The organism is Paenibacillus sp. Negev47, assembly GCF_058313655.1.
Map to the genome: position 1 here is coordinate 4,266,468 of NZ_CM177754.1, position 461,373 is coordinate 4,727,840.

Below are 461,373 nucleotides of genomic sequence, written 5' to 3' on the forward strand. Positions count from 1 at the left end.
GCAGGATTATCTTTCATCAGATTATTATAGCCTTCAACGTTCCGCGTACCTGATTTGGAGAACAGTTCATATCTCTTCTCCATCTCGACCACGATCTTTTTGAGAGCAAGTGACGCTCGTTTAGGATCTGTTACTACCGGTGCCATGAGATGGGGAATTCCGTTATATACGTTTAACTCAACCATCTTGGGATCGACCATCAGAAACTTCACTTCATCCGGCTTCGCTTTGTACAATATGCTGGTAATTATTCCGTTAATACATACCGACTTACCGGAACCTGTAGCACCCGCAACCAGCAAATGGGGCATACGAGCCAAGTTACCAATGATCGTCTGTCCGGAGATGTCACGGCCGAATGCAATGGTCACTTTGGATTCTGCATCCTGGAACGTTGCCGTCTCCATCACTTCACGCATTGTTACAACTGACACCTCGCCATTAGGTACTTCGATACCTATAGCGGACTTTCCGGGAATCGGTGCTTCCATCCGGATATCCTTTGCCGCCAGGGCCAACGCGATATCATCAGTCAGACTGACAATCCTGCTAACCTTGACACCAATATCGGGTTGAATTTCGTACCTTGTAACGGCAGGACCCCGAACCACTTCAAGCACTTTGGCGCGAACACCAAAGCTCTCCAGTGTGGCTTCCAGCTTGCGTGCTGTCTGCATATAATCCTTCTGGTCACCCGCCTTGCCGCCATTGTTCGGCTTGGCAAGGAGACGGAATGACGGCAACTTGTAAGGTTTCGGAGGTGGAGGCGGTGGTTTGATTGGTTGTGCGTCCTGCCCCTCAAGAACTGGACTATCCGTTCCCGGCGTTGCATCGCTTGGCACTTCTTCTCCACTCTGAATGTTATCCACAGCATTCGGCACATTCGTTCCCGCATCGGATGCAGACCACTCAGTCTCTACCAGTTCATCCGTTATTTTAATAGCATGCTCGCCATCTTGAGCTGAGTTGGAATCAGTGAGATCATCCGGGAAAGGATATGCATCGTCCAGATCATCTTCGATGCTTGCATCTTCCGTTCTGACATGCTCGAAGAAGTCTCGAATGATCGGTGCAGAGTTAGGTTTAGCTTGTACAGGAACAGATGATGAGACAACGTTGTTCGCTACGTCTCCGGCTTCTTCCTGCCATGCTTCCGAATCGTGATTCTGAACGGCCCGGTATACAATCTGTTCCGCTTCCGCTGAATCCACCTGATTCAATTCACGTTCTGACTTCGCACGTTCGCGATCAGCTCCCCATTTTCCAAACAGTTGGAAGAATATTGGCGCTTTTCGTTTTGGCAGATGCTGTTCCTCTAATTCATCCTCATATTCGTCTTCATCATCATCAACAGGGACAGGTACCACTTTACGAGCGTTCCCTTTCTTCCTGCCATCAGGAGCTGAAGCAGAACGTGCAGAGGGCCTCGACTCCAGCTTCTTGTACATCGTACTCCCCGCATCCCAGATCTTGGTTCGAAATATTCGAATCAGATCCACATAAGAAAGACTCGTAATCAGCATAAAGCTGATCACAAACATTACGATCATGATGAGCCTTGCCCCAAGGCTGCCGAATAGCCACAAGAACAGAGCAAATTGCCCAGCTCCAATATAACCACCGCTGATATCCTTGTTAAGCATGGAGTCCCTCTCACCTGGTGCAGCAGGGGTTAGCAACTCGGTTTGCATATCATTATGTACCTGTGTAATGACAGCACCAGGCTCAAGCGCACCAACCGGAATGAGTTTCTGGTGCATCGCAGAGACGGTACTCATCAAGGTTAAAGCAAAGACCAGCAATACCAGTCCTGTCTTGCGCGTGGTCCAACCACTAGGCCATTTCCGATGAATCATCACCATGAGACCATAATATATACCAACAAGTGGAATCGCAAAATAAAACTTACCAAGCATCAGTCCGAACATCTTGGAAAGCGAACGTCCAACGGTGGCTTCACCCGATAATGCAATAACAGCAAGGGTTATAAGCACAATCCCGTATATCTCATATTTTAAAACGCCACTAAAACCAGCGCCCTTTTTTTTCCTCTTTTTTCTTCTGGCCAAAATCAGGTCACCCCCAGAAGAATATTATACCATACAAATATAATCCGTACATATGTTCTTTTCTGCTCAATTTGTCTGAATTCGTCGTGTTATGCTGACCCCGAGTTACCAGAAAGCGGGATGGTTGAACCCGGCATATTGGCAGGATTGAGATAGGCTTCAAGTGGACAATCCAGCAATCGTACAATAACGGCTTCATTATCATTCACTGGCCTTACCTGCATTAATAATCCATTCATCTTGATCTCTCTCGTATCTTCACTCTCTCTCCACATGCCTGACCATAGTTGTTCAGGGGGCATCACAGTGTATAGTGTCATTGGGTATAACCTCCCGCTTGCAGGGTCTGTCTGTTGTCTCCTATGAGCTGATTTAACCGCGCAATGGCCTGACCAATACCACCAACTGCATCCATTAGTCCATATTTCACTGCATCTGCGCTTCCCACAGCTGTACCAATATCCCGGTTCAACTCACCGGTCTTAAACATCAGTTCCTTGAACATCTCTTCAGATATATTTGAATGTGAAGTGACGAATCGAACAACCCGTTCCTGCATTTTCTCCATGTACTCAAATGTCTGAGGTACACCAATGACAAGGCCGTTCATGCGAATGGGATGGATCGTCATCGTCGCACTTCCAGCAATGAGAGAATACGTCGAAGCTACAGCGATCGGAACTCCAATGCTATGCCCGCCTCCAATGACCACAGTAACCGTAGGTTTGCTCAGAGAAGCAATCATCTCTGCAATAGCCAGACCCGCCTCTACATCTCCACCTACCGTGTTCAGAATGATCAGAATACCTTCAATACGCTGATTCTGTTCTGCAGCGACAAGCTGTGGAATAATATGCTCGTACTTTGTTGTTTTATTTTGTGGTGGCAAAATTAAATGACCTTCCACTTGTCCGATAATGGTCATACAGAAGATATTCGATTCTCCTGCTGGCGACTGTGTCTGCCCAAATTGCTGAATAGTCTCCGTCACGGGAGAGATGTCCTTCTCCCCCCTGATCGGCATTTCCGGTGCTTCAACCTCCGGCTGATTGGATTTTGACGCCTGCTTGTCATTCATACGTTCATTCATTTCGTTAATCCCCTTCTCCAGAAACATTTAATGTATTTCCTTAGTATGGGGAATTTTCCAACCCACTTATACCCGCTACATTAAATTGCTTCACATTGTGGCGATCTCCTTGAAAAACGCAAAAAAGCCCCTTCTCTACGAGGAACCGTCCAATATTACTCGTAGAGAAGGGGCGACTGTGTGCCTGAATATATGTTTTTTTGTTTAGCCTATTTTAAACTTCCATAATGATTGGCAAAATCATCGGTCTGCGACGAGTTTGCTCATACAGGAAGCGTCCCAGTGCATCTTTGACATTCGTTTTGAGTGAAGCCCACTCGTTAACGTTCTCACTCATCAACTTCTGCAATGTGCTGCTTACGATCCGGTTAGCCTCATCCAGTAGGCCTTCCGATTCGCGTACATACACAAATCCGCGGGAGATGATGTCAGGACCGGAAACAATTTTTCCATCCTGTTTGCTCAGTGTTACTACGACAACAAGGATACCATCTTGTGACAACAATTTGCGATCACGAAGTACAATGTTACCCACGTCACCTACACCCAAGCCGTCGATCAACACGTTTCCTGCAGTAACTTTACCTGCTCTACGTGCTGCTCCACCTTGAATTTCAATCACTTCACCAATATCCGTGATGAAAATGTTTTCCGGCTCAACACCTACAGATTCAGCAAGAACTGCGTGACGGCGCTGCATACGGAATTCACCGTGAATTGGCAAGAAGAATTTCGGTTTCATCAGGTTGAGCATCAGTTTCAGCTCTTCCTGGCTACCGTGACCAGATACGTGAACGCCACTGTTAGCACCGCTGTAATGCACGTTAGCACCCAGACGGAACAGTTCATCAATCGTACGGCCTACATATTTTTCATTACCTGGAACCGGTGTTGCAGCGATAATTACGGTGTCGCCTGGCAGGATGTCCACTTTACGGTGCGTGGAACGAGCCATACGTGTCAATGCTGACATTGGCTCGCCTTGGCTTCCTGTGCAAAGAATCACGACACGATCAGCAGCCATCTTGCCTACTTCTTCGGGTTCAATGATCATGCCATCCGGAATCTCAAGATAACCCAGCTCAGAAGCAATACCGACCACATTAACCATGCTGCGTCCGATAACTGCAACTTTACGTCCAGTTACTTCTGCTGCGTTGATTACCTGTTGGATACGGTGTACGTTGGAAGCAAATGTAGCTACAACAACGCGTTGGCTTGCTTTACGGAAGATATCTTCCAGAACGATACCCACATTTTTCTCCGATGGTGTGAATCCAGGTTTCTCAGCGTTCGTACTATCGGACAAAAGCGCAAGCACGCCATTGGTTCCGATCTGCGCCATACGCTGAAGATCTGCATATTGACCATTGACTGGAGTGTGGTCAAATTTGAAGTCACCTGTATGAACTACTGCACCTTCTGGTGTTTCGACACATACACCAACGGAATCCGGAATACTATGGTTAGTAGCGAAGAACGATGCTTTCAGTACAGATCCAAGTTGGATCTCGGAATCAGCATCAATCAGAATACGTTTTGTTTCACCCAGCAAGTTCGCTTCTTTCAACTTGTTTTCTACAAGTCCAAGCGTAAGTCTTGTTCCGTATACAGGAACATTCAGATGTTTGAGAACATATGGCAGACCACCAATGTGATCCTCATGTCCATGAGTAAGAATAATTCCTCTTACTTTATCACGGTTCTCAGTCAGGTAAGAAATGTCAGGAATGACAATATCAATACCAAGCATATCTTCTTCAGGGAATTTAAGACCAGCATCTACGACTACAATGTCGTTAGCGTATTGGATGACGTACATATTTTTACCAATCTCGCCTACGCCGCCCAATGCAAAAATCATCAGTTTATCGTTATTATTTTTCTTAGACAAATGAATCTAAACCTCCTATGGTAGTTGGACGTCGTACCTTATTATTTATTGTAAGTTAAGAAAAGTAGTCCATGCATTACATGCCCATCTATCGGGATGAATGCAAAAGAACACCTTTATTCACGATATCTGGAAGAAGTTCTTTGAAGTTATTCCCTTATACCAACAAGTTGGATTGAAATGCCCTCTTAGCCGTTCCTTCCTTTTTCACCGCAAAGCCACACCACGAAACGATGTCGCTTTCAATTTCAAAAAAATACCGCACCCAGTCACTTGACATCATTATACATGATTAAAAACAAAAAAAACAAGTCACTCTCTCGTTAACCTGTAGGTTTCCCCTTAGCAATGAAAAAGAAACCTCACATTACGCATCAAAAAAAGAACCGCAACCTCGAATAAGAGGAGCGGTTCTTTTGCTGATTTGATGGATATCCCATAATTAATAAAATAGTTCCAAATACAACTACTGATTACAAATTAAGCAGACCTTTGATATACACCTGCTCCTCTTCCGTTGGAGGAATAAGAGGCAAACGTACAGACCCAACGTTTAAACCACGCAATGTCAGCGCATATTTCACCGCTACTGGGTTCGGTAAGGGTTGTGGACACTCAAACAGACCTTTGAATACCGGGAACAGCTGCTGATGAATCTGAGCAGCTTGAAGAGGCTCCCCTCCGTAGAAGGCATCAATCATTTTCTTCATCTCTGCACCTACGACATGACTCGCCACACTGACGATCCCATGAGCACCAACCGAAATCGCTGGCAAGCCTGAAGCGTCATCACCGGAATAGACTCTGAAATGCTCCGGAGCACTTGCTGCGATCAACGTCACCTGCTCCATAGACGCACATTCCTTCGTAGCGACGATGTTAGGAATCTGCGCAAGACGAAGCGTTGTTGCAGTGGACAGGCTGGTTACTGTACGCCCAGGCACGTTGTAAAGCATAATGGGCAGCTTGGTAGAGCCCGCAATCGCTTCAAAATGTTTGAACAAACCTTCCTGGCTCGGTTTGTTGTAATACGGAACAACCAGCAATATGCCGTCCACCCCGGCACGTTCAGCTTCCTGTGTCAAATGGATGGAGTGTGCCGTGTTGTTGCTTCCCGTACCGGCTATAATTTTGCACCGACCGGCCGCATGTTTCACTGCAAATTCGAATAATTGAACTTTCTCAGTATCACTAAGTGTTGGAGACTCCCCTGTTGTTCCAGAAACCACGAGTGTCTCCGACTTTTGATCTACAATCAGATAGTCGATGAGACGTGCCGTTTCCTCCCAATGAATCTCTCCTTGTTCATTGAACGGAGTGACCATTGCTGTAATCAATCTTCCAAAGTCCAATTCGATTCCTCCTTCAAAACAGGTTTGGCTCTTCTAACTTCAGTTAATTACAAATGAAGTTCGAATGAGGCGTGAAGTGCCCTCAGGGCCTGAACCATATCTTCTTTTTTTACGAGTACCCAGATCGTTGTATTCGAATCTGCTGATTGCAGGATCTGGATGTCTGCCAGTGTTAAGGACTCCACGATACGAGCCATAATTCCAGGTACACCATTAATGCCTCCGCCAATGACGGAAACTTTGGCACAACCGGACAGGCTTTGTGGCTTGAGGCCTTCCTCCTGCAATACATGTATGGCTTTCTCGGAATCACTGTCAAAAACCGTATAGACAACACCAGAGGGGGTAACATTAATAAAATCAACGCTGATCGAATTCTCAGCCATGGTTTTGAATACTTTCAATTGCAATCGATCTGCACCACCAGGCACATCCACCGTAATTTGCGTTACATTGCTTACATAGGCAATCCCTGTTACATAACGGTCAACAATGCCTGTCTGCACATCCTGAAATCCTTCCGGATGCGTAACCAGCGTTCCTTCCGTATCTGCAAAAGTAGATCTTACTCGCACTGGAATCTGTGATTGCATGGCAATTTCGACCGCACGTGGATGGATTACCTTGGCGCCGTGGTGGGCCATGTTACAGATCTCTGCATAACTCACAACAGTCAGTGGACGCGCATCCTCAACAATCCGTGGATCTGCGGTGAGTATACCGTTCACATCCGTGTAGATATCTACCATTTCGGCACGTAATGCTGCACCGAGAGCAGTTGCCGACGTATCACTTCCCCCACGACCCAATGTCGTGAAGTCTCCATTCTCCGTCTGGCCTTGGAATCCGGTTACAATAACGACCCGTCCAAGCTGAAGCTGCTCCAACACACGAACAGGACGGACATCCAATATCCGGGCATTCCCGAAATTGTCGTCCGTCACAAAACCTGCTTGTGCACCGGTCAGCACTGTAGTTGGAATGCCTTCATGTTCGAGCAAACTGCTCAAAGTTGTAGCAGATATGATTTCACCACAGCACAGCAGTAAATCCTTTTCGCGTGCGGATAGTGCGTTTCCGTTCTGTGCAGCCCAGTCCAGCAACGTATCAGTCGCATATGGCTCGCCGCGGCGCCCCATCGCAGACACCACGATGACCAGACTCAATCCTGCCTCAAGTTCACGTTTAACGTGACGGAGCACATGCTCTCTCGCCTGAACAGTGGAGAGAGACGTGCCTCCGAATTTCTGTACCATGATACGCATCTTTATTCCTCCATTTGTGTACGCAAGAAGATTGGACACGGGTCAAATCAACAAATGGATCACCCTAGGGAGCGTTCTGATGCGATAATTTCAGCAATTTATACGGCATTCCATGCCGCTCCTCGTTTTTTTGTAATTGTCTGGGACAATCGCAAATCAAAGGTCGCGGTTGTTATCGAGATCAAGACGCATACATTCACACTAGACCTCTCCCGCTTGCTTAACCTTGATACCGGCAAGCAGGAATGCCCTTATAGACAGGAACGTGGACACAAGTAGCTATTCAAGCCAGCTTATCGTCCCCCATGATTTTCTTTGTCTCTTAAACCCTTTATTCATTTCTCCAAGCGCATAAACGTTGTCACCCAGTCATTATTCCATCAAGCCTGTGAAGAACGCTGCACAATCATCGGCTGTAGCTGTTTGCCCTCAAGCGCACTCCAGCAAGCCTCTGGAATCAATTCCATTTTGGCGACTAACGAGTTTGGTTTTTTCACTGGATCGTCTTGCCCAAATGGCACAAAATACAAATATTTGGCCACGAGCAGTTTGGCGATATTCGCAGCATTCAAGCCCAGACCGTCATTCGTGGAAATAGCGAGCACAAGCGGACGCTGATTGCGCATCTGTGCTTTGGCTGCCATTAGCACTGGACTGTCGGTCATTGCATTAGCCAGCTTGCTTGTTGTATTGCCTGTGCATGGAGCAATGACCAGCACATCAAGCAGCTTGGAAGGCCCTAATGGCTCCGCTTCAACAATTGTAGAAATGATATCATTACCTGTTATATCTTTCAACTGTTTATGCCAATTTTGCGCCGTACCGAAGCGTGTATCCGTCGTCAGAACCGAATTCGAAATAATCGGAATGACATTGGCACCTTCAGCCACGAAGCGGCTAATTACCGGCATAACCTCTTCAAACGTACAATGAGAACCCGTAATTGCATAACCTACCGTTTTTCCCTGCCAGTTCATGATTTAACCTCCCGTGCGTTCTGTTCTTCCAAAAGCAAACGGATCAACGCGTCGGCAATAATGCCGCCAGCCGTTTTGGGAGCAACAATGCCGGGGAGGCCAGGTGCAAGTAGCGCTTTGATACCGCGTTTGTCGGCAAACCTGAAATCACAGCCGCCAGGAGCGGATGCGAGGTCAATAATGACAGCCTTTTGCGGCATTCTGGACAGGATTTGTGCTGTGATTATCATAGTCGGTATCGTATTAAAAAGCAAGTCAACTTCCCCGGTTTGAGCGGCCAAATCCGTTGTCATGAAAGGCTTCCAGCCCATTATAGTAGCGCGGGCAGCATCCTCTTCCCGCCTGATTCCTACCCGTACATTTGCTCCAAGTCCCTGCAGTGTTTTGGCCATTGTGAACCCTGTTCGACCGATACCAAGCACGATGCATTCCGAACCGTGGATTGTGAAGTCCGTCTCCCGAATAGCTATGGCGATGGCTCCCTCAGCCGTTGGAATAGAGTTGTAAAGTGCAATATCATCACGATCAAGTACTTCGACAAGTCGCAACCCGTTATCTAGACAAAGTTCACGCAAGAATGGTTTTGCCATACCCGTGAACACAATGCAATGCTCCGGCAATGCTGCGATATGTTCCTTTTTCAAATAGATCGGTGTTTCACTGAACGAAGTACTTACCTTTCCCTGATCATCGCAACCGACGACAGGTAGCACCAGTACATCTGCCGAAGCAAACACTTCGTCCTCCAGTTCCTGGTGTTCGATACCTGGAATGGAACGCTCCAGTTTGTCGAAACCCACCACACTTACCGTTGCATCCAGCTCAGCGCACTTTTGAATGACTTCAAGCTGCCGCGCATCTCCGCCCAGGACTACAATCCGGACTCCGGTCAGCATCGGGACGTCACTCCTTTCACCACATGTATGCCTTATCGTATGCAGAGGCCCACAGGGGGGTGAAAACAATAATGCATTCGACTACCCGCATCTTGAACACAAAAAGAGCCGTCCCTGTCAGGGACGACTCCAAAGAATGGGAACACTCACGCTGTTTATTTCCCGGTATGACCAAATCCGCCTTCGCCACGTACCGTTTCCGAAAGTTCATCTACTTCCGTCAATTCAACTGCAGGCACGGTCTGGAAGACGATCTGTGCGATGCGCTCTCCCCGTACAATCGTGAACGGTTCCTGACCCAGATTAATCAACAGCACTTTAACTTCTCCGCGATAATCCGCATCAATGGTACCTGGTGTGTTGAGGCAGGTAATTCCATGTTTGAAAGCCAGTCCGCTCCGAGGACGGATCTGTGCTTCTAATCCAGCAGGCATTGCCATCGCAAGCCCCGTTGGAATCAGTGTACGCTGACCCGGCTGCAAAACAACCTCTTCCTGAAGTGCAGCCACTACATCAAAACCGGATGCCAGTTCCGACATTTTTTGTGGCAATTTAATATCTTCATTGCCCGGCAGTTTCTGTATTTGAACGTAATGCAACAAAATCATCCCTTCTCAATCCAGCGATCGTCTTATCTGAAGCACCAACCATAGCAAGCGCAAACGGCTCGGCGAACATCAGATCGAGTACCGCGTTAATATCGTCCATTGTTACTTGCTCAATTTTGGTGATCATCTCATCCAGCGTATGGTGTCTGCCCAGCATCATCTCGTTTTTGCCCAGACGATTCATACGACTGCCTGTGCTTTCCAAGCTAAGAATCAGACTGCCCTTCAGTTGCTCTTTCCCTTTACGAAGTTCATCTTCGGACAAGCCGTTTACAGCCAGGTCACGCAGAACCTCTTTGGTCAGGTCAAGCACCTCTTTTGTCTGTTTCGGTGCTGTACCCGCGTATATTGTGAAAAGTCCACTGTCCGCATGAGAGCTATGATAGGAATACACGGAGTACGCAAGACCCCGTTTCTCACGAATTTCCTGGAACAATCTGGAGCTCATGCCTCCACCAATAGCGTTATTCAGAACAACCATAGCGAATTGCAGCGGATCCCCGATTTTACAACCCGGGAACGAGATACAGATATGGTTCTGTTCCGTTTTCTTTTTGTGAAAGAGCTGTCCGCTCTGGAATGCCGGCATTGTGACTGCTTCAGTTACTCCGTTTACATCAAAAGCACCAAAATGTTTCTCCATCAGATCGATTACACTATCATCAATATTACCCGCGATACTAATGACCGTGTTCTCTATTGTGTAATGCTCCTTCATATATGCACGCAGATGGCTGGAATCCATCGCTTTAAGACGTTCTTCCGTACCCAGAATAGGGTAAGCAAGCGGGTGCTCACCATATGCGGCCAAGGCCATCAGATCATGAACCATATCATCTGGCGTATCTTCATACATTGAGATTTCTTCCAGAATGACGTTTTTCTCCTTGATCAACTCACCATCATCCATTTTGGAGCGGAAAAACATATCAGACAACACATCAACCGCAATCGGCAAATGTTCATCCAACACTTTAGCGTAATAACATGTGTATTCTTTGGAAGTGAACGCATTCACATTACCACCGATCGCATCGAATTGCTCCGCAATCGCCTTGGCATCATACCGATCCGTCCCTTTGAACAACATGTGTTCAATAAAATGTGATACTCCGTTACTTGCAGGTTGCTCATTGCGCGAACCTGTCTTGACCCATATTCCGAAAGACACAGAACGACAGGTCGGTATCTGTTCCATCACAATTCTGAGGCCATTGCCCAGCTGAATTTTTTTCATGGTTGGCCCTCCTACATCTCTATAATTGCCTTGATCTCAATCGAAATTGAAATCGACATTTGGTTCCAACTTTTTGATATTAACAAAAAAAACACGTTCACTCAACCGCGGACGCATTTACGCGTTCCGAAGACAACGTCTCACTTACCGTTCCAAGCACGAGACCTTTAGCCCGTATGGACTGAATCATCCCCTTCAAAGCCCCGGAAGAAGAAGCTGTTGGGTGCATTAGAATTAACGTGCCGGCCTCGGTATTTTTTGCAATTTTGGCAACAACGGACTCTGGGCTTGGCTTACGCCAATCCACAGTATCTACAGTCCATAACACGGTTTGCAGTCCCATGGATGAAGCAATATCTACAGTCTTTTGATTAAAGTCACCGGAAGGCGGAGCAAACCAGCGATTTTCCACACCGAGTGATTTATGGAGCAAATCCTGGGTTTTGCTTATTTCTAGCCTGGCCCGTTCTGCGCTCAATCGACTCATGTTAGGGTGAGAATATGCATGATTGGATAACTCATGCCCACGCTTCTGAATCTCCTTGGCCAGCTCAACGTTTTTGCTTAACCAGCTTCCATCCAGAAAAAAAGTCGCCTTCACTTTCTCGGCATCGAGCGTATCCAGCATCGGTATAATATATTCGTTCCCCCAGGCCACATTAATCATAAAAGAAACCATCGGTTTGCTCGCATTCCCCCGATAGATCGGATGTGCACCCAAATCCTTAAGCTGAATTTCCGGTTGAATCTGACGATAGATATACGCTATCTTGGTATTCAACGTTCCACTCAATGCCTTACGGTATGTCGCTTCCACATCAATTTCCATGCCATTATAGCCAGGAATGGCTTTCCATACCCGATCCACTCTGGCATTCACCGAAGCAATTCTCGTTTCAGCCGCTTTATCCCGAATTGCCGACAACAGGGCATCTTCTCCGGTCGCTTCTTTGAACATATCAAACGCATTCTGCGTACCTGGCCCATCACGGATCTCCGTAATGTATGTACGTACACTGCCAACTTGTCCGATCAATATGACCGCAGTCACACCCGCCAGAACAGCCGCCAGTTTTTTGGATTGGTTTCCCACAGCTCCATCCTCCCGCCGTCTTTGTCCCCATCATATGAGGACAAGGGCAAGAATATGAATACAAAGCCATGGTTTTAACTTTGTTTAACATATTTAAGCGTTAAAAAAAGAGCCAGAAATTCACATTCTGTCTCTTCATTCAATCTATCCATTTATAACCTGCCGCTTCGGTATCCTAGGATTGAGCCGGAGCTTCAGCAGTCAAAACTGCTTTACGGGACAAGTTGATTCGGCCTTGTGGGTCAATTTCCGTTACTTTCACCGTAATGGAATCTCCAATGGCTACAACATCTTCAACTTTGGCAACACGTTCAGTTGACAGTTGTGAGATGTGTACCAGACCTTCTTTGTTCGGAAGTACTTCAACGAATGCACCGAATTTCTCAACGCGTTTTACTTTGCCGACATAAATCTCGCCGACCAATACTTCGCGCACAATACCTTCGATAATCGCTTTGGCTTTATCATTCATCTCCTGGTTGGAAGAAGCGATAAAGACACGTCCATCCTGTTCAATATCAATTTTAACACCGGTTTCTTCGATGATTTTATTGATAATTTTACCACCTGCACCGATAACATCACGGATTTTGTCCGGATTGATATGCATAGTCGTAATTTTAGGCGCATATTGTGATAACTGCTCACGTGGAGTATTCATCACTTCAGTCATTTTGCTCAAGATATGCAAACGACCTTCTTTGGCTTGAGCCAATGCTTCAGACAAAATTTGACGATCAATCCCATCAATTTTGATGTCCATTTGGATTGCAGTTACACCTTCAGGTGTTCCGGCTACTTTAAAGTCCATGTCACCCAGGTGATCTTCCATACCTTGAATATCACTCAGAATGGATACATGATCTCCATCTTTGATCAGACCCATAGCTACACCCGCAACTGGAGCTTTGATTGGTACACCTGCATCCATCATAGCTAGTGTGCTGGCACAGATACTTGCCTGGGAAGTTGAACCGTTGGATTCCAGAACTTCAGATACCAGACGAATCGTGTATGGGAAGTCTGTTTCGGAAGGGATTACTTTGGAAAGCGCACGCTCACCCAGAGCACCATGTCCGATTTCGCGACGGCCTGGAGCACGCAATGGACGAGCTTCACCTACGCTGAATGGTGGGAAGTTATAGTGATGCATGAAACGTTTCGTTTCTTCAAGGCTGATTCCGTCCAAAATCTGAACATCACCCAGTGCACCAAGTGTACAGATGCTAAGTGCTTGTGTTTGACCACGTGTGAACAAGCCTGAACCATGCGTACGTGGCAGCAGGGAAGTATCACATTCGATTGGACGAATCTCAGCAAGTCCACGTCCATCCGGACGAACTTTATCATGCGTGATCAGACGACGCACTTCTTCTTTAACGATATCGTGCAGGACTTCCTTCACGTCTTTGAGCAATTCAGGACTTTCAATATATTTCTCTTCAAAGTGAGCAACGGTTTCGTCATTCACTAGATCGATTGCATCTTGACGAGCATGTTTCTCGGCAATTTTAACCGCTTCAACCAGACGAGCGCTTGCGAAATCACGCACACTGCTGTTGACTTCAGCATTAACGGCATGCAGCTTAACAGCCATTTTTTCTTTACCGGCAACTTGCACGAGTTTTTCGATTACCGCAACAATGTTTTTGATCTCGTCATGTCCGAACATGATTGCTTCGAGCATCACTTCTTCCGGTAATTCGTTAGCTTCAGCCTCAACCATCATGATGGCATCCTTGGTTCCTGCAACTACCAGCTCAAGTTCACTGACTTCAAGCTGTGCAATCGTTGGATTAATGATGAACTCACCATTAATACGTCCAACTTTCACGCCACCAATAGGTCCGCTGAATGGAACATCCGAGATGCTCAGTGCAGCTGATGTACCGATCATTGCAGCGATTTGCGGTTCACAGTCTTGATCCACACTCATAACGATATTCAGAACTTGTACATCGTTCCGGAAGCCTTCCGGGAACAATGGACGAATTGGACGGTCTGTCAGACGGCTTGAAAGAATTGCTTTCTCACTCGGTCTTCCTTCACGTTTAATAAATCCACCCGGAATTTTACCTACGGCATACAATCTTTCTTCATAGTTCACCGTTAATGGGAAAAAGTCCAAATCTTTCGGCTCACTTGATGCTGTCACGGTACACAATACAACGGTATCCCCGTATGTCACCTTAACGGCAGCATTAGCCTGCTTGGCCAAACGCCCGGTTTCAAACGTAAGCTTTCTTCCGCCAAGCTGCATTTCAACACGCTGTTCCATGAAATTCCTCCTTTTATTCGTCCTAACTCAATGGATTCTGCATATTCACAGTATTTCCTGCTTGTCCTGCATTCATTAGCTATGTATAACCTTGCAACATGCTAATCTGCACAACAAAAGCTCCTCACGGAGCCCCATCTACAAATATATGGCAACATGTTCATCTACAAAACAACCCGGCTGTAAGTTCCGCTTGTCCTTTTAGACAAAAGAATGACGGATAACAGCCAGGTTGGTTTTGAAAACATGTACGATAATTAACGACGCAATCCGAGTTTTTCGATCAGTGCGCTGTAACGTTTAACATCTTTGTTTTTCACGTAAGCCAAAAGCTTACGACGTTGACCTACCATTTTCAAAAGTCCACGACGTGAGTGGTGGTCTTTCTTATGCGTACGCAAGTGGTCTGTCAAACTTCTGATGTTTTCCGTAAGGATAGCAACTTGCACCTCTGGAGATCCTGTATCGGACTCGTGAGTTTTGTGCTCGTCGATCAGTTGTTGTTTACGTTCTTGAGTCAATGCCATCCTGTTCACCTCCTTCAATATAATCGCCATTAGCCTCGTCACCGCCGGTGAGAGCAAGTAACCAAGCCAAGGTTATTGTTGTCCTATACGACAACGTAGTACAGTATATCATAATTGCCCAGTCAAAGTAAATGTAAACATGCATTAATTCCTAAACCTTAAGATAACAGGCGACCAGCAGTTAATGCATCTTCCCGAATCTGACTAATCAATGCATCAATGGAGTCAAACTTTCGTTCTGCGCGGATATAGTGAACAAGATCAACCTTTAATTCCTGGTCATATAATTGTCCATCAAAATCCAGCAAGTGTACTTCAAATGTAGGTTTCATCCCACTTTCGTGAAACGTAGGTTTCACACCGAGATTCATCACACCAGGCAGTTCTTGTTCACCATGCTGCACCCGAACAGCGTAAACACCCTTCGACGGTGTAACGTAATGATCCGTGAGTTCAAGGTTCGCTGTTGGAAATCCAATGGTTCGTCCACGCTTCTCCCCGTGAATGACAGTTCCTCTGATGCTATAAGGTCGACCAAGCCATTGACTGGCCTCATCCATCTCCCCGCGTTTCAACAGGCCACGAATGAGAGAACTGCTCACTTTTTCACCATTTAACAGGAAGGCAGAGACGGTCTCCACCGTCATTTTCCCTTCTCCCAATGTTCGAAGAAGCTGTTCATCTCCTGCTCCCTTGTGACCAAAACGGAAGTCAAAACCGACCACCGCTGTTCGTGTCTGAAGAGGGATCAACAGATCATGTACGAATTGCTGCGGTGTCAGCTGTGAGAATTCTTCATTGAATTCCACCACATAGAGCACATCAACACCCATTCCTGCCAAGATGTCTTCTTTATCTCTCAAGGGAGTTAAACTACCCTCGTAATCCCCTTTGCGCATAACTTCCTTCGGATGTGGATGAAAGGTCATGACCGCTGCCTGCATGCCCGTTTCGCGCGCAATGCGGACAGCTGATAAAATGACACTTGCATGTCCGAGATGCAGTCCGTCGAATTGACCGATCGCGAGCACTTGGGGAAGTGTGCTCAGCTCAGTCGAATGTAACGTCTGCGGATAGGTTAGCATTACGGTTTTCACAATCATTCACCTGCATTTCACTTGATAGGCCAAGCTTGATCATCACCATGACTCCAAGCCCGAGACCTCTTTATTCCGGCAAAAAGACTTTAACTGCCTTCACCGTTGGTTTTAGTTCATCCCGTTCAAAAATCCCCAGAAACGTACCATCCTGAGCGTACAACCGTAATAAACCAGGTTGCTCTACAGGCGGTTCCAGAAGACGTGCAGCCAGTTTCTGACCTTGGAGTGCTCCTTTGGTCTGTTCTTCTCCAACCTTGTGGGCTGGAATAGAAGCAATTGCCTCGTCAACAGGAATCAGCGCATCTGCCAAAGTTCCATCGGCCATAAGTTGTTCCACTTCTTCAATCCGAAGACAACGATCTGCAGAGATACCCGCTGATATCGTACGCTCCAGTCGAACCATGGTCGATGGATATCCGAGTTGTCGGCCGATGTCTACACACAACGTCCGAATATACGTACCTTTTGAACATAAGGCCCGGAAGGATATATCGATGGTATCGCCCTGAGTATCAATCCCTGTAAGCTCAAGCTCATAGATTGTGACCTCACGGCTCTTACGCTCTACCGTTTTCCCTTCACGAGCAAGTTCATAGAGACGTTTGCCGTCTACCTTTACCGCAGAATACATGGGTGGCACCTGAGAGATCGTGCCCAGGAACTGCTCAAGTACCTGTTGAACCTGTTCCTCTGTTACTGTTACAGTCGTTTCAGAACGTTCAATAACTTCCCCAGTCATGTCCTCTGTGTCTGTAGACAGACCCAATCTGAGCGTTGCCAGGTATTCCTTCGGGAGCTCCTGCATATACTCCACCACGCGTGTTGCCCTTCCGAGACAGAGCGGCAGAACACCAGTAACCTGTGGGTCCAGTGTGCCTGTATGACCAATGCGTTTCATTTTGAGAATACGACGCATTTTGGCCACGACATCATGAGACGTAAATCCCGCCGGTTTATACACCGGAAGTACACCTTCAAATGGTTTTACCATTGTGAATTCACCTGCTTCAGCACTTTTGCCACAATATCTTCAAGATTGCCTTCCAGGCGACATCCGGCTGCGAGAACATGCCCGCCTCCACCAAAGGTCTGTGCTAACGCAGCAACATCAATTTTGCCAGCCGAACGAAGAGAAACCTTTACGGCATTCTCATTGATGACTTTGAAAAAGATACCAACTTCCACGCCTTGAATATTGCGCGGATAGTTCACTACTCCTTCGAGATCTTCATTAGCTGCTCCGCAAGCCACCATATCATCTGGTGTAATAACGACCCAGGCAATCTTGCCATCATCTGTCATCTGCAGGCTTGATAGTGCTTGATTCAAAATCCGAACTTGTGGAAGAGTCACCTGCTCCAGCAAGGTCTGGGCGAGATAAGGTCCATCCACGCCATGTTCTAGCAATCTGGAAGCTGTTGTCATTACATTTGGACTGGTATTGGCATAGCGGAACCCACCTGTATCCGTAAGCAATCCGGTATAAACTGCCGTGGCGACATCTTTATCCCATGCCACTTGGAACAGATTAAGAAAATCGAACAAAATTTCAGCCGTTGCAGCAGCATCGGACTTAATGATGTTGACTGTACCATACGCGTCATTCGTAGGGTGATGATCAATATTCAAAATAACAGCGTCTTCTTCGAAATAATGACGCGTCAAACCTACTCTGGCAAAGTCTGCACAATCCACACAGATAACAGCTTTATATTTTCGCTGCGGTGGTTGTTCGGTCATGTTCACAATGTTGCCGGCTTCCCACAAAAAATGCATGCGCTGCGGGATTTCACCTTCATTAATCATCGTGAATGTCTTGCCCAGACATGACAGCAGCCAGCCCACCGTTACCGTCGAGCTGACTGCGTCACCGTCCGGCTGTACATGCGACACGACCAGGTAATCATCATGCTCCAGCAGAAATTGCTTTCCGGCCTGGAGCGCCTGTTCATAAGTGTGCATTGCCGTCTCCTCTATTCTGTTACTGGGATTCGTTCTTGTCGGAACCAATATCACCAAGCAGCTTCTCAATTCGGCTACCATAAGCGATCGATTCGTCGATCTTGAATATCAACTCGGGAACATGACGGAATCGAATACGTTTGCCCAGCTCGGAACGCAAAAATCCATTTGCTTTTGCCAGTGCTTTGAGCGAGTTATCTTTTTGTTCCTGTTCACCGAAGACACTCAGATAAACTTTGGCTTGCGACAAGTCCCCTGTCACTTCGACTCCCGTTACGGTAATAAAGCCGATACGTGGATCTTTCAGTTCAGACTGGATGAGCAGACTCAATTCTTTCTTGATCTGCTCGCCCACTCTACCTGTACGAATCTTAGCCATTGTTGTTCACCTCATGCTTCCTTGCTTATCGTTGTACTGTCTCCATAATGAAGGCTTCAATAACGTCGCCCTCTTTGAGATCATTATATTTATCCAGCGTGATACCACACTCGTAACCTTGGGCTACTTCTTTGGCATCATCTTTGTAACGTTTCAGGGAATCAAGCTTGCCTTCGTAAAGGACGATGCCATCACGAATCAGGCGTGCTTCTGCGGAACGCGTAATTTTACCCGAGGTAACCATACATCCAGCAATGGTACCCACTTTACTGATCGAGAACGTGCTCCGAACTTCAGCATGACCGATAACTTTTTCTTTGTAGATCGGATCAAGCATACCTTTCATCGCTTGTTCAATTTCTTCGATAACACTGTAGATTACGCGATGCAGACGAATATCTACTTGCTCTTGATCTGCTGTTGCTTTCGCCTGGTTTTCAGGACGTACGTTGAAACCAATCACGATGGCATTGGATGCTGCAGCCAAAATGATGTCGGACTCAGTGATTGCACCAGCGCCGCTATGAATGATCTTCACGCGTACACCTTCAACTTCGATCTTCGCAAGGGAACCTTTCAATGCTTCAACCGAACCTTGTACGTCACCTTTGATAATTACGTTCAGATCTTTGATCTCGCCATCTTTGATGTGCTGGAACAGATCATCCAATGTTACACGAGTATGCGTACCCAGATCGGATTCACGTTGCGTGATCGCACGTTTGTCAGCGATGGAACGCGCTTTGCGCTCATCTTCGAACACCATGAACGGATCTCCCGCACCTGGAACTTCAGTCAGACCTGTGATTTCTACAGGTGTCGAAGGTCCAGCTTCTTTCAAACGGCGACCTTTGTCATTAACCATCGCCCGAACACGACCGAAGCAGTTACCTGCTACGAAAGCATCTCCGACTTTCAAAGTACCGTGCTGTACGAGGATACGGGCAACTGGGCCACGTCCTTTATCCAGCTCAGCTTCAATCACAGTACCACGGGCACGTTTGTCCGGGTTCGCTTTGTATTCGTTCACTTCTGCAACGAGCAGAATCATTTCAAGCAGACCTTCCAGACCCATTCTTTGTTTCGCTGACACGTTAACAAAGATGGTATCTCCGCCCCACTCTTCCGGAACGAGTTCATAGTTGGTCAATTCTTGTTTCACTTTATCCGGATCGGCACCCGGTTTGTCAATTTTATTGACAGCAACGATAATTGGAAGTCCAGCAGCTTTGGCATGGTTAATGGCCTCAATGGTTTGTGGCATAACACCGTCATCTGCTGCTACGACAATAATCGTCATATCTGTAACCTGTGCACCACGTGCACGCATCGCTGTAAACGCTTCGTGACCCGGAGTATCCAAGAACGTGATCTTTTTGCTGTTGATTTCGACTTGGTATGCACCGATATGTTGCGTGATACCGCCTGCTTCGCCGCCTGTTACATTTGTGGAACGAATAGCATCCAGCAAAGTAGTTTTACCATGGTCAACGTGACCCATGATCGTAACTACTGGTGGACGAGCCTGCAAGTCAGCAGCATCATCATTCTCTTCCAGCGTCTCGAAACGGTCATCTTCAAGCACAATCTTCACTTCAACCTCAACACCGAATTCACCTGAAAGCAGAAGGATCGTTTCGATATCAAGCTCTTGGTTGATTGTTGCCATAACACCCATAGCGATGAGCTTTTTGATAACTTCGGAAGCATCCTTATGGAGCAACTTCGCCGTTTCGCCTACAGTCATATCACCACGAACGATGATTTTTTTAGGTGTGTTATCAATTTTCTCACGTTGTTGGTACTGTTGTTGATTTCTGTTGCGGTTGTTCTTACCACCACGGTTCCCACGGAAGTTACCGCCACGATTGTCATCATAACGACGTCCACCGCCACCGCTGTTCGAACGGTTGCCACTGTTATTGTTGTTGCCAGTTGTGCCACCTGGGCCGCTTCTACGTTGGCCTTGTCCTTGGCTCTGACCTTGGCCACCGCTGCGGTTGCCGCCAGTACCTGTACTACCACCGCTGTTAGGTCCTGAAGGTCTTACTTGACCGCCACCACTGCTAGCCGGACGTTGACCCGATCCTTGCGGACGGGACGCTGTACTGCTTTGTCCACCTTGAGCCGGTCTTGGACGGTTAGTTGATTGTCCTCCTTGGCTTGAGCCTTGGGAAGAGTTCGTTCTGTTGCGGCTGTCTTGGCCGCTGGGTCTTTGGGTGCCATTGTTATTGTTGGAATTTGGTCTATTGTTCATACCTACCTGCTTTTCCTGTTGTATTTTTGTTTGTACGGGACTACCGGATGGGTTACTGCTATTCGGCGTGTTCACTCCGCCGGCCGGCTTGTTGCTGTCCACTGTTTTGTCACTGCGTACTGCCGAAGTAGCAACTGGTTTTGCTTCGTTGCCTTGTTTGGAAGCAGCAGTGGATTTTATATCTTTAAAAAATTGTTCCACCTTACCGACTGATCCATTCTCCATGACACTCATATGATTGTTTACGGGAATTTCCAGCTTTTTAAGAATGGTTATAATTTCTTTACTACTCATATTTAGGGACTTCGCATATTCATAAACTCGCAATTTATCCTTGTTTTCCTGTTTACTCAATATACTCCACCTCCGACATTATACCGACTTGCTTGGAGATCATTTTTGCAAACCCTCGATCCGTTACTGCAAGAACAACACGCGTGTCTTTACCGATACTTGAACCTAAACTATCCCGGTCAAATCCGATTAACAGAGGAACCTTATAAGTTCCACATTTATCGCGAAATTTCTTTTGTGTATTGGCTGAGGCGTCACCCGCAACAATAACCATCTTAGCTTCGGAAGAACGGATCGCTTTAAGTACAATTTCTTCACCTGTTACAAGTTTACCTGCACGCATAGAGAGTCCCAGATAAGACAGCGTTTTAATATTAGTCATGTTCACGCTCCTGTGCTGCTATGAATTCATCCTCAACCGCGATGAAGTCAGCTGCTAATTGCTCGTAAATTTCAGGTGAGACTTTGCCTTTTAACGCCCGATCCAAAGCCCGGTTTTTGAGTGCGAGCTTAAAACAGGACTCTTTGCCGCATAAATAGGCACCACGTCCGGATTTTTTGCCAGTCAAATCGATCAGCACTTCATCCTCTGGCGTTTTAACGATGCGGATCAGCTGCTTTTTGGGCATCATTTCCTGGCATGCCACACATTTGCGCAGCGGCACTTTTTTTGGTTTCATACGTCAGCGCCCCCCGTACTTTACTTTAGTCGACGGAGACGGAATCCTGATGCATTTCAGAAGAAGAATCTTTTTCTCTGCCGAATTCCTGTTCCGCCTGGCTCTCGCTCTTAATGTCGATTTTCCAGCCGGTTAATTTGGCTGCCAATCTGGCATTTTGGCCTTTGATACCAATTGCGAGCGACAGTTGATAGTCCGGAACGATAACCCGAGCCATCTTTTCTTCCTCAAATACATGAACTTCCAATACTTTGGAAGGACTCAGTGCATTAGCAACATATTCGTCTACCTGATCGGAGAAACGAACGATGTCGATTTTTTCACCGCGCAGCTCACCCACAATGGTCTGCACGCGGATTCCCTTAGGACCTACACAAGATCCAACTGGATCAACTTCCTCGTTGCGGGAATGAACCGCAATCTTGGAGCGGAACCCTGCTTCGCGAGCGACGGAGCGAATCTCAACTACACCGTCGAAGATCTCAGGCACTTCCAGTTCAAAGAGACGTTTCAAGAGGCCCGGATGAGTACGGGACAATATGATTTGCGGCCCTTTCGTCGTATTCTCGACCTTGGTGATATACGCCTTAATACGGTCACCATGAACAAACTTCTCGTTCGGCATCAATTCGGTCAGCGGTAAAGCCGCTTCGATTTTGCCCAGATCGATGTAGATATTGCGCAAATCCTGACGCTGCACCACTCCCGTAACGATATCCTCTTCCTTGTCTACGAAAGCGTTGTAGATCAGGCCGCGTTCGGCTTCACGAATCCGCTGGGTCACCACCTGTTTGGCAGTTTGTGCGGCGATACGTCCGAAATCGCGCGGCGTAACTTCAATCTCCGCAATATCTTCCAGCTGGAAGTGTGGGTTGATTTCTCGTGCAGCAGGCAATGAAATTTCGGTACGTGAATCCAGGACTTCTTCCACGATCAATTTACGGGCATACACCCGGATAACTCCCGTATTACGGTTCATATCAACACGCACATTCTGGGCCGTGTTGAAATTCCGCTTGTAGCTGGAAATTAGTGCAGCCTCGATCGCTTCAAACAGCACATCCTTGCTGATCCCTTTTTCCCGTTCCAATTCATTCATTGCTTCAATAAAATCCATACTCATGAATGTTGATCCCCCTTTCAAACATGGCATCTCATACGTAAAACGGCGAAAGGCTCTGAACTCCTGAGCACCTTGCCGTTATCGTGAGATGTGTCTTTTTCATTAATAAAGTGAACAAGGCACTTAAAACAAAATAGCTAGGCGCGCACTGGCAACCTTATCATAAGAAATGGCATGCTGTTTCTTGCCTGCCTCAATCACGAGTTCCCCGTCATCAAAAGAAAGCAGCTTGCCTTCAAATTCCTTCAATCCGTTCACCGGCTCGTAGGTTGTAACAAAAACATTTTTGCCTACGGCTTTGGTAACGTCCTCAGGTTTTTTCAGTGGACGCTCCGCACCGGGAGAAGACACTTCAAGGAAATAGATGGTTGGAATCGGATCGTTCTCATCCAGCTTGGCGCTCAGCTTTTCGCTGATCAAGACGCAATCGTCGATGTCGATGCCACCCTCTTTGTCGACATACACCCGCAAAAACCAGTTGCTGCCTTCTTTGACGTATTCGATGTCAACCAGCTCGAAGCCTTGTTCGTTCAAGTAGGGTTGGATCATTTCTTCCACGGTAGATTTAATGTTCGTTGTGCTCAAAACCAATAACCTCCAACTTAGGTTACACCAGCAAAAAAGCACTGGCAGATTATTAAATACCCAAGATTCTTGTATACCAAAGACTAAAGAGTGGGTTTCCCCACTCTTTAGAAATTCGTACTATCTCGTTCACTTCAAAAATTATAACATAGTCTGGTAATAGTGACAAGTAAGCGATGATTCAGACAGTTTACTTACTAATGAAGGAAAAATTACGCATCCCCCACCAATCACTTGTCCATGATTCACATCTAATACTAGAACAGGGAAAGCTGGTTGCTCTCTGGTAAACCGCGGAAACACCCCATATTCGACAGGAGTTCAACAATCGTCTTACTCGCTTTCGACTTCTGCTGAAAATCTTCCACCGACAGGAATTCACCATGTTCTCTTGCCGCAGCAATATTACGTGCAGCATTGTCTCCGATTCCTGCCAACGCAGAAAACGGAGGGATTAGTGTTTTCCCATCAACGATAAACTTCGTAGCTTCCGAACGATATAAGTCAATCGGTTTAAGTGAGAATCCACGCGCTGCCATTTCCAAACCCATTTCAAGGACAGGTAACATGTTTTTCTCTTTCGGTGGTGCCTGGAAACCTAATTGCTCGATCTCTACAATTTTGCGATAGATCGCCTCATATCCCTGACACATGAGTTCGATATCAATCTCATCCGCCCGAACGGTAAAGTAAGTTGCGTAATATTCAATGGGATGATACAGCTTGAAGAACGCAGTACGTACTGCCGATATAACATAAGCGGCCGCGTGGGCCTTCGGGAACATGTACTGGATTTTGAGACATGAATCGATGTACCATTGAGGCACTTTACAATTCTTCATCTCATCGATCCATTCCTGAGGCAGACCACGCCCTTTACGAACACTCTCCGTAATTTTAAAGGCCAGACTCGCGTCCATACCTGCCTTATAAATCAGGAACAACATGATGTCATCCCGACAACCAATTACCGTCTTGATGTTACATGTTCCATTCTTTATCAGATCCTGAGCATTCCCAAGCCATACACCTGTACCATGGGACAATCCCGAAATCTGAAGTAAATCGGCAAAAGATGTCGGCTGTGACTCAATAAGCATCTGACGAACGAATTTCGTCCCCATCTCCGGTACGCCAAATGTCGCAACAGGGGAGCGAATCTGTTCAGGTGTAACACCCAAAGCCTCGGTTGAGTTAAACATGCTCATGACTTTTGGATCATTCATCGGAATGCTCGTTGGATCAACACCTGTCAAATCCTGCAACATCCGCATCATAGTCGGATCATCATGCCCCAGAATATCAAGTTTCAGCAAGTTTTCCTCAAAAGCATGATAATCAAAGTGTGTTGTTTTCCACTCCGCATTAACGTCATCTGCCGGGAACTGAACGGGTGTAACATCTTCGACCTCAATATAATCGGGTACCACGACAATACCGCCAGGGTGCTGTCCAGTGCTCCGTTTTACCCCAGTACACCCAGAAGCCAAACGATTCAATTCGGCTCCGCGCCATTTTTTGTGATGTTCTTCCTCATACTTCTTGGCAAAACCAAATGCTGTTTTCTCAGCCACTGTACCAATGGTCCCCGCACGAAAAACACTTTTTTCACTAAACAGTACTTTCGTATAGTTATGAGCATGAGGCTGGTAATCACCAGAGAAGTTCAAGTCAATATCGGGAACTTTATCTCCTTTAAATCCAAGGAAGGTCTCAAACGGTATATCCTGGCCTTCTCCTTTAAGCGTGCCACCACAATCCGGGCATTCTTTCTCAGGAAGGTCAAATCCACTCCGAACACTACCGTCTAGGAACCACTCACTGTGCTTGCATTCTGAATTCACACAAATATAGTGAGCGGGCAATGGATTAACTTCGGATATACCTAGGAATGTAGCCACGACAGAGGAGCCGACCGATCCCCGCGAACCTACAAGATAACCATCCTGATTCGATTTTTTAACCAACCGTTCCGAGATCAGATAGTTGGCAGAGAAACCATATTTAATAATTGGAATCAGTTCTTTCTCTAATCGTGCCACGATAACTTCAGGCAATTCCTCACCATAGATGGACTTGGCAGTGTCATAGCAGGTATTACGAATTTCATCGTCGGCACCTTCCAGAATCGGAGTAAACAGTTTGTCCGGAAACAGCTTAATTTCTTCAAATCGGTCAGACAATTCCACCGTATTCGTAACCACGACTTCGTAAGCTTTATCTTGGCCCAGGAACTGGAACTCTTCCAGCATTTCCTCCGTCGTTCTGAAATGTGCATCCGGTTTCCGTTGATCTTTCAGTGGACTAAATCCTGTAATGCCGTGAATGGTGATATCCCGATATAGTTTGTCACGAGGTTCTAAATAGTGCACATTGCCTGTCGCTATAACCGGCTTACCCAATTTCGACCCGATATCAATGACTTTACGGATCGCTGTTTTGATTTCTTCGGGTGTAGCCACCAACCCTTTATCCACCAAATGCATATACATTGTAAGTGGTTGGATCTCCAATATGTCATAGAACTCGGCGATCTCTTCCGCTTCTTCGAGCGATTTGTTAAGCACCGCTTCAAAGAACTCACCTTTTTCACAACCCGATATAATAACGAGTCCTTCACGCAAATTAATCAGTTTCGACTTGGGAATGCAAGGTACCCGCTTGAAATGTTCCGTATGAGAGAGAGATACCAGTTTATAGAGATTTTTCTTGCCGACTTCATTCAGTGCATAGATTCCGCAATGGAAAGGTCTTGTATTCGACAAGTCGACACCTACATAATCGTTCAGGCGATCAAGCCTCGTTATTCCTTTCATCTGGGCAGCATCATTTAGTAATCCGATCAGTATACCTGCAAGAGCAACCGTATCATCAATGGCCCGGTGATGACTTTCAAGTCCAACTTTATATTTATCCGCCATCGTATTCAGACGGTGGTTCTTATTTTTTGGAAATAATAATCGTGCCAGTTCCAACGTGTCAAGGACAGGGTTAGGAAGCTCTGGCATTCCAATCTGCTTCAGAGAAGCTTGAATAAAGCCCATATCAAAACGTGCATTATGCGCAACAAGTACACCATCTCCGGCAAACTGTACAAACTCTCGGATAACTGGCTCCAGTTCAGGCGCGTCTTTTACCATGTCATCATTAATATTAGTCAATTGCTGAATATTGTAGGGAATGCGTTCATGCGGATTCACAAAAGTCGCATACCGGTCGATTTCTTTACCATCTTGCATCTTAACAGCAGCGATCTCAATAATTTTGTTCTGTGTAACTGAAAGACCTGTAGTCTCGATATCAAATACGATGTATGTCGCTGTTTGGAGATCCAATGGCTGTGGAGCCATTACGACTGCAACGGAGTCATTCACTACATTGGCCTCAAGGCCGTAGATCATTTTAATCCCATTTTTCTTGGCAGCCTTGGAAGCCTCAGGATATACCTGTACACCACCATGATCACTGACAGCAATCGCCTTGTGTCCCCACTCAGCTGCCATTTTTACGTATTTGTCGATCGAAGTTACAGCATCCATCGTGCTCATCGTAGAGTGCAAATGGAACTCTACTCGTTTCTCTGGTGCATTATCCTTGCGAGACGGCGGTGCTTTGACTTCTATCAGATCTGAAGGGATCATGGCGAGTTCAGGAATCTGCATAAACCGGTCATACTCTACACGGCCACGCACTTTCACCCATTTACCGTTAGCCAGCAAACTGAGAATTTTAACATCCTCTTTTGTTTTGGCAAACATCTTCATTTGCATGGAGTCCGTGAAGTCGGTCAGGTAGAAGGTAAACAACGTATTGCCGTTTCGCAGTTCTTTGCGATCCAGACCAAACACAGAACCTTGAAGGGTGACCTTTTTCTCTTCATCCTGGATTTCCTGCATGGGCACTGCTGGCTCCTTAATATCATAACCCATCTGCAAACGCAGATCGCCCTGCTCCTCATCCACCGGGATTTCTGTGTCCACTTCACTCATCATCTTCTCGATGACCTCAAGTTCCTCTACACGTTTTTGGGCCTGGAACTGTTCCATCGCCTCTTTATTGCTTGCCACTTCGCCCACTTGCATCTTGATACGAAGAGGTAGATGAAAGTACTTGTCATAGAATTTCGTAATTGCCTGATCAATCTGTTTCTTACGAGCCAATTCCATCGACGTTGCATCACTCATTGTCAGTTGCAGGAGATCCTCTTCACATTCAAAGGTTGTCCGGTTCATCCAACCATTTACAGATGGAATCTCACGTGTAACCCACTCCAGAAACAGATTCCAATATTCACTGACGATATCACCATTTTGTACCTTGTCCGTATATTTGAAGCCAAATGAGATTTTGGCGATATGATTCATCTTCTCCTGAATATGCAGACAAAATGTGCGATAAATTGGAGCGGGTACCAACGTATCCTTCGCAATCAGGATATTCCACTCCCGATTACTGCGATTGGTCTCTACTTGTTCAATCCATCCATCCAAAAAATAGGGCTCTAACAGACCAGCTGGAAGCTCTGCCTGTTTCATCAACAACTCAAACCGTTTTCTCTTCTCTTCGAATCCGCTCATCGTGTTCCTCCTTGTACCCCCTTAAAGCATGAAAAGCCCCTGCATTCAAAAATGTCACCGATCCGAACTCGCACCGACTCATTTTATCCGACAGAAGCTCTCCATTCATTACTCTTACAGTCCGTACGTGCCGTTATATAAATTGAACAAAAAGATATTTACATTTACCACTCCGATAACAGAACAACCTTCCGATCGCTGTTATCCCCAGATTTTTTGATTCCCTTTTACAAAGGGGAAAATCCGGGGGATAAAGGCGCAGCGTATGCTTCCGATGTAGCTTTCTTTCAGAAAGCTTTTAGCTCCGCTTCTTCAGGTTATTTCTGTTCTCTACGTTCTCATGTAAATGTTTAGTTCAATGTATATAGTCAGGTTATCCTGACTTAATACGCTCTTGCAAAAACTACCGTGTGTTTTGCCTGTTCACCACAAGCCAGGCACGTATGCTTTTCTTCCGCAGGCTGGAACGGGATGTTCCGGCTTGTTGCACCTGTGACTTCTCTTACTTTATCTTCGCAAGCTTCTGAACCGCACCATCCAGCCAGTGTAAACCCGCGTTTATTTTCCATTAGTTCTTTCATTTCATCAAGTGTATCCACAGAGTAGAAGTTATCCGACATAAATGTCCGAGCACGTTCCAACATATCTACCTGGATCTGTGTCAACATAGACTGAATTTCTTCTACCAGGTTCGCTTGTTCTACCACTTTCTTCTCACCTGTGATGCGTGAAACGAGTACACAAACGCCATTTTCCATATCACGTGGACCGATCTCCAGACGAATCGGAACACCGCGCATTTCGTATTCATTGAATTTCCAACCTGGGCGAACATCACTGCGGTCATCCATTTTTACACGGACGCCAGCTTTTTTCAACTCAGTGAATAACTCATCTGCACGTCCCACAACAGCATCACGCGTTTTCGGAGGTCCAATTGGAATCATGACCACTTGCGTCGGTGCTACTTTAGGCGGAAGCACGAGACCACGGTCATCTCCGTGAACCATAATTAACGCACCGATCAAACGTGTGCTTACCCCCCATGAAGTGGTGTAAGCCAGTTCCAGCACATTGTTTCGGCTAAGATACTGAATTTCAAATGCTTTTGCGAAGTTCGTTCCCATGTAGTGTGATGTACCTGCTTGTACAGCACGTCCATCTTTCATCATGGCTTCGATCGAGTACGTATCCACTGCACCCGCAAACTTCTCGGATTTGGTTTTCTGACCTACAATCACAGGGATAGCCAAATACTCTTCAACTACTTCACGATAAATTTCAAGCATTTTCATCGTTTCTTCGCGCGCTTCTTCTTCAGTCTCATGTGCAGTGTGACCTTCTTGCCACAGGAACTCACTTGTGCGAAGGAAAGGCAACGTTCTTTTTTCCCAACGGACCACGTTAGCCCACTGATTGATCAGTACCGGTAGATCCCGATAAGACTGAATCCACTTGGAATACATGTGACCAATAATCGTTTCAGATGTAGGACGGATCGCCAGACGTTCTTCCAGCTTCTCTCCGCCAGCTTCCGTAACCCATGGTAGTTCAGGGTTAAAGCCTTCCACATGCTCTTTTTCCTTTTGGAAGAAACTCTCAGGGATGAACATCGGGAAATACGCATTGCGATGACCCGTTTCCCGGAAACGACGATCTAACTCATCTTTGATATGCTCCCAGATTTCAAATCCGTCTGGTTTGAACACAATACAACCACGTACGGGTGCATAATCCATGAGATCCGCTTTTTTGATAACATCAATATACCAGCGCGAGAAATCCTCACCCTGTGGTGTAATTTCAGTCACGAATTGTTTATCATTTTCCTTTGACATAAGACTCCAGCGTCCTCCCATAACGACTAGCTCTGAATGCTCAGAGCGTAGTCCAACCGTAATTATCCGTTAATTAAACGTAATATATCATTGTATGTTACTGCCAGCATCAAGACAAACAACATCGCAAATCCGATGAAATGTACCATGCCTTCGCGGTTTGGATCAACAGGTCTGCCTCTCAGCGCTTCAATCCCCAAAAATACAAGACGGCTACCGTCAAGTGCAGGTATTGGCAACAGGTTGAAAATTCCAAGATACAGACTCAAAATAGCTGCCCATCTCGTTAACTGCTCAATTCCTTGTTTTGCAATCTGTCCTGTCACTTCAAATGTACGAACCGGACCACCAATATCGTCCATGTTAAATTGATTGATTAAATGTTTGAAACCTTCAAATATCACTTTGGTTGTATCAACCATTGCTATGCCGGATACTGTAAATGTTTCTACAAATCCAACAGATCGGGTAGGTAACGTAGGAACAATTCCCACTTTCCCGCCCTCTTGTCCTTCTACGGTACGTGGAGTAATCGTAATATTAAACGTTTCACTGCCTCGTCGCAGCGTCCACTCCATCGGCTTGTCTTTGGAATCAGCAATCATTGTCACCATTTTTTGTGAATCCGTACCAATAGCAGTACCGTTGATGGTTTCAATAATATCGCCCTTTTGCAGGTTCGCCTGATCGGCTGCCCCACCTTCAAGCACTTCACCAATTTCAAGATTTTTCGGGTTTTCCACCGGAACTCCTGCCATCTGCGCATATACAGCAAACAGCACAAAGGCCAAGATAAAGTTCATCAGGGGTCCCGCAAAAATAGCCAATGCACGCTGCCCAACGGTTTTGCTGCCGAATTGGCGATCTTTCGGTGCAATCTGTGTTTGTTTGCCACGACTCACCAACATGGCTTGGGGGTGTATGCGATACTCCTGAATCTCACCATCTACATCCAGTTGAAGCTTCAGGGCCCTCTCCATATCAATGGAGATGACTTCACCACGTATTACATTTTTACGGTTATCCAACTGATCCAGATAAATCATTTTCACCTGGTCGTCTGCAGATCTTACCGCAATGGTCTGACCTTCCTGGATCTCTACCAGTTCCGGGTCTTCCCCTGCCATCCGTGCATATCCGCCAAAAGGCAACAAACGCAATGTAAACTGGGTCTCGTTTCTTTTATATGAGAACAATTTGGGACCAAAACCGATCGCAAATTCCCGTACAAGAATACCGGCGCGTTTGGCAAAGTAATAATGCCCCCATTCATGAACCGTCACGATGACAAAGAACATGAGCACCGTTAGAAATACCACTTGTATGGTTTCCAATCCCTATCCATCCTCCTTCACGGCACATACCGCAGTCTGTCCCTCTAGATTATCATTATTCTCTGATGTCGCACAAGAGAATCACTTCTTCCATTTTGTTATGAAAAAAGAGATTACAGACTGGATGCGAGCTTACGGCTCTCCAGATCACATCGGGCGATCTCCTGCAGATCAGGCTCGTCCACATTGTGGTGCGCTTCCAGCACAGAAGCAATAATATCTTCTATTTTAAGGAACGAAATCTCTTTACGCAAGAAACGGGCTACAGCAACCTCGTTGGCTGCATTAAATGCCGTTGTTGCGGTTCCTCCCATTTTACCACACTCATACGCCATTCTTAAACATGGGAAGCGTTCCATATCCATCTCGCGGAAATGTAATTTCCCAGCCTGAGCAAGAGACAGACGCTGTGCTGGTGAAGGCAAACGGTCAGGGTAAGTCAATGCATATTGAATGGGAACTCGCATATCCGGATTTCCCAGTTGAGCAATGATGCTGGTGTCATTAAATTCCACATAGGAATGAATTACACTCTCCGGGTGAAGCAATACATCAATCTGATCATAACGAAGACCAAATAACCAATGTGCTTCAATAACCTCAAGTCCTTTGTTCACCATCGTTGCGGAGTCTATCGTTATTTTGGAGCCCATTGACCAATTGGGATGTTTAAGCGCATCCTCTATCGTCACGTTTTTCAACTGTTCACGGGTAAGATCACGAAATGAACCGCCTGAAGCGGTGAGCGTGATCCCTGTCAAACGTTCTCTGTTTTCACCATTTAAGCATTGGTATATAGCAGAGTGTTCACTATCGATGGGCAGTAAAGAAACGCCTTTCGCAGCAGCTCTTGTAGTAACAATATGCCCGGCCGTAACCAGTGTCTCCTTGTTGGCAAGTCCGATATGTTTACCAGCGTCAATAGCTGCAAGCGTTGACTCAAGTCCAACACTCCCTACCACCGCCGTTACAACCGTATCCGCTTCTGTTCCTGCGGCAACTTCTACCAGTCCTTCTGTGCCGTAAAACAGTTGCGTACCTGCAGGCAGATATGGAGCTACCTTCTCCGCCAGTTCTTTAGAGCCCACCGATACTTTCTTCGGTCGGTAACGTTTGGTTTGCTCGATCAGCAGGTCTGTATTGCCTCCCGCAGCCAATCCCTCCACTTGAAAAAGTTCTGGATGCATGTCTACTACATCAAGTGTCTGAGTTCCAACGGAACCAGTCGACCCGAGAATCGCAATTTTTTTCATGCTGCACCTCATCTTTAATTATCCAATGCTACAGTGAACAATGCTGTTATCTCAGACTCATGTTCTTCTTTAGTAGGGCAATAGCATTAGTATATGTACGAATGGAAAAACAACAATCCAGCTGTCGCACCGATCAAGAATGCCTCCATGCCCCGGGAGAAGACTGCCTGAATCCTTGATATTATATACACGTTTGTAAGCAGACTGGATCAAGTCCCCCATCTGACCTACAACTGCGCAAGCAATTCCGATCACGATCGCTCTCTGCCAAGAAAGCAAACCATCTGACACTAACGCAAAAACAACAGAAGTGATAATTGCTATTACAATGCCACCCATTGCACCCTCTACAGTCTTGTTTGGACTGATGGAAGGCCACAGTTTGTTTTTACCAATCCATTTCCCTACAAAATAAGCCCCTGCATCACTCGCCCATATGGAGCCAAGCAAGAGGAACGTCCAGAACAATCCATGATGTAGGTGTCTGGATTCTGCAATGTAATAGAAACCGATCCCTATATACAGCACGCCAAGAAATAGCATGGCTACTGTATTCACGGGAACCTTATTCTTAGTGACAACCGAAGCTGTCATTAGTACAAGCATTACAATCCAGATGACCTGAAATAAGGATAGCGGTCTTGCTTCCCAAAGCATTTCCCAAGGAAACACAATGGCAAAAACACCGGCATATCCAATCAGGGCCACACCTGAAAAAGGCATCACCCCGGTCATTTTTACAAATTCATAATAACCGATGAGAGCCATAAGCAATACCAAACCATGGTACCAGGGTCCGCCCAGCATGCAAAAACCTAAAAACAACACACCTGCTATGATTCCTGTCGTTAATCGCTGTTTCAACGGCTTCATCCTCCATCTATTTCAAACCGCCGTAACGCCTTGTTCTGCGCTGATATTCGGCTACTGCTTCAAGCAAATGCTTTTTGCCAAATTCGGGCCAGTATATATCCGTAAACCATAATTCACTATATGCAAGTTGCCAGAGCATGAAGTTACTCAATCTCAACTCCCCGCTCGTCCGGATCAGCAGATCCGGATCAGGCATGTCAACCGTCAGCATATGTCTATCAATGAGTTCAGGTGTTATGTCCTCTGCCGATAGTTCCCCCGATTTCACCTGCAGAGCGATCTGTTTAACACAATCCGTCATCTCGCGACGACTTCCATAGTTCATTGCAAAGTTCAAAACGAGACCAGTATTATGTTCCGTAAGACGAATGGCTTCCCGCAAGGCATTGATGGTATGAGAAGGTAAATGTTCCTCTTGGCCCATCATGCGAATGCGCACATTTTTTTCTATAAGTTCATCCAGCTCAATGGCCAGAAATTCTTGCGGAAGTCGCATCAGAAAATCCACTTCTTCTTTTGGACGCGTCCAGTTTTCTGTCGAAAAAGCGTACATCGTCAGATATTTGATGCCCAGTTCATCCGCCGCGATGGTCGCACGTTTGACCGCCTTCATGCCATTTTGGTGCCCGGCTATACGCGGGAGTCCCAAACGTTTGGCCCATCGTCCATTGCCGTCCATGATAATGGCGACGTGCTGCGGGATATTGTCCTCGGATATAGTCAGCGTTTCCTGCTTGTCAGCCCCATTCCACCACGACCGAACCCGTTTGATCATTCCTGTTCCTCCAAAATCCCTGAAGTTTCTTTATCTGAAGCTTGGAAAAAGAGACAAAACCCCACCGTATTGGAGGGGCTGCGCTTGTCTTACACTTCCATAATTTCTTTTTCTTTGGCAGCAAGTACCTTATCGACTTCAGCAATAAACTTGTCGGTCGATTTTTGGATATCGTCCTGATGTCTCCGGGATTCATCCTCGGAAATGTCTGACTTCTCCATTTTCTTGATGTCATCATTCGCGTCACGGCGAATGTTACGAATCGCTACTTTACCTTCTTCACCGAACTTCTTCGTCAGCTTCACAAGTTCCGCTCTGCGCTCTTCCGTTAATGCCGGAATAGACAGACGGATCATGCTACCATCATTCGCTGGAGTAAGACCCAGATCCGATTTCATGATGGCACGCTCGATATCACCCATGGAAGATTTGTCCCACGGCTGAATCATCAGTGTACGGGAATCCGGAGTACTGATATTAGCGAGTTGATTCAATGGCGTCATTGCTCCATAATACTCTACCTGAATTCGGTCCAGAAGAGCTGGAGTTGCACGGCCTGCACGTAAAGTAGCCAGGTCACGACGCAATGCTTGAATTGCTTTTTCCATACGCTCTTCGGCATGTTGTTTAACCGCTTGTGGCATTAATCTACACTCCCTTTAACGATTGTTCCGATACGTTCGCCCAGAACAACACGTTTGATGTTACCTTGTTCCGTAATGGCAAATACGATCAACGGGATGTTGTTGTCCTTACAAAGCGAGGATGCCGTCGAATCCATTACACCAAGGTCTTTGTTAAGAATATCCATGTAAGTCAACTGATCAAATTTCACAGCTGTACTGTCCTTAAACGGATCTGCTGAGTATACACCATCGACTTTATTCTTGGCCATCAAGATAACTTCTGCTTCAATCTCCGCTGCGCGTAGTGCTGCTGTTGTATCAGTGGAAAAGAACGGGTTACCTGTACCTGCTGCAAAAATAACGACCCGGCCTTTCTCCAGATGACGAATAGCTCTACGACGAATATAAGGCTCTGCAATTTGCTGCATTGCAATAGATGTCTGTACACGTGTAGGTACTTCAATCTGTTCCAAAGCATCCTGCAGTGCCAGCGAGTTCATTACCGTCGCCAGCATACCCATATAATCAGCAGTTGCACGATCGATGCCGTTCTCGCTACCAGCTATTCCACGCCAGATGTTTCCGCCGCCACATACAATAGCAACCTGTACACCAAGTGCAACAACCTCTTTTACCTGTTGGGCAATCGACGAGATCGTGTCTGCATCAATACCGTAGCCGTTTTGACCGGAAAGTGACTCTCCGCTGACCTTTAAGACAACACGTTTAAATACTGGCTGTTCCAATTATTCACCCTCCACTTTGAATTGAACACGCTCGGTGTTCAACCAACAAAACTTCTCGCGCATGGCCTCCTGCTTAAAAAGAAAGGAACACAGTTGTGTTCCGCTCTTTTAGGAAAAACGTTCAACCGGTAAGGCAATGTTTTCCTGAGATATAAGGGAGTTTACGCTTCGAAGTTTTATCATTCTTATATCTTCGAAAAATCAATCTTGCTTGCCGGTTTAGAAAAAACGTCTTATTTGTTTACTTGGGACATTACTTCTTCTACGAAGTTGTCTACTTTTTTCTCAAGACCTTCACCCAGTTCGTAACGAACGAAACGACGGATGGAGATGTTTTCACCGATTTGGCTGATTTTTTCATTCAGCAATTGGGAAATCGTTTTGTCTGGATCTTTAACGAAAGTTTGTTCCATCAGGCAATATTCTTCGTAGTATTTACCGATACGGCCTTCAACCATTTTTTCAATGATTTTCTCTGGTTTGCCTTCGTTAAGAGCTTGAGCTTTCAAAATTTCTTTTTCTTTTTCCAGCTCTTCTGTAGGAACTTCTTCGCGTGTAACGAATTTAGGATTAGCTGCAGCGATTTGCATAGCTACATCTTTAACGAAATCCTTAAATTGATCCGTTTTACCAACGAAGTCTGTTTCACAGTTAACTTCAACCAGAACGCCAATACGTCCACCAGCGTGGATGTAAGATTCTACAACGCCTTCAGTTGCTGCACGGCCTGCTTTGCTTGCTGCTGCAGAAAGACCTTTCTCACGCAACAATTCAGCTGCTTTCGTTACATCGCCGTTTGCTTCTTCCAGTGCTTTTTTGCAATCGAGCATACCAGCGCCCGTTCTTTCGCGAAGTTCTTTTACTGCACTCGCATTAACTGCCATTATAAATTCCCTCCAAAATTAAGTATTGTACGTACACTCTAAAAAAAGGGCAGTGAGAGGTTATCCACCTGCCAACCACCCTTTTCATTTAGTTTATTGCATATGTTCGAATCTATTAAGCAGAAGTTTCTTCGCCTTGGTTAGCTTCGATTACAGCATCAGCCATTTTACCTGTCAGCAATTTAACAGCGCGGATCGCGTCGTCATTACCCGGGATAACATAATCGATCTCGTCCGGATCGCAGTTAGTATCAACGATACCTACAATTGGGATACCCAATTTGCGAGCTTCCGCAACTGCGATACGCTCTTTGCGTGGATCGATGATGAACAGGGCGCTTGGCAGGCCTTTCATATTTTTAATACCGCCCAAGAATTTCTCAAGACGATCTTTTTCTTTGCGAAGCAAGATTACTTCTTTTTTAGGCAATACAGCGAATGTACCGTCTTCTTCCCAAGCTTCCAATTGTTTCAAACGATCAATACGTTTTTGAATGGTTTGGAAGTTAGTCAGGGTACCGCCGAGCCAGCGTTGGTTAATGTAGAATTGACCAGCACGTTCAGCTTCTTCTTTAACGGAATCTTGAGCTTGTTTCTTAGTACCCACGAAAAGAATTTTACCATTCTCTCCTGCGATTCCTTTAACGAAGTTGTAAGCCTCTTCGACTTTTTTCACCGTCTTTTGCAAGTCGATGATGTAAATTCCGTTTCTTTCAGTGAAGATATAACGATCCATTTTTGGGTTCCAACGACGAGTTTGGTGACCGAAGTGTACCCCAGCTTCGAGAAGCTGCTTCATGGAGATTACTGCCATCTTCACACACCTCCTAATATGGTTTTTATTGTGTCCTCCGCCGGCATCATTTTTCGCCAAGACTCTCCATAAGGAAAGCACCCTCAACAAAATTAGCACATGCGTGTGTTTTAACACCGTTATCTAATATAGCATAATTGACCGCCTGATGCAACAGTCTTTGAAACTAAAATCTCCTTTATACTTTTGTTACTAACGAAGCCATTCAACCGTGTTCTTGTACTTATCACTATTTATTAATAAAGCTTTCAAAAAACACGACTAAATACACAAAAACCGTCCTGTCCGAGCACGCTCAGCTTGACGGTTCTTTCGTAATTTTTGCGATAATGGATTTGAAGCTTTCACCTTTTTCAAGTGCATAGGTACCTACTTGAATTTTAGTGTTGATTCGCTCAGCCTTGCCAGCCTTGATAAACGCTTGAGCATCATCAACGATTCCAGCTGTTTTCAGGTTTGCTGCAACAATCGCCAGACTATTGCCTGAACGTACTTTGAATGAAACTGTCGCGCCTTTTGGATTACTCGGCGTTGAAGGTTCAATGGTCTTCGGCTCCGTTATTTCTTTCTGCTCTTCACCTTCACTTGTAGCAGGCTCTTGTGGCTTTTCAGGTTCGGCAGGTGTTGCTGTAGTGGTTGCTGTCGCAGGCGGTGTTGCTGTATCTCCCTGCAGTTCGCTGCTCTCCTGTTTTTTCTTCTCCACCCACTCTGCTTCTGAGTAAAGTTCCTCCTCAGAATCTATCAACTTCATGTCCAAACTTCTCGCGGCCGTTTCAAGTTGTTCTTTGGTCATATTGGCGGTCTTCTCGGGGTCAAGGTTACTATCCGATAATGCATTCTGTCCCACTGTTGCCAGTTGAAGCAAAACTGCACCAACGATCATGCCGCTCCCCAATCCAATCCATAAGGATCGCTTGTCCATGACTCAGCTCTCCTCCCGTTCGGCAAGTTGCAGTATTAATTGTACTTCCCCGCGTTGAATGCCTGTTTGCTTGGAGATGGCATCCATTGACTTACCCTCAGCATGTAAATTAAAAAGTTCTGCATATCGATCTTTAATCGATTCACGTTGAGGAATGGATTCTGTCTTGCTACTCTGAAGGTCTGCTTCTTGGGCCTGCTGGGCCGCTTCTGCTTGCACACTTTTCACGAGCGCTTGTGCTTGCAAACCTTCGGAAGTTGGTACAGGCATATTACCTGGATGTTGAACTGGTGATGCAACGGGTTCGTTCATTTTGCTCTGTTCCAACTGATCCAACCGCTGCTGTAATTCCTGTAGTTGCAATTGCATACGTTGATCGGCTGCTGTCGCTTCTCCTTTCATTTCAGCTACACGCTGAATGAGAGCGTCATTATCATTTTCAATCTCGGTCATGTAATGTTCAAGCGTAGATTCCATCTCTTGCACCAGTTGATGCCCCGGCTCCTGCGCCTTGTTTTTCCGGGGCATGATATATGCGTAGGCAATGGCGCAGGCCCCTAATATGACAATAATGATCCATGGTGACAAATTCGGTTCTCTCCTTCTGATTCAACCATCGGTGCGCAAAACTGCATTCCATCAAATCATGTATTACAGAGACAGATCAATGTGTTTTCCTTTATAAGGGTGCTCGGCAGGTTTGATGTTTTCCTGAACTTGAGCCGTTTCCTGTCCATCTGAGCCACTCTGCTGATGTCCATCATTCGTATGACCATCACGCACCGAAGTTTGTGAAGTTTCATCCATTGCTTCACTACGTTGCCTTGCTTCATTTGCTTCTTTCGACGTTTGCTCTGCCAATAGATTCTGATCCGTAATCGGTCTTTGCTGGGCTTCACTTTGATAGCGCCCCGCCTCGCTCGTTCGTGGTACCGCAATCTGCAACTCCACTGCTTTGAAACTCATACGCTCACCTCACGGTTTCGAATGGATTTCTTCATGTGCCTGAATGCTGTACTTAAACGTATGGAACCATCGTAATATCGCCATCGTGATAATAAAATGAAATTCGACTGACTGGATCTTTAATAAATTTCGTGTATCTGCCGATAACTATTTTAGAGCCTCCATAAACTATCTTCAGAATATCAACACGAGCCTTGCTTGTATCTTCAAGTGCCTTTTCAATTTCAAAGATGCGCATTTTCGTTTCTTCACTTACACGAAGAGCAGATTTCTGTGTAGCACTCAGCTTGATTCGCATCGACATCTTATCCGGAGTTAATTGTCCTGCGGCAGCTAGCTGATCCAGCAATGTCAAAGCTTTCTTCGTTTTGTCCAAGGACTCCATCTGCTCTCTGACTTCCTTGCGCAAATCATTAAGTTCGTTACGAAGCCTCGGTAGCACACCAACTTCAATGGCAGTGACAGTTGACATACTGTTGCCTACAACACGCGCTGAGACGTTCTGACCAGCCTGGATTGAGCCTCCAACGATAAGACCTTTGGTTCCTGCACAGATGACACGATGGCCAGCACGAATATTGGAATGCATAATGCTTTGGGAAACCAGAACATCTTCACCGGCATCCACATTGCCTTCTTGAATAAACGTACATTTAACATTATGGCCTGCTTGTACCAGTCCTTTGTTGTAACCAATAATGCCACCGGTAATTTCGATTGAGCCACCTGCTTCCAGTTCCGCTCCTTCGACACCTCCGACGACACGAATGTCACCTGCTGCTTTTACTTTAAATCCGGTAAGCACATTGCCGCGTATAACAACAGTTCCTACAAAATCAATGTTGCCTTTGTTGTAGTCAACGTCTCCATTAACTTCATAGACCGGAAATACATTTAGTTTGTTACCATCTGTTTTGGTAACCAGCCCATCCAGCGCTGCATACATGGCAGATCCATCCGGGTTAATCACTACGTTTTTCCCAACTTTAAACCGGGCTTCTTTACCAGGACGATAAGGAATTTCCTCACCTGTTACTGCCCTGCCTGGTATGCCATCGACAGGAGCAATTCGCTCTGCAATGATCTGTCCACTACGAACATTGTTTAACCGGGTCACTTCTTTGTAATCGACAGTTCCATCTTCCGATTCAAGAGGTCGTCGTTCATTCGTATCGTCCATCCCTACCAGGATCTTGATGAATCCATCTGTTCCCTGAATGGGAGCGACACCTTCTGCAATCTTGTATTTATCTTTCAAATAGATTTCAGGGTTACTCACCAAAAGTAACAATGCCTCTCGCAATACACCTTGTTTGATGCCCTTGTTCGCCACAAATTGTTCAAGTTCATCAATCGTGCAGGCAAAGCCCTCTTCCTCTTTGGAAAATTCAAGGTAGGCTGTGCATTTGTCGTCCGATAAAACAATGTTTAAACATTGTTCCAAAGCAGTCCGCTGTGTCACCGCAATTCTTCCTCCTTTTAGACTTTCCACTCCCCAAACTCCAATGTATTCCTTTTCTCTATTAATCCTTACGCATCAACAAATCTTTCTGTTTGTCCAACGTGCCGCGTAGTCGTAATATTGCCTTGGAATGTAACTGGGATATACGAGACGGAGAAAGAGACATGACCTCCGCAATTTCACTAAGAGATAGATCTTCGTAATACAAGAGTGAAACGACTGTTCGCTCTTTTACCGTCAACTTGTCAAGCCCTTGCACCAATGCTTCCTTCAAATAAAACTCATTCACTTTATAATCCGGATTTTTGGCTTTTTCATCTACCATCAAAGACAGACGTGTCTCAGACTCTTCTTCACGAATCGGGTCTTCCAGCGAGCATAGTGACATAACTGCCACTTCCTGAAGCATATGTTGAAAATCTTTGGTCGACACATCCAGATACTGACTCATTTCCTCATCACTAACGGATCTGAGATAGCTTTGTTCCAGCTGCTGGTAGGCGTCCTCAATCCGCTTGGCCTTCTCCCTAACAGAACGCGGAACCCAATCACCTTGACGCAGACCGTCAAGTATGGCTCCGCGAACCCTCCATGATGCATAGGTTTCAAATTGCAAACCACGTTCATAGTCGAACTTCTCCAATGCATCAATCAACCCCATAACTCCATTACTCTCCAAGTCATCTTTGGGAACATTTTTGGGCAAACCGACAGCCAGGCGACCTGACACATAATTTACAATATGAAGATACTTTTCAATCAAATTTTTCTTGGCTTCAAGATCTCCATGTTCTTTCCACTTTTCCCACAGATCAGAATGGTTCAAATGTGAAGCTTTACGCTCGTTCAATTGCTTTCACCCTCCTTATTTGTCTGTCAGGTGACGAACGGCCTGCGCCAATTCCTCCGGATCCTTGGTCCGGACAAGTTTAGGCGGATCCAAAGGGGCGAATCCCGTTGGAGCTTTCGTCTCAGATGGCGGAATGTTATCCCCAGAGGAGGCGTTCTGTCCACTCTTGAGCAAGTCATTCAGCTCTTGTCCATCATCTTCGAGTTTGATGTCCACCTGTGAACCTCTTTGATCTTGAGCACTTGGTGAATCATAACCATACCCATTTCCCTCGGCCTGAGGGTTCAATAGCAATCCCAATCCCCAGCGTAAGCCATATGCAAGGACAAACCAGGCTACGAATCCAATCAATCCGCGAATTAAACTGGTCATCAACACATTGCTGCTGAATGCTACAAAAAAAGTAAGAATAAATCCAACGATGCCTGCTCCAAGATTAATGCGGTAGTTTCCTATCATAGTCTTATAGTTCCTTTACACCCATTTGGACACTGCGAATAGTCAAAAGTCCAGTTTCACAATCCATTTCAATCGTTCGTCCATAATTGCCACCCGTATCTTCTGCCAGAAGTGGGATCTTGAGTTTCTGTAGCCACTCTCGACAAGAATCTGCGTTTCTTGGGCCAATCCGCATCGTATCCCCGGCACCAGCAAAGGCAAACATCTGAGAGCCTCCGGCCATTTTAGAAACGATACGTGAGTGAGAAGCGCCTAGTTTTATCATTCTTTCCAAAAGCTCAGGCAACGCCGTATCCGCATATTTGGCTGTGTTCAATTTCCCTTCACGGGCAATCTCTGAAGTAGGAAGCATGACATGCGCCATTCCAGCCAGCTTCAAATGTGGGTCATACATTGTTAAACCCACACAAGAGCCCAAGCCAGTTGTACGGATTACACCAGGAAGATGAGCGATGTTTAAATCCGCCATACCGACTTTAACGACGCTTTTGTCCTCAATCATGGCTCAGTGGCACCCCTAGCGATTCAAATATCTTTGCGAATGATGGTGGATCCGGAATCAGGAAAAACTGACCTTCAACCTGATCTTCACCTTCAAAGAAAGAGGTGTCAATCAACAATGCATCATCACCCATCTCGCCAAATTGCAGCAAGCCGTAGCTCAGAATGGCACCTGCCATGTCAATGGCAAGTCCAGGAACGGTTGGGTACATGGACAACTTCGTGAAATCTGCCAGAGAAGAAAGATATGATCCAGCCAAGATATTTCCAATTTCGGAAAGCGCTGATTGCTCCATATCCGAGAAAGCGAGTCCTTCTTTCAGATCAAACCCGGCAAGTCTATTCAACAACATTTTAGCAGCCTCGGGTGTCATCATAAAGAAAAGATTTCCCGGTGCTTCCCCTTCTACACGAAGAAATACGGTAACAACGATGCGTTCATCTCCGCCCACTTTTTCAGCGACTTCTTCAAAAGGGAGCATTTGTACTGTAGGTACACCCATGTCAATCGGTCTGTTGAGGAGTTGAGACAACGCCGTTGCGGCGTTGCCTGCTCCAATGTTACCGACCTCTTTGAGCACATCCATCTGGAATACCTCAAATCGGTTGAACATCTCCACGGTACTAGCCCTCAACACTTTCCAGCTGTACAATCTCGCTTTTATTTAATACTTCGTTCAAGTTGAGCATGATCAGCAAGCGTGAATCCTCCAATTTGGCTACACCACGCAGGTATCTAGCTTTGACGCCGCCAACCACTTCTGGTGGGCTATCGATGGCACTGCTTTTGATATCAATAACATCATTGGCAGAATCTACGATAAAGCCAACTTGCATGTCATCTACACCAACGATAACAATACGAGTCTGATCCGTGTACTCCGATTCCGGAAGGGAGAAACGACCGCGTAGATCAATGACCGGAATTACAACACCACGTAGATTAATTACTCCTTTTACAAAGGAAAGTGTTTTGGGAACACGGGTAATTGGCATCATGCGCTCGATCGTCTGAACCTTGTCTACCTCAATACCATACTCTTCGGAACCCAATTTAAAGACGATGACTTTCAACTCTTCTTCCACGTAAAAAACCTCCCTATTAAATGTAAGACTTAGCTATATGCTTATTTAATAAATGCATTAGGATCAAGAATCAGGGCTACTTGTCCATCTCCGAGAATGGTTGCTCCAGAGATTCCTTCAATAGCAGGGAGATAGGTTCCCATTGATTTGAGAACAATCTCACTCTGTCCAATAAATTCTTCAACAGCTACGGCTGCAAGACGGTCACCTTTGCGAATCACAACAATTTCGGTTTCCTGCTCATCAGCATCATTGAAATCCGGTACGGAGAAAACTTCGCTCAAGGACAAGTATGGAATAAGTGATTCACGGAACGTGATCATTTTATTGCCATGGATATTACGAACCTGTCCACGCTGTACAATTGCTGTCTCTACAATGGAGGACAATGGAACAGCGTATTTCTCTGAACCGAGTCTTACAAGCATTGCAGCAATAATGGAAAGAGTCAACGGAAGCTGAACAGAGAAATTCGTGCCCTTCCCTGGAGTCGAATGAATCGTTACATTACCGCCAAGCGATGTGATTTTAGATTTTACTACATCCAGACCTACGCCCCGACCAGAGATATCCGAGATAATATCGGCAGTACTAAAACCAGGTGCGAACAACAGCTGATTCACTTCATCATCGCTCATCTTGGCACCTTGTTCTTCGGTTACAACCCCACGTTTGATTGCGGTTTGCAAAAGCTTGTCGCGATAGATGCCTTTACCATCATCTTCAATCTCGATAAATACGTGATTTCCACTATGGAAAGCGCGCAGGTTTACTGTACCCATCTCTGGTTTACCTGCAGCAACACGTTCTGCAATGGATTCCACACCATGGTCAACCGCGTTACGCAGCAAATGCACGAGTGGATCACCAATCTCATCGATTACCGTACGATCGAGTTCCGTTTCAGCACCTGTAATCACAAGATCAATTTTTTTATCAAGTGTCTTAGCCAGATCACGGATCATGCGCGGGAATCGATTAAATACGGTATCTACCGGAACCATCCGCAATTTCAATACAATGTTTTGCAAATCTGTGCTAACTCTGCTTAAATGCGCTACCGTATCAGACAAATCATTATTGCCTGTCTCGCTGGCCAGTTGCTCCAGACGTGAACGGTCAATCAACAATTCACTGAACAGGTTCATCAGTACATCGAGGCGCTCAATATCTACACGAATGGTACGTGAAGGTGCAGCAGCTTGCTTCGGCGCAGCTGCTTTGGCTGGTGCCGACTTGGCTTCTTCTTTGGATGAAACATTTTTATCCGGCGAAGTAACCTCAGCTACAGCGGTTGGAGCGGGTGGTGCTTCAAATGTAGCCGCGACCTGATTGGCCATCTGCTGAAGAGTCTCCTGATCCAGCTGAATAAGCTTCGCACTTTCAATTTCGGAGATACTCATGATGCCTTCTTCCAGTTCGTGCGCCTCTTTAGTTGTTATATAATACAACGAGAAACTGCGCTCAAACTTCTCCTGCTCAATATCCTGAACGGATGGGTAAGCCTTAACGACTTCACCTGAACGCTCGAGCATATCAAAGACCATATACGCCCGAACACCTTTTAACTGACTATGCTCACTAACAAGCACATCGATATAGAATACACGGTGACCTTCGGCAATCGACTGATCAAGCACTGAATATTGGAATTCATCCAGCTCCACAGCCGAAGATATTGAAGCATTAGCTTGCTTGTTTTTATCAGTTGCAGGAGCATCTCCGTTTGTAATCTCACCATTTTCAATTGCCTGAAGTGAGGCTACGATAGAGGACACATCCGCTTTACCTTGTCCACCCGCGGTAATATCCTGAACCATAGTTTCCAAGGCATCCAGACTCTTGAACAGAGTATCAAAAATGTAATCTTGCATCTTCAACTTCTCATTCCGCACAAGGTCCAGCACATTTTCCATTTTGTGTGTCAGTGATGCCAAATCTTCGAAGCCCATTGTTGCCGCCATACCCTTCAGGGTATGAGCTGAACGGAATATAACCTGAACTATTCCAAGATCTTCCGGATTGCCTTCAAGTTGAAGCATGTTTTCGTTAAGGGATTGCAGATGATCATTAGACTCATCAATAAACATGGATAGATATTGGTTCATGTCCATTGTGAGGCACCTCCTCCGTGAGTTACACTCCGTTATTTCACTGCTTGAACAAGTTTAGATGCAATCTCCTGCAGTGGCAGAAGATGACGAACGCATTGCAGCTCTACAGCAGAACGCGGCATACCATATACAACACATGTTTCTTCATTCTCGGCAAAGGTTGATGTAACTCCAGCTTCGTATAATTTCTTCATCATACGAGCTCCATCACTTCCCATTCCTGTCAGCAAAACAAGATGCCTTTGTAAAGATGTAAACGGCAGTAGCGACTCAAACATCGTATCCACCGAAGGTCTATGCCCATTCACTGGTTGATCCTCAGTCAGCTTAAGGATAAACTTCCCGTCTGCTGTTTTGTTAACTTTCACATGGAATCCGCCGGGTGCTATATAGGCAGTCCCTTTCTTCAGGACCATGCCCTCTTCAGCTTCAACCACATGCAGTGGACTGAACGTATTCAATCGTTGAGCCAACGAACGGGTAAAATTGGGCGGCATATGCTGCACAATTATGACTGGTGCTGGCAAATCAGCGGGCAGCTGCTCAAGTAATGTCTTGAGAGCCCTAGGTCCACCCGTAGAACAACCTATCGCTACAAGCTTGTTGAATGATCCTTCCGGGCTCCCAGCACCTTTTGGAACAGCATTAGACTCGGCTAAATCCTTGGTTTTTGCAGAGGCAGAAGTTGCTGCTATTTGATCGGCTGCCATTCGAGCTGCATTAGGTAGTCGAATTTCCTTTGGAGTCTGTAGTGGATTAGCTGACCTCACTGCTTTTTCTACATTCGTCCCCGAATTACGCTCTGCCTTCGGCAAAGGCTCCATTTTATTCTCTACTCGGCCTGGTTTCGAAGGTGATAATGGCGCAATTGGCTTCTTTGATTTGGCCTGAAATTCTTCAGTCTGCTCTCGTACAGCACGTTGAGCTGTCTGGATAGGCTCGATCGTTTTTTTCACAGGCTCCATTCGATCCCTGACTGGCATTTCTTTCTGCACTGGCTGAGTTGGGGGAGCAACTGTTCCTCGCGACATGTCTCTATTTTTCATGGATAAATCACGATCAGCTTTTCGTTTGATCTCATTCATCGCAGCACGCATGCGTTCAACCAAAGCTTTACCGACTTGGGCAATATCCTGATCATGTACGATGGATGGTTTACGAATGAAGTCAAATGCCCCGGCTTCAAGCGCCATAATGGTTTCTTTCATGCCTTGTTCGTTGATACCAGAGAGCATAATCACAGGAACGAAGGATTCCTTCATAATTGATTTTAGTGCGTCCAACCCATTCATTTCGGGCATCTCAACGTCCATTGTGATAATATCGGGTTTCAATTCTAGCGATTTTTGAATCGCTTCTCTACCGTTTGAAGCCGTTGCTGTGACCTTGAATTCCGGATCCGATTGAATTAAATCCGTAACAATTTTACGCATAAAAGCGGAATCATCAACAACCAATACTTGATACACCGCCATGTTGTATCACCCCTATTTCCTTTATTCAGAAATCATGTTGTCCGCTTAAGCCACTTTTTCATAAATCCCCTGATTCCTGTCAAGGTTCCGGATTCCGAAGTTGCAGGTACAGCCAAATAACGGAGAGCAAGTTTCTCTATATCTTTGGAGGCTCTGCTATTTGGATAAGCCAGGCTATAGGGCATTTGTCTTTTAACTGCCTTAACTACCTGAGCGTCTTCTGATATATACCCAAGTAGCGGAATATCCGTCTGCAAAAACCGCCTTGCCACTCCTGCTATTTTATCTGCCACCCGTTCCGCTTCCCGTTCGTCTTCAACCCGGTTAACGATCATCCTAAAGGGTGTAGCATTTTCCTGGCCGTGCATAACTTTGACTAAAGCATAAGCATCGGTTATTGAAGTCGGTTCAGGTGTGGTTATAATCAGGCATTCATCGGCAGCACCGATAAATCTCATGTTCTCTCTGGAAAGCCCTGCCCCGGTGTCAAAGATCACATAATCCATTTCCTGAGCGATATCTTCCACTTGACTGGCGAAGAACTCCAGATCACGATCAGACAACGAGAACAACTCTTTCATGCCCGACCCTCCAGCAATGTAAGGCAAGCCGCTAGCACCCAGTTGTATGATCTCCCTTATGGACTTTTGTCGGTATAACAGGTGGTACAGATTATAGGATGAGGACGTACCCATAAGAACATCGATGTTAGCCATTCCAATATCGGCATCAAACACAAGCACTTTTTGCCCCAAAGCCTGTAATGCCAATGCAAAGTTCAGTGTAAAATTGGATTTCCCAACACCTCCCTTACCACTCGCCACAGTGATGATTTTGGAGGACCGAATATCTCGGTCAATGCCTTCCATTTCCAGTGGCGCGGAGACCATACTTCGAAGTGAGGCTGCCTGATCCTTCATTGTATCCATTCTCCCAGCAACTGTTTAGACAATGAACCTGCTTCCGGTTTTAACAAATCGTCTGGAACATTTTGTCCATTTGCCACATATGCAAGCTTGAGCGGAAAACGATGCAACAGGTTAAATAGCGGACCACAGCTTCCGGTCTCATCCATTTTGGTGAAAATCACCTTGTCCAGGCCATATTTACTGAAATGTTCTGTGATCTGAACCATATCAGCACTTTTGGAAGTCATACTCATGACCAGAAAAGTTTCACTATTCTCCACAGGAGCAAGCAAACTTTGCAGTTCCGAGACAAGTAGTTCATTTCTGTAATTTCTACCTGCAGTATCCATAAAGATTAAGTCACAATTCTCTAATCGAGAAATTGCACGCTGTGTATCACCGGGCGATTGTACCACTTCAAGTGGTACATTCAGAATGGATGCATACGTTCTAAGCTGTTCTACTGCCGAGATCCGATACGTATCTGATGTAATAAATCCAACTTTACGCTGTTTTTTGAACATCTGTTCAGCAGCCAATTTCGCAATTGTCGTGGTTTTTCCTACACCGGTTGGTCCAGCTACGTAGACGATTCGAGTGGTAGGAAGAATGCCTTCTTCGATACGTTGTTCCAAAAAGTGCATGACCTCAAGCTTTACCGCTTGTTCTGCTTCCTGTTCATTCAATCCATCCTCAGACAATTTTGCTTGGATCGAATCGAACCAGGCTTCCCACACTTCAGGCCAAACATCTTGTTCTGTCAAACGTTCTCTGATTGCGTGCAATGCTTCAGGCACAGGGTCCGTAGAAATACCTTGCTTCGAAAGCTTGGTCACCATCTGTTTAAGATCCTGCAATTCAGTCATTAACTTATCCTGCTGCAGATCTGAGCCCGTTTGCTTCGTGGCAGTTGTTGAACCCGAAAAATCCGCCCCTTGCGGTCGCGGTTTATGATCAGTGCTCGAAGAACCTGAGCCGCCGTCTATGTTTGAACCGATATTGCTCGATTCAAACATAGACGACGCAGCCGCAGATTTTTCCTGAGCATTCTGATCAGCTGTATTCGTTGTAGCCGACTCATCAGAAGCCGCAACAAACGAACGAGCTGTTTGCCGATAGGCCTCAGGTACAAATGCACGAGGTACAGGTGTAAATTGATTTTGCACTGGCTTCGTCGTTTGCTTGTTTTCTTCTTTATCCACTGCAGCTACAACTTCGATCCGTTTTTTGCGGAACATTCCCATCACACCGCCCACCTTAATCTCTTTGGTGGACAGAATGACGGCATCACTTCCCAGGTCTTTGCGAATTTGAAGCATAGCTTCGGGCATGGTCTCAACAACGTATTGTTTTACTCTCATAAGTTCACCACCCCGATACTTTGAATTTCAACATTCGGCTCCAACTCGCTGTAGGAAAGTACAGGAATATCCTGCATTGTACGTTCAATAACCTGACGCAGATACATCCGAATGGTTGGAGAAGTTAATACAACAGGTTGCTGACCCGATTGAATCAAACGGTTCACTTGTTCACTTAGCTTCTGATACACACTCTGTGTTGATACAGGGTCTAGCGCAAGATAGCTGCCTTGATCCGTTTGTTGCACACTTTCAGCAATTTTTTTCTCAAGACCAGGTCCAACCGTGATCACGCGAAGTGTCTCACCTTTTTGTGAGAACTGCTGAGTAATCTGACGTGAGAGGGATTGTCTGACATATTCAGTAAGCACGTCAGGGTCCTTTGTATACGTTCCATAGTCAGCCAGTGTCTCAAAGATGGTTACCATGTCGCGGATGGATACTTTCTCACGCAATAATTTCGCGAGCACTTTCTGCACATCACCAATGGAGAGAAGAGAAGGAATAAGTTCATCCACCAGCGCAGAATAGTTTTCTCTGAGATTATCCACAAGCGCTTTGGTCTCTTGTCTTCCAAGTAACTCATGCGCATGCTTCTTAATCAGCTCTGTCAGATGTGTAGCCACAACGGAAGGCGGATCTACGACTGTGTACCCTGCAAGTTCCGCTCTGTCCTTAGTTACTTCATCAATCCACAGTGCCGGAAGACCAAACGCTGGCTCTGTTGTTTCAATCCCCGTCACAGACTCCTCTTCATAACCAGGACTCATGGCAAGGTAATGATTCAACAACAGTTCTCCGCCGCCTACCACATTGCCCTTGATTTTAATAACATACTCATTGGGTCTGAGCTGGATGTTATCCCGAATCCGAATCACCGGAACGACCAAGCCCAGTTCAAGAGCACACTGTCTACGAATCATAATGATCCGATCCAATAAGTCCCCACCCTGCTGGTTATCAGCAAGCGGGATCAAACCATAACCAAATTCAAACTCAATAGGGTCAACCTGAAGCAGGTTAATTACACTTTCAGGACTTCTGACCTCTTCAATCTGCTGTTCTTCTTCCAACTGTTCTTCCGCTTCCTGTTTCAAGTTCAGATTATTCTGCATTCGCCAAGCGGCAAATGCCAAGACGCCTGCCAACGGAAGCGTAGTAGTAACATGAATTGGTGTAAAGAAACCCAGCATGGCAATAACGAAAGCTACAATGTAAATGAGGATCGGGTATGTAAACAATTGCCCCGTAATATCATCTGCCAAGTTTCCTTCTGATGACGCTCTGGTGACGATAAGTCCTGCTGCTGTGGAAATAAGGAGAGCAGGAATTTGGCTTACCAATCCATCTCCAATGGTTAATACAGAGTAAGTTGACATTGCATCTGTAAAAGCCATCCCATGCACAGTCATACCGATAATAAATCCACCAATGAGATTGATTAAGAGAATGATGATACTCGCAATTGCATCGCCTTTGACAAATTTACTTGCTCCGTCCATTGCTCCATAGAAATCGGCCTCGCGTTCTATTTTGGAACGACGCTCACGAGCTTGTTGCTCGTTGATCAGACCCGCATTCAGATCGGCATCAATACTCATTTGTTTACCTGGCATCGCATCGAGGGTGAATCGGGCAGCAACTTCAGCTACACGCTCCGAACCCTTGGTAATAACGATAAACTGAACAACAACGAGGATCAAAAACACGATAAATCCAATCGCAATTTGCCCTCCGGCAATCCAGCTACCAAAGGTAGCAACGACGGCTCCGGCATCGCCTTCACCAAGGATTAGCTTGGTTGTTGAAATGTTCAATGCCAGTCGGAACAGTGTGGTGATCAGCAGCAAAGCAGGAAAAATAGAAAACTGCAATGCTTCTTTGCTGTTCATGGCAACAAGGAGTATCATCAGTGCAATTGATATATTGACGACCAGCAACAAGTCCAACAGCCAGGGCGGGATCGGGAGAATCATCATTAACACAATGCCAATGATACCCGCAAGGACAGCTATATCTTTAATTTTCAATGAATGTACGGCCTCCGATCCCCTTTTATTTCGTTCTACCCTTTAGTTTATATACATAAGCCAGCACTTCAGCTACCGCTTGAAACAAATCGGCCGGTATGGCGTCACCAATCTCGGCTCTCTGGAACAATGCCCGTGCCAGCGGCTTGTTTTCCATCGTAATAACCCCGTGCTCTTTGGCAATTTCCTTAATACGCAAGGCGACATAGTCCTGACCTTTGGCAATAATCTGAGGAGCCTCCATCTCGGAACCTTCATACTTTAGCGCAACGGCAAAGTGGGTCGGGTTCGTGATGATTACATCCGCATTCGGTACTTCCTGCATCATACGCTGCATAGCCATACGACGCTGACGTTCCCGAATTTTACCTTTGATCAGCGGATCACCTTCCATTTTCTTGTACTCGTCCTTGATGTCTTGCTTGGACATGCGGATTTTTTTCTCATGATCGTACTTCTGGTACATGTAATCAAATATAGCAAGTATCATCAGTGCAACAGCAATCTTGACCCCCAGACTCAAAGTAATTGAAGCAGCAAAATGTAAGATAGCATCCAATGAAAAATGAGAAAGTGAAGCAATATCGGATTGATAACTTACAATTGTGCTGTATACAAGGTAGCCAATGATTGACATTTTGAGAACGGATTTCGCAAATTCAACCAATGAACGAAGAGAAAAAATATTTTTAAACCCTTTAATCGGATCCAACTTCTCGAGTTTCGGCTTCAAGCCTTCACCCACAAGTAGAAAACCAACCTGCATATAGTTGACAATTAATGCAACTAAGACTGCTCCTAACAAAATAGGAGCGAGCAACAACATCACTTCAATGCCATAGCGCATCAATAGTGTCATTACATTTTCACCGTTGATGTCCATGCTCAGGCGATTGATGAAAATATCTGTAAAAAGTCTAACTGTACGTACCTTGTAGAAATCACTGAAAACCATCATGATCAAGAATGAGAACAGGAGAATTGAAGCACCCGATAACTCCATGCTTTTGACAACCTGTCCCTTTTTACGTGTATCCTGTCTCTTTTTCGGGGTAGCTTTCTCCGTCTTCTCCCCTGCAAACAACTGGAGGTCGAGTTGAAGTTTCATCCGAATCTTATCCTCCGTTTCACTCACCCCGGCCTTTGTCCAATGGTTCCAAGTAATTTTTCCATCGATCTAAATATCGCTTCGAACAATTGACTAAATACAAAGGAGAAACTGGGAACCAGCAAAAGCAAAATAGCAAGACCAACGAGTAACTTAAGCGGTAATCCGACAGCAAATACATTAAATTGAGGAGCTGTTTTGGCCAAAAAACCCAAACCCACATCCGTCAAAAACAACGCAACTACAATCGGAGCCGACATCTGGAAAGCTAACATAAAGGATTGCCCTAATGTCAGAACCAAAAATTCAGCAATACTTCCGTCTGCCAACCGCAGGAAAAATACATTCGATAACGGGACCCACCGGTAACTGTAGACTATCGCGTCCAGCAAATAATGGTGTCCGTTCATCGTTAGAAACAGCAGCATAGCAAATGCATACTTTAAGTTACCCGTAAGTGGCGCTGAAGCTCCTGTCATCGGATCAAATACATTGGCCATACCAAAACCAATCTGAAGATCGATAAAAGTCCCTGCAGTCTGTACAGCCGTCATCAATAGATAAGCCACAAAACCTAAGATCAAACCAATTAGAATCTCTCTGATGATCAGCAAAACATAACTCAGGTCTGTCGGTACGGTCTGGTCTATTCCATAAATCAGATAGACAGATAATGTTACAAATGCAGAGATACCAATCTTAACTGAAGTCGGCACATTTCGAGCTGAGAAAACCGGTGCGGTTACAAAAAATGATGTAATTCGACAAAACATAAGCAGAGCGACAGGGAAACTTTGCAACAATGTCTCCATCTGCTAAAGCCTACCCTATGTATCTGTATAGATTATCGAGGATGTTGTACGTAAAATCGACTAATATATTCAAGATCCAAGGTCCAAACAAAAGTACTGCCAGAAGTACGGCAACAATCTTGGGCACAAAAGCTAATGTTTGTTCCTGAATTTGAGTTGTCGCTTGAAAAATACTGATTGCAAGTCCTACAACCAGAGCTAGTATAAGCATAGGTGCACTGGCCAGCAATGAAGTGTATACCGCTTTCCCGGCCAGACCGATAATAAATTCCGAAGTCATGACCGTCCTCCTTTAACATTTCGGCTCAAGTGTTAAAACTCAGCAACAGTGACTTGACTACCAGATACCACCCGTCCACAAGGACAAAAAGTAGTATTTTGAAAGGTAATGAGATCATGACCGGCGGAAGCATCATCATCCCCATTGCCATGAGTGTACTCGCGACAACAATATCTATTACCAGAAACGGAATGAAAATCATAAACCCCATCTGGAATGCTGTCTTCAACTCACTGATTACATATGCCGGTACCATAACTGTAATTGGAATATCCTGATAGGTTTCGGGCTGTTCAGTCTGATTGTACTTCATAAACAGCAACAGATCTTTTTCTCTTGTGTGAGAAAACATAAATTTCTTTATGGGATCCGCTGCTTTTTCAAGTGCTTCGGTTTGGTTAATGTCTCCCTGAAGATAAGGCTGGAGTGCTACCTGATTAATGGAAGACAACGTTGGTGACATGATGAAAAGTGTCATAAAAAGTGCCAAACCGACAAGCACCTGATTGGGTGGCATTTGCTGTGTACCCAAAGAGGTACGTACAAAACCTAGAACAATCACAATCCGAGTAAAACTGGTCATCAGCACCAGCATTGCTGGTGCAATACTAAGCACCGTGATCAACAGGATAATGGACAGTGAACTCGTGCTTGGTGTTCCCCCATCACCGTTTCCGATTTGAATATCGATATTCGGAATGGGCTCGGCAAAAGCAACCGTGACCGATGCCAGACTGATAAGTCCCATCAAACAACAAGCTAACCAAATCTTTTTCTTCATGAATCCCTCGACCGATCTGTAGTATTGTCTTTATCCAGGAGCTTCTCCATCTTCTCTTTGCGGTTAGGCATCTGCCGAAGTTTGGATTCAAACATTTCGTGAAAAGAAGTTGTGTCCTCCAGTTCCATTTCCCGCGGCGGTTCATCTTTACGGAAGCGTTTTGCGAGCTTGGTAATGAGAGGCGAGAGATTCCCTTGTTGAGCAGCAGCATCTCGTTCGAATGATTCAATGATTCTTTGCGCCTCTTCCAGATCGGAAACTTTATCCACCAACTGGATGTCTTCACCTACACCAAGCAGATATACACTTCCACCAATTTCGATAATTTGCAGCGACTTGTTTTGTCCCAGTCCGACCCCGCCCAGAGTACGAATCGTGCCGTGACGGGACCACTGCTGATTCCGTTTGTTTAAAAACCGGATCAGATAGACAATAAGGGCCAGGATGACGGCCAGGACAACAATCACCCATATAAGCTGTAAATAATAATTGGCTCCTACGCCAGTTCCTCCTGGAATATCACCCTGAGCCATCATCATGTCTCTTAAACGCCCAGTGTCTTGCTAATTGCTTCGATAACCCGGTCAGATTGGAAAGGTTTAACGATAAAGTCTTTGGCACCCGCTTGAATGGCGTCGATTACCATCGCTTGTTGACCCATCGCAGAGCACATAATCACTTTTGCGTTAGCATCAATCTTCTTGATCTCTTTCAAAGCTGCAATGCCATCCATCTCAGGCATAGTAATATCCATTGTGATCAGATCCGGACGAAGCTCTTTAAATTTCTCAATTGCTTGTGAGCCATCCTGTGCCTCACCAACAACCTCATATCCATTTTTGGACAAAATGTCCCGGATCATCATTCTCATAAATGCAGCGTCGTCTACGACTAAAATTCGGTTTGCCATCTTGATTCAAGTCCTCCCTAAATTGTGCTTATTGTAATTTCTGAATTCGGTCCCATTGGCTAACGATATCTATGACACGAACACCAAAGTTTTCGTCAATAACGACAACTTCTCCCTTGGCAATCAGTTTGTTATTCACCAAAATATCGACAGGTTCACCGGCCAACTTATCCAGTTCGACAATTGATCCCTGTGACAGTTCCAATATATCTTTAATTTGCTTCTGGGTCCTTCCTAATTCTACGGTGACTTTAAGGGGAATGTCCATCAATAAATTCAAATTGTTTTCGTCTACCTGACCATACGCTCCATTTTGCAAATTAGCGAATTGAACGGGCTGTACGTTAACATTCCTATTTGGCATTCCACCGTAATGTTGAGGTGTACCATAAGGTTGCTGCGGCGGCATGCCTTGCGGCATACCCATTGGAGCCTGTCCATATCCGTTGTGTTCCTGAGCAGGCTGTTGTGGAGCCTGTGGAACCTGTTGCTGAACGGGTGGTTGCTCCGCAACCGGTGGTGGCGTTGCTGGTATTACAGCTGGTGCGGGTTCAGGTGTTGATGCCACTGGTACGCTGGCAGTTGACTCCTGAGCACCTCCAATCAGCATATCAACCATGTTTTTGGCAAAATGCACGGGAAGCAACTGCATCAGATTGGAATCAATCAGGTCTCCGATTAACAAACGGAATGAAACTTGAATCAGGGTCTCATCTTCTGGAAGATTACTTACACCCTCGCCACTCTCCAAATTAAGAATATCGATTCCCGGAGGGGAGATATTCACAAAACGATTGAAGATCGTGGACATGGAAGTAGCGGAGGAACCCATCATCTGGTTCATCGCTTCCTGTACGGCACTAATATGGATTTCATTCAGTTCTTCATCAACCGGATTTCCTTCCCCACCCAACATCAGATCAGCGATGACTTGAGCATCTCTCTTCTTGATGACCAACGAGTTAATGCCTTCGAATCCATCCACGTAATTCACATGAACGGCAACATGCGGCTTGGGAAACGCTTCTTCAAACTGCGTTCGACTAATGATGGAAACCTTAGGTGTTGTAATATCTACTTTTAGGCCCAATAGCGTGGATAAAGCTGTTGCCGCGCTACCAAATGTAATGTTACCGATCTCCCCCAAGGCATCCTGTTCCAGCTCAGTCAAATAATCATCAACTGTTTTCTCTGCTGGCTCTGAACTGTTCATCGATTCCGATTGCCTGAGCAAAGCATCGATTTCTTCCTGGGATAAATAATCCTTACTCGTCAAATTCTTCAACTCCTTCGGTGACAATCTCGTCTATTTGCACAGCCACACGGTCCTTGATTGTTCCCGGACTGCCCATGTACTTCAGTTTGTCACCCACTTTAATGGAAAGCCCCTCATCAACTGGTTTGTTCAATGTAATGACATCACCAACAGACAGACCCAAAAATTCGGCAATTGAAATTCTGGATTCTCCCAATTCCGCTACGACGGGTAATTTGGCTTTGTTCACACGCTCTCGTAGAGCTTCATATTCTTCTGGAGCTCTCGTTTTCTTCTCCGAAACAAACCACTGATGAGTTGACAACCGTGACATAATAGGTTCAAGAACGACATGCGGTATACATAGATTGATCATGCCTGTCGTGTCACCAATTTTGGTACTGAGCGAGATCAGAGCAATGGTCTCATTGGGAGATACAATCTGCATAAATTGCGGATTCGTCTCCAGCGCTTCCATCCTCGGGGAAATATCCAGCACGGTCTTCCATGCTTCCTGCAAACTTTCAAATGCACGGCTGAATATCCGCTCCATGATGGTCGTCTCAATCTCCGTCATCGATGCGATCTTGGTCGGAGCACTTCCTGTTCCACCAAGCAGGCGATCCAACATCGCATATCCCACATTGGGATGGACTTCCATCACCATTCGCCCCTGTAGTGGCTCCGCTTCAAAAATGTTCAATATCGTCATCTTAGGAATAGAACGGATAAACTCATCATAAGGCAACTGTTCGACCTGAACGACATTGATTTGAACGAACGTCCGCAGTTGGGCTGAAAAATAAGTGGTGAGAAAGCGTGCAAAGTTTTCGTGAATACGAGTCAAGCTTCGAATATGGTCTTTGGAAAAACGCACTGCCCGCTTAAAATCGTACGATCTAATTTTCTTTTGAGTTTCTTCCTTCTTCAATTCTTCGGCGTCCATTTCACCAGAAGAAAGGGCTGCTAATAGGGCATCAATCTCATTTTGTGATAATACATCCACCATGTTCTCACCCCCTTACAGGTCTACAGCGTGTTCTGTTCATTACATTGGCGCCATAACAAAAGCTGAAAAACTAGTGCTGCTCAACTTGCCTTCAGGTAAAGCTTCATTAATAAGTCCGGTCAATCTCTCATTAAATTGTACTCGGCCTTTCGCTGTAGCCAGTTCCTCAGACTTGGTATCCGCAAACGTCTGAATGATAATAGGCTTCACCGTAATTTCTTTGATTTTCTCAAAATCTTCCTTGGCTTTTACGTCAGACAACTTGAATGAGAAACTGACGACTACAACATGATCTGTATCAGCCAAATTGGTTTTAATTTCTCCAAGCTCTGAGGAAACTTCTACAATCTCATCCGCAGTCATCTTCTTGGATTCAGAAGCTGCAGCAGTATGTGTGTCATTCTTCGCATTCTGTCCTTGCATAAATACAAACACAACCACCACAATGAGTGTTATTGCAAGCAACATTGTTGCAAGCCAGGGCATCATCTTTTTCATCAGGATTCCTCCGTTTGCTGCACTTTGATAGTGGCTGCCTGAACCCCGATTTCACGGTTGTAATCTTTAATTTTGGAAATAACTTCATCGGCTTTCTCAAGCACAATCAGTCTCTTTCCAGTTACCAGAGTAATATACGTGTCCGGTGTCTCTTCGACAATTTCAACCATCAGCGCATTTAACCACATGGGAGAACCATTTAACCGCGTAACCGAAATCATGCTAAGCCCCCTCGATCAGTGTGGGAGGAGCAAGCTCCCCCACGTTTTTAATTCACTAATCAGCTATTAACGTTTCAGGTTAACAACTTCCTGAAGCACTTCATCCGACGTTGTAATGATCCGGGAGTTTGCCTGGAATCCACGTTGAGCTACGATCATCTCTGTAAATTCACTAGTCAGATCCACGTTTGACATCTCGAGCTGTCCAGCAATGACGGCACCTGTTCCAAACTCAGTACTATTAGCAGTTACAATATCGAATGCGCCCTCTGCGTTAGCATTGGCTGTTATGCGATACAAGTTACCGCCGATTTTTTCGAGACCCTCAGGGTTTGTTACCTTACCTATACCCAATTGAGCACCAGCTTCAGTTGTTCCGTCATCCATCGTCTGATTGATGAAGCCATCCTGTCCGATTGTAAATGATACGACAGCTTCATCAAGTGTGATAGGTTCCCCACCACCATCAACAACGAACAAACCATCCGAAGTAACCAGGTTACGGTTAGCATCAACATGAAAATCTCCTGCACGAGTCAAAAAGGGGACTTCCTGCTCACCACCAAGTGTTACGAGGAAAAATCCATCACCATTAAGACGCAGATCGGTCGGATTATTAGTCGTCATTGGACTACCCGCTAAATGCAAGGTATCGATCGAACCTACAGAAACACCCAGTCCGATCTGCTTCGCATTCACACCACCGTTTTCATCTCCAGGGGCAGTAACACCTGCAGTTGTTTGGCTCATAATATCTTTGAACATAACCCGACTGCCTTTGAAGCCAACCGTGTTTACGTTCGCAATATTGTTACCAATTACATCGAGTTTGGTTTGAAAACCCCGCATCCCGGAAACGCCTGAGTACATTGATTTCAACATTTTTAAAAATCCTCCCAGTCTTCATTTGGTTACCGCATCAGTCGGTCAACGGCATTCCGGCTCCCGAGAAGGGCCAACCGGTCAAGAAATGATTACGGCACTATCAATCTGAGTGAACACATTATCCTTCATGCTTTCACTATCCATAGCTGTAACCACTGTACGATTTTTGACATTGACGATAAAAGCCATATCCTGCATCAAAATCAGAGATTCTTTGGCTCCTTTGGCAGCAGCTTTGTCCAAAGCAGAACCAATCTGCTCCATTTGCTCGGTTTTGAGTTCAATACCACGCTGTTCCAGTCGTTTGGCAGCATGATTGCTCAATTTTAGAAGATTATCTTCCAGCACCTTTGCAAAAGGTTTTTCCGGTGCAGCTGAGGCTTCTCCCGTTTTGGGTCTTTGAAGCATATTTGGCGTAATCGAGCCTGCATATAATTGTCCAACCGTTATGCGATCACTCATACCGTTTTCCCGCTAGCTTCCGTATCACCCGTTTCAGCGGATGATTCAGCTTCCTGGCTCTCGTTCGATTCAGGGGTTACATCCTGAACGTTCGTTACAGGAGTTTGATTCTCTTCTGCCTGTTTTGGATAATTTACCTGAATAATCTCATCCAGCTTAATCTCGTCATTGCCCACTTTCGCGTATTGAACGCTATCTCTTACAATGATGGAATCCACAATACCCTGACGAAGAGTTCCGTTGTCCTCTTTATTAGAAGAAAGCCAGCTTACCTCCATGCCAATCATGCCAGATACAGCACCAAGTGACTGATTCAACGTTTTAAGTTGTGTAGAAATATTGACCAGTTGTTCCACTGAGCTGAACTGTGCCATCTGGGCGATAAATTCTTTATCCTCCATCGGCTGCATCGGATCTTGGTTCTGCAGTTGGGTAATCAGGATTTTTAGAAACTGATCTTTGCCTAATTCTTTTGTTGCAGCACTTGTTGTAGCTTTATTAGCAGCGGAATAGTTCGGCCAAGTATTATTCGTTGAAACAATTTCAGTAGCCATTTGCTCACCTCATTTCTGTTTAAGCCTCTGCACTAAATGTATCTCTCTGTAATTCGTTTCCTTCTATTTGCTCGCTACGCCAATTACGCAATTCTTCCTGAATGCCTGCGGTAGCTATAGCATCATCCGATTGTTCCTCACGTTCACGTGAACGACGCTGTTGCTGAGAGTTACTTCCCGATTGACGGCCTCCATCTTGATACATCTGTGATCCGATTGAACTGTTCTGCGTAACCTCAAGTCGTTCCACTTGAATCCCCTGAGCTTGAAGTGAAGAACGCAGCTGCATCATTTGTTGTTCAAGCATGTCTTTGGCCATCGTATGCTCTGTCATAAACCGTGCAACCAATTGCCCGTTCTGCAAGGTGATTTGTACATCCAATTTACCTAAATGCTCCGGACGAAGTGAGATGGTTGCCTCGGAAAAACCTTTTTGTTGTACAATATCCAGCTTGCTAACAACAAACTGTGTCATTTCTTTGGCAAATTGTGATGTTTGCATTACAGGTTCAGCCGGTTTTCCTGCTGTCGTACCTGATGTACGCAAAGACAGTTCCCCCGCCGTAATGATGGTTGAGTGATCCAGTTCTCCACCTGCGTTTGAAGCAGATGTGGTATCTGTATCGCCTTTTACCTGAATTCCAGCATTTGTAGCTGCTGCAACAAGAACTTGAGGTGCGACCAAATCCTGTTTGGACGATTGAAGTGAAGTAGTTGGAGCGACTTGTACAGCCTGATCCTTAACAACAGTCAATGTATCCAGTATGGATTTCAGTTCAGTCCATCCCTTGTTACTCGTGGTATCCATTCCAGCCTCTTGAAGTTGCGTCTGTAGAGATTGCAGCAAATGCTTGAATTCGGGAGCGTTCTTCGCAACAGTACTTTCTGGTTCATTCATCGCAGCTACTAACTGTGTAAGCATATCTTGCAAAACAAAGCGTACTGCTGCCGGATGCTGCGACAGTTCAATCGCAGGTACTACACTTGCGCTTCCCGCTCCATCCGAAGACTCGTCAGAACCTTCTGCCTTAGTGCCTGAAGTATCATTTAATTGTGCATACATCTGTTGAATCAGAGTCTGCAAACTTGCGAGTAAAGCTGGATCATTTTCCAACGCCTCGTCAAGTGAATCCAGGTCCGAAAACAATGAATTCAGAATGTCCGTGATGGAGGTCGCTTCTCCGTCTTCACTTGGAGCAAAGGAAAACACCAGCGGATTAGCAGTTAAACTTCCCGTAGCGCTTGAACTATCCCCTTCTGTGTTACCTCCAGATAATGATTGTGCAAGAGTTTGCAAAAATTCACCACTAGCTCCTGTAGCTGAACCTTTCGATTGCGCTCCAGTTGTCTGTCCTGTCCCTGTGGCCTTTGCAGTTGCTGTGGATGTCATTTGATATACGATCGACATTTATTTTCACCTCCTCTCAGATATCACATGAAACAGGTCTACTTGTTGCCCATTAACCTGTTCAGTATTTTTGCAGTTTCAACCGAATCCTCTGAAGACATATTTTCAAGCAATTGAGAGCGTGTTGCATCATCTACCGAGTTCAGGATGGTCAACGTTTTGTCTGGACTCAACTTATATGTTTCCAATAGTAGCTTGGCACCACTTGAAGCAGACATCGAAGCAAACGTTTGGCTAAGCTGGTTTTTATCCAGATTTTTGCTCGTGGTTGTTGCTGCAATTGATGTTGCTTCGGTTTCTTTCTTCAATCTGGATTGCAGTGCATCCAGTGCGAGATCTCCGGACGGTTTGGCATCCTTCATCATCATGGTGACATCGGCTGCTGTTTTCGGGTCCATCTTTTCAAGCACTTTCGTCCGAGCAGATGATTGCATGGCATTCAACAACAGGACCATTTCCTCATTCGTCATATTTTGCAAAATTGGTGCAGCTTTGCTCGGACTCATGTCAGCATACATTTTAGCTAAATCTTTTATTTGCTTTTGATAATCGGATTCCGTTTCCGGCGTTTCCGCTGTAGCCGTCTCAGCAGCTTTCTCTGCATCATCCAACTTCTTCTGAAGGTCTGTTGCTTTCTTCGCCTCAGTTGTTGTCGCTTCCTGCGCTGCCTTAAGTTCTGTTTCTTTTGCCGTAACTTGGGACTTCAGCTTTTCGATTGTCGCTTCAGCACTTTCAACCTGCTGCTCACTCTTCTCCAGCTTATCTTTCTCAGGGTCCAGCACAGGATCAGGTACCCATTCCTTAACTACCGGAATCTTGTTAGCAAATTCAAACAAATTATTACGAATATCTACATTGAAAAGCGTAAGCAATACGCCCAGCAATACTACAGTGAATACAATCGGGATGGAAATCATGAGAAATTTTTCCCATCCGCCTCCCGATTCTTTTTCCATATCGCTATCGTCTTTAACAGCCATCGTTCATTCCTCCTTCACGAGACAACTTCGCGTCCGGCTCACATCAATTCGCGCGTCCGGCTTTGGCAGCGAAGCGTACAGTAGCCATCTCGTCCAGATCGTTCTGTTCCCGGAGGAGCATCTCCTGCTGAAATTTGATCTTGGCCTTGTCTCTCGCTCCAAGCCATACTTTTTCATCAACCATCTTACCGTTCAGAAACGTCTGATTCCGTTGCACATTGACCTGAGCATGTTTAACATCATTGTTTTTACGTGAAATGCACTCGTCAAGATGATGTACATATCGCTGCATCTCCTGCAGACTATTTACAGACGCTGTATTTTCCGTAGCAGATTGGATAATCCCGACCAGATTATTTCTATCGTTCAGAAGTTGTATCAGATGCTCTTCCTCCGTCTGAAGCTTTCCGATCGCTGTGGATAACATCCACTCTGCCTGTGTTTTTTCATTACTCTTCAGGTCAACAACCTTCTGGAAATGATACCGAAATTTCATCGCTTAACCATTCATCTCCTTGCAAATTCAAGAATCAAACGTTCCTGCACTTCACTTAAGGTGACTTTCTCGTCGACTTTCTGCTTTGTAAAGTTCCATATACTATCAATCTGGTCTATTGATTCATCAATCGCTGCATTTGAGCCTCGCTGATAAGCTCCAATATTGATCAAATCCTCCGACTCTTTGTACACAGCCATCAAACGCTTCATATTATTAACGGCTTCCAGCTGCTCTTCGGGAGCAATATCCTTCATGACACGACTTATACTGGCTAGTACATCGATTGCCGGAAAATGACCTTTATTCGCAATGGATCGGTTTAACACAATGTGGCCATCCAATATACCCCTCACCGCATCCGCGATTGGTTCGTTCATGTCATCCCCATCAACCAGAACGGTGTAAAAGGCTGTAATCGAACCCGTAGGCCCTGTGCCTGCCCGTTCAAGCAGTTTGGGCAAACTCGCAAATACCGATGGAGTATATCCTCTCATTGCCGGAGGTTCACCTACAGCCAGACCAACTTCCCTTTGAGCCATCGCATATCGAGTAACCGAATCCATCATGAGCATCACGTTCATTCCACGATCTCGGAAGTACTCTGCAATAGTGGTTGCGATAACAGCTCCTTTGATACGAATCAGGGCAGGCTGATCTGACGTTGCAACAATAACTACGGAACGTTCCAATCCTTCTGGCCCCAGATCCCGTTCGATAAAGTCGCGAACCTCACGTCCCCGTTCACCCACAAGCGCGATGACATTGACATCTGCTGCTGTATTGCGAGCAATCATGCCCATCAATGTACTCTTACCAACACCAGAACCGGCAAAAATACCTACACGCTGTCCCTTACCTACGGTCAACAATCCGTCGATAGCTCTTACACCAACACCCATGGTTTCAAGTACACGCGGACGATCCATTGGATTAACTGGTGTATTGGAGGTAGAGTACATCGGCATTCTGGATGGGAGAAGGGAACCGTCCAGCGGCTGCCCAAGTCCGTCCAGCACTTTACCGAGCAATTCGGAGCCTACCTGAACTCCGAGTGGTTTACCAGTACCTACTACATCGCAACCCGGACCGATGGATTGAAGTTCACCCAGTGGCATAAGCAGCACTTTGTTATCTCGAAACCCAACGACTTCGGCCTGTAGAGGCTTGGCCGATTTACCAGGGTAGATGTAACATACGTCACCGATACTTGCATCTGGCCCTTCTGACTCAACCATAAGACCAATGACCTGAGTAACTTTGCCGTTAATGCGAACGGGATCAAATTGCCGCAAATGTTCCATATATCGCTGTGAACTAAGAACCTTCATGTTGATTTCTTCGCTCCTCATCCTCAAGTGCTATGCGGACCAGTTCTTTTTTGATTTCAGCAAGCTGTGTATCAATTCTCGCATCTACACTTCCGAACGAAGAACGGATAACACATCCTTTGTCTTTGACCGTGGAATCAGGCAAAATCTGCAATTCTGCTTGAGAGTCAATGGACAGGGATAATTCTTCGCGAGCTGCCTGTACAAATGCAAATTGATCAGGAGCCACACAAAGTGTGATCAAACCCTGCTCCCGTTTACGTGACAAACTTTGACGAATCAGTTCCAAGGTATGATCGGGTTCAATGGTAAGTTGCTTATCAATGACTTTCTCGGCAATCCCACAAGCGAGATCCACAAGGAACGGCTCCGCTTCCTGAATGATCTGATCTTTTGCTACATAAGCCTCCTGAAGAACTTCCTGGGCTTCATTCATCATCTTTTCGATCTGCACCTGGAGATCCAGTTCAGCTTGTACTTTGCCTTCTTCAAAACCCTGTTGGAAACCTTGTGAACGAAGTGCTTCGGTCAGATGTTCATCCTGTTGTCGTTGTTCCTGCCACCAGCTATCGATCTGTTCACGGGCTTCTTGAAGCATGCGCTCTGCTTCTTCCGAAGCTTCACGTACTTGCTTTTCTGCAAACTCCTTGGCATCTTCCAGCATCTCTGCGGTGAGACGTTGTGTTTCTTCGTCCACGCGTGCTTGAAGCGTTTCAGCTTCAGAACCTTCAGCACTCACACCATTTAATTCCGCTTCAGACTCCTCGACACCACCATAATGATGATGGTTCTCAAGTCTTTTACGGTCATCAACCGGTACATACTGGAAAGATTTAATCAAATTAGACAATGATATCATCTCCTCCACCGCGTGCGATAATGATCTCCCCGGCTTCTTCCAATCTGCGTATCGTTCCTACGATACGTGTCTGAGCTTCCTCAACATCACGCAATCGCACAGGTCCCATGAATTCCATCTCTTCTTTGAATGTCTCGGACATCCGTTTCGACATATTCCGGAACACAGCATCCCGAACTTCTTCGCTTGCCACTTTGAGTGCCAGCTGCAAATCTGCGTTGTCGATATCCCGAATAATGCGCTGAATCGAACGATCATCCACATTGACGATATCTTCGAATACAAACATGCGTTTTTTGATTTCCTCTGCAAGCTCCGGATCCTGAATCTCGAGCGAGTCCAAAATGGTACGCTCTGTACCGCGATCGACTCCGTTCAGAATCTGAACGATTGATTCAATACCACCCGCATTCGTATAATCCTGCGTTACGGTAGAAGATAGTTTCTGTTCCAGAACCCGCTCCACTTGAGAGATGACTTCCGGTGAAGTACTATCCATAACAGCCACCCTGCGAGCGACATCTGCCTGTTTCTCTTGTGGCAAGGATGATAGAATCGCTGCTGCCTGTTCGAATTGCAGGTAAGACAGAACCAGGGCAATCGTTTGTGGGCTTTCATTCTGAATAAAGTTCAAAATTTGATTTGGATCTGCTTTGCGCGCAAAGTCAAATGGTCTAACTTGCAGCGTAGCTGTCAAACGATTAATGACTTCAAGTGCTTTTGATGAACCCAGAGCTTTCTCCAGGATTTCTCTGGCGTAATTGATACCGCCCTGAGAGATATACTCCTGCGCCAGACAGATCTGGTGAAACTCGGCCATGATCATGTCCTTTTCAGAAGAATCAACCTTGCGAACGTTGGCAATCTCCAACGTAAGTTGTTCGATCTCCTCGTCACGCAGATGTTTGAAAATCTGAGCCGATACTTCCGGACCTAATGTAATCAACAATATTGCTGCTTTTTGTCTGCCAGTCAAACCTTGACTGCTTGCCTTTGCCAATGCGCTCACCTCTATTCGTCAGCCAGCCATGTACGCAGCAGATTGACGAATTCGTCTGGCTTTTTCTTGGCCAAACTCTCCAATTGTTTGCGCACCTGACTTTCGTTCGTTACACTGTCCAGCGTAATGGACGGGAACTCTGTTGCTATTGGAAGAGGAATCTCTTCTTCTTCTTCTACTTCGTTTTGTTTGCGGCGACGGCGTACTAACAAAATAACAACCGCTGCGATCAATGCTGCTATGAGTGCTCCTCCGCCCCACATCATCGTTGAGGAAAGCTGGAAACCCGTATTGTCTGCAGAGGCAGTCTGGAACCCTTGTGACATGACTGAAACTTTCTTTGTCAGATCGGCGTCACTTATTACAGTGCCTGAGTCTGCCAGTGAAGCACGAACAATGTTAACCAAAATGTTCTCAATTGCGTCCTGAACCGGTCCCTGTAATTCTGTTTCTCCATTCGGTGGTTCAACTGCCACGTTAATGGTTAAATCTTTTACAGTATACGGACTAGAAATAATATCCTTGGCGATTCGATTAACATCGTAGTTCACCGTACTTGATGATTCTTCCGAAGTGGAGTTCCCTGCTGCATCAGCTGATGGATAACCCGGAACTTCCTCTTGCCCTGTGCCTGCAACACCACCTGTTGGGTTGCTTGCGCCGGTGTAACTCTTCTGAATCTCCTGCACACTAATTTCGATGCCTTTCATGTTCTCTACATCAACGGGTGTGACTAGATTTTCTTTGCGTGTTTCTTTGTCAAAATTAAGCTTGGAGGCTACCAAAACATTGACTTTGTCTTCGCCTACAATCTGAGAAAGAAATTGCTTCACGTTATTGCGGACATCGTTTTCGAACTTTTTCTGTAATGCCATGTTCTCTTGAACTTCAGAAGACAACCCGCCGCTACCACCTCGGGCAGTCGGTATCAGTTCTGCTTCATCCGTGTTTGTTATTGTGATGTTCTCAACAGGCAGATTAGGAATTGCGGTCTTAACCAAATTAAAGTATCCATCTACGGCTGCCTGATTTGGGTGATAACCCGGTTTAAACTGGAGTGCTACCGATGCAGATGCTTTATCCTGTTCTTCTAAGCCAGCAAAAATATTATCCTTCGGCATATTGACCAGCACTTTAGCGTCCTGTATCCCTTGCATCCGCTGAAGCAACTGTTCAACTTCTCCGTTTAAAGCATTGTTGTACTTTACATCAAACTCTTTATCCGTCATCCCGATCGGGGATGATGATTCCTCGAATGACTTATATCCCAGTGAACCATTCTGAATAATCCCTTGTGATCCAACATTCACTTTTGCAATGGCAACACTCGTGCTTGGTACGGATATCGTCTTGCCATCTGAACTTAATTTGTATGGAATACTAGATGAATCGAGATAACTGATAACGCCTGCTGAATCACTTGCATTCAAGTCTGTGAACGCAACTTCATATTCGGTCTTGGACAATTGCATCGTGAGAACAACTGCAGCCAAAATCAGAAACAGGAAGGTGGATAAAAATAATACTTTTTGCTTTTTGCTGAAACTATTCCAATACTGGGACCCCTTGTCCCTGTACTGGGCGATTCTCTCATTCACTCTGTCACCCCATCCGAAACTTTGCTTAGTCTGTCCTTACGCAACCCTAGCCGTTCCATAGGTCTACGATCAGGAGCAGCATCGCAGCTGCTTGTTGTAATGATCAGCGCTATTGCCTGAGCGCAAGTAGATTATTTTATAACTGCGTTCGCATAATTTCCTGGTACGCTTCGACCACTTTGTTTCGGACTTGAGTTGTGAGTTGTAGGCTTAACAAGGCCTGTTCGGAAGCGATCATCACCTGATCCACGTTCGCTTTGCCGACCAAAAATTGATTCGACATTTCATGCGATTGAGTCTCCTGTGCTGCGACGGACCCTAATGCGTTCTGTAAGTATGTACCGAAGCTCTGAATGGTTTCGGCTGGTGTAGAAGACTTGCTTTCGGTTGCACTCTTCATCTGTAGCGGTTGTACGCCCTGTGTGCTAAACATGTTGTTCTGAATCATTAATGTCACTCCCCTTCATATCTCGTTTACATATTTCTTGTTTTTAATTTCAGAGCAGATTATCTTCCAATCTCCAAAGCTTTGGAGATCATTGCTTTGGTTGAATTCAATGCTGTTACATTTGCCTCATAGGAACGCGAAGCAGAGATCATGTCGACCATTTCTTTCGCAATGTCCACGTTAGGCATAAATACATATCCTTCTGCGTTGGCATCCGGATGCGAAGGATCGTAGACAGGCTTCAATGGTGACTGATCCTCGCGAATCTCAGTTACTCTGACACCATCTCCCGTACTGCCACCTCGCATTTGATTTTGGAGCATTGTACCAAATGACGTTTTGTTCGGTTCAAGCACAACCATTTTGCGTTTGTAAGGAACAGCTTCACCATTGGATACGCTCGCGCGCGTCGTCTCTGCGTTGGCAATGTTGGAAGATATAACGTCCATCCGCAACCGTTGGGCCGTCAAAGCTGATGCACTGATACTAAAACTATTACTAATGTTCAATGTAGTTATCTCCCTTCCACACCAATACGCATGATTTTAATTTGTTCGTTCACTTGTTGAATATAAGCGTTGTAACGCAACTGATTCTCCGCCAGAAGACTCATTTCTCTGTCTATATCGACATTGTTTTCGTTGTTATTCATGGACGTTGACTGGTCCATATTAACTACTGGCGTTGGTACAGAAGAGGAAGGACCTATGACAAAATGCCTTGCATCAGTTACTTTACCTCTAAGAACAGGCATTTCTCCATTCATTTGCCCCTGTAACATCTCTTCAAAAGAAACGTCTGAGCGCTTGAAATACGGGGTATCGGCGTTCGCGATGTTGTCAGCAATCGTTCGCTGTCTGATGTTGGACGCATCGAGTGCACCTTGCAATCTTTTAAAGCTAATATCGTTTAAAAGATTCACAATCTCCCTCCTCTCTTTAGAAGTTATGGAAAAAGATTGAATCTTCTTCCTTGAAAATCCTTATGTTTTTTCGACAAAAACATTCGTTTTTACACGGTTTTCTAGGACTTAAGTAGAATTAACTCTGATGTTGTCGTATAACATAAGTTTCTTCGAGTTTGGGATATATTACAATAAGAAAAAAGCCCTATCTTTTCTGAAAGACAGGGCTTTTTGTGTATTTTCTGCAAATTATGAATTTTTTCGTAAATGTTCAGGCCCAAAACAAAAGTATGTTAATACTCTCCCTGATTGTTCTTAAACATTCTTAAAATAAAAAAAACCTTTCTCGTCTCGACAGGACTGTATAATGCCCGTAATTATGTATATTTCCAAGATATTCATCGTTGATAATGTTAGAATTTTTTGCCGTTAGATTAAGGGTTTAGTGACTATATGATAGGTATACATACGAAGCTGTGTATTAATCGATTGACAAGTTATCTTTCACGAATTAAGATTTCTCACCATTTCTACACAACACTTTCTTAACAATTAAGTAGGGTTTACGTATTTTAATCCCCAGAAAACATTTGGTGACTTCACACTTTTCTACAAATTCTGTTTTTGCGCATTTACGCAACATTTACCAATCTGTCAACTAAACCGATGCCCAGACTTGGAATAAGAAACATTCTTTTAATGGGAATGACTGGATAAAAAAATTAGAAATAACTACCACTCCGATAGGTTTTAACACACTTTACATGCGGCACAAGTCCTAGGTTTTGTCGATCCAGATAACAACCACACGTCTTTTATCGGTTATCTCATCTAAATCCTTTAGATAGTAACAAAAATAAACGATATGTCACCGGTCGGAGAGAGAACCTTTTGCGATTCGTCTAAGGAATGACTATCCTTCGTCGATCTCGTAAGTGTTCTCTACTGTCCAGTGCATATCGTTCATTCATACGACCTTTTAGCGATTACATTGCCAGCCCTATGTTACAGGATATACTGACTCAAATCACGATCAAGTGCAATATCATTCAATTTCTCACGGACATACTCCGGAGTAATTACCATACGTTCCAATGTAAGCTCAGGTGCCTCAAAGGATAAATCCTCCAGAAGCTTTTCAAGAATGGTATGCAATCGACGTGCGCCTATATTTTCTGTATTCTGATTGACGGATTCAGCCAATTTGGCTATTTCACGAATGGCGTCATCCGAGAACTCGATTTCAATATTTTCGGTACGCAGCAGATCAACATACTGCTTGGTCAGTGCATTTTGAGGCTCAGTCAGAATGGATACAAACTCTTCCAGCGTAAGACTACTTAGTTCCACACGAATTGGGAAGCGCCCTTGAAGCTCAGGAATCAGATCAGAGGGTTTGGCGACGTGGAATGCGCCAGCTGCCATAAACAGAATATAATCCGTTTTGACAGGACCATACTTCGTCATTACTGTAGAGCCCTCTACGATAGGCAGAATGTCACGTTGCACACCCTCACGGGATACATCAGGGCCACTACCACGCCCTTGACTGGCAACCTTGTCAATTTCATCTATGAAAATGATACCTGTCTGCTCTGCTCGACGAATGGACTCTTGTGTAACATCATCCATATCGATCAATTTTCCTGCTTCTTCCTGGATCAACACTTTGCGCGCTTCTTTGATGGCGAGCTTACGCTTTTTCGTACGACGAGGTAAGAGGCTGCCAAACATCTCCTGCATGTTCATGCCCATCTGATCATTGCCTTGTCCAGCAAACATGTCCATCATGTTAGGCGCAGTGTCCTCCACATCAATTTCAATAATGTCATCCTCCAACTTGCCGGACAACAGATCGAACTTGATCTTACGGCGGCGTTCGGCAACCCCAGTATCCGGTTCTGGCTCATCCTGTTCCTGAACGTTGTTGCCATTATTACCAAAGATCATCTCAAAGGGATTCCGCTGATTCTTGGACTTGGACTGTGAGGGAGCCAGAATATGTACAATTCGTTCATTGGCAGCTTCTTCAGCTTTGTCCTTCACTTTTTCAGTCCGCTCCAGTTTTACCATCCGCAGTGATGTTTCAATCAGATCACGTACCATCGATTCAACGTCACGGCCAACATAGCCTACTTCAGTGAATTTGGTTGCTTCCACTTTTACAAATGGCGCTCCTACCAGTTTAGCAAGGCGACGGGCAATTTCCGTTTTCCCCACACCGGTAGGTCCAATCATCAGGATATTTTTAGGTACAATGTCGTCCTGCGTATGCTCAGGCAAAAGACTACGCCGATAACGATTGCGAAGGGCTACCGCTACCGATTTTTTGGCTTTCTTTTGACCTACAATATACTTGTCAAGCTCTGCAACAATCTGTCTCGGTGTTAACGCTTGAGTATTCATATTGCTTCCCTCCTACCAGTATGCTGAAGTTATTTTACCGTACAAGGACAAAGAATCCCCTAGACGTTCTGGAGCAGATTACATAATCATGCTCCACTACGGGAGATTTCTTTGGCCTATAACTCTTCTACAATAATATTGTTGTTGGTATACACACAAAGCTCCGAGGCAATCTGAAGCGATTCGCGCGCAATGTCCTTCGCTTCAAGGTTCACCGCATGACGCTTCAATGCACGTGCAGCAGATAAGGCAAAGTTCCCACCTGATCCGATAGCGATAACGTCATCATCAGGCTCAATAATTTCGCCGCCGCCTGAGATGAGCAGCATGCCTGTTTTGTCCATCACAATCAATAGCGCCTCAAGCTTGCGCAAGATCCGATCCTGACGCCAATCCTTGGCAAGCTCTACAGCAGCACGCTGCAGGTTACCATGGTGCTCCTCCAGCTTGCCTTCGAATTTCTCAAACAAGGTAATGGCATCCGCCACAGAACCGGCAAATCCGGCAACAACCTGTCCGCGGTACAATCGTCTTACCTTCTTGGCTGTATTTTTCATCACGACGCTCTGGCCCATGGTCACCTGACCATCTCCAGCAATTGCCGCCTTACCATTATGACGTACAGCACAGATCGTTGTAGCATGAAATGACATATCCATGATATCAGCCTCCTCCCACGAATAATTTATACGCGTTCCGGAACAGTTAGACCTTCTGCCGCAGCAAAACTAGTGATACCATCCAGGGCACGCTGTGCAAGAGCTTCATTTTTTTCCTTTTTGTTACGGATTTTCGTTTCCAGCTTCGGCAACAAACCAAAGTTTGCGTTCATTGGCTGGAAGTGTTTGAAGTCAGCTGTTGTAATATACTGAGCCATACTGCCAAGTGTTGTTTCAACCGGCAATATCACCATTTCCTGCCCAAGAGCTGCTTTGGCTGCGTTCATACCGGCAATAAGCCCCGATGCAGCAGATTCTACATATCCTTCTACACCCGTCATCTGGCCTGCAAAAAACAGGTTTGGACGCTCTTTAAACTGATACGTCGGACGAAGCAGTTTAGGAGAATTAATAAATGTATTGCGATGCATTACGCCATAACGGACAAATTCTGCATTTTCAAGTCCAGGAATAAGGGAAAAGACACGTTTTTGTTCTCCCCATTTCAGATGCGTCTGGAAGCCAACCAGGTTATACAGGGTTCCGGCTGCGTTGTCCTGTCTAAGCTGTACAACAGCATGTGGCAACTCTCCTGTATGCGGGTTAACCAGACCTACTGGTTTCATAGGACCAAACAGAGCCGTCTGTTTCCCACGTTTCATCATCACTTCGATGGGCATACAGCCTTCAAAGTAGATTTCTTTCTCAAACTCTTTTAATTGAGCAACCTCAGCAGTAATGAGCGCTTCATAAAAGACATCAAACTCTTCTTCTGTCATCGGACAGTTCAGATATGCTGCTTCGCCCTTGTCATAACGGGAGGCCAGATACACCTTGTTCATATCAATTGAATCTTTTTCAATGATCGGTGCTGCTGCATCATAGAAGTAGAAATATTCTTCACCCATTAGTGCCTTGATTTGCTCAGACAATGCCGGTGAAGTCAGCGGACCCGTTGCCACAACAACGATGCCATCTTCCGGCAAGGAAGTCAGTTCTTCATTCACCACTTCGATGAGCGGATGCTGATGCAACGTAGACGTAATCTCACCTGAGAAGCCATCCCGGTCCACAGCAAGTGCTCCACCTGCTGGAACTGCATGCTTGTCTGCTGCAGACAGTACGAGAGAATTGAGCATTCTCATTTCTTCTTTTAACACACCTACTGCATTCGTCAACCCGTTCGCACGCAACGAGTTGCTACATACCAGTTCAGCAAATTTATCTGTATGATGAGCTGGTGTTTTCACCACAGGTCTCATCTCGTATAATTTCACGCGTACGCCGCGACTTGCGATCTGCCAGGCAGCCTCTGTCCCTGCCAGCCCGGCACCAATAACCGTTACTTGTTGTTCATTTGTCAAAATCTTTTACCTCCATAAAACAATTTCATAACTCACTAAAATTGATTCACATATATACTATTCCGCTGATTCGTCATCCGGTTCATCCACCGGCTCCTGATGATCACATGATGTACACTGCAATCGTGCTCCCTTTTTGTTCCGCTTCTCAATCATTAATGATCCGCAACTAGGACATGGTTTGGCTGAAGGTCTGTCCCATGAGACAAAATCACATTCAGGATATTTGTCACAACCGTAGAAAATACGTCCTTTTTTGCTGCGACGCTCAACAACATGACCTTCCTTACACTTCGGACAAGTTACGCCGATATCCTTGATAATCGGTTTGGTATTCCGGCAATCAGGGAAGCCGGAGCAAGCAAGAAACTTGCCAAAACGTCCGAGTTTATAAACAAGCGGTTTGCCGCACTTCTCACAGATCTCATCCGATACTTCGTCTTCAATCTCGATTTCTTTCATTTCTTCTTCTGCAAACTCAAGCCGTTTCTCAAAAGATTCGTAGAATTCTGTGAGTACTTTGACCCAATCCTCCGAACCTTCCTCCACATGGTCAAGATCACCTTCCATGTTCGCGGTAAACTCTACATTCAGGATTTCCGGGAAAAACTCTTCCATCTGTTCGATGACCAGTTCACCCAGCTCGGTCGGCATGAATTTCTTTTCCTCAATTGCAACATATCCGCGCTTCTGAATAGTCTCCAGTGTTGGCGCATATGTACTCGGACGCCCTATACCCAGTTCCTCAAGTGTCTTAACCAGCCTAGCCTCCGTATATCGTGGTGGCGGTTGGGTGAAATGTTGTTTCGGCTCAATCTCCTGCTTATCAAGCACATCTCCACTTTTCAGCGGAGGCAGCAGACGATCTTCTTCGGTTGTACCATCGTCGTTTCCTTCAACATACACCTTCATGAAACCTTGGAATCGAACCTTCGAACCTGCTGCACGGAAAATCGTGTCCCCCGCAGCAATATCTACAGAGAGCGTATCCAGGATAGCCGAAGACATCTGGCTCGCTACAAAACGTTCCCATACCAGTTTATACAACCGGAACTGATCGCGACTCATGAATGATTTGATTGAATCAGGATCCCGTAGAATTGAAGTCGGACGAATCGCTTCATGCGCATCCTGAGCATTAGCTGCTTTTTTGGAATAGTTACGTGGTGTCTCCGGTGCAAATGGCTCACCATACTTACCAACGATATATTCTTTGGCTTCCTCTTGTGCAGATGCCGCAATTCGTGTGGAGTCTGTACGCATATACGTGATGAGACCTACTGTGCCTTCTTTTCCAAGGTCTACACCTTCGTACAGTTGTTGTGCGACCGACATCGTCTTGGAAGCTCTGAAATTCAATTTACGCGCTGCTTCCTGTTGCAGAGAACTTGTCGTAAACGGTGCGGAAGGGTTCCGACTGCGTTCCTTCTCTTTGACTTCCTTGATCGTAAAGTCCGCATCTTCGATCTGTTTCAGGATCGCTTGTACTTCGGCTTCACTGCCCAGTTCTGTTTTGGCACCGTTCAGTTTATGAAACTTGGCTTCAAACGGATTGCCGTCTGCTGTCAGTTTCGCGGTAATGCTCCAATATTCTTCCGGTTCAAAATCATCAATTTCATTTTCACGATCTATAATGATTTTGACAGCCACGGATTGAACCCGGCCTGCCGACAAGCCTTTTTTCACTTTTTTCCATAATAATGGACTAATCTTATATCCAACGAGTCGATCCAGAATACGTCTTGCCTGCTGCGCGTTGACCAAATCCATATTGATTTTCCGCGGCGTTTTGAACGCATCTTTGACCGCCTGTTTTGTAATTTCATTAAATACAACCCGGCAATCTGCCGTATCGTCCAATTCAAGGGCATGGGCCAAATGCCATGCGATAGCCTCACCTTCGCGATCCGGGTCAGCTGCGAGATACACTTTTTTCACTTTCTTTCGTGCATCCTTCAGTTCTTTCAAAATTGAACCTTTGCCGCGGATCGTAATATATTTCGGATTAAAATCATTCTCCACCTCAACGCCGATCTGACTCTTTGGCAAATCGCGAACATGTCCCATCGAAGCTTTCACGATGAACTTGCTGCCTAAATATTTGCCTATCGTCTTCGCCTTTGAGGGCGACTCCACGATTACGAGTGCATCCGCCATAGGTTCATCCTCCTCTCAGTCATGAAACTCTCATGAAACTGTTTCTGTAAGCTTATGCATAGTTAATAACTTCTGCTAATTATATATTTCCACACACTGCGTAGGTTGAAGCATCGTCATACCCTCGCGTATTTAGTGCCTGGTAATTGGCTAATCTGCTTTTTTATGATTAAAGATAACAGAACTGAATGCAAATGTCCAAAATCCCAACCAAGCAGTTCAACCAGTTGATCCAATGATTGTTCTCCCTGTTCCAACAGATAAATCACGCGTTGTTCATCTGGAGAGAGCTTCACCTCAGCGAATATCCCTCGCCCGGAAGGTTCAGGTGTTTCTGTCGAACGTCCTCTATTGTAAGGAAGTTGTTCTGCATTTGGCAAGTCCAAACGATACTCTTCCAAAATGTCTGCTCCACAAGTCACCAATTTGGCACCTTGACGGATAAGGTTGTGTGCTCCCCGACTCTTCGGCGATGTAATAGGTCCAGGGACGGCAAATACATCCCTGCCTGCTTCAAGAGCAGCATCTGCTGTAATGAGTGAACCACTGCGAATGTCAGCCTCTACGACCAGTGTTCCCAACGTTAGGCCGGCAATAATTCGATTCCGTTCCGGAAATAGTCCTTGACGGGCACGCGTACCGGGTGGATATTCCGATAAAAGCAAACCCGTCTCAGCGATTCTCTCGGCAAGGCTAGTATTTTCGGGTGGGTATATATTATCGATCCCTGTTCCGAATACGGCAATGGTTTTTCCTTTGGCACGTAATACTGCCTCATGACATACACTATCAATACCTCGGGCAAGCCCACTTACGATCGTCAGTCCTGCACTGCATAATTGCTCTGCCAGCTTCTCTCCAACTTTGCGCCCATACACGGTCGGCATACGAGTTCCTACCATTGCAATAGACGAGTTGTGTAGCAAACTAACATCCCCGCGAGCATACATTACCCAAGGAGGTTGAACGGTTTCCTTCATTAATATGGGATAATTCTGATCCAGATAAGTAATAACCTCTATCCCCTGATTGTAAACGTGTTCTCTTTTACTCTCTATCCAGTCGATAGTAAAATGACTAGTCAAACGTGCAGCCTGATCTTTGCGCAAGCCTGCTGCGACCCAGTCGCCTTCCCCATAATTCAAGAGATCGGGCAATTCATGTTGTCCCAAAATCAGTTTCGAGATTGTTTTCTTGCCAATGCCCTCCATCTCATGCAAACCAAACAAGATCCATCTTTCTTCCATACCATATGCCTCCCAGAGCGGGAAGATATCTTCCCTCATATTGTGTGTTAAGTGACCACGGAATGCAAGCGTTTACGCAGATGAGGGACAATTCCTCTCCCTTTTCACGTTAAATAAACGCAAAAAAGCAACCCTTCGCCCTGTTTAAGGACAAAAGGTTGCTTACCTTTTCCGTAACCATAATAGTCGGTCTACCAGAAATAGATCATTTCCGAGCCGTTTCTTCTATTATAACGAAAAAGAATTAATGTGTCGTGCACAAATTCAAAATACCACGTTCCTCAAGTACACTCACCAAAGTCGAACCCATCTCAGCAGGCGTTGGTGCAACTTTGATTCCACATGATTCCAGCTTCGCAATTTTCTCTTTGGCTGTACCTTTACCGCCAGAGATAATAGCGCCAGCATGGCCCATCCGTTTGCCTGGAGGCGCTGTAACGCCACCGATAAAGCCAACAACCGGTTTGGTCATGTTCTCACGTACCCAATCTGCAGCATCCTCTTCAGCAGTACCACCGATCTCACCAATCATAATGACCGCATGAGTCTGTGGGTCTTCATTGAACCGCTTCAGGATATCAATGAATTCGGAACCTTTTACAGGGTCTCCCCCGATTCCAACCGCAGAAGATTGTCCAATGCCACGAGTTGTCAGTTGATGAACGGCTTCATACGTTAGTGTACCACTACGCGAAACAACGCCCACATGCCCTGCCATATGGATATAACCAGGCATGATACCAATTTTACATTCGCCTGGTGTAATGACACCTGGACAGTTCGGTCCGATCAGGACGGTATCTTTACCTTCCATGAAGCGGTCAACCTTGATCATGTCTAGAACCGGAATACCTTCTGTAATACAGATTACGAGGTCCAGCTCTGCGTCAACAGCTTCCATAATGGAATCTGCTGCAAATGCCGGAGGAACGTAAATGACGCTCGCTGTTGCGCCTGTAGCTTCCTTCGCTTCCTGCACAGTGTTGAACACCGGCAGGCTGGCTACTGTACCGTCTTCCAGCGTGATATCCACATTGGTTCCGCCCTTACCCGGTGTAACTCCGCCTACCATCTGGGTTCCGTAGTCCAATGCGCCCTTCGTGTGGAACATTCCCGTTGAACCCGTAATGCCTTGCGTAATGACTTTTGTATTTTTATCAATCAAAATACTCACGTTGCTTCACATCCTTACGGTTATTTTTCAGTTCCCGGACAGCTCCGGTACTAAGGAATGAACTTATTTTACGAGGGCAACAATTTTCTGTGCACCATCGGCCATGGAATCGGCAGGAACAATATTCAGGCCAGATTCACCCAGAATACGTTTACCAAGCTCCACGTTAGTTCCTTCAAGACGAACAACCAGCGGTTTGGTCAGACCAAGCTGCTTCGCTGCTTCAACAACACCGTTGGCGATAACATCACAGCGCATAATGCCACCGAAAATGTTAACAAAGATCCCGGCTACTTTAGCATCAGACAAAATGATCTTAAATGCTTCAGTCACCTTCTCCGTTGTTGCACCGCCCCCTACGTCAAGGAAGTTTGCGGGGTCTCCACCGTAGTATTTGATAATATCCATCGTCGCCATCGCAAGTCCCGCACCATTGACCATACAGCCGATGTTGCCATCAAGTGCTATGTAGCTGAGGTCGTATTTGGAAGCTTCGATTTCTTTTTCATCCTCTTCATCCAGGTCACGCAGTTCCAAAATGTCTTTGTGACGGAACAGGGCGTTGGAGTCAAAGTTCAACTTCGCGTCCAGTGCGATAACGTTTCCATCTCCGGTAACAACGAGAGGATTGATCTCGGCAATGGAGCAATCTTTTTCGACAAAAGCTGTGTACAACGCGAGCATGAACTTAACAGCTTTATTCACCAGTTCGTTAGGAATCTGAATGCTGTAAGCCAGTTTACGCGCCTGGAACACTTGCAACCCAATAGCAGGGTCAATGATTTCTTTGAAAATTTTCTCAGGTGTAGCTTCAGCTACTTCTTCAATCTCAGTACCGCCTTCTTCGGAAGCCATCATAACTACACGGCCTGTGGCACGGTCCACAACAACACCCACATAATACTCTTTGCGGATATCGCATCCTTCTTCAATCAGAAGACGTTTCACTTCTTTACCTTCTGGTCCAGTCTGGTGTGTCACCAATACTTTACCGAGAATTTCGGAAGCATAGGCACGAACTTCTTCCGTGCTCTTCGCCACTTTTACACCGCCGGCTTTACCCCGGCCACCTGCGTGAATTTGCGCTTTAACTACAGTCACCGGACTGCCCAGTGCCTCTGCGGCCGCAACCGCTTCATCGACTGTATAAGCAACCTTTCCATTTGGAACGGTAACTCCATACTGTTTCAGTACTTCTTTTCCTTGATATTCATGGATATTCATTCTCGAATCCTCCTATCAACATGACTGCAACAAGGCGGGTTGGTAGACTAACAAAAGACAAATGTTGACTATTTTCACTTAAACCCAATTCATTGTAACACGTTTTTAAAACGCTTTCCTTAAAAAATTAATGGTTAATAGACAGTATTTTGATATGAGTATGATCCCATATTGTGAATGTTTGGGTATATATGGAAAAAACCTCAGCTAAAAGCCAAGGTTTCTACGATGCAAAGTTACATTATTATTTTTTGGCAGCGTTAGTATTAGTTTCGTGGACTTTTTCCAGTAATCCTTTGAACTGACCCAGCAAAGCTTCAAACTCGGTGCTATTCAAACACGCGTCTCCCTGGATGGATGCAGGTATGGACAATGCCTTATTTCGCAGCTCACGACCGGAGTCGGTTAGTGTAATTAATACTTTTCGTTCATCCTGAGCCGAGCGTTCGCGATTAATATGTCCTGCTGACTGCAAACGTTTGAGAAGTGGTGTCAATGTTCCCGAATCAAGGTATAGCGCCTCCCCGATCTCCTTAACCGTGCATTCTTCACGTTCCCACAATACCATCAGAACCAGATACTGTGAATACGTTACGCCGAGCACCTCCAGATAAGGCTGGTACATCTTCGTAATCTCACGTGAACAAGCATATATGGCAAAGCATAATTGGTTATCCAGATTCAAACTGTCAGTCTGCATATGTCTTTCTCACCTGCCTATTGTGCATTCTATTCCTTATAACACAGGAACTATAAATCTATATTATCACAAAATAGAAAAAAAACAGAATAATTGAGCACAAATGATTTTACCTTTCAATTTAATTATGTTAAATTAGATTGCATACAATACAATATAGGCAGATGGACATTACCATATGCTCAGGATGCAATAGCAATAATCAAAAGATCCATTGAAGAATAGATTTACGGCTTCACATGTCAAAATCTCTTAACCATAAAGCAAGTTTATACGATGCCATTCTCACAAAAGTTACTTAACTGATTTCTTTTTAAAATAAAAATTCAGGGATCATACATAATTACTACATCGATAATGACAGGTTGACTGCATGATTCCTTTTATATAAAATGCTTATTAGAAGCTGAGGAAGCACCTTAATTCGTAGACTGGCCCGTATTATGCGGAGTCAAGAATCGAGTGAGGTGTTTCTTTGTTATGTACGGGAAATTGCACAGTGCGTGTTTGTATGGAATTGATGGCGTTCTAATCGAGGTGGAAACGGATCTATCCAATGGTCTGCCACAAACGTCTATCATCGGGTTACCGGATTCAGCCATTCGTGAGGCCGTAGAACGTGTTCGTGCTGCTATTAAAAACTGTGGATATCAGTATCCTTTACAGCGGATTACAATCAACCTGGCCCCCGCTGATCTGCGCAAGGAAGGATCTTCCTTTGATCTCGCCATTGCTATTGGATTACTTATGACAAGCGGCCAGCTTGTACTTCCTCCCCACGAACGGACATTAGTGGTTGGCGAACTGGCGTTGGACGGTTCGATCAGGTCAGTGCCAGGCATTTTATCCATGGTGGATTTGGCCAAACGACAAGGCTTTACGTCCGTTCTCCTTCCTTTGGATAACGTGGAGGAAGCGTCTCTGATTCGAGGTATTCAGGTATTTGGTGTTCGTCATTTACAGGATATCGCGCCGGAAAATTCAGATCAATCTACGAGTCCGGTTGGAATACCAAATAAAGCCAATGCAGGACCAATTGTGTTAAAAAACTATGCTCACCTCACTGCTTCTATAACAGATAGGTCACAGAGGATGCAAGATAAAAGGCCGGGACAGACTTCGTTATTTACAGATGACTACAGTGATGTTCTCGGGCAGCACCATGTAAAACGCGCGCTTATGATTGCTGCAGCTGGCATGCATAATATATTGCTCGTTGGGCCACCGGGCACGGGTAAAACGATGTTAATCAAACGATTGCCTACCATCCTTCCCCCTTTGTCAGAAGATGAAGCGCTGGAAGTAACCAAAGTATTAAGTGCTGCAGGCAAATTGAAAGAAGCGCCACAAGGCCTGATTGCAGACAGACCTTTTCGCTCCCCGCATCACACGATATCTACCTCTGGTCTGATTGGAGGCGGCGGTATCCCGAAACCGGGTGAAGTGAGTCTTGCTCACCGAGGCATACTCTTTCTGGATGAATTACCTGAGTTCCAGCGCCAAGTGCTGGAGGTATTAAGACAGCCATTAGAGGATCGTACAGTGACGATTAGCCGGGCGCGGGCCGCATTCACCTTCCCCGCCCAGTTCATGCTGGCATGTTCCATGAATCCCTGTCCCTGCGGGTATCTGTCTGCTCATTCAGAGGAGCAGCGCTGCATATGTAGCCCCGCTCGTGTTGCAGCGTATCGAGCCAAAATTTCAGGACCATTACTGGACCGTATCGATCTTCAGGTTGAGGTTCCTCCGCCAGGCGAGTGGCGCAAGTCCGCAGCTTCACCTTCCTCTGCGGAAATGCAGAGAAAAGTCATTCATGCTCATCAAATTCAGGCTGCACGTTATGCTCAAAGTTCGGTTCGTTGGAATAGCCAGCTTTCGGGCAAGCTTTTGCGACGTTCAATCCAACTCCCTCAAGAGGCAGAGCAACTGTTAGAGCAAACACTGCAAACGTTGAACCTGAGCATGCGTGCACATGATCGCATTATCAAGATGGCACAGACGATTGCCGATCTGGATCATGATGGTGAAATCGTGACAGCTCATGTAGCTGAAGCTATACAGTATCGTCAACTGGATCTTAATTTATTTTGAAGCTGGAGGAAGAACAGTCCAGCTTGCCGAAAGGCAGTGAAATACGCACAAACCTGTAGACATCAGATTAAAAGTCGAGAAGGATGTAAGGATATTTCATGAGATTCTACAGACAGATGCGCCAACATGGCAAAAAAACGTACAAGCCCCTCTCTTCTGTGAAGAAAGGTACTTGTACGTAGATTTTCCTGAAACATATGGAGCTCGTGTGTAGCTGCGTTTTACCATTTTATATTATTCGAAAAGAGTCAGTTTGTCCTTGGCTGGTGTACGTTCTTTGGCTGAAGGAATAACATCGGGGTATCCCATATAAATCATGCCTACAATCTTCTCACCCGCCTCTATTCCAAGAGGTTTGCGGAACTTGGGAGCGTACAAAAATGGCTTGGTCACCCAGAACGTCCCTATGTCTTCACTCCACGCTGCAAGCATGAAGTTCTGAACCAACGCACTTACCGCAGCGAAGTCTTCGTCCCATATATTCTGTCTTGGATCTTCCTCCAGAACGACAAGCATAACGGATGGAACCTGCAAAATATTGGCTGAGAATTTGTTGTCTTCTCCCATTTCTGCATCAATAGCCTCGGCCAATTTCTCCCGTCCATTCCCGGTAAACAACAAAAATCTCCATGGTTCGCGCAATTTATGGTTAGGAGCCCAGACTGCCGTATCCAGCAACTCTATAATCTGCTGTGTAGGAACAGCTTCTTTTTTGAATTTTTTCACCGTGCGACGATTTTGAATCGCATTTCTGACTTCATTCGTTGTTTTCGTAGCTTTACTCATCGGCCGTACCTCCCTAGTTATAAAATCATTTGCAACCGCATTAGTGATTCGTGGCCTAGTACAATGTATTGGTAATAAATCAAAAGACACAACGATTACATTCTTGATTATACACTCTTCTGTTCAGAAGATTCAAAGACAGGATAATTGCTGATAACACTTCAGTCGTATGTATATAGGAAAAACGACTCCGATACCTGATTCACCAAGGGCGATCACCCAGTCGGAGCCGTCTAATTAAATTAGAATCTTATAAAATACAGAATATCACATCAATGATGAATCAATATGAACCTGCTCCTTCAAATGTACCTTTAACAAAGTCCATTTTATTGTACTTCTCCTGGTTACCTGCAACATCTGTACTAAAGTATTCAACTAACTTGACATCAGGGGCATAAAACTTGATGGGTCCTTCATAGTTATTCCATTTTCCCCCATTTATTCGATATTCTGTTACCTTTATGCCTGACCCGTTTACTTCGTCCGAAGCCTGAAGTCTGAATGTAAACCCTTTAATGTATGTCTTTCCATTTAAGGTGTCTGTAATCGGAACTAATCTGTACTTGGTTACTGGTGGGGTTCTGTCGGTATCACTAATAAGTACGATATCATATGAATTTCGATCTCCATGAACCAAATCGACACTCAAGTTATACTTGATATATCCCGTAGCTTCAGCGCTGAGAGTTCTGTTCGTTGTAGATACACGCTTAATAAAATAATTGCCCTGAGCATCTGTTATTGCCGAACCTCCGACATTAACTTTAGCTCCAATTACTGGATTGCCTGCCTCATCTACAACCTTTCCCCGTACGTGTGCTGCTTCTGTCAAAACAACATCCCATTTTATGGTTTCTCCCGCCCAAAGTTCTAACCGATCTTGTTCATAAATCATATAATCTGCAGAATCTACCTTGATTGCAATGTTTGGATATTCAAAATCAATGCCTGTTACCATATATATGCCTCTTTGATTTGTTTTTACGGGCTTGCCGTACAAAGCGGTTACTGAAACTAACGCGTCAGCCACAGGCTTTCCTTCCTTATCTGTGACTGTGCCCACAATTGTTGATGGTTCATAAATATAAAAATTAACGGTTCTTACTTTGTCCGCTTCTAAAGACTCACTACCTCTATGATTGTATAACAGATAACCTTCTGCCTCTACAGTAAAATCCATTGTGAAATAATCTTTTGAGTTGGGGAGTACCACGTCAATACGATAATTTCCATTTTCATCACTAACTACACTCCCAGACTGTTGTTCAGCACCATCACCATAATGATGTAATTCATACGATATCTTTGCATTTTTCACATTCATTCCTTCACTAATAACTTTTCCTACAAAACCAGAGGGCCGACTCTGGTCACGACTCGATAACTTAAAAGTATCGTTTTCTTTGGCTGCACTGACAGTTCCAGTGTGCATTACACTAAACAAAACAGAAACTAAAAAAAACACTATAAAACGAGCTATCCATGGGGAACGAATAGACATAACTAAAACCTCTCCTCATCCAAATTAGTTAGTAAGATTGTTTAATTCTTTAATTCGTTCTTTTTCTAGCTCACAAGTAATTCAAGCTTCCAAAATTCTCCATCCCAAACATATTGCCAAATACCCTGCCCACCATTCATGGTCTGGCTAACATCCAGTACTTCCATCCGAGGACACTCCCAGACTCTTACTGTGTTGTTCGAAGTATTCTGAAGCTCTTCCATACATCCCACCAACCTCTCTTTAATTTTTCTACGTTCTTATTTTATTATAAATGATACAATTTGTATCTAAAATTCTGAAATAGACTGATTTTATTTTGTTGCTATATGATTAGTTTTGTGCTTTCTTTAGTTGAATCAAAAAAAAAGCCGCCGTTCCTGTGTAGAGAGGAACGGCGGCTTTAGATCCGACTGCTTACAAAACAAAATTGGATGCATGAAAAAACACAATTAAACTTGTACTTTGAGAAGAGCTATAGAGTCACACCGAAAAGATACGTTTCGTAACTTTCAATACATTAAAAATTTTAGCGTACACCTTAAAATGCATTAACAATATGATTTACCGAGACAATCTCTCCCGCTTGATCAAGCATCACGACAATTACATCAAAACGGATCTGAAATTCCTTTATGAAATAAAAAAATAAATTCCAGTTTACCTTCTTGATTATACACCCATCTGATCACGAGTTTCAAAGGGGCGGCAGAGGTCATTACCGTTAAGGTCATTACGAATAGAAAAGACGACTCTGAATCTTGATTCACCACGAGGGATCATCAAGTCAGAGCCGTCTTTTTCACATGTTATACATTCACATATCATATCAACGAGTAATCAATCGTAACTCTCCCCTTCAAACGTGCCATTCCCTTCAAATGTGCCATTAACAAAGTCCATTTTATTGTACTTCTCCTGATTACCTGCAACATCTGTACTATAGTACTCTACCACCTTGACATCAGGGGCATAAAACTTGACGGGCCCTTCATACATCTTCCATGCTCCCCCATTAATTCGATATTGTGTTGTCTTCACACCTGAACCTTTGACTTCATCTGTTGCCTGTAGTCTGAATGTAAATCCTTTGATGTATAGCTTCCCATTAACTGTATCTGTTAAAGGAACTAATCTGTATTTGGTTACAGGCGGCGTAATGTCCGCATCCGTCTTGAGTACGATATTAAACGTATTCCGATCTCCTTGTACGAGAGTAACGCTCAGGCTCGATTTTAAATACCCTGCTGCTTCCCCCGTTATCGTTCTGGCCCCTGTTGGTACGCGCTTTATAAAATAATCGCCTTGAGCATCTGTCGTTGCCGAACCGCCAGCATAAACTTTAGCACCAGTTATCGGATTGCCCGCTTCATCTATTACTTTTCCACGCACGTGTGCCGCCTCTGCCAAAACAACATCCTTTCTCATGGTTCCCCCCTCCCGGACACCCAAGCGATCCTGTTCATATAGCATATAATCATCGGCATCTACCCATATTGCAATGTTCGGATTATAGGCGTAATCAATTCCTGTAACCGCATATCGACCTTGCTGATCAGTTTTCACTATACGATCAAAGACACTTGTTACTTTTATACGAGCATCTGGAACAGGTCTGCCTGCCTGATCTTTGACTGTTCCTACAATCGTGGAAGGTTCATAAATATGAAAATCAAGCTGTTTTTGCTCTCCACCCCTTAAACTATAGTAAGTGTGATGTCGATACGGCACATACCCCTCTGCTTCAACTGAAAAGGTAAATACAGTATAGTTCTCAACGGATTCAATAATACGATAATTCCCACTCTCATCTGTCTCCACGCTGTGTTCCTTATTCCCATAATCAAGCCAATACTTGACTGTGGCGTCCTTGACAGGCAATCCCTGACGATCAATCACTTTACCTGACACACTAACCGCATTGTCAGATTCAGCAGCATAAGAAACTCCGGAATACATGATTCCATACAAAATGAAACATAAAGATAGTGCACATAGTCGAATCATCCATTTGATACTTGTATGCATCTTCTCACTACACCTCACCATTTTTTTTTAATGGATCAAATACCCCTCTTTAACTGACCATAAGTTCAAGCTTCCAGAATTCCCCGTCCCAGACATATTGCCAAATTCCCTGCCCGCCGTTCATGGTCTGGCTGATATCCAGTACTTCCATCCGAGGACACTCCCATACTCTTTTCACTGCGTTGTTCGAAGTAGTATTCTGAAGCTCTTCCATACATCCCACCAACCTCTCTTTTTATTTCAACATTTTTATTTTAATACAAATGATACATTTTGTATCTAATATTTTTTTTGAAATATTATGACATAGATATTAACTTATCCTTTTTGTGTTCGAACTCTATTTTCCCTAAACAAAAAAACCGCATATCCTTTGAACAAAGGAAGTGCGGCTTCAATTACACCTATTTACAAACAAAAAGGATTCTCTGAAACATATAAGATACATTTTGTATCTTTAATTACTCGAAGTTGACAGCCATGATGTAGATCTCAAAAAGCATTGACAATGTGATCCACTGAGACAACATCACCTGTTTGATTAAGCATCACGGCGATTACATCAAAACGGATCTGAAGGTCTGCCTCTCCCGTCATTTGCAAATATACGGATGCGGTTGAACGTACCTGCTGCATTTTACGCATATCGACCGATTCCTGAGGTGTACCGTACTGAGCGGCTCCACTTCTGCTTCTTACTTCTACAAAGACAATCAGGCCCTCGCAGGAAGCAATGATATCAATCTCACCACTACGGCAACGCCAGTTCTGTCTAATGATCCGATAATCATTCTCTCGTAGCCAACGACAGGCGGCCTCTTCACCTGATCGGCCTTTCTGCTGTCGTGTGAGCTTCATTCCAGGTTCCTGGCCCGATTTACGTTCTACCATGACTCATCTTCCCCACGTCCCGAAGCCAGTCGATCTGCACGGTAGACATACGTCAGAACCTCTGCTACCAGTTGATACAGTTCTGCCGGAATCTGTTCATCCAGATCCAACTTGGAGAGCACTTCCACAAGAGCTGCATCCTCCTGAACAGCCACTCCGTTTTCCTTGGCTTTATCCAGAATGGCTTCTGCCACTTTGCCGCGGCCTTTGGCTACAACAACGGGTGCTTCACTCTCTCCAGGGACATATTTTAGGGCAACCGCCTTTTTGGAGAGCAGATCCGGTTGTGACGACTCGTCTTTCATACTTTCAAGTCCACCCCTTTGTATCGTTCAGGACTATAGTCCGAGGCTGACATTTTGCGTTCCGCGCCCGGTTCCTGGCCCACTGGCCACGGCTCCGCCTTGAAGGTGAGCAATTGATACCCAAGCTTGTCTAGAGCCTGATGGATGACCTCTCGGCCACTTTCCAGAAGCGGCCCCATCCCTTCGCGATCATTCAAGACACGCAGACTGACAATGTTGTTAACCACATGTACATCAACCAGCGTAGGTCCGAGACTTTTCATGTCGAGATCAAACCACAGACGGCAATTGGACGCATCCAGCTCCCCGCGTTGACCCCGGCGTGACTGGATCTGAACGGAAGCTGTTTCTTCCCCGTCCGGTCCGGTGATTGGAATAAACCAGTGCATCTGTGCAAACGTAGCACTGCGATCGGTCGTTAACAATAACTGCTGACCTGTCAGATATTGCACCGCTTGTCCGGCGGCATCCTTGAGTGCCGCCGGTGCACCATCGCTGCTGGCAAGCTGCAGCAGCAAGCCCTTCAGCGTGTCCGCATTCGCCGGACTCGCCACATCTCCCACGCGCGGCTGCGCAGCCGCGCCGTGAACGGCCTGCTGCTCGTGCTCCGCACCGAGCAGCTTCAGCACGCGCCCCACCCACGGGTCTCCCTCGTGGGTGACAGGCGCGGGCACTGCCGCAGCTCCCGCAGGTGCTGCGGCACGACCACCAGCCGGCGGCGCATCAGCGCCGGCTGGCAACGGCTGCGGCACGCCTCCGGCAGCCGCGGCCGCACCAGGCTGTGCCGGTGCGGCAGTGGACGCGCTGCGCAGGGCGTCCAGCAGCGCCAGCAGCTTGGGCGCCAGCTGCGCTGCCGTAGGCGCTGCAGGCGCCGCCTGGCCTGCTGCGGACGGAGTCCCCGCAGCAGCAGGCGTTTCAGCGCGGCCGTCAGTCCGCCCGGCCGCGCCTGCCTCAGGCTGGCCTGCATTTACACGGCCAGCCTGAGATTCTGCAGCCGCCCCTGGTGTACCCGGGCGGCTCCCGGCTTGCCCCGCGTCAGTTCCGCGCGCGCTCTCTCCAGGTATTCCCGTTCCAGACGGAATACCCGTGCCACCTTTGCCAGCCGTTTCAACGTTGCTGGCAAGTGCCTTTGGTCCGGCTTCAGCATTTACTGTGCCTCCGCCGGTCTGCAGGTTTCCTTTGACCGCAGTACTCGCATCCTCTGCCCCACCATCAGCCATGGAGATAGCTCCTGCCAATGCTGTCTGTCCTTGCTGTCCCGACAAAGTAGGTGATCCTGCTCCAGGTACCTGACGACCATTGCCTGATGCAATCAATCCTTCTTCCACCTGTGCTCCATTCAGCACGACAGGTACACCAGCCACAATACCCGGTTTCATCGCAGCAGATTGTTCTCCATTCATTACTGGTTTACCTGTTGTTTGTGCCAGCATCGTTTCCAGCTGATCAGCCAACCCGCTTAACAACTGATGCAGAGGGGGGCCAAACACCGTCTGATGTAATCCTTTTACCGTTTCCGCCGTAACCGGAAGACCACGCTGAAAAGCAATTCCTGTCGCCTGCACCCATTCTTCCACAGGTATCTGTGCGGGTTTGGCTGTCATCATATTTTGAACCATAACCACGTTATCCTTCGTTAGCGGCAATCCGCTACGCTGCATGGCAAGTAACAGTTCCCGGTTCCCTTTCGTATCTGGCAGCCCTACATCCTTAAGCAGGTTGTTCAGCGAAGCTTGTGGCAGCTCAGCAAGTGTACCCGCCATAGGTTTCATTACCGTTATGCCATTTTCACCTGGAGGCTGCACTTGAAGCAATGTGGTCTCACCCGGACGGAGTGGAGTTTCCAACTTGGCGCGCACCTGCACACCTTGAATCTGCAGAACCGCATCCCCACCATCATCGGATACACTTACCACGGAACCGCGAACTACCTGACCTTCCTTTAATTCAAGCGGCTTGGCATTGCCGGGCTTACTATCTCCCATTAACCCCTTTATCATGGAACCAATATTCAAATCTCTCCCCCTCCTTCCTTCAACCCCGTGTTAAAACAATGAATGCTGCTCCCCAAGCAGATTGCCCAGAAAACTGCGCCGATGCATCGGGGTTGCTCCCAACGCCATAATCTGCTCCCGATGAACTTTTGTTGCATATCCCTTATGTATCGACAGACCATATTCCGGATATAACGTATCCCATTCCTCCTTACAGAGTCGATCTCGCGTTACCTTCGCAATAATAGAAGCTGCTGCAATCGACTGACTATTGGCATCACCTTTAATAATGGACAGTTGTGGCACATTCACATCGACTTTCTCGGCATCTACCAACATATAATCAGGAACTTCTCCCAATGCTTCAACAGCACGTTTCATCGCGAGTCTCGCAGCCTGCTTGATGTTAAGCCGATCAATCGTCTCTGCATCCGCGTACCCTACACCCACCGCCAGCGCCTTTTCCATAATGACATCATATAATGCATCACGTTTTTTCTCCGTTAATTTCTTGGAGTCATTCACGCCTTCCAGAATAAGATCCTTCGGTAAAATAACCGCCGCTGCAACTACATCCCCAAACAAACAACCTCGTCCTACCTCATCAATGCCAGCAATGCGTTCAAATCCACTGTCCCAATACTCCCGCTCGTAGAGCAACAAGTCTCGAGGTTCACTGGCTTCTTTCTTTTTCTTCGTTCCCATCGGGGTATCCAGCAGATTCAACCCGATCTCTTCATTATATTCAACCATAACACTCATCTCCTCTACCCACACTTCTTCAGCATGTGTACCACTTACAACTTTTTTATAATATAGACGTAGATCCGCAGTCTTTGTTCTGTACAACTGGTGTCTCTCAGCAAATATTTTCCTTGAGGCATACAATAATAAAGATAGTGATGTCTTCATTTATCGGTATTTGATGGTTTAAATTGAATATATCAGACTTCGCCTAATCTAAATTGCACCACCATTCATCATAGCATGATTTTGACGCACCTGATATATAGGTCAGCCAATTCCATTAAGCGTACTGTTCTTCAAACCTCTTCCATTTTTACCGTTTTGAACGCAAAAACGACCGCTCCCGATAATCCGGTAACGGCCGCTTCTTTCGGCACTTGTTTATATGAAATGAACAGATGAAGTTAGAGACCTTCATCGTGTAGAGTCCATTTTTTAATAGGGGGCTTCCATAGAGAAACGTCCCATTTTACCTGCTCGCAGCTCTCGCAGAAATGCCCGCGATGCCTTTTCCAGATCAATGCGTCCACCACTTACAACACAACCGCGTATACGGCCGACTTGCTCCATAATCGCAATAACACTGTCTGAATCATCTGCATCTTTGGAGAACTCCTGAAGTCCGTATCTCTCTTCCAGGGCGTCCCAGTAGTAACGCATCAAGTAACTGATTCCAAAAAAGGCAATATCCTCTGCATTCAGGATTTCCTCTTTGATCGCACCTGTTACGGCAAGACGGTAACCTACATTCTGATCTTCGAACTTAGGCCAAAGAATACCCGGAGTATCCAATAGCTCCATTTCTTTTCCTACCTTGATCCACTGTTGCCCTTTCGTCACACCAGGACGATCTCCTGTTAACGCAATACTCCGTCCTGCCAGTCGGTTAATCAGCGTGGATTTACCTACATTGGGAATCCCCACAATCAACCCGCGAACCGCACGAGGATTAATCCCTTTAGCAATTTGACGGTCAATTTTTTCTTTAAGAAGAAGCTTGGCCTGTACGGGAATATCTTTAACATTGGTTCCCGTCGAAGCATCTACAGGAAAAGCAGTAATTCCTTCTTTTTTGAAATATTCAATCCATTCTTGCGTCACTTTGGCATCTGCCAAATCCGATTTGTTCAACAAAATCATCCGGGGTTTATCCAGCAATATTTCGTCAATCATCGGATTACGGCTGGAGACAGGCAGACGGGCATCCAACAGTTCGATGACCACGTCGATGAGCTTTAACTTATCCTGAATCTGGCGTCTGGCTCGAGTCATATGACCTGGAAACCATTGTATCGTCAACTTGTCTTCACCTCATTATTTACTTCAATTTTAATGGTTAATCCACTTAATTTCACCGATTGGCCAGAAAATCACATCTGCACGACCAATAATATCTTTTAACGAAACATAACCAATCATACGGCTGTCGGTACTATTTGGACGATTGTCTCCCATTACAAACACATGACCTGCCGGCACTTTGCCATCAGGGAACTGCTCATTCGGGAAATCCTTCACGTTATATGTTCCACCATTCGCTTCCGCTGCATCAATGGCTCCTTGAATATACGTTTCTTCGACTTTCTTGCCGTTAACCATCACGGTATCATCCTGCACCTCAACCGTATCACCTTCTACAGCAATAACACGTTTGATGAAATCCCGACCTTCGGATGGTACGTGGAAGACGATAACTTCACCGCGCTTCGGTTCTCTGATATCATATAGGATTTCGTTGACGATCACACGTTCACCCGTTTCAAAGTTCGGCTGCATGGATGGTCCGTCCACAACAAATGGTTTGAAGAGCAACCACCGAATCAGAATGACGAGAACTAATGCGATGACGATGGCTTTAAGCCATTCAACAATCTCATTTTTAGCTTTTTTGGATCGACTGTCTTTCTCTTCGGCAGGATTGCACCGGTCCTGTTGAACTTCTTGTTCCATTCAAGATCTTCCTCTCTTCACAGTACATGTTTATAGCAGTACACACATCCAGCATCTGCATCGTTCCACATAATCATTGGATAGATACAAAATATTCACATCAGTTATGTAATCTTACACCAAGCATTACAGTACATTTAATCCACAATTCAAATGCCTTCAAGAGGTTGTTCAAAAAGTCGGTACTGAAACCGGTCTTTTGAACACGCACTTCAATAACTGATTTCACAAGCCTCCCGGACTATTCGCCGCATGTGTTGCCATACCATTTTACTCGGAAGTGTACCTCCGGTTCAACTTTTCCCGGACAAAAACGAAAAGGGCTTGTCTCCAAGCCCTTCCCGGTATCCGTTATATTAACGAATTTCTTTAATTCTCGCTGCTTTACCGCGTAGTTCACGAAGATAATAAAGCTTCGCACGACGCACTTTACCACGGCGAGCCACTTCGATTCTATCGATTTTTGGGGAATGAAGCGGGAAAGCTCTTTCCACACCTACACCGTAAGAAATTTTACGAACTGTAAAAGTCTCACTGATTCCACCACCACGGCGTTTAATCACAACACCTTCGAACAATTGGATACGCTCACGAGTTCCCTCGATTACCTTAACGTGCACTTTCAAAGTGTCACCAGGACGAAAACTCGGAATATCCTTACGAAGTTGTTCTTGTGTAATCGCTTGAACGATATTCATCTATGACTCCCTCCTTCCGTACAGGCGTTCATACTTCTTCCAGAGATCACCTTGTCTCCTTCATTATCCATAGAGGACCGCCGTATTCCACATAACAGATTTATTGTATCACGCAGCATATCAAAACACAAGAGAAATTAAACAAAGTGCCTATTGTTCAATCAGCAATACTAAAACTCATTACGATCTGAACTAACTTAACGCTCTCTTCTACAAGTCAACCTGATACAGGAAAAAATACTGTAACCTCCCGTTAAGAAATATCGTCTATGATATAACGTATTGACCACTTTAAAAGGAGAACCATAAGACTTATGACATATTGGAAAAAGATCACGCTTGTCGTACTCACCATGCTCACATGCTCAATTACACTATATGCATATGCTGTAACTCATCCAACGAATGCCATGTCACACAAAGCCTGTACATCCTGGGATATAGTCAAACGCAAAGCATTCCAGCTGTCACATCCTGACTTCTCTAGCCAAGCTGCGCTGGATCGTTCTACATTCAAGGTTGAACAAGGTACAGCTACAGAAGTTCCCGTACTGATGTATCATTACATAGAGCCCAAGCTTAACAATCACGAGACAGGTAATAAATCCATCATTAATCTGGAGGATTTCGAGCAAAATATGAAATACCTGCATGATGCAGGTTACACGACGATTACACTGGATCAGCTTGAGCAATATGTTAACGGGAAGAAATCCCTACCACAGAAATCAATTGTAATTACCTTTGATGACGGATACCAGAACAATTATACATTAGCTTACCCCGTGCTTCAGAAATATAATTTTCATGCCTCCCTGTTTGTTATAGGCAGTAAAATTCAGGATAAACCTTCGGCATTTGATCCCGCTATCAACAGTTTCATCTCCAAACCAGAGATGCAGGCGGCAACCGACGTCTTTGAATTTAACAGCCATACCTATAACCTGCATCACAAGGGATTTATGCGCTGTGGGAACAGCGTACCTGTCGGTCTGGACACCAGTCTTCTGGATAATGATATCCAGCAAATGAAGGAAACCGGAATAGACACACCTTATTTGGCCTATCCTTTTGGTTATACCAGTACACAGATGATCTACAAGTTACAGCAACATGGATATCGCATGGCTTTTACCGTAAAGTCCGGATTTGTGCATCCAGGAGATCATCCCATGAAGCTACCTCGTTTGACGGTTACAACAGGTACTGACCTGGCAGCCTTGCTTCAGTCCGAATCCAGTCCGCAGAACGGGCCGCCTGCATCGGAGAATAACCAGTGAATACTGGACTTTAAACTTCCCCGCCCGGATAGAGAGTCGAGCTATACAGCCTTTTGAGCTGTGGCTTGGCTCTTTTTGCATCGGTAAGTGATAATTTCATCGGAAAACTGGAATAAATTACCGCATCCTGTGCGTCATAGATGATGATCTGTTCTAGCCCCGTTTGGATCAGGTCTGCATGCACCGCATATCCCTCTTTCGGGAATTCAGTAACCGTTTTCATATCTCCATCTACCAAAGAAGGCAATACATCTCCACCTCGGCGATAGGCCAAAATATAGTCGAGCCCACTCTCATCCCAGTTACTTACAGGCTCTATAATCGTTAACCATCCACGAGTCATACGATTTTCTTTCCATATTTCTTGCCCTGCGTTATCCAGCATGAACATTCCATCCTTACCATTCTCGTCACCCCGAATAATTCGGTCCAACCCTGCGATCTGCAAACCTTCCATCCCAGTACAAAAATAGCCCAGCGCAATATGCTGTGATTCAATCGAATCTTCATAACGCCATTTCTCATTACCGTAGCGGTCCATCATGACCGTGACACTGCCACCGATAACAACCTCGACTTCCCCATCACCATCAACGTCGCCAAACCATATACAGTCGGCATGGTCATCAAGATTCTGACAAGACCATAACAGCCTCCCATCATGATCCAGCATGTCATATCCAGCCATCACTTCATCCTTCCCATCTCCATCGATATCGTATACCCATGGAAAATGCCCCGGATTCCCTTCATGCTTCCATAATAAATTGAAATCATGGTCCAATGCCCATAACGTCTTATAGCGGTCTTTCAGTATAATGTCCATTTTTTGCTGATTACCAGTCAGGTTGGCGAGTATAATGCAGTCATGTGCTTCATCACCTGGCAGATCACGTGTTTCTTTAATCTCACCGGTCCCGCCATCCAATACGAGAAATTGTTTGTCCATGACACACAATACTTCATTATGGCCGTCACCATCCCAATCTGCGATCTGAGCGGGATAGTCTGAGCCCGGACCTCCTGCGTTCGGATCAGGAGTTCCCACCTGCCATAGTAATGTCCCTTCCAGATCAAACGCAGTCAAGCAGCATACCTGATGCGGGACATACCGATCGTCTATGCCCCCATCTGCTTGCACCAACAACATCTCAAGTCTGCCGTCCCCATTCAGATCCCCCAAAAGCATTTTGCACCGTTCTCCGGCTTCGGTAATATCGACTCTGGCGATTTCATAAGGCTGATTGCTCATCATCTTCCTCCTCAGCGTATCGTTAACATTTCATTACAGCTGAGTTCAACATAAAGAAAACCCCTGCTTTTTACAACCCTATGCTGAACTCATGCAAAAATGTTCAAAGCTGCAAAAAAGTGTCTACATCAATAATAAACAATTTAGACGTATGATTTACAGCCATTCTAGAAACTCAAGACGATTGCCAAACGGGTCATTTATATAGAAACGCCTTACACCTTCATCTATCCTTGCTTCGTCCTCAACAATATGAATATGGTAATGATTCAGATGATCACGCAAATGATCCAAATGTTGTACATGAAATGCCGGATGAGCTTTTGTAGCGGGAATAAAATCTTTTTGTACACCAATATGAACTTGGTGTCTGCCACATTCAAACCATACACCACCCCGTTTTCTTAGGGCTTCTGGTTTAGGAATCTCCGTCCAGCCCAACACGTTATTGAAAAAATGACGCGCCTCCGCCTCGCAACCTTCAGGCGCTGCGAGCTGAATATGATCAAGACCAATAATATTGTAAGTCATTCATACACCGCTCTTAGTTTCATTCAGTGAAACTTAGTTTTAAAATATATCTCCATTTTATAGAATAACCCAATGAATATCCAGCTTTCTTTACAAAACACATAAAAAAAGCCAACCTTTGGTATCCAGGTTGGCTTTTTCGAACTCTCTAAAAAGATATATTTACGTGTTCAACGATACATATTCTTACTCTGTACTATTTTCACGGTTTGAGCGTATCTTTTTTAACCAAATCCGCTCTTTGTCCGTCAAGTCCGCCGCTTCCAACATCTCCGGTCTACGTTCTAACGTACGAAGCAACGACTGCTCTCTGCGCCAAGCCTCAATGTTCAGATGATGTCCTGACAACAACATATCCGGTACTTTCATGCCCCTAAATTCGGGTGGACGTGTGTAGTGTGGGTATTCCAGAAGTCCAGTGCTGAAGGAATCCGTCACGGCACTTGTCTCATTGCCAAGCACTCCGGGGATAAGACGTACGATGCTGTCGATCGCAACCATAGCAGGCAACTCCCCACCAGTGAGTACGTAATCACCAATAGATAGTTCATCCGTCACGAGAAATTCGCGAATTCGCTCATCGTAACCTTCATAATGCCCACATATAAAAATCAGATGATCTTCCTGTACAAGTTCTTCTGCTTTTTTCTGTGTAAACGTCTCACCTTGCGGACACATTAGAATGACACGTGGAGGTTTCATGGTTCCCGCGGCTTCTCCGCGTTGCTCCAGCACATCTTCAACAGCAGCAAAGATCGGATCTGGTTTCAGCACCATGCCTCCGCCTCCGCCGTATGGAGCATCATCGACCGTATTGTGTTTATTGGTCGCATAATTACGGAAGTTGGTTGCACCGAGGGATACCAGACCCTTCGTTTGGGCTTTTCCCAGAATGCTTGCTCCGAACACACCGTCAAACATCTCCGGGAATAGTGTTAATACATCTACTTTCATGTTACAGCAGCCCTTCCATCAGGTGAATCTTCACTTGCTGCTGTTCGATGTCCACATCAAGCACTACATCATCAATAACCGGAATTAATACTTCTTTGCCCGCTGGCGTTTTAACAACCCACACATCATTGGCACCAGGAGTCAAAATTTCAGAGATGGTTCCGAGCGTTTCACCCTCTTCGGTGATGACCGAACACCCAACGATTTGATGGAAGTAGTATTCACCTTCCTCCAGCTCAGCCAAGTTCTCTTTTAACACTTTGGCCATACCGCCTTTAAACTTCTCTACCTCATTAATATTGTCATACTCTTTGAGACGAAGAATATACATATTCTTATGCAAACGTGCCGATTCCACGTTAACCATGACGGGATGATTATCAGGTGTAAAGAAAAACAGCTCTGCATTTTTCGCGAAACGCACTTCCGGGAAATCAGTTAAAGGCATGATTCTTACCTCGCCGCGAATTCCATGCGTATTGACGATTTTACCTACATTCATAAACTCTGCCATACGTTCCTCCTACGAAATTAAATCAAACTAAACAGATACTTCGACTCTCGTACGGTCGTTCCGGCGACGGTTCGTTCTTTCGATCGCTGTTACCCCCTCATTTTTCGAACTTACTTTAAAAGGTGAAAATGAGGTGATAAAGGCGAACGCGAACGCTTCTCCAGAATCGATCCCGTCCCCTGCACTGCTCCGAAGTCACTCATACCCAAAAATATTTTAATTCAATATCTAATCCAACCTATTAAGTTCAGCATGCACGAAAAGGGGCTAGGACATGCATCCTAACCCCCTTTCGTATATCTTTAAGATATGATATCAACGGTAACCCGTTTATCCATCTTAACTGCTGCTGATGTGACGACCGTGCGAAGAGATTTTGCGATTCGCCCTTGTTTACCAATTACCTTCCCGACATCGTCAGGATGAACGGTTAACTCATAAACGACAAGCCGGTCTTTCTCAACCGTCCGAACCGTCACATCTTCCGGATGATCGACTAAAGCCTTAGCAATTATGCTTACTAATTCTTCCATAGATGACCCTCCGAATCAGCACTTTATTTAGATAATTTAGACTCATGGAACTTCTTCATCACGCCCGCTTTGCTAAGCAAGTTGCGGACAGTGTCAGATGCTTGTGCACCGTTTTGAAGCCATGCCAATGCTTTATCTTCATCGATCTTAACAACAGCCGGTTGTTCAACCGGGTTGTAGTAACCGATCTCCTCGATAAAACGACCGTCACGTGGGGAACGGGAATCCGATACCACTACGCGGTAGAAAGGAGCTTTGTGAGCACCCATACGTTTCAGACGAATACGAACTGCCATTTGAAAATTCACCTCCTTCAATGAAATCTGTATATGATCCAGCTTCGCTTAAATCAACGGAAAGGAAACTTCATTCCTTTACCCATACCTTTAAGCTGCTTCATCGCTTTATTTTTACCGCCTTTAGGTCCCATCATATCTGAGAACTGTTTCATCATGCGGCGCATCTCATCAAACTGCTTGATCAGACGATTTACTTCGGCCAGAGATGTTCCGCTACCCGTAGCAATACGCTTCCGGCGACTATGGTTGATCATATCAGGGTTACGTTTCTCTTCTGTCGTCATAGAGTAGACGATCGCTTCGATCCGGCCCATCTGTTTATCATCAACCTTCAGGTCCTTAGCTTGTTTCATCTTGCCCATGCCGGGGATCATATCCATGATCTGGTCGATTGGTCCCAGCTTTTTAACCTGATCCATCTGCTCCAGGAAATCTTCAAACGTGAATTCTGCATTACGCATCTTCCGTTCCATTTCCTTGGCTTTATCGGTATCAATGTTTAATTGTGCTTTCTCAATCAGAGATAACATATCACCCATACCGAGAATCCGTGAAGCCATACGTTCCGGATGGAATGGCTCCAAAGCGTCAAGTTTCTCTCCAAGAGAAGCAAACTTGATTGGACAACCCGTAACTGCTTTGACAGAAAGCGCCGCACCACCACGTGTATCGCCATCCAGCTTAGTCAGGACAACCCCGGTCAGGTTAAGTTGCTGGTTAAAGTGTTCTGCTACGTTAACCGCATCCTGACCTGTCATGCTGTCTACGACAAGCAGTACTTCATCCGGATTCACTACGCTGTGAATCTGGCGAAGCTCTTCCATCAGCTCTTCATCGACATGCAGACGTCCAGCCGTATCGATAATGACATAGTCATTACCGTTATCTTTGGCATGTTGAAGACCTTGACGTGCGATCTCCACAGGGCTTGTCTGATCTCCCAGTGTGAATACCGGCGCTTTGATCTGCTCGCCAAGTACTTGCAACTGTTTGATCGCTGCCGGACGATAAATATCGCCTGCAACAAGCAATGGTCTGCTGTTTTGCTTTTGCAGCATTTTAGCCAGTTTACCGGATGTGGTTGTTTTACCAGCACCCTGCAGACCAACCATCATGAGCACCGTTGGCGGTTTGTTCGCTTTAGCCAGTTTCGCCTGGCTTCCACCCATCAAATCCGTGAGTTCCTTGTTAACGATGTCGATGATGACCATTCCTGGCGTGAAGCTCTCCATCACTTCTTTGCCGACAGCCTTCTCTTTCACCTTGGCGATGAATTCCTTGACCACTTTGAAGTTTACATCCGCTTCGAGCAATGCCAGACGTACCTCGCGCATAGCCTCGGCTACATCTTCATCAGACACCTTGCCTTTGCCGCGCAGCTTGCTGAACACATTCTGTAATCGGGTCGTTAATCCTTCAAATGCCATGATCCCACCTCCTTAAGCTTTAATACTGTTTTCAAGACCGATACGTTCCACTCAGCCAACTTTTCATTCACTAAGCTGGGCAACGATATCGTGTATTTGTTTGTTGTTATCAATGGAGACGCCTGCGCGTTCCAATGCATTTTGCAATTCTTCAAGATTGCGATTACGCCGTTCATGCTTTTCCAGCAAGCCCAGCTTGCTTTCGTAATTTTCCAGCACTTGTTCGGCACGCTTGATATGCTCGTATACCGCCTGGCGGCTGATTTCAAACTCGGCTGCAATTTCACCAAGTGAAAAATCGTCATGAAAGTAATACTTTAGAAAAGTCTGCTGTTTCTCAGTAAGTAACAATTCATAAAAAGCAAACAGCAAGTTAATCCGGTTTGTCTTCTCAAGCCGGTTTTCTTGACTCACATCGGGGCACTCCCTTCGTCAAGGAAAAACACTTTACACTCTTGCAACGTTCCTAATAATACCTAAAACAAATCAGGTTGTCAAGCAAAAATACTTGTCACAATAAAAACAGGTCTGATGACGTCCCATTTCGATACTAAACAGGCGATTTCTGCCCTTTTTCATAGCAATAAAACCCGATCTCTACCTCTACGCTCCACCTCTATGTAGAAGAAAAACGAATGCGTCTCAGGAGTGGAGATGCATTCGTTTAAAATGATCTAACGAAGTGGTGTAAGGTACAGCAGTACCATAAAGAAATGAAGAATACTTCCTGCTAGCACAAAGAGATGCCAAATCGCGTGGTGGTACGGAAATCCACGCCACATATAAAAAAGCGTACCCAGTGTATACATTAGTCCGCCAGCAACCAGCAACACGATTCCACCTGTAGGAATGGCAGCCATAAGCGGTTGCCAGGCAATAACGATGAGCCAGCCCATCGCAATATAGAAAATGGTGGACATGAATAGAAACTTTTTCGTGAAAAACGCCTTAAAGATTACGCCGAATAATGCGATTCCCCAAATCACGCCGAACAGGCTCCAACCAAGTGTGCCGCGAACAGCAATAAACAAAAGCGGAGTATATGATCCCGCTATAAATAAATAAATGGAAGAATGGTCGAAAATCTCAAATAAATCTTTCACTTTTCCATCTTTCCATGCATGCACGAGTGTGGAGCTCGTATAGAGCAGGAGCATGGTGATCCCGTAGATCGTGAAACTGACCACATGTAACGCCGTGCCTTTCATACTTGAAAATACAATCAATATCACCAGTGCAGCTACACTGAGTGCAGCGCCGATTCCATGTGTCACCGCATTGGCGACTTCTTCACGGCGGGAATAGGTATAGGTATTGGCCATTTCAACCGTCCTTTCTAGCCCTTTAGCATTGCCTGCTTTATTCCTCCATTATACACGTATTGCCAGTGACATTACACGTGACACTTATCACGTCTATCACTGGCAATACATGTAACGCTATTAATTCATCCTATTTATTAATGGTTCTAGGAATTAGCTTCCTCTTCTTCAGCACCTTCAGCTGGCTGTTCCTGGATCAATCCGGCGAACAGGGCGTGCACGAATTGCTCCGAGTCAAACGGCTGCAGATCATCAATCTTCTCACCCAGTCCTACGAGCTTCACTGGCAAGTCCAGCTCCTGACGAATCGCAACAACGATTCCCCCTTTGGCTGTACCATCCAGTTTCGTCAGTACCAGACCAGTCACACCGCTTTTCTCACCGAAAAGTTTGGCCTGATTTAAAGCGTTTTGGCCTGTTGTTGCATCCAGTACCATCAGTACTTCATGCGGAGCATCCGGAATTTCACGCTGAATGACACGATAGATCTTGTTAAGCTCGTCCATCAGGTTGGATTTATTTTGCAGACGACCTGCTGTATCACAGAGCAGAACATCCGCGCCCCGTTGCTTCGCTGCCTGCACCGCATCATACATAACGGCCGCTGGATCAGAACCGGATTGCTGCTTGATCACGTCGACACCAGCACGTTGTCCCCACACTTCCAGCTGTTCGATGGCTCCGGCACGGAACGTATCTCCAGCTGCCATAATGACTTTTTTACCTTGTTGTTTAAAGCGATGCGCCAGCTTGCCAATCGTTGTTGTTTTACCCACACCGTTAACGCCAACAAACAAAATAACGGTAATGCCATCCGGATTCATTTTCAGTTCGTTATTCTGTTCACCGCGAAGAAGATCCGTCAGTTTCTCAGACAATACAGGCTGCAGTTCAGCCGCGTCCTCAATTTTACGTTTTTTCACCTCAACACGCAGATCTTCGATCAGCTTCATAACGGTATTGACGCCAACGTCTGCTCCAATCAGAATCTCTTCCAATTCTTCATAGAACTCTTCATCGATTTTTTTGCGGCGGATAACGAGATCCGACACTTTTTCCACAAGCCCTTTACGTGTCTTTTCCAATCCATCCTTGAACTGTTTGGTGACCGACTCCGTTTTGCTTGCAATGCTGTCTCTAAGCTTCTTAAAAAAACTCATAAAGCCCCTCCATCGTGTACATAATCTGAGCGTTTTGCTAAGATGCTCAATCTAAATCAAATTTACATGATTACAATGAGTTCACTGTCTTGCGGATTGGATTCAGATCAGGCAATTACAGCTTCCTCATCTTCCAGTTTAACCGAAACGAGCTTGGATACTCCGCCCTCTTCCATGGTAACACCGTACAGCACATCTGCTTCTTCCATCGTACCTTTACGATGGGTAACGACGATGAACTGGGTTTGTTCGGAAAACTCACGTAAATACTGGGCAAAACGTACCACGTTGGCTTCGTCCAAAGCTGCCTCAACTTCATCCAGTACGCAGAATGGTACAGGTTTGACATGCAGAATAGCAAATAATAAAGCCATCGCGGTCAAAGCCCGCTCCCCGCCGGATAACAACTGTAGGTTTTGCAGTTTTTTGCCTGGTGGCTGAGCCACAATATCTATTCCCGTGTCGAGCAAGCGCTCCGGGTCCATCAGAACAAGGTCGGCACGCCCCCCGCCAAACAGCTTGGTAAACACGGTACCGAACTCACGGCGGATCGCATCAAACGTGATCTTGAATCGCTTCGCCATCTCGTCTTCCATTTCCCGAATAACCTGATACAACGTTGTTTTAGCCTCCACCAGGTCATTCTTCTGTTCACTCAGGAACTCATAACGCTCATTGACCCGCTGGAACTCCTCAATCGCTCCCAAGTTAACATCACCCAGAGCAGATATGCTGCGCTTCAGCTTCTGTACCTCTGCCTGTGTATGTTCCACATCTTCGGGCACAGGATAACGCTCTTTGGCCAGTTCATAGCCCAGTTCGTATTCATCCGTCAGCTTCCGCAGTATATTTTCCAGCTCAACGTCCAGCCGGTTCACGGAAATTTCTGTTTGTCGCATCTGCTCTTCCACAGCTTTCAATTGTGTGCGCTGTTCCTTCGTTTCGCTCTCGGCCAGTTCAAGCTTCTTCGATAACTCAGTTCGGGCAGCACGTTTGAAGTCCAGCTCCTGGGAAGCCTCCGCTTTTTTCAGCTTGTACTGGTTCAGATCTTCAATCTGTTTGACACTCTCAGTCTGTGTTTTCTTAAGATCTGCTTCCATCGAAGCCAGCAACGTGCGATTCTGACGAAGATCTTTTACCAGCGACTCCACTTCCCGCTCCAGACGTCGCAATTGTTCCCCATTGGAGAATCGCTCCTGATCGAGCTTGCCTTCCCGTACTTTCAATTCGGTGAGTTGGCTCTGCAATTCTTCCTTCGCGGATTCATTGGCTTTACGAGCAAACTCAGCTGCATGAATGGCACGATGAGTCGCTTTTTCTTCCTCTTCAAGCTGCTCCAACTTCTTCACAGCAACGATGCGAGCCGTATCCAGCTCTTTAATCTCTTCGGTAAATCCGCTCTTCTCCTGCCCGGCAACAGCAACCTGTTCCAGCACGTGGCGAAGCTCATGCTCTACCTGCTTCATCTCCATCGAAGCCTGTTGTTCCGCATTTCGGGTATCGTCACCAGACTGACGAAGCTCGTCCAGTTTGTCCTGACACTGCTCCAGTTGAACTTTTACATCATCCACACTGCGATGCAGTTTGACGATCTGATTTTCCGTATCCAAAATATCCTGGTCGAGCTGATCCAGCTGCCGTTTCCGACTGAGCAGACTCACATTTTTCTTATGCTGGCTACCACCCGTCATGGAACCACCCGCATTGACCACGTCGCCTTCAAGTGTCACGACCCGGAACCGATACTGACAACGAGCCGCAATTTTATTGGCGACCTCTAACGTTTCGGCAATAATAACGTTCCCGAGCAAACTGCCGATGATCGAAGCGTACTTGGATTCGAATTGTACAAGATCAGCACCGATCCCTACAAAGCCCTCCATGCCTTCGATCATGGAACGTTCAGCTGCCCCAATGGCACGTGGACGAATGACATCCAGAGGCAGGAACGTAGCACGCCCCAATTGACGTTGCTTCAGAAAAGCGATCGCCTGTCTGGAAACTGATTCATTTTCCATGACCACATGCTGCAAGGATGCACCCATCGCTGTCTCTACGGCAAGTTCGATCTTCTCTGGAACTTTGACGAGTTCAGCTACAGCCCCATGAACACCGTTTAATGTGCCTTTGCGTGAAGCCTTGAGAACCTCTTTGACACCCAGCATGAATCCGTCAAAATCATCCTGCATCTCTTTCATCGTATCGCGGCGGGAGACCTGAGCTTCACGCTTCTGTTCCCATTTACGGACTGTGCCCCGACTTTCTTCCAACAGCTTCTGCAGCGACTGGAGTCGTTCGCTTTCCGTAATATAACCACCACGTAGATCACTGATTTCTTTGCCCAAACGAACAACTTTTTTCTCAATGTCCGCTTTGCGACTTTCCAGTGTCTCTTTCTGATCTTCCCATTTGCCCGATTCCTCAGCCGCGCGATTCATCCTGCGCTCCAACGTTTCTTTTTGTTGGTCCACGTAACGAATTTCATTTCGTGTCTGAGCCATCTGATTCATTAGTTCCAGCAAGTTGCCTTTGAGGCTTTCCTCTTGCTGTTGACTAATGCCTCCTGTGACACCGATGAGTTTGGCTTCTTCCTGAGACAGCTGATTTCTCACATCACTCAGTTCATGCTCAAGTTTGCCAAACTTCTCACGCAGTGCAAGCAACTCGGTTTCCCGTTCGCGATGTCTCTCTTCACTGGCGGCAAGCGTTACTTTGAGCTGCTCCTGATTCGTTTGCAGATGATGCGAGCGCTCCTTGAGCAATTCCCCAAGCCCTTCGCTTTTTTCTGTCGCTTCACTGAATTGCAATAAAGCGGCTTGCAGTTGCTCTGTCTCAGTTTCCAGGATACGCAGTGCATTCCGATCATTTTCCAGCTTGGCATCATGCGTAGATACAATCGCTGCGAGTCCAACCTCTTCCTGCTTCAGCGATTGCAGTCGCTCATTCGCCTTGCTCCAGGACGCATGAATCTGTTCGATCTGGTACACATACATCGAGATCTCCTGCGATTTGAGCTGTGAACGAAGTTCCTTATAGTGGATCGCTTTCTCCGATTGTTCCTTTAAGGGACCAATCTGATCTTCCAGCTCGGTCACGAGATCATGAATCCGCAGCAAATTCTGTTCTGTCTCATCCAGTTTGCGCGTAGCATCCCGCTTGCGGGATTTATATTTAACAATACCTGAAGCCTCTTCAAAGATGCCCCTGCGATCCTCTGAACGGGTACTCAGAATCTCTTCGATCCGACCCTGTCCAATAATCGAGTAGGCTTCTTTACCAATGCCGGTATCCATAAACAACTCCGTTATATCCTTCAAACGACAAGATTGTTTGTTGATAAAATATTCACTATCTCCGCTGCGATGTACACGACGAGTCACCGTCACTTCACCAAAATCCAATGCAAGTGCATGATCTTCGTTATCAAGCGTTAACGAAACTTCACCGAAATTGACGGCCTTCCGTGCGTCACTGCCTGCAAAGATAATATCTTCCATCTTGCCACCACGCAGCGACTTGGCACTTTGTTCCCCCAAAACCCAGCGAATTCCGTCCGATATATTACTCTTTCCACTTCCGTTCGGACCTACAACAGCCGTAATGCCACGAACGAATTCCATCTCCGTTTTGTCGGCGAATGACTTGAATCCACCCAATTCAATCCGTTTTAAAAACATAGGGTTTCTCGTCACCTCCTATTGCAAATTTCAAGTATTGCATTCAAGCGCCTAAATAAAATGAACTAAAAAAAGGTTCAACTTATTTAGTTAACGATCAGGTCACCTTCTCCTGAAACCTCTTTACAAAAAAAAGAGCAAAAAGCAGTCCGGCCGATTACTTCCGCCGGGGCGGACCCGCGGGCTGCTCTTTGCTCTTCGTTTGTCTATGCGCTGTCGGTTAAGCTCAGGCTTCCGGAAGTTTCAGTCGATCAAGTGCTGCAGATGCAGCCTGTTGTTCCGCTTCCTTTTTGGAACGCCCTGTACCTCTGCCAAGCCGTTCTTGACCCATATGGACCTCTGAGACAAACTCACGTTCATGGGCAGGTCCCCGTTCCTCAACGATACGGTATTCCAAAGCTCCCATATTGTGATGCTGAGTGAGTTCCTGCAGTTCCGTTTTATAATCGCTCATTTGCAGCTTGCTGCCCAGAACAATTAACGGAAAGACATGCTGGTCGAGAAATGTCCGGACAGGCGCAAGCCCTTGATCCAGATACAATGCACCAATGAAAGATTCAAACACATCCGCCAGCAGTGCCGGCCGTGTCCGTCCTCCAGTCAGTTCCTCACCTTTACCAAGAAGTACATACTGCCCAAAACCCAACGCTTCAGCAAATTTGACGAGGGAAGGCTCACAGACAATGGATGCCCGCAGCTTAGTTAATTCACCTTCCGGACGGTTAGGATACAAATGATACAAGTATTCCGATACAGTCAGTTCCAGCACGGCGTCGCCCAGAAACTCCAGACGCTCGTTGTCCTGATGCTGACTGAACCGGTGTTCGTTTACATAAGAAGCATGGGTAAACGCTTGTTTTAAAAGCTGCCTGTTGTCAAATTTGATTTGAAGTTTGTGTTGTAACTGCTTCAGATCTTCACTCAAACGAACTAGCCCCTTATGCTTCAAATTTTTTGAGAATAATGGTGGCATTGTGACCGCCGAATCCAAATGAATTGGACATGGCAATATTGACTTTGGTTTGGCGTGGAACATTTGGTACATAATCCAGATCACATTCCGGATCCTGATTTTCCAGGTTGATCGTTGGAGCCAGTGTCTGATGTGTCAGTGACAATCCGCAGATAACCGCTTCTACACCACCAGCAGCGCCAAGCATGTGGCCCGTCATGGATTTAGTGGAACTCACTGCGAGCTTGTACGCATGGTCACCAAACGCCTTTTTGATCGCGAGCGTTTCAGATCTGTCGCCTACAGGCGTCGAAGTTCCGTGTGCATTGATGTAATCCACTTCTTCAGGCTCAATGCCCGCATTGCGAAGTGCCATCTTCATGCAACGTGCTGCTCCGTCCGGATCTGGTTCTGTCATATGATGCGCATCGCCAGTCAGACCGTAACCGATCACTTCGCCATAGATACGTGCACCACGTTTTTGGGCATGCTCCAGGGATTCCAGAATCAGAACGCCAGCGCCTTCGCCCATTACAAAACCATCACGTTCCGTATCGAAAGGACGACTTGACTTCGCAGGATCATCATTACGTGTAGACATTGCGCGCATAGCACAGAACCCTGCAAGACCTGTTGGTCTGATTGTTGCTTCCGCACCACCACAGATCATGGCATCTGCATCACCATTGGCAATCAGCTTGAAGGAATCTCCGATGGAGTGTGTACCAGTTGCACAAGCGGTAACAACGTTAATGTTAGGCCCTTTGGCACCAAGAGAAATGGACATTTGGCCTGAAGCCATGTTGGAGATCATCATGGGAATGAAGAATGGGCTTACGCGTTTTGGACCTTTTTGCAGCAATGCATTATGCTGGTCTTCCCAAGTACCCAATCCACCAATACCTGATCCAATGGATACACCGAAGCGCTCTGCATCAATGTTTTCGTTGATTTTGAGACCACTGTCTTCAACAGCTTTGAAACCAGCTGCCACAGCGAACTGAACAAAACGGTCCATTTTACGAGCGTCTTTGCGATCCATGTATTCTTCCGGGTTGAAATCCTTGATTTCGGCTGCAATCTGTGTCGTATATTCACTCACATCGAACGCTTCAATCTGAGAGATTCCGGACTTTCCTGCCATTAAACTGCCCCAGAACGTTTCCAAATCTTTTCCGAGCGATGTCATTACACCCATTCCGGTAATTACTACTCTTTGTTTCAAACCGAATCACCTCTATATCGACTGCATTACGCAAGTATTTTGTGGGAATATCCGCAAACAGGCATCTATGCAACCAAGATCGGAAGACCTGGTTGAGTAGGGCTGCTTGCGGAATGAGAAAAACCAATGAATGATGAGAAGTCCCGCCTGTTCGAAAACATGTGCGGGACTAAAATGACTTTAGGTATGAGATTGTATGTAGTTTACAACTTCACCTACGGTCGTGATTTTTTCTGCATCTTCATCAGAGATTTCCAAATCAAATTCATCTTCCAATTCCATGACCAATTCCACTACATCCAAAGAATCAGCACCCAAATCTTCTTTGAAAGATGCTTCAAGTGTAACTTCAGCTTCGTCTGCGCCCAAGCGGTCGACGACGATGCGTTTTACACGCTCCAATACATCGGACATCCGGTTCACCTCCTTCTTTGGTATTATACGAGAATCGCAGGCAAAATGCCATAGAAGACATATGCGGCTCCCGGCCGGGGAACCCGGCCTTTTTCCGGCATTTCGGATCGTCCAGCGCCTGTTCCCCGACTATTGTTCAAGTCCGGGAAGAATTACATGTACATGCCACCATCGACATGCAGCGTCTGCCCTGTCATATAAGATGAAGCCTGTGAAGCCAGGAAAGTGACTACACCAGCAATTTCATCCGGCTGACCCAAACGGGACAACGGAATACCACTCAGCATACCGTCCACCAGCTCCTGAGACAACTCTTTTGTCATATCCGTCTCGATGAAACCTGGTGCAACACAGTTGACTGTGATTCCGCGAGAAGCCAGTTCACGAGCGGATGCCTTTGTTAGACCAATGACTCCTGCCTTGGCAGCAACATAGTTCGCTTGTCCAGCATTGCCAAGCACACCTACAACCGAGGAGATATTGATAATTCTTCCCGACCGTTGTTTCATCATTGGACGTGTAACCGCCTTAAGGCAGTTAAACACACCTTTGAGATTGGTTTCAATAACTTGATCGAATTCTTCTTCTTTCATACGCATGATCAGATTATCACGGGTAATACCGGCATTGTTCACCAGAATGTCAACGTTGCCCCATGCTTCTAGTGTAGCTTTGACCATTTGTTCAGCTTCATCCATCAGGCCCACATTGGCTTGAAGTGTAATTGCCTTGACTCCTTTGGCACGAATCGCTTCCGCCACTTCCTCAGCTGCCGCTTGACTCCCCGCATAATTCACGGCTACGTTCGCTCCAGCCTCAGCCAGTGCCAGTGCAATACTGCGCCCAATACCCCGGGAAGCCCCGGTAACGAGTGCATTTTTACCTTCTAATGGTTTAGACATAATCATTCCTCCTTTCCCCAAATCTAATCCCTGCTAATCACTTCAACGCACTTGCCGTTGCTTCGAGCGTATCAAGACTGTTCACATTGTACAGTTTTACGGTTTTATCTGTTTTTTTAATCAAACCGGTCAATACACTGCCAGATCCAATCTCGATGAACGTATCCACGCCTTGCTCAATAAGCCATGTCACACTGTCTTCCCATAATACAGGAGAATAGACCTGAGCCGTTAACAAATCCTGAACTTGTCCATTCTCTGCAGGTCTTGCAGTCACATTAGCGACTACAGGGACCGCTGCCGGTGAGAACGTAACGGTTTTCAGTTTCTCTCCCAGCTTCTCAGCTGCACCTTTCATCATTGAAGAGTGGAACGGTCCACTTACTTCAAGTAGAATGGCGCGTTTACCGCCCGCTTCTTTCACTCGTTCCGAAACTGCAGCTACGCCTTCCTTCACACCAGAAATGACGATTTGTCCCGGACAATTAATGTTCGCAAGTTCAACCGCATGACCACTTTCAGATACGTCACGGCAAAGCACCCCCAGCGCTTCCCGATCCGCACCCAATACAGCAGCCATCGCTCCTTGTCCATCCGGTACAGCCTGTTCCATATACTGACCACGTGTCCGTACAATGCTCACTGCATCAGCAAACGAAAGAACGCCCGCCGCCACCAGTGCACTGTATTCTCCCAGACTGTGTCCAGCCGTATAGTCAGGCTGAATTCCTTTTTCCTTGAAAGCTTCAAGCAAAGCAATACTTGCTGTCAACAGAGCCGGTTGTGTATTTGATGTCTGTTTCAACTCGGTCTCCGGTCCTTCAAATATTAAGTTGCTCAGCGAAAAACCCAGCGCTTCATCTGCTGTGCGAAAAATCTCGGTTGCTGCAGGCACGGACTCATACGCGTCCTTGGCCATGCCTACAGCCTGTGATCCCTGTCCGGGAAATACAAATGCTATCTTACCCATCCCATTCATCTCCCAGCTGTCAATTTTACCAAACGAGTACGGATGCACCCCATGTCAGACCACCACCGAACCCAACCATCAGGACGGTATCTCCGGCTTTCATGCGACCTTCCTCTGCTGCTTCTACCAGAGCAAGCGGAATGGAAGCCGCCGATGTGTTTGCATACTTATCCACGTTAACAACAACTTTCTCTTCAGGAAGTTCAAGTCGCTGCATCGCAGATTGAATAATCCGAATATTCGCTTGGTGAGGAACAAACAGATCCACATCCGTGCGCTCCATACCAGCCTTGCGCAATACCTCAATGGTAGCCGTCCCCATGACACGCACCGCAAATTTGAATACTTCACGACCGTTCATGTAGATGTAATGCTTTTTATTTTCAACGGTCTCTGCGGTAGCAGGCAAACGGGAACCGCCGCCTTCCATCTGAAGAAGACCACCGCCAGCACCTTCGGCGCCGAGATCGAATGCTTTGAATCCGCGGCCTTCTGGAACTTCACCAACGACCACTGCGCCTGCTCCATCACCAAAGAGGACACATGTGTTACGGTCTGTATAATCCGTAATACGAGACAAGCAGTCCGCACCAATAACAAGTGCATTGTTGTACATGCCGCTTTGGATGAAACTTGTAGCACTCGCCAAACCGTATACAAATCCGGAACAAGCAGCTGACAAATCGAATGCCGCCGCACCTTTTGCACCCAGTTTGTCCTGCAAGATGCAGGCTGTCGATGGGAACGAAGAATCCGGGGTAATGGTTGCAACGATAATCAGATCAAGATCACTGCCAGTCATGCCTGCAGATTCAAGGGCTTTAATAGCCGCTTCGTATGCCAGATCGGAAGTTGCCTGATCGGGTGCAGCGATATGACGCTCTTTGATTCCTGTACGACTGACGATCCACTCGTCATTGGTATCGACCATTTTCTCCAGGTCACTATTCGTCAAAATTTTCTCAGGCACATATTTCCCTGTACCAATAATCCCTACTGGGCGCAAATTATTCATGTCGTCACTCACTTCCCGCTAATTTCCTTAGATATGCTCTCTACCAGCTGATTCTGCACTGCAATCCGAGCTTGCCGCACAGCATTTTTGATGGCATTGCCATCAGCAGATCCATGACTTTTCACAACCAGTCTGCTCAAACCGAGGAGCGGTGCTCCGCCATGCTCCGTATAGTCCAGCTTCCGTTTCAATCCACGCAGCTCAGGCATCAGTACAGCCGCAGCCAGTTTACTTTTGAGGGAAGAGGAGAATTGTTCCTTAAGCAAGGCGAAAATGGCACCTGCTGTGCCTTCTAGCGATTTCAGCAGTATATTCCCTGCAAAACCGTCACATACAAGCACATCACAAGCACCCGTCAGCACATCACGTGCCTCTACATTACCGACAAACCGAATGGGGAGTTGCTCCAGTAAAGGATACGCATGTTTGGTTAACTCATTTCCCTTACCTGGCTCTGTTCCTACATTGAGCAAGCCCACTCTTGGGGATTCTATGCCCTGTACTTTCTGTCGATACAAACTGCCCATCAGGCCATATTGTGCAAGATGCTCCGGTTTGGCATCCATATTCGCTCCGAGATCAAGCGCAAGTACACCCACATCATCAATCGTTGGAATCATGGGCGCAAGCGCCGGACGTTCAATACCTTCCATGCGACCTACAACAAGCAAACCCGCTGTCATCAATGCTCCAGTATTGCCTGCAGAGATCATCGCATCCGCTTCGCCCTCTTTCAGCATGCGGCCTGCTACCACCATGGAGGCATCCTTCTTGCGACGCACCGCTCGTACCGGCTCATCATCCGAACCAATAACTTCGGAAGCATGCCGGACCGTCAGATTGGCAGGTCTCACACCTGACTGACTCAAAAGAGGTTCCAGCTTGGCTTCATCGCCGATCAGGACGATCTGTGTATCCGCCCATTCCGTGGCTGCGGCAATCGCACCTTCTACCGTTGATGCAGGTGCATTGTCGCCTCCCATGGCATCAATGACGATTTTCATTCCAAATGACCTCCTTCTCCGCTGTCTTCTCCACCTGAATGGTAGATTACAAAGTTGCCTTGAAACACCATTTCCTCACCTACATAAGTGAATACTTCCACTTTGGCTTTGCCCTTTTGACCCGGAATCGATCTCACATAAGCCTTCGCAATACATTTCTCTCCCAAATGAACCGAACGGACAAAACGAATGTCTGCTGATGCAGTCAACGCGATCTCGTCATTAATGATCGCTACAGCCAAAGAGTTAGCCTGTGCAAAGACATAGTGTCCACGTGCAATGCCTGTTCTTGAAAACACATGTTCTTCCTTAATCTCAAACAGGGAAATCCCGCTCTTGTCCAGCTGCAAGTCTACAATATCACCGATGATCTCATGCAGGGGCAGCGAGCGTACCTGATCATACGAGCGCTCTGCCATCAGTTTCATCCGCTCCCGAAGTTCGGGTATTCCAAGTTCCAGCCTGTCAAGACGAATCGTCTGAATACTCACCTTCAATTGGCGCGTAAGTTCCTGATCCGTCACAAACGGGTTTTCTTCTATCATTTTGGTTAACTGCTGTTGCCTCTGTCTCTTCGGTACACGTTCGATGCCTGACACCCCCCGCTGTATCGTTTACGGAACCGTCCCATCCGGCCAGTTCAACCATTCTATCCTGTTGCTTCTATAGTTGCATCCCTGGTCACCAGGGTCGTTCTCAAACAGATCATGGTTCATTTATATGTAACGCCAAATCTTAGAACCTGGTACTAAACTATAGTATATCTCATCCCGTGTCAAAAAGAAAGGCTGGCCTAACAAAAACAATCCACCCATGTGAAGCACGGATTTCATGCCTGCCAACTCACTCTATCGACACCCTCTAATTCAAAAAAAATAGCACCTCATCGAAATGAAGTGCTACTTAATGTCCAACTATTATTGAGAGATGATCTCTCTTGCTTTGTACGTTCCGCACACTTTGCACACGTGGTGACTAAGTTTAAGTTCGCCACATTGTTCACATTTCACCATGCCCGGTACAGCCAATTTAAAGTGAGTGCGACGTTTGTCGCGACGCGTCTTGGACGTTCTCCGTTGAGGTACTGCCATTATTCCCACCTCCTTATCAAAATCAACCTTTGCAGGTAGTTAGTATTTTGCATAATTCGATCTATACGCTTACGGAACAAAATATGGACGAACTGAACCATTTCGATCCAATGTTTTGCTGATTGAAAGTCGCTCTTTTGATTTATGCAAAATACCGCGTTGTTACAATGTTCGATTTTCAATCATGCTCATTTAAAAAAATCCTTGAGCCCTGCAAGCCGCGGATCGATAACCTGGTTATCACAACCGCAGTCACCTTCGTTCAGCTCATGGCCACACTTGGGGCATAACCCTTTGCATGTATCGCTGCATAGCGGTATAAACGGAAGATCCAGCAGAAAAGCTTCCTCGGCATAACCCTTCAGATCAACGCTATCTCCATCCACATAGAGCGTATCATCGTCTTCGTGTAAGTCCTCTGGCTGTTTTCCCTGCTTGAATTGCTCATGAAAATCAATATGAAAATGTTCATTGATCGGCTTGAGACAACGGGAGCACAACATGTCCACTCCTACGGTCAGCTTGCCATGAACATCCACAACGTCACCTTCTCTGAATTCTGCAGATAAATCCGCAGTCAGCGGGGTAACGGCTGTGATATCTTGTCGGTTAGAAACCAGTTCCTTGATTTCCCACTGTTCGTTAAACTTCAGCGGACCATCACTGGTAGCCACTTTGCGAAATGGCATTAACATTTCCATCACTCCAAACGAAACCAATTTCATAATTCATGTCAAACGTATCACGACAGTTATACAGGTCAAGCCAGCTTTTGTAAAGCAGTAAATCCTGACTGTATGTATTCTGACGCTTTAGCGTTAAAAGTATTATGAAATTGACTTAACAAACAAAAATCATTATACCGATTTTTCAAGACGTTTGTCAACACTTTTAACTTTACACCCTTTTTAAAAACACTGACCACATAGCCATTTACTCCATCTGGTCTATTATAGACTCACTTCAAGATAAACTACAAGTCGTCATTTTAGTTGTAATTGCTTGCAAACACCGGTCACATTTCGTTAACGTTTAGTGTGATCTATATCACACTGACCTTCTTGGCCCCTATCTATACTTGCTATAAACCGAAGCACGATCAGCTCCATGACCGTTTTATTATTCAACTATTTCATTATCTTATCGGGAGGGAATATGCATGTTAAGCGAACACACAATTACCGTCATTAAATCTACAGTTCCCGTACTTGAAGTTCATGGCGAAGCGATCACACGCCATTTCTACGAAACGATGTTCACAGCTCATCCGGAACTGCTGAATATTTTCAATCATGCAAACCAGAAACAGGGACGTCAGCAAGCCGCCCTCGCCAATATGGTGTACACCGCCGCCCTTCATATCGACAATCTGTCCTCCATCCTGCCTGCCGTCCGGCAAGTTGCACATAAACACCGCAGCCTGGGTATCGTTCCCGAGCAATATGCGATTGTCGGCACCTATCTGTTACAAGCTATCAAAGATGTGCTTGGAGACGCGGCTACCGATGAGATCATCACGGCGTGGGGCGAAGCCTACAATGTCATTGCAGACGCCTTTATCGGGATCGAACAGGACATGTATACAGAAGCGGAAAACCAGACAGGTGGCTGGGAAGGATTCCGGACCTTCAAAGTTGCCAAGAAAGTGCAGGAAAGCGAAGTCATCACGTCCTTTTATCTCGTTCCAGACGATGGTAAGCCTATTGCCAGCTATGAACCAGGACAATACATCAGCATCAAAATTCAGCCAGAGGCACAGTCATTTACCCAGATTCGTCAGTATAGCCTTTCAGAGGCCCCGGGTAAACCATACTATCGCATTTCCGTTAAGCGTGAGCGAGGTGTGTCAGAGCGGCCTGACGGAGTTATCTCGACGTATTTACACGATCACATTGAAGAAGGCAGTCAGGTGGAACTATCCGCTCCTGCTGGCGACTTCACGCTGAATGCAGAGGATAAACGTCCTGTTGTGCTGCTTAGTGGCGGTGTTGGATTAACGCCAATGATCAGCATGTTAAATACGCTGGTTCAGTTGAACGATAACCGTGCAATTACATTTTTGCATGCAAGTCCGAATGGTCAATCTCATGCTTTCCGTGATCATGTGAACAGTCTGGTTGAGCGTAATCAGGGCGTTAAAGCTTATTATTGTTATACACAACCCGAGGATTCTGATCGTACGAGCAATCATTTTCATAAGGAAGGTTATATGGATGCGGCCTGGCTTCGCCAAGTCATTGATGAACTGGATTCCACTTATTATCTGTGTGGGCCGATTTCGTTCATGCGCGCAATGTATACGGAGCTTCTGGCGCTTGGTGTTCCAGCGGACAACATTCATTATGAATTTTTCGGACCCAAAGCTAGTCTTTCCCCCACGCCGGAGAGTGTCTAAGCGTTCTGAATATAAGGCACGGTCTGACATCTGCTGATGTTGGATTTGTGCCTTTTTTCATTGGTCCGACAGACTCCGTGATTTGATCTAATCGAGGTCATCACCTATGATGGAATGAACTATAACAGCAAGCATACATACCCATTATCTCATTTGAGAGGAGTACGTCTAATCATGAGAGCCGTAGGCGTCATTGTTGAATATAACCCCTTGCACAACGGGCATGTCTATCATTTGCAGGAAGCTCGGCGGCTAAGCGGGGCAGACGCCGTTGTTGCGGTCATGAGCGGCCCTTTTCTCCAGCGTGGCGAACCCGCCATCGTGGGTAAAAGGGCGCGCACCGAGATGGCGCTGCACGCAGGCGCCGATCTGGTGCTTGAATTGCCGGTGGCCTACGCGGTCCAACCGGCGGAATGGTTTGCCTTCGGTGCGGTATCGCTGCTGCACCGCACCGGCGTTGTGGACTCGCTCTGCTTCGGCAGCGAGTCCGGCGACCTGGACAGCCTGCAGCGCATTGCGCGCGTGCTGGCTGTGGAGCCCGCAGGGATGCGCGAGGACATCGCGCGCCGCCTGCGGGAAGGCGCCAGCTACCCCGCCGCGTACGCAGGCGCGGCGGCAGCGCTGGCGCCCGGCGGCGTCGATGCTCACGACGCCGCTGCACTGCTGGAGCAGCCCAACAATTCGCTTGGGCTGCACTACCTGATCGCGTTGCAACGACTCGGCAGCGCGATCCAGCCCTTGACGGCGGCGCGTACCGGTGCCGCGTATCATGAGGCGACGCCCGGGCCGGGGGCGATCGCCAGTGCCACAGCCGTCCGCCGCCTGCTGATGGCGGACGGACCCGACGCCGCCGCGCCATACGTGCCGGCGGCAACCCTTGCCATTCTGCATCGCGAATGGCAGGAAGGGCGCGCTCCCATACACTGGGAGCGCTTTGCACAGCCGCTGTTGCACCTTGCGGCCACCCGCCGTGCCTCCGAGCTGGAACGCATCGCCGAAGTCACGGAAGGCCTGGAACACCGGCTGAGCCGTACACTCGCTCAGCTCCCGGAGCCTTCAGTCGAGGCACTCCTGAATGCACTAAAGACCAAACGTTACACACGCACGAAGCTCCAGCGTATGCTCGCCCACCTGCTCCTGAATCACACCAAAGCCGAGTGTTCACCAGAGCAATTGGCTGACGGACCCGGATATCTCCGAGTCCTCGGATTTAATGCTCAAGGGCAGAGCCTGCTTAAACAGATGAAAAAGACTGCTTCGCTGCCTGTTGTGCTAAAACCGTCCACATTCACACACAATCAACTGGAACTGGATATTCAAGCTCAGGTGGCGTATGGGCTCGCTTGCGAGCATGGTGATACACGCAGAATGTTCAGTGATTACTATGAGTCACCTGTGAGGCTGTAAACCACTTTTGACCATAAGTTTTCACAAGAAAAAACCCCTTTGCTGCGCGCCACTCAGGCATATCGCAACAAGGGGATTCTCTTATTAACATCCTTATTTCTCTATCTTTTGATACTCTTCATTCCTTCACAGACAATGTTTTCAGGTAAGCCAGCGCATCATCCACCGTGCTCACAGGCACAAGTTTCATTTTGGTGCCAATCTGTTCAGCCTTGGCTGCCGCTTCATTATAATTATCTTTCGGCACGAAGAAAATCTCCGCCTCTTTCCGGTCAGCGGCTACAATCTTGTGCACTACACCACCAATTGCACCCACCACACCATCCTTGGTAATGGTACCTGTACCCGCAATTCGATGACCCTTGGTCAGATCTCCAGGTGTTAACTGGTTATAGATCTCCAACGTAAACATCAACCCGGCAGATGGACCACCAACCTGCGTATCAGTGAAGGAAATCTGTTTTTCCGGATCTTCAGCTTTCACCTTCTGAACCGCACCAATCATTACGCCGAGTCCCGGGCGGGCTTCACCCGTCTTGCTGTCTTTTACTTGAATCAGTTTCACGTCCCGGCTAATAGTCTCTCCACCACGATCCAGTTGCATTTCGACCGTATCTCCGACCTTTTTATCTTTTAACTGGGCAGAAAGCACCGTATTATCCGGCGTAGCTGTTCCGTCCACTCCCAAAATAATATCTCCCGGAGCAACATCTCCTTCCGGTTTCGGATCTTCGGACAGTCCAAATACAAAGATATGTTCAGGTACAATGGAGTACGCCACATCAGCCTGCTCATAAGCAGCCTCCATTGCGGAGGATTGGGAGTCACTCATGAACCATACTTGTTCGGCGGAATATTCCGCTTCGCTTTTGCCGCGCAGCCGGTCTTCCTTTTTATCCACTTGAGCATTCCGATTGAACAGAGAGGTTCCTAGCAAAAACACATTGGCATAGGTTGCCGATACGGTCGTCATCATGAACACACCGCGTTCTTCCTGGTCTCCGCCTTTAACCGTTACCATGGGTTTTACTTCGTCTGCACTGCCTGGCATATATATGATATACGGCGTTGGCATGTACACGGCAACATAGACGACCAGAGCCACCACGATCACAAAGATCGAAGCTCTGAATCCGCCAGATTTCCGAATCCGATTCATCGCATGAGCCTCCGTTCTTTGTATCTCTATACATGATGAACCTGTATTCTACATTATTCCAGCGATCAAAATACCACCTTTTGAATACTTCCATTCTCCGGTTAAGTTTCACGCTCTTTGTAATGCAAATACTCAGCTCATCTGATTGAATAGTTTATTTCCAAGTCTAACACTCTGGTCCTTGTGCATACAATGGTACAGGCCGGATAGGCCGCTGTATACCATAGCCTGTCCGGTCAAGGCCGAACCGCCCTTTGGGCGCCATTCGGCCGTCCATAATGATTCAGATGCCGAACCGGCGTTATTTGATATGAGGTGAAACGATGACAATACAGAGCGAGGTTAGAGACTCTGGCCCGTTACGAACGATACTTCTAAGTACTGGCGCTTTAGCACTGGTCGTTGCAGTAGTTGCTTCTCCCAAAGAAGCGTTTGATGCCTCAATTCAAGGTCTGGACATATGGTGGAAAATCATCTTTCCTGCCATGCTCCCATTCCTCATGTTATCCCAAATGCTCACTGCGTTTGGCTTCACTCACGCGATAGGCGCCCTACTCGGACCGTTGATGCAACGCTGGTTCAGACTTCCAGGCAGCGCGGGGCTGGCTATTGCTGTTGGCATGTGCGGCGGATTCCCCGCAGGAGCGGATGCGGTATCCCGTTTATTTCAGGATAGACAAATTACCGCCAAGCAGGCGGTTGTCCTTGCAGCAGCAGCTCATTTTGCCAATCCGATGATGATCATCCTGGTCGTTGGTGCTGCTTTTCTTCACCAGCCTGCCGCCGGATATTTCCTCTTAGTGGTTCACTGGATCAGCGGCTGGATCGCTGCCATCCTTGCGGTACGTCTCCTGCCTGCACGGGGTAAACGTAAAAATCCAGATGGCTCAGCAGCCGTCCAGGCAGAAAGCAGCTCTCTTGGTTCTCACCCTGTAATTCCTGCAAGTTCCACCAGTCACTCATCGATCCCTCACCACACTATGTTGAAACGACGCAATAAATGGTCTGAGATGACGCTGGCAGCCAGGGAGGCTCATCGTCGTGATGGAAGAGGATTTGGCAAACTTCTGGGTGACACCGTATCCCAAGCTGTGCAGACTTTGATGATGACCGGAGGTTACATGATCGGTTTCGCCGTATTTATCCGACTACTCTCCCTTTATCTGACTCCCGGGTCTTCTGCTGCACTGTGGCCGGCCTTTTTGGAGATTCATTTGGGTACCTACCATTTGAGCCAAACTTCACTTACACCTGCCGTGCTGATGTCCCTGCTTGCAGCTGTTCTGGGATGGGGCGGTCTATGCTCCCATCTGCAAGTCTCTGCTGTCCTGAAGACAACTGCACCCGACAGCAAATCCATGTTGTACTTTGCCGGAGTTCGTCTGACTCATGGGATCATCGCCTTTTTGATCAGTCTGTTCCTCTGGATGCCGTTCAGCAAATACAGCACACAAGCCTGGACCACATTACAGACGAATGCAGGCCAGGACCTGTCAACACCATTCAGTTGGCTACTCATACATCATCCAGACAACATATATACAATGAACACCATATGGAGCGCTTTTCCTGCTGCATGCATGGTTCTAGTGTTACTTCTTGCAGTCATGATTAGTCTATCGGGTCTTACCTTCTGGTTTAACCGCCGGTTTTCTCGCTGATTTTCTGACGAAGCGCAACTTCCACTTCAGGTGATACAAGATCTGTTACATCTCCATGATAATGAGCGATTTCTTTCACGATGCTGGAACTTAGATACGAATATTTCGGATTCGTCATCATAAATATCGTTTCCGCATCCGGGTTCAACTTGCTGTTGGTCGATGCCAACTGCAACTCATATTCAAAATCAGTTACCGAGCGTATACCGCGGACGATGACCTGAGCTTCCTTTTGCCGGACGTAATTGGCCGTCAGATCGCGGAAACTGTCCACCTCGACATTCGGTAGATGACGGGTTACTTCTGTGATCAAATCCTTGCGTTCCTCCACCGTAAACAGCGGATTTTTGCTCATATTGTTCAACACAGCCACAATGACACGATCAAATTGCTTCGAGGCTCTAGCGATAATATCCAGATGCCCCATCGTTACGGGATCAAAACTCCCAGGATATACGGCGATCCGTTCCTGTCGATGTATCATTTCAGTCATGAGGAGCCTCCTCTTCCGGTGTAATGGATTCTCCATCTTCAACTGCTTCGGGCGCATAATAATAGATGGATACTGCCGTCTCCCCATACAAAGCCTTGCGCGTTTGTTCAAACGGGCCGAATTGCTCAGGGTAATCATGTTTGGATTCATATTCAAGCACAATGGTTGCTTCAGGTTCCAGAAGTTCCAGTTCGTGCATGGTCAGCATCAACTCGTGCCCATTCTTCATGCGATATGGCGGGTCGAGAAATACCAGATCGAACGTTATGCCTCGCTTGGCGAGTGCCTTCAATGCACGACCTGCATCATTACGGTATACAGCCGCTTGGTCTTCCAGCTTGGTCGCCTTCAGATTCATGCGGATGACTTCAATACTTTTCGATTCCAAATCAACAAAAACAGCCTTGTCCATGCCGCGGCTCAGCGCCTCAATACCGAGACCCCCACTGCCTGCAAACAGATCCAATGCTGTGCCGCCCTCAAAATAAGGACCAACCATGCTAAATAACGCTTCCTTCACCTTGTCGGTGGTCGGCCGCGTACCTGTGCCAGGGACAGCCTTCAGCGGTCTGCCTTTCGCACTCCCAGATACCACTCTCACTGACGAGTCACCTTTTCTCTATGTAAGTTTATTGATACGGCTATCGTACCACATTCGAGTTCGGTTTGAAAAATGCTCGGTCTTCATTTGCCTTGGAAAATTGTTGACGAATTGTTGACGCATATGTATAAAAAGAAAACAATCGGGCGATTCTATAATTATCGACATCACAAGTGTCGTAGACAACCGCGGAGAAGACTTACGTTTCCCCATAAGCTCTTCGTCCGGTTTCTCCTCTCCCATGAAAAAGAAGCTCTCGAAAGAGGGCTTCTTTTTGTTGTTTATGTTTTCAATTATTTTGTTAGATATATTTTTCTTCAAATTCACTTATTTCGGCTTCTTCTTCGGTCGGAACCATCCAATCTCTTTCTGCTTTATCAAAAACAGACTGCAACTCATCCGAAAGATTGGCAAGAGCATACTAATTCAGCTCTCGATGTTTCCGATTGGAAAGTCGCAAATTGATTAATGGAATGATAAGTAAAACAACCGGCAAGAGAACATTCATGGAACCTGTCTTAATCATCATGAAGGTAATAAACAGCACGGCGAGCCAGGTCATAATCTCCATCACTTCATATTTGGTTAACGTAAGCTTGAATGCTTTTCTCGAAATGGAACGAATTAAGAAATATCCGATCAGACTATAGAACAGGATCATTCCCAACATTGCAACCAGAATTATTAGGTACATATCCACCTTAACAATCTCACCCGACCCTTATGTCATTTCCTTAATTTTACCATATAAGCAATAGGGTGTCATTCCAAATTCCACACCAGCGCTTCTTCAAGACTGGCAATTTACGCTTTACTTCTCTTCAACAACAATCGTTGCATTATAGATCACAACACGTTTTCCATTGAGATCGAATAATACTTTATTCCCGTATTCCGTATCTTCAACGTCAATTTTGCCATCGTAGGTCTGAATCAATTCACCGGAATCACTGTACACTTTAACGACCCGCTCCAGGCCGCCCGAGTTATTGGATCTCATCGTTTTGAGTGCACGTTCACCCGAAGCCGTATTGAAATACCAAATGAAACATCCAACAATGATACCCAAGAAGACTAACACCGTCACCCATATACCTGTCTTTGCTTTTCTACTCATCTTGAACCCCCTCTTATGATTCTATCTCGTACATTACGAGACCAGAACGAGAACGGTTTCATACATGCAACCTAAGCTGTTCATTGACATAACAAAACAGAGGCCTCCGACAAGCGAAGACCTCTGTTCTTTAATCCAAATATGCTTTTAATTAATTACAGTGCACGAATGACGAATTCGAATGTCAGCTCGCCGTCCGAAGGGATCAGGTATTCCGGATGAACCGGAGCACCCCAGCTGTCATCACCGCCAACACCCATTTGTTTACCCGCTACAGTAACGACCGTATAGTGCACAGGAGGCAATTCGTACGCATGCTGTGCGTTCTCCAGCTCAAATGCCGTATATGGTGATACATTCAGCTCAACCGGAGCTGCAGAAGCTTCGATTTTGAAGCCGCGTCCTGCGTTGTCCGTCAATTTCGCCCAACGCACGCCCGTGCGGTTGCCAGACTCCTGTGGTACCAGATATGGCGCCATCGTATCCGCTACTTTGCTGCTGTGGATACCGAGACGTGCGCCGAATGCGCGGTCCGCATAGTTTTCTTCGGGTCCCATCGCCAACCATTCCACGTTTTCGAAGTCAGGTGATGTTCTGAAGGAAAGTGCATGAATTGGCAAGTTAGGCAATCCAGCTGTTCCTTTGTACGTATTATGCACATGAACACTTCCATCTGCATGAACGCTATATACCACTTTCACCTGTACATCTGCCGAAATGTTGAGTTTGTAGGTGAACTCGATCCGGTATTGGTCCGGTTTCTGTTCTGCTTTCCACTCCACACAACGTGGCATCAGGCTCGCTGCATACCAGGCACCCAGTTCGAAGCCCATCGCCATACCTTTGTCATTATCCGTCATTGCACGCCAGAAGAGCGGTGCAGGTGGTACGGCAATGGTCTCACGACCAGACAATTTAAGGGAAACCAATGTCCCGAACTGTTTGGAGAACAGCGCATGCGTCTTGCCAGCACGAACACCGATGTTAACGTCACCTTCAATAACCTGTACATCACTTACAAGGTTCAGGTCCGTCTCGGCTGTATCATTCACCTGATCCTGTGTGAAAATAAACTGTCCAAACGCCACTTCTTCGCCTTTGTCAGCCCACAGTGTAGCTTCTTTTAACACAAGTGCAGTGTTCACAGCATACTCGCCGCCTGCCAAAGAGGCTGCATTGAGCGGAAGCTTCACAACTGTCTCGCTTTGTGCATCTACGTTGACTTCCAATGTTCCACGTAGAACTTCATGTCCCTCACGATCCAGGCTGTAAACCAGTTCCAGCGCAGATGTATCTGCAAACAGATTACCGTTCACGATCTTAACACCTTCACGATCCGGGAACAGCTTGATGTTCTGGTACAGGAATTTGACCTCCTGCATTTTCGCAGTTACTTTACGATCAGCATGAACGATCCCGTTACCACAGAAGGAATAGTCTGATGGACGATCACCAAAATCTCCGCCATAAGCGAGGAACTCTTTGCCGTAACGATCTTTTTTGTAAATGGATTGGTCGATGTAATCCCAGATGAATCCACCTTGATACATCGGGTATTTGTCTTCCAACTCCGTATATTTGTGCATACCGCCAATGGAGTTACCCATGGCATGCATGTACTCACAGCTGATATAAGGCTTGGTCGGATTCGCATTCAGGAATTCCTCAATGTCCGCCGGTTTGGCATACATGCGAGTCTCCATATCACTTGTCTCATCGAAACGGCGATCATGGAATACACCTTCATAATGCACCAGACGTGTTGGATCAGCCGATTTGAAATATTGGGATACCTTGTAGATGACTTCACCACCATGTGATTCGTTACCACATGACCAGATCAGAATGGACGGATGGTTTTTGTCCCGTTCTACCATGGATACAGCGCGGTCCATAACGATATCATGCCATTCCGGTTTGTCACCTGGAATAACCCATGAAGGCTCAACGGCGCCAAGTTTCTGCCAAGATCCGTGTGTCTCCAGGTTCATTTCATCAATAACATACAGTCCATATTCATCACACAGCTCATACCAGAGACTTTGGTTTGGATAGTGTGACGTACGTACAGCATTCATATTATTCTGTTTGATCGTACGAACATCCCACAGCATGTCTTCCTTCGTAACCGCACGTCCACGACGCGGGTTGAACTCATGGCGATTCACACCTTTGAATACGATACGTTTACCGTTGATGTGCATTACTTTGTCAATCATTTCGAATGTACGGAAACCAACGGCTTGGGGAACAACCTCAACCAGTGCACCCGCAGCATCATATACACGAATATAGAGACGGTACAAGTATGGAATCTCTGCGCTCCACAGGTTCACTGTACCGATATCTTCACGAAGACTTACTTGTCCATCATTAACGTTGGATTCAAACGTTTTAACGGTATTGCCTTCACGATCACGAAGTTCAACCTCTACTCGCGCTCCTGCAACAGCTTTTCCTTCCAGCTTCAGATCCAGTTGCAATGTACCGTTGGTGTAAGACTTGTCCAGATCTGTGCGAACATGAACATCACGAACGTGTGCAGCCGGAACAGTGTACAGATATACATCTCTGAAAATGCCTGAGAAACGCCAGAAATCCTGATCTTCCAGCCAGCTTCCTGTGCTGCGTTGATACACCTCAACAGCGAGTTTGTTCTCTCCATCCTGAAGGAATGGCGTCAAGTCAAAGTCAGACGGCGTGAAGCTGTCCTCTCCATATCCTACAAATTGTCCGTTAAGCCATACGTAGAATGCAGACTCTACGCCCTGGAAAGAAATATATACCGGGTTCGACTCCCAACCTGTAGGCAGGTGGAATGTGCGAATGTAACTACCCACGGGATTTTTGTCCTGTGGCAGTGCCGGTGGACGAATGTCATTCAATCCATCCCAAGGATATTGTGTGTTGACATATTGAATCTGTCCGTATCCCTGAAGCTGGATGTGTCCAGGAACTTCAATATCATCCCAGCCTTCACTGGAGAAATCGGATGTATAGAAAAATTCAGAACGGCTGTCCGGACGAATGGCATAATTGAATTTCCAAGTACCATTCAGATCATAACGCATGGACATCGGACCTGAACTTACAGCCTCATCCATCGTTTGGTAATAACGGTGATCGGAATAGGCATGAAGACGGTTCACCTCAAATACACTTACGTCTCCCAACCAGTTGATATCTGCCTTTGTTGCTTTCATCGGCTCTCTCTCCCTTTAAAACGTTATAGTTTGACTTATTCAAGGTTGCATCTGGATTTCCTTTTTGCTTTACATAAACAAACAAAAAAGACAGAGGCACGCCATAACTGGCGTCCTCTCTTCTTTCCTGCACCGTTCATTTACACGGATTATGCTGTTTTCATTACTTCACGGATCCTACCATACCTGCAACAAAGTGTTTCTGCATGATGAAGAATACAATTGCTGTAGGCAGTGTTGCAATGACGATCGCTGTCATGATTACCCCGTAGTCCGGAGAATAACCAGCACCAAGATTTGAGATCAATAGCGGAATCGTTTGTTGGTCAGGCGTTTGCAATACAATGAGTGGCCACAGATAGTTGTTCCAGCTACTCATGAATGTAATGATTGCCGCCGCCGCATAGGTTGTTTTCATGGTTGGCATGTAGATCTTCAGGAAGATCCCCAGCTCACTCAGACCATCAATTCGTCCAGCTTCCAGCAAATCTTTCGGGAACATTTTGGTGTTCTGACGGAAGAAGAAGATCAGGAACGCTGTTGCAATGGTTGGCAAGATAACTGCTGCCATCGTGTTGATTCCGATAACCGGTGCAACTCCCGAGATTGTTGCAAACATGCGATACAGGGGTACCATAATCGCTGCAAACGGGATCATCATGGATAACAACAGGATATTAAACACGACATCACGGGACTTCGTGCGATATACCTCGAAGCCATAACCTGCCATGGAACCAATAAACAGTGCCAAGAGAGTGGAGATTACAGAGATAATCGCCGAGTTTCCGAGAGCCTGTACCAGATTCGTCGAATCAATCAGTTTGTTGAAGTTATCAATGAAGGCTGAACCGGGCAGCAGTCTACCCTTGGTTACATCTACTGATGCATTTGTTGAACTGACCAGCATCCAGAAGAAAGGGAAAATGGATACAAAGGCGACGATGGATAGGAACACATACGTGAAAATCCGTTTTGCTTTAGCTTTAGCCATTTTTATTATCACCTGCCACTTTAAACTGGATGATGGACAATACAATAATCAAGATTACGATGGAATATGACACTGTTGCTGCATAACCGAAGTCCGGTGAATACTTGAACGAAAGGTTGTAGATGTATTGTGAAATCGACATGGTCGCATTACCTGGACCACCTTTGGTAATATTCATGATCTCATCGAAGATTTGCAATGTACCAATCGTTGATGTGATGGACGTGAAGAGGATAATCGGTTTAAGCAAAGGTACTGTGATTTTGAAGAATTGTGTAAAAGCATTCGCTCCGTCAATTCTTGCAGCTTCATAGATCGATTGATCGATGTTTTGCAGAGATGACAGATAGAAAATCATGTTATATCCAGTCCAACGCCAAGTAACGGCGATTATGATCGTAATTTTAGCCCAGAACGGGTCTGTGATCCATTGAATTGGATCGCCAATAATGTGCAAGCCCATCAGGAATTGATTCACCATTCCATCTGGTGCGAACAAATATTTGAATACAACAGAGTACGCTACCAATGAAGTTACACAAGGCAAGAAAATCGCTGTACGGAAGAAGCTCCGGAAGCGTAGTGTGCTGTCATTCAGCAAAACGGAAATAAACAAACCGAGAATAATCATTACAGGCACTTGAATAATCAAGTAGATAAATGTATTCGATAATGCTGTACGGAACGTTGTATCCACTAACAATCTTTTGTAGTTAGAAAGGCCCGTAAATTCAAGATTGGCTCCTACACCAGACTTGAACGATAAGAGCAGCGCTTGGATCATCGGGTAGAAGTAAAATGCAACAATCCCGACAACAGCCAGCAAAACAAAAGCCCATCCAGTCAAATTATTTTTCTTTTGGAGACTGTCTCCTGTATTCATGGCTTTCACAGTATGGCTCCTCTCTCTCCATGGAACATGGGTAGAACCCACGGAGCCTCTCGCCATATCCGGTTCGACTTGCGTCGGACATGGGAGACGGCTCCGATGTTTCCTAGGGTTCTATAAGTTACCTTGGGTATCTTAGTTTAATTGTGCTTCAGCTTGTTTTTGTGCATCAGCCAGAACGTCATCGATTGATTTACCGTTCAGGAATGCTTGCATTTCTACAACCAGAATATCTTCAATGGCATATGTGTTGATACCATAGTTTACGCTTGGAATTTCTTTCGTCCAATTCGCAAAGTCTGTGAAGATTTTTTGTCCGCCGAAGTACTCGTCTGCTTTGGCATAAGCTTCGCCATCAACTGCCGGTTTGTACGTACCAATTGCGCCGATGTTGTTCAACAGATCTTGATACAATTGTTTGTCAGAACCAAATGTTTTTGCTACAAAATCAGCTGCTTGATCTGCACCAGGAACGTTGTTCATAACATACCAAGAGCTACCACCCAGGTTGGATGCGTGAACAGAGTTTGGTTGACCAGCCATTTTCGGCATTGGGGCTACAGCCCATTGGCCAGATTGGGAAGCTTCTTGACGTACAGATGGTGAGAACCAGTTACCTGTAGGAATTGTTGCTACGCTACCGTTATTGGCGTTGGCAACGAATTGACTCCAGTCAGAGTGCAATTTAACAATGTTGGCATCCATCATCGCTTTGTATGTGATGAAAGCTTCTTTCAGGGCAGCATTAGTAGCAATGTCAGGTGTTTTACCATCTTCTGCGGAATACCATTTACCTGCTGTTTGGATCATCATACGAATCAAACCAAGGTCATTCGGGTCAAGAGAAAGAAGCTCTTTACCTGTTTTAGCTTTTACGTCTTTACCAATTTGGATGTAGTCATCCCAAGTGATGTCTTGCAGGTCAGCTGCTTTGTAGCCAGCTTGCTCCAGCAGATCTGTTCTGTAGTACAAGCCAGCAACGCCGGAGTCAAATGGTACTCCATATTGTTTGCCATCAAACGCTGTTGGTCCGAGTTTGTAATCTGCAAAGTCGGAAGCCGTGACGTTGGAAGACAGATCTTTGAACGCATCTGGATATGCATTCAGGAAGCTTTGTGAACGATAGTCTTCAATAAGAACTACGTTTGGAAGACCGCTGGCAGTTCCGGAGTTAAGACCTGTGTTCAGTTTTTGAATAATATCAGCTTGAGCGTATTCAATGATGTTAATTTTCACATCAGGATTTGCTTTTTGATATGCTTCTTTTGCTGTTTCCATTGCAGCAACGTTAAAAGCTTTGTCCCAAGCCCAGACCGTAATTTCATTTGTTTTTTCGTCGCCACCACTAGCGGAATTACCTCCACCACCGGATGAACATGCAGACAACAGCAGTACTGTAACGAGCATCAATACCCACATTTTTTTCAAAACATTCAACTCCCCTTTAACCTCTTTGTGTGTAATTTGTTTGCGTTTTCTGAAAGCGGTTGCTTTCGATGTAATCATCTTATCATTCCCATATCGCCATTCGTTAGTAATAATTTTGTACGGATTTGTCATCTTATTGCCATAATGAAAACCTTTACAGAAACCGTTTGCATTAAATTTGTTTTTTTGTAATTTCTTTTGATTTTGTAATTTCTTGATCTTGAAATAGTACAAATATGTATTTTGAATTTTTCTCTGACACTTAAAAATCCCCCGTCTCTGTAGAAACACAGAAGCGAGGGATCTCAATTTCGGGTGTATTCAGTTGGATTGGGTTGCAACTCAACTCGTGATCAAAGGCAGTGTTACGGTCACTCTCGTCCCTTCACCGACGTTGCTCATAATCGTGACACCGTAAGGTGAACCATATAATAGCTCAATGCGGTCATGCACGTTGCGAATTCCGATGCCGCTGAATAGTTGACGATTGTTTTTCGGATTAGGCAATGTTTCTCCCATGACGAGTCCTTCAATTCCATCACCATTGTCCATGATCTCACAAATGAGCGATTCCCCCGCTCTGGAAACCATGACATGAATCGTGCCTGTCTCTTTTTTGATAAATCCATGGAAAAATGCGTTCTCGATAAACGGCTGTATAACCAGCTTCGGTACATGGTAATGTGTACAATCGGGAGCGACGTAGAATGCTGCTTTAATCCGGCCTCCATATCTGACGTGATTAATGAAGACATAATTTTTCAAATTCTCGACTTCTTGTTCAACCGTAACGGTCTGACTCACATCACTAATCGTATTCTGTAGCAATCCGATCAGCGCATTAATGGTCTCCGCTGCCCTGTCCTTGTTACCTTGTTGCACCAAAACTTTGACAGAAGCAAGTGTATTGTACAAGAAGTGAGGATTAATCTGACTCTGTAAAGCTGCAAGTTCTGCGTTACGTTGTTCATGCTGGGTCTGCACTAACTGATCCACATAATCATGCAGTTCATCAAGCATGTAATTGTAAGCATGGCCCAGCTGCCTGCTCTCGTAGCTTCCACTCACCGGAATATAGTTGTCCAGATCACTTTTCGTAATATTGGACATCTGCTTCACAAGTCTGCGCAGGGACTTGGTAATCTGGCTGGTGATGAGAAATACCAGAATAAGAGCCCCTACAACGATAGCTGCACAGATCAGGGCAACCGTCTTCATGTCGATGAGTTGACCCATCGCCAGATCCTTATCCACGACATTGACAATGTAAAACCGATAGAACGGTAAATACTCCGATAGAACAACGCTATCCTGATCCATCACACGAGCATTAATACTTCTCGGAGACGTTTTGTTCATTTCTCTGGCATAGGACAGCAAGTCCAGCTGAGTTGTCCCAATCCAGTCTTCACGATTCGAAGATACAATCTCACCTTTTTCGTTCATAATGACCACGTCATTGCCTCGACTTGTAAAGCTGGCATAGAACTGCCGGAACGCCTCTTCTCTCATAGTGACAAAAAGCGTACCGTATATTCGACTGCGGGCTCGATCCGTCAGTGCTTTCGTGGCAGAGATCATCTGCTGACTTCCGATCGTTGCATCGTTTTGGTAATCATCAAAGATAAGACGACTGGGCGTCTCAGCGGCTTCCACCGTGATCGGTTCCTGTTTCAATTCATCCACTGACATCTGAAGGTGAGCACGATTGGTGGAATAACTGCGCCCATTGATGCCGATAATCGTTATCCCTACTTCGTAGGATTCCGTTATGGATTGAATTCGGTCCATCGTTTCCCGCATATTATAGAAGGATTTGGCCATGGTGAGGGAATCTGCATCTCCTTCAGACAGGAATCCTCGAATCGCTCCACTCTGAGTCACATTATTGGATACGGCAGCAATGGCCTCGTTAAACGATTCAAAATTCGTTTTGATCTGATTAAGCACCTTCGAGTTCGTGATACTGAACGTCTCCGTGAACAGATTGGTTGACATGTGAATGGTCGTCCACAAGATGAGTACAGAGACGAGAACAATACTGACAACCATAACCAGAAACAACTTGGGAAATAATCCGAGACGAGATAATCTGTTCATCCATTTCTTCATGATCTTATCCTTCTGACTTTATGCCCAGAATTTGCGCCGGTATCGGCTTGGTGATAGTCCGGTGAATTTTTTGAACACTTTGCAAAAGTAACTATGATCGGAATAACCTACCATGCTGCTGATCTCCGAGATCGTTACATCATCGGACCGAAGCAATTCCTCGGCTTTTTCAATCCGAATTTTATTCAAGTATTCATTGAATCCTTCTTTTTTGTGAGATGAGAAATAGCTGGATAAGTACGATGGATTAAAATGAAAGTGCTTGGCTACTTCAGCAAGCCCGAGTGGCTGGTCAAAGTGCTCATGCATGTAATCCAGCAGCATCTTCATATTCGGATCACTTCGTTTTCCACCTGTACCAACGGTGCATTCCTGAACTTCCGTCATGAATTGATCAAGCACAGCCATGACTTCACTCAGACTTGAAGCCCCATCCACATTTTTAAAATACGTATATTTGCTCTCTTCAAGCCCGGCAGACTGAACATCCATATCCGCGAGGGTAATCGTTACATTGAAGATCAGGTTACCAAGAAAAGATTTGATCTCAAATACATCGGCAATATAATCGCGTCCAAGTGTTGTCGCATGGTCCTGCAAATACTCTCTTGCCGCTTCGACCCGGTTACGCTTCACGTGCTGCAAAAACATGTTCACATTGAACTGGTAACCTGCCGGATGCATCGGCGGAAGTTCACCATACACCAGAATTGGTCGTTCCTTATAATAGAAGCGATATTCCATTAGCTTGATCAAGCGTTCACGGTATACGATTCCCATCTTTTCAAATGAAGTAAAGCTGTCACTAAGGACCCAACCAGGGTTGCCCTGTCCTGCTGCATTTTCATTAGCCAGCTGTCTAATGCGTTCAACCATCCATTCATCTCTCGCAGGATCGACATTAAGAAGCATGATGGGAAGTGCGCCCTCTGCCGGAACCGTTGCACATTCCACTTCAGGCAGATCACTGCGGAGCCTGTTTTCGAGCTGTTCCTGATCCAGCTTCAGTGGATTCCCCTCAGCATTCATGGGTTTGTACACAAGCAAACGAAAGGATTCATGCGGAAAGGTGTCTCGAATCATCGGCATATCGCTATCTTCGTCCACAATAAATCCTGACAGCATCTTCTCCATCAGTTGTCCGAGTCTCCAGCCATCGTGCGAGGGCTCAAACTGTAACTCCGGAATTTTACCTGCTGTGCGTTGAAGGACCTGCAATAATTCATTCGTATCCAGCTTGGGTTTTAGGATGTAATCTGCTGCCCCGTGCTGAAGCGTCGAACGTACATACTCAAATTCACTGAAGCTGCTAAGTACAATCACTTCAATCTGTGGATTACTGGCTTTTAGTGTGCGGACAAAAGTCTCGCCATCCATAACAGGCATGACAATGTCGGTAATCACAATATCCGGTTTTAACAGGTCCACCTGCTGTAATCCTTCTTCACCGTTAGATGCTTCACCCACAATGATAAATCCTTCGGCTTCCCAGTTCATATGGTGCTTTATGCCCTGTCTTACCAGAAACTCATCGTCAACAATCAGCACCTTGCACAACCGGTTCATGATCGCGACCCCCTTGTCTAATCTTTCCTCTATATCTGTACAGGTTATACCATATATTATAGATCGGTTATAAACGCTTTCCAGTGTTAGCGGTTACATTAATTTTAAAAAATAATTGTACATCTTTTTATATCCTAAAACGATCGTATAAGCAATGGTAACTCTCTATAGTTTACACTATAATTCGACAAAATAAGAAGCCCTGAATCGCCTTTAATCGTTTGGCGACTCAGAACTCCCTTTTTCATTCATTTATTGTGTTTGATCGGAGGACCTAAGGTTCGATTCCCCATTGAAGACTTCCCGCTATATACCCAGTCACTTTGGACCATTCCGCATAGGAAGTCTGGCTACCTGCAAAAGAGTAGTCATCCGTTTGCGTATAGTTGGTCCAGTTGTTCTTGGAGAAACGAGTCTGGATCTCTGTACTTTGCCCTGCACTCAATGTTCCAGCGGAAGATTTGAATCCGATCTCAAGCACGTGGTCAGCACCCGTCCGAACCGGATTGAGTGCACTGAATGTGCCTGTTACATTATCACTTCCGGCAGTCGCCCAGTCAGAGAAGAAGTTCTGAGGCTGATCGCCATTCATGGTGTAATAGTATCTGATTTTCACATCGGACAGATTTAGTGCTGTAGTCCCCGTATTTGTCAGTTTGAATTTGGGATTAATGGAACTGCCCGTCGCTGAAGTGCTGCCATTAAACATCTCAATGCGTATCGTTCCAGCAGGTGCAGCTGTCGTATCTTTGATGAGCAGATTCAAGGTCGCAGCATTACCAGCGCTAAATTGAAAAGTTAGTGCTACGGCGTCATTTGGCAGTGAATCCAGATAGTTTTTGCTCAATACAACCTCATTACCTGTCAACGTGTAATCTGTACCTGAAACCAGCGTTGTATTCCCGTTACGAATGGATACAAGTGTATTCCCGTTCAGTGTTAACGTGACCGGAATATCAGCCTGATTACCAGCTTTACGATCATATTCGGCTGATACCGGTGTAATCACCGAGTTGGTCACTGGGGTTGTACCCCCGCCATCCCCTCCGCCATTGTTACCTCCCACACGATCAGCATACAGAATTCCGCGACCATTCGTTCCAAGATATACTCTTCCATACAGACGCGGATCACCCGTAATCGTTGTTACACGAGCATACTGATGCTGATCATCGTTGATCCGTACCCAATTGGCTCCGCCGTCATCGGAACGGAAAAATCCACGTGTTCCATCGATCTGTGCAACCGTGTATAACGCGACAACGCTCTGTCCAGGAGCAGCTTTACCAAATCCGATACTGTCTGCTTCCTCTACATTGGCAAGCTTCGTGAATGTCGCTCCCGAATCCGTGGAATGCCACAATCCGTAAGGGCCTTCTTCCTCACTACCGCCTGCAAACCAAAGTTCTCCTTCAACCCCCGGAACGGCATCCAGATCTGCATTTCCTTCAATCGGAAGTCCGGTCGCAGGCGATGCCGTGAAGGAAGCACCACCATTTACACTCACATAGACCTTTGCTGCCGAAAATCCATAAAATTTGTTAGGATTAACGCGATCGGATATCACTTTCGCCTGTGCAGGTATCCCCGTACTTGCTGTCCAGGAATTGCCACCCGTTGAATAATGTACACCCTTGTCTGACGTGCTCCACACCAGTCGATTGCCATTCGCAGAGATGGCTACAGTGCCGCCTCCTGTTGTGCCGGCAGGCTCTGCATTGGCTTTATACCACGTTGTACCTCCATCACTGGACAAACCTATGGATTTCGCATTTGGATCAGCAGCATAATCCGCTTTACCTACACGAACCATCGTATTCGGACTTAACTCGGCAAAATCCAGACTTTCTGTGGAAGAATAGTTCGGGCTCGTAAATATGGTAGATGGGGCCTGATCCAGATTGTTATGACGGAATCCGGAGACATCCCCCACCCCGCTTAACAAATGTGCACCACTTGGTGGGCTGATTAGATCCAGTACGGCAATCTCCTCAACACCCTTCGCCATCACTGAAATATTGATTTTTTTATCGTCATCCCAGTCCGTCAGGTTTTTCGTTCCATAGATCGTAGCACCCGTTCCATACATCATGCGATCCGAATCAAACGGATCAATCTCCAGGTCACCGATCATCCAGCCCAGTTTTGGAGATGGTTCGGGTGGGGCAGGAGTGATACCAAAGGTGAGCCATGGCGCTGCCGAAATATCCTGTGTATAACGTAATTTTCGGTTCGGGTATCCGTCAAATTCCCATATGCGCGTCCAATTCGCTCCACCATCAGTGCTGCGAAACAAAGTAGCATCCGGCCACCATGAATTCAATGTAGCAACCATCAAAGTACCGGGATTCTGTGCATCGACTGCCAACCCGCCATATCCAAAATAATTATCCGTGCTGCTGCTTGGAATCGGGCTGATATTGGTCCAGACACCTGTTGAGGTGTTCAGCTTCCACACATCGCCTTTCTCCCCATCGTAAGGACCTACACCATCGCTGTAGGTAATATAAAGACTGCCATCAGCATCCAGCACACCATGATGTGGAATATAACCTGTAGGTTGTCCAGCGACAGCTGACCAAGTCAAGCCACCATTCGTACTGCGATATACGCTTTGCGCTTTATCAGCAACACCCACATAGATCGTCTGGGTTGCCTGCCCTGCAGAACCTGTTGTTTTGTCAAACGTAATCCATGCCAGACCTACGATGTCACTTGTGTATTCATTCGAAGGGTCTTGCACATAGTTCCCCGGATTCGGGAAGCTTGTGACTTCGTTCCATGTCACACCATAATCGGTACTTTTCCAAAGCCCATGACCGCTTCGCGCACCAAAATACAGGATGCTGTTATCATTCGGGTCCACAGTCAGACGCTCTCCCATTGAACGCCCTGGCATATTGCCGCCAACTTTGAACGGGAGTGTTGTCGTCTGCCATGTATCTCCCCGGTCCGTAGAGCGCAAGATGGAGCCATTATTTTTGTCCCACGAATTCGTATACGTCCCAACTGCCATATACACCCGATCGGGATCAACCGGGTCCGTAGCCAGTGCGTCCACACCGTTTTTGTTCCAGTCATCCCAGCCGACAAAATCCGTTAACGGTATCCAGCTCTCGTCAGTCGCATTCCAGCGATAAGCTCCCCCAATATCCGTACGGGCATAGATCAGATCCTTTTCCGACTCGTTGAAAATAATGCCCGGTACAAACCCGCCTCCTGCACCAGTCACCACATTTTTCCACTCATAGGCTTCACTCGGTGCCGCTGCTGTAGTCCCAGCAAATCCTCCCAGCGAAGCCGTTACCACAGCAACCGTCAGGCTCATCATTCGCAATTTCCCCATAAACGTTCTCATATCAACTTATCCTCCTCTTTAACTTCGTTACTGCATTTTGGTCTATCCCCGCTGTCTCATCATGCTGATGATGGCGTGCCAGACGAATCAATGCATCCATTTATACAAGAAGCATCACCCCCTTTCAGTCATGTTGTTAAGCGCTTACATAATTGTTCTTATTTCGCGGTTATCTGGAAAATACTTTCAATAAATAACATTCGATGGCAATCTCCAAACCCCTCTGTCGAAATTCTGATTTTTGTAAAATATTTTCAGTGTTTGATCTTTTTTTACACAACAAAAAAAGATGCTGTCAGAACAGCATCTTTCGACTTTCATATGTTACTTCAGGCTACCATAAGCGTGAGTCTCCTGGCCTTTAACCCCAGGTCTGATGACAAAAAGCGAGCCAGCCTCCGGTGTCTCCTTCAGACGTTCTTCCTTAATGCCAGTACGTGCTGTTGTAATGTACAAATCTTCGAGCTCCGGTCCACCAAAACAGCAGGATGTGACCTGATCTGCCGGCACCTCGATCTGTTGCAACAGTTCTGATGTATCCGGGTTCCAGCGAGTGACTCTTCCTCCGCCCCAATGGGCAACCCACAGCATACCCTCACCATCAACTGTCATCCCATCCGGAAAACCGAATTCCTCCGGTATGTTGATGACGCTTGTCCGATTCTGTATCGTACCTGCTGCGAGATCAAAATCAAACCGGTCAATGGAACGAGTCGGGGTATCAATGTAATACATGATCTGCCGATCCGGACTCCAGCCCAAGCCGTTGGATGTGGATACACCTTGTACCATTGTGCGAACGGGTTGCCCTTGCTCCAAACAGTACAGAGATCCGGCTTTGCTTTCATTATTCAAGCTCATCGTGCCTGCCCAGAAGCGGCCTTGTGCATCACATTTGCCATCATTAAAACGATTGGTATCCTTATCTTGTTCAGGGTCCTCAATGGCATGCAGCTCACCCGTGAGCAGGTGATATGTATGGAATCCACTGCGTAAAGCAACCAGAACTTCGTCACCACGATATGGAACAACAGCGCCGACATGTTCACCGACATCATAAGCTTGATCCTGCCCTGTAGCCGGATCATACACATGCACCTTGAAACTTTCAATATCCACCCACAATAATCGATTGTTCTCCGCATCCCAGCTCGGGCCTTCCCCCAGCAATGCCGGGATGTGTACTGCTACGGTTACGTTGCTCATGCCATCACGTCCTTTTTAAGATTTGACGCCGCCTGACCATTCGAACCCGATGGCATCCAGAAATGCTTTGGACAGTACCATATGCCCTGTTGCATCCGGATGTACACGATCATAAGTCAGCACAGACGTATAGAAATGATCCCAAAATGGAGCAAATGCAGCCTGTGTATCCACATACACTGCATCATACTCACTCGCGACCCTGCGAACTGCTTCTCCGTATATATCCATTGTTGCTCGCATAGGGTCTTCCGGGTTGGCCTCAAGATAATAGGGGGACATCAGTACCAGCCCCTTCAGATTGGGGCGAACCGAAGACACCAGTTCACGCAAAGTGGATTCATATTCTTCAAGAAACACATGCGAGTCTGTTGACAACGGGTTATCAAACTGACGCCATACATCGTTAATACCGATCATGATCGTCAGCCAATCCGGTTTAAGGTCCAGCACATCACGATCCCAGCGCTGTTTCAGATCACGGATCGTATTTCCACCATTACCCACATTTTGGATACGCAACATCAATTCCGGATAGATAGACCGTAATAGTGCATAGACTTGTGCAACATAACCATGGCCCAGACCTGAACTGCCTTCACCTATAGGATGTTCCCGACCACAATCCGTAATCGAATCTCCGATAAACAAAAGCTTGTCGTTTTTTTGCAATTTCATCGTTATTTTCTCCTTCGCTTCAAAGCGCTAATATACGGATTACTCGATTGGTTAGGACCGTTCACTTGATACCAGCCAGAAAAATTACCAGCCTTGATTCTTGAGCCATGTGAGACAAAGATCCGACCATACCCGAATCGCGTGGTTATCCTCAGCCAATCCCAGACCATGTGAACCTTTCTCAAAAACGTGCAAGTCATAGGGAATCCCATGCTCGCCCAATGCAAGTGCGTAACGCAAGCTATTCTCCACAGGTACTGCCTGGTCATCGCTGGTATGCCAGATGAATGCTTCTGGAGCATCCGCTCTCACCTGTTGTTCCGCACTGAATGCCTTGATCTGCTCGGCAGACGCATTTGATCCAAGCAAATTTTCACGGGAACCGGCATGTCCATAAGACTCCATCGTAATGACCGGATAACACAAAATAACCCGGTCCGGGCGTGAACTTTGGCGTTCAATTAGATCCTCATGATCCGGCTGCCCCTCGTCGTACAGCGTTCCCAGTGTTGCAGTAAGATGTCCGCCTGCAGAGAAACCAAGTACCGCGATCTTGGAAGGATTGATGCCATACTGCTCGGCATGAGCACGAACATAACGTATGGCACGCTGGCCATCTGTAATCGGTGCAGGATGCTGATGAGGTGCTACGCGATATTTCAGGACAAATGCGCTTATTCCCGCACGATTCAACAGTTCGGCTATTGGAGCACCTTCATGATCCGCCAAAAATCCATAGCCACCCCCTGGGCACACAATGACAGCGCTCTCGGAACCGGGCTGAATAAATGGAATCAAATGCGGCATTTCGTCTTCATGGCCCTGGGCTGCATAAGGTGCAGCATGATCCCATAAGGGTATAGTTGTTGTCATCTTCGATCATCCTCTCTAAGTACAACGGACATAGATCCGTTTAATCGTTTTCGAATCTCAGGAATCGATACCATCATAACGGCAATGACCCTAACGCATCAATACCTTCCTGGCATCACTTTTTGTTCAAATAGGTACAGGTTAGTATAAATTCCGGAATTGTTCAGGCGTGACTCCCTCTATCCTGCGAAAGGTTGCTACAAAATGGCTTGCATCTCGAAACCCTACCCTGACTGCTGTTTCCCTGATCGTGGGTCTATAGTCTGCGGTCATGATTTCCTTGGCTTTGCGAATGCGTAGCAGAATGAAATAACTATAAGCGGTCATGCCAAAGGATTGTTTAAACAAGGTGTTCAGATGTCTGGATGAGATCCCCGTGAGGTCAGCCATATGTTGGAGACCAATCTCGGGATTCGCGTAATGCTGTTCCATGAATGCAATGAGCGGAGCGAGCCTTTCCACGGCATGTGAGATCGAAGAACGATTGCCCGTCATGCCATGTTTTTTGAGTAAAATCAGAAATCGGTATATATCCGCTGATGCTTCGAGTCCTGACAAATCCTGATCACTGCTGATCGAATCCAGCACTTCCTGACCGTAATTGTTGAACGCGCTGCTCTGCTCCCACTGATGGAACGCCGCTTCACCCAATCCAAGCGACTCCATGATTGCCGGACACTGTGAACCCCCAAATGTAATGTAAAATGTCTCCCACTCCCCTTGGGACCGCACATATTCATGTGGCTCATTAGGTGGCAGCAAAATACCGGATGCTTCCCCCAGCACTACCGTAGATCCGGCAAACTTGAATTCTCCGGCTCCTTTCACAGTCTGAAGCCAGTGGTAACACGGATACCCTACAGGTCTGGATACCTTCTCCTGATTGCCGTTATAACCAAGGCTCTCAATAAAAAGGGGCAGCGGCTGATCACGTGATGTCATGAAATATCGTTGATGTCGGGGTGAGATAAACACGGGATACCTCCTTCGATACAAGCCCTAATATACTTCCATATTCTTATATAGGCCATTACTTTTATTATATTTTAAAAGTCATATGTATCATATAATATAGGATTATTCTTATACAAGAGGTGAACACATTGATTAGCAGCAAACTACCCAAAATGTTCTACGGGGGCGATTATAACCCGGAACAGTGGGATCACGAAACCCACCTTGAAGACCTGCGCATGTTCCAATTGGCCGGCATTGATATCGCGACAATCAACGTATTTTCATGGGCATTGATTCAGCCTGATGAAGTTACTTATCAATTTGAAGAACTCGACCAGCTGATTCATCGTCTTTATGAGAGTGGCGTCTATATATGCCTTGCAACGAGTACCGCTGCTCATCCGGCTTGGATGGCGAAGAAATATCCGGATGTGCTTCGTGTAGATGCCGATGGACGCAAACGCAAATTTGGTGGGCGGCATAATTCCTGTCCCAACAGCCCCACCTATCGTAAATACTCCGAGAAGATTGCGGATAAACTGGCCGAACGATACAAGGATCACCCCGCAGTTCTCGTATGGCATATTTCCAATGAATATGGCGGTGACTGTTACTGTGACAACTGTGAGAAAGCATTCCGCGTATATCTGAAAGAGCGCTACCAGACTCTGGAACAGGTCAACAAAGCATGGAACACTAATTTCTGGGGACATACCTTCTACGATTGGGATGAGATTGTATTACCAAGCAACTTGAGCGAACACTGGGGTAACAATAATTCAACATTCCAGGGAATCTCGCTGGACTACTCCCGATTCAACTCCGACAGCATGTTGGATTGTTACCGCCTGGAATACGATGCGATCAAAAAACATATTCCGGACTCCGTCGTTACAACCAATTTGATGGGATTCTTCAAGCAACTGGACTATTTCAAATGGGCAAAATACATGGATATTGTCTCCTGGGACAGCTATCCCGGTCTCGCTACACCCGTCAGTTTCACAGCAATGGCCCATGATCTAATGCGCGGACTGAAGGATGGTCAACCGTTCATGCTTATGGAACAGACACCAAGTCAGCAGAACTGGCAGCCGTATAATTCATTGAAACGTCCTGGCGTCATGCGTCTATGGAGTTATCAGTCTGTTGCACATGGAGCCGACACCATCATGTTCTTCCAGCTCCGCCGCTCCATCGGTGCCTGTGAGAAATATCATGGTGCAGTTATTGAGCATGCCGGTCACGAGAATACACGTGTATTCCGCGAAGTTGCTGAGCTGGGCAAGGAGTTGCAGATCCTTGGCGACACGACGCTGGACGCTACTGTTGAATCCAAAGTAGCGATTGTGTTCGATTGGGATAACTGGTGGGCCATCGAAAAATCAAGCGGACCTACGGTTGCCCTCAACTATGTAGATCAGATCCATAAATACTATGCAGCGTTCTTCCGTCGTAACATCCAGGTGGATATCGTCAGTGTAGATACGGATATTAGCAAATACGACATCGTTCTTGCACCTGTCCTCTACATGGTTAAACCAGGATTTGCCGCCAAACTGGAGAAGTATGTTGCAGCAGGTGGAACATTCCTGACGACCTTCTTCAGTGGTATTGTCAATGAGAACGATCTCGTGACAATCGGTGGTTACCCGGGAGAACTCCGTAAGTTGCTCGGAATCTGGGTGGAAGAGATTGATGCCCTGCTGCCTGAGCAAAAGAACCGCATTGTCCTCAAAGAAGCCTACGGCGATCTTCAAGGAGAATATGACTGCGGCATGCTGTGTGACCTGCTGCACAGTGAAGGAGCTGAAGTCATCGCGGAGTATGGAGACGACTTTTATAAAGGCATGCCTGTTGTGACACGTAACACCTTTGGTCAAGGTGAAGCCTGGTACGTTGCATCCGACCCGGATGAACGTTTCCTGGATGGTTTGCTGGGACAGCTTGCAGCAGCCAAGAATGTAGAGTCCCTGCTGGAGACACCAGAAGGTGTTGAAGTAAGCGCACGAACCAAAGACGGCAAACCCTACCTGTTCGTCATGAATCATAATGCTTCCACGCAATCCTATAATCTGGGTACAGCCAAGGCGCATGATCTGCTTACTGATCGCGAGCTTTCGGGAAGTATTGAGATTGAAGCCCGCGGAGTGCAACTGCTCGAAATGAAATAAGTTATTCGGTATATACCGTGATACAAAGTGTCACATATTCTTTTCTTATATACTTGTTATTGTCTTCATTGAGGACATTGGTATAGATTTCAGACCTTTATCGTCTTCTTTCTGCCAAAAGCTGCTACTTCCCGTATCCGTCTACATCGGATACGGGTTTTTGGCATTATCTGTCGTATTTTTGATAGAAGGAAATATCAGTATGCAAAGCGAATTGGACGAGAAACACATTTTAACGAAGCCCGCCGGAACTTGCTTGTGTGAACCATGCAGCTGATCAATTGCAGAATAAGGATACAGCTGAAATATTGGTGACACTCATGATGTCACTTATAGGCTGTTACAATAGAAATATACTACGACATCACGTTCCGGCGGCGCAAAGATCGAAACGGAGTGGCTGACATGAACAGAACAAATCGGCTTGCCGCCATCGTTATGGCATTACAGCATGGTCACGAAACGGCACACTCATTGGGCGAGAAATTTGAAGTTTCCCGTCGCACCATTCTCCGGGATATCCAGTCCCTCTCCGAGATGAATGTACCCATTATTGCCATTTCCGGGCCGGGGGGCGGCTTCAGACTTATGGAGGGTTACGTATTGCCCCCATTACAGTTGGACCCGGTAGAAGCAGCGACGCTCATATTTGCTCTTGAGGGCCTGAGTCGCTATTCGGATACGCCCTTTCATGAGAAACGCTGGACACTAATGAACAAAGTTAAAGCCATCATTCCGGATGATATCATGGCCCGAATGGATCCCATGCTCAAACAACTGAATCATCACATCCCAGACCGCAATTACATCCTGCATCACCTCGACCCGCTGCTAGCCTGCATACCTGAACAAGGATGGCTGATTGTGCTGTATCGCTCCGCATCTCGTCAGAGGTGGTTACATATCTGTCCTACACGGGTCTATGCTTCCTCAGGCTTCTGGTACTGTGAAGCGTATTCCATCGAACACGGTGAACCACGTCTGTTCCGGGTCGACCGAATTATCGATGTCAAGGCGATCGAGCCACAGGAAGCACAGTCGCTAAACGAACAGGCACAGCAACAGCGGAGCAAGCCGCAACCTCCAGAACAGCCGCCCACCTTGGTTAAGGTGCAACTGAGTTATCGGGGAATGATTGAAGCCGAACAGGACGAGCATATTGGTGAAAAGATGACTGAAATTTCCCCGGATCTCTGGGAATTATCATTCCTTTGTCCATCAGGGGAATGGGAGTGGGCCGTACGATTCTTTTACCGATTAGGACGTGAGGCTGAGGTCATCGAACCCCTCAAACTTCGCAACGAGATTCGCCTGCATGCCGAGGAAGTGAGCCGAAAATACCTTGATTCAATCAAGTCGTAGCCTGACTACACACCAAAAGGAGCCTGCTGATATCATGACATATGAACCTGTAGTAACGTACGAAGAAGCAGTACAGCGAATCCAGTCTATTGGACTGCTCCCACTGGCCCCTCTATTTGCCGAATATCCTTCGCTGTCATCGTTAACACCCAAAGAACACTGGCACAAGGATGATGCACTCGATCCCTGGTTATGGCGCTCACGCCTGGCTGAAGAGGGCATTGCTGCATATGGAAAGTTCGTCAAAAAGAAAGCGCTTCTCGTCTCGCGCGAATACTTCCCTTGGGTACACCGACTACTTGCCGATTCCAGAAGCATTGAGGAACAGTATGAAGCGGGTCTACTATCACGAGAAGCATCCAAACTCTATTCTTTGGTTGAAGAACAGGAAGGCATCGATGGACGGGCCTTGCGATCACAGGCCGGTTATGGGGCAAAAGAGGACAAAAAGACATTTGACCGCGGTCTTCTGGACCTTCAGGGCTGTGCAGCCATTGTGATTAGTGGAACCAAAGAAAAAGAAGGTCTGGCAGAAGGTAAAGTCGCTTGGAACAGCTCTGCATATGAGACTGCTGGTCAGTGGATGAAACGTCATGGCATTGAGCCATTTGAAGGCGGCGTCGCAGAAGCTCGTGAACTGCTGGTTGCCCAACTGCAGCAACATGCTTCGCCAGTCGCATTATCAAGCATCGCGAGATCACTTGGCATCCCTGGAATCTAAATAAAGCCAATCCCGGTTGTCACAGATGCAACCGGGACTAGCTGCGTTTCACGTTATGATGCATCCCGGATGATAACGACTCCACCCATACTGGATTTAGAGAATCACGCCATCCTTGAATATGGCAATCTCCCGGAATCCATGCTGCTCACTGAGTGTGTGTGACCGTCCTGAAGCAATATCAATCAGCTGGCTGAACATCTGTACTTTTACCTCATCCATCGTCCGCCCCTCCAACAACTGGCCAGCATTGAAGTCAATCCAGTGTTTTTTGCGATTCGCAAGATCGGATTGGGTCGCAATCTTAACGGTAGGCACCGGGCCTCCAAATGGAGTTCCCCGCCCTGTTGTGAAGAGCACTATATGTGCACCGGCCGCAGATAGTGCGGTAACAGACACCAGATCATTACCGGGTGCTTCCACAATATTGAGACCGGTTTGAGTCACACGTTTGCCATAACGCAGAACGTCGACTACCGAAGAACGTCCTCCCTTTTGCGTACATCCAAGTGACTTTTCCTCCAGTGTCGTGATGCCTCCAGCCTTGTTCCCAGGTGAAGGATTCTCATAAATGTTCTGGCCATGGTTCACAAAATATTGCTTGAAGCCATTAACCAAATCCACCAAATCTTGAAATACCTGCTCATTGGCAGCCCGGTTCATTAAGATCGTCTCTGCACCAAACATCTCAGGAACTTCAGTCAGAATGGCCGTTCCCCCGGCAGCAACCAGCATATCCGCAACGGAACCAACCAGCGGATTAGCTGTAATGCCGGATAACCCGTCAGAGCCGCCACACTTCAAGCCAATTTTGAGTTTGCTGAGCGGAAGCGGCTGACGTTGTTCATGTTCAGCGATCTCCACAAGTTCTTCCATCAGTCGAAGCCCTTCCTCAAGCTCATCATCTGTTTCCTGTGCTTTGAGAAACCGTACTTTGCCTCGGTATTCCGGAGCAATACATTCACGGAACTCATCGACTTGATTGTTCTCACAGCCCAGACCGATAACCAGCACACCTCCTGCATTCGGATGCTCCACCAAGGAAGCCAGTAACTGTTGTGTGTACTTCAGATCATCGCCAAGCTGTGAACACCCGAACGGATGCGGAAAGTGATATACACCATCTACCCGACTTCCAAATTGTGACTGCCCCATACGCGCCAACGCTTCACACACTTTATTGATACACCCGACCGTATTCACAATCCAGATCTCGTTACGAATGCCTGCCTCACCGTTAGGCCGCAAATATCCATCGAATGAACGCAGATGTTCGGGAGGCAGGTCCGTCTGAACCTGAGTTGTCGGTTGGTACTCATATTCAAGCAATCCATGCAGACCTGTCTTCAGATTGTGACTATGAATCCAGCTTCCCTGCTCGATCTGCTCCTTGGCAATACCGATGGAGAAACCATACTTCATCACATCATCACCTGGCGCCAGGGTGTGCACAGCAATCTTATGCCCTTTTGGCACGTCATCCAGCAGTGTAAAGGAAACACCATCCGGCAATGTAATACGCTCTCCTTTGGCATAATCCCGAAGCGCTATAATGACATCATCCTGTGGTTGTATGGCAATCCAGTCATTGATTGTACTTGTTGTGTTCATTTCCCTTCACCTTCCAACAAACCGATTTCACGAACAACTGCTGCACGCAGCCCTTCTCTTGCATCCAGATTTTCGCCCCAGATCAGGGTATCCGACAACACGGCCGCCACTCGGTTGCTCAGTTGCTCCTGATTCCTATGAAGTGAGTCATAACCCTCCCAATGTGTAGCTAAAGCAGCTAGAACATCCGGGTCATCCCGCAACGGTACAGCTTCCCCATTCAGTCGTTGTCCCTTATAGCCTTCAGGCGTATTTACAGGACGATAAAGACACAATAATCCGGCAAATCCCTGGATTAAACGTTCCGGCCAGCTTCCCTGATTTTGCTCGTAGGCCAAAAGTGTAGGCAACACACGAACTTTGAATTTCCCAATCGTATTTAATGCAATATCCTGCAATTTGTGATCAATATACGGGTTAAGAAAACGTTCGAATACTTCTTCCGCATACTGTTCCAGATGATGATCAGGCATATCCAGAGCAGGTACGATCTCCTGATGTACAGCTTCTCTAATCCATGGGCCAAAATGTGGATCTTCCATCGTTTCTCTCACATATTGCTTGCCTTGCAGAATACCAAGAGAAGACATCATCGTGTGTGCACCGTTCAGAATCCGAACCTTGCGTACCTGAAAAGGCTTCAGATCTTTCACCCAGTGTACATTGAGGCCCGCCTGCTTGAGTGGCAGCTTTTTGTCCAGTGATTCATCACCCTGAATGGCCCAGAAATGATATGGCTCTGCCGTATTAATCAATTGATCTTCGTACCCCCAGCGATTCGTCAAGGCATCGGCTTCCTCCTGGGTCGGCGCACCTGTGACAATTCGATCTACCAGATTGTTCAGGAAGTCATTATGATTCTCAATCCATGAACGGAAGCCATCCGAATACCCATAATCTTCACTGTGACGGAGGACACAACTGCGCAGCACATCACCATTGCTTTCGAGCAACTCACATGGCAGATGAATTAAACCTCTGGATGGGTCTCCATCAAATTTCAAGTATCGCTGATGCAGGAAAACCGTTAATTTCCCCGGAAATGATTGTACGGGTTCACCCTCGATATAGTCTGCATACGTATATTTCAATCCTGATTCGGTTGTATTGGAGATGACAAACTCAAGTGAAGGCAGTTCCGCCAAATTCAGAAAAGCCTCCCATTCTTCGTATGGATTGATACACTGTGAGAAAATGGAGATCAACTCTGTCCGCTCAACCGGCTTTCCTTGAGACAGTCCACGTGTAATCATCGTATATAAGCCATCCTGATCGCGAATCTGCTCCAGCTTGGCCTTGCCTCCTGGTCGTGGTTGAGTAACAGCTACACTTCCATGGAATTTGCCTTGTCTGGCACTCTCATGAAGCATCCAGTCTGCAAACCCCCGCAAGAAATTACCTTCTCCGATCTGCAAAACTTTCACAGGACGCTCCATAATCTCCTTGCACTTGCGCTGACCATCGCTTCCGAGCAAATTGAGCTTCAACCTGGGACGTTTCGTGCTTGCCGACATGGACACTCACCTCATCGATTATTTGTACAATCTGAATGCCGCCCAAAGGCTTGCACCCTTATATTGTAAACGCTTTAAATTCATTGTATCATCAATAAAAGGAAATTAAATTGCTTATATTGCGGTAAATATACTCTCTGATGACTAGGTATAACATCTCGTTGAAGACGTTGGTTTGGAAAGGAGCTTCTATGGAGCGTTCACCTGTTCGTACAACTATCCAGGCAGAATCCGGTATTCCCTTTCGCCTGGTGTATAGTGACACAAAATCCCCCCAGAACGAATTGCCGGATCACCTTCACGACTGGCATGAAATTATCTATGTATATCGAGGTCAGGGAAGCATTTTTATTGATACGGGTCTGGAGAATATGCAGGAAGGAGATCTGTTTATCATTCCAGGTAGCACGGTACACCGAGCCTTGCCGGATGCAGGCAACCCGGTCACATCTTCCGCAATATTCTTCAGTCCGGGATTACTCGCATCAACCGCCGGAGGCGCTGCTTCTTCCTTACTGGGCCTGTTTGAACGTTGTCGCAAACTACGGGTGTATAAGAGACATCTGAACGAAGAGGAGCAAATCAAGGTGGCCTCGCTTATTGATGACATTCAGGCAGAATTTCAGCTTGGACATCATCTGAGCGCCCATGCGGCCCTATTAAGACTGCAACTGCTGCTCGTTTTTCTGGAACGTCTGGAAGCCGCGGGACCTGCGAATTCAGGGAAGTCCGCTTCGGGTCCATCATGGCTCTCTTCCACGATCTCTCATATTGATGACAACCTTCGGAATGGCCTCTCCCTGCATGAACTGGCCCAGTATGCCGCGGTATCCCCTGCCCATTTCAGTCGTGCCTTCAAAAGGTACACAGGGATGACTCTGACGGATTACGCATTAGCGCGACGGGTCATTATGGCGAAAGAGCATCTGGTGCAAGGGGATGAGACGATGGCCGCCGTAGCTGATGCTTGCGGGTTTGACAGCCTGCCCCATTTTTATCGTCAATTCAAAAAATTAACAGGCACTACACCCGCAGCCTACCGCAGAACCATGAACAGTTCTCGTTAAAATAGAAACCGCCTGGAACATAGGTGTCCGGTCCTATTCATATATATCCACATATTCTTCCATATGGCAGATGTGGTATGATAATCTGTATTATTACTTGTCGGAAACATTGCGTTCCGTTGTCAGAGGAGCTTAACATTCCATGTTAAACGAATTGAATCGCAGGAATATCGGCATCTTCGCCCATGTAGATGCGGGGAAAACCACCACAACCGAGCAGATGTTATACGAAAGTGGTGTCGTCCGCAGTCCCGGACGTGTGGATGACGGAACAACAGCCACAGACTCGCTGGACATTGAGAAAGAACGGGGCATATCCGTTCAGGCGGCCATGACCTCTCTGATCTGGAAGAATACCATCATTGACCTTATTGATACGCCTGGGCATATTGATTTCAGCTCCGAAGTAGAGCGAACGCTGCGTGTGATGGATGGTGCTATTCTGATTCTGTCAGCAGTGGAGGGAATTCAGTCCCAGAGCGAAGCCATCTGGCATGCCCTTCGTTCACTTCGCATCCCTACCATTATCTATATTAATAAAGTGGATCGGATTGGCGCGTCTGCCTCAGTGGTAATGGAGCAGATTCGTTCCACCCTGTCCCCTTTCGCATGCGAAATCCAAACATGCCATATCCATGAAGATTCATTTCATGGCATCGACTCCCTCTGGAATCCGAATCAAGATGCTCTGTCAGATTGCCCCCCTTCCATTCCAGGTCTGGTCGAGATCCTTGCCGAACTGGACGAAGAGGTCATGGAAGCTTACATTCAGGAGACTCCGTTATCTCAAAAAGATCTGAATGAAGTGTTCCTGCGGCATGTGCATCAGGGTGAGATGTTCCCTGTGTGTTATGGTGCTTCTGGCAAAGGAATCGGCGTCACGGCATTGCTGGATGCGGTCCTTGCATTTCTGCCTCCACCTGCACAGCCTGTGGACTCTCCGGTATCTGGTGTTGTGTTCAAAATTGAACGCGACCGCTCGATGGGACGCACAGTCTATGTCCGCATGTATGGTGGTAGCCTGCACAATCGGGATACCATTCATAATTCGACGCGGGAACTTGAAGAAAAAGTCACTCAGATTCGCCGCATGGACGGACGGAAATGGTCGGATACCGGTTCCGTTCACGCAGGACAGATTGCTGCACTCTACGGACTGAGCGACACGCATGTGGGTGACATTATTGGTAGTCCCGAGGGTGTACCTCCTCTGCCACAGATGGCTGTGCCGTTGTTGACGGTGCAAGTACATGGCAAAGACCCGGCACGTTACCCCGATCTTGTGGCAGCATTGCAGGAGTTGACGGACGAAGATCCCTTGCTCGACCTGCAATGGTTGCCAGAGGAACGAGAATTGCATCTCAAGGTCATGGGCACCATTCAGCTTGAGATTTTATCCAGCTTGTTACTGAGTCGTTTCGGACTGGATGTCGTGTTCGATCCGCCATCCGTTATCTACAAGGAGACACCCCGTGCAGCCGGAGAAGGTTACATTGCCTATACGATGCCAAAGCCCTGCTGGGCCATCCTCCGCTTCAGGATCGAACCTTTGCCTCGTGGAAGCGGTCTGATCTATACCTCAACCGTAAGGGCCGATCACCTGCTGGTACGTTATCAGAACGAAGTCGAACGACGGATACCCGAAGCCTTGTCTCAAGGCATGCTCGGTTGGGAAGTCACCGATCTGCGCATCACACTTGTGGAAGGGGAACATCATGTCTGGCATACCCACCCGCTTGATTTTGTCGTAGCCACACCGATGGGAATCATGGATGGATTGGCGAGCACAGGTACCACCTTGTTGGAACCACTCCTTCAGTTCAGGCTGACGGTCCCGGAGGAATACGGTGGCAAGGCCCTCAGCGACCTGGTACATATGCGGGCAACCTTCGAGGCTCCCGTCATCGGTGGTGGACGTTGTATTATTGAAGGGCTCATGCCTCTGGCAACCTCAATGGATTATCCGGTGAAGCTGCGTTCAGAGACTGGCGGCCGTGGGGTACTCACGACTTCGTTTGCCGGATACCAGGACTGTCCTGCGGATGTGACTCATGCTCGCAAACGGAGAGGGGTTAATCCGCTGGATCAATCGAAGTATATTTTAAGTGTACGAAACGCGATTACATCATAAATGGAGTTGACCTTGTGCTAATTAAATTTCTTATCTTTGGCCTTCTGTGGCGGATTATAGGTAATCCGTTCATTGCCATTCTGATCTTACTCGTTATATTGTATTTCCTGGATCGTCGTTACGTTGGCGTATTCCCAAGCTTCACGAAACCCCTCAAGCGTATGCGTAACATCTCCCGGCTTCGGCAACAACTTGCGATGAGCCCCAATGAAGTATCATCCAAGCTGGAGCTGGCTCGCCTGCTGATTGAGCGCAAACGTTACAGTGAGGCACATGCTTTATTGCTTGAACTGGAACGCCCATACGAACAATCGGCTGAGTATTGGGAGGCACTGGGGACGACTGAGCTGCATTTGGGTAATATCGAAAAAGGCGAACGCCATATTTTGCAAGCCCTTGGTATCAACCCTAGAGTCAAGTACGGACGCCCATATCTAACCCTTGCTGGAGCCTTCAAAGAAACACATCGGGACAAAGCGCTGAATTACGTGCATCAGTTTCAGGAGATTCATTCTTCATCCAGTGAAGCTTATTATCTGCTCGGCTCGGTACATCGTTCACTCGGAAACAATGCAGATGCTAAGCAGGCTTATGAGCAATCCTTAAACGTTTATCGCTCGTTGCCCAAATACAAGAAACGACAGGAGCGCCGCTGGGCTGTCCGCAGTTGGTTCCGCAAGCGTGGATTGTAATGTCATCCGCTATACGCTGTAATATTCATATATAACTCTTCTAACCAATAAAAGTGCACTGATCTCTGCCCTTGTAGCAGAATTCAGTGCACTTTATTCATTGAAAACCGCTTAATATACCAATATTTCACGCAATCGTTCTTCATTCAGCCGCATCCAATCGATCCGCTGTTTGAGCTTCACAATCTGCTGTACAGCCACTTCCGGTTCATCTGTCATCTCGAACATGCGACTGATGAAATGCATGACCACATCCAGACTACGTAGCAGAATCAATCGCGGTATCGCTAACAGCTCTTCTGGTTCCAGGCTGACGTGTGCCCGAAATCCCTTAATCAAGCCCTCTTGTGCTTGCCACATCCAATCTTCACTCTTGTCCATAGTCAGAAGATCAGACATCGGAACAGCCAATTCCATTACCCGCAGATCCCAAGTGGCAAATTCAAAATCCAATATGGCACAGATTTCACCCTGCTCATCTGCCAACACATTAGAAGCATTCACATCCCCATGAACCAGTTGATGCGGCAGATGTTCCATTCCACGCAGTGCTTCAAACAAATCTGGTAGTGTAACCCTAAGTTGCTTCAGTTCATTCGCACATGCGGCCAATTGCACTGGCGGCGATGTGCATAGCTGTAATAATCGTTCGGGTGAACAGAGCGGATACGCATCCTGAATTCGATAATAAGGCGGGTAAACAGGTTCAAGGGGTATGTCCAGCGTAGCCATAACAGAAGACAGAGCACCTGCTGCTTGACCAAGCCCAAACAATTGAACTGGCGTATGCCAGATCGGATTGACGCCTTCCCGATAATGAAACAGAGTGACGATTTTGGTGTGACCTGTGAGGCTATCTTTGATAGCAAGGAATGTACCTCCCTCACCAGATAACCGTCTTACAGGTGAAGGCGTATCAAGCTTAAAGTTCGAACGTTTGAGGGCCTCCAGCACCTCGTGTTCAAAGGCGATTTTCATCGAATCATTATGTGTTTCATATTGTCTCAGTACGTAACTAGTCCCGTCTACATGGAGCATGTAGGTAGAATTATTCATTCCACCTTTTCCACGCTCACCTTTCCAGTCCGATGTGAAACCATATAAGGCCAACACTTCGGATATACGTTGCTGCTCTGAATGATGGAGGGAACCGGAATCGATGTTTTGCACCAAATATTAACCCCTTTATCTCACAAAATGGAACTGTCATCTATTTATCTTAAAGGAACTCCACTGCTTGGTCTAGTTCTGTTCCAACGTAATCCATGCTTCTCTGTTCAAGAGAACGGATAATATCCGATCCGATTCAGCTGTTCTGCAATGACACGATATCCTCTTGCATTAGGGTGCACCTTGTCCCAGAATAACAGCTCACGTTCACGCCCTTCAAACCTGTCATAGACCTGAGCACACGCATAGTTTCCTGATCCGGCTCCATTCAGAAACGAATTATATTGGCGCACCCAGTATGCAGCTTCCGTTGCCTGTGGATACGGGTTGTACAATCCGATGGATCGGACCATATACTCACTATTGCCCTTTAACTGCCGAATGTGCCGCATGATCTGGGATACATTACCCCGGGTTTCTCCAAGCACCTGTGTCATTTTGCCGGCATTCGGAATGCCATTACTTGCTTTAAATGTACGAATCAGATCATTCCCACCAATGGATAATGTAATAATATCCGCTTCACGCAGCGATTGCCGTACTCGGGGATGCGATGAGATCATCTGTAACATTTCTCCCGAAGTCAGTCCATTGACGCCCATATTTTCCATGGATACAAACGCACGAACATTCATTTCCGCCATTCGTCGATATAAAGGAACAAAGCCGGTGCCCAGCAACGCTCCTGTACCTACCGTTAATGAATCGCCTATAGCCACATATCGATATACCATCCCGTCGCCCCTCTCTGCTGTGATTTCTCTGAACAATAATGAACTGCTCTATATCTTATGATGAGTGGGACGACAAGGCGCGGGATGGTGTCCTTAGGCATCAACCTTTCTTTTGCACAAGGCAGTAGTTTTCTTTTAGAGGTGAAAAAATAGAAAAAAGGCCCTGCGGCATAACGCGGCAGAGCCTAATCCATCGTAATGTATTACATGCCTATAGTCCGATCCGAATCAGTGGAATCCGCCTGTTCCTTGTTAGGGAATGGCCACCAGTTGGCCCGGCCAAACATCTTCACCATCACTGGAACGAAGAATGGTAAGAACAACAGAGAGTACAAGATCAGTCCGCTAAGGACTACTGTGGCGATCTGCATCATCGAGAGAACACCGGATGGATACATGGCAGCAAATGTACCGCTCAGAATGACCGCTGCAGAGAGGATAACGGTCCCCATGTTCTTCATCGCGTACAACATGGCATCCTGTACTTTCATGCCTTTGTTCTCATTGAAACGGTCCATCAGGAAGATGCTATAATCCACACCGAGTGCAATCAGCATGACAAATCCGAAGAACGGAGTAACCCAGCTGATGCCTGCGAATCCGAGGATATTAACAAAGATCACTTCCGTTAACGCCATCGATGTGAAATATGCCAGTAATAAGGAAACGATCAGATACAGCGGCATAATGATCGAGCGGAGCAGCACAACCAGAATAATAAATGTGCCTGCCAGCATCAGCATTACAGTCCGTGTATAGTCGTTATTCGAGATCTCCTGCAGATCTGCAAACGTACTGGTAACTCCGCCTATGGCGATGTCTGCTTTTTCAAGCGTACTGCCTTGTACCGCACGATGCACAGCAGCCTCAATGTCAGGGACACGATCAATGGCTTCTGTTCCGTATGGATTTTCGGCGAAAATAACGTCGATAGTCATCGTCTTCCGGTCTTGGGACAGATACGTATCGAATACCTGTGTGAAGTCTTTGTTGCTCAGTGCTTCTTCAGGAACGTACCAGCCTGCCAGATCCGAATCCGGTGAATTTTGCAATTGTGTCAGATAGTCCTGAGCTGAATCCAGTCCCCCGGATACCTGTTTAATACCATCGACACTTTGATTCAAGCCATCCGTCAGTTGTGTCAGTTGACCACTCAGATCCGAGAAGCCTTGCTGAATTTTCTCCTGTCCACCCTGAAGCTGACCAAGTCCGGTCTGAATGGAAGGTATCTCCTTAATGACTTTCCCTTGACCATCAGCGGCCTGTTTCAGACCTGTCTCAAGCTGACTGATTCCCGTTACAATCTGGCCCAGACCATCGGCAAGTGCTTTTTGTCCGGCTGCTGCGGAGGCAAAACCTTCATTGGCCTGATTAATTCCAGCTGCGGCTTCCCCAAGTTTGGTCTTAATCTGACCCAAACCTTGAGCAAGCTGCGCTGTGCCAGAACCCGTTTCACCTATCGTGCCTTTGATACGCTGGTAGTCAGCATCCTGCTGTAATTCAGGATAACGTTCTTCAAGTGCTGTGAAGGATTCGGACAGACTGGTTAGAGCCGTTGAAACCCCGTTCAGCTGCTGCTCCAGCTCACGAGTTCCATCCCCCAGTGCAGCGACACCAGCTCCTGCCTGACGATAGGCTTCAAGTAACTGATTGTTCACCTGCGCAAGTTGATCTGCGCTCGTTTTGGCTTGCTGGAGCCCTGCTTTCAGATCCCCTGCACCTGCAGAACCATCTCGAATGCCTTTTTCAATCTGCCCAAGTCCCTGGCTTAGCTGCGTGATACCCGATTGCAACTGGGTAGTTCCTTTGGTAAGTTCACCTGCTCCATCAGCAGCTTCTTTTAACTGTGGTTCATTTTTACTTAGCTGACTGCTGGCTTCACTCAGACCATCACGGATTTTGTCCAGCCCCGTCTTGCCTTCACCCAGTCCATCAGATAATGTTCCCACTTGCTGTGTAACTTCAAAATCTTTAATCTCATCACCCGTAGGTCGTGTCATACTGCGGACACCAGAGACTCCGGCTACTTTCTCTACTTCCCGGCTAATTTTCTCTGCAACGGCCATATACTTCGCATTATCCATCTCTTCATCGTTCTGAATGACGATCTGACCCGGCAGCGATTCACCCGGACCGAAGCTGTCAGAGATAATGTTGAATGCTTTTACTGAATCATATTTCTCGCCAATCTCATCGAGACTGTTAAACGACAGTTTACCATCGTAGGTTGCCAGAAGAGGCACACAGACAGCTGCAACGATAAGCAGCGCAGCCCATGGACGTTTCAGCGAGAAGCGACCAGCGGCACCATAGATTTTGCTCTCGGCATGCTCAAGTGAACCCTTCGACGGCCAGAATAGCTTCTTGCCCAGCACCGCCATGAAGAATGGTACGATGGTCACCAAGGCGAGCATCATCACAGCAATACCTACAGCTACGGCAACCGCAGAACGGTACAACATAAACTGGGCAAAGCCGATGGCAATGAATCCAACCAGCACGGCAAGAGCCGAGAAGAGTACCGTTTTACCCGCAGTACGATAGGTGGCAATGATGGCATCCCACGTATTCTCATGATGAGCCAGTTCTTCCTTGAACCGACTGATTAACAGGATACAGTAATCTGTACCAATCCCGAACATGACGGCGACCATAAATATCTGTGTAAACGTGGATATCGGGAAGTCGACTCCATCCACGAGGAATGCAACAATCTGTTGCGATACAATGTAACTGATCCCCACCGTCAGCAGTGGTACAAACGGAGCTACAAAAGAACGGAAGACCAGGAACAGAATGAGTAAAATAAAGACAACTGTAATATATTCCGATTTCTTGAGCCCCTCTTGGGAACTTTCAATGGTATCCTCGTCAATCAGACCTTTACCGGTTATGTAGTGCTCCACATTGACGGACTTCAATGCTTCATTCAGGTCTTCCCGCATTTCCTTGACCGTGCGATCTCCCTGATCAATGGATAGCGACGTTAGAATCGTTTTGCCGTCAGCTGAGATCATCTTCTCGGACAATTCAGGCTGAGAAAAAGGTTCCAGAATGGACAGAATGCCCAGCTTCTCCTTATCGGCCTCCAAGTTCTTAATGGCCTGCTCTGCCTCTTGTGTTCCCGTGGTACCCAGACCATCCGGATTATAAAACACAAGCGCGATCTGGCTACCCTGTTGCTCTCCTTTTTGCGCTGCAGCTTCATTCAAGATCGCTGCTGCCTGGGTGGATGAGTACCCTTCAGGAACCGAAAACTGCCCCTTCTCCCGAATCAGTTCACTCATGTTAGGGGCAGTAAACATCAACACGGCAGCTACAGCAACCCATAGCCCCATTAACCACCATCTTGCTTTCAATATCGCTCTCATTCGTTCTCCTGTCCTCCTTCATGCGTTAGCAAAGCTGCAAGCTTCTCAAAAGATTCAATGAAAATTCGAACCTCTTCCGGTTTAAAATGAACCAGGTACGGCTCCAGAATCTGCTGTATTTCCTGTTCTGTCTCCCTGTATACCTGTCGTCCGTTATCCGTCAGTGTCAGATATACAACTCGACGGTCACGTTCATCCCCGGCCCGATGGACCAGATCGCGTTCCACCAGCTTGTTGACCAAAGCGGTAATGCTGCTCTTACCTATGCACAGAAGCTCTGCCAGATCAGAGGGTGTGCAGGAAGGTTTCTCTTCAATCAGACGAAGTGCGCAAAACTGATCGGTCGTTATGGTCTGCCCCACTTGTTCACGTATCCGCGTATCGAACCGCTTATTGACCAGAAAGGAAGCATCCAAATAGCGGTTCACCAAACTTTTCGCATCCGGTGTATTCATTCTTCATTCTCCTTTCCCGAATCTATATAGTTCGCTTGGCGAACTATTCTCTTGTGAAACTATTCTATAATGAAACAATCTCTTAAAGCAATACTTTTTTCCTGGTTTTATGATAAAAACAACAAAAAAAACAGGACGTCCGACTCAGCTAATTGCTAAATCCAACATCCTGTAATGATTATGATCCATATACTTCATAAAGTAATAAAATTTCTCTGTGTTACTCTTCCTCTGTATCTTCCTCTTTTTCAAGCACACAACGGAATCGCTCCACACCTGGGTATAATTCACCCAGACTATACACCACGAACCCCGTATTCCGATAAAACTCGACGGCTTCCAGTTCGGTCTCAGCGATCAGTCTATCGGGATTGTATGTTGCCAACAGTTGTGAGATCATACCGCGTCCATAATTTTTGAAGCGGTTTTCAGGCAAAACCGCGATATGATGAATGGTAATCTCACTTGTTCCTGTCTTCTCATATCCAATCAGACCGATCAACTGTCCTTCATCTTCGTAACCGGCCATTTGCAGTTCGTCCTTCTCTACATATTGTTGCAACGCACGGTTCAAGTGATCCGGATCAGGAAAGACCGAATAGGACAACAGTTCCTGCACTTCCGGCTCCTGTATGCGTGATTTCAAATTAATTAACACCTTGATTCCTCCTATACCTTGCTTGTTTCCGTTATCGTATTGTAGTCGTTAGCCTCTAAAAGTTCAAGTCGTGTGCCGATTCAGCTCCGATTGAAGCACAGTCGAGATGTCGTCTTGTACTTTGATCACCGCCATATGATATGCATCCAACAATGCACCTCCAACTGCTGGCAGATGGCTAGTCATGTATTGAATTGTTTTTCCATTGGGTTGATAGGCAGCATCCAGCCCTTTCTGAACAGCTTCCACCATATATGGCGAACTCAGACAACTTCCGGTAAGATTCAAGGACACTGTTGGATGTTCAAAACAAGATGCAAGCATCAAGATGCCCACAACGGCCGTGTCAGCAGCCGAGTCACATACCCTAACAGCGAGGGGAATATTGCGAGCAGCAGCTTCCGTCACCATAGACGCCATCTGACCAAATTTCCGGTTGGTCGCCTGTTTATTTTCGGCAAAACCGGCTACCCCCAGCGCAGTGAGCTCTCGGACTGAGGTAACATTCCAATATGCCAACACCTGCTCAATCCAAGCTTGATCCTGCGGCCCATAACGTCCTGCAAGAATGGAATGCACCGTGTCGTAAGCTAAAAAACGTGCTGCTGTCGGCGCGTAATGTCCGAACTGATCATTGCGTAGCCAAGCTCCCTGTTCCGTTTTGCCAAGGATTAAAGAGCCCGTCCCTCCAATAGCGACAATGCCTGGCTCACCGTCGAAGGCCGCTGTATGTGCGATGTGCGTATCGTTTACTGCACTGATCCTGCCTGTAATCCCCGTACGAGCGAGTAATGCCTCAGCCCAAACTGTATCTTCAGGCTGATTCAAGCCTGCCATCCCTGCCTGAATGGAGGCGATCTGACTCGGCTTGAGCCCGGCTTGAGTTATCGCTTCGGCGACAGCCACACGCGTATGGCTCCCTCCTCCATCCATCCCTATTACATATGTATTCATCCTATCTCCCTTCAGACTACACATTAAGAGTGCCGGGTCCATTGTCAGATCCCGGCAGAGAGTTTATTGCTTTTGTACAGCAAAACGAAGCAGTTCACAACGAAACTGTGTCGGTTCATTATACTTTTCCTCTTCAATCGTCTGTGTCACATGTTCTTGAAGTAGAATATTCCAATCTTTGTAGGCATCCTCCAGCAAAGCGATCGCTTCAACTGTCGACAAGTTCAGTTCAATTAATGGTTCAATCTCCTTGCCTGTATTGATTTCTTTCTCCTCCACATTGGTGCTCATCGTAATACAATGAATGCCCCCTGTACGAGTTCCGGCCTGTAATCGGTCTATCGCTTCCATGAAGGCTTGCTTGTTCGAGACATGTTCCAGACAAGAACAAGCTGCTATATAATCAAAATAGTTTGGCTCAATAGCATAGTGTTCAACATCTGCTTTCACTGCCTGCACGATATGATCAACCTGATATTCTTTCGCATACTTGCGAAGTCCGTCTACTGCCTCATCGAGTAAATCCACACCGATGACTTCACTGTTGGTCTGGGCAAGACGCTGTGCAATCGGTATCGTATGTCTCCCGACTCCGCATCCCAGATCAAGAACACGCAGTTCCTCCTTGTGAACAAGCAGACGTTCCAGCATATCCATCACCATAGGCATGGGCCTCGACATCCAGGTACCAGAGGCGAATAATTCATTATTCTGATAGAAATTGGAATGATAACCTGCCTCTGCTTTTCGCGCAGCCTCAAATTGTTCGTTTCCCATCAAGATACCCCCATCAATTAGAAAATGATTTTGCATCTTCTACTTAATACCCAGATTGCCAAACAAAAATCAATTAAATGCCCAGCCCCTTTATTCATCGGCATGCCTACAAGCACAAGGTCATCGCCTTTACTTGGCCTCTGAACTTACAGGCACGAAGCACGAAGGCGATAGATTCTTTTTCATAAAGGATTCCAGTGCTGCCTCATATCGGATGCGATCCACTTGAAACGCTGTGCCATGGCCCGCCCGGGGAATTGTGAGCAATTCTTTCTCGGTCGGACAAGCTTCGTATAACCTGTACACCATTTCTGTTGGTACGAACGTATCAGCTTCACCGTGGATGAACAGCACAGGCACGTTGACTTTGGCAAGTTGATTCAGCGCGGATGCCTCCCTGAAAGAGTATCCTGCCTTCCATCTGGAGAGCAGACTTGTGACGGGTATGAACGGAAATGCAGGAAGTTTGTATAATTGCTTCAATTGGAACTTCAGTTCTTCTTCCACGGAGGTATACGCGCAATCAGAGACAATCGCTTTAACTTGGCTTGGCAGAGCTTCACCACCTGTCATCAGTACGGTTGCTCCTCCCATGGATATGCCGTGCAATAGGATTTCCCCTTGTGTACCCACCTTTTCCAGGACCCAGTTGGTCCACTGGACATAATCCTTCCGATCTAACCAGCCAAAACCAATGATATGCCCTTCGCTCTGTCCATGACCTCGATCATCTGGCATGAGTACGTTATAGCCGTGCTTTTCAGCATAAAACCGGGCGAATCCAGCCATTTCTCTGCCTCTCCCCGAATAACCATGTGCCAGAATAACCGTCTGATCTGACCCACTATTGGAACCGAGCCATGTACCATACAGTTTTAATCCATCATGCGATTGAATAGATATCTCTTCTGTAGGCTGAGCATCAAGCCACTCCAGATCGGAAGCACTGCTGATGATTTCATTGTCCGGTTCAGGCATCAGATTCGGATTATCCACCAAAAACGTTTTGGGCGTACGTCGAATGGCAGTTTTGAAAAAATAAAGCCCTCCTGCCCATAGAAGAGCAAGAACGATCAGAATCAGTGCCCCAAGTCCGTAGAATAACATGAACGTGACCTACCTTTCCTTTCCTAATTACAATGTGTTCAATTCTTACTTACTCGTTGCAGGGCCGCACATGCTTCTTGAAAAGCAGGCAGCAAAGTATCTAGCAACGGTTCTGCTTTACGCGATTGGCCTTCCTTGGCGAACTGCTCTACCTGGGCAAACAAAGTCGATAGATAACGAATCCCCAGACTCAAACTACCTGATTTCAGATCATGGGCTACCCCTGTTGCAGCTGCATGGTCTCCCGAAACAATATGTCTACGCAGCACTTCGATCTTGGCAGGTGTTTCGGTACGATACATGTCCAATAACATACCCAGAAGTGAGCCATCGCCATCGGTGTTTAATTCCGCAATCTCATGCACGATACTCATATTCAGTACCTCTGTCGATTCAGAAGGTTGCTGCCACTTCTGGATCATCGTACTCAGGATCTCCAACGTGAACGGTTTGCCGATGAAGTCATTCATTCCGGCTTCCCTACACTTGTCTTTCTCTCCTTGCATAACATTACCTGTCATCGCAATGATTGGGGTGGCATGACGCATTTCATCCATTTCTATCGCGCGAATTTTGCGTGTTGCTTCCAAGCCGTCCATTAATGGCATCATATAATCCATTAGAATCAAACTGTATTTTTTGCTGAGAAAAGCAGCTACTGCTTCCTCCCCATTCAAGACAGCGTCCACTTGGGTGATTCCCAGCTTTTTGAGTTGAAACATAACAAGCTGCCGGTTGATCACGTTATCATCGGCCAACAAGACAGATACGGAAGAAGCTTCATCCCCCACAGCCTGGGCTTGAATCTGCTCAGACAACGGTGGGCCGGACTCGGGAGCGGACGGGTTACCTTGTTTCTTGTTAAGCCCAAGTTCGAACCAGAATGTTGATCCTTCACCCTCTTTGCTGTCTACTCCGATCTGACCTTCCATCAGTGTTACGAGCGATCTGCAGATCGATAATCCAAGACCCGTTCCTTCATACTCGCTCGAACGGCCTCGTTCTGTCTGCATATAGGGTTGAAATAATTGGTTCTGATCTTCTTCCGAGATACCAATCCCTGTGTCTTCAACTTCAAATCGGATCATTTGAGTAATCTCATCATCCTTAATAAGGGTAACTCGTATCCGTACCGTACCTTCTGATGTGAATTTGTTTGCATTCTGAATTAGATTGATGAGCACTTGCGTAATTCTCGTTGAATCCCCTTCCAGAAGAGTTGATATTCTGGAATCAAAGTCTACCGATAACTGATTGCCGTTCTTTCTGACTTGAGGTTCAAGCAAACGAACAATATAATGTATCGTTTCTTGCAGATCCACATCCCCCAGTTCAAGTCGCATCTGCCCCGCCTCAAGTTTGGACAAATCCAGAAGATCCTGAATCAGCTTAAGCAGCAGTCTGGCAGCATCCTGTATAACAGAAACAGAATTCTCCTGTTCTTCAGACAAAGGAGACAGCCGCAGCATCTCAGCCATCCCCAATATTCCATTTAATGGCGTACGAAAATCATGACTGATTCCTGCAATAAATGCGCTTTTAGATTCACCTGCATCTACTGCTTTCTGACGTGCGGCTTCAAGACTAATATTGTTCTTCGCAAGCAGACGCTGGAGTGTGACCAGTTCATTATTCATATCCGAGAATTCCGCAAGCGTCCGTTCCTCCTGCTCTCTGCTACGGATCATCTGATCCGATAACTGCTCAATCGTTCTGCGCAGCCTCTGTATCTCTCCGTTCTCATCAGGCACCACATCACCCCTCTCCTAATCCCTAACCATATCATGATGATCACATGAAACTGGCTGAGCCAGTAATTGTTCTGCGACGGCAACTGCTTCATTAGCTCCTGAAGCATAACCGTCAGCTCCTATCGTTCTCCACAGCTCCTGATCAATATTAAAGGGATATCCCCCAACCATAATCTTCACATGTGCCGTTGCCGGATGATGACGTATTAGATGGATGAGCTCTTTGGCCAGATGAAGATGATACGTCATCGTAACTGAAATCGCAACAACATCGCCCTGATGGCGCTCTATGGCCTCTACTACACTTCCATTGGGAACATTCGCTCCCAGATAGTACGTATTCCAACCTTCCATCTCGAACACATCTGTGAGCATGCGTAGTCCGATCTCATGTTGTTCACTGCCTACACAGGTGGCAACCAGCTTTTTATCCTGACCGTTATCCATCAACCAGCGTGAGTAGAGACGTGAGATGAATGACTGGGTCGCTGCCGTACAAAAGTGTTCCTGCCCTACACTGATCCGATTGCATTGCCACAATCGCCCTATTTCGTACTGGCTAGGCTGAAAGATATATCGATAAATATCACGAATCGTCGCCCCGGCTTCTAACTGAACTTCAATGATCTCAAAGGCTTCTTTTCGTTTATTATCAAGCAAACACTGCAAGTACGATTGAGCAGCCTCTCCATAAGGCATGGATTCATTAATGTAACCTGCATGTGACTCCGTTTGTGTTGTTCTATATATTCCCATCTCCAGATAATCGAGCAGAAGCGCCTTTGACGGATGGTCAAATTCCTCTTCCAATGTCTCTTTAATCAGATTGAGATTAATCGCCAGGTCTTCTGCCGATACCTTGTAACCCTCAAGTAGAACTTTCAGCCACGCAATATAATGCGTAAAGAGTTGAGGACTCTGTGCGAGCGCACTTTCGGCCAAATAGTTCAAGCTATACTCAGAATCCTGTTTGGTTCGCATTTTTCCATTCTCGCCAAATCTCTCAAGTAAATCGGGCTGTCTGAGATACTGTTTCTCCGTTATTTTATCAGCCAAGTTACTGGCTTGTTGGAGTAAGTGTTCTCCTGCTTCTCGATGACTCATGGACGCATCCCTCCTCTACTCGGGAATGAGATCGACGTTAGCTAACTTGCAGTTTGGGATAGGTTCATCTACGTGATCTTTAATGCTGTTATCCATCCATTCCGCTCTCCATATGTCTGTTCCATTATACATGAACTTTTGATAAGCATGCGTTTGCGCTATCAATGTATAGAATAATTTTCCTATATTATGTAGAACCATGCAAGTTACTCAGCCAGTATCTGCTATACTTTTCGTGCTCCACAAAAAAACTGACCTGCGTTAGGAACGCAAGTCAGTTTTCCCTTCTGCAGCCAAGCCCAGCTTCTTCAACATCCGTATCGCATCCACTTTCTCTGAAGGGTCCAGTCCTTCCAAAGCATCAATGATAACCTGGTGATGTTGAGGAAATATCTCTGTGAACAATTGTCTTCCTTCCTCGGTTAATTCAGCGTAAATCACACGCCGATCTTCCTTGGATGGCCGACGAAACAGCAGATTTTTATTTTGTAACTTATCTACAACATACGTAATATTACCACTGGACATCAGTACCTTTTCACCGATCTTTTGCAACGCCTGTGGTCCCTTATGATATAACAAGTCAAGCACGCCAAATTCTGTCGTATTCAGTCCATGACTCTGGATGTCCCGATTGGAACGTGAGGTCACAGAATTGTAGGCCCGTACAAGAACCACAAATAATTGTAAAGATAGTTCCCGGTTGTCCTCCGTGTTCAGCATTTCAATAATCCTCCATCAGTTGTTTACATTTCCGCTCGCATTAGACGAAAGCTTCTGCTCCCACTCCTCGCGAAGCATTCCCATACGAATTGAATCATAGTATTCCCCGCGAACGATACGACACTTCCGCATTCGCCCTTCCACCTGCAACCCGGCTTTTGCAGCCGCACGCATCATTCGTTCATTGCCGGACCATGTGGTCAATCCCACCCGAACCAGAGGTAGATGTTCAAACAAATGACTTGACCACATCACAAGTGACCGCGTACCAATTCCGCTTCCCCATCGGGCAGATCTGTATATCACAATCCCAATTTCCAGCCACATGGATAACTCATCTTCTATATAATAGCTGATCGTACCCACGATTTGTCCGTCAAATTCTATGATACGGATCGACACAGGTTTGGACTCGCTTTGATCAACGTTCATACGTTTGAGCATCCCTTGTTCAAAACTTTCATAGCTTTCGTGTTCGAGAGGATAATAGGGTGCATCCCACTGCTTCCATTCCGGAATGTCATCACTATAAATCAATTCATAGAGTTCGCGCAGATCCTTCTTCTCCACACACCGGAGAACAAGTTCACCATCCACTAGGGGTAGTTCTTTTATACCTATAGGAAGCACCCTCTTTCAAATTAAGAACGATGAAGCTCTTCGATACTACCGTCCGCATGGGCAAGAATGACTGTGCTCGCCATATCCACAAATAGTCCGTTATCAACAACACCCGGTAGCATGTTCAATTGAACAGTAAGGTCCGCAGCATGATCGATCACTTCCATGTGGCAATCCGCGATCAGGTTTCCGTTGTCTGTCAGATAACGCTCCTGTCCATCCATCCGCCATTGTGGGTGACACCCCAGTTTTTCGAGAGCCTGGAAGGTCCACTCTGAAGCAAACGGAACCACCTCAACCGGTAGCGGGAATTTTCCCAACTTTTGTACGGCTTTGCTGCCATCTGCTACAATAATCAATTTGTCACTATTAGCAGCCACGATTTTCTCACGCAAAAGAGCCCCGCCGCCACCTTTGATCAGGTTAAATTCGGGATCTACTTCATCTGCGCCATCAATGGTCAGATCCAGACGTCCAATCTGGTCAAAGGGAACAATGGGGATACCCCATTCCCGGGCGAGCTTGTCCGAAGCTTCCGAAGTGGCCACCGCTTGAATATTCAATCCATCACGTACCCGCTCACCGATTCTGCAGATCGCATAATAAGCTGTTGAACCTGTCCCTAATCCAACCTTCATTCCATCTTCAACATATTCTGCCGCACGCTCTGCTGCTATCTGTTTAAGATTCATCTATAAACCCCCGCCTGCTCATAATTTGAGAAATGCATATGTAGTTATTATAGATAAAACCGCTTCCGATGTATATCCGTGCCTTCTGTTGCATCTTTACCAATCTTTTTTCCAATGTTTGAGGATGTATTTTTACCCACCATGTTATAGAATACAGAATGAAGCTAAAAAATGGGAAATTTTAAAATAAACAGTTCTAAATACCTATATTTCGTCTGATATGTCCATAAATACGTAAAATATTTAAAAATTTTTAACAGAACTATTCAATTTGACGACATTTTATACGACATATTAATTATAGATGTGTTTTAATAATTAGACACCTATGGTTCATACGGTACATAAGTCTCTACGATAGCGACTGTTAAACCAAGACCATTGTCGCATAAATTTCCTTTGGAGGGGATCACGAGATGATCTAGTTCACTGTACCAAGGCAACCTTAAGTTTCTTAATTTAAAGAAGATCAGGAGTGGAATTTGTGAAATCATTAAGTTGGAAAAGTATGTCGTTTTTCTCCAAAAATCTGTTACTCTCATTTACCAATATCATTATCATCGGGGTAGCACTGATTGCAAGCAGTTACTATTTTCAGAAAACAGTTCTTGTTGATCAGCTGCATGGACAGGTGGAACAAATCACCAAGAAATGGGCTGAAGATATCAACCCCACCGAAGTACAAGCTGCTATTGCGGAAGGCAGCTATGATGGAGCAACACAAACGAAATTACGAGCGTATTTCGATGAAATGCAAGAATATTATCCTAACATTGCACAAGCCTACATCTTCGGTGTTGAGCTCGGTGGCGACAACAATAGATTAACGTCACTTGTAGCGATGCCGACCAACCTGAGAGAGGCTTTTCAAAGTGAGAGCGTAAATATCGGTGACATGTATGAGCAGCCCGTCGTTGTAGCCAATGCGCTGAAAGAAATGCTCAATACGGATCGCCCAACGTTTACAACGTTCTATTCCGATGATTTTGGAACCTGGACAACCATTGCTTATCCAATTAAAGATAGCAACGGCAAGATTTTCTCTTATTTCGCCGTTGATGCAGATGCATCAGCCGTACCCGCAGGACTGAACTCATTGCTCAAGAACGGAATCATTATCCTGGTAGCCTTCTTGCTATTATTCCTGATTATCCAATACCTTGTGGTTAAAAACACACTTTCCCCTATCCGTCACTTGATTAAAGGAATTGATGACGTAAGTCGGGGTAATTTGAATGTCAACATTCCAACAGGCAAGGACGATCTGGGACTGGTTAACGAGAAGTTCAACACCATGGTTCGCAAAATCAACGATACGATCGTTAAAGTGCAAATCACATCTCAAGAAGTAAATCAGTCTGCCAAAGAACTATATGAAGTTTCCGAAAGAAACAGCGAGAACGCGGATTCCATTAATAACAATGTTACACAAATCACTTCCAACATTCGTTCACAGGAGCAGGCAACCCGGGATAGTGCACGTGCCATGTCCGAGATGGCTACCGTGATTCAGACGATTGCCAGCAGCTCCGCAAGTGTAGCGGATGAAGCATATGAAATGGAACGCCGCTCACAACAAGGGAACAGCGTTGTCCGTCAAGTGTCCGAACAAATGAATCTGATTACGGAATCGGTTAAGAATACCGCTTCTGCCATTGAGGTCCTGGAGAGTCGTTCACAGGAAATCGGCGATATTCTCAATATCATCTCTGGAATCTCCAGCCAGACCAACTTGCTTGCCCTCAATGCATCCATCGAAGCAGCACGTGTCGGTGAGGAAGGAAGAGGATTTGCAGTTGTCGCAGGTGAAGTACGTAAACTTGCCGAGCAGTCTGAACAAGCGACCAGTCAGGTTGGCGTATTGATCCAGGAGATTCAGGCTGGAATTAAACAAGCGGTTCGTGCCATGGAGCAAGGTACATCCGAAGTAGATACAGGGCTCAGTGTAGCCGATCAAACGGGACAATTGTTCGAAGATATCCTCGAAGCAGCGAAAAAAGTTTCGAATCAGATTCAGGAAGTTTCAAGCGCTACGGAAGAAATTTCTGCAGGTACTGAAGAAATGACCGCTACAGCAGATGATTTATCTTCAAGCGTAAGCAAGACAGCAGACAGCAGTGAACAAATCTCCTCATCAGTAGATGAGCAAAAAGCATCTTTGATTACATTGGTAGACTCTTCCACACGCCTTACCAGCATGTCAGAGGAACTCCAAGAACTGATCTCTCATTTCAATGTAAGCAAACAATAATTCAAATCCACCAACATTCGGTTTGAACCAAGGAGGAATAACTGAAGTGATTGAAAACCAATCATCATTTTCCCATTCTATGGAATCTGGCTTGCCGGTTCTTCAGATTCCACTGGATTTTGGGCGACGTCAACAATCATTCTCTTATCAATCTGCTCAATTAACATTACATGCTTCTCTAAGTCGTGAACTTAAACAGAAGTTTGGAGAACAGATGGTGTACCCGGTACTCCTCTCAGCTTATGCAGCCTTGTTATTCCGATTGTCAGCTGAACAGGACCTTGCCATAGGGGTACTTGCTCCCGATCAGGCAGCTTCCTATCTTTCGTTACAGATTCAGGGAAAATTAACTTTTAGCGAACTATGTCATCAGATCTCAGAACAGCTCAAGATTGAATACACGCTGCAAACTGGTGGATACCCTGAAACGTTTTTTATGCTGAATAGCGTTCAGTTGCCGCAAGCTCCTCAAGTCATGAATTGGAACGTTCGAGATGATCAGAGCATGCTCATTCTCGATCTGTTCTATGACAGTTCACTGTTGAAAGAGTCTACTGTACTGAGATATGCAGAATACTATCAGACTCTTCTACTTGCCCTTGTGCGTGACAGTGACAAAGCAATCGGTGCAGTGGATATCCTTTCCGCCTCAGACCGGTTGCTGTACCGTGAAATGAATGATACTGCCGTTCTCGAACCAGCGAATCAGACCGTTCACGGCTGGTTCGAAGCAACTGCAGCAGCATATCCGGATTCACCGGCGATTACATCGCCATCCGCACGATATACGTACAGAGAATTAAACGAACGAGCCAATCAGGTTGCACGTGTTCTGATATCCAATGGATTGCAAAAAGGGGAATTCGTTAGTATCTTTATGAATCGAAGTCTGGAGACCATCATCTCCCTGCTCGGTATTCTCAAGGCAGGTGGTGCATATGTTCCGATCGACCCTGAGCATCCCCAAGAACGTAACAGCTATATTGTGGAAGATACGGCTTCACCATTCGTTCTGACAACAGAAGCTTCTTATGCCCAAGCATCCAGCCTATTCTCCAGTATAGCTACCGTTCGCCAGATTCTGGCTGTGGATGGTCGTCTAGCCGGGTTTGCAGCAAGCAACCCTAACTTGGATATTCACCCAGACGATCTTGCGTATATCATCTATACGTCAGGATCTACCGGTAAGCCCAAAGGTGCACTGATTGCCCATCGGGGTGTCACTAATCTTGGTAGTGTGGTGCAGCGTGATTGTGACATTCAACCAGGTGATGTATTAACCCAGTTTGCTACATACAGCTTCGATGCATCCGTGTGGGATACGATTGGCGCCTTGTTCTATGGAGCAGAATTATATCTGTTGTCTGCGGAAGAACGTGTATCCGTTGAAGAATTCGCAAGTGCAATTGAACGTACAGGAACAACCATTATTACGATACTGCCTACGATCTTCTTCAATCAGCTTGCAACCTATTTATCAGAAGAAGGTTTCCACAAGCTGGCCAAAGTCAGAATCATCACCGTAGCCGGAGAAGCACTCTATGGCGAACAGGTTCGTGCCTTCCAGCGCAAATTTGGCAACCAGATTGACATTGTTAATGTGTATGGACCTACCGAATGTACAGTAGCCACAGCCACTCACCGCATCAGTGAGCAGGTTCCCGAACATGTGGTGAACATCCCTATCGGTAAACCGATTCATAACTACAAAGTATACATCGTGAATGAAGAACAACAGCTCTGTCCGGTAGGCGTGCCTGGTGAGGTATATATCGCTACTCCTGCACTGGCCAAAGGTTATCTGAATCAGCCAGAACGTACAGAGCAATCATTCATTGAGAATCCGTTTGCGATAGGTGAGAAAATCTACAAGTCTGGCGATATTGCCAAATTGCTGGATACCGGGTTGCTGGAGTATGTCGGTCGTAGTGACTCACAGCTAAAAATTCGTGGTCACCGCATTGAGATCGGGGAGATTGAAGATCACTTTGCCCGACTTGAACAGATCCAGAACGTTGCCGTCATTCCGAAGAAAGAATCGGACGGACAAAATATGCTGGTTGGGTATTTTACATCGAAAGATGGCCGTACCCTTTCTGTTTCGGACATCAAAGCAGAACTGGCGGAGAAACTCCCTTCTTATTTTGTACCGAAGTGGATCTGTCAGCTGGATGAAATGCCGATAGCACCGACTGGGAAAATCAATCGCAAAGCGATGGTATCCCTACCTCATGTGGAACGGCACGAAGATCGCCCTGACCTGGTCATGCCCGAGACGGAGACGGAATCCATTATCCTGGATGCGTGGAAAGAAATTCTTCAGCATGACGACTTTGGTGTCGAAGACAGCTTCTTCAATATCGGCGGTGATTCTCTCCGGGTTATTCATGTATTGGTCATTCTGAAGCCGCATTATCCTCAGCTGAAAATTGCCGACTTCTTTGCCGAGAGAACCGTCCGGGCTCTTGCTCGTCGTGTAGAAGTACTGTCTCACAGTGCAGTAGAAGTTACAGATTCAGTGGTGACTGATGGGTTGATCACGCAATTATCCGAACATCCTGTAGAACTGGCATCCCAGTTGGGATATCCGGTCATTCGTGAACCTGAGCATGTGTTACTTACCGGAGCGACTGGATATCTGGGTTCCCATGTACTGCAACAGTTAATTCTGAATTCAAGTACACGAATCTACGCGCTTGTTCGTCGCCCGACCAATGGAATAACTGCGATGGAACGTTTGACTAAAGTGCTGGAAGGATATTTCGGTAAACAACTGACTGATCAACTTGCAGCCCGCGTGGAGATTATTGAAGGGGATCTTGAACAACCTCATCTCGGTCTTTCAACTGAACAAACTGCCTATGTTAAGGAACGAATTGACCGTGTCATCCACTGTGCTGCAGATGTACGTCATTTTGGGGATGCAGAGCAGTTCGCCAAAACGAACGTAGCAGGCACAGTCGCTTTGCTGGATCTGATTCGCAGCAAACCTGGGGCTTCCTTCCACCATGTATCCACGATGGGTATTCCGGAGGATCTGGCACTCAGCGGACAGTGGGAATCCTCATTGCAATATGATCGTTTCCCGGCCGACTTGCATGTGGACAACCTGTATTCGGACAGCAAGCTTGAAGCCGAGAAAGTGCTCATGATTGCCGCCGAGGAGGGTGTACCTGTCAGTATCTATCGTGCAGGTAATCTCACTTGCCACTCTGAAACTGGACGCTTCCAGTCCAATATTGATAGCAACGCCTTCTATCGTATGATCAAAGCGATGTTATTGCTCGGCAAAGCTCCTGCCGCAGACTGGATGGTTGATTTCACACCGATCAACTATGCGAGTGAAGCTATTGTTCATCTGGCCTTACGTCAGGATACAGCTGGTCGTGTATTCCACATCTGTAATCCGGAGCCAATCCGTTATGATGAACTGATCCGTTCAGTGAATCGAGCTGGTTATGAAGTCGAAACGCTACCTTTCGCGGATTACACACGTTGGTTGTTCGATGCCAGCATCAGCAAGGAGCCTGAAGCTCTACAGTTGGCCATTGCTCAGCTTGAAGGCGACGGTGCAAAGGATTCAGCTTATGTCTACGCCTGCCCTGTCACAACTGCTTATGTGGAACCTGCCGGAATCTCATGTGCGAAAACAGATGATCACTTCATCTCCGCCATGTTAGACTACGCCGTTCAGATTGGATATTTCCCAGCTGCAATCCGGCCGCATTATGGCACTTCTACAGCAATGGAGTAAATGAGTACATTCAATCTATCATCAACATTTAATAAAATTGGAATACCAAGAAGCCACATTCTCGTCATTCACTGACGAGAATGTGGCTTCTTGGCTTCACTTCCCATTGCTGGATCATTCTTTTACACCCATCGGATCATTGCAATGATGGCGAGATGAGCTGGATAGAAATAGCGCCAAACCCAACGTGGCCCCTTCATGCGGAAACCTGCTTGATAATATTGAGCCATGGCAATACCTGCAGTTGCCAGTATACTATACATTTGAACAGAGCTGTTGTGCAGCAGAAGATATAGTGAATTTAACACGACATGTGCTACTACAAGTACAGGACCCTGGAAATAACGGAATAACAGGACCAATATTAACCCATACATCCCGTAATCCATCTGGCTAATTTCCATGAACCAACCTGCTCCAATTACGATCGGAATGCCCAGTAGGCGGGATGGCAGTTTATCGATAGCTAACAGGACCAAAAGAGCTGACCACAACGTCCATACCACATTCAATGAGTAATGATTAAACGCAGCCATGAACGGCACCTGTGATATCATCGCAATCCAGAACAGCCGCCATATGTATTTTTGTACGTCTCGTGTATGTTTATAGCCGATATACACTGCAAAGGCATAGATTGGAAAAGCTATACGACCTATGATCCTCAGTTCTATCATATGTGGAAAAAAGACAGCTCCTATATGATCAATTAACATCGTGATCATAGCAATCCACTGCATCATATCGCGACTTCCCTCCCTCATTCCCGACTTGACGGGTCTGCCCTTCATTTATATAGTGCGTCTTTTTGAGCAACCTCTTATACATTAAGTTCATAATACATGAATTTGGTATCCTGTGCATATCCTTCGGATTCATATAGAACTTGTGCTTGCTTGTTACTTAACTCAGTCGAGAGTGATATACGAAGAACTCCACGCTCAGATGCCAATCGCTTGGCTGCTTGCAGCAGCTTCCTTGCAATGCTTTGCTGACGATAATCCGGATGCACATATAGATCATTAAGCACCCAGATCGGCCCCATCGATACCGAACTGAAACTGGGATAAAGTTGAACGAATCCGGTACAAATTAAGCCATTCAAGAGTAGTAAGTCGTTGCTTCCATTTGCCCCACAATCACTGTTCACATCTGTTTCTGCTACCAAAACTACCGATTCATCACGTTCCATTCGTTCTCTAATATATTGACGTGCTCCCTCAAGGTCAGCATTTTGGTTGTAGAACATTCTGTACTCATTAAATAACCGTCCCACTGCATCCATATCCGCAAGACTTGCCTGTCTGATTCGGTGCTGCAATTCTTTCAACTCCTTAGGAAATGAGATCATCGTTTCAGATGTGTGCCTTCTATTTTAAAACAATCCCCTCGCTTTCCCCATTCATCATCTGTATCAAAGTTTGTAGTATCCATGAACATTTCTCTAGATATGTCGAACATTCAGCGTTCGGAGTATATTTCAGTCGAAGCGTTGCACACTATAGTATCGCTTATAGCTTGTAGAGAACCGAACCATTCATTTCTTTAGGAGGAAGGGATCTATGAAAGAAAGCATTCTGATACAGGTTCAATCACGTCTAATCGGCGTGGCAGATATGATCTATCAGCCCCTTCAGATCGGGCCGCTCCATTGCACTTTGCTCTATATTCAATCCATTGTCGACACACAGATCATGCGTGAAGCTATTGTGAAGCCTTTGCTTGAAGAGGCTGCACGGAACGAAGTCGGTCCCGATTTTATTACGCAAGTCGTGAGTGGGACCTTTTTTTCTCTCGAAAACCAGTACAGGGATTCAGCAGAAACGTTGGTAGATGATATCGTAACCGGTAATGCAGCACTCTATATCGAAGGCATGTCCGGCATGATCATTTTTTCAATTCAACATTATCAGAAGCGCTCCGTACCTGAATCAACAAATGAAGTCGTCGTCGTTGGCCCCCAGGAAGCGTTTATCGAGGATATTAATGTAAATATGTCTCTGCTGCGACACAAAATTAAGCATCCCGATTTTAAAATGATCAAATTTACCATCGGCAAATATACCAAAACCGAAGTTTTTGTCATTTATATTCAAGGATTATGCAAACCTGATATTTTGGAAAATGTATTAACCAGTCTGGGTGAGATTGATATGGACAGCAGTCTGGGTGTCAGCTATCTATCAGAATTTCTGGAAGATCATCCGCTTTCTCCTTTTCCACAGTATCAATATACCGAAAGACCAGATGCCGTTGCAGCTGCTCTCGTAGAAGGACGGATCGGAGTCATGCAGGATGGAACACCCTTCTCGCTGCTCATTCCAGTCACATTTTTCTCTTTGATGCAATCGTCCGAGGACTATTATCAGCGGTTCCATTCAGCTTCATTTATCCGAATTATCCGTTTGCTGTTTGCCATCATTGCTTTCCTGTTGCCTTCCGTATATGTAGCAGTCACTACATTTCATCCCGAGATCATTCCAACGAACCTGCTCATTACAATTGCATCCGCAAGAGAGAACATTCCTTTTCCGGCATTGATTGAAGCCTTCATCATGGAGATTACCTTCGAAGGATTACGTGAAGCCGGAATCCGTATTCCCAAGCCGCTCGGACAGACGGTTTCTATTATTGGCGGTATTGTCATTGGACAAGCAGCTGTACAGGCAGGTATTGTCTCTGCTCCTCTGGTTATTGTTGTGTCCATTACAGGCATTGCAGCCTTTATTATTCCGCATTTCGAGTTGGGACTGGCCTTCCGTCTGCTCCGCTTTCCTGTTCTGCTGATGGGTGGAACACTGGGTCTGTTCGGTGTCGTCATTTCTATCTATCTGTTGTACTGGTATATGGTCAGCATGCGTTCATTTGGTGTTCCGTACATGCAGCCTTTTGCCCCACTCGTACTACGTGATTTTAAGGATACGTTTATTCGGGTGCCTTGGTTCATGATGAAAAAACGAACCAAAGCCTATGCGACCGATAATGAAAGGAGGCAGGATACACCATGATATTTCGAAGGCCTCCCCTTCAACTTGTGGTCATCATTATTTGTTGTCTGTTATGCACCGGATGCTGGTCCAAAGTCGAGATTAACGAGCGCACCTTCATTACAGCCATGTACGTGGACAAAGCGGATACCCCTGGAGAGATCGAAGTCACGCTTAGCATGCCACTCCCCAATCGTCTTTCTCCAGAAGGTGGTAGTACAGGCAAAGACCCCTATGCAGCTGTTTCGGCAACGGCACCGACAATTGCGGATGCGATAGAGCGAATCCAGACAGACCTGACACGTAAAATATCTTGGGGACATACGCGAGTGATTGTCTTTGGCCAAGCCTATGCACGTGAGGGGATTGAAGACACGATGGAATGGATTGCACGTCAACCCCTTTTCCACCTGAGCAGCTACGTGATGGTTGCGAATGGCAGAGCCAAGGACGTTTCTGATCTGACTCCGGTATTCGAAGAAACTCCAAGTGACGTGCTGCGGGAATTCTCCACCGAGGAAAACCTGCTAAAAACCCAGGTGTTAAGTGTATTTACATCCGATAAAATGAATCAGGGATTTGCCTCATCGATGTTAGGCAGCAAAAAAACCAACATGGTCAGTGAAGAGGGAGAATCCAAAAAGTGGGTCAGTCAAATCGGCGGCTCCATATTCAGACAGATGCGGATGGTTGGAACACTCTCGGCCGATGAAGCGCGCGCTGTTGCCTGGGCAGGACAAAACCCTGGATTCGATGACCATTTCCGTTAAATCCAAAAAGCAAAAAGCAAGCATGAAGTTATACCGCATGCAATCGGATATACATGTAAAGCTCCAGAATGGTGAACCACATTTTGTTATCAACCTGACAGGAAGAGCTGAGTTGAATTCGGTCATTCCTGTCCTGAAAGCTGAAGACATTGTTGGGATTAAGGACATCGAACAAGCAGCCAATGAAAAAGTAAGTGCTCATCTTACTCGTGCCATCCAAACCGCAAAACACCAAGGCTCAGATATACTCATGCTTGGATACCGACTCGAATGGAGATACCCGAAGGTATGGAAGAAACTGCGCCCCACATGGATCAACTATGTTAAGAACGATCTTCAGTTTACCGTCAACACGAATATCAATATCCAATTTGTCGGTTCGGAGTCAAGCTTCTAGTTATCGGGGATTGCCGTTTTGGTGGACTTAAAAAGGAGGTTACATACGTGTTAGCCGTCTTGGTATTTGCGGGACTCTACTTGCTGGATTGGTCATCTGTAAAAACAAGCAAGAAATCGATCAGGCGGGCTTATTTTATGTTGCTCGCTCTTTTTCTCGTATGGAACACGCTCGCTGTAAGCTGGTCTGCATGGCCTAACCCCAATGATCTGATCCAACTGGTCTTTGGCTGGGCTGATCACATGATTAAATAAGAAAGGAGATTGACGATGAACCATCTGACTGCAGGACAGGCGTACCGCTTCATGTTTGTTTACCTATATTCCGAACCCGTTGCCTTTCTTTTGCAGCGCTTATTCAAAATGAGCGGCTATCAAGGATGGTTATCTACCATTGGCGGCTTTCTGATCAGTCTGGTCTTTCTGCTCTTTACATACCGTTTAGGCTCCATTAATCCCGACAAACCTTGGATCTCCTATGGAGAGGATATCGTAGGCAAAGTTGTGCATCGCTTTTATATTGGGTTAATTGTACTGTTATGTATCTACTTGTTATCCATTGATGTGGAGAATTTTATTATCTTCCTGCAATCGATGTATCTGCCACAGACTCCGATTTGGTTAACATCAACCCTAACTTTGCTGTGCATCTGCCTGACTGCGCGTTCAGGTTTGGTTACCATTGTATTTATGTCGGAAGGTATTTTTCTGGTGCAGCTTTTCACTTCCAGCTTACTTATTCCAGCGGTTGGGGGCGGAGGCAATCCTGGCATACTGCTTGCGATGGCAACTCATCATGATCTGCGTGAAATCCTGATGGGGTCTCTGTCCACCATGCCATGGTTCTCCGAATGGATGATGTTCCTATTCCTCGCACCTGTCGTTGCGTTCAGGCGTCCTATGCTGAAAAGCATGTTATTTGCCGGCATCACCGTTGTTATATTCATCGTTGTGTTCTGGATGTTCACTCTGATGAATTTTGGTCCGTATGTTGCCGCCGGACTACGCTATCCTTTACTTGAAATGGTACGCTTTGCGCGATACGGAGATTTCCTGGATAATCTGGACCCTGTTCTGATCGCAATTTGGTCAACAACGATGTTCACTCGCAGCTCATTTCTGTTGTATGTTGCTTCCGTCTGTCTCTCCAAACTGAGCGGGATCAGGCAGCAAAAATCTGTCGTTTATCTGATTGGGGGAACTGCTGCCGCTATAGTCCTTCAATATGCCAAAGATGCCGCCTCATACGAGCTGGCTATCCGTTCTTACGCTGTACCTCTGTATACCGTACTTATCGAATCCATGCCAATACTCTACGTTATCGTATACTGGATTCGGAATGGCAAAAATAAAAAGACGACCAAAGCATCCGCTGCTCCGTCGCCTTGACTATTCAGTTCGAATTAGTATTCTGGTGCTGCTGACATGAATCAGAATCAGGAAAAATGACGCCTTTCTTCAAAATCAGATTGGCATATTGCGCACGCTCACCAGTTGCAACAATGACATAGGCACGCGAAGCACGTTCATAAAATTCAAATCGTTCTTCATGATCCAAAGCATCCGTGATACCTTCGTATTCTTCAATTAATCGGCGGTACTCTTCCCATACGATCGGGATCACCGGATCCCCTTTTACAACCTGCATGACCGCAGCTGGACGCTCGGCATAGGTATCCAGTGGATATAATTGCAGGATGGCTTCCAGCAGTTCGACGACTCCCAGTGCATCACAACGTACCAGGCGCTTGGCATGACTGGCTGCCGGGAAATTGCCATCTGCCAGAACCAGCTCATCTCCATGCCCCATTTCAGACATGATTTTGAGCAACTCGGGAGGGATTATGGCGGGAATGTTCTTCAGCATATACAGCTCTCCTTGGTCATCTCCAACATCGGTTAGAGTGAATTGATATTCACCAATCTTGAAATACTCTGGACATTCATTTACATAGAAGCGATTTCATTCCCATTTTATCAGGATTATTTGATGTTTGCATAGCGCGGGCTGTGGCTTGTATGTGAATATTTCATTTTGACAAAATTACTTGTTTGCCATATAGTTGTTATGACAACTAATTAATTTCGAACTTTTTATGATGGAAAGAGAGGCTGTACAATTACATGGACTATACACTGGAACAATCAGTCGGATTCATGCTGGGTTTCACGCATCGCAGAGCAGTAGCCTTACTCGCAACGCGGTTCAAACCTTATGATATTACAACAGAGCAATTCTCTGTCTTATTTAATGTTGACCGAGGTGAAGGTGTCAATCAGAAAGAATTGGCCGCGCGTGTCTTCAAAGACCAACCCACCACTGCCCGGATTATTGATCTGGTGGAGAAAAAAGGCTGGGTAGAACGCCGGACCAGCGAACAAGATCGCAGAGCCTACCTGTTATATCTCACCAAGGAAGGCAAAGCATTAATCGATATTCTTGTTCCAATTGAAAGAGAAATGAATAAAGAACTTGCTGAAGGTATACCCGAAGACCAGATGGAAGCATTTAAACATACTCTTTCCCTCATAAATCGCAATCTGTAATGAATTACAACTCAGGGGGAATACGTCATCATGAAAGAACAATCTACACAAGTTAGGCTATGGACTACAGATTTTATTTTGTTAATGTTATGTAACTTTTTGTTATTCTTGCAATTGCACATGATCGTCTCACCGCTTCCGTCCTATGTCCAGGAACGATTTCACGCCAATGCGTTTGTAGTGAGTTTATTTACCTGTCTGTTTGCGCTCAGCGCCATTGCAGCCCGACTCTATTCTGCGAAAGCACTGGAGAAGGGTCTTCGTAATGCCATGATCTACATTGGACTGTCGATAGCCCTGCTCGCAACGTTCGGTTATTATTTTGCTGCAGGTATAGCTGTGCTGTTATTGCTGAGAATGTTGTTTGGTATCGGGTTTGGTATGAGCAGCACTGCTTTTCCAACAATGGCTTCGGACATTGTACCCGTCAAACGAATGGGTGAAGGAATGGGTTACTTTGGGCTATCTACGAGCTTGGCTATGTCCATGGGACCTATCATCGGTGTTACATTACTCCAGGGTGCAGGATTTGTAACCCTGATGTTATGTACTGCTGGTGTTATCGCAGTTATCTATCCACTGAGTTATACGCTGACACGCAAAAAAGCAGCAAGAACCGTTAGCAGTGCGGACCTCAACGCCCAGGCAACAGCAACCGCTTCGGTATCGAGCTCGAAACAGAAAACGCCTTTCAACCGCAAGCTGATCCTGCCTAGTGTGCTGAATTGCCTGTTATCCATCACGTATGGCGGGCTTGTCGGATTCATTGTCTTGTACGGTAAGGAAGCCAATCTGGCTAATCCAGCACTTTTCTTCTTGTTCAACGCACTTGCTGTGTTGTTGGTCAGACCATTTGCGGGGCGGATCTATGACAGCAAAGGTCCAAAAGCATTGCTCATCCCAGGAGCCATATTCATTGCTGGAGGACTCATTCTCCTCTCCTACGCAACTTCAATGTCCCTGCTGTTCATTGCAGCCTTTATCTACGGGATTGGGTATGGTTCCATGCAATCATCTCTGCAGACCTGGATGATTCAGGTTGTATCTCCTGCTCAACGGGGAATGGCGAACGGCATGTTTCTGAACTCGTTGGATCTGGGTATTGCGACAGGTGCACTGCTACTTGGTGCGATTGCATCGATAACCAGTTACACCGATATGTATCGTTATTCCGTCATGTTCATGATTCTATTCCTGCTTATCTATCTGATTCAGGGAAAACGAAGTGGAAGCTTCTCCATAGAAGCTCATCCTCTGCTTGTTCATACCCATATACCTGCAAGAAACACAGATCAGCCCAAGGATTCGGAACATCATACGCGAGATACCATAAATAAGGAATAAACCCGTCAAATTAAATGGACTCGATTACGTTGTTCATTCCTATGTTCAAGAAAACGCGTGTACACCGAGGAAGCACATGCTTTCTCAGGCGTAAACGCGTTTTTTATGTGTACATCGTGTTCAATTAAAATGAGAATGAATTGTCGGCTAACACCATCCATCTAGAGTGGACTTTTCTTGCGCCGTATAGGTGTATAACCTCGACTCGTCTCAATCCGATCGATGTGCCGTTCATCCTGTTTATGTCCGCTTCCTGAAGTAGGTTCGTCTCCCTTATCCGGTTTGACTGCAAACAATGTGAGCAATCCCCCCACGGCTCCAGATGCCGCAAGCACACCAAAAAGCCAAAAATGTTGTGTGCCAATCAACAGGGACACAATAGGAGGACCAAGCGATACACCGATGAATCGCATGCTGCTGAACAAACCTGTAATTGTACCACGCTGTTTCTTATCCACACCTTCAGTAATAAGAGCATCCAGACATGGTAAGGTTGCTCCTAATCCGGCACTTCCTAATGTGAACAATCCCACCACAACGAAGATATTATCGAAAATCCCAATAACACCCAGCGAAACGGTTACAAGAACAAGTCCTGCGAATCCGAGCCATTTCATGCGAGGCTTGCTCTTTCCAATCCACTTTCCTCCGAAAAAGGAAAAAAGACACAGGGATGCCAACGGAATCGCAAGTACGAGACCTTTTACGACCCCTTTCATGGCGAACTCGCTCTCCAACGTCTCGGATAGATAATAAAGCACACCAAAAAGAATAAACATGCAAATTCCACCGATTGCAAACAAGGCGTACAACCATCGTCCTTTTTCTTTCAATACGTCCCGAATGGAAGACACAAATTCCGTAAAGGTGGGCGGCTTTTCTTTTTTCTTGGGCGTCTTCACCAAGAAAATAACCAGAATCACCGAGATTAAACATAATAGAGGAATAGCCATGAATGGTAAAAACCACAACCAAACAGCCAGTGCTGCACCCAGAATCGGACTTAACACTTTACCAAACGTATTCGAGGTTTCAATGATTCCCAGGCTTTTGCTAACCTGATCTTCATCATTAAACATGTCCCCAACCAATGGAATGACAATAGGGAATGCGCCGGCTGCTCCAACCCCCTGCAATAACCTGCCACCCAAAATGGTCCAGTAAGCTACATTTCCATCCAAAATCCATGCAGCCACACCAGCTACAGCACCCCCGACGGCTGCAATAATAAGGCTGGGAATAATGACTGCTTTTCTGCCAAAACGATCAGACAAATACCCTGCGATTGGAATAAGCAGGATGGCAACTACAGCGTAGACTGTAATAAGCATACTGACCTTGAATGCAGATACCTTCAATTCACGTTCAATCTGTGGCAAGATCGGTATAAGCATGGAGTTACCCAAGGTCATAATTAAAGGGATGGAAGCAAGTGCGACGAGGTCCCACTTTTTATCATTCATACCACAACCACCTTTACAGATTCTACACACAACAGCATTATTGTGGTTGTTTTCGAGCGTGATTATTCAGACGTATGGAATGTATCACTAGTCAGCATGAAGAAGCTGTCTTCACGTATTCGTGCAAGACAGCTTCTTCGGTTCAATGCCCACAACTACATCAACATAAAATGACGTAAAGCTGCTCCGCCTTTGAAAACAATATACAGCTCATTCACCTTATTTGGCGCCTCAAGGGGACACTGGACAGTAGTCCACCGAATATCCTTCCCATTCACACTGCCTCCAGGTCCGGGTACTTCACACACACCGAGTAGATCGCCCTCCGGTCCTCTGGAACGAATCTCCAGTCTGCCCCCTTCTCCAAAGGCTGCCACTCTGGCTTGGAATCCTTGCAGTTTCTGAACAGCATTATGGTTGAAAGAGATCCAGGACGATTGATTCTCTTGATATAAGGGTTCTTCCCGAGTAATTGACCGTACTGCCGAACGCCCTTCCAGACATTCATCCAACAGAACACCTGCACAAGCATCGTAATTCTCGGCAAAGGTAAGCAAGTGCAGCGGACGATCCGGAATCGTCTCTCCTTCAATCTTAATGTCGGCCGACTGGTGGATATCTGCGGAAGAACGCCCTGCCAGAATGGCCCAAGTGGCTGTCTCCAGGCAATATCGATCCCGCGTAACATCCCACAGTGACAGCTTCTGAACAGGAACTTCGAAACGAATCGTAACACTCGTCCCTGCTTTCACATGGATACGACGGAAAGCAAGCAGTTGCTTCTGAGCGCGTTTCACTCGCGAGGTATGTGCAGCTCCATAGATCTGTACAACTTCATCACTGTCGCGTTCTCCTTTATTGTGTACCTTCACTTCAATCTCCAAATGATCTCGATCGTCCTCTATAGCACGACTTACATGAATCTCTTCGTACTCGAATTCCGAATAGGTTAGACCGTGACCAAATGCATATTGAACCGGCCCTTCATGATACATATAGGTCATGTCCCGCTGGATGATGTCATAGTCCATCATGTCAGGAAGCTGGGATTCATCTTCATACCAAGTCATATTCAACCTGCCTGCTGGGGCATAATAACCTAACAGCACATCCGCAAGTGCATTCCCCAATTCCTGACCTGCATGTGTCATATAAACGATGGCTGGGGCAATCTCTTTCAACTCCTGCAAGGCAAATGGATAACTGCCCACAATGACAACTACCGTGTTAGGATTGACCTCGCACACAGCCTTGACAAGCTCAACCTGATTCGGTGGAAGCAGTAGACTTGGGCGATCAATTTCCTCTTTGCCGTTGATATATGGACTGTTGCCGACAACAACGACAGATGCCTGACTGCTACGTGCAGCTTCTACGGCTTGTTCTATTCCGCGTGTCATAATATCGATATCAAAGGCCACAGATTTTGGTGTGTTGCTTGGTGATGGACATGTACGTCCAAAGTCACCCATATCATTCGGAGTTGTACCCGTAGCTTGTTCTCCTAGTGGCGGGAGTGGTGATAAAGCAGAATGCCCCTGATATTCGCTCAGTCCAACGGGAATGCCGTTCCACGTTCGCAAGGTGGTACTCCCATCCGTTTGAGGATCAATTCGAATAACTTCCTTCACGAACCAGCCACCAATCTCTGGTGCGTTCGCCTGATAGATCCCTTGCTCGGTTAAACTTACGTATCGATTGGTAACACTTCTCAGCGTGTGACTTCCCCAGCCCCAATCCTGATGTAAAAACTCGGCTGAAGGTGCACTACCCTCCGGTACAGCGACAAGTGTACCTTCCGTACCCATGGTTATAACCTGCCCGTTTGCTGTCTTCAGCCGTATACGGTCATTCCCATCGACATATGTTATATCAGCTTCGGGTAGCCGATTACGCAGTCCATCGAGGGCAGATACACGATAAGGCAGTGTGCCACTATACCAATCGGTGTAGACAACGTCCGCAAGCGGTCCAATGATACTTATCTTCTGCAACGCTTCTGGCTGTAAGGGGAGCAAGCCATCATTTTTGAGCAAAACAATGGATTCGGCAGCGGCCCGATAACTAAGTTTGGCATGTTCCGGTGCACATAATATCGACTCGGGAATAGACGCATATGGATTAAGCCCGGACTGATCCAGTTGTCCAAGTCGCATCCGAACACCGAAGATGTTGCGAATCGCTCGGTCCAAATCAGCTACCTTCAACAGATCCTGATCAAGAGCCTTCTCCAGAGCAGATACGACAAGATCAACTTCATCCGTAAGACAATCCACCCCTGCCTTCAACGCACCTGCTGCTGATTCGGCATGACTGGTGTGATAACCATGATAGTTCACCGTCTGTGACAGGTCTCCACCATCACATACAATAAAACCAGGCATCGACCATTCACCCTTAACCACATCATTCACATATGGACTTTCAATAGCAGGTGTACCATTAATGGAATTATAGGCTGTCATCATGGACAAGGCACCACCTTCCACAAATGGCGTTTCAAATGCTTTTAAATAATATTCACGCAGATTGCGCGGATCGATACTGGATGAACAATTCAGACGATCTTTCTCATTATTATTGGCAAAAAAGTGCTTCAATGTCGCGACCATTTTCAGATAAAAAGGATCATTTCCCTGCATGCCTTTAACGAGTGCTGCCGACATTTCTCCCGTGAGAACCGGGTCTTCGCCATATCCCTCTTCCGTTCTGCCCCAGCGTGGATCACGTTCCAGGTCAACCGTTGGTGCCCACAATGTCAATCCATGAACTTCAGGATCACGGTGATGGTATGCCCTCGCTTCATCGCCAATGACAGAACCAATCTCCTGCATAAGTCTCGTATTCCAGGTACTCGATAGACCGAGAGGTTGCGGAAATACCGTCGCCTCCCCTTTCCATGCAACCCCATGGGCAGCTTCACCACCGACGTTATAGCCTGGAATACCCAGTCTTGGCACAGCTGCTTCGCGCGTAGGAATCAGACGAATTTTTTCCTCCGTTGTCAATCTTGCAATCAGGTCATCCAAACGTTCCTCAAGTGAAAGTGACGCGTCCCACATCGGGTACTGATGATATTCCTTCATCCTTCATTCCTCCTACAAGTTAGTTGTATTCCAGTTGCTTCCATTGCTCCATTAAATCCAGTGTACGCTGGCGATACTTCTGACCATCTTCAGGTTGATTGACCTGATGTTCGTGGACATACGCATTAAAATAGGAAGAAAGTATTCGGTAGGCAAGCCTTCGTGCCTGTCCTTCAGCAGATGAGTCCATAGGACGATCATATCCTTCATGGAAAGCCACCGACTCTGTCGACAATATGGCTTCAAACTCTCTGTCGGCAAACATGGATCGGTCCCCGTCAATGATTGCCGCAATGTTTAGCTCACCTAGTTTCTCGTGGACAAGTACATTGGCTTCCCACAGGTCATTATGAACGAGTACCGGACGGGTCACCTGATCAAATAAGTCTTTATTTTTCATGAATATGGCTGCGATCTCTTCCCCAACACCTGGCATATACTCGGCTTGTACCGCTTTATGTGCCGTTTCTTCTGCAAATGAGTACAGCACCTCGGACCAATGATCCGAGCCTTTAATCGTCCCATCCCCCTGCGGCCAGCCAAACGATGTGCCTTCAATCTGATGCATGATGGCGGTATAAACGCCAAGTTGCTGGTACAATCGTTCTTTATCTGTTTCCGTAATCGATGAATGATCCAACTGCTTGCTTGGGATAAATTCCATAAACATGTATGTTCTCGGAATGATAGATCCACTGTCATCACAGGCAATAATGTTTGGAGCAGCAATGCCTGCCTTACGATAATATTCATACACGGCCGGTTCAGCCGCCATCATCGTACGCTCAAACGAAAAAAGCGGATCACGGACAGAAATATCCAAATGCTCTGCCCGCTCGGGGGCCAAACGTAAAATTACATCCGTATATGATGCATGCTCAAGTTGAATCCGATAGGTTGTATTAAACAGACCCCCTTGCAGGAGACCAAACTCCTTCACTTTGGTATCGCTTCCAAAACTTTTCTCCACCAGATGATGCAGCATCTCTGATGATATCGTACAGTGTAAATCCGAATTCGTTGTACTCATTTCATTCGATCTCCTATCTTCGTAGACAAACAGACGGCACCTTTCGGTACCGTCCTTTCGTCTACTATATCATGTTACAGTTGAATTGTAAGCGCAGTTGCACCTGTTGCTGCCGCAATGACAACACCATTGGCACCAGACACTTGGGAACCACCTTCAACGCTGGATACACTCTCAATCCCGCGAAGCACGATGTTCCATGGTTTACCTGCGCCTTCAGCACGAACGTCCAGCACTGATCCATTACGTGTAACGTTAACTGTCAGTTCCTGTTCAGCACCTTGGTTCACAACGACAGCTTGAGCCGTTTGACCGTCAGCCAGTTCGAACAAGTGCAAGGACACATCATTCGCAAAGTCATAATCCGGTTTGCTATCCACAGCACCGACAGCGATCAGGCTGTTTGGCTTAACCATCATTGGTAGTGTTTTGAAGTCATGGTTTTCACTGATCCAACGTCCACCTTGTACTTTAGCTCCAGTCAGATAGTTCGTCCAAGTTCCTTCAGGCAGGTAGTAACGAACATCACCCTCCTTATTGAAGATTGGAGCCACCAGGATTGAATCACCAAACATATATTGAGTATCCAGGTTGTATGTTGTTGGGTCCTCTGGGAAATCCAGCAGCATAGCGCGCATCATAGGAATACCTCTTACCGTCGACTCTACCGCAGAATTGTACAGATAAGGCATCAGGCTGATTTTGAGTTTAGTAAAGTCACGAACAACGTCCACGGATTCCTCGTCAAACAACCAAGGCACACGATACGAAGTGCTTCCGTGTAGGCGGCTGTGAGAAGATAAAAGTCCGAATTGTACCCAGCGTTTGTAAACGTCAGGGCTTGCCGTGCTTTCAAAACCACTGATATCATGGCTCCAGAATCCGAAACCGGAAAGGCCAAGCGACAAGCCGCCCCGAAGGGATTCAGCCATGGATTCATACGTCGAAGAGCAGTCTCCGCCCCAGTGAACCGGGAACTGTTGACCACCTGCTGTTGCAGAGCGTGCAAACAGGGCAGCTTCGTTTTTGCCAATCTTCTCTTCAAGCAATTCAAATACAGCTTTGTTATAGAGCTGTGTATAGTAGTTGTGCATTTTAACCGGATCAGAGCCATCGAAATACACGACATCTGTCGGAATTCTTTCACCGAAGTCGGTCTTGAAGGAATCCACACCTTGATCAAGCAGGACTTCCAGCTTACTCTTATACCAATTCACAGCATCCGGATTCGTGAAATCAACCAGAGCCATACCTGCTTGCCACATATCCCATTGCCATACGCTGCCATCCGCTGTTTTTACCAGATAACCGTTCTCCATACCTTCATCGAACAAGTAGGATTTTTCTGCAATATACGGGTTGATCCAAGCACAGATTTTAAGACCCTTGTCTTTCAGACGTGCAAGCATGCCTTCCGGATCCGGGAACATCGCTTCATCCCATACGAAATCAGACCATTGGTATTCCTTCATCCAGAAGCAGTCAAAATGGAATACAGAAAGCGGAAGATCACGTTCAGCCATACCATCTACGAAATGGTTAACCGTTGCTTCATCGTAATCTGTTGTGAATGATGTTGTCAGCCACAGACCAAATGTCCATGCCGGTGGAAGTGCTGGTTTACCTGTTAATTTCGTATAATTTTCAAGTACATCCTTAGGATTGTCACCGCCGATAATGAAGTACTCCAACGTCTCTCCTTCTACGCTGAACTGCACTTTAGATACGTTCTCGGATGCAATCTCATACGATACACGTTCAGGATGATTTACAAATACGCCATATCCTTTATTGGACAAATAGAACGGAATGTTCTTATATGACTGCTCACTGCTTGTACCGCCGTCCTCATTCCAGGTATCTACGATTTGGCCATTCTTAACAAACGGTGTGAAGCGCTCACCCAGTCCGTAAACGTATTCACCAATACCCAGATCAAGTTGCTCGCGGAAGTACGCTTCCTTGCTCGGACCTGTAATATAACCAGCCGCTCTTTGACCGCTACCTGTAATCCGTTTTCCACCATACAGGAAGCTGACGTCCCATCCGTTCGTTTTGTCGATTTGAACTTCCAGGTTGCCGCTTTTCAAAATAGCACCTTGTTCATTTTTCGAGATGTCCACGTTCGCATCTTGCGTGTTAAGCTCAAATTCAGGCCCTTTTTTCACTCCACCCTTATGGTGATTCAAGGTTACACGAATAACGTTAGGCATAGGTGAGCTGTACGTTGCTTTAAGCAAAGTTCCGTTCAACGTGTCGCCTTTGGTGCGAATATATTTAGTTGCCGCATATACGGTCAAAGAATCCCCTTTTTGCACAATATCACGAATGTCAGTCGGGTTTTGAATGTGGTACCCTTCACGAGTCATCCAGAATCCATCAGTAAATTTCATGTTTTCTTTCCCCCTTCGGTTATACTATAATAATATTGATATTAATAATGAATTTCTTCTGATATTTTGACCAAATATATCACGATTTTGATATTAACCATCCGATTCTTGAACAACAACACCAAACTATGGAAACGATTACATTAATAATGAAATAAAAGGAGTCGTTGATATGGAACGTGAACGATTACGGGAAGACCGAATACACGGCAATGCCATGTATCCTGTCAGTGTATACCCGGATATTCAACAATTAAATGGCGACAGCATTCTGGATTGCCACTGGCATGATGAGATGGAGTTCACCATGGTGACCGAAGGCTGCGCCGTTTTTCAGATTGATATGAACACTGTTGAGGTGAAGGCCGGAGAGGCAATCTTTATTAATCGAGGCGAGATTCATGCGGGCTATCTGAAGGGTGAAATCCCCTGCGTATTCTCTTCCATTGTGTTTAATCCGGAGCTGCTCGGCAGCCGTACTTTCGATACGGTACAGGAGAAATTCATCGGTCCACTGGTACGTAAAACGGTGATTCCCCCTTTTCATATCAAGGCAGATGAGGAATGGGGGCAAGAAATTCTGGATCACCTGAAACGTATATTTGCGGATCATGCTACCAGAACAGAAACGTGTGAGATGTCAACAAAAGCTTACCTGTACCTCATATTTGCCCGAATGTTCGAACACATGAGATCTGCTCCGCTCAAAGGGACCGTGACTACAGGGAGTCACGACAAGATCGAGCGCCTGAAATCCGTGCTCGGCTATATCCACAAACGTTATCCCGAACCATTGAAGCTGAAAGAACTGGCCGATGAGGCCAATATGAGTGAAGGACACTTCTGCCGTTTCTTCAAACAGATGGTGCAGAAAACCCCCGTTGATTACATTAACTATTACCGTGTTCAACAGGCCTGCGTTCAGCTTGAGAATACGGATCACAAGATTGTTGATATCGCCATGGATGTGGGTTTTGAGCATCTGAGCTACTTCATCACCACCTTTAAAAAGCATAAAGCCACTACGCCTTCACAGTATCGCAAACTGTTCTATGAGAACGTAGCCACAGCTTCCGCCCTGGTCTAGGAAATACGACACTCTGGAAGAGCGGTCAGATAGCGTACTTGAGCATGAAATCGCCCTGTGTCGCTACAATTCAGCAACAAAACTAAAGAAGGTGCTCGCAGCTAACAGGCTGCAAACACCTTCTTTATCTACTTCCCTCGAAAGAAAGAACGAACGAAATTATCTAATAAGACATGACGTCTCAGTTAAAACCTCATTACCTTCGCTGCTGCTCACCGTGCACTAAGGAGCTTAATAGAGGCTCACTTTCTCATTGTCTTCCATGAAGTGTACTCATGTACGGAGAACCCGTTAAAGGATGCATGTGCTGAAGCCATTTTTTCGACCAACTCCAATTGTGCTTCCATATAAGCAGAACCTTCTTCATAGAAGGTGATGAAGTCACCTTCCTTGCTTTGCTTCGTTTCCACAGCGATGGAGATCGTCTTGCCGAGCAGAGCCGCTTCCGCAAGCTCATCCTTGGCTACACTATAGATTGCAGCAGCTGTATCGCGGTAAGCCATGATGGTGATGGAGTCAAACTTGCGGATCATCCAGCTGCTAACGGCCATCGTTGAACCCGGAATTTTGTAGTTATCCAGCCAGAAAGGCAGATCAGCCGCAACTGGTATCTTCATTCGTGATGCTCGCTCAACAATATACTCGACATTTCCTTGCCACTGCGTAATCACACTGGCCTGATTGATTTTCCACTGTGGATGCACATGTGGCTCAATATCCAGATGAATACCGGCAAACTTTTCATTGGGCAAAGCCTCAGCCTGATACGCTTCGATCCAGTCCAGGAAGGAAGCAATCTGTTCCCGACTTTCCGTCAGTCCCCAGGCTGATCTCCCATCCATGACGTCCACCGCAATGTTCTTGGCTCTGGCCTGACTGATAAAGCTTTTATAATCTGGAATCTTCACATCCCGGTTCATCTGCAGATAGATCGTATTGATCTTGTTCGTTGTCGCAAAATTCAATACTTCTTGCGGATTGCTTCTGATCTGGGTTGTATCCCACACCCACGTTGCTCTCACTGGCACATCAAGCTTCCCATGAATTGTTTCATAGCTATCAACAGAACCAATGGCAACAGCTTTCGAAGTATAGGCTGTACTTGCACACAGGATCAAACAACTGAGCAATAAGATAAAACGGTAACCCCTTTTGTTTTTCATATTTGTACACTCCCTCTGAAGTTATCAGCTCTAACGTGCAGATCCGGATGAAATTGTGTCGTTTCATATTCATTTTATGAAGCTTATTTCATTACGACGAATTAAGATTGCTTCTATATGCAATACCATCTCTAAGACTTACGACGAAAGAATCATATAACTTTATTTCGGGAATTCATAGTTTTGTATGTATAGTTCTAAAGTCACAATTATCATGAATTTTCTAAATTCTTTCTTCTTTCCTCACGACTTCAGTCTTTATTTCCATATCAATACCAAGATCCAGAAGACCCAGAAAGCGTTTTCTCCAGAAAAGCACAAAAAAGCCGCCCTAAGGCGGCTTTGCAATTATCGTAGGTTAATGGTGCTCTACCTCGAAATTTGCGTTTATTGACTACCCACTGGAGCTAACCGAAGTACCGTCAACCACCTCATCGAAAAGGGACACCAGTTCAATGCCGTCTGCCGAGATCCGCACAAGCCCCTTGTCAGACAATCGTAGTTCTGGAATCACAACCAGCGCCAACAGAGAAAGCGTCATGAACGCATTATTTAATGTACATCCTGCGGTCTGTAAGGCTTCACTGACTGCTGCTGATTGGGCTGCAACCACTTCGAACGATTCGGTTGACATCAAACCTGCAATCCGCAGCGGGAATTCAGTTACACCTGCTGCTGTTACCACAGCTACCCCACCTTGCATGCGAATAACGCGGTTACCGGCTTCAGCCATTAGCGCATCATCATTACCGATAATCAACAGGTTATGACTGTCATGAGCAACTGTCATCGCAATCGCTGCCGGCGATGTGAAGCCGATACCTCCAACCAGCGCCACCGCCCGATTACCGGTTTGTTTGTGACGCTCCAATACCGCGATTTTGCATATCTCCCCTGAAGTTGAAACCACTACCTTGCCATTCTGCACCGCTACAGGCAGGTGTTTCTCCTTCGTATCCACATGGTTCTCTGTCACATGAATGATTTTGGCACCAATAGCCCCCTCTGCAATCGGCGCTACCAGTTCCAGCTCCTCTGGTTGTATATTGGCTTCCAACTTCACCGTGTTCAGTGCTTCCTCGGGATACGTGAAGCTGTCCCAGGCTGCCGTCATTTTCCCGTTCTCGGCCACAACTTGCCCGGCAGCAATCGTCATGCCTACACGTACATCCGCCAGACGGCCATCCAGCAGAATGATGTCCGCTATATTACCCGGTATCACCGCACCAATGTCGCGTGCAACACCGAATCGCTCAGCCGTGTTAATCGTTGCCATCTGGAAAGCCGTGACGGGCTTCACGCCTTGGGAGATCGCTAGACGAACCACAAAGTCCATATGTCCTTCTTTGAGCAGCGACTCAGAGCTTCGATCATCCGTAACCAGCATCATCCGGCGTGTATCCAGTCCAAGCTCGGTGCAGGCTTTGATCGTCTCTGCCACGTCATGCCATGCGGAACCTTGGCGCATCTTTGCATACATCCCGAGACGCAGACGTTCCACCACATCTTCCATGGTCACACATTCATGATCCCCTGTAACCCCACTTGCCGCGTAAGCTGGCAGACGCCAGTCATCTGCTGCCCAGGTAAAATGACCGTCTGCCACTTTGCCAGCTCGGAGGGTCGCCTGTATCTCACCGATCATTGTCTCGTCCCCGTATACGACTCCAGGGAAGTTCATGACTTCCCCCAGGCCAATCATGTCCGGGCCCCACGAGAGGGCTTCAGCGACCTCTTCAGGTCCTATATAAGCCCCCGTCGTCTCCAGTCCGGGGTGAGTTGAAGGCACACAGGAAGCAACCTGCATATAAGCAGCCATCGGTGTGGTCCGCGCTTCATCCAGCATCAGTCTCAGACCTTTGAGTCCGAGTACGTTCGAGATCTCATGCGGGTCAAAGAAACCACCGGTTGTGCCTGAAGGTAGCACCGCTCTCGCAAATTCGGTTACTTTCATCTGTGTACTTTCGATATGGCAGTGCCCATCGAGCAGACCAGGAGCGATATATTTGCCGTTTGCTTCAATAATCCGGGTGTGTTCACCGATAGTGTGGCTTACATCTTTACCGACATAAGCGATTCGAGCTCCCTGCACGGCTATGGACATTTCAGGTAAAATTTCACCCGATATCACATTCACCAGCGTACCTCCCCGAATGACCAAAGTCGCCGGCAAATCTCCCCGTGCTGTAGCAACCAGATCCGGTACACAATCGGCCATAAGCGGCCGTTCAAAAGATGGTTTGTTCATGTTGCTGCCTCCTTCATTAATAAACGATCCAAAAAAAATATATTGTTTCGATTATATGAGTCCCGACCTCATGTGTAAAGAAAAATCACATCCATTGTGCCTGATTACAAATTACGAAGTCATATTTATCAATGAAACCCAATTCTTACGAACTCACGTCAGGAATTATTCAATATGTTCCCCTGTATCTGGGCTACAACATCCTTCCCCTTGGTATGCCGATTATTTCCTGTTATATGTATCATACACAGAAAGACTCCCGTTCCAAATGAACGGAAGTCTTCTGACTACCTATAAACAGTGAGTATTAGATCAGTCTACTTGAGCAGCAGACACCTTGCCAAGATCATACCATTCCTCCGACTGGGAGGTAATGAACGGGCTCGGTGTTCCCACACAATAGACATGTAGCAGATGCATCGCTCGCGTACAAGCTGTATAGAACAATTTGCGTTCATGCTCCTGTGCATACTGCTCTGCAGAACCATCATAGATTAGAACAGCGTCAAATTCTACGCCTTTGGCCAGATAAGCTGGAATGACATGAACACCCTGCTCAAAAGCCAGTGTCGTTTTCTTGATTAACTTCGGTGCTGTTGGCAGTTGCTTGCTCAATGCAGCATGTACTTCTTTGCTCTCTTCCGCAGTCTTGCAGATGACTGCAACCGATTCATACCCCTCCTTAATCAAGTGCTTGAGGTCAGTCGTAATGACATTCATATGACGCTCTGAATCAGAAGAAACGATAACTTTTGGCTTCTCGCCACTACGATTAAATGGAATGATCTCTTCCCCGCCAGGTACCATGCCGCGGGTAAATTCTACGATCTCCCGGGTAGATCGGTAGCTCCTGGTCAGCTCAATGACTTCCGTATTGTCTGGTCCGTACAGGTTAGTTAATGGTCCTGTTCCACTTAGCACTGAAGAGTGGGCATAGATGGCCTGGTTAAAGTCTCCGAGTGCTGTGATCTTCGCCCGTGGGAACAATCTTTTCATAAAGGCCAGCTGAAACGCAGAATAGTCCTGGGCCTCATCAATAATGACATGACGAATATTGGAGTTAATATGGAATCCAAGCATAAGCTCGCGCAGATACAAGTATGGCGTAATGTCTTCATATGCCAACTCCTGAAGCTTCAATCTGCGTAAAGTCATCTTACAGATTTCTTCCCATTCGGCAGGTAGCGCTTCTTCACCCAGCAGTCGCACCATCTGAGCCTGATCGTTGAACAGGTGCGAATATAATTGTCGTATATCGACAAATCGCAATGACTTGATCCATTTTCTCAGCGGTTTGAGTCGGTCACTGACCACCATACGTGCCAGAATTTCTCTTTCCTGCTCAAAGTCATTAAACGTATGGGTCTTTCCTTTTTGCTTGCGCTTCAAGCGCTGATAGGCACGTTGCAGATCCTCCGGCTCCATCAGATCAAGCTGCTGATCGACCCAAGGCGCATCCAGTTCACCTTTACCAAAGGCAGACAGTTCTTTCAGCATCCAGTCCCGCAGCATCTCCAGTCGACTCACCAGCTTGACGGATGACTCAAAACTGTAGAACTTCTCAGCCATAGCCTCTGACGTGACAATCGCTCGGCCCTGGAAGCGAACCGGCTTGAATTTCATACCACCTGACAGCATGCTTTCCTTATAACGCGTAATGACCCTCAGAAAAGATTCAGATGACTTGAATTTAATGCTGGACATGCGAATATCGTAATCAGGATCTTCCGTGCCCGTTAACACATATTCGAGCTGAATGAACGGATCTTCCAGTTGATATTCCCGACCCAAACGGCGTTCCAGATACTCCTGGAAGGTCGTTTGCAACATGTTTTCCTCCCCAAGCTCAGGCAGTACCGTGGAGACATAACTGTTGAACATCGGATTCGGCGAAAAAAGAACCATCTGATCCGCTTGCAGATGCTCGCGGTATTTATAGAGAAGATAAGCTACCCGCTGGAGCGCCGCGGACGTTTTGCCACTGCCTGCTGCGCCTTGCACAATGAGCATGCGTGTCCGGTCATTGCGGATAATTCGATTCTGCTCCTTCTGGATGGTCGCTACAATACTCTTCATCTGTGCATCCGAAGTTCGACTGAGCACGGCCTGCAACAACTCATCACCAATCGTTACCCCTGTGTCGAACATGAAGCGGATACGTCCGTCCCGAATGACGAACTGCCGCTTCATCTCTATATCCCCGCTGATCTCCCCGCTTGGTGTATGATACGTGATTGGACCCGGCGCTCCGTCATAATACAGATTGGAGATCGGCGCACGCCAGTCATAGACCAGAAAGGATTCCTCCTTCTCATCCAGCAACGATGCAATGCCCAAGTAAATACGTTCTGCATTTGGATATCCATCTTCTTTGAAATCAATCCGGCCAAAATACGGTGAATGATGCAGTCGTTTCATTTTGTCCAACGCAGCCGCTGTATTCAGATGGCTGCGCTCCCGATCGGACAGGACCTGTGACTGCTGCCGCATGCTGGTAGAAGTCTCCCCGACATCATCCGCTTCACTGAAGTTCATCGTGACTTCGTCCCAGAAGTCTTTTCTCATCCCAACCACTTCGTCACGGAAGGAACCAACTTCATCTTCCAGCGTTGTGATCTTGCGTTCAATCTGATCGGTCACGGTGTTGACCCGTTGTTGTTCCTCATTCCATTGCTGATCTGTACTCATATGTCAATAGCCCCTCTTTCCCCGGATTGTGTCCTCAAAACCCCATTTGACAAGCCCGAAAAGGCAATGGTATAATTATTAGAAAGTAAACATTTTGGTTTTATGTTAATTAGTTCTAATTTTCTGAAAACCATTTTTTATTCTACCAGTGACAGCGTCCCGATGCAAGCGGAGGCGTTTTTTGTTGTTTTCTTCTTCATTATTATTACCCAATCACTGGGTCCTCAACGGACAAGCTACCAATCCCTACTTACGTAATTCTTCAATCGTCTCTTGCCAGCGTGTTATCGCTCCAAGTTCATCTTTTAATTGAAAAGTTATTCCTGAAGTAATCTCCGCATACGGCGCATGATCCACACGTACATCAAGTACTTGAGCTTCAAAGCGATCTCTCGGATGAATGGCCTCCTTCATCTCAGGCAGAAGTTTTACTTCTATACGGATATGCAACAATCGTTGTCCTTGAACCGCAATCAAGGTAGCCTTGCCTGTTTTGCTCATGTTCATACTGGTCTGTGTACCCTGCCATAAAGCCAGTCTAAGCTGATGCGGATTGATCGCAATCACTTCCCCCATACTGATCATCGCCTGATGCGGCCACTGATCCTCAGATACGGTCAGGAGTTGCAATGCTTCATGCTGTTTATGCTCCAGATTAGTCCCATTCAACCATTCCATTAATTCAGCATCCAATTGATCTATGATCATATCTCTATCCCTCAGTTCGTTAAATTTCATTCCATATTCCTTCAGGCCATTCAGCCGTATGTATGACAAACAACCCGGACACGGTTGTCCGGGCAATGTTGTCATTCCATTGTATATGATCGCGAAGCAGGTGTGCAATTTGTTCTTAAGGCCACTTAAGCCAGTTCAAGATTTTGTCCTGTGATTCTTTGTCTTCACTGGAGCTATGCACATGTTCGGCAAGTCGATTCAGACGTTCCAGCTGATATCCGTAGTCATAGATCGCAGCAGCCACGATGGATAATCGTAACATCCCGTCCTTGTCGATATCAAACTCAGTGATCGCCTGCTCCATGAAACGATCATTATCTAATACAAACTGCGCGGCCTCTTCTCCATTCGGTTTCAGTTTATCCTCGAACTTGAGAAGTGCGTGCTCATGGAACTTGATAACCAGTTCCAAATGGGAGTCAAAAAACTGGTCCATGGCTGGTGTCCGCGGTGCCTGAAAATAGTGGCGTTCCACCGAATCCAGCACCTCGTATCCTTTTTGCAGACTCAGCAGCATCTGTTTATAGACCACCATCTGCCGGGTTTCGCTGAATTTCGAACGCTTCATCTTCTTCTGTTCCTCTTCGAACAAGTTATACTTATCGGACAGAGATTTAATGGAGCCGCCCAGATTGTTTTTCTCCTCCCGGAATACAACTTCCTTAATCTCATCCGAGATAGAAGTTCGCAATAGTAACGACATACCGCTGAAAACACTCTGAATTTGCTTGACGAACTGAACCTTTGGTTTGGGAGGGAATACTGTGATGTTAATGAGAAATGCCGATACAATACCCACCAAAGTCAGCAGAAACCGATTGAGTGCAAAGTGCCAGTCACCCGAAGCTTCCATAATCGATACGACCGTGACCAGTGTCAGTCCAACCGTCTCACCCATATTCAATTTAAGACAGATCATGATGACAAGTACAATAATTAATCCAACAGCAATTGGCTCATTGGACAACACCATGCCCCCCACCAGGGCCACAATGGCTCCGAGTGTGGTCGTTTGCAGCTGATCCAGGAAGTACTTCCAGGAACGATAGATGGAAGGCTGCATGGCAAATATAGCCGCGATTGCGGCAGGCACGGGAGATTGCGGGTTCAAGAACAGGCTGCTAAGGTACAAGGCAAGCGTAACCGCGATCCCCGTCTTAAGTACACGTGCACCAAATGACATGGTGAGCCCCCCTCCTTACCGAACCTGAATTTTTACATTTGATGATCATCTTCATTATTACCCCATATTTCTTTTTTTGCCTGAATTCTTTCAGGAGAACGATTTATTGTACCATGGAAGATCTTCCGTTGCCATGTCATAAGTCAGAAAGTGACCATTCGTAAGGAGAGAGCGCAACAAAAAGCTATGTAAACCTTATTTTATTCCATTTCATAAATCACTAAAAATAGAGTATTGATTCATTTATGTATGTTAATACACATTATTAACCCAAAAAGAAGCAAATCTTCAAAATGGATGTTCGCCACTTCAAAGATTCGCCTCTGTTACTTATTATACCTCTGTGGAATCAGCCTGCTGATCATGCCTGCCTACCGATCCGTACCCTCCCACTCTCTTTTGAACTGCTCCACGAACTGCACCATATAATCATGACGCTGCTCAGCCAGCTCCTTGCCATAGGACGTATTCATCAGATCCTTGAGCTTGAACAATTTTTCGTAAAAGTGGTTTATCGTTGTGCTGCGCCCATTGCGATATTCCTCACGGGTCATCTGCTCCCGTGGGGGAAGGGACGGATCGTACATCTCGCGCCCTCTCGCTCCTGAAAAGGCAAAGGTGCGCGCGATCCCAATCGCACCCAGTGCATCCAGACGATCCGCATCTTGTACAACTTGTGCTTCAAGCGAACTGACCGCAGGACGCTGGCCCCCTGCATACGAGATGGTGCTAATAATACCCACAACCGCTTCACGTGTATCCGAATCCAGCGGCTGAGTATCCAGCCAGTCATTCAGTTTCGCCATCCCGGCTTCCATGCTTTCATTCAACTTCTCATCCGGCACATCATGTAATAAGGCAGCCAGTTCACAGATGAATGGATCTGCTCCCATTCGGTGAGCGAGTTCCACTGCAAGTGCAGTGACCCGTTCGATGTGCGGCCAGTCATGGCCATCCGTATGCTTGGATGAGTCCCCTAGAACAAAAGATCGAGCAGCTCGCAGAACAGCCTCTCCTACCGTTGTTCCGTCCACATTTTGCATTTGTCCTGATCCTTGCATGCTCGCGCTGGATGGTTGAAGAGGGTTTTCTTGCATCCTACGATTCCCCGCCTTCACGGGCCTGTTCACGCGGTATACGCCGCGCCACTCCTGTCTTAACAGCTGCTTCAATCACGCGATTGCGCATCGATTTGACGACTTTATCATTGAACACACTCGGAATAATGTAATAGCGTGTACGCTCTTCGTCCGTAATGGCCGAAGCAATGGCTTGAGCGGCCGCCAATTTCATTTCTTCATTAATTTCAGTAGCACGGCAATCCAGCACTGCTCTGAACATGCCCGGGAAACATAACACGTTGTTGATCTGATTCGGATAATCGGATCGCCCTGTCGCCATAACGGCCACAATGTCTTCCACCAAGGCAGGCATAATCTCAGGTACAGGGTTAGCCATCGCAAATACAATTGGGTCTTCGGCCATGGTCTGCACGTCTTCACGAGTTAACAGATTGCCTCGTGACAAGCCAATGAACACATCGGCTCCACGAATGACTTCACGCAGCGAACCCGTTTCCAGTTCTGGGTTGGTACGGGCTGCATAGTCACTCCAGACTTCATTCTCATAGGTTTGTGTCCGTAGAATCGCACCCTCACGATCAACACCAATAAGTCGACTGGCTCCCGCAGACAATAATATGTTGCTGCAAGCTACACCTGCTGCTCCAATACCGCAGACCACGATCTTCACATCACGAATGGACTTGCCTACCAGTTTCAGCGCATTGATCAGACCGGCATACAACACAACCGCTGTACCATGCTGATCATCATGAAATACTGGAATATCAAGTTCCTCGTTCAGACGACGTTCAATCTCGAAACAACGTGGTGACGAAATATCCTCCAGATTAATACCGCCAAAACCAGGTGATATCGCTTTCACAGTACGAATGATTTCCTCGGTATCCTGTGTGTCCAGACAGATGGGAAAAGCATCCACGCCTGCAAACTGTTTGAATAACATCGCTTTACCTTCCATGACCGGCATCGCTGCGCGGGGACCAATGTTGCCCAGTCCAAGCACCGCACTGCCATCGGATACCACGGCTACTGTGTTCCGCTTAATTGTCAGCGAGAATGCTTTCCCCGGTTCTTCCGCAATCGCTGAACATACCCGGGCTACATCCGGAGTGTACACACGCGACAGGTCTTCCCGATTCTGAATCGGGGTCTTTGGAGTCACTTCGATCTTGCCGCCCAAATGCAGCAGGAACGTGCGATCCGATACGTTAATGATGGATACACCTTTGAGTTGGCGAACACCTTCTATAATTTTGCTGTTATCCTGTGCATCTGTTACCGCGACGGTCAAATCGCGCACACTGACATCCTGATTGGTCGAAATGACGTCAATGGCAATGATGTCTCCACCAGCTTCCGAGATGGCCGAAGCCACTTCACCAAACTTGATATCTTTAGTTGTCATTTCCAGCCGAATAATAATGCTGTTGCCGTCCAGATTTCTCTGATTCATTTCAATTCCTCCCAGACTGTAAGTCTTGAGTTACAAGTTACCTGTTTGTCTTCGCTGCGCGGACACGTTTATCCTTTATCTTTGTCCAGAAAAAGTCGTTCAACAGCAATTACATAAAATAAAAAAGACACCCCGAACACCTTTAATAGGCGCTCAGGGCAATCTTTTCTTAATCCTAACTCCGTTTATTCGTAACGTATAGAATGGATATTATTTCCGGGCAACCGCTCTGCGCAGGACACGAATGTCATATGGTTGCAAGCTGAGACTGGCTTCCACAGCATCACCACTGAGCAGATCCGTATAGGACTGTCCATCTAATTCAACCCACTTCTCATCTGGTGTGTAGTTCTGTACAAACACATAATCAGCCGTACCATCTGTACGCGTATGTGCCGTAGTTCCGGCAGGAAGCTCCGTTTCAAGTCCACGTTCAATGTTCAGGTCAGCAATTAGCTGAGCATAGAAATCATCATAGAATGGCGCTTTCAAACGTGTCGCCACGTAATATGCTTTTCCTGAACCCAACTGATTAACCGTCAATGCCGGACGTCCGGCATAAAAGTCAGAACGGTACGTAGCCAGTGACTTCGCGCCTTCCAGATGGATCAGATCACACAGTTCAATTGCATCATACGCTGTATTGAGCTGAAGCTCATTGCCCTTCTCAGGAATGATTCCGTTCAGATCACGATCATGTAGTCCATCAATTTCTTCAGACCAGATGCCAAGCGTCTTGCGCAGTGGGCCTGGGAATCCACCCAGGAAGCACAGATCATTTTCGTCGACAATACCAGACCAGTAGGTCGCTACAAACGTACCGCCTTGCTCCACAAACTTCTCGATGCGTTCGCCGACACCTTCACGCACCAGATAGAGCATTGGAGCGATCAGCAACTTGTACTTGGACAGATCTGCATCCATATCGATGACGTCTACAGAGACTCCCTTTTTCCAAAAAGCTTCGTAATGCTCTTCCACCGTCTGCTCATACTTCACACCGATATTGCGCGGACCCTGGGAATCATTAACGGCCCAGCGGTTTTCCCAATCGAATATGATCGCAACTTCTGCCGGAACCGCTGTTCCTACAATGGCTTTCATGCCTTCAAGAGCTGTACCTACGTCCGTCACATCCTGGAACACTCGAGTGTGTTCCGTTCCAACATGGTCTACCACCGCACCATGAAGCTTCTCACTGGACCCCCGGCTCTTTCTCCACTGGAAGTACTGCACACTATCGGAACCGTGTGCCACAGCCTGGAGAGAAGAGAGCAGATGCATGCCAGGTTTTTTCAGCTTGCTAACCTCTTGCCAGTTGGTTGAACTTGGCGTGCTTTCCATCAGCAGAAACGGCTGCCCACCTTTGATGGAACGAACGATGTCATGCATCATTGCGATCCGGGATGCCTGTTTCGCGTCGTCATCTGCATCGTGCCAAGTCGGATAACTGTCCCATGACAGGAAATCCAGAATATCAGCGAACTTCCAATAGTTCAGACCGCCATAGAATTCCATCAGGTTCGTTGTGACTGGCAGATCCGGATTCTGAGCTTTCAATGGTTTCGTTTCGTGCACGATGAAATCAGCTGTCTGATCCGTAACGAAACGACGCCAATCCAGATTCATTGCATGTACTTGTGTCTCACCATGCGGAGCTGGTGACTCGACTTGACTCCAGTCCGTAACGGTGTGACTCCAGAATGTGGTCCACCACGAGTGATTCAGTTCATCGAGTGTCTTATACTTTTTCTGAACCCAGCCACGGAAAGCTTCCTGACAGTAATCACAATGACAGTCTCCACCGAACTCGTTGGAGATGTGCCAGCCGATTATAGCTGGATGATCCGAATAACGTTCTGCCAGTTTCGTATTGATCGCAGTAACCTTCTCACGGTATACCGGGGAAGTATAACAATGGTTGTGACGGAAACCGTGGAGATTACGGACACGTTTCTCAGAGACACGGAGTACTTCCGGGTACTTGGCGGACATCCACGCTGGTCTCGCACCACTTGGTGTAGCCAGGAACGCATAGATGCCATTAGCTGCAAAACGATCCAACACCTGATCCAGCCATTCAAACGTATATACGCCTTCTTCCGGCTCAAGCGATACCCAAGAGAAGATACCAATGGACATCACGTTACACTTAGCAAGCTTCATCAAGCGAATATCTTCTTCCAGAATTTCAGGATAGCGGAGCCACTGCTCCGGGTTATAGTCTGCGCCATGCAACATGTGCGGGGCTTTGGAACTTACAGGTGGATATTTGTATGTCATAAGGACAACTCCCTTGCTTTTGAATTACAATTTTAATTTGATACAACAATATTCACGGCTTATATTAGCAGTTATTACACGTATGTCTCTGCATCTGATTCTTCTACAGCAGGAAGCGCTGTAAACGATTCCAACTTACGACCTTTAAAATCAAACATCGTGAGGTTACCCCAGTTATTCGGATGTCCGACGGACCATTCTTCCTTACTTGGTATCCAGGCAGGTTCCCAATAATAGAATCCATGACCCAAACCACCAGGAACATCACGGATAATCTGCAACAGATCCTTCAGATAGTTGGTCTGCCCCTCTACACTTGCAGGGTATCCTGGCAACAACAATTCTTCCTGATTCAAAATCCATTCCATACCTTCCGGCTGTTCCAGCGTCCACGGATAAGCGGTTTCAACCACATTGACGGGTTTGCCATAACGCTCAGCCAGATCATGCAGATTGTCACGCAAGGCATCGAGTGTGCCATGCCACCAAGGATAATACGAGAGCCCAATGATATCGAACTCCACACCCAGTGCTTTGAAGCGATCATAAAACTTGCGGCTCTCGGCGTTATCTCCACCACGATCAATATGTATCATAATCTGAATATCCGCGTCAACGGATTTGACCGCCGCAATTCCGTACTTCACAAGGCCTGCAAAACGCTCCCACTGTTCATCCGTGTCATGTTCTTCTCCACCGACACGTCCTTCATTCCATAACATGCCTGGTGTAATCTCGTTGCCGACCTGCACCATGTCTGGAAGAGCACCATGTTCCTTCAACGTTCTCAGAACATCGGCGGTATACGTACAAACCGCACGTTGAAGTTCCTCATAGGAGAGATTCTCCCACGCCTTTGGTTTCCACTGATTGGCTGGATCGGCCCACCGATCAGAATAATGGAAATCAAGCAAAAACTGCAGGCCCTGTTCCTTGATCCGTTTGGCTACCGCCACCGTTCGCTCCAGATTGCAGAACCCACCTACAGGATCATTCCAGATCCGCAGCCGAATCGCGTTAGCATCATTGAGCTTCAGGATGGACAGCAAGTCTTGATCCTTGCCGTCCACATCACTGTATGTCCCACCATGCTGTTCGATCTCATCCATAAATGATACATCCATTCCCAGAACGAATGTCTTTTCTCCCAAGTTACTCACTGTATCAACCTCCATTTAATTAGTGATACAGGCTCAGCCTTTAACTGAGCCCAACGTCATACCTTTGACAAAGAAACGTTGCAGGAAAGGATATACGATCAAGATTGGTGCACTTCCGATGAAGATCTGAGCTGCTCTTACCGTCGTTTGAGATAGAGATTCCATTTCTTTTGGATTCATGCTCATGCTACTCATGTCACGTCCAATAATGACTGTTTGCATAAAGGTAGCCAGTGGATAATCCTTGGCATTATTCATGTAGAGCAATCCATCAAACCAGGAATTCCAGTGAAACACCATGCTGAACAACGCAATGGTTGCAATCGACGGCAAGGAGATCGGCAGGAAGATACTGAACAGCGTTCTGAAATGGTTGGCTCCATCCATCAGCGCAGCTTCCTCCAGCTCTTTTGGAATACCGCGGAAGAAGTTTAGCATCAGGATAACAAGGAATGTATTCACTGCCCCTGGGAGTACCAGTACCCAGAAAGAGTCCATCAACCCGATCTTCTGGATCACCATATAAAATGGAACCAATCCTCCATTGAAAATCATGCTGAATACGAAAATCCAGGAGTAGATCGTTCTGCCTTTGAACTCACTATTTTCTTTGGACAACGGATACGCTGCCAGGAATGTAATCAGCAAGGTGATGGCTGTACCAATCACTGTACGCAGAAGTGAAATCCAGAGTGAGTTCAAGAAGATCGGATTATTCATCGTCTTTTTGTAGGCCTCAAGTGAAAAACCTACAGGCCAGAGATTGACCAGATTGGCATCGGCAGCAGCCTTCGTACTAAAGGATACAGCCAGTACGTGAACCATCGGTATGATACACATAATGGCGACCAGAATCAGAAAGCAGGTATTAACTATATTAAACACGCGATATGGCAATGATTTATGATACATCGTGGTCCCTTCTTTCTCTGTTCATTCGATTAGAATATGCGGTATCCAGCGTATTTTTTGGCTAAGCTGTAAGATACGAGAATCAAGATCATGCTAATGACTGATTTGAACAATCCGATCGCTGTTGCGAAGCCCATTTCACCATTTTGCATCGCAGAACGATATACGAATGTATCAATGATGTCACCCGTTTGATATACGAGCGGGTTGTACAGGTTGAAAATCTGGTCAAATCCGGCATTCAGTACGTTACCTAGTGCCAGTGTTCCTACAACCATCAGCATCGGCACAAGCGATGGAATCGTAATGTGCAGTGTCTGTTTCCAGCGTCCTGCTCCGTCAATTTCAGCTGCTTCGTACAACGCTGGATTAATTCCGGCAAGTGCAGCCAGAAAGACAATCATGTTATAGCCAAATTCCTTCCACACATCTGTCAGAATGACCGTAGAACGGAAGTAACTGTTATCTCCGAGGAAGAAGTAAGGCCCCAGTCCGAAGGTCCCCAGAACCCGGTTCACCAACCCTCCGGTTGACAGAAGATCTATCAAAATCCCGCCCAGAATGACCCAGGACAAGAAGTGAGGTAAATAGACAAGTGTCTGAATGGTTCGTTGTATCGCCATCTTGCGAATCTCATTCAACAGAATGGCAAAAACAAATGGGACAAATAAGTTGAAAATCAATTTAAGTACAGCAATAATCAATGTGTTCCAGATGACCTGTAAGCTGTCTTCACGTTCAAACAAATATCTAAAGTTGTCCAGCCCGACCCATTCAGAGCCGCTAATCCCAAGCCATGGCTTGTAATTCTGAAATGCCATAATAATCCCGCCCATAGGCACATAACTGAAGATAATCAGAAAGATAATGGCTGGCAACAGCATAACGTGGAATGGCCAAGTGCGTTTCAAAGTTCTCATGATTGCTCCCCCTGTATTTCTTCCTACTCAAGTACTCCCTGAGTGGCTTATAATGCGATTATATCAACCTTTTACGGGGTCCAAACAGCACATAAAAGCAATATAAATGGCACAAAATCAACCACTTTGCTTCAGCTTGAATAAACCAAAAAAAAGCGCCCAGACGACGATCGTCTGAGCGCTGCTTAAAACTATTTTTTCACACTGTCATACCACTCGTTGACCTCTTGTGTGATCTGATCACCGCCACCGGATTTCCACGTTTGAACAAAGGTATCAAATGCATCAATCGGGTTTTTACCATAGATAATTTCGTTAAATGCTTGATTCTCAATTTTGTTCAGATAGTCCAGTTTGGATTTCATTGTAGCTGTTGTTGGACCTGTGAACATGTTTTTGAAGGAAATTTCTTCTTGACTCAGTAACACTTTCGCTGCTGCGGGTGTTTCTGGCCCATAGTTTACGGCTACATCTTTTTCCAGCTTGCTTTCAGGCTCTTTGCCATCAGCTAGACTAAGCAGGGCTTTCATCTGTGCATCAGGGATACGCGCACCATCACGAACTAACAGATAACGCACAACATTGACATATCCACCATCAATTTCGTCTGGTTTTTTCTGTTTTCCATTTGCGTCCAATTGGTAGTCATATCCATCAAATAAACCGTTGTCATAAGGACTACCTGGTGCTGGATCAGCATAATTGTCGAACAGGTAGTTCTGATACGTAAAGAAGGCTTCCGGGTGTTCCATATCTGCCTTGATCAACGTAACACCATTTACAAATTGTGTTCCATGACGCATCGCCTTACCTTCAGGGCCAGTTGGAATCTCAATTGGTTTCCATACTGCACTTGGTGCGTTCTTCACCGTGTCAGTTAATGGCCATCCGCTCATCCAGTAAGGACCCGGGATAATACCTGCTGTTCCTGCAACTGCAGGTTCTGCTGTTTTGTTCTCATCCCATAGAGCTGCTTCCTGTGGAATGTAACCTTTGGTCAACCATTCACTTAATTTACCCAGTCCTTCTTTCATGCCTGGATTAATGGAGCCATACTCCAGCTTACCATCGGCTCCCACATTCCATTGGAACGGTAATGTTCCGTATGCGCCGAAGATCCAGGATGGGTCTCCCATCCATGTATTCATGGATGTTTTGAAACCAATGCTGAGCGGGATGACCTTATCCGGAGACAATCCATCCGGGTTTTGGTTTTTGAATGCATCCATTACGGTTTCAAGCTCATCAATCGTTTTTGGAGCTTCCAGCTTCAGCTTATCCAGCCAGTCCTGGCGAATCCAGAGCAAGTAATCATTGTTGTATGCATAGTCCAGAACAGGAATACCCATTCTTTTGCCATCACGACTATATTGGTTCCATACGTTAGGATCTTGCTCCATTGCTTTTTTCCATGTGTCTGAAGCATATTTGTCGAATAGTGGACCAACTTCCTGATACATGCCGGAATCAATCAGATCCTGAGCAAGCAAGTTGTCACCCACTGTTACAATATCAGGCATATCTTGACCAGAAGACATCGCCAGACGAAGTTTGGTTGCGAATGCGCCATTTGTATCCGTTACAGACCATAGTGAATTGATATTAATACCGAATTGATCCTTGGCCCACTTGGTTGCCACGTTATTTTCCATGGATTCGCCATTTTTAAACTTCAGCTCAGGATCGATTCCCCATGCCGTTGTAATGGTTACTTCCGGATCATACTTTTCTTTGTATTCGTTTTGAGTTCCAGATGTACTTGGTGTTGCACTATCTCCGCCCCCACTGCCTCCTGAACATCCTGCAAGAACGACAGTTAGACACAGCGTTGTAGCGAGAAGCGTCAAGAATCTCTTTTTCGTTGATTGCGCTCTCATGTTGTTCCCCCTTAAATCGTTTTGGTTACCCTTTCATTATAGGCTGACCAGGCCTTTGAGCCTATGATACGAAATCAAGATTTCTGCACCTTTGCCAACCTATATTCTGGAATGTTGTTGTAATTATGCCTGATCCCGAAATTCATTGGGTGTCATGCCATAATGCTTTTTGAACATTTTGCTGAAATATTGCGGATTTTGATAACCGAGCTCACTCGTAATCTCGTATATTTTTTTGTTGCTATTCTTGAGCAGATACAGAGCACGCTCCATACGCATACGAATCATGTAATCGCCAAGTCCTTCCCCCGTCTCTGCCTTGTATATCTTCGATAGATATACGGGGTGCAGATATACCTTGTCTGCAATCATTTTCACCGACAGATCCTGTCCTGTATCTCTTGTCACGAGTTCCTGAACCTGCTTGATCACATGTCTGCGGCTCTGCACACCTTCCTGATCCGACAATTCCTCCTGCAGTTTTGACAGCATCTCAGTGGCCCAGCGCCGCAGCTTCTCGGGTGATTGAATCAACTGATGAGCAAGGAGCAGATCGAATCCCGCATGATCAATCTCATGCACCAAGTGCCCCTGCTTATGGGCGATATACATGAATGCATTCGTTACAGATAGATACATCTCATACACATGTTCCCTGGACAACCGTACCTGTTCTGCCGCGTCAAAAACCATGTTCAGCTTGCGTGCTGCCGCTTCCCATTGCTTGGTCTCAAGTAATTGCGGAAGTACAGGTGGTTTGTACAGCTCTTCAAGCGCCTGCGCGGCATCATTCTCCGGGCGTTTACTAAGTGCCTTATCCAGGTCCATATATATAATCTTGTGTTCTTCCGGCCCAGAAAGAACAAGTGAGCCCAGACTTTTTCGATAAGCTGCGGTCAACTCATTAAAGGGAAATGATGGTGTAACCACCATCGACAGATCTCCCTGCAAATACCGAATGACATGCTCACGGAAGGTTTCAGCGGATACTCTCAACGTATCCAAATTCATCTGCGAGGCTTCGACCTGTCCCTGATTTTGCAGAAACATAACCAGACACTCATGCGGCCCACGACCAAACCACACGTTAAATTGCTCTCCGAGCACTTCTTCTGCAATATTACCTACCGCAAAATCCATCAAATCCAGCGATTGCTGGTCCATCGACGAGAAGCGTCCTGTGAGGCGAATCAGCATCATCACAGCGGATTGTTCCGGGTTAATGTGAATCTCGTATTGTTCCAGTTGTTCACGAAGTGCCCGCGCCGTGATCTCACGCCCCAGCAGCAGATCGTGCATGAGATTTTCCCGTAAAATTTTATAGTCAGACTTCCGACTGTATAAGAGCCGGTGATATTTATCGAATTCATCCCATTGATCTCGAAGAGATGTAATGGCTGCTGAGACCGATCCCATGAACTCATCATCGTTTACGGGTTTGAGGATATAATCAGCGGCCTGTAATTGTATGGCTTTCTTTGCGTAATCAAAATCACTGTGACCGGTTAGCAAAATACAGCGAATATGAGACCAACGTTTGCTTACCTCTGCAATGAGATCCAATCCCGACATGCCAGGCATTCGAATATCAGTGACTACGATGTCTACTGCATTTTCCTCCATAATCTCCAACGCTTCCTTACCGGATGCGGCACGCAGCACGGTCGTTACCCCAAGTTCTCCCCAGGGTATAGTCAATTCAAGACTTTCTGTTACGTACGTTTCATCATCTACCAGCAGTATATCTATCAAGCAAGTCACTCCCTATCTCGTTCATTCTGCAATTCATTCCATTATTCATCATGCTCTAGACATTTCAGAGGCTCATCCTTCGTTCTCCAATAGTAGCTCCTGCTCGGCTGGCCACGACAGCGTAACGCTTAATCCGCCAAGTTCCGATTCAGTTATATCGATCCCTGCCTGATCCCCATATCGGAGTTGAAGTCTCTGATTCACATTCCACAGGCCACAGCCCATCTCCTGATCCATCGTTCCTCTAAGCTTGTTCAGGAGCGCCTCACGTGCCTCTTGTGTCATGCCTTGTCCATCATCTTCTACCACAAGAACCATGACATCGCCACGTTTCTCCCCGGTTACTCTGATTTCTCCGGCTTCCGCATCCGCTTCAATCCCGTGAATCACGGCATTCTCCACCAGTGGCTGCACAATCAACGGCGGCACTTCCTGTCTCAGCATTTCATCGGACAGATCAAGTTTGTAATGAATGCGGTCCATTCGCATCCGCTGGATTTCCAGATAACAGCTGACGAATTCAATTTCCTCTGTCAACGGTACCAAATCCCGTTCCTGCCTTGTCGTATACCGATAATATCGCGAGAGGTTATGTGACATCGCTACAACAGCGTCCATGCGCTTCAGCTTCGCCATGCTCGTAATGAAGGAGAAACAATTATAGAAGAAGTGCGGGTTAATCTGCGATTGCAGCTGCTTCAACCGGGCTTCACGCACATGAATCTGTTCCAGATAGACGTGTTCAAACAACTGCTGGATCTGCTCCACCATCAAGTTGAAACGTTCGGACAGGAAACTGAATTCATTGCGGCCCTTCGGCTTAATCCTCACCGAATAGTCTTCCTGCTTCAATCGCTGGAAGCCTCGAATGAGTTGTTTCACAGGCACTTGCACCTGAACATATAACAGATACGCCACACCAAAACTCATCAATAACAAACAAATCATGGATGAATAGAACAGCATATTCGATTGATGAATGGGCTTCAAAATATCGGATAAAGGCATATAGTCCACCAGATACCAACCTGTCGTACTGGATTTGACCGTGTTAACCATATAAGGCTCATTCCCAATTACAACGGTGCGATTATCAACGTCCTGTAGATTATGGATGGACAGTTCTTCCATCAGCTGGTTCGTTAGGGAACGATCTGAAGTCCGGTTATAGATGACCCCCGATTCTTCACGGAAATAGAAAGGGTCATGCCTGCCATCGTCCTTGAATTTGTCGAGCATGTCTCGAATATTGTCACTATCAAACTCCAGTTTAATAATCGTTTCCGCATTATCCGCCGGGTCTTTAATACCATATGGAGATACTGTAATCCAGCTAAACATGAACCTGTCATCTTCCCCATCCTGGATTTTGCGTACATCCCAGCCGGAAATTATATTCTCCCTTAGCGTTTGCTTATCGTAAGAACGTGCATCCCTTTCGGAAACTACCCTGCCGAGAGAAGGAGAGTACAGATATAACTTTGTAGCCCAATTGGATGAACTTTCCTGAATACTCAGTTTATTTTGAATACGCTTAACCAAATTAATGGCATCGAGGTCAAAATATTTACTATCCGCATAGATTCGCCGGAAGCTGGCAATATCAGGATCATGTATGAGCAGATTCGGCCATGAGGACAACAGCTCAATGTGTGTGTTCACCTGATTTTGGAAAAATTCAAGCTGGTTGCTATTCGATCGATTCAACTCATCTCTGAGAACGGCTGTCGTTTTGTGATTGGAGTACCAGTACAGGAGCACAACTGGAACTAGCATAATCAGAATTAGAATGACCATTTTGGAAAACAGGTTTGTCCGATATGACATCTTTTCATCTCACCTTGTCTTAATTTGTCGTGACATTAATTGTAATGATGTAAGCGGTAAAGACAAACTATTTTTTTGAGACAAACCGATTCATTATCTAAGCGTAAGCGTTACCAATTGTAGGGGGAAGGCGATAAAACCAATATTTCTGCACTAATTGCAACTTCCATGCACTAAAAAGAGCCAGCATTTAGCCAGCCCCTGTCTGATCCGTATATGTTTTTGTCTTTCTATTGATATCAAATCTTAATCTACTTCTGTTTATGTAATCATTCTGTATCTTCAATTCAAATATCAACTATGGATATCGTAATCAAACACCGTATTTGCTCCGTCCACGCCTACATCAAGCACAATATCAATAAGTTTTCCACTGACGTGCAGAGGAGATTCCGCTTTCCCGTAAAACTCCAACGTGCCCACAAACGTTCCGTGGCGTTCAAGCTCAATGTGTACTGGCCTTAGTTGGACAGACTTCAAAGCCTCAAGTAATGGGTCGTCCTTAAGCTTGTAACTGCGGCCGAGATCAGGCAATAACACGGCTGCTACGGACTCTCTGCCGTAATTTTTGAGTGTCAGATCGCAGGTTGCTCGGGTCTCGCCCGTCATAAGAACGTTAAATGTACAAGAACTTTTGTTTTGAACATAGGATATGCCGTCAATGCCGCTTGCTCCCCACTTGGCTACATACATGAATTTATCCGTCATGGACGAATAACTAAGAACGATAGCCAGAACTACGACCCATAACCCTTTCCCAAGACCGGGGGACCATTTTACAATTTCTTTGCGTGTAAGATAGAAGCCACAGGCGAAGAACCCCATTCCCAGAAAAATTGTGATATGTACACCACTTAAATAAGATGTAGTATACGGTGATATACCTATTGCTGACAGTATTGTATCTCCAACAGAAAAACCAAGATGGTGGTTAAATGTAAAGATGATAGCAAAAAGCAATAAAGCCACGGAGAACACAAGTCTGGTTCTCGACACACGAACACCCCCAATCAACCACCTGATTATATCATATTTTTCCTAATTATGATTAACAACCCATATCAGAATAGAACAAAAAAAAGAACGCCTTCGGTTGTTTACCGAAAACGTCCTCCATGTTTTAATTATTTCTCAGACAGGAATGCATCGAGCTGTTCCTGTTTGGCAGCAATAATTTTATCAATGCCCGCTGCTTTCAGTTTCTCCAGATATTTCGGGATCATCTCATTCGGATCAACGGCGCCCGATGTCATACCCGGCTTGAACTGTTTGTTCACGTTGTTGACCGCAGCAATTTCATTTTTGACAGATTGGCTATTGAACGTAAAGCCCAATGCTGGTGACTTCACACCTTTGGCGTTAAACTCTTTGAACTTTTCCCATTTCTGCGGATCTTCATTATCCCAGAGGAAGTTCAAGAACTGGTTACCCAGCTGCCATTGTGCACCTGGATTGTAGGTACGACTGTTGGCATCAACGCCTTCAGGGAGAGCAATGATATTATCCTGTCCGTCTTTTTTCACATAATGTGTACCTTCAATTCCGAAGTTCAACAGGTTGTTAATTTCCTTGTCGGAATGCAGCAGGTTAATGACCTGCATCGCTTTCTCCGGTTGCTCCGAAGAACGGGAGATCGCGAGCATCGCTCCAGATGCATCACCCGTCGTAATTGTCGGCTGTGTCATCTCAATCTGAGTCAGTGGGAAACCCACATACCCTTCTTCTTCTTTATCCTTACCTGGCTTCATGCCATCCGTCCAGAGAAACGCTTTTCCAGCCTTCGCCTGGTCTTTCGGGAACACATTGGATGTAGCAGCATCACTGTTGATATATCCCGCTTGATACCACTTGCGAGCGAGTTCAGCCGCTTCCTTGAATTCAGGGGTCTCCACTTCGTTCAGAACCGTTGTTCCGCCTGCTGTTTTGGAGATTACTCCAGGTACGGAAGCATCACCGAGATAATCCCAATCCAGATTCTCCAACAGACCGTTACCATTGGTATTGGACATATAGAACGGTGTGATGGCCGGCTCGTTTTCCTTAATGGTTTTGAGCAGAGGCTCCAGATCAGCCCATGTCTTAACTGCTGTCAGGTCCAGGTTATACTTGTCGGCCAGATCTTTGCGTACCAGCACGCCACGTGTGGCAGCGAGTTCCTTATTCGTAGGAACACCATAGTTCACGCCGTCTACCTGGGAACCTTCCAGAAAGGCAGGGTCCAGGTTTTTCTTGATATCTTGACCATGTGCATCAAGCAGATCATTCAGTGGCAAGAATGCGCCTTTGGCTACATTCACCGTGTAGTTCTGCCAAGCTGCTGTGAAGATAATGTCTGATTTTTCACCCGAAGAGATCATGAGATTCAGCTTGTTATCCCACTGTCCCCAGTCAATCGCATTGATCTTGAGCGTGGCCCCAATCTTCGGTTCCATCTTCTTGTTAATCTCAGCTTCCACCAGAGCAACATCCTTCTGAGGTGTCCCCGGGTAGAATAGCGTCACTTCGTAGGGTTTACCCCCACCCCCACTTACTCCTCCGCCTTCTGCTCCAGGTGTTGCTGTTCCACCTTTGTCTGATGAGCAAGCTGCCAGCACCAGGCTCAGCGTCATCACCGTTGCCATCATGCGTGACCATACCTTTAATGATCTAACCAATTGAACCCCTCCTGTCATGTGTTGAACCGTACAGCCAATTGCCCCAATTCACAATAAAACCCATAGCAACTTCTATATATGCCCTTTCAGTCCATCTTCATTTCCCATGCCCACTCCGCTAACCGGCCAGAGTTATCCCTTCACAGCGCCAACCGTAAGACCTTTAATGAAATATCGCTGGAAGAATGGATATGCCAGTACAATTGGACCAATACCGACCACAGCCATCGCCATTTGCAGTGTTTTGTTCGGCAGATTCAGCAATCCACCCTGTGACGAAATCTGTGAAGAGACATTAGAGTTGGTTGTTAAATATTGAATATCGAGCAGCGTCCGGTACATAAGATACTGAAGGCTGATCGTCCGGTTATCCGATATAAAAATCATGCTAAGGTACCAGTCATTCCAGTAATTCAGTGTACTGAACAACGCCACGGTTGCCATTACCGGAAGGGAGAGTGGGAGCACGATACGTGTAAACGTTCTCAACTCTCCTGCACCATCAATCCGGGCCGATTCCAGAATGGATACCGGAATGGAGTTCGCGAAGAATGTACGCATGACCAGTACGAAGAATGGGGATAGCAGTAGCGGCATGATGAGTGCCAGTATGGAGTTTTTCAGATCCAATACGTTGACATAGACCAGGTACCAAGGTACCAGACCCCCATTGAACAACATCGTGAAGAAGATGAAAAAGGCGAACCACCCACGATAAGGCAAATCTCTCCGTGAGAGCGGATACGCATACAGTGCAGTCAATGCTACACTTGTAATGGTACCTACAACGGTAACGATAAAGGATATACCGTATGAATGAAGGATTTGGTCCATATCCCTGAACAGGAACTCATAGGCCGTTAGGCTGAACTTCTCTGGAATAAGCTTATACCCATTCGCAATAACTGTTGTCTCGTCCGAGAATGAGATGGCGAAGACAAGCAGGATCGGCACGATACAGGCAATGGCGTAGAATAGAAACATCGCATGAATAACAGATGCGGAACGCTTCGATACGGCTAGTGGATCACGTGATTTCACAGCTGACTTGCCTCCTCTCAAAATAATGCATTATCTTTGTCCATACGCCTAACGATGGTATTGGATACAAGAACCAGTACGAATCCGACAATCGCCTGATATAGACCCGCTGCGGATGACATCCCGATATCTCCACCGATAAGGAACGTTCGATATACATAGGTATCCAGTACATTCGTTACAGGGAACAGCGCTCCTGATTCCAGTGGAACCTGGTAGAACAGACTGAAGTCTGCATAGAATATACGGCCTATTTGCAATAACGTCATAATGACGATCAACGGAACGAGAAAAGGAACCGTGATGAAGCGTATCTGGTGCCATTTGGTTGCTCCATCGAGCACAGCAGCTTCATAATATTCTTCATCGATACCCACGACAGCTGCCAGATAGATGACTGCATAATATCCTATATTCTTCCAGGTATTCACCAGTGGCAAGATATAAGGCCAATATTTCGGCTCGGAATACCAGTCGATCGGCTGACCGCCGAACATCTGTAGAATGGTTGAGTTCATGAAGCCTGAATCTTTGCCCAGGAAAGCAAGTACCAGGTAACTGACCACAATCATGGACAGGAAATACGGCAATAGCATGAGCGATTGATACAACTTGGACATCGCCTTGTTCTTCACTTCATTAAGCAGAATAGCAAGCCCGACACCTACGAAGAGATTGAGTGCAATAAACACGGTGTTGTACGCAAGTGTATTTCGGGTAATTTCCCATGCATCACTGGTCGAGAACAAATATTTAAAATTGTCCCATCCACTCCATGGACTACCCCAAATACCATCAGCATAGTTTACATTTTTGAATGCGATCAGAACGCCGAACATCGGCATATAGTTATTCACCAGCAGAAACAGGACCCCTGGCAAGAACATGAGATACAGCACCTTGAATTTGCCAAGATTGTGCCACACAGACTTGCGTTTAGGAACTGTTCCTCCCGATATTTCCGATATCCGTACTCCCTTACCCGCCTGGGGTTGTGTCTTCATAACTTGTTCTCCCTCACTCCTCTTGAATTCTTCCTCAGGATGAAGCTCCGTTGCGGCTCCTGTGGTTCAAGTATACGGCGGGGCGAGTAAGACCTCTATCTGCTGTGGTGACCTGTTGACTTATCAAATTATGACTTTAGTGACAAAAAAAACAAAAATAAAAGACGCAGCATGCTGCGTCCTAAGCTATACTGTACGTGACTGTTTGCGGAACTCCTGCGGCGTAATACCTGTACACTTTTTGAACATTTTGGTGAAATGCGAGTAATTGTAGTACCCCACTTTGCCAGCGATATCCGTCACCTTGACGGTGGACTGGGACAGCAATGTCTTCGCTTTGGCTACTCTGCCTTGCAGGATAAACTCGGACAAGGACATCCCCTTCTCCTTCCGAAACAAACGGGACAGGTAGGCTGGATTGAATCCGGCAAAAGCTGCAAGTTCCTCTCGCATGAGTTCTTCGCCAATATGAGTTTCAATATAAACGCACAACTGATCCACAATGGTCATGGGGCTGTGATCGTCCGGGTACAACACCGGGATAACACGATCAATCAGATCAGATGTCCACTGCTTCAACTGCGGCAACGACCTTGTCACCACACTTTCTTCCGGCTCCCGTTCACCTGGATACAGGGTGCGTATGGACACATTTTTCTGATGAAGCAACGGATAGACCACATGCAGCATCGCATGATAGTAGAGACGCAGCATTTCAGGAGACAACCCCTCCTGAGCAGCGAGTAACTCGAAAATCTCATCCACACGTTCGCGCAAATCCCCAACTTTACCCGTCTCAAACAGTATGGATAATTCTGAAAACCACGGAATAGGCAAAAAGCGATCTTCCTGATCTCTCCCCTGCTCATCATAGACAAAGACTTCTTCAAGCTCCTTAATATTGCGCCGCTCCATGTCCATCAGTTCATTCAACATGCCCTGTAGTTCAGTCACAGGAACCGGAGCTCCAACGTAACAGGACAGACGACAATAGAAATACGTGCCACATTCCCGAATATACCCCTGACAACGTTGTGCCACTTCGCTCGCACTTGGTACGATGCCGTCTTGCTCGTAAGCAAGCACAATGTTTAATCCACTATGATCCTGAAACACCTCACCCGGCTTGTCGCCCAGCAACACTTCTCTCGCTGCATTACGAAGGGCATACTCCAATACCTCTTCGTCACGCAAATCAAATTCTCGCACCCATTCCTCTACCGAAATCACAATAGGTAGTACACGAGCCTGCGGATCAATCTCGGCACCATACAATTCTGCAAGCTCCTGCAGTCGTTGCTTGGTTAACGTGATACGTTGAGAGATGGCATCCTTCCAGAAACGTTCTGTAAGGAGTGGTTTGTGGGTTTTCCACCGTTTGTATACGGTCTCATAAACTTCGTTGGTACGGGTACGCTGCTCTCCATCCTTGATCTTCTCTACCGCTTGGGTTACTACCTTAATCAATTGATCCGCCGGAGCCGGCTTCAATACATAATCAAAGCTGTTGAGCTTAATTGCGGTCTGAGCATAATCAAACAAAGCATGGCCTGTCAGGAAAATGGTCAACATGCCTGGATCATGCTTCAATACCCAGCTCTGCAGGTCAAGCCCTGTTTCACCAGGCATCTCAATATCACAGATCATGATATCGATAGCACTTGCCTTCAGGACCTTTCTTGCTTCCTCAGCATCACAAGCACTGAACACCTGATCAATGCCAGCTGCGCGCCAGTCAACGCCTTCCACCATCGCTTGTAATGCATACACTTCATCATCCACGATCAACAGGTTCCGCATGGGCTCCCCCTTCTTCCTCTTCGGTCTGAGCGGGTAAATCAATGATAACTGCAGCGCCGTTATCCGCCTCATTTCTGAACTGCAAACTGGCTTGGTCACCATATTTCACTAACAGCCGGTGAGCTACGTTCCATATCCCGATATGCTGTCCACCCGGGTCTTCAGCGTATTGTCCCTGCTGCAGACGCTCCAGCAGTTCCTCATCAAATCCGACACCATTATCCACAATCATAAGCTGAAGCACCTTCTCATCGACTTGACCCGATAACTTCTTCCCATGGCACGCCACGATCCGAATGACAAAGGCTTGAGTCCGGCGCTGAAATCCGTGAATAATGGCATTTTCCACAAAGGGCTGAATCGTTAATGGCGGAATCACATACTGTCCCAGATCCGGTTCGATATCCAGTTCAAAATCCAATCGGCTTGGAAACCTCAGCTTTTGAATCTCTAAGTAATGACGAATGTGCTCCAGCTCTTCATCCAGACGAATAACACGTTTGCCTGCACGCAGGCTGAATCTGAAATAATCTGCCAGATGGCCAGCCATCTGCTGCACCAGCTCATGCTTTTGCAAGGAAGCCAGACTATGAATTATATTGAGTGAATTCAGGTAAAAGTGAGGATTGATTTGCATCTGCAGTTGTTTGAACTCCGCCTCTCGGGTCCGCAATTGTTCCTCATACACATCAATCTTCAGATGCCGGATCTCACTGGTCATCTGGTTGAAACTTCGTGTCATAAATTCAAGTTCCGAGGAAGAGGGCGGCTCCAGCTTCACATCGAGATCTCCGCGACTCACCCTCCTCATGCCTCGGATCAGTGAGTTCATCGGGCGGAATAACAGATGACGCAGAAAGATCAGTGCAGTAACGAGAATTACTGCCGCACCAATGGGAAGCAGACGAATGATCTGCTGGAAGAACGGGAGGTTACGCATCATGTCTTCCTCAGGCAGCAGCACGATATAATTCATCGCAGACATGGCCGAGGCCATCCCCAACATCAAATATTGACGTGCTTCTCCCTTGTTCACAACTTCAGAGATAACCTGATACGGATTCTTCAGACCGGGAAGATGAGCTGCAGCAAGCTGAATCTGTGCAGCATTCAATGTGGAATCCGATAATGCCCCACCGTCTGTTCCAACAATGACTGCGCCTGCCCTGTCACCGGATTCTGTGAACTGCTGTGTGTGATTCAGTGCATTCATATCAACAAGCGCACCCGCATAGAACTGTTGATTGATTCGCACCGTTTTCACCAGCGCATTCCACGTCCCCCCACGCACGATACTCCATTCGGGCTTTTGGATATCCCCTTCCAATTGCTGCATCTGGACCGGCATACTCTCCTGCACAACCGACTTCTTGACATCATAATTGCCCGAAGTGGCGAGCAGCAGATCATCATTCACAGCATCATATAGAAAAAAGGAATCAATCAGATTATAGAAACCAATATCTGTCATGAATTTATTCATAATGCGTTGCTTCGCAATGATATAATCGCCACTGCCGTATTCCAGAAAAAACAGAGAGATAATATCCGGGTCCCGCTCGCCCAGACTGTATAGATACCGATTTGTCTCCTGCAATATACGTTCATTCTGCTCCACACTCTTGGCGAGATGATTCATATTGGTGAGAGATACCTTGTCACGTACGACTTTCATGGCGTAAACGTTGTTGTAATAGAGCAGCATGAATAATGGCAGCATGATCAGTGTAAGACCCACAATAAATTTAAAACGAAGTGAACGGATCACATTCATGGATTAAGGATTCCCGCCCTTTTCATTTAACATAGCGTACTTTTTTTCTAATTTTTTCCTTATGATGGCATGTTTAGTTTATTGTAGTCACCCCTGCTTGCCATTGTCTATGCGGTCTCGTGACCTGCATCCATCACTTCTGGTGACTTCCATCCGCTCCAAATTCGGATAACTTACATACTTCTGTTGTAATAAATTCTCCAGTTGTAAAAAAAATCCTCCATTTATAGTTCAGAAGCCTCTCCCTAAAATAAATGCTGCGGCAAGCCCTGGACTCCACGAACGCCCGATCTTGACATGCATACGATATATCACTCCTCGGGTATATCACCGGGGATGTAGGGAGGCCTGTTCGATGAATATTCAACTTACTGCGTTACACTATGTCTATCTGGCATTTATTATCTTAATCATCGTCGTAATGATCCGGCGCAGGGACACCACCATCATCTGTGTCGCGGGTATTATGACCATTGGACTTCTGGCAACGGAAACCTTAAGCGGGTCTGTCTCTGGAATCTTCAGCAGTTTCATCTATGCTACAAAAGAATTACTCAGCACGATCTTCATCATCTCTATAATTGTGGCGATGAGCCGTGTTCTGATCAGAACGGGCATTAATGAGGTTATGGTGACACCTGTCACCCGGTTTATCCGTTCTCCTCAGGTCGCATATTGGGGAATTGGATTGATTATGATGATTGTATCGCTCTTTTTCTGGCCGTCTCCGGCTGTAGCTCTGGTTGGTGCTGTACTCCTTCCAGTAGCGGTGCGTGTGGGGCTCCCTCCAATTGGGGCTGCCATTGCCATGAACCTGTTCGGACATGGAATTGCACTGTCGGGAGATTATATCATTCAGGGGGCTCCCAAACTTACGGCTGATGCGGCTGGTATACCCGTTACTTCCGTCATGGCGGCCAGCATTCCTCTGGTCATTGTCATGGGAACGGTATCTACACTTACAGCCTTCTGGATGCTGCGCAAAGAGATGAAATCAGGCACAGTGGGCACGGAACCTTCATCCTCATCAGAGGCTGTGTCTACCTCTCCACCCACCAATCTGCCTATTCAACGTCAAGCCATGTCACCACGTCTGCAAAAAGCATTCGCTCTGCTTATCCCTTTGTTATTTGCAGTTGATGTGATTCTGATGTTTGTATTGAAACTGCAAGGTGGTGACGCAACGGCTCTGATTGGCGGGACCGCTGTGGTTATACTGATCGCTGTTACCCTTGCCGCCCACCGTCACGCCGGACCGGAGGAAACGACCAACTATTTAATAGAAGGATTTCAGTTCGGTTTCAAAGTATTCGGCCCGGTTATTCCGATAGCCGCGTTCTTTTATCTGGGGGATGCTGCGATTACGGAGTTGTTCCACAATCCTCTTCCTGAAGGTTCACACGGGATTGTGAATGATCTCGGGGTTGCACTTGCTGGACTGGTGCCACTGAATGATACTGTGGGAGCCATTACGATGACGGTGACCGGAGCGGTCACGGGGATGGATGGTTCAGGATTCTCGGGGATTTCCCTGGTTGGCTCGATTGCGTCCATGTTCGCAGGTGCGGCAGATTCAGCTCCTGTGCTGACAGCACTCGGTCAGGTTGCAGCCATATGGGTAGGTGGCGGAACCTTGATTCCATGGGCATTGATTCCTGCTGCTGCGATCTGCGGAGTCAGTCCTTTTGAACTGGCAAGACGCAACCTGAAGCCTGTACTGCTGGGACTCGCGGTAACGACGATTGTAGCCATTTTTTTGATCTGACAAAAGATTAGTTACACTGACACTACGATGACAGAAGAACCTTCCAATCGCTGTTATTCCCAGATTTTTCGATTCCCTTTCTCAAGGGAAAATCCGGTAATAGCGTATGCTTCCGATGCAGCTTTCTTTCAGAAAGCTTTTAGGCGACCGCTTCGCTTTTTCAGGTTTTTTCTGTCCTCTCCGTTATCGTGTAAATGATTAGTTCATCTCAAATAGACATTTTATAAAGACGTGCGTGAACGTGCCCAGTTCCAGAGATCTTCACGCTTCATCTCTGCTAATTGCAGCATGTCCACATATGGATCTCCCTGTAGCCCAAGTACAGAAGCGAAGGCAGGCTCCGTCTTCCACCCGGCCCGTTTCAGTCTGCGAATCTCACGGTGTCCAGCGTCTCCCCACAGTTGTAACAATCTCCACTCCACGAGCATATGTAGGTATGCATTCTGCCTATTGATCGGCACGGATTGGGCAAAAATCTCCACAGGCCAATGTCCCACCTGCAGATTACAAGTCACATAAGGACGTTGGTCTGGAAGATCCCCACCATGAACACATTGAAACTCAGCAACGGCTCCGATCCGATTGTGTATCTCGGCTTCAAAAGCATCCAGATCCTCTGCATAACACAGCAGATCCAGATCGCTGCCCGGAATATCAATATCAATGGGTACCGTTCCCGCCGGATATGGGTGGTAGTCAGCTAATATATCGATCAGTCCACTGCTCTGTAACACGCGGTATGCATCCCGCTGACGTTCATTACCCGTAGCCAGATGTTCTATAACCTCTGCGGTAGTACTCATCTCTCCGCCTTGGACCACAGTTAGTTCGAGCCTCCTGTAATGACCTGTTTCACACGTCCTACTTGGCCGCTCGTCAGTCTTACTTTGATTCCATGTGGATGTGTAGGTGATTTGGTTAATAGATCCTTCACAATGCCACGTGTCAGCTTACCTATAGCCTGATCCTGCTTCAGCACAATGTCCACTTCCAGACCTGGCTTAATATTTACACGTTGTTGTCCATTCATTATGTTCACTCTCCTCTATGTCGAAATTCATACCATGTATACGATTTAACCCTTAATCACAAAGCTCAAAGCTCCATCTATTGTAGACGTTTTGGTTTCAAAACAAAAGGGATACGGGCAACAACCTCATACTTTCTGGTTCCATGTTTTATATAAGACCAGGATAAAGAACCGCAGGTCTCTTCATACTGAGACCTGCGGCTTTTAATTGGATTGCCATGTTTTAGGGCTGTACGTGCTTCAAAATAGACGAAGGCGTAGTTCCGTCCTTCGTAGCTTCGCGCGCCTTTACAGCAAGCAGCTCGGACACTGTTACGAACCGATATCCCTGCTTTTGCAGCTTCGGCAGGATCGTTTTGAGTGCTGCTACCGTATGGGACTTGCCTTCTACCTTATCGTGAAAAAGTACAATATCCCCATTACGTACGTTGTTCAGCACCTTGTTAACGATGGCCAATACACCTGGAGAAGCCCAGTCTCGTGTATCCTGATGCCAGGACCAGAGTACAATGGTATACCCTTTTTGTTTGGCAGCCTGAATGACCATGTCATTGTAATAGCCGCCTGGTGGTCTGAACAACAAGGGACGCTCCGCCCCAGCTTCAATAATGGAACTTTCCGCTGCGTTCATATCTTTCATGTACTTGTCCGCAGCTGTTGATCGAACTGCATACGTATGAGCATACGTATGATTGGCAATTTCATGCCCTTCGAGCTGTTCCTGCCTAATCAGTTCAGGAAATTTCTCTGCCCATTTGCCAAGTACAAAAAAGGTTCCTTTGGCTTGATATTGCTGAAGCAACGCCAAAATCTGCGGGGTCTGAATCGGATCCGGTCCATCATCAAAGGTCAGGGCGATGAGTTTATCCTGTGTGGGAACCTCCCACACGATCTCTCCTCGTTCCTCATAATACTGACGGTTCTTCTGAACAGGCTTCGCATAGGCAGAACTGCTACCCAGCAAGATAATTAGCGTGAACAATCCGATCAATCGGGCTGCCTTCAGGTTCATGTTGTGTCCTCACTTTGTCTTCATATGTAAACTCCCTGTTAGCATTTCCCGATTCACCCGAACTAATTAACGAAAGATCTGGTCCACAACGGCAATTTCCTCAACGGTTAGCTCTACATTCAATGTCAATGCATCAATGGAAGGCTGAGTCAGGTACCAGGCCAGAACCAGATGAGCGGCCTCAACATCCTTGGATTGTGCGATACTGCGCAACTGCTCCACTTTATCCAGAATTTTGAATGAACGGTTGCAGGCGGTTCAACGCCTTATCTACAGCTGTTTTCAGGAAAGCAGGTGAATCATCCATGACGATCTTCACTGATCGAATAAGTACAATTGGGTCGTGACGTCTTTCTTGCCACATTAGGTATTTTTCAACGCGGTCGCTTCCACGTCGTTGATAAACCGGCGCAGCTTGGCAGCCACATCACGGGTGATTTCGCCGTTTTCATACAGTTGCTGAACCGTATTGCGCTGTTCCTGAATGGCCACCATCTGCAACTCCAGTTTTTCCTGATTAAACGGATCTTCCGTTTTACCCTGGTTCCAGGTGCGCAATTTGGCAATAACTCGCTCATACTTGGCAATGACCGACAGTGTAACGACTCGATTACCATCATTCATATGGGAACGAATGGCCTTAATTGCTGCTTCTGAGGTGCGCAGCTTCACCTGACGGAACAGTTCTGCATTTTCAAGCATGAAGGGTTGACTCGGCTTCGGGGAACGATTGGTGAAGAGATGTCCTAACACACGCCCGATCTCGCTGATCGAAGTCATGAACTGAGTGTTTGTGCGATTCGCCAGCATCATTTCCTTGCGATCGAGCCAGCTGTCACATTTGAATGCAGCATCGGAAGCAATTGCATTTTCGTCCAGCATCGCTTCAATTTCTTTACGCTCCGCACGGGTGGCAATCAGATTGATGGCCGTTTCTTGTTTTTGAATGTCTTTGCGTTTACCTGCGGTAAGCTGACCTGCGGCCTGCCTGATGTATTTGGACAGATCTGAGACGACCGCGAGTGCTGCGGCTCTGTTCTCATCGTTCATTTCGGATTTGACGGCTCGTATTGCCGCGTTCAGCATAATGTCATGTGCTTTCCGTTCTGACTTCTGCGGTGTTTCTTCTGTGGATTTACCATCATCCTTGGCCAGAACGGGAAGAAACACGCTCGCCGAAATCAGGGAGAAGAGGATAACCCCTGCCGCCAGGAAAATAATCAGATCCCGTTCAGGGAATGGTGATCCATCCTGAAGCACGTAAGGAATGGAGAAGGCACCCGCCAATGTCACAGCCCCCCGCACCCCAGAGAGGGAAATGATCGTAATATCCTTAAATCTAGGCCTTCCAATGGAAGATTTGGTCCGCAGCAATTCATTGCCCTGCCAAAACAGATAGACCCACAGAAAGCGCAGAATCAGCAGAAGCACGGAGATTAGCCCCACATACCTCAAGACTTGCAAGTTATTAAACGAAGCATTTTCAAAAATGGTACTCAGTACATCCGGGACCTGTACACCCAGAATCACGAACACCAGACCATTTAGTATAAATATAATGACTGACCATGTGCTCGCAGATACCACCTGCATTTTCAACTGAACCGATTCAGCGCGGTCACGCTCAATGGCGTGAATGATCCCACCTGCAACGACCGCCAAAATGCCCGACACCCCAATCTCTTCACTCACCAGATAGATGATAAATGGAGTCAGGATTTGCAGTAGCATATGAATCGTCACATCTTCCATGCCCAGTCTACGAATCCACACCCCAAGCCTGATTAACAGAAACGATAACAATGCACCGACGAGAAGTCCGCCAATTGCAATCAGAATAAAACTGAAGGTTGCCTGCGCCAGGGAAAATACACCTGTAACCGTGGCTGCAATGGCGAATTTGAAGGCCACCAGGCCGGATGCATCATTCATCAATGCTTCACCCTCAAGAATCCTATGTATACCTTTCGGAAGATGTACCCGGCCTGCCATGGCGCCAACGGCCACTGCATCTGTCGGGGACAATATGGCTGAAAGAGCAAAAGCAGCAGGTAACGGGATCGAAGGAATCAACCAATGAATGGCATACCCCGCCACGACTACTGTCACGAATACAAGTCCTAGTGCAAGCAAAAGTATCGGTGCACGCAGATTCCATAATTCATTCCTTGGTGTTCGCTTACCATCGTTGTATAACAAAGGTGCGATGAAGAGTACAAAAAACAATTCCGGGTTCAAGGGCAGGTGAACACCTGCGGGAAGCAAAGCTATGGCTACACCAAGCACGATTTGAATAAGCGGAATGGGAATAAAGGGTACAAACCGGTTTAAAATATTGGATAAACCGATCAGGACCAGTAACACAAGTACGGCAATAAATATCTCCATGATGACATCCCTTTCCGCTATAGAAGTGGTGAAACCTTTGTTGTATAGGTTTATTTTAACATAATCCAGACTTTGTTATAAAAATGTTGTCATATTCATATACCCATTCAACTGGTCTCAGACCAGTCTATATAAGTTGGAACTATTCATTTACACGTTAACGGAGAGGACAGAAAAAACCTGAAAAAGCGAAGCGTTCGCCTAAAAGCTTTCTGAAAGAAAGCTGCATCGGAAGCATACGCTATCCCCGGATTTTCCCCTTTGGAAAAGGGAATCAAAAAATCTGGGGATAACAGCGATTGGAAGGTTATTCTGTCATCGTAGTGTCAGTGTAAATAATCTTTAGTTCAACTTATATAGATTGAAGATTTCTGATGGATTCTGTATATAAGATGTTACAATATGCTTAGGACAATACCCGGTTGGAAAGGAACTTGCATCTATGGCATTTGGAATTAAACGACAGGAGCTTGCTGCGTGGAAGGAACAAGTAGCTCGTGGTGAGATTGCCTACCTCACTCATTTCTGGATCGACAATCGATTTCCCGGTATCACCAGCGTCACCAAAGTCGGCTGCGCAGATCTGGAGCGTCTGGACCGCTGGTGTAACGATCATGGACTGGACCCGCGATACATTCATCGGCGGCAGCCATTTCCCCACTTCGACCTAATGGGCAGCAAGCAAAAGGAGATCTTGATCCAGGAAGGTATGACCGATCATGTGGTTCGCTTTCATATGTAAACCAACTCAAAAACGCCAGTCTTCAAGGTTCATCCCCCCGCAACTAGGGACGAACTCATGAGGACTGACGTCTTTAAGTGATCAAGTCATATATTGACTACCGATGAATCTGCTCAAATGACTTCATGTTCTCCAACAGTTTCAACTCAATTTTCTTCAGCATACCGAACATCTGCTGTTGCTCTTCCTCGGAAAGTGCTTGCAACAATTCCCACGTCATTCGGCCGCGATTCGCATTAAGTGTCTTGGCAAGCTGTGTTCCCTCATCTGTTAAGGACAGCCACACAATTCTTCGATCTTCTTCACTGCGCACACGCTGGATCAACCCTTCTGTTTCCAGTTGATTCAGTACAATGGTGGTTGCACCGGAAGACAAACTGAGTTGTCTGGCCACATCAACCGCCATGCAGCGTTTTTCGCGTAAAATCATGCTCAATATATGACTTTTTGTCGGATTCAGTTTGCAGTTGGTTTCGGTCTTCTGCTGCTGATCCAATACCTTATTTTTATATCTGAAGAAGGCCTCCAACAATTGATCTACATTTGCCAATTGAGAGTTTCGCTCCGTATCCGGGCTCATAAACGTTCCTCCTGCCTTTCATCATAACCTGCCTTTTATTGTAACATATTTACACTATTTTGTTTGTGAAATATACGCTTGTATTGGACACCCTTTATTTGACGGAAAGACCTGTGTTTTATTATGGCATACATCTATTGCTTTCTTGCGATGGGTTTGATTATAATAATCTATATCTTTAAGTTACTTTTAGTTACTTAATGATTTTAATAAATTTGTTGTTATAAAGTAAATGAAGCGTCATCATTATATTGCAAGGGACTTATGCACATGGATCAGAATATACAATCTCAACTTAAAACAGATGTTTGCATCGTCGGTGCAGGTCCTGGCGGTGCTTTGCTTTCTTATCTACTGAATCAAAAAGGAATCTCCACGATTCTCATCGAGCGGCAACCCCACCTGCACAAGTCGTTTCGCGGAGAGCTGCTCAATGTGGACGGCGAAGCGATTTTGAATAAACATGGCCTTTATTCGCTCATTCAGGAACTGGGAGCCCTGCTCTTGGAACAGATTCAATATTGGGAAAATGGGCAGATTATTCACACCGTTTCGCCAGGCAATGGAGAATCTCATGTTGGTATTCATGTACCTCAAGATCACCTCCTGGAAGCCATCGTATCGCATGCTCGTCAGCACAATTCTAATGAACAAGTGCTGTTTAATACCATCATGACTGGCTTGCTACGAGACAAAAACGGCCAGACCGTTGGTATTAACATTCGACAGAACGGCGTTCCTGCTTCCATCGAAGCATCTGTTATTGTCGGTGCAGATGGCAGATACTCTGCTGTACGCAAACATTCCGGCTTGACCCCCGAGATTCGCAAGCACGGGTATGACCTGTTATGGGCACGTATTCCGGCACCTTCAGGATGGGAACCGGCTGTTCGGATGGCAAGCATGGATGGACAACAGCTCGCATTGTTCTCACAATTCGGCGGTTATGTTCAGATTGGCTGGAACATCCCTGAGGGGGCATATGCCAAGTTGCGCGAGCAACCGATTGCTCCTTTTGTAGATAAACTTGTATCTGCCTTTCCTTGTCTGGCTGATTCTGTGGCTGCCCATATTCAGAGCTGGAGTGATTTTGTTCTATTATCTGTCGAAAGCAGCTATTGCCAATCATGGGCACAGGACAATGTTGTGCTCATCGGTGATGCCGCCCATACCATGACACCAACTGGTGCATTTGGACTTAATGCGGCGCTGGAAGATGCGGACGCACTCTCGGAGTTGCTTGTTCGGATGGCCGCAGATCAATTCCAATCCACTGAACTGCTTCAGGAACTTCAGACGATTCGCGGAGCAAAGGTACAGCAGCAACTTGCACGGCAAGTAGAGATGGAGTCCTCTTTCCAGCAGCGCTATGAATCCTTTCTCTAAACCCAGTTAATTCTGGTATCTGCCAAAATGCCCAAAACAGCCGATCACTTCCTCATGGAGAAGAATCGGCTGTTTGGCTTTCTTATATTTATCTTCTTTATGTAACCCGTATCCTTATTCATCTTCGTTTGCGTGGAGCAAATGAGTCTTCTCGGGATGCCCCTTCTTGTTCAGTATCAACGTCCTTCGGATAGGACGACATGCCTTCTTTTTCATATATCGCTTTCTCCAGATTACTTAGGCGGCGCAGTACTTGTTTGCTTTTACGAACAATATATACAATACCAATAATCAGCAGGATCAACATCAAAGTGAATATAATCACCTCGGGGAAAAAGACAAATGACATGAATCCACCTCCTTTTGAAAACGATTTCTTTCTATCATTCTAACCCGAATGTCCCAAGATGTGAACCCTGACTGGAAGTTATCGTTGATGAAATAGGGGAAAAAGTCTGCTCCGGCGACATTGTCTCACCTAGTCCAAAAGCAAAAAAAGGCGGCATCCCTGTTCAGGAGTACCACCTCGAATAAGAATCGAAGTCTGTTATCTCACCCTTCTCTGCCGTTCATGGCACTGACCCGAAGTTCCGTCAGAGGCAGAGACGACTGCTCCGGATGACGAAGTCTTACCGTCCGGCTCTCACCGGGGAGCAGATCGAAATAATTATCACTGAATCGGACACGTCCAAGGGGAAGCTCCAGCTTCACCAATCGTGCAATTGCACCACTGGCCGTAACCGTTACAGACTGCTCCTCTTCGTTCACATGCACGCTCAATTGAGACTTCGGCAATGTCACATCCTTCGGATCACGCAAGAAGTATCGGTTGCTCGGTGCCGCAAACCCTTCGGATACCAACTCAACCATGACTTCCTCCGCTCGTCTACCCTGTAGCACCTCTACTTCATTTAATTCGGCAATACACAGCGAGGATTGGGGTATTACTTCAACAGCATGTGTGCTGGAATAGATCTTCTCTCCATGCAATGCATAGACATTGAGTCGAAGCTCGCCTTTCAAGACGTCCTGCGTATCATTCACGACCCACAACGCAAGTGGCTCACCCGGTTCATGCTCTAGTGACAACAGGACAGGATGAAAGAATATTTTCCCGTAATAAAAGGATGCCTTCGGCAGCAGCTCATAGTCAATCATGGACCAGCTTGTTCCTGGCCAACTATCGTTCAATTGCCACACAAGCGCTCCGCTGTTACGGTGATTGATGCGCCGGAAATGTTCAATTCCATATCGCAGCCCTTCTGCTTGAGTGAGCATGGAGTAGTTCATATACTCTTCTATATCTTGCGGAATGCCTGTATAACCCTCCATTAGCAGAATACCTTTTTGATGATTGGTATCCTTGTTACGGTAGGCCATCTCCGGACTGCCCCAGTAAAACTGACCTGCGGGCATATTTTTCTCCAGCGTGTAGCGATTGGCCGAGGCGTGCATACCGAATTCACTGCTGAACAGCGCATGATCCTTTTTATAATTTTTGAACGTTACACCTTCAATACTGTAGTCCAGCAGCGGTGGCTCTCCGTGTTTCCTTGGATAGACAGAGCCGTGCCATACCTGCCAGTTGTGGCGATCCCCCACATCCGGGTCATTCGCATCCTGACCATTGCTGTCCCCGAACGGCGAAGAAGGCCAGTACGGACGAGACAGATCCAAGCGCTCCAGCACTTCAGGGATCAGCTCATGATAGATCAGTTCGCCGTAGAACGGACTGGTAATATCTCCACTTGCCGACTTCATATCATAGAGCCAATCTATTTCATTATTCCCACACCAGAGAGCAAGCGAGGCACGATTGCGTAGGCGCAGTACATTGTTTTCTACCTCTTGCCGTACGTTGTCCATGAAATCACGATTGAAATCCGGGAAGAGCGCATTCGCAAAAGCAAAATCCTGCCACACCAACACCCCTTGCCGATCACACTCATCGTAGAAGACATCCTTCTCATATATACCACCGGCCCAGACGCGCAGCATGTTCATATGCCCTTCCACCGACAGCTCGACAAGCTCACGATATCGGGAGTTCGGGATGGCGCCGATCAGATGATCAGCCGGAATCCAGTTGGCTCCCTTCGCGTAGATCTTGACTCCATTCAGGATAAAAGCAAATGCATCTTCCCCCCGTTCATTGTGAAGAGCCAGTTCAATCGTTCGTATCCCATAAGGCTCGCTATAACGATCCACCTCAACGCCATCTGCGTACAATGTAACCTCCAGTGTATACAGATAAGGGTCACCCAGATCATGAGTCCACCATAACTGAGGTGACGTAACGTTCAATCTGATATCTGCCTTACCACCTTCTACAGGCAGTTCAGTGGCATCTGCTACCTCGTTTCCGCTGCGATCCAGCAGACGAACATGACAGGACATAACCACAGCTTGCTCCCGTTTCTGCCTGTTACGGAAAGACAAGACGGACTTCACATCCGCCGTGACATGCAATGCAGCCAGCTCTGTACTGACTGATTCCGTTCGAGCATACACACTTTCTAGCTTGGCAATGGTTCGTTTTTCCAGCCGCACTGCACCCCAGATGCCTACCGTAACCATGCGTGGACCCCAATCCCAGCCAAAGTTCATCGCCGCCTTGCGCAACCATGGCCGTTCCTTCGTATACGAGGACCAGTCGAAGGTCTCTTTGTCCCGGTGATGCAGGTGAAGCGGGTCGAACTTGACAGCAATCGCATTCCAGCCGTTACGCACCAGAGATGTGACATTAAACGTATGTGACATGAGCATATTGGCCGTTTTTCCAACTTCATGGCCGTTGACGTAGACCGTTGCAAACGTATCCAACCCTTCAAACACCAGTTCAAAGTGCTCCTCCGTCTCTGCATCTCTCACGAGATTGAAGGTTGTACGGTACCACCATTCCTTTTGCTCAATCCAGCGACTTTTGACATCATTATGTCCGTAATAGGGTGGATCAATGATACTACGCTCAACCAGTGCAGCGTGTACATCTCCGGGTACTTCAGCCCCAATCCAGAAGCGATCATCCAGTGCAGCAGCTGCCACATCCATTGCCCGCTTCTCCCCAACTTCAAAATGCTGTATCTTCCATTGTCCTGATAAATCCTGACTTGAACTAAGGTTCTTCATTATTACGCCCTCGCTCCCCAAGACCCCTGAGTTATGCCGCATCGAAAACGTTTGCAGAAATACAAAACATGCTTCGTAATCTGCTCGCTTCTAACTTCCGGAGGGCTTGAATGACATTGCCTCCTCGCGATATTCACTCGGGGTCTTGCCCGTATGTTTTTTGAACAGCCTGCTAAAATATTTCACGTCTTCATAGCCACTGATGGCAGCGACTTCACTGACCTTCGCTGGAGACACCGCCAGCATATCCATTGCTCTTCGTATACGCGTGTCGATGACAAAATCACCGAAAGTCACACCCATTTCTTTTTTAAACAACTCACTGAGGTGGCCCGGATGCAAATGAACATGTCCAGCTACCTGCTGCAGATTAATATCCTGAGCCAATGAAGACTCAATATAACCTATCGCTTTTTGCACATGTGCAGCCTGCCCCTGACCCATGCGACTATGATAGGCATGCATCACACCATACAGATGATGGAACAGCATATCCCCAAGTTCCACAGCATCTGCATCCGGTTCCGGCAACCAGGGTTCCAGCCTTGCGGATTCTTCACGTCCTATAGCTCGCATCGTACGAGTCAGCCAGCGATGACCTGCAATAACGGCAGATTGAAGACAGGCACCGAACGATTCTGGTGTGACTTCCGGTTCTGCTATCAGATTGGCCACAAGTTCTCGTGTCCATGTCGTTAACGTGACCGAATCATTATCCAGCAGCAATGTGCCGAGTACGGTCTCCTCTTCTTGCGTAAGTACGGTTTTGCCACCTTGACGGTCCTGAATGTGCTTATAATGCCATATTTTATAATCAATCAAACTCCGATATCGGAATGCCGCTGAAGCGGTTCTATAGCTCTCGTGCAGATCTGCAGATCTATGAACTGGCAGACCTATTGCTGCACGCAAGGTGCACTTCAATAATTGTTCCACCCGACATAATGCACTCTCCAGCCTGAATGGATATTCCTGTTCCACCAGCGGCCATGAGACAACACAGACAATTTGCTGCTTCTCTACATGCGCAATGGCTCCTGGCAGCAGATCCTCCAGTGTGTTTTGCACCGCAAATCGTAATAGTGCATCCGAGGAACGATCCCAGCCCTCTGCTCGAAGAACCATGACTTGTCTGAGAATCTGTTCATCATTCAAACCATCGACCGCTTCCTTCTGTACACCAGACTGCAAGAACGATGGACAAGGACCAGAAGAGATATCACCATCAATAATCCATCCGGCAAACAACCGCTCCCGATTCTCCCGCATGAGCTGTCCCTCTCTGGACTTCTCTGCCCAACGTTCTGTTATTCGCTGTTTGGCCTGTAACACGGTCTTGATAATCTCTTCCGGCTTGCTTGTTTTGAGCAAATAATCGGTAACACCTTGGCGAATCGCCTGCTGTGCATAAGAAAAGTCATCGTATCCGGATAAAATAATAACCTCCAGCTCAGGTAGCAATCGCAGTCCCTCTTCTGCCAGTTCCAGACCCGACCTGCCTGTCATCCGGATATCCGTCATCAGGATATGTGGACGTTCCTCCGCCATGCGCATTAACGCCTCCTCTGCCGAGGCAGCAGGTTGAAGTAATTCAATCCCAAGTTCATGCCAAGCGATCACACTGGCAAGTCCTGTACGAATAATGACTTCATCATCAACAATTAATAGTCTCATGGCGCTCCCTCCAGGATTGGAATGGAAAACGAAATGCGGGTACCACCACCGACTCTGCTATCCACTTCGAGCTGTGCTTCCGGTCCATAATGAAGCAGCAGTCTCTCGTTCACATTACAGAGCCCATAACCGCCTTGGGTTAGTTGCTTTTCCGTCTGTTTTTCCGTCTGAACAATGCTTATCCTTAATTGCTCCAGCTTGCTCGGCTCCATGCCGACACCATCATCCAGCACCAAGACATTCATCTGTTCATTCTCTGGATCCTTGCGAATCATAATGGTGATGGTTCCCATGGCCGCTTTGGGCTGAATCCCGTGAATCATCGCATTCTCGACGAGCGGTTGCAGGAGCAACTTCAGCATCATAAGCTGCTCTAATGCCGGATCTACGATATAATGCAAGATAAATTGATCCGGGAAACGAATCGACTGCACACGCACATAATGACGAATATGAGCAATCTCCTGTTCCACAGGGCAGTAATCCTGACCATTGTTCAAGCTGATACGCAGAAAATCACTCAAGCCCTCCACCATATCCGCAATTCTCTTCTCTTCAGACATTAAGGCAATCCAGTGAATCGAAGAGAGCGTGTTATAGAGAAAGTGCGGGTTAATCTGCGCCTGAAGCACTCGAAGATCCGCTTCTTTTTTGCGGGCTTCACCACGAATAACCTCTTCCTTCAACAACTGAATATGTGCACCGAGCAGATTGTAACTCTCCCCAAGCCTGCCGATCTCGTCATCACTTTCAGACCGAAACAAAGGAAGCGGGCGTTCGGGATCAATTCGAGACAGATGCCGGGTAAGTACACGAAGCGGCCTCGTCACACGCTGCACGGTAAACCAGACCAATCCAGCACTAATCGCAGCAGACATCGCAACGGCACACCCGGTTAGAATAAGGATATACCGATTCTCCGACTTGTACTGGTCATAAGGAACCGTTCCAACCAACGTCCAACCGGTCAGTTCTTCCGGATAATAGAGCAATGTCCGTTTATCCTCACCACTGCCATATGTGGTTGTTCCGTTACCGCCACCCTGAATTAACGTTGTGACTCCTGGTTCGACCTGCTCCAGCTTAAGTCCAAGCCGGGATTTGTCCATGGAAGACAAGATCTCTCCCGAACTGCCGATGAGTTCCAGTCTGCCTTGCCCTCTGCCTAATCCCAGAGCAGCCCATCCCTGGGATATGGCCTTCTCATCCAGACTGATCGCCAGCCAGCCGATGGGTCGATAATCATGAATACTGCGGATCGGTCGAACCAATGTGATCACATTTTGTATACCCGCATAATTCTGAACTGGGTATACCCCCGTCCATTTTTTTACCGCTTCTCCGCTCGGTACAGGAGGATAAGATAAGCTTGAATTGTTGGATTCATACCAGGTAGCCGTAGACAATGTGGCATCGAAGCGGCTTGGATATATGGCGATATTCGCAATATATTTTTTGGAAGCCGCCAGATTGGTCATCCTGCCCAGGATATCCACCCGGTCTAGCTCATGATCTTCATTGTGGCTAAGATACTGCTGGATGTCCCGTTCTCCAATCAGGAAAATGGACAGGTTCTCGGCATCCTGCAGCATATAACGAAGATTTGCTTCGACCTGTTTCAGCGTATCCATGCCGGACAGCTTTGTTTTTTGCTCTGTGATGCGGGAAGAGATCAGAAAGGCGAACAGGCCCAAGGCCAGCAAAGGCACAATCATTGAAGCCGTCACAACGACGGATAGCTTCCTTTGTAACGAAGATGTGAGCCAGCGTGCCAAACGTTTCTCCTCCTCTGGATGCGCTTTCGCTTAGCCTTTGACAGCTCCTGCTGTCATGCCTTTCATAACCTGTTCCTGGAATATAAGATACAGAATAATGGTTGGAATGACCGACAGGGTCATGGCAGCAAGCGTTAATCCGTAATCCGTCTGATATCCATCCGCAAAGTTCGCAATCGCCAGCGGTAACGTTTTCAATCCGGTTTTGTTGATGAACACAAGCGCAAATGAAAAGTCATTCCACGCATGCAGGAAACTCAGGATCGTCACCGTGGACAACGCAGGGACGGACATCGGCAGCATAATTCGGGTAAACAGTCCCCACAGGCCTGTTCCATCAATAAAAGCCGCCTCTTCAATGTCACGTGGAACACTTGTCAGATAAGCTGTAAGCACGAAAATAGCCGTAGGTAATGCAAAGGCCGTGTACGGTAAGATTAATGCCCAGTACGTATTCAGCAATGACATTTGTTTCATCAGAATGAATAAAGGGACAAGTGTACTATGAATCGGAATGAGCATGCCTACGACAAAGAAGGTCATGATTAACCCTTTCCAGCGAAACTGGAAGCGGGCCAGGATGAATGAAGCCAGCGCTGCAATAAACAGCGTCAGAATTAATGATCCGACGGATACAATGAGTGAATTGCCAAAAGCAGTCCCTAGCTTGGAGCTTTCCCATGCATTGCTGAAATTGGCTACGTTCCAGTTTTCCGGCAAACCGAAGGGCCTGCTATAGAAATCTTCATTCGTTTTGAACGCACTAATCACGAGCCAGTAGAACGGATACAATGTTAAAATACCATAGACCGTCAGCAGCGTCCAAACAATTCCGCTGCGAAGACGTCGAATCGGATGACCCGAGCCACTTCGTGGTGATGGCATGGATACAGGTGTCACGCGCATTATAGCTCCCCCTCTCTAATGGTTCTCTTTTCGTTTGCGACTGGTTACCCACTGGCTTGTTCCGATCAGAAGTAACGAGATCAGTACGATGGTCGTCGAGATGGCACTTCCGAAGCCATAACGGTATGTGGTAAAAGTGGAATTGTACATATACGTAGCGAGTAGTTCTGTGGCATGTGCCGGACCACCCTTGGTCATGATGTAGACCAGATCGAATGATTTGAGGCTACCAGAAATACATAGAATGATTGCAACCTGAACTGTTCCCCAGATCATGGGTAAAGAGACCGATACCAGCTTCCGGATTCCTGAAGCACCGTCTATTTTGGCAGCATCATGAATCTCGCCAGGAATATTTTGCAGCGCTGAGATAAAGATGATCAGATACAATCCAACAAAGCTCCACAGCAGCGGCGGTACCAATGAGAAAATTGCAATCTTGTCATCGGAGAGCCATTGCAGCTTCCAACTCTCCAGCCCCAGTGCATCCAGTAGAAAGTTCAATATCCCGATCTGTGGATGATAGATATACTGCCAGATCATTCCGATAACGACAGTGGATAACACCATCGGCAGAAATACCGCTGAACGGAGAAACCGCTGCAATGGATTGCTTTTGTGTAATATGACCGCCAACATCAGCGCTAACGGAATTTGTCCAAATACAGATGCCAGCACGAAGATAACGTTATTTTTCAGTGCCCGCCAAAATACAGGATCATGCCAGATCTCAATGTAATTATCCACACCAATATATTTGGATGCCCCAATGCCAGACCAGTTAAAGAAACCATAGTACGCTGACCACACGACCGGTACAAATACAAACAATGCATAAATGATGACTGCCGGGGCCAGCCCCAGCATAATAAAACGCCGACTTCGCAGTGCGTTCATCTGTTCACTTCCCCTCCTTGAATGCCTTTCCAAACTTGCAACTGATCTATCTCTGCCATCCTTAAAACCCCTCCCCTGCCGGGAAGGGGTTCTACGGATAACCAGCTAATATGTGATGTGATGAGTTCATTAGTTCTTCATCGTCAAGTTGTACGATCACAATCGCTGTCTAGTTTGAAGAATCGTTACTGACTGGTAGCATTGGCTTGAGCCGCCTGAATCTTAGCTGCAATGTCTTCGGCCTTGCCGCCCATAAGCAACTCTTGCAACGCATTATTAATAACCTCAACCGTTGCCGATCCCAGCTTGGAATCGTATACCGGCGTGATCTTCACTTCCTGCATCAGATCATATAATTCAACGAACAATGGATGCGCCTTGGTTTTATCCAGATCAATTTTGTAACTCACCAATGTACTGCTATCCAATGTGGCCTTCTGACCGTCAGGCCCTGCCAGGGCGTAGAACAACTCCATCGCTGCCTCTTTTTGGGCACCGCTTAGCTTCTTACTTACACCCAACCCGGTTCCCACAACACCGGATGTGGTTCTTGGTTCACCCTGACCTCCGTCCACTGGAGGAAGTATCGTAATATGCGTGTTGTTCAACACCTCTTCAGGTGCATTGTTCACCAGATTTGCCAAGGCCCATCCGCCGTTCATAACCATCGCTGCCTTACCTTGGAAATAAAGCTGCATCATCTGCGTCTCATCGATACTGTTGAATCCATCCTGGAATGCTTTGGTGTTACCTAGCTCCTGCATCTTGTTCAGGGCTTCAATAAATGGTGGATCGGTAAAGCTTGCACCATCTTGTGCTGCCGCTTTCAGGAACCAGTCTGTACCGGTAATCCGGTCAGCCAGTGTACTGAATATCGTTGATTGAGCTACCCAGTTGGCCTTGTTGCCAAGTGCCATGGGAATGACTTTATTTTGATTAAATGTAGCAATTGCCTGTTCCAATTCCGCCCACGTCTCAGGCACTTTCACGTTGAACTGTTTGAAAAGAGCCTCATTGTAGTAAATAAAGGAACTTGGCGCCAGATTCATGGGCACGGAGTAGATATTTCCGTCCACAGTGTATCCATCCAGTGCATTCGGAATAAAGTTGTCTTTCCACTCCGGCTTCGCGTCCAGCTCTGCATTAATGGGCTGTAACAGGTCACCTTTCACAAATTCCTTGGTCATGGCATCCGGCCACATCACGAATAGGTCTGGCATCTCGTTGGCAGCTGCCACCGTGCGAAGCCGGGTTTTGAGACCATCTGTTGGCAAGCCTTCATCCACAACTTCAATATCTGGATGCGCCGCCCGAAAATCTTCAATAATTTGGCGCATCGCAACTGCCTTCGCATCCTGTCCGGTCCAGTTGTGCCAGAGTGTGACGGTTACTTTGTCATTGCCACTGCCTCCTTCTGAAGTGTCCCCGCCAGCACAGCCAGCAAGAATAATGGAGAACAACGCTATTGCCAGGAAACCCGAAAGCCATTTTTTCAACATCTCTATAATCCCCCTCGGCGATTTGAATACACTTATTGTAAATGGTAACGCTATCATACCGTAAGGTGACGATCCACGGATGCAGGGGTGAAAAATATCGGTTACCCTCTTCCGAGCCATACTTTGCTGAACCATTGTTAACAACATACAAGAAAGAGCTCTCATCATGAGAGCTCTTTCTTGTACCCGCCACTGGTAGCTTAACCCAAGCTATATATTAGGAATGAATAAGTGCTAAATCTTATTACATATGGATTGAATATTATTTGATACTGTTTTTCACCAGTTCTGCAAAAGCTTCCGATCCTTGCGTAGTAAGATGTACACCATCTTTTTCAAAATATTCGTCATGTCCTTCACTTGCACTATTCCAGTCAATCAACGAGACATTGCTATAGCTGGATGCTGCCTCATTCAATGCCCTGTTAACCGTTCGTTCCCATGGGCGAGGTACACGCACAGTAACCAAATATACCTGATCCTCATCCTTTAGGTAATCAAGCACAGCATTCAAGTTTTTGGAGTTAAATGAACCATTCGTCCCAAGCTCCAGCACCACTTTGCTGCCCATTTGGTTGTTTCGCTTCAAGCCTTCCAATACATCAGCTGCCTGCCACATCTGACGGCCGACATGTCCGTCCACGTACACTCCTGATATACTTTGTTCCAGATACGGTTTTGCATCCAAAATCACCGAATCTCCAATGATGGAATAATGAACTTTGCCATCTTGGGCAGGAGGCGCTGTTTCTTCATTTTCCTGAGATGCATCAGGTGTATCATCCGTACCATCGGATGGTTTCGCTTCAGCGTCGCCCGCAGCATCATTCTCGGAAGTCACGGAGTCATCAGCCGGCTTATCTTCAGACTGATCATCCTTGCCAGTATCCACTGAAGTATCCTGATCGCCTGGTATGGAGTCTGGGGCAGCCTCTCCTGTCGGCTTCTCATTTTTATCCGGCTCATGCTTGGGGCCAGGTTCCGGTTGATGACGATGAGAATCGTTCGTTTGACCTGAGCCTGACGTTGCTGTTGTAGCTGGCACAACATCCTGTCCCTGTTCCTCCGCTACGGAATTCTCTCCATTCAATATATTGGACATCGACACTGCATGGGAGTCCGAATTTGCTGCATGCGAGACCATCATCTGAGATACCGTATAGGTTAGAAGCAGAATCGTCATCAATAGACCCGCCCGCTTCCACCATACGTTTCGTATGCTGATTGATGCTCGTCCTCTTCCCCATAACCGGGACCAAGAATCACGGAATCCATTGTACCGAATCGGATTTTCAATATATTTCAGGGACAATGAAGCGAGTACAACCGTTGCAGCAACCTGTAAAATAATTCGCACAGGATGCGCTCCTCCCGTATCCACCGCGGGACTGGTTAGTATAATAACGGGATAATGCCACAGATATAATCCATAGGATCGCTCTCCGATCCAGCGTAGTGGCTTCGCTCCAATGATGCGGGCCAGGGAAGACGAGGGATGCGCTAGCACCGCTACCAGCAACGTCGTTGCAATGGCCTGAAGCACCATTCCTCCTTGATACAGAAACGGATCATATTCACTGCTATTCAGCATCATATAGATCAACCATGCAAGTGCAGCGAGTCCTGACACGTCGAGCACAAGTCGGTTCATGCCAGGCAGAGAGTTCGACAGCTTGCGACTAGGCCACACCACAGCAAGAGCAGCACCTGCTAACAGGGCAAATGCCCGCGTGTCTGTTCCATAATATACACGGCTCGGGTCTAGATCGGGATTATACATGATGGCCATTGCCCCAGCAGACAATTCAGCTGCAACGACAATAAAGACGACCAGCCATCCCTTTCTCTTAAACACTACGATTGCTGCGATCAGCAGAAGAGGCCATATGAGATAAAATTGCTCTTCCACAGCCAGGGACCAGAAATGTCCAAACGGTGATGGCGGGCCAAAACTTTCGAAATAGGAAACGTTGTGAAAGATATACCACCAATTGCTTATGTATAATACGCCTGATACGATATCGCCACGAAGCGCAGCGAGCCGGGATGGATCTGTGCAGACCAGCCAGATCATCACTACAGCTGTCATGGTCAACATGCCTGGAAGCAGGCGTCTTACACGCCTTACCCAGAAATCACCGAGGGAAATTCGTCCATGCTCCTGCCACTGTGACACGAGAATATCTGTAATTAAGTATCCTGAGAGAACAAAGAATATACCTACACCGAGCAGTCCGCCCGGAATAAAATCCAAATTCAGATGATACGCGATTACCGCAAGTACAGCGATGGCTCGCAAGCCATCCAGTCCGTTCATATGTCGTTTGTTATTAGACGATTGTGACATGCATGCCCCTCCTTGTTACTGTGAGTCAACAACATCGGTGTTTGGGGCAAAAAGGAACTCCTGATCGTTCTGGTTGTCATTAACATACGTATTGCACCTTCCATCTTTCATCTACAACATAAGAAAAGCTTCTGATCGAAGCACGATCCGATGATGCTACATTCTTGGGTTATTTTATTTTTAATGAAGACGTACTGCCTGTCCATTAAGTTCTAATCATTACGATATTCTTTATATTCATCGTGGGTTCACGTTTAGCATTATACGCCCGAAATAAGCCTTATCATTTACAGGAATAGTTACGAACCATTAAACCGATGTAACCTTTCCTGCCAGCTCATACAGCTGTAAAATCATACTCTAATTTTGTCGTTAAATATAGTACTTTTCATCGAGTGGCTAAAATTACCTGACCCGCTTGCGCAAACCAGCATACCCACGCACACGTCCATTGAAACAATTGAATTCATAGCAAAAGGCTGCCGACTTGCTCAGCAGCCACTATCCATTATAAACCTATGTCATACCTGATTGAAAGTTTTGCTCATAATTGCTTCTTCTTGCCTAGGACCCTAGAGGTGGAACAATGAGTCTCATGTTATAATGAGATGATCAATGTCTAAAAATACGATACTGGGAATGTGATAGGATATGGTTAAATCAGTGAAATACACCTCCTAGATGAAGGAATCATTCAAATTTAGGAGGTTATAACGATATGTTCAATGCAATTGTGTTAGATCAGTGGGACCGAAAACCATACTTCGAGCATTACTTGCATCAGGTCAGATGTACCTACAGTGTAACTGCTAATCTGGATATCACTCTATTAATTGCTGAACTTAAGCTTAAAGGCATGAAGTTCTATCCTGCTCTTATTCATATGATCTCTACGATCGTCAATGCACACAGAGAATTCCGAACCTGTTTTGATGCTGAGGGAAGATTGGGCTATTGGGACGAGATGTCTCCGAGCTATACCATATTTCACGAGGATGACAAGAGTTTCTCGACGATGTGGACAGCGTTCCATGAAGATTTCAAAACGTTCCATAGTCGTTATCTGGAAGATATGAAGAATTACAAAGATCACAAACAATTTGTTGCCAAACCCAATGAACCACCGAATACATTTCCCGTTTCCAGTATTCCCTGGGTGAACTTTACGGCATTTAATCTCAATATCTACAATGAGGGGACCTACCTGTTGCCCATTTTCACAATGGGGAAATATGTTCAACAAAACGATAAAGTCTATCTTCCCTTGTCCGTTCAGCTACATCACGCCGTGTGTGACGGCTATCACGCTGGCATACTATTTAACGAATTGCAAGTACTTGCAGATCGCTGCCATGAATGGTGTTAGTTAGCTAAATGACGAAAAGGCATTCCTGACTTCATGATGGAGTCATGGAATGCCTTTTCTCTTTCATTTTTTCAAATACAATTTAATTACACTTACTATATCCACAGTTACTGCATGTTTTGCATCCTTCCACATTCATCAGAGATGCCGAGCCGCATGAAGGACATAAATCTCTCGATTCACTAAAAGTTTTCTGATCCTCGTCTGCTTCGCCCTTCGGATGTTGATTTCGAACCTCCACCTTAGGATAGGCGTCCCCCATTTGGTTCTGTTCTTTTAATGTTCCAGTTACGTTCTCCTGCACATTGCTCTGTATATGACTTTCCAATGCTTTGGCAACCGCATCTGCAATGGACTCCACACGATTGGCTCCAAATCCAATTGCTCCCGAACCGCCGATTCCCTTAAGATGTTTAATCAGAAGTTGAACCTTGTGCCCATGATCTCCGTATCGCAGGAACAGGGAGCATACCCGACCGAGTGCCTCAGCCATGGCGAACACATCCGATCCCGCTTTGCCCACGTTCAGGAAGATCTCACCTGGTGTTCCCTCCAAATCATTGATTGTGATGTAGGCCATACCGAATGGCGTATTGATTTTGTATGTTGCACCTCGCAGTACCTGCGGACGGCTTCTATATTGTTTGTCGAGCACTGTAGCAGAGGAATGGCTTTCTTCAGGCGTTCCAACACCTGCCTGCACTTCCGCATTATTCGTCAATTCACTAACCGATACATCAGGAGGTGTCTCCAAGTTAGTATTTAATGGCGAGTCTACATGTTCGGACTTGGCACTGTCCTTTTTCGAAGTGGACAACACCTGCACATCCCTGCTGCCATCGCGGTATATCGTTACTCCCTTGCAGCCCAGGTCGAAGGCCAGTTCGTACAGCTCAGCCGTATCCTCCACCGTAAAATCAGCCGGACAATTGGCCGTCTTCGAGATCGAACTATCCACCCATTGCTGAATTGCAGCCTGCACCCGGATGTGATTCTCAGCTGAGAGATCCATCGCCGTCACATAATAGTCCGGCAAAGCTTCACCCGGATGCTCATCCAGCCAATCTTGTGCAATCGGTACGAACTGTTCATCATAACCCAGACGGCTTTGACGGAAATACTTGAAGGCGAAATACGGCTCAATGCCTGTCGAGGTGCCCACCATCGTACCTGTACTTCCCGTCGGCGCCTGTGTAATGAGTGTGACATTTCGAATGCCCTGTTTACGAATGGCCTCTCCCACTTCAGGGTAGGTCGCAACCATGTTTTTCATGAATCCACTCTGTAAATAAGGTTCAGCTTCAAAAGCCGGGAAAGCCCCCTTCTCTGCTGCAATCTCTGCCGATGCCAGATAGGCCTCTTTTGCCATGAATCCATACAGTTTATCCAGAAATTCAAGGCATTCCGGGCTGCCATATCGAATACGCAGCTTGATCATCAGCTCTGCCAGTCCCATCGTGCCAAGTCCAACTCGGCGTTCACGTTGTTGATTCAGTCTGTTTTCCTCAAAATGGTAAGGTGTTGCATCGATGACATTGTCCAAAAACCTCGCCGAGATGCGAGTGGTTTCCGCCAGTTCGTCCCATGCCACATCATGATTCGTTTCATCGTAGAATTTGGACAGATTGATCGCTGACAGATTACATACACCCCAGCCAGGCAGGCCCTGTTCCCCGCAAGGATTAGTACAAATGATCGGATTAAAGTACCAGCTATTGGACATCTGGTTATAGTACTCCATGAATACAACACCGGGCTCTGCCGACTTCCATGCTGATTCAATAATGGTATGCCAGATTTCACGCGCCTTCAGCGTATGATAGTGTACCACCGAATGTCCTCCGGCTCTCCACTGCTGCATATCCCCGTTCCACTCGGTATCATAGTCCGGATCGTTCGTATCGGGGAAAACCAGATCCCAATCTCCGTCCTGCTTGACAGCCTCCATAAATGCGTTGCTCACACATACAGAGAGATTGGCATTCGTCACCTGCCCCATGGTTTGTTTTACGGTAATAAAATCAAGCACATCCGGATGCCAGTCATTCATCATCAGCATGAGTGCACCCCTGCGACTTCCGCCCTGTTCAATCAATCCGGTCGTATAACTGAACAAGCCACCCCAGGATACAGAACCGCTGGATGATCCATTAACACCTTTCACCACCGCCCGTCGAGGACGTAAAGAGGACAGATTAATACCTACGCCTCCCCCGCGTGCCATAATTTCGGTCATCTCGGTCAGGGTTCCCATGATGCCACCTCGACTATCCTGCGGAGACGGAATGACATAACAATTGAAGAGAGTCAGCTCATCGCTTGCACCCGCACCCGCAGCAATGCGGCCACCGGGCACTAATTTCCAGTCTTCCAACACGGAGCGGAACTTGGACTCCCACGTTGCCTGCTGGTCCGCTGTGGATTCGACAGAAGCCATCGCTTTGGCAAGACGGTCCCACATCTCTTCCGGTGTTTTTTCTATATTGAGTGTCAATTTCTCTACGTTCGTCTCGATGATCTCTCCACTTCGAGTCCTTACTTGTACAAGCTGACCCTGACGTTCTATAATTTCGCCCACTTCCTTGGTTGGGAACTTGGGATCATCCTTCGTTAATACCAATACAACATCCCCGACCTTGGCATGATTCGAGTCCGCGTCCTTCCAAGCGTATCGGTCCAGAAATATTTTTTCGCTAAGTCCTTCTAATTTGTAAGATCGTTGGCTCGTTTTCATCGTCACGTTCAACCTCCCCGGAATAACAGCTACATGGTTCACTATACGAATAAAATATGATTGAATACTACATATAGTGATATAATTCAAGTATAATACACCATATATTGATTTTCCATGCGACTTTTATCACAGACCTTTTTTTACAGACTCCCCTGCTAGGACAAGCTTCTTCACAGACCCTCATACGCACGCATACGACATCTGTGAATTTTTTGGGACAGAAAAAAACTGGGGATAACAGCGATTGGAAGGTTGTTCTGTCATCGTAGTGTCCATGTAAATAAACTGTAGTTCAACTTATACAGTTATGAACTGCCTCTCATTCGTCCATACTATTACCTACGAATAGAACGTCATCACGTATGGCAGGGGAGGAAGCACCATGAACCGGAAAAACCCGCACCGCACGAATCAACCTGTAGCCGAACTGCCCGTTCCGTTGGAATTCGATCGGAGCTGGATTAATCAATTGGAATCACGACTGGATAAAGGAGGTCCTTGGGGGGATTACCGACTCTTTCAACTTGGTATTCAGGCCGAAGAAACCAACCTGATTCCCAATTTTGACGAGATCCAATGTTTGAAGCATCTACAAGGCCTTACCCCACTCCCTCACCAGATGGACACTGCACGCAGAGTATTATTTGAAATGTCAGGCCGAGCCATTCTCGCCGACGAGGTGGGGCTTGGCAAAACCATTGAAGCCGGTCTCATTCTGAAAGAATATATGGTTCGAGGTCTCGTATCCAAGGTGCTTATTCTCGTGCCTGCCTCACTTGTGTTGCAATGGGTACGAGAGTTGAATTCAAAATTTGGCATCCCTGCTATTGCCCAGAAAAAAGCTTATTCCTGGCAGAATGAAGTGGTTGTTGCTTCCATGGATACAGCCAAACGTGACCCGCATAAAGATATGCTGCTGAATACCGATTACGACATGATCATTATTGACGAGGCGCATAAGCTCAAAAACAAGAAAACAACCAACTATCAATTCATGTTGAAATTGCGCAAAAAGTATTGTCTACTGCTTACAGCTACACCTGTGCAGAACGATATGAGTGAGCTGTTCAATCTGATCAACTTGCTGAAGCCCGGTCAACTGGGGCGGCAGGGTGATTTTGCAACCAACTTTGTCGTCGACAAACGTGTTCCGAAAAATCAGGAACAGCTCAAGAACGAACTATCCAAAGTCATGATCCGTAATCGACGCGGCGAAGGCCCCGTTCAATTTACCAAACGGAACGTCTCCAACGTGAATCTGCAACTATCGCCCGAAGAACAGGCGTTATACGATGGCGTGACTTCCTTTGTTAAGGACCAATACCAGGAAGCTGGCGGCAACCTGAGCAGCATGCTCTCCCTTGTCACATTGCAACGTGAAGTGTGCAGCAGTCGGGATGCTGTATTCGTAACACTCGTTAATCTGTCGAAGAAACTTCCACTGGACTCTCCCCTTCGGGACAAAATATGGGAACTCGTGGCCCATATTAAAGCGATCAAGGAGAATACCAAAGCCGAGAAAACGATGGAACTGGTTCGCAACATGAATGAAAAAGTAATTATCTTCACCGAGTACCGGGCAACGCAGGAGTATCTGCTGAACTATTTCCGCAACAACGGGCTTACGGCTGTCCCCTATCGGGGTGGCATGAATCGGGGCAAAAAAGACTGGATGATGGATCTCTTCCGCGGGCGTGTGCAGGCCATGATTGCAACCGAAGCGGGTGGCGAGGGCATTAATCTGCAATTTTGTCACCATATGATTAACTTCGATCTGCCCTGGAACCCTATGCGGGTGGAACAGCGGATTGGGCGGGTACATCGGCTGGGACAGCAGAATGACGTGAACATTTTCAACCTGTCCACAACCGGAACCATCGAGGAACACATTCTGAATCTGCTGCATGAGAAGATTAATATGTTCGAGATGGTAATCGGCGGACTGGATGTCATACTGGAACGGCTGGAGAAGAAAGAATCTATTGAGAAAAGTTTGTACAAAATCATGCTGGAATCACAAAATGAAGAAGATATTCGTCGCAAAATGGATACTCTCGGACAATCGCTGAACTCCATTCAGCGTGAGGTTGCAGATGAAGGGCCTCCCTTGTCCAGTTTGGATCTTCTCAAAGGGGGTAGCTGACCGATGACCATGTCTCCGCATGAAGTGCAAGCTTATGTTCTCACTTACCTGGAAGCACTCGATTGTCAGATCATGGAGCGATCTCCTGCCCATGTGACGGTCAAACTCTCGCCTGAGGCGGACAAAGCATTGACTAATCGACCTTATTATTGGGGGTTTGTGGAGCGAACCGGAGCACCCGCTGAGACGATGTCCTTTACATTTATATTCGATCCCGACAGCTATCAACAAGCCATGGAAGCCGCAGAAGCCAAAGCTGCACAGGCCGCACCTCAGGTTGCACCTGATTCTGCCGGAACGAATGGTATCACTAACGGGAGTCCCCAAGGTGAGCCACCGAAAGAAACCATTCTGGGCCGATACTTCGGCATTACTCCATCCATGCCACTGCTGGGACCCGGACGAATATTACGTGAGGATGTCGTGTACGGAAGCCGCAGATTACAACAGATTTTTGGCGCAGCCCGTGAAGGCGGCGCCTTCGTGAACCTGTTTGAACAGGCAGCCAAAAGACAATTACGTGCTACAACACCAGCCGTATATGAGCCTTGGCTCGGTGTCTGTTTCAAGGTGGAATTCGCCTGTGACTTGAAACGGGAGGAACTGCATTTTCTTGGCATCTCCCTTCGTTCGGGTGAAATTATAGAGAAGTTCGGGACCAAGCTGAATCGACGCGATCTCAGTCCGAGACTCGCGGAGAACATGCATGTGCAGGCAGCTAAAGTTTCGTTATCCGATGCCGGAGCTGCTTTGGAATCTCATCTGACGAACCGCTTGCTGGAACTTGATTATAGCTGGGCAGAGAAAGCCCAAGAGCGACTTGATCTGGAGCTGGACGTGTTGGACACATACTATGAAGCTGTACTTCGGGAGGATACGCCTGAGGTAGAATCAACGGACAACTTGGCATCAAGCACGGAGAATGTCCAATCTAATCGCACGTCACCTGTACCATTGAAGCCACTTATTGGTATAACTAACGCTGAACCCATTGGAGCCGATGTAGAACTGGCGGCAGAGGCCGCAGTACAGGTCGAATCCGAGACAGATGCCGAGGAAGAGAAAGCAAAACAGGCGGTAATGGACCGCGAGGCCATGAAACTGCAATACGAGACACGCCGAACGGAGATGATCTGGCAATATGAGCCTAAAGTGAAAGTAACTGCCATTAGTAGCGGCATGTTTCACTTGAGATAGACGAAGACACTACTTTTCCTGCAAATGCTGGCAAAAGTAGTGTTTATTCATGATCAGCCGCCCGACAGGTTGCAGCATTCTTTGCATAGCCTGTCCCCTAGAATGAAATTAGAACCGATTAGCTAACGGATACTTGGAAAGAAGGTGTTTAATTGAAACAATTCTTTCATTTAAGGTGGAATAGTGTTCGAAGAACAACATGCATGACCTTGGGCTTGCTCAGTTGTGTTGCCCTATTCTCCTTCTGGTCGATTGCAAATGCAGAAGATAAGGCACTCTCTTCACCAACGCTTGCACGATCAACAGAGTATAGTTCTGAAACTCATAAAGCTCAGAATAATAAGTTAGCTCCCGTTGCAGTACAGCAGTTTGCACAGCAACAAGCAGCTGCACTCGGCACAGCTAATGCCGAATCCAATTGGAAGAACGCCGATCTGGACTTCTACCCTCTTGGCCCTGGCACACATAGCTGGCTCGTACAAGCTGCATTTGAAGGAAAACACATCGGATATATGATTATTACAGCCACAGAACAGGGACAGATGAAGCTTAGTGAATATGGTCAGGGAGAACAGTCACCGTACAGCAGTGAACTTCTTGGACAAGCCTTGAATAGACAACTTGTGAATCTTGATGCGTTACTTGCTAGCGGAGGAGAGCTTCATGCTCGTTATGCTCTTCCTCTGCTGGCGTACTGGAAATTGGATCGACCTAATCAACCTGCACTTTATATTGATGCTACGAACGGAGATTTACTACCATCAGAGTTCTTGAGTCGACTGGAGGCTAACTCCAACCAGATCACAGGCAGCATAACTGATTTATCCACTACTTCACCTTTATCAGTTGATCCACTTCATCTGCGACCCGTCTTCAATCCGGCGGACAATCTGTTGTGGATTACATCCAATCCTGTTGCTGCCAATCGGGCAAAAGATGTGATACAACACGGCGAGAATCAAGAGATTGTCTTCTCAGCGGATAATCGTAACGTCGTATACGGCGGACCTCTCCCCGTTAGCGGTTATCAGCTATGGCATACAGATCAGGAAGAAGAGTCCATTCTATATGTAGCGCTAGGCGGAAAACCATCTATTCAACGCTTTGTCCCATTAAGCACATTGCAACAAGATGGTCAATTTTACATTGCGAAGCCTTGACCACAACAAATAAGACGCCTTCCCATGTTTTAAAAGGGATTGCGTCTTTTGGTTTTATATTAGCGGTATTAGGTTAACGGTAGTCACCCTTGCCCGAAGAACTTTGTTTATGAGACTCTGTGTCCAATTTTTTTTCCTTTTTTCCTACCCACAGGGATACAGCGAATGGAATCATACCGAACCATTTTATTGACCAAGGCTCTTTCTTTTTGGCGCGACTTTTCCGCTCATCCTTCGGTGTATCAATATAATGAACTACTCGCTGCGTAATGTATTTTACCAATTCATCACTTTTGGCCATAACCTCTGCCCCCTTTGCTCCTGCACTTTCGCGGAGCTTACGATAGTTCTAGTGTGTGCAAGATGTGCCGTAGTTAAACATTTTTTTTGAAAGGCGTATGAAAACCCTCAGAATGCACAGTCTAATGCCAAAGGTATCCATACAGTCATTAATCTGCATCCGATACCTATTTCATGAAGGAGTGTGTATTCCCATGTATAAGCTGCTGACCGCTTCGTTAGCCCTGCTGATCAGCTTCCAGTTCCTCCCCATCCTGCCACAGATCGCTCATGGAAAAGCAGCCTATCTTGATTTTGCCATATCTCAAAGTTCAGATCATTCCACTCCGTCTCAGAACAGTCCATCCATGCTGCCAGTGACCGATGGAGATGCTTATCGCTCAAGTCATCATGCCTTTGCGGCACCTGTCATCCTGCTCGACGTGGGCCATGGCGGTGTTGACGGTGGTACATCAGCCCAAGGTGTGCTGGAGAAAGATATTAACCTCGCCATTAGCCAAAAGGTGTATCTCCTACTTCGTAGCAAAGGTTACGCCGTCATCATTAACCGACTTGGTGATTATGCACTTAGTGATGAGAACCGCTGGCTGAACACCCGCTCCCGTCATACCAGAGATCTTGCCCAACGTAAAAGCCTCAGCGAAGAAGTGAGTACAGATATCGTAGTCAGCATCCATGCGAACTGGAGTCCAAGATCCGCTACACACGGTCCAGTGGTACTGCACCAGAAGGAGGGCAGGAGCTATCTGCTGGCCCAATCCATTCAGGATGCGATGAACGAGTTGTGTGGTACTGAGCGTGGAGTTGTGTGGGGCAGGCCCTTCTATATGTTAAATTATGTGAAGCAACCTGCCGTCATCGTCGAAACCGGCTTTTTGAGCAATGCCGAAGATCGAGCCAGAATGAGTGATCCAACAGAGCAAAAACGAATCGCCCAATCCATCGCCAATGGCATTATTTATTTCCTGTCGGTAGTATAGGGGCAGCATCCCAATTCCACACTTCGCGGACCAGATCACCAATCCCTACAAATTCAACCTGACCCTGAAGACGGGAGATCGATTCACGAACCACAGCAGATGTGTTCAACCCCGTATGGCCGACATGACCAATGACGACACATATATTCTTGTCAATCGCACGTTGAGCTGCCAGATCCATTTGCTTGCGAATGTGCTGCTTGGAATTTTGATCATCCAGGAAAATGTCATTACCTACAGGTGGCATATTTTTGGATATCGCGAGTTCACCCACTACAGAGCGAAAATTCGTACGGCTGTCCACAAAGAAGAGGCCTCGTTCCTTGCATACGTCAAGCACAATCGACATGATGCGCCTGTCGGAAGTGATTTTGGAGCCCATATGATTGTTCATGCCAATGGCAAAAGGCACATCCTCAATGGCTTTTTCGACGCGTTTTCGAACTTCCTCATCGGACAGATCCGAGGTGATGGCTCCCGGGCCGAGCCATTCGGGTTTTCCCTTTTGAGGTTCCATCGGCATGTGCACGATGACATCCATTCCCTTCTCGTGGGCCGCCAATGCATCTTTCTTCGTTGTGGGCAAAAAAGGCATGACCGCAACCGTGAGCTTCCCCGGCGCAGCCAGAATTTCGGAAGTCCCTTTCATGTCATTGCCGACGTCATCAATAATAATGGCCATGCGCTTGCGCGGTGCAGATAACTCTGAGATAGAACCTTCCTTACCAGCAGGCTTCTGCACGATCTGCACAGCATTGGTATTTGCAAACAAGTCTGAATGGCTTTCAGCAGTTCCATATGCTCCGGCTGAGCCCTGCAACATCATAAGCAGTGTCATGCCAGCCGCGATCGCTTTTACGGCTATATGTTTTCTTTTTGGCTCCTGTCTGTCTGCTTCTTCCTTTTTCATGGTGTCCCCTCCTTATGTCCGTCTACTCATTGTTTCATATTGGAAGGCTGAATATGTACGCTGGACTCCCTGCCGCTAACGGTAAATAATTGCTTGCACGGGATGTCCATGCTGAGGAAATGCAGCATGTGAAATAAAAACAGGTAATTTGGAAAATATACTTTTTTTATATGGATGATAATGAAGGTAAATGAAGTCGCTTCATTTCAAAAGTAATGTCGTTTGTGCTCCGTTAAATCTCTTGGGGATAACAAACATTATTTCCTTGAATGAAGGGATCCGGTCATACGTACAATAAAGATCGTTAATCCGATACAAATAACCCTTTAAAAGGCGGTGAATTGGCATGCAATGGATGAGACTCCTAAATAATCGAGGAATCGTAATGTCTGTATTGGTTTTAGGGGTTGGATTGACTACCCTCGGGATTACACGACGCCGCAGATTAAGCAACGTTGACTGGCGTCAGATGATGTCTCCTGTTCGAAAAATGTTCTAAAGTACAGCATTTATAAGCGTGAAACAAACCACCGGTATTAAAGTATACCGGTGGTCTCATGATCAAAACATAAACGCAACAATGAAGGATGGTGAGTTCAGAATGTCCCACAGCTTTATAAATGGATATCAAATGCAATATACAGATTGTGGAAAAGGAACAGCGATCATATTCATCCATCCTCCGGTATTGACAAGCCGGAATTTTCAGTATCAGATGCCTCTGTCGGCGGATTTTCGAATTATCACTTTTGACATCCGCGGTCATGGACAAAGCGAACCATCCAGAAAAGAGATTACTTATCCGTTAATCGCCCAGGATATCTGCCAGCTGATGGACCATTTGAAGATTGAAAAAGCATTTTTGTGCGGATACTCAACCGGCGGCGCGGTAGTGCTCGATTTTTTGCTGACATGTCCTGAACGGGCACTCGGCGGCATTGTAATTGGCGGAATGTCAGAAGTCAGTGATCCTAAGTTAAAAAACAAAATATCGAGCGGGCTCCTCTTGTCTCGCATCGGTGCGGTCGGTCCAATTGCGCTTTCTACCTCCTGGGGCCAAGCGAAGCTCAAACTGTCTTTGTTCCGGTCATTGTTTAACGATGCCAAAAAAACAACCCCAAAAAACGCCGAACAATATTATCAATACAGTCTGCACTATAACTGTACGGCACAATTGGGAAATATTCTTCAACCCGTTTTGTTGGTATACGGTGAGAAGGATACGCTGTTCCATCCCTACGCCAATTTACTGAAAGAACGATTGCCTAGGAGCGAGCTGGTTTTTATCAATAATGCCAAACATCAGATCCCAACAAAAGCTGCAGGTACCTTGAACGAACTAATCAAACAGTTTATTTACCACCTCCGATAAGCATGATCCTTATAAAGGATCGCAGGCAATATCCAAATCCTTTTTCCTCCTACACTGTTCACTCTATTTATGTAGATTGTGTCTTGAAAATCTTGGGGTTATCCAAGTTTTTTTTTTGCCAAAAGGACGCAGCTGGGAGAGAAAGCGTTAGGTCGATATTCCCAAGTATTATTCTGTAACGTTAGTAGTAAACTATGCTTCAATATGAATGAAATGGTGGTGAGTTAAATCTCATGCATTTGTCCCCGCGCCTGTATCATCGGTTTGTACGCCCACAATGGTTCACCAATAAATATATCCACGAGCATATCAAAAGCAGTTTCTCCATAGAAAATAAAAGCGTTCTGGATTTTGGCGTAATGAAGCCCGAAGGAACAATGATTGTCATCGAGCCATATTTATGTCCGGAACATAAAATCAACAACTGGTTTATGAATAAGTATGACAACGGTGAGTTTATTCGCAGTGAGGATGAATATCTGCAGCTATTCAAACGTCAGCAGTATGATTTTCTTTTCAGGTGATCAAAAAGTTCAGAAAGTGCTTCCTATACAACGAACTCGTTTTTACAGCGGCACTCCAAGAGAACACGATTCAAGAAAAGACACAAGCGCCTATCTCTATCGCTTCAGAACTAATCATATAGGCCTCAGAACAATCAGCGAAGAATCAAACGCTTGTTGAAGAAGAACCTCAACTTGAATACGACTGACTAGTTGTTCTTTCTCGACTGATGAGTGCCCTCCTTCGGGAGTTTGCTGTTCTCATTGTTTGATTTAGTCGTGAGTTATATGTATGCAAAGGTTTTCCCATCTTAATCTAAAACAGGCGTACAGCGAAAAAAGTCTGCATGCATACAGGCTTTACTCGCGAATCCCTCTAAATTTTGTTGTATATCGGTCACTTTACAGATAAAGGAAAGGCTCTTTCCCCATCCCGAAACTTCCACACCACAACAAGAATACCTCGCGAGAGCATCTCATATCAGGCCGGCCACCACTTGCAGCACATCCATTTGCAGCTTCTGCTTCAACATATCTGCCCAATCTCTGACTGTTGTCAGTTCAATCTCGTAGATTCAGAGATATGGATATTGTTTTCCAATTTTTTTGCCAAAAACATCATGAATCTCAGCCTTTGGCAACGGACAGAATCAGCTTGGCTTTTCCATTCTGAGAATCTATGTCGATGACAATCGGAATAACTGGTACAGAGAAGTAGCCACAGCGAAAAGAGCGATTGAACAAGGTGCATTGGTATTTGCCTCACCGTGGAATCCTCCAAGTGATATGGTTGAGACCTTCAACCGAAACGGAGACACCAACGCCAAACGGCTGAAATACGACAAGTATGCTGCATATACCCAGCATCTTAACGATTTCGTTACCTACATGAAGGATAACGGCGTGAATCTGTATGCCATTTCAGTACAAAACGAGCCGGACTACGCTCATGACTGATGCAGCGATTCAATGGAATAGTATCTATTGCGCCACCACGGGCACCAAAAACGTGAAAATCCGTTATGCCCTGGAGAGCGGGACACGGAACCTCGACGTGTACGTTGTGAACGGAACCAAGTTAATTAGCAATGCTTCCTTCGCGTCGACAGGTGCTTGGTCGACGTGGGGCGAAAAACAATTCAGGTTCCGATGAATGAAGGCACGAACACGTTGAGACTGGTCACGACCGGGACGGAAGGACCGAATATTGATCGTATTCAAGTGTCGGCTCAGTAAACTATCGGACGAGACAACTTGTTTGGGACAATACAAAAAGGTTCCTCGAAGGTATTAGCCTAAGAGGAACCTTTTATTTATTTGATGCGGTCGAGAGGACTCGAACCTCCACGGGGGTTAGCCCACACGGACCTGAACCGTGCGCGTCTGCCAATTCCGCCACGACCGCATATTATATCTCCGTAAGCAATCTCGGCGACAAGAAATAATATATCATGCGGAATCTATCGTGTCAACAGTGAAAATAATAACAATAAAGCCCGAGCCAGACGTCCATGTCTGAGTCGGGCTTTACTTATAGTTACTAGGAATTGACGCAATGAAACCTGCGACTCCTTACTATTTACAGCTTGGAAGGCCAGTTACCGTACCATGCATAACCGCCTCTTCTTTCTTTATCAATATCACTTAGTTTGTATCTAACTACCCCGTCGCGACCAATAAAGATCGGTTTATCCGTTCCCACTTCGTAGAAGCGAGCCCAGATCGGTGCAGCTTTGGAATCAGCGATAATTTTGCTGTCTCCGTTTGCTCTTTCATACTTGTAACCCGTAATCTTCACTTTGTTAAACCACGCCTCGGCTCCTTTAATGGATGCCGTAATTTTGGCGTTAGCAGGTCTGGTTTTCAGGAATTTAACAATCGTTACACTCTCTGCAGCCGTCAGCGATGGTACTTCATAGATTCTTGCGCTTGCCGGTTTAAGGGAACTGGAATCATGTTGTTGTCCCCATGCTGTCAGCTTACCGCCTGAAACGACCTGTGTATTCAGAATCGCTTCTACACCTTTAGCAACTGAGTTCTTACTGCGATTGGCAAGGGCACTGTCGATAAACGAGAAGTCACCTTTACGCGTTGCTACTTCATCCAGCATGTACATGACGTTAATCATGGCATCATCATTATAAGTGATGTGTTTGTGATATCCGGAGCTTTGGTACACTTGCGGCCATCCACCGTTTGAATACTGCATATTAATCAAAAAATTGATTCCTTTAATTGCAGCCGCTGAGTAGCGCGGATCATTCGTCTTTTTGAATTCCTTCGCCAATCTTCTAATCTCTGAGTATGTAGCCTTGTTGTCAATCGTGGACTTCGCCCATTCTCCACTGGTTTGTTTATAATCCTTTCTCCAACCTCCATCTGGCAGCTGGTTCTTCAAAACATCGGAAATACTTGCTGTTGTACCTGATGCATCGGCAGCAGATACCGTTGCTACAGGGAGAACTGCCATTCCAACGGCTGAGAATACCATGGTACATGCTAGAACAAAAGTAACTATTTTTTTTGCTTTCAAAGATAACACTCTCCTATGTTCGTTTTAATAAATCTCCCACTTCTACCTAACTTAAGATTCGAACCCCAAACCTCCTTTATTTGAATTCATCGCACAATAAAATCAAATTCCATCCAATATGTGGATTGGATAAAACGATAATATGCAAAAAATCGATTTTTGTCAATATATGCAACTTAATCAATATAATCTCTTTAATTCTACATAACGGAATAGTTCTTTTAACTCATGACAAACTTATTTATTTGTCCAAAATCACCTTCAACGAATCAATAGTGACGTTTTTGTCATGAATGATACCCAAACTTGATCCCCTCTTTCATATAAAAACCGTAATTCCGATAACATTGGGGTAAAACGAAGGGTTTTAAATGGGTTTGACAATTACGCATTTATGCAATATAGTTTCAAATAGTTACAAAAACTTAATTATTCATTGCCGAGTTTCATGTTTGAAAACGGGGGAACCAATTTGGGTGAATTATTCTTATACATAGGAAATATAGGGAACCTTCTACCGAACCCTTAGCTAACTCCGTAGGCATCGAAGGGAGAACATTTATTTTGAAAAAACTGATTATCTCCATTTTTGGAGCAGCTGTACTATTTACATCCGGGGCAACAAGCACAGAGGCAAGCAGTATTAACTCCGTAGTGAACAACATGACAGGCATACCTTACAAGTGGGGTGGCACGACGCTGGCTGGCTTCGACTGTTCCGGGTTTATGAGATATCTTTTCAACAAATACAGCATTGAATTGCCACGTACTTCGCAGCAGCAAGCCAAGGCAGGTACTCCGGTATCCAAAAGTAACATTCGCACAGGTGATCTGGTGTTCTTCAATACGATGGGCAAAGGCATTTCACATACAGGTGTATATATCGGTGGCGGACAATTCGCTCATGCTTCCAGCAGTAAAGGGGTAAGCATCACCAAGTTGTCGAATCCTTATTTTAATGATCGTTACGTAACAGCACGTCGGGTGACTGGACAGTTTATGTACGATAAAATGTTAGGGAAAATGTAGGTATGATATAGAAAGAGGAGGCTCCGGATCACCCGGAACCTCCTCTTTTGTTTAGCTAGTCATGTATGGACCAATCCTTGTACTACCTTACCTGTATTTAATGCAACGCCTTCTGCACTCGCATTGCGCCTTGAGACAGCGCATGTCCGCCTCCGACAGCTCCAGCAACTGCAACGGTCTCCATGATCTCCTGATCTGTAGCACCCTTCGCACGGGCTTCTTCCACATGATAGAAGGTACATACCTCATTGTTAGCAAATAGGCCAATTCCGAGCGCAATGAGCTGTTTCGTCTTCGCATCAATTACGCCAGGCTGAAAACATTCTCCGGTAAACTCATGATACGACTTCACCACACCTGGCAGCACGTCGCTTAATGCTCCAATCTGATCCTTGTAGGCATGAACTTTATCATTCATCAATGTCATTTGCAGCACATCCTCTCGGCTATAGTTACAGATTTCCTCACTGTACCTATCTTCTCACCCGAGTAAGTCATTTATGCCAAGAAATCATGGTAATTGCAAACAATTAAATGTTCATGTTCTAGCGAAATTATACGGTTACTCACTAAGTAAACTTTGGCGCGGCTCGCTGAACAACTGATATCGGTAATTGCGATCCAGCTTAACAACACGTCGATTCCGACGACGGATAAGTACCTGCTCACCATCCCAGGCAACCACAATCCCGGTTACATCGTTAGTTTCCAGCTCGTCCCTCACTACTCTTACTTTCTCACCTGACAGACGCAGAGCGTCCAGTTCTGAATCACTGATCATGTTCATGGCTCCTATATTCCAAATTTATTTACAAAAAGAGACCTAAAATGAAATGTCATTTAGGTCTCACGTGACTGTATTGGACTGTCATGTCATTCGAAATTATGTCCCGACTGAAAGTTACCGCTGCGCGTGCTCTTTGCTGTCGTTCTTCTCGAACCAAAAATCAAGCACTTTGGCGGACATCACACGTTCTTCAAGGTACTCCACTTGATGCGGTGTAAATTGTTCTTTCCAAGAGAAGGACAACTCTTCGCACAAGCCTACAATCGTCAGTAATTCTGACCAGGCAACATAGCGTTTGTACCAGAAAAATTGAGGATGTTCAATCATATAGGGATAAAGGTCATCGAATTCCGTATGTTTACAATCCAGGGCACGTTCAAAATGAACTTTCGATTCCGCCAGCTTATCAATAAAAAATTGTTCTGTTGCCGGTTGGTTCCCCATGGTGTTGCCTCCTCTCCCTAACATAACCCCATTATAAATGAAATCCGCGGTCATGCAAAGGCATAGTTCTAAAAATAGGCCCTATTCCTTTAAAATGTCACATTTCGTTATCGTCAAATTGTACCGTTCCATCGTTCAGGGAACGAATACGTACCAAGGCTTCCACCGGAATACCCTGTTCACGAATCGTGCGGGCCCCCGCCTGAAAACATTTCTCGACCACAACGCCGAATCCGACGAGTTCCGCACCGGAACGTTCAATAATTTTGATCACTCCACGAGCGGCATCTCCATTAGCAATGATATCATCAATGAACAAAATGCGGTCATTCTCATGAATGAACTCGCGGGAAACCATAATGTCGGTTACGATTCCTTTGGTAAAGGACGGTACGCGTTCACAGTAAGCATCAGGATCAGCCAGAAGCGTTTTTTTGCGACGAGCGAATACGAGCGGTACCCCAAGTTCATGGGCTGCGGCAAAAGCAACCGGAATTCCTGAGGATTCTACCGTGATTACCCGAGTCACTCCACTTTCACGAAAACGGGCAGCAAACTCCCGTCCCATCTCCATCGTTAGTGCAGGATCAATCTGGTGGTTCAACAGACCATCCAGCTTCAACACCTGGTCCGAGATGACAACACCTTCTTGTAAAATTCGTTGTTTCAATACTTCCATGATTTGACCTCCCAAGCCTATCCTATGAGGTAAAAGTATCATATATCTATCTATAAGTTCAAGCGAAATTGCCAGGGTGCTGTCCTTAAGGTGCTATTCAAGCAGAGCTTGCTATCCATTGTCATGACTTTCGTGGGTCAAGCATACCTTGTACCATGGCACCCGCATGTCCAAACTATTTAGGGGCCTGAGAGGGGAAACACATGAAACAGGCATTTCGGGTGCTGCAGATCTCATTTACATACATTGGAACGGTGGTCGGAGCCGGCTTTGCAACAGGGCAGGAAATATTGCAGTTTTTTACCCAGTATGGCAAATGGGCCACCATTACCATAGGCTTATCCACCATACTCTTTGTCTGGTTAGGTACCAAAATGATGCTCATTGCTCACGATACCGGTTCCCGCTCTTATGAGGATTTGAACAAACATTTATTTGGCCACAAAGCGGGCAAATGGATCACATGGGTGATCCTTCTCATTCTCATCGGCGTGAACAGTGTCATGCTTGCCGGAGCAGGTTCCGTGTTTGTTGAACATCTGGGTTTGCATTATCAGACGGGTCTGATCGTCACACTTGTAGGTTCATATCTGCTTCTTGGTCGCGGCATTCAGGCCATCCTTCAGATGAATAGCATCGTCGTGCCCATGATGCTCCTGTTATCTCTGCTCATGATAACTAGCACCCTGCATCATCCAGGTGCATTCCGATTCATAACGCTGACGACAGACTCAAGCCCTTTTCAGGTGTGGTTGTCTCCACTGCTGTATACTTCGTTTAATTTGGTGTTGGCCCAGGCCGTACTAGTACCCTTGGGTAACCAGATTCGCAGTCGGAATGTCCTCAAATGGGGCGGAGTACTCGGCGGAATTGGCGTAGGTTTCATGCTGATGGCAGCTCACTTCGCCATGTCGGCTCAGATGCCAGGCATCATTCAATTCGAGATTCCGATGGGCAGCATTGCCTTTCAACTTGGATGGGCAGTGCAATCCGTATATGTATCCCTTATTTTCATGGAAATATTCAGTACGTTTGTAGCAGACATCTATGGAATGACTCTGCAACTCAGACAACACATACGTGTACACCCCCGTTTCATTACATTAACCATTATGCTGTTATGTTACTCACTCAGTCAGTTTGGATTCAGTTCCCTGCTATCCATCCTTTACCCTATCTTTGGAAGTATGGCAGTAATCTGGGCTGCCAAATTAGTGCTAAACCGTTCGGGCACCTTTCGTGGACGCAACAATACATAAACTTCACGGTTATGTATATCATTATGTTGATAAATATCAATTGGTTGATGACCCTAGGTCACCCCGCGTACTTTCCTTGAGGATAACAAAAGCCGCTGTTTCGCACAGCGGCTTGCACTTCTTTGCTCTTTTTTTCTAGGCTTGACTGGGAAACTGCAAGTACATCTTTTTCAGCTCATTCACCGACCTGCCGAGAGAGTAATGTGTTTTGGCTTTTTCACACGCCGAACGGGCAAGCTCATAACGGTAAGCCGGGTCCAGCATTACCTTTTCGAGCGCTTCAGCCAGCGCAGAAGGATCTTCTGCGGGTACAAGCAACCCATTGCTACCATTCTCGATCTGTTCGGGTATACCACCTACATCCGTGCCGACAAGAGCCAGGCAACTCAGAGCCGCTTCTGCAAAGACAGAACCAAATGCTTCTGCCCGTGAAGGCAATACAAAAATATCGAAGAATGGCATGAATTCCTCAGGGTGAAGTGTATAACCATAGAAAATGGTCTCATTATAAATGCCCAACCGCTGCGCTAATTCTTCCAGGTCAGGACGAATCGGCCCGTCTCCAATAATATGTAACACATAATCATGACCTCGGCCCTTCAGTTCTGCACAAGCCCTGAAAAGAATATCCAATCCTTTCGCTGGAACAAGCCGACATACCGTGACCAGCTGTGGTATGGCATTATCATGGGGAATTGGCTTAAACCGCTTCTCATCGAATCCATTGGGGATCACTCCAATGACATCAGGGTCCTTCACGTAGGGGGCCAGATAACGACGGAACGAATCCGAGACCGTTAAGAGGCGTTCTGCCTGATGCTCCAGCTCACCGTATATCGCAAGCAGAAATCGATGCTCTGGCCCATCCGTTTCAATACGTCCATTCAGAATTAATTCGCGTTCATAACTGGAGTGAATCGTCTGGATGAGGGGTTTATCCGGGAAAACCGTTTTCATTGCAAGTCCCGCAATCGGGTGGTGAGCATGAATCAGATCATAGGGCTTCTGAATACGCAGTTTGGTCCACCATAGGTAATCACGATAGGTTTGAATATATTTTTGGACAACAGGACTGTCCTGATATTCGGTCCAATCGAATGTTTCGAACTGAACTTCTTCTCTGCCCTTGTTGCGAATACGTTTCGGCAACGAGAACAGATCCATTTCCCACCTCGGGGTTGTAAACCTCTCCTGCATATACGGGATCATAGAGGATACACCTCCGGGCTGCTCCGGAGGAAAGAAAAGCGCCTGCAGCAATTTCACCGTTAGTTTCCCCCTTTCTTGCTTACGTTCTTTCAATGCATATACATTCATGATATATCAGAACATATGTTCAGTAAAGATGCAAAATGAGAATCCCTCTCAATTATTCATCCTTGAATGGATGCACATCTTCTTTCTTGTCTGCGTATTGCTCTACTGTCCATTATGACATAGGGAAGCCAGAACATCTATATTACATTAGACGCCGCAAGCCTCCAGTGAAGATCACCTGTTTGCACTGCTATGCTCATTCAGGTTAATCTGAATCAGCTGTTTGTTCACCAAGTCGTATATACAACATATTCACGAACTGTGCCCCTCAGAAGTAAAAAGCCACGATCCTTCAATCTTTATGGTTGTCCGCAACGCGTTCGTTAGATAGCCCAATTTTTAGCTGAGCAGCTCCACGGGCTTCTCATATGTACTGTAACCATCTGTCTCTCCCAAAAAGGTATACCCATTTCGCGCATAAAAAGCATTCAACGTCACATTGCTCGCTCCGCAGTCCAACCGAACCGTATGTTTGCCCTCAAACTGAATGCCACTGCTGGACCATTGCAATATCGACTGCCCCAGACCGCTCTGAGCATATTTCCGTCGAATTGCCAAACGATGCAGATAGATTGCGCCATCCTCGGCGTGAGCTTTGGTACCCCAGAGATGAATATCCCACGGGCTTGGCTGAACCATAAGGATAACCATTCCCGCTACGTCCGCACCTTTTTTGAAAACAAAAACATCTCCACGCCGAATTGCCCCTGCCGTATCATGTGAATCTTCACCTTTAAGCAAAGCGTTCCATTGGGAAGAACCTTGGCTCTGTAACCATTCGGCTGTCTCCACTAGCAGCGACATTACATCCTCCGTATCTTCCGGCTTCGCCTGAACCGCTTGAAAACCATCGTTAATTAATTCGCTGCTGATTCTGAATGAGTGCATCATGGTATCCTCCGCTTCCTGATCTCTATTAAACTAATGGTACTATACCGGGAAATGGATTTTTCGTCAAAATGAGAACAAAAAAAAAGGTAAAAGGCAGCTGCCTTTTACCCGTCTATTCTGGCTTCATCAATAATCTGGTTTCGATATAACATCGTCAGGTGCAGAGTATCAAACTCCATTTCCTTGTCCAACTCCTGCATTAGCACTTCGACCAGACTCTTGCGCTGCATGCTGGTTCCAGGAACCTCGTATTCAATGTATCCCGTCAGATCAGAATGAGAAGTGTCTATGGTTGCTGTACCCACAGGCAATCCACCTCGCTCCTGAAGAAACAGCTCATATACCCTGAACTCCCGATCCTTACGCTTCAGCATGACATAACAAGTTTCTTCGGCAGCTTCCAACTCATCCAAATCCGATTCATCGCTATCCTCATACTCCTCGGAAAAATCGCGATGTATCCACTCTAGCGTCTCAAGTTCGTTGCCCTGATGCCACATGCGGATTGTAATCGTATCAATGATGTCCTCATCCAGCTCCCTGACCAGCAACTCTGCCGCGGCTTCCAATTGATTCTCATCAGGCTCATCGTACCAGTGTATTTCGCCTTGTGCGTCAGCACCATATTGTTTTAAGGAAGCTTCCGCAAGTTCCTGTCCATCGACATCATTAAATAGATATGTTGAGATGCTGCGTCCTGCGCTTATCATTTCCATCTCCAGGACATGATCCCGATCTTCATATGTAAACGATTCGGCTTGTGCACCAGGAATGACCTTCGTTTCAACACTGTCTTTATCGTCATCGCTCTCTTCATCATAAATGATATCCTCGGATGACCAAAACGACTCTGACTCAGGCATGTGCAGAACCGAATGTAATGAGCCACAACTGACCAGCACTTCATAATATGCAGCTTCCACCGCGTCCGCGAGAGATCGGACATAGGCATGCACTTTTTCCACAATACGTTCTTCTACATCATCTGGAAGAGACTCCTCATCGATCTGAAGACTACCGGATAAGCGATCCCCTTCTCTGTATACCACAAAAAGTGACCCGGCATATTGTCCATTGACCATTACATCCTGTACTTCACCACCTGATGTACGCAGGTCAGCAACCAATTCCACCTCATGTTTCATAACCTGTCCTCCATTCTTAACGTTATTCTCTTAGGATGCCCCTGAGGACGGTAGATTATGAGGCAGACATTCATTTCAGAACTAAGATCAGCAGACAGAACGTTAGACGGATAACACATATTTTTGGATTGCGTGTGCCACTCCTTGCTCATTATTGGAGAGTGTCACCTCGTCTGCGGCAGCTTTCACCTCATCCGGTGAGTTATCCATGGCAATGCCTTTGCCTGCAAAGGTCAGCATCGTAATATCATTGAAGTAGTTACCGATCGCCATGATCTCCGAAGGCAAGATTCCCTTCGATTCGGCAAGCCTTTTGAGCGCAGCGCCTTTGGACGCTTCGGGATGCATCAAGTCAATAAAAAAGTCACCACTCCGTGTCATATAATAAGGCAGATTCCAGGTAGACCACTCCTGCAGTACAGCATCCATCTGTTCAATAGGACCAAATGCAGTGAATTTGGCCAGCGGCTCTGTCATGTCAACCCACTTGGGTAGCTTCATAGGCTCTGCCATGAAGTTGTAGTACATCTCACGCACTTGCAACCCCAAACCTTCCGGTTGATCGACATACAGGCCAAAAGCCGTATTGATGTCAAAATGCACTCCATTGGTCCGGCAGTAGGTGATGATGCGCTCAAGTCCCTGTCCATCTAATGCAAAATGATGAACCACTTCACGTGTATCCACCTGTGCTGTTACGGCGCCATTATGTGTAATGACATATCCATCAAGTCCCATCTGTTCCATAAAAGGAATCGTGTTGGCCGGACCTCTACCCGAACACAGAACGATCTCCGCTCCCTGACGGGAAGCTTGGATCAAGGTCTCTTGAGTCCATTCAGTAAGTTCATGATGATCATTGAGCAGTGTTCCATCTACATCAAGTGCAATTAATTTAATGGTCATTTTTGGTTTCATCCTCATCTGTTTAGTAGTCGCACCCACCCAAACCCTCCCTTCCGAGGGAGGGCCCCAGAGGGCTCTGCCCTCTGGACTCCCGTCTTGCTCACCGGCGGGAGGTCGGGTCTTGCTATGTGACGGTTGCCGTAGGAACGCTTGTTGCCGGGCACACCGCTGGTCAGCGGCGGTCCCGCCCAAGCTTAACCGGGACCATTACGGGCAAGGCTTCGCTTTCTGCCCGGCTCCCTGCTCCACTTCGTGAAGGGCGGGAGCTTTCTCGCCTGCGGCGGTTAGTGTCGGGGCTTCGCTCCCCTTCACGACTCCCTGCTCCGCTTCGCGAAGGACGGGAGCTTTCTCGCCTGCGGCGCCTAGTTTCGGGGCTTCGCTCCCCTCCACGACTCCCTGCTCCGCTTCGCAAAGGGCGGGAGCTTTCTCGCCTGCGGCGGCTAGTTTCGGGGCTTCGCTTCCCTTCACCACTCCCTGCACCGCTTCGCAAAGGGCGGGAGCTTTCTCGCCTGCGGCGCCTAGTTTTGGGGCTTCGCTCCCCTCCACAACTCCCTGCTCCGCTTCGCGAAGGACGGGAGCTTCACTTCCGCAGAAGGTTCAGCTCTTCTGCGGTTAGTTCACGATAGCTTCCGATAGCAAGATCGGAAGCCAGTTCCAAGTCACCCATGGCTACGCGTTTCAGATAAATCACACGTTTGCCTACCGCCTGAAACATGCGTTTTACCTGATGAAATTTCCCTTCGTGAATAACAAGCGAGATCAACGATATCGTGCCTTCTTCCGTCTCTTCCTGACCAAGTATTGTCAGCTCCGCAGGTAATGTCTCGTATCCATCATCCAGCTGAATCCCGGCTTTGAAACGTTGCACATCCTCTTCATCCACATTCCCCAGTACACGGGCTTCATAGGTTTTGGGCACATGCTTGCGTGGAGATAACAGATCATGCGCAAGTGGACCATCATTGGTAAGAATGAGTAGTCCTTCCGTATCCTTATCCAGTCGTCCAACAGGAAACGGATTGAAGACCCGATCCTCTTTCCGGAGCAAGTCCAGCACCGTCTTATCTCTGTTATCCTCGGTAGCAGACACGACACCTGGAGGTTTATGCAGCATCAGATAGATCATCTCCCGATACACAATTCGCTCCCCATCAGCCTCGATGACGTTAACCTCCGGATTCACCTGCACACCGCTGTCCTTCACCACTTTGCCATCTACATGGATTCTGCCTTGCTTCACCATCTTTTTGAGTTCACTCCGTGTTCCCACACCCATATGACTCAATATCTTATCCAGACGCAACGTTTGTTTGCCTTTTCCACTCATACCGATGTCCACCTCCAGCCTGCCGGATATTCATTCTTCAGTACACCATCCAGCCATTTTCCCCAGCCAGCAGCATAACCATCTACACATACAAGAACATACCCTTTGGCAACCGTATCCGCCTTGAGCACCACTCGTTCTTCTTCAATATTCAACGTTTCACCCTTGAGGTACCTCACGGCTTCGCCATCAGCGGATGACAGACTCACACTTCGCCGTGCCTCCGATGCATTCAGAGCACACGCAAGCGGGTGCGACGGAACAAATCGACCATTCTTGATCGTGCCCATAAACCAGCCTGGACGAATGACTTTCAGTCCCTCCAACCGGGCTGCCCCAACTGGCGATTGATACACACGATCTCCGTAACATACCGTTTCTCCGACGAGCTCAACCTCCAGTTGTTCTTTCATAAACTGAGTGTAGATCTCAACCGGGTCAATACTCGCCTGATCCGCTCCGCGTCCCTTACCCCGGTCCGACTTTCGACCACCGTGATCTTTGCCTTTCTTGCCATGCCTACCCGGATTCTTGCCGTCACCGGTCTGTCTGTCATGGGACGCTCTGGATTCGATTCGCATCAAACGCTCTTTTTTACGATCAGCCTTGGTCATAGCAATTGAAGAAGCAGCAATAGAGTGATCCTGGTTCCCCTCTGCTTCAATCCTGGACACATCCGCGACCTGTCCACACTCCATTGCTCCTTCTTTAACTACTCCCGGTTGATCTTTTACTGATCCTTGCCCTACACGATGCTGTAGTACAGAGACATAATGCCCTTCTCCTTCCAAAAGGTGAGGCCACAATCTTGCGGTACCACGCGTTTGATCCAGCACAGCTTTCGTCTCTTCTGCCTTCTCAGGCATCATCTGACGCACCCATTCTGGACGTCCTGGAGCGAATCCTGTCTCTTCTGGAATGTCCACTACAACGAAATCACGGTTTACATTCAGGAACTCTGCAATCATCGCTTCATTTTCCTCCGGCGCAAAGGTACATGTGGAATATACGATTGTTCCTCCCGGGGCCAGCAATCGTGCCGCAGTTTCGAGAATATCGCGCTGCATTATCACACATTTATCCACTGAATGATGTTCCCACGATTTCACCATGTCTTCATCTTTGCGGAACATGCCTTCACCTGAACAAGGTGCATCAATTAATACTTTGTCAAAATAATGAGGAAACGCATTCGCGATCCGCTCGGGCGACTCATTCAGTACAACGGCATTTCGCACCCCGTACAATTCCACATTCTTGGCCAACGCTTTGGTACGTTCAGCATGGATATCGTTCGTGACAAGTACACCCTTGCCTTGCAGCTTTGCTGCAATTTGTGTCGTCTTTCCTCCCGGAGCTGCACACAGATCAAGCACACGATCTCCAGGTTCCACTTGCAATAATTCAACGGGAGCCATAGCACTTGGTTCCTGTATATAATACAGACCTGCATGATAATAAGGGTGCAGACCCGGTTTAACACCATGTGGTACATAGAACCCTGTCTCACACCACGGAATTGATCTTAGATCAAACGGAGCAATCTCATCGAATTCCTCCATCGATATTTTCAACGTATTCACTCTCAGCCCCGCATGGGGAGACTGCTCATAAGATTTCATAAATTGTTCAAACTCATCGCCAAGCAAACTTTTCATTCGCTCGGCAAATATCAAAGGTAGCTTTACACCCATATTCCCACTCATCCTGTCTTGGTAAGATTGCATTATCGTTTTATTTTATCATATCCAGACTGTGCTTTCCTATCATATCGTATCTATTCCACTACAGCGTGTAATGTAGTATAATGGCAAGTAGATTGATTTCTGAGCAAAAATTCGGGTGTTTATGCATATTATCCCAACCTTTATTTTTGCCAAAACTATATTTCGATATGATCGATGGGGGATGTCCAATGAAATCCAAGAAGAAAAAGAAAAGTGCTGCGATCCTTATTTTCCTGGGTATTTTAATCATTATGATTGCAGCACTGGTTGTCGTAGACCAGCAATCCAAGAAACAGATGGATACGGTAGAGAATGCTTATGGCATCGCTGCCTCCAAGCTTAATCCAGCTACAAGGGAGTTGCTTAGCGATCCCAATTATCAACAAATTATTGTGCCCGCTGATCTCAAAGCAAAAATCGATAACAAAGATAGCTTCTTTGTTTACTTCTTCGCTTCCGACTGCTCACACTGCCGTGCCACTACACCACAGTTGATGCCGCTGGTTGACAGTGAAGGCATCGAGCTTCCGCAGTTCAATCTGCGCGAATTCGAAGCTGGATGGACGGATTACAACATCGAATTCACGCCTACACTCGTATACTATGAGGCTGGTGTCGAGAAGGACCGTATGGTTGGCGGACTGCAAGAGAATGGCAGTGACCAAGGCTATACGCTGGACGATTACAAACAATTTTTCCAAAAATACAAAGGCAGTTCCACTCCTTCGGCAAGCTAACGGATAGTTCAATATCGACACTAACCGCAGTAAGATACTGCTGTCACCCGGTATTGCTCCGATAAAGGACAGGCATACCATCTGCAATGATCTGAATATGACGCAATATTCAAAAAACACCCCGATCTTTCCCTTTACAAGGAATCATCGGGGTGTTTCATATACATGGAACTTCATGTCCAAGGAATGCTCATTTTGACGCTAACGTTAATTATGTTCAACTTTTGCCCTGATCCATCGCCTTCATCTTCTCTTCGTAAATTCGTCCTCTAGTGGGACTCCGGCGCTGTGGAATATTAGGCTTCAGCTCAAGCGATCTCCTAAGTATCTCCTGTTCCAGTGCCTCATCAATAATCCGTATGGACAAATCCCTGTAAGTCACAGACTGAGCGTCGGATTCAGACAGTTCCTTCACGAGTTTCTTTACTTCCTGTACCAAAACCCCAAGATCAATGCCCAGAGTTGTATCAGGATAAGGTTCCAGAAGATCAACTGAACTCTGTAACATCATTATGCCTCCGCGGAGATTGCCATTCCTGAAGTGGTACAAACCAACAGCAATCTGCAACAATCCCTTATAGAGAGAATCGCGGTCCCGTTCAAGCCACAATTCTTCCAGCACCTCATGGCACTCGAAATAATCCTGATCCCGATTGAAGTAAATTAAGTAGTCAATGTACAGTGACTCATAGATGCTCATCCGGATTTTCGCCCTTTCTGGCGTTGTTCAGAAGTTCTTTCACGTCATCCAGCAAGTCTTTGAGTCCTTCCATGTCGTGTTGTTCCCAGCAATCGTTAAAGCGCTTCTGTGCCTCAATCGCTTCACTGACAAGATGGTAGAAGTATAATTGATGAATAATATTCAATGTTCTTGACACGATATTGGAATCATCCTCAAAGGCCTTCTGTGCCTCCAGGATCTGCAAACGAATCGCTGACATCTCGTTATCCAGTACAAAAGCGGCCTCAGCCGTCTTTTTCAGTCTGGCGCGCATGTCATCCGGTAAACCCTCCCGAAACTTGTAACTCAGAGAATGTTCAATGGTAGCCCAGAAATTCATGGCAAGCGTTCGGATCTGTATCTCGGCCAATACTTTCTTTTGTCCCAGAGCCGTCTGAACGGGATACTCAATAATCATATGGAAGCTGCGATAGCCGCTCTCTTTGAAATTCGTAATATAATCTTTCTCAATTAAAACCGTGAGATCCTTGCGGCCCCGAATGTACTCGGCAACCCGACGGATATCATCCACGAACTGGCACATGATGCGGATACCTGCAATATCCTCAATGCCTGTTTCCACGTCATCAAGCGACACATTCAGTCGTCTGGATTTCTCCAAAATACTGGATATTTTTTTGACACGACCGGTAACAAATTCAATCGGGGCATACTCTTCCCGTTTCTTCAGCTCCGCCCGCATTGTCTTAAACTTGACTTTCAATTCCTCTACCGCTTGTTCATAAGGAAGTAAAAATGTACCCCAGTCTCTACCGTCCATGCTTATGCCTCCTGTCTCTATAGCGTCCCCTGTTCTATTCCATTATACATGATGTTTGGTGGGGGGAAGAGTCCCGAACCATTTTACGCTCTTCCATGCTTCTATATTTTCATTCCGAGGATGCACAATCCTTCTCAACGATGCTCCGCACCAACTGCTTCAGAGATATGACGATAACCGTCCTTGCGCAGTAACTCACGCAGTCCGGCATGAATACGCCGATTCACCTCAGGTCCTTCATAGATCAATGCTGTATATATTTCGACCAGGCTTGCTCCAGCTTTAATTTTCTCGTATGCATCCTCACTTGTGAAAATGCCACCTGAACCGATAATCGGAAGTTTCCCTTCGGTCTGACGATAGATCTGGCGAATAATTTCCGTTGAACGCTCACGCAGAGGTTTACCGCTCAGACCCCCAGTTTCCTTCGCATGTTGGTGAGAAAGTCCTGTGCGGCTGATCGTTGTGTTCGTTGCAATAATGCCCGCAACGCCACTATCCGCAATCGTGCGAACCATATATTCAAGCTCCTGATCGTTCACATCCGGTGCGATTTTCACCAGTACCGATTTGATCGCCCCACCCGCTCGTGCATGCTGCACGTTCATCTCGTTCATGACCGCAGCGAGCAGTTCCTTCAATTCATTCCCATGTTGCAGATTACGCAAATCCGGTGTATTTGGTGAACTAATATTGACCACGAACAGATCCGCATAATCGTATAGCGCCTGAATGCACTTCGAATAGTCCAGGTGAGCTTCCTCATTAGACGTTGCCTTATTCTTGCCGATGTTAACAGCCACCGGAATGCGGCGATCCTGAAGACGTGCCAACTCGCCTGCCATAGCTTTCGCACCGAGATTGTTGAAGCCCATCCGGTTCACCAAAGCCTCATCTGGAGGCAAGCGGAACAGCCGTGGCTGATCGTTACCTGGCTGCGCAAGTGGCGTCACGGTACCCACTTCCATGAATCCAAATCCAATGGAAGAAAAGCCCGTTACAGCCTGTCCGTTTTTGTCCAGGCCCGCAGCCAGACCAACAGGTGTAGGAAAATGACAACCGAACATGTCAACAGCCAGATCCGACGTTTCACGAACACCATACATCACACGCAGTCCGGAAGGAACTGGACGGATGCTGCCCATGCCACTAAGGCCGCCAATAATCAGATGATGGGCCTGTTCAGGGTCCATTTTGAATAACAAAGGTTTAGCAAGACTTCTGTATAACAAATCACTCACTCCGTTCTGGTCCGGTACGCCAAAAAGCCGTTTGCCGTCTTTTCATATGTAAAAAACACTCTACACTCAAGTCTATCCGTTTCTTATTAAAAAGGAAAGTAGTTTGCGCATAGACAGCACAAATCGAATAATACAAAATGCTCACAAGAAATCCACCCGCCTACTGGAAATGGCGAGTTGAATTCTTTACAATGAGAGCATGGTTACTCTACACCAGTCCTATTCCAATAAGGAGGAATAACTCATGGCTCCCAAACGTAAACCACCTGCGCTACAGCAAAAGAAAGAAGAAGTGAATCGCAAAGCCATTGCATGGACAGCAGCCAGTGTAGGCGGCTTGATCATCATCATTGGAGCTCTTATCATTATTGCCAACATGTAGATGATTCAGGCTGATTGCATCTCATTCTACATATCAAGCAGGTCAGTTCAGCCAGTGATACGTTTTGCTCGGATTATTTTGTTTCGGAACAAGTGTATGTTGATAACGCTGTTTCGCTTCTGGAACAAGCGTTAGATCTGGCAGCACATCTTCTCCGATGCGTACTGGAGTGCCTTGCGGAGCAAGAGCGAATAACTCTTCTACATCTCCTGTGCGCATTCTCACACATCCAAGGGACTCATCCAGTCCGATACTGTCCGGCTCGTTGGTCCCATGGATGGCATAATTCGTATCCGAGAGCTGCATGCCCCTGCTTCCGAACTCACCGTTCGAGCGACCATTTGGATTGACCACTTTATCTGTAATAACAAATGCTCCCTCCGGTGTTCGATTACCACCAAGTCCCACGTCATACATACGAACTATGGTGTTCCCACTGATCAAAGCAAGTTTATGTTTATCCTTATCAATGACAATCTCAAGCGGTTCCTGCAAAAAAGGCTTACCACCAAGCGTATCCGCAAAAGCGGCATTTTTGCCTTGAGGGGAATTTGAAGTTGTCGGACCGCTCTCTTTCCCACTCGGATCGCCCTCTCCTTCCTGTGCCTTTCCTTGATGCACGGCTAACAGCTTTGGAAACATCTCTGTCATACCCGGTGCAGTCTCTCCCAAAATATTATTCGGAAATGGCTGGGCCAATTGCGTTACGCTCTTGGGCCAGGCGCCCTTTTGTTTGCGATAGGCAACGATTGCGCTCGATAATGATGCAGCGGCTTCTTGCTTGGCGGTCCACGCCAAGGCCATCTTTTTGATTTTCGGCATCACTTCAGGAGGTTTACAGTTACACTGCTCGGCATCATAACTCTGTGCAGTTAATTTCCCGCTTGTATTGGTCTGCACAATGTATTTCACAGGCATATTTCGCTTCCATAAAGACCAATCATCCGAAGTTTGCATCCCCAGTACAGCCGAAGTCTCTACTTTCGGACCAGACCCCGACCAGGCAGCAGCGAGCGCAGCCTCGCCATGGTTGCCTCCACCAAATGCTGCAGCAGTGAACACATTACTTGGCGGAATGGCTGCAGTCCCATCCTGCTGATCCGCTGCTACAGGGTCAGGCATGTCATCCGTGGATTCCAGTGCAGATGACAGTGCATCGACTGCTTCACGACTGAAACCCGGAGCATCCGCAGGTGGCAGACCTGCCAGAACAAGCAGCATTAACAACGTAAGCCACATTTTGCGTCTACGTAGTTTTTTCTCCTTTTGCTCAGACATCTCCACCAATTTCTCCTGATAGTCCACCCAGATGTCAGCAGGAGCTTTACTACGTTCAAATGCTTCGTAAACCTCGCCCGCTTGCTGAAAACAATAGTTGGCTTTAGCCTCCTGTCCTTCGCCCAAGTACTCCTTTCCAAGTAGATACCAGGCCATTTTATTGTCGGGATGTTTCTTGACATATGTTCTTAGATGAGTATTTTGCATCCGATCCTCCACTATTTCGCCTTTTTCCGTATAACATTATATATCGGCATAACCAGTCGATGAATCCATAGGACTTCAGTACCCGGTGGGAAAAGGGGTTTCGACAATAATCGGAGACAAAAAAAGCACCTTCCCTTGTCGTAAAGACAAGAGAAAGTGCTCAGTGTTCATGTGAGAAATACTTAGCCCTCTTTATTGAAAGGCTCGTCCGCTACTTTGATGGAATCTGTAGGGCAGCCGTCGCATGCATCCTGCATATCGTCAAACAAGTCGTCTGGAATAGCTTTAACACCATGGTTAGCATCGCCGTCAAAGATAACTTCTGCCAAACCTTCATCATCGTAATCGTAGATGTCAGGAGCCGTTGCTCCACAAGCACCACATGCGATGCATGTGTCTTTTTCAACCCAAGTATATTTACTCATTTACATTCTCTCCTCCTAAAATTCGAAACGTACAGTGTTTTTATCTAGAAACATATTAAACCAAAGCAAGAATAATTACAAATCATTTTGCAACCACAAGTCTCTATTATCCCCTATTCAATCAAGACTTTGCAAATTATCTTTTTGCAGGGAAGTCCCCCGCACTTTATGATTGCGAAGCAGCACGGAAGGATCGTCCCCAAGCATACCTGCGGTCACAACGGCATTCTCACCAAACTTATCGCGTAACTGATCCATAATTCGAATCAGATTGTCCTTCTTGGGCTTCTGCTCATATTCGAACAAGTCCATCTGTACAGCGGATTCTTCTCTTGGAATCAAGTTTTGAAGCGTCACACCCAGCATGCGTACAGGTTTGCCACTACCCCAATGCTTCTCAAATAGTTTACAGGCTTCACGATAGATGACCGTTGCATCCTCCGTAGGAACTTCCATTAGACGTGATCGGGTGATCGTTTTCATATCTGGTGTCCGAATGGTAATCTGAATACCCTGGCTGAGCATTTCGTGCTTGCGCAATCTTCTGGCTACCTGGTCACTTATATTGAGGAATACACGATGTATATCGTTCATATCCGCTACATCCGCTGGTAAAGTGGTCGTATGTCCAATGGATTTATTGGCTTCCCGTTCAGCGTGAACCGCGGAATGGTTAATGCCGTTTGCAGAATTTTTGAGCCATGCTCCATTGACTCCGAATAGTTCAGTCAACATGTTCTCATCCGATTTAGCCAATTGACCAATCGTCTCAATGCCCAGTTTTTTCAGCTTTTCAGCCGATTTTTTACCAATGCCAAACATCTCGTTACATGGCCTGTGCCAGAGAATCCGGGGTACATCCCTCATACGCAAAATGGAGATACCATTTGGTTTTTTCAGATCTGAAGCCATTTTCGCCAATAGTTTGTTGGGTGCAATCCCAATGGAACAAGGCAGCCCCAATTCATCCTTGATTCTACGCTGAATGCTCTCCGCAATCTCCATCGGATTCCCGAATTGCCTTGAGCCTGTAATATCAAGATAACACTCATCAATGGACGTCGCCTCAAGTTGAGGCGTATAACTATACGCAATTTGCATGAATTCTCTTGAATATTTGCGATAGAGATGAAAATCAGGACGAATCACAATGAGATCAGGGCACTTTTTCATCGCTTGGTGTACAACCATACCTGTTGAGATGCCCCGGTTACGAGCGGCATATGAGCAGGTTACGATTACACCCTTGCGTAGTTCACTGCTACCCGCAACGGCCGTTGCTTTTCCTCTATATAGATCGGGTTCCTCGGCTTCATGTACAGAGCAGTAGAAAGCATTCATATCCACATGCAGAATCACCCGTCCGGCTGTAGGGTAATATTGATCCACATTCGCTGGAGGATTGCCGTCTGAAGACATCATGAACTCCCGCCCTTTCATGCACACTAGTTATTGAAACGAATTTCTTTCTTCTATAGTATATCAAAACCACTATGTAAATTCAGTCACGTGATTTTATTTTCTGTGAGATCTGATCAGAGACCGAATAATCAGCCAACCTACACTTACAACAAGAATCAAAGTGATCAGGGTAATAATCGTATTTCCCCATAAAAAAGTCAAAATCAACCCTCCTTTTCTTCCATTTATTTCAATTAAGCCTTAATAATAGATTATAACACACATTCGAATTATGAATGACTTCCCCTTTTTCGCTCTAAAATCCGATAATTGTTACATGAAACTGCGATTTCTATGTAGCATTTGGCTATAATGGTGCTATAATAATTAATTATACAAATTGACGACTTTAGGACAAATCAGCGCATCGAGTTTAACACAGTGTAGCGTTGCTGAATCGAAGGATTCGTCCACTAACGTACTTAACAGCTTTTCTTAACTAACAATCCAAAACTTTTAAAAAAGCGCTTTATCTCAAAGGAGGATCTTCATGTCAAAGGCCATTTCCATCTTCGATACGACTTTACGTGACGGCACACAAGGGGAGGGTGTCAGCTTATCGGCAGACGACAAACTCAAAATTGCCAAGAAGCTTGATGACCTGGGTGTCCATTATATTGAAGGCGGAATTCCCGGCAGCAACACCAAGGACATTGAGTTTTTCAAAAGAGTCAAGGAATTGAACCTGAACGCAAAGGTTGTTGCTTTTGGTAGCACACGCCGTAAAGGCAGCATCGCTAGTGAAGACGCCAACCTGAAGCGCATGATCGAATCTGGTGCACAGGCTGCTACCTTGGTCGGTAAATCATGGGACTTCCATGTGCATACCGCTTTGCAGACTACACTGGAAGAGAATCTGTCCATGATCTATGATTCCATTGCCTATCTGAAACAGAATGGTATGGAAGTGATCTTCGATGCAGAGCACTTCTTTGACGGATTCAAACATAACCCGGAGTATGCTCAAGCGGTTTTGACCAAGGCTCACGAGGCCGGAGCGGACTGGCTCGTCATGTGTGATACGAACGGTGGAACCATGCCGAACGAGGTACACGAGATCGTGTCTGCACTGCACAGAAGCCTGCCTCATGCACATCTCGGTATCCATACACATAATGATTGCGAACTTGCTGTTGCCAACACACTAAGCGCTGTACAAGCAGGAGCCCGTCAGGTTCAAGGAACGATGAACGGTTATGGAGAGCGTTGCGGTAACGCAAATCTTGCGTCCATCATTCCGAACTTGCAGCTGAAGCTTGGCTATGAATGTGTTACGGAAGATTCCATGAGACAGCTTACGAACGTCGCCAGATATGTAAGCGAGATTGCCAATGTAAATATGCCGATTAATCAGCCATATGTCGGTAATGCCGCTTTTGCTCACAAAGGCGGTATTCACGTCTCTGCGATCCTGCGGGATTCACGCACCTACGAACATATTGTGCCTGAACTCGTCGGTAACAAACAGCGTGTGCTGGTCTCGGAGCTTGCTGGACAGAGTAACATTGTGTCCAAAGCACAGGAATTGGGTCTTGAGTTCGATCCAAACAGTGCCAATTCACGTCAGATTATTGAGAAAATCAAAGACTTGGAGCATCAGGGTTACCAGTTCGAAGGCGCAGATGCCTCGCTCGAATTGTTGATTCGTGAAGCAAACGGCGACATGAAAGAATTGTTCACTTTTGAATCATTCAAAATGCTTGTGGAGAAAACGGCGGGGAAATCCGTTGTTTCTGAAGCCTTTGTCAAACTTAACGTGGCTGGAACAAGTGTCTATACCGCTGCTGAAGGAAACGGTCCGGTCAACGCACTCGATAACGCGCTTCGGAAAGCGTTGGTCCAATACTTCCCTTCACTTGCCAACATGCACCTCTCAGACTACAAAGTACGTGTACTGGATGAGAAGGATGCCACAGCTGCCAAAGTTCGTGTATTGATCGAATCCAAGAACACCCAAAACACATGGAACACCGTTGGTGTATCCGAGAACGTGATTGAAGCAAGTTGGGAAGCTCTTGTGCACAGTTTCCGCTATGCGTTGCTTCAGGAAAAATTGCAGGATGAGCCAGGCATACTTCCTATTCCTGCTCACGGGTTAAGCAACCACTAAAGTACATGTTCAAAAAAGCGGAATTTTTGAACAACCTCTTAACGCTTATTTCCCGGAAAATAAAAAGGAAGCCTTCGTACCCATGATTCATGGATGCAGAGGCTTCCTTTTTTAGTGAACATTAATTTGCTACAAGCTCTTTAATCTTACGTTCCAACTCTTTTTCGGGCAAAATTCCCAAGATAATCTCCTGTATAACTCCTCTGGAGTCAATCAGAACATTCGTCGGAAAAGCCACCCCATTGTATTGGGCATACACTGTCCCCTTCTCGTCCAAGGGGATAGGGAACGTCAGTTGGTACTCATCCACAAAAGCTTTGGCATCTTTGAGTTTATCGTAAGATGTTACATTAACCCCATACAGATCAAGCTTATCCTTGTATTTCGCAGCCATTCTATTCAGCTCGGGAGCTTCCTGTTTACACGGCTCACACCAGGATGCCCAGAAACTGACGAACGTGGCCTTATCTTTCGCGCCCCCGACACTGTACGTCTTCCCATCCATTGCTGTCAGAGTAAAGGCAGGCGCCAGAAGACCCGCACGCGGTCCCGTCTCTGTAGGCATGGGTTCTTCCTGCTTAAATACGGCAGCAATACCGTCACCCGCATTCTGGGCCAGTGCAATACCAACCAGCAAGACAACACCAAGGAGTATGTATATGTTTCGTTTCATAACCCGCCACCCTTTTATATAATTAGCATATTGAAACTGAAACCGTAATTTTTGTGCATGCTAAATGTTAATCACTCTAAATAACAGTTCACCAGAACATGATTCCAAATGTTCTCTTTAATATTGTACCCTTTTCCTTTAAAATTTTACAATCCGGATCACACAAAATAAAATGAAAAAGGACTCCTGCCTAAGCAGGAGCCAAAGAGAGAGGGGTGAATACAAATGGCAGCACTTCACGGGCAGCAAAACGTCTTCTACATCCCTTCTTCCGTAGAACAAGAGATGTCAAAGCACATGTTCCTTTCGCTACCGCAAGAAGCCTGCGGGGTTATGCTGGGTGAAACCGCAGCGGGCGGCATACGAATCAGTCGGTTTCAGCCCATTCGTAACGTAGCACCTGACCCGCTGCACCATTTTGCACTGGACGATGCCGAATGGATTCGGTGCATATTCTCCGAACCTAAGCTCATTGGCATCTTCCATTCTCATCCGCATACAAAGCCTGTTCCTTCCTTAGAGGACATGCAAGCTCTTCCGGCCTTCGCCGGTTTGCTTCAGATGTACCTCATCGGCTCACCTGACCTTGCAACCGGATTGAGATCTCACATGCAACTGAACGGTTATCAGATTGAATCCTCGAAGGTACAACACAACCAGTCTCAAGAGATTGTTCCTTCGTACAATTTGCTTCCCGTTCCATTATGCGTGACTTAACTGGGTATACAGATCACCCAAAGTTTCCACATTTTTACGAGTCATGTCCTCCAGATAGCAAGACCATAACTGTGCAGTCATTTTTGAATCTTCCAACGCATGATGACGTCCATAGATCGGAATACCTCTGGATTCCAGTAATTCATCCAGACCATACCCCGGCCTGCTTGGTTCAAGCCAGCGGGCCAACATCATCGTATCGATTAGACGATGCGTCAGCCTTACTTTTGAAGTCCGCCAAAGAGCTGCATTCAGAAAGGCTCGGTCATGCGCACTCGCGTGTGCAATCAGAACATTTCCGCCTACAAAAGACATGAAATCATGCAATCCCTCCAGCAACGTTGGTGCGTCCAGCGTCATCTGCTGTGTAATACCTGTAAGTTCAGTAATATGTTCCGGAACCGCAGTCTTGGACTGCACCACCGTATAGAACTGTTCTCCTTCCAGCACTACACCACCATGTATACGAACTGCACCAAATGAGATAATCTCATCCCCATGCTGAGGAGAGAAGCCCGTCGTTTCCAGATCAAATACAACGGCATCCAGCTCATTCAAGGGAGTATGCAGCACCTCGGGTCTGCGCTGCTCCCTCATCATGGAACGGATAAACGCCATGTGTTGCGCCGTAGGGGCTCCCATGATGGAAGCGATGGCGGAAGGAACCCCTCCCTGACGCAGCGAATTCCAGAATCCTGTATTGCCCCTTACCGGCTCTCTCATGGACGTCTCCTTTCTGCAAAACGCAACTGTCTTTGCAAAGCACGATGTACTCGTCGGACCAACCCAAGCGTATCCCTGAGCTCATAATGTATCTGCTTCTGTTTCATCTGTTTCTCATCCAGGAATCCACTGCTCTGCTGCAAGCCCTGCTGGATGGCAACCGGCGTACTTCTCCGAAGCTTCAGAGCGGCTGTGAAGGCCCGCTGACAGGCATCCAGTACTGTAAACGGAACAGCTTCAAGCGAAGTCAGTCTCTCCATTCTTTTTAACGTAGATGACTCCTTAATCCCATGTTGCAAAGCCAAATAACGGGCACTGTTCACCAGCGGAATGTACAAACCATACTTGACATCAAATCCGCCTGCATGTTCACCGAATCGCTCTGTAACCACTCGTCCAAGTACATTTAATGTAGCTTTATGTTTAACCGTATTGCGAAGAACTGCATCCGAAAGTTCAGGAACCAGTCTAAATTGGTCATAAAAACTCGTGATCCATTCCTCTGCCAGACTACGCTCTCCTGCAACAAAACGCATGTCTGAAGCGATGATCAGATTACGAACTGGCTCCCAATTCAGATCCGAGCTCCAATCTGCTAATTGTTGCTTCCATGATTCCAGCGTTTTTCTCCAAAGTGGCTCCGAGCACATCACTTTGCCTTCACACTTGGCATAACCAACTTCTTCCAATATATCCGTTATTCGCTGTCCAAGCTCGGCAAAATACGCCTCTTTGCCTTCATGCGGAGTATCGCTAATAATCATGCCATTATCCTGATCGCTCCACAACGTTGCTTCTTCCCTGCCGGAACTGCCAAATACGATAAAGGCATAGGGGACGGGAGGTTGGCCGAAGCCTTCCTCAACCATCCCCTGAATGCATAACTCTACTGCTTTCCGTGCAATCCGGTCATGCAGTTCATTTACCGTTTGGTACCACTCGATCGGCGACAAGGAAGCGGACAACAATTCCTGGAGCTCGTTCTGTAATATCACACGTGCCTGGCGCAGTCCTTGAGAAGACATCGCGCCATCGATTCCCTCATGAGACCAGGAATAGTTTGTATACGAGATGGGTTCCATCATGTCCAGCCTCCTTGAAGCATGTTTCAGCATTATTCACCTCAGGAGCTGAACGTACCACCATTGGATTTGGAATCTACATTTTTCATTTGTTCAGGGTATCCGTAAGTACCGTGCTCACTGATATCCAGACCCATTGTTTCTTCTTCTTCAGTAACACGGATGCCCATGATCGCTTTCATTCCGCCCAGAATAATGAAGGACATTACCAGTACGAAGGCAAAGGCACCTGCCAGACCGAGAAGCTGTACGCCCAATTGGTGGAATCCACCGCCATAGAACAGACCCGCTTGACCTACACCCGCATGTTCAGCCAGTTCTGGTGTAGCGAACAAACCTGTGGAAATTGCTCCCCACATACCAGCAACACCGTGTACGGAGAAAGCGTAGATTGGATCGTCAATTCCTTTACGATCGAAGTACTGTGCTGTGAAGAATGTGATAACACCAGCCAAAGCACCGATAACCAGAGCTGCCCAAGGTTCAACGAAGGCACAAGCACCTGTAATTGCAACGAGCGCCGCAAGCACACCGTTCAACATGCTAGGAATATCGGACTTGCCAAGAACTGCCCATGAAATCAACAGTGCAGCAACACCACCAGCTGCAGCAGCTACGTTAGTAGTCAATGCAACATAACCAAAGAATCCATCGTCCAAAGCAGTTAAAGTACTACCTGGGTTGAATCCGAACCAACCAATCCAGAGGATAATTACCCCGAGTACGGAATAGACTTGGTTGTGACCTGGAATGATGTTAGGTTTGCCGTCTTTGTTGTATTTACCAATACGTGGTTTCAACAAGATGGTAGCTACCAATGCTGCAGTCGCACCAGTCAAGTGAACAACTGTCGATCCTGCAAAGTCTTGCATTCCCAGCTCAGCCAACCAGCCGCCGCCCCATACCCAGTGAGCAACAACCGGATACATTATAATGGTATAAAGTGTACCGAATACAATATATACGCTCATTTTTGCACGTTCAGCCATACCACCGCAGGCAATGGCCAGAGATACCGCCGCAAAAGCGAGGTGGAATACGAATTTAACAGTCAGAGGAACATCGGAGAAAGCCAATGATTCGAAGGAAGCAGCCATCTTGTCACCGCTCAGGAAGAATCCTGTTGTTCCAAAGAAGCTGTTACCATTACCGAAACCAAGACCGAAGCCCAAAGCCCAGAAGGCAATAACTGAAATTCCCAATGTCAGGATGGTCTTACCCGCAATGTGTCCTGCATTCTTCATTCGTGTTGAACCCGCTTCTAGTAAAGCAAATCCCCCTTGCATCAAGAACACTAGCACTACAGCCAGAAACGTAAAGGCTGAGTTCAATCCACTTTGAAGTTCAATGTTAGTTGGCCCCTCCGCAGCTGCGAATGCACTGACCGGAAAAGCGAACAAAGTAAGCATTACTAACACCGAAACTAACCATTTCTTTCTCATGTACCCCACTCCCTCTTATGTTAAGTTTCTTCACATATTGTGAAACTCTTAATGTCATTATAAGCAGAAGAGAGGAAAGTTGACAAGAGTATTTTCATCAAAACTGAAAAATATTTCTGGGAATAAAGTCATGCGTCTTTTTCTTGCACTTAAGTACATATTCACATTCTATGAGCACATAGATATAGAAATGAAACACGTCGATTACCAAAGCATAACGTTTGACTGTACGGTTAAAGATCATGTATCATACTTATTAGTAAGAAAAATTGGGCGTAGTATATACATTCGTTGGAAACTACAATTCCCTACATTTGAACTTGCAAGCGAGGTGAATATCATTGGGGATATGAAACTTTTTCGGATTGGCGAACTTGCCAAGACCGCCGGTGTTAGTGAACGGACGATTGATTATTACACGAAGCTTGGACTGATCTTTCCCGAAGAACGTACACAAAAAAATTATCGTCTCTATAGTAATGAAACTTTAACCAGGCTTGAACGTATTGTACAGATGAAACAAGAGAAGTATAGTCTCGACGAGATTAAGCAATCTCTTGAGAAGTGGCGTCTGGTTAGCACGGAAGAACAAGTTGCCAGCAAATTGACAACATTGGAGCTTCATGTGCAACAACTTGAGCGAGAGGTTAACGAACTCAAACCGCTACTTGGGGAGATGAAACCTGTACAAGCACGCAAGATGATGGCAGGACTACTCACCAAAAGTGCCGGGACAATGGAGGCACTGAAAATCTTGCTTGAGAACACCATGATGTAGCTTATTATTAGAAAGCGGAGGAATGAAAATGAGTTTTAATAACGGTATGTTCGTATTGATCATTATCGCCTTTTTGCTCTCTTTATGGGCGCAATTTCGCGTTAAAGGTACTTTCAGACGTTGGTCGGAGGTACCGAACCAGAATGGAATCACCGGCTACGATGCCGCTCGCCAGATGCTCGACGCTAACGGTCTGCATGATGTTCCAATTGAGCCTGTACGCGGCACACTCTCTGATCACTATGATCCGATCAATCGGGTTGTACGCTTATCGGAACCAGTATATTACGAAAACTCAATCTCAGCTGTTTCGGTAGCGTGTCACGAAGTTGGCCACGCCATTCAGCATAAAGAAAGTTATCCCATGCTGGCACTGCGTCACCGGATCTTCCCAATTGTGAACTTTGCATCCGGATTGGCTCCGTTCCTGTTGATTGCAGGATTCCTCTTCAATGCAATGAACCTTGTAGGTATCGGTATCATCTTCTTCTCCGTAACTGTTGCGTTCCAACTCATCACATTACCGGTTGAGTTCAACGCCAGCAATCGCGCAAGAGAGATTATGGTATCCGAAGGTTACATCCGTAATGAAGAAGAAAAAGGTGTTGCTAAAGTTCTGAATGCCGCAGCCTTGACTTACGTCGCTGCAGCGCTGATCTCACTGCTTGAACTGATTCGTTACATCGGAATCTTCAACAGCCGCGATTAATTGTAAAACTAATCATACAAAAACAATACCCCACCGTTAATCGGATGGGGTATTGTTTTGTTGTAAACCGAAGTAATGAAGCAAAAATGAACGAAAGGACTGGGCAACCAGCGGCAGTTTGTCATCCGCGCGGTGAATTAACCCGATGGTGCGTGTTACTTTGGGATGAGAGATGGCCACATGTGCCGGTTGCAACGGGTTGGTCTGGAATAACGCCATCTCAGGCAACAGACTGACCCCCATGCCCGCAGCGACCAACCCCCGGATGGTATCGGTCTCTTCACCTTCAAAAGCGATCTTGGGTGTAAAGCCAGCTTCCAGACAGGCATGCCACACAATAGGACGAAGAGAATATCCTTTACTGAACAACACGAACTTGTCATCCTTGAGTTGTTCGAGCGCAATCGTCTCCTCACCAGCTAACGGATGATTCGGAGGAAGGATGGCATGTAACTCTTCCGTGAGTACAATATCGCCATCCACTTGATCGTGTTTCTCCGGAAAAGGAGAAATGAATGCCAAATCTACCTCTCCTGATAACACATCACGAATGAGTGTAGGAAACATCCCCTGTTTGAATCTAAATTTCACGTTGGGGTAGCGCTGACGGAAAGCAGCCACAACGGAAGGAATGAGATGAATCCCCAGGCTATGCGGAAATCCAATTCGAATCTCCCCATGCTCCGGGTCAAGAAACTCATGAACTTCCCCCACTGCCTTGTCCAGATCTTTCAATATGCCTTCAATTCGTTTACAAAAAAGCTGTCCCACTGCAGTCAACTGCAGGTTTCGTCCCTTTTGCATAAAAAGGTCCACGCCCAGTTCTTCTTCCAACTGATGAATCTGACGACTCACCGCTGACTGCGCCACATGCAACTCTTCAGCAGCTTGTGTTACATGTTCCTTCTGTGCCACTTTCAAAAAGTAATGCAACTGTCTTAATTCCACTCGCCTGATCGCTCCAATCTGTTATACCCTACTTATCCTTGATTGCATTCCATCTTGAGAACGTTCTGACTACCGCTTTAAGCTGCGGGGTTTCCACAATCTGATTAACAGTCCATAAATAAAGAATCCACCCAACAATCCGCCGAGATGAGCCATCCAGTTGATACCCGACATGGCGAAGGAGAATACAATCCCGAACACCAGCAAAGTGTACATCGTTTTGCGCGAAGCCTCATCCATCATGGTGCGCTGGAACAGGGCTACATACAGGAAGGCACCGTAGACGGCATATATCGCTCCTGAAGCACCCACCGAGATGGTAATGCTGCCAACCGAGTTATACCACGCAACAGCAAGAATATTACCCAACACGCCACCGCCCAGGTACAATACACCATATCTTACCGACCCGAGCAACCGTTCCATCGGTGGTGCAAATACGATTAACGCAAAGCTGTTAAACAATAAATGACTGAAGCCCGCATGCAGGAAGATGGATGTAATGTAGCGCCACCACTCCGAAGCGAACAGTTCATAATTCGTAAGTGCCCCGAATTTCAGCAGCACCATATTGTTCGTTGAACCACCATTTACCGTTAACACAATAAACATCACTACATTGGCAATTAAAAAAATCGACGTCAAAGGGAAATACTTCAAATAACCTTTCCAGTTCTCATAGCGAATAAATATCATAAATTTCTTCTTTCACTCCACCCTGTTCAGATCGGAATTACATCTCTGATCCATCGTAATGGTACATGTCCGAATTGGACAATGCCTTTCATAAAAGATTATAATGGATTTTGGCACGGATCACCAATTTATAAGGAGGAACATTATTATGGCACAAGAACGTACAGGCGCAGCCACTTTTAAAGGTAACCCTATTACATTGATCGGACCCGAACTGAAGGTGGGCGATCAAGCACCCGATTTCACACTTAGCAAGAACCTGGTTGAAGATGCATCCTTGAAAGACTTCGCAGGCAAAATCAAATTAATCAGCGTTGTTCCTTCCCTGGATACTGGCGTATGCGATGCGCAAACTCGTCGTTTCAATGTTGAAGCCGGAGAGCTCGGAGACAATGTTGTTGTCTTGACAGTAAGCGTTGACCTTCCGTTCGCTCAAGCACGTTGGTGCGGAGCAGCCGGTGTTGACCGCGTAGTAACATTGTCAGATTACAAAACACGTTCTTTCGGTGAAGACTACGGCGTTCTGATCAAAGAATTCCAGTTGGATATGCGCTCCATTTTTGTTTTGGATGCCGAAGACCGGATTACATATGTGGAGTATCTGCCTGAAATGACAGACTCCCCTAACTTCGAACAAGCGATTGCTGCTGTCAAAGCATTGCTGTAGAAGTCATCACACGTTCAGAACAAAAGCGAGGAAGGTTAACCTTCACTCGCTTTTTGTAATTCATCATCTATTTCAATCATTTGCTTTATACTTGCTTAGCTTCTTATCCAGTACAGAGAATAAGTTCATGATCGTGCGATAGTTAGAGCCCAAGTCTCCAAGCGAACCACGGGAAGCTGAATACATATCCACTGCACTACGAACAGGACTTACCGAGATAATGGAAACTGTAATATCCATCGTCCGTCCAAAGGTAGTCCGCTTCTCCAGTATAACTTCTCCAACAGAAGGCACTTCGTGCAGCACTTTATAACCCGGTATCTTTTTGAGTGTCGAAGAAACCTCTTCCCAGGCTCTGTCTTTGGATAAGTTATAATACCGTGTTTTTAATTTGGGATCCTTGGCTCGATCGCTGGTCCCCTCCATGCTGCGGATGATACCGACGAGCGTTCTCTTTAAGGTCAAGACCCTTCCTCCTTTGAATGTAACCGTTCCATTTATGTATCTTAGTGTAACATTGTTCAAGTAGTAACAAAAGGGTAAGCATCATATTTATCGCAAAACCATTCAAATACATTCACTACAACATAAAAACACCCTGAAATTCCTTCAATAGAGGAAAAGTCAGGGTGCTGTACATGAAAAATTAGGAACCCGCCTATGCCGTCCGGCTACATTGTCTTATGAACCTGCTTGGCAGGTGGGTGACCGCAAAAATGCTTTTTGAAGTCCCCATGTCGTATAGACAGGGCTTTTCAGCAACATTCTGTGTTGATCTCCCGAAGACGTCATCATTGGTTCAAAACAACGAATAACCGAAACGTACATCGCAGGATGTACAATTATTATATCCCTAACTGTGTAAAAAGTAAATGGCGATCCATGATGTTTTATTTTTGCAGTGTAATGTTTTTGTCGTCTGATGGTTCAGATGCTTCACCGTTCTCTGCTGATTTCTCAGCCAGCGCAGCAGCTTCCTCCTCTTCCTTCTTCAACTGCATCTTCTCCATCTGCTCCTGCATTTTGTTGAAGGTTGCATAGAAGTTAAAGAAAGCAAACCAGGCGATGATACTGATGATGAAGAAGATGAACAAGACCGGATAACGGAAACCAATGTAGAACAGCAATCCGCTTCCCAGCAATGTGGAGAATACACGGAAAGGTCTGATCAGCGTAAGCAATACCGCGTTTTTGATAATGAGTCCGATGGACATATGATAGTGTACAACCATCGAGAAAAAGTTAAAGAGCGATACAAATAACAAGAGAAGCAGTACTAGCATGATGATTCCCACGAGCTGCATATTACGGAACTGCGTCATGTACACCGTATAATCCAGATACATAATCGCGAACAGCAGTGTGTAAAAAATGCCCCCAAGCAAACTTTGCTTGTAGTTTTCCTTGTAACCTACAAAGAAAGTACGGAAGATCGGTACATCCGTATCGCCCATATTCCATTTACGAACAACCGTAAACAGCGCCGAAGTCGCCGGGAACAGTGTAAGCGGTGCCACAATGGCTATAGCCCAGTTCATTTGCAATGATTCGTTTGCGAGGTTCTGCTGCATTACGAGCAGTTTCATAATCAAGAAAAACAAGAACGGAGACGAACAAATAGCCCACAACAGATTGGTTGCGGCCAGTCTCGTGATCCACTCTGTAAGCCGGTAGATCCCACCCATAGCTCCTTTAAATTCCAAACATTTCTCCTCCTCCGCAGCCTTGCGTATTACCTGAAGTCTAATATTAATATACCTTATTATAGATAGGAAAAGCCAGTACTTCCCGAAAAGAGATCAGCATTGTCCTTACTAGCGCGTTTGGCAGTGAACAAAAATTGGCGCAGTAATTTTGAAAATAAAAAAATGGAGCAGTCGCCCGCTCCATTTTCCAGTTCACACGTTTATATTACTCGAAAGAAGAATCTTTCGCTGGACGACGTCCTTCGTTGCTGCTTGGACGCGGTTTGCGGTCACGGTTGTAACCACCTTCTCTGCTTCCACCGCCAGTGCTGCTGCCGCTGTTACGATCACGGTTGTAGCCACCACGTCCGCCACCACTGCTGTTGCGATCGCGGTTGTAACCACCACCACTGCCGCCGCTACCACTTGTGCGGTTACCGCTGTAACCCGATGGTTTACGTCCGCCAGAGCGAACATCCGGTTTACGACGTTTCGCACGGATCGGATCTTCAGGAGTCAGATCAACTTGAGCATCTTTTTTGTCACCTGTCAGGAGCTTCAGTGCAGCCGACAACAGTTGAACAGAATCATATTGCTCAAGCATTTGAATCGCAATACCTTTGTATTCATTCAGTTCGCCTGATTGTACGATTTCCAGCAAGCGCTCTGCTGTCAAACGTTGTTTGCCTTCAACCGCTTCTGCCATTGTTGGCAGTGGTTTACGTGGAATACGGTGACGTGTTACACGCTCGATGAAGTGCAAGTGATCGATCTCACGCGGTGTAACGAAGGACCAAGCAGCACCCTCTTTACCCGCACGACCTGTACGACCGATACGGTGAACATAGCTCTCCGGATCTTGCGGAAGGTCAAAGTTCACTACGTGAGTTACGCCAGATACGTCGAGACCACGTGCAGCCACGTCTGTTGCAACGAGTACGTCAATGCTGCCGTCACGGAACTTACGCATTACCGCATCACGTTGATTCTGGGACAAGTCACCATGAAGACCGTCTGCAGAATATCCACGTTTTTGCAAAGCTTCAGCCAATTCGTCAACACGACGTTTTGTACGTCCGAATACGATCGCCAGTTCAGGAGATTCCATATCCAACAAACGGCTCAACGCTTCGAATTTTTGACGCTCAGGTACTTCGATATAGGATTGGTCAATCAATGGTGCACTAACATGTTTCGGAATCACAGAAATGTGCTCAGGATTGTTCAAGAATTGTTGTGCCAATTTTTGAATGTTAGGAGGCATTGTTGCTGAGAACAGCATTGTTTGGCGCTCGTCTGGAACTTGTTTCAGGATGGATTGAATATCCTCCATGAAACCCATGTCGAGCATTTCATCTGCTTCATCCAACACAACAGTTTGTACATCATCAAGTTTGATTGTTTTGCGGTTGATGTGGTCAAGGAGACGTCCAGGTGTACCAATGATGATCTGTGGTTTTCTTTTCAGTGCACGGATTTGACGAACGATATCTTGTCCGCCGTAGATTGGCAGGGAGCGCAGACCTTTGAAGCGAGTGAGTTTTTCGATCTCTTCAGCAACTTGAATTGCAAGTTCACGTGTAGGTGCCATAATGAGGGCGCGGATTTTTTCGTCACTTTTAGAGATTTTGCTGATCAACGGAATACCGAATGCAGCTGTTTTACCCGTACCTGTTTGAGCTTGGCCAATCAAGTCTCTGCCTTCGAGTGCCAAAGGAATCGCTTTGGATTGGATCGGTGTTGCTTCTTCAAACCCGAGCTCAGTGATGGCTTGCAGCACCAGTGGTTCAAGATTGAAATCTGTGAAATTTAAATTTGTCAAAATTATTCATGCTCCTTTTATATGGTGGACATGGTGGACAATCCACTTTGTTGTCTGTATTCTTAAGTAGCGTTAATATTTATAGGGTGTCCCAACTGGCCGAATTATTTTCATGAATGATTATAATTCGATGAATGTGTCCCCAACATAAGACTAAAACTACATACATGTGTTTGAAACATTTCAAATTTTTATTGTTCCATTTAGGAAAAGTTTCCTACTCAAGAATATCCACAAATTATTATATCACAAAACAATTCAAGATTACCAGCAATCTGGTTTTAAATATAAATGAGGTGATTAAATTGCCCAAAATAATTTGGCACTCTTTAGTGATCATTTTGGGTGCTGCAGCTATTGCCTGCGGCTTTAACTGGTTTTTGGTTCCCCATCAGCTTTTAAGCGGCGGGGTATCCGGTATTTCAATGCTTCTGGGTTATTTTACGACTTTGAATCTTAGTATAATGTATTTTGTTCTCAACATTCCCCTGCTTATTGCAGGTTGGTTTATTCTTGGACGACGCTTCATTACATTAAGTATTCTCTCGGTAGCAGCCACTTCCTGGTTCATTGCGCTTCTGCCGGTTTTTGCTGTGGCTACAGATCCTTTGTTAAGCTCAGTATTCGGTGGTGTACTTATTGGACTGGGCACTGGTGTTTCCTTCAGAGTCGGCGGTTCGACTGGCGGACTGGACATTGTCGGTTCCATTTTCACGCGTAAGCGGGATTTCCCAATTGGTACAGTGATGGCCGGCATGAACGGTTCGATCATTATGCTCGCCGGATACCTGAGTGATAACTGGAATACAGCCCTGGCCTCCATGGTATCCATCTATATTACAGGCAAAGTGCTTGATCTGATCCACATCAGTCATGTCAAAGTAACCCTGTACATTATTACAAACGAAACCGAATCCATGTTGAAGAAGTTGCTCGTTCGGCCTCGCGGAGTTACAAAGATCAAGACTCAAGGGGCTTACACGGATATTGAAAAGGACATGTTAATGACCGTTACCACCCGTTACGAGCTGGTTGAAATCAAACGTATTATCAAGGAGACCGATCCAAACGCTTTTGTTAACATCGTGGAAACGGTTGGAGTTATGGGCTCATTCCGCAGAAGTTGAGTCACCTGTACGGTTAACAATTCATAACATTGTGGTATAATAACGGTGTACGGCTCCTAAATATGTTGTATAGCAGGTTCAACCCTTCAATTTCACAGACCATAAGCTTTCCCGAATCGCGCCGAATGACTTACCATTTTGGAATTCGAGTAGGAAAGGGTGATTAATGTGGATATGGAAACGGTAAAACTGTTTGAGATTGTCAACAGATGGTGCCCGGAAATGCTCCCTTTCTTGAAACCGAATGAACTCGACTCGCTGATTGTCCTCCGGGATGGGCTGGGCATCCTGGAACAGGGAGATGCAATGGAAATCATTCAGTACAGTATTTGTGAGCATCAAAATGAGATTTACATTCAATAATTTTTTTTAGATTGATTACGCCGCTTCTTGCAGGGGATTTCCTCCGCAGGAAGCGGTTTTCATTTTTTTCCATGTGTTTCATTACTTGATTAATATGGTTAAAAGCCCGGAGGCTTTAATGTATAATTCATACATGGAATGCACATAAGGGAGTGGAAATGAATGAACATGTTTTGGGCTTTACTGGCTATGGCCTTTGGAAGCTTTGGTGGTACCCCGGCAGTGGCAGATCAGGGAAATCCTCAGTTTCAATCGTTAACCAACAGTTTTAACACCGCAATTATCCAATCTCAAAAAGAACAGGTTGTTATTGATGCCGATAATCCACCTGCTAAAATTGACCCACAACCTGATGCCCCCGTGGTCAAAGGTATCTATGTAACGGCCTACAGTGCCGGCGGCGCACGCATGAAAGAATTACTTGATCTGACAGACAATACGGAACTGAATGCCATGGTCATTGATATCAAAGACGATCTCGGATACATAACTTATCCCACAGAAAACAAAGCACTGCAGAAAATGGGCAAGTCCCAGCCTTTTATTCGGGATATCGATGCCTTGATGAAACGATTGCAAAAACACGACGTCTACCCGATCGCACGTGTCGTTGTATTTAAAGACACGATTCTTGCGAAGAAGAATCCGGAGCTTTCCTTCCGCAACAAGGATGGATCGGTTTGGTCCAATGGCAAAGGCGACAGCTTCGTGAATCCCTACAGCAAGGAAGTATGGGACTATAATATTGAGATTGCCAAGGAAGCGGCCAAACTTGGATTCAAAGAGATTCAATTTGACTACGTTCGTTTCCCAGAAGGCTTCGAAACTCGTGCCGATGTGCTGAAATATACCAAATCTGAAAAGTCCCGTGTCGATGTTGTCGCTGAATTCGTGCAATATGCACGCAAGGAACTGGCACCTTTAGGTGTGCGTGTCTCGGTTGATATTTTCGGTTATGCAGCTTCCGTACCTGCGGCTGAAGGCATTGGACAGGATTTTGTTAAAATATCCGAAAATGTGGATGTCATCTCACCGATGGTATACCCTAGTCACTATTCAACTGGCTGGTATGGGGTGAAGGACCCTGACAAAGATCCTTACACGACCATCAAGGGCTCGATGGTAGACACGCATAAGAAACTGGACCCAACTAAGGAGCTTAAACCTGTCATTCGCCCGTGGATCCAGGATTTCACAGCAAGTTGGCTGGGCAGTGGACATTATATCAAGTATGGCAAGAAACAAGTGGAAGACCAGATCAGAGCGATGAAGGACATGGATGTGCATGAATATCTGCTCTGGAATGCCTCCAACCGATATACGTCAGGTGTACAATATAAGTAATCCGCACTCTTGCATATTTTGTATTCATCCAACCTCGTTCCGCCTGAAGCGGAGCGAGGTTTTTTGGGTGCTCATTTTTCTCGGTGTGCCTCCCCTCTGGTTCTGTCCCTATTCAAAACGCAAAATATCCACTACAATGTATAGCTGTCCATATATGACACTTGGATGACATCTCTTAAGAATAGCGAGGCACTGCCAGTGAACATGAACACAACAAGCTTTTCACAGAAAGTGAAGCAATTCCTGATTATATTTTTGCCCATCTTCACCACTCAAATCGCCCTCTCTGCCATGTCGTTCTTCGACACAAATATGTCAGGCAAGTTTTCACCAGCCGACCTTGCAGGAGTCGCGATCGGTACAAGTCTGTGGATGCCAGTTCAAACTGGACTAAGCGGGATTCTGATCGGTATAACACCTGTCGTTTCCCATCTGCTAGGTTCCAAACGTAATGACCAGATCGGATATAACGTCATACAGGCATTGTATCTCGGGATTGCGGTCAGCCTCGTCGTTATCGGAGCCGGGGCGTTATTACTTGGCCCTATACTGAATGGTATGCCTTTGGAACCCCGGGTTGCCCAAGTCGCCTTCTATTTTTTGTGCGCACTCGCTTTTGGCATTATCCCGCTCTTCGGATATACGGTGCTGCGCAGCTTCATGGATGCACTTGGCCAGACACGGACTACCATGTTCATTACGTTGGTTTCCCTCCCCGTTAACATCTTACTGAATTATCTGCTGATATTCGGCCGCTGGGGTTTTCCCCAATTGGGCGGTGTCGGTGCCGGTGTCGCTACAGCATGTACATACTGGCTGATCTTTCTCATTAGTCTCTTTTTTGTCCACCGGGTTGAACCTTTCGCCCAATATGGCATTTTCCGTCAGTGGACCCGTGTATCCTTGGCCAAGTGGAAAGAGTTACTCAAAATCGGGGTACCCATCGGATTCGCGACTTTTTTCGAAACATCCATCTTTGCCGCTGTGACTTTAATGATGAGCCGTTTTGACACTACAACGATTGCCGCCCATCAGGCGGCACTGAATTTCGCTTCTACGCTCTACATGTTGCCTGTGAGCATATGTATGGCTCTTACCATCCTTGTGGGCTTTGAGGCAGGTGCAGGACGTCTGAAAGACGCTAAACAATACAGCCTGCTTGGAATTGGTGGCGCCATCGGGCTCTCACTGCTTACAGCCATCGTGTTAATTGTGTTTGGAGAACAGATTGCAGGCGTATATTCTAACGATCGGGAGGTCATTGCACTTACGCAGCATTTCCTCATCTATGCCATCTTCTTTCAGATCTCGGATGCAATTGCCACACCAACCCAAGGAGCACTGCGTGGCTACAAAGATGTTAATCCGGCACTGATCATTACGTTCGTAGCGTATTGGATCATCGGTTTGCCTGTAGGTTATCTCACAGCTACGTATACTTCACTCGGCGCCTTTGGATATTGGATCGGACTTATTGCCGGCCTAGCTGTAGGAGCAACAGCGCTTCTCTGGAGACTCTTCCTGGTACAAAAACAAGCTGCACTCGGTAAGGCGTAGTATCGATATAACACACTTACTTTGGAAAATAATAAAAAGAGCACAATCCTCGTCAATGCGGAATTGTGCTCTTTGTTTATGAATGGAATTATTGGGACAAACGTTGTGCAAGCTCGTACGTTTCCATATCGAAATCTTTTTTCGTGTTAACCACTTTATCAATATCCGTCAGGGTAAGTTCACCCTTGATAATGCCACAACCTTTGTCTGTTTCGCCTGCAATCAGGCTACGAACAGCAAAGTCGCCCAGACGACTTGCCAGGTTACGGTCGAAAGGTGTAGGCGTACCCCCACGCTGAATGTGACCCAGAACGGTTACACGCGGCTCATACGTCGGGCAACGTTCCATCAGTTCTTTTGCTACATCCTCACCCTTGCCCACGCCTTCAGCAACGATGATAATACTGTGACGTTTGCCGTGTGCAAAGTTAGCTTTCATACGGTCTGCCACTTCGTCCATGTCAAACGGAACTTCCGGCACAAGAATCGTTTCAGCACCTGAAGCAAGTCCGGCATGCAGGGCGATATCCCCACAGTGGCGACCCATAACTTCAACGATGGAAGAACGTTCGTGTGAAGACATCGTATCACGCAATTTGTTCACCGCATCCACCACTACACTTACAGCTGTATCGAATCCGATGGTGTAATCGGTGAACGAAACGTCGTTATCAATCGTTCCTGGCAGACCCATGGTATTAATGCCGAGCTTGCTCAGTTTGTTCGCTCCGTTGTAGGAACCATCCCCACCGATAACAACCAGACCGTCAATGCCACGCGCACGCAGAATGTCCGCACCTTTTTGCTGACCTTCAGCGGTGTAGAACTCCTTGCATCGTGCCGATTGAAGAACCGTTCCCCCACGTTGGATAATATCCCCTACACTGCGCAAATCCATTGGGAAAATATCATTATTCAAAAGACCCTGGTATCCACGTTGGACTCCGTATACTTCGAGACCGTGGAACAGTCCACTGCGAACAACCGAACGAACAGCCGCGTTCATCCCCTGTGAATCACCACCGCTCGTTAATACTGCGATTTTCTTTACTGCTGTCATGATGTTTCTTCCTCCTCTAGTTTCACTTCAGGCTCCGCAACAATACACCTGACTTACATAGTCTTCCTTACCCAGCGGCTGAAAATGAAGAAAAATATTCTAGTCATCGGACTATTCTTCATCAGACGTTTGGACACTACGCGAACTTCCTGCTGTTCGCTGACTTTGGGATCAGACAGGTAAATGGCAATCAGTCCTTCGATGATCATCCGGTGAAAGGAGCTTCCCGGGATCTTCTGCACATCACTGCGTGCCATTTCCACAATAAAAGCAATTCGGTCCAGCATTGTCTCTACATTCTCATAATAGTTGCAGAAGTTGAGATCTCCCCCGATGCGGTCCTCATCCTGATCAATTAAATAATCGAGCATAATGTGCAATGCGCATACATGTGGGAAATAGGCCGTGTGGATCGAGGCCGCTTGCTCTTCAGTCAACTGATCGTCACTCGCAGCCAGAAACAGCATGAAAACGCCCAGTGTAGAGCCAGTTGCAGCAGCAAATTCGTTCCAACGAAACTGAGGTGTGCGATGACGATGCTCCGACCACCATTCGAGCAGTGCCGTTTCTCTCAGTTCCGGCTTGATATGCTTATATACCTGCAGGTCCGTGTATAGGCCTGCCAGATCCTGAATTTGGGGCTTGGCGGACGCATAGCCTGGCAACTGACGGGTCAGTTCCTGACATGTGGTCACCAGATTCCGCAGATATCCACCGTCATCCTGCTCCTCACGGAGGGCATAATAGTTGACGGGAGTTGCTTCGGGATCTACCGCATCAAGCATAGATTGATGGAGAAGACGAAAGTCATTCGGGTCCATCGAGGTGCTGCGGTCACACAGATTGTCCAAATAATCACTAATAGTTTGATATGAAACGATCAGAGGAATCAGAATGTGCCTGTTGGGCAAATCAGCTAAAGCGTAGACGGTTCCACCTTCACAGTGAAACTGCTTATCCCTCAGACTGGCAAGTGCTTGCGTACGCAATTCCTCATTCGGAATCACCTCAGCTTGTGCACGCCATCCACTCAGTGCCTTCCGTGTTTCCGGAATGGTGTATTTGTACACCCCTCTCATCAATGCCAGCGGTCCACGCGGATATTGATGACGTTTTCGATTTGATTGGCTCAAAATAAATGTGCCTCCACTTGGTTGAATACGTATTAGAGCGATTTTTAACCATTCCTATTATAATATGATCCCCTTAATTGTACAAATGATCTACCGCATATTCCGCACAAAAAATCGCATCCGCAGCCAAAGCTTTGTGATATACTAGGCGTATTTCATCCATTAAAGGAGTCGTTGACATGTCGTCAAGTGAATCACTTTCGTGGAGACGGTTATTTTCTTTTTTTGTGCCACTTGGCATTTCCGCCTCTCTCGTCACCATCTCTCACGTCATCATAAACAGCACGTTAGCACGTTCCGCTCATCCCGAGACGGTCATCGCCAGCTATGCCATCGCCGGTAGCTTGCTGACCCTGACGGAACGCCCCTCCACCCTGCTGCGGCAAACCTGTTCCGCACTGGTTCGCGATCGCCTTTCTTTTCAGGCCCTCACGTTTGTGACCAAAATATTTCTTGCCTGTGTGCTTCTCATCGGTTTTCTCATCGTTTATTCTCCCGTGGGTACCGGGGTATTCAAATACCTGTTTGGTGTAAGTCCAGATCTGCTGAACAAAGTCATCGACGTATATGAAATTCTCATGTATGTGAGTATATTTTCAGTGATCCGCAACATCTATCAGGGAATCATCATTACGAATAACCGAACCAAGTGGTTAACCATCGGTATGGTATTCCGTTTAGCCGGCATGTATGGACTATCCCTGTATTTCATATATACAGACAGCATTGACAGTGGACGTGTAGGCGCTATCATTTTTGCTGCGGGCATGATGATTGAAGCGCTGGTCAGCTTTTTGGAAGGAAATAGCATCAAGCGCAAGATGCCAGCCAAACTTGAACATCATCCCGTCGAGAGCAAGGGAGACGTATTTCGCTTTTATAAGCCGCTGCTGCTCTCCAGCTTTGTAGCGCTGTTTATAGGACCGGTCATTAACATCGTACTTGGCAAAACGACCGGGATCGCACTAGCCATTTCTTCCTTTGCCATAGCAAGCAGTCTGATGCAGTTGATGCTAAGCTTCTTTACATACATCCATCAGATCGTGCTTAATTTTTACCTTGTGGACGCCAAACTGGTACGAAAATTTGCGCTTGTCACCGGATTTATTCCGTTTGCAATGACGGTGTCGATTGCCTATACACCCTTGGGACCATGGGTATTCGAGAATGTCATGAGCGTTCAGGGCGAACTGTTGGAACAAAGTTTATGGACACTGCGTGCGTTCGTCTTATTTCCGCTGATCTTCCCTTTTCTGGATTTTAGCAATGGTATCATTTTGCTTCGTGGTCAGACGAAAACGATGTTTCGTTCGCAAACCGCGAATGCAATCTGCACGGTAATCGTGCTGCTTATACTTGTTAGTATTTTCCCTGCGTGGAACGGCATGATCGGAGCTGTAGCCCAATCCCTTGGCCTGCTTGCCGAACTTATCATAGTCTGGCTCGTCATCCGGCGCACGCAGCAAGAACCTACGATGTCCGTGCCGAAAGCCGGTAAATCACCATCCCTGAAAGGGTAATAAATTCACTGAACGTTATCAAGATTGGAGTATCTCATCATGAAATTAAGTAACAACGCCCGCCCGGATCAGAACTGGCTGCGGGCTCTCATGTTCACCATCTTCGGTTCCACCGTTCTGGTGGTATCCTACTTCCAACTTTACTTTAGTCATCTGGGCTTTAGCCGGGCGGAGATCGGTTACCTTTACGGGATCGGCCCCCTCATCTCCGTGTTCTCCAATATGTTCTGGAGCATGGCCAGCGACCGCTACCAGACGGTACGCAAAGTGATGATCATTCTGCTTGGTGGTCAATTGATCACAGGTATCATGCTCGCCAATGCAACGACTTTCGGTCAGGTATTTGTACTCGTGACCCTGTTTTACTTTTTCTATTATCCGGTCTATCCGCTCTCTGATACGATGGCCATTACAACGGCCAGCAAGTACGGCCGAAACTTCACTTCCATTCGAGTCTTCGGATCGATCGGGTATGCCTTCTTCGCTTTAAGTATCGGGTATTTCCTCGGATCTTTTGGTCCAGGATGGACGATCTGGCTTTGCGTCGGTCTTGCTGCCACTACATTATTGATCAGTTTTCAATTAAAAGATCAGCCTTCGGGGAGTAGTAGCAAAATGGATCTATCGGGGCTATGGGCTATTTTGAAACGCAGAGATGTACTCACCTTTTTTGGTTGTGTATTTTTGCTTGCCATGGGACATCGGATGAACGAAGCGTTTCTTACCATCACGCTGAAAGAGCTGGGTGCCAGTGAGGGGCTGATTGGCTGGTCTTTGCTGATTTCTTCTGTAAGTGAAATTCCCATATTCCTGCTGCTTAGCAAGTATGGAAACCGTTATAAAGAACTGCCTCTAATTGCTTTTGCTGCACTGATGTATACGGTTCGTTTGCTTCTCATGTCCATATCCGATACACCTGCAGCAGTCGTTGCAATTCAGACGATGCATAGCGTTACCTTCGGTATTTTCTACGTTACGGCGGTCCGCTATATCATTCGACTTGTTCCAGACAGTTACAGAGCTACTGGTATGGCTTTATTCACCATCGTGTGGTCCAGTGCTTCAGGGCTGCTTAGTGGAACGTTGGGCGGACTGCTTCTGGAACATGCAGGCAGACAAACCTTCTATCTCACCGCGATGGCTTTTTCCCTGGCTGCCCTGATCGGTTTCGGTTTGAAGTTATGGTCCCCGATATTACACCGGGAAATATAAGAATCAAAAAAGCACAGCCACCTTTGAAGGGGACTGTGCTTGGGTTCTTGTATTCAGCTATAAATTTATCATGTATAAGAAATCCGTTGACCGGAACAATTCTTACAGTTTGTTTACGTTAGCTGCTTGAGGACCACGGTTTCCATCAGTGATTTCGAATTCTACCGCTTGACCTTCTTCCAATGTTTTGAAGCCGTCTCCTTGAATTGCGGAGAAATGTACGAATACGTCCTCGCCGCCTTCAACTGAAATAAAGCCATAGCCTTTTTCTGCGTTAAACCATTTAACTGTACCTTTCAAATGAAAAACCTCCTAAAAATATCGCCATCTATGGCGAATACCCTTATTATACTGTATGGGCTTCCATTTTGCAATTTATCTTTCCATAAATGTCGAAAAAATTTGCTTTGAATCGTAGGGTACGGTATCATTTTACCAAAACCGTTAGTTTGGAGACTACCTATGATAAAAAAACATGAAATATACAAAACAGACAAGTGGAATATGATGACCGTAGAAGTTCAAGGCAAATATCTCGTACTGCGAGAAATTTCGGAAGAGTGGGGCGAAGAATGCCATACTTTCCTTAGCCGTCCTGCATTAATGCACTGGGCTGAACGCCGTTTCCCAAAAGCAGATTTTGAGAACCGTGAGGAAGAATGGCGACAATTGATGGCTGCCTTCAAAGGGGTCTAACCCATGCAGCTTGACTCAAGCAATGTCGTCATCTTTATCATCCTTGCCTTCTCCCTTGGAATTGTGCTTATTCTGGGGCGCAATTCCATCCCGGATCGATTGAGACGGGGAATGGCCCTTATTGCCACCCTGCTCATTTGTTTCGCCTTTTTCCTGATCGTTTATTTCCTGTATAACATGGGAGCGTAATCACAAGGGACACTGATTCTCAAATATTTCAAAGTGCCTAAGGTCATACTATACGAGATTATTCGTATCGTAAGGAGGAAGGCCGTTGAAATATCAGAAATCGCTATCTGTTATCCTGGTACTTAGTCTGATTCCTTCGTCCCTCTCCGCACAGGCGAGCGCGACGAAGGCAGCTTTGTCCATACATTCATCAGATGATCAAAGGAGGATTTCCATGAGTCAATTATTGAAACGTTCCGAGGTGCCAGCCGAGCATAGCTGGAAACTGGAAGATTTATTTGTCGATCAGAAAGCCTGGGATCAAGAATATGAAGAAGTATCGTCTTTGACCAAGAAGGCCTCCGAATTTCAAGGCAAACTGGGTCAACCTGATGTACTCAAATCTTGCTTCGAATTCGAAGATGAGATCAGCCTCAAAATAGAACGCCTCTTTGTGTACGCACGTATGCATCAAGATGAAGACACAGCTAATCCTACATATCAAAACCTGTCCCAAAAAGCCCAGAAATTAGGCGTACGGGTTGGTGAAGCACTTTCTTTTGTTACACCGGAGATTCTCTCCCTGCCAGATGACCAGTTGGACGCATTCATTGCTAACGAGAAACTCTCTGCTTATACATTTACGCTGGAAGAGATGAAGCGGGAAAAAGCGCATGTTCTTAGCCAAACGGAAGAAGCTCTGCTTGCACAAGTTGGCAACCTTTCACAAGCACCACAGACGATCTTTAGCATGCTGAATAACGCTGATCTCAAGTTCCCTCGAATCAAGGATGAACACGGGAACGAAGTCGAGCTGACACATGGCAGCTACATTCAGTTCCTGGAGAACCCTAATCGTGAAGTTCGCGAACGTGCCTTCAAAGCCGTATACGAAACTTATGCCAAACAGAAGAACACAATTGCGGCTGCACTGAATGCTAATGTAACCAAAAATATGTTCTATGCTAATGTTCGTAAATATCCTTCCGTGATGGAAATGTCTCTCTATGGAGATAACATCCCAACGGATGTGTATACGAATCTGGTTGATACCATTCACGAGAGCCTTCCGTTGTTGCATCGTTATATGGACCTCCGCAAAAAGTTGCTTGGTGTGGATCAATTGCACATGTACGATCTGTTCGCTCCACTCGTAGATGAGTACAAAATGGATATTACTTATGAAGAAGCCAAACAAACCGTCAAAGAAGGCCTGAAGCCTCTCGGCAAAGACTATGCGGACGCATTGCAAACAGGATATGATAACCGCTGGATCGATATATATGAGAACGAAAATAAACGTTCAGGTGCATACGCCTGGGGCGCTTACGGTACTCACCCATATGTCTTGTTGAATCACAAAGATAACCTGAACAGTATGTTCACACTGGCACATGAAATGGGTCACGCTCTGCATTCACATTATTCGGATACAACACTTCCTTATCGTGATGCACAGTACACCATCTTCCTGGCTGAGGTTGCATCCACAACCAATGAAGCGTTGCTGATGGATTATCTGCTTAACAAATCAACAGATCCAAAGGAAAAATTGTATCTGTTGACCTATTATGCCGATCAATTCCGTACTACCGTATTCCGTCAAACCATGTTTGCTGAATTCGAGAAAATTATTCATGAGCGTGCAGAACAAGGTGACGCATTAACACCACAATTGTTATCCGAGATCTATTATGATCTGAACGTGAAATATCACGGAGAAGGCATGGCTGTCGACAAAGATATTGAGATGGAATGGGCTCGTATTCCCCACTTCTACAACAGCTTCTACGTTTACAAATATGCTACAGGCTTCTCTGCAGCGACAAGCTTCTCCAAGCAAATCCTGGAAGAAGGCCAACCGGCTGTTGACCGTTATCTTGGTTTCCTGAAGAGCGGTGGCAGTGATTACTCCATCAACATCCTGAAAAAAGCCGGTGTGGATATGTCTACACCACAGCCAATTCGTGAAGCTATGAGTGTGTTCAAGGAATTGATTGAACAGATGGAGCAACTAACCAAATAAAGTTGTCTTTCCATGTGATCTGCATCCCTTGCCCGTTTGGGCAGGGGATTTTATCATCATTGCAAGATGCAACATACCCGAATAGGGGTAATGCATATCTAGTTCTCAATTGTTCAACAAGGAGGCAACACCATGAAAATGCAATGGGCACTCATAGCAGGTCTTGTTTTTGCACTGCTCACGGGAATCTTTGCGGTTATTAATGTGGATTCCGTACAAGTCAACCTGTTATTTAACACGGTACAAATCCCGCTGATCTTGCTGATTCTCGGTTGTACCCTGATCGGTGGCATTATTGTAGGTTCATATGGCATCTTTCGCCAATACAGACTGCAACGCGAGAACAAGCAATTGAAATTGCGTGTATCTGAATTGGAAAGTTCCGCGACAAGCAAATCTACGTTGGATTCTTTCAAAACGATGGATTCGCTTGACTCAAATGAACCTGACAGCCTATTGGAGAATGATTCGATCCAGAGTCAGCGCAAAGGAAATCCTACGGGAACACTGTAACCAATCAGAAACAGCTTGCTGGCGAGTCAGGAATGGTAGTATCACATTCTCTCCCCCAGACAGGCTGTATTTTGTTTAACACCATACCCACGATCCAAGGAGGAAATTACACAATGAGTTTTACAATTGATGAATCATACGTTCTGTCTTTTCTGAAAAAATTGTTGGATACACCAAGCCCAAGTGGTTACACACATCACATTATCGAGATGATCCGCAAGGAAGCAACAGCACTGGACATCGCTTGTGAGCTGAACAACAAGGGCGGTGCAATGCTTACATTGCCAGGGCAAGATTCGTCCAAGACGATTGCATTAAGCGCTCACGTGGATACGCTAGGGGCCATGGTACGCTCGATTACATCCTATGGCACATTGAAGCTGACTTCTGTCGGTGGATTTTCCATGCAAAGTATCGAAAACGAATATTGCAGCATCCATACTCGGGATGGAAACACATACACAGGCACTATTCTCTCCCTTCATCCGTCTGTACACGTTTATCCGGATGCACGCACCTTTGAACGGACCGAGAGCCATATGGAAGTTCGAATCGATGAAGTCGTCTCTTCCAAGGAAGATGTGTTGAATCTTGGAATCTCTGTGGGCGATTTTATCTCCTTCGATGCTCGCGCAGTCATCACGCCGAGTGGTTATATCAAATCACGTCATCTGGACGACAAAGCCAGCGTGGCTGCGCTCTTCGGTATCCTTGAGTCTGCACATCGCGAAGGCTGGAAACCATTACATAACGTCTCTCTGCTCATCTCGAATTATGAAGAAGTTGGACATGGCGCATCGTATATCCCTGCGGAAATCAGTGAAATGATCGCTGTAGACATGGGAGCCATGGGTGACGATCTCAGTTGCAAAGAAACCGACATATCCATATGTGCCAAAGACTCTTCTGGCCCGTATGACTATGATATGACTAGCCGTCTCATTGAACTTGCCAAACAAAATGGGTTGGATTACGTCGTCGACATTTATCCCCAGTATGGCTCAGATGGCAGTGCAGCATTACGCGGAGGTAACAATATCCGAGCAGCATTGATCGGTCCGGGGGTTCATGCATCTCATTCCATGGAGCGTACGCATAAAGACGCTGTTCTGAATACAGCAAGATTGCTTGCAGCCTACATTACAGCCAAGTAAAGCAGCATCAGTTATCTACGAAATCATCATGGAGACACGCATTGTCTTCCATAACAACAAAGGACACTTCCAAAGCACAGCAATTCGATGTGCGTTCGGAAGTGTCCTTTGCTTCAAATTTCTTAATCTGCTTGTTCCACATATGCATGATACTTGCGATCCAATATCTCTAACTCTGCCTGATGGTCACGCATTTCACTTCTCAACACATGTATAGTCTTTTGCACCGCGCTCAGTCCATCTTTCACCTGACGTTCAGCTTTGCGAATTTTGTCCTGAACCATCCAGTCCACGAAGAGGTTATCGAAGAAATAGTCTGCGAACGAAAGCAGACCTCCCAGATGCAGATCCGCGTGTACTGCCATCTCTACATCCTCCAACTCTTTCTGGAAACGTCGTAGACGCTTTCCTGCATCCATAATGGCGACCTGAGCGTCATCCATTCGTCCTCGCTTGATATGTGTGGAGATGGCCCCACCGCCCATCATGTCATACACACCCCAATTGCCTGCCGAAGCCAAAGCCTTCTCCGCACGTTCAAGAGCATCAACCAGATACTCTCCCTCCCGGAAAGCCTCATCCAGTTCCTGAAGCTCGCTTGCAAGATGCTCCCGATTCTCAGCCATATGCTGTAATTCTGCATCCTGGTCCAGCAGACGACCTTCCTTCTTCCCCCATAAAGCGTTATAGTCGCTCTGCCAGTAATGATATTGCCGTTGGCCCTCCAACTCCTGCTCCACATGGATTCGTTGCTCCTGTACATCTTGTAGCATGCGACAAGCGGTGTCGTACGCAGCCTTGCTTTCCATTAGTTCGAACTCTTCCTTCTCCAGACGTTCTGTCTTCTTGCCAATCAGTTGATAGAAAAATGCTGACAATGTCATACTGTTCAGTCGATCAACATCCTTCTGCTCCTTCTGGAGATGCTCCAAACGACGTTTTACCTTTGCTTCCCATTCGGTTTCCTCCGTCTGAAGCTTCTCCAAGCGCTTGGTCCATTTCTCGTAAATTCTCCCCTTTTCCTTGAGCACTGCCAACTGTTCATTGATTTCTTTATACATAAGTGTGGTGTTCTCCCCCTTCTATGGAATTCTTTACTTATACAACGTAATGAATATGCAGAACGTTTCACATTTGGGCACCAGTTTTCAGACAAAAAAATCGCCTTCTCCTCCTAATACGACTTAAAGTCACTATGGAAGAAAGGGCGATCTTTAATTATAAATCAAGACTTGCTCTGCTCAATTTGCTCTGCAAGTTCATTCAGAACGGTCCAGCGTTCCATCAATTCGTCCAGATGGCGCTCAGCCTCAGCTTGCTCTGCCATCAACTCCTGCAGACGGGCAGAATCACTAAATGACTCTTCCATCTCTTTGTTAATCCGGACGAGATTGGCTTCAGCCTTCTCAATATTTTCATCAATCTGGTCGTATTCACGTTGCTCTTTGAAGCTGAATTTCAACTTCGGTTTAGCGGCTGAGACAGCAGGAGTCGTTTTCTCCGATGACTGTTTCACCTTCGCTACGCCCGTGTCACTATCTTGGGTAGTCCCAGGTGCATTTTTCAGCATCCATTCCGCATACTCACTGTAGTCGCCAACGTGTACACGTACAGCACCGTTACCCTCAAAAGACAGCACTTTATCCACAGTCCGATCAAGGAAATAACGGTCATGGGATACAACAAAAACAACACCCGGAAAATCATCCAGATAGTCTTCAAGTACAGCGAGTGTCTGGATATCCAGATCATTTGTCGGCTCATCCAGCAACAATACATTCGGAGCAGCCATCAGAACACGCAGCAGATACAGACGACGCTTCTCTCCACCAGACAGCCGGGAGATTGGCGTCCACTGGGATGCCGGGGTAAACAGGAACCGCTCCAGCATTTGGGATGCTGTAATTAAAGAGCCATCGGCTGTTTTCACATTCTCGGCCACTTCCTTGATGTACTCAATCACACGAAGTGATTCATCCATCTCTTGATGTTCCTGTGTGAAATAGCCCAGATTGACTGTAGGACCGACGTCAACCACTCCAGCATCGGGTTCCAACTTGCCAGATATCATCTGTAACAGCGTGGACTTACCACTACCATTGGGTCCGACAATGCCTACCCGATCACCAGGTACGGCAATATAACTCAGATCTTCGATCAGTTTGCGACCACCGACGGATTTGGAAAGATGCTCGATCTCCAGTATCTTTTTACCCAAACGAGTGGAGCCGACCGATACCTCCAAAGAGCCCGAACGCTGGACTCCTTGTTGATCTTTGAGTTGTTCGAAGCGATCAATTCTCGCTTTTTGTTTCGTCGTCCGTGCCTTGGCACCGCGACGAATCCATGCAAGCTCCGTCCGAAGCAGGTTCTTGCGCTTCTGTTCGGAAGAAGCTTCCCGTTCTTCCCGCTCCGCCTTCAGTTCCAGAAAGCGTGTATAGTTGGCTTCATATCGGAACAAACGACCATGGTCCAGTTCCAGCATGACATTCGCCACACGATCCAGGAAATACCGATCATGCGTAATCATAAGCAGTGCGCCGCGGCGCTTCTGCAAGTACTGCTCGAGCCATACTACCGAGTCATTATCAATATGGTTCGTCGGCTCATCCAGAATAAGCAGTTCACAAGGATGAATCAGGGCAGCCGCTAGCGCTACCCTTTTGCGTTGTCCACCAGACAATGTGCCCATCAGTGCATCGAATTGACGAATACCCAATTTGGACAAAATGCTCTTCGCTTCACTCTCCATCTGCCAGAGCTGAAGCTGCTCCATTTGCTGATTCAAACGTAATAGTCGCTCTTGCAACGCTGGATCAGATGACTGGAGCTCCAGTAGCTCCATTGTTTCCGTATATTCACGCACGGTTTTCATTTCCATGCTGTCACCTTCGAATACTTGTTGCAGTACCGTATTATCCGGATTGAAATCCGGATTTTGCGCCAGGAACTGAATGCGTACATCATTACCGATGGAGATCTGTCCCGCATCTGCAGGTTCCATACCAGAAATCACACGCAAAAATGTGGATTTCCCGGTTCCATTTACCCCAACGACACCAATCTTGTCCTGATCAGCCATACCAAATGAAGCATCCTTGAACAATATTTTCTCGCCATAACTTTTTTCAATTTGTTCTACCGTCATTATGTTCATTGCGCGTACCCACTTCTCTGTAAAATAGAATTCAATATTACTCGTACCCACACATGCACTTACGTTTTCAAAAAGGACCGACACCCGTCCAGAAACAACGCTGCTGAGAAGGCAATTCGTTTGTTCAGATCCTCTTCGTTGAACTCTGGATTAAGCATAATATCCATCTTCAGACGATCCAGAATCCCAATGTACGATTTGGCTAATAAGACCGGCTCAGGCACACTTGCACTCTCCAGCACCTCGCACACCATGCTCATATATTGATTCATGAATTCTTTCATAAATTGCATCAGATCCGGATCATTATTGGGTGCCATAAAAAAGAGCTTGGTATGATTGCGACGCTCATAATAATACGTAAGGTGGGTCTTGGCTATTGCGCCAAGTTTATCACCTGTGTTCTCATGCGAGTTCAAAGCATATTCAAGACGACTGATAAAACTGTTACAGTCCCGCTTGGATACTGCTACAAATAATTGTTCCTTGCTTTTAAAATATAAATAAATGGTGCCTTTTGCGATGCCGGCTTCGTCTGCAATATCAGACATTTTGGTCTCATAAAAACCTTTCGAACCAAAAATACCATAGGCTGCATCCAAAATAGCCTCCGATTTGTCTCCGTGTACAGTGTTCAAATGTACTCCCTCCTACAACGCCAAAATGTTACCCAATCCTATTGCCACACATCCGCCAATGACCGAGCTAAGCACGTTCACCAGGTCGTTACTCATCCATGACCAGCCACGAGCCCGAACCGTTGGATGCCCGCAATGTTCATGCACCTCAACTTCACGACCGCACACGGTACAACGATACATCATCTGCACCGTTGCGCCCAGATAGGAATCGGCAAAAGCACCTGCCAATCCGCCTACAAGGCCGACAAAAGTCCAACTAAGCAGACCAAGTCCTTCTACCCCGGCGATCCAGGAAAAGAAAAATGCTCCCGCACCAATCAGAGCCCCGCCTACAGCTGCAGCCAGGGTACCGAGAAGTGAAACGCCTCCTGAGGCACCTGGAGTAAGTACCTTCCACGTGAGAACAGAGCGCGGCGGCTTGCGACTGAGACTCCCGAGTTCGGTTGCCCATGTATCCGATGTAACGGTAGCCATAACGCCAATGAAAGCATATATCCATGCCGGATGAGGAAATATCCAGTATCCCAGACATAGAAACATACCCATCCCACCATTAGCCATCACTTGTCCGGCATCCCGATTTCCTGACTTGGCATAGGATTTCTCCAGCTCCTGCTTCCGATCTTTACGAAACCTAGAGAGCAACGTTGAAGTGATGAAAAACAACAATAACGTGCCAAACCAGAACAGGTTACCCGCTCCGTAATATATCGTTCCCATCAGAATTGCTGCCAGGCAGCCTGACAGGGTTAGCGACTTTTTCGCATAGGCAGCACCTGCCACCATAGAAGCGCATACGGCGCCAATAATCCAATCCATAATGTCTCCTGCATGTGACGCATACAAAGCCCACATGACGTTTATTGTATTTTTGAAACTCAATTATACCACGGTTTGATGTCAATGCCGAAACTCCTGAGGCCAGCACGCAAAAAACCTGTTTCGGCCTCGTTTAGAAGTGCCAAAACAGGTTGTTGATAAAACGTTAAAACAAGATAAATCCCCTTTTGCATAACGTCTGTTATCCAGTGTTCCTATCTTCTCATTCAGACCCGCTTCGCTCCGCCAATGACCCCATATCGGTAGAGTACTCTACGACCAAACCAGTTGAACAATCGATCCGTCAGGAATCCCATAAAACCGAGGGAAATCAGCCCGACAAAGATCCAATCCGTCCGGAAAAAGAGTCTGGAATTCCAGATCAAGTAACCGACTCCCTCATTCGAGGCAATCATCTCAGCACCGATTATGGCCATATAAGAAGTTCCCATCGCCAGTCGCACACCCGTGAAGATATACGGGGTTGTCGCCGGAACAATCACATGCAGCAGAATCTGCCGTTCATTAGCACCCATACTGCGGGCCGAACGGATTTTGTCTTCTTCAACGGAGAGTACACCTGTCAGTGTATTCAGCACAACAATGAAGAAGGTTGCGTACATGATGAGCGCGATCTTGGATTGCTCTCCAATTCCGAACCACACCAGAAATAAGGTAATAAAAGCAATCGGCGGGATAAAGCGTATAAAGTTAAGGAATGGCTCGGCGAACAGCCGGATGATATGCACCTTGCCAATAATCAGTCCTACCGGAATAGCAATGATACTTCCGAGTACCCAGCCCGCCAGTACACGAGTGAAACTGATTCCGATATACTGCATCAACGTACCGTCAGCAATCAGTTCGCGTGCTCCCAGGATCGTGTGCCACGGACCAGGGATTACATCAGGCCCATAGATGAGGGCACCAAGCTGCCAGATTAAGATCACCGTTACCCATAGAAGCGGGATAGACACCCATTTTTTCTCCAACCATTTCATCTTACATATCACCTCAGTTATTCTTCAAAATGGCCTTGAATTTGGTCATACAGGGTGTTGAACTCAGACGAGGCGATGTTCCTAGGGTAAGGTAAAGTGTTGTGGTAAATATCGGTTATATTCGAAGATGGACCTACGGACATAATGCCTATGCGCTCACCAAGCAATAACGCCTCCTGAATATCGTGGGTGACAAAGATAACAGTCTTATGTGTTTCTTTCCAAATATTCACCAGTTCCTTCTGCATGGTTCGTCTCGTCATCGCGTCCAGCGCACCGAATGGCTCATCCATCAGCAAGATCGCCGAGTCATTCGCAAGCACCCGAGCCAATTGAACCCGCTGCTTCATGCCACCCGAAAGTTCTTTCGGAAATTTGCCCTCATGAGCACTCAGTCCAACAAGCTGGATGTAACGATCAGAGATCTCACGTCGTTGTGTCTTAGGCACCTTGGACATTCGAAGCCCGAATTCAACATTCTCCCTCACCGTTAGCCATGGAAAGAGCGAAGAATCCGCCTGCTGGAATACCATTGCCCGATCCCTACCCGGCCTGTCGATCTCCTTGTTGTCTACCCTGAGCTGTCCACCCGACTTGGAGATAAAACCCGCGATCATGTTCAGCAGCGTCGACTTCCCGCATCCACTGGGTCCAAGCAGGACAAAGAATTCTCCTCCCTTGATGACCAGATCGACATCCTTAATGATATAATGCACATCCCCATTGGTCGGGGCATGATATGTTTTTCGAAGCTGTTCAATATGAATGGTATGCTGAGTTGCAGGTAAGGACATAACGGTCACCTCTCATTTCAATATGAATTATTTACGGTATGTCACTTTTTCCGGCAGAGCCTGTTGGAGAGAAGTCAGATTGAGTTTGGTGTCGAGATCAAAATCCTGTTCAATGATTCCGGTGTCCACCATATATTGTTTCTGACCTGCCAAACTATCATAAGCGGCCTGCGTAAATCCAACGTCCCATGGATTGATCGGAAGGTCTTTCAACGTGGCATCTTTAGGTTGTTTGGTCTCTTTATACATCAGATCCGCAACCTCTTCAGGATGCGCTTGAGCATACGTGGACGCCTCATCAAGCGCCGCAAGAAAATCACTTATCTTTTCGGGGTTTGCCTGGATGAATTCATTACTCGATACCAGTCCCATACCGAGGCGTATAGGCGTCTGGGACATATCCGTCAGCTGATGTACCCCTTCGAGTGCATCGAATTTATCGGTTAACGCGGAACCTATGACCCAAGTTGCATCAAGGTCTCCCTGTTTCAGTGCGATGTAGGACTCATCAAAAGCCCCCTGACCAATTTGCGTCACATCACTCAGGGCTAATCCCTGATCTTTCAAATACTCATCCCATAGATACGGAATGAATGTGCCTCGAATGAAGCTCACTTTCTTGCCCTTCAAATCTGCTCCACTCTGAATATCCTCCCTTGCATACAGCTTCCAGGCGGCTGCCGCTTCATCCGTAGCCTGACCTGCGGAAGCGATGACCGAATATTCCCCTTTAGCCAGCGCATTTAATACAGGGAAGTCTGCCCCGTACGCAATATCTACCTGTTTGATAAATAGTGCATTTACACCTTCAGCCGGTGAGCCAAATGTAATACTCTCTGCATCAATGCCCCGTTTTTCAAAGAAACCTTTCGCAATGGCTACCCTGAACGTTGGGTTGGTACTTGTATCGGCAATTCGAATTTTTACATTATCGGCATTTTTGCCGGTAGCGTCTTTTGCTCCAGATCCTGCTGCATTTGAACTGCATCCGGATAAAATGAGTGCCGTAGCCAGAAATAATATCAATACGCCGGTAATTATGGATGGTTTTCTCACAATATACACCCCATTCGATCTAGTCATGATTCTTGATGCTTAACCGCCTGACTTGCCTTCATCCGACGTTGCCACACAGGCTGCACCCTCCACAAATGGAAGAGTTGTCTCCACGCTCACGATGGATGCAGAACCTTTAGGTGCTGCTCCCGGCACCCTGTAGTTGGAGACATCAATTGCTTCAATGGCAACTTCCTGTGGCTTCTCCAACTGCGGAACCCACTGATAAGGAACGCGATACGAGCGATAGACCATATTGGTATTCCGCCCATCGGTGTAAGGGGAGACATACTCCCAGACCAACTCATGCTCCGCTGTGACTTCGAACAATCTGCCATTGGAACCTTCGGTTATCAGGGTGTTGCCGTTAGGTAAACGCTGGGCAGAACTGATGTATGGGCTATAAAATTTATAGGAATCCGTTGGGACGGAAAATCCAGCTTCTGCCGATGTATACTGCCAGACAATCTCCAGGGTGACCGGGTTAATCTCCAGCACACGCGAGTGATCCCGAATTGCATGTTTCAATCCAAATGGGGAAGCCGGATTCGGAAGGCCGTAACCTGCCCAGCCGCCATTGTCGAATACGAGCAAGTTCCCTTCTCCCGGGAGACCTTGGGGAATGATATGTGCATGGTGCTGCCCGATAATCGTGCCGATGTGCTTCGCTTCATGTGAAGTATAGTCTGGCCCTAGTCTCCACACGATCTTTCCGCTCTGTCTGTCTGTAATGGCGATAATGTTGGCCTCTCTGGCATCCCAGATAATATTGTCGGGGTGGAACCGTTCGTCTCCATCTTCATAGAAGCGGTTGGGTCCAACGTAAGAAGCAGAATTAATATGTAACCAGTCACCGACACCACCGCCCAGATGACCGAAAGAACGTGTATTCGGATCACGGAACAGGACATTTCGAGCAGCTTCATCAAAACCTAATTCTTCAAAGTGCTCGTTAGGCAGCCACTCCCAGAGTACCTTCCCCTCCCAATCTACTTCGATAATGGCATCATCAAGCAAGGGCTTATCTGAAATTTGCGGGTTACTCACATTTTTGTGTGCCAGAATAAGCGTTTTGCCACTCTTCGTCTTCGGCGCAAGGCCAGGTGCATAGTAACCTACCGGATTACCCTCACGCTGATAATCATGATGCTGGCGGGCATACCATAGTGGCTCATACCCCGGATCTTCGATATGTTCGTAGCTATTGTATTTCCATACAATATTGCCGTCCCAATCCACTTGGACCAGATCGACATTGTCCTGAATACCGAACTTTGGATCTCTCCGACCCGTGCTGCCCAGCACGTAGCCACCAGGCAATATTTTGGCCGGAAACCCTAACAGCCCTTTCCACAGGTGAACCTCCTTGCCATTCATATCGATCAACACTACGCCTTCCTCACCTGCCTGATAGACGGTATAACCACCCCAAGCCTTATCCGGATTGTATAACGTTGCTCCAGTTGGATATATTGTTGAGTGTCCCATTGATCATCTCTCCCTTAGAATGTTTATAGAATGTCGAATATCGCTACTTGATTCAACCTCAATAACTGAGATAGTTACCCTTCCCGGTATTGTCCCGCTGCTTCTGCTCAAGGTCACTTGTAGAGGACTGATCATGTTCCTGTATCCCGTTGTTCTCCGCCAATTCCAGCACCATGTCCGAGAACCCCTCCAGATTCAATACCACTCGCTCATAGAATTGACTTAGTTGCTTCAGTTCCTCCGTCGTAAAACCCTCAAACAGAAGCGTGATACATCGGACACCGATGTTGCTGTTTCTCGCATACATCTCCCGCCCGCTGGATGTGATGTCCAGTAAAACCGTCCGGCGATCGTCTTCCTTTCGCCTGCGGACGGTGAGTCCCTTTTTCTCCAGCTTATCGGTTAGAGCTGTAATGGCACCTGATGTGAAGTCCAATTGTTCTGCCAGATCTCCAAGCCGCTGTTCTCCCTCGCGAATGATTTTGTGCAGGATAAGCATACCCGGCAGGCTAATGCCTTCTACAGAGATGCGATCCCGCTCTTTGACGAATCGTCTGACCATTTTGCGAAATAACCAATCCGTCCGCTCCAATGCTTCCCAATCTCCATCGCTCATTCCATATCCTCCTTGTTCGTCTGAAACCTCAACAGCACACGAAAAAAGGCCCCCGTGGACATTCCATAGTGGAGTAGTCCCGGGAGCCTTTGGTGGTCCAATCAGCTCAGTTCCGTTTTCAGTTTAATTTATTTCACTGTTCATTTAATGAGTATTAAAATGATTGAGATCATCATATAACCAACTAACCCAACCTGTCAAGTGTGAATTGTATTGCTAATTCTACGTTCACCTTTATTCCCCGCTGATTTGAAATTACTTATCCTGTTTTAAGTTTCAATTCAGGTTTCCCGTTTACACTATTCTCAGATCGAAACATCAACGACAAGCTACGATTCAGTTCGTACTCAACTACAGAAATGAGGATTATCCATATGAACATGAAAAGAGTCATTATTATAGGCACAATGATTGTCACTATGTCCTTCTCCGAAACAGCATGGGGCCAATCTGCCATCTCTCCTATACCTACTGCTAAATGGTCCATCGTTGACTTGGATACTCGTGAGAGAAGCGGCGACGAGCTGCTAAGCGCTCTGAATCAGCCCTCAGAAGCGGATCTGTACGAGGAATTGTATAGCGGCAAATCACTGAGGACGATTACGGAAGAAAGTAACGGGAACTTGAATGAGGTCATTGCTATACAGGTTAGGCAGCTCAAGGAACAGTTGGATGAGCGACTCGCAAATGGAAGTATCAGCTCGGAGCAACATGCTGCACAACAAGCTGAACTGGAAGAGTTGGTCAGACAGAGTACGAATACAGTATACAACTTAGCGTAATTAGCGTCATATCCGTACGATAGAGATTGGAAGATCTCCATGATCGCACGGCAAAAAGGAGCGTGTGCACGCTCCTTTCTTGTACCCTATCCATCTCAAACAGGTGTAATGTGTAATCCTTATTGTGCTGCTCCAATCGTGCATGCACCCAAGGATTCGCCGTCCCATACCAGTTCGAGCACATCTCCTACTTGTGTTGGTCCAACACCTTCGGGTGTTCCTGTAAAAATGACATCGCCCGACCCAAGGCCGTAATGGTGACCTACATAATCCACAATATCCTGTAAACTGAAGATCATGTTACGAATATTGCCACGCTGGACTTCCTCACCATTTTTGGTCAATGTAAAGTCTTTCTCGAGCAATGCTGCCGAACCTGGAAATGCCTGAAATGCAGTAACCGGAGCGGAATTTTTGAACCCCTTTGCCGCTGTCCAAGGGTGGCCCTTTTTCTTAATCACGGTCTGAACATCACGTAACGTAAAATCAATACCAAATGCATATGCATCCACCAGCTCATCTACCGCCATACCTGGCTCATAACTCCGGCCGATTTGCACCACCAGTTCAGCTTCATAGTGAACTTCACCCTTGGTAGCAGGCAATTCAAGTGTGGCACCATTCAGGGGTACGACTGCGTGAGAAGGTTTCATAAAAATCATCGGCTCATCTGGAACCGCGTTGCCCAATTCTTCCGCGTGAAGTTTATAATTGCGTCCTACACAGTATACATTGCGAATGTTAGTCAACATGGGTATATAACCACCTTTATTGGATTCATTAGTACATATATGAAAGTTACGGTCTGAAGAATCGGCTGCTCGTCTCCTGAAATGCATGTTCCCATACGTCAGGCCGGTTTGTACACAACATGAGCTCTGGATCTACAGCCGCCAGTCTCTTCATAATGGTCTTGTCATCCACTGTCCAAGCCATCACACGAATGCCTGCACTCCGCATCTCGTTCATTAAGGATTTGTCTACATTGGTATATCCAATCGAGAGGAACGTACAATTCATTTGCCGCAGTGCGGTTAACAGATCACCCGGTCGCGCATCAATAATTAGCCCCGTCTGAATCTCCGGTGCAAGTTTTTTCACTTCAATCAGAGCGGCTGGTTCAAATGAAGTGATCACTACATCATTCTGCATATGTCGTTTTCTTACTTCATATATCACCGCTGCCGGTAAACCAGGGTACATATCTCCCTGCGTTTTCAATTCGATGTTCAAACGCACTTTGCCGCACGAGCGATCTAACAATTCACTTAGAGCCGGAATCCGTTCGCCTTTGTAAGACTTATTTTTCCATGCTCCGGCATCCAGTCGTTGCAGATCAGCCCAATCGGTTTCCCGAACCAGGCCCTTGCCATTCGTCGTGCGATCCACTGTAAAATCATGAATGATCACTGGTACACCATCACGTGATAACTGCACATCCAGCTCCATCCACTGAACTTCAGGCCGTTCCATAGCCATCAAGAATGCAGCCATCGTATTCTCTGGTGCAATGGAAGAAAATCCACGGTGCGCTACACAAAGGTTGTTCATTTGATGTCCTCCTCAACAATGGTTCTCAATTTGGCGAAGCCACTCCATTCGCATCATATCGAATGCCTGGGGATAGCTGTGCCATCTGCTGCAGCAGAAGTTTGTTCGCCTCATCAATCATCGGGATGGCCTGACCAAGGCCCGCCTCATAAGGGATGACTTTCATGCTGCAAGTAGCTTCGCGACTACAGCGTGCCTGAAACACAGCCGTTTTCCACGTTTCTTCAGTTGTGGATCTGGAGAAAATAAAATTCCCCGTACTGTATGCAATCCACTTCCCTTTGTAGTACTCCAACCCTTGTAGCACATGGGGATGTCCACCTATGACCAGATCAGCACCAGCATCTACAAACTCATGAGCCAATCGGGTCTGGTCACTATTCGGAGTACTTACCCGTTCCTCTCCCCAGTGTGCAACCACAATGACCAGATCCGCCTTCTTACGGGCCTCCTCGATCGCTTTGACTGCTCCTGTGGAATCATAGGCTTCAGCCACGCCAGCCCGATTACCCTCAGCCTTCCAACTTGTTTCCGGTACAACTCGGGAGAACCCAAGCAATGCGATCTTCATGCCTTTGCGTTCCAGATAAGCTGGTGCATAGGCCTCATCTCTGTTCATGCCAGCCCCGGTGTGGGCTATGCCATACTCCTTGAGATAGGTTAGCGTATCCACCAAGCCCTCTACACCTTGATCCAGGATATGATTGTTAGCCAAATTCACAGCATCAAAACCAGCAGAGGCCATTGCCGCCAATGCTTTGGGCGAAGATTTATATACATATGTTTTGTCAGCTGCACCAGTCCCCCCCAGAGTTATGGGTGTCTCCAGGTTACCGATGGTAAGATCATCGTCCTTGAATAATCTGCCGAGCTTGGCAAAGGGATAATCATAACCGTTCCTATCCAACAGTTCAGCAACTTTGCCCGAGAATTGAATATCGCCAACAAAGTTAATCGTAACATCCTCCGCTGAATTGGAGGGTTTCGACGTCTCAGATTCCTTATCCACACCTGCATTTCCCTTGGTACTGGATGGTGTTGAAGCCGCCGCAGGGTTTTTCGTTCCGGACTCCGTCTTCCCACTATTGGTGTTGCCTGAAGTGTCAGGTGTCGCTATTCCGGATGTTTTTTCTGCATCCTCTGTTGTCTCTTCATCCGCAGCTCCGGTTTCTTCTTCCGAAGTCTCATCGGAGTCCATGTCCGATGTACTTAATTGATCGCCGCCTTTGGCATCTTCTCCAATGGAAGGCTGATCCTGGTCGACAATTTCTTGTTGCACCGGCTGGTCTGCCTGTTGCTGACGTGAATGGATGACATAAAAAATGCCGACTAGACCAATTGCCATGATCAATACAATATTAACTGTCCAGATGACTGTATTGCGGGTACGTTTACCTTTTTTCTTCTGTACACTTCGCTCTGATCTTGGGGGATACATAAGCAACTCCTCTTCTTCTTCACAGCCATACATACCATTATATCAGGCATATTCTGGATTTCCATCATTCCTTGGAACTGTATCGATTGGAAGGATATGAACTCGGTTAACTTTCAGATCTTCATGCAAAAAAAGCTGTCTCTCCTGTAGATAATTCTACGTTTGAGACAGCTCTCTTGCTGCACTTATTCTACCGCAAACTCTTTTGTAGCCTGGACAGACATTTCCTTCGCTTGTCTGATGCAATCAGGCAAGCCTACGCCCTCATACCCTGCACCTGCAATGTACACACCCGGTAATTTACTGCCTAACTCCTCACGAAGAGCGGCAATATGTTGGAGGTGTCCCACGGGATACTGTGGCATTGATTTGCGAAGCCTTGTAATCTCGGAGAAGATCGGTACCGCTTCGATGCCCATGGTCTCCCTCAGATCCTTGAGAACCAGATCGGTCAGCGCTTCATCTGGAAGCTCTACGTTTTGTTCGTCACCAGAGCGACCAACATAACAACGGAGCAAGACTTTATCGTCTGGGCTGGTATGCAGCCATTTCGTCGATGTCCACGTGCAAGCCGTAATATTCCGGCCCTCTTTTCGCGGAACGAGGAAACCTGACCCATCGAATACATGCTCCACCTCTTTTTTCTCAAAAGCGAGCACCACATTAGCTACAGACACGTAGTTAATTGCGTCCAGAGCCGCTGTATCCACGTGTGGCTTCAGCAGCTCCGACGCGACATACGTCGGCACGGTAACCACTACATCATCGGCATCAAGAGTCTCGCCATTCCCCAGTTCAACACGGTATCTGGTCTGCGCCCCATCAAGACGTTGCAGCGACTTCACCGCGGTGTTCAGGCGTTGATCCACATCCTGCAACTCATGGACGAGGGCATGAACAAGACTTTGAAGTCCCTGACGGAAATTCAAAAAGGCACTTCGTTTTGTTCCGGTATGCGTCTCGGCCGGTTTACGGCCAGTCATCATGCCCCGGATCAAGCTGCCGTAATCGCGCTCAACTTCTCCGAACTGCGGGAAGGTAGCTTGGAGGCTCAATCGCCGCATATCACCCGCATAGATTCCCGCGAGCAGCGGTTCCGTCAAGTTCTCCAGCACTTCTGCTCCAAGACGTCGCTCAATCATATAACCAAGCGATTCATCCTCTGTTGTACGACGCGGTGGGATGACAAAGTCCATCAACGCCCGCAGTTTGCCGGCCGGAGAGACCAGACCACTTCTCAGAAATGGTCTTAGTTCTGTCGGAATACCGAGAACAAGTCCTGCTGGCATGGGATGAAGCTTGCCACGCTGCATGATATACGTTTTCTTTGATTCGGGATTCTGGCTTACCAGCTCATGATCGATCTCCAATTCTTTGGCCAGGTCAATCATTGCTGTTTTGCGAGCCAGGAAAGAATCGGGCCCTTTTTCAATCACAAATCCATCCCGGTGCAGCGTCTCAATCATGCCTCCCATGGACGAGCTTTTCTCGACCAAGGTAATCACAGGTTCAACTCCTGCTTCCCGGTAATGCTTGCGGAGATAAAATGCCGCGCTGAGGCCGGTGAGGCCACCGCCGACAACAACAACGCGGCGTTTCTTGTCATCCATTACTCATCCGACCCTTGCTGCCATTGGCTTATAATAACGTCGCTTAACGTCTCCATATATAGAGGATCGCTATTGAGAGAGTCAATACGCATCAGGCGCATATCGATCTCTTTGGCAATCGATTTGGCCTCGATATCGAGGTCATAGAGAACTTCGAGATGATCCGAAACGAACCCGATTGGTGCCACAAGTACATCCTCTACTTGCTCACGGGAAAGTTCCTGTAACGTATCGAGGATATCTGGTCCAAGCCATGGTTCAGCTGTTCTTCCGGCACTTTGCCAAGTAAATTGCCAATTGGTAATGCCTACACGTGAGGCAATCACTTCCGAAGTCTCCAGCAATTGTTGCGGGTATGGATCACCCATCTCCACAATACGTGCTGGCAAGCTGTGGGCACTAAACAACACTTTCACATCTCCGCGTTTAGCTCCGGCTTCCTCGAACGCATCCAACTTGGCACTGACACGCGTGGACAAGGCCTGAATTAACTTCGGATGTAGATGATAGCTCTCGATAAAGGACATCTGAACGCCCAGTTCTTCTGCTTTTTCCCGCGCCCGCTTGATATAACTGCCTACACTCATCGTTGAGAAATGCGGAGCCAGCACAATACCAATTGCCGTCTGAATCCCATCCTTCGCCATCTGTTCCACGCCATCCTCAATAAACGGATAGGCGTGCTTCAGTCCTTGATAACAACGGAATTCCACGTCACTCCCACGCTCATCGCGGTTTAACGTCTCCTGAAGAGCCTTAACCTGGTTGTCCGTGTTCTCCCGAAGTGGAAACACACCGCCAACAATGGCTTCATATCGATCCGTCAGTTCCTTCAATTGCTCCGGTTCAGGCGGACGCCCTCTGCGGATATGTGTGTAATACGCTTCAACACTTTCCATATTTTCTGGTGTGCCATATGACATCACCAGTACACCTACAGTTTTAGTCATTAGTTATCGTCACCCCAGTCTTCAATGCTTCCGCAGAATATTCATGAATATATGCGGTCAGTTCTCTGAGCTTATCAAGAGATGCTTCAGGAAATAGTCCGTGACCCAGGTTGAAAATATACCCCGGCTCCTTGATTCCTTCGTCGATAATCACTTTGGCTTGTTCCTTGATCAGTTCCATCGGTGCTGTCAGCACATAAGGGTCCAAATTACCCTGGACTGCAAATTTACCGCCAAGTCGTTGGCGACCTTCCGCAATCGATACTCTCCAGTCCAATCCAATCACATTGGCTTGCAGATTATGCAGCGTTGGCAACAATTCGCCCGAAGCGACTCCAGGGAAATAGATTTTCGGTACATTCAAATCCGATAATTCGGTAAAGATACGGGTAATCGTAGGCAACACATATGTTCTGAAGTCTTTGGGAGAAAGTGCTCCAACCCAGCTGTCAAACAACTGGAATGCCTTACCGCCATTCGCAATATGCGCACGGATATATGTAATTACCATATCACCAAGCTTCTGCATCAGCTTGTGCCACACTTCAGGCTCGCTGTACATCATCGTTTTGGTGCGGATGTAACCTTTCGAAGGTTGTCCTTCGATCAGATAGCTCGCAATTGTGAAAGGTGCGCCCGCAAACGTAATCAGAGGCACGTCAAGCTCCTTATCCAGAATTCGAATGGTCTCCAGAATATGTGACAGATCTCCTTCTACGTCAATGGGACGCAAACGATCCACATCTGCAGCGGACCGAATAGGATTATCGATAACGGGACCAATATTTTTTACAATGTCAAAATCAATGCCCAGTGAGGCAACCGGATTCATAATATCGGAATACAAAATAGCCGCATCTACACCAAGCTTGCGTACGGGCATGAGTGTAACTTCAGCCGCCAGCTCGGGTTGTTGGCAGATTTCTAGCAAGGAGTACTTTTCTTTAATCTTGCGATATTCAGGATCGTAACGTCCAGCCTGACGCATGTACCATACCGGAACACGGTCGACCTGTTGCTTGAAACTTGCCCGAATCAGTCGATCATTATAGCTCATGTAAGAAGCCTCCAATAGTTTTTGGACTCATAATTACCATTATGCCCTTTTTAAACAGCCGTAACAACCACATGCAGATGCGTTCTACGTGACAATACTATGACATTCCTTACACCCCTCCTCCATATGCCAATTATGTTATAATGAAAGAATGGTGTTTTTTTGAGAATTACAGAAATATCTATGAAAGGAAGTGAAAGCACTTTGAAAACGTGGAAAGTAAACCTCATTGTGCTTTGGTTCGGACAATTTTTGGTCAATTCGGGCATGACCATGATTACCCCATTTTTGTCCCTGTATCTCGCAAGAGATCTAGGCGTTGTTGGCGAACATGAAATTGGCATTTGGGCCGGATTTATATTTGCAGCCAATTTCCTCACCTCATTTTTGTTCCAACCGCTCTGGGGCAAATTATCTGACAAGTATGGCCGCAAAGTTATGTTGCTGCGCTCGGGATTCGGAATGGCCATCGTGATCGCCCTTATGGGTCTGGCACAGAATCCCTGGCAGCTTCTCTTATTGCGTTTGCTTAATGGTACAATTTCCGGTTTCAATCCTGCAGCCGTTGCGCTGATATCAGGTACCACTCCGAAGGACCGAATGGGTTTTGCCATGGGAATCAGTCAGTCCGGGCAGGTTGCCGGCACGATTCTGGGTCCGCTCATTGGTGGTCTGCTAGCCGATGCGGTAGGCTTCCGCCCCATTTTCTACATTACAGGTGGACTGATCTTCGTCGCTTCCATGCTCGCCATGTTCCTGGTGAGAGAGAAATTCGACCGCAAAGAAGCAGCCAAACTGCCGGCACAATCCGTATTGTCCGGTCTGAAGGAGTTGAACAAGTCACCCCAACTGCCTGCACTGTTTGCTGTGACGTTCCTGTTGCAATTTGCGATGATAAGCCCCATGTCACTCTTGCCGCTGTATGTACAAAAATTGCATGCTTCGGATGTAAATGTGGCCTTCTGGGCAGGTCTTGTCGGTGCAGTTACGGGACTATCCAATATGGCGATGTCTCCGATTCTCGGGAAGCTGAGTGACCGGATCGGCCCACACAAAGTCCTTACCTTCTCACTCATCGGAACAGGACTCATGCTTATTCCGCAGGCATTTGTTCAGACGGTGTGGCAGCTCATTCTTGTCCGTTTCATGATGGGTGTATTTATGGGTGGCCTGCTTCCAAGCGTTAACGCCTTGATCCGTTCCTACACATCAGATAGCATGATTAGCCGTGCATTCAGTTTTAATACGAGTACTTTGGCGCTGGGCAACATGCTTGGGGCGGTCATCGGAGGCTTTATGGCAGGATTCATCGGAATTGAAGGTCTCTTTATCGTCTCTGGTGGACTGCTACTGCTCAATATGGTTTGGGTCAGATTCAAATTGTACAACAAACCGGCATTGCCCCGGGAATCCTGATTTCCCGTCCATATATCAACCAATCCATATCAACGTTCTACAGAAAAAGCCGCCTACAGCGCCTAATGGCCTGGAAGCGGCTTTCGTCATTCATGTATCAATCATGTATTGAATTGTATCGGATAATGTTTCACACCAAATACAAAAGCACTTTGTATCGGCTGCAGGACCGTTCCCGGCACAAGCTGAATACACTCCATGTGCTGAAGCAACGTATGCAGAACTACCCTTGCCTCTAGACGAGCGAGTGGTGCACCCAAACAAAAATGAATGCCAAATCCAAATCCCATATGTCTGTTCGGCTTGCGATCAGCTATGAAATCTTCCGGACGCTCGAATTGGACACCGTCCCGATTGGCTGATCCAACCCAGGAAATCACCTGTTCTCCAGCTTGAAACGTCTGACCATTCAACTCTACAGTTTCCTTGGCGACCCGCCCAATAGCAACAATTGGCGGATAATATCGCAGTGTCTCTTCCACCGCAGAAGTAATCCGTTCAGGATGTTCGCGTAGCTCCTGTTGCAGCTCGGGTTGTTCAGACAGTATACGTATCGCATTGGTAATCAGGTTGGTTGTTGTTTCATTCCCTGCAGCTAACAAGAGAATACAGAAGCCTACCACTTCCTCTGCAGTCAACTTCTGACCATCAATCTCCGCAGCAAGCAGTAACGAAATCAGATCATCCTGTGGCTGCAACCGACGCTCTTCCATGATGCCAGTGAAATAGATATGCAGTTCCTGTATATTTCTTTTTTTCTCCTCCAACAACTCCTGAAAAGCCTGCTCACTATCATCACGCGCACCCTTCACCAATACATCAGACCAGTCCTTGAACTTTTGGCGATCCGTTGCAGGGACTCCGATCAGTTCAGCAATTACAATGACAGGCAATGGCATGGCAAGGTCATCAACAAGTTCCATATGTCCTTCTGACAGGTGTGGAGCAATTAACTCATCTGTGATTTCCTGAATACGCGGAGCCAATGCTTCAATTGCCTTGGGTGTAAACGCCTGATTCACCAGATCACGCAGCTGTTTGTGCTTGGGCGGGTCTGTCGTCAACATGCTCGTATTGGCACGATCACGTGCAGAAGAGAACAGTTTCGGGTTTTTCAATACGTACTTCACATCTTCATAACCGAAAACATCCCAGCATTCTCGATGCTCATCATATCGGACTGGAGTGTTGTCACGAAGCTCTGCGTACACCTGGAAGGGAGACAGCCGCTGTTCCAAAGTCTCCAGTTCCCGAATCGGAATGTAATTTGCATACTTTCTGGGTGCCTGTTTCATCGTTTCTCCTCCAATCAATATTATATATTTATTTACATATGTTGTTCACCCCTATTATAAACATAACTTCATAACGAAACCAATCTATGGAACGTAATTGAGACCCATTACCTACTAAGCGCTACCAACTTCCTCTCGTGCTATATGTAAATAGAACTAAAGGATATTTACTCTTGGTACTCCGATGACAGAATAACCTTCTGATCATTGGTATCCCCCAGCTTAAATCTGTATTCAACATTCCTTTTTTAAAAGCTTCGTTTATCAGGAAAAAGCCTCAGTATGTAATATTAACTAACATATAACCAGCTGTTTAATATCTAAAATTATTAAATCTATCAAGTCCTCTCGCTCTATCAGAGTGAATATTCTTCCATTATTCCTTATAAACAATCATTTTTCTCCCGTTATCTATAAATGTAACCGATTACTCTACCAATATCTATTGTTGTCATATTATTTAACATGAAATACAATCATTTTGAAATGGTATACCTATTCTTCTTAACAAACTTAACATCACACTTACTTGAAGGAGAGTGCAATTCATGAGTAAAACATCCAATCTTCGTCCCTGGGCCGTATGGAGTACCGCAGCTTTAACAGCATTAACGATCTCGTTGTCCCCCATCGGAACCTATGCTGCTCACGCAGCTACGGTAGAGGTGAAAGGCACAACAGGTACTGTCCAGACAACACCGACTACTCCAGCTCGCAATACCTCTATCCCTGCCGTACCGGACTCCTCCAAGCAATCTGCGCTCCCCAATGTATTGGTGATCGGAACCGGTGGAACGATTGCCGGTCAATCCGAGGATGCGACCAGCTTCCAGAACTACAAGGCAGGTACGCTTCCCATTGGAGAGATGGTAGACGCCTTACCGGATAAGCAGAAGATTGCAGATGTTAGCACACTCCAATTCGGAAATTCAGGCTCGGGATCCTATAGCATGGCTGATCTCTATGACTTATCGCAAACGGTGGACAAAGCTCTTGCACTATATGACAGTGTTGTTGTTACCACAGGTACAGATACCATGGAGGAAATTGCCTATTTCCTCGACATGACGGTTCAGAGTGACAAACCGGTCGTAATCACAGGTTCCATGCGTCCATGGACTGTCATCGGCTCTGACGCTCAAGCCAACCTTTATAACGCAATCAAACTTGCAGGTAGTGGTCGTACCACTTCATTCGGAACTGTACTGATGCTGAATGACACCATTCAGCTCGCACGCGGTGTAAGCAAAACAAATGATTATCGGACAGATACGTTTGAAACACCGATGCTCGGTGCCGTAGGATATATTGATGAAGAAAACATTCGAATTTACCGCGCTCCTGCACGCGCCTTGAAACCTGAAGGCACAGCGAAGCCCGTATTCGATCTGAGTAAAATCACAAAGGCAGACCTCGCTAAAGTAGAAATTGCTATCTCGTATCAAGAAGCTGGAGGCGGAGCCATCGAAGGGTTCGTCAGCAACGGTGCGCAAGGCATCGTAACCTCCGGTACAGGAGCTGGCGGTATCTCCAGAGCTATGGGACAAGCCCGTACCAAAGCCATTGAAGAAGGTGTAATCTTCGTAACTACCACTCGGACGGGTTCAGGAAGTGTATATGGCGGCGGCAAAGGTATTATTGCCGGCGACAATCTGAGTCCACAACAAGCTCGTGTATTATTGATGCTGGGATTATCCTTCAGTGATGATTTTGACACCATCAAAAAATGGTTCGAAACGTACGGAACACCGGAAGTATGAGAAGCACTCATCCTTTATAAATCTGGACAAAAATAAGAGACGATACTCCCCTTACATTCAAGGTGTGTCGTCTCTTTCTTTGTGTGTTTTCAGACTTTGTGTATTACTTTTCCACATCGCGGTGGGCTATTAATCCATGTACACTTCTATTTTTAAATGGAGCCACCTCCAGTATACACATTACCATTAACTGTACTACCAATTTTAACCTCTACAGTAGTATCAGTAAGTGTAAGCCCAAACCATCTAAAGCCAAGAGTCGATTCTGTTCTGAGTCTACTATACACTTCCGCATATTTATACCCTTCAAGATCCACTGCTCTTGAAAGTCCCATCCCTCTATCAGTTAACTCCAATGTCGATCCCCAGAATTTACGTTCGTAACCACCATCTTTAGTAGCAACCTCTACCTTTGATCCATCATATCTAAAGCTTCCCGATGCCCAAAGATCAAACATTTTTAGACCTAAAGCATTATAAGCTGAACCGGTCGTCCTTTCGTTAGCGGTGTAACTCCACGCAGCTGCTCTAATGGCACTATTAGGGTCAATTTCAGAATGTAAAATAAAAATTCCTGATTTATCAACATACACATCAGTTTTTGTAGTTTCTGTTGAGAAACTTAAAACTTCCTCGTTTTCTTTTTGTTGAGAAATAAACTCATTTAAACTGAATGTTCCCTCTTTATTTAACTGATTCTTTTGTGATTCATCAGGAAATACATCTTCTAGAGAAATCGAGTCATTATTAGCCCATTCTAAAGGTGCGGGATTGTTCTCATAATAACTCTCAATAACGTCTTGAATTTCAATCAGAGTTACATTCTCATTAGAAATTTTTAAGTTCTTCAACTCATTCGCTATTTCAGAACTACTCTTAGTTATATAGGCCCGAGCTTCTTCAATGTTTTTTAAATTTTCTTTTCCTACTAATGAATCTGCTGAGACTGTAACAGCCCCTCCTACTAAAAGTGAAAATGACATTAAAAGCGCAGTGAATTGTTTCTTCATAAAAAATTCCCTCCTTAGTATTATAATCAATCCTTTTATTAATTCTCTGATTAATTTCAAATTCCTTCTTATTTAGTAAAATAATACCTAAAAAGATAAAAAATCAAAATAACTAGTATCGCAACAAGTACAATATAAACTGGCAGTATTAAAAATGGCGTGTATACGTTAAGAAAATGAAATACGAAACCCGAGATCAGAAGCAAAGAAAGAAAAATGAATAAAGGTCTCAATTCAACACCTCCATATATAGAAATTTATAACTTCTTATATACAATATTACCATAAAATTACCTGAAAGTTAGTTATGATACCTTCTTCGATAAAAAATCAATTCATTTTTAGATAAAACCTCAATAAAAACTCATTCTCAACGATCAATATTTTTCACACTAAAAAAACTCCGTACAGAAAACACGATCACCCTCACAAGCATAAGAGCGCGAGATCGTGTTCCATCGGAGTTTTATCGTTAGGAATTTTTCACTTCACCCAAGCAAGTACGAGCCCATCGTAGTCCGGCAACATGGTCGTTACCAGACGCGGGTCACTTGCCATCTGTTCATTGAAGCGACGAACAGCAAGCACGGCTGGACCCTGCTTGTCCGGATTCAGCGTACGACCACGCAGGAAACAGTTATCACCCACAATGACCGCACCTGGCCGAGCCAGCTTAATGGCATAGTCGAGATATACCGGATAATTTTCTTTGTCAGCGTCAATAAAGAAGAAATCGAATGTGCGACCTTCCTGTTCCAATTGCTCCAGGCTGTCTGCCGCCGGGCCAATCCGATACTCGACCTTTTCACCAAAACCGCCTTCTTCCAGATGACCACGCGCCATTGCAGCATATTCCTCTTTCAGTTCCAGCGACGTCAGGGTTCCAGCTTCACTCAACCCACGTGCAATGCAGATCCCACTGTAACCGCCCAGCACGCCGATTTCGAGCGCAGCTTCCGCTTTGGATGTCTTGGATAGAAACGTGAGCAAACGCCCATACGCCGCCGCAACGGAAACTTCCGGCATGCCGTTCGAACGGATGGCCTCTTTCACTTTCAACAAAAGATCATCCTCTTGAAATAATTGATTTACATATTCATCAGGGGTCAGATTCACCACTAAAATCCTCCTTGGACACTTGGACTGCTTTCCATATGGATGCCAATGTTCTATAATAAATGTTTGTTATCAACACAGGCGGTCGACTGGTGCATTGCCTCAAAGAGGACTGCATAGTTCACCGCATTTCTCATTGTAAGTTTTTTCACGGAAAGCGGCAAGGCCGCACCGTTACTATACAGCCAGAGAGAAGGATATTCCTTCTCCGGCTTGAAATGGAGTTGAAATGAATCACATGGCTCAATTGCAATTGATTGCGACCTCGGCGATGGGACTCGAGGCTGTTGTTGCCCGGGAACTGAAGCAACTGGGGTATGAGGATGTTACGATCGACAATGGACGGGTTTTCTTCACTGGGGATTATATTGATATTTGCCGGTGTAATCTGTGGCTGAGAAGTTCGGATCGTGTATTGGTCAAAATGGGTGAATTTCCTGCTACAACATTCGACGAATTATTTGAAGGCACCAAAGCACTTCCTTGGGAAGAGTGGATTCCAGCAGACGGCGAATTCCCTGTAGAGGGTCGCTCCCAAAAATCTCAGTTGAGCAGCGTGCCTGCATCACAAGGGATCGTGAAGAAAGCAATCGTAGAGAAACTGAAGCTGACTTATGACACGGAGTGGTTCCCAGAGGATGGGTCTCGTTATGTGATTGAGGTCATTCTGCTGAACGATCGCGCCCTGCTTACTTTAGATACGACGGGACCAGGTCTGCACAAACGGGGGTATCGTAAACTCGTAACCGAAGCGCCACTCAAAGAAACGCTTGCTGCAGCTCTTATTCAGCTCAGTCGCTGGAATGTATCCCGCCCATTTTATGATCCATGCTGTGGATCAGGCACAATGCTGATTGAAGCCGCTATGATCGGCTGGAACATTGCACCAGGACTTCGTCGTACCTTTAACTCCGAGAACTGGGCTGTTATTCCTGAAGAATTATGGGAACAAGCGCGCGAAGAAGCATTCGATGCTGTGCGTGACGATATACCGTTACAGATATCGGGTAGTGATATCGATCCGGAAGCCATCGAAGTAGCTCAGGCAGCAATCAAGAGTGCCGGCTTCGCCAAAGACATTGAAGTCAGCGTCCTGCCCGCTCATCGTGCAAGACCACAGGGTGATTATGGTGTCATCATTACCAACCCTCCATATGGTGAACGATTGAGTGAAGAAAAAGAAGTTCAAAAGCTGCTCCGCTCATTAGGACGCAGTTATCTCGAAATGCCAACATGGTCCTTTTTCGCAATCACATCGACCAAAGCTTTTGAAGAATACTTCGGCCATAAGGCAGACAAGCGTCGCAAATTGTTCAATGGACGAATTGAAACACAATACTATCAGTATTTGGGACCACTGCCCCCACGCAATAAAGCACCACAATCTTCATAAGTATTGCAAAATACAGAGTGCTCCTGCCATTCATGGCTTGGGCACTTTTTTTGTGCGCTATTCTGATCATATGAATTCACCGTCATCGGTGTTCGCTTCGGGCAGGAATTGATCCTGCCTGAAGCATAGTTGAAAACAAATGAGGCCACGCTATAATGGATGGAGCCCTATTTTACATTCCGATTACAAAACAACGAAAGCAAGGGGGACATACATATGGTTGTCACTCGGCCTACGCGCAGTTCCATGCCACGCGGGCTTCTAAATCATCCACTAACGTTATATCTTATTTTTCTTGTGCTCATGCTGCTCAAACTCATGTGGCTCCATCACAATCTTCACGCCTATAACATTACGATGGGACTGCTGGATAAAGTCATTGCCATCGGATCTTTACTGCTCATCTCCTTCTGGACCTGGTGGTTGCCTCGCAGGGGCATGATCGTATCTCTCGCTCTGCTGAACCTGCTGCTTACAGCACTAATCTACGCCGATATGGTGTATTATCGTTATTTCCAGGATTTCTTGACCATCCCGGTATTGTTACAGGCCAGACAAGTTGACGCATTGGGTGACAGCATCGCTACACTGATCTACACAAGCGATCTCTGGTTCTTTGCCGATTGGCTTGTCGTCATTCCGTTCGCAGCTATCGTACTGTTCGGCAGACGTTACCGTTCGAAGCACTCCAGTGCACCCATCCATGGCTACGGGAGTTACACGTACAACGATCGCAAAGCGCGGATGCGCCGCCGTCTCACTGCTGGCAGCATCGCCCTTGTGCTGGGGCTGGGACTCGCCGTGGGTCCGATTTATTTTTACAGCAAAACATGGGCTAAGGGCCTGTTCGATAACAACTGGTGGAATGTATCCATGTACAATGTGACCGGACTGCTCGCTTTTCACGGTTATGATCTGTACAACTACGCCAAAGACCATATCGGCTCCGGGCCGCAGGCTGAACCCGCTGATATTGAACAAGCAAAGGCATTCTTCGCCGAAAGGCAGGGAGCTGAACCCCAGAATGATGCCTTGTTCGGTAAGTATAAGGACAGCAATGTCATTATCGTCCAGGGTGAGGCTTTTACGAACTTCATGATTGGCCAGAGCATTGGCGGTCAGGAGATCACACCCCATTTTAATGAACTGATGAAGGAAAGTCAGTATTACAGTCACTTTTACCACCAGACAGGTCAGGGCAGAACGTCAGATGCCGATTTTGGAGCAAACATCTCACTGCATCCGCTTCCGGTTGGATCCGCATTTGTACGTTATGCAGGCCATACGTATGATTCGCTTCCTTCCATTCTGAAGGATAACGGGTACAGCACCAACGTATTTCACGCTTATGAGAGTGGCTTCTGGAATCGGTACACGATGTATCAGAACATGAAGTATGACAAGTTTTATAGTAAAAATGATTTTGCACAGGATGACCCGCTCGGCTGGTCCCTGTCTGATGAATCCTTTTTCCGCCAATCCGTTGAGAAAATGAGTAGTGAGGTTACCGAACCGTTCTATTCCTTCCTCATTACACTCAGCAGCCACCATCCGTATGCCTTGCCAAAAGAGAAGCAACAACTGGATGTAGGCGAGTTCCAGGGAACGATGTTCGGTGACTATCTACAATCTGTTCATTACGTGGATTCGGCGCTGGGCAAGATGGTGGAGGATCTGAAAAATCGGGGATTATGGGAAAAAACCATCTTTATGTTCTACGGAGATCACGACAACTCCATTAAGGAACAATCACAATACGAGCAATTCCTGGGACGTTCATTAAACGAACTCGATATGGCACAGATCATGAACGAGGTACCTCTACTCGTGCATTTACCGGACGGAGCAGCTGCCGGAACCATCGACGAGCCTTCAGGACAACTGGACATCACACCTTCCGTGCTGCATTTGCTAGGCTTATCCGACCAATCCTATTATCATATGGGCAACGACGTATATGACGGGTCTGCACGTACAGTTGTACTGCGTAATGGTTCATTCTCGGATGGTTCTGTATTCTATATTCCATCGGATGATTATATCTACGAGAGCGGCGCTTGTTATGACTTGTCCACACGTGACAAAACAGATATCAATGCTTGCCGTTCCGCTCGCGATGAAGCAACCAAGCGATTACACGTCTCCGACACGGTGATCACCTATGATTTGATTCAGCGCTTTCGAGAGAAAGACAGTTCAGCGGCAACATCCCAATAACCGAGATGAACAATTACACGAAATAAAATGAATTCATTAAAGAAGGGGAACTTACATTACATGACTTCACACACAGAAACATTCAATATTGAACAGCAACTGTTCGATGCAGCCGCAGGCTTCGTGCAGCAGCGTTATCCCCAAGGATGGGGCGGTGCGGGTGCCGTCTATACCGAAGCTGGCTCCCTGCTAATTAGCGTCGCTCCAGAGGTTATCAACGACGCCACGCATCTGTGTATGGAAACAGGGGCTTATCTGGAAGCCCATAAATTGAATGAACGCGTCACCCACTCTCTCTGTATCGCTCGTAATGACGAGCATTCGGACTTCAAGGTCCTTACACCTTGCGGCGCATGCCAGGAACGATTGTTTTATTGGGGTGAAGAAGTCAAGGCTGCCGTATACGATCCTGCTGGTCAGTTGATTTTTAAAAGATTGGATGAGATTCAACCTTACCATTGGTCCAAGGCATATCGGGATAAATAGCACTCTCCTTGCGAATTATAGAAAGTGGTTTTATAATTGTAACTATATCAGTTTCAACTATATGGATAATGGAGGATTAACAATATGAATATTGAGATATGGTCTGATTTTCTGTGTCCATTCTGTTATATCGGCAAACGCCGCCTGGAGAATGTATTGGAACAGTTTCCACACCGTGATGAAGTGAAGCTGCAATTTAAAAGCTTCGAGCTTGATCCGAACGCTGCATTGAACCCCGGCAAAACCAATACGGAATACCTGGCTTCCAAATATAATATTAGCGCAGAGCAGGCCCAAGGCATGAATGCTCAGATGAATGCCAACGCTCGCACGGCAGGACTGGAATACAATATCGATGCCATGATCCCTACCAATTCTTTCTCAGCTCACCGATTGACGCACTGGGCGGATACACAAGGCAAAGCCCTTGAACTGAGCGAGCGGATATTCCAAGCTGTGTTCATTGAAGGTAAACACTCCGGCGACCCTGAAGTGTTAGCTCAACTGGCAGAGGAAGTAGGCTTGGATCGCGATGCAGCTGTGGCAGTGCTGTCCAGTGATCAATTCACCGACAATGTCCGCGCTGACCAAGCTGAAGGCGAGCAACTGGGCATCCGTGGTGTACCGTTCTTCGTATTCGACCGCAAGTTCGCCGTATCGGGCGCACAGCCGGACGAGGTGTTCCTGGACGCGATTCAGAAAGCATGGGATGAGCGCTCCCCTTTCACCATGGTTGAATCCAATACAACAGACGCTGACGGCAGCGGCGTCTGCACAGATGACGGCTGCGCAGTGCCACCATCCGATTCGAATAAATAACACAAAAGCAGCAGGATCAGGGGAATTCCCGATCCTGCTGCTTTTTTATATACTACACACAACCCTAGCTCATTGTATATATTTGTGTTTGATGAACAGTTACTGTGGAGGGGACGGAATCGATTCTGAAGAAGCGGAGCGTTCGCCTGAAAGCTTTCTGCAAGAAAGCTGCATCGGAAGCATAAGCTGACTCCGAATTTTATCCTCTGAAACGAGGAATCAAAAAAATTTGGAGACAACAGCGATCAAAAGAACGATTCCGTAACCGGAACAACCACAAGCAGATCATTAAATACTCACTTCAAATTGGAATGAATGATCCACTCAATCCCAAAACAGTTGATCGGGATGTGGTCCAGTCCGCTTATCCGAATCCAGCGCATCAATCAGTTTCAACTCATCCGGTGTTAATTCAAAGTCAAAGATGTCCGCATTTTCACGAATACGCTCCGGGGTAACCGACTTCGGAATGGTCACAATCTGATTCTGAATGTCCCAACGCAGTATAATTTGTGCCGGTGTTTTCCCATATTTCTGGGCCAGTGCCTTAAGCGTCGACTCTTGGTTCAGCTTGCCTTTCATAATCGGGCTCCAAGCTTCCAGTTGAATCCCCTGCTCCCCGCAGAAATCCTGCAATTCCTGTTGAATCAGACCCGGATGCAATTCTACCTGATTCACCGCAGGTACCGTACCGCCTTCATCTATGATTTCGCGCAGATGGTGAACTTGAAAATTACTCACACCAATTGCACGGATGCTTCCTTCGCTATATAGACGTTCGAACGCTCTCCACGTCTCCTTGTACTGGTCTCTGCCAGGCCAGTGAATTAAATAAAGATCAATCACATTCAGTCCAAGCGCCTTCTGACTGGCTTCAAATGCTCTCAACGTCGAATCAAAACCCTGATCCTCATTCCAGAGCTTCGTTGTCACAAACAGTTCGTTACGGGCAACGCCACTGCTTGCGATCGCTTGTCCCACTTCTTCCTCATTGCCATAGATGGACGCGGTATCAATACTCCGATATCCAACCTCCAAAGCCGTCTCGACCGCCTGTTGCACTTCCTTGCCTTTTGCTTTATATGTTCCAAATCCTAGCCATGGCATCGTTACTCCGTTGTTCAGAATCGTACAATCTGTTATATGTTTTGTCATTCTGTACCTCCCGTATGGAATTTTGCCTGCTCTTGTTCTATTAACCTTCTCACAGAATTTTAAGCGACCATTCGACATACTTGTCGAAGAAGATCCATCGATTGGGAGTCCTTGCAAAAGACATGAAGAACCCGCTAAGCATTGCTGCCTGCGGGTTCTGGTGTGAACAGGAACGTTATTGATTCCCTTGACCGTGCTGACTCTGGATTGAATTCAATCTTCTCTTCTCCTCGATGAACATCTCTTCTGCGAGCTCAACGCCTTGTCCTCCGAGCGAAAGCTCTGCTTGATGCATCGCCTGCTCCGTATGTGCCAAACGTCGTTCCGCCTGTGCAATGGTCTGTGCCGTCGGATGAGACATAGCCTGAGATACAGCATAATGAAGCTTGTTCACCGCATTTTGCGCCTGAGATACGGTGGTATCAGCCTGCAAACTGGAATCATAACGCTTCGGCATGAGTATTCCTCCTTGGGATTATCATGTTCCTGTTACCCCTTTAGGATGGATAACACACGCCTTCCTTATTCCTCTGTTGTGTTTTGTTGTAACTTTAACCTGTCTTGCTTCGTTTATTAAGTACTTATCCCCGATCAGGAGGAATTTACTTGAAAAAATTATTACTCACTCTCTGTATGTTGCCCTTGCTCATTTGGATAGGAGGCTGCACTCCTGCAACATACGAGATAGAAGGATATACAGAGTCATCCATGAACCCAGACATCCCGGTTCCAACCAATGCAAAACTTATTGAAAACATAGCTAATTCCGATCATCCCACCCTTAAAGAAGGTGTTAAGTATGAGCTGAAACATATTGGGGGTGAGCAAGGACTATACCCGCCAATGGATTATTTTCAGAAGTTAGCGGATACAGGATGGGTAGAATTGGAGGAAGAACGACTGGGAAATGTACATTTCCTGAAAAAGGATACTACCGTCATTGCCATTGAGATTGGAGAAGATACCTTCGCAATTTATGAAATGATGGAGAATGCCCCGCTTTAATTGAAGCGGTTCATCTTAATTCAATTGTAAAAAAAGGAGCGGCACGTAGCCCCTCCTTTCCGGTGTGTGGACAGTTTTTCCCCACTTACCTTGTTATATCCTGTTACTTGACGAACTTTGCGACTTTGGCGAGCACTTCTTCTTCTGTCGGGGCACTAATGTACCGACCGTTGATAAAGACAAACGCACGTTTCGCACAAGGACCGCAATAGGATTTGCACCCAATCTTGATCTCCGTGTCTGGAGCCATTTTCTGCAACTTGGGCACAATCGATTTTAGTCGGACATGATTACACTTTTCGCATACGCGGATATCGTTAGCCATGAGTTCCCCTTCTTCGCGCCCTTAGTGGTCGCCGTGATTGCCTTGGGACGGATTCGTAATGACGAATCCCTCTTCCGGGAAGTAGAGATAGTCAATTTTAACACCGTTCAACAGAGGCTGATCATTCGCGAGAATGACATCAATCTCTTTATCGGTAGATACAACCGTATCATTTTCTTTTGGTGTGTCGATATCAAGCCCGTAGTGAGCATGGTCACCATGTGCATGTGTGATGACAACGCGCAGTTTTTTTCCTTCGTTCTCCGGCTTGTCCAATTCAAGCTTCAATACTTTAGCCGCATTACGCGTAATTTTGCAGTTCATTCTCTTCATCTCCTATATTGTAATTGCAGGTTTCAACAATTTCAGCATTCTTAAACTACAGCATCTATTGTAAAGAAAGTTACCGCTCTTCGCAATAACATTGATGCGAATTCAATGTTAAACCTATCCATTTGACCACAATCAAGAAGGCGCTCCCTCCTGAAGCACGGGATATTTGCGTTCTGCACGGCTTACAAACCAGTTCATCAGAATCAAAGTGACCCCGATATCATCTATGGGCATAAACGGAATTACGTCCGGAAGTACCCAGTACAACAGGGCTGGAATAATAAACAACAGCTTTTCTCCCAAAGGAATCTGCGGAGCCCGGAGCAACCGGGGGAGCCTCTTGAAAACTTGTGTCCATCGTTTGAACGACAGCAGTCTTCTCCACTTCATTCGAATCCCTCCGTAACATTATATATGTCGCCATAACGACACGCACATCATTACCCCTTCAAGAACCCTTCAAGAACCATTCAGAACGAATAATGTAACCTGTGAATTAAAAAATAAAAAAACGGAACGTCGCTCACAGCGTCCGTTCCTGTTATACGAATAATCCACCGTTAAGTTTCGCAGCTTCATAATCAGGTACCTTGCCTCATTGTCCATTGGATAACAGTTCAGCCAGCAACATTCCCACTTCTATACAGATATCATCAAACTGTTCTACCGGAAGCGGATTAACACCCAATCCAACTTCAACCGTGAAGCCTGGTCTACCGAAATCTTGAATAAACCAGTCTTTGTATCCGGCATCACTTCCGCCGAGCTTCACGGCTTTGTAGCCCGAAGCCTTGGCAAGTCTGCGCGACAGCGGCGCACTCTCTCTCGGTTCCAGATCACGATAGTTCCAGTAGATCTCCTGACCCTGACTATGCAGGGATACGACCGCAGCGAATGCATGCTGCTGCGTCCATTGTGCTAAAGCCTGCGCCTCCGGTTCTGTCAAAGGCGCTGTTCCTGCATAATCTCGGGGACCAGGCGAGGTCACGCCCCTTCTCGCTGCTTCTTCATCCCAATGGGCGGGAAATTGATCATTCAGATCCACCCCTCTGATGTTGGCCTTCCAGTGGGTGAAATGTGATCTGCCGGCATTCCAGGCTAACAATTGCTGTGCATGCGGGTGTTGATTGACCACACCTTCCTGAACCAGTTCTACACCGTCCGGATTAACCATCGGTACTGCCCAGAGTGTCGTCTCTTGCATCCAGCGTTCTGTCTGGAATTGATGCCATGCCTTATGCGTGCTATATGCCTGGGCATATTCTTCGATAAACTTCATCAGAACTGCTGTTGTCAGCCACTCATTGGCATGAACGGAAGCGTTAACATGAATATGTCTCTGCCCTTGCCCGATGCGCAAATAAGGCAGTGACTTCCCCATGACACTTGTTCCAATCGATCCCGTCTCAACAAACGGGTAAAGCTTCTCCAGCTGGTCTATATCCCTGATTAATTCTCGATAACCATACTCTCCCTGAATCTTGACAATAGTTTTTCCATTGGAAGCCGGAATATGAATACAACGACCAACCCAGTCAGCTATATTGGCAATTTCAGGATTGGCCCGACGCAAGTCCTCTTCATCCAGACCAAAGCGCCCTGCAATCCCCCCTACGCTCTCCCCGGGTGGCACAGCATACCTGCGACCTGTCCCAGGGACAATACGCAGCATCTGACCTGCAAGCAGGTAAGGCTGGGAGGCAGCTTCCGGATTCAGAGCAGCAAGTAACTCTTTGGTCATATGGTGTGCTGACGCAATTCGCGGCATCGTATCTCCCCGCTGAACAATGATCCACTGCAGTTCCATGTTGTTCTCCTTTCCACAGGAAAAGGCAGCCTCCTGTCGGGTTCTCCCAATTTCGTGTCTATAACATATATATGCAGCCCCGGTTGTCCGTCATGTGACATCAATCATGTTCCATCACCTGTCGATACAGAAATATGACAAAAAATCCCGGAACTTCACAGTTCCGGGATATCGTCTAGGCAATATACTTTAATTATAAGTCCTATTCATAAAAACTTTCGCATATACCTATGGTAATTTCGTAACCTGCCAGACTACAGGTGTCTTGGAGATCTGCTCTCCCAACCATCGACGGGTGATATTCTGGAACATGCGCGGGTCGCCAGTGCAGAAAAATTGATGCACCGGGGTCTCATCCCCGCTGGCCAGTTTTCGTTTATCATATAAAATCGTACTGATTTCCCGTGCCGTTTCATCTGCCGAACTGATTAGCTTCACTTCCTGTCCCATAACCTCCTGAATGGTGTCCATAAGGAAAGGATAGTGCGTACAACCCAGAATAAGACAATCAATCGGCTGTTGTTTGATCTCACCCAATGATTGCTCCACCGTATGTGTCGTGTGCTCGGAACGAAATTCACCTTGCTCCACCAACGGCACGAGCGCCGGACAAGCCTGACTGACCACATCGATATAGGGGGACAACTGCTTGAGCGCCAATGTATAAGCCCCACTCCCAATGGTACCCACAGTACCGATCACACCAATGCGTCCTGTACGTGTCGCTGTGATTGCCGCCCGCGCTCCCGGATGTATAACACCAATGACAGGTACATTCACCTTGGCACGGATATACTCCAGCGCAGCTGCTGTCGCTGTGTTACAGGCGATAACGATAACCTTCGGATTAAATTGGATCAAGAAATCAACGATTTGTTCCGTAAATTGTTTCACTTGTTCGGACGAACGGGGTCCGTACGGTGTTCGGGCAGTATCCCCAAAATAAATGATCTTTTCCCGCGGGAGCTGACGCATCACTTCCTTGGCGACGGTCAATCCTCCCACACCGGAGTCTAATATAGCGATTGCTTGCTGCACGAACACACCGCTTCCTTCTTCATTGAATTGGTTCTGATAATAATTGTTCCACAAAGCTTTCTTCCTACCGTATGAACATTCCGGCAAAAAGGTACCTACATCTTACCCGATTTTATTACAGGGTTCAAATAAAATCCGCGTGCTGTGTCATCACCGTGTGGAAACACAACAAAGCAGGCTCTCCTCTAAACCCGAGGAAAGCCTGCTATCCCAAGCTTTGCTTTAGTTGTCGTCCTTGGACTCATCCGCAGGAAGCTTCGCTACAATGTCGATTCCGGACTCATCTGCTGCTTTGTCCGTATCGGGTTCTGTGATGACTGCCGATATGCGAATTTCCTTGCCCTCAGCGCAGTTACGCCAGGATTGAATATCCTGAATCACAACATCTGCGGTCTCTTTGACCTTGGATACGATCTGTGAACTTTGTTCTCCAACCTTGCCAGCGAGTTCCTGACCTTTCTCCGATACCTGACGAGCACCTTCCGTAATGTCCTGACGAAGTTCGCGTCCTGATTTTGGTGCCAGCAGCAATGCTGTTACAGAACCTACTACGGAGCCGATAAGAGCTCCCCACAACAAACTTTTGTTAGAATCCTTCACGTCACATCTCTCCTTTGCTTTCGTTTAAGTACCGGATCAGAAGCAACGGCCTGTCGCTCACCCATCCGGGCGAATGCCTACTCTGTTGATGCATTATAAGCAGCACAGGCTTGACTTGACACTCCAGATATCAAAAATAATCTAAACGTTCTCTTTTCACCTTCATCTTCGCTTAATCAGGTCTGACGAGCAGGCTCCAGATCAGCCGCCGCATGCTCATCTCCCGGGTCCAAATCAATGACATATCGCCCTGGTGCAATCAGTGCCGCCTGATGCTCACAACGCCAGCGACGTCCGCCGGAAGAACCCAACGTCTGTCCATCCTGCAGAACATCCCCCTGATCAAATATGTAATACGCCGCACCCAATAAGGTCTGGGCGACCGTATCCGGATCAAGACCGACGAAGTGACACTGTACATCAGGCACCCCCAGTGCCGACAACCCTACCGTATCCATAACCAACTCGCGCTGTTCTTCCGTACCTCCAGCCTGATACATCCGAACGTTCATGGCCGCATACAGATGTTCCTCACGTTCCTGAGCTTGCGTATATGCTTCCGGTTCAACCAGCTTATCACTGCCGTACCAATACAACGCATCACAAGTCAAGCTTTCCATGATTGCCAGTACAGTCTTCTGGAACAGCTCCAGACGCCGTTTGCGAGGCATGGCTGCGGTGAACATGTCATGTAATCGGATGGAGTACCGCGCAGCTTCTACAACTTGTCCTGCTTCAGGCCAGTGCCATGCTTGCTGCAAAGCCCCGCCAAAACGTGCACGATCCACAATCTCATTGACAGGAAGCATGCAGGTCTGGGCAGGAATATCCCCTTCCTGAAAGGATACCTTATGGTCCAGATGATAGAAGACCAGCATCTCATGCACTTGCTCTCCATCCCCTTGTTTCACATCCAGCCGGACTTGTCCTGTGTGACGAATCAGAGCTTCCTGCAATCGCAGGCGATCCACCTCCGGAGGTTCCCGGAACAAAAGTTCAACCATATATACCGGATGGAATCCAGAAGGTATTTCATTTGTATCTTTGCTTTCAGTATTTCCTTCATTGAATTCTTTTGATTCATTCGTCATGCGATTTCCCTCATTCCTTACGCTGTCCCTCGGCTTGTGCCGCATTAAAAGGACCCAGTTCTTTTTCCACGTAGTCGCTAACCTTGATGGCAAAATGTTCAAGTACGCCTGGCAACGCTACGCTAAGCGGATGGAGCTCAGACCGCTCCCAACTATAATAATCCTGCACCAACGGCTTACGTAACGTAACAAGCTGACGCAATATCTCGTAGGTATCATTGTCAAAAACCTTTTCTTCATAATTAATCTGAATAATATCATCATAGCTGCTCGCATCTCTCATGATGAAGCCATCTATCAGATAACTTCCCACATCGGTAACAATCTCGATCGCCAGGTGAAGACAACGTTCCTGCACCATCCCCAGCATGAGACTGCCATCCCAGGCCTGAGCTGCCTGGCGAAGCCCTTCGGCTACCTCCGGTACAGCAGCTAGCCGGCGGGCAATCTGTTCTCTGTTCACATAATACATTCGTTCACTTCCCGTTCAGTGAGTTATCGGTTCCGTTTCCCTCTTCGCTTAAGCCAGAATATCATCACAGGACAAGCGATTAGAAACACAACAAAAATATATAGAAATTCCATAACGTCTCTTAAATCGCTCATGCAGAGTCCCCTTTATTTCAAAGTCGTGTGAATAATGACAGATCAGATTTCATAGTCCACTGCGATGGACTGTTCTCTGACTTCGTTCATGTACTTGATTACTTCCTGATGAAGCGGGTGAACTTGATACGCCTGAAGGTCCTCCAGTGAAGCAAATTCTGCCGTGAGTGAAATGTCGAATGATCTGTCCGAGCGAAGCACATCGATGCCTATTTCAAGTGAAATCAGAACATCAATTTTGCCCTCCAGATTGCGAAGCACCTGGGCAGCGGCTTCAATACTTTCCGCTGAACGATCTTTCATTTTGAACAGGACAATATGTTTAATCATCTGAGCAAGCACCTCGTTTGGTATAATAGTAGAAATGAATGAATTTTCGTGTATTCAAAATATATCATACCGTTCTTTATTACGAAAGGATACTTGGAAACGTTCTCTTGAGAAGAATAACTAATCCGAACCGTTTCCTTTCGTTTCGGATTTCTCTTGAGATCCACCATCCGTCTGTTTTGCGGATTCCTTCTGCGAAGTTTGTCCTGTTTCAGCCTGCTGCTTCATACCGACCGGGCTTTGCTGCGGTTGAGGCCATTCCCGATCCGCCAGATACTCCTGATCTTCCTGTTTCTTTAATACTGCTATAGCCTGTCTGAGCTTTCCAGGCAACGGAAGTCCGATCTTCGCATAATTTTCGGTAATCGAGATCAATTCATTGACCAGGTAGAAATAAATAGCACCGCCTTTGATAATATCGGTTCCCATGAGCAGGTCAATTCGGTGGGCAAGCAAGACAACGGTCAACATCAGCCCTTTGCGAGCAAGCCCCCAGAATCCAACGTTACTATTCAATCCGGTTCCCGTCCTCACAGCCGCCGCCAAACCTGTTATATAATCCACAGCCATCGCAACCGCGAGCAGGCTCAACAGTTGATCCCATCCGCCAAAAGCAAACGTAACAATCGCTCCCGAGACAGCAGCAAAGGTATTCACAGATAGATTCACGTTCCTCACCTCTCCCTTACACTTGAGTACCCTACAATATATGTAAAAGTAAGAGATTTGACAGGTCACATGTCATGCTGAACTTGCGGATTTATCATTTCAGATTTGTGCACATCCTTTTTTCAAGCCGATGAAGAAAAGAGCATGTTTTTGGGGAAATCAGGGAAATAAACCGCATCATATCAACAAAAATTAGATAAAAGTTCTTAAGACCTATAAGCAGTTAATTAGAACTATATTATTTTTATTCCCGTTCAATTTAACCCGTCATTTTTAGTGAAACATTGTAATCTAGGAATATACTAGGATGTCAATTGCGTATGGTCTAGTTCGTAGTTCCCTCTTTATCGTGAATTGACGCATTGACGCATTTGTAACCGGTAAACCCGGCACTTGAAAGTACCCCGTTGTTTATTGTAGTATTTGGTTAAAAAAAATCGGAGGAAATATGCCTAATCAACCAGAACAACATTCCATCCAGGCGTGGTCTCTGATCAACCGTAAATACTTGGGAAAAGGCGTCCGTGTTAAACGATTCCGAAAACCGACACGCTGTCAAATCCGCAATCGTGTTCTTCTTGCCGTGCTGATGGCCAATGATATCAAGCTGTCCCAGCTCGCAGAGGACCTCTCCATCTCTTCACGCAGTGTCAGTGCGTGGGTGTATGAAGGACGGATACCCGGCAGTACCAATTTGGACAAGACATGCCAATTACTCGGTTACCCGCGCCACATTCTCTTTAATGAAGAAGTTGTGCGTAATAGCCCTGTGATATGTCAACCCGAGTCATCTCGCTTCATGAAGCGTACGGTGACCCGTTCTCCGGTTAGTAACCGTATTCTGACAGGCTTGTGTATGGTCCATGATTTGTCGGTGACAGATGTCAGCCACTGGATCGGGGTTCATCCCGGCACTTTCCGCAAATGGCTGCATCAGGGAACGCTGCCTTCTGCTGCGTTTCAGGAACAAGCGGAGCAATTTTTCCGCATCCCGAAAACTATTTTGTTCGCAGATGTCATCTTGAAAGATCGTCGCAACAACTAAATAAGCGAACAGCCAAAAGGCTCTGCTCTCCCCTAGGGAGGCCAGAGCCTTTTTTAACGTAAAACGTATGCCTTCTCTCCCGGACTTGAAGCAGTCTTCTGGCTATTCCATCGGAAATGTCAGATAATCTCCCCTTCTTCGCCTTTTGCTTCCAAAGAGAGCCATTACAGCCCTCTACAAGCTAAGTTTACACATTTCATCATGACCGATCTCTCTAAAAGGCTATCCTTACCTCGTGTTCAACACTTCATTGATATATTTCAATCCGGTATATCGAGGACGAAGCGTATGCGCTGTGGCGAATGCATGCTCTACCATTCCCGGGGTTACACCCAGTTGTTCAATAGTTACCGGTCCGCCTACTTGTTCCAACCAAGCGGTGAGCTGAGCAACCTCCGGCAAATGGTCATATATGCCGAACACCGGTTCACTCGAAGTCTGTGCGAGTTCTTTATATTTTACAGTAAGCAATGCACAAGCTACACCAACTTTGGCACCATGCAGAACCAGTCTCTCTCCCGCTTGCATCAGGTCCATCTCCCAGATATGAGACAGGTGGTGTTCTCCTCCAGACGCCGGACGGGAGTGGTCAATGATCAGCATGGAGATGCCGGATACAATTAACGCGTCCATTAGTACAGCCACCCCTTCCGCTCGTCCCTCCGCAATAGCTTGTACATGATCTATACAGGTGTTCAGCGCTTCTTCTGTCATCCGATAAGCGACCGGACAGAACGGTTCTCCGCCCAGTTCACGAGATACAACCCAGTCTGCAAGCGAAGTATATTTACCAAGCATATCTCCGAATCCGGCAGCATTCATCACTTGGGGGGCTTGCTCCAGAATATCCAGATCGGCAAAGATAGCCTCAGGCGGCACAGCCTGAAATGTCTGTTTGACTCCGCTTACAATTAAGGGTGCACCTGCAGAGGTAAACCCATCTACCGAAGCCGCTGTCGGTATGGACAGAAATGGCTTGTTCATTTTGGAACAGACAAATCGCACCAGATCATGGATGGTACCAGAACCCACGGCGATGACTGCCTCACTAGTCAGATTCACACCCAACATGACTTGTACAATAGCGGCTTCGTCGGCAACGATATCACCCGTGTGATTCTCCGATAGAGCGATCTCATCCACATGAATCCCCGCTTCCCGAATACTGCTCAGAACATCAGACCCAGCGGCCCGAAACGTATGACGATCATAAACAATCGTCACTTGATGGTACCCTCGCTCAGACAAATAACCCGGCAACCTCTGAATGGCCCCAGCTTCCAGATGAATCAGCATATCCACCATTCGATGTTGATGTCCACAAGCACACTGCTGCGCTTCCTCATTCCATGCTGCAATTCGTTCGTTCATATTCATTCGCTCTTACCCTCCCATATGAGATCTCATGCATAATTAACGGGTTAAAACCACAAAATGAAAAAAGGAAATAAAATGTGATGTTTTTCCTGATCACACTTTACTTCCTATACCCAACATTTGCAAATCCATATCTCACATTTCCAAGTAGGTGAATCGATGAAATTAACGAAAGAATTAGGGATTTCGCTCGGATTTCTCGCCGGAACCACCTTTGGTAGCGGTATCGCTTTTTTGTTTCGTCTCCAGTCCGTTGAAGTTATTGCCAGTGTTACGCTGTTCGGTATCGCAGGAGCCATTGCGGGAATCATCATGGCAGTCATTTTGCGACAGCGGCAGCATTAGAATGCCAGCGCATCATGGCGAATTCACACTAATTCTACAAAAAAATAAAGAAAGGTTCATGAATTGCTCTGGAGCAACTCATGAACCTTTCTTTTGTTTGATGCGGTCGAGAGGACTCGAACCTCCACGGGGGTTAGCCCACACGGACCTGAACCGTGCGCGTCTGCCAATTCCGCCACGACCGCATAATATGTATCTCCTCATCCATCGATGAAAAGCGCTCCGGTGAAGCAATTCCTTGTTTTACCGTAATTCAGAGTATACATGGTCCAAAATTAAATTGCAACTTCTTTTTTTTTATTTCATTCATGAAAAGGACATATGTCCTTTTTTATCAAATTCAAACATCCTATCGTAGCATTAGGCACATAAACCAACCATGCAACTGAAAAAAATGAAGGAGAGATCCACTTTGAAAACAGCCAATCTTTGTTTTATCGGTGCCGGATTTCATGCATCCACGAATATATATCCTTCTGTTGTTGAGGCTGGAGGGCAGATCCAGGCCATTGCCACTCGCAGTATCGAACGCTCTGAAGCAGCTCTGCTGCGATTTGGCAGCAACGGAAAAGCGTATGACAACGCTCAGCTTATGTTACAGCAGGAAACCTGTGATGGAGTCGTTGTCGTCGCCCAGCCTGTAGATCAGACCGCTCTTGTCCTTGAATGTATTCGGGCTGGCAAAAATGTATACGTGGATAAGCCGCTCGGATGGAACGCAGCCGAAGCCGCCTCTGTAGCAGAAGCTGCCGAACAGGCTGGCGTCGTCGTCATGGTCGGTTTCATGAAACGTTATGCTCCCATATATATGAAACTCAAGGAACTCATTGATGGCGGTTCGCTAGGTAAGGTGCGTTCATTTCAGATGAAGTTCGCGGTAGACAGTACGCCATTTTGCAAGGATGAGGAACAATTCATGAAGCTCGCTTCCATTCATATGGTCGATCTGATGCGTTTCCTGTTCGGAGAAGCCGTACGGGTTACAGGCACAACTGTGAGGGATAAGGAACATATCAACCAGAGCATCTCCCTTGTATTTGAGAATAACGTCGTGGGCAGTGCCTATTTCATCGGCATGAGTGCGTGGTCACGAGAAAGCGAAAATGTACTCGTGACCTTTGATAACGGATTTGCGTATGCTGAAGAGATCAACACACTCACTGTTCATTCATCCCGAAGCTCAACCAGCCTTCCCTGGAAATCTCTTGAGGAACAAGATAGCGTATATACTCCTTCCGGATCTCCCATGTCTGGAGCTTATCGTGACCTTTATCTGCGCGGGTTCGTTGGTGAAATGGCTCATTTTATTGAATGCTGCCAAAATCAGGCTGTCCCACATTCCAGTGCCAAGGATAATATTGGAACGATGGCACTATGCGACGCTATTCTATCGTCACTGGGGTGACGTATATACGTTCATTTTTCAAGATAAAAGACAAAAGAAGCTGTCCCTTGTTCTTAGGGGTCAGCTTCTTTACTATTTGATAACGGTCTGGATGGTAATCGTGCGGTTACGTCCCTCTTCCTTCGCTTGATACAGAGCATTGTCCGCCAAGTGGAACAATTCCGTTGCCGTTGTGGAATGCAATGGATATTCAGCAATTCCAGCAGAGATGGTGACAGAACGATCGATAGGCAATATACTTTCTTCGACCGTTATTCGGATACGTTCAGCAATCTCAAAGGCGACATTGGATTCGGAATTTCTTAACAACACAACAAACTCCTCTCCTCCAAAACGAGCGCAGACATCTTCTGGTCGAACGGACAATTGAATGATGTTGGCAATATGTTTCAGTACTTCATCCCCTGCATGATGCCCGAATGTATCGTTAATGGATTTGAACCGGTCAATATCCAGCACAATAATGGTGAATGGTGCTTCTTCCTGAATCCAGTCCTGAATGACCTCTTCGAATGTTCTGCGATTGTTCATGCCTGTTAAGACATCTGTTCTGGCGTCATAGGCAAGCTGGTTCGTCTGTTTCCTAAAGTTCGCCATCGCTCCAACAACCGTTCGTGTGAGAAGATCAGCCTCCCTGTTCCAGTGAGGCTTCATTACCGGCAACTCCACTTGCCCCTTATCAACCTGATTCACCAAATCAGCGAGCAGTACAAATGGGCTGGCCAGCTTGCGTGCAACCCGAACCACAATAAGGGTCAGAATCAGGAACGGCACTGAAGTATACAGCAACAACATACGGATATGATGATTCAGCTGATCGTAGACCGTTTGAGTTGGAGATACGATCACCACTCCCCAGTCTGTTGATGGAACTTTGTAATAACCCGCAAGTGAATCCACACCTGCCAGGTTTTTGTATTGCTCTTTCCCCGTCTCGTTTTTTAGCAGCTTTTGTACCACTTCATTTTTACTGACATTTTCACCAATTCGGTTGGTGTTTGGGTGAAATAACAAAGTGCCCTTCTTATCCACAATAAAAAAGTAGGAACCATTACTTGTCTTGAGCTGACTGCCAAAAGACAGACTCAATATATTATTTTCCTGTAAAAAGATATTTCCACCGATTGTTCCTTGGTACTCCCCTGCCGAATCAAAGATCGGTTCACTTACAAATACAATTCTGCGTTTGGTTCTGGGTGTCTGGTACGCTTCGGAGATATACGAAGCCCTCAATTTAACCGCTTCTTTTGCTGCATTGGAACTAACATGGTGACCTACGCTAGCCTGTGAGTAAGGTGAGGTAGACCTGACTACTCCCGCTTTATCTACCAAAGAAACGGAATTGAAGAAGTTACTGCTATTGCGAACCAGATCAAGAGTGGAGTTCAATTTGTCCGCATCGGTGTAATCCATCTCTGGGAAATACTTGGCTGCATATTTCAAACTCTCCTGCATGGAATAAAATAGTGAATCCAGCGTTTGGCTCATTTGCACAGCGCTTGCGTAATTTAGCGACAGAGTGTTATCAATGAGTGATTGTTTCTGAGATGTATAAGATGAGATGACCATGATGGTCAATGTCATTAAAACTGAAATGGTGACCAACCCGCCAAGCAAGGCCGTAAGGCTAATCTTCTTGATATTTTTTAGTTTTTTTCGTAATCTGGATATCCTGTTAGCTGCAATCATTTATTACTTCCCCCGGATTTTCATGAAAAAGCATATTCCCTCTATCTTATACGAAAGTTGTTAAGATCGGATCAACCAGAATCAACAATGATATATCCCTCTTCTGGCTCCTGTTCAACAAAGCCCGCCATGTGACGAAGCTGAAAATCAATCGGATGATGACTGCCCATCAAAATACGATTTTGGACCTCATCTGCCGTTTCTACAGGCAATGCGAATGCACGTGTATAGGCAAACTGTCCCTGAAGTGTGGTATAGACCGCATTGACAAGCCGATCATTGCCCGCACGTCCGAACACATTAAGGATCACAGCTCCATCCGAGTCCAGCTTGTCCTTGACCATGGCAAAAAAGTTACTGGATATAAACTGCTCAGGTGTGCCCGTTGCCGTAAATGCATCAACAATAATATAATCATATGTCCCAGCGGGTTCATGCCCTAATAATTCACGACCATCCCCAATAAGCACAGGATTCCCTTCATATCCAAAAAAGGTTCGGCTCAACTCAGCAACCTCTGCGTCCAGCTCGGCCACCTTTACCTGACGATCGGACAAGTAGGCTGGCAACGTGCCAATACCATGTCCCACCACAAATACTTTATCAAATGCAGGGTCATTTCGTTCCATTAGATGCACGATCGCTCGGGGATACTCCAACACCATCCGGGCAGGCTCATCCAGATCCATGGCTCCCTGCACAGCTGCGTTGGAGAATTCCAATACACGAAACCGTCCCTTTTCTCCATAAAGCCTTTTCGTATCATATACCGTCAGCTCATGCTGTTCACTTTTATTTCGATACAGAACTCTCACGAACCGTTCTCCCTTCGTACGCTTACACTTGTTCGACATATATCTTCATTCTATTACACGGGATGACAACATACCACCCTATACTTGAATGATCGTAGTAGATCAAGAAAAAGACTGTTTCCGATCATACGGAAACAGCCTTTTTTATGAACCTTTCAACATTATTAAGAGCCTATAGCCTCATGCAGAGCCTGGACATATTCCACGCCCAGATTGGAGAGAGAAGTACTCTTGTGACTTATCCAGCCTACATTAATGGATTCCTCACATTCCAGCGGAACAGGAATGATCTCGTTTCCGTTCAGATCGGCGCTAAGCACTCCTGTAGAGATGGTATAACCATTCAAACCAATCAACAGATTAAACAACGTTGCGCGGTCATTGACCTGGATGCTTTTCGGATGAGATAACGTACTCAGGATTTCTTCGGAAAAATGAAAGGAATTGTATTCTCCCTGGTCAAAAGACAGGTACGGGTAATCCTGCAATTGCTCGATTGCAACCGATTCTTGCTTCGCCAGGGGGTTCTTCACACTGATAAAAATATGTGGCTTGGCCATGAACAGGCTTGTGAAAACCAGACCCGCATCTTTTAACAATTTGTTAATTACTTTAGCATTGAACTCATTCAAATACAGGATGCCAATTTCACTACGCAGGCTTTTCACGTCCTGAATAATCTCATAGGTCTTCGTCTCCCGGAGGGCCAACTCGTATTCATCCTGACCATACTTCTGTACCAGACGAACAAAGGCATTCACTGCAAACGCATAATGCTGCGTCGATACGGAGAAATGCTGCGGCGAAGGTTTCGCGTTCAGATACCGATTCTCCAGCAGTTCGGCTTGCTCCACCACCTGCCGTGCATAACTCAGGAACTCCACGCCTTCTTTGGACAGCGATATGCCCTTATTGGTACGTTCAAAAATGGTAATGCGTAGCTCCTGCTCCAGATCCCGAATGGCGTTCGACAGACTGGGCTGGGAGATAAACAGCCGTTTGGCTGCTTCATTCATCGAGCCACGTGTGGCAACTTCAATCACATATTTTAATTGCTGTAGGGTCAAGGTTGAATTCCTCTTTTCGATATCATTGTACCTATTATATACCAAAAGAGACTCTGAACTTAAGCTATACTCGCTGTAGGTCTCACTACAATCTCATTCACGTCGACCTCTTCGGGCTGGTTGATGGCGTATAGGATACTTTGCGCAATTGCCGAGGCAGGAATGGAGATGTTGCGATACTCTTTCATCAAATCCCTCGCTTCTTCATCGGAGATCGTATCCGCCAGTTCCGATTCGGTCACACCAGGAGAAACGAGTGTTACCCGGATATCTCCACCCACTTCCTGGCGAAGACCCTCCGAAATTGCACGGACTGCATATTTCGTTGCACAGTACACCGCGGCTGTTGGTGATACAACATAGGCACCGATAGAGGCGATATTGATAAATTGGCCGAAACCTTGCTGTTTCATGATGGGAAGACCAGCAGCAATACCGTGAAGCACCCCACGAATATTGACATCAATCATGCGGTTCCATTCGTCAATCTTTAGTGCTCCGAGAGGGGATAGCGGCATAACACCAGCATTATTAATAATAACGTCAACATGTCCGTACCGAGTACGAGCCTTATCGACAATCGCCTGCATCTCTTCCAATCGAGTCACATCAAGTGGTTGATATTCAACCGAACCGCCCTCCAAACGAATCGATGAGGCCAATTCCTCCAAGCGCTCCACACGTCTAGCTCCAATAATTACATGTGCACCATGCTGTGCAAGCAAACGAGCAACTGCTTCCCCAATTCCGCTACTTGCACCAGTAATAACAACGACTTTCCCTTTTACATTGGACATATTAATCCACTCCTTCTCATTGGTTATTGGCATTCTCTCGATACAAAACCATGCCAGCATGGTACAAAATATCTTCTCTAAAGTCTCCGTCTGCTGTAAAACCCGTATCATCCACGTATTCAATATGTTCTCCCTGTATGACGTAGCATCCCTTATACGCACTTTGTCGATTGCCCCTCGATTCGTCATATCGACCATTAGGGAAAAGTTCATGCCGGATGTATCCATCCTTCGTGACCCACATTCCTACATACGGATGTTTTTGTTCTTCTTTGCTTCCCATGTGCTCAAGTCCCATTGCTCCAGCCCCCTTCCATGATTCAAAAGTTTCTCTTGTTCATCTTCATTATGAAGGGGATTAGTGACTGCCCGATAGAAAAATCCAACAACATTCTTGCCTATATCTCCGGGAAATTCTAAAATAATAGCAATAGCTTTTCACAGGAGGGCTGCACTTCATGCTTTTAAAAACAACGAAAATGGATCATGAAATTATAGAGCAACAGCAAAAGTTGGCTTCTCTAATCGGGCGTTTCACCCCTATTGATGGGATCCATGCGACGGCAATTCCTTCGCTTGCCTTAATCCGCGCCTCAGAGATCTCACAACCCATATTTTCTGTTCATCAGCCTGCCCTTTGTATTGTCGCCCAAGGGTCCAAATTAGTTATACTGGGACGGGAGAGCTATACCTACGACCTATCTCAATATTTAGTATCTTCCGTAAACTTGCCTATCTCAGGGCAGGTTGTGCAAGCAACCAATGAAAATCCCTATCTATGCATGCGACTGGATTTTGATCCAGGGCAGATCTTCGATCTTATTCGTGATACCCCTTGCGCACCACCCAAACCAGACAACTTAACAAGCCGTGGGTTGTTTGTTAGTTCAACCAAGCTCCCACTACTTGAAGTCGTATTCCGATTGGTTGGATTGCTAGACACACCCAAGGACATTCCTGTCCTCGCTCCACTCTTCATCCGTGAGATTCTATATCGCATTATTCAGGATGAACATGGACATTCTGTCATGCAGTTTGCGGTTCAAAATAGTCATGCACAGCACATCGCTGAAGTCATCGAAGTCATCCAGTCCGAATACGCTAAACCACTTCGAATTGAACAGCTCGCTGCAATGGTCAACATGAGTTCCTCCTCCTTGCATCATCATTTCAAAGCCATCACTGCCATGAGTCCATTGCAATTCCAGAAACAGATCCGGCTCCAGGAAGCCCGGCGAATGATGCTTTCAGGTTCAACCGATGCCGCCGATGCCGCGTTCCAGGTCGGCTATGAGAGCCCTTCCCAATTCAGCCGGGAGTATGCTCGAATGTATGGTCTTCCCCCAAAAAGCGATATCAAACGCCTTCGCCATACACTCGAAATTGAACATTAAAAAATAAAGACCCATGCCATTATGACGTGGGTCTTCGAATTCCAATGGAGAGCATGACCATCAGGAGAATATATTCTTTTTTTGAAATACAGACATTTGGTTCTCACCGGTAATAGGGCATTCATCAGGAAACATACTTCGTTTATGCAACTTCTCGTCGATAAAATCCACTACCTGTTGTAACGAAGCAATCTGCGCTTCAACTTTCTTCCGATGATTCACCAGCATCTCCCTTTCCTCCGGGAAATCTGCCAGATCCGAATCCATGGACATCTGCAGATAAGGCTTCATTTCCTCCAGAGACATCCCTGTTTTTTTCAGGCAAGTGATCAACTTCATCGTTTGAATATCCTCCGGGCGGTATACCCGATGACGATTGACCTTGCGTTCAGCTCGGGGAAGAAGTCCAATTTTCTCATAATAACGAATCGTATCTTCCGATAATCCGGCCTGTTCTGACGTTTCTTTAATGGAGAACAATTCATTTTCGCTCATCATATGGGCCTCCTCCACATTCATTTCTCTCTATATTACAACTTGGAGTCAGCTCCAAGTCAAGCATGATCCGCTCTTCCATCTACCCCCTTGACTTGGAGTCGACTCCAAGTTATAGAATGAGCGCAGCATACAGATTCGTTCTGTAATCCCATTCTTTCTGGAGGTATATATGAATATACAAAATCAACTTCGCACCGCTCTTATCACAGGCTCAACGTCAGGAATCGGGCTAGAACTGACCCGCAAGTTACTGGCCGAACATTGGCAGGTAATTGGTCTTAATCGTTCCACTTTCCCTACTGACGATACCGATATTCAGAACGCATTACGATCAGGCCAGCTCCGGTTGGTTCAGGCTAACCTGACCAACTACGACAGTCTGAGAACGGCACTGGATCAGATTAAATCCGATACCGATTCGATTGATGTCTTATTTAACAATGCAGGAGGTAGCGCTGCTGAACTTCGTTTTTCTGATCAGGGACATGAAATGCACTTTGAACTTCAGACTGTGGTCCCTTACATCATCTACATGGATTTAGTTGATCTATTGCTCAAAGGACAGATGAAAACAGTCGTTAATACCTCTACCACTGCTTTCAATATGGTCAAACAATTCGATCTGAACACTCTGGAACGTCCGACTGAATTCAAAAAGCTGTTTGGGCCCTATGCCATTTCGAAGCTCGGCCTCTCCCTATGGACGCGCGAGGTTGCCAAGTCTGCCAAAGCGGATGGCATACAACTGCTAAGTGTAGATCCCGGTGGAAATAATACGCTAAGAGGCAATAAAACATCCGGCTTGCCCTTCTATATCAAACCCATTATGAAATGGTTCTTTCCCCATCCGAGTCATGGCGCTTCGCTGCTCTACAACGGGGCCTTCTCACCAACCAGACATGAATCCGGTACGTTTCTGGTTAAAAATAAAGCGACAGCCCTTCGTTTCACAGAGCAAGGCCCTGCCGTTCTACATCGAGTTAATGAGATATATGAGCAGCGTTTCCTTATAAATCAGTCTGGAAATCCCGTGGCGTGAACATGAGTCTGACGCCTGGAGGTGTACGGGAATTGCACTGGCATCCCAATGCAGATGAATGGCCATACTATCTATCTGACAGGACAAGGAAGAATGACCGTCTCCGGAGGAAATGGCATTTGCTCGCACATTTAATTATCGGGCTGGAGATGTGGGATATGTACCTGTGGCATTGGGACACTATATACAGAATACCGGTACAGACACATTATGGTTCTTGGAGATATTCCGGAGTTGATCGCTTTGAGGATGTGTCATTGAATGTAGTATGCACCTCTATCATTTGTACCGAAATAGGGTAATTGTCAGAGAATCCCACTATACAAGGAGGAATATGAAGATGAGAGCCGTTACGTTTCAGGGAATCAAGGATATTCAAGTCAAAGAGGTTGAGGATCCCAAACTGCAACAGAAGGATGACATTATCGTTCGTATTACTTCCACAGCCATATGTGGATCCGATTTGCACATTTATCAGGGAGCCTTGCCTGCTGCCAAAGATTACGTTATCGGTCATGAACCGATGGGCATTGTAGAAGAAGTGGGTCCGGAAGTGACACGTGTGAAGAAGGGGGACCGTGTGGTCCTGCCTTTTAATATCGCTTGTGGTGAATGCTTCTATTGTAATCATGACATGGAGAGCCAATGCGATAATTCCAATGGTAACCCGGATATTCATACAGGTGGTTATTTCGGATTCACCGAACGCTACGGAAACCACCCCGGAGGTCAGGCAGAATTATTGCGTGTCCCCTACGGGAACTTCACACCGTTTGTGATTCCGGAATCCTGCGAATTGGAAGATGAAGCTTTATTGTTCCTGTCCGATGTTCTCCCAACCGCTTACTGGAGTGTCGAGAATGCAGGAGTCAAACCGGGAGATACAGTTACTGTACTCGGTAGTGGACCCATTGGGCTGATGACGCAGAAGTTCGCCTGGATGAAAGGTGCCAAACGCGTTATTGCTGTGGATCGACTACCCTATCGGCTGGAGAAAGCCAAACGCTTAAATGATGCAGAGATCTTTAATTTTGAGGATTACGACGATATGGGCGAGCACATTCGTGAGATTACAAAAGGCGGGACCGACGTTGTTATCGACTGTGTGGGTATGGATGGCAAAAAGAACATGCTGGAAGAAATCGGGCAGAAGCTAAAACTTCACGGCGGCACCCTAAGCGCGATCGAAATCGGCATGAAAGCTATCCGCAAATTCGGCACCCTTCAATTGACGGGTGTGTATGGTTCATCCTACAACATGTTTCCGTTAGGCAATCTGTTTGAACGTAATATTAATCTCAGAATGGGACAAGCCCCTATTATACATTATATGCCTGAGTTGTTCCGCAAGATCACTGCTGGTGAATTTGATCCAACCGAGATCATCTCCCATCGAATTTCGCTGGAGAATGCTCGCGATGCGTACCGCATTTTCAACGATCATGAAGACGAATGCACCAAGGTTATACTCAAACCCTGAGCCGACATTTCGGTTTTAAATATGCAAAATAAAACAAGCAGATATACCTATTCAAGGTACGTCTGCCTGTTTTATTTTTATCCAAAAGTCGGCTTAATGGCTTGAATATACACACTTTCTCCTTGGAAGCTAACGAGGTTACCTTGCCCCGTCTCTTCAAAGTTAAAAAATGTTCTGATGATAGATGGTGCACTCAACATACTCGCTTCAAGTTCCCTTCTCTCTTGACTCGGCAGTGCTGCACGGTTACACCATTCTTCAAACTTAAAGCGTTTCTGGAAGGAAACCATTGTTTCCATTCGGAATCCGGCATACTCCAGCAAGTGAATCCATTCCGTCTTGCGCCATGCCCGAACATGGCTTGCATCTCTATACTTCTCCACTTCATTGTAAAACTGGTCATTCTCATCGCGTTCAGGAGCCACGTTGTCAATCAATAACAACCTTCCACCAGGCTTCAAGACGCGTAGTGCCTCAGAGACAAAGGAAGAAACGTCTGGAAAATGGTGTGCAGCGATTCGGCAGGTGACAAGGTCAAAGAAATCATCGTCGAAAGGCAGCTTCTCTGCATCCCCGGCTACAAAATCTACATTACGATGCCCATTTCCCCGAATAAACCGTTCAGCTACCTGGAGCATTTCCTCCGTCAGATCCAAGGCTGTCACCTGCTGCACAAGTGGAGCCAGAGCATTAGCTACATGGCCTCCCCCAGTGGCGATATCCAGCACCCTCATATCCGGAGTGGCTTGAGATGAAGCCACGAGCAGCGCGAGATCCTCACCTTTGGCATGTCCAGCACTCGTCACGTATTTCTCCGCATTTTTTGCAAACTGCTTCTGTACCTGACTCTTGATTACATCAGCCATTCCAATTCCTCCTACATTTGTTTCATTAGACGAAACCTAGTTTCATAACATAATTATTTTTATTTTACCACAGATAAATATAAAAGCTAAATAAGCATTTTACCCAAATCCAGAGTTACCTCCCATTACCCTACAAAGAAGTCGAAATAAAAACATCCCCCAAGTGAATTCTACTCAGGGGATGTTTCCTATATTTTAATCATCATAACAGATGACTTGTTAACCTCTAATGCTAATCCTTATCGTTACTTCACGAGCGTTGGTGACTTCTTCCACAGTCCCAGGATCAGACCGGAGATTACAGCACCAATTGCAACAGCGAGAAGGAATAACAGTGCGTGGTTCGCCAGTGCTGCCACGAAGATCCCGCCATGCGGAGCAGGTACATTAATGCTCCACAGTTGTGTCAGTCCGCCGGCAACAGCGGAACCCAGAATACAAGAAGTCAATACACGTAATGGATCAGCCGCAGCAAATGGAATTGCACCTTCTGTGATGAAAGAGAATCCAAGTACATAGTTAGTCAGGCCAGACTTGCGTTCTTGCTCCGTGAATTTGGATTTGAAGAACGTGGTTGCAAGTGCAATGGCCAGAGGAGGTACCATACCGCCTGCCATAACCGCAGCCATCCATGCACCATCTGTGTTACCACTGGATGTAAATACGCCAATGGCGAACGTGTAAGCCGCTTTGTTGAACGGTCCACCCATATCAATGGACATCATGCCGCCAAGCAGCACGCCCAGCAATACCGCATTACCTGTACCCAGGTTACCAAGTGCGTCTACAAGCCAAGTGTTCAGGGAACCAAAGATTGGATCAAAGACATAGAAACTGATGGCACCCACGATCAGCAAGCCGAATACCGGATACAGCAAGATTGGTTTCAAGCCATCAATCGCTTTCGGTAAACCTTTGAACAACTTACGAAGTCCAATGACTACATAACCAGCCAGGAAACCGGCAGCCAAACCGCCAAGGAAACCAGCGTTCGAGTTAACTGCCATCAATCCACCGACCATACCAGGCATCAGGGCCGGGCGATCACCAATACTCATCGCGATAAATCCGGCAAGTACCGGAATCAGGAAGTGGAACGCACCTGTTCCGCCACCGATGGTTTGAAGCAGTTGTACAATCGGATTTTCAGGACTAGCAATCTGTTCGAACAAGAAGGAGATTGCTAGCAGGATACCGCCACCTACAACGAATGGCAGCATATGCGAGATACCATTCATCAGATCTTTATAGATTTTGCTACCTACACTAACCTTGCCAGTGCTTGCGCCCTCTTCCTTGGCATTTCCGCCCTGACTGCGATAGATCGGTGCATCGCCGTTAACGGCCTTGCGAATCAGTTCTTCGGATTTTCGGATTCCATCGCTCACCGGTCTTTGCAATACCGGTTTACCATCGAAACGTGCCATCTCCACATTTTTATCTGCGGCAACGATAACCCCTTTGGCGCGGGCAATCTCGTCAGCAGTGAGAACATTCTGTGCGCCTTCAGAGCCATTTGTCTCTACGCGAATATTAATGCCCATTTCCTGAGCTTTCTTTTTGAGTGCATCTTCAGCCATAAATGTATGAGCTATACCTGTCGGACAAGCTGTAACCGCAACAACAAAATCCTCCGAATTCGCATTACCTACAATCACACCAGAGGTATTCTGTTGCTTAGTAGTAGTAGAAGCGGATGCGGCATTTGCAGCTTTTTCAGCCTTTGCTTTCTCTTTAGCGGCTTCCTTCTCTGCTGCTTCCGCCTGTTTGGCATCAAACAATGCACTGACTTCTGCAGGTGTATCCGTGCTCATCAGTTGTGAGATGAAATCGCTATCAATCAACAACCTGGAAAGAGCTGCAAGCGTACGCAGATGGGTATTACCTGCGCCTTCTGGAGCCGCAATCATGAAGAACACATGAGCTGGCTGATCATCCAACGCTTCAAAATCAAGTCCTTTTCTACTCTTGGCAAATACAACCGTTGGTTCATTCACCGCTGTAGTTTTGGCGTGAGGCATCGCAATTCCGCCACCAATACCTGTGCTGGATTCAGCTTCTCTTTTATAGATCATTTCCTTGAACAGGACCGGATCATTAATACGTCCGCTTCGGTTAAGGCTTGCAATTAACTCATCAATAGCCTCGTCTTTGGTTGTGGCTTGCAGGTCCATGATCATCGTTTCCTGGATCATCAAGTCTGTTATTCTCATCTTGGTACACTCCCTTAAGTTCTATCGGCCTGCGATGTGCAGGCCGCACTACATTACAATGAATTACATTTATAGGCCCGTTAGACTAGATCGCCGTAATGGTTACTTGATTGCGCAGTTCATCAATCTGTTCACGTGTTGCCAGGTCATCGGAGAACGCAGTCGCGCTTCCGGATGCAACCCCTGTCCGGAAAGCTTCCAGCAGGTCCCCGTTCAGAACATAGGTACCTACGAATCCGCCAATCATGGAGTCTCCGGCACCGACCGAATTTTTCACGCTACCTTTTGGTACATTCGCATGATGAACTTCCGCTTTGGTAATGAATAATGCACCTTCGCCTGCCATGGAGATCAACACATGTTTAGCACCAGCTTCAAGCAACTTACGCCCGTATAACACCAGTTCCTCGCGAGTCTCGATGGTTACGCCGAACAGTTCAGCCAACTCATGATGATTCGGCTTCACCAGCAATGGTTCATGTACAAGTGCTTCCATTAGCGCAGGTCCAGTCGTATCAATTACGAATTCGGCACCCGTTTGCTTGCATACTTTAATGAGACGATCATAGAAATCCGAGCCAAGAGAAGGTGGGACGCTTCCGGACAGAACAACAATATCTCCTTTTTGCAATGAAGATAATTTGCGTAGCAACTGATCTGCCTCTTCTGCATTTATTGCAGGTCCAAGACCATTAATCTCGGTCTCTTCTCCATGCTTCAGCTTAATGTTAATGCGGGTATCATCTGCAATCGTAACAAAGTCAGTTCGGATGTTATCTTCATGCAACTTGTCATTAATGAAACGTCCCGTGAATCCACCAAGGAAACCAATAGCCGTGTTATCTGCCCCAAGTTGATTCAGGATGCGAGAGACATTAATGCCTTTGCCACCAGGGAGCTTCAAATCCCGATTCATTCGATTCAGTCCGCCAAGCTTCAGCTCATCCACTTCCACGATGTAATCAATGGACGGGTTAAGTGTTATCGTATATATCATCGTTATCCCTCAATTATTTTAGTTTTCTGGGCGATTCCAGGCCGCCAGTGTTCTGGCATATGCTCGGTAATCAAATCGGCCTCCTCCAAATCAAACAATTTGGCAAAAGTAATTTCCCCTATTTTGCTGGAATCAGCCAGCACATAAGATTTTCCCGACAATTGATGTGCACGCCTTTTAATCAAGGCTTCCTCGGGATCAGGTGTTGTATACCCCATCTCAGGGTCCACTCCATTGCTTCCAAGAAAACATTTATCAAAACGGAAATTATCCATGTTCTGTAATGCAATACTGCCAATGACTGCTTTGGTATGAATTTTCATCATACCTCCAAGCAAGTAGCTGCGAATGCGCTTGCTGACCAATGCTTCAACATGTGAAAGCCCGTTGGTAACAACCGTTACGTCCTTGGCTTCAATAAAGGGAATCATGGCTAACGTTGTCGTACCTGCATCCAGATAGATGCATTCGCCATTTTCGATCTCCTGTGCAGCCAAACGGGCAATCGTCGTTTTTTGTTGAATGTTTTTGAACGTTTTTTCTTCCATGCCCGGTTCCAGCGTTTTTTCATTCACCAGTGCGGCACCACCGTGGATGCGCTTGAGCATCTGACGACTCTCCAGATCAATCAAATCTCGTCTAATCGTTGATTCAGAAGCACCTAAAATATCAACAAGCTCTTGCAATTTCACAATTCCCTGTAAATGTAAGCGCTCTATAATTGCAGCATATCGTTCTTCAGTCAGCATCTTCATTCCTCCAACTGCTTCTATAGTATCATAAATCCCTCAAAAAACAACCACTTTCATTCAAAATAATTTAAAAACCTTCAAAAACCCGCATCTTTCGACTTACGTAACTCATACTCTTCCGCACCATCATAAAGATGTCATTCCGTGCTCTTCGTATCCATTAAAAATCCTGCAGCATCCGGCGCTTCAAGCGCGGCGTTGCAGGATTTAACTATTCATAGGATTTTCATGCGCGTTTATGACTCTACAACCATTGCATCCGGTTTGGGTTTAAGCCATTTGCCTTCTTCATTAATAAAAGCCCCCTTGAAGCGGCCCATCTCCAATTGTTCAATCAACCTCTCCTCATCCATGACCAGAATCTCAGCCAATTGCCCCAAGGTATAATAATCAGCGGGATTGTAATCGAGCAGCACAGGAACAGACGTATCATATAGTTCTTTGATCAGATTCTCAAAGGAATGCCGACCGAGATTCTCCATGTCTCTATAAAACTGCAAATGTTGGGACACCATATTACGGAAAGATTTATTCTCCAGATGCATCCACAACGTATTGCAGGCCTGAACACTCATATGATTTTGTTCCACATCGTAAAATTGAACTTCTTCAATCTTCATGTATCTCTCTTGAAATGCAACGATTTTAATCAAAGGTACATTTCGTTTACGCGACGCTTTCTTCAAATGAGCCCTAAATTGCTCATAGTTCATTTCATTCATCTATTATCCCTGCCTTTAACATGTTCCAACCGACATTTTACAACAAATTAGAGGCAAGTGTAACCTTCATCCTGTGAAAAATAAAAAAACGTGCAGCATCAGATGCCACACGCTCACTAACTTATGGAGTATATTCGTTTAGCCGAGGGCACCACTTTTCACCCATGTAGCCGTAAATTCCTCTTCTTCATACGCATAGAATTGTTGCAGAATAACCTCACGATCATCGAGGAACAACTGATCCGCTATGGCAGAGACCAGTTTGGGCACCGCGCTCTTGGTTCCCGATATTGCCGATGCCGACAGACCACAACTGGCAAGTGCAGAGTAGTTGAATACAAACAGTCCGTGCAGCGTTTTCTCACCCTGCTCACTCCTGCTCGTCATCGCAAACCCGGAACTCAGGTATGGATGTGCATCCAGTAATGCATTTCGATGCTCTGGCGGAGCCTGATAACAGTCCTCCCAACGCGCGATAAGTGGCTCAACAAGCTTCAGTTCAGGACGGAGAGCCGGATCACTAAGCAGACCCGTGCTAATAATCAGAAAATCAAACGTAAATGTTCCCTGTGGGGTATGCACAATCGCTCCCTGATCCGATGCTTCTACACTCAGCCAAGGCGAGTTCAAATGTAATTCGAATCCAGGCCAGGCTGCCGCACGATTAAACGTATCGTTGGTTGGTGGTTGATTGAATTTGAAGAAATGAGAGATCACTTCATATTTATCAGCAACCGGAAGAGCGTGGTATCGCTCGATCATACCGGATTGTTCCATCTGACGAATGGGATTAACACTAGGCAGCTGTTCCCGCCGTACAAATACATGAGCTTCCGCCACACCTGTGGCAAGGGCATAGCTCGCGTTGTCAAAAGCAGAAGCACCACCACCAAGCACCGCAATTCTTTTACCTTTTAAACGATCAAACTCAATCGTTTCAGATGTATGGGCATACAACTCCCGAGGTAATCTGTCAGCAATCATGGAAGGTACATGCCACTCGCCGCCACCTTGTATTCCCGTAGCAAGGACGACTTTACGAGCAAGTAGGACATCCTTCTGAGTTCCTGCCTTGTTCACATGAAGTCGATGTATTCCGTTCTCCATAGGCTCAACAAGCGTCAATTCTATCTCATTAAGAACAGGCAGATTCAATACTTCCCGATACCACCGCAAATAATTCATCCAGTCTCCACGCGGGATCTTGTCTACCTCTTCCCAACCTTCAGGCCCCACCTGTGCTTCCCACCATGAGCGAAAGGTTAACGAAGGAATACCCAGATCGATGGAAGTCAGATGCTTGGGTGTCCGCAAAGTAACCATACGCGCATAAGTTTCCCAAGGTCCTTCAAGGCCTGAGGTATTCTCGTCAATCACGACAATATTAGAGATCCGTTCACGAAGAAGTCCAAATGCCGCCCCTAATCCACTCTGACCTCCACCCACAATGACAACATCATAGACATGACCATCCGTATGTTCTCTTGGGCGTACCCAGTTTGAGCCACCAAATGACAAATAAGATAGATCTTTCTTCACACGTTCATTCAAATCTTCCAGGCTCATGATTCATCAACCCTTTCAAGGACACATATGAACTTTTTTTAAATCTTTGATGTTAGTTTTTTGTTAGTTATATGAAGAAAATTCTGTTTTTCACTTGTAATCATGAAATATATTAGCGTTATTATATGAGTTATCGGGGATGATTTGAAGTTCGCGGTAGCTTTATTGTCATCAAAACTAAAAATATCTAACATGCTTGTTAATTCGTACGAAACCCTAACTGGACGGTACCCTCTTCTTTTGATGTTGCTTCCTTCTAGATCGATGCTTTACAGAAAATAAAAAAGACAGACCAAGATGTAACTTTTGGTCTGTCTTTTTAATGGAATGCTATTGGCCGGCCTGTTCACGGCGCTGCAATTTTTCATTAGTTAATTTCTCAGGGGTCACATCATGACCCAGTGGGTCCACAACGGATACTGCCAGCATGGTTGTCAGTACCTGACCTCGAATAGCCTGCAAATATTGTTTTCTAAGCTCATGCTGCTCGCTCTGTTCTGCTTTCGTCAAACCGACGCTGCTGCGTTGTTTTCGACTTAATTCGTTAATGCGTCCCAAAATAGGAATCATGAAATCCACCTCACTTGTTAGTCCAATTTCGAAAGATATTTCGAATATCTTCAAACTAACTTATTACAACTTTGCGAATTTGTCCATAGGCACAATCCGTTAAGAAGTATTTTTAGGTAATCTCATGCACAGACCACACAATGCCATTCGTAGCACCACTGCCCAGGTTCAACGTAATCGTCAGCCCATTTGCTGCATAGAACAGTCCAATCACATCTCCCGCATTCAATGCGACCTCAACCGCCAATGTAACAGAGCTGCTTCCCAGAACTGCCCGTATAGTTAGTAGTGTAATTGCGACATTTAGGACGGGCAGCAAACCACTGACAAGCGTCGTTACCGTAGGTGATGTTCTCTGTACAAGAAAGGCTGGGTTAACCCCAGCACCCAGGGATAGAGCAATTGCTGCGGTCGTCGCATAATTGATCGTGGCCACAATCGAATATCTTCCTGTTACCGGGACGGTGTAATTTCCTGTTGTTGCATTGAAGTTGGCATTACCATAATAAGGAGCCGCGGTCGTCCAGTTGGTTAACTGTGTGCTTGTTGTTGTAGAAAGTGTAGCCAGGAAGGCCGAGAACCCTTGTGTTGCAAAGTTGGGCCCGGTTGGCCCAGTGGCTCCTGTCAATCCCGTGGCCCCGGTTGCACCTGTAGTTCCTGTGATCCCTGTAGCGCCTGTAACGCCAGTTGCTCCAGTCGGGCCAGTGATTCCGGTTGTACCTGTTGCTCCTGTAGAACCAGTCACCCCTGTGATGCCTGCTGTTCCGGTTATTCCTGTAGCTCCGGTTGCTCCAGTAGGGCCAGTTGGACCTGTTTCACCCGTTGCACCCGTAATTCCTGTTGCTCCGGTTACACCAGTCAATCCCGTGGTACCTGTACTTCCCGTTGCTCCAGTCAGCCCAGTCACACCCGTAAGTCCCGTTACGCCAGTCACTCCCATGGTACCTGTGATTCCTGTTTCACCCGTAGCTCCTGTAATTCCCGTTTCGCCAGTTATACCAGTAATACCGGTTATGCCAGTAGCCCCTGTAGATCCCGTCGTACCTGTAACCCCGGTTAACCCCGTCTCTCCAGTGACGCCAGTGATTCCGGTTGCACCTGTAATTCCGGTTGTTCCCGTAATGCCAGTCACTCCCGTGGTGCCTGTGATTCCTGTTTCACCCGTAGCTCCTGTGAACCCTGTTTCTCCAGTCGCACCTGTCGTTCCGGTGTCTCCTGTAGCTCCCGTCACGCCTGTGACACCCGTAGTTCCGGTAATTCCAGTTAGTCCAGTCTCGCCTGTAACTCCTATCACACCAGTTGTACCGGTTATGCCAGTAGCCCCTGTAGATCCCGTCGTGCCTGTAACCCCGGTTAAACCTGTCGCTCCCGTAATTCCCGTAGCTCCGGTCACGCCTGTGATACCTGTGGTTCCAGTAATACCAGTTAGTCCAGTCGGACCTGTAACTCCCGTTTCTCCAGTTGCACCAGTTACACCTGTAAGTCCCGTTACGCCAGTTAAGCCGTTCGGACCGGTTGCTCCTGTTTCACCAGTGAATCCGGTTGTACCGGTAACTCCTGTTAGACCCGTATCTCCAGTGACACCTGTTGCTCCGGTTGTTCCTGTATTACCTGTCGTTCCAGTTTCGCCAGTAACTCCCGTGACTCCCATACTTCCCGTTGCCCCAGTCGTGCCTATTAGTCCTGTTTCTCCAGTTGGGCCAGTCGAACCGGTAGGTCCCGTTACACCTGTGTTCCCTATTAGACCGGTCTCCCCAGTAACACCAGTTGCTCCGGTCGCACCTGTTGTCCCCGTAACGCCAGTTAAGCCAGTCGTGCCGGTTGTTCCTGTTTCGCCGGTAACCCCGGTGATTCCTGTCGCGCCAGTTACACCAGTAATTCCTGTTGTACCCGTACTTCCCGTTTCTCCAGTAGCCCCAGTTTCGCCAGTAACTCCCGTGGGTCCCGTTACACCAGTCAAACCCGTGAATCCTGTTATCCCCGTCTCTCCGGTGACGCCAGTAGTTCCTGTCGCTCCGGTAATTCCCGTAGCACCAGTCGTGCCTGTGATTCCGGTAAATCCTGTCACTCCAGTGATACCTGTCGTACCTGTTGTGCCTGTGGCTCCGGTGGGGCCCGTTAGCCCCGTTTCCCCCGTAATACCGGTCGTACCTGTTATGCCAGTAATGCCGGTTGTTCCTGTCGCCCCCGTGGATCCCGTCTCTCCAGTAATACCAGTGGCTCCGGTCACTCCTGTGACACCCGTGGTTCCGGTAATACCAGTTAGTCCAGCCGCACCTGCAATTCCCGTTTCTCCAGTGACACCTGTTGCACCAGTTAAACCTGTCACTCCTGTGGCTCCCGTGTTCCCTGTTAGACCCGTATCCCCAGTAACTCCTGTGAGTCCCGTGACACCAGTTAACCCAGTTGTCCCCGTAGTGCCGGTTGTTCCGGTTGAGCCGGTTGCTCCAGTAACTCCAGTTATTCCTGTTTCACCGGTTGGACCCGTAAAACCAGTTACTCCCGTCACGCCTGTTGCTCCAGTCGCACCCGTAATTCCTGTTGTACCGGTTATACCAGTAGTGCCAGTGGCGCCAGTTAAGCCGGTTGTACCTGTAACTCCTGTTAGACCCGTCTCTCCCATGATTCCTGCCGCACCCGTAACTCCTGTGATACCAGTTAATCCAGTAGCACCTGTGGCTCCAGTAATTCCTGTAAATCCGGTTACGCCAGTTGTCCCCGTCACACCTGTCGTACCTGTGACCCCGATTAAACCCGTCTCTCCAGTGACACCAGTGACTCCGGTTGTACCAGTAACACCATTTGTTCCGGTCGCTCCTGTGATACCTGTTTCGCCTGTTATACCAGTAAATCCAGTAATACCGGTTATCCCAGTACCTCCAGTCGGTCCTGTAGCACCAGTTGTACCCGTAATTCCTGTTCTCCCAGCCTCCCCAGTGACACCACTGGCTCCGGTCACACCCGTGAGTCCCGTTACGCCCGTAATACCGGTACTTCCTGTGGCCCCTGTTTCTCCATTAACACCTGTAGTTCCCGTGCTTCCTGTAGCTCCAGTCGCACCCGTAACTCCAGTTGGACCGGTTGCCCCTGTAACACCTGTAAATCCAGTGACACCAGTTGTCCCCGTAATTCCCGTCGTTCCGGTTATTCCAGTAGCCCCCATGGATCCCGTCGTACCTGTTACACCGGTTATGCCAGTTACTCCCGTGGTACCTGTAATTCCTGTTGCTCCAGTCGCACCCGTTGGACCAGTCTCACCAGCAAATCCTGTAGTTCCTGTTGTACCTGTACTTCCCGTTTCTCCGGTAGCGCCAGTTGCTCCAGTAACTCCCATGGTGCCTGTGATTCCTGTTGGACCTGTAGTTCCGGTAATACCAGTTAGTCCAGTCGCACCTGTAATTCCCGTTTCTCCAGTTGCACCTGTAATTCCCGTTTCTCCAGTTGCACCGGTCGGTCCCGTCACACCTGTCGAACCTGTGACCCCGGTTAATCCCGTCTCTCCGGTGACGCCAGTGGCGCCTGGAATTCCTGTAGCACCAGTACTTCCAATAGCTCCAGTCACACCCATGAGTCCCGTTACGCCAGTTAAGCCGGTCGGACCGGTTGCTCCTGTTTCACCAGTCAATCCGGTTGTACCTGTGACTCCGGTTACACCCGTATCTCCAGTAATACCAGTTGTTCCCGTCGCACCCGTACTTCCAGTAGCTCCAGTTATACCTGTTAGCCCTGTCTCTCCTGTAGGGCCGGTCGAACCGGTAGGTCCCGTGGTACCTGTACTTCCAGTTGCACCGGTCAGACCAGTCGAACCTCTGCCCCCTGTTGGTCCTGTTTCGCCAGTATTACCTGTTATTCCAGTACTTCCTGTAGCACCAGTCGTGCCTGTGATGCCGGTAAATCCTGTAACTCCGGTGATACCTGTCGTACCGGTTGTGCCTGTGGCCCCGGTGGGCCCCGTTAGACCCGTTTCACCCGTAATACCGGTGGTTCCTGTTGAACCCGTGAATCCCTCTCCAGTAATACCAGTCGCGCCTGTGATTCCTGTTACGCCAGTTGTCCCCGTACCTCCTGTGAACCCTATTTCTCCAGTTGCACCGGTCGGGCCCGTCACACCAGTCGTACCTGTAATTCCTGTTATACCCGTGGTTCCTGTAAATCCGGGAACCCCAGTTGCTCCAGTAGCTCCTGTCAGACCTGTGGCGCCTGTCTCTCCACTAGTCCCCGTAGTTCCGGTAACCCCTGTTACTCCTGAAATACCAGTGGTTCCTGTATCACCAGTTGTGCCAGTCGTTCCTGTCACCCCAAATCCAGTTGGACCGGTAGCTCCAGTGACACCCGCAACTCCGATCGAGCCCGTCACGCCAGTGCTTCCTGTCGGGCCAGTCACCCCCGTGATACCCGTAAATCCAGTAATACCGGTTATGCCGGTTGAACCCGTCGTACCTACTCCTGTTTCACCAACATTTCCCGTTGGACCTGTAGCCCCAGTTACACCGATAGCCCCTGTTAATCCGGTACTTCCTGTGATTCCAGTCGAACCCCTAACACCTGTAACTCCTGTTACTCCAGTATTTCCCGTAGTGCCAGTCACACCTGAAATCCCTGTAGCACCACTAATTCCGGTTATTCCCGTGGCTCCAGTGGCCCCAGTCCGTCCTGTTAAACCGGTTGCTCCCCTTTTGCCTGAATACCCAGGATCCCCGGTTAACCCAGTAGCACCTGTTGCTCCGGTGAATCCTCTCATTCCTCGATAACCCCGTGGTCCGCGAAGGAAAGGATTCCTGTGGCTTTTCTTTTTTTTGCATTTACGTCTGTTTTTCTTACAAGATCTACTCTTCTTCTTTGGGATGGTGTGCTTTTTTAATTTTTTGCCTTTCCGTTTAACTTTACTGATTGAGGAATTTTTGCGTTTCTTTTTAGACATATCGCTCACAAGAAAATCCCCCCTCCTTGTACACCACGTCAATTCTCCGCATTTTACAATAGTACACTCTATGCCCGGGACTAGCTTTGTGCGCCCCATATTCAATATGCCTATGAATCCCTTTAAATGGTTAGTGATCAATCAATTACTTTAATCTAAAAAATATATTCCCTTCTATTCCCCCTGCAGCTCTTTAATCGTCAAAGCAATTCCTTCTTCAAAAGAGGTTGCCACAACCGGGCCAATACGTTCCTCATACTTCTGTCTGCTCAAAACCAGCGGTTCCTCGGTCAGATATAACATTTCTACAATTTCTTTCATAACAGGTACACCCAGTCCAATCAACGACAATCCCACTTTTCCTAACGCCATCACAGGTTTGCTTCTCCCCGCAACCTTCTGTGCCATACGCACGATGTCATGACCCGAGATGATCCCCGATCCAGGAATGTTCCAGTTCTGTCCATACGTCGTATCTCTGCTTGCCAGCTCCACCACCATGACCGCAGCATCCGGCAAATAGATATACTCTCTCGGTACCTTCATATTTCCGATAAAAAAAGCCATCTTTCCTTTCGCTATCGCTTCAAGTGTTGAACCCAGATAGGAAGCCTGATTAGCTGTTGGGCCATAATAATCCGGCAAACGTACGATCATCACCTGAGCTCTGCTCCATCTTGTGCTGAATAACATCTGTTCATAGGCAAGTCGTGTCTTGCCTTTGCGGGTATGTGGCTGTTTCGGATGTTCTTCCGTTACCTCCTTCATTTGTCTTCTGCCATAGGGGTAGATTCCGTCTATTACAACCACGTTAAGACCCAAGTGTTCTGCCGCCGCCATCACGGATTCGCCGAGCGGAATCAGCCTGCTCTCCATCTCGTTATAAGGGACATTCGCACAATGAAATATGACATCGGTACCTTGGGAAGCAGCCATAATATCATCCGACCGAAATGCATCTCCCACTACGATTTGCAGGTGATCCGGGGATCCCAATTTTACCGCAAGTTGCTCCAGTTTTTGACGGGAGCGCCCAAATGCGATCGTAGAAATCCCTCGTCTAATCAATTCCTCCGTAATCGCTGCACCTGTTCCACCTGTGGCTCCAATCACAATAGCTTTTTTCATCGTATATCGACCTCTTCCATCTATTTAGTTATTGATCAATTACTTATCTGAAAACAATATAAACCATATTTAGTGATTGATCAATAACTAAAATTCAAAAGGGAATTTCCCTCCCTCTCTATCGATCCTTCAGCTCCGGCATATCCAGTGCAGTAGATATATTACACAACATCCCGATCGCCAGGAATATCATAGTTCTTTTCAGTGGTTCAGCAATTCCTGCAACTGTGAAAGCTTCCAGTACCATGGTTCTTACATCACTAAGGCCTTTTTGCATGGCCTGACGAATAACTTCTTCCCGGATCGTTTGCGCCTGCATCTGAAGCAAGATTTCATTCTTGTGAGATTCCAGAATCTTATCGTAGGCTTCAATGAGATCATTCTCCAACTGAACTGGTGTCGCCTTCTCCACTACACTTCGAAACGATTCAATCACCCGAGTCCACGAGACCTCAAGTGCAGTTAATAATAGCGCTTCTTTGGTTTTGAAAAAACGAAATATATACGGTTGTGAGATCTGTGCCTTCTCAGCCACTTGGGCTGTCGTTGCACGATAATAGCCAATTTCCGCGAAGACCTCAATCGCTGCAGAGATAATATCATTTCGCCGGTTAACCGACGCTGCTGTATCCTTAGCCATGATAATCCGTCCTCCAATAGTTAGTGATTAATTGATCAATAGCTTGAAGTATAACGAATACTATCTCTCAATGCAAAGGTATCAGGACCCGTCCAAAGCCAACAAACCCGCAGACGCTGGCTCAAGCCGCTGCAGGTTGTGTAACTTGTCGATCACAGGTTTCTATCCACTGGAAACCGAAGAAAACATGGATTGCCTGAAACAGATTCGTACCATGCGGTACAAAAGTGTCAATTCACTGCTGGAGAAGTTTGCGCATTCGGGATTCCGAATCCAGCTTCGGACAACTGTTACAATATCCATGTGCGTGACTGCTGCTCCCAACCTGATAAGCCAAACAACAATATCGGCGTATCAAGAACGGCGGTCCCTGCCACGCTGAATGTTCGAAGCGCTGTAGCTCATTCGCAAATGTACATGTACATGCACATGCATTATCGTTTTGCCGATCCAGCCATAAGGTTTGATCTGCTTGAATCTTTGCAAGCCGTTCATCTGTCTTCCATATGCTCTGATCATTGATCATACGTGTATACAATTGTTGCACATTATGCGCAACCAGAGACCACATGACCTTATCGCTCGCTCCTGTAGCGACGGCTACCGCTCGCAGGACAGGTTCCAGATGTAACAGCACTCTTTTCTTGAGCAAGCCGCTCTCTGATATGCGCTGAACAGGATCTTCACCCTCCAGAGAAGTTCTCTCCAGCCGAGTCTCATATCGCATGCCACCTGCTCCATTCAATTCAAACCACACATCATCGTATGCAACGCTAAGTATAGTATCGTATAGACTGAATGCTGAGATCACGGACATAACGAATACGGAGTAACGCTTGGCAAAAAGTGTACCGACGGCCGCACTTCCTTTGCCGCCCAGTTGAAGCCCTTGCTGCATAGCCTGTTCACGCAATATCGAGTTTCGTTTCTCTTCATTCAGCAGATCCTTCACATGGAAAGTATACTTGGAATCATCGCAATTCGCTCGGATCGTCGTCACAAAAAAATGCTGTAATGCTTCCGACATCTCTGAATAGTCATGCTCTGGATATCCTGCCATCTATTGAATCATGTCTTCAACTTCGTTGATAATCTCGCTTCGCCCAATCGCTCCCCAGCCCTTAAACAACCAGAACGAGTCTGTCGTATAGACCTGATCTGCCCCAACAGCCGGTACTCCCTTCCAAAGTGAGCTTGCGTTGATGCTGTTTAAATACTCATCGGCATTTGGGTCAATCTCCAGAACTACGAAATCAGCATCCACATCTGCAATTTTCTCCATGGACAGGTCCTCGCGTTGTTCGGCAGGTGTCACAGCCGTTGGCATAAATCCAAGATCATGATACAAAAGTGTGTTGGTTGGATGTCCTTTTGCCGCGTAAATTTGCAAGGTCTTCTCTCTTACACGCAAATAAGCCAGCTTTTTTTGATCCAGTTGTTCGATCTTCGCTTTTAGTTGCTTCGCCTGCTGCTCTACCTCGGCTATCTTTTCTTTCGCCAGATCCACTTTGTTGTACATCCCGGCAATGGTCAACAGATCCTGTGTCCAATACGTTGTATCATCAGCATAATCCAGCCATTCGGTACCAAGTACAATCGTAGGAGCGATTTTCTCCAACTGATCATACGTACTCTCGGCAGTTCGACTCTCAATAACGATGACATCCGGATCAATCTGAAGGATAGCCTCCAGGTTAGGACTATCTGCCGACCCTACCGTTGGAACACCGGCAAGCTGATCTGCAAGGTAAGGCAGATAATCTCCTCCGTAACGAACTTCTACATTAACGCCTGCTGGTTTCTCACCAATCGTCAACATGTGATCGATGTAAGCAGCAGATAATACCACCATACGCTCTATCTTTTGCGGTACAACCGCTGTTCCTTTAAGATGCTCAATCGTTTGCGTACCACTCTCTTCCACAGGTGTATCCTGTTGCGGAGGCATTGCTTCCGTTACTTCTGAGGCCTTGCCACATGCCGCCAAAACGAGCACAAGCAGGGCCAACAGTAACATAGTTGCTGCTCTCTGTCTTACCATTTGTAGTAAATCCCCTCTACTATTTAATAATAATAATCATTATCACTATAGTAGGGAAAAGCAAACAGGCTTACCATGGATTATTCCACTCTCTTCTCTTGCACAATATCACCGTAAGGTAACCCCAAGTTGCTCTGCCACATATCGCATGGCCCACATGCGTCCAGTTGGACCCAGCGTTTTGAAGAAAATATCTCCTGCATTATATACGTGGCCTTCTTGAACAGCCTTTAATGCCAACCATTCACTGGATTGCTGCAATTGCCTTAGTTGAGCGCGTGCCTCTTCCGTTGGATCGACCATTACAAACACATGATCCGCGTCGTATAACTGCAAATCACGAACTTCACCCTCCACAGCCCACTGTTGTTCCGGAAAATCACGTGGCAAATGAAATCCAAGATCATCATACAGCAGGGCCCCTGTCTGGTTATTCAATCCATACATACGGTAGAAATGAGAAGTCACCCGGATGAACATGGCACTCTGCTTCCCCCACCTCGATTGAATGCGCCCTCGAAGAACCCGGCTCAGTTCAGCATGCTGTTCAATCCACTGTACAGCCTGTTCGGTACGCCCCATAATGTCCGCCATATACAGAAGCCTCTCGCCAAATTGGTTGGTATGCTCCAGCATGGCGGTAGGCGCGATACGATGCAGGGAGTCATTCGGCTCCAAACGATCACTTGTAATGATCAGGTCCGGTTTCATTCGCCTCAAACCATCATAATTCTGATTGAAGCTATCCAGGATAAGTCCCTGATGACTTTGCGCTTGAAGTGCAGGTATGGCAACATGACGAGCCACCCTCTGTCCATAGGATAAAGCGGACACAGGTCTCAAACCGAGCGTTATCACATAATCGTCCAACCCGTAATACAAGGTGGCAATGCGATTTACTTTATTTTTCATATACAACGTTGGGGCGATTCCTTCGTTTTTCTTGAAGACTCTGCTGAAATAGTGCTCGTCCCTATAACCCACTTGCTCCGCAATTTCCTTGATTTTATCTGAAGAAAATAACAGCTGCTTGGCCTTCGCCATACGTAGTTTCAAGATATATTCAATCGGTGTCATATTTAATTGCCGTTTGAATGTTCTTATAAAATGATTCACACTAAGCCCTGCCATGCGGGCCATCTGATCCATTCGAATGTCTTCCATATACTGATACGTCATATATTCAAGTGCCAGATCCATCCCTGCTACAGGGGGAGTTGCTTCTTTTACGTGCATCATTAACTGAATTAACAACTGATGTAAAAGATGTTTCCTGCGCGTCTTTTCCAGACTCGTGAAAGAATGCTTTCCACTCACCAGGGTATCCATCATCTCCTGAATATCACGTGTTTTGGAAGGAGCATTAAGCTTGCCCGTCACAGGAACATCAAACGGCTCGGTATGCCAAGCATTGCGACTCCGGGTAAGCGCCACACATGAAAATAAAATGATCTGATATCGGACAGGTGCTTCCCTATCCGTCTGAAATTCCACATGCATTCCTGGCTTCAACAAAAACCACTCGTCTTGAGACACCGTATGTACAACGTTATCCATAGACAAAGATCCCTTGCCAGCGATAACCCTGCAAATGGCGAACCTCTTCCAGATCCGACGCTGAACTGCCCCCGGATTGCTAGAGTAATGGCAGACGTGGACTGCAGAGAAATGTAGTTGTTCCAGCCGTTTGATCCAATCATTTTCCTCCATGCTGACGTCCCCTCCCTGCTCTGATCAGATTCTCTGATGAACTGATTACACTCTATTTTTTAGCTCCCAATAGTAAATTCTTTATACTATCCAACTGCAACTCCAGTGAATCCATGTAACTTTGACAAAAACATGATTCCACAACCTGATGTGATCATTCAAATTCATATCCGCTGTACTTTCCCTCCCGCCATACTACATCGACATACCTTCTTGGTTGCTGTTATGAACTGCCTGTTATTTTCGCTCATGATGTACATTTCATATCATTATAAATTAGTTGATAATAATTCTCAATAACGTAAATAATCAATATTAACTTATCCATCTGGACACCCTATACGGACTGCAATGTATACGTAGCGGGATAATAGCGCCAGCATCAGCACCTTTTTCTAACCTGTTGCAAAATCATAAAAGGCATGATATATTAATTGAGCCATCAATGATTGAGGCATCAAATATTGATACATCAATGATCGAGAGCATCCAAATAATCATTAGGCAATGGCATTGTATACTGCAACTTTAATTATTGGTTAACATACGCCGTTGTTCATGATTCAGATTCACCCGGGAGGTCTAGTCATGACACGTATTGTTTCCAAAGAAGAACAGATCATCAACCTGCTGAACGTGTTGGGCAACAAAATCAGTCCAAAGTTCGAACGCTGTACCGGTATCAGTTCCTCTCGTTTCGCAATTCTGCATGAGTTGGATCAAGTAGATGAGATTAACCAGTCCATGCTTCAGAAAATGATCAACATAGATAGTGCTGCCATTACACGTCATCTGAAGCAACTTGAGGCGGACCTAATGGTCACAAGGCGCAAAAATCCTGAAGATAATCGGGTCACTTTTGTTCGTCTGACGGACCACGGTCGGAAGCAGATTGAAGGGTATAAAGGTGAGAAAGCCAATTATATCAATCAGATTCTAGAGGGTTTCAGTGAAGACGAAGTTCATGCTCTCGCTGATTTCCTGGAACGTATGCAAAACAATTTCTAAACCCATATATAGAGGAGAGATCCATACATGAGTACAATTCAAAGCAAGTTCCAGAAGACCAATGATTTTAACGAAATTACCTACGGTCGCCGTTCTGTTAAGCTTTACGACCCTGAAGTGAAAATCAGCCGTGAAGAAATGACTGAAATTCTAACGGAAGCTTCCCGTGCACCATCTTCGATCAATTTGCAGCCTTGGCGTTTTCTGGTTGTAGATACGGCTGAAGGCAAAGAAAAGCTCGCTCCTCTTGCGAGATTCAATCAAAATCAAGTGCTGACTTCCTCCGCAGTCATTGGCGTATTCATTGACATGAACAACGCCGAACATATGGAAGAAATTTTTGGTAAAGCTGTAGAACTCGGTTATATGCCACAAGAAGTCAAAGATATGCAACTATCAAAAGTATTGCCTTATTATGAAAATATGCCTGCTTCCGCTATTCGCGAAGTCAATATGATCGACGCTGGACTTGCCTCCATGCAATTAATGCTTGTAGCACGTGCGCACGGTTATGATACTAACCCAATCGGTGGTTACGAAAAAGATCAAATTGCCGAAGCATTTGGCATGGACAAAGAGCGTTATCAAGCGGTTATGTTGATCTCGATCGGTAAATCGGCCAAAGAAGGTCACCCTTCTTACCGTCTGCCTGTAGAAACCATCACTACTTGGGCATAATATCAGGGACTGTTTCCCTGTAAGTCACGATTATATTGGTACATTAGTATATATTTCTAACACATCCCAAACACAAATCTGGAGGTTAAATATTATGATTATCATTCACGCTCATCTGCAAGTTAAACCGGACCAAGAGCAAGCATTCCTCGCTGCAACCAAAGAACTGATCGCTGCAACACGTCAAGAAGAAGGTAACATTAGCTATGACCTGGCAAAAAGCACAGAACGCGAACAACAATACACAATGATCGAGCTGTGGAAAGATGAAGCTGCTACAGCTTCCCACAACACAAGCGCACATTTCCAAGCTTTTGTTCAACAAGCAGCAGCATTCATGGCCGCTCCAATGAACGTTGAAGTATTTGCTGGAGAACAAGTTAAAGCTTAATAGCCGAATGGCTGACATGCGAATATGTGAAGAAGCCGCTCTTGGTCCCATGACCGAGAGCGGCTTCTTCATTCCCTTTCACTAATCGGTTAACCTCATGTATCTCAAAATGACTGCTTGCTATAGGTTGGCTAATTGTTCGGCATCGATCATGGCGTGTACCTGTCTATCAGATTCGTTAGGCCCCGTTCCAACTCAATGAGGCCGCACTGCCAATTAGTTCTCATGTTTGACCGCAATAACAACATTACCCCTTTTTCGCCCCGTTTCCACATAACGATAAGCTTCCGGAATTTGCTCCAAGGGATAACGTCTGTCAATCACTGCTTGGATCTCACCAGCCTCTATCAATTCTTTAAGAAGTATCAGATCCTCTGCAGTGACCTTTGCGATGCCTTGCCCATCAACAGTGACATACGTGCCGTTAGGTGCCAATAGGTGCTGACATTGACCTTTGGAGACTTTGCCGACTGCATCCAATATCAGATCATACCGCTGACTTGTTTCTGTAAAGTCTTCTTTCATATAATCTATAACATGCTCGGCCCCAAGTGAATTCACGAACTCCACATTCGTTGTACTGCATACCCCCGTTACTTCTGCTCCAAAATATTTGGCAAGCTGCACAGCAGCAGTTCCTACTGCTCCCGAAGCTCCATAGACAAGCACTTTATATCCACGTTTAATTTTCCCTTTACGCAGGAAATGCAAGGCCGTGGTTCCACCGAACGGAATAGCTGCTGCTTCCTCATACGTTGCATTGACCGGTTTCAGAGCGACTGGAGCCGCTTCGGATAAACATATATATTGAGCATGAGCACCGAAACGCATTCCATTCAGGGCATATACCTGATCACCTAATTTAAATCGCTTCACTTCCTTACCCATCGCTGTAACTTCTCCTGCCAACTCTACACCCAGAATCGAATTTCGGGGTTTGCGGATTCCCAGAAATAGACGCATGGGTATCCAGTACAGGAATGGGCTATTGAAACTGCGAACTCTACAGTCCCCGGATGTAACGGTCGTCGCATAGATCTTGATTTGAATCTCATGATCCTTGGGTGATGGCTTCGCTATGTCTTTAAGCTGCAACACATCTGGTGATCCATACTTTGTACATATGATAGCTCTCATATCTTTCCCCCATATGTTCCTGTTTGCCATCAGTATATCGGGAAAGTAGGTTCGGACCCTAGATACTAAAGTATCGTTTCGAGGATACATCACTTACAGGAGTTTCCATTCACTTGCTTTTGCCACTGCTTCGGTTCGCCGGTTCACCTGCAATTTATCAAAAATAATCCGGTTATGTCCTTTCACGGTAGGAAGCGCGATATGAAGTATCTCACTAATCTCCCGATTGGATCTCCCCTGTGCAATGAGATGTAATACTTCGAGCTCTCTCACGCTTAACGGATCAATCCGCAGTTCGGAAACACACGGATGTACATCAGCCTCTCCCGAGAACATTACTATTCTATTGTCCTCAGCTTCAAATGCAGCCAGTAATTGAAGCAGATATAAACGTGAGTCACCACGTGCTGTCATCCTTTTCAAAAGACTGTGCACGACAACACCTTCGTCTACAAATACACGAATGAAGCCTGCTGGCTCTGCCATCGTCATTGCCTCAATCAAGAGCTCGGTAGCTTTTGTTCTATTTCCATGTTCCTCATGGATAACCGCCAGTAGGATTGTTGCCTTGAGCTGTTCATCCTTGAAGCCTTTGGTTATGGCCAAGCGAAGACAGGATTCCATAATACCAAATGCCTCTTTAGTAGCGCTCTGTCTCAACAATACCCTGGACTGACTAAGCGCATGATTTCTGTCCCATGATAATCGCGTTGCTTCTTTCAGATCGCCCTGACGAAGGAGCGCCAGTACATATGCAGCAGTAATACCAGGGATCTCCTTTGTAAAATTCAACCGTTGCGCCGTATCGTTGATTCTACTTAACATTTTGGCTGCTTTATGAAGATCCCCCTTCGCAAGAGTCACACGGGCGAGCCATAACTCACTTGCAACAACTCTATCCGATTGTACAAATTGCTGTGCCAACTGCACACTCTGTTGACCATGCAACATTGCCACATCCAGGGTATTCCATTCATAATGGACTCGCGCCAGACCCAAATGTGCTTCACATGCAATGGGTAGTGGTGGCTTACCTGCCATATGCAGTACCTTCTGATAGGATTCAGATGCCAGGTGTAGCTGATTGTTGGTTTCCTGAACATTCCCCAAGCCTAGTGTCGCCATCATCGTGATGATATGATGTCCGATCTTGGTACTGTTCGCTAATGATTCCAGATAGGACAATTCGGCTTCCACTCGTTTTCCCTGAAGCTGGTATGCATATCCTAATGTCCATGCTGTTGCTGCACGAATAGGCAGATTATGTGGATGCAAATAATGCAGTGCGCGAAGTGACTCCGCAATAATCGTATCGGCATCGTGCCGGCTGACAGCCAGCGTGGCTCGAATGGAAGCGATATGTCCGATGAGATCAGAATCGATCTGCTCTGGTTCCATATTTTGTAACGCTTGTTCAGCAGACTGCAACTTGGGTTCCACGTCTGCCATATGTCCTGACACTAACAACGCAGCAGCATACATCACCCATAGGGAGGGTATTGTATCCATTTCTGCTGAGGATAGAGAACTCAACCATTGAAGCGCAGGAACAACACCTCCGCGAAAAAGAAGTGGCATACCGTTACCTTCCAACAGATCCGATGCCCGATGAGTATCTGCCGCAGCTACAGCATGATTGAAAGCCTCCAGCTCCATTTGATGCTTCTCATACCAGATGCTCGCTCGCTTATGTATCTCAGTAACAGACAGATCGGTCTCAGCTGTGCCAGCGTAATTCGAAGTCTGTTGTATTCTTTTACGCAATAAATCTGCAAACAGATGATGATAACGATACCATCGTCTCTCATTGTCCAGGGGCACGATGAAAAGATTGGCTTGCTCCAGCCATTCCAACATATCCTGTCCGGTAAAATCAATGGATGGATGTCCCTTTGGTTCACCTATATCAAAGACCGCATCACACAATGAACCGCATAATCGATCCAACATGCACGTTTTCAACAGAAAGTTCTGTACCTGTTCGGTTTGTCCTTGTAATATTTCTTCCATTAGATAGTCCAATACAAAATGATCCCTGCCACTGAACGTTTCCATAAAGTGATTCGGGTCAGAAGAACCCTGCATCGATAAGGCGGCTAACTGCAGCCCAGCAACCCAGCCTTCTGTTCGTTCTTCAAGGAGAGTGATGTGTTCTTTTGAAAGTTTCAATCTCATGACCCGATCCAAAAACTCACTGCTTTCGGCAGCAGTAAAACGCAAATCACTACCACGTAATTCAATCAATTCCCCCTTAGCCCGCAATCGAGCCAAGGGTAACTTGGGTTGCTGACGCGTAGTCATGACGATATGCATATGCGGGGGCATGTGCCTCAGTAAGTAGATAAGCGCTTGATTGATCACTTCTGAAGTAATGAGATGATAATCATCCAGAACAAGTACAAAATGATCAGTTGTGTCAGAAACTTCATTAAGAAGGTGTGTAATAATAATCTCGATGGGTGGCGGATCGGAAGATTGAACAAATCCCATGATCCCTTCAGCAAGTTTGGGGACAATCGTCTGTAACGAAGCACATAGATATGTCAAAAAACGTGAAGGATCGTTATCCGCTTCTTCCAACGAGAGCCAAGCTGTATCTATTGAAGAAGTCTTGGCCCATTGATTGACTAGTAGTGTTTTGCCTGATCCTGCAGGAGCAGAGACCAGTATGAGTTTAGCGCGCATCCCCTCGTCCAAACGGGCATACAGGCGTGGACGATCGACTACATGGGAGCGCTGAACTGGAATGGTTAATTTCATAGATAAGATCGGTGCATACATGAGCCAAACCTCCATTCAAGGGTCGCGAACAGCAACTGTATTGTTTCATATATCGTTTTGGCATCTATACTACCATAAAAATCAAAAAGACACGTCATAAAAGACATGTCTTTATTATTAGTAGTTCAGAGATGAATTTAACTTCTGATTAGCACAACTGCTAGTAAAAATGAATGGCTTTACCTTTACGCTCTCCGAGCCGGCGTGATGCTTTGCGGATTGTTAAACACATTTTTCGGATCATACTTGGCTTTGACTCTGCGCAGTCTGGCATAGTTGGCTCCATAGTACACTAAACCGGAATTTTTGATCCCTTGATCCGGAACGTTGATATAGGAACCCACAATGTATGGTTGCAATTTCTTACGCGTGTTCCGAGTAAGTGCGATATTTTTAGCGGCATGGGATGGTTTGACCCATGTACTGTTCCATTCCACATAGAACTTCTCTTTGCGCCAGAAGAACGCGGTTGATCTAGGCGATTTGCGACTTACCGCTCCCCCCCAGTTGAGGAAATAGAATCCGCCTGGTCCCTCTTCCAAGTTCTCCAAGAATGCTCGCATCGATTTAATGGCTTTGTCGGGGAATGGCTGTCGTCCAAAACCGGACGAAAACTGATTACTATACCGTTGAGTCTCGATCGGATCAGGAAGTAATAAGAACTTCACGACTTCTGTGTAAGGTAACAAGCGAACAATGGAGCTCGTCGGTGTGCCAACACTCGTAATCGGCTGCAATAGACGGAGAGCCTCTGTTTTTGAACCTAAGAACAGTCCCTCCATGACGACATTGCCGCCCTTTTTCGGTCCGATGGACAATTCGCTACCCAATCTTGTATTCACAGAGGGAGCCCACTTCTGCCATACTTTGAGCACCTTTTCGAATTGAGCCCATGGCCAGGTAATCTTATATACAGTCGCCTTCGCTGGAGCACGACGCACTTTGAATTTGTAGTGGGTATATACTCCGAAGTTACCACCGCCGCCTCCCCGCGAGGCCCAAAAGAGATCCGCATTGCGATTTTTATTGGCCCGAATCACTTTTCCGTTCGCATCCACCATCTCCACCTCAAGCAGGTTATCACTGATGAGACCGATGGTACGCTGGAGAGGCCCAATTCCCCCACCTAACGTAATTCCACCGATTCCTACAGAGGGGCTGTCACCAAAAGGAGCTATGAATCCTTGCTTGGCGAGGGTATTTGCAATTCTCCCTACTCGGTTACCCGTCCCCACAACAACGGTTCCATTTTTTTTATCAAGCTTGATGGAATTCAGATCACTTACATCAATGACAATTCCGCCATTCACTTGTGAAAGATTGACTTCAAGCGCATGTCTTCCACTCCGCGGCCTGATCGGTACATTGTTTTCACGAGCCCATTTGATGGCATTAGAGACGTCTTTCGTCTTTTGGGCAAATACAAAGACTTTAGGATATTTATCGGTATGCGGGTCCCAGTTCTTGCGCGCCGCTTCATATCCCGGATCTCCTTTATAAATAACCCGTCCGGTAAGCTTTGTTGATGATTTCACACGTCCCACTCCCTATTGAACAAATGTTCTACAGTATTTCAACACAAGGCACTTTATACTGTATGAAGGACATTCGCGGAAGGAATGGGCGAATTCAATGATTTTTTGTAGCAAGTTGTTATGAAATAGTATTCACAAATTACCAATATCCTTCAGAACGCAAAAAAAGAATCTGCCTCAAGTCATACAGACTTAAGAAAAATTCTTTTTGAGGTGGGATGAAGAATTAAACTTCACGGGCATTAGATCAAATTATAGGATTGGTAGCCATTTTAATCATTGGAGGCATCCATTTTAATAAGCTTGCGTGGCTCTTGTTCTTTTTCACCATACCAGGCCAAAGCATCAGCGAGCAAATCCATAATATGAATAAAACTTTCCTTATCGGCATCTGAGATGTTGTCAGCATACTGAAAAAGTTCATCAAAGCACAATTGTCGGACAAATTCAGTGTACTTGGTGTAGACTTCGCGTCCTTTGGTTGATGGTTTGACATAGATCTCTTTGCGGTTGCCAATTAGATGGTATTTCTCAAGCAAGCCTTTTTCCTTTAAATTCTTCACGTTTTTGGAGAACGTGCTACGGCTAACGCCAAGACGTACAGCCATTTCAGACATTTTCTCTTCCTTGTCCTCGGCTTCTAGAATATACTCTAAGGTCTGAATCTGCGAGGCAGAGAACATCACGTCTGTACCATAGCTTCGTTGCAGCTTGTAGGAATTCGAATATGCATTGCCGTACTTAATAATCTTCTCAATCAAGGCCCGATGATCGCCCATCCAATCTAATTTCATGCGTAATCCCTTTCGCCTTCATATTCTCTCTCTTTCATTCTTTTCCAATGTACTGGAATCAGATCCGTTTTTCAATCCATGTAATCGCTTCTTCAATGACCTCATCACGACTTGGTTCGTTAAAGATCTCATGCATAAGATTGGCATAGATTTTGAGTGTTTTATCTGTTGAAGCGATATCCCCGTAAAAGTCACGAGAATCCTGTTCACTGACCAGCCCGTCATTGGCCCCATGCAGAACAAGTATGGGATCTGTAAACTGCTTGGCGTTCTCCTTCAGCCATGCTATGCCATTTCCAAAACTGTTAAATAAATCTACAGAGATCTGCTTTTCCACCAGCGGATCGTTCGCGTAAGCGGATACAACTGCTGGATCGCTACATACGCCGCTACCCAGCTCATTCGGGAAATACGTGCCTGCAGGAAGATCCATGGGCAGTTCTCCTGCAACTTTTGTATTGTAGCGAGTGAGCGCTCCGGATAGTACAATGCCTTTGACTTTGCCTGGGTATTTCGTTCCAAATGAAGAAGATGCAAAACCTCCCATACTATGCCCGATGACAAATAGAGGGGTATCCCCGCTCTCAAGCAACGCCGCTTCAACAATGACATTCACATCATCGATGATTTGGTGAAAATCCTTGTAAAACGTACGCTGCCCTTCGGATCTGGCATGACCACGATGGTCGAATCGATATACATTAAAACCGCGTTTATTTAGTTGTTCCGTCACATAATCGTAGCGACTTGCATGCTCACATAGACCATGAACAATGACCACGGCTGCCTTCGCATCACTAACTAAATTCTTACTTGAATATAGCCGAGTACCGTCAAAGCTTTCAATTGTTGTCTCGATTTTACTCATATTTATCCCACTCCTTCGTAATGTTCAAGAACATTCGAATAATATGCGTTAAAAATAATATTGTTTCTTACAGAAACAATATATCACCTATATGTTAGTTTTGTCCACGATAAAATAAAGCGTTTACACAGAATCAATCATAGGCTAGTAGTTACACAAAAATATAAAAAGAACACCATCACATAACGTGATGGCGTTCTTGAGTATGGAGCCTAGGGGGATCGAACCCCTGACCTCATCGCTGCCAGCGATGCGCTCTCCCAGCTGAGCTAAGGCCCCAGGATATGAAATGGATAACTTGTCCAGCACTGCTATGTTCCACAGGCGACTTCTATATCATATAAAATCCAGCTTTCGCTGTCAATCACTTTTTCATGATCCAAAGTGATTGGAGAAGAACAACCGATTTCACTGGCACAATACGGACTGGAACCCCAGACTGCTCTTCTCCCTTTACCCACTTCACTAATCCTCCAGATTGTCTTTGGACAACAGGGATTTCAGTTCTTTCATGAACATATTGATATCTTTGAACTGGCGATATACAGAAGCGAAGCGCACATACGCCACTTCATCAACTGGAAACAGCTGCTCCATCAATAGCTCACCAATCTGGCGACTCTCGACCTCAGCATCGGCTGTATTACGTAGAGACTTCTCTACCTCAGATACCATCATCTCCAGCGTCTCAACAGAGACCGGACGTTTCTCACAGGCACGAATAAGCCCGCGGAGAATCTTGTCCCTGCTGAACTCTTCCCGGCTGCCATCTTTCTTAATGACGATCAATGGTGTTTCCTCAATCATCTCAAACGTTGTAAATCTTCTGGCGCATTGCTCACATTCACGACGGCGACGAATCGATTTTGATTCATTGGCCGGCCTTGAATCAAGGACTTTGGTGCCCAGAAAAGCACAATAAGGACATTTCAAATCAGATCACTTCCCATGTTTTACTTTTTACCACATATTCCCTGTACTGATTTCGTAATGAAAAAAGCATTGCCGACACATAATACTTTTACCAACCCGCGAGGAGGTGAACAGCAATGGCACAAAGCAATGGTAACTCCAACAACCTGGTAGTAACTAGAGCTTCCGCAGCACTCGAGCAAATGAAATATGAAGTTGCTCAAGAACTCGGAATCAGCATCCCACAAGACGGATACCAAGGTAACATGACTTCTTACGAGAACGGTTCGATCGGTGGATACATCACGAAGCGTCTGGTAACAATTGCAGAACAGCAATTGGCAGGTCAATACCAATAATATCTGCATCGTAATACGCTACAGAGGAGCACTTGAGCGGCCGGTGAACAACCGGCCTGCTCTGTGCTTTTACTTATATTCTCAGAACGTATTATAGATCTTTACATACTGATTATAATAGTAAATGACCCTTTGTACATAGTGACGCGTCTCACCAAAAGGAATATCTTTCACCGTATCGAATGAGCCATCCCATACACCATCTCTAAGCCAACTGTTCACTTTGCCTGGACCCGCGTTATAGGCGGCGATCATCACCGCTTCGTTGCCATCGAATTGATCCGACAGATTCCGCAGATACCATGTGCCTAACTGAATATTTCGTTCAGGCTCGTGCTTCAATTCCTCCAGCGAAGTGTCGGGAATTTTGGCTTTTTCCAGTATCCAGTTGGCTGTGTCCGGCATCAGTTGCATGAGTCCAATGGCTCCTCGTTTGGATTCCTTGCTTGTCTTGAAATTGGTCTCCACCTTGATTATGGAAGCAATCAGAAACGGATCAACCTCATAGCTCTGGGATTGGGCACGAATCTCTTCCTTATAATGAATCGGATAGAACCATGCCATCCAGTTTGTATTCAGAAATAGCACCAATACAAAGGACACAAACATCAACAGCAGTACACGTTTCTTGCGCAATATTTTCATAGCAAGCCCTTACGCTGTAGATATGAGTCAATTTGCTGCTCCGTCTCTGACCATAAGCCGCTGTTATCAATGACAATGTCTGCAAGTTGCTTTTTACGCTCAATATCCATCTGTACATCCATTCGAGCCTCAGCCTGTTCTGCAGTCATTCCATCCCGACTCATCAAGCGATCTCGTTGCACAAGTCTTGGAACATATATAACCATGACTTCCTCGAAACCATCTTCCAGACCCGATTCGTACAACAGAGGAATATCAGATACCACAAGTTTATCCGGATATTGCACCGCGTATGCGGCAGCCCGTTCACGCATCTCTCTACGAATTGCCGGGTGTGTGATGGCCTCCAATGCCTTTCGTTCCTCTGGTTGTTGAAAAACAATGCTTCCAAGCTTTTTCCGATCCAGTGTTCCATCTTCGTTCAGTATGGCTTGTCCGAACCGCTTAACAGCGGCAGCCAACACGGGATGCCCGGGCATCATAACTTCCCGGGCAATAACGTCTGCATCGATGAGCAACGCTCCCTTACTGGCGAGATTGGCGGAAACACTGCTTTTGCCTGTCGCGATCCCGCCGGTTAAGCCTATATTCATCGTTTCACCTCATAACAGCTTCATTATTCCCATAATCATTAACAATAGTGCTGGCAGTATAGACAGTCTTCGCATCCAGCGCAGAGCTGAGAATCGCAGTCCAACTTTCATCCCAAGTAACAGAAACGCTCCACTAAACAGCGCAATAATGAGTGCCGTCCATAGTGTAGGGAATCCCAGAAGTGCCGCTCCCAATCCTGCTCCAAATGCATCCAGAGACAGGGCAATACCAAGCCACATCGCTTCCTGGGCAGATATACTTCCCGAGTTATCCATATCCGCCTTGGAAGGACTGCGAAGGATCTGAATGACGACCCCCAGCTTACGAAGCTCCAATGTAAAAACCATACGTTCCAGCGATCCACCTGAAGCCGACTGCTCCAGATCCAGCGCAAGCACCTGATTCCTGCCTTTTGAATCCGTCAGCGTCTTTTGTGCTTCTCCCACACCAGTTACCGTTGTTTCTGTTCCCTCACCCGATCTAGTGTCTGTTTCCAGCTGTTCTTTGCCTTGCTTTCGAATAAGTTGCAACAGTGACCATGCACCAATACCTATCAATATAACGGCTCCCACAATCGAAGCGATATCCGGTGACACCACATGGGACAACAGCACTCCTACTTGCATCGACAAAGCAATAACCAATCCCGAACAGATCGAAATAACAGCGATAGATAACAGGGGAATCTTAGTCCTCCGTAACCCATATGTAATCCCGACTCCAAAACCATCTAAACTAAGCGCCAAAGCAAGCGCCAGCAATGAAATAAAATGATGCAGCACCCCGGACTCCTCCTCTGTGCGGTACTCGTGCCAACTGAAGATGCCAGTATGGGTATACGCCCGCTTATTTCTGCCATATCAGTATATGGAGGGAGGAATCCAAGGGTGCTATGATTTCATCATTTCGTTCATTCAGTTCATGTTCAGCGGCTGACAGTTCGGACAAAAATGCGTACCACGGCCACCAACCACCGTTTTTTCGATTAACGTACCACATGTTGCACAAGGTTCCGATTTGCGTCCATAGATTTTCAATTGATGCTGGAACATCCCCATCTCACCTTGTCCGTTTACGTAGGATTTGATGGAAGATCCGCCTGCATTCACTGCATCTTGCAACGTAGCCACAATCGCTTCATGGAGCACCGTTAACTGAGCTTCGGTCAGTGTCTTGGCGATCGTCTCGGGATGGATGCCTGCGCGAAATAGAGCCTCGTCCACATAAATATTCCCGATGCCAACCACATATGCCTGATTTAACAATACAGCCTTGATTTTGGTAGTTCGTTTGCCCACCGCTTCTCGGAACGCAGCTAACGTAAAGGCCGGGTCAAGCGGCTCCAGTCCCAGCTTCAGCAAAGGTTTGGATACCAGTTCCTCACCTGCATTGAACAGGTGCATTGTACCGAACTGGCGCACATCCTTATAACGTAATTCCGTACCATCATTAAAGTGGAAGATCACATGTGTATGCTTCTCCACATCTTCATGCTGCTCGTACACACCGTACCTTCCTTCCATCCGCAGATGGGAGACAAGCACCAGCCCGTCCAGCAAAATACGCAAAAACTTGCCTCGACGCTCCACCCCAATTACGGTATGTCCCGCGAGTTCCAGTGCAAATGCATCTATGTCGTCCGGCCGCTGAATAATCCGCGGCAAGCTAACGGTAACATGATCAATGGTCTTGCCTACAATAAGCTGATTCAATGTTCTTCTGACTGTTTCAACTTCCGGTAATTCCGGCATGATGTTCTCACCTCCCCTATATTATAACGGAAGATGGCGCTCAGCGGGACCCTTTTTCTTATATCGCTAACACGGAAAGGTCTATTGTAAAATACCGGAAAAACCGCGCGGCTCTTGATTTATTTCGCTTCGTACCAGTTATCCCCAAAGCTGACTTCGGCTTTCAGCGGAACTGATAGTTCCAATGCTTTTTCCATGACAGAAGGTACTAATTCTTTCATCAGTTCCAATTCATCGGCAGGTACTTCGAATACAAGTTCATCGTGCACCTGAAGCAACATGCGACTCTTCAACTTGCGTTCCCGTAGCGCTTCATCCATCTGTACCATGGCAAGCTTGATGATATCCGCGGCTGTTCCCTGAATAGGTGTATTCATCGCCGTACGCTCTGCGAAGGAACGCAGATTGAAGTTGCTGGCATTAATCTCTGGCAGGTAGCGACGTCGCTCCAACAACGTTTTGACGTAACCATCCTGGCGAGCTTCCTTCACAATGTCATCCATATATCGGCGTACACCCTGGAAGACTTCAAAATACTGATCAATAAACTGCGCAGCCTCTTTACGTGTGATATGCAGGTTCTGTGATAAGCCATAATCACTTATTCCATAAACGATACCAAAGTTAACTGCCTTGGCGGAACGGCGCATATCGCCATCCACATCTTCAGGCTTCACGCCAAATACATCCGAAGCGGTCTTCGTATGAATATCCATATCGTTGACAAATGCTTCCTTCAAGCGCTCATCGTCCGAAATGTGTGCCAGTACACGCAGTTCAATCTGGGAATAGTCTGCCGCCAAAATGGACCATCCTGGCTCGGAAGGAACAAATACCTTCCGGATTTTGCGACCTTCCTCCATCCGGATCGGAATGTTCTGCAAGTTCGGGAATTGACTGCTAAGTCGTCCCGTTGCAGCAATGGTCTGGCGATAATACGTATGCACCTTGCCATCCCGATCGGAAATCTCTTTTAGCAATCCTTCCACATAAGTGGATTGCAGCTTGGCAAGCTGACGATATTGCAGAATATGCTTGACCACATCGTTATAAGGGGCCAATTTCTCCAATACTTCCGCATCTGTGGAATAACCCGTTTTGGTCTTTTTCACGACAGGCAAGCCCAGTCTATCAAATAAAATCTCACCCAGTTGCTTTGGTGAATTCAGATTAAATTCCGTTCCTGACAGCTTGTAGATCTCAGCCATCAACCTGCTGATCTGTTCTTCGAACTCACTGCCCAAAGCCTGCAAATCGGCTGTATTGGCCTTGATGCCTTGTTTCTCCATATCTGCCAATATGCGTGACAACGGCATCTCCAGTTCATGGAACAGCGAATTCATCTCATCGGTTTCCAGTACCTGCTCCTGAAGTGGAATGATGGCTGCTACTGCAGCAGCTTTGCGGCACAGGAAATCGCCCAAGATCTCCACTTCCGGCACCTTGTACTTTGCGCCTTTGCCCATGACCGTGTCATCCTCCACGAGCGATGGCAGACCGTACTTGGTCGTGAGTCCACTTATCGTCTGGTTGGATTCCGTTGGATCAAGCAAATACGCCGCCAGCTGTACATCGAATGACGCACCAGCGAATTCAATGCCATGCGCATGAAGGGCCAGGTCTACACGATGAAGATCATACCCGCGCTTCGGCTGGTCTGAATTACCAAGCCATTCCCGCACTGGAGCCGCAGCCTCGGAATGAAGCAATTCTGGAGATATGAACGTATATGTTCCAGCGGAACCTACAGCTAGTCCAATCAGTTTCGCTTGGTGCGGGTTATCCCCATGTGTCTCCACGTGGAGTACATCAATGGTATCCAGGGAACTGAACAGCTCACTAATCGTGTCCTCTGTTGCAATGGAGGATTCCACCTCGGCAGCAGGTACAGCTTCCTGCTCAGAACCGATAGTGCCACTGAACGACAGGCGTTCGAGCAAAGATTTAAACTCCAGCTTAGCTAGTGCAGGGCCGGCGTGTTCTTCTTTTAATCCGGCGAATTGCATATCCTCCCACGTCTGCTCGAGTGGAACTTCCCGATGAATCGTCGCCAGTTGTTTACTCATCCGGGCATCTTCGGCGTGTGCCTCAATTTTTTCTTTCATCTTGCCCTTCAGTTCACTCGTGCCGTTCAGCACATCCTCTACCGACCCGAACTGATGCAGAAGCTTCAACGCTGTTTTCTCTCCGACTCCGGGAATGCCCGGAATATTATCGGATGTATCGCCCATCAGACCCTTTAGATCAATAATTTGCAGCGGCGTCAGACCATAGCGCTCCTTAATCTGAGTAGGATCATACAACTCAATCTCCGTTACCCCTTTACGCGTCAGTCCGATATGTACATGTTCAGAAGCGAGCTGCAGCATATCTTTGTCACCCGATACAACGAGCACCTGTCTGCCCGCTTCATCTGCGCGTTTGGTTAGCGTTCCGATAATGTCATCCGCTTCGAATCCAGCCAGCTCAAACTGGGCAATGCCAAGTCCCTTGAGCAGTTCCTTCAGCAATGGGAATTGTTCTGACAATTCTGGTGGTGTTTTCTCCCGACCGCCCTTGTATTCCTGATACCCTTCGTGGCGGAACGTGATTTTGCCTGCATCAAAAGCGACCATGACATGTGTAGGTTTATGCTCTTCAAGCAGTCTCAGCAGCATTGTGGTGAAGCCATATACCGCATTCGTATGCAAACCTTTTGAGTTGGTCAGAGGCGGCATTGCAAAAAACGCCCTGTAAATAATGCTATTTCCATCTATGAGAATAAACTTGTCCATTCCAGCACCTCGCGTATCATATGGTCAATATCTTCAAATTACATCTACTCCCATGATACCATACCCACCTGTTACATCAAAAAGAATAGCCATCTTTTTCACTTAGTTTCACCCGTAAAAAAGAACCTTCTCCGTAGGTAACCTGTGCACAGGCTACTCAAGAGAAAGTTCTTCATTTCTGTATTATTGCTTTTGTTGCAAGCACTGATTCCCCAATTCCAAAGCAATGCTCTTCCTATTGATTCAGATCCGGACGTTTACCTGTTACCAGGTACACCGTGCTCTCACCAATATTGGTCGCATGATCGCCAATCCGTTCAATGTAACGGCCAACCATCATCAGCAGCATGGCCTGAGAAGCCTGATTCGGGTGCTCAGTCATCAACGTGTAGAGATCACTGATCATGTGACTGTACAATTGATCGACCTGATCGTCTGTTTGAGCCATTTTATAGGCCAAGTCTGTGTTTTCTTTCAGGAAAGATTCGATGGATTCATCGATCATGGATTTCACGATTTCTGCCATTTGCGGAATATCTACAAGAGGTTTAATCAGCTCCTGCCCATCCATCCGCAGTGTCACCTTCGCCACATCGAGTGCGAGATCTCCCATACGCTCCAGATCACTGGAGATTTTGAATGCAACGATAATACGTCTAAGATCCTTCGCCACCGGCTGTTGTGTGATGATCAGTTTGGAGCCAAGTTCCATAATCTTGTCTTCAAGGGCATTCAGATTCGCATCATTCTTGATGATCACCTGAGCTTTCTCCGCGTTCATCGTCTGTAAACTCTCAATGGCACCATCCAGTGCCGCTCCAACATGTTCACCCATTTGCTTGAGCAAGGTACGCAGCTCTTCAAGCTCCTGATCAAATTCTTTTCTGCGAATCATAGATTTCATGTCCTCCTTATCCATCATCTCCGGGTATGCCGGGATCATTCCAATTCAGCTCGCTTAACCGAACCTTCCGGAGATATAATCCTCGGTTCGGGAATCTTGCGGTGTGGAGAATAACGTCTCCGTATCAGCTGCCTCCACCACTTCACCATTCAGGAAAAATACCGTGCGTCCAGATACCCGTGCTGCCTGGTGCATATTGTGGGTAACCATAACGATCGTGTACTTGTGATGCAATTCCTTGACCAATTCCTCAATCTTCAATGTGGAGATCGGGTCAAGTGCTGACGTCGCTTCATCCATCAGCAGAACGTCTGGCTGTACAGCCAGCGCCCGTGCAATACAGAGACGTTGTTGTTGTCCACCAGACAGACTAAGTGCCGACTTCTTCAATACATCCTTCACTTCATCCCACAGTGCAGCATGAACCAAACTCTGCTCTACCAACTGATCCAGTTCAGCCTTTTGGGTTACCCCATGCAGGCGCGGTCCATAAGCCACGTTGTCATAGATGGATTTCGGAAAAGGATTCGGTTGCTGAAACACCATGCCGACCCGTTTACGCAGTGTCTCCACTTCAATCTCATTACTGTAAATATCGGAGCCATTCAGCATAACCTGTCCTTCCACACGAACACCCGGAATCATGTCATTCATCCGGTTTAATGTGCGAAGCAATGTCGATTTACCACAACCTGACGGCCCGATGAACGCAGTAACGGTTTTTTCCGGCAGATCCATGGATATATTTTTAAGCGCGTGATGCGTATCATAGTATAAATTAAGATTTTCAATGTGAATGAGGTCCTTCATGGATGTTCACTTCTCCTTCGCTGCAGGGACACTGAAACTCCCTTTACGTTGAGACCGATGCTGATATTCTTTTATCGCTGCTCGGCCATCTTTATTATCCTACCCTTTCATTGTAAAAACAGTATCACTTTCATGTTAACGGAATGTAAAAAAGACATCCATAACCTTCATGATCTGCTTCATCGATCAATCTGATTCCTGATGTCTGCTTATTGAATTGCATGTAATTCACTCGCTATCCGAAACCATCTCATCCAGCTTCATTCGAATATGCTCTGCGACTTCTCCAGCTTTCCCGCCTTCCATGGCAATCTCCTCTGCTATACGGGAGAGGTCTCTCACCGCACTGTTCAGTTGCCGGAACGTTGCTCCTCCAGCGGTTACATGCACCGAACTGTCGTCAATCTCCGCTCCGCTTGCCTTAACCAGTTCTACGGTCTGAAGGGTCAGTCCACCAATGTTCTCAAGCAAAGAAGACATGTTCCCTGCAACTTCGCGGGTCTGTTTCGCGAGCGCTCGGATCTCGCCTGCAACAATCTGAAAGCCTCGTCCATATTCACCTGCATGGGCTGCTTCTATGGATGCATTAAGGGCAAGGAGACCACTTTGATCTGCCAGCGACCGGATGGATTGTGCCATACCCGATCCTGTTTTGATCGAATTCAGCATATGATCTGCATGTTGCCCTTGACTCTCCATGTGCTGATGTACCCGGTTATAGGAAGCATCGACGTCCTTCAGACTCTCTTCTCCATGTTTGGATAATGCCATGATTTCACGGGCTTCATGTGCCGTCTGATTAGCTGCATGCACCAGCTTGGTGACTGCATCGTTGATTCTGGATATCTCCTGCCTGCTCTCGGATACCGTACGTACGCGCTCTGCCGAAGAAGCCTGTTGCAGCCTGCGGGAGAGAGACATCACATCACGTATCGTTAACACGCCGAGCAGTCTGTCTTGTTCCGTAACCAGCAGACAGTCGTAGAAATGCTGTTCATTCCGTCCAAGGGCGATATCAATAATCGTTGTGGCTTCCATATGAATATCCGCAATAACCGGAGAAGCATTGGCTACTTGTATGACCGGCTTACGGTAAAATAGATCTGCAGCAAACCGACCATTTAACATCCGATATAACGTCTCTCGCATTAATAATCCAGTCGGTTTCATCTGCTCATCGCACAGTACAATACATGGGTGCTCCTGATCCTGATTCATCATCGTCGCAGCTTCTCCACAGGTCGTATGGACCCCGGCGACAGGAACCTGACGATAATAGTCATTCAAATGAATTACAGGTTCTTCAGCAACTAGTATTACTTCAGTTTGCTCCATATTAGGTGTCGTTAATTCTTCATTATGTAAAACAACATGAGGCTGATCTGGTTTCACTTCGAGCAACATGGGCATAAATGCGCAATCTCCTTTACGTGTTAGCTCCGTCTTGAGATGGAATACATAGGTACAAAGTATCACTCAGATAAGTCCATGCTACTCCCTCTACGTAAAGGGAAATCTCCCTTTATGTTAAATGAACGTAAAATAAAACTCCCCGATCATTGCTAGCTTGAATGATGGGGAGTTTTTCTTTTGACAACCAATTTATAACCTACACCACGAATCGAATCAATGTGAACCGACTCCGGATCCAGCTCCAGCTTTTTACGTAATGAACTGACATGAACATCCACGGTTCGTTGGCCTCCGATATAATCGAATCCCCACACAGCGTTCATCAGATCATCCCTTGTCAGCACCACACCCGGCTTTTTGGCCAAGTATAGAAGTACTTCGAACTCTTTCGGACGCAGGCTGATGGATTGTCCACCCAAAGTCACTTCATACTTCAGAGGATAGATCTCCAGCTCTCCCAAAATAATTCGTGAGCCATCCTTGTCCTCAGGCTGTGGTAAATCTTCACCATTGGAATAACGTCTTAATACCGCATCCACTCTGGCTAATAACTCAGATACGCCAAATGGTTTGGTAATATAATCATCGGCACCCGATTTCAGCCCCTGCACAACCTCGGCTTCACCGTTCTTGGCCGTCAGAATGATAACGGGCGTACTGACACCTTGAATTCTTAGCTTGTTCAGAATGTCCAGACCATTCATGCCCGGAAGCATCAGATCCAGCAAAATGAGATCAAATTCCTGAGACAAGGCCCGGTCATATCCTGCAGATCCGTGATCCTCGGCTGTAACATCATAACCTTCCTGTGTCAGGTTATACGTGAGTAATCTCGATAATGTAGGTTCATCTTCAATAACTAGCAAACGCTGTGCCATGATACCCCTTCTCTCTTCATAGGTTGTCTGTTGCCACAACACTTTTTCTATCATAGCACTAATTTGTTAACGGTGTGTAAAACAATACCTACTTTTTACATTTTGCGCCCAAACACCTAGATCACTTCATCCTGAATTAATGGAAGGATCACACGGAACGTTGTCCCCATGCCCAGCTCACTTTCTACAGACAATTTGCCATGATGCAATTCCACCAGATGCTTAACGATGGAAAGTCCAAGCCCCGTGCCCCCGGAATTACGGGATCTGCCTTTGTCCACGCGATAGAAACGTTCGAAGATTCGCGGCAAATCTTTTTTCGGTATGCCAATGCCCGTATCCGACACAGCAAACACGACTTCATCATCGTTCTGATCCATATTCACCTGCAACTTCACACGTCCACCCTCAGGGGTGTAGTTGATTCCGTTGGATAACAGATTGATAAAGATCTGCTTCATTTTATCCTCATCTGCTTCAATGTACAGTTCCTCGGGAACATTCATTTCCAGACGAATCTGCTTTTTCTCCGCCACTTTGGAAAGGGTGCCCAGCACCATCTCGAAGAAAGAGTGCACATGAACAGGTGAGCATTGCAACGGTGCGCGTTTGGATTCAATTTTGGATAACTCCAGAATATCCCCAATTAGGCGATTAAGTCGATCGCCTTCATCATAGATGATTTGCAAGAATGAGCGCTCTGTCTCTTTATCCTGAACCCCTCCACTGAGCAACGTTTCGGCAAAGCCTTTGACTGCAGCAACAGGTGTTTTGAGCTCATGAGAGACATTCGCAACGAACTCACTGCGTATTGATTCCAGTCGCCGGATTGCTGTCACGTCCTGCAAAAGGAACAACATGCCTCGGTATCCGCCATCATCTTCGGACATTGGTACGCCGTCAATACGGATCAATTTTTCTTCCGGGTTGAACACGCTCACTTCTTCATGCATCCGATCACGAAGTGCAACACTCTCTTCAATGGTACGGGTTAACTCGTAGTGTCTCTTCAGTTCAATATAAGGCTTACCCGTAACTTTTCCAGCCTGAATGCCCAGCATACGCTCCGCTTCCCGATTGACCAGTGCAATGGATTGCGCTGCATCAATCATGACAATGCCTCCGGTCATATTCGCCAAGACACTCTGTAACAGTGCCTCATTATCACGAATCGTCTTCAGCTGAGACTGCAAACTGTCTGCCATTCCATTTATCGCGAGCCCAAGCTGCCCGATCTCATCCTTGCGCGTTACATCAACTCTCGCATCGTATTCCAGCTTGGTAATTCGATGGGCTACTTTCGTAATATGCTCAATCGGAGAGGTTAGTCCCCGTGCAACCCGGTAACTGACAAACGCGACAATCAGGAACAGCAGTCCCAGTGCAGCAAACATGATTATCCAGCCACGCTGAAGACCCTGATCCACAGCCTGCAGACTCATGGAAAGACGGATATAGCCATCAAATTTGCCGCTCGGTATTTCAATCATGTCACTTTGATCCGAATTCACAGGTAGTGCCACATAGAGCATATCTTGTCCCAATGTTTCACTGTAACGTATGGACTGCCCGTACCCATCTCCAACGGCACCCTTAATCTCCTCCCTGTCCAAGTGATTATCCATGGAGGCCGGATCACTCTCTGAATCTCCAATGACCGTGCCATCTTTATTGATGAAGGTTACACGGGAATCCGTCAGGCGATCCAATTCCAGTGCCCGATCTGAATAATACTTTCGTGTTTCTTGCGAGGTTGGATCACTTGCATCATGAAATGGAAATGTTGCTTTGAGCAAATTAATCTCGCGCACCATGGTTTGCTCCAGTGCGGTAGTATGTGTAGTTTTAAACACTCTGCCCATCGTATATCCAGCCACAATGACGGATACACCGATCAGCACCATCATAATGATGGCAAGGCGAATTCGGAACGGTCTCATCTATCTCTTCCTTTATGATCAAATTAATATTTAATGACTTGCTCTACAATGAATCCAGTTCAATTCGGTCCCCGCGGGTGCCAGGCTGTGAAATAACCAGGAATTCGGTATCTGAATCGCTCCGATTCATCATCTGATGAGGCTCTCCCGGGGGAATCTCTATACCTTCATGGGTTTCCAGGACGAACTCTTCTCCATGTAGTTCCATACTGGCTTCACCGCTGAGGATAAAAAAGAACTGACGGCTTATCGAATGATAATGTCGTAAGTCCACCCCATATATAATGTGCTGCATTCTGTTTGCTCATTTTCATATGCATGAACCCCCCTGAAGTAAACTTGCTCGATCTATCATATCACAGATCATTCGTCTTCCATTCTTTTCAATCGAGCTTTGCAACAAACGGTGCTACTTCGGCTTCAAACAGACAGGGCTAATGGTAAAATATCATAGTTGTATCAACGGAGATGCAGACTTTTGTAAGCAGGTGCTAAATTGTATCCTTGCTCACATACTCCCTCACATAAAAAAGACGTACCGCTCAGCAATGCTGAAAGCGATACGCCTCTCTATTATTCATCCTATTCTGAACCCGAACCTTCTTAAGGAATTACCCGTTCACCACTTCGCCACCATTCACATGCATCACCTGTCCGCTCACATACGAAGAATCATCCGAAGCAAGGTATACGTAAGCTGGAGCCAGTTCATCCGGTTGTCCCGGCCGCTTCATTGGCTGCGTTGCGCCGAACTCGCTTACTTTCTTCTCATCAAATGTGGATGGAATGAGCGGTGTCCAGATCGGCCCTGGGGCAACGGCGTTGACTCGGATGCCCTTCTCAATCACATTCATCGACAGAGAACGTGTGAACGAAGTGATTGCTCCTTTGGTAGATGAATAGTCAAGCAAGGTCGGGCTGCCGCGATAGGCCGTAATGGATGTCGTGTTAATAATCGTACTACCACTCTTCAGATGGGGCAGTGCAGCCTGCGTCACATAGAACATGCCAAAAATATTGGTACGGAATGTACGTTCCAGCTGTTCTGGTGTAATATCCTCCAGATTCTGCTGTGGGTGCTGTTCTGCCGCATTATTCACGACTATGTCCAGTTTGCCCAGTTTATCTACCGTCTGCTGAACCGACTTCTTGGCAAAGGCATCGTCACCAATGTCCCCGGCAATCAAGATGCACTTGCGTCCTTCTTGTTCAACCTGACGCTTCGTCTCTTTGGCATCTTCGTGCTCGCTCAGGTATACAATCGCGACATCCGCGCCTTCCTTGGCGTACGTCACAGCAACAGCACGTCCGATCCCGCTGTCCCCCCCTGTAATGAGCGCCACCTTATCCGTCAGTTTGCCTGCTGCCTTGTATTCAGGCTTTTCAAATTCCGGTCTGGGATGCATCTCCGATTCGATTCCGGGGCGTTGATCCTGGTGCTGTGCCGGCATTGTTTTTTGATTTTGTGGTGTAGTTGACATCTAACATTCTCCTCTCAAAATGTGAACATATTTGGATTACAGAAGACATGGACATAACTGCATACTTCCTTGTCTTTCGTTCTCTGAAAAAAGTCTCATTCTGTAGGATGGCAGTAACAGTCCAGATTATTCTTCTGCGATCAACAGCAACTTAAGCCTCAGCGTGCTGTCCTTAATCTTATTTACCACGATCGTTGGATATCAAACAACCTATCTGCGTCATTACTTATTTTTCCGAAAATTCGAAATTTATTCAAAATTAGACTGTTTCATGATTCAAAGTGTATTCCTATGCTGCGTAGGCTGATGTACAATGTACAGTATACAGATGTGCTTAGATTTTCATTATTACTCGCTTAATCATTCTAACCTGACATGGAGACCTGACAATGGAATCGCATATTAATTCATATATAACACTCGTAGCCACTTCAGCCGTACTGAATGTGTTTTTGTGTTTGTATACCTATTTCAGAAGATCCGAGATTCCCAGTGCCAAAATATTTATTCTCTACACAGCAGCACTCTCCATATACACTTTTGGTTACGCGATTGAGCTGGCCAGCGACACGCTGGAGCAAATGAAGTTTTGGACTACCGTGGAGTATATAGGCATGCCTTTCTCCGCCTCTCTCGGCCTTATCCTGATGATAAGATATACAGGAAAAACGTTATCCAAAAAGGTAACTGCCGCACTGTTTGTAATCCCTTCCATTACGCTATGTATGGTAGCAACCAATGACTTCCATCATCTCTTTTATAAAAAAGTATGGCTAAGAGAAAATAGTTTCGTACCTCTGATGGATATCGCAGTAGGACAATGGTATGTCATACACGGTGCCTTCACTTTCTCCTGTCTGTTATGTGCCTGTCTTATTCTGATTGGACAATGGAGACACACCAAGAAGATGTATCGTCGTCAATTACTTACACTGATTACTTCACAGATTATTCCGATGGTCGCCGCTTTCCTGTATTTGCTTGGTCTGACGCCCGGCGGGATGGACCCCGTGCCCGTGCTCATGTGTATTACCTCTGCGATGTATATCTGGGCTATTCTATCCTCACGTCTACTGACCATCGTACCGATCGCCAAAGACAGTATCTTCGAGAGCATGCGTGAAGGTGTTATTGTACTGGATAGTTCCAATCGCCTGGTGGATTACAACAGATCTCTGCGTGACATGTTGCCAGAGCTTAATCTGGCGATGATCGGCCAACCCTTGGATGACATATGGCTTCATCTTGCAGGAGAGACTTTTCCCGTCGAATACGGCAGGGAAGGATTACAAACCGATCTGTACTGGCAGTTAAACGGAGAAACCGTCTGTTATCAGGTTAGGACATCTTACGTGTATAACAAGGATGCACAGACTGTGGGCAGCCTCATTATGCTTATTGATATAACGGAACAACGTTTCTTGCAAGAACAGTTGAAGCAACTGGCTTATTTCGATGGTCTGACCAAAATATATAACCGCACACAATTTTTGCATAAGGGGCGGGAAATTTTGAGTGATGCTCAGCTTAATCTGCAACCTGTCTCCTTTATTTTATTTGATATTGATCACTTTAAACGCATCAACGATACCTATGGACATGATGTTGGAGATCAGGCCATCATTCATGTGGTCTCCGTATGTAATCGATATTTGAACCCCGAGATGTTGTTCGCCCGTTATGGAGGAGAAGAGTTCGTCATCGCTCTTCCGAATACATCGCTTCAAGAAGCTGAGAAACTGGCAGAGCAACTGAGAGTTGCCTTGTTGAATGAACCCCTCGATGTTCAGGGTCTCCCTGTTACGCTGACCTCAAGCTTTGGTATTGCCCAGTACAATGGCGGGGTGGATTCCCTGGAGTCCTTGCTGCGCGACGCTGACACTGCCTTGTATGAGTCCAAGCGCAATGGTCGAAACGCAGTTCGTACACATGCTTTGAGTACAGTCTAGCCATAGCTGGCCTTGTCTGATGCGATGTAAGAGGATAATTGCGAGTTTCTCATCGCAACAACAAAAAAGACAGCCCAAGAGGGAGGCTGTCTTTTTTTCATTCGTTATAACGTAATAATACCCTTTTACGTATACTGATTCAGCTTGTCCATATGACATCCCAAACGCTTCATCTACGGTTTAGAATACATCATCGGACAGTTGGTTTAACCGTCCACAACGTACTTAGATTACCTGATTATTCACCATCAGATACACCATGATCAGCAAGAACACAGCCAGAAGTGTACTGAACATACGGATCTTGCTTTGTTCCGCCCCCACATCACGCTTGTTTTTTACACCTTCTGCAGCGAGTCGCAGCGGTTTACCCATAATTCCTCCAATAGCGGCAATAGCCAGCAACAGGACGACAACAACAGCCATCCACAGATGAGAATACTCACCTTTCGTCATCAGGTAACCACCTGTAAGAAGTTGAATCACAAGTCCATACTGCGCGATTTTGTTCAGAGAACGAAGCGATGCAAATGCTCCCTCTTGAGCTGCAGCATTCAAGGTACGAATTTTACCGACCACGAATGGCAAAATCAGATAGAACCCCATCGCCAGTGCTCCAACAATATGGAGCAGATACATAATCATTGTCAAAATTTTCATCCTCCTCAACATTTTCGGTGTGCTATACATCACATCCCATTATACTGGGGAACTTATCCAAAGAAAAGAAAACCTCCGGCTCTCCGAAGGTTTTCTTTCTATTTCTGTTCAAAAAGTGATCAAACTTATAAGTTTACTACCGAAATGACGTTGCGAACCGAATCAGCCGATTTGTCCAATCCTGCTTTTTCTTCCGCTGTCAGTTCAAGTTCGAATATTTTCTCAATGCCGTTACCACCCAGAATGGTTGGTACACCAAGGAACAGATCATTGTAGCCATATTCACCTTCAAGATAAGCGATCACTGGAATGATGCGTTTCTTGTCCTTCAAAATCGCTTCGGTCATCTGAACGAGTGAAGCCGCTGGTGCATAATAGGCACTGCCGTTACCCAACAGGTTCACAATCTCGCCACCGCCAACACGTGTGCGTTGAACAATGGACTCGATGCGGTCTGCCGGAATCAGCGTGTCAATCGGAATACCACCCACGCTCGAATAACGAACGAGTGGCACCATGTCGTCTCCGTGGCCGCCAAGAACGAATCCACGAACATCTTCAACAGATACATTCAGCTCTTGCGCAATGAAGGTACAATAACGTGCTGTATCAAGAACACCTGACTGACCGATAACACGGTTTTTAGGAAAACCGAGGGTCTGATAAGCAGCATACGTCATCGCATCCACCGGGTTACTTAGAATAATGACGATGGAATCAGGGCAATATTTTTTCACATTTTCACAAACGGACTTCACGATACCCGCATTCGTGTTGACCAGATCATCGCGGCTCATACCCGGTTTGCGGGCAATGCCAGCCGTGATGATTACAATCTCAGAACCTGCAGCATCTTCATAGTTGGAAGTACCGACGATATGGCTGTCAAATCCTTGAACAGGACTTGCCTCCAGCATATCGAGTGCTTTCCCCTTGGTCGGGTTCTCCAGTTGAGGAATATCAACCAGTACAACATCCCCGAGTTCTTTTTGGGCAAGCATCAATGCGGTCGTAGCTCCGGTAAACCCGGCACCGACTACTGTGATTTTTTTGCGCTGAATAGTCACGATTCACATCTCCCCTTACAGGTTTTTAATGATTTGATCAGCGAATTCAGAACATTTCACTTCAGTAGCGCCATCCATCAGACGTGCAAAGTCATACGTTACTGTTTTATTGTTAATGGATGTTTCCATACCTTTGTAGATCAGGTTAGCTGCTTCCTGCCATCCCAAGTGCTCAAGCAACATTACACCGGACAGAATAACGGAACCAGGGTTCACGACATCTTTGTCCGCGTATTTAGGTGCAGTACCATGAGTCGCTTCGAAGATGGCATGTCCTGTTACGTAGTTGATGTTCGCTCCAGGAGCAATACCAATTCCGCCAACTTGCGCAGCCAGTGCATCAGACAGATAGTCACCGTTCAGGTTCAGAGTTGCGATTACATCAAACTCACCCGGACGAGTCAATACTTGTTGCAGAGCGATATCGGCAATTGCATCTTTTACGATGATTTTACCAGCATCTTCAGCGGCTTTTTGTGCTGCATTCGCTGCATCTGTACCTTCGTTTTCTTTGATGATGTCGTATTGTGCCCAAGTGAATACTTTGTCAGCGAACTCTTCTTCAGCCACTTCGTATCCCCAGTTTTTGAAGGCACCTTCAGTAAATTTCATGATATTACCTTTGTGTACCAATGTAACAGTCTTACGGTTATGATCAATTGCGTACTGCACTGCTGCACGTACCAAACGTTTGGAACCTTCGGAAGAAACCGGTTTAATACCAATACCGGAAGTCTCAGGGAACCGGATTTTGTTAGCACCCATCTCTTGTTGCAGGAACTGGATTACTTTTTTCACTTCTTCAGAACCTTCAGCATACTCGATTCCTGCATAGATATCTTCCGTATTTTCACGGAAAATGACCATGTCTACCAGCTCAGGACGTTTTACTGGAGAAGGTACACCGTCAAAATAACGTACCGGACGCAAGCATGTGTACAGGTCAAGCTCTTGGCGAAGCGCTACGTTCAGGGAACGGATACCGCCACCGATTGGCGTAGTCAATGGTCCTTTGATCGCTACGATATACTCACGAATGGCTTCAAGTGTATCATTCGGCAACCACTCACCGTATGTATCAAATGCTTTTTGTCCAGCAAACACTTCATACCATGCGATTTTTTTGTTGCCATCATATGCTTTTTCAACAGCTGCATCCAATACACGCTTGGAAGCTTTCCAGATATCACGGCCTGTACCGTCACCTTCGATAAATGGAATGATCGGGTTATTAGGTACTTGAAGTGTACCGTTATCAATTTGAATTTTTTCGCCTTCAGTTGGGTGAGCAAATTTTTCTAATTTCATAGTTAAAATTCCTCCTAGGTTTTGTATATGCAGTATTGATCATACCACTAGTCTTGTTGAAGGAAGGGTCCTGAAAGTCCAAGCTAGTAAGGCTTCTACTTTCCAACCCTTCACCTCGTCTATATTATTATACTGTTTTTGCGGCTATTAGCGAAGTTCAATAGAAACGTATTTCTGTTCTGTAGGACCGGTGTACTCCGCACGTGGACGAATGATCCGGTTGTCCGCAAGCTGTTCCAGAATATGCGCAGTCCATCCAGATACCCGGCTGATCGCAAAGATCGGCGTAAACAATTCCTGTTCGATCTCCAGTTGGGTATACACAGAAGCAGAATAGAAGTCGACGTTTGGCTTCAGTCCTTTTTGTCCTGTTACCAGTTCCTCGATCTTCACAGACATATCATACAGACGTGTATCATTGTTCATTTCGCCCAGTTCTCTGGACATCTTCTGCAGATGTTTGGCACGTGGATCACCGTTTTTGTATACGCGATGTCCAAAGCCCATGATCTTTTCACGGTTGTTCAGTTTTTCCTGAATAGCCGCTTCCAGACGATCAGGCGTACCGATCTCATTCAACATTTTCATAACGGCTTCATTAGCACCGCCATGCAGTGGTCCCTTCAGTGCGCCAATGGCGGAAGTTACACCGGAATAGATATCGGACAGCGTAGCAACCGTTACGCGGGCTGCAAATGTCGAAGCGTTCAACTCGTGATCCGCATGCAGGACGAGCGCTTGGTCCAGTGCTTTGACTGCGGTCTCGGACGGTTCTTCACCAGTCATCATATATAAAAAGTTCTCTGCGATGGAAGCGCCTTCTTTTGGAGCCACAGGTTCTTTGCCCTGACGAATACGGGCGATGGCTGCCACAATCGTTGGCAACTGTGCTTGCAACTTAACTGCTTTGTTCTCATTCGCTTCCGTTGTCATCTCATCAGCTTGCTCGTCGTACAGTGCAAGTGCAGAGACCGCGGAACGAAGTGCTGCCATGGTACTGATGTTTTTCGGATACAATTGGATTTGTGCAATCAATTCGCTCGGAATCGGCGCGTAATCGCTCAGGCTTTTACGAAGGGATTTCAGTTCATCCGTTGTTGGCAATTTACCAAACCACAACAAATAGGCAACTTCTTCAAAGCTAGCATGTTCAGCCAAATCGTCGATATCGTAACCACGGTATGTGAGCACACCGTCTACAATAGAACTGATCGAAGAGGTTGTTGCAACGATGCCTTCCAGACCTTTGGTAGCTGTCATATACATCTCTCCTTTAATAAGCGAAATCAAGAACCATTCCAGAGTGTCATATAAGTGCCAAAATGCACCTATCCTCTTTTTGTAAACATTTTCATTTTGAAATTACCAAATAATACAAAATACTATTTTCCTATCTGTCAATCGCTATTTACTTATAACATCATACTGGATTTTGTCGTTTATGTGAACACGATGAGAGTTCATTCGCACATCAAACTTCTTTATCAGACCGATAAAGCATTTTTGAAAGCCTTTACAAAAACAAGGTTGACATTTAATGTTTTTTAACCAATCTTGTCTTCTGAGGAACTTTCTATTGCTATATTCTGTAGGACTGAGGCATACTCTAGGCAAAAGAAAGATTCCGGGTAGAGGCACTTCAATAAGTCCCCTTTGAACGCGCACTGTTCGCATCCCGGCGTTTCAAAACCTTGTAAATGCTCTATATTAATTAAGATAGCCATCTATTCTAATACGGCTTCATGAATCATACATAGGTCGGCTTAATTGAAATAAGGAGAGTTGATGCTTGGATAGAATCATATTGAAACGCCTGCTCCGCGGCTTATGGGTTATTATTGCGACCATTCTAATCGCCGTTGCCATATATTTGCTGTTCCCGCTCTTATACCCTTTTGTGATCGCCTGGATTATCGCCTATGCCATGAATCCATTGGTGCAATTGCTTCAGCATAGAGCACGATTCCCCCGGTGGCTGGCTGTGACTCTCTCATTGATCCTTTATTTTGGAGCCATAGCGGTAGTGCTGTCTGCGGCTGTTACCCGGATGGTGAAAGAAGTCATTTCACTCACGACGAGCTTCGATCTTCATGTTGATGAGATCAAGGACACGTTTGTGCGCTGGACTCAGAATGACACGATTCAGAGCTTGATTGGGCAGATCAATGAGTTTTACAAGGAAAATCCCAATTATCAGGAAACCATCAACAGCAATATTAGCAAAACGACCGAAACGGTAGGGACAGCCGTGACAGATCTGGTCACCGGATTTTTCAACATGGTCCTGAGTTTGCTGACTTCCCTGCCTAACATGGGTGCGGTATTAATCGTTGTGCTGTTGTCTACGTTCTTCATTAGCAAAAGCTGGACCCGGCACAGTATCACAGTCTCCGGTTGGGTGCCGTCTTCCATCCGTAAGCCGATATCCGACATATGGACTGACCTCAAGAAGGCGCTGTTCGGGTATGCAAGAGCACAATTAATCATGATCTCGATTACTGCCCTATTCGTCATGATTGGACTGCTTATACTGCAAGTCAATTCAGCCTTCACGATCGCTCTGTTTATCGGTCTGGTCGATCTGCTTCCTTATCTGGGTGTTGGCCTTGTCATGGTGCCTTGGGCAGCATACCTGTTTATGAATGGAGATCTGTATCTTGGCATTGGCATTAGTGTTATCTATCTGATCTTACTGATTGCCCGTCAGATTATTGAACCGAAGGTACTTGCCAGTAGCGTAGGACTCGACCCGCTCGCCACGCTCGTTGGCATGTTCGTGGGGCTGAAACTGTTTGGCGTGCTCGGCTTGATTATTGGTCCTGTCAGTCTGGTGATCCTTGATGCGTTCAATCGCGCTAACGTATTGCGAGATCTCAGAACGTATATCATTAACGGACGTGTCCGATGAGGCTGATCTGCAGGAGCATACAGGTATAATAGAAAAGGCTCTGTTCAACAGAACCTATCTGCTGAGCGGAGCCTTTTGCATAGTGCAAGTGTCTCATTTCGGACGACGATAAAACGTGATGTTCCCATTTTTCATTTTTTTCTCCAGCCATCCCAGGAAGAACAGACGGTAAACCTGGCGTGTTAATGGAAACACCAGTGTGAATCCAATCAGGTCGGTTACAAAGCCTGGAATCAAGAGCAAAAAACCACCGACAAAAATAAAAAGACCATCGACCATTTTTCGTCCAGGTACCTTGCCGCGCTCCATCTCGGATTTGGCGTCTACAAGTACTTTTCGCCCTTCAAACTGCAACATGGCTATACCAATCAAGGACGTGAGAATCATGAGAAGCAATGTCTTTCCGGCTCCAATCCAGTCACTCATCAGAATGAAACCAAATAATTCAATCACCGGAATGATTAATAGTAGAGCCCACATCCATTTTCGCATTGACGAATTACCCCTTTCCCGAAAGCCACACCTTTTCAAGCGCGCTGTATAGCTCAGAAGCTGCTTTATCCAGCCGGACTGGCTTCCAGTTCCCATTCACCCATACATGCTGGGTAGAACCTGTAACCAACCGTTCACCGGGGAGTGATTCATCAGCTGTCCATACCCGTTCTCCAACCGCCATATGTTCATCAAGGTCCTCAGACATACGCCTTACGTCATACTCATAGTTCAGTCGCAGACCACTAAATGCAGCAATACGGGTGAAAATGATAATCTCATCATCATATCGAGCAGGTTTGTGATACTTCACATCCAGTCCGGTTACGGGAAGCAGTAACCCCTGTTCCTCCATTTTACGATATGTATACCCCATTTGGCGAATCATCTCAGTTCGACCGATTTCAAACCAATTTAAATAGTTCGCGTGATAGACCACGCCCATCTGGTCACTTTCTTGATAGCGTACACGAAGACGTGCCGCATACCAGCTACCCTTGCTCTGTTCTCGCACGTTATTGGCCTCCTTCGCTCTACCATTCATACGTGTTACATCACTGTAAAGTGTCATTAAGATGGAAAAAAGCAACGGGACAATAACGCCCCATTGCTTCTTTCCTGTTGCTTCTCCATCTAAAAACGCAATTAAGCGTTGTTAGGGATTTGGCTTACTTTGATCAGGTTGGTAGAACCGGAACGACCCAAAGGTACACCAGCTGTGATCACAACCAAGTCTCCTTCTTTAACCAGTCCGGATTTTACGCCGCCTTCAATTGCGTTTTCGAACAATGCATCTGTGGAATCAACCAGTCTTCCTTTGACAGGAGTTACACCCCAAGCCAGGGCCAGACGACGGGAAGTTCTGTCTTCCGTTGTCACAGCGATGATTGGAGATTCTGGACGATATTTGGAGATCATGCGTGCAGTGTGTCCGGATTCAGTCGAAGTAATGATCGCTTTCGCGTTCAAATCTTGAGCTGAAAGGGCAACCGATTGGCTGATCGCTTCTGTTACTGTTGTTTGTTGAGCCACACGTTGCTTCAGATACAGCTCTTGGTAAGGCAGAGCAGATTCTGCTTTTTCAGCAATACGGGACATTGTCAGAACGGATTCAACTGGGTATTTACCCGCAGCTGTCTCACCGGACAACATGATTGCGTCCGTACCGTCGAAGATCGCATTCGCCACGTCACTTGCTTCCGCACGTGTTGGACGCGGGTTACGTTGCATGGAATCCAGCATTTGTGTAGCTGTGATAACCGGTTTACCTGCAACATTACATTTTTGGATCATGCGTTTTTGTACCAACGGTACTTCTTCCGCAGGAATCTCAACACCCAGGTCTCCACGAGCAACCATTAGGCCGTCAGACACTTCAAGGATTTCATCGAGGTTGTCGACACCTTGTTGGTTTTCGATTTTGGAGATAATTTGGATATGTCCAGCATTGTGTTTTTCAAGCAGTTCACGAATCTCAAGAACGTCACTCGCTTTACGGACAAAAGAAGCCGCGATGAAATCGACACCTTGTTCAATACCGAATACGATATCGTTAGCATCTTTTTCAGTGATACCCGGCAGAGAAATGGCAACGCCCGGAACGTTAACACCTTTTTTGCTTTTGATCGAACCACCGTTAACGATACGGCATTTGATCTCGGTGCCTTGCACTTCCACCACAGTCAGTCCGATCAGACCGTCGTCGATCAGAATTGTAGATCCCGGTTCAACATCATTCGGAAGATCTGTATACGTAATGGAAAGACGTTCTTTGGTGCCCAGAATTTCTTCTGTTGTCAAAGTGATGTACTCGTCTTGAACCAATTCAATCGGCTCAACTTCGAGTTTACCTGTCCGAATTTCCGGTCCTTTGGTGTCCAGCAGGATCGCTACTGTTTTGTTCAACTCTTCGCATGCTTGGCGAATCGCAATGATCCGTCCGCCGTGCTCATCGAAATCACCGTGGGAGAAGTTCAGACGGGCCACATTCATACCGGCCATAATCAATTTTTTGGTGTTCTCCAGAGATTCACTGGATGGACCAATCGTACATACAATTTTCGTTTTGCGCATTTTGGGTTTCCTCCGATTTTAAAGGTATATCTCTTTATCTATTTTTCTTTTTCCAACTATTAAATTTACTATACTTTTGCTCATTTGTATAGGAAATTCGTCACACTATTCAGCATTTCCCGACAAATTACTCGCCACATCGACTTCTACCCGCTCTTCAGGGACTTCAACAGGCGCTTGAGGCTCAAACGTGACCGATCCAATTTTACGGAATTTCTCATAACGATCCTGCCTCAACTGCTCTCCGCTCCAACCTTTCATCTCATCGAGATGACGAACCAGAGCTTCACTGATGAACGCAGCAGACGCTTCATAATCCCGATGAGCACCACCGCGTGGCTCAGGGATGATATCTTCAATGACTTCCATCTCCAGCAGGTCTTTGGCTGTTATTTTCATCGCTTCAGCCGCCTGATCTGCCTTGGATGCATCCTTCCAGAGAATCGAAGCAGCACCATTTGGAGAGATCGCAGAATAGATCGCATGTTCCAGCATCAACACACGATTACCCACAGCCATAGCGAGGGCACCGCCGCTGCCTCCTTCGCCGATGACCACAACAATAACAGGAACCGAAAACTTCGCCATTTCCATCAGGTTGCGGGCAATAGCTTCCGATTGACCTCTCTCTTCTGCAGTATTACCCGGATACGCCCCTTTAGTATCAATAAACGTAATAATAGGCCGACCAAATTTGTTCGCTTGTTTCATCAGACGTAGCCCTTTTCGGAAACCTTCCGGATGAGCGCTCCCGAAAAAGCGGGCGATATTGTCCTTCGTATCTTTCCCCCGCTGTTGTCCGATAACCGTTACCGTTTTTCCATTTAACTTGGCAAGCCCGCCAACAACCGCAAGATCGTCTCCGAACATGCGGTCGCCATGCAGCTCAATAAAGTCCGTAAATATTAACTGGATCAGATCCAATGCAGTTGGGCGTTGCTGATGACGCGCCAGATGCATCTTCTGAGCTGCCGTTATGCCTGTGTAGATCTCTTCTTCAAGTCTATGATAACGTTCTTCCAGGCGGGCAATCTCGTCCGTGAAGTCGATGCCTTTCTCCTGTCCAAACTGTACAAGTTCATCAATCTTTTTGCGCATCTCAACCAGAGGCGCTTCATATGGCAACTCACCCGCCATTTAGACCCCTCCTTTTTCACTATGCATATCCAGAAGCTTGCCAAGAGTGGCCCGCAGTTCTTTGCGGTGGACAACCATGTCCAGCTGGCCGTGTTGCATATTAAATTCAGCCGTTTGGAAATCATCAGGTAACTTCTGACGGATGGTCTGCTCAATAACGATTCTGCCGGCAAAACCAAATACAGCGCCAGGTTCGGCAATATTAATATCGCCCAGACTCGCGAAACTTGCCGAGACTCCACCTGTCGTCGGATCCGTAATGACCGAGATAAACAGACCGCCCTGCTCATCCAAACGGGATAAAGCTGCGCTTGTTTTGGCCATTTGCATGAGACTGAGAATACTCTCCTGCATCCGGGCACCACCTGATGTGGAGAAAATGATCAATGGCAAGCGTTTCTCTGTTGCATGTTCAATGGCACGAGTAATTTTCTCCCCTACAACCGAACCCATACTCCCTGAGAAGAAATCAAAACTCATGACAGCCACAACCACAGGCAGGCCATCAATCGTACCTTCCCCTGTAATTACGGCTTCCTTCAGGCCCGATTTCAGGCGCTGTTGTTCCAGTTTGTTGCTGTATCCGGGAAAGCCAAGTGGATCAACCGATATCATATCAGCGTCAAACTCAACAAATCCTTGATCATCAAGTACCATGGCAATACGATCCATAGCGTTAAGACGCATATGGTAACCGCAGGCAGGACATACTTTCAGATTTTTCTCCAATTCCTTGCTATATTGAATGGTGCCGCATTTGCTGCACTTGTTCATAAGCCCTTCAGGTATTTCACGTTTTGGGCGTTCTAGGACTTCCTGGCCTTCACCTGGAAGTGCACGCTCGGAAGGTATGGTAGCGTACTTCCGTTTCTTCTGGAATATATCTTTGAACACAACTACACCTCTCCAGCCGTTGATTTGATGGCCGCAACCTGCAGTTCGCTGCTTGAGGCAGCTTCACCCGCGCGCTACGGTAAACCGCTTACGACCCACACGCTGCCATGAGCCCTTGTCCAGCATTCACAACAAAAAAATCCGCCGGTACAGGGCAAGGATCAGCGGCTTCTGTCAGCACGATTGATGTTACCTGCAATAACCGAAAGATTGTTGCGCCGATGTTTGAATCTATCTTGGTAGGGTCTCCGGGAGCAACCTGGTCGGTCCTTGTCCTAACAAAAAAAGAAGGAAGGACAGCAGCATACAATACATGCAAGTCGATTCCTCTCTCCGCTTACGCGATTAGTCCCTTATGTACCGATGGTACTTCTTCATCTGCCAAGGCACGTCGATGTCGAACAAATCAGGAATGCAGAATGGAATTCAGCACTTCCTGGACCTCTTCCAATTCCCCAGAAGGGACGCGAATCTCAAATTGCTGTTTGGATAAACTGATGGGACGGGTCTGTACCAGAAAACCTTCTTCCGAAAGCTTGGTCTTGATCTTGTCCGCAACCTTTGCTGTCGGTGCAATGTAAATCACCGTCCACATGCCTTGTCCGCCCCCTAAGCTAATGTTCAGAGCCCGTATATTGGACTAATGATAACATACCTCACTTTTTTTCTGCAAGAAAGGGTTCGGGACCTTTGGGGAGAATTTGGGATCATGAGGGACATTTGTCCCCCACGGACAACGCATATGGTTGACGAAATCTTCTTGTTCCTCCCTCAACAACAAGCAGCGTCAAGCCTACCAGGGCAGCCTCAGCCGCCCTTGATGACTTCATATGAGCCATTGGAGTGACACGAGCATGTAAGCATGGAAATGCAGGGGGTTACAGGTCGGAGGGGTATTTTTTGGCTTTAATATTTTTGTGGGCAATCCGGGCAGAAGCTGCAGCCGCCACCCCTGCGACCAGATCATCCAAAAAGACATGAATGGCGGATGCATGCTCGTTCAAATCATGAATAACACCTATTTTTTCTTTATCCAGATAACCAAAGCTGGTTAAACCGATCATACCATACACATGAGTAATGCCGAGGGCCAGAGTCTCGTCCACTCCATACAAAGATTCATCCGCTTCCATAATAGCCTGTAACGGTTGAGGCAAGAGTTTTTTCTCCGCAAGTTCGTCGAGTGCAATACCTGTATAGAGCGTATATTGCACCTCTCGTTTCTGCAGAACGGATTTCACGCTGGTTACACAGTCGTCCAAGGTCAGTTCCGGGTGGTACCCTTTTTGAAGACGGTATACTATTGCTGCGATGGCATCAATTCGTACACCTCGCCGGGCCAGCATGGCTTCTACGATTTCATATGACATATCTCGACCTCCCGCATCAATCCCCCGAGGACCGCGAGGTCCTTCGGTGTTCTCAAGTGTATGCAGCAAACTGCTAAAATGTTCATAAAATATGCGGATGGTTGAAACCATAAAAATAATCAAAAAGAACCTGTTCAGCAGTTCGCCGAACAGGTTCTTAGGAGTCTCAAGGGACACTCAAGCTTTATTTAATCTTGACCGTGCCTTCACCCAGCATCTTCTCCATATCGGAGAACAAGGTTGGTGATGGCTTAATCCGATAGGCATCACTCAGGGCAAGCAGCTTCTGTTGCTGCTCATAGAAGAGCACCGTAGCAACAGGTCCGGGATGCTCCTGAAGCAGCTGCTTGAGTCGTGCCAGAAGCTCAGGCTTCTCTGCATGCGGCGCAATCTTCACGAACACCCGCTGCTCCACCGCCCGCGGTCCGCGGCCCTGCTCCGGGCTGCCAGCCGTCTCTGCGGCACCATCGGCCCGGGACGCTGCCGCCGTGGCTGCGCCCGTACCCGCTGCACCGCTGCGCGTCGTTGCCGGGCCTTGGCTTCGGCTGCCATGCGCAGCCGAAGCACCCACGCCTGCGCTGCTCTGCTGCGCTTCGGCTCCTGCGCCCGCTGGCCCTCGCGGCGAAGCCGCCTGCGCCGGGCGCGAAGAGCTGCCGCTGCCGGGCTTGCCGCGCCGGTCACGGCTACGCAGCTGCTGCTCCAGTGCCGCCGGTGACAGCGGCGCCACCTCCTCAGCCAGCAGCTTAAACCCTTCGTCCTGCTGCTGCACTTTGGCACGCACGACGAGCAGTTCACCTTTCCCCACATACTGCTGGCTACGCCGCCATACTTCGGGAAAGAGAACCACTTCGCAGCGTTCAATCTGGTCTTCCAGCTCCATGAACGCCATGGCTTTGCCCTGTTTCGTCGTAATCGACTTCACAGACACAACCATTCCCGCGGCCACCGTCATCGTGTCGTCAGCCGCCTCGGTCAACTCCATGATCCGGTCAGCCCCACTCGATTCCAGCACATCTTCATAGTCATCCAGCGGATGACCGGAAAGATACAAGCCTAACAACTCACGCTCTAGCTCCAGTTGCTGCCCTGAGGAATAAGGAGGAATTTCCGGGTATTCGATCTCCCAGTTCGGCGTCTCAACGAAGTCGAACAATTGAATCTGCAGATCCTCGCGTTCCTTGCGCCATTTCAGCGCCGCCTCTACAGTCTCATCCAGCATCGCGAGCAATTGGGCCCGGTGTCCAGGCAAAGTGTCAAATGCTCCTGCCTGGATCAGCGATTCAATCACACGTTTGTTACATACGCGCAGATCGACGCGACGACAAAAATCGAGCAAACTGTCGAATGGTCTCTCCTGTCTTACGATCATGATGCTTTCCATCGCCTGGGTACCGACATTTTTCACAGCAGCCAGACCGAAACGTATCGCACCGGATAATTTTGCCTCATCCGGGTTCTTATCAGACACAGCGACTGTCTTCGCCGCAGTGGACAATTCACCATGCTCCGCGTGCGAAGAAGACGCCTCTTGTCCCTGGTCATCACCATTTCCCGTTGAAGCAATCGCCACCAATCCCGGTCCCTTCCGGTTGTCGGATGCCTCAGGCATGGATGTCGATGCTTGCCACTCATATCTGCCAGCTTCCTCATCTGATCCCGGCCCCGGGTCATCTGGCAAAGGTGCTTCACCATATTCGGCCTGTCCCGAATAACCATCTTCCTCATGGTCGGAAGGTTCCCCGAAGGAACTCCCGTTGCCGGTGGCCTCAAAGACAGGCGTAAACAGAATACCGCTCTCATTCACATCAGGTGGAAGTACCTCCATATTCATACGACGACATTCCACCACGTACTCGGCTACTTTACGATGACTGCCCATTACGGCTGTTAACATGGATGCCATAAAATGAACAGGATAGTGTGCCTTCAGATAAGCCGTCTGGAAAGCGAGTACGCCGTACGCCGCAGCATGGGCACGCGGGAAGCCATAGTTGGCAAACTTGACGATCATATCATAGACCAGGTCTGCCTCTTCTTCGCTATACCCTTGTTTTAGACTGCCCTGTACAAAGTGTCCACGCTCCAGATCCAGTACTTCCCGTTTCTTCTTGGAGACCGCTCTGCGAAGCAAATCCGCTTCACCCAGCGAGAAACCCGCCATCCGTGAAGCAATCTGCATGATCTGCTCCTGATATACAATGATGCCATACGTATCTTTCAGGATAGGCTCCAGATCCACATGAGGGTAATCGACTTCGATCTGTCCATGCTTGCCCTGAATGTATTTGGATATGAACTCCATCGGACCCGGACGATACAAGGCCAACACGGAGATCACATCTTCAAATACGCTGGGCCTCAATTCTTTCAGCACACGGCGCACCCCGGCAGATTCCAGTTGGAATATGCCCATCGTGTCACCTCGCCCAAGCATCTCATACGTTAACGCATCATCATCCGGGATGAGACGGAAATCCGGAATTTCTCCATGTTCCCCAATCCAGCGTACACAACGCTCAATGATCGAGAGGGTACGCAGACCAAGGAAATCCATCTTAAGCAAGCCAATCGACTCCAGGTTTTCCATGGAATACTGGGTTAACGCTGTCCCTTCACTGCCCTCCTGTAGCGGCACCGCATCGGTCAGTGGATCACGTGAGATAACCACTCCCGCCGCATGCGTCGAAGCATGACGTGGCATGCCCTCGACCTTCATGGCCATATCCAGCAGCTCACGAGTCTTTGGCTTGGTTTCATACAGCGCCTTCAGTTCAGGTGTAGCCTCCATGGCCCGTTCTATGTTAATGCCGAGCTGCGCTGGAATCAGCTTCGCAGCCTTGTCCACTTCTCCATAAGGCACATTTAGCGCCCGCCCGACATCCCGTACGGCTGCCCTGGCAGCCATCGTTCCAAACGTGATAATCTGGGCGACATGGGCTTTGCCATATTTATGCGCTACATAATCAATGACCTCATCCCGCCGCTCATCACTGAAATCAATATCAATATCCGGCATGGAGATCCGCTCGGGATTCAAGAACCGCTCGAATAGCAGGTTATATTTCATTGGATCAACATCGGTGATGTGCAACGTGTACGCTACCAGACTACCTGCCGAGGAGCCCCGGCCTGGTCCAGTAACAATCCCTTGCTTATGCGCATAGGCGATAAAATCCCAGACAATCAGGAAATAATCCGAGAATCCCATGCTGTCTATTACACCCAGTTCATACGCCAATCGTTGTTCGAGTTCGGATCGAAGCTCCACGTCTGTCCAACGTGTAGACTGCGCATAACGCTCCTCCATTCCTTCTTCGCACAATTGACGCAGGTACGCGGAAGGGCTGAGTCCATCGGGAAGTGGTCTATATTCAGGCAAAATCGATTTGCCGAATTCCAGCTCCAATTCACAAGACTCCGCAATGCGGACGGTGTTGGCCAGAGCTTCGGGCACGTGAGGAAACAAACGAGCCATCTCTTCTTCACTTTTCAGATAGAGCTGATTGGTTCCAATCCGAAGCCGAGTCTCGTCATCTACGGTCTTGCCTGTTCCGATACAGATCAATACATCCTGAAGCTCCGCGTCCTCTTCAGACAGGTAATGCGCATCATTGGTGGCTACAAGCGGAATCTCAAGCTCGGCAGCCAGACGAATAAGCTGAGGATTTACCCTTTTTTGCTCCGAAAGCCCGTGATCCTGAAGTTCCAGATAGAAGTCGGCACCAAAGATATTTTTGTAGCGTAACGCCGCACGTCTCGCCTCTTCTTCTCGTCCATGCAGCAAATGTTGTGGCACTTCACCACCAAGACACGCACTTAGGCAGATAATACCCTCGTGATGGGCAGCCAGACTTTCCATATCTACACGTGGTTTGTAATGAAAACCTTCGAGATGTCCAATCGAGCACAATTTCATCAGATTACGGTAACCCGTCATATTTTTGGCCAGCAAAATTAAATGATGAATCGGCTGGTCCTTGCGGCTTCCCCGCTCTTTGCGGGACCCTGCAGTCATGTATGCCTCGCAACCTATAATCGGCTTGATGCCTCGTTCAACGCAGGCTTTATAGAAAGGAATAGCACCATACATCACGCCATGGTCGGTCAGCGCAAGTGTTGTCATTCCGAGATCTGCAGCTTTGTCCACGAGATCCGGAATACGCGCAGCGCCGTCCAGCAAACTGTATTCGCTGTGAACGTGCAAATGCACAAAAGAACTCATGTTTTTTTCTTCCTTTCGCCGCGGATAATAGCAACATCGATCTTCTGATCCGTCTGCTGCCTTATCTTTCTCATGTATATGAATTCGATAAATAAAAAAATGGATTCCCCTATTAAAAGGGACTTTATTATTCTATTTTATCATAACGCTCGGGGGCACGCCCATACAATAGAAGTACAAGCCGCTCCCCCTGTTACAGACCAACGACAGGAGGTGTGCTGCTGGGTCTGAAAGGGGTGTTGCCAATGAGCACATTTTTGTCCAAAGCCATTCTTGATTTCTTTATTGCGTTTGGGATCGTGCTGGGCGGCGCGATGATCGGAGGTATTGGAGCAGTGATCTCTCTTCAGCCTCCGACACAGACGATGCTCGATATTTCCGGGAAAATAAAGATATGGGCACTCGCAGCTGCTGTCGGCGGCACCATCGATCCCATGCGTGTCATCGAGAGCAATTTCCTGGATGGGAACCTGTCTCCAGCGGTCAAACAAATTCTGTATCTGATCTCTGCTTTTATGGGTGCGCATATGGGAACCGAATTGGTGAAATGGGTGTGCGGCGGAGGCCGGAGTTAACATGAGACAGGAACAGCGTTCATGAGAATTCCGCCATTCTCCCGTTACCGCCCGCTGATGCGAATGACCGCTGTATTTGTTCTGGGAATGATCGCTGGATGTGTCGTCTACAATGGTGTATTTCACCTGAGTTACAATGCGTTGTGGCTGAACAATCAGGAGCTGCAGCTTCAGCTGCATCAGAATGAGGAGGATATCAAAACGCTGAAAAAATACAGTAAACGCCAAACCGTTATCAAGGAAATCAAGGTCCGTGCGGAAGAATCCGATAAGGGGCCGGACGAGGCTTCTCTGAAAGTGATGTTACAGAAGCTCGGGGACGAACTTGAGGTACTTCGGGGCAGAGATGTATTCAACATCGACGAGTATAGCAAAATGACGCGAATCATGCTAAATCAGAAAGTATATACGGTTAGGGAAAAAGAGTATACCGTTCAGGTGAAAACGATGCTGGTTATGGAAGGCGTGTTGCAAGTATGGGTACAGATTCGCCTGCACGTTCCTGCATAATGATGGGATAATAGCAAAAAAAACTGCCCTTGTCTCCATCACTGCATGGTACAATAAGGGCAGTAAAAGCTTTCCAGAAAAGGAGCTGCGTCTTGGTGTTCATCGATGTACTCAAATATGCTCTGATCGCTATCTTTGCTGTTGCCATGGTCTTTGCCGCACTGAACAGCATTCGTTCACGCAGAACCTCGGATGCCGCCAGCGCTGGTCTTTACCGCTCTTGGACGAATATCTGGATGGGAGGCATGCTTATTATCCTTGCCCTGATCCTGATGTTTGTCTTCACGGGTTCTACCGTATCTGTCATTGTGGAAGCGCTATTTCTAATTATGGGGGCATACAATGTATTCGCTGGAATACGCAACCGCAGTTATTATGCCCGGCTACAACAACGTTCGCAGAATGGAACGAGCAAAACCTCAGGACAATCTGTATGATTCACTAGAACCTTATCGTTGTGTAAAAAAAGAGAGTACTTCCCTACACCAGACGAAGACTGAACACGCACCTAAGCCGAATTCAGCAGATCTTCTCAGGTTAGGGGGTGCTCTCTTGTTCTATGCCCTGGGTAATTCTCCCTGTTAGGCATGGTCAATGGATTGCAATGTCATGACCGCTTTACATACCACACTGCCTTCGCGGGTAACCACAATGTCCATCTTGCACGTTCGACGGCTGGTTTCCAGAATAACCGGTCGAACCAGAATCTGATCTTCAATCTGTACTGGTCGCACAAAATAAGTCGTCACATTATCCACCACATGGTCGTTCCCTGTAACATCCCAGGCTGCCCGCCGGCCGGCCTGGGTCATCACATTCAAGAGGACACCTTCCGAAATCGTGCCCAGGTCCGTCGCCATCTGTGGGATGATGAATCCGTGAAATAACAGTTCGTTCTGTTCTCCGCGTTCCTCGGCAAACCCATTCCAGATCAGATGATCAAACGTCTCTCCCAGTTGGGGCTGCTTCTGGGCATCTCTCATGGCCTGCAGCACTTCCTTGCGTGTGACGGACGCAATCAGTTTGCGGTTACGATCCACGATGGGCAGAAAGTCGATGCCTTCCCACGTCATGATCTGGGCAGCAGAAGCGAGAGATGTCTGCAGTGAGGCCGTAATCGGGCGGCGTATCACGCATTTCTCAATACTCTGATCTGCCGTAAGCTCACTGACATCCTTAAGACTTACAATTCCGATGACCCGGTTCCATTCATCCACGACCGGGAAGCGGTGTTCACCCGTCTCCGACACCAGCATATGAAAATCTGCGGCTGAACTGGTGACCTTCAACACCTGCAGGCGAGGTTTCTGACCGATAATATCTTCAACAAGCATAATTTTTTTCTTAATCAACCGGTCGAAGATCGCACGGTTAATCATTGAAGCCACCGTGAATGTATCATGTCTGGATGAAATAATCGGTAGCCCAAGCTCATCAGCCATGATTCTCACTTCACGACTTGTCCCGAAGCCACCTGTAATCAACACGCCAGCTCCCTGTTCGAGGGCAAGCGAGTGAGCATCTTCCCGGTTACCCACAATCAGCAAACTTCCAGCATCAATATAACGGGCCATGGCCTGCTCTTTCATCGCACCAATCACATACTTGTGCAGTGGTTTGGCAAGGCCATCGTTTCCACCTAGTACATGGCCCTCCACAATGGTCACGACATCAGCAAAGGTCAACTGTTCCGACATGCCCCGAGGTCTCTTCTCGATCCGCACGGTTCCAATTCGTTCCTTGGTCACCACCAGCCCGAAGTTCTCTGCCTCTTTCACTGCACGATAAGCTGTCCCTTCACTTACACCCAGCTCTCGCGCAAGTCCACGTACCGATATTTTACTGCCAACTTTAAGTTGTTCAATATGTTGAAGTAACTGTTCATGCTTCGTTACGTTCTCTTCCTGTCCGTCCATCTGTACCACCCCCGAAGATGCATCTGTACTATACTGTACCTATTATAACACGCCGTTAGGAAAATAACCCCATCTCCTATCCCATTCTTATCGGGAAATGGGCCGCTTGGATTCAATCTTCCGATTTATCCCGATCCTTGTATGTACCAAAAAGACCGGCCCCTTATTGCAAGGGAATCCGGTCTTGTTCCAGAGGCAGAACCAACGCTGTTGGCCCTGGCATACGGATTGTAATTCTATCCTTTATACAGACTTGCTCCGCTCCTGCTTGTCCATCAGTTTCATTTCCCACTGCCGCAGCTTCGCCCGACGAACGGCTTCGAGCGCACGCTTCTTCTCCTCATCCACACCGAGAATAAAATGCAGATGTGCGCCAACGATTAATAAAGAGAACAGCACCCATACGATGCCAAAAATATTAACCCAGTCCATTCCTCCAGCAAAGGAAATCCGCGGCAGTGCAATAACCAGCATCGACAACGCGATAAGCAGATAGATCACATGTTTTGCTTTTTTCAACCTCTTCACCATTCACAGCTCCTTCGTTCTTGATCGACTCTATATGTCTAGTCTATGAACGATAAGGAGGTAATATGAAAGGTTCAGTAAGAAAAACAAGACAAGCGTTTATGCTTCTGCGCCACCATACAGATGACCCAGGCTGTCTGCGATAATTTTGTTCACGTCTTCAATGATCACACTGAGACGACGCTCAGCATCAAACAAACGACGGATGTTCAGATTCAAGCTCAATACTTCAAACAATTTTTCCATTTTCTCCATCTCATCCGGAGCCGGCATATCCCCGCTCATCATACGTTGTTGCAATTCCATTTGTTGATCACGGAAGTTATCCAGCATTGCTTTTGCATCCGGATCAGTTTCAATCAGCTTCATCGCGGAAGTAATCTCTTCCACCTCGCTGCTTTCTCTCAGTGCTTTGGCCAAATCATTGGCTTTGTCATAAATGTTCACTATTATTCCTCCTCAGATTGGTTTGTTCATCCGTGTTAATACACGCTTTTCTCCGCTGTCAAACAAGGACGATCTGAAACAGGCCATCGATAACCTGCTTCGAATCAAATGCATTTAATCCATATAGGTCAATCACCAAGGGTTATATGTCCTCATATGATGAAGCACATGCCATGTTCAGATGCCGTTCAACTTCGAGATTAGACATCAAGTTGCCGCCCGGAAGGAGATCCGTGATGTCCACTAAAAAAGTAACGATTCAGGTTACCGGCTCGGGCATCCTGCAGGACGACGTCATCATGCTGGGCGAAGGGGTACTCAAGGCGCTCAAAATCCCTTCAGGAAGGCCGCTTCAGCTGCAATTTGGCTCTTTCCGCCGAGAAGTCACTGTCATTCCGGTACCAAGGTATGACGGCCTGCGCATCAATCAGACGGTTGCCAGCAAGACCGGTCTAGTTCCACGTTCGGTCCTGAGGGTATCCTATCGTTCAACCAGCCGTACGCTTCGCCTTGGACCCTACATCAGTGTTCTGGTTAGCCAGGATTATCCCGATCAGCCCGATCGGCCCTTTGGCTCCATCACGATGTTCTGTCAAGAACTGGTGAACGCCTGCCGTAAGCAGGGCGCCTATGTATCCTTTTTCACACCGGAGGATATTGGAGCGGTAACGGGTTATATGAAAGGCTGGGTGTATGATGACGGCTGGAAAAAGACTGTTCTGCCTGTAGCAGACGTCGTCAATAACCGGCTAACGTCCCGCAAGCTTGAGAACAAACCTAGCGTACAGCATTTTATGAAAGAAGTAAAATCGCTCTACGGCACGCAAACCTTCAACGAAAAGTTTCTGGACAAAAACGAAGTATTTGATGCACTCAAGTCCATTTCAACGCTTAAACGAGTTCTTCCCGAGTCGCATTTGCTCAAGACATCCACCATGCTCAAGACGATGTGCAATCGACATCCGGTTGTGTTTCTCAAGCCAGTACGTGGTTCATTGGGCAAAGGCATCATCCGGGTCTCACGTCAGACGGACGGAAGTTTCCTGACTCTGGCGACTGGTGTCGGGGGTACCCGGAAACAAACGTATGCTTCTCTGGATAAACTGTATGCCAGTATGTCTGGGAAAATGAAAACAACGCGTTACCAGATCCAGCAAGGGCTGACTCTCATTGATCACAGTGGCCGACCCGTGGATTTCCGTGCGCTCGTGCAAAAAAACCGCACGGGAAAATGGAGTGTAACCTCCATCGTAGCCCGGATTGCTGGTGGGAGTCACTACGTATCCAATCTGGCACGCGGTGGAAGTCTCAGCACCGTCAAGGAAGCTGTTGCCAAAACACAGTTGTCCGGATCTGCCAAAGCTTCCGCATATGCAGGATTGCACACCGCAGCACTAGATATCGCAAAAGGGATCGAGAGTGCCATCCCTGCTCACTTTGGAGAACTTGGTATTGATCTGGCCCTGGACTCCACTGGACGCGTATGGCTGCTCGAAGTCAACTCGAAACCTTCCAAGAATGATAATACACCACTGAGTGAGAGCAAGATTCGTCCTTCCGTCAAAGCCATGCTTGAATACTCTACGTTCTTGGCCGGGTTTTGAAAAGTTCTCCCATTGAAGAGAGGTGCAGCGTAATGTTTCCATCATCTCAGACCAAGACACTGGCCATTCTGGTACGTGCAACCGAAGGCTCGCCTCCCTTTACGGATGAACTTTTCTGCCGTCGTCTCAGTGTGGGAAGTATGCGATATGCCCTTCAGGTTATTGTGATCCCGATATCGGTTGATGCAGACCATCCCCCTCTTCAATGGGGATATGCCTATCACCAAGGGAAGTGGAAGGCGGTCCCTATTCCTGCACTCAACCTTATCATGGATCGTTGTCTTCGCCCCCTCCCCAGGAACGTCAGACAACAGATTGAGAAACGAGTATCCGCCAATGGTTCGTATAAACACCGTTATTGGTCCGCTTCCCTGCCAGGAAAATGGGAGGTACATCGGGTGCTGTCCCGGAATGCTGAATTGCGGGCATGCCTTGCGCCCACAACCCGGATCGGATTGCATATCCCCTGGGAAACATGGCTGGTACGCTGGCCCATGGGACTGTTCTTCAAACCTCTTTCAGGGACGCATGGCAAGAATACCTTTCGCCTGTCTCGCGGCGCGATTCCATCAACCTGGATCGTAGAGGGTCGCAACGCGAACAATGAGCACTTTTATCTTACATTTAATCATACCCAGGCCGTATCTTCCTGGCTGGAATTACAGCAAGCTGAGCGCAAGATGATCGTACAGCCGTATCTGGAGCTTAGCCATCAAGGAAGAGCGTTCGACATAAGGGCTCTAATGCAAAAGAACGGGCAAGGTCGCTGGACGCTTACCGGATGTATGGTGCGAGAGGGACCCGAGGGTTCGCTTACGTCCAATCTTCACGGAGGAGGTAGAGCCTACCCTGCCCACGCATATCTGCTCCAGCGATATGGAACAGTTCGCACGGAAGCTCTGCTGAAGAACATCCGGCAGACTGCCGCTCTTATCCCCAACCTGCTGGAGAGCCGTTTCGGCAGACTAGCCGAATTGGGACTTGATTTCGGAGCAGATGCAGAGGGCAAACTCTGGCTGATCGAAGTCAACTCCAAACCAGGCCGTGCCTCATTCGCAGAAGCGGGCGACCAACGCATGCACGTCCTGACTTATACCCGGCCGCTTGCCTATGCCCGTTATCTGTTGCAACAACATGTTCTCACGGACGTCATTCGTCCAATGAAAATGCCGAATACATCCAGCAAAGCTGGCCTGAAACCCATCCCGATTCACGGCGGCTGAGGCCCGCAGCGCCCGCTTGCCATGGAGCACAAGGATCTTTTCAGGATAGGAGGATAAATCATGAGTTTGACCTTTTGCAACCTGCATTTCACCAAGCAACCGGATAAAGTGGTTTATGTATCCAACGCTTTAATGAAGAGCCTCAACCTGTCCGGCAAAAAAACGGTGCACCTTCGCTTCGGGCGTGACCGGGTGCCTGCAACGATCAAACCAATCAAAAAAGCAGGTAAACATCTCTATCTCGCTACAGGCATACGCAATCTGATGAACGTTCCCAAACGGGGCAGCATTTATCTCCGGAACTTGCAAAATGATGAGGTCCAGTTAGGTCCACTGATCGGTGTGCTTTCTGATGGACCTTCAACAAGCTCCAACCCCTTCGGGTCCCGTACAGGTTTTATTAAACAGTTGCTCCGTGAAGGTAGCCGTAAATCCTACATTTACGCCTTTACTCCTCGGGATATCAATTGGCAAAACGAGACCGTATCCGGTTTTTTCCTGAATGATAACGGAAGCTTCACACGCAAAACAGTACCTCTGCCTGATGTTGTCTACAATCGATTGCCGAGCAGACGCTCAGACTTCTCACCAGCGATCAACCAGCTGCGGGAACGATTCATCCGCCGGAAAATTCCGTTCTTCAACTGGAGCTTCTTCAACAAGTCTGATATCTATACTTTGCTGGAAAACGAGCCAACAGCAGGACGGTACATTCCTGAATCGATTACCAATCCGTCGGTGGAACAGATGAAAGAAATGCTGGAACGCCATCAGTTTGTCTACTATAAGCCTACTGCCGGAAGTCTGGGGAACGGGATCTATCGCCTGACCTATTCGCCCAAACGTGGATATTTCGCACGTTATCGTAAAAAAGGCGGCAACGCACTCCTGCGCTTCGGATCTTTCAATAGTCTGATGCGTATGCTTCAGGGAAGACATGGTAGACAACTTCGCGGATATGTCGTTCAGCAGGGAATACGGTTGATTGAGATTGATGAATGTCCAATTGATTTTCGTTTTCACATGCACAAAAATGGTAACAATCAATGGGTTGTTGTCGGGATTGGCGCCAAGAAAGCAGGGCGTGGCAGCGTCACAACACACATCAAAAATGGTGGCTCCCTAATGACTCCTGAGCAGGCGCTCAGTCGCAACTTCGGCGATCGTGCGGGAGAAGTTCTTCAACATGCCAAGTCCGTCGCTATTACACTGGCCCAGGCGATTGAAACTCAGCACCAGCATCTGATTGGTGAGATTGGCTTTGATCTGGGCATTGATCAGGAGGAACATGTATGGATGTTCGAAGCGAACGCCAAACCCGGACGCTCCATTTTCCGTCACCCTTCACTCCGGGTGGAGGGAAAATCGTCGGTGGAGCACATTTTGGAACACTGCCTGTATTTGAGCAAGTTCCGGAAGAAGGAAGGCATTTGATGAGCCTTCATGATGATTTCAAACCTGTCATTGCTGTTTTGACCATGCATGATAATCAGCGGATATTCAGGGGGAATCTTCAAAATTTTCAGGATATTGTGCAGACTGGCGAGAGTATGGGATATGTGGTCTACGTTGTAACTGTGCGGGATCTGGATGTAAGTGGTCCCACCGTAAAAGGATATACGTACAACAAGGGGAGTGGAAAGTGGGTTTCACAGCCTTTCCCCCTTCCCCATGTGCTTTACAATCGTATTCCTAACCGGGAAGACGAAAGAAAGCCTTCCGTTCAACGCAAAATTGACGAATGCATGCAATCGGGAATCGAACTGTATAACCCATTCTTTTTCAATAAATGGAATCTGTTCGAATGGCTCAAGAAATCCAAATCGACTCAACAATTAATCCCCCATACCCGGCGAATGCGCAGCGCTTCTTCTCTGGGTGCCGTTCTGCGGACACATCCCTATCTGTACCTTAAACCCGAGAGCGGCAAAGCTGGCAAAGGAATCATGATGCTTAAATTCCAGGAAAAAGAGCGCCTTCCCTATCGGCTGAAAATACAGACTACACGGAAAAGCACGACTTATAAGACGGCTACACTCGCCAAGTTATGGGCACGAATTCGCAAAGAAACCGGACATACGCCCTATATCATGCAACAAGGCATTGAACTGGCCTCCTCTCGTAAACGTCCCTTCGATTTGCGTGTTCTTGTACAAAAGAACAGCAAGGGTCAGTGGAGCGTAACCGGTGTAGGTGCCAGACTTGCTGGCTCCCGCAGCATTACAACTCATGTGCCGCGCGGTGGTAGCGTAGAGGATCCGGAGAAGCTGCTGACTGAGCTTTTTGGAGAAGAAATGACAACCACCCTGATGAAACGTGTGAAATCCACTTCATTGATGATCGCAAGACAGGTGGAACGAGGATCGGGTTACACGCTCGGAGAAATGTCCATGGACCTGGGCATTGATGACCTGGGGGAAATCTGGTTCTTTGAAGCCAATGCGAAGCCCATGAAGTTCGATGAACCACAGATCAGACGGCGGTCACTGGAACGCATATTTCATTACAGCGCCTATCTTGCCCGTCAGTCCAAACGATGATAGACAGGAATACTTGCAAAAAGAAGGTGATTGTTTGTGTCCTCACCTGTTCTGGGCATCATGACGTTGTACTTGAATGAACATCGCGCTCTTGAAGAACGAAGCATCTATCGCAGAATGATTCTTGAGGGGCGCAAGCGGGGACTCGATATCTATGTGTTCACACCTGCCGACGTACACCCGGGGGGCAAACAGATTGAAGCGATGGTTTTTCATGAGGGAAAAGGCTGGTCACGGGAATGGCGATCATTCCCGGATCTGATCTTTGATCGCTGCCGGATTCAACGCAACCGCAGATTCCAGCAACTTCTTGTGTTTCGTGAAAAGTATGGGCATCTGCTCTTTCTGAACAGGCCGCTGCGCAATAAATGGACCATTCATCAGACCCTTTCGGAAAAAGCCAACTTTCGTGAACATCTGCCAGAAACGGTGTTATTTCAGGATATGTCTGATGTGAACCGGATGCTTAAAGCGTCTTCTCTCGTCTACCTGAAACCAATTAACGGAACTGGCGGACGTGGTATTCTGCGTGTTGAACGCAGCAGTAGCGAGGCCAATACGGTGCTTGTACAGGGACGGGATCAGAAGCGTCGTATTATCACGCCACGCAAAGTCCATTTATCACGTCTCGGGGCACTGCTCCAGCACTGGAATATGAAAGACAAATATCTTGTGCAGAAGGGCATTCAACTTCAGCTTCCGAATGGACGTGTGCATGATTACCGCATGCTCGTTCAGAAGAACGGTGAAGGACAATGGGAGCTTACCGGATGTGCAGGACGCATGGGTGCAGAGAAAAGTGTAACTTCCAATCTGCATGGCGGCGGTCAGGCTGTAGCCATGCATCGACTCATGAAACAATGGATTGCTGATGAGGATCTCCGCGCAGAAATTAACACAACTGCAGAGAAATTCGGCATTGATGTCGCTTCGTTTCTGGAAGATACGTATGGGGACTTATGCGAGTTGGCACTGGATTTGGCAATTGACAAAAGCGGACGGATCTACTTGCTCGAAGTTAATCCCAAGCCTGCACGTGAAGTATTCGCTCGCATTGGTGAGCGGGATATCTATTATAAGGCCATTACTCAGCCGCTGGACTATGCCTTATGGGTGTACCGCAACCAGGCCAGTCGCCCGGTCAAAAAAATTAGAACCACCCGGCTTGCAAGCAACAGAACATCTGCATTGAAGAAGGCACGCAAAAAGAGATGATCTGTTGATTACGAATAAAAAGAGCGCCCAACCCTCTGACACATCTCGGGGTTGGGCGCTCTCGTATGATTGCTGACATTCTTAATCGTTGGCTGGCTTATTCTGCTTCATCATACAGACGTAGGAGTTCTGTAAAATCAGAGATCAGCGCATCCGAGCCTGCCAGCTCTTCATCACGACCAAACCCTGCATAGGCACAGCCGATGACCGTCTGACCGTTCATTTTACCAGCTTCCACATCAGAGGAGCGATCTCCTACCATCCAGGCGTCCTGAATTCGATGCTTCTCCAGCAGAATCTGCACCAGATTGATCTTCGAGGGAGTCTTGTATTGGCCTGCACTATATACGCCTTCAAAGAAAGGCATAATCTCGTGTGCAAACGCAACACCCTTGACATAGTCCTCCAGCCCGTTACTGGCAACAAACAGCCGCACTCCCTGGTCTTTCAATGCTTGCAGCGTTTCTTTCACCCCTGGATACAATTGGGAGCTGCCTTGGTCAAGCCCCTCAATCTCCAGTTGAAGCAGCAGTTCGTCTGCACGACGATGTGCCGCTTCCGAAGCCTCAGGCATAACGACTTTCCATATATCTTCGAGCAACATGCCCAAGCTTCCGAGCATCCGTTCCTCTGGTGGAGTTTCTCCTTCAAAATGCCCTTCGGCACGCAATGTATCAAATAATTGCTGGTAGGCTGGCAACAACAAGGTTTCTGTCTGGAACAGCGTACCATCCATGTCAAAAATCATCGCTTCCGGTTTGAGCAATACTGTCTCTTTGGTCATGTCCAATGTTCCTTTCGGATTGGGATATATATATGTACTTAGAATCGTTCTCTTTCCATGATAAACATAACGTTTGAACGTGTAAACCAACGATTGTAAAACATCGACACATCCAAGCAGTTGAATGGAATGTCTGATTCGCTCGATCAGCTGGTTAAGCGATTCAAGCTTGCGTAACCCGACTCAACTTACTGATGGAGCATCTTTATATTTATATCCTGTGCGCATATATCAAAGGAAAGAAGCATCGCGGACAGGCTCACATGAGCCTCTTCGATGCTTCTTGGTGTTAAGGAGAGCTGATTCAATTAGAGTTCCTTTTCTTATCCTGATTGTTCCGTATTACGCAACGCTTCAAGTACAAGCTGTGCCTGATACCCATCGTTAAAGTCATATATCTTAGCTGGTTTGCCTTGTATACGGGCAATGACATGTTTAAGTACAGGCAGTTCACTGGCGGATTCAAGCACTTCCACTGGAGATAGTGGCTGCCCCACCAGGCCAGTCTTCAATTCTTCCCAATTTTCCAGGGCAATCGTGCCTTTCGTGCCGTACACCACCATGGATACACGTTCTTCCCCCGCAAATTGAGAGATGCCGTTTAGCTGAATTCGGGTTCCGTCTTCCAGCTTCAAAGCAGCCTGTACTTCAAGTTCACAGTCTCCATTCTCGGGATATTGAACCTGAGTGCTCACTACCCGGATGGCACCAAACACCTTTTGAATCATATGAATCCAGTGAATCCCCACTTCAAGGATAAATCCACCCTGTTCCCGGCTCGTTATCCATGCATTCTGTTGCCATGATCGTGGCCACTGCGGAAATTGCAGAATCAGATCTATTTTGCGAATCGCACCCACAGTACCCTGCTCGATCATCTCTTGCAACTTCAGCACTGAAGGTTCATGCGGCATAGAGAAATGGATGGCATGAACGACACCCGCCTGTTGCGCTGCATCCAGCATCTCTTTGGCTTCTACTACACTATTGGCAAGCGGTTTCTCGCAGAATACATGAATTTTGCGCTCCAGCGCTTCCATGACAACCGGATAATGAAATTTCGGTGGAACTGCAATATACAGCAGATCAATCTGATGTTCGTCCATGAGTTGCTTGTAATCCGTATACGTCCTAATCCCAGCATGGGAAGCTGCAAAAACCGCCAAACTTTCCTCATTCGCATCACACACTGCAACAATCTCAATCTTCGTGTCCATCTTCGTATTCTCGACTTGATGAACCATATGTAATCCCATTTTACCCAGCCCAATCAGAGCCATCTTAATCACTGTCATTCCATTCACCCCAATCCATTCCAGTATAGCAGAAAGCAAAGTATTGCCAACGCTATACACGAATGCGAAAAAGAGATGTCCCTCTTGCTGCCATGTCATTTTCCAGACTGAAAACCACCATTTCCAGACATTATTTTACATAATTTGTATCTCAGCTTTGAATGGGTAATTTGTTGCAGGAGTATATAACCATTTATTTTTGCTTTAACCAGCAACACTTTAAGCGCTACCAACTTAAGAATCGGGAGATTTGACTTATAAAATAGGTTGACAAAAAACCACAAAAAAAGATACTCTTCCTAATAACAAGAATATATTTCCTCTTACAACCTCAGATAATGACTTGCATTCAACAAATGGAATATGCGTATGGTTCAAATAACCTATTTCATAAAGCGAGGTGTCCCGCATGAGAACAGTTGCGGACTATTTGGCAGAAAGTCTACGAAATCTAGGTGTTACTCATGTCTTTGGTATTATTGGAAAATCCATCTGTCCTGCTGTCCTGAAGATGGTGGATTACGGATTAAAATTCATTCCAGGCCGTCATGAATCCAGCTCAGGCTTTGCCGCAGCCGGTTATGCATTACAGACAGGCAAGCTTGGCGTTGCCTTTGCCACATCTGGACCGGGCGGAACCAATCTACTGACTGCTGCAGCTCATGCAAAGGCCAACAATCTGCCCGTTCTATTTATTACGGGTCACCAATCCATCCAGGAACTGGGGCTACCTCAGTGCCAGGATTCCTCCTCCTATCTGGCTGATCTGGCCGAGATGTTCCGGCCTGCCACGTTATTTAGTAAACTCGTTGAGCGTGGAGATCACTTCGGCACCCTACTGAATCATGCCTTATCCATTGCACTTGGCCCGAATAAAGGCCCTGTTCACCTCTGTCTTCCTTTTGACGTACAGACTGAATTGTTATCGCAATGCCGGATTGTCATTCCCGAACCGGAACCTCTTATTAGTGTATCTAACCTGAATCGTATTCTTCCTCTAATTCAACAATCCAGCCATCCCTTAATTATCGCAGGTAAAGGTGTAAGTCGTGCCAGCGCCCATGATGAACTGCTTCATTTGGCTGAAACATTCAACATTCCCGTCATTACCACTCCTGGTGGAAAAGGAGCGATTGCGTGGGACCACCCCTTGTATCATGGCCCCTGTGGTGTTGGCGGTTTTCCGCATGCAGACGACATGCTGAATCAAAGTGATCTCTATATCGTACTCGGTTCACGTCTAAGTGATATGACCATCTGCAACCTGAAGCCTGAGAACCATCCGGCACACCTCATTCAATTTGATGCCGATCCTACGTTTGTAGGTAAGATTCTGAGCGCTCAAACCTTACATATCACGGGGGATTTGAAAGACAACATGCAATATTTGCTGGGCACATTAGAAGACCTCCCTACTCCTGTGAGAAGCACGCCACTCATTGATTACACTGTCCCTCTACCAGATTTGCCCCAACTATCTCTGGCTTCTGTGCTGGACGGAATGAGTGATCTGCTTCCATACGATCATAAGCTGTTTGTCGATGATGGCAGCCATGGATTTCATGCGGTACAGCGATATAAAGTTAAAAAACCTGGCAGCTTTGTATTTGACGCATACTTTGCATGTATGGGTAATGCCATTGGTATGGCCATTGGTGCCAAAGCCGCTTCTCCTGAGGAAACTATCGTATGCATCACCGGGGACGGATGTTTCATGATGCTGGGGACAGAGATTAATACCGCAGTATGCAACAATCTTGCCGTGATCTTCATTGTCGTCAATAACAAACAACTGGACATGGCACTCAAAGGAATGGAAAAAACAACAGGCAGGATTGATGGTACCTTATTTGAAGTTCCTATGGATGCAGCCAAATTCGCCGAATCTCTGGGAGCTGTTGCTTTCCGGGCAGAGACACATGAAGAATTCTCATCTGCGCTGAGCACAGCTCAAACGTTGAATCAGGTGACTGTAATTGAGCTTCTGACCGATCGAGATGAAATTCCACCTACGGCTCACCGCACCGTAACTTTGAATTAGGAGGAGCATATCATGAGCGAACATGTAGCTCAGGGACTGGACCGTTTTGCTAAACTTTCTGGTGAGTACGGCGCAAGAGCCCTCGCACCAATCAAGGAGCATTTTCCCGAATTATCCGAATTTATTATGGGGACTGCCTATGGGGATATTTTTCAACGCACCACCATTACGGATCAATGGAAGGAAGTCGCCGTCATATCTTCATTGATCACCCAAGGACAGTATGAACAATTAGGAGTGCATTACACGATGGCTCTGAGTGTCGGGGTAACTGTAGATCAGCTCAAGGGGATATTGCTGCATTTGGCTCCGTGTGTGGGTGCTCCGCGCATCATTAGTGCATTTAATATTTTGCTTGCCACTTTAGATGAAATACAGTAATTCACTTTTCTACATTTTTATACATGATTCGACTTTTTTATTGATCTTTTTACATTCCTACCTTTATAATATGGTTAAATTATCCTTCGAACCAGCTCGCATCTTAGAAGCTTTCAGCAGAGGCCCAATGGGCTGTGTATCCACTAGCGGGATAGCCTTAACTCATTTAAAGGAGAGAGATCAAGCATGGGAAATTTCATACTCAAGACTGACGTTCCGAACAAGGTGTTAAACATTGAACTGGAGGGTTCTTTCTCTCAAGAAGACGGTTTGCGTTCCATCTCGACCTATCAGGATACGATTGCTCCTATTAATACCAAGGAGTATGACCTGAACATCGATTGCAAAAAGTTGAATGTTACTGCTCCGGAGATTGTGCCTCTTCTGGAAGGATGCCTTCAGATGTTCAAAAAAGATGAATACAAAAAAGTCGTGTTGACCCTCGAGAATAACGCGATTCTAAAAATGCAGTTGTCCCGGCTCGGCCGGTCAGTCGGTCTGGACAATCTCGAAATCATCTCTACCGTTACCACTTAATAAACCAGGCGGACAAGCTGTGAATTCACCCTTCCGCTCAAGAGGAGAATGAAGATGTCCGGAATTCGTATTGTAGATATCGATATCTATCATCCAGCAACCAAGGTGCACAATGACTTTTATATTGAACATTTTGACGCAAGAGGTGTAGATATTCGTGGATTGTTAAAGGCACTTGGTCGTGATACACGTTATAAAATTGACAACGATGACGAAAACTCACTAAGCATGGCCTTTGAGGCAGCCAGTAACCTACTGGAAAAAACCGGACTCACCGGTGCAGATCTTGATCTGATTGCTTATGCAAGCCAAACGCCAGAATACATCTTTCCTACGAATTCCTTGATGATCCATCGCCTGATTAACGGAGCCTCACATACGATCTGCATTGACAGCAACGCTAACTGTGCAGGCATGACCGCCGCTTTCGAACAGGTTAGCCGGCAGATGCTAGGCAATCCTCGAATTCGTCGTGCATTAATCATCGGCTCGGATTACGTGGCTCCTCACGCCAGTCCGGATGATCCCGTATACTTCGCCAACTTCGGTGATGCAGCAGCAGCGGTTATTATAGAGCGGGATGAACATGCTGTCGGTTTCATCGATTCAATCTATCAGACGGATACGTGTGTGTATAATAATTCGCTCTTTCCTGCAGAAGGCCTGGCGAAACTGGGCAAAACGGGTGTAGATGCAGGTGCTTTTCATGTGAAATTCATACCATTCGATGATTCCATCTGCGTGGATGCCGCTTCGGAGTCCATTCGTACCCTGTTAACACGCAACGAGATTGCACCAGACGAGATCAAAGCAGCCTGCTTCTCTCAACTATCCATTAGTAATATTCGGGCTGTATCCGAGAATGTCGGCATCGCTGATGATATTGCCGTCTACATTGGAGATGAATTCGGATATACCTCAACCAGCAGTCCATTCATCGCATTACATCGGGCGATTACAAGCGGTCAGATTCAGCGTGGTGACAAAGTGTTGTTCTGGACCGTTGGAGCCGGGTGGCAAAATGTTGCCATGGTGGTTGAATACTAGGCTAGCCTTAATCAACAGAATAATAACCAGTGACGAGCCCTTTTATTTCAATCCAAGAAAGGGTCGTCTTTTTATTTGAACGCAATTCTTATTTAACCACGTTAACTCAAAGCAAAAAGCAGTCCTCCCCGGACTGCCACACTTCTGCTTTTATACCAAACGTTCAAAAAATCTTCTTTGTCTCCCGATCGTCCTTCAGGATCTCAACTGCCTCCCGGAAACGCAAGGAATGCACGATCTCCCGTTCCCTCAGAAATTTCAGACTGTCCTGCAGATCCACGTCATCTGTCATGTCGATCAACCATTGGTATGTAGCCCGGGCCTTCTCTTCCGCTGCAATGTCCTCGTACAGATCCGCAATCGGATCACCCTTGGCTTGAATATATGTGGCGGTAAACGGTACACCAGCTGCGTTACTGTAAAAAAGGGCCTTATCATGATTAACGTAGTGAGCAGCCAGCCCGGCTTGCTCCAGCTGTTCCACTGTAGCATCTTTGGTGAGCTTATAGATCATGGTTGCAATCATCTCTAAATGAGCAAATTCTTCTGTGCCGATATCATTCAACAGACCAATAATTTTGTCTGGAATAGTATATCGTTGATTCAGATAACGAAGTGCTGCCGCCAATTCGCCATCTGCTCCGCCATACTGTTCCATCAGTAATTTAGCCATGTAAGGGTCACATTTACTCACGCGAACGGGATATTGCAGTTTTTTCTCGTAGACCCACATTCCACGACTCCTCCTTTAACTTTTATACCTGCCAAGGCCATGGTGTCTGGGACCACTCCCACGGATATTTCGAGAAGGCATGACCAAAATTCATCAGCGGTCCATACAGCTGTTGAAACTCATGAGCTACCCGCATTCGCTCCTGGCTGAACTTGTTGTACTGCTCAATGCTTTGGAAGTCACCCGGATGGGTATCCAGATACAGATTCAGTTCCACTAACACAAAGTCCAGCGCCTGAAGTTCTTCCAGCAACTCGTAGTATTTTGCATCACAGGCTTTCGGTGCTTCAGGTTCCATCTGTCTCCACCTTCCTCTCCTTTGATTTCTTGGATGTGTAAGGGCTATATAATGCAGGCCATAATGTTCCCAGTCTCAGCGCTTCTGCCGGACTGTATTGCGGCCACCCCATGGGCTGGAAAGGTATAAACAACTGCGGTGGAACAAGATACGTGCGGATTTCCATCGGTTTACAAGGATCAAACGGCCCCACAAAAGGAGCATAGGCTCGAAGCTGTGGATCCTTCACTCGACATGCCTCCTTCAACGATATTTACAAACATCCCCCATACAATTCAAACCATTGCTTCCCGTCTCTATATGCATATGTTTCAGTTCTACAGGTTAATCCCCATTATCTAAAACTTCGTAAAGGAATTTCTCATGCCTTCTTCACTCTCGACCAAAAAAAGACCCTTGGAAGCACCTCTTACGGCACTTCCAAAGGTCTGTATTTCGTAAAATGAGTAACATGTTCACACTTGCAAGTCCTACTCATCATCAAACTACAACAAAATCTATTCTGCTGGTTTTTCTTCCGATTTCATGTTTTGAGGAACTGATTGCTTGTACACTCGAACCCGAGTAATTCGCAAACGAGTGGACTCTTCCACTTCAAAGACGTATCCATTCAGTTCCTGAGTTTTGCCCTTGGCTGGATTACCTCCAAGCTCTTTAAACAGCCATCCACCAATGGTATCCACTTCCTCATCCTCAATGATGGCTCCAGTCCACTTATGAACCTCTTCAATAAGAGAACGACCATCAATGGAAAATGAATCACCACTGCGTTCCATATGCGGACGCTCATCCTCAAATTCGTCATACAAATCTCCAACGATCTCTTCCAGAATCTCTTCGGCAGTCAGCAGTCCCGCCGTGCCACCATATTCATCAACCACCAGCGTCATCTGAGAATGTTTCTTCTGCATTAGACGCAACACATGGCTGATTTCCATCGATTCAGGCACGTTCAAGATTGGACGGACAAGTGAAGCCAGATCATGTTGTTGCTCCGGTTTAGCCAGCAACAGATCGGTGATGTGGATAAATCCAATAATCTCATCCTTGTCTTCTACTGCCACAGGATACCGGGAATGTTTGGTTGCATTAATAATCTCCAGGTTCTCTTCCAAAGACATATGCGTATACAGACAATCCATGTCTGTACGTGGCAACATCACTTCACGTGCCAGCATATCGGAGAAATCAAAGATATTGTCCATCAATTTAATCTCATCTTTATCGATAACACCACTCTTGGCACTCTGCTTCATAAGAATACGAAGTTCATCTTCCGAGTGAGCTTCCCCTTCACTGGCAGGTTCGATACCCGCCAGACGTAGCAAAGCATTAGCTGATACATTCAGTACCCAGATGAACGGGAAGAAGATTTTGTAGAACAACAGCAAGGGTGCAGATAAGAACAAAGCCACTCCGTCTGTTTTTTGAATTGCCAATGATTTAGGCGCAAGCTCACCCAGCACTATATGCAGAAACGTAATGATGCAGAAACCGATAATGACGGACACGGTCGATATAAGCCCTGTATCTCCTACACCGAGCTTAAACATGAGAGGCTCAACGAGCAATTCAGAGATGGCTGGTTCTCCCAGCCACCCGAGTCCAAGCGATGTCAATGTAATCCCGAACTGAGTTGCCGATAGATAGGAATCCAGTTTACTATTCACCTTCAGCGCATAACCAGCCATACGATTTCCTTCACTCTGCAATTGAGTTAAGCGTGTTTGCCTTACTTTCACAAGGGAAAATTCCGCTGCAACAAATACGCCATTCAAAAATACGAGCAAAAAGACACAGACCAGATTAAATACCAGCTGTCCAAGATGAAATTCGGTATGAATATCCAAGTTGAAACTCCCCTTTTCTATCTATTTCAGGAATACACCTGGAATATCAACGTGTGATTGCCTTTCTCGATTTGAAATCCACACCTTTGTAGTACATATCTGCCACCAGCAGGTTTGGCCCGCAACAGGATGCGATATCGCAATGGCAGTTAACCGTCTGATTCAACGGATGTTCTGCTGACCACTCATGGAACACATCATCCAGCTTACGATCTCGAATATTGCCAAATGCAGGGATGTCCGCAAAATCGGTCACATACACATTACCCGTAAACATGTTGACATTAACACGGTTGCGTCCGTCCGGATCATTGCGTACCGTCACATTGGGCTCGCTGTATAGTCGGTTGATCAGTTCCCGATCCTGCTCTGCTGCATTACACGCGAAGAATGGCAGTGTACCGAAGAGCATCCACATATCCTTGTCACGCACATCAAGCAAACGATGAATCGCTGCTCTCATATGGTCCAGTGATAACACGGGCAACGACGAAGCAAAGTTCGAGTTATACATCGGATGCACTTCATGACGGACACAGCCCATCTCACGAATCAATTGGTGAATACCATCCAGTTTGTCGTGCGTACGGAAGTTAATCATGGTCTCCGCAGAGATAAACATGCCTGCTTCACTTAATTTGCGCGAATTTTCAATCATTTTCTCATACATCTTCACCGCTACTTCACGTTTCACAGGTCGGCCACTGTTCGCAAATCCAACTTGATGGAAATCATCTGCATTCAGGTAGTTGAATGAGATATGCATAACGTCCAGATACGGTAAAAGTTGCTCATACCGGCTAATATCCAGCGTTAAGTTGGAATTGATCTGGGAACGGATGCCACGTTCCTTGGCATATTTAAGCAGTGGGATAATCATCTCATCCACTGTTTTCTGGCTAAAGCTTGGCTCGCCACCCGTCAGACTAATCGTCTGCAGGTGCTCGACTTCATCCAATCGTTTCAGCATCAGCGGCAGCGGAAGAGCTGGCGCTTCGCGCATCGTAAGCATATCCCCCACGGCACAGTGCTCACATCTCATGTTGCACAGATGTGTCACCGTCATTTCTACACTGGTCAGCACATGGCGTCCATATGTACGCAGAGAGCCGATCGGATCCCACGGATCATTCGTCGGCGATAAAGGCATCGGTTGTACCGATCCTGAGTTTAGCATGGTCATTGTTCTTCACCTTATTCCTTTTATTAACCTAAAAAGTTTTATTTACATCATACCTTGTGTTTCTCTTTTTGGAGTTATCTTTTATCATAGCACAATTTTGAATGCTCCGGCATACGTAGACCCTGTCCATTACATAACAAAAAACGCTCAAGCAACTCTGGGCCGAATCACGAAATGGCCCCGATATTACAACATGAGCGCTAATCATCTTCCAAGCTTGTTCAGCTTTCCAACCGTTCATTTTGGGCGGATGAAGGTGCATCTTCCACACCTTCCACACCTGTGATCATGACAGACAGTGCTGTCGACAGGTTAATTTCGTAAGGCGAAGATAACGTTTGACCATCCGCATCCTTGAGGACTCGGATAAGGGGACGCTGAGGAACTCGGGGATGGATTGCTGCGACCACCCCAACTTCTCCTGTACTAAGCGTGACGGAAAGACCCACGGGGTAGATCGCTACACAATCCCTGAATCTCTCCAGCATCCGCTGTTCGTAAAGCGTGCCCGAACCCGTATATAGCACCTCTACCGCCTGATGCGGCAGCAAGGCTTGCTTGTATACCCGATTCGTTGTCATGGCATCATATGAATCAGCAAGCGCAATCCATTTGGCATATTCATGAATCTCTTTGTCCTTCAGGCCAAAGGGATATCCACTGCCATCAATTCGTTCATGATGCTGCAATGCACAATGTGCAGATAGAAGTGGTATACCTGGTTCGTCTTTGAGAATACGATGTCCATATGTAGTGTGCTGCTGAATGATTTTAAATTCCTCGTCACTCAACCTGGAGGGCTTCTGGAGTATTTCCGATGCAATCTGTGTTTTGCCAATGTCATGCAACAAGGCACCCAGACCAATCTCCATTAATTGCTGGCGTGTGTAACCCGCAGCCACACCAAGAACCAGGGTGTACACACATACATTCAGAGAATGACTATACAGGTCAAAATCACTGGAGTTCATATCCATCAGCATTATCATGGCTTCCTTTTGACTGCCGATGTCTTCCAGAATGGTATTCATCACACCACTAAGCGCTTTACCGAAATGAGGAATCCGGTTCTTCGTTTTCAGTCCTGACATACTCTGGAATTGCTGTTTGATCTCTACCAGCGCTTTCCTCCTGGTCTCTTCCTGCAACATATCCGGAACAATGATATCTTCGGTCGCGGCATCTCTGATATAAACATAACCAACCCCAAGATCTTTGAGACGCCCAATCAGTCGGCTTGTTAGCTCTACATCTTCACTAAGTAATACCAGGCCCTCTTCACTATAAATACGTTTCCCCAGCTTCATGCCAGGCTGCAATAAGTTTATATGTACTAAACGCACAGCCTATCCTCTCCCGCTCCGTAGATGTAATTACCACTAGCCGCCGCTTCAGCAGAAGGCAAGTCCTTTATTTAGTTTCACGCCAGCGGGCTCGCAGGCTGTCGTCCAGCGCCCCTGGTCGTTTTAATTCCAGTTCCAGCAAATCGCGTATGAATTCCGGAAGATGATAGAGCGTGTTGGTTCCATGAGCCAAAGAAGGATACCCTACGTTAAATGTAAACATGTCCAGCGTTCCAACGACATACTCGCCTTGATCGTCCATCGGCTCCCCATGGATGGAAATAGATTGGATTTTCTCATAAGCTGGCGCAGCTGGATTGTATTGAACTTCCATTCCATCCATACATAACGTACCAAGAATTTGACCACGAAAACCAAATCCTACAATGGGTTTACCTGAGAACTCATCCAACAAGGACTGCTCAAGCGCTTCACGAATATGACTTCCTCTCAAGCATATTGTACAAGCATTTATAGGAGATGGACATAGGGAATGCAACATTCCTTTTGTAATATTGCCTTGTGGAAGGTCTCCAAGAAGCTGACCCGCATTCACCAGTGACAACTGAGCTCCTGTGAATTGACGAACAGCTTGTGCCAGCAATGAGGCAAAAGGAGATTCCCGGTCATATTGGATGGGCAATAACCGGTCCGTGATCACTGCTGTCTGGTCCAGTGCCCTTTCGGCTTCCGTACGATTCGTGGCAATTGCCAGCGTGACCTGATCATCCAGTAGTATACTCTCGGTACTAACACATCCGCTACTTACCAGTTGGAGAGGTTCTCCCAAACTTGTTCGTTCCAGAACCACTTTCCCAAGCCATTGGCCAAATTTACCAGCTGCGCCCAGCACGGTCTGACCAATGACTAATGGTTCTTCCAGAACATGATGGGTATGCCCACCGAGAATAACATCAATTCCAGCAATCTGTTCCGCCAGTCTCCGATCTGTGGAAAGTCCCAGATGCGAGAGAATAATCACCACATCCACTTCAGAGCGTAATGCTTCAACCTGAACTCTTAGTGTTTCCAACGGGTCCAGAACATCCCAACCCAGCAGTTCGTAGAACGTGGTGAATGGCGCAGTAGCCCCCAGCAGACCAATGCGAAATGAACCTTTCTCCACGATGAGGGAAGGTTTCATCCACACAGGCGGAAGACCTGTGGCTTGTTCAACGACATTGCCACATATCACAGGACACAGAAGTCCAGCGTAGGACTGTGCGAGCTGATCAGGCGTAAAGGTCAGTCCTTCGTTATTCCCGATGGTTATGGCATCGTAGCCGGTCAGATTGATCACATCGACGTTAGCCACGCCTAAAGTTCCTTCTGTCTCCACAGCCATCCGGTCCATGTGATCGCCGATATCCAGTACAAGGATGTCTCCACCTTGTTCACGTACCTCATTGATCATAGCGGCGATGGTGCTCATGGAGCCGAAGTGACTATGGATGTCATTGGTGTGCAGAATCGTCAATGTTTGCTTCTCCCTGGTGCTCATCACACCGCCTCCTCCGCTCTTCAATAAACGTTCACTCTTCTAATGGATAAGCATAACATTTTCCACCTCGTTATGATATATTTAAAGGGTTTAGAGATCAAAAAGAGGTGAGTCATATCATGAAATTGACAATTCAACTATTTGCAGGCATTGCAGAACGTTTAAATACATCCCTCCTCGAGTTTGAGTACATTGGAGACGCTCCGACTGCTGCTGATGTAAAAGAAAAACTGAGCCTGGCCTACCCCGAGGCAGCATCTCAGATAAGAACATCCTTTCTCGCAGTTAACCAGCAGTATGCTCCTGCCGATACTATACTCCGGTCAGAAGATGAACTGGCGTTAATCCCTCCTGTCTCTGGTGGCGATGGTACGGATATGCCCGATGAGAAGCATCCTTCTCCCTCTCCTGAGCATCGTACTGAAGACGGGTTATTTCTGATTACCGAGTCCGCCTTGTCTGTGGAAGCTACGACGGCGCTAGTCATTACCGCGAATCACGGCGCTGCCCTTACTTTTGTGGGTACAACTCGTGAAATGACCGGTGAACAGCGAACCGTTCATCTGGAATACGAGGCCTATGTACCGATGGCCCTTTCTCAGATGGCAGCCATTGGAACGGAAATCTCCGATCGATGGCCTGGTGTACTGTGTGCGATCAGTCATCGCATCGGTAAAGTGGATGTGGCAGAGATTAGTGTAGTCATTGCCGTTTCCTCGCCTCACCGCAATGACTGTTACGATGCAAGCCGCTACGCCATTGAAAGACTCAAACAGACAGTCCCGATCTGGAAAAAGGAAATCTGGGAAGATGGCTCTGAATGGAAGGGACATCAACTAGGACCCTGGAACCCTATGGAGAACTAACCATGAGTCATTACACCTTTTTGATAGAGTGGGTTAATAGTAAATAAGTCGTTGTCAACCCATTTTTTTCTTGTTATTATAAAGATATGTGTCGATATTAGTCGAGGAAAAGGTGGTTTATACGTGAGAGTGCATGTTACTGATCTTAAACCTGGCGACCTGTTAAAAAATGATGTTTACAACAGTTCGGGTCTCCACATGCTGATGAAAGGTTCCACCCTCAGTGAAGATGACCTGTCCAAGCTGCTGCAACATGGAATCGATTACGCAGATGTAGAACATACAACATCCGACCTACACTCTGATGCACAAACCATACCTTCCGATCAAACCCGTCTGTTAACTAATCTGTTTAACGATACGATCAAAGGTACTGAATCTCTATTTCAACAAGCGATGGAGAAGGGTTTTATTGATGAGACACAGGTCGATGAGATTTTGATTACCCTAACGGGACAGCTGGAAAAACAGAAAGATGTTGTCTCCTTGTTACTTATGCTGGACGGGGATAGCGATTATACTTACAACCATTCATTGCAAGTCGGAATGCTCGCTTTTTATATCGCCGGCTGGATGGGCTACAACCCCGAGGAATGTCTAACGGTAGCGAAAGCAGGATATCTCCATGATATCGGCAAGTCCAAGATTTCTTCTGAAATGTTACATAAACCTGGTAAACTGACGACGGAAGAGTTCGATGAAATGAAGAAACACACATTCTATGGGTACGATATTATTAAAGAATCGACGCAAGATGAAATTCTCGCCACCGTTGCCCTTCAGCATCATGAGCGCGAGGATGGAAGTGGTTATCCTCATGGACTACGTCGCGATGAGATCCATCCATATGCCCGTATAACCGCTGTAGCTGACGTCTACAGCGCTATGACGACGAATCGGGTGTACCAGACCAAACAGGAGCTTATCTCTGTTCTGTGCGAACTGTACAGCCTAAGCTTCGGTCAGCTAAATGGTGAAGCAACACAAGAACTGATCAAGCACATGCTGCCGAATTTTATTGGTAAACGAGTGCTGCTCACGACGGGTCAGACTGGTCTCATTGTCATGAATAATCCTGCAGATTATTTCCGGCCACTCGTTCAGACCTCTACGGCCTTTATTGATTTAGCGAAAGAAAGAGATATTGCTATTGTTGAAATCTATGTACAATAAGCATAAGTATAAAAAGGGAAGCCGTAATCGGCTTCCCTTTTGTCTATCGTGATGCCGTTCGTGTTGGATTAAACGTAGAATGCTTTTGTGATGATAACCAACAGAATGAACAGTACCAAGATTGCACCAGTCGATGTGAATGGATTGTATCCACCTACGCCGCCTACGTTGCCTCCACAGCCATATCCTACTTCGCTCATGTGATTGCCTCCTCTTCATCAGGTATACCCTAACATATGACGCTCCGCTCCAGATGAACCGGGCGAAACGGCAACATTCGATAATTGGTTGTCTGTCAGGTCTCGCATCCTGTCTAAAGATTTGAGCTCATCCTAATCCTCTTCATCGTAGTGTTCTATATATCAGGATCGGAATGAACCTGGATACCGTTTTCCTTGCGGTACATGATGACAAGTAATCGCCAAAATTCATAACTGCCTGTATCGTTCATAATAAACGGTCGATAATAGTCTAGCGCTTGCTGTGCCCATGCAGGACAATCCATATTGGAAAGTTGCTTCTGTTGCTGACTCCAGTCTCCCTGAATCTCCAGCGTTTTCTGCATGGCTTCAAACATTCTCTTCTGCTCCGTGGTCATCGGCTGGGCCTCCTGTTCCTGGGACGCAGTTTCGTATTCAGACTGTAGGTATGCTCCCGGTTCTGTCACACCATCTTCACTGGCAGTATATCCGTAAGAAGGCGCGCTTGTTTTACGGATCTCATAATGTACATGCGGACCCGTACTCTGACCTGTGCTCCCCTGATTACCGATAAGCTGGCCTCGCTTCACTTGCTGTCCAACGCTTACAGCAATACGTGAAAGGTGTGCATAACAATGCAAATACCCTCGATGATCCTGAAGTGCTACTGTAAGCCCGTAACCGCCGAATCCGGAGCCTGTAACTCCCTCCGAAGCAAAACGTACCCTACCCTCCATAAAGGCATAGACAGGGCCATTCCAGGGTTCTGTCACGAGATCAATTCCGCGATGAAACGTCTGTCCACCATGAATGGGATGAATTCGATAGCCGAATGAACTTGTAATTCGATATCCCTCGAAAGGGTTAACGCTCATACACTCACATCCTTTTCTATCATTAAATGCTTAAATCTATGAAATGGCTTGTGCTATTAGTCTTATTTTATCCCACAAAAATACCGCTCAGAATATCATTGGAGCCACTATCTGGTCTCTCTCAATGTATATTCCAAGCGGTGCAATACGCTACTATAATTATAATAGCTATGTAATTGAATAACGCCAAGCTCATCAGTATACTAAGAAATTCAAAAAAAAGGTCGAAGGAATATCCCTCGACCTTTCTTCAATGATTTTGTGATTCCGTGAAAAGGATTTGAAGCTTAATAGCAACAACACCGTTCCGCTTCACGGCTTCGAATAGCGCTGCATTGGATTAACCAATAGAGCCTTCCATTTCGAATTTGATCAATCTATTCATCTCAACGGCATATTCCATTGGCAATTCCTTCGTGAATGGCTCAATGAAGCCCATGATAATCATCTGTGTTGCTTCTGCATCAGTCAGACCACGGCTCATCAGGTAGAAGAGCTGATCCTCAGACACTTTGGATACTGTAGCTTCATGCTCCAGCATGATATTATCATTCATGATTTCATTGTAAGGAATCGTATCCGATGTGGACTCATTATCGAGAATGAGTGTATCACACTTGATATTGGATTTTGCACCCTCCGCTTGACGTCCAAAGGAAGCCAAACCACGATACGTTACTTTACCGCCATGTTTACTGATGGACTTGGACACGATTGTAGATGTTGTATCCGGAGCCAAGTGGATCATTTTCGCACCTGCATCCTGATGCTGGTTTTTACCAGCTACAGCGATGGAGAGCACGGAACCTTTCGCTCCACGGCCTTTCAGTACAACTGCTGGATATTTCATCGTCAGTTTGGAACCGATGTTACCATCGACCCATTCCATTGTTGCATTTTCTTCTGCAACCGCACGTTTCGTAACGAGGTTGTAGATGTTTGGTGCCCAGTTTTGGATCGTTGTGTAACGAACACGAGCATTTTTCTTACAGATGATCTCAACGACCGCACTGTGCAGTGAGTTCGTGCTGTAGATTGGAGCTGTACATCCCTCTACATAGTGAACGAAGCTGTCTTCGTCGGCAATGATGAGTGTACGCTCGAATTGTCCCATATTCTCGGAGTTGATCCGGAAGTAGGCTTGCAGAGGCACTTCACATTTAACGCCCTTCGGCACGTAGATGAAGCTTCCTCCGGACCATACCGCACTATTCAATGCAGCAAATTTGTTATCTGCTGGCGGAATAACCGTTGCAAAATATTCACGCAGGATTTCCGGATGCTCTCTGAGAGCCGTATCCGTATCCATGAAGATTACACCTTGGTCTTCCAATTCTTTTTGCATGTTGTGGTATACAACCTCGGACTCATACTGAGCCGATACACCTGCAAGGAACTTCTGCTCTGCTTCAGGGATACCCAGTTTATCAAAGGTTTCCTTGATTTCGGAAGGAACTTCCTCCCATGTTTTACCTTGCTTCTCCGAAGCACGAACGTAGTATTGAATTTCATTGAAATCCAATCCGTCGAGATCTCCGCCCCATTTCGGCATTGGCATCTTTTCGAATTGTTTCAAGGATTTCAAACGGAATTCCAACATCCATTCCGGTTCATTCTTAATCTTGGAAATCTCGGTAACCACTTCTGCAGTCAGACCTTTACCGGTTTGAAAGATGGATTTGTGCTCGTCGCGAAAACCATATTTGTACTCTTCCATTTCTGGTGCTTTTTTAGCCATCTTGCTCTACCTCCCTATCGTTATTGTACTTTGTTCTCTTCGTCAATCCCTTTGCGTAATGCATTCCAGGCCAGAGTGGCACATTTGATGCGTGCAGGGAACTTGTTCACACCGGATAGGGCTTCGAGATCTTCATAATCGTCGAAATCGACTTCTTCACCTTTCATCAGTGAGGAAAAACGGTTAGCGATATCGAGTGCCTGTTCCATTGTTTTGCCTTTGACAGCCTCCGTCATCATCGATGCCGAGGACATGCTGATGGAGCAGCCTTCACCCGTATATTTGGCTTCCTGAACGATTCCGTCTTTCAGCAAAATTTGCAGTGAAATCCGGTCGCCGCACGTTGGATTGTTCAAATTCACCGTGACAGCGTCATTATCAAATGTTCCGCGGTTCCGCGGGTTTTTGTAGTGGTCCATTATAACACGCCGGTACAGATCATCAAGTTGCATCGCCAAAATACTCCTTTGTCTGGATTAAGGCGCTGACAAGCCGATCTACATCTTGTTCGTTATTGTATAGATAGAAACTGGCACGAGCTGTTGAGCTAACCTCAAGCCAGCGCATTAACGGTTGACAGCAATGGTGTCCGGCACGAATGGCTACGCCACTCGCATCCAGCACAGTTGCCACATCATGCGGATGAACATCACCCAGGTTAAAGGTAACGACACCCACATGCCGCTTGGCTGGGCCATAGATGGTTAACCCGTCAATTTCGGCCAGACGTTCCGTTGCATAAGCTGCCAGCACGCTTTCATGATGTGCAATCTCATCCATACCAATCTGCTCCAGAAAATCAATGGCAGCTCCCAACCCTACCGCACCTGCGATAATTGGGGTTCCGCCTTCGAACTTCCACGGAAGCTCTTTCCAGTTGGATTCGTACAGACCCACATCATCAATCATTTCACCGCCGAACTCAATGGGTTCCATGGACTCCAGCAGCGCCTTTTTGCCGTAGAGTGCACCGATTCCGGTTGGTCCGCACATTTTATGACCGGATAATGCATAGAAATCACAGTCCAGATCCTGAACGTCTACCTTCATGTGAGGTGTGCTTTGTGCGCCATCAACAACGATGACAGCACCATTGCGATGTGCAATTTCAGCAATTTGTTTCACTGGGTGGATTATGCCCATAACATTGGATACATAAGCGATTGCTACAATTTTAGTATTGTTTGTAATCGTCTTCTCGACATCAGCCAATTCAATATGACCGTCAGGCTGAAGCGGGATGTATTTCAATGTTGCTCCTGTCTCCTTGGCAACCTGCTGCCAAGGAATCAGATTACTATGGTGCTCCATTTGCGTGATAACAATTTCATCGCCTTCTTTGCAATTGGTGCGGGCATAAGATGAAGCCACCAGATTCAGGGCTGTCGTTGTCCCGCGGGTAAAGATAATCTCCTCAGTACGACGGGCATTGATAAACTTGGCTACCTTCTCACGAGCGCCTTCGTAGGCGTCTGTTGCACGGCTTCCAAGGGTATGAACACCGCGGTGCACGTTGGAGTTCTCATACTCATAATAATGTTTGACTGCTTCAATCACAGCATGAGGTTTCTGTGAAGTTGCAGCACTATCTAAATATACGAGCGGGTGTCCGTTAATTTCCTGGTGGAGGATCGGGAACTGCTCGCGAATGGACGGGTTCATTGTCCGAGTTTCCGTTCAATGAGAGACTGCAATTGGGTACGCAGTGCTTCCAAAGGAATATCCGCCACCACCGGAGCCAAGAAGCCATAAATGATCAGGCGTTCTGCATCCGTACGGTTAATTCCGCGCGACATCAAGTAATGAATCTGCTCGGCATTGACTTGACCAACAGAAGCCGCGTGACCTGCTGTTACATCGTCCTCGTCAATAAGAAGGATCGGGTTGGCGTCGCCACGTGCTTTAGGACTCAGCATCAACACTTTCTCTGTCTGCTGTCCATCGGCTTTGGTCGCGCCTTTCTCAATCTTCGTGATTCCGTTGATGATTGCAGAAGCTTCTTCACGCATCACTGCACGTGTAATCATCTGACTTGGCGTATTCTTGCCGAAGTGACGAGCTTCTGTGGTGTAGTTGATTTTCTGCGAACCCGAACCCACAGCGATGACTTTGGAATCAGAACTTGATCCATTGCCTTTGAGCACGGTCATCGTGTTGCTCGCTGTATCGCCGTTATTCATTTCCCCAACGATCCACTCGATTGAAGCATCATTTTCCAACACTGCACGACGGAATGAAACATCAGTCACATTCACACTCAGTTGATGAACCGATGCAAAACGTACTTTAGCACCAGATTTTGCGAATACTTCCACAACACCATTATGGAAAACAGGTGCGGACAATTCGCCAGACACATAGTTATCCACATACGTTACGGAGCTGTTTGCTTCAGCAACCACGAGCACGTGAGGTGCAAACGTTGCAGATGCGTCATCCGTAAGCAGGACTGCTTGCAGCGGCACTTCAATTTCGACATTCTTCGGAACATACAGGAAAACCCCACCATTCCAAAGTGCTGCATGCAATGCAGCGAGGGAATGCTCATCTGCTTTCACTGCTGTGTTCAAATACGTTTTTACCAGGTCACCGTGTTCGCGAACCGCTGTAGCCAGATCCGTGAAGATAACTCCTTTTGCCGCCAGATCAGCAGACAACTTGGAGTACACTGTTCCGGAATTACGCTGGATAACCAGACTACCCTCAGCTTGATCTTTAACCAGATCTTTGATGGAAGCAGGCACTTCTTCTAAAGAAGAAATGGCTTCACTTGTTTTATATGTTCCGTACTCGCTGACATTCCAGCGTTCGATTTTTTGTTTTTCCAGTTTCGGAAGCGCAAGCCCGCTCGCAAGCGTTAAAGCTTCGAGCCGCTGTTCGGTCAACCAGCCGGGTTCATTGTTGCTTTCCGACAAGGCGCGAAGCGCTTCAGATTCAACCGGAAGAATTGTTTGTGTAGTCATTGATTAATCCTCCTCCGTTTTGTCTTTACGCTTCTTGGCCTACAGTTTCGTCTGTAATTCCCAGCTCTGCCTTTACCCAGTCATACCCTTCCGCTTCCAGACGGTGAGCCAATTCAGGTCCGCCGGATTTCACGATACGACCTTGCATCATTACGTGAACATAGTCAGGCGTAATGTAGTTCAACAGACGTTGGTAGTGAGTGATGATCAGGAAGCCACGATCTTCGCTCTTCATAGCGTTCACACCGTCAGCCACGATTTTCAGAGCATCGATGTCCAGACCGGAGTCAATTTCATCAAGTACTACAATTTTCGGATCAAGCAGCATCATTTGCAGAATCTCGTTACGTTTTTTCTCACCACCGGAGAAACCTTCATTCAAGTAACGATGAGCGAACTCAGGGTTCATGTCGAGTTCTTTCATTTTACCTTCCATTTGACGAATGAACTTGATCAGGGAGATCTCGTTACCTTCGCCGCGACGTGCGTTGATCGCACTACGCAAGAAGTCGGAGTTCGTAACACCTGCAATTTCACTTGGGTATTGCATAGCCAGGAATAGACCTGCGCGTGCGCGCTCATCTACAGCCATGTCCAATACATCTTCACCATCAAGTGTAATTGTACCGTCAGTTACTTCATATTTAGGGTGGCCCATCAATGCTGAAGCCAGAGTTGATTTACCTGTTCCGTTCGGCCCCATGATTGCGTGGATTTCTCCACCTTTCATTTCCAGGTTAATGCCTTTCAGGATTTCCTTACCTTCGATCGTCGCTTTCAGACCTTCAATGACGAAATTCGTAGCCATGTGTATTGTTTCCCTCCATTGATTAATTTAATGTTTGCTGTCGAAAACGAAAAAGCGCCTATTATATCTGAACAGGGCTTCCCCTGAATTTCTCCTGTACTTGATTCTGTATAGGAAGAACACTTTAGAATAATTCTAAACTGATTCTCAATGATAATCAAGTCATTTCCTAAGAGCCCCTGTTCCTTGCAGGAAATATTATTCTATCTGATTCTATAATAAATGCCCAATTGAATCAAATGAGAAAACATCTTCGTCAGAGATAGACAGTGAGAAAAATCACAGTAAATCAACCTTTTATCTGATTCTTCTACGCTAATTAAAAAGGACTTATCCATATCGTGGACAAGTCCTTCCGTTAGTAACATTACATTTTGAGCATTTCGTTAATCTTCTGTACCTGTTCGTCAAAATCCGCAACGTCCACCGCCGGCGTCATTTCGCGCGGCACCGAACCATTCGGAATGGAAATCCAGGAACGGCAACCATTATATTCAGGTAGTACTGGGATCTCCATCGGTTCATTCAAAAGGTACACACGTAGAATCAATACATGGAGCGGATCTTTCCGTTTCCATTTCAAACGGTCTTCGGCAAAATCCGCTGTCCACATATGAAAGTCAAAAAGCCGATCCAGCATCTCCTGATCTCGTATCTCCAGATCCTGCGTTACCTCGGCATATGCCGTAATGCGGATTGTCGAAGCTTCGGGCACCCATTCGGCCAATGATTCTTCAACATAGGATTGATCCGAGGACTTAATCAGTTCTTTACGCTGATGTTCATAAGTCGGATACAGGTAAAATGCCGGACTTTTCAGCTCAAAATGTCGGGTTTCCTCCACAATGCCACCTTTGCGCATCACCATAATCTGGCGACCCGTTTCCAGTGCTTTAATTGCAGATGCCCATTCTTTTAAAGCCGGAATCGTTGGTTCTAACATAAGCGGTCCCCTCCTATCGTTCTTGTCAGCAGTATAGACGCTCACTGCGTTTCTGACAACATGATCCGGATCAGGAAGCTTACATTAAAAATCCACTTGAATAAGGTTTTATCGTGGATGTATTAACCCAGGAAAGAGCGAAGCATCCACATATGTTTCTCCAAATCCGCCTTAAAGCCAGTCAGCATATCGGATGTTGGTTGATCTTCAGCTGCATCTGCAACTTCGATCCCTTCCTGATATTCGTTCGAAAGCGTAGCGAAGTCCTCAATCAGGTTTTGCACCATTGTCTTGGCGTCTTCACCGCCTGCTGCTTCCTGGATAGAGGAAAGCTCCAGGTACTCTTTCATTGTTGCTGTAGGGCTACCTTTCAGCGTAAGAATACGTTCAGCGATTTCATCCATTTGCACGGTAACTTCATTGTAGAATTCTTCGAATTTCACATGCAATGTGAAGAAGTTAGGTCCTTTAACGTACCAGTGATAGTTATGGATTTTGACGTACAATACGTTCAGGTTAGCTACCTGACGATTAAGTACTTGTTCCACCGATTTCGCTTGATCTGTTTTGTTTTTTGTAGCCATATTAATCCCATCCTTTATTTAAAATTAGTCCGTCATGCTTGGTTCGCAGGTTGGGCCTGCAATGCATAACAGAGAGTTAATGATACGTCACCGCATGGTAGCGGAGAGGCTTGTTAACGGCGTTTCTCTCAACCGTCCGGCCTATTTGTTTTTACCCTTACACGGGAAGTTCGAATCAGGATTGACTTAGCTTGTCACAAAAAAAAGTTCAAAAACCGCGCTATTTCCGATATACTGACATATACCAAGCAAAGAAGTGGGTTTTCCTGTTTCTTCATATATATGGAGGTGGCACCTTTGTCCCAATATCGCCCTTTTACTCCCCAGGATGCAATTGAACTGGCCAAAACATTACCGGGTCCGTTTGCGGCAGATGCGAATCTGGATTGTCACGAGATCGGCGACGGCAATCTGAATTTGGTATTCCACATCACGGATCAGAACTCCGATAAAAGTATCATTATCAAACAGGCGCTTCCTTATGCGAAAGTGGTTGGAGAATCTTGGCCACTCTCTCTGGTACGCGCCCGAATTGAACGTGAAATTCTGCAGGAGGAGTATCGTCTATGTCCGGGGATGGTACCCGAAGTGTATCATTACGATGACGACCTCGCGTTAACGGTTATGGAAGATCTAAGTGATCATGTGATCATGCGCAAAGGCCTGATTGAAGGTGTTACCTATCCTCTTTTTGCACAGCATATTGGGGAATTCATGGCAAGAACGTTGTTCTTCACATCTGACTTGGGCATGGACCAGCAATTGAAGAAGGAACAACAGGGCAGATTCATTAATCCGGACCAATGCAAAATAACGGAAGATCTGATCTTTGATGAACCCTATCGGATCGCCGAGAAAAATAATTATGATGTTTCCATTGAAGATGAAGCTGAAGCGCTTCGTTCCGATGGAGAGCTTCACCTTGAAGTGGCCTTGCTGCGGGAAAAATTCCTGACACATGGGCAGGCACTGCTTCATGGAGATCTGCATACAGGCAGTATTTTTGTTACACCGGAATCAACCAAGGTTATTGATCCCGAATTTGCGTATTATGGCCCCATGGGATTCGATGTCGGTGCAGTACTTGCCAACCTGCTATTAAACTACGCATCCCTGCCAGGATGGATTCAAGAGGAGACGGCTCTGCGTAAGCGTGAAACGCTTTTGCTGAATATGGTTCGTGATGTATGGACCGAGTTCGAATCCCGTTTCCGTGGCCTCTGGGCTAACGACCTGGTTGATCCGATGGCAAAAACGCCAGGTTATCAGGATCTGTATGTGCAACATTTGTTCCGAGATTCGATCGGCTTCGCAGCTGCCAAAATGGTTCGCCGTATCGTGGGCCTCGCTCACGTGGCTGATATAGATACCATTTCGGATGCGACTGAACGTGAGCATGCTCAGCGTAAAGCATTGTCCATTGGCAAAGCATTGATCAAGAACAATCGTCGCTTGAATACCATCGGTGAAGTACTCGATATCGTATCTACAGCTGTCTCTACTACTAAGGCGTAACATAAGGAACGGAGGAACCATCCATGACAACCCCTGAATATCAGCCTCTGTCCTCTCTGATCTGGAAAAAGGACAAGCTTGAAATGCTTGACCAGCGTCTGCTGCCCGAAACGATCCTCATGTTGAAATTGTATACACCCGAGGAAGTATGGGAATCCATCCACTCCATGAAAGTACGCGGTGCTCCGGCAATTGGTATTGCTGCTGCATTTGGTGTCGTACTGGGTGCGAAGTCATATGATGGAACGACCATTCAAGGCTGGCTGGATCACGTAAAATCCATATGTGCTCATCTGGCTACTTCCCGTCCTACAGCGGTGAACCTGTTCTGGGCTTTGGATCGCATGATGCAAAAAGCAAATGAGGTCGTTGAATCTGGTATGAGTTTGGAAGAGGGCAATGATGCTCTTGAAGTAGAAGCTCTGTTGATTCAGAAGGAAGACGAAGAAGTATGCCGCATGATCGGTGAGAATGCACTGCCTTTGTTCGAAGATGGTATGGGTGTACTCACCCACTGTAATGCAGGCGGACTGGCTACTGCAAAATACGGTACAGCAACCGCTCCGATGTATCTTGCACAGGAACGCGGCATTCATCTGAAAGTATTTGCAGACGAGACTCGTCCCGTACTCCAGGGTGCACGCCTGACGGCATTTGAGTTACAGCAAGCCGGCATCGACGTTACGCTGATCTGTGATAACATGGCAGGCATGGTGATGTCCAAAGGTTGGATTCAAGCGGTTATCGTCGGAACAGACCGTGTTGCAGCGAATGGCGACGTAGCCAACAAAATCGGAACCTACAGTGTGGCGGTGCTTGCCAAAGCTCACAACATTCCGTTCTATGTAGCGAGCCCGTTGTCGACCATCGACTTGTCCACTCCATCCGGAGACCTGATTCCAATTGAGGAACGTGCTGCGGAGGAAGTGACCGAAGGATTTGGTAAACGTACAGCACCTCAAGGTATTAAAGTATTCAATCCAGCATTTGACGTAACCCCTAACGAATATGTAACAGCTATCATTACGGAGAAAGGCGTTGTTCGCGCACCTTTCAAGGAAAACCTGGCTGCCTTGTTCGCGAAGGAAGAAGCTTAACTTAATAAGGATTTAAGAAGAGTTTGTGTATCGAGTTAGTGGCTACGACGTGCCAGACTCTATACTAAGATGCTAGAGTAGAAGGGCTTCCCATAAGGGGAGCCCTTTTGTTAGTCATTAGATCATTTTTAATAAAGCCTCTACACCTGTCATACCAACCGTAATGCCCATGGCCTCGGCTTCTGTTGTCACCGACTCCATAGGTGCATGCAACAATTGCTCCAGTGTACGCACACCAACCGCCCGAGCTGCAATAATTTTGCGATCCCCGAGCTTCTCATTAAGTAATCCTACGTCGAGTGCTCCGCACATGATATATCCTTTGGATGTGTTAATGGTCAGCAACGTTGTTTTGGGCAGCTTGACTTCTACCCCTACCAATACATGTTCTCCAACTACAATGGGCTCCATCGTCACCATAATTTCCCGATCCACCTCCTCTTCCACAGGTCACGATAATTGTATGCCTCATTCTGGATTGTCGTGTGGACACCTGCGGAAAGACGTGAATACCGGGCTGTAATTGTAACTTTTTACCATTGCATCAACTCATTTTCCGCGTCTCTAACACTATGATTATCACCTTTTTAATGATATAGTGTATTGAAGCGTTTTTTTGAGCTGACATACTTTTTAACGGGGCTGGGATGAATGAAAGAAACCTTATCCAATCAAGAGGAAATCGGCTTTTTATTTAATGTCGATATACTTATTAAGAGCCGCTCAAATGCATTGGCACTGCAGTCCCTGTTGGAGTTCATAAACAAAGAGGAACAAATTGCGGACTTTCGGATCCAATCCGGCATAGAGCTAGGCAAAATTATTGAAGCGACACTCCAGTCCAAGAAGGACTCCTTCGTTACACTTCACAACGAACGTAAAAAATCACAAGCCATCGCAGCACAGAAGGCGTCAACTGCAACACAAACACCTGCCTCACCTGCTCCAGCTAAAACAGAGAATCAGCTAGAAAAACCAGTTAATGAGAAGAAACCTGCCCCCCAAACATCCAATGTTACCGATGGAAATTCATTTGATGCGTGGATTGACACGCTCATTAAAGAGAATAAACTCACCCGTATTGTTGTCAATAACAAGAACGGTAAACATCAGAGTATTCCATGCCGCATTTTGAATTTTGATCGGGATACAAGTGTGGTAAGTATCTACCATGTAGATGAAAAACAGGTGTATTCATTCCGAACCAATGAAATCGATGAATTTCTGTAACTATGTGATCGAAATCATCAAAAAAGCAACTTATGTGGGAATTAACATAAAATTCTCACGCAAGTTGCTTTTTTAGTTGATGATTAGAATAACGATATACGTTATTTTTCATATGTCCCGATTCGGAACAGGACGATCCTCTTCCTGAATTAGGAGCGATCCTTACCTCGCTGCCATACGTCCACTGCGAGTAACAGCCAACCGGCAATAAAGGCTACCCCACCAATCGGTGTGATGGCTCCCAGAATCTTGATACCGGAAATACTAAGCACATATAAGCTACCCGAGAACACTATAATTCCAATAAATAAGAGGCGCGCCGCCCACTTCAGTTTCGTAGATGCCCCAAGTTGACCAGCCGTCAAGCCGATAATGAGCAAAGCAAGTGCATGAATCATGTGATACTGCACACCAGTCTCATATGTAGCTATGGCAGCCGGTCCAATCGCATCCTTGAGCATGTGTGCACCAAACGCACCTATTGCCACAGATAGCATGGTTAATACAGCTCCAAGCATCATCCATCTTCGTTGCATGTAAGTTCTCTCCCTTAATTCAACTCTTCACTCCCTTTATTGTAGCGAATCCACTCCTCCTTTACCAGTCGGCTCGGAGCTACGAAGAGTTATATGTCTGTTTATACTTACTAGTCCTATCCCTGCCCTACATATCATAGAAAACTGGCGTAAATCCTTGATTTTTATCGATAATTATGGAAAAGTAGACAGGTATGCCATCGTACTATTTTAAGGAGAATTATTATACGCCGATTAGGTTAATAACATTCAGCACAATGATTAAGGGAGGGATATTACAATTATGGATAATCACAATTCCAACAATTCAGGTTCCAACAACATGGATCAGAATGCTAACCATGCAGATCAATACAATAACAATATCTATGAACCATGCCCGCCGGATTATGAGAGGCAACCATTGGCTCCACTAAAACATTCTGGACCTGGAATCGCCAGCTTTGTTATTGGATTACTTGCGATCTTAGGTTATATTCTGATATTCTTTATTGCCACCATGGCTATAAACGAGTCAATCGGAGTTCTCACCCCGTTGCAGGCAGAAGAACTGGCCTTGCATCCAGCGGTCATTCTGGCTTCATTAGCCATTCTGGTCTGCCTGATTCTCAATCTGGTCGGAAGCATCCTCGGAATTATTGGTCTTGTCCTCAAAAATCGAAAGAAAGTCTTTGCCATTATCGGAACCATATTAAATGGAATCATGATTCTGTTATTCGTTGGACTTATTTTGGTAGGCATGACGCTGATGTAACGGTTTGCATCAGCGTCATGTTTCCTTATAATTAAAATGAATGGGTTTACAACACATAAGTATAATCTATATTTTTCGCCAAAATTATTGTATTTCAAAGGAGATTGACATGTCACGAATCAAAATTTTTGCGGACAGCACAAGTGATCTGGCTCCAGAATGGATCCAGCAGCACGATATCGGCATCATCCCCTTGTATGTGGTGTTCGGTGAAGAATCACTGAAAGACGGTGCTGAGATTAAGCCAGAGCAGCTATATGAGCGTGTCAGTCAAGATGGGCGTCTTCCCAAAACGGCTGCACCTTCACCCGCTGATTTCATGACGGCATTTCAACCTTACATAGACCAAGGGGATGAAATTTTATATATCAGCTTATCCTCTGAACTTTCTTCTACTTACCAAAATGCACGACTCGCGAGTTCCGAGTTCCCGGAAGGTCGCATTTCTGTCATCGACTCACAGAATCTGTCATCAGGGATTGCTCTTATGGTGATGAAAGCTGTCCATGCGGCCGAGAAAGGACAAACCCTGAATCAGATTACACACCTGATTGAGGCGATGAAAGCAAATGTGCGCACGGAGTTTGTCATCGATACACTGGAGTATCTGCACAAAGGCGGACGCTGCTCAGGTATGCAAAACCTGATTGGAAGTCTGTTGAAAATCCGCCCTGTCATCCGGGTTACGGATGGCAAGATGGCACCGGCTTATAAAGTGCGCGGCAAAAGGGAGAAAGCCCTGGAACAAATGCTGCAAAACACGCTCAGCGCAAAGGACCAGATTGATCCAGACCTGCTGATCGTTGTGCATACGATGGCTGAAGAGGATGCGCTCGACTTGCAGAAGTCTTTGCAGGAGCAAACCGGTGCCCGGGTAGAACTGACCACTGCTGGTTGTGTTATATGCAGTCATTGTGGTCCCAAAACGATCGGAATCATCTATAACACCGTTTTATAGTGCGACCAACATACCAATACAACCTAAAAAGGGCATTCCGAGCTTCATTCGCTCAGGATGCCCTTTATATTTAGCTAAACTTTGGAAAGACTTAAGTCTAGCCCATTGGTCATTATGATAATGGATCAATAACTTTTGGTCCGCAGATCATCCAGACTTTTGAATGCGTATCCTTGTTTGCGAGCCTCATCAATGATGGAACCCAAGGCTTCGGTGTTGTCTTTGGATACTGAATGAAGCAAAATGACAGCGCCCGGATGGAGTTGTTTCAACACCTGTTGATGAGCATATTGTGCACCACGTTGCACATTGGTATCCCAGTCTTTGTAGGCAACAGACCAGAACACGTTCACATACCCTTGGGCGTGACTCTCTGCGAGCGTACGATTGTTAAAAATTCCGCGCGGTGGCCGCAAAAAGGTCGCTTGTTGACCCGTCAGCCGATTGACCTCCGACTTAACCTTCTCCAGTTCCTCTCTAAGCTTCTCATTGGAGATGCGAGTCATATCCGGATGACTCCATGAATGATTACCCACAATATGCCCTTCAGCCGCCATACGTTTGACCAACTCAGGTTGATCCTTTAGATAGTGACCTGTCACAAAGAAAGCCGCAGGTACCTTCTTGGCACGCAAAACATCCAGTATCGCAGGCGTGAGTCCATTCTCATACCCGTTATCAAACGTGAGATACAATTCCTTCTGTTTCGTATCCCCCAGGAAAATGGCATCGTTATGTTGTAAGATTGATTTAAAGCCTTCCTGATCAATCGAGGGCAGCTGACCGTTCTGGCTTTTCTTGAAGCCAAAGTGATAAGCTCCGGTAACCGGCGATGCTTCAACTTGTGCCGGAACCACACTGATGGATAATAGCCCCAACAGTATGTATAGAACCATTCGCTTCATTCTATCCGCTCCTGTTCCTGAAAAGATTTGGTTTGTCGTTTGCACACACGAACACCTTCAGGTAATATGCCACAGGAACGGCTAATGTATGTAAATACTCATCGATCGAAACGTTTATTTTCATGTTGTGGCGGAGTTTGATGGAACAATTCCAGCAAGGTCTGGGGTTTTCCACTGGAAGCAAGCCATTCCCTCACCGTCTGTATGGCACGTGTCTGGCCATCTCCCCGATCACGCCATGTCAGCAACTCTATGACTTTGATAATCAAGGCCGACATATTATGATTATCCAGTTCAGACCGCTCTGCTCGCAGCTTGTGATACAAAGCCTCCTGTTCCCAATCAAGTAGAATCTCATCACCGATGGTTGGCTTCATAAGCGTATACGCTCTGTCACACCCCCCACAACGAACAGTACTTACTTGTTCGTGTATAAATTCTGCTCTTATATTCTGCTGGCAATCTGGGCATTTGAACCCAACCTCTATATTTTGAATGTTTTCGCTCATGATATTGTTCCTCCTGCTATGTATGTACTACATCTATACCCGATATTTTGTCGATTCACGCTTATTATGAAGAAAACCACAAGGTGCTATAATCTTGAAAATATGTTAAAATATAATACATATCATACCTATAGGAAGAGGCGGGATACCATGTCGAAGGAAGAGCGCAATATAACCTGGCAATCATCCAGCATTGATAGACAAGACCGGGAGAAACATAATGGGCACCACAGTCGAGCCATATGGTTCACCGGCTTATCCGGTGCAGGCAAATCTTCTCTTGCATTTGCCCTGGAGCAGTATCTCTACGAGCAAGGCGTACGCTGTTATGTTCTGGACGGGGATAATGTACGTCATGGACTGAACCGCGATCTCGGTTTTACTGCTGCGGATCGTCAAGAAAATCTGCGCCGAATTGGGGAAGTATCGAAGTTAATGGTGGATGCAGGTTTGTTTGTACTTTCGGCCTTTATCTCTCCTCATGAACAGGATCGGGAGATGGTTAGACAACTATTCGAACCGGATGATTTCATTGAAATCTATGTGAGCTGTTCGATAGAAGAATGTGAGCGTCGTGATCCCAAAGGACTTTACAAAAAAGCCCGCAATGGTGATATTCCGCATTTCACAGGCATTTCCGCCCCTTATGATGTACCGAAATCTCCTTCATTCATCATCGATACAGAGCAATGGTCCATTGAGGAAGCCGTGCAAGAGATCGTACAGCATTTGGAGCACATCGGTGCTCTTCATTTGCCGCTTCCTGCGAAAACAGCCGTTGTTCAATAAACCTTGCTCAATATACCAACCAATAATAAATGAAAGGCGCGCCCATCGTGGCGCGCCTCTTTACGCTGTATCGTGCCCATACTCGCGCTAGAACGTCTTCTGATCTCAACTCATTTACTGTCCTACAACACCCGCTTGCATGTTCAAAAGCTTGCTGAACGTCCCTACCGGATCAGTAGATAGCTGTTGATATCCGCCCTCTTGAATTACGCGACCTTCATCCAGCACAATCACACGATCTGCCGTTCGGATCGTAGACAATCGGTGTGCAATCACGATAATCGTCACATGTCCTTTCAATCGTTCCAGCGCCTCATGGATGTACTGTTCATTCTCACTGTCCAGCGCACTTGTCGCTTCGTCCAGTACCAATACCGAAGGATTACGCAGCATAGCCCGGGCAAGCACCAATCGCTGACGTTCCCCCCCGGATAGCCGAATACCCCGATCACCTATGATCGTATCCAGACCCTGAGGTAACTTCCGTACAAAAGCTGCAGAGGATGAAAACTGCAAAGCCTGCCACATCTGTTCTTCACTTGCATTCGGATCAACCAGACGCAGATTCTCACGAATGCTCGTATGAAACAGAAATGGATCCTGGGAGACATATCCGATCGAACTTCGCCAATTCAGTAATCGTTCCTCTGACAGAGGTACACCGTCAATCAAAATGCGACCACTCTCAGGTCTGACAAGGCCCATAACCAGATCAATCAACGTGCTCTTGCCTGCTCCGGATTTGCCCACAATTGCGGTCATGCCCCTTGCCGGAATAGAAGCTTGCACATTCATCAACGAGTACGTATCACTTCCCTCATAACGATAACAGACATCCTGACACGTAATGGATTCCTTCAGTTCCATCGGTTGAATCCCATCAAATCCAGCATCTCCTGCTGAAGCAATCTCTTCGCTGATCTCACGACTTTTCGCCGTCTGCGCTTGCAGTTCTCTTACCACCCGAAATGCAGGCAACATCGAGCTGATGTATTCCAGATTGGACTGAATTGCCGTAAACCTTGGCCATAAGCGGGAAAAGATAAGGATGATGAGCAGCAAACTTGCGGGAGGTACTGTCATTACACGAAGAGACAGATAGATGAATGCAGCAATAATAACAGCTGCTGACAGCCGATGAATAAGCTGTGTTCCACTGTTCAATTGGCTAAATTGAATGACGTTGCGTTCAATCTGTCTGCACATACGCTCAAACCAGTTCATGTGTGAGCGTTCGAGCATATTGCTCTTAATATCCTTGATTCCGTTGAAATGCTCCGTAATGCCATTATAATAACTTTGGGAAAATTGAGAGGTCTGATCCCCAATCTGCTTGGCCCGCTTGACGAATTTTCGTAAGACAAAAAATAATAACAATCCACAGACCAGCACAAGTGCCGTCAACTTGGCGGATAACCAGAAAGCGAGACCGATCTGAATTCCCGTAAAGATCAGAGAGGCTGCCATTTGCAGCATAATGCTCGTTCCCTGGCTCACACGTGCAAGTTCAGTGGTTAATATATGGTTAAAATCGGATTTTCGTTTTTGGAGAAAAAATGACCATTGCGCCATAATAATGGCACCATAGGTTTCCATGCGCAGCGTTCGCACAAATTGCTGCTGGATTCGAGTATTACGGATCGTCTGGAGACGCTGCATCCAGGCCTGTCCGGAGACAATCAACACAAAGGTGAACAGTACGAGTAACAATTGGCTATTCTCAGAAAAACGATTCAACACTTCTCCAATCCAGGGAATGTTCAAGCCTGTGGAGCCCATCTCAAATATGCCGATCAGACTCAGCATCGGAACAAGCATGTAGATGCCGATCCCTTCCATGAGACTGATACAGATCATCCCCAGCAGATTCCAATATAAAATAGGCCCCGTGACATGATGCAACTTTCGCATGAAGTACTTTAATTCGGAGATCATACTTTACCCCTTTCCGTCATCGTATACCTTTTAATGCGCCGCCAGAACCAGAGAAACGGACGTAACGGAAAGTACAGAAAAAACAATGAACGTGGAAGCGGCAATTGATCCACATCCCATGTACTTGGATACAAACGTTCAATGAAAAAGAACCATTTCTGTTTCGTACTTCGCAGTTTAAACAGATACGATTGATAATTTTTCATGTCAGCTGGACTTTCGAGCATGTCATTCATGAATTTTGCGCCTTCGCTGGCTAATCGCTTGCCTGTACGGTCACTCAAGGACATCAAAGACCTATACGCTGCATCCAGCGGCGTGTTCAGTAGCTCCGAGGCCAGATAAAGAGCCTGTGAACCGATTGACAAACGTCCCTCCGCTTTCAGACGTCTTTCTACTTTCTTCACATCGAGTGGCATGCTGCGGATCATCTGGTCGATATCCAGTAACCAGCGCAGTCTGAACCAGCCGTGTCGTGCGCCATGGGTTACGAGATAAGCCCACAGGTCTTCTTGTTCGAGCATACGGACAGGTGTCTGTGTGTATGAACTGAACCGGCTGCGTTTCCACAGCAATTCAAAATCGGTTTCTTTCCCCGAATCCGGGTTGAGCCGCCAATGAATCTCGACTTGAGTCCGTTTGACCGGATGGGTGTAACAGATGTGGTGTTCACGCCACTTCCAGCTGCCAACCGTAGGTGTTCGCTCTCCTTCCTTGCACACATAACCAAGGGTTGCGAGAATGCTTTCGGCCGCTTCCACATCAGCCAATGGAATCAGGATATCCAGATCTTTGGAGGTACGCATGGATACATCACCATAGAGATCATGAGCCAGCGCTGGTCCCTTCAGGGTAATATTGCGGATACCACATTCTCGGAATGCTCCGCACACCTGCTCCATCTCTGCTGTCAGATGCAACATACGGAACGTATTGGCCGTGTATTGTTGTCTCAGACTCTCGAGAACATCTGCCGGAATGATTGAAGAGTTCATTTCTTTCATTTTCAAGTAGAGGATAGAGTACAAGCGGTGATGATACACAAGCCGTAGAAAAAGCTGCCAATCCGTTCCCTGCAAACGCGCCTGGACTTCTTCAGGGGATAGAGACGTCAGATCACCTCTAATCATGCTTAAGATCAGCTTAAGTTCCTTTGGAAATCCTGATGAATAGAGTTCAATTTCATGTGTCATAGACAATCTCCCCAGATCCCTTCTCCGGACAACGTTTGCCAAACACGCCGACAACCGTATATTGGTCCATAGTATCAGCTCCGGTCACGATCAATTTTCCACTTCGCAGCCAGGCATGAGCCATCATATGTCCTTGCTTGTTCCGTGCAGTTCCCATATATAACGTGCTCCCTATCTTCCGTCGCTCAAGCATCTTCATCCCGGCGATCGCCATCACAAGGCAGCGGCTTTCCCATAGCGTATATTTGCTGGCGATCATAATCGCCTTGGAAATATTCCGTATAGCGATCACCTCGCTGCGATCCAACCCAGTCATCGGTGTTTCAACCATAGGCGTCCCCAGCCCTGGTGCAATTTTGGCGAATGGCATAGCCTTCTGTATGCGTGCCCAGCCAAGGAGGATATAGGCCTCCCATACCAGTCGACGTATCGCGCGCGGGAGCGAGAAATAAGCCTTTATTTTTCGCAGCATGTTCTATACTCCGCGAGTAACGTCGATTAATCCTTCACGGGACAGATGTTCAAGAAATTGCACCACCTGCTCACGACATACATCTGGCTCAATCTCATACTCCGCAGCCAGCACCTCAACCAGTTCACCCAGCGTCCGCTCCTCTGCGATCAGATCCCAGATTCGCCCACCGGTACTCCCGAGATTATAATATTTTCCAGTGTTAATGCTCATCATGACTTTCTCACTGCCCATATCACTAACCAGATTGCCTTCTTTCCGGGTTACCCGGTCCTCCACATTCATCGGCGTAGTCGCTGTCATTGTACTGAATGCACTCCTTTGCGTATATGATCTGTGATTCGATCCACCATCTCAAATGCTGTAAATTCAGCACCCGTTCTGGTCAATCTGCCAATTTCCACACTTGCCGAGAGTCTGGAGGCGGTCTCGAACAGCCACTGTGCCAGCCCCTGTCTTGCAACCAGTCCACCACGGAACGTATGAGAGCACAATACATGCAATCGTTCCAGCCCCGTCACTTCAACCAGTTGAACGGACGTATGGTCTTCTTCCGGTTGTGGAGCAAGTTCGAATACCCCCGCTAGTGGCACAGCCATCTCGTGAAAATAATGCTGAACGGGTATCGCATACTTCGTAATCTCCGCGTGAACCGTTGCATAATCCTGTTCCTTCATGCCGAAGCCATCCAGACTGGGTTGCCATAACTTCTGTTGCGGGTAACCAGGTGAGACGATAGCTCTTCCTCCGGCATCCCAGGTCAGTGCGACAACATCATCGGTGAGAAGGGGATATCCACGTGATGCCAGTGCAGCCGACAACGTCGATTTACCTGCCCCCGAATGTCCGACAAATGCGTAAGCCCAGCCATCAATAACAACTGCACTACCATGCAATGGAAGAATGCCACGCTGCATCATAATGACCGCCATACAGGTGCCCAGGATGAATAATCTGACCTTCTTCTCATCCGCTCCTGGCTGAGGGGATACAACGATACGCTTTCCTTGCTCCATTAGAAACAGGCCTGCATCTTCGATTTTGAAAAAAAGGCTGCCTTCCCGTGCCACAAAGTTGTCATTGCCAACATCCCAGCTCTTCCACAGTGGGTTCAGATCTGAAGACTCAATGTGTACATCTACGGCATCAGCATTGTGCTCTGCACCCTCGGGTACGCACTGCAGTTCAGGCATTGGAATTTGGCTCGACCAGCGCAAGCCATACGCTACATAATGCACAGGCAACAATCAACGACGCCTCCTTCATAATAAAATGTAAAAAAAAGCCCTTATATTCATGTTGCTCAATATAAGGGCGGAGGCGAAAAGCTGGATTGGTTCCATTTCCGCCCTTTAAGTATGATGACACGTTTTAAAACTAAACAACTTAGGAAGTTGGATCGTACAGATCCGCATCGTGAACTGTGATCCAGTCAATTTGTCTGTAGCCAGTACCGGCCATCGTTTGATTGACTTCCAACACTTCAAGAGCTGGTGCTTGCCATTCCTTTTTTTCCATTTGCATCGTATTCACCTCCCTTCATGTACTCTCATTCAGAATTTTCGAATGAACCGATAGACGATCAGACTATGCATCATCAATCGCAGATCTGGATGAGAAGCAAGTTCAGGTCTTGGACTGGGAAAATTGGCCAGGGCAGACTTGATACGCTCCGTGTTTAATATGCCAGCGACCTTACTATCAGAACACAAGGCACGCAACTCGGCCGTAAAGGCATCCCAATTCGGAATGATGCGATGCAGCCAATCCGCCGGCTGTACACCCCGTACCCGCTGATTCAGTCTGACCTTGTCAGGCAACTCCGGTGAAGTTGCCCGGCGAATCAATGAACGATCCGTCCCATGTTTCACATATTGTTCAATCGGAACGGACAGACAGAACCGGATGACTCTGGCATCACTTGTCGGATCACGTTCCCAAGCCCGGTAACGGAGAGAACATTTCGTAGCTACAGCACCGTTTTTGTTCGCAATGGCCAGGTTATTGAATTTCTCGGCACGTACTTTGAGTGCATCAGCCTGGGCACCACCCTGCAGAACAATAATGGATTTGAGTCGTTCCAGTACACCTGTTCTTTGAGCAAAATCAGGATGGATCAACTGCACGGATGCAGCCTGGCTGGCTCCTTTGGACTGAGCCTTGAAAAATTCCGGATATGCCTTTCGACCTGTGATCTTGGCAATACGGGAGAAGGGCATCCCGGTCCGCTCACTATACTGCTGCATCTCACGGAACCAGCGGTACCAACGGCCACCTTTCAGTAAGCTTGCGTAATAATCCAGAGCCGGCCCCCAGGAGATGGTGAAGTTACCGCGTGCTCCTGTGAGCAGAATACCTGCATCCTGCTGGCTCGCTTTTTCATAGAATCCGCGGATCCAGAACGAATTTTCAAAGTATTTATAGGGCATTTCCATAATATCGAGCCAGGTGTCTACTTCACTGAGAGGACTTCTGCCTTCAAAATCCAGATAGTTCTCTGTGATATTCCCGACGTGATTAATGGTCGAACGTATGAATGGTCTCTCGTCAGCAAGCAACGTTTTCGACGTGTAATCCGTGAAATCTGGCACGGGAACATAGCTATACGCATGCAGCCGTTTGCCCTGACTTCTCAGTGTACCGGAAGCAAAACCAACCACGGCTCCCGAGTCCAGCCCGCCACTTAATGCAGCAGCCACCTGCCTGTGAGTTCGTAGTCGTGATCCGACCGCCTGCCCAAAGACCTCTCGAAATGCTTCTACATACTCACCATCGGATTTAAGCCTTAGAGGCTCCACTTCATCCCAGCGATGATACTGCTTCAGTTCCAGCCTGCCGTCCCGGAAGACAAGTGTGTGTGCAGAAGGCAGCTGGCTTATTCCCTGATATACGGTCGAGTTGATATCTGCTGAATCATGCATGTCAGGAATGGCAAGGAACTCAGACAACCAGGTCTCATCAAGTTCTTTATGTACCCCTTCAAGCCCAAGCAACGGATTCATGAGTGTGCAGAAAGCAAAGCGTGAGCCATCATGTCGATAATAAAAAGCTCTCATGCCTGTAATGTCTCTCGCTGCATACAATTTACGATTACGATCATCCCAGATGGCAAATACAAAATCCCCCAGCAATCGGACAGCCACATCGTCTCCCCAGCGTTGATAGGCACGCAGGATCAGTTCACTATCCGCCAACATCGCCAGTTCAGCCCTGGATATCTGTAATTGATCCGCCAGTTGTTCCCGATTATCCAGAATGGCATCTGCCGTGATGGTCAGACCACTCTCTTCATCGTATAAAGGTAACTTCTCGCTAACCGATTCCGGTGTAATCCATTGAGCATGACAGCTAAGGAACGCCTCATTGCCTTTCCATACCCCTGTCGTATCTGCAGGGACATGCCCCAGGCTTGCGTACAAGCGCCAGCTATCTTCCCATAGCGCCTGCTGACCATCGTTGTGAACAATTCCTGCTATGGCGCTCATGACTTACCTCCCCGAAGTATCTTGCGCTGTGAAGCCCAGGCGCTGATCTGATGACCGAATGGTACCCATGATTTAATGCGTTGTATTTTACCTTGAGCAGAAGCCAGCTGGACTTTCAAGCGCTCTCGTTCACTGTATCCCCGTTCCAGACGATGATCTGCCGCCCGTAATGCGGCCTGCAGCTGCCTGATCGTTGCCAGTGCAGCCAGTGTGGGATCTATCTTTTCCGGTTCTTCGAGAACTGAATCATTCCGATTTTCATGGGAATCATGGACGAGAGAATCAGCTGGCTGCATCCGATAGTGCTGCTGCCAGTCACAACCGGTCGCTGTCGTCAACTGATGCGTAATTCGCTCGATGACCTCTTGATCCGGACTTGCTTCATAACGAACACCCGTCCATTGTTCAGCTTCTGCCAACTGGTCACTGTACCCCATCCGATGGAACAGATCCGCTCCCATCACACGGCAATACAGTTCAACTTCTTGGGGTTCCAATATGTTTTTCCAGTTGTTAACAGAACCTTGATGAGCCTCTTGATGTGAAGAGAGGAATGGATCGCCCACGCCCATACTGTAGAACATGTCAGATTTTGCACTGTCCAGAAACTGTCCATACTGCTCCATACCCTGTTCATATCGAATCCCCAAGAATGAGCATAGTTTCTCAAGTTCTTCTTGAGGTTTGGCGACCAATTGTTCATATTGCAATTCATATGCATTCGCATGCGGTTCGGCAAAATATTCATTCAAGCGGAGCATACCCAGTGTGAGATCTACGGATTTCATATTTAATTTGGAGCTCTGCAGACTATGGGTCAGGTCGAATCTTTCACCTGTATGGCGGTTTACCTTTTTGAATGATGCTGCTATGGCCAGAGGATTACGCTGGAGATGAATGCGCTTGGACTGTGGGAACAGACGATCCAGCCATTCAAGCATGTAATAATAACGCGGAGATTTATCAACGATGAAGTCTGCTCCGCTCCCTTCCAGGAATCCATTGTAGATCTCAAGAGCAAAGCTTCTGCACGCCTTTTCGAAGACATCCTCGGATACCATGGCATTGTAGAACTGACGCATGATGGAGCTGCCACCATAAGCGCGTGAATCCGTTTTTGGCAGATCGACA

The 461,373-nt window shown here is 46.6% G+C and carries 419 protein-coding genes, 3 tRNA genes, 1 other RNA gene, 3 pseudogenes and 1 riboswitch (2 of these 427 running past the window's edge); of the genes and pseudogenes, 95 read left to right on the plus strand and 331 right to left on the minus strand.

Annotated features, from left to right (window positions below; translation table 11 throughout):
- The 77 genes from AC4G47_RS19080 to AC4G47_RS19460 all read right to left on the minus strand — a co-directional run.
- Positions 1-2,069 carry the 5' portion of an FtsK/SpoIIIE family DNA translocase gene (locus tag AC4G47_RS19080; RefSeq protein ID WP_491102230.1) on the minus strand. Its footprint begins 670 nt before the window's first position, so the window shows 2,069 of its 2,739 coding nt (coding positions 1-2,069); the start codon lies at positions 2,067-2,069; its stop codon lies beyond the left edge, outside the window.
- Positions 2,070-2,158: 89 nt separating this feature from the next.
- A complete protein-coding gene (locus AC4G47_RS19085) occupies positions 2,159-2,389 on the minus strand; it encodes a YlzJ-like family protein (RefSeq protein ID WP_458126414.1) in 231 nt (76 codons plus the stop codon).
- Entirely contained in the window at positions 2,386-3,159 is a 774-nt protein-coding gene (locus tag AC4G47_RS19090) for a ClpP family protease (RefSeq protein ID WP_458126413.1), read from the minus strand. The genes AC4G47_RS19085 and AC4G47_RS19090 overlap by 4 nt, the downstream gene beginning before the upstream one ends.
- A gap of 214 nt (positions 3,160-3,373) precedes the next feature.
- Complete coding sequence (locus AC4G47_RS19095; RefSeq protein ID WP_076208870.1) at positions 3,374-5,053, minus strand: ribonuclease J; 1,680 nt, start codon at positions 5,051-5,053, stop codon at positions 3,374-3,376.
- A 473-nt stretch (positions 5,054-5,526) separates the two neighbouring features.
- Positions 5,527-6,405: a 4-hydroxy-tetrahydrodipicolinate synthase gene (gene dapA, locus AC4G47_RS19100; RefSeq protein WP_491102231.1), complete on the minus strand. Its 879-nt coding sequence runs from the start codon at positions 6,403-6,405 to the stop codon at positions 5,527-5,529.
- A gap of 47 nt (positions 6,406-6,452) precedes the next feature.
- Complete coding sequence (dapG, locus tag AC4G47_RS19105) at positions 6,453-7,670, minus strand: aspartate kinase (protein WP_458126411.1); 1,218 nt, start codon at positions 7,668-7,670, stop codon at positions 6,453-6,455.
- Positions 7,671-8,050: 380 nt separating this feature from the next.
- The gene (locus AC4G47_RS19110) at positions 8,051-8,647 is read right to left on the minus strand and encodes a dipicolinate synthase subunit B (protein ID WP_458126410.1); all 597 of its coding nucleotides are present in this window, start codon (positions 8,645-8,647) and stop codon (positions 8,051-8,053) included.
- The gene (dpsA, locus tag AC4G47_RS19115) at positions 8,644-9,543 is read right to left on the minus strand and encodes a dipicolinate synthase subunit DpsA (RefSeq protein WP_458126409.1); all 900 of its coding nucleotides are present in this window, start codon (positions 9,541-9,543) and stop codon (positions 8,644-8,646) included. The genes AC4G47_RS19110 and dpsA overlap by 4 nt, the downstream gene beginning before the upstream one ends.
- 155 nt (positions 9,544-9,698) lie before the next feature.
- The gene (dut, locus tag AC4G47_RS19120) at positions 9,699-10,145 is read right to left on the minus strand and encodes a dUTP diphosphatase (RefSeq protein ID WP_491102232.1); all 447 of its coding nucleotides are present in this window, start codon (positions 10,143-10,145) and stop codon (positions 9,699-9,701) included.
- Positions 10,105-11,388, minus strand: coding sequence for a M16 family metallopeptidase (locus AC4G47_RS19125; RefSeq protein WP_491102233.1), 1,284 nt, complete (start codon positions 11,386-11,388; stop codon positions 10,105-10,107). Before AC4G47_RS19125 ends, dut begins: the two co-directional genes overlap by 41 nt.
- A gap of 97 nt (positions 11,389-11,485) precedes the next feature.
- Complete coding sequence (locus tag AC4G47_RS19130; RefSeq protein WP_491102234.1) at positions 11,486-12,481, minus strand: polysaccharide deacetylase family protein; 996 nt, start codon at positions 12,479-12,481, stop codon at positions 11,486-11,488.
- Positions 12,482-12,656: 175 nt separating this feature from the next.
- Complete coding sequence (gene pnp, locus AC4G47_RS19135; protein ID WP_491102235.1) at positions 12,657-14,759, minus strand: polyribonucleotide nucleotidyltransferase; 2,103 nt, start codon at positions 14,757-14,759, stop codon at positions 12,657-12,659.
- Between the two features lie 257 nt (positions 14,760-15,016).
- Complete coding sequence (gene rpsO, locus AC4G47_RS19140; RefSeq protein WP_056700672.1) at positions 15,017-15,286, minus strand: 30S ribosomal protein S15; 270 nt, start codon at positions 15,284-15,286, stop codon at positions 15,017-15,019.
- A gap of 158 nt (positions 15,287-15,444) precedes the next feature.
- Complete coding sequence (locus AC4G47_RS19145) at positions 15,445-16,383, minus strand: bifunctional riboflavin kinase/FAD synthetase (protein WP_491102236.1); 939 nt, start codon at positions 16,381-16,383, stop codon at positions 15,445-15,447.
- 70 nt (positions 16,384-16,453) lie between these two features.
- Positions 16,454-17,377, minus strand: a complete 924-nt coding sequence (gene truB, locus AC4G47_RS19150; RefSeq protein ID WP_491102237.1) for a tRNA pseudouridine(55) synthase TruB — start codon at positions 17,375-17,377, stop codon at positions 16,454-16,456.
- Positions 17,371-18,348 carry a DHH family phosphoesterase gene (locus AC4G47_RS19155; protein ID WP_491102238.1) on the minus strand — a complete coding sequence of 326 codons (978 nt, stop codon included), beginning with the start codon at positions 18,346-18,348 and terminating at the stop codon, positions 17,371-17,373. Before AC4G47_RS19155 ends, truB begins: the two co-directional genes overlap by 7 nt.
- Before the next feature lie 19 nt (positions 18,349-18,367).
- Positions 18,368-18,727: a 30S ribosome-binding factor RbfA gene (gene rbfA / locus AC4G47_RS19160; protein WP_062833829.1), complete on the minus strand. Its 360-nt coding sequence runs from the start codon at positions 18,725-18,727 to the stop codon at positions 18,368-18,370.
- 25 nt (positions 18,728-18,752) lie between these two features.
- Entirely contained in the window at positions 18,753-21,338 is a 2,586-nt protein-coding gene (gene infB / locus AC4G47_RS19165) for a translation initiation factor IF-2 (RefSeq protein WP_491102239.1), read from the minus strand.
- Positions 21,331-21,660, minus strand: a complete 330-nt coding sequence (locus AC4G47_RS19170) for a L7Ae/L30e/S12e/Gadd45 family ribosomal protein (RefSeq protein WP_017689142.1) — start codon at positions 21,658-21,660, stop codon at positions 21,331-21,333. The genes infB and AC4G47_RS19170 overlap by 8 nt, the downstream gene beginning before the upstream one ends.
- Positions 21,653-21,958, minus strand: a complete 306-nt coding sequence (rnpM, locus tag AC4G47_RS19175; RefSeq protein WP_036609307.1) for an RNase P modulator RnpM — start codon at positions 21,956-21,958, stop codon at positions 21,653-21,655. Before rnpM ends, AC4G47_RS19170 begins: the two co-directional genes overlap by 8 nt.
- Positions 21,959-21,983: 25 nt before the next feature.
- Positions 21,984-23,081 carry a transcription termination factor NusA gene (gene nusA / locus AC4G47_RS19180; RefSeq protein ID WP_458126400.1) on the minus strand — a complete coding sequence of 366 codons (1,098 nt, stop codon included), beginning with the start codon at positions 23,079-23,081 and terminating at the stop codon, positions 21,984-21,986.
- 123 nt (positions 23,082-23,204) lie between these two features.
- On the minus strand, positions 23,205-23,666 hold the full coding sequence (gene rimP, locus AC4G47_RS19185) for a ribosome maturation factor RimP (RefSeq protein WP_062833826.1): 462 nt from the start codon (positions 23,664-23,666) through the stop codon (positions 23,205-23,207).
- A 257-nt stretch (positions 23,667-23,923) separates the two neighbouring features.
- On the minus strand, positions 23,924-28,243 hold the full coding sequence (locus AC4G47_RS19190; protein WP_458126398.1) for a PolC-type DNA polymerase III: 4,320 nt from the start codon (positions 28,241-28,243) through the stop codon (positions 23,924-23,926).
- A 383-nt stretch (positions 28,244-28,626) separates the two neighbouring features.
- On the minus strand, positions 28,627-30,081 hold the full coding sequence (gene proS, locus AC4G47_RS19195; protein ID WP_458126397.1) for a proline--tRNA ligase: 1,455 nt from the start codon (positions 30,079-30,081) through the stop codon (positions 28,627-28,629).
- Positions 30,082-30,143: 62 nt separating this feature from the next.
- Positions 30,144-31,415 (minus strand): RIP metalloprotease RseP, encoded by a 1,272-nt coding sequence (gene rseP / locus AC4G47_RS19200; RefSeq protein WP_491102240.1) that lies wholly within the window; start codon positions 31,413-31,415, stop codon positions 30,144-30,146.
- Positions 31,416-31,528: 113 nt separating this feature from the next.
- Positions 31,529-32,668, minus strand: a complete 1,140-nt coding sequence (locus tag AC4G47_RS19205; RefSeq protein ID WP_458126396.1) for a 1-deoxy-D-xylulose-5-phosphate reductoisomerase — start codon at positions 32,666-32,668, stop codon at positions 31,529-31,531.
- A gap of 69 nt (positions 32,669-32,737) precedes the next feature.
- On the minus strand, positions 32,738-33,532 hold the full coding sequence (locus tag AC4G47_RS19210) for a phosphatidate cytidylyltransferase (RefSeq protein ID WP_491102241.1): 795 nt from the start codon (positions 33,530-33,532) through the stop codon (positions 32,738-32,740).
- A gap of 16 nt (positions 33,533-33,548) precedes the next feature.
- Complete coding sequence (uppS, locus tag AC4G47_RS19215; protein WP_017689151.1) at positions 33,549-34,316, minus strand: undecaprenyl pyrophosphate synthase; 768 nt, start codon at positions 34,314-34,316, stop codon at positions 33,549-33,551.
- Between the two features lie 89 nt (positions 34,317-34,405).
- The gene (frr, locus tag AC4G47_RS19220; protein ID WP_017689152.1) at positions 34,406-34,960 is read right to left on the minus strand and encodes a ribosome recycling factor; all 555 of its coding nucleotides are present in this window, start codon (positions 34,958-34,960) and stop codon (positions 34,406-34,408) included.
- Positions 34,960-35,688: a UMP kinase gene (gene pyrH / locus AC4G47_RS19225; RefSeq protein ID WP_017689153.1), complete on the minus strand. Its 729-nt coding sequence runs from the start codon at positions 35,686-35,688 to the stop codon at positions 34,960-34,962. Before pyrH ends, frr begins: the two co-directional genes overlap by 1 nt.
- Positions 35,689-35,921: 233 nt before the next feature.
- Positions 35,922-36,572 carry a translation elongation factor Ts gene (tsf, locus tag AC4G47_RS19230; RefSeq protein ID WP_062833819.1) on the minus strand — a complete coding sequence of 217 codons (651 nt, stop codon included), beginning with the start codon at positions 36,570-36,572 and terminating at the stop codon, positions 35,922-35,924.
- 115 nt (positions 36,573-36,687) lie between these two features.
- Entirely contained in the window at positions 36,688-37,386 is a 699-nt protein-coding gene (gene rpsB / locus AC4G47_RS19235) for a 30S ribosomal protein S2 (protein ID WP_017689155.1), read from the minus strand.
- A 295-nt stretch (positions 37,387-37,681) separates the two neighbouring features.
- Complete coding sequence (locus AC4G47_RS19240) at positions 37,682-38,308, minus strand: hypothetical protein (protein WP_491102242.1); 627 nt, start codon at positions 38,306-38,308, stop codon at positions 37,682-37,684.
- A 3-nt stretch (positions 38,309-38,311) separates the two neighbouring features.
- Positions 38,312-38,896, minus strand: a complete 585-nt coding sequence (locus AC4G47_RS19245; RefSeq protein WP_491102243.1) for a hypothetical protein — start codon at positions 38,894-38,896, stop codon at positions 38,312-38,314.
- 63 nt (positions 38,897-38,959) lie between these two features.
- The gene (locus tag AC4G47_RS19250; protein ID WP_458126392.1) at positions 38,960-39,274 is read right to left on the minus strand and encodes a hypothetical protein; all 315 of its coding nucleotides are present in this window, start codon (positions 39,272-39,274) and stop codon (positions 38,960-38,962) included.
- 52 nt (positions 39,275-39,326) lie between these two features.
- Positions 39,327-40,736 carry a flagellar assembly protein A gene (locus AC4G47_RS19255; RefSeq protein ID WP_491102244.1) on the minus strand — a complete coding sequence of 470 codons (1,410 nt, stop codon included), beginning with the start codon at positions 40,734-40,736 and terminating at the stop codon, positions 39,327-39,329.
- A gap of 61 nt (positions 40,737-40,797) precedes the next feature.
- Positions 40,798-41,586, minus strand: a complete 789-nt coding sequence (locus AC4G47_RS19260) for a FliA/WhiG family RNA polymerase sigma factor (RefSeq protein WP_145318858.1) — start codon at positions 41,584-41,586, stop codon at positions 40,798-40,800.
- A 15-nt stretch (positions 41,587-41,601) separates the two neighbouring features.
- Entirely contained in the window at positions 41,602-42,045 is a 444-nt protein-coding gene (locus AC4G47_RS19265) for a hypothetical protein (RefSeq protein ID WP_336764922.1), read from the minus strand.
- Between the two features lie 4 nt (positions 42,046-42,049).
- A complete protein-coding gene (locus AC4G47_RS19270) occupies positions 42,050-42,547 on the minus strand; it encodes a chemotaxis protein CheD (RefSeq protein ID WP_145318862.1) in 498 nt (165 codons plus the stop codon).
- Entirely contained in the window at positions 42,540-43,160 is a 621-nt protein-coding gene (locus AC4G47_RS19275) for a chemotaxis protein CheC (protein WP_458127217.1), read from the minus strand. Before AC4G47_RS19275 ends, AC4G47_RS19270 begins: the two co-directional genes overlap by 8 nt.
- Positions 43,161-43,170: 10 nt before the next feature.
- Positions 43,171-43,632: a chemotaxis protein CheW gene (locus tag AC4G47_RS19280; RefSeq protein ID WP_145318865.1), complete on the minus strand. Its 462-nt coding sequence runs from the start codon at positions 43,630-43,632 to the stop codon at positions 43,171-43,173.
- Between the two features lie 41 nt (positions 43,633-43,673).
- Positions 43,674-45,746 (minus strand): chemotaxis protein CheW, encoded by a 2,073-nt coding sequence (locus tag AC4G47_RS19285; RefSeq protein WP_491102245.1) that lies wholly within the window; start codon positions 45,744-45,746, stop codon positions 43,674-43,676.
- 32 nt (positions 45,747-45,778) lie between these two features.
- Positions 45,779-47,221: a chemotaxis-specific protein-glutamate methyltransferase CheB gene (gene cheB, locus AC4G47_RS19290; protein ID WP_491102246.1), complete on the minus strand. Its 1,443-nt coding sequence runs from the start codon at positions 47,219-47,221 to the stop codon at positions 45,779-45,781.
- 32 nt (positions 47,222-47,253) lie between these two features.
- Positions 47,254-48,141 (minus strand): MinD/ParA family protein, encoded by an 888-nt coding sequence (locus AC4G47_RS19295; RefSeq protein ID WP_458126388.1) that lies wholly within the window; start codon positions 48,139-48,141, stop codon positions 47,254-47,256.
- Positions 48,138-49,490 carry a flagellar biosynthesis GTPase FlhF gene (gene flhF / locus AC4G47_RS19300; RefSeq protein WP_491102247.1) on the minus strand — a complete coding sequence of 451 codons (1,353 nt, stop codon included), beginning with the start codon at positions 49,488-49,490 and terminating at the stop codon, positions 48,138-48,140. Before flhF ends, AC4G47_RS19295 begins: the two co-directional genes overlap by 4 nt.
- Positions 49,487-51,520, minus strand: coding sequence for a flagellar biosynthesis protein FlhA (gene flhA, locus AC4G47_RS19305; RefSeq protein ID WP_458126386.1), 2,034 nt, complete (start codon positions 51,518-51,520; stop codon positions 49,487-49,489). The genes flhF and flhA overlap by 4 nt, the downstream gene beginning before the upstream one ends.
- A 25-nt stretch (positions 51,521-51,545) precedes the next feature.
- Positions 51,546-52,628 carry a flagellar biosynthesis protein FlhB gene (flhB, locus tag AC4G47_RS19310; RefSeq protein WP_491102248.1) on the minus strand — a complete coding sequence of 361 codons (1,083 nt, stop codon included), beginning with the start codon at positions 52,626-52,628 and terminating at the stop codon, positions 51,546-51,548.
- Positions 52,629-52,651: 23 nt separating this feature from the next.
- Positions 52,652-53,440, minus strand: coding sequence for a flagellar biosynthetic protein FliR (gene fliR, locus AC4G47_RS19315; protein WP_491102249.1), 789 nt, complete (start codon positions 53,438-53,440; stop codon positions 52,652-52,654).
- Positions 53,441-53,450: 10 nt separating this feature from the next.
- Positions 53,451-53,720 (minus strand): flagellar biosynthesis protein FliQ, encoded by a 270-nt coding sequence (gene fliQ, locus AC4G47_RS19320; protein WP_076330675.1) that lies wholly within the window; start codon positions 53,718-53,720, stop codon positions 53,451-53,453.
- A 25-nt stretch (positions 53,721-53,745) separates the two neighbouring features.
- Positions 53,746-54,501 (minus strand): flagellar type III secretion system pore protein FliP, encoded by a 756-nt coding sequence (gene fliP / locus AC4G47_RS19325; RefSeq protein ID WP_491102250.1) that lies wholly within the window; start codon positions 54,499-54,501, stop codon positions 53,746-53,748.
- Entirely contained in the window at positions 54,498-55,034 is a 537-nt protein-coding gene (locus tag AC4G47_RS19330) for a flagellar biosynthetic protein FliO (protein ID WP_491106744.1), read from the minus strand. The genes fliP and AC4G47_RS19330 overlap by 4 nt, the downstream gene beginning before the upstream one ends.
- 11 nt (positions 55,035-55,045) lie before the next feature.
- On the minus strand, positions 55,046-55,411 hold the full coding sequence (locus AC4G47_RS19335) for a response regulator (protein WP_017689175.1): 366 nt from the start codon (positions 55,409-55,411) through the stop codon (positions 55,046-55,048).
- 28 nt (positions 55,412-55,439) lie between these two features.
- The gene (gene fliY, locus AC4G47_RS19340) at positions 55,440-56,687 is read right to left on the minus strand and encodes a flagellar motor switch phosphatase FliY (protein WP_491102251.1); all 1,248 of its coding nucleotides are present in this window, start codon (positions 56,685-56,687) and stop codon (positions 55,440-55,442) included.
- On the minus strand, positions 56,677-57,675 hold the full coding sequence (gene fliM / locus AC4G47_RS19345; protein ID WP_145318898.1) for a flagellar motor switch protein FliM: 999 nt from the start codon (positions 57,673-57,675) through the stop codon (positions 56,677-56,679). The genes fliY and fliM overlap by 11 nt, the downstream gene beginning before the upstream one ends.
- Before the next feature lie 39 nt (positions 57,676-57,714).
- Positions 57,715-58,173 (minus strand): flagellar basal body-associated FliL family protein, encoded by a 459-nt coding sequence (locus tag AC4G47_RS19350; protein ID WP_491102252.1) that lies wholly within the window; start codon positions 58,171-58,173, stop codon positions 57,715-57,717.
- A complete protein-coding gene (locus AC4G47_RS19355) occupies positions 58,173-58,394 on the minus strand; it encodes a flagellar FlbD family protein (protein ID WP_024630220.1) in 222 nt (73 codons plus the stop codon). The genes AC4G47_RS19350 and AC4G47_RS19355 overlap by 1 nt, the downstream gene beginning before the upstream one ends.
- Positions 58,395-58,460: 66 nt before the next feature.
- Positions 58,461-59,276: a flagellar basal body rod protein FlgG gene (flgG, locus tag AC4G47_RS19360; protein WP_458126380.1), complete on the minus strand. Its 816-nt coding sequence runs from the start codon at positions 59,274-59,276 to the stop codon at positions 58,461-58,463.
- 81 nt (positions 59,277-59,357) lie between these two features.
- Positions 59,358-59,687: a TIGR02530 family flagellar biosynthesis protein gene (locus tag AC4G47_RS19365; protein ID WP_440131260.1), complete on the minus strand. Its 330-nt coding sequence runs from the start codon at positions 59,685-59,687 to the stop codon at positions 59,358-59,360.
- 50 nt (positions 59,688-59,737) lie between these two features.
- Positions 59,738-60,295 (minus strand): flagellar hook capping FlgD N-terminal domain-containing protein, encoded by a 558-nt coding sequence (locus AC4G47_RS19370; protein WP_491102253.1) that lies wholly within the window; start codon positions 60,293-60,295, stop codon positions 59,738-59,740.
- Positions 60,296-60,314: 19 nt separating this feature from the next.
- Complete coding sequence (locus AC4G47_RS19375) at positions 60,315-61,703, minus strand: flagellar hook-length control protein FliK (RefSeq protein ID WP_491102254.1); 1,389 nt, start codon at positions 61,701-61,703, stop codon at positions 60,315-60,317.
- 38 nt (positions 61,704-61,741) lie between these two features.
- Positions 61,742-62,683: a MotE family protein gene (locus tag AC4G47_RS19380; protein WP_491102255.1), complete on the minus strand. Its 942-nt coding sequence runs from the start codon at positions 62,681-62,683 to the stop codon at positions 61,742-61,744.
- 43 nt (positions 62,684-62,726) lie between these two features.
- Entirely contained in the window at positions 62,727-63,179 is a 453-nt protein-coding gene (gene fliJ, locus AC4G47_RS19385; RefSeq protein WP_307413693.1) for a flagellar export protein FliJ, read from the minus strand.
- An 11-nt stretch (positions 63,180-63,190) separates the two neighbouring features.
- Complete coding sequence (gene fliI / locus AC4G47_RS19390) at positions 63,191-64,510, minus strand: flagellar protein export ATPase FliI (protein WP_036609365.1); 1,320 nt, start codon at positions 64,508-64,510, stop codon at positions 63,191-63,193.
- Positions 64,497-65,360, minus strand: coding sequence for a FliH/SctL family protein (locus tag AC4G47_RS19395; RefSeq protein ID WP_491102256.1), 864 nt, complete (start codon positions 65,358-65,360; stop codon positions 64,497-64,499). The genes fliI and AC4G47_RS19395 overlap by 14 nt, the downstream gene beginning before the upstream one ends.
- Positions 65,353-66,369 (minus strand): flagellar motor switch protein FliG, encoded by a 1,017-nt coding sequence (gene fliG, locus AC4G47_RS19400; protein ID WP_047842476.1) that lies wholly within the window; start codon positions 66,367-66,369, stop codon positions 65,353-65,355. Before fliG ends, AC4G47_RS19395 begins: the two co-directional genes overlap by 8 nt.
- Positions 66,370-66,380: 11 nt before the next feature.
- Positions 66,381-67,967 carry a flagellar basal-body MS-ring/collar protein FliF gene (fliF, locus tag AC4G47_RS19405; protein ID WP_491102257.1) on the minus strand — a complete coding sequence of 529 codons (1,587 nt, stop codon included), beginning with the start codon at positions 67,965-67,967 and terminating at the stop codon, positions 66,381-66,383.
- A gap of 136 nt (positions 67,968-68,103) precedes the next feature.
- A complete protein-coding gene (fliE, locus tag AC4G47_RS19410; RefSeq protein WP_491102258.1) occupies positions 68,104-68,415 on the minus strand; it encodes a flagellar hook-basal body complex protein FliE in 312 nt (103 codons plus the stop codon).
- A 59-nt stretch (positions 68,416-68,474) separates the two neighbouring features.
- Positions 68,475-68,924, minus strand: coding sequence for a flagellar basal body rod protein FlgC (gene flgC / locus AC4G47_RS19415; protein WP_491102259.1), 450 nt, complete (start codon positions 68,922-68,924; stop codon positions 68,475-68,477).
- Between the two features lie 5 nt (positions 68,925-68,929).
- On the minus strand, positions 68,930-69,337 hold the full coding sequence (gene flgB, locus AC4G47_RS19420; protein ID WP_145318935.1) for a flagellar basal body rod protein FlgB: 408 nt from the start codon (positions 69,335-69,337) through the stop codon (positions 68,930-68,932).
- A 987-nt stretch (positions 69,338-70,324) separates the two neighbouring features.
- Positions 70,325-71,725 (minus strand): ATP-dependent protease ATPase subunit HslU, encoded by a 1,401-nt coding sequence (gene hslU, locus AC4G47_RS19425; RefSeq protein WP_062833787.1) that lies wholly within the window; start codon positions 71,723-71,725, stop codon positions 70,325-70,327.
- Between the two features lie 116 nt (positions 71,726-71,841).
- Positions 71,842-72,384 carry an ATP-dependent protease subunit HslV gene (hslV, locus tag AC4G47_RS19430; protein WP_062326042.1) on the minus strand — a complete coding sequence of 181 codons (543 nt, stop codon included), beginning with the start codon at positions 72,382-72,384 and terminating at the stop codon, positions 71,842-71,844.
- Between the two features lie 26 nt (positions 72,385-72,410).
- On the minus strand, positions 72,411-73,748 hold the full coding sequence (gene trmFO / locus AC4G47_RS19435) for an FADH(2)-oxidizing methylenetetrahydrofolate--tRNA-(uracil(54)-C(5))-methyltransferase TrmFO (RefSeq protein ID WP_491102260.1): 1,338 nt from the start codon (positions 73,746-73,748) through the stop codon (positions 72,411-72,413).
- 57 nt (positions 73,749-73,805) lie between these two features.
- Positions 73,806-75,905: a type I DNA topoisomerase gene (gene topA, locus AC4G47_RS19440; RefSeq protein ID WP_491102261.1), complete on the minus strand. Its 2,100-nt coding sequence runs from the start codon at positions 75,903-75,905 to the stop codon at positions 73,806-73,808.
- A gap of 116 nt (positions 75,906-76,021) precedes the next feature.
- Positions 76,022-77,152 (minus strand): DNA-processing protein DprA, encoded by a 1,131-nt coding sequence (dprA, locus tag AC4G47_RS19445; RefSeq protein WP_491102262.1) that lies wholly within the window; start codon positions 77,150-77,152, stop codon positions 76,022-76,024.
- A 244-nt stretch (positions 77,153-77,396) separates the two neighbouring features.
- On the minus strand, positions 77,397-78,326 hold the full coding sequence (gene sucD, locus AC4G47_RS19450) for a succinate--CoA ligase subunit alpha (RefSeq protein WP_074094556.1): 930 nt from the start codon (positions 78,324-78,326) through the stop codon (positions 77,397-77,399).
- 63 nt (positions 78,327-78,389) lie between these two features.
- On the minus strand, positions 78,390-79,550 hold the full coding sequence (gene sucC / locus AC4G47_RS19455; protein WP_433752748.1) for an ADP-forming succinate--CoA ligase subunit beta: 1,161 nt from the start codon (positions 79,548-79,550) through the stop codon (positions 78,390-78,392).
- A gap of 244 nt (positions 79,551-79,794) precedes the next feature.
- Positions 79,795-80,250 (minus strand): MarR family winged helix-turn-helix transcriptional regulator, encoded by a 456-nt coding sequence (locus AC4G47_RS19460; protein WP_491102263.1) that lies wholly within the window; start codon positions 80,248-80,250, stop codon positions 79,795-79,797.
- 480 nt (positions 80,251-80,730) lie between these two features.
- On the opposite strand from AC4G47_RS19460, the gene AC4G47_RS19465 reads away from it, so the two are divergent.
- Entirely contained in the window at positions 80,731-82,341 is a 1,611-nt protein-coding gene (locus AC4G47_RS19465) for a YifB family Mg chelatase-like AAA ATPase (RefSeq protein WP_491102264.1), read from the plus strand.
- 234 nt (positions 82,342-82,575) lie between these two features.
- Here the strand turns inward: AC4G47_RS19465 and AC4G47_RS19470 are convergent, their stop codons facing one another.
- The 12 genes from AC4G47_RS19470 to rplS all read right to left on the minus strand — a co-directional run bounded on the left by AC4G47_RS19470 (position 82,576) and on the right by rplS (position 93,244).
- A complete protein-coding gene (locus AC4G47_RS19470) occupies positions 82,576-83,127 on the minus strand; it encodes a nitroreductase family protein (RefSeq protein WP_491102265.1) in 552 nt (183 codons plus the stop codon).
- Between the two features lie 283 nt (positions 83,128-83,410).
- On the minus strand, positions 83,411-84,631 hold the full coding sequence (locus tag AC4G47_RS19475; RefSeq protein ID WP_491102266.1) for a carboxypeptidase-like regulatory domain-containing protein: 1,221 nt from the start codon (positions 84,629-84,631) through the stop codon (positions 83,411-83,413).
- Positions 84,632-84,696: 65 nt separating this feature from the next.
- Positions 84,697-84,855: a paeninodin family lasso peptide gene (locus tag AC4G47_RS19480; protein WP_491102267.1), complete on the minus strand. Its 159-nt coding sequence runs from the start codon at positions 84,853-84,855 to the stop codon at positions 84,697-84,699.
- A 616-nt stretch (positions 84,856-85,471) separates the two neighbouring features.
- Positions 85,472-86,659: a carboxypeptidase-like regulatory domain-containing protein gene (locus AC4G47_RS19485; protein WP_491102268.1), complete on the minus strand. Its 1,188-nt coding sequence runs from the start codon at positions 86,657-86,659 to the stop codon at positions 85,472-85,474.
- Between the two features lie 49 nt (positions 86,660-86,708).
- On the minus strand, positions 86,709-86,873 hold the full coding sequence (locus tag AC4G47_RS19490) for a paeninodin family lasso peptide (protein ID WP_491102269.1): 165 nt from the start codon (positions 86,871-86,873) through the stop codon (positions 86,709-86,711).
- Between the two features lie 278 nt (positions 86,874-87,151).
- Positions 87,152-87,550, minus strand: coding sequence for a YraN family protein (locus AC4G47_RS19495; protein ID WP_491102270.1), 399 nt, complete (start codon positions 87,548-87,550; stop codon positions 87,152-87,154).
- Positions 87,544-87,855 carry an EscU/YscU/HrcU family type III secretion system export apparatus switch protein gene (locus tag AC4G47_RS19500; protein WP_336764998.1) on the minus strand — a complete coding sequence of 104 codons (312 nt, stop codon included), beginning with the start codon at positions 87,853-87,855 and terminating at the stop codon, positions 87,544-87,546. The genes AC4G47_RS19495 and AC4G47_RS19500 overlap by 7 nt, the downstream gene beginning before the upstream one ends.
- Complete coding sequence (locus AC4G47_RS19505; protein WP_491102271.1) at positions 87,852-89,870, minus strand: TP0910 N-terminal domain-containing protein; 2,019 nt, start codon at positions 89,868-89,870, stop codon at positions 87,852-87,854. The genes AC4G47_RS19500 and AC4G47_RS19505 overlap by 4 nt, the downstream gene beginning before the upstream one ends.
- A gap of 30 nt (positions 89,871-89,900) precedes the next feature.
- On the minus strand, positions 89,901-90,554 hold the full coding sequence (gene rnhB, locus AC4G47_RS19510; protein WP_458127214.1) for a ribonuclease HII: 654 nt from the start codon (positions 90,552-90,554) through the stop codon (positions 89,901-89,903).
- A 477-nt stretch (positions 90,555-91,031) separates the two neighbouring features.
- On the minus strand, positions 91,032-91,895 hold the full coding sequence (ylqF, locus tag AC4G47_RS19515) for a ribosome biogenesis GTPase YlqF (protein ID WP_036670353.1): 864 nt from the start codon (positions 91,893-91,895) through the stop codon (positions 91,032-91,034).
- A gap of 30 nt (positions 91,896-91,925) precedes the next feature.
- The gene (gene lepB, locus AC4G47_RS19520; RefSeq protein WP_491102272.1) at positions 91,926-92,546 is read right to left on the minus strand and encodes a signal peptidase I; all 621 of its coding nucleotides are present in this window, start codon (positions 92,544-92,546) and stop codon (positions 91,926-91,928) included.
- Between the two features lie 356 nt (positions 92,547-92,902).
- On the minus strand, positions 92,903-93,244 hold the full coding sequence (rplS, locus tag AC4G47_RS19525; protein ID WP_024630190.1) for a 50S ribosomal protein L19: 342 nt from the start codon (positions 93,242-93,244) through the stop codon (positions 92,903-92,905).
- Between the two features lie 314 nt (positions 93,245-93,558).
- On the opposite strand from rplS, the gene AC4G47_RS19530 reads away from it, so the two are divergent.
- Positions 93,559-94,524, plus strand: coding sequence for a polysaccharide deacetylase family protein (locus AC4G47_RS19530; RefSeq protein WP_491102273.1), 966 nt, complete (start codon positions 93,559-93,561; stop codon positions 94,522-94,524).
- Positions 94,525-94,534: 10 nt separating this feature from the next.
- Here the strand turns inward: AC4G47_RS19530 and AC4G47_RS19535 are convergent, their stop codons facing one another.
- From AC4G47_RS19535 to AC4G47_RS19635, 21 genes are all read right to left on the minus strand, one after another.
- Positions 94,535-95,776, minus strand: coding sequence for a hypothetical protein (locus AC4G47_RS19535; RefSeq protein ID WP_491102274.1), 1,242 nt, complete (start codon positions 95,774-95,776; stop codon positions 94,535-94,537).
- A gap of 156 nt (positions 95,777-95,932) precedes the next feature.
- Entirely contained in the window at positions 95,933-96,307 is a 375-nt protein-coding gene (locus AC4G47_RS19540) for a VOC family protein (protein WP_491102275.1), read from the minus strand.
- 186 nt (positions 96,308-96,493) lie between these two features.
- Positions 96,494-97,261: a tRNA (guanosine(37)-N1)-methyltransferase TrmD gene (trmD, locus tag AC4G47_RS19545; protein WP_491102276.1), complete on the minus strand. Its 768-nt coding sequence runs from the start codon at positions 97,259-97,261 to the stop codon at positions 96,494-96,496.
- Position 97,262: 1 nt separating this feature from the next.
- A complete protein-coding gene (gene rimM / locus AC4G47_RS19550) occupies positions 97,263-97,775 on the minus strand; it encodes a ribosome maturation factor RimM (protein ID WP_458126357.1) in 513 nt (170 codons plus the stop codon).
- A gap of 302 nt (positions 97,776-98,077) precedes the next feature.
- Positions 98,078-98,308, minus strand: a complete 231-nt coding sequence (locus tag AC4G47_RS19555; RefSeq protein WP_017689218.1) for a KH domain-containing protein — start codon at positions 98,306-98,308, stop codon at positions 98,078-98,080.
- Between the two features lie 23 nt (positions 98,309-98,331).
- Positions 98,332-98,604 carry a 30S ribosomal protein S16 gene (gene rpsP, locus AC4G47_RS19560; protein WP_017689219.1) on the minus strand — a complete coding sequence of 91 codons (273 nt, stop codon included), beginning with the start codon at positions 98,602-98,604 and terminating at the stop codon, positions 98,332-98,334.
- Positions 98,605-98,657: 53 nt separating this feature from the next.
- Positions 98,658-100,034, minus strand: a complete 1,377-nt coding sequence (ffh, locus tag AC4G47_RS19565; protein WP_062833767.1) for a signal recognition particle protein — start codon at positions 100,032-100,034, stop codon at positions 98,658-98,660.
- Between the two features lie 63 nt (positions 100,035-100,097).
- Positions 100,098-100,448, minus strand: coding sequence for a putative DNA-binding protein (locus tag AC4G47_RS19570; protein ID WP_458126356.1), 351 nt, complete (start codon positions 100,446-100,448; stop codon positions 100,098-100,100).
- Positions 100,449-100,708: 260 nt separating this feature from the next.
- A complete protein-coding gene (trhA, locus tag AC4G47_RS19575) occupies positions 100,709-101,356 on the minus strand; it encodes a PAQR family membrane homeostasis protein TrhA (protein ID WP_491102277.1) in 648 nt (215 codons plus the stop codon).
- Positions 101,357-101,502: 146 nt separating this feature from the next.
- Positions 101,503-102,516 (minus strand): signal recognition particle-docking protein FtsY, encoded by a 1,014-nt coding sequence (gene ftsY, locus AC4G47_RS19580; protein WP_458126354.1) that lies wholly within the window; start codon positions 102,514-102,516, stop codon positions 101,503-101,505.
- Positions 102,517-102,623: 107 nt separating this feature from the next.
- Positions 102,624-106,193 (minus strand): chromosome segregation protein SMC, encoded by a 3,570-nt coding sequence (smc, locus tag AC4G47_RS19585; RefSeq protein WP_491102278.1) that lies wholly within the window; start codon positions 106,191-106,193, stop codon positions 102,624-102,626.
- A 226-nt stretch (positions 106,194-106,419) separates the two neighbouring features.
- On the minus strand, positions 106,420-107,118 hold the full coding sequence (rnc, locus tag AC4G47_RS19590) for a ribonuclease III (protein ID WP_145318996.1): 699 nt from the start codon (positions 107,116-107,118) through the stop codon (positions 106,420-106,422).
- A 13-nt stretch (positions 107,119-107,131) separates the two neighbouring features.
- Positions 107,132-108,370 carry a beta-ketoacyl-ACP synthase II gene (gene fabF / locus AC4G47_RS19595; protein ID WP_062833763.1) on the minus strand — a complete coding sequence of 413 codons (1,239 nt, stop codon included), beginning with the start codon at positions 108,368-108,370 and terminating at the stop codon, positions 107,132-107,134.
- Positions 108,371-108,550: 180 nt separating this feature from the next.
- On the minus strand, positions 108,551-108,784 hold the full coding sequence (acpP, locus tag AC4G47_RS19600; protein ID WP_024630176.1) for an acyl carrier protein: 234 nt from the start codon (positions 108,782-108,784) through the stop codon (positions 108,551-108,553).
- A 152-nt stretch (positions 108,785-108,936) separates the two neighbouring features.
- On the minus strand, positions 108,937-109,686 hold the full coding sequence (gene fabG, locus AC4G47_RS19605; RefSeq protein ID WP_017689228.1) for a 3-oxoacyl-[acyl-carrier-protein] reductase: 750 nt from the start codon (positions 109,684-109,686) through the stop codon (positions 108,937-108,939).
- A 37-nt stretch (positions 109,687-109,723) separates the two neighbouring features.
- Entirely contained in the window at positions 109,724-110,656 is a 933-nt protein-coding gene (fabD, locus tag AC4G47_RS19610) for an ACP S-malonyltransferase (protein WP_491102279.1), read from the minus strand.
- 25 nt (positions 110,657-110,681) lie between these two features.
- Entirely contained in the window at positions 110,682-111,671 is a 990-nt protein-coding gene (locus tag AC4G47_RS19615; RefSeq protein WP_458126350.1) for a beta-ketoacyl-ACP synthase III, read from the minus strand.
- An 8-nt stretch (positions 111,672-111,679) separates the two neighbouring features.
- Entirely contained in the window at positions 111,680-112,675 is a 996-nt protein-coding gene (gene plsX / locus AC4G47_RS19620) for a phosphate acyltransferase PlsX (protein ID WP_336761209.1), read from the minus strand.
- Positions 112,672-113,220, minus strand: coding sequence for a transcription factor FapR (gene fapR / locus AC4G47_RS19625; protein WP_062833760.1), 549 nt, complete (start codon positions 113,218-113,220; stop codon positions 112,672-112,674). Before fapR ends, plsX begins: the two co-directional genes overlap by 4 nt.
- Before the next feature lie 372 nt (positions 113,221-113,592).
- Positions 113,593-113,766, minus strand: a complete 174-nt coding sequence (rpmF, locus tag AC4G47_RS19630) for a 50S ribosomal protein L32 (RefSeq protein ID WP_017689233.1) — start codon at positions 113,764-113,766, stop codon at positions 113,593-113,595.
- A gap of 188 nt (positions 113,767-113,954) precedes the next feature.
- A complete protein-coding gene (locus AC4G47_RS19635; protein WP_491102280.1) occupies positions 113,955-114,461 on the minus strand; it encodes a YceD family protein in 507 nt (168 codons plus the stop codon).
- A gap of 464 nt (positions 114,462-114,925) precedes the next feature.
- On the opposite strand from AC4G47_RS19635, the gene hmpA reads away from it, so the two are divergent.
- Both hmpA and AC4G47_RS19645 read left to right on the plus strand, forming a co-directional pair.
- Positions 114,926-116,161 carry an NO-inducible flavohemoprotein gene (hmpA, locus tag AC4G47_RS19640; RefSeq protein ID WP_491102281.1) on the plus strand — a complete coding sequence of 412 codons (1,236 nt, stop codon included), beginning with the start codon at positions 114,926-114,928 and terminating at the stop codon, positions 116,159-116,161.
- A gap of 174 nt (positions 116,162-116,335) precedes the next feature.
- Positions 116,336-117,568: a nucleotidyltransferase gene (locus AC4G47_RS19645; RefSeq protein ID WP_491102282.1), complete on the plus strand. Its 1,233-nt coding sequence runs from the start codon at positions 116,336-116,338 to the stop codon at positions 117,566-117,568.
- Between the two features lie 118 nt (positions 117,569-117,686).
- Here the strand turns inward: AC4G47_RS19645 and AC4G47_RS19650 are convergent, their stop codons facing one another.
- Positions 117,687-118,727, minus strand: coding sequence for a SepM family pheromone-processing serine protease (locus AC4G47_RS19650; protein WP_491102283.1), 1,041 nt, complete (start codon positions 118,725-118,727; stop codon positions 117,687-117,689).
- Between the two features lie 323 nt (positions 118,728-119,050).
- Here AC4G47_RS19650 and AC4G47_RS19655 point away from each other — a divergent pair, with 323 nt between their 5' ends.
- Positions 119,051-120,388 carry a nucleoside recognition domain-containing protein gene (locus AC4G47_RS19655; RefSeq protein WP_491102284.1) on the plus strand — a complete coding sequence of 446 codons (1,338 nt, stop codon included), beginning with the start codon at positions 119,051-119,053 and terminating at the stop codon, positions 120,386-120,388.
- Here the strand turns inward: AC4G47_RS19655 and coaD are convergent.
- From coaD to AC4G47_RS19730, 15 genes are all read right to left on the minus strand, one after another.
- Positions 120,366-120,872, minus strand: a complete 507-nt coding sequence (gene coaD / locus AC4G47_RS19660; protein WP_458127213.1) for a pantetheine-phosphate adenylyltransferase — start codon at positions 120,870-120,872, stop codon at positions 120,366-120,368. The two genes, AC4G47_RS19655 and coaD, sit on opposite strands and share 23 nt — an antisense overlap.
- 1 nt (position 120,873) lies before the next feature.
- Positions 120,874-121,482, minus strand: coding sequence for a 16S rRNA (guanine(966)-N(2))-methyltransferase RsmD (gene rsmD / locus AC4G47_RS19665; RefSeq protein WP_491102285.1), 609 nt, complete (start codon positions 121,480-121,482; stop codon positions 120,874-120,876).
- Between the two features lie 421 nt (positions 121,483-121,903).
- Positions 121,904-122,176: a hypothetical protein gene (locus AC4G47_RS19670; protein WP_491102286.1), complete on the minus strand. Its 273-nt coding sequence runs from the start codon at positions 122,174-122,176 to the stop codon at positions 121,904-121,906.
- 117 nt (positions 122,177-122,293) lie between these two features.
- Positions 122,294-122,599 (minus strand): hypothetical protein, encoded by a 306-nt coding sequence (locus AC4G47_RS19675; protein ID WP_458126343.1) that lies wholly within the window; start codon positions 122,597-122,599, stop codon positions 122,294-122,296.
- A gap of 155 nt (positions 122,600-122,754) precedes the next feature.
- Positions 122,755-125,802 (minus strand): beta-galactosidase, LacZ type, encoded by a 3,048-nt coding sequence (gene lacZ, locus AC4G47_RS19680; protein ID WP_491102287.1) that lies wholly within the window; start codon positions 125,800-125,802, stop codon positions 122,755-122,757.
- A 163-nt stretch (positions 125,803-125,965) separates the two neighbouring features.
- A complete protein-coding gene (locus tag AC4G47_RS19685; RefSeq protein ID WP_458126341.1) occupies positions 125,966-126,796 on the minus strand; it encodes a carbohydrate ABC transporter permease in 831 nt (276 codons plus the stop codon).
- A complete protein-coding gene (locus tag AC4G47_RS19690) occupies positions 126,789-127,679 on the minus strand; it encodes a carbohydrate ABC transporter permease (RefSeq protein ID WP_062835980.1) in 891 nt (296 codons plus the stop codon). Before AC4G47_RS19690 ends, AC4G47_RS19685 begins: the two co-directional genes overlap by 8 nt.
- A gap of 141 nt (positions 127,680-127,820) precedes the next feature.
- Positions 127,821-129,113 carry an extracellular solute-binding protein gene (locus tag AC4G47_RS19695; RefSeq protein ID WP_491106745.1) on the minus strand — a complete coding sequence of 431 codons (1,293 nt, stop codon included), beginning with the start codon at positions 129,111-129,113 and terminating at the stop codon, positions 127,821-127,823.
- A 342-nt stretch (positions 129,114-129,455) separates the two neighbouring features.
- A complete protein-coding gene (locus AC4G47_RS19700) occupies positions 129,456-131,225 on the minus strand; it encodes a cache domain-containing sensor histidine kinase (protein WP_491102288.1) in 1,770 nt (589 codons plus the stop codon).
- 18 nt (positions 131,226-131,243) lie between these two features.
- Positions 131,244-132,791, minus strand: a complete 1,548-nt coding sequence (locus AC4G47_RS19705; RefSeq protein ID WP_491102289.1) for a response regulator transcription factor — start codon at positions 132,789-132,791, stop codon at positions 131,244-131,246.
- A 274-nt stretch (positions 132,792-133,065) separates the two neighbouring features.
- Positions 133,066-136,149: a cellulose binding domain-containing protein gene (locus tag AC4G47_RS19710; protein ID WP_491102290.1), complete on the minus strand. Its 3,084-nt coding sequence runs from the start codon at positions 136,147-136,149 to the stop codon at positions 133,066-133,068.
- A gap of 324 nt (positions 136,150-136,473) precedes the next feature.
- A complete protein-coding gene (locus AC4G47_RS19715; protein WP_458126337.1) occupies positions 136,474-137,355 on the minus strand; it encodes an SMP-30/gluconolactonase/LRE family protein in 882 nt (293 codons plus the stop codon).
- A 15-nt stretch (positions 137,356-137,370) separates the two neighbouring features.
- Positions 137,371-138,033, minus strand: a complete 663-nt coding sequence (locus AC4G47_RS19720) for an SGNH/GDSL hydrolase family protein (protein WP_491102291.1) — start codon at positions 138,031-138,033, stop codon at positions 137,371-137,373.
- 84 nt (positions 138,034-138,117) lie between these two features.
- Positions 138,118-138,906: an alpha/beta hydrolase gene (locus tag AC4G47_RS19725; protein ID WP_145319057.1), complete on the minus strand. Its 789-nt coding sequence runs from the start codon at positions 138,904-138,906 to the stop codon at positions 138,118-138,120.
- Between the two features lie 141 nt (positions 138,907-139,047).
- Positions 139,048-139,881, minus strand: a complete 834-nt coding sequence (locus AC4G47_RS19730) for an AraC family ligand binding domain-containing protein (protein ID WP_491102292.1) — start codon at positions 139,879-139,881, stop codon at positions 139,048-139,050.
- A 128-nt stretch (positions 139,882-140,009) separates the two neighbouring features.
- Between AC4G47_RS19730 and AC4G47_RS19735 the strand changes: the two genes are divergently transcribed.
- From AC4G47_RS19735 to AC4G47_RS19745, 3 genes are all read left to right on the plus strand, one after another.
- Complete coding sequence (locus AC4G47_RS19735) at positions 140,010-142,037, plus strand: beta-galactosidase (RefSeq protein WP_491102293.1); 2,028 nt, start codon at positions 140,010-140,012, stop codon at positions 142,035-142,037.
- A 405-nt stretch (positions 142,038-142,442) separates the two neighbouring features.
- Positions 142,443-143,399, plus strand: coding sequence for a helix-turn-helix transcriptional regulator (locus tag AC4G47_RS19740; protein ID WP_458126333.1), 957 nt, complete (start codon positions 142,443-142,445; stop codon positions 143,397-143,399).
- Between the two features lie 34 nt (positions 143,400-143,433).
- A complete protein-coding gene (locus AC4G47_RS19745) occupies positions 143,434-144,120 on the plus strand; it encodes an AlkZ-related protein (protein ID WP_458126332.1) in 687 nt (228 codons plus the stop codon).
- Between the two features lie 96 nt (positions 144,121-144,216).
- On the opposite strand, the gene AC4G47_RS19750 is transcribed toward AC4G47_RS19745, so the two are convergent.
- Both AC4G47_RS19750 and AC4G47_RS19755 read right to left on the minus strand, forming a co-directional pair.
- Positions 144,217-145,731: a UxaA family hydrolase gene (locus AC4G47_RS19750; protein WP_458126331.1), complete on the minus strand. Its 1,515-nt coding sequence runs from the start codon at positions 145,729-145,731 to the stop codon at positions 144,217-144,219.
- On the minus strand, positions 145,728-147,245 hold the full coding sequence (locus AC4G47_RS19755) for a tagaturonate reductase (protein WP_491102294.1): 1,518 nt from the start codon (positions 147,243-147,245) through the stop codon (positions 145,728-145,730). Before AC4G47_RS19755 ends, AC4G47_RS19750 begins: the two co-directional genes overlap by 4 nt.
- A gap of 191 nt (positions 147,246-147,436) precedes the next feature.
- Between AC4G47_RS19755 and AC4G47_RS19760 the strand changes: the two genes are divergently transcribed.
- The 3 genes from AC4G47_RS19760 to AC4G47_RS19770 all read left to right on the plus strand — a co-directional run bounded on the left by AC4G47_RS19760 (position 147,437) and on the right by AC4G47_RS19770 (position 151,135).
- Positions 147,437-148,312, plus strand: a complete 876-nt coding sequence (locus AC4G47_RS19760; RefSeq protein ID WP_491102295.1) for a helix-turn-helix domain-containing protein — start codon at positions 147,437-147,439, stop codon at positions 148,310-148,312.
- 142 nt (positions 148,313-148,454) lie between these two features.
- Positions 148,455-150,443, plus strand: a complete 1,989-nt coding sequence (locus tag AC4G47_RS19765) for a GTP-binding protein (RefSeq protein ID WP_491102296.1) — start codon at positions 148,455-148,457, stop codon at positions 150,441-150,443.
- 14 nt (positions 150,444-150,457) lie between these two features.
- A complete protein-coding gene (locus AC4G47_RS19770; protein WP_458126327.1) occupies positions 150,458-151,135 on the plus strand; it encodes a tetratricopeptide repeat protein in 678 nt (225 codons plus the stop codon).
- Between the two features lie 111 nt (positions 151,136-151,246).
- Here the strand turns inward: AC4G47_RS19770 and AC4G47_RS19775 are convergent, their stop codons facing one another.
- The 13 genes from AC4G47_RS19775 to rpiA all read right to left on the minus strand — a co-directional run bounded on the left by AC4G47_RS19775 (position 151,247) and on the right by rpiA (position 165,252).
- Positions 151,247-152,305, minus strand: coding sequence for a phosphotransferase (locus AC4G47_RS19775; RefSeq protein WP_458126326.1), 1,059 nt, complete (start codon positions 152,303-152,305; stop codon positions 151,247-151,249).
- A 107-nt stretch (positions 152,306-152,412) separates the two neighbouring features.
- Positions 152,413-153,039 carry a GDSL-type esterase/lipase family protein gene (locus AC4G47_RS19780; RefSeq protein ID WP_491102297.1) on the minus strand — a complete coding sequence of 209 codons (627 nt, stop codon included), beginning with the start codon at positions 153,037-153,039 and terminating at the stop codon, positions 152,413-152,415.
- Between the two features lie 203 nt (positions 153,040-153,242).
- Positions 153,243-156,410 carry an MMPL family transporter gene (locus AC4G47_RS19785; RefSeq protein ID WP_491102298.1) on the minus strand — a complete coding sequence of 1,056 codons (3,168 nt, stop codon included), beginning with the start codon at positions 156,408-156,410 and terminating at the stop codon, positions 153,243-153,245.
- Positions 156,407-156,865 carry a MarR family winged helix-turn-helix transcriptional regulator gene (locus AC4G47_RS19790; RefSeq protein WP_491102299.1) on the minus strand — a complete coding sequence of 153 codons (459 nt, stop codon included), beginning with the start codon at positions 156,863-156,865 and terminating at the stop codon, positions 156,407-156,409. Before AC4G47_RS19790 ends, AC4G47_RS19785 begins: the two co-directional genes overlap by 4 nt.
- 220 nt (positions 156,866-157,085) lie before the next feature.
- Entirely contained in the window at positions 157,086-157,523 is a 438-nt protein-coding gene (locus AC4G47_RS19795) for a GNAT family N-acetyltransferase (RefSeq protein ID WP_458126322.1), read from the minus strand.
- Positions 157,524-157,586: 63 nt separating this feature from the next.
- Positions 157,587-158,477, minus strand: coding sequence for a hypothetical protein (locus AC4G47_RS19800; protein WP_491102300.1), 891 nt, complete (start codon positions 158,475-158,477; stop codon positions 157,587-157,589).
- 63 nt (positions 158,478-158,540) lie between these two features.
- Entirely contained in the window at positions 158,541-159,254 is a 714-nt protein-coding gene (locus AC4G47_RS19805; protein WP_491102301.1) for a class I SAM-dependent methyltransferase, read from the minus strand.
- A gap of 129 nt (positions 159,255-159,383) precedes the next feature.
- Entirely contained in the window at positions 159,384-160,361 is a 978-nt protein-coding gene (locus tag AC4G47_RS19810) for an alpha/beta hydrolase (RefSeq protein ID WP_491102302.1), read from the minus strand.
- A gap of 38 nt (positions 160,362-160,399) precedes the next feature.
- Positions 160,400-162,115, minus strand: a complete 1,716-nt coding sequence (locus AC4G47_RS19815) for an ATP-binding protein (protein ID WP_491102303.1) — start codon at positions 162,113-162,115, stop codon at positions 160,400-160,402.
- Between the two features lie 12 nt (positions 162,116-162,127).
- Positions 162,128-163,216 (minus strand): cobalamin B12-binding domain-containing protein, encoded by a 1,089-nt coding sequence (locus AC4G47_RS19820; RefSeq protein ID WP_491102304.1) that lies wholly within the window; start codon positions 163,214-163,216, stop codon positions 162,128-162,130.
- A gap of 261 nt (positions 163,217-163,477) precedes the next feature.
- Positions 163,478-163,939: a MarR family winged helix-turn-helix transcriptional regulator gene (locus AC4G47_RS19825; RefSeq protein ID WP_336761151.1), complete on the minus strand. Its 462-nt coding sequence runs from the start codon at positions 163,937-163,939 to the stop codon at positions 163,478-163,480.
- A gap of 15 nt (positions 163,940-163,954) precedes the next feature.
- Positions 163,955-164,536, minus strand: a complete 582-nt coding sequence (locus tag AC4G47_RS19830) for a GNAT family N-acetyltransferase (protein WP_458126315.1) — start codon at positions 164,534-164,536, stop codon at positions 163,955-163,957.
- Between the two features lie 44 nt (positions 164,537-164,580).
- Positions 164,581-165,252, minus strand: a complete 672-nt coding sequence (gene rpiA / locus AC4G47_RS19835; protein ID WP_458126314.1) for a ribose-5-phosphate isomerase RpiA — start codon at positions 165,250-165,252, stop codon at positions 164,581-164,583.
- Positions 165,253-165,760: 508 nt separating this feature from the next.
- Between rpiA and AC4G47_RS19840 the strand changes: the two genes are divergently transcribed.
- Together AC4G47_RS19840 and AC4G47_RS19845 are read left to right on the plus strand one after the other, a co-directional pair.
- Entirely contained in the window at positions 165,761-167,503 is a 1,743-nt protein-coding gene (locus tag AC4G47_RS19840) for a methyl-accepting chemotaxis protein (RefSeq protein ID WP_491106746.1), read from the plus strand.
- 79 nt (positions 167,504-167,582) lie between these two features.
- On the plus strand, positions 167,583-171,257 hold the full coding sequence (locus AC4G47_RS19845) for a non-ribosomal peptide synthetase family protein (protein WP_491106747.1): 3,675 nt from the start codon (positions 167,583-167,585) through the stop codon (positions 171,255-171,257).
- 122 nt (positions 171,258-171,379) lie between these two features.
- On the opposite strand, the gene AC4G47_RS19850 is transcribed toward AC4G47_RS19845, so the two are convergent.
- Together AC4G47_RS19850 and AC4G47_RS19855 are read right to left on the minus strand one after the other, a co-directional pair.
- Positions 171,380-172,000, minus strand: a complete 621-nt coding sequence (locus AC4G47_RS19850) for a TraX family protein (protein WP_491102305.1) — start codon at positions 171,998-172,000, stop codon at positions 171,380-171,382.
- 77 nt (positions 172,001-172,077) lie between these two features.
- The gene (locus tag AC4G47_RS19855) at positions 172,078-172,578 is read right to left on the minus strand and encodes a GNAT family N-acetyltransferase (protein ID WP_458126312.1); all 501 of its coding nucleotides are present in this window, start codon (positions 172,576-172,578) and stop codon (positions 172,078-172,080) included.
- Between the two features lie 241 nt (positions 172,579-172,819).
- On the opposite strand from AC4G47_RS19855, the gene AC4G47_RS19860 reads away from it, so the two are divergent.
- From AC4G47_RS19860 to AC4G47_RS19880, 5 genes are read left to right on the plus strand one after another with little or no spacing between them, the layout of a single operon-like run.
- Complete coding sequence (locus AC4G47_RS19860) at positions 172,820-174,265, plus strand: spore germination protein (protein ID WP_491102306.1); 1,446 nt, start codon at positions 172,820-172,822, stop codon at positions 174,263-174,265.
- Positions 174,262-175,014: a Ger(x)C family spore germination protein gene (locus AC4G47_RS19865; protein WP_491102307.1), complete on the plus strand. Its 753-nt coding sequence runs from the start codon at positions 174,262-174,264 to the stop codon at positions 175,012-175,014. Before AC4G47_RS19860 ends, AC4G47_RS19865 begins: the two co-directional genes overlap by 4 nt.
- 22 nt (positions 175,015-175,036) lie before the next feature.
- Positions 175,037-175,411 (plus strand): Ger(x)C family spore germination C-terminal domain-containing protein, encoded by a 375-nt coding sequence (locus AC4G47_RS19870; protein WP_491102308.1) that lies wholly within the window; start codon positions 175,037-175,039, stop codon positions 175,409-175,411.
- A gap of 47 nt (positions 175,412-175,458) precedes the next feature.
- The gene (locus AC4G47_RS19875; protein ID WP_458126309.1) at positions 175,459-175,665 is read left to right on the plus strand and encodes a hypothetical protein; all 207 of its coding nucleotides are present in this window, start codon (positions 175,459-175,461) and stop codon (positions 175,663-175,665) included.
- Between the two features lie 15 nt (positions 175,666-175,680).
- Entirely contained in the window at positions 175,681-176,799 is a 1,119-nt protein-coding gene (locus AC4G47_RS19880) for a GerAB/ArcD/ProY family transporter (RefSeq protein ID WP_458126308.1), read from the plus strand.
- A gap of 4 nt (positions 176,800-176,803) precedes the next feature.
- Here the strand turns inward: AC4G47_RS19880 and AC4G47_RS19885 are convergent, their stop codons facing one another.
- Positions 176,804-177,277 carry an RbsD/FucU family protein gene (locus AC4G47_RS19885; RefSeq protein WP_491102309.1) on the minus strand — a complete coding sequence of 158 codons (474 nt, stop codon included), beginning with the start codon at positions 177,275-177,277 and terminating at the stop codon, positions 176,804-176,806.
- A gap of 257 nt (positions 177,278-177,534) precedes the next feature.
- On the opposite strand from AC4G47_RS19885, the gene AC4G47_RS19890 reads away from it, so the two are divergent.
- Positions 177,535-177,957 (plus strand): MarR family winged helix-turn-helix transcriptional regulator, encoded by a 423-nt coding sequence (locus AC4G47_RS19890; protein ID WP_458126306.1) that lies wholly within the window; start codon positions 177,535-177,537, stop codon positions 177,955-177,957.
- Positions 177,958-177,987: 30 nt separating this feature from the next.
- Entirely contained in the window at positions 177,988-179,301 is a 1,314-nt protein-coding gene (locus AC4G47_RS19895) for an MFS transporter (RefSeq protein ID WP_491102310.1), read from the plus strand.
- A gap of 161 nt (positions 179,302-179,462) precedes the next feature.
- Here AC4G47_RS19895 and bcbE read toward each other — a convergent pair whose 3' ends face one another.
- The 4 genes from bcbE to yicI all read right to left on the minus strand — a co-directional run bounded on the left by bcbE (position 179,463) and on the right by yicI (position 187,273).
- Positions 179,463-180,764 carry a bacillibactin exporter BcbE gene (gene bcbE, locus AC4G47_RS19900; RefSeq protein WP_491102311.1) on the minus strand — a complete coding sequence of 434 codons (1,302 nt, stop codon included), beginning with the start codon at positions 180,762-180,764 and terminating at the stop codon, positions 179,463-179,465.
- Positions 180,765-180,919: 155 nt separating this feature from the next.
- Complete coding sequence (locus tag AC4G47_RS19905; protein ID WP_491102312.1) at positions 180,920-183,850, minus strand: glycoside hydrolase family 3 C-terminal domain-containing protein; 2,931 nt, start codon at positions 183,848-183,850, stop codon at positions 180,920-180,922.
- Between the two features lie 19 nt (positions 183,851-183,869).
- Positions 183,870-184,880: a phosphotransferase family protein gene (locus AC4G47_RS19910; protein WP_491102313.1), complete on the minus strand. Its 1,011-nt coding sequence runs from the start codon at positions 184,878-184,880 to the stop codon at positions 183,870-183,872.
- 74 nt (positions 184,881-184,954) lie between these two features.
- On the minus strand, positions 184,955-187,273 hold the full coding sequence (gene yicI, locus AC4G47_RS19915; RefSeq protein ID WP_491102314.1) for an alpha-xylosidase: 2,319 nt from the start codon (positions 187,271-187,273) through the stop codon (positions 184,955-184,957).
- 172 nt (positions 187,274-187,445) lie between these two features.
- Here yicI and AC4G47_RS19920 point away from each other — a divergent pair, with 172 nt between their 5' ends.
- Positions 187,446-188,360: an AraC family transcriptional regulator gene (locus AC4G47_RS19920; RefSeq protein ID WP_491102315.1), complete on the plus strand. Its 915-nt coding sequence runs from the start codon at positions 187,446-187,448 to the stop codon at positions 188,358-188,360.
- Between the two features lie 242 nt (positions 188,361-188,602).
- Here AC4G47_RS19920 and AC4G47_RS19925 read toward each other — a convergent pair whose 3' ends face one another.
- The 20 genes from AC4G47_RS19925 to AC4G47_RS20020 form a co-directional block, all read right to left on the minus strand.
- The gene (locus AC4G47_RS19925; protein ID WP_458126298.1) at positions 188,603-189,523 is read right to left on the minus strand and encodes a hypothetical protein; all 921 of its coding nucleotides are present in this window, start codon (positions 189,521-189,523) and stop codon (positions 188,603-188,605) included.
- Positions 189,524-189,917: 394 nt separating this feature from the next.
- On the minus strand, positions 189,918-191,771 hold the full coding sequence (locus tag AC4G47_RS19930) for an adenine deaminase (protein ID WP_491102316.1): 1,854 nt from the start codon (positions 191,769-191,771) through the stop codon (positions 189,918-189,920).
- 312 nt (positions 191,772-192,083) lie between these two features.
- Complete coding sequence (gene helD / locus AC4G47_RS19935; RefSeq protein WP_491102317.1) at positions 192,084-194,459, minus strand: RNA polymerase recycling motor HelD; 2,376 nt, start codon at positions 194,457-194,459, stop codon at positions 192,084-192,086.
- A 246-nt stretch (positions 194,460-194,705) separates the two neighbouring features.
- Positions 194,706-195,197 (minus strand): pyridoxamine 5'-phosphate oxidase family protein, encoded by a 492-nt coding sequence (locus tag AC4G47_RS19940; protein WP_458126295.1) that lies wholly within the window; start codon positions 195,195-195,197, stop codon positions 194,706-194,708.
- Positions 195,198-195,312: 115 nt separating this feature from the next.
- A complete protein-coding gene (locus tag AC4G47_RS19945; protein WP_264929488.1) occupies positions 195,313-196,380 on the minus strand; it encodes an FUSC family protein in 1,068 nt (355 codons plus the stop codon).
- A 371-nt stretch (positions 196,381-196,751) separates the two neighbouring features.
- Positions 196,752-197,477: an HD domain-containing protein gene (locus AC4G47_RS19950; RefSeq protein WP_491102318.1), complete on the minus strand. Its 726-nt coding sequence runs from the start codon at positions 197,475-197,477 to the stop codon at positions 196,752-196,754.
- Between the two features lies 1 nt (position 197,478).
- Positions 197,479-198,918 carry an NAD-dependent malic enzyme gene (locus tag AC4G47_RS19955; RefSeq protein ID WP_491102319.1) on the minus strand — a complete coding sequence of 480 codons (1,440 nt, stop codon included), beginning with the start codon at positions 198,916-198,918 and terminating at the stop codon, positions 197,479-197,481.
- 210 nt (positions 198,919-199,128) lie between these two features.
- The gene (locus tag AC4G47_RS19960) at positions 199,129-201,201 is read right to left on the minus strand and encodes a beta-galactosidase (protein ID WP_491102320.1); all 2,073 of its coding nucleotides are present in this window, start codon (positions 201,199-201,201) and stop codon (positions 199,129-199,131) included.
- Positions 201,202-201,275: 74 nt separating this feature from the next.
- Positions 201,276-202,361, minus strand: a complete 1,086-nt coding sequence (locus AC4G47_RS19965) for a glycoside hydrolase family 53 protein (protein ID WP_491102321.1) — start codon at positions 202,359-202,361, stop codon at positions 201,276-201,278.
- Between the two features lie 33 nt (positions 202,362-202,394).
- Positions 202,395-203,273 (minus strand): carbohydrate ABC transporter permease, encoded by an 879-nt coding sequence (locus tag AC4G47_RS19970; protein WP_440388161.1) that lies wholly within the window; start codon positions 203,271-203,273, stop codon positions 202,395-202,397.
- 29 nt (positions 203,274-203,302) lie between these two features.
- Positions 203,303-204,193, minus strand: a complete 891-nt coding sequence (locus AC4G47_RS19975; RefSeq protein ID WP_458126290.1) for an ABC transporter permease — start codon at positions 204,191-204,193, stop codon at positions 203,303-203,305.
- A 191-nt stretch (positions 204,194-204,384) separates the two neighbouring features.
- Positions 204,385-206,070, minus strand: coding sequence for a type 2 periplasmic-binding domain-containing protein (locus AC4G47_RS19980; protein ID WP_458126289.1), 1,686 nt, complete (start codon positions 206,068-206,070; stop codon positions 204,385-204,387).
- Positions 206,071-206,193: 123 nt separating this feature from the next.
- Entirely contained in the window at positions 206,194-207,822 is a 1,629-nt protein-coding gene (locus AC4G47_RS19985) for a response regulator (protein ID WP_491102322.1), read from the minus strand.
- A 72-nt stretch (positions 207,823-207,894) separates the two neighbouring features.
- A complete protein-coding gene (locus tag AC4G47_RS19990; protein WP_491102323.1) occupies positions 207,895-209,649 on the minus strand; it encodes a sensor histidine kinase in 1,755 nt (584 codons plus the stop codon).
- 294 nt (positions 209,650-209,943) lie between these two features.
- Entirely contained in the window at positions 209,944-210,645 is a 702-nt protein-coding gene (locus AC4G47_RS19995; protein ID WP_491102324.1) for a hypothetical protein, read from the minus strand.
- A gap of 128 nt (positions 210,646-210,773) precedes the next feature.
- Positions 210,774-212,303 carry an ABC transporter substrate-binding protein gene (locus tag AC4G47_RS20000; protein ID WP_491102325.1) on the minus strand — a complete coding sequence of 510 codons (1,530 nt, stop codon included), beginning with the start codon at positions 212,301-212,303 and terminating at the stop codon, positions 210,774-210,776.
- 132 nt (positions 212,304-212,435) lie between these two features.
- Complete coding sequence (locus AC4G47_RS20005) at positions 212,436-213,344, minus strand: carbohydrate ABC transporter permease (protein ID WP_076330510.1); 909 nt, start codon at positions 213,342-213,344, stop codon at positions 212,436-212,438.
- Positions 213,345-213,361: 17 nt separating this feature from the next.
- Positions 213,362-214,348, minus strand: a complete 987-nt coding sequence (locus tag AC4G47_RS20010) for an ABC transporter permease (RefSeq protein WP_145319186.1) — start codon at positions 214,346-214,348, stop codon at positions 213,362-213,364.
- 186 nt (positions 214,349-214,534) lie between these two features.
- Entirely contained in the window at positions 214,535-216,148 is a 1,614-nt protein-coding gene (locus AC4G47_RS20015; protein ID WP_491102326.1) for a response regulator transcription factor, read from the minus strand.
- Positions 216,123-217,922, minus strand: a complete 1,800-nt coding sequence (locus AC4G47_RS20020; RefSeq protein ID WP_458126281.1) for a sensor histidine kinase — start codon at positions 217,920-217,922, stop codon at positions 216,123-216,125. The genes AC4G47_RS20015 and AC4G47_RS20020 overlap by 26 nt, the downstream gene beginning before the upstream one ends.
- A gap of 355 nt (positions 217,923-218,277) precedes the next feature.
- Here AC4G47_RS20020 and AC4G47_RS20025 point away from each other — a divergent pair, with 355 nt between their 5' ends.
- The gene (locus tag AC4G47_RS20025) at positions 218,278-219,687 is read left to right on the plus strand and encodes a hypothetical protein (protein ID WP_491102327.1); all 1,410 of its coding nucleotides are present in this window, start codon (positions 218,278-218,280) and stop codon (positions 219,685-219,687) included.
- Positions 219,688-219,908: 221 nt separating this feature from the next.
- Here the strand turns inward: AC4G47_RS20025 and AC4G47_RS20030 are convergent, their stop codons facing one another.
- From AC4G47_RS20030 to AC4G47_RS20050, 5 genes are all read right to left on the minus strand, one after another.
- The gene (locus AC4G47_RS20030; RefSeq protein WP_491102328.1) at positions 219,909-220,490 is read right to left on the minus strand and encodes a DUF4269 domain-containing protein; all 582 of its coding nucleotides are present in this window, start codon (positions 220,488-220,490) and stop codon (positions 219,909-219,911) included.
- Positions 220,491-220,510: 20 nt separating this feature from the next.
- On the minus strand, positions 220,511-220,717 hold the full coding sequence (locus AC4G47_RS20035) for a YwbE family protein (RefSeq protein WP_491102329.1): 207 nt from the start codon (positions 220,715-220,717) through the stop codon (positions 220,511-220,513).
- A gap of 223 nt (positions 220,718-220,940) precedes the next feature.
- On the minus strand, positions 220,941-221,729 hold the full coding sequence (locus AC4G47_RS20040) for a polysaccharide deacetylase family protein (RefSeq protein ID WP_491102330.1): 789 nt from the start codon (positions 221,727-221,729) through the stop codon (positions 220,941-220,943).
- Positions 221,730-221,795: 66 nt separating this feature from the next.
- Positions 221,796-221,942, minus strand: a complete 147-nt coding sequence (locus AC4G47_RS20045) for a hypothetical protein (protein ID WP_491102331.1) — start codon at positions 221,940-221,942, stop codon at positions 221,796-221,798.
- A 150-nt stretch (positions 221,943-222,092) separates the two neighbouring features.
- On the minus strand, positions 222,093-224,117 hold the full coding sequence (locus AC4G47_RS20050) for a Na+/H+ antiporter (protein ID WP_491102332.1): 2,025 nt from the start codon (positions 224,115-224,117) through the stop codon (positions 222,093-222,095).
- A gap of 442 nt (positions 224,118-224,559) precedes the next feature.
- Here AC4G47_RS20050 and AC4G47_RS20055 point away from each other — a divergent pair, with 442 nt between their 5' ends.
- Positions 224,560-224,859, plus strand: a complete 300-nt coding sequence (locus AC4G47_RS20055; protein WP_458126276.1) for a hypothetical protein — start codon at positions 224,560-224,562, stop codon at positions 224,857-224,859.
- A gap of 97 nt (positions 224,860-224,956) precedes the next feature.
- Here the strand turns inward: AC4G47_RS20055 and AC4G47_RS20060 are convergent, their stop codons facing one another.
- The gene (locus AC4G47_RS20060) at positions 224,957-225,439 is read right to left on the minus strand and encodes a MarR family winged helix-turn-helix transcriptional regulator (protein WP_458126275.1); all 483 of its coding nucleotides are present in this window, start codon (positions 225,437-225,439) and stop codon (positions 224,957-224,959) included.
- Between the two features lie 270 nt (positions 225,440-225,709).
- Here AC4G47_RS20060 and AC4G47_RS20065 point away from each other — a divergent pair, with 270 nt between their 5' ends.
- On the plus strand, positions 225,710-226,825 hold the full coding sequence (locus AC4G47_RS20065) for an FAD-dependent monooxygenase (protein WP_491102333.1): 1,116 nt from the start codon (positions 225,710-225,712) through the stop codon (positions 226,823-226,825).
- A 118-nt stretch (positions 226,826-226,943) separates the two neighbouring features.
- Here the strand turns inward: AC4G47_RS20065 and AC4G47_RS20070 are convergent, their stop codons facing one another.
- From AC4G47_RS20070 to AC4G47_RS20105, 8 genes are all read right to left on the minus strand, one after another.
- Entirely contained in the window at positions 226,944-227,174 is a 231-nt protein-coding gene (locus AC4G47_RS20070; RefSeq protein WP_458126273.1) for a hypothetical protein, read from the minus strand.
- Between the two features lie 203 nt (positions 227,175-227,377).
- Positions 227,378-229,954 carry a beta-mannosidase gene (locus tag AC4G47_RS20075; RefSeq protein WP_491102334.1) on the minus strand — a complete coding sequence of 859 codons (2,577 nt, stop codon included), beginning with the start codon at positions 229,952-229,954 and terminating at the stop codon, positions 227,378-227,380.
- A 90-nt stretch (positions 229,955-230,044) separates the two neighbouring features.
- Entirely contained in the window at positions 230,045-231,628 is a 1,584-nt protein-coding gene (locus tag AC4G47_RS20080; RefSeq protein WP_491102335.1) for a helix-turn-helix domain-containing protein, read from the minus strand.
- Positions 231,625-233,403 (minus strand): cache domain-containing sensor histidine kinase, encoded by a 1,779-nt coding sequence (locus AC4G47_RS20085; protein ID WP_491102336.1) that lies wholly within the window; start codon positions 233,401-233,403, stop codon positions 231,625-231,627. The genes AC4G47_RS20080 and AC4G47_RS20085 overlap by 4 nt, the downstream gene beginning before the upstream one ends.
- 30 nt (positions 233,404-233,433) lie before the next feature.
- Positions 233,434-234,309: a carbohydrate ABC transporter permease gene (locus AC4G47_RS20090; protein ID WP_413775777.1), complete on the minus strand. Its 876-nt coding sequence runs from the start codon at positions 234,307-234,309 to the stop codon at positions 233,434-233,436.
- Between the two features lie 15 nt (positions 234,310-234,324).
- The gene (locus tag AC4G47_RS20095) at positions 234,325-235,206 is read right to left on the minus strand and encodes a carbohydrate ABC transporter permease (RefSeq protein ID WP_062833683.1); all 882 of its coding nucleotides are present in this window, start codon (positions 235,204-235,206) and stop codon (positions 234,325-234,327) included.
- A 185-nt stretch (positions 235,207-235,391) separates the two neighbouring features.
- Positions 235,392-236,705, minus strand: coding sequence for an extracellular solute-binding protein (locus AC4G47_RS20100; protein WP_491102337.1), 1,314 nt, complete (start codon positions 236,703-236,705; stop codon positions 235,392-235,394).
- A 262-nt stretch (positions 236,706-236,967) separates the two neighbouring features.
- Positions 236,968-239,052 carry an acyltransferase family protein gene (locus AC4G47_RS20105; protein ID WP_491102338.1) on the minus strand — a complete coding sequence of 695 codons (2,085 nt, stop codon included), beginning with the start codon at positions 239,050-239,052 and terminating at the stop codon, positions 236,968-236,970.
- Positions 239,053-239,770: 718 nt separating this feature from the next.
- Between AC4G47_RS20105 and catA the strand changes: the two genes are divergently transcribed.
- Positions 239,771-240,418 (plus strand): type A chloramphenicol O-acetyltransferase, encoded by a 648-nt coding sequence (gene catA / locus AC4G47_RS20110; protein WP_491102339.1) that lies wholly within the window; start codon positions 239,771-239,773, stop codon positions 240,416-240,418.
- Positions 240,419-240,500: 82 nt separating this feature from the next.
- On the opposite strand, the gene AC4G47_RS20115 is transcribed toward catA, so the two are convergent.
- A complete protein-coding gene (locus AC4G47_RS20115; protein WP_491106748.1) occupies positions 240,501-243,152 on the minus strand; it encodes an adenosylcobalamin-dependent ribonucleoside-diphosphate reductase in 2,652 nt (883 codons plus the stop codon).
- A gap of 385 nt (positions 243,153-243,537) precedes the next feature.
- On the opposite strand from AC4G47_RS20115, the gene AC4G47_RS20120 reads away from it, so the two are divergent.
- From AC4G47_RS20120 to AC4G47_RS20130, 3 genes are all read left to right on the plus strand, one after another.
- On the plus strand, positions 243,538-245,298 hold the full coding sequence (locus AC4G47_RS20120; RefSeq protein WP_491102340.1) for a DEAD/DEAH box helicase: 1,761 nt from the start codon (positions 243,538-243,540) through the stop codon (positions 245,296-245,298).
- Between the two features lie 3 nt (positions 245,299-245,301).
- Complete coding sequence (locus tag AC4G47_RS20125) at positions 245,302-246,495, plus strand: YqhG family protein (protein ID WP_491102341.1); 1,194 nt, start codon at positions 245,302-245,304, stop codon at positions 246,493-246,495.
- 152 nt (positions 246,496-246,647) lie between these two features.
- On the plus strand, positions 246,648-247,655 hold the full coding sequence (locus AC4G47_RS20130) for a hypothetical protein (RefSeq protein ID WP_491102342.1): 1,008 nt from the start codon (positions 246,648-246,650) through the stop codon (positions 247,653-247,655).
- A gap of 73 nt (positions 247,656-247,728) precedes the next feature.
- Here the strand turns inward: AC4G47_RS20130 and AC4G47_RS20135 are convergent, their stop codons facing one another.
- Positions 247,729-247,956 (minus strand): YqzE family protein, encoded by a 228-nt coding sequence (locus AC4G47_RS20135; RefSeq protein WP_491102343.1) that lies wholly within the window; start codon positions 247,954-247,956, stop codon positions 247,729-247,731.
- 193 nt (positions 247,957-248,149) lie between these two features.
- Here AC4G47_RS20135 and AC4G47_RS20140 point away from each other — a divergent pair, with 193 nt between their 5' ends.
- Positions 248,150-248,935, plus strand: coding sequence for an N-acetylmuramoyl-L-alanine amidase (locus AC4G47_RS20140; protein WP_491102344.1), 786 nt, complete (start codon positions 248,150-248,152; stop codon positions 248,933-248,935).
- Here the strand turns inward: AC4G47_RS20140 and AC4G47_RS20145 are convergent.
- Positions 248,910-249,845: a divergent polysaccharide deacetylase family protein gene (locus tag AC4G47_RS20145; protein ID WP_491102345.1), complete on the minus strand. Its 936-nt coding sequence runs from the start codon at positions 249,843-249,845 to the stop codon at positions 248,910-248,912. The genes AC4G47_RS20140 and AC4G47_RS20145 overlap by 26 nt on opposite strands.
- Positions 249,846-250,446: 601 nt before the next feature.
- Here AC4G47_RS20145 and AC4G47_RS20150 point away from each other — a divergent pair.
- The 4 genes and pseudogenes from AC4G47_RS20150 (at position 250,447) to AC4G47_RS20165 (ending at position 252,873) form a co-directional block, all read left to right on the plus strand.
- Positions 250,447-251,217 (plus strand): alpha/beta fold hydrolase, encoded by a 771-nt coding sequence (locus AC4G47_RS20150; RefSeq protein WP_491102346.1) that lies wholly within the window; start codon positions 250,447-250,449, stop codon positions 251,215-251,217.
- A 233-nt stretch (positions 251,218-251,450) separates the two neighbouring features.
- Positions 251,451-251,741, plus strand: coding sequence for a hypothetical protein (locus tag AC4G47_RS20155; RefSeq protein ID WP_491102347.1), 291 nt, complete (start codon positions 251,451-251,453; stop codon positions 251,739-251,741).
- Positions 251,742-252,347: 606 nt separating this feature from the next.
- Positions 252,348-252,674, plus strand: a pseudogene (locus AC4G47_RS20160) (glucuronoxylanase); the annotation flags it as partial.
- Positions 252,670-252,873: a carbohydrate-binding protein gene (locus AC4G47_RS20165; protein ID WP_491106749.1), complete on the plus strand. Its 204-nt coding sequence runs from the start codon at positions 252,670-252,672 to the stop codon at positions 252,871-252,873. The pseudogene AC4G47_RS20160 and the gene AC4G47_RS20165, both read left to right, overlap by 5 nt.
- 168 nt (positions 252,874-253,041) lie before the next feature.
- Here the strand turns inward: AC4G47_RS20165 and AC4G47_RS20170 are convergent.
- Positions 253,042-253,125, minus strand: a tRNA-Leu gene (locus tag AC4G47_RS20170).
- 174 nt (positions 253,126-253,299) lie between these two features.
- Positions 253,300-254,253, minus strand: coding sequence for a pectate lyase (gene pelA, locus AC4G47_RS20175; RefSeq protein ID WP_491102348.1), 954 nt, complete (start codon positions 254,251-254,253; stop codon positions 253,300-253,302).
- Between the two features lie 427 nt (positions 254,254-254,680).
- A riboswitch (cyclic di-AMP (ydaO/yuaA leader) is annotated at positions 254,681-254,812 on the plus strand.
- 5 nt (positions 254,813-254,817) lie between these two features.
- Between pelA and AC4G47_RS20180 the strand changes: the two genes are divergently transcribed.
- Positions 254,818-255,282: a C40 family peptidase gene (locus AC4G47_RS20180; RefSeq protein ID WP_062833670.1), complete on the plus strand. Its 465-nt coding sequence runs from the start codon at positions 254,818-254,820 to the stop codon at positions 255,280-255,282.
- 97 nt (positions 255,283-255,379) lie between these two features.
- On the opposite strand, the gene AC4G47_RS20185 is transcribed toward AC4G47_RS20180, so the two are convergent.
- From AC4G47_RS20185 to AC4G47_RS20200, 4 genes are all read right to left on the minus strand, one after another.
- Positions 255,380-255,709: a carboxymuconolactone decarboxylase family protein gene (locus AC4G47_RS20185; RefSeq protein ID WP_017689352.1), complete on the minus strand. Its 330-nt coding sequence runs from the start codon at positions 255,707-255,709 to the stop codon at positions 255,380-255,382.
- A 135-nt stretch (positions 255,710-255,844) separates the two neighbouring features.
- Positions 255,845-256,063 (minus strand): hypothetical protein, encoded by a 219-nt coding sequence (locus AC4G47_RS20190; protein ID WP_491102349.1) that lies wholly within the window; start codon positions 256,061-256,063, stop codon positions 255,845-255,847.
- Positions 256,064-256,183: 120 nt separating this feature from the next.
- Positions 256,184-256,513, minus strand: a complete 330-nt coding sequence (locus AC4G47_RS20195; protein ID WP_024629266.1) for a hypothetical protein — start codon at positions 256,511-256,513, stop codon at positions 256,184-256,186.
- 97 nt (positions 256,514-256,610) lie between these two features.
- Positions 256,611-257,192 carry a xanthine phosphoribosyltransferase gene (locus AC4G47_RS20200; protein ID WP_145319258.1) on the minus strand — a complete coding sequence of 194 codons (582 nt, stop codon included), beginning with the start codon at positions 257,190-257,192 and terminating at the stop codon, positions 256,611-256,613.
- A 203-nt stretch (positions 257,193-257,395) separates the two neighbouring features.
- Here AC4G47_RS20200 and AC4G47_RS20205 point away from each other — a divergent pair, with 203 nt between their 5' ends.
- Positions 257,396-258,451 carry a YkvI family membrane protein gene (locus tag AC4G47_RS20205; RefSeq protein ID WP_491102350.1) on the plus strand — a complete coding sequence of 352 codons (1,056 nt, stop codon included), beginning with the start codon at positions 257,396-257,398 and terminating at the stop codon, positions 258,449-258,451.
- Between the two features lie 135 nt (positions 258,452-258,586).
- Here AC4G47_RS20205 and AC4G47_RS20210 read toward each other — a convergent pair whose 3' ends face one another.
- The 4 genes from AC4G47_RS20210 to AC4G47_RS20225 form a co-directional block, all read right to left on the minus strand.
- Entirely contained in the window at positions 258,587-259,717 is a 1,131-nt protein-coding gene (locus tag AC4G47_RS20210; RefSeq protein ID WP_491102351.1) for a glycosyltransferase family 4 protein, read from the minus strand.
- 390 nt (positions 259,718-260,107) lie between these two features.
- Positions 260,108-260,656 (minus strand): GNAT family N-acetyltransferase, encoded by a 549-nt coding sequence (locus AC4G47_RS20215; protein WP_491106750.1) that lies wholly within the window; start codon positions 260,654-260,656, stop codon positions 260,108-260,110.
- A 107-nt stretch (positions 260,657-260,763) separates the two neighbouring features.
- Positions 260,764-261,804 (minus strand): hypothetical protein, encoded by a 1,041-nt coding sequence (locus tag AC4G47_RS20220; RefSeq protein ID WP_491102352.1) that lies wholly within the window; start codon positions 261,802-261,804, stop codon positions 260,764-260,766.
- A gap of 102 nt (positions 261,805-261,906) precedes the next feature.
- The gene (locus AC4G47_RS20225; RefSeq protein WP_491102353.1) at positions 261,907-262,710 is read right to left on the minus strand and encodes a Cof-type HAD-IIB family hydrolase; all 804 of its coding nucleotides are present in this window, start codon (positions 262,708-262,710) and stop codon (positions 261,907-261,909) included.
- A 128-nt stretch (positions 262,711-262,838) separates the two neighbouring features.
- Here AC4G47_RS20225 and AC4G47_RS20230 point away from each other — a divergent pair, with 128 nt between their 5' ends.
- On the plus strand, positions 262,839-263,336 hold the full coding sequence (locus AC4G47_RS20230) for a hypothetical protein (RefSeq protein WP_491102354.1): 498 nt from the start codon (positions 262,839-262,841) through the stop codon (positions 263,334-263,336).
- On the opposite strand, the gene AC4G47_RS20235 is transcribed toward AC4G47_RS20230, so the two are convergent.
- Together AC4G47_RS20235 and AC4G47_RS20240 are read right to left on the minus strand one after the other, a co-directional pair.
- Positions 263,291-264,037 (minus strand): pseudouridine synthase, encoded by a 747-nt coding sequence (locus tag AC4G47_RS20235; protein WP_491102355.1) that lies wholly within the window; start codon positions 264,035-264,037, stop codon positions 263,291-263,293. The two genes, AC4G47_RS20230 and AC4G47_RS20235, sit on opposite strands and share 46 nt — an antisense overlap.
- Positions 264,034-265,731 (minus strand): RsmB/NOP family class I SAM-dependent RNA methyltransferase, encoded by a 1,698-nt coding sequence (locus tag AC4G47_RS20240; RefSeq protein ID WP_491102356.1) that lies wholly within the window; start codon positions 265,729-265,731, stop codon positions 264,034-264,036. Before AC4G47_RS20240 ends, AC4G47_RS20235 begins: the two co-directional genes overlap by 4 nt.
- 221 nt (positions 265,732-265,952) lie before the next feature.
- Here AC4G47_RS20240 and AC4G47_RS20245 point away from each other — a divergent pair, with 221 nt between their 5' ends.
- The gene (locus tag AC4G47_RS20245) at positions 265,953-266,501 is read left to right on the plus strand and encodes a thioredoxin family protein (protein ID WP_491102357.1); all 549 of its coding nucleotides are present in this window, start codon (positions 265,953-265,955) and stop codon (positions 266,499-266,501) included.
- A gap of 217 nt (positions 266,502-266,718) precedes the next feature.
- Here AC4G47_RS20245 and AC4G47_RS20250 read toward each other — a convergent pair whose 3' ends face one another.
- From AC4G47_RS20250 to AC4G47_RS20260, 3 genes are all read right to left on the minus strand, one after another.
- Positions 266,719-267,201, minus strand: a complete 483-nt coding sequence (locus tag AC4G47_RS20250; RefSeq protein ID WP_491102358.1) for a DUF309 domain-containing protein — start codon at positions 267,199-267,201, stop codon at positions 266,719-266,721.
- On the minus strand, positions 267,188-268,003 hold the full coding sequence (gene yjbM, locus AC4G47_RS20255; protein ID WP_458126247.1) for a GTP diphosphokinase: 816 nt from the start codon (positions 268,001-268,003) through the stop codon (positions 267,188-267,190). The genes AC4G47_RS20250 and yjbM overlap by 14 nt, the downstream gene beginning before the upstream one ends.
- 134 nt (positions 268,004-268,137) lie before the next feature.
- Complete coding sequence (locus AC4G47_RS20260) at positions 268,138-269,235, minus strand: quinone-dependent dihydroorotate dehydrogenase (RefSeq protein WP_458126246.1); 1,098 nt, start codon at positions 269,233-269,235, stop codon at positions 268,138-268,140.
- A 253-nt stretch (positions 269,236-269,488) separates the two neighbouring features.
- Here AC4G47_RS20260 and AC4G47_RS20265 point away from each other — a divergent pair, with 253 nt between their 5' ends.
- Positions 269,489-269,626 carry a hypothetical protein gene (locus AC4G47_RS20265; protein WP_017689367.1) on the plus strand — a complete coding sequence of 46 codons (138 nt, stop codon included), beginning with the start codon at positions 269,489-269,491 and terminating at the stop codon, positions 269,624-269,626.
- Between the two features lie 42 nt (positions 269,627-269,668).
- On the opposite strand, the gene AC4G47_RS20270 is transcribed toward AC4G47_RS20265, so the two are convergent.
- The 3 genes from AC4G47_RS20270 to AC4G47_RS20280 form a co-directional block, all read right to left on the minus strand.
- A complete protein-coding gene (locus AC4G47_RS20270) occupies positions 269,669-271,111 on the minus strand; it encodes a L,D-transpeptidase (protein ID WP_491102359.1) in 1,443 nt (480 codons plus the stop codon).
- Positions 271,112-271,293: 182 nt separating this feature from the next.
- Positions 271,294-271,536, minus strand: a complete 243-nt coding sequence (locus AC4G47_RS20275) for a ferredoxin (RefSeq protein WP_017689369.1) — start codon at positions 271,534-271,536, stop codon at positions 271,294-271,296.
- A gap of 117 nt (positions 271,537-271,653) precedes the next feature.
- Entirely contained in the window at positions 271,654-272,955 is a 1,302-nt protein-coding gene (locus tag AC4G47_RS20280) for a DNA polymerase IV (RefSeq protein WP_491106751.1), read from the minus strand.
- 532 nt (positions 272,956-273,487) lie between these two features.
- Here AC4G47_RS20280 and cimA point away from each other — a divergent pair.
- Positions 273,488-275,107 carry a citramalate synthase gene (cimA, locus tag AC4G47_RS20285; protein ID WP_458126244.1) on the plus strand — a complete coding sequence of 540 codons (1,620 nt, stop codon included), beginning with the start codon at positions 273,488-273,490 and terminating at the stop codon, positions 275,105-275,107.
- 121 nt (positions 275,108-275,228) lie between these two features.
- On the opposite strand, the gene AC4G47_RS20290 is transcribed toward cimA, so the two are convergent.
- The gene (locus AC4G47_RS20290; protein ID WP_491102360.1) at positions 275,229-275,780 is read right to left on the minus strand and encodes a TlpA family protein disulfide reductase; all 552 of its coding nucleotides are present in this window, start codon (positions 275,778-275,780) and stop codon (positions 275,229-275,231) included.
- Between the two features lie 225 nt (positions 275,781-276,005).
- On the opposite strand from AC4G47_RS20290, the gene AC4G47_RS20295 reads away from it, so the two are divergent.
- The gene (locus tag AC4G47_RS20295) at positions 276,006-276,497 is read left to right on the plus strand and encodes a M67 family metallopeptidase (protein WP_458126242.1); all 492 of its coding nucleotides are present in this window, start codon (positions 276,006-276,008) and stop codon (positions 276,495-276,497) included.
- Here AC4G47_RS20295 and AC4G47_RS20300 read toward each other — a convergent pair.
- The 3 genes from AC4G47_RS20300 to AC4G47_RS20310 are packed head-to-tail and all read right to left on the minus strand — an operon-like array spanning position 276,483 to position 279,744.
- The gene (locus tag AC4G47_RS20300) at positions 276,483-277,220 is read right to left on the minus strand and encodes an exonuclease domain-containing protein (RefSeq protein ID WP_062833651.1); all 738 of its coding nucleotides are present in this window, start codon (positions 277,218-277,220) and stop codon (positions 276,483-276,485) included. The genes AC4G47_RS20295 and AC4G47_RS20300 overlap by 15 nt on opposite strands.
- Entirely contained in the window at positions 277,217-278,302 is a 1,086-nt protein-coding gene (locus AC4G47_RS20305; RefSeq protein ID WP_491106752.1) for a DUF294 nucleotidyltransferase-like domain-containing protein, read from the minus strand. Before AC4G47_RS20305 ends, AC4G47_RS20300 begins: the two co-directional genes overlap by 4 nt.
- Before the next feature lie 41 nt (positions 278,303-278,343).
- Positions 278,344-279,744, minus strand: coding sequence for an ammonium transporter (locus AC4G47_RS20310; RefSeq protein ID WP_062833649.1), 1,401 nt, complete (start codon positions 279,742-279,744; stop codon positions 278,344-278,346).
- A gap of 349 nt (positions 279,745-280,093) precedes the next feature.
- On the opposite strand from AC4G47_RS20310, the gene AC4G47_RS20315 reads away from it, so the two are divergent.
- Both AC4G47_RS20315 and AC4G47_RS20320 read left to right on the plus strand, forming a co-directional pair.
- A complete protein-coding gene (locus AC4G47_RS20315; RefSeq protein ID WP_458126240.1) occupies positions 280,094-280,522 on the plus strand; it encodes a MerR family transcriptional regulator in 429 nt (142 codons plus the stop codon).
- Between the two features lie 28 nt (positions 280,523-280,550).
- Positions 280,551-281,231, plus strand: coding sequence for a zinc metallopeptidase (locus AC4G47_RS20320; RefSeq protein ID WP_076330476.1), 681 nt, complete (start codon positions 280,551-280,553; stop codon positions 281,229-281,231).
- 36 nt (positions 281,232-281,267) lie between these two features.
- On the opposite strand, the gene gltC is transcribed toward AC4G47_RS20320, so the two are convergent.
- Both gltC and AC4G47_RS20330 read right to left on the minus strand, forming a co-directional pair.
- The gene (gene gltC, locus AC4G47_RS20325; RefSeq protein ID WP_062833647.1) at positions 281,268-282,179 is read right to left on the minus strand and encodes a glutamate biosynthesis transcriptional regulator GltC; all 912 of its coding nucleotides are present in this window, start codon (positions 282,177-282,179) and stop codon (positions 281,268-281,270) included.
- A 69-nt stretch (positions 282,180-282,248) separates the two neighbouring features.
- On the minus strand, positions 282,249-282,875 hold the full coding sequence (locus AC4G47_RS20330) for a rhomboid family intramembrane serine protease (protein ID WP_458126239.1): 627 nt from the start codon (positions 282,873-282,875) through the stop codon (positions 282,249-282,251).
- 148 nt (positions 282,876-283,023) lie between these two features.
- Between AC4G47_RS20330 and tpx the strand changes: the two genes are divergently transcribed.
- Positions 283,024-283,542: a thiol peroxidase gene (gene tpx / locus AC4G47_RS20335; RefSeq protein WP_145319309.1), complete on the plus strand. Its 519-nt coding sequence runs from the start codon at positions 283,024-283,026 to the stop codon at positions 283,540-283,542.
- Positions 283,543-283,614: 72 nt separating this feature from the next.
- On the opposite strand, the gene AC4G47_RS20340 is transcribed toward tpx, so the two are convergent.
- From AC4G47_RS20340 to cshA, 4 genes are all read right to left on the minus strand, one after another.
- Positions 283,615-284,007 carry a DUF1499 domain-containing protein gene (locus AC4G47_RS20340; protein WP_017689382.1) on the minus strand — a complete coding sequence of 131 codons (393 nt, stop codon included), beginning with the start codon at positions 284,005-284,007 and terminating at the stop codon, positions 283,615-283,617.
- 182 nt (positions 284,008-284,189) lie between these two features.
- A non-coding RNA gene (ssrS, locus tag AC4G47_RS20345) (6S RNA) lies at positions 284,190-284,381 on the minus strand.
- A 51-nt stretch (positions 284,382-284,432) separates the two neighbouring features.
- Positions 284,433-285,245 carry a YesL family protein gene (locus AC4G47_RS20350; protein ID WP_491102361.1) on the minus strand — a complete coding sequence of 271 codons (813 nt, stop codon included), beginning with the start codon at positions 285,243-285,245 and terminating at the stop codon, positions 284,433-284,435.
- A gap of 208 nt (positions 285,246-285,453) precedes the next feature.
- Positions 285,454-287,049 carry a degradosome RNA helicase CshA gene (gene cshA, locus AC4G47_RS20355; protein ID WP_076209022.1) on the minus strand — a complete coding sequence of 532 codons (1,596 nt, stop codon included), beginning with the start codon at positions 287,047-287,049 and terminating at the stop codon, positions 285,454-285,456.
- A gap of 305 nt (positions 287,050-287,354) precedes the next feature.
- On the opposite strand from cshA, the gene AC4G47_RS20360 reads away from it, so the two are divergent.
- The 4 genes from AC4G47_RS20360 to AC4G47_RS20375 all read left to right on the plus strand — a co-directional run bounded on the left by AC4G47_RS20360 (position 287,355) and on the right by AC4G47_RS20375 (position 291,440).
- The gene (locus AC4G47_RS20360; RefSeq protein ID WP_458126237.1) at positions 287,355-288,176 is read left to right on the plus strand and encodes a YitT family protein; all 822 of its coding nucleotides are present in this window, start codon (positions 287,355-287,357) and stop codon (positions 288,174-288,176) included.
- Positions 288,177-288,350: 174 nt separating this feature from the next.
- A complete protein-coding gene (locus tag AC4G47_RS20365; RefSeq protein ID WP_029880762.1) occupies positions 288,351-288,539 on the plus strand; it encodes a hypothetical protein in 189 nt (62 codons plus the stop codon).
- A gap of 162 nt (positions 288,540-288,701) precedes the next feature.
- Positions 288,702-289,883 (plus strand): putative glycoside hydrolase, encoded by a 1,182-nt coding sequence (locus AC4G47_RS20370; protein WP_491102362.1) that lies wholly within the window; start codon positions 288,702-288,704, stop codon positions 289,881-289,883.
- Positions 289,884-290,087: 204 nt separating this feature from the next.
- Complete coding sequence (locus AC4G47_RS20375) at positions 290,088-291,440, plus strand: MATE family efflux transporter (protein ID WP_491106753.1); 1,353 nt, start codon at positions 290,088-290,090, stop codon at positions 291,438-291,440.
- Positions 291,441-291,528: 88 nt separating this feature from the next.
- On the opposite strand, the gene pfkA is transcribed toward AC4G47_RS20375, so the two are convergent.
- Together pfkA and AC4G47_RS20385 are read right to left on the minus strand one after the other, a co-directional pair.
- The gene (pfkA, locus tag AC4G47_RS20380; protein WP_491102363.1) at positions 291,529-292,500 is read right to left on the minus strand and encodes a 6-phosphofructokinase; all 972 of its coding nucleotides are present in this window, start codon (positions 292,498-292,500) and stop codon (positions 291,529-291,531) included.
- A gap of 53 nt (positions 292,501-292,553) precedes the next feature.
- Positions 292,554-293,633 carry a tetraprenyl-beta-curcumene synthase family protein gene (locus tag AC4G47_RS20385; RefSeq protein ID WP_458126234.1) on the minus strand — a complete coding sequence of 360 codons (1,080 nt, stop codon included), beginning with the start codon at positions 293,631-293,633 and terminating at the stop codon, positions 292,554-292,556.
- Between the two features lie 179 nt (positions 293,634-293,812).
- Here AC4G47_RS20385 and AC4G47_RS20390 point away from each other — a divergent pair, with 179 nt between their 5' ends.
- Entirely contained in the window at positions 293,813-295,153 is a 1,341-nt protein-coding gene (locus tag AC4G47_RS20390) for a polysaccharide biosynthesis protein (RefSeq protein ID WP_458126233.1), read from the plus strand.
- Positions 295,154-295,192: 39 nt separating this feature from the next.
- A complete protein-coding gene (locus tag AC4G47_RS20395; protein ID WP_458126232.1) occupies positions 295,193-296,365 on the plus strand; it encodes an MFS transporter in 1,173 nt (390 codons plus the stop codon).
- Positions 296,366-296,467: 102 nt separating this feature from the next.
- On the opposite strand, the gene AC4G47_RS20400 is transcribed toward AC4G47_RS20395, so the two are convergent.
- On the minus strand, positions 296,468-296,665 hold the full coding sequence (locus tag AC4G47_RS20400) for a cold shock domain-containing protein (RefSeq protein WP_017689394.1): 198 nt from the start codon (positions 296,663-296,665) through the stop codon (positions 296,468-296,470).
- A gap of 162 nt (positions 296,666-296,827) precedes the next feature.
- Between AC4G47_RS20400 and AC4G47_RS20405 the strand changes: the two genes are divergently transcribed.
- From AC4G47_RS20405 to AC4G47_RS20425, 5 genes are all read left to right on the plus strand, one after another.
- Positions 296,828-297,061, plus strand: coding sequence for a hypothetical protein (locus AC4G47_RS20405; protein ID WP_458126231.1), 234 nt, complete (start codon positions 296,828-296,830; stop codon positions 297,059-297,061).
- A 3-nt stretch (positions 297,062-297,064) separates the two neighbouring features.
- Positions 297,065-297,250, plus strand: coding sequence for a hypothetical protein (locus AC4G47_RS20410; RefSeq protein WP_036609669.1), 186 nt, complete (start codon positions 297,065-297,067; stop codon positions 297,248-297,250).
- Between the two features lie 214 nt (positions 297,251-297,464).
- Positions 297,465-299,255, plus strand: coding sequence for an oligoendopeptidase F (pepF, locus tag AC4G47_RS20415; RefSeq protein ID WP_458126230.1), 1,791 nt, complete (start codon positions 297,465-297,467; stop codon positions 299,253-299,255).
- 132 nt (positions 299,256-299,387) lie between these two features.
- Positions 299,388-299,768, plus strand: a complete 381-nt coding sequence (locus AC4G47_RS20420; RefSeq protein ID WP_458126229.1) for a LapA family protein — start codon at positions 299,388-299,390, stop codon at positions 299,766-299,768.
- Positions 299,769-299,881: 113 nt separating this feature from the next.
- Positions 299,882-300,922: a M42 family metallopeptidase gene (locus AC4G47_RS20425; protein WP_491102364.1), complete on the plus strand. Its 1,041-nt coding sequence runs from the start codon at positions 299,882-299,884 to the stop codon at positions 300,920-300,922.
- A gap of 122 nt (positions 300,923-301,044) precedes the next feature.
- On the opposite strand, the gene AC4G47_RS20430 is transcribed toward AC4G47_RS20425, so the two are convergent.
- The 9 genes from AC4G47_RS20430 to AC4G47_RS20470 form a co-directional block, all read right to left on the minus strand.
- The gene (locus tag AC4G47_RS20430; RefSeq protein WP_491102365.1) at positions 301,045-301,983 is read right to left on the minus strand and encodes a hypothetical protein; all 939 of its coding nucleotides are present in this window, start codon (positions 301,981-301,983) and stop codon (positions 301,045-301,047) included.
- 164 nt (positions 301,984-302,147) lie between these two features.
- A complete protein-coding gene (locus tag AC4G47_RS20435) occupies positions 302,148-304,079 on the minus strand; it encodes an ABC-F family ATP-binding cassette domain-containing protein (protein ID WP_491102366.1) in 1,932 nt (643 codons plus the stop codon).
- A 59-nt stretch (positions 304,080-304,138) separates the two neighbouring features.
- The gene (locus AC4G47_RS20440) at positions 304,139-304,717 is read right to left on the minus strand and encodes a TetR/AcrR family transcriptional regulator (protein ID WP_221823344.1); all 579 of its coding nucleotides are present in this window, start codon (positions 304,715-304,717) and stop codon (positions 304,139-304,141) included.
- A 12-nt stretch (positions 304,718-304,729) separates the two neighbouring features.
- Positions 304,730-305,539 (minus strand): DUF92 domain-containing protein, encoded by an 810-nt coding sequence (locus AC4G47_RS20445; RefSeq protein ID WP_458126225.1) that lies wholly within the window; start codon positions 305,537-305,539, stop codon positions 304,730-304,732.
- A 227-nt stretch (positions 305,540-305,766) separates the two neighbouring features.
- Positions 305,767-306,540 (minus strand): ABC transporter permease, encoded by a 774-nt coding sequence (locus tag AC4G47_RS20450; protein WP_145319349.1) that lies wholly within the window; start codon positions 306,538-306,540, stop codon positions 305,767-305,769.
- Between the two features lie 17 nt (positions 306,541-306,557).
- Positions 306,558-307,334, minus strand: coding sequence for an ABC transporter ATP-binding protein (locus tag AC4G47_RS20455; RefSeq protein ID WP_491102367.1), 777 nt, complete (start codon positions 307,332-307,334; stop codon positions 306,558-306,560).
- 27 nt (positions 307,335-307,361) lie between these two features.
- Complete coding sequence (locus tag AC4G47_RS20460; protein ID WP_491102368.1) at positions 307,362-308,390, minus strand: ABC transporter substrate-binding protein; 1,029 nt, start codon at positions 308,388-308,390, stop codon at positions 307,362-307,364.
- Between the two features lie 39 nt (positions 308,391-308,429).
- Complete coding sequence (locus AC4G47_RS20465) at positions 308,430-309,878, minus strand: aryl-sulfate sulfotransferase (protein ID WP_491102369.1); 1,449 nt, start codon at positions 309,876-309,878, stop codon at positions 308,430-308,432.
- A 58-nt stretch (positions 309,879-309,936) separates the two neighbouring features.
- On the minus strand, positions 309,937-310,494 hold the full coding sequence (locus AC4G47_RS20470) for a MarR family winged helix-turn-helix transcriptional regulator (protein ID WP_458126221.1): 558 nt from the start codon (positions 310,492-310,494) through the stop codon (positions 309,937-309,939).
- A 374-nt stretch (positions 310,495-310,868) separates the two neighbouring features.
- On the opposite strand from AC4G47_RS20470, the gene AC4G47_RS20475 reads away from it, so the two are divergent.
- Positions 310,869-311,276, plus strand: a complete 408-nt coding sequence (locus AC4G47_RS20475) for a hypothetical protein (RefSeq protein WP_491102370.1) — start codon at positions 310,869-310,871, stop codon at positions 311,274-311,276.
- Positions 311,277-311,395: 119 nt separating this feature from the next.
- Here the strand turns inward: AC4G47_RS20475 and AC4G47_RS20480 are convergent, their stop codons facing one another.
- The 6 genes from AC4G47_RS20480 to hemE form a co-directional block, all read right to left on the minus strand.
- Positions 311,396-312,028: a fumarylacetoacetate hydrolase family protein gene (locus AC4G47_RS20480; protein WP_491102372.1), complete on the minus strand. Its 633-nt coding sequence runs from the start codon at positions 312,026-312,028 to the stop codon at positions 311,396-311,398.
- A gap of 46 nt (positions 312,029-312,074) precedes the next feature.
- On the minus strand, positions 312,075-312,827 hold the full coding sequence (locus AC4G47_RS20485; protein WP_458126218.1) for a glycerophosphodiester phosphodiesterase: 753 nt from the start codon (positions 312,825-312,827) through the stop codon (positions 312,075-312,077).
- Between the two features lie 25 nt (positions 312,828-312,852).
- Positions 312,853-314,265, minus strand: a complete 1,413-nt coding sequence (locus AC4G47_RS20490; RefSeq protein WP_491102373.1) for a CapA family protein — start codon at positions 314,263-314,265, stop codon at positions 312,853-312,855.
- A 185-nt stretch (positions 314,266-314,450) separates the two neighbouring features.
- Complete coding sequence (gene hemY / locus AC4G47_RS20495) at positions 314,451-315,875, minus strand: protoporphyrinogen oxidase (RefSeq protein ID WP_491102375.1); 1,425 nt, start codon at positions 315,873-315,875, stop codon at positions 314,451-314,453.
- The gene (gene hemH / locus AC4G47_RS20500; protein WP_491102377.1) at positions 315,875-316,825 is read right to left on the minus strand and encodes a ferrochelatase; all 951 of its coding nucleotides are present in this window, start codon (positions 316,823-316,825) and stop codon (positions 315,875-315,877) included. The genes hemY and hemH overlap by 1 nt, the downstream gene beginning before the upstream one ends.
- Positions 316,818-317,882, minus strand: a complete 1,065-nt coding sequence (gene hemE, locus AC4G47_RS20505) for a uroporphyrinogen decarboxylase (protein ID WP_491102378.1) — start codon at positions 317,880-317,882, stop codon at positions 316,818-316,820. Before hemE ends, hemH begins: the two co-directional genes overlap by 8 nt.
- Positions 317,883-318,065: 183 nt before the next feature.
- Between hemE and AC4G47_RS20510 the strand changes: the two genes are divergently transcribed.
- The gene (locus AC4G47_RS20510) at positions 318,066-319,298 is read left to right on the plus strand and encodes an MFS transporter (protein WP_491106754.1); all 1,233 of its coding nucleotides are present in this window, start codon (positions 318,066-318,068) and stop codon (positions 319,296-319,298) included.
- Positions 319,299-319,399: 101 nt separating this feature from the next.
- Here the strand turns inward: AC4G47_RS20510 and AC4G47_RS20515 are convergent, their stop codons facing one another.
- The gene (locus AC4G47_RS20515; RefSeq protein ID WP_491102379.1) at positions 319,400-320,593 is read right to left on the minus strand and encodes a cytochrome P450; all 1,194 of its coding nucleotides are present in this window, start codon (positions 320,591-320,593) and stop codon (positions 319,400-319,402) included.
- A 548-nt stretch (positions 320,594-321,141) separates the two neighbouring features.
- Here AC4G47_RS20515 and AC4G47_RS20520 point away from each other — a divergent pair.
- Positions 321,142-322,353, plus strand: a complete 1,212-nt coding sequence (locus AC4G47_RS20520) for an asparaginase (protein ID WP_491102381.1) — start codon at positions 321,142-321,144, stop codon at positions 322,351-322,353.
- A gap of 152 nt (positions 322,354-322,505) precedes the next feature.
- Here AC4G47_RS20520 and AC4G47_RS20525 read toward each other — a convergent pair whose 3' ends face one another.
- Both AC4G47_RS20525 and AC4G47_RS20530 read right to left on the minus strand, forming a co-directional pair.
- Positions 322,506-323,363, minus strand: a complete 858-nt coding sequence (locus AC4G47_RS20525; protein ID WP_491102383.1) for a hypothetical protein — start codon at positions 323,361-323,363, stop codon at positions 322,506-322,508.
- Between the two features lie 483 nt (positions 323,364-323,846).
- Positions 323,847-324,479, minus strand: a complete 633-nt coding sequence (locus AC4G47_RS20530) for an O-methyltransferase (protein ID WP_491102385.1) — start codon at positions 324,477-324,479, stop codon at positions 323,847-323,849.
- A 238-nt stretch (positions 324,480-324,717) separates the two neighbouring features.
- Here AC4G47_RS20530 and AC4G47_RS20535 point away from each other — a divergent pair, with 238 nt between their 5' ends.
- The 4 genes from AC4G47_RS20535 (at position 324,718) to AC4G47_RS20550 (ending at position 329,394) form a co-directional block, all read left to right on the plus strand.
- On the plus strand, positions 324,718-325,872 hold the full coding sequence (locus AC4G47_RS20535; protein ID WP_491102386.1) for a THUMP domain-containing class I SAM-dependent RNA methyltransferase: 1,155 nt from the start codon (positions 324,718-324,720) through the stop codon (positions 325,870-325,872).
- 216 nt (positions 325,873-326,088) lie between these two features.
- Positions 326,089-328,089 carry an LTA synthase family protein gene (locus AC4G47_RS20540; RefSeq protein WP_491102388.1) on the plus strand — a complete coding sequence of 667 codons (2,001 nt, stop codon included), beginning with the start codon at positions 326,089-326,091 and terminating at the stop codon, positions 328,087-328,089.
- Between the two features lie 60 nt (positions 328,090-328,149).
- A complete protein-coding gene (locus AC4G47_RS20545) occupies positions 328,150-328,575 on the plus strand; it encodes a cytidine deaminase (protein WP_491102389.1) in 426 nt (141 codons plus the stop codon).
- Between the two features lie 84 nt (positions 328,576-328,659).
- Complete coding sequence (locus AC4G47_RS20550) at positions 328,660-329,394, plus strand: DsbA family oxidoreductase (protein WP_491102391.1); 735 nt, start codon at positions 328,660-328,662, stop codon at positions 329,392-329,394.
- 324 nt (positions 329,395-329,718) lie between these two features.
- Here AC4G47_RS20550 and AC4G47_RS20555 read toward each other — a convergent pair whose 3' ends face one another.
- On the minus strand, positions 329,719-330,549 hold the full coding sequence (locus tag AC4G47_RS20555; RefSeq protein ID WP_491102393.1) for an aldo/keto reductase: 831 nt from the start codon (positions 330,547-330,549) through the stop codon (positions 329,719-329,721).
- Between the two features lie 175 nt (positions 330,550-330,724).
- Complete coding sequence (locus tag AC4G47_RS20560; protein ID WP_145319402.1) at positions 330,725-331,006, minus strand: hypothetical protein; 282 nt, start codon at positions 331,004-331,006, stop codon at positions 330,725-330,727.
- A gap of 149 nt (positions 331,007-331,155) precedes the next feature.
- Between AC4G47_RS20560 and AC4G47_RS20565 the strand changes: the two genes are divergently transcribed.
- Positions 331,156-331,554: a hypothetical protein gene (locus AC4G47_RS20565; RefSeq protein WP_491102395.1), complete on the plus strand. Its 399-nt coding sequence runs from the start codon at positions 331,156-331,158 to the stop codon at positions 331,552-331,554.
- Positions 331,555-331,657: 103 nt separating this feature from the next.
- Here AC4G47_RS20565 and AC4G47_RS20570 read toward each other — a convergent pair whose 3' ends face one another.
- The 10 genes and pseudogenes from AC4G47_RS20570 to AC4G47_RS20615 all read right to left on the minus strand — a co-directional run.
- A complete protein-coding gene (locus AC4G47_RS20570) occupies positions 331,658-331,879 on the minus strand; it encodes a YuzB family protein (RefSeq protein WP_017689421.1) in 222 nt (73 codons plus the stop codon).
- Between the two features lie 21 nt (positions 331,880-331,900).
- Positions 331,901-332,203 (minus strand): heme biosynthesis protein HemY, encoded by a 303-nt coding sequence (locus AC4G47_RS20575; RefSeq protein WP_036609727.1) that lies wholly within the window; start codon positions 332,201-332,203, stop codon positions 331,901-331,903.
- Positions 332,204-332,344: 141 nt separating this feature from the next.
- Positions 332,345-332,602 (minus strand): hypothetical protein, encoded by a 258-nt coding sequence (locus AC4G47_RS20580; protein WP_336760924.1) that lies wholly within the window; start codon positions 332,600-332,602, stop codon positions 332,345-332,347.
- Between the two features lie 205 nt (positions 332,603-332,807).
- A complete protein-coding gene (locus AC4G47_RS20585) occupies positions 332,808-334,019 on the minus strand; it encodes a M14 family zinc carboxypeptidase (RefSeq protein WP_491102398.1) in 1,212 nt (403 codons plus the stop codon).
- Between the two features lie 228 nt (positions 334,020-334,247).
- A complete protein-coding gene (racE, locus tag AC4G47_RS20590; RefSeq protein ID WP_491106755.1) occupies positions 334,248-335,057 on the minus strand; it encodes a glutamate racemase in 810 nt (269 codons plus the stop codon).
- A 222-nt stretch (positions 335,058-335,279) separates the two neighbouring features.
- The gene (locus AC4G47_RS20595; protein ID WP_491102400.1) at positions 335,280-335,657 is read right to left on the minus strand and encodes a YtxH domain-containing protein; all 378 of its coding nucleotides are present in this window, start codon (positions 335,655-335,657) and stop codon (positions 335,280-335,282) included.
- Between the two features lie 176 nt (positions 335,658-335,833).
- Complete coding sequence (locus tag AC4G47_RS20600; RefSeq protein ID WP_491102402.1) at positions 335,834-336,748, minus strand: DUF4261 domain-containing protein; 915 nt, start codon at positions 336,746-336,748, stop codon at positions 335,834-335,836.
- Between the two features lie 10 nt (positions 336,749-336,758).
- Positions 336,759-337,220: a DUF86 domain-containing protein gene (locus AC4G47_RS20605; protein ID WP_491102404.1), complete on the minus strand. Its 462-nt coding sequence runs from the start codon at positions 337,218-337,220 to the stop codon at positions 336,759-336,761.
- Between the two features lie 176 nt (positions 337,221-337,396).
- Entirely contained in the window at positions 337,397-337,684 is a 288-nt protein-coding gene (locus AC4G47_RS20610) for a Dabb family protein (protein ID WP_458126198.1), read from the minus strand.
- A gap of 285 nt (positions 337,685-337,969) precedes the next feature.
- Positions 337,970-338,362: pseudogene (locus AC4G47_RS20615) on the minus strand (phage holin family protein); the annotation flags it as partial.
- Positions 338,363-338,801: 439 nt separating this feature from the next.
- Here AC4G47_RS20615 and AC4G47_RS20620 point away from each other — a divergent pair.
- Entirely contained in the window at positions 338,802-339,398 is a 597-nt protein-coding gene (locus AC4G47_RS20620) for a helix-turn-helix domain-containing protein (protein ID WP_017689431.1), read from the plus strand.
- A 228-nt stretch (positions 339,399-339,626) separates the two neighbouring features.
- Here the strand turns inward: AC4G47_RS20620 and AC4G47_RS20625 are convergent, their stop codons facing one another.
- Positions 339,627-340,775, minus strand: a complete 1,149-nt coding sequence (locus tag AC4G47_RS20625) for a sn-glycerol-1-phosphate dehydrogenase (protein ID WP_491102406.1) — start codon at positions 340,773-340,775, stop codon at positions 339,627-339,629.
- 159 nt (positions 340,776-340,934) lie between these two features.
- Between AC4G47_RS20625 and AC4G47_RS20630 the strand changes: the two genes are divergently transcribed.
- A complete protein-coding gene (locus AC4G47_RS20630; RefSeq protein WP_491102408.1) occupies positions 340,935-341,120 on the plus strand; it encodes a hypothetical protein in 186 nt (61 codons plus the stop codon).
- A 101-nt stretch (positions 341,121-341,221) separates the two neighbouring features.
- Here the strand turns inward: AC4G47_RS20630 and AC4G47_RS20635 are convergent.
- A tRNA-Leu gene (locus AC4G47_RS20635) sits at positions 341,222-341,305 on the minus strand.
- Between the two features lie 227 nt (positions 341,306-341,532).
- Here AC4G47_RS20635 and AC4G47_RS20640 point away from each other — a divergent pair.
- Complete coding sequence (locus tag AC4G47_RS20640) at positions 341,533-342,525, plus strand: Gfo/Idh/MocA family protein (RefSeq protein ID WP_491102410.1); 993 nt, start codon at positions 341,533-341,535, stop codon at positions 342,523-342,525.
- A 72-nt stretch (positions 342,526-342,597) separates the two neighbouring features.
- Here the strand turns inward: AC4G47_RS20640 and AC4G47_RS20645 are convergent, their stop codons facing one another.
- The 5 genes from AC4G47_RS20645 to AC4G47_RS20665 all read right to left on the minus strand — a co-directional run bounded on the left by AC4G47_RS20645 (position 342,598) and on the right by AC4G47_RS20665 (position 347,191).
- Entirely contained in the window at positions 342,598-344,214 is a 1,617-nt protein-coding gene (locus AC4G47_RS20645; protein WP_491102412.1) for a sensor domain-containing diguanylate cyclase, read from the minus strand.
- Positions 344,215-344,285: 71 nt separating this feature from the next.
- Entirely contained in the window at positions 344,286-345,029 is a 744-nt protein-coding gene (locus AC4G47_RS20650) for a spermidine synthase (protein WP_491102413.1), read from the minus strand.
- Between the two features lie 164 nt (positions 345,030-345,193).
- Positions 345,194-346,096: a LysR family transcriptional regulator gene (locus tag AC4G47_RS20655; RefSeq protein ID WP_458126191.1), complete on the minus strand. Its 903-nt coding sequence runs from the start codon at positions 346,094-346,096 to the stop codon at positions 345,194-345,196.
- 59 nt (positions 346,097-346,155) lie between these two features.
- Positions 346,156-346,893: an SDR family oxidoreductase gene (locus AC4G47_RS20660; protein ID WP_491102414.1), complete on the minus strand. Its 738-nt coding sequence runs from the start codon at positions 346,891-346,893 to the stop codon at positions 346,156-346,158.
- A gap of 16 nt (positions 346,894-346,909) precedes the next feature.
- A complete protein-coding gene (locus AC4G47_RS20665) occupies positions 346,910-347,191 on the minus strand; it encodes an Atu4866 domain-containing protein (RefSeq protein WP_491102416.1) in 282 nt (93 codons plus the stop codon).
- 160 nt (positions 347,192-347,351) lie between these two features.
- On the opposite strand from AC4G47_RS20665, the gene AC4G47_RS20670 reads away from it, so the two are divergent.
- Positions 347,352-348,287 (plus strand): AraC family transcriptional regulator, encoded by a 936-nt coding sequence (locus tag AC4G47_RS20670; RefSeq protein ID WP_458126188.1) that lies wholly within the window; start codon positions 347,352-347,354, stop codon positions 348,285-348,287.
- A gap of 60 nt (positions 348,288-348,347) precedes the next feature.
- Here AC4G47_RS20670 and AC4G47_RS20675 read toward each other — a convergent pair whose 3' ends face one another.
- Complete coding sequence (locus AC4G47_RS20675; RefSeq protein WP_458126187.1) at positions 348,348-348,785, minus strand: MerR family transcriptional regulator; 438 nt, start codon at positions 348,783-348,785, stop codon at positions 348,348-348,350.
- 169 nt (positions 348,786-348,954) lie between these two features.
- Between AC4G47_RS20675 and AC4G47_RS20680 the strand changes: the two genes are divergently transcribed.
- From AC4G47_RS20680 to AC4G47_RS20690, 3 genes and pseudogenes are all read left to right on the plus strand, one after another.
- Entirely contained in the window at positions 348,955-349,824 is an 870-nt protein-coding gene (locus AC4G47_RS20680) for an SDR family NAD(P)-dependent oxidoreductase (RefSeq protein ID WP_491102417.1), read from the plus strand.
- 2 nt (positions 349,825-349,826) lie between these two features.
- A pseudogene (locus AC4G47_RS20685) lies at positions 349,827-350,087 on the plus strand (cupin domain-containing protein); the annotation flags it as partial.
- Between the two features lie 77 nt (positions 350,088-350,164).
- Positions 350,165-351,304 (plus strand): zinc-dependent alcohol dehydrogenase, encoded by a 1,140-nt coding sequence (locus AC4G47_RS20690; protein ID WP_491102418.1) that lies wholly within the window; start codon positions 350,165-350,167, stop codon positions 351,302-351,304.
- Between the two features lie 77 nt (positions 351,305-351,381).
- Here the strand turns inward: AC4G47_RS20690 and AC4G47_RS20695 are convergent, their stop codons facing one another.
- From AC4G47_RS20695 to AC4G47_RS20755, 13 genes are all read right to left on the minus strand, one after another.
- Positions 351,382-352,170 carry a class I SAM-dependent methyltransferase gene (locus tag AC4G47_RS20695; protein WP_491102420.1) on the minus strand — a complete coding sequence of 263 codons (789 nt, stop codon included), beginning with the start codon at positions 352,168-352,170 and terminating at the stop codon, positions 351,382-351,384.
- A gap of 245 nt (positions 352,171-352,415) precedes the next feature.
- Complete coding sequence (locus AC4G47_RS20700) at positions 352,416-354,383, minus strand: PTS fructose transporter subunit IIABC (protein WP_491102422.1); 1,968 nt, start codon at positions 354,381-354,383, stop codon at positions 352,416-352,418.
- Positions 354,384-354,468: 85 nt separating this feature from the next.
- Positions 354,469-355,380: a 1-phosphofructokinase gene (pfkB, locus tag AC4G47_RS20705; RefSeq protein WP_491102424.1), complete on the minus strand. Its 912-nt coding sequence runs from the start codon at positions 355,378-355,380 to the stop codon at positions 354,469-354,471.
- Between the two features lie 2 nt (positions 355,381-355,382).
- A complete protein-coding gene (locus AC4G47_RS20710; RefSeq protein ID WP_458126181.1) occupies positions 355,383-356,129 on the minus strand; it encodes a DeoR/GlpR family DNA-binding transcription regulator in 747 nt (248 codons plus the stop codon).
- 239 nt (positions 356,130-356,368) lie between these two features.
- Complete coding sequence (locus AC4G47_RS20715) at positions 356,369-356,854, minus strand: hypothetical protein (protein WP_491102425.1); 486 nt, start codon at positions 356,852-356,854, stop codon at positions 356,369-356,371.
- Between the two features lie 138 nt (positions 356,855-356,992).
- Positions 356,993-358,420, minus strand: a complete 1,428-nt coding sequence (locus tag AC4G47_RS20720) for an NAD(P)-binding domain-containing protein (protein WP_491102426.1) — start codon at positions 358,418-358,420, stop codon at positions 356,993-356,995.
- Positions 358,421-358,750: 330 nt separating this feature from the next.
- Complete coding sequence (locus AC4G47_RS20725) at positions 358,751-358,990, minus strand: DUF896 domain-containing protein (RefSeq protein WP_036670038.1); 240 nt, start codon at positions 358,988-358,990, stop codon at positions 358,751-358,753.
- Positions 358,991-359,102: 112 nt separating this feature from the next.
- A complete protein-coding gene (locus AC4G47_RS20730; RefSeq protein WP_491106756.1) occupies positions 359,103-363,578 on the minus strand; it encodes a beta strand repeat-containing protein in 4,476 nt (1,491 codons plus the stop codon).
- Positions 363,579-364,085: 507 nt separating this feature from the next.
- Positions 364,086-365,039: an SDR family NAD(P)-dependent oxidoreductase gene (locus AC4G47_RS20735; protein WP_491102428.1), complete on the minus strand. Its 954-nt coding sequence runs from the start codon at positions 365,037-365,039 to the stop codon at positions 364,086-364,088.
- A 118-nt stretch (positions 365,040-365,157) separates the two neighbouring features.
- A complete protein-coding gene (locus AC4G47_RS20740) occupies positions 365,158-365,679 on the minus strand; it encodes a TetR/AcrR family transcriptional regulator (protein ID WP_491102429.1) in 522 nt (173 codons plus the stop codon).
- A gap of 235 nt (positions 365,680-365,914) precedes the next feature.
- Positions 365,915-366,739 carry a hypothetical protein gene (locus tag AC4G47_RS20745; RefSeq protein WP_491102430.1) on the minus strand — a complete coding sequence of 275 codons (825 nt, stop codon included), beginning with the start codon at positions 366,737-366,739 and terminating at the stop codon, positions 365,915-365,917.
- Positions 366,740-367,720, minus strand: a complete 981-nt coding sequence (locus tag AC4G47_RS20750; protein ID WP_491102432.1) for an ABC transporter substrate-binding protein — start codon at positions 367,718-367,720, stop codon at positions 366,740-366,742.
- 108 nt (positions 367,721-367,828) lie between these two features.
- Positions 367,829-369,430: an AraC family transcriptional regulator gene (locus AC4G47_RS20755; RefSeq protein ID WP_491102433.1), complete on the minus strand. Its 1,602-nt coding sequence runs from the start codon at positions 369,428-369,430 to the stop codon at positions 367,829-367,831.
- Between the two features lie 588 nt (positions 369,431-370,018).
- Here AC4G47_RS20755 and AC4G47_RS20760 point away from each other — a divergent pair.
- The 3 genes from AC4G47_RS20760 to AC4G47_RS20770 all read left to right on the plus strand — a co-directional run bounded on the left by AC4G47_RS20760 (position 370,019) and on the right by AC4G47_RS20770 (position 371,507).
- Entirely contained in the window at positions 370,019-370,438 is a 420-nt protein-coding gene (locus AC4G47_RS20760; RefSeq protein ID WP_491102434.1) for a MarR family winged helix-turn-helix transcriptional regulator, read from the plus strand.
- Positions 370,439-370,465: 27 nt separating this feature from the next.
- Positions 370,466-371,116, plus strand: a complete 651-nt coding sequence (locus AC4G47_RS20765) for a nitroreductase family protein (RefSeq protein ID WP_491102436.1) — start codon at positions 370,466-370,468, stop codon at positions 371,114-371,116.
- Positions 371,117-371,210: 94 nt separating this feature from the next.
- On the plus strand, positions 371,211-371,507 hold the full coding sequence (locus tag AC4G47_RS20770; RefSeq protein WP_169478680.1) for a putative quinol monooxygenase: 297 nt from the start codon (positions 371,211-371,213) through the stop codon (positions 371,505-371,507).
- A gap of 216 nt (positions 371,508-371,723) precedes the next feature.
- Here the strand turns inward: AC4G47_RS20770 and AC4G47_RS20775 are convergent, their stop codons facing one another.
- The 7 genes from AC4G47_RS20775 to nrdR form a co-directional block, all read right to left on the minus strand.
- Positions 371,724-372,644 carry an NAD(P)-dependent alcohol dehydrogenase gene (locus AC4G47_RS20775; protein ID WP_491102437.1) on the minus strand — a complete coding sequence of 307 codons (921 nt, stop codon included), beginning with the start codon at positions 372,642-372,644 and terminating at the stop codon, positions 371,724-371,726.
- Positions 372,645-372,737: 93 nt separating this feature from the next.
- On the minus strand, positions 372,738-375,425 hold the full coding sequence (locus AC4G47_RS20780) for a winged helix-turn-helix domain-containing protein (RefSeq protein WP_491102439.1): 2,688 nt from the start codon (positions 375,423-375,425) through the stop codon (positions 372,738-372,740).
- A 185-nt stretch (positions 375,426-375,610) separates the two neighbouring features.
- Positions 375,611-376,960, minus strand: coding sequence for an FAD-binding oxidoreductase (locus tag AC4G47_RS20785; protein ID WP_491102440.1), 1,350 nt, complete (start codon positions 376,958-376,960; stop codon positions 375,611-375,613).
- 272 nt (positions 376,961-377,232) lie between these two features.
- Entirely contained in the window at positions 377,233-377,754 is a 522-nt protein-coding gene (locus AC4G47_RS20790; protein ID WP_491102442.1) for a MarR family winged helix-turn-helix transcriptional regulator, read from the minus strand.
- Positions 377,755-377,812: 58 nt separating this feature from the next.
- Positions 377,813-378,622, minus strand: a complete 810-nt coding sequence (locus AC4G47_RS20795) for an alpha/beta hydrolase (RefSeq protein WP_491102444.1) — start codon at positions 378,620-378,622, stop codon at positions 377,813-377,815.
- A gap of 206 nt (positions 378,623-378,828) precedes the next feature.
- Positions 378,829-378,901, minus strand: a tRNA-Ala gene (locus AC4G47_RS20800).
- A 186-nt stretch (positions 378,902-379,087) separates the two neighbouring features.
- On the minus strand, positions 379,088-379,555 hold the full coding sequence (nrdR, locus tag AC4G47_RS20805) for a transcriptional regulator NrdR (RefSeq protein WP_062833564.1): 468 nt from the start codon (positions 379,553-379,555) through the stop codon (positions 379,088-379,090).
- Between the two features lie 116 nt (positions 379,556-379,671).
- Here nrdR and AC4G47_RS20810 point away from each other — a divergent pair, with 116 nt between their 5' ends.
- Positions 379,672-379,893 (plus strand): alpha/beta-type small acid-soluble spore protein, encoded by a 222-nt coding sequence (locus tag AC4G47_RS20810; protein ID WP_426249373.1) that lies wholly within the window; start codon positions 379,672-379,674, stop codon positions 379,891-379,893.
- A gap of 81 nt (positions 379,894-379,974) precedes the next feature.
- On the opposite strand, the gene AC4G47_RS20815 is transcribed toward AC4G47_RS20810, so the two are convergent.
- The 12 genes from AC4G47_RS20815 to AC4G47_RS20870 form a co-directional block, all read right to left on the minus strand.
- Positions 379,975-380,538 carry a lytic transglycosylase domain-containing protein gene (locus AC4G47_RS20815; RefSeq protein ID WP_458126167.1) on the minus strand — a complete coding sequence of 188 codons (564 nt, stop codon included), beginning with the start codon at positions 380,536-380,538 and terminating at the stop codon, positions 379,975-379,977.
- Complete coding sequence (gene coaE, locus AC4G47_RS20820) at positions 380,535-381,131, minus strand: dephospho-CoA kinase (protein WP_491102446.1); 597 nt, start codon at positions 381,129-381,131, stop codon at positions 380,535-380,537. The genes AC4G47_RS20815 and coaE overlap by 4 nt, the downstream gene beginning before the upstream one ends.
- 9 nt (positions 381,132-381,140) lie before the next feature.
- Positions 381,141-381,914: a manganese efflux pump gene (locus tag AC4G47_RS20825; RefSeq protein ID WP_491102448.1), complete on the minus strand. Its 774-nt coding sequence runs from the start codon at positions 381,912-381,914 to the stop codon at positions 381,141-381,143.
- 132 nt (positions 381,915-382,046) lie between these two features.
- Positions 382,047-382,883, minus strand: coding sequence for a DNA-formamidopyrimidine glycosylase (gene mutM / locus AC4G47_RS20830; protein WP_145319512.1), 837 nt, complete (start codon positions 382,881-382,883; stop codon positions 382,047-382,049).
- A gap of 119 nt (positions 382,884-383,002) precedes the next feature.
- The gene (gene polA / locus AC4G47_RS20835; RefSeq protein ID WP_491102449.1) at positions 383,003-385,657 is read right to left on the minus strand and encodes a DNA polymerase I; all 2,655 of its coding nucleotides are present in this window, start codon (positions 385,655-385,657) and stop codon (positions 383,003-383,005) included.
- A gap of 235 nt (positions 385,658-385,892) precedes the next feature.
- Positions 385,893-386,552 carry a phosphate signaling complex protein PhoU gene (gene phoU / locus AC4G47_RS20840; protein WP_145319518.1) on the minus strand — a complete coding sequence of 220 codons (660 nt, stop codon included), beginning with the start codon at positions 386,550-386,552 and terminating at the stop codon, positions 385,893-385,895.
- A 63-nt stretch (positions 386,553-386,615) separates the two neighbouring features.
- Positions 386,616-387,371 (minus strand): phosphate ABC transporter ATP-binding protein PstB, encoded by a 756-nt coding sequence (gene pstB, locus AC4G47_RS20845; protein ID WP_036609821.1) that lies wholly within the window; start codon positions 387,369-387,371, stop codon positions 386,616-386,618.
- 228 nt (positions 387,372-387,599) lie between these two features.
- The gene (locus tag AC4G47_RS20850) at positions 387,600-388,781 is read right to left on the minus strand and encodes a methyl-accepting chemotaxis protein (RefSeq protein WP_491102450.1); all 1,182 of its coding nucleotides are present in this window, start codon (positions 388,779-388,781) and stop codon (positions 387,600-387,602) included.
- Positions 388,782-388,933: 152 nt separating this feature from the next.
- Positions 388,934-389,662 carry a response regulator transcription factor gene (locus tag AC4G47_RS20855; protein WP_253433078.1) on the minus strand — a complete coding sequence of 243 codons (729 nt, stop codon included), beginning with the start codon at positions 389,660-389,662 and terminating at the stop codon, positions 388,934-388,936.
- Between the two features lie 116 nt (positions 389,663-389,778).
- Positions 389,779-391,602, minus strand: coding sequence for a two-component system histidine kinase PnpS (gene pnpS, locus AC4G47_RS20860; protein ID WP_491102451.1), 1,824 nt, complete (start codon positions 391,600-391,602; stop codon positions 389,779-389,781).
- Between the two features lie 43 nt (positions 391,603-391,645).
- A complete protein-coding gene (locus tag AC4G47_RS20865; RefSeq protein WP_491102453.1) occupies positions 391,646-391,897 on the minus strand; it encodes a cupin domain-containing protein in 252 nt (83 codons plus the stop codon).
- Between the two features lie 316 nt (positions 391,898-392,213).
- Positions 392,214-393,083 (minus strand): SDR family oxidoreductase, encoded by an 870-nt coding sequence (locus tag AC4G47_RS20870; protein WP_491102454.1) that lies wholly within the window; start codon positions 393,081-393,083, stop codon positions 392,214-392,216.
- A gap of 389 nt (positions 393,084-393,472) precedes the next feature.
- On the opposite strand from AC4G47_RS20870, the gene AC4G47_RS20875 reads away from it, so the two are divergent.
- Positions 393,473-395,032 carry a histidine kinase N-terminal 7TM domain-containing diguanylate cyclase gene (locus tag AC4G47_RS20875; RefSeq protein WP_491102456.1) on the plus strand — a complete coding sequence of 520 codons (1,560 nt, stop codon included), beginning with the start codon at positions 393,473-393,475 and terminating at the stop codon, positions 395,030-395,032.
- A 225-nt stretch (positions 395,033-395,257) separates the two neighbouring features.
- Here AC4G47_RS20875 and AC4G47_RS20880 read toward each other — a convergent pair whose 3' ends face one another.
- The 4 genes from AC4G47_RS20880 to citZ form a co-directional block, all read right to left on the minus strand.
- A complete protein-coding gene (locus AC4G47_RS20880) occupies positions 395,258-395,683 on the minus strand; it encodes a hypothetical protein (protein WP_458126156.1) in 426 nt (141 codons plus the stop codon).
- Between the two features lie 134 nt (positions 395,684-395,817).
- Complete coding sequence (mdh, locus tag AC4G47_RS20885) at positions 395,818-396,759, minus strand: malate dehydrogenase (protein WP_336760852.1); 942 nt, start codon at positions 396,757-396,759, stop codon at positions 395,818-395,820.
- 15 nt (positions 396,760-396,774) lie between these two features.
- Positions 396,775-398,067 carry an NADP-dependent isocitrate dehydrogenase gene (gene icd, locus AC4G47_RS20890; protein WP_491102459.1) on the minus strand — a complete coding sequence of 431 codons (1,293 nt, stop codon included), beginning with the start codon at positions 398,065-398,067 and terminating at the stop codon, positions 396,775-396,777.
- 147 nt (positions 398,068-398,214) lie between these two features.
- Positions 398,215-399,327: a citrate synthase gene (gene citZ / locus AC4G47_RS20895; RefSeq protein WP_491102461.1), complete on the minus strand. Its 1,113-nt coding sequence runs from the start codon at positions 399,325-399,327 to the stop codon at positions 398,215-398,217.
- A gap of 529 nt (positions 399,328-399,856) precedes the next feature.
- Between citZ and ytvI the strand changes: the two genes are divergently transcribed.
- A complete protein-coding gene (ytvI, locus tag AC4G47_RS20900) occupies positions 399,857-400,975 on the plus strand; it encodes a sporulation integral membrane protein YtvI (protein WP_491102463.1) in 1,119 nt (372 codons plus the stop codon).
- 93 nt (positions 400,976-401,068) lie between these two features.
- Here ytvI and AC4G47_RS20905 read toward each other — a convergent pair whose 3' ends face one another.
- From AC4G47_RS20905 to AC4G47_RS20940, 8 genes are all read right to left on the minus strand, one after another.
- Positions 401,069-401,467, minus strand: a complete 399-nt coding sequence (locus AC4G47_RS20905; RefSeq protein ID WP_491102465.1) for an FxsA family protein — start codon at positions 401,465-401,467, stop codon at positions 401,069-401,071.
- 7 nt (positions 401,468-401,474) lie between these two features.
- Complete coding sequence (locus AC4G47_RS20910; protein WP_491102467.1) at positions 401,475-402,011, minus strand: acyl-CoA thioesterase; 537 nt, start codon at positions 402,009-402,011, stop codon at positions 401,475-401,477.
- A 101-nt stretch (positions 402,012-402,112) separates the two neighbouring features.
- Complete coding sequence (gene pyk / locus AC4G47_RS20915) at positions 402,113-403,540, minus strand: pyruvate kinase (protein WP_405131857.1); 1,428 nt, start codon at positions 403,538-403,540, stop codon at positions 402,113-402,115.
- A 105-nt stretch (positions 403,541-403,645) separates the two neighbouring features.
- Positions 403,646-404,677: an acetyl-CoA carboxylase carboxyltransferase subunit alpha gene (locus AC4G47_RS20920; protein WP_458126151.1), complete on the minus strand. Its 1,032-nt coding sequence runs from the start codon at positions 404,675-404,677 to the stop codon at positions 403,646-403,648.
- Positions 404,678-405,571: an acetyl-CoA carboxylase, carboxyltransferase subunit beta gene (accD, locus tag AC4G47_RS20925; protein ID WP_145319560.1), complete on the minus strand. Its 894-nt coding sequence runs from the start codon at positions 405,569-405,571 to the stop codon at positions 404,678-404,680.
- A 406-nt stretch (positions 405,572-405,977) separates the two neighbouring features.
- A complete protein-coding gene (locus tag AC4G47_RS20930; protein WP_017689496.1) occupies positions 405,978-406,166 on the minus strand; it encodes a hypothetical protein in 189 nt (62 codons plus the stop codon).
- A 283-nt stretch (positions 406,167-406,449) separates the two neighbouring features.
- Positions 406,450-406,941, minus strand: coding sequence for a phosphatidylglycerophosphatase A family protein (locus AC4G47_RS20935; RefSeq protein WP_145319563.1), 492 nt, complete (start codon positions 406,939-406,941; stop codon positions 406,450-406,452).
- A gap of 184 nt (positions 406,942-407,125) precedes the next feature.
- On the minus strand, positions 407,126-411,163 hold the full coding sequence (locus AC4G47_RS20940) for a DNA polymerase III subunit alpha (RefSeq protein ID WP_491102470.1): 4,038 nt from the start codon (positions 411,161-411,163) through the stop codon (positions 407,126-407,128).
- Between the two features lie 245 nt (positions 411,164-411,408).
- Here AC4G47_RS20940 and AC4G47_RS20945 point away from each other — a divergent pair, with 245 nt between their 5' ends.
- From AC4G47_RS20945 to AC4G47_RS20955, 3 genes are all read left to right on the plus strand, one after another.
- On the plus strand, positions 411,409-411,738 hold the full coding sequence (locus AC4G47_RS20945) for a YtrH family sporulation protein (RefSeq protein WP_026081169.1): 330 nt from the start codon (positions 411,409-411,411) through the stop codon (positions 411,736-411,738).
- A 21-nt stretch (positions 411,739-411,759) separates the two neighbouring features.
- A complete protein-coding gene (locus tag AC4G47_RS20950; RefSeq protein ID WP_145319569.1) occupies positions 411,760-412,248 on the plus strand; it encodes a sporulation membrane protein YtrI in 489 nt (162 codons plus the stop codon).
- A 95-nt stretch (positions 412,249-412,343) separates the two neighbouring features.
- Positions 412,344-412,685, plus strand: a complete 342-nt coding sequence (locus AC4G47_RS20955) for a YtpI family protein (RefSeq protein WP_491102473.1) — start codon at positions 412,344-412,346, stop codon at positions 412,683-412,685.
- Positions 412,686-412,829: 144 nt separating this feature from the next.
- Here the strand turns inward: AC4G47_RS20955 and AC4G47_RS20960 are convergent, their stop codons facing one another.
- The 3 genes from AC4G47_RS20960 to AC4G47_RS20970 all read right to left on the minus strand — a co-directional run bounded on the left by AC4G47_RS20960 (position 412,830) and on the right by AC4G47_RS20970 (position 415,139).
- Positions 412,830-414,164 (minus strand): DRTGG domain-containing protein, encoded by a 1,335-nt coding sequence (locus AC4G47_RS20960; RefSeq protein ID WP_169478703.1) that lies wholly within the window; start codon positions 414,162-414,164, stop codon positions 412,830-412,832.
- Between the two features lie 243 nt (positions 414,165-414,407).
- A complete protein-coding gene (locus AC4G47_RS20965) occupies positions 414,408-414,695 on the minus strand; it encodes a hypothetical protein (RefSeq protein WP_458126146.1) in 288 nt (95 codons plus the stop codon).
- Positions 414,696-414,791: 96 nt separating this feature from the next.
- Positions 414,792-415,139 carry a YlbF family regulator gene (locus tag AC4G47_RS20970; RefSeq protein ID WP_169478704.1) on the minus strand — a complete coding sequence of 116 codons (348 nt, stop codon included), beginning with the start codon at positions 415,137-415,139 and terminating at the stop codon, positions 414,792-414,794.
- 236 nt (positions 415,140-415,375) lie between these two features.
- Here AC4G47_RS20970 and AC4G47_RS20975 point away from each other — a divergent pair, with 236 nt between their 5' ends.
- From AC4G47_RS20975 to AC4G47_RS20995, 5 genes are read left to right on the plus strand one after another with little or no spacing between them, the layout of a single operon-like run.
- Positions 415,376-416,743 (plus strand): YheC/YheD family endospore coat-associated protein, encoded by a 1,368-nt coding sequence (locus AC4G47_RS20975; protein ID WP_458126145.1) that lies wholly within the window; start codon positions 415,376-415,378, stop codon positions 416,741-416,743.
- A gap of 32 nt (positions 416,744-416,775) precedes the next feature.
- Positions 416,776-417,966 (plus strand): YheC/YheD family endospore coat-associated protein, encoded by a 1,191-nt coding sequence (locus AC4G47_RS20980; RefSeq protein ID WP_491102476.1) that lies wholly within the window; start codon positions 416,776-416,778, stop codon positions 417,964-417,966.
- Between the two features lie 60 nt (positions 417,967-418,026).
- Positions 418,027-419,400, plus strand: coding sequence for a YheC/YheD family endospore coat-associated protein (locus tag AC4G47_RS20985; RefSeq protein WP_491102478.1), 1,374 nt, complete (start codon positions 418,027-418,029; stop codon positions 419,398-419,400).
- Entirely contained in the window at positions 419,400-420,506 is a 1,107-nt protein-coding gene (locus tag AC4G47_RS20990) for a YheC/YheD family endospore coat-associated protein (protein ID WP_458126142.1), read from the plus strand. Before AC4G47_RS20985 ends, AC4G47_RS20990 begins: the two co-directional genes overlap by 1 nt.
- A 36-nt stretch (positions 420,507-420,542) precedes the next feature.
- On the plus strand, positions 420,543-421,721 hold the full coding sequence (locus tag AC4G47_RS20995) for a YheC/YheD family endospore coat-associated protein (protein ID WP_491102480.1): 1,179 nt from the start codon (positions 420,543-420,545) through the stop codon (positions 421,719-421,721).
- Positions 421,722-421,818: 97 nt separating this feature from the next.
- Here AC4G47_RS20995 and AC4G47_RS21000 read toward each other — a convergent pair whose 3' ends face one another.
- Together AC4G47_RS21000 and AC4G47_RS21005 are read right to left on the minus strand one after the other, a co-directional pair.
- A complete protein-coding gene (locus AC4G47_RS21000; protein ID WP_458126140.1) occupies positions 421,819-422,505 on the minus strand; it encodes an HAD family hydrolase in 687 nt (228 codons plus the stop codon).
- A 323-nt stretch (positions 422,506-422,828) separates the two neighbouring features.
- A complete protein-coding gene (locus AC4G47_RS21005) occupies positions 422,829-423,800 on the minus strand; it encodes a Gfo/Idh/MocA family protein (protein WP_491102482.1) in 972 nt (323 codons plus the stop codon).
- 409 nt (positions 423,801-424,209) lie between these two features.
- Here AC4G47_RS21005 and AC4G47_RS21010 point away from each other — a divergent pair, with 409 nt between their 5' ends.
- From AC4G47_RS21010 to AC4G47_RS21025, 4 genes are all read left to right on the plus strand, one after another.
- Positions 424,210-425,841, plus strand: coding sequence for a thiamine pyrophosphate-binding protein (locus AC4G47_RS21010; protein ID WP_491102484.1), 1,632 nt, complete (start codon positions 424,210-424,212; stop codon positions 425,839-425,841).
- A 12-nt stretch (positions 425,842-425,853) separates the two neighbouring features.
- Positions 425,854-426,222 (plus strand): carboxymuconolactone decarboxylase family protein, encoded by a 369-nt coding sequence (locus tag AC4G47_RS21015; protein WP_491102486.1) that lies wholly within the window; start codon positions 425,854-425,856, stop codon positions 426,220-426,222.
- A gap of 186 nt (positions 426,223-426,408) precedes the next feature.
- On the plus strand, positions 426,409-426,759 hold the full coding sequence (locus tag AC4G47_RS21020; protein ID WP_491102488.1) for a hypothetical protein: 351 nt from the start codon (positions 426,409-426,411) through the stop codon (positions 426,757-426,759).
- Positions 426,760-426,813: 54 nt separating this feature from the next.
- Complete coding sequence (locus AC4G47_RS21025; protein WP_491102490.1) at positions 426,814-427,806, plus strand: 3-oxoacyl-[acyl-carrier-protein] synthase III C-terminal domain-containing protein; 993 nt, start codon at positions 426,814-426,816, stop codon at positions 427,804-427,806.
- A 163-nt stretch (positions 427,807-427,969) separates the two neighbouring features.
- On the opposite strand, the gene AC4G47_RS21030 is transcribed toward AC4G47_RS21025, so the two are convergent.
- From AC4G47_RS21030 to AC4G47_RS21060, 7 genes are all read right to left on the minus strand, one after another.
- A complete protein-coding gene (locus AC4G47_RS21030) occupies positions 427,970-428,539 on the minus strand; it encodes a manganese catalase family protein (protein WP_145319609.1) in 570 nt (189 codons plus the stop codon).
- 22 nt (positions 428,540-428,561) lie between these two features.
- On the minus strand, positions 428,562-428,837 hold the full coding sequence (locus AC4G47_RS21035) for a spore coat protein CotJB (protein ID WP_076209123.1): 276 nt from the start codon (positions 428,835-428,837) through the stop codon (positions 428,562-428,564).
- On the minus strand, positions 428,827-429,066 hold the full coding sequence (locus tag AC4G47_RS21040) for a spore coat associated protein CotJA (RefSeq protein ID WP_458126136.1): 240 nt from the start codon (positions 429,064-429,066) through the stop codon (positions 428,827-428,829). Before AC4G47_RS21040 ends, AC4G47_RS21035 begins: the two co-directional genes overlap by 11 nt.
- Before the next feature lie 268 nt (positions 429,067-429,334).
- On the minus strand, positions 429,335-430,687 hold the full coding sequence (locus tag AC4G47_RS21045) for a hemolysin family protein (protein ID WP_491102493.1): 1,353 nt from the start codon (positions 430,685-430,687) through the stop codon (positions 429,335-429,337).
- 46 nt (positions 430,688-430,733) lie between these two features.
- Complete coding sequence (gene yfkAB / locus AC4G47_RS21050; RefSeq protein WP_458126134.1) at positions 430,734-431,870, minus strand: radical SAM/CxCxxxxC motif protein YfkAB; 1,137 nt, start codon at positions 431,868-431,870, stop codon at positions 430,734-430,736.
- A gap of 221 nt (positions 431,871-432,091) precedes the next feature.
- Positions 432,092-433,213: an HD-GYP domain-containing protein gene (locus tag AC4G47_RS21055; RefSeq protein ID WP_491102495.1), complete on the minus strand. Its 1,122-nt coding sequence runs from the start codon at positions 433,211-433,213 to the stop codon at positions 432,092-432,094.
- A gap of 67 nt (positions 433,214-433,280) precedes the next feature.
- On the minus strand, positions 433,281-434,714 hold the full coding sequence (locus AC4G47_RS21060) for a bifunctional metallophosphatase/5'-nucleotidase (protein ID WP_491102497.1): 1,434 nt from the start codon (positions 434,712-434,714) through the stop codon (positions 433,281-433,283).
- Positions 434,715-434,833: 119 nt separating this feature from the next.
- On the opposite strand from AC4G47_RS21060, the gene AC4G47_RS21065 reads away from it, so the two are divergent.
- Positions 434,834-435,580, plus strand: a complete 747-nt coding sequence (locus AC4G47_RS21065; RefSeq protein WP_458126131.1) for a molybdenum cofactor biosynthesis protein — start codon at positions 434,834-434,836, stop codon at positions 435,578-435,580.
- A 123-nt stretch (positions 435,581-435,703) separates the two neighbouring features.
- Positions 435,704-436,753 carry an HD-GYP domain-containing protein gene (locus AC4G47_RS21070; protein ID WP_491102499.1) on the plus strand — a complete coding sequence of 350 codons (1,050 nt, stop codon included), beginning with the start codon at positions 435,704-435,706 and terminating at the stop codon, positions 436,751-436,753.
- 68 nt (positions 436,754-436,821) lie between these two features.
- On the opposite strand, the gene AC4G47_RS21075 is transcribed toward AC4G47_RS21070, so the two are convergent.
- From AC4G47_RS21075 to AC4G47_RS21115, 9 genes are all read right to left on the minus strand, one after another.
- Positions 436,822-436,953 (minus strand): YjcZ family sporulation protein, encoded by a 132-nt coding sequence (locus tag AC4G47_RS21075; protein WP_222125181.1) that lies wholly within the window; start codon positions 436,951-436,953, stop codon positions 436,822-436,824.
- A 155-nt stretch (positions 436,954-437,108) separates the two neighbouring features.
- Complete coding sequence (locus AC4G47_RS21080; protein WP_491102501.1) at positions 437,109-437,828, minus strand: M23 family metallopeptidase; 720 nt, start codon at positions 437,826-437,828, stop codon at positions 437,109-437,111.
- Between the two features lie 340 nt (positions 437,829-438,168).
- Entirely contained in the window at positions 438,169-439,566 is a 1,398-nt protein-coding gene (sufB, locus tag AC4G47_RS21085; protein ID WP_036669904.1) for a Fe-S cluster assembly protein SufB, read from the minus strand.
- A gap of 20 nt (positions 439,567-439,586) precedes the next feature.
- Positions 439,587-440,018, minus strand: a complete 432-nt coding sequence (gene sufU, locus AC4G47_RS21090; RefSeq protein ID WP_017689537.1) for a Fe-S cluster assembly sulfur transfer protein SufU — start codon at positions 440,016-440,018, stop codon at positions 439,587-439,589.
- The gene (locus AC4G47_RS21095; protein WP_491102504.1) at positions 440,008-441,228 is read right to left on the minus strand and encodes a cysteine desulfurase; all 1,221 of its coding nucleotides are present in this window, start codon (positions 441,226-441,228) and stop codon (positions 440,008-440,010) included. Before AC4G47_RS21095 ends, sufU begins: the two co-directional genes overlap by 11 nt.
- Positions 441,225-442,529 carry a Fe-S cluster assembly protein SufD gene (gene sufD, locus AC4G47_RS21100; protein ID WP_491102506.1) on the minus strand — a complete coding sequence of 435 codons (1,305 nt, stop codon included), beginning with the start codon at positions 442,527-442,529 and terminating at the stop codon, positions 441,225-441,227. Before sufD ends, AC4G47_RS21095 begins: the two co-directional genes overlap by 4 nt.
- Before the next feature lie 25 nt (positions 442,530-442,554).
- The gene (gene sufC / locus AC4G47_RS21105; protein ID WP_017689540.1) at positions 442,555-443,337 is read right to left on the minus strand and encodes a Fe-S cluster assembly ATPase SufC; all 783 of its coding nucleotides are present in this window, start codon (positions 443,335-443,337) and stop codon (positions 442,555-442,557) included.
- A 367-nt stretch (positions 443,338-443,704) separates the two neighbouring features.
- Positions 443,705-444,280, minus strand: coding sequence for a DUF1802 family protein (locus tag AC4G47_RS21110; RefSeq protein WP_491102508.1), 576 nt, complete (start codon positions 444,278-444,280; stop codon positions 443,705-443,707).
- Between the two features lie 122 nt (positions 444,281-444,402).
- Positions 444,403-444,864, minus strand: coding sequence for a Dps family protein (locus AC4G47_RS21115; RefSeq protein ID WP_145319641.1), 462 nt, complete (start codon positions 444,862-444,864; stop codon positions 444,403-444,405).
- Between the two features lie 297 nt (positions 444,865-445,161).
- On the opposite strand from AC4G47_RS21115, the gene mtnK reads away from it, so the two are divergent.
- Positions 445,162-446,379, plus strand: a complete 1,218-nt coding sequence (gene mtnK / locus AC4G47_RS21120; RefSeq protein ID WP_491102510.1) for an S-methyl-5-thioribose kinase — start codon at positions 445,162-445,164, stop codon at positions 446,377-446,379.
- Positions 446,380-446,402: 23 nt separating this feature from the next.
- Positions 446,403-447,476, plus strand: a complete 1,074-nt coding sequence (gene mtnA / locus AC4G47_RS21125; protein WP_458126125.1) for an S-methyl-5-thioribose-1-phosphate isomerase — start codon at positions 446,403-446,405, stop codon at positions 447,474-447,476.
- Between the two features lie 117 nt (positions 447,477-447,593).
- Here the strand turns inward: mtnA and AC4G47_RS21130 are convergent, their stop codons facing one another.
- A complete protein-coding gene (locus AC4G47_RS21130) occupies positions 447,594-447,896 on the minus strand; it encodes a YunC family protein (RefSeq protein ID WP_017689545.1) in 303 nt (100 codons plus the stop codon).
- 231 nt (positions 447,897-448,127) lie between these two features.
- Here AC4G47_RS21130 and AC4G47_RS21135 point away from each other — a divergent pair, with 231 nt between their 5' ends.
- Positions 448,128-448,706, plus strand: coding sequence for a hypothetical protein (locus AC4G47_RS21135; protein WP_491102513.1), 579 nt, complete (start codon positions 448,128-448,130; stop codon positions 448,704-448,706).
- 149 nt (positions 448,707-448,855) lie between these two features.
- Here the strand turns inward: AC4G47_RS21135 and AC4G47_RS21140 are convergent, their stop codons facing one another.
- Complete coding sequence (locus tag AC4G47_RS21140; RefSeq protein ID WP_458126121.1) at positions 448,856-449,242, minus strand: DUF423 domain-containing protein; 387 nt, start codon at positions 449,240-449,242, stop codon at positions 448,856-448,858.
- Between the two features lie 283 nt (positions 449,243-449,525).
- Between AC4G47_RS21140 and AC4G47_RS21145 the strand changes: the two genes are divergently transcribed.
- Both AC4G47_RS21145 and AC4G47_RS21150 read left to right on the plus strand, forming a co-directional pair.
- On the plus strand, positions 449,526-449,996 hold the full coding sequence (locus tag AC4G47_RS21145; protein ID WP_491102515.1) for a hypothetical protein: 471 nt from the start codon (positions 449,526-449,528) through the stop codon (positions 449,994-449,996).
- Between the two features lie 109 nt (positions 449,997-450,105).
- Positions 450,106-450,954 (plus strand): DegV family protein, encoded by an 849-nt coding sequence (locus AC4G47_RS21150; RefSeq protein WP_458126119.1) that lies wholly within the window; start codon positions 450,106-450,108, stop codon positions 450,952-450,954.
- A gap of 125 nt (positions 450,955-451,079) precedes the next feature.
- Here the strand turns inward: AC4G47_RS21150 and pdaA are convergent, their stop codons facing one another.
- A complete protein-coding gene (gene pdaA, locus AC4G47_RS21155) occupies positions 451,080-451,859 on the minus strand; it encodes a delta-lactam-biosynthetic de-N-acetylase (protein ID WP_145319668.1) in 780 nt (259 codons plus the stop codon).
- Positions 451,860-451,957: 98 nt separating this feature from the next.
- Positions 451,958-452,368 carry a hypothetical protein gene (locus AC4G47_RS21160; protein ID WP_491102517.1) on the minus strand — a complete coding sequence of 137 codons (411 nt, stop codon included), beginning with the start codon at positions 452,366-452,368 and terminating at the stop codon, positions 451,958-451,960.
- Positions 452,369-452,518: 150 nt separating this feature from the next.
- Between AC4G47_RS21160 and cysC the strand changes: the two genes are divergently transcribed.
- Positions 452,519-453,157, plus strand: a complete 639-nt coding sequence (gene cysC / locus AC4G47_RS21165; protein ID WP_491102519.1) for an adenylyl-sulfate kinase — start codon at positions 452,519-452,521, stop codon at positions 453,155-453,157.
- A 114-nt stretch (positions 453,158-453,271) separates the two neighbouring features.
- On the opposite strand, the gene AC4G47_RS21170 is transcribed toward cysC, so the two are convergent.
- The 8 genes from AC4G47_RS21170 to AC4G47_RS21205 form a co-directional block, all read right to left on the minus strand.
- Positions 453,272-455,089, minus strand: coding sequence for an ABC transporter ATP-binding protein (locus tag AC4G47_RS21170; protein WP_491106757.1), 1,818 nt, complete (start codon positions 455,087-455,089; stop codon positions 453,272-453,274).
- Positions 455,089-456,285, minus strand: coding sequence for a nucleotidyltransferase domain-containing protein (locus AC4G47_RS21175; RefSeq protein WP_491102521.1), 1,197 nt, complete (start codon positions 456,283-456,285; stop codon positions 455,089-455,091). Before AC4G47_RS21175 ends, AC4G47_RS21170 begins: the two co-directional genes overlap by 1 nt.
- Positions 456,275-456,757 carry a lasso peptide biosynthesis B2 protein gene (locus AC4G47_RS21180; protein WP_145319683.1) on the minus strand — a complete coding sequence of 161 codons (483 nt, stop codon included), beginning with the start codon at positions 456,755-456,757 and terminating at the stop codon, positions 456,275-456,277. The genes AC4G47_RS21175 and AC4G47_RS21180 overlap by 11 nt, the downstream gene beginning before the upstream one ends.
- Before the next feature lie 3 nt (positions 456,758-456,760).
- Positions 456,761-457,060, minus strand: a complete 300-nt coding sequence (locus tag AC4G47_RS21185; protein ID WP_458126113.1) for a lasso peptide biosynthesis PqqD family chaperone — start codon at positions 457,058-457,060, stop codon at positions 456,761-456,763.
- On the minus strand, positions 457,057-458,004 hold the full coding sequence (locus tag AC4G47_RS21190) for an aldolase (protein ID WP_491102523.1): 948 nt from the start codon (positions 458,002-458,004) through the stop codon (positions 457,057-457,059). The genes AC4G47_RS21185 and AC4G47_RS21190 overlap by 4 nt, the downstream gene beginning before the upstream one ends.
- A gap of 139 nt (positions 458,005-458,143) precedes the next feature.
- Positions 458,144-458,281 carry a paeninodin family lasso peptide gene (locus tag AC4G47_RS21195; protein WP_174806426.1) on the minus strand — a complete coding sequence of 46 codons (138 nt, stop codon included), beginning with the start codon at positions 458,279-458,281 and terminating at the stop codon, positions 458,144-458,146.
- Positions 458,282-458,310: 29 nt separating this feature from the next.
- Positions 458,311-460,242 (minus strand): asparagine synthase-related protein, encoded by a 1,932-nt coding sequence (locus AC4G47_RS21200; protein ID WP_336760752.1) that lies wholly within the window; start codon positions 460,240-460,242, stop codon positions 458,311-458,313.
- Positions 460,239-461,373: the 3' portion of a sulfotransferase family protein gene (locus tag AC4G47_RS21205; RefSeq protein WP_491102526.1), read on the minus strand. It continues 134 nt past the right edge of the window; only the last 1,135 of its 1,269 coding nucleotides appear in the window; its start codon lies beyond the right edge, outside the window; the stop codon is at positions 460,239-460,241. Before AC4G47_RS21205 ends, AC4G47_RS21200 begins: the two co-directional genes overlap by 4 nt.

Coding starts and splice junctions, on each gene's coding strand:
- rpsP (WP_017689219.1), bottom strand. CDS start 98,604: ATGGCAGTTCGTATTCGTCTGAAACGTATGGGTGCTCACAAAGCTCCT.
- AC4G47_RS20710 (WP_458126181.1), bottom strand. CDS start 356,129: ATGCTGACTGAAGAACGATATGCTGCAATTATAGAGCGCTTACATTTA.
- lacZ (WP_491102287.1), bottom strand. CDS start 125,802: ATGAAAGCAACAAAGGCAGATATCAACTGGTTGGGAGACGTAAGTGTA.
- AC4G47_RS20450 (WP_145319349.1), bottom strand. CDS start 306,540: ATGAAATGGTTGGAGAAAAAATGGGTGTCTATCCCGCTTCTATGGGTA.
- AC4G47_RS21065 (WP_458126131.1), top strand. CDS start 434,834: ATGAAATTGACAATTCAACTATTTGCAGGCATTGCAGAACGTTTAAAT.
- AC4G47_RS21200 (WP_336760752.1), bottom strand. CDS start 460,242: ATGAGCGCCATAGCAGGAATTGTTCACAACGATGGTCAGCAGGCGCTA.
- AC4G47_RS20375 (WP_491106753.1), top strand. CDS start 290,088: ATGAACACAACAAGCTTTTCACAGAAAGTGAAGCAATTCCTGATTATA.
- tsf (WP_062833819.1), bottom strand. CDS start 36,572: ATGGCAGTTAATGCGAGTGCAGTAAAAGAACTTCGCGAAAGAACGGGC.
- AC4G47_RS20975 (WP_458126145.1), top strand. CDS start 415,376: ATGTCCACTAAAAAAGTAACGATTCAGGTTACCGGCTCGGGCATCCTG.
- AC4G47_RS20195 (WP_024629266.1), bottom strand. CDS start 256,513: ATGGGGAACCAACCGGCAACAGAACAATTTTTTATTGATAAGCTGGCG.
- topA (WP_491102261.1), bottom strand. CDS start 75,905: ATGGCGGATGCACTCGTAATCGTGGAGTCGCCCTCAAAGGCGAAGACG.
- helD (WP_491102317.1), bottom strand. CDS start 194,459: ATGAGTACAGATCAGCAATGGAATGAGGAACAACAACGGGTCAACACC.
- AC4G47_RS20865 (WP_491102453.1), bottom strand. CDS start 391,897: ATGCAGCACATTATATATGGGGTGGACTTACGACATTATCATTCGATA.
- AC4G47_RS19765 (WP_491102296.1), top strand. CDS start 148,455: ATGTTAAACGAATTGAATCGCAGGAATATCGGCATCTTCGCCCATGTA.
- yfkAB (WP_458126134.1), bottom strand. CDS start 431,870: ATGACCATGCTAAACTCAGGATCGGTACAACCGATGCCTTTATCGCCG.
- AC4G47_RS19885 (WP_491102309.1), bottom strand. CDS start 177,277: ATGCTGAAGAACATTCCCGCCATAATCCCTCCCGAGTTGCTCAAAATC.
- AC4G47_RS20660 (WP_491102414.1), bottom strand. CDS start 346,893: ATGTCCAATGTAAAAGGGAAAGTCGTTGTTATTACTGGTGCAAGTAGC.
- AC4G47_RS20115 (WP_491106748.1), bottom strand. CDS start 243,152: ATGAAAACGAGCCAACGATCTTACAAATTAGAAGGACTTAGCGAAAAA.
- AC4G47_RS19270 (WP_145318862.1), bottom strand. CDS start 42,547: ATGATTGAGGACAAAAGCGTCGTTAAAGTCGGTATGGCGGATTTAAAC.
- AC4G47_RS20780 (WP_491102439.1), bottom strand. CDS start 375,425: ATGTATGCACCGATCTTATCTATGAAATTAACCATTCCAGTTCAGCGC.
- AC4G47_RS19335 (WP_017689175.1), bottom strand. CDS start 55,411: ATGGCAAACCGAATTTTAGTCGTAGACGACGCTGCATTTATGAGAATG.
- AC4G47_RS20215 (WP_491106750.1), bottom strand. CDS start 260,656: ATGCACTCATTCAGAATCAGCAGCGAATTAATTAACGATGGTTTTCAA.
- AC4G47_RS20280 (WP_491106751.1), bottom strand. CDS start 272,955: ATGTCTTCAGACGGCAATCCTCCAGCGAATGTGGATCAATATTACCCT.
- fliP (WP_491102250.1), bottom strand. CDS start 54,501: ATGAAGAAAAAGATTTGGTTAGCTTGTTGTTTGATGGGACTTATCAGT.
- rnhB (WP_458127214.1), bottom strand. CDS start 90,554: ATGGGAACGAAGAAAAAGAAAGAAGCCAGTGAACCTCGAGACTTGTTG.
- AC4G47_RS21035 (WP_076209123.1), bottom strand. CDS start 428,837: ATGGAACCTGAAGCACCGAAAGCCTGTGATGCAAAATACTACGAGTTG.
- AC4G47_RS20220 (WP_491102352.1), bottom strand. CDS start 261,804: ATGAAACATGAGGTGGAATTGGTTGCTGACCTGCGTACATCAGGTGGT.
- AC4G47_RS19980 (WP_458126289.1), bottom strand. CDS start 206,070: ATGAGAGCGCAATCAACGAAAAAGAGATTCTTGACGCTTCTCGCTACA.
- AC4G47_RS21180 (WP_145319683.1), bottom strand. CDS start 456,757: ATGCTGCGAAAAATAAAGGCTTATTTCTCGCTCCCGCGCGCGATACGT.
- AC4G47_RS21030 (WP_145319609.1), bottom strand. CDS start 428,539: ATGTGGGTCTACGAGAAAAAACTGCAATATCCCGTTCGCGTGAGTAAA.
- sufD (WP_491102506.1), bottom strand. CDS start 442,529: ATGACTACACAAACAATTCTTCCGGTTGAATCTGAAGCGCTTCGCGCC.
- AC4G47_RS20485 (WP_458126218.1), bottom strand. CDS start 312,827: ATGAACAACCTTTGTGTAGCGCACCGTGGATTTTCTTCCATTGCACCA.
- AC4G47_RS19740 (WP_458126333.1), top strand. CDS start 142,443: ATGAACAGAACAAATCGGCTTGCCGCCATCGTTATGGCATTACAGCAT.
- AC4G47_RS20140 (WP_491102344.1), top strand. CDS start 248,150: ATGTATAAGCTGCTGACCGCTTCGTTAGCCCTGCTGATCAGCTTCCAG.
- AC4G47_RS19670 (WP_491102286.1), bottom strand. CDS start 122,176: ATGTACCTAATAATTCTGGTTGCAATGTTGGGAATGATCCTGTTCTAT.
- AC4G47_RS20040 (WP_491102330.1), bottom strand. CDS start 221,729: ATGAACCTGAAGGCAGCCCGATTGATCGGATTGTTCACGCTAATTATC.
- AC4G47_RS20270 (WP_491102359.1), bottom strand. CDS start 271,111: ATGCAAAATACTCATCTAAGAACATATGTCAAGAAACATCCCGACAAT.
- AC4G47_RS19540 (WP_491102275.1), bottom strand. CDS start 96,307: ATGACTTACAATATTATTGGTCTTGATCATATTCAGCTCGCAGCGCCT.
- AC4G47_RS20585 (WP_491102398.1), bottom strand. CDS start 334,019: ATGGAACTGCAGTGGATCATTGTTCAGCGGGGAGATACGATGCCGCGA.
- AC4G47_RS20095 (WP_062833683.1), bottom strand. CDS start 235,206: ATGAACGCACTGCGAAGTCGGCGTTTTATTATGCTGGGGCTGGCCCCG.
- fabD (WP_491102279.1), bottom strand. CDS start 110,656: ATGGGTAAGATAGCATTTGTATTTCCCGGACAGGGATCACAGGCTGTA.
- AC4G47_RS19895 (WP_491102310.1), top strand. CDS start 177,988: ATGAAAGAACAATCTACACAAGTTAGGCTATGGACTACAGATTTTATT.
- AC4G47_RS20055 (WP_458126276.1), top strand. CDS start 224,560: ATGGCATTTGGAATTAAACGACAGGAGCTTGCTGCGTGGAAGGAACAA.
- AC4G47_RS19250 (WP_458126392.1), bottom strand. CDS start 39,274: ATGAGTTTCAAAGCAGTGGAGTTGCAGATTGCGGTACCACGAACGAGC.
- bcbE (WP_491102311.1), bottom strand. CDS start 180,764: ATGAATGATAAAAAGTGGGACCTCGTCGCACTTGCTTCCATCCCTTTA.
- AC4G47_RS19865 (WP_491102307.1), top strand. CDS start 174,262: ATGATATTTCGAAGGCCTCCCCTTCAACTTGTGGTCATCATTATTTGT.
- tpx (WP_145319309.1), top strand. CDS start 283,024: ATGGCACAAGAACGTACAGGCGCAGCCACTTTTAAAGGTAACCCTATT.
- phoU (WP_145319518.1), bottom strand. CDS start 386,552: ATGATTCGCAGAAAAGAATTTGATCAGGAGCTTGAAGAGCTGCGTACC.
- fliQ (WP_076330675.1), bottom strand. CDS start 53,720: ATGACTTCGGAATTTATTATCGGTCTGGCCGGGAAAGCGGTATACACT.
- rpiA (WP_458126314.1), bottom strand. CDS start 165,252: ATGAATCTTAAACAGATAGCAGCAGAGCGTGCGGCAGAATATGTTGAA.
- AC4G47_RS20080 (WP_491102335.1), bottom strand. CDS start 231,628: ATGAGACTATTAATTGTTGATGATGAAGTCATTATTCGTACAGGACTT.
- AC4G47_RS20250 (WP_491102358.1), bottom strand. CDS start 267,201: ATGAGCATCTATGAGTCACTGTACATTGACTACTTAATTTACTTCAAT.
- AC4G47_RS20760 (WP_491102434.1), top strand. CDS start 370,019: ATGACACGTATTGTTTCCAAAGAAGAACAGATCATCAACCTGCTGAAC.
- AC4G47_RS19650 (WP_491102283.1), bottom strand. CDS start 118,727: ATGAATCGGATTCGGAAATCTGGCGGATTCAGAGCTTCGATCTTTGTG.
- AC4G47_RS21195 (WP_174806426.1), bottom strand. CDS start 458,281: ATGCAAATGGAAAAAAAGGAATGGCAAGCACCAGCTCTTGAAGTGTTG.
- AC4G47_RS20740 (WP_491102429.1), bottom strand. CDS start 365,679: ATGGCTAAGGATACAGCAGCGTCGGTTAACCGGCGAAATGATATTATC.
- AC4G47_RS19265 (WP_336764922.1), bottom strand. CDS start 42,045: ATGATAGGAAACTACCGCATTAATCTTGGAGCAGGCATCGTTGGATTT.
- pfkB (WP_491102424.1), bottom strand. CDS start 355,380: ATGATATATACGATAACACTTAACCCGTCCATTGATTACATCGTGGAA.
- AC4G47_RS21010 (WP_491102484.1), top strand. CDS start 424,210: ATGAGAACAGTTGCGGACTATTTGGCAGAAAGTCTACGAAATCTAGGT.
- hemE (WP_491102378.1), bottom strand. CDS start 317,882: ATGAGCTATAATGATCGACTGATTCGGGCAAGTTTCAAGCAACAGGTC.
- AC4G47_RS20235 (WP_491102355.1), bottom strand. CDS start 264,037: ATGAGTGGAAAAGGCAAACAAACGTTGCGTCTGGATAAGATATTGAGT.
- pdaA (WP_145319668.1), bottom strand. CDS start 451,859: ATGAAGCGAATGGTTCTATACATACTGTTGGGGCTATTATCCATCAGT.
- AC4G47_RS19240 (WP_491102242.1), bottom strand. CDS start 38,308: ATGGACAAGCGATCCTTATGGATTGGATTGGGGAGCGGCATGATCGTT.
- flgG (WP_458126380.1), bottom strand. CDS start 59,276: ATGTTGAAATCAATGTACTCAGGCGTTTCCGGGATGCGGGGTTTTCAA.
- mutM (WP_145319512.1), bottom strand. CDS start 382,883: ATGCCGGAATTACCGGAAGTTGAAACAGTCAGAAGAACATTGAATCAG.
- dprA (WP_491102262.1), bottom strand. CDS start 77,152: ATGGAAGAAAGATGGATCTTGTTTGGTTTGCATGAGATGGAGGGCATT.
- AC4G47_RS20165 (WP_491106749.1), top strand. CDS start 252,670: ATGACTGATGCAGCGATTCAATGGAATAGTATCTATTGCGCCACCACG.
- truB (WP_491102237.1), bottom strand. CDS start 17,377: ATGGTAAAACCATTTGAAGGTGTACTTCCGGTGTATAAACCGGCGGGA.
- AC4G47_RS19970 (WP_440388161.1), bottom strand. CDS start 203,273: ATGTATCATAAATCATTGCCATATCGCGTGTTTAATATAGTTAATACC.
- AC4G47_RS20025 (WP_491102327.1), top strand. CDS start 218,278: ATGAATATTCAACTTACTGCGTTACACTATGTCTATCTGGCATTTATT.
- nusA (WP_458126400.1), bottom strand. CDS start 23,081: ATGAGTATGGATTTTATTGAAGCAATGAATGAATTGGAACGGGAAAAA.
- AC4G47_RS20920 (WP_458126151.1), bottom strand. CDS start 404,677: ATGGCGGGTGAGTTGCCATATGAAGCGCCTCTGGTTGAGATGCGCAAA.
- AC4G47_RS20395 (WP_458126232.1), top strand. CDS start 295,193: ATGAAATTAAGTAACAACGCCCGCCCGGATCAGAACTGGCTGCGGGCT.
- AC4G47_RS19370 (WP_491102253.1), bottom strand. CDS start 60,295: ATGGCTACTGAAATTGTTTCAACGAATAATACTTGGCCGAACTATTCC.
- AC4G47_RS20430 (WP_491102365.1), bottom strand. CDS start 301,983: ATGTATAAAGAAATCAATGAACAGTTGGCAGTGCTCAAGGAAAAGGGG.
- AC4G47_RS20940 (WP_491102470.1), bottom strand. CDS start 411,163: ATGAGTTCTTTTGTGCATTTGCACGTTCACAGCGAATACAGTTTGCTG.
- dpsA (WP_458126409.1), bottom strand. CDS start 9,543: ATGCTGACCGGAGTCCGGATTGTAGTCCTGGGCGGAGATGCGCGGCAG.
- ffh (WP_062833767.1), bottom strand. CDS start 100,034: ATGGCATTTGAAGGATTAACGACCCGATTACAGAATGTGTTCAGCAAG.
- cysC (WP_491102519.1), top strand. CDS start 452,519: ATGTCGAAGGAAGAGCGCAATATAACCTGGCAATCATCCAGCATTGAT.
- flhF (WP_491102247.1), bottom strand. CDS start 49,490: ATGAGAGTAAAACAATACGTTGTTGAGACCATGCCCGAAGCTATGCTT.
- lepB (WP_491102272.1), bottom strand. CDS start 92,546: ATGGAACAAGAAGTTCAACAGGACCGGTGCAATCCTGCCGAAGAGAAA.
- AC4G47_RS20090 (WP_413775777.1), bottom strand. CDS start 234,309: ATGCGCGTGACACCTGTATCCATGCCATCACCACGAAGTGGCTCGGGT.
- rnpM (WP_036609307.1), bottom strand. CDS start 21,958: ATGAAACCAAAAAAAGTGCCGCTGCGCAAATGTGTGGCATGCCAGGAA.
- AC4G47_RS20875 (WP_491102456.1), top strand. CDS start 393,473: ATGGAATCGCATATTAATTCATATATAACACTCGTAGCCACTTCAGCC.
- AC4G47_RS20105 (WP_491102338.1), bottom strand. CDS start 239,052: ATGTCACAATCGTCTAATAACAAACGACATATGAACGGACTGGATGGC.
- AC4G47_RS20745 (WP_491102430.1), bottom strand. CDS start 366,739: ATGGCAGGATATCCAGAGCATGACTATTCAGAGATGTCGGAAGCATTA.
- AC4G47_RS19495 (WP_491102270.1), bottom strand. CDS start 87,550: ATGGTAGAACGTAAATCGGGCCAGGAACCTGGAATGAAGCTCACACGA.
- AC4G47_RS19880 (WP_458126308.1), top strand. CDS start 175,681: ATGAACCATCTGACTGCAGGACAGGCGTACCGCTTCATGTTTGTTTAC.
- AC4G47_RS20525 (WP_491102383.1), bottom strand. CDS start 323,363: ATGAAGAAACAATTCACTGCGCTTTTAATGTCATTTTCACTTTTAGTA.
- AC4G47_RS20815 (WP_458126167.1), bottom strand. CDS start 380,538: ATGAAAATATTGCGCAAGAAACGTGTACTGCTGTTGATGTTTGTGTCC.
- AC4G47_RS20200 (WP_145319258.1), bottom strand. CDS start 257,192: ATGGAAGTATTGAAACAACGAATTTTACAAGAAGGTGTTGTCATCTCG.
- mtnA (WP_458126125.1), top strand. CDS start 446,403: ATGACAACCCCTGAATATCAGCCTCTGTCCTCTCTGATCTGGAAAAAG.
- AC4G47_RS20910 (WP_491102467.1), bottom strand. CDS start 402,011: ATGAATGGTAGAGCGAAGGAGGCCAATAACGTGCGAGAACAGAGCAAG.
- dapG (WP_458126411.1), bottom strand. CDS start 7,670: ATGCGTATCATGGTACAGAAATTCGGAGGCACGTCTCTCTCCACTGTT.
- AC4G47_RS19960 (WP_491102320.1), bottom strand. CDS start 201,201: ATGACATACAAATATCCACCTGTAAGTTCCAAAGCCCCGCACATGTTG.
- plsX (WP_336761209.1), bottom strand. CDS start 112,675: ATGAAAATCGTCATTGATGCCATGGGAGGCGACAATGCACCTGCATCA.
- AC4G47_RS20100 (WP_491102337.1), bottom strand. CDS start 236,705: ATGTTGAAAAAATGGCTTTCGGGTTTCCTGGCAATAGCGTTGTTCTCC.
- AC4G47_RS20670 (WP_458126188.1), top strand. CDS start 347,352: ATGCTTTTAAAAACAACGAAAATGGATCATGAAATTATAGAGCAACAG.
- AC4G47_RS21110 (WP_491102508.1), bottom strand. CDS start 444,280: ATGTTAGAACCAACGATTCCGGCTTTAAAAGAATGGGCATCTGCAATT.
- AC4G47_RS20695 (WP_491102420.1), bottom strand. CDS start 352,170: ATGGCTGATGTAATCAAGAGTCAGGTACAGAAGCAGTTTGCAAAAAAT.
- smc (WP_491102278.1), bottom strand. CDS start 106,193: ATGTTTTTAAAACGGATTGAATTGGGTGGATTCAAGTCATTCGCCGAC.
- AC4G47_RS20850 (WP_491102450.1), bottom strand. CDS start 388,781: ATGCCCATGTTGCTCGAAGTGAAACCAGATCAGCCTCATGTTGTTTTA.
- AC4G47_RS19170 (WP_017689142.1), bottom strand. CDS start 21,660: ATGACTAATATTAAAACGCTGTCTTATCTGGGACTCTCTATGCGTGCA.
- AC4G47_RS19750 (WP_458126331.1), bottom strand. CDS start 145,731: ATGAACACAACAAGTACAATCAATGACTGGATTGCCATACAACCACAG.
- AC4G47_RS19500 (WP_336764998.1), bottom strand. CDS start 87,855: ATGAAAGACGAGTCGTCACAACCGGATCTGCTCTCCAAAAAGGCGGTT.
- fliM (WP_145318898.1), bottom strand. CDS start 57,675: ATGGTGGATGTATTATCACAAAATGAGATTGATGCCCTATTAGCAGCC.
- AC4G47_RS21150 (WP_458126119.1), top strand. CDS start 450,106: ATGTCACGAATCAAAATTTTTGCGGACAGCACAAGTGATCTGGCTCCA.
- AC4G47_RS19890 (WP_458126306.1), top strand. CDS start 177,535: ATGGACTATACACTGGAACAATCAGTCGGATTCATGCTGGGTTTCACG.
- AC4G47_RS20675 (WP_458126187.1), bottom strand. CDS start 348,785: ATGATGAGCGAAAATGAATTGTTCTCCATTAAAGAAACGTCAGAACAG.
- AC4G47_RS20855 (WP_253433078.1), bottom strand. CDS start 389,662: ATGGCACAGCGTTTGCTAGTTATTGAAGATGAACCTACATTATCGAGA.
- coaD (WP_458127213.1), bottom strand. CDS start 120,872: ATGATACATCGACAGGAACGGATCGCCGTATATCCTGGGAGTTTTGAT.
- AC4G47_RS21020 (WP_491102488.1), top strand. CDS start 426,409: ATGGGAAATTTCATACTCAAGACTGACGTTCCGAACAAGGTGTTAAAC.
- AC4G47_RS20810 (WP_426249373.1), top strand. CDS start 379,672: ATGGCACAAAGCAATGGTAACTCCAACAACCTGGTAGTAACTAGAGCT.
- AC4G47_RS19110 (WP_458126410.1), bottom strand. CDS start 8,647: ATGAACTGGCAGGGAAAAACGGTAGGTTATGCAATTACGGGTTCTCAT.
- AC4G47_RS19355 (WP_024630220.1), bottom strand. CDS start 58,394: ATGATTTCGGTTACGCGGTTAAATGGTTCTCCCATGTGGTTAAATGCG.
- AC4G47_RS20155 (WP_491102347.1), top strand. CDS start 251,451: ATGCATTTGTCCCCGCGCCTGTATCATCGGTTTGTACGCCCACAATGG.
- cimA (WP_458126244.1), top strand. CDS start 273,488: ATGTCAAAGGCCATTTCCATCTTCGATACGACTTTACGTGACGGCACA.
- AC4G47_RS19490 (WP_491102269.1), bottom strand. CDS start 86,873: ATGGAAGAGCTTCAGAATACTACTTCGAACAACGCAGTGAAAAGAGTA.
- AC4G47_RS20605 (WP_491102404.1), bottom strand. CDS start 337,220: ATGTATTATGTGAACAGAGAACAGATTGCCCGCCGGCTAGCTGCTGTA.
- fliE (WP_491102258.1), bottom strand. CDS start 68,415: ATGATTCAGAACAACATGTTTAGCACACAGGGCGTACAACCGCTACAG.
- rimM (WP_458126357.1), bottom strand. CDS start 97,775: ATGGCAGAGTTTATGAATGTAGGTAAAATCGTCAATACGCATGGAATT.
- pstB (WP_036609821.1), bottom strand. CDS start 387,371: ATGAAGGACCTCATTCACATTGAAAATCTTAATTTATACTATGATACG.
- AC4G47_RS20570 (WP_017689421.1), bottom strand. CDS start 331,879: ATGGCTAACGATATCCGCGTATGCGAAAAGTGTAATCATGTCCGACTA.
- AC4G47_RS21135 (WP_491102513.1), top strand. CDS start 448,128: ATGAAAGAAACCTTATCCAATCAAGAGGAAATCGGCTTTTTATTTAAT.
- AC4G47_RS19330 (WP_491106744.1), bottom strand. CDS start 55,034: ATGGCTCAGGGTGATATTCCAGGAGGAACTGGCGTAGGAGCCAATTAT.
- AC4G47_RS20950 (WP_145319569.1), top strand. CDS start 411,760: ATGAGAATTCCGCCATTCTCCCGTTACCGCCCGCTGATGCGAATGACC.
- AC4G47_RS19285 (WP_491102245.1), bottom strand. CDS start 45,746: ATGGACATGAACCAATATCTATCCATGTTTATTGATGAGTCTAATGAT.
- fliJ (WP_307413693.1), bottom strand. CDS start 63,179: ATGAAATTTCGGTATCATTTCCAGAAGGTTGTTGACCTGAAGAGTAAT.
- catA (WP_491102339.1), top strand. CDS start 239,771: ATGTTCAATGCAATTGTGTTAGATCAGTGGGACCGAAAACCATACTTC.
- fliR (WP_491102249.1), bottom strand. CDS start 53,440: ATGGAGACATTGTTGCAAAGTTTCCCTGTCGCTCTGCTTATGTTTTGT.
- AC4G47_RS20575 (WP_036609727.1), bottom strand. CDS start 332,203: ATGAACTGCAAAATTACGCGTAATGCGGCTAAAGTATTGAAGCTTGAA.
- rpsO (WP_056700672.1), bottom strand. CDS start 15,286: ATGGCATTGACTCAAGAACGTAAACAACAACTGATCGACGAGCACAAA.
- AC4G47_RS20680 (WP_491102417.1), top strand. CDS start 348,955: ATGAATATACAAAATCAACTTCGCACCGCTCTTATCACAGGCTCAACG.
- AC4G47_RS19910 (WP_491102313.1), bottom strand. CDS start 184,880: ATGAGTACAACGAATTCGGATTTACACTGTACGATATCATCAGAGATG.
- AC4G47_RS19720 (WP_491102291.1), bottom strand. CDS start 138,033: ATGAAATTGCAAAAAAACGACAAGCTTTTGTTTATCGGAGATTCGATT.
- AC4G47_RS19705 (WP_491102289.1), bottom strand. CDS start 132,791: ATGAACCGGTTGTGCAAGGTGCTGATTGTTGACGATGAGTTTCTGGTA.
- flhB (WP_491102248.1), bottom strand. CDS start 52,628: ATGAAACTTCAACTCGACCTCCAGTTGTTTGCAGGGGAGAAGACGGAG.
- AC4G47_RS21025 (WP_491102490.1), top strand. CDS start 426,814: ATGTCCGGAATTCGTATTGTAGATATCGATATCTATCATCCAGCAACC.
- AC4G47_RS20755 (WP_491102433.1), bottom strand. CDS start 369,430: ATGGAGGAAAATGATTGGATCAAACGGCTGGAACAACTACATTTCTCT.
- AC4G47_RS19365 (WP_440131260.1), bottom strand. CDS start 59,687: ATGCTTCAAAGACCCAAAACGGGAGAAGCCTCAGCTGCACCGGAAAAA.
- AC4G47_RS21075 (WP_222125181.1), bottom strand. CDS start 436,953: ATGAGCGAAGTAGGATATGGCTGTGGAGGCAACGTAGGCGGCGTAGGT.
- AC4G47_RS21015 (WP_491102486.1), top strand. CDS start 425,854: ATGAGCGAACATGTAGCTCAGGGACTGGACCGTTTTGCTAAACTTTCT.
- AC4G47_RS19690 (WP_062835980.1), bottom strand. CDS start 127,679: ATGAATACAGGAGACAGTCTCCAAAAGAAAAATAATTTGACTGGATGG.
- AC4G47_RS21060 (WP_491102497.1), bottom strand. CDS start 434,714: ATGAGCACCAGGGAGAAGCAAACATTGACGATTCTGCACACCAATGAC.
- AC4G47_RS20275 (WP_017689369.1), bottom strand. CDS start 271,536: ATGAGTAAATATACTTGGGTTGAAAAAGACACATGCATCGCATGTGGT.
- AC4G47_RS20630 (WP_491102408.1), top strand. CDS start 340,935: ATGAAATTAACGAAAGAATTAGGGATTTCGCTCGGATTTCTCGCCGGA.
- AC4G47_RS19530 (WP_491102273.1), top strand. CDS start 93,559: ATGACATATTGGAAAAAGATCACGCTTGTCGTACTCACCATGCTCACA.
- pnpS (WP_491102451.1), bottom strand. CDS start 391,602: ATGAGACCGTTCCGAATTCGCCTTGCCATCATTATGATGGTGCTGATC.
- AC4G47_RS19655 (WP_491102284.1), top strand. CDS start 119,051: ATGACAATACAGAGCGAGGTTAGAGACTCTGGCCCGTTACGAACGATA.
- AC4G47_RS20405 (WP_458126231.1), top strand. CDS start 296,828: ATGATAAAAAAACATGAAATATACAAAACAGACAAGTGGAATATGATG.
- AC4G47_RS20065 (WP_491102333.1), top strand. CDS start 225,710: ATGGATCAGAATATACAATCTCAACTTAAAACAGATGTTTGCATCGTC.
- hemH (WP_491102377.1), bottom strand. CDS start 316,825: ATGACTAAAACTGTAGGTGTACTGGTGATGTCATATGGCACACCAGAA.
- AC4G47_RS20620 (WP_017689431.1), top strand. CDS start 338,802: ATGCCTAATCAACCAGAACAACATTCCATCCAGGCGTGGTCTCTGATC.
- AC4G47_RS20015 (WP_491102326.1), bottom strand. CDS start 216,148: ATGCGGAACCTGTTGATCGTGGATGATGAAGTGTATGCATTACAAGCG.
- AC4G47_RS20030 (WP_491102328.1), bottom strand. CDS start 220,490: ATGAGTACTACCGCAGAGGTTATAGAACATCTGGCTACGGGTAATGAA.
- AC4G47_RS19825 (WP_336761151.1), bottom strand. CDS start 163,939: ATGCTGAACACGGAGGACAACCGGGAACTATCTTTACAATTATTTGTG.
- AC4G47_RS19940 (WP_458126295.1), bottom strand. CDS start 195,197: ATGAAATTTAACGAACTGAGGGATAGAGATATGATCATAGATCAATTG.
- AC4G47_RS20980 (WP_491102476.1), top strand. CDS start 416,776: ATGTTTCCATCATCTCAGACCAAGACACTGGCCATTCTGGTACGTGCA.
- AC4G47_RS20790 (WP_491102442.1), bottom strand. CDS start 377,754: ATGAAATTAGATTGGATGGGCGATCATCGGGCCTTGATTGAGAAGATT.
- hslU (WP_062833787.1), bottom strand. CDS start 71,725: ATGAATACTCAAGCGTTAACACCGAGACAGATTGTTGCAGAGCTTGAC.
- AC4G47_RS20305 (WP_491106752.1), bottom strand. CDS start 278,302: ATGGAACCCATCTCGTATACAAACTATTCCTGGTCTCATGAGGGAATC.
- AC4G47_RS20205 (WP_491102350.1), top strand. CDS start 257,396: ATGAAACAGGCATTTCGGGTGCTGCAGATCTCATTTACATACATTGGA.
- AC4G47_RS20365 (WP_029880762.1), top strand. CDS start 288,351: ATGGAAACGGTAAAACTGTTTGAGATTGTCAACAGATGGTGCCCGGAA.
- pfkA (WP_491102363.1), bottom strand. CDS start 292,500: ATGACAGCAGTAAAGAAAATCGCAGTATTAACGAGCGGTGGTGATTCA.
- AC4G47_RS19920 (WP_491102315.1), top strand. CDS start 187,446: ATGGAACGTGAACGATTACGGGAAGACCGAATACACGGCAATGCCATG.
- icd (WP_491102459.1), bottom strand. CDS start 398,067: ATGAAATTAGAAAAATTTGCTCACCCAACTGAAGGCGAAAAAATTCAA.
- AC4G47_RS19700 (WP_491102288.1), bottom strand. CDS start 131,225: ATGAAGAAATGGATGAACAGATTATCTCGTCTCGGATTATTTCCCAAG.
- AC4G47_RS20315 (WP_458126240.1), top strand. CDS start 280,094: ATGAAACTTTTTCGGATTGGCGAACTTGCCAAGACCGCCGGTGTTAGT.
- yjbM (WP_458126247.1), bottom strand. CDS start 268,003: ATGGACGGTAGAGACTGGGGTACATTTTTACTTCCTTATGAACAAGCG.
- AC4G47_RS19860 (WP_491102306.1), top strand. CDS start 172,820: ATGAAAGAAAGCATTCTGATACAGGTTCAATCACGTCTAATCGGCGTG.
- coaE (WP_491102446.1), bottom strand. CDS start 381,131: ATGAATATAGGCTTAACCGGCGGGATCGCGACAGGCAAAAGCAGTGTT.
- sufU (WP_017689537.1), bottom strand. CDS start 440,018: ATGCAACTTGATGATCTGTACCGGCGTGTTATAATGGACCACTACAAA.
- AC4G47_RS19975 (WP_458126290.1), bottom strand. CDS start 204,193: ATGAGAACTTTGAAACGCACTTGGCCATTCCACGTTATGCTGTTGCCA.
- trmD (WP_491102276.1), bottom strand. CDS start 97,261: ATGAAAGTAGATGTATTAACACTATTCCCGGAGATGTTTGACGGTGTG.
- AC4G47_RS19485 (WP_491102268.1), bottom strand. CDS start 86,659: ATGCATACAAGTATCAAATGGATGATTCGACTATGTGCACTATCTTTA.
- AC4G47_RS20190 (WP_491102349.1), bottom strand. CDS start 256,063: ATGATCAGTGATTCAGAACTGGACGCTCTGCGTCTGTCAGGTGAGAAA.
- AC4G47_RS19675 (WP_458126343.1), bottom strand. CDS start 122,599: ATGAGTAGAAAAGCAAAGACAGGTATATGGGTGACGGTGTTAGTCTTC.
- AC4G47_RS20515 (WP_491102379.1), bottom strand. CDS start 320,593: ATGAAACAGGCACCCAGAAAGTATGCAAATTACATTCCGATTCGGGAA.
- AC4G47_RS20600 (WP_491102402.1), bottom strand. CDS start 336,748: ATGACGAATGAATCAAAAGAATTCAATGAAGGAAATACTGAAAGCAAA.
- AC4G47_RS21005 (WP_491102482.1), bottom strand. CDS start 423,800: ATGACAGTGATTAAGATGGCTCTGATTGGGCTGGGTAAAATGGGATTA.
- AC4G47_RS20070 (WP_458126273.1), bottom strand. CDS start 227,174: ATGTCATTTGTCTTTTTCCCCGAGGTGATTATATTCACTTTGATGTTG.
- AC4G47_RS19460 (WP_491102263.1), bottom strand. CDS start 80,250: ATGCAGACTGACAGTTTGAATCTGGATAACCAATTATGCTTTGCCATA.
- AC4G47_RS20930 (WP_017689496.1), bottom strand. CDS start 406,166: ATGTGGACGGTGATTTACATTGCACCGACAGCAAAGGTTGCGGACAAG.
- AC4G47_RS19480 (WP_491102267.1), bottom strand. CDS start 84,855: ATGGAAGAGCTTCAGAATACTTCGAACAACACAGTAAGAGTCTGGGAG.
- AC4G47_RS20330 (WP_458126239.1), bottom strand. CDS start 282,875: ATGATATTTATTCGCTATGAGAACTGGAAAGGTTATTTGAAGTATTTC.
- AC4G47_RS19930 (WP_491102316.1), bottom strand. CDS start 191,771: ATGAACAAACCATCTTTTGAACGGCCGCTTATGGCCGATTGTGTACCG.
- AC4G47_RS20370 (WP_491102362.1), top strand. CDS start 288,702: ATGAACATGTTTTGGGCTTTACTGGCTATGGCCTTTGGAAGCTTTGGT.
- AC4G47_RS19725 (WP_145319057.1), bottom strand. CDS start 138,906: ATGACAACAACTATACCCTTATGGGATCATGCTGCACCTTATGCAGCC.
- AC4G47_RS20420 (WP_458126229.1), top strand. CDS start 299,388: ATGAAAATGCAATGGGCACTCATAGCAGGTCTTGTTTTTGCACTGCTC.
- AC4G47_RS20465 (WP_491102369.1), bottom strand. CDS start 309,878: ATGGGACACTCAACAATATATCCAACTGGAGCAACGTTATACAATCCG.
- AC4G47_RS20715 (WP_491102425.1), bottom strand. CDS start 356,854: ATGAATGAAATGAACTATGAGCAATTTAGGGCTCATTTGAAGAAAGCG.
- AC4G47_RS19840 (WP_491106746.1), top strand. CDS start 165,761: ATGTCGTTTTTCTCCAAAAATCTGTTACTCTCATTTACCAATATCATT.
- AC4G47_RS19785 (WP_491102298.1), bottom strand. CDS start 156,410: ATGAGAGCGATATTGAAAGCAAGATGGTGGTTAATGGGGCTATGGGTT.
- AC4G47_RS20120 (WP_491102340.1), top strand. CDS start 243,538: ATGAACCGGAAAAACCCGCACCGCACGAATCAACCTGTAGCCGAACTG.
- pnp (WP_491102235.1), bottom strand. CDS start 14,759: ATGGAACAGCGTGTTGAAATGCAGCTTGGCGGAAGAAAGCTTACGTTT.
- AC4G47_RS20665 (WP_491102416.1), bottom strand. CDS start 347,191: ATGGGACTTGAGCACATGGGAAGCAAAGAAGAACAAAAACATCCGTAT.
- yicI (WP_491102314.1), bottom strand. CDS start 187,273: ATGAAATTTACTGATGGATTCTGGATGACTCGTGAAGGGTACCACATT.
- AC4G47_RS20750 (WP_491102432.1), bottom strand. CDS start 367,720: ATGGTAAGACAGAGAGCAGCAACTATGTTACTGTTGGCCCTGCTTGTG.
- AC4G47_RS21185 (WP_458126113.1), bottom strand. CDS start 457,060: ATGACAGCGACTACGCCGATGAATGTGGAGGACCGGGTAACCCGGAAA.
- AC4G47_RS19190 (WP_458126398.1), bottom strand. CDS start 28,243: ATGAGCGGATTCGAAGAGAAGAGAAAACGGTTTGAGTTGTTGATGAAA.
- AC4G47_RS20795 (WP_491102444.1), bottom strand. CDS start 378,622: ATGAGTAAAATCGAGACAACAATTGAAAGCTTTGACGGTACTCGGCTA.
- AC4G47_RS20535 (WP_491102386.1), top strand. CDS start 324,718: ATGGCTCAATTGCAATTGATTGCGACCTCGGCGATGGGACTCGAGGCT.
- AC4G47_RS20320 (WP_076330476.1), top strand. CDS start 280,551: ATGAGTTTTAATAACGGTATGTTCGTATTGATCATTATCGCCTTTTTG.
- AC4G47_RS19755 (WP_491102294.1), bottom strand. CDS start 147,245: ATGTCGGCAAGCACGAAACGTCCCAGGTTGAAGCTCAATTTGCTCGGA.
- AC4G47_RS19125 (WP_491102233.1), bottom strand. CDS start 11,388: ATGAAAAAAATTCAGCTGGGCAATGGCCTCAGAATTGTGATGGAACAG.
- AC4G47_RS19155 (WP_491102238.1), bottom strand. CDS start 18,348: ATGCACACTTATGAACAGGCGCTCCAGGCCGGAAAGCAATTTCTGCTG.
- AC4G47_RS21095 (WP_491102504.1), bottom strand. CDS start 441,228: ATGAACCCGTCCATTCGCGAGCAGTTCCCGATCCTCCACCAGGAAATT.
- AC4G47_RS20185 (WP_017689352.1), bottom strand. CDS start 255,709: ATGACATTGATGAATGATAAAGTTCATGCCTACAAGGATCAGATTGGA.
- AC4G47_RS20770 (WP_169478680.1), top strand. CDS start 371,211: ATGATTATCATTCACGCTCATCTGCAAGTTAAACCGGACCAAGAGCAA.
- hemY (WP_491102375.1), bottom strand. CDS start 315,875: ATGGATGACAAGAAACGCCGCGTTGTTGTTGTCGGCGGTGGCCTCACC.
- AC4G47_RS19805 (WP_491102301.1), bottom strand. CDS start 159,254: ATGGGAAACGAACAATTTGAGGCTGCGCGAAAAGCAGAGGCAGGTTAT.
- sufC (WP_017689540.1), bottom strand. CDS start 443,337: ATGGCTACGAATTTCGTCATTGAAGGTCTGAAAGCGACGATCGAAGGT.
- AC4G47_RS19905 (WP_491102312.1), bottom strand. CDS start 183,850: ATGAAGGAATATCATCAGTACCCGATGTGGGACGCGTCACTTTCACTT.
- acpP (WP_024630176.1), bottom strand. CDS start 108,784: ATGTCCGATGTATTGGAGCGTGTAAAACGCATCGTCGTCGACCGCTTG.
- AC4G47_RS20625 (WP_491102406.1), bottom strand. CDS start 340,775: ATGAATATGAACGAACGAATTGCAGCATGGAATGAGGAAGCGCAGCAG.
- AC4G47_RS20445 (WP_458126225.1), bottom strand. CDS start 305,539: ATGGATTGGATTATTGGCGCCGTATGCGCTTCTATGGTGGCAGGTGCT.
- AC4G47_RS20010 (WP_145319186.1), bottom strand. CDS start 214,348: ATGAAGACACAACCCCAGGCGGGTAAGGGAGTACGGATATCGGAAATA.
- AC4G47_RS19375 (WP_491102254.1), bottom strand. CDS start 61,703: ATGTCGATCGTATATCAAATGACATCCACAGCAACTGCAAAGGCCACA.
- AC4G47_RS20545 (WP_491102389.1), top strand. CDS start 328,150: ATGACTTCACACACAGAAACATTCAATATTGAACAGCAACTGTTCGAT.
- AC4G47_RS20475 (WP_491102370.1), top strand. CDS start 310,869: ATGAACATGAAAAGAGTCATTATTATAGGCACAATGATTGTCACTATG.
- AC4G47_RS21000 (WP_458126140.1), bottom strand. CDS start 422,505: ATGACCAAAGAGACAGTATTGCTCAAACCGGAAGCGATGATTTTTGAC.
- AC4G47_RS20555 (WP_491102393.1), bottom strand. CDS start 330,549: ATGACAAAACATATAACAGATTGTACGATTCTGAACAACGGAGTAACG.
- rpsB (WP_017689155.1), bottom strand. CDS start 37,386: ATGGCAGTAATCTCCATGAAGCAGCTTCTCGAAGCTGGGGTACACTTC.
- pepF (WP_458126230.1), top strand. CDS start 297,465: ATGAGTCAATTATTGAAACGTTCCGAGGTGCCAGCCGAGCATAGCTGG.
- AC4G47_RS20690 (WP_491102418.1), top strand. CDS start 350,165: ATGAGAGCCGTTACGTTTCAGGGAATCAAGGATATTCAAGTCAAAGAG.
- AC4G47_RS20225 (WP_491102353.1), bottom strand. CDS start 262,710: ATGACCATTAAATTAATTGCACTTGATGTAGATGGAACACTGCTCAAT.
- AC4G47_RS20540 (WP_491102388.1), top strand. CDS start 326,089: ATGGTTGTCACTCGGCCTACGCGCAGTTCCATGCCACGCGGGCTTCTA.
- AC4G47_RS19850 (WP_491102305.1), bottom strand. CDS start 172,000: ATGATGCAGTGGATTGCTATGATCACGATGTTAATTGATCATATAGGA.
- AC4G47_RS19870 (WP_491102308.1), top strand. CDS start 175,037: ATGAAGTTATACCGCATGCAATCGGATATACATGTAAAGCTCCAGAAT.
- AC4G47_RS20550 (WP_491102391.1), top strand. CDS start 328,660: ATGAATATTGAGATATGGTCTGATTTTCTGTGTCCATTCTGTTATATC.
- AC4G47_RS19635 (WP_491102280.1), bottom strand. CDS start 114,461: ATGTTAATGCCATTTCGCAAAGTGGCTACCAGTGATGGTCCGCTGAAG.
- AC4G47_RS19350 (WP_491102252.1), bottom strand. CDS start 58,173: ATGAAAAAGATGATGCCCTGGCTTGCAACAATGTTGCTTGCAATAACA.
- AC4G47_RS20490 (WP_491102373.1), bottom strand. CDS start 314,265: ATGTATCCCCCAAGATCAGAGCGAAGTGTACAGAAGAAAAAAGGTAAA.
- AC4G47_RS20425 (WP_491102364.1), top strand. CDS start 299,882: ATGAGTTTTACAATTGATGAATCATACGTTCTGTCTTTTCTGAAAAAA.
- fliI (WP_036609365.1), bottom strand. CDS start 64,510: ATGAAGGTTCTTAGTTCACAGCGATATATGGAACATTTGCGGCAATTT.
- AC4G47_RS21160 (WP_491102517.1), bottom strand. CDS start 452,368: ATGAGCGAAAACATTCAAAATATAGAGGTTGGGTTCAAATGCCCAGAT.
- AC4G47_RS20990 (WP_458126142.1), top strand. CDS start 419,400: ATGAGCCTTCATGATGATTTCAAACCTGTCATTGCTGTTTTGACCATG.
- AC4G47_RS19745 (WP_458126332.1), top strand. CDS start 143,434: ATGACATATGAACCTGTAGTAACGTACGAAGAAGCAGTACAGCGAATC.
- AC4G47_RS20125 (WP_491102341.1), top strand. CDS start 245,302: ATGACCATGTCTCCGCATGAAGTGCAAGCTTATGTTCTCACTTACCTG.
- AC4G47_RS20050 (WP_491102332.1), bottom strand. CDS start 224,117: ATGGAGATATTTATTGCCGTACTTGTGTTACTGGTCCTGATCGGTTTA.
- AC4G47_RS20560 (WP_145319402.1), bottom strand. CDS start 331,006: ATGCCGAAGCGTTATGATTCCAGTTTGCAGGCTGATACCACCGTATCT.
- cheB (WP_491102246.1), bottom strand. CDS start 47,221: ATGGCGGTGTATCAAGTATTGGTTGTTGATGATTCCGCTTTTATGCGT.
- AC4G47_RS19470 (WP_491102265.1), bottom strand. CDS start 83,127: ATGAGTAAAGCTACGAAAACAACGAATGAAGTCAGAAATGCGATTCAA.
- AC4G47_RS20295 (WP_458126242.1), top strand. CDS start 276,006: ATGGCAGCACTTCACGGGCAGCAAAACGTCTTCTACATCCCTTCTTCC.
- AC4G47_RS19685 (WP_458126341.1), bottom strand. CDS start 126,796: ATGGCTAAAGCTAAAGCAAAACGGATTTTCACGTATGTGTTCCTATCC.
- AC4G47_RS19465 (WP_491102264.1), top strand. CDS start 80,731: ATGTACGGGAAATTGCACAGTGCGTGTTTGTATGGAATTGATGGCGTT.
- AC4G47_RS20510 (WP_491106754.1), top strand. CDS start 318,066: ATGAAAGGAAGTGAAAGCACTTTGAAAACGTGGAAAGTAAACCTCATT.
- AC4G47_RS20390 (WP_458126233.1), top strand. CDS start 293,813: ATGTCGTCAAGTGAATCACTTTCGTGGAGACGGTTATTTTCTTTTTTT.
- AC4G47_RS20945 (WP_026081169.1), top strand. CDS start 411,409: ATGAGCACATTTTTGTCCAAAGCCATTCTTGATTTCTTTATTGCGTTT.
- AC4G47_RS19800 (WP_491102300.1), bottom strand. CDS start 158,477: ATGAATACATATGTAATAGGGATGGATGGAGGAGGGAGCCATACGCGT.
- trhA (WP_491102277.1), bottom strand. CDS start 101,356: ATGGCCAATACCTATACCTATTCCCGCCGTGAAGAAGTCGCCAATGCG.
- AC4G47_RS20290 (WP_491102360.1), bottom strand. CDS start 275,780: ATGAAACGAAACATATACATACTCCTTGGTGTTGTCTTGCTGGTTGGT.
- polA (WP_491102449.1), bottom strand. CDS start 385,657: ATGGACAAGTTTATTCTCATAGATGGAAATAGCATTATTTACAGGGCG.
- AC4G47_RS20480 (WP_491102372.1), bottom strand. CDS start 312,028: ATGTTGACTAACATTCGCAATGTATACTGTGTAGGACGCAATTATAAA.
- AC4G47_RS20870 (WP_491102454.1), bottom strand. CDS start 393,083: ATGTCAACTACACCACAAAATCAAAAAACAATGCCGGCACAGCACCAG.
- AC4G47_RS20580 (WP_336760924.1), bottom strand. CDS start 332,602: ATGAAGTGGAGAAGACTGCTGTCGTTCAAACGATGGACACAAGTTTTC.
- AC4G47_RS19955 (WP_491102319.1), bottom strand. CDS start 198,918: ATGAATCAGAGAAATCTGGACGGCAACAGCATTATTATTCGGCTGGAA.
- AC4G47_RS20610 (WP_458126198.1), bottom strand. CDS start 337,684: ATGATTAAACATATTGTCCTGTTCAAAATGAAAGATCGTTCAGCGGAA.
- AC4G47_RS20905 (WP_491102465.1), bottom strand. CDS start 401,467: ATGCGAAAATGGATGTGGGCTCTACTATTAATCATTCCGGTGATTGAA.
- AC4G47_RS20985 (WP_491102478.1), top strand. CDS start 418,027: ATGAGTTTGACCTTTTGCAACCTGCATTTCACCAAGCAACCGGATAAA.
- citZ (WP_491102461.1), bottom strand. CDS start 399,327: ATGACAGCTACCAAAGGTCTGGAAGGCATCGTTGCAACAACCTCTTCG.
- AC4G47_RS19950 (WP_491102318.1), bottom strand. CDS start 197,477: ATGCAAGAAAACCCTCTTCAACCATCCAGCGCGAGCATGCAAGGATCA.
- AC4G47_RS20645 (WP_491102412.1), bottom strand. CDS start 344,214: ATGATTGCAGCTAACAGGATATCCAGATTACGAAAAAAACTAAAAAAT.
- AC4G47_RS20265 (WP_017689367.1), top strand. CDS start 269,489: ATGGCTCCCAAACGTAAACCACCTGCGCTACAGCAAAAGAAAGAAGAA.
- AC4G47_RS20965 (WP_458126146.1), bottom strand. CDS start 414,695: ATGGTGAAGAGGTTGAAAAAAGCAAAACATGTGATCTATCTGCTTATC.
- ftsY (WP_458126354.1), bottom strand. CDS start 102,516: ATGAGTTTTTTTAAGAAGCTTAGAGACAGCATTGCAAGCAAAACGGAG.
- rplS (WP_024630190.1), bottom strand. CDS start 93,244: ATGAATATCGTTCAAGCGATTACACAAGAACAACTTCGTAAGGATATT.
- AC4G47_RS19295 (WP_458126388.1), bottom strand. CDS start 48,141: ATGAAGGATCAGGCAGCCTCACTTCGAAGTATGGTCTCCGCGCCACTG.
- AC4G47_RS20310 (WP_062833649.1), bottom strand. CDS start 279,744: ATGAGAAAGAAATGGTTAGTTTCGGTGTTAGTAATGCTTACTTTGTTC.
- AC4G47_RS20135 (WP_491102343.1), bottom strand. CDS start 247,956: ATGGCCAAAAGTGATGAATTGGTAAAATACATTACGCAGCGAGTAGTT.
- AC4G47_RS20300 (WP_062833651.1), bottom strand. CDS start 277,220: ATGAGAGAGCCGGTAAGGGGCAATACAGGATTCTGGAATTCGCTGCGT.
- AC4G47_RS20150 (WP_491102346.1), top strand. CDS start 250,447: ATGTCCCACAGCTTTATAAATGGATATCAAATGCAATATACAGATTGT.
- AC4G47_RS20960 (WP_169478703.1), bottom strand. CDS start 414,164: ATGGACGGACAGGAAGAGAACGTAACGAAGCATGAACAGTTACTTCAA.
- AC4G47_RS19990 (WP_491102323.1), bottom strand. CDS start 209,649: ATGTCATATCGGACAAACCTGTTTTCCAAAATGGTCATTCTAATTCTG.
- AC4G47_RS19760 (WP_491102295.1), top strand. CDS start 147,437: ATGGAGCGTTCACCTGTTCGTACAACTATCCAGGCAGAATCCGGTATT.
- pyk (WP_405131857.1), bottom strand. CDS start 403,540: ATGCGCAAAACGAAAATTGTATGTACGATTGGTCCATCCAGTGAATCT.
- sucC (WP_433752748.1), bottom strand. CDS start 79,550: ATGAATATCCATGAATATCAAGGAAAAGAAGTACTGAAACAGTATGGA.
- AC4G47_RS19615 (WP_458126350.1), bottom strand. CDS start 111,671: ATGAATAATTTGCGCCCAGTAGGGATTATTGGTACAGGGAAATATGTG.
- AC4G47_RS19085 (WP_458126414.1), bottom strand. CDS start 2,389: ATGACACTATACACTGTGATGCCCCCTGAACAACTATGGTCAGGCATG.
- AC4G47_RS21115 (WP_145319641.1), bottom strand. CDS start 444,864: ATGGCTACAAAAAACAAAACAGATCAAGCGAAATCGGTGGAACAAGTA.
- AC4G47_RS21145 (WP_491102515.1), top strand. CDS start 449,526: ATGGATAATCACAATTCCAACAATTCAGGTTCCAACAACATGGATCAG.
- AC4G47_RS20035 (WP_491102329.1), bottom strand. CDS start 220,717: ATGAATGGACAACAACGTGTAAATATTAAGCCAGGTCTGGAAGTGGAC.
- AC4G47_RS20410 (WP_036609669.1), top strand. CDS start 297,065: ATGCAGCTTGACTCAAGCAATGTCGTCATCTTTATCATCCTTGCCTTC.
- AC4G47_RS20700 (WP_491102422.1), bottom strand. CDS start 354,383: ATGAGAATAACAGACTTGATGATCCAGGAAACGATGATCATGGACCTG.
- AC4G47_RS21140 (WP_458126121.1), bottom strand. CDS start 449,242: ATGCAACGAAGATGGATGATGCTTGGAGCTGTATTAACCATGCTATCT.
- AC4G47_RS20455 (WP_491102367.1), bottom strand. CDS start 307,334: ATGTCCTTACCTGCAACTCAGCATACCATTCATATTGAACAGCTTCGA.
- AC4G47_RS19475 (WP_491102266.1), bottom strand. CDS start 84,631: ATGTCTATTCGTTCCCCATGGATAGCTCGTTTTATAGTGTTTTTTTTA.
- AC4G47_RS19645 (WP_491102282.1), top strand. CDS start 116,336: ATGAGAGCCGTAGGCGTCATTGTTGAATATAACCCCTTGCACAACGGG.
- sufB (WP_036669904.1), bottom strand. CDS start 439,566: ATGGCTAAAAAAGCACCAGAAATGGAAGAGTACAAATATGGTTTTCGC.
- AC4G47_RS20935 (WP_145319563.1), bottom strand. CDS start 406,941: ATGTCATATGAAATCGTAGAAGCCATGCTGGCCCGGCGAGGTGTACGA.
- AC4G47_RS20470 (WP_458126221.1), bottom strand. CDS start 310,494: ATGAGCGATGGAGATTGGGAAGCATTGGAGCGGACGGATTGGTTATTT.
- uppS (WP_017689151.1), bottom strand. CDS start 34,316: ATGATCAAACGGGTTCGGTCGTGGTGGAATGGGGCTGACAAGCAGGAA.
- AC4G47_RS19715 (WP_458126337.1), bottom strand. CDS start 137,355: ATGAGCAACGTAACCGTAGCAGTACACATCCCGGCATTGCTGGGGGAA.
- frr (WP_017689152.1), bottom strand. CDS start 34,960: ATGCCACAAGCGGTTAAACAACATGCCGAAGAGCGTATGGAAAAAGCA.
- AC4G47_RS19710 (WP_491102290.1), bottom strand. CDS start 136,149: ATGAGAACGTTTATGGGGAAATTGCGAATGATGAGCCTGACGGTTGCT.
- AC4G47_RS19555 (WP_017689218.1), bottom strand. CDS start 98,308: ATGGAAGAATTAGTAAGCATAATTGCTAAGGCTTTAGTCGATCATCCG.
- AC4G47_RS19790 (WP_491102299.1), bottom strand. CDS start 156,865: ATGAATACACCGGATGCGAAAAGTTTGGTGAACCGCTATTTGGATGCT.
- AC4G47_RS20245 (WP_491102357.1), top strand. CDS start 265,953: ATGAAATCCAAGAAGAAAAAGAAAAGTGCTGCGATCCTTATTTTCCTG.
- AC4G47_RS19380 (WP_491102255.1), bottom strand. CDS start 62,683: ATGGCTGTTAAAGACGATAGCGATATGGAAAAAGAATCGGGAGGCGGA.
- rbfA (WP_062833829.1), bottom strand. CDS start 18,727: ATGGCTAAGATTCGTACAGGTAGAGTGGGCGAGCAGATCAAGAAAGAA.
- AC4G47_RS21080 (WP_491102501.1), bottom strand. CDS start 437,828: ATGAGCGTTAACCCTTTCGAGGGATATCGAATTACAAGTTCATTCGGC.
- AC4G47_RS20435 (WP_491102366.1), bottom strand. CDS start 304,079: ATGAACATAATGACGGTAGAACAAATTGAAAAAAGTTATGGCGAGAAA.
- AC4G47_RS20020 (WP_458126281.1), bottom strand. CDS start 217,922: ATGAATGTGATCCGTTCACTTCGTTTTAAATTTATTGTGGGTCTTACA.
- AC4G47_RS20725 (WP_036670038.1), bottom strand. CDS start 358,990: ATGATTCCTATTTTGGGACGCATTAACGAATTAAGTCGAAAACAACGC.
- AC4G47_RS19810 (WP_491102302.1), bottom strand. CDS start 160,361: ATGTTATTCTACGGACTTGGGGCACTGATTCTGATCGTTCTTGCTCTT.
- AC4G47_RS19535 (WP_491102274.1), bottom strand. CDS start 95,776: ATGAGCAATCAGCCTTATGAAATCGCCAGAGTCGATATTACCGAAGCC.
- fapR (WP_062833760.1), bottom strand. CDS start 113,220: ATGATAGAAGAAAACCCGTTTGTGACGGATCAGGAACTTACGCGCCAA.
- AC4G47_RS20520 (WP_491102381.1), top strand. CDS start 321,142: ATGAGTAAAACATCCAATCTTCGTCCCTGGGCCGTATGGAGTACCGCA.
- AC4G47_RS20720 (WP_491102426.1), bottom strand. CDS start 358,420: ATGAGCCTGGAAGATTTGAATGAACGTGTGAAGAAAGATCTATCTTAT.
- AC4G47_RS20075 (WP_491102334.1), bottom strand. CDS start 229,954: ATGAAGAACCTTAGTTCAAGTCAGGATTTATCAGGACAATGGAAGATA.
- AC4G47_RS20240 (WP_491102356.1), bottom strand. CDS start 265,731: ATGGGTGTAAAGCTACCTTTGATATTTGCCGAGCGAATGAAAAGTTTG.
- AC4G47_RS19925 (WP_458126298.1), bottom strand. CDS start 189,523: ATGAAAAACAAAAGGGGTTACCGTTTTATCTTATTGCTCAGTTGTTTG.
- AC4G47_RS19845 (WP_491106747.1), top strand. CDS start 167,583: ATGGAATCTGGCTTGCCGGTTCTTCAGATTCCACTGGATTTTGGGCGA.
- rpmF (WP_017689233.1), bottom strand. CDS start 113,766: ATGGCAGTACCTCAACGGAGAACGTCCAAGACGCGTCGCGACAAACGT.
- AC4G47_RS20775 (WP_491102437.1), bottom strand. CDS start 372,644: ATGAGAGCTATCATATGTACAAAGTATGGATCACCAGATGTGTTGCAG.
- AC4G47_RS19090 (WP_458126413.1), bottom strand. CDS start 3,159: ATGAATGAACGTATGAATGACAAGCAGGCGTCAAAATCCAATCAGCCG.
- AC4G47_RS19205 (WP_458126396.1), bottom strand. CDS start 32,668: ATGAAAAAAATTGCGATTCTCGGGTCGACTGGTTCCGTTGGAACTCAG.
- fabG (WP_017689228.1), bottom strand. CDS start 109,686: ATGTCTAAACCATTAGAAGGTAAAAATGCACTCGTTACCGGGGCTTCC.
- AC4G47_RS20765 (WP_491102436.1), top strand. CDS start 370,466: ATGAGTACAATTCAAAGCAAGTTCCAGAAGACCAATGATTTTAACGAA.
- AC4G47_RS20145 (WP_491102345.1), bottom strand. CDS start 249,845: ATGAAAAAGGAAGAAGCAGACAGACAGGAGCCAAAAAGAAAACATATA.
- AC4G47_RS19820 (WP_491102304.1), bottom strand. CDS start 163,216: ATGAGTCATCGAGAAGCAGGAGAACACTTACTCCAACAAGCCAGTAAC.
- hmpA (WP_491102281.1), top strand. CDS start 114,926: ATGTTAAGCGAACACACAATTACCGTCATTAAATCTACAGTTCCCGTA.
- AC4G47_RS19780 (WP_491102297.1), bottom strand. CDS start 153,039: ATGGTATATCGATATGTGGCTATAGGCGATTCATTAACGGTAGGTACA.
- proS (WP_458126397.1), bottom strand. CDS start 30,081: ATGTCAAAGGAAAATGATAAACAATTCGTGACTGAAATTACACCACAG.
- AC4G47_RS19275 (WP_458127217.1), bottom strand. CDS start 43,160: ATGTTCAACCGATTTGAGGTATTCCAGATGGATGTGCTCAAAGAGGTC.
- AC4G47_RS21175 (WP_491102521.1), bottom strand. CDS start 456,285: ATGACACATGAAATTGAACTCTATTCATCAGGATTTCCAAAGGAACTT.
- AC4G47_RS20060 (WP_458126275.1), bottom strand. CDS start 225,439: ATGAGCCCGGATACGGAGCGAAACTCTCAATTGGCAAATGTAGATCAA.
- AC4G47_RS19945 (WP_264929488.1), bottom strand. CDS start 196,380: ATGTCATTTGGTGCACGTGTACTTAAGACGGGGATCGCGGTTACGCTT.
- AC4G47_RS21130 (WP_017689545.1), bottom strand. CDS start 447,896: ATGGTGACGATGGAGCCCATTGTAGTTGGAGAACATGTATTGGTAGGG.
- AC4G47_RS20735 (WP_491102428.1), bottom strand. CDS start 365,039: ATGAAAAAAGCTATTGTGATTGGAGCCACAGGTGGAACAGGTGCAGCG.
- hslV (WP_062326042.1), bottom strand. CDS start 72,384: ATGGATATGTCATTTCATGCTACAACGATCTGTGCTGTACGTCATAAT.